The organism is Natrarchaeobius halalkaliphilus, assembly GCF_003841485.1.
Taxonomy (GTDB): Archaea; Halobacteriota; Halobacteria; order Halobacteriales; family Natrialbaceae; genus Natrarchaeobius; species Natrarchaeobius halalkaliphilus.
Map to the genome: position 1 here is coordinate 1 of NZ_REFY01000005.1, position 385578 is coordinate 385578.

Genomic DNA, 385578 nt, shown 5'->3' on the forward strand with positions numbered 1-385578 from the left:
TCAGCTTCGGTTTCGCCGTAGTTGAGATCGCGGACGAGATCGCGGATGTGGACGACGCCCTGGACGTTGTCGAGGCTCCCCTCGTAGACGGGAATGCGGGCGTGACCGCTCTGGATACAGATGCTGATAGCCTCGTCGATGGCGGCGTCTTTTGGGACGGCGGTCATGTCGAGTCGGGGGGTCATGACCTCTTTGACGATGGTGTTGTTGAACCGGAAGATGCGCGTGAGCATCTCGTGTTCTTCTTCCTCTAAGACGCCCTCGCGCTCACCGGATTCGATCATCTCCTGGATTTCGTCGCGGGTGACGTAAGGGGATTCGATCGCGCCGGTGGAGCCGGTGAGTCTGTTGACCTGGCGGGTGAGGTAATCGAAGAGGACGATCAGCGGAAAGAGGAAGTATTCGGTGGCTTTGAGCGGTTTGGAGATGCGGATCGCCCAGGATTCGGTGTTTTCGACGGCGTAAGATTTGGGCACGCTCTCGCCGAAGAGAAGGACGATCGCGGTGATGCCGAAGGTCGCGAGGATAACGCCGAGCAGGCCACCGAAGTGAATCGAGAGCACCGCGGTGGCGATCGAGGACATCGCGATGTTGACGATGTTGTTACCCACGAGGATCGTCACCAGCAGCCGATGAGGGTCGTCTTTGAGCCGTTTGACCAGCGCCGCCCCCTCGGTACCGTCCTCGACCATCCCCTCGAGACGGTGTTTGGGAAGGTTGAACATGGCGATCTCGGACGAAGAGAAAAAGCCCGAGAGTGCGATGAGAACGACGACCGCGAACCCGCCCAGGAGCGTCACGGTCGACTCCGCGATTTCGAAACCCACCACGGGAACGTCGTAGGCGGCCACCATCATCTCGAGAGGAAGCGAGCGCGTCATTACTGTATAAATCATCAACACGAAAACTAATCACTTGCGGTTCGATGAGAAACGACTGACAGCCTTTTACACATTGTCCCTGTTCACGACTCGATCGGGCTGTCTCGTACTGAAGCATATCTCATCTCGGCTCACTAAATTGTGTATCATGTGGTAGTCTCGAATCGCACATCACGTGATACTCTCGAGTCAAATATCGCCTCGGATCGCTCTCGAGCAGTACCGTCCGTACCACAGCGGGACGGGTACGCCGTCCCTGTTCCCCCTCAACGTATCGTTCCGCTGTAGGATGTCTTCTCTGAACCTCATCGCCTCGGGTGGTCGAATCAGTCCCCGTTGCTCTCGACCGCTACTCGTTTGAGCTGGAACGTAACTTCGTGTTCGTCTTCGAACTGATCTTCGTCAACGTTGTACGTTTCCACCGTCGTTCGCCCGTCGGACGCGATCGTCGCGATTCTGAAGCGCGGAACGTGGTCGTCACCGACTTTCGTTCGCTCGATCCCCGGAATGTGAACGTGGTGGTTTTCCCACTCGTCTCGAGCGTACGTCGTCGTTTCGTGGACGCTCATGTGCGAGTGTCCGGAGAACACGGCGCTGACGTTCGGCATCGAGAGAATGCGATCGAAGTTCGCCGTTTGCATCGTCCGTCCCTCCGGAAAGACGTTCTGAGGTGCTGCGTGAACGAAGAGTACTGCCGGTAGGTCTTCGTGGGCCTCGAGTTTCGACTCGATCCAGTCCAGTTCCTCCTCGTCGAAGTCCTTCCCGTTTTTCGATGCCGTTGCAAAGACGAACAGCACGTCGTTGGCCGTCTTCACGTAGCTAATATCTGGAATCGCGGACGGATCGTCGTTCCACGTTTTTGCGTATTCGAAAAACCGGTCGGTACTCTCCTCGAGTTCCTCGTTGCCGAGAATCGGATAGAACGGTGCCTCCAGATCCTGGAGTATCTCGGTAGCGGCTTCGTACTGTACACGCGTCCCCTTGTGAGCGACGTCACCGATTCCGGCGACGAAGTCGAACGAACGGTCCTCGGCGAGCCGATTGATCGCGTCGATAGCGCTCTCGAAGTTGTCGAAGACTGGATCGGGCTTGGGCTCGAGATCCCCGACGATCGGCACTCGTAGTACGTCGCTGTCCTGGCCCGGAGACGACTGGTCGCCTTGTGTGTCGGAATCGTGTACAGTCATGGATACCTTCTGCTATCAGTTAGCACTTGCCGGTACAGCTATATTCCATAAAAACCTTTGGTTGTTCTCGTCGTCGATTTGGGACAGTTCGGAGGCCTGAGGCACGTACTTATTTATAGAAGCACAATCATAGCATCGTTCGACAATGAGCAAACGAATGCAACAGGGTCGTCCGATGATCGTAATGGGCGACGACGCACAGCGCGTCAAGGATAAAGACGCCCAGGAGCACAACATCCAGGCCGCACGAGCGGTTGCACGGTCTGTCCGTTCGACGCTCGGTCCGAAGGGAATGGACAAGATGCTCGTCGACTCGTCGGGTTCGATCACGATCACGAACGACGGTGTCACTATCCTCGAGGAGATGGATATCGACAACCCGACGGCCGAGATGATCATCGAGGTCGCGGAGTCCCAGGAAGACGAAGCCGGTGATGGAACCACGACGGCGGTCTCTCTCGCGGGCGAACTCTTGAAGAACGCCGGCGAACTCCTCGAACGGGACATTCATCCGACGCCCATCATCACCGGCTACCATCTGGCTGCCGAACGGGCGTCCGAAGAGATCGACGATATCGCGACTTCGATCGACTCTACTGACGTAGAGCGATTGCACAAGATCGCGGAGACTTCGATGACTGGAAAGCGAGACGAACTCGACAAGGAACCGCTCGCGTCGCTCGTCGTCGACGCCGTCTCGGCGGTAACGATAGAAGGCGAGGACGGTGAGACGAGCGTCGATCGCACGAACCTCCTCGTGGAAACGCAGACGGGTCGACACCCCGCCGACTCCGAGGTCGTTGACGGGGCCGTCGTCAACAAGGATCCAGTCCACGACAACATGCCGAGGTCGGTCGAAGACGCGAACGTCCTTCTGTTGGACGCGCGGATCGAAGTGACCAGCGCAACGGCCGATCCGGAAATAAGCGCAGGCGGTCGAGAGGCGCTCCAGGGATTCGTCGACCGAGACGAACGGGAACTCAAAGAGAAGGTGCAGAAGATCGCAGATATCGGTGCCGACGTCGTCTTCTGTCAGCGCGGCATCGACGACCTCGCACAGCACTATCTCGCACAGGAGGGAATCCTCGCGATTCGCCGCGCCAAAAAGGGGGATCTCGAGATCCTCAATGACGTTCTCGATGCGACGATCGTCAACCATCTCGAAGGGGCAGAAGAGGCCGATCTCGGATATGGGGACGTCACCCGCGATGAGGACGACGAACTGTTCTACGTCGAAGGCGAGGACGCTCACGGCGTCACGCTCGTCTTGCGCGGCTCGACCGACCACGTCGTCGACGAACTCGAGCGTGGCGTAACAGACGCGGTCGATGTCGTCGCTCGAGCCGTCTCCGACGGTCGTGTTCTGGCCGGTGGCGGTGCACCCGAGGTCGAGGTCGCGTCGCGCCTGCGTGCGTATGCGGACTCCGTCTCCGGACGCGAACAGCTCGCGATCGAAGCCTTCGCCGACTCGCTCGAACTCGTTCCGCGCGTGCTCGCGGAGAACGCTGGATACGATTCCATCGACACGCTCGTCGACCTCCGCGGAGCGCACGACGACGGCGAGATTCACGCCGGATTCAACGCGTGGACGGGCTCGATCGAGAACACCTTCGAAGCCGGCGTGCTCGAGCCGGCCCACGTCAAAGAGCAGGCGCTCACCGCCGCGACGGAGTCGGCCAATCTGGTGCTCAAAATCGACGATATCGTGTCGGCCGGCGATCTCTCGACGGACAAGGGCAACGACGAGGAACCCGGCGCACCCGGTAGTGGGATGGGCGGCGGAATGGGCGGCATGATGTAACCTCTTCCCTGACGAGTGGTTTTCGATCAGTACGGCGTCGTTTTTCCTCGAGTTTTCGTTCTATCACTGGCGGTTGAGCGGGTGTCAGGGAAAGTGGGGTGAGTGAAGAACGTCGGGAAAAGTGAGGGACGTGAAGGATGTCAGGGAAGGAGAAGGTAGAGAAAGACGAGATAGCCCGAGACCAGAATCGCGCCGTCGACTCGAGTCAGCTCTCGGTTGCGAATCATCATTCCGACCAGAACCAGCGTGAAGATCACGAGTACGACCAGTTCGAACTGCAGGGTTGCCGGTGAGACGGTGATTGGGACGATCAGGGACGTAATGCCGATGACCGCCAGAATGTTGTAGATGTTCGACCCGATCACGTTTCCGATCGAAAAGCCAGTTTCTCCCCGGATCGCCCCGACGACGGACGCGGCCAGCTCCGGGAGCGAGGTGCCGAACGCGATCACCGTAATTCCGATGAAGAGATCGGAGAATCCCATCGTCGAGAGCAATCCTCGCCCTCCGTCGATGAGCCACCGTGATCCGAGCACGAGTGTGAGCATTCCGGCACCGACGAGCGCGAGATTGTGCGCGTTGGATCCCGCGTCCGAAATAGAGTATTCGGTGAGGGCTGGCGGATCCGTCTGGATATAGTACAGAAGGTAGACTGTAAAGCCACTCAGTACGAGCAAAAAGAGCGTTCCCTCGAATCGGTCGATCCGTCCATCGAGGCTGAACACGAAGAGCAAGGCGGCGGCGAAGACCATGAACGGAACGTGTCGACGGAGGACCGTGGGACTGACGGACAACGGACGGATCAACGCGGTGAGTCCGAGGACGAGTCCGATGTTCGCCACGTTCGAGCCGATGATTGCACCGAGGCCGATGTCCGTCGAGACGCTGAGTGCGCCGACGGTAACGACGAACAGTTCGGGAGCCGTCGTCGCGAAGGCGACGACCGTCACGCCCACGGTTGCAACGCGAAGGCCGAAGCTGAGTGCAAGCCGGCTGGCACCGGCGACGAGAAGCTCCGCTCCGGCGTACAGAAACACCAGCCCGAGCACCAGGACGATACCGTTCACGACGAACTCGCTCATCCGTTCAGGGTAAGATTTCACCTCATTAATACCTTCCCAATCGGTCTGCGTTCCCGTACGACGAGTCCGCGCCCCGCTGTCCCTTTATGATATCTCCCTCCGATGGCGGGGAAGTTGCTCTCTCGGGTGGGGGTACGCTAACAAACAGTTAATTACCTGTAGCCCAAAGCGGAGATCAGATTATGGGTCGCCGAGGGAAGACTGTGGCCGACTCGGATGGCGTTTTTTCGGATATCCGGGTGGAAGACGAACGCGCGGTGCTTCGGATGTTTCGTCAGTTCGGACGAAAGCGACTGGCCTACTTCGTTCTCGGTGGTCTGGCCACGATTTTCGCTCGAGCCATGGAGCTCGTTCCGGCGTACATTCTCGCCGTCGCGATCGACTCGTTGTTTTTCGACGAACAGACGTTCGCGATCGTCGGGATTCCTTCGGCGTGGTTGCCGACGGATCCCGGTCAGCAACTGCTGCTCATCGCGGCGCTCCTCGGTGGTGCCCACGTGGCCGGTGCCGTCCTCAGCCTGGTCAACAGCTGGGCGTGGAACCTCTTCTCTCAGCACTTCCAGCACGAGCTTCGGGTGGCGGCGTACGAGGCGATGCAACGCCGTCACATGGGATTTTTCGACAACAAACAAACCGGCGAGATCATGTCGATTCTCAACAACGACGTCAATCAGCTCGAGCAATTTCTCACTCACACGCTCAACAGGGCGATCCGGATCGTCGTCAGAACCGGGGGGATGGCTGCGGTGATGCTGATCGTCAACTGGCGACTGGGTATCCTTCCGACGATAGTGATACCGGCGATCGCCTACGTCAGTTACAAGTTCGTCGTGTTGATACATCCGAAATATCAGGACGTCCGGGCTGCGGTGGGATCACTCAACTCGCGACTGGAAAACAGTATCGGCGGGATTCAGGTCGTCAAGTCGTTCACGAACGAACCGTTCGAGTCCGATCGTGTCGAGGCCTCTTCGGAGAACTACCTTCGAAAACAGTGGGCGGCGATTCGAATCCGGATCGCGTTTCGCCCGACGATCAAAGTCCTCACGGCGATCGGGTACGTCGCGACGTTCGTCGTCGGTGGGTGGTGGGTGATGTTCGGTTCGCCGCACCCGTTCTTCCAGGGAACGCTCACGGCGGGAACGCTCGTCATGTTCTTGAACTACTCGCGTCGATTCATGAACCCGCTTCGGGACTTTGGCGAGGTTTTGAACGACTATCAGTACGCCGAGGCGGCGGGTGAGCGCATCGTCGGACTGCTCGATTCCGATCCGCCGATTCGCGACCGGGAGGACGCACACGACCTGACCGACGTCGACGGAACCGTCGAGTACCGCGACGTCTGGTTCAGCTACGAAACCGAAGACGACGAGGGAGAGACCGTCCTGCAGGACGTCTCGTTCACCGCCGATTCGGGCCAGATGATCGGGCTCGTCGGTTCGACGGGTGCCGGCAAATCGACCCTTCTGAAACTCTTGTTACGGATGTACGACGTCGATACCGGCTCGATTACGATCGACGGTCACGACGTCCGGGACGTCTCCCTCCAGAGCCTTCGCGATTCGATCGGCTACGTGAGCCAGGAGCCATACCTCTTTCACGGCAGTATCAGGGAAAACATCGCGTACGCGACCCGGAACCCCTCGGAGCGTGAGATCGAGAAAGCGGCCCGGACGGCCGGGGCCCACGAGTTTGTCGAGGGGTTTCCCGACGGATACGACACCGTCGTTGGTGAACGAGGAGTGAAGCTCTCGGGTGGCCAGCGTCAGCGAATATCCATCGCACGGACCGTCCTCAAGGACCCGGATATCATCGTTCTGGACGAGGCGACGAGCCACGTCGACAACGAGACCGAAGCGATTATTCAGAACAACCTCCACGACCTCATCGCAAACCGGACCTCGTTCATCATCGCACACCGCCTCTCGACGGTTCGGGATGCGGACGCGATTTTCGTCCTGGACGATGGCGAACTGGTCGAACGGGGAACGCACGACGAGCTCCTCGAGCGAGGTGGACTGTATTCGACGCTCTGGGAGGTCCACGTCGGAGAACTCGAGGGCGTTCCCGACGCGCTTGCTGACCGACCGACCGGTTCGGTCGCGAAGGAGAACGAGTAGTCCGCCTCCGTCGGTCGATGGAAAAAGACCGCGTCGAGTCGGGTGGTACGTCGAGCGCTGTCGACGGGAGGATCTCGCTCCGTGGGAAACTGATATGATGGGTCGGGACAAGGTGTGCGTATGAAACGATACGAGACGAAGATCGACGATGGGACGTTGTACGTCGAAGGAACTGACGACTGGCTCGTGGTCGGAGAGCTAACTGACGTCTGTGAGCTCGTCGGCGGCGAGACGTACTCGATCGAGTACGGCCGAGCCGGACGGATGGCGGACTGGGTCGAGACCGACGATCAGGGTAATTTCACCTTCGACGTCCGTGAGACGCTCGCTGAGTTTACGTTCGACGAGGAGTTCGTTACCCACCTGGAACAGGTCGAGCTAGAGTCGGACGACGACGAGGCGTATCCATACCGGACGGAGTTCTTCGCGGACATGATGACGACGATCTGGGACGCGAAAGGACCGCTCGAGACGTCGACGGACGACCAGCCGCGGTAGCAACGACTCCCTCATACGGACTGCCGTACGTCATTTCCGGATCGACCGGGCCGTCCCACGGCCGATTCGGTAAATCGGACAGCGGACCGTATCAGGAATACTGGCTATTGATTTCGATGACGTTCGCCGCCCGAACGACCATCGACGGCAGTTCCTCGTCGAAGCGCTCACCGATCATTCGACTCGAGGGTCCGGAGAGACTCACCGCGCCGAGGACGCTCCCGTCGTTGTTGAGCACGGGGGCAGCGACGCATCGGAGCCCGTCGATTCGCTCCTCGTTGTCGATCGCGTATCCACGGTTTCTGATCTCCTCTAGGGTATCGAAAAGCTCGTCGCGCGATGTGATCGTCGTACTGGTGAAACCGGGAAGTCCGTGTTGGTCGATAATCCCGTCGACGTACGATTCTGGATAGTGTGCGAGCATTGCCTTCCCGAGGGAGGTGCAGTGGAGATATTCGCGTTTTCCGACCGACGACGCCGTTTTGACCGCTTTCTCCCCGCTGGCTTTGTAGATGTAGACTCCCTGTCCGTGCTCTTCGGTTGCGAACTGTGAGAGTTCGCCGCTTTCCTGGGCGAGTTCGTCCACTTCCTCCCGGACGACGTCGTAGAATCCGAGCCGATCTCTGACCGTTTCCGCGAGGTGTAGATACCGCAAACTGAGATTGTATTCGTCGTCTTCTTTGATCAGATACTCGTTTTTGTACAGCGTTGCGAGGTGGCTGTGAACGGTCCCCTTCGACAGGCCGAGCTCCGTCGAGAGTTCGGTTACACCGGCACCATCGTTGTGGTGGAGAAGATCGATGATGTCGAGCGTCGTTTGAACCGCGCCGACCGTTCGCGGCTCGGTTTCCGACGTTGGTTTGTTTGGTTCACTCATATACGGGGATGTGCGTCTACCATCTTTAATCGTTCGGTCTATCCAAACGGATTGTTCGGATCCGTAGTGTCAGCCGGTACGTCGGTCGAGACGAACGCGGAACCACTGGCGGTGTATCGGTCACGTTTCCTGAAAAAGGTTTTTGTACTCTCTCGGGAGTGGCAATGTGTAACGCATGGTACCGAGTACAGATCCCTCAACAGTTGAGCCTACCGACCAGATCGACCCAGCCGAATCCGTTTCGATGGCGGTCGTCCAGCGTGTGGCGACGGCGACGGACAGACCGGCAACCCAGCTACCGCCCCTGTACGACGCGATCGATCCGGAGGCGCTCGATGCCGTTTTCCGGTCTGGTTCGACGGGCTCCTCGGAAATCGCGATCGAATTTCGGTACGCTGGGTATCGCGTGACGATCGACAGCACGGGACAGATCGAGATGGAGCAGGCTTCCGAATAGCGACTCTACGGGAGACGACGGATAGTGGTGGGCAACATATATAGTTGCGGCCGAGAGATGATGACCTGAATCCCGACATGATATCACTCGATTTGCACGTTCACACGACGTATTCCGACGGATCGGACATACGAGAGATGGTCGCTGCGGCGGACGATGCGGGACTCGACGCGATCGGCCTCGCGGATCACTGTATCCTCCACGAGGATCGCTTTCGTCGCTGTGATCGGACCGACTTCGACGAGACGTATCCCGAGCGCCGATCCGACATCGAACGACTCCAGTCGGAGTTCGACGTGACGATCTTAGACGGCGTCGAGATGAACTACGATCCGGCGTACCACGACGAAATTCAGGAGTTCTTAGCGCGCGCGCAGTTCGATTACACGATCGGGAGCGTCCACTACGCCGACGAGTACCACATCGCGAAGACTGGCTGGTTCGCGAGCGTCGACGAACCCGACCGGGCGGCTGCCGTCGATCACTACGTCGACTGGCAACTCCAGCTGATCGAATCCGAACTCTTCGACATCGTGGGTCATCTGGACCTCTGTGAACGCTCGAGTGAACTCCGAGGACGAATCACGGACGAGCAGTACGACGACCTGCTCGAAGCGCTCGGTCGCTCGAGATCCGTTCCCGAGATCAATGCAGGCCGGGTGTTCGACGACTACGGAGCCGTCCATCCAAACCCCAGGGTGATAGATCGGTTTCTCGATTCGGGCGTTCGGTTCGTCCTCGGGTCAGACGCTCACAAACCGACGGAGTTGACGAAGCGAGCGGAGTACCTGACGGACTTCACTGAGTCACGCGACCTCGAGTGTCTCCCGTTCGAGAACGGTCTCTCCGTCGACGAGGCACTGAAGGCGTACTGATCCCATCGCATCCGATCCGGTTTGGTCGGTCTTTGGATCCCTCTTTTTCGGTCTGGTAACTGTGGCGTCCGGTCCGCACCGCCCTTCGACCGATTCGATCCTGTGCCTCGTTCCGATCCGATGGAGCAGCAATCCTTCACTGCGTGGACCTATTTCGTGCCAGTCAGTTACCCTGTTCGCCTCTCACGAACTCCCGTCACTCGTGTGCTGTTCGAACCGTTGTGCGATCGGATTACCGAACTCTCATCAGGGTATTTACAACTGTATGGCCGTAATTGTACGGAGGATCGCGAGCGTTTCGGCGCTCGTGATATTACAAGGGTATGGCTGTATATTATCATGGATTATCGGTTCTATACGATGATCTTCTCGCCATTTTGTTCGGCCAGTACGAACGAAAAACGGCTCCCCTCGAATCGTGTTGGCGGGTGCCAATCTCGACGACGATCGAATTTTCGGGTGGATACTCCACGATCGGTAATCCGTCCGATTCATTACACGGTGTGTTCGGACGTTGGTCGGCCGCTCCCCGAACGATTCGAGAGCTGTTACTGATCGTTCGTAACAGTCGAACCAATCACCGGAGCGTCGTGTACCGACTGAACGCAACTTCTTTGACGGTCCAGCGTAATTCTCTACTCGTATGGCTGGTCAAGAGCAGACACAACTGACTGCGTCCGTTCCCGACGTCGCACAGAACTACGTTGGCGGTGAATGGACCGTACCTGCAGATGGAGAGGAACACTCACTCGAGAACCCCGCGACGGGAGACTCGATCGCGACAGTACATTACGCGAGCGCAAACGATGTCGAAACCGTCGTGGATACGGCAGCCGATGCGTTCGACGACTGGCGTCGTACCCCGCCCGTCGAGCGTATCCAGTATCTATTCGATCTGAAGGCCGAACTCGAGGATCGTCAGGAGGACATCGCACAGGCGCTGACTCGAGAACACGGGAAGACGCTTTCGGAGGCGCGCGGTGAAGTTCGACGCGGAATCGAGAACGTGGAGGTCGCCTCCGGGATCCCCAACATGTTCCGAGAGCAAAGCGGGAACGTCGAAGACGTCGCCAGCGGCGTCGACGAACGGTCCGTTCGCGAACCTCTCGGCGTTTTCACGGCGATCGTTCCGTTCAACTTCCCGGCGATGATCCCGCTGTGGTTCCTCCCGTACGCGGTCGCGACGGGGAACACGTTCGTTCTGAAGCCGAGCGAACGCGTTCCGCTGAGTTCCCAGATCATTTTCGACGCCGTCGACGCCGCCGGCTTCCCCGATGGCGTCGTCAATCTGGTCAACGGCGACGCGGAGGCGGTGAACGCGCTGATGGAACATCCCGAAGTCGCTGGCGTCTCGTTCGTCGGTTCCTCGCCCGTCGCGAAGTACGTCTACGAGACGGCGGCTCAGGAGGGCAAACGGGTCCAGGCACAGGGTGGTGCGAAGAACTACGCCGTCGTAACCGAGAGCGCGTCACTCTCCGAAGCGGTTCCCAACATTATCGGCTCGGTCTACGGCAACGCCGGTCAGCGGTGTCTCGCGAACGACGTCGTCGTCGGCGTCGGTGACGTCTACGACGATCTGCGCGAGCAGTTGATCGACGGTGCCGAGTCGCTGACCGTCGGATACGGCATCGACGAGGAGACCGACGTCGGTCCGCTCATCACGGGCGACTCCCGCGAGCGCGTGCTGGATCTCATCGACGACGCCCTCGAGGAGGGCGCAGAGCTCGTCCTCGACGGGCGCGACTACGAACACCCCGAGTACGACGGACACTTCCTCGGTCCGACGTTCCTCGAGGGCGTGACGACCGACATGGAGATCACCCAGACTGAAATTTTCGGTCCGGTGCTCTGTCTCGCGGACGCCTCGGATCTGGGCGAAGCGATCGAGATGGTGAACTCCACCCGGTATGGAAACGCGTCGTCTATCTACACGGAACGCGGCGGCGAGGCGAGAACGTACCGCTACGAGGTCGACGCTGGCAACATCGGTGTCAACGTCGGTGTCTGTGCACCGATGGGCTTTTTCCACTTCGGCGGACGAAAGGATTCGTTCTTCGGAGACCTGCACGCACAGGGAGAAGACGCGGTGAACTTCTACACCGAGAAGACGATTCTCATCGAGCGATGGAATCAGTAACGGTCCAGTAGCGGATACCCTTCGACGGACTTCGAGAACTGATCGGCTATTTATTCGACTGCTGGGCCAGCTCGGTGCGCTCAGCTATCGCCCGTTCGTATCGGTCCTTTGCGTCTTCGCTCGAGCTCGAGAGGTGAGCAGCATCTTTCCCGACGATCTGGAAGTCGAACCCTTGCTCGACGCGTCGCTCGATCCGGTCGTTGTCGAGCGTTAGCGTTCCGACCGGCGTCTCGTGTTCCCTTCCGGCATCGAGTACCGTATCGATCGCATCGTGGACCTTGATCGCGTCGTAATCCCCGAGTTTCTCGAGTGATCCCGAGAGATCCGCCGGTCCAATGAACAGCGCATCGATGCCGTCGACTGCCGCGATCTCCTCGACGTTCTCGAGACCCGTTTTCGTTTCGATCTGTGCGATCTTGAGAATCGATCCGTTCGCAGTGTTGACGTACCTCTGGAAGTCGAGGCCGTACTTGGCTGCCCGTCCGCCCGCGATACCGCGGATGCCGTCAGGTGGATACAACGTCGACTCGACGATTCGCTCTGCCTCCTCGGCGGTTTCGACCATCGGTATCATGACGCCGTCGACCCCTATGTCCAGGACGCGCTTGATCCTGGTTGGATCGCCGTCCGGAACCCGGACGACCGATCCCGTCTCTTCGTTTCGAGCCTCCGCTGCACGAACGAGATGCTCGACGGTCTCGAGGCTCATCGTCGTGTGTTCGGTGTCGATCAAAACGAAGTCGAACCCGAGCATCGCGTTCACTTCGACCACGGTCGGATGGCCGATCGATACCCAGTTTCCGACTGGGTACTCACGTTCTTCGATCTTCTGTTTCAGTAGATTACTCATGGTTTAGCTTTCGTGTGTCCTGGTCTGGACCCATCGTGGAAGGATTCGAGGGGTGATGATACCCGAAGTACACTCCCTCAGAGTTCCATTAGTAGTCCGTACTCTCTCCCCGAGCCGTATAAAAATATTGGTCCCGGTTACCAGTGCTGTGGATCTTCGTCGACCAACCCGTTCGTTACGGATTCCGATCTCGGTTCCAGTCATTCGCGTTCTGCTCCGTTTCCTGCGACGTCGACTAGCGCTCCGTCCTCGAGTTTCGGGATCACCGATCTGGTGTTCACGGCCGAACAGTACTCCAGCAGATCCCGGTGTTTGATATCCGGCTGATCGTGATACTTCGAGGCCTTCCCCGACGTGACGACCGTTTTGAGCATCTCGAGTTCCGGCTCAGTCGGCGGGTTTTCCTCGAAATATCGATGGAACAGGATCGCACCGGCGGCGTCCTCCGGTGAGGGTTTTCCGTTCGAGCCGGCGATGACCGCGATCGTCTCCGCGTCGTCGGCTCGAAGGTGATCTGCGATCGCCTTCGCGTTAGTCATCGAGCTGATGTATATCTCGACGTCGTCACCGCCTCGGGTATCGAGGTCGGTCACTGCTGCTCCTCCGTTCGACGACGTCATCGCGACCGGACGGCCGTCGACATCGACCGACTGGACGTAGCTGGGTGAATTGTAAAAGTCGTATCCTTCGGTCGGCTCGTAGTCGTCCGTCTTGCCACCACCGATTTTGGCCTCCGGGTGTTCGTCCCGAAACCCGAACTCGTCACCACGCTCGTCCGTGATGTGGATGTACGATGCTCCGTTGTTCAGCAACTCGACGACCGTCGTCGAAAAGCTCGCAACGTCGATTACGACGTAGGTTCCCGGCTCTGGATCGGACGGAATCGACGTTTGAGAGGGGATCGTCGCCTCGGCCAACGGACCGTCTAGCTGATAGGTAGCCTCTGCCATTGACTCTCACGATGTGACTACCACCTCTTAATACTACGTGTTCCCGGGGGTGCTTCATCGGTGAACGATCGGACAGGCCGATGCGACCGGAAGCTATAACTCGCGCCTGTCCCATCGTTTGCGTGATGCGAATCGCGATTATCGGTTGTGGGACCATCGCGCAGGTGATGCACCTCCCGTACGCGGCCGAGCTTCCGGAACTCGAGGTCTACGCCCTCGTCGATCCGGCGGTCGACCGCGCGGAGACGCTCGCCGAGCGAAACGGCGTTCCACACCACTTCGAATCAACGGAGGAATTACTCGCCCAGGTCGGCGGCGAACTCGATGCCGCGATCGTGCTGACACCGCCACAGGCACACGCTGACGCGGTCATCCCGATTCTCGAGCGCGATATCGACGTTCTGGTCGAGAAACCACTCGCGATCTCACCGGAAGATGCCGACCGGATGGTCGAGGCGGCGGACGCGAGCGACTCGACGGCGATGGTCGCGTACATGAAACGGTATGACCCCGCCTACGAACGCGCCCGCGAGGAGATCGAGAAGATCGAGGAAATCGATCTGATCACCGCCTACGACGTCGATCCGGATCACGGTCGAATTCTCGACGAGGTGTACGACACCGTCGGCGGCAGCGTACCGGACTCGTTCATCGAGGCGAGTTCACGGAAGCGACGGGACGATGCCCTCTCTGCGATCGGCGTCGACGACAGCGAGACCGACGGAGACGACGGTCTCGCGGACGATTACGACTGGCACCTGGAACACATCTGCCACGACGTAAATGCACTTCGCGGCCTGTTTGGCGACGTCGAGCGGATCGATCACGTCGACGTCTTCGCTGACGGCCGCTACGCGACGGCCCACCTCGTCTACGAGGGTGGAAACCGCTGCGTGCTCGATTCCGGTCTCTCGAATCGGAAGTGGTTCGAGGAGTGGCTCAGGGTGGACGCACCGGACAGGGCCGTTACGATCGAGTACTCGAATCCCTTCATCAAGAACACCCCGACGGAGGTCTCCGTCAAGCAGGGGATCGAGACGCTGTCCGAAACGACGCACACGCCATCGTACGACGAGAGCTTCAAGTGCGAGATCAGACACTTCACTCGAGCAGCCGCCGGCGAGGCGGCGGTCGAGACGACCTTTGCGGAAGCCCGCGACGACGTCTATCTCATCGCTGATCTGTTCAGAGTGTACGACGGCGTCGAACCGCTCGGAACCTATCACACGACGGAGTAACCATGTACGAAGACTTTGCATCCGATCTGGCCGTAACGATGTGGGCGGAGTTCGATCAGACGCCCACGCGAAACGAATCGACACCCGAAATAACCGATCTGAACACCATCGTCGTGGACGGGAACTTCCCGTGGACGATCGTCACGGTCGAGACGGACGAGGGTGTGACCGGTATCGGTGAGGCGTACCCATCACCGGGCGTCCACGAGGTCATTACCGATTACCTTCGACCGGTGCTAGTCGGGGAGAACCCGCTCGACGTCGAGCGACTGTACTACCTCATGCGTGGCAGCCTCTCCGGACGGGGCTCTCAGTGGGGTATCGGAACGATCGCGATCAGCGGCGTCGAAATCGCGCTGTGGGACGCCGTCGGGAAGATCCTCGAGCAACCCGTCTACCAGCTTCTCGGCGGAAAAATGCGCGAGGAGGTTCAGGTCTATGCGGACTGTCACGCGGGCGAGGCGATGGTGTCGTCCGCACAGGAAGGACAGGAAGCGGAGACCTACCAGCCGGAAGCGTACGCGGAGGCCGCACGGATGGCCGTCGACGACGGGTTCGACATGATCAAGTTCGACCTCGACGTCCCCTCTGGTCGCGACGTGAACACTCTCTCGCGTCACTTCGACGGCGTAGAGATCGAACACAAGCGATCGATCGTCGAGGCCGTCACCGACGAGATCGGCGGTGACGCCGAGGTCGCGGTCGACCTCCACTGGAACTTCAGCCCCGAAACCGCAGAACGGCTCTGTCGTGCGATCGAGCCCTACGATCTCGCGTGGATCGAAGATCCCCTGCCGCCAGAGAACACCGACGCGATGCGTGAACTGAAACGACGCGTGGACGTTCCGCTTCTGACCGGGGAGAACCGCTACGGTCGCCACGGATTCCGCGATCTCATCGAGGGGCAGGGCGTCGACTTCTTGGCACCCGACGTGCCCAAGGTCGGCGGTATCGCGGAGACGAAGAAGATCGCTGATATGGCCGAGACCTACTATCAGGCGCTGATTCCGCACAACATCGGCAGTCCGGTTGCGACCGTCGCAACCGCCCACGTCGGTGCGACGGTGCCGAACTTCGTCGCCCTCGAGTACCACGCACGAGAGGTTCCGTGGTGGGAGGACCTCGTCGCACGGGACGAACCGCTCATTCGAAACGGTCGCCTCGAGGTTCCGGATGCGCCCGGACTCGGCATCGAACTGGACTGGGACGTCGTCGAGGAACACCGAAAGACGTAGTCCGGTCGAAGAGTCGATTCTGCACCGTTCCGTTGGTCTTCGGTTCGACGTCCCATGTGAACCCCGGCCGAACAGATGACAACCGTCGGAGCGGTGGCTCGATCGTCACTCGACTCTCGACGGCGTCGATCGTGACGCCGATTCGTTTCGGAAGATCGATACGTTCTCGCCGCCTTGAATACGTCGAGAATACGTCAATGGCTCGATTCCACCCCGCGATAGCGGCTCAGACACTCTCGCTCGATCCGTCCGACTGGGACCGGACGTTCGTGATCGGTGACGTCCACGGCTGTCGCGCCACGCTGGAACGGTTGCTCGATCAGCTCGGAATCTGCGAGAACGATCTCGTCGTCTTCGTCGGCGATCTCGTTCGGCGGGGGCCGGACAATCACGGCGTCGTCGAGATCGTTCGATCGGCTCCCAACATGTACTCGGTTCGCGGAAACAACGAAGAGAAGATAATCGCCGCCACGCGGAACGTCGGTAACCTCACGACCGACGACATCGACTGGCTTCGGTCGTTGCCGGTCGTCATCTCCTGGACGGAAACGATCGTCGTCCACGCGGGAGTTGATCCTCGAAAACCGCTCACGGATCAGACCGTCGAGAACCTCCTGGACATCGATTTACTGAATCCCGACGACGAATCCAGCCCGTTCTGGTGGGAAGAATACGACGGCTCTCTGCGCATTATTTTCGGCCACGAACCGCTCGAAGAGCCCCTGATCGATGACACCCTCGTCGGCATCGACACGGGGTGTGTCTACGGCGGATCGTTAACGGCCTACGACTGCCGGAACGACCGGGCGATACGTACCGCTGTCGACAACTCCGAGGTCTACGACTGGCGATTCTAGGGCGGTGGCGTTCCTCTGGTTTCGTCTGCAGTACCGCGTCGATTCGCATCTGCGGTACTGCGTCGATTCGCATCCGTGGTACCGTGTCGCCTCCGACCCGTCTCTGCGATACAGTATCCGTACGCGATGTCCGGCCGGTGCCGATGAACGCACTCGAGTCTCACAACTCGATGGTGTCACCAGCGCGTCTCGTTCATCGAGCACTGGATCGGTGGCCGTCGTTCCAGACCCCTATTCGGACAGCCGAATATTGTGTCAAACGTTGCCACACTTACGCAACATACCTGTGCCTCGCTGTTTCACCACTCTTGAGCGATACTATGCCAAACATAGTCATACATACTACTATCAAAAGGGATAAGTGGCCCGCCCCCGACTCATTCGGTAGACCAGGGAATCACACAATGATACAAGACATAATGGCCGTATTCGAGGTGCCCGAACTCCTCCAACAGGTGGTGATCGCCATCGCGATCGGCGGACTGATCGGGATCGAACGGGAGAAGGAATCGACTGATAAGTTCGCCGGGTTGCGGACGCTCGCACTGCTGTGCGGTGCCGGTCCGGTGATGGTGTACTACGCCCAGATATCGGGCTACACCGCAGCAGTTCTGCTCTATCTCGTTCTCGCTGCGATTTTCGCGTTCACGATCGCCTACATCCGGTTTACGCTCTCGGGCGACGATATCGGATTGACGACGTCAGTTACGGTGTTTTTCGTTGCTCTCCTCGGCGTTATCGTGGGATACGGTCGCTTCGTCGAAGCGGCAGCGATCACGATCATCGTCGCGTTCTTGCTCGCGGAGAAAGAACAGATGGTCAGCTTCGTCGACAGTCTCACCTACGACGAGCTATCGGATGCGATGAAAGTGGGCGCACTGGTGTTCATCCTCTACCCGATTCTTCCCGCCGAACCGGTCGATCCCTACGGCGTCATTAATCTGCAGGAAGTGCTGGTCTTCGCGATATTCGTCCTGATGATCGAATTCTCCGCGTACGTCTCGATGCGCGTCTTCGGAGGCTCCAAAGGCCTGCAGGTGACTGGACTCCTCGCTGGGATGGCGAACTCGTTCGCGACGGCCGCCGTGATGGCCCGGATGGCCAACAAGTCGCGAGAGGCGCTCGAGGCTGCGTCCTCGGGGATAATGCTTTCGGTAATTTCCATGATCATCCGGAACGTCGGTCTCGCGTCGGTCATCGCGTTCGCCATCTTCTGGACGATCTGGATCCCTGCGCTGGCGATGATCGCGATCACCGTCGCGATCGCGTACTACCTGCTCAGGACGAGTGACAGCCACGACGACATCGACGTCGACATCGACTCGCCGTTTTCGTTCACGTCGGCGGCCAAGTTCTCCGCGATATACGTCGCGATTACGGTCGTCGCGGTCGTCTCCCAGGAGCTTCTCGGTGACGTCGGATTGCTCGCTACGGCGTACACGGGCGGACTCATCTCCTCCGCTGCGGTCGCCGTTTCCGCTGCGACCGTCTACAACTCCGGTGCAGCGAGCGTCGAGGCGGCCGGCGGGATGGTGATGCTCGGGATCATGGCCAGCCTCTCTTCGAAGATCGTCCTGGTCGAGATCATCAACGGACAGATGCGAAAGAAGGCGATGCTGCCGATGGCCTTCACCGGCGTGGTCGGTCTGGCGGTTTATTTCCTGGTCTGACCCTGCGGCCGAAGTCGTTTCGGCTCGGTCGCCGCAATCGTGATCGTTTTCACCCGCGACGATAGTGTGTGAGTCGTATGAAGACCGCACGCTATCATGGCCCACACGATATTCGTCTCGAGGAGACGGCTCCGCCGGACGTTGGACCGCAAGACGTTCGTCTCGAGGTCGATTCGTGTGGGATTTGTGGGACGGATCTCCACGAGTACAGGGACGGTCCGATCTTCGTTCCCGACGAACCCCATCCTGTGACCGGCGTCACTGCACCGATCGTCCTCGGCCACGAGTTCTCCGGCGTCGTCTCCGAGACCGGCACTGACGTCTCGCGGATCTCCCGGGGCGACCGCGTCGTCGTCCACCCGAACGTTCCCTGTCTCGACTGTCACTACTGCGAGGAGGGGACGTACCGCCGCTGTAACGCTTCCGTCGCGATCGGTTTGCAGACCGAGACTGGCGGATTTGCAGAGCAGGCGGTCGTATCCGAACGGCAGATCCACCGGCTCCCGGACGCCGTCTCGCTGTCCGCGGGAGCGCTCGTCGAGCCGCTCGCCGTCGGCCTACACGCCGTTCGTCGGTCGGACCTTCGGACGGGCGATACCGCTGCCGTCTTCGGTGCGGGTCCCGTCGGTCTCGCGGTCGCGTGGGCCGCCGCGAACGCCGGTGCAAAGCGCGTGTTCGTCTCGGAACCGGCCACGGTCCGACGGCGATGCGCCCTCGAGGTCGGTGCCGACACTGTCGCCGATCCGGTCGAGACGGATCCGGTCGACGTGATTCGATCCGGGACGATCGACGGCGTCGACGTCGCGTTCGAGTTCGCCGGCCGCGAGGAGACGATCGACGACGCGATCCGGTCGACGAAACGCGGCGGAACGATCGTCGTCGGGAGCGTCTGGAATCGACAGCCCGGCGTCGACCTCAACGAGGTGGTCGGCGCGGAACGGGAACTCCGTGGAACGAACTGTTATGGGTTCCCGCCGCGTTCGTTCAGAACGGAGTTCGACGCGGTGATCAACTCGCTCGCGAACGGCGACGTCGATCCCGACACGTTCATCACCGAACGCATCGCCCTCGAGAGCGTCGTCGACGCGGGTTTCGAACGACTGCTCGAACAGGGGACCGACCACGTAAAGATCCTCGTCGAGCCCTGAACGAAACGTGCCGAGACGATAGTGACTTATGACACTCAAGATTGGCTTTCTCGGGTACGGAATGATGGCCCGGGCACACGCACACGCGTTGAATCGATTACCGCTGTTCTTTCCGGAAGCGCCGGAGACCGACCGAACGATCATCGCCGGCCGTGATCCGGACGGCGTCTCGAACGCCGCCGACCGACTTGGCTTCGACCGATCGACGACGGACTGGCGGGAGGTCGTCCCTGCGGTCGACGTCCTCTACGTCCTGACGCCGCCGACCGTCCACCGCGAACCGACGGTCGAAGCGCTCGAGTCGGGCGTCCACGTCCTCTGTGAGAAACCGCTTTCGACGTCCGTCTCCGCCGGCGAGCGAATGGTCGAGACGGCTGCCGACTCGGACGCCGTCGTCGGCTGTGGTTTCAACTACCGGTTCCTCCCGGCGATTCAGCTATTGAAACAATTCGTCGAAGAGGGTGAACTGGGGACCATCCGCCACGTCCGGGGCCAATTCCTCCAGAACTGGCAGGCGGACGCGACCGACGCCTGGACGTGGAGAAACGACGCCGAGATCGCCGGTGCGGGACGGGTCGCTGACGCTGGCTCACACTCCTTCGATCTCGCCCGGTGGCTCGTCGGGCCGATCGATTCCGTCAGCGGTCAGCTTACGACGACGATCGATAACCGGCCGGTCGACGGAACGGACGAGCGACGGACGGTGAGCACCGACGACGCCTACGGCGTTCTCGCCCGGTTCGACTCGGGCGCTCGAGCGATCTTCGACGGCTCGCGGGTCGCGACGGGCCACACGAACACGAACACCATCGAACTCGTTGGCTCGAGGGGAACGGCCCGGTTCCACTGTGAACGGCTCAACGAACTCGAGGTGTGTCTCGAGGGCGACCGTGGCTTCCGGACGATCAGCGTGACCGATCCGGAGGATCCGTACGTCGATCGATGGTGGCCCCCCGGACACGGTCTGGGCTGGGAGCACTCGGTGGTTCACGAGAACTACGAGTTCCTGAGCGCGATTCGCGACGACGGGACGTTCGAACCCGATTTCGAGACCGGCCTCGCGGTGGCTCGGATCGTCGACGCGGTTCGACGAAGCGACGAAACCGGTCGTCGGGTCGCGATTCGATAGTTCGGGACCGAAACGATTCGACCGTCCGCAACGCGGTCGCTCGGCGGTCGGCTAATTCGTTCGACCTCTCGACCCGTCGCAAAAAGAGTGCGCTGAAATCGATTTCCGGACTACCGTCGGTCCGTTAGCGAGCGACGTGACGCCTGCCATCGGTCGAAGTTCTGTTTCGCGTGGACCAGCGGTCGCTCGGTTTCGTTTTCGATCTCGATCGTGACGTGTCCGTCGTATCCGACGTCTTCTAGGGTACGGACGACTGCGTCGAAGTCGATCTCGCCCTCGCCCAGGTCGGTAAAGGCGCGGAAGTAGTTGATGACGTTGTCGAGATGGAACTCCCCCGACGTGAGCGCGTCGGTGTGGACTCCGAAGTCGGCCGACGGGGCCACGTCCTTGACGTGAACGTAGGCGATGTCGTCGGCAAATCGCTCGATTCCAGAGAGCGGATCCGCGTAGGGATAGTAGTGGGCGGTGTCGTACAGCAGCTCGAGCGAGTCCGGTCCCCTGGCGAGCCAGTCTTCGATCTCGTCGGGTTGTTCGACGTGAGTCGCGCCGTGGTGGTGAAGTGCCGGCGTGAGCCCGGCGTCAGTGGCCGCCTCACAGAACGTCTCGAGCCAGCCGGCGAACGTCTCGTCGTCGGTTCCGCCGCGCTGTGGCGGAAGGAGCCCGTAGTACTCCGCTCCCATCTCGGCAACGGTCGCGGCGTCGTCAGCGAACCCCTCGACGTCCTCGTCGGACTCGAACCAGCCACTCATCACGCAGTAGAGCTCGAGGTCGTGTTCTTCCAGGCACGCGCTCACGTGCTCCGGCCCGGCAGCACGTACCTTCTCGAGGCCAATCTCGACGCCGTCGTACCGACACGCACCGATGTCGGCGATACCGTCCGCCAGCGATTCGTCGTCGTAGAGGATCGTCGTGTATCCGATACCCATGACGGACCCTTCCGAGTACGATGTGATATATGTTGGGGAGTCTCGCCAACGTCCTCCGGACCGACGACGGATCCGAGAGACGACAACGATTTTAACCGCTCCGTCGCAAGTAGGCACATAGCATGGTCAGCATAGACTACATGGCTCACCAGGAGCAGTACGATCCGAACGAGCTCCTCGAGTACTCCTCGCTCGCCGAAGACGCCGGCTACGACTTCGTCTGGACTTCAGATCACTTCCACCCGTGGTTCCACACCGACGCCGAAGCCGGCTTCGCGTGGTCGTGGCTCGGAGCTGCCTGTGAACGCCTCGATATCCCGATCGGGACCTGCGTCTCCCCGGCGACCGGCCACTATCACCCCGGTATCATCGCCCAGGCGTTCGCGACGCTTCAGTCGATGCACGACGAGCGTGTCGTCCTCGGTCTGAGCACCGGCGAAGCGATGAACGAGACTCCGCTGGGCTTCGACTGGCCGGAGTACCCCGAACGACGCGACCGACTCGAGGAGTCACTCAGGATCATCCGCGCGCTGTGGGGTGACGAGCAGTGGGTCGACAGCGAGCTGATCGGTGAGGACGGATTCGTCACGTACGACGGCGATCGATTCGAACTGAACGAGGCGAAGCTCTACACGAACCCCGAACGCTCCCCGGAAATCCACATCGCGGCCAACGGTCCGAGCACCGCCCGTCTGGCGGCCCGGTACGCCGACGGATTCATCACGGTCAAGAAAGGCGAGGAGTACACGGATCGGCTCTACCCTGCGATCCGTCGATATGCCGAGGAGGAAGGCAACGATCCCGACGCCATCGAGACCACGCTACTCGTCATCGCGTCGTACGATCCCGACTACGAGGCGGCCCTCGAGGCCACGCGGCCGTGGTGGGCGACGACCCAGAACGTCTTCGACCGCGCGATGGCGAACCCGATGCGAATCGAACGGGAAGGTGAGAAGGCGACGCGCGAGCAGGTCGAAGAGAAGTTTCTCATCGCTGATGAACCCGAGACCATCGCGGCCCAGCTCGAGGAGTACGCGGAGATGGGATTCGACCGCATCGCCATCGGAAACACCAGTCCGGATCCGGCGGCGCTGTTCGACGTGATGGGTGACGACGTTATTCCGTCGCTCTGATCGACCGACGACGACCGCTCGACCGAATCTTTATGAGAAGCCGCGCGAATTCATGGAACGAGACATGCCTGAACTGACTGGTGGCGAAATCATCGCCAGCTATCTCGAGAAAGAGGGTGTAGAGTATCTCGTCGGGATTCCCGGACACGGAAGTACGAACCTTCTCGATGCGTTCAACGACTCTTCCGTCGACGTTATTCAACCTCGACACGAACAGGGTGCGACGCATCTAGCGGATGGATACGCCCGCGCGAGCGGCGATCCGCTCGCCGTTTTCACGTCGATCGGCCCGGGCGCGACGAACACGGTGACGGGCGCGGCGACCGCCTACGTCGACTCGATTCCGATGGTGATCTTCACGGGCGCGCCACAGACTCACGAGTACGGTCAGGGAATCCTCCAGGAACTCGATCGACAGAAACAGGGCGATTTTCCCAGCGTCATGGAGCCGGTCACGAAGCGGAGCTTCGTCGTCAGGGACGTCGAGCGGCTCCCTCGGATCCTGCGGCGCGCGTTCCAGATCGCCGTTACGGGACGGCCGGGTCCGGTCCACGTCGACGTGCCGATGGACGTCCAGGGAGCCTCGGCCGACGTCGAGATCCCCGATCCCGCAGAGACCCGGGCACACAGTCGACCGGGTGGCGATCCGGGCTCGATCGCGGAGGCGGCGGATCTCCTCGCGGAGGCGGAGAATCCGGTGATCGTTCCCGGTGGCGGCTGTATGATCGCTGAAGCGTGGGACGAGGTACAGGACCTCGCGGAACACCTGAAAGTACCCGTTATCCCGACCTTTCAGGCGAAGGGAATTATCCCCGAAGACCACGACCTGTTCGTCGGTTACGCCGGATGGATCGGCTCGAGTGCGGGTAACGAACTCGCGAGCAACGCGGACGTCGTGCTGGCGATCGGCTGTCGGTTCTCGGACCTGCACACGTCGTCGTTCGAACCCGGCGTTAGCTTCGATATCCCGCCGAGCAAACTCATCCACGTCGACATCGACAACGAGGAGGTCGGCAAGAACTACCCCGTCGAAGTCGGCGTCCTCGGTGACGCAAAGGTGGTCACTCAGCAACTTTACGACGCCGTCTCGGATCGAGTCGATGAGGTCAGCACCGAAAACAACGACTACTACGACGAGATCCAGGAGCTCTGGACGGAGTGGGAAGCACGCGTCGAAGAGCGTCTTTCAGACGACGTTCCGATGAGCATCTCGCGTGCGCTCGCCGGTCTTCGGGAGGCACTGCCTCGCGAGGGCATCGTCGTCTCGAGTGCGGGCCAACCACAGGAGACGACCAATCCGCAGTTCCCGGTCTACGAACCACGAACGAACATCTCCTGTGGCGGCTTCTCGACGATGGGATTCGGCGTCTCGGCCGCCATCGGCGCGAAGCTGGCACAACCCGACAAACCGGTCGTCGACATCGAAGGCGACGGGAGCTTCCTGATGAGCAATCAGGAGGTCGCGTGCGCGGTCGAACACGACATCGACGTGACGTGGCTCGTCCTCAACAACCACGGCTGGAAATCGATTCGGAACCTCCAGGTCGACAAGTACGGCTGGGAGCGCGTGCTCAACACGCCGTTCGACGAGGAGAAAAACGTCGACTACGTGAAGATGGCCGAGTCGTTCAACGTCGGCTTCGTCGACCGCGTCGTCAAACCCGAAAACGTCGTCGAGACGATGGAGCGTGCACTCGAGTACGACGGCCCCGCACTCGTCGAAGTCATCGTGGAGCCGGATAATCCCGATTCCGGAGCGATCATCACGGGCGAGTGGGACCTGGCTGACCTCGAGAAGTAGTCGGTCCCCGTCCGACAGTACCGGCCACAACGTTCATCTATCCTCCGTTTCATATCTCTGTCATAACGTCGTAGCCATGGTGTCATCACTCGCGCGGTTCGTTCCGGACAGCATCACGCAACGCTATCTGGCCAAGTTTGGACTCGTTCTCGTCGCCGTGTTGGTCGTGACGATCTGTGTCGCGCTATTTTTCTACGCCGACATCTCGGGTGCACTTTCCGAAGACGTCCGAACGGACATGCAACTCACCGCGGAGGGGGAAGCCGAGGAGCTGGCGCTCTGGGTCGAGGATCACCGTCAGAAGACCCGCCTTCTCGCCGCTCATCACACGCTGACGACCGGGACTGACGACGAGATCGAACGAATGCTCGCGGCCGAACTCGAGGAACATCCGGAGACGACGCAGGGAATCCACTACTTCGAGTACGGCGTCGGCGTCCAGAGCGTGACGATCGCCCGGAGCACCGACGACGAGATGGTCGGGACCGACGTTCGGTCGCTGGTCGGCACGGCGAGCGTTCACGTCGAGGACGACGGCGAGATTCGCGAGCGCGGAATCGGTTACCTCGACGAATCGTTCGAGCCGACCTACACGGACACCTTCGATCGGGACGGGGAGTATCTGGTCGGGTTCTTGAGCCCGGTCTACGCCGACGACGAGCCGGTCGGAATGGTGATGATAACGATCGACGTCGGGGACCGCGCGTCCATGTTTCACAACCCGGTCGACGGCGGTTCGACGCAGGTCATAGACGAAGGCAGCGATGCGATCCTGTTCGCGGAGGACGACGACGTCGTTCTCGAGCCCTATCGCGAGGGAACCAACGAGTCCGTCCTGACACAGGGCTTCGACGGGGACGCCGATGGATCCGAGGCGTTTCGCGGCTCGGGAGTGATGGAGTACGATGACACCGACGAGATCGTCTCCTACGCGCCCATCGAGGGCACCGACTGGCTGCTCGTCTCACACGCACCACACGCGAACGCCTATGCCCTCGCGGATGACGTCCTCACCTCGTTGCTGGCGCTCGTTACCGTCTCCCTCCTCGGGTTCGTCCTCGTCGGTGTCCTGATCGGGCGGCCGACCGCGACCGTCCTCGACGATCTCGCTGAACAGGCCAACGCGCTGTCGAACGGGGATCTCGAGGTCGACATCGAATCCACCGATCGATCCGACGAACTCGGTCGCGTCCAGAACGGATTCGCAGATACGCAGCGGTACCTGCGAACAGTCGCCGGACAGGCCGACGCGATCTCACACCAGCACTTCGACGATCCGATTCTCGAACGGGACGTTCCGGGCGGCCTCGGCGTCGCCCTCGAGACCATGCGGACGGACCTCTCCGAGTTCATCACCGAAATCGAGCGCTCACAGCGCGAGGCACAGGCGGCTCGACGCGAGGCACAGGAACTCGCGGACGGTCTCGAACGTCAGGCAGAGCGCGTCAGCGAGGCGATGGCGAACGCGGCGGACGGAAACCTCACGGAAGAACTCGACGAAGACATCGACAACGACGCCATGCGCGAGATCGCTCGCTCGTTCAACGAGATGCTCGACCGCCTCGAGGGGACGATCCTCTCGATTCAGGAACTGGCGGACGAGGTGGATGACGTCAGCGAACGAGTCGCCTCCGGCGTCGACGAGATCGAACGAGCGAGCGAGGAGGTCGGCGCGTCCGCCGACCGGATTTCGACCGGTGCCGATCGCCAGAAAACCCAACTCCAGGACATCCTGACGGAGATGAACGATCTCTCGGCTACGGTCGAGGAGATCGCGTCGACGTCCGATGAGGTGGCTGCGCTCTCGGACCGGGCATCCGAACGAACCGCGGATGCGGCCGGCGGCGCGAGCGAGATCATCGACGAGATGAATCGTCTCGAAGCCCGCATCGACGGGATCGCAGAACAGATCGTCGTGCTGGACGACGAGGTAGCGGAGATCGACGAAATCGTCGGACTCATCGACGAGATCGCAGAACAGACGAACCTGCTCGCGCTGAACGCGTCGATCGAGGCTGCGAGCGCCGGCGAGGCCGGCCACGGGTTTGCCGTCGTCGCCAGCGAGGTCAAAGCCCTCGCGGAGGAAACCGCCGAAGCGACCCAGCGCGTCGATTCGCTCATCACCGGCGTCCAGCAGTCCACGACCGAGACCGTCGAGGACGTCACCGAAATGCGAGCGCAGGTCGGTGCCAGCGTCGACGCCGTCGAAACCAGCCTCGAGGCGATCGACGACGTCACGGATCAGGTCGAAGCGGTCAACGACGGGATTCACGAGATCGACCGGGCGACGGACGAGCAGGCACGAGCCAATCAGCAGGTGGTCACGATGGCCGACGAGGTAACGGACGTCAGCGAACGGACCAGCGCGGAGGTCGAACGCGTGGCCGCGGCGACCGTCGAACAGACGACCGCGGTCTCGGAGCTTTCGTCGGGTGCCCGTTCGCTCGCGGATTCGGCCGAGCGACTGACCGACTCCCTCGACGTCTTCGCAGTGGACGGAACGTCGACCTCAGATCGTGAATCGAACGCCGGCGACGTCGTTCTCTCCAGTAACGGCTCACGGGAGACTCACCCGGACAGTGATGCGGAACCGATCGAGTCCGAGACGGATCCGGCACTCTCCGACGACGCGTCATAACCGGCGGAAAATCGATCGGTTGGATGACGGGCGCGACACCGTGTCGACACCGACGTTCGTTATCAGATCTCGAGCAGAACTTTGCCGTCGATCCGTTCCGACGCTCGTTCGAGTGCGGCTTCTGCGTTCGCTAACGGATAGGTCGTGGTCACGATCGGCAGGTTGTCGACGGAGCCCGATGCCATCATCCGGATAACGCGGGGATAGATACGCTGACCGGTGTGGCCCTCCGAGCCGTAGATCTGTGCGGCCGATCCCTGGTACTTTCTGAGTGTGATTTCCGGATCCGATCCGGCGTTGCTGATGTGAACGACGTTCGCTCCTTCCGCGAGGCTGTCTTCGATAGCGGGGTACGTCTGCTGGACGGCACCCGCCGTTTCGACGTGGACGTCCGCGCCCTCCCCCCCCGTCACCTCGTCGATCGTTTCGACTGGATCCCGTTCGATCGGGTTGTACACGTGCTCGAATCCGAGGTCGCGTGCGACGGCACGCCGTTCGTCTGACGGCTCGAAGGCGATCACCTCGCCCGCACCCGCGCCGCGGGAGACGTTCATCCCGGTAAGTCCGATCGGTCCCGCCCCGTGATAGACGTGGTAGTCACCGGGGAGGATTCCGTCCGCTCGCCCGAACAGGCCGTGATACGTAATGGTCGCGGGTTCGATCGTCGCCGCCGCTTTCAAAAGCGCATCCTCGTCGTCGTAGGCCTGTCGGAGCGGGGAGACGTCCCAGCACAGCTTCTCCGGGACGGTAACGTACTCCGCGAACGCACCTGGTACGGTGAACCCCAGCTGCTCGAAGTACGTACAGTGGCCTGGACTCCCCTGTCGACACGCGTTACACCGCCCGCAGTAGTCGGTCACCTCCGAGGTGACGAGGTCGCCGTCCTCGAAGAGACGGACGTCCGACCCCGTTTCGACGACGCGACCGGAGAACTCGTGGCCGATCGTATTCGGAAACTTCGCGTACGCGGAGTAATGCATATAGCCGTCGTCGCCGCTCGCGACCATCGACAGATCGCTCCCGCAGATGCCCGCGTATCGAACCTCGACGAGCACTTCCTCCGGACCCGGGGTCGGTCGCGGCCGTTCCTCGAGCGAGAGCGTTGGGTCGGTCCAGATCTTCGAGGCGTTCATCGCTCGGCCCGTTTGCTGTTCTCTGTCCGTGACGTCGTATTCGGGCTGTGGTTTCCAATCCGCGTCTACAACGAGAGCACGCATAATCGTACCATCGAATCAAGACCGTTTGAATGTTGTCGTTCGCTGAGTGTACTTCGTGTCCGGTCTCTTTCGTTGGATAACCGCCTGTGATAGTGTTCACTTTTGACCGAACTTCCGATCGAAGACTGAATAATAACTGAAATACCTTTTCCTAACCATCAAAATTCCCGGTAAGACTCCACGATTTCGCCCTCTCTGTGTGTGACACCCTATCACAACATTTATCATGGTCGAATATAGAACATATTGTTATGTCTGAGAGGACAGGCCACAGTGGTAATACACGACGAGGGGTACTGAAAAAGACAGGAGCTGCGATGGCAACCGTGCCGTTCCTGGCTGGCTGCGCCGAGGACGGCTCCGGTGATCCTGGAAACGGTAATGGAAACGGTGGTGGTGAAGGCTTCGAACAACCGGATAGTGACGAGATCATCGACGCGACGTGGACTCGTGGCATAAACGAGACCATCGACGACATGAGCTGGAACCCGCGGAGCATTACGCTCAGCCCGATCACGCAGTACGACCTGTACTCGGGGCTGTGGGTCTGGGACTACCTCGAGGGTGGACTCAGCGGCGAACTGGCCAGTAGCTGGGACATCGACGGCGACGAGGCCTGGGTCGAGTTTTACGACTCGTACTGGCACAACGGCGACCAGTTCACGACGGAGGACGTCGCGATGTCCTTCGACATCATGTTCTGGCAGCAGATGAACGCGGGCGACCGGGAGGAACACCCGATCGAATCCTTCCACATCGAAGACGACACGTCCGCGCGAATCGTCTTCAGCGGTGATCACCCACCGGACTGGCAACACTGGGTCGACATGCCGTGGCGAGGATACGGTATTCTGTACGACAACCGAAACATCACCGGTGATTGGTACGATCAACTGGATTCCGTCGATCCGGAATCCGACGATTTCGCGGAACTGTTCGACGATTTCACGACGACCGAGGACATCTACTCGCCCGAGGAAGGTGATTATCCCATCGGCAACGGTCCGTTCCAGTACAAAGAACACACGGACACGTCCGTTACCTTCGAGCGGTTCGAGGACTACGCACACGCGGACACGATCAACTTTACGGAGACCAGGTGGGAATTCCACGACGACCGTGCGATGGCGTTCTTCGAGGGCGAAATCGACGAATCCCGTCACGGCGTTCCCCCAGAGCCGGAGGACATGCACCTGATGCCCGACGACTACCAGCTCTACCGTGAAGGGAATCAGCGTGAAACGGACGTTACGTTCAACAACGGTGATGGCGTCCCCGGCGACGACCGTCCCGTCTACGACCGCGCCATCAGAGAGTCGATCAACTACCTGGTCGACAGAGACGAGTGGTCGGCAATCTTCGGTGAGATCTGGAGTCCGCTCGAAGAACCCGAGCATCCGATCCCCGAGGGAACCCTTCGGGAACAGCCCCAGGAGTTCCAGGACATGATCCACGACCTCGATCTGGTCAACCGGGAACACGACATCGATACCGCGATGGAGCGTGTCAACGACTCGGACAACTACTACTACGACGAGGACGAGGAGATGGTCATCTGTGAGAACGGTGACTACCACGTCGACGCGGGCGAGCAGGCTCACATCGAGATCCTCTCGCGTCAGGACATTCGTGCCGACATCTCCCAGTTGCTCAGTCAGTGGATGGAGGACTTCGGCTGGTCCGTCGATCGTTTCCCAGTGGACTCCGCGACCGAGTCCGAACGCCGTGAGAACGGGACGTTCGACATCAAGGTCAACACGAGTTCCTGTGAAACGGTTGGCGATCACGCCAGCGGTCCCGAGATCGAGACGTACGAGGACCGTATTCACTGGTCCAACCCGCTTCCCGTTCCGGAGGTCAACGACTGGGACGGCGAAATCGTCGGCTGGGACTACATGGAAGCCTGGGACGAGCACGCCTCGCTCCCGGCGGACGCACCGATCGAAGAGTGGGGTCAGTACTACGTCGAAGCCTCGTGGGCGTGGAACTGGCTCTGCGGTCGATTCTTCAGCCTCGGTCGGACCGAGCCCGGAGCGATCCGCAACGATCAGTTTTCGATCGACGGCGACAGCACGCTGAACCACATCGACACGGCACCGAGCCACGGTATCCGATCGCCGGAAACGACGGTCTGGGCACGCGAAGAGTAGCCACGGGACACGCTGTCCCGTACCACAACGTATAAGTATTAAACTCTACGATTTACACTGACTAAAGGCATATGAACTGGTACTTGCAACGGACGATACAGATGTTGTTGACCGTCTATGTCGTGATTACGCTCACATTCGTTCTAACACGAATGTTACCTGGGAGCGCGATCGGGGTTCTCCGAGCACGACTGGAAGATGAGACGGATATGAGTTCGGCAGAGGTCGAAGCGGCGATCCAACAATTCATCAATATTCATCCCGACGATCCGATACACATCGCCTACCGGGATTACATGCTCGCGACGTTACAGGGAGACCTCGGCCAGTCCATCTGGTACGGCAGAAGCGTCAACGAGATCGTTGCTGAAGCGATCCCCTGGACGCTGTTTATCGTGAGCTGGTCCCTCTTTATCGGATTCTTCGTTGGGATTATCCTCGGCTCGCTGATGGCGTACTACGAGGGTGGAAAGATCGACGTCGGTCTCACGACCTACGGGATGGTCGCTGGATCGATCCCCTACTATATCTTCGCCGTCTTCCTGTTGATCTTCCTCTCGTACCGAACGGGCATCTTTCCGACCTCGGGGCGAGTCGGAAACGTCGAACATGGATTCAACCTGGCGTTCATGGGGAGCGTCATCCATCACGCGGCGTTACCGACCATCTCGATGATTCTCGCGGGATCGATCGCCTCGTTATCGATGCGTGGAAACAGTATCCGTGTCCTCGGATCGGATTACCTCCGAGTTGCACGCCTTCGTGGACTCTCCAACAACACGATCATTAGCCAGTACGTTCTCCGGAACGCCGTTTTGCCGATGTATACCAGTTTCATGATCAAGATCGGCCAGATGTTCGGCGGCGTGATCATCCTCGAGATGATCTTCGGCTATCACGGCATGGGGTGGTTCATGGTCGAGTCCGTGGATACGCGTGATTATCCGCTCATGATGGGCTGTTTCATGGTGATCACCATCGCGGTCGTGATCGCCCTCTTCCTCGCGGACCTCACCTATCCCAAGATCGATCCCCGAGTAACGACCGAAAACGAGGAGCTATAGCACAACAATGTCCAGAGAACATACCGATACGAACGATACTACGTCTGATACCGGAACGCCCGTCGCCGACGGCTCGGGTGCCCCTGCGAATCCACTCGACGTCCTAGAAACGGAGTCCGACGTTGACACCAGCTTTGGTACGACCCAGAAAATGAAAAAATACCTGCGGATCTACCTCTGGGAACCCTGGCAGGTCATGCGTCGCGACTGGCGCGCACTCGTTGGCATCTCGATTCTCTCTTCGTACATCATTATCGGCATTCTCGGCTGGTTGTTCCTCGAGCCCACTCGTATGGGTGACGGGCCGAACCAGCTTCCGTGGTTCCGATCGCTGGCACATCCGCTCGGGACGAACCTGTACGGCGTGGATCTGATGCGAGAGACGATCCACGCGATCCCGATGATCCTGAAAATGATGTTTGCAGGTGGTGTGTTCACCATCATCATGGGTACAGTCATCGGGACTGTCGCTGGCTACAAGGGTGGCACGGTCGACAAGGTACTGAGTACGATCACCGACGTGTTCATCAACATTCCCGGTCTCCCGCTCGTCATCGTTCTCGCCGTCGTGTTCACGCCCGAAAGCGCGTACGCACTCGGCATTCTGCTCACGATCGAGTACTGGGCCGGACTGGCTCGCGCGGTTCGGTCACAGGTTTTGCAGATCCGATACGACGAGTACACCGAAGCTTCACGAACGATCGGTCTTCCCACCGGTACGATCCTGTTGAAGGACGTGATTCCGCACCTCGCTCCGTACATCACGATCAGGTTCGTCTCCGCGATGCGAACAGTCCTCTTCTCGGCAGTTGGTCTCTACTTCATCGGTGTCCTTCCGGAAGGTGACACGAACTGGGGAATCATGCTGAGCAACGCCTACAACAACGGCGCGATGTACCGGCCACAGCTTCTCCACTGGATTCTGATTCCGTCGATCGCGATCGTCGCCCTTTCGATCGGTATGATCTTGCTCTCACAGTCGCTCGACCGGGTGTTCAACCCACGCGTCCGTGAGAAACACAAAAAGGACGACGAGGAACTCCTCGAGGAAGAAGAGGACGTCGGTGGCAAAGGCCTGACGCTCGGCTAACGACTGCTTTTCTTATCATACTTTTTCTCGCTTCGTTTCGTTACCGATCGATCGAATCCCATCGTTCCCCCTTTTGAACGTTAGTCCAAAGAACGACACGTCTTAGTGGATCCACCGAGATGTCCGACTATGCCATCAGTACCGACCGGATTCAAGGCGCTTCCGGAGCCTGACCTCCAGACCTCGTTCGAAAGGGCAGACGAGTACGAATTCGACTTTCTCGAGGTTCCACTCCACCCGTTAGCGGAGTGCCGAGAGATCGACGGCCGATCGGAGGACGTTCGCAAGGCTGCGGCGGACACCGGCGTCGACGTCGTCGCTCATCTGCCGCATAAGCCACGCGACATCGTCTGCGTCGCCTCCGCCCGCGAAGACCGCCGAACCACCGCGTTCGAGAACGTCGAGCGGTCCATCGAGACGGCGAGTGCGATCGGCGCGTCGAAAGCCGTTCTCCACCTCGAAGCACCGGAGACTCATCTCGCGGACGACACCGAACGAGAGCTGTTCGCCGTTCTCGACTCCCTTAGCGAATACGGTCGAACTCACGGCGTCGAAGTGTGTTACGAAAACCTCTCGAGGCGGTATCCAACGCTCGCTGATTTCCCACAGCTACTCGAGCGTACGTCCGCTTCGATCACGCTCGATACGGGACACGCACGGGTCAACGGCTACAGCTCGCCGGAGATCGCGACGTTCGCCGGTCAACACGCCGGTCGCATCTCCCACGTTCATTTGAACGACACCCGTGGGAGGGCGGACGAACACCTTCCGTTCGGTTCGGGTACGATCGATTTCGAGTCGATCTTTGCGTCGTTGTTGGAGGGCGGATGGGACGGGACGATGACGACAGAGGTCAAAACTCACGACTTCGATTTCATCCGACTGGGAAAGGAGAAGCTGGACGAACTCATATAATATCCGATGGTTCAGCTTTTCTCTTCGGAGCCGTCGCTCGGAACGATCTTGTCGACCATGCTGATCTCGAAGTAGACCGTCCAGAAGACGGCGAAGACGAACGCTAACAGGAGGATCGTTACCCGATCGTTGATCCCGTATGCCATCGTGATGTAGGCTGCACTCAGAACGACACCGTAGTTGTACAACAGCACGGACACGCTCGCCCACGTGATTTGCATACGTCCACATGCCGGGGCACCCCCTAAATCTTGTCGACCGAGATGCCCGTGCCTCGAACGACCTATCGAACCAGTGGCGAGTGGCGTGTCTGGAACGGTAAGAATATAATGATCGAGAGCAGATACCTTGTTAGGATGTCACAGCCTGCAATAGACCACACTGATCAGTCCCTCGATGAGGACGTCATTATGAGTGTGCGTGATGCGACCGTCAGCTTTGATATGAGTCGTGGTGAATCACGGGTCCTCGACAACGTGAGTATGGATCTCCAGCGAAACGAGATCCTCGGCGTCGTCGGTGAGAGCGGATCCGGGAAATCGATGTTCGCCTCGGCGCTCCTCGATGCGATCGTCGAACCCGGTGAACTCCGCGGTGACGTGATATACAACCCCGAAAACGGCACGCCGTTCGACGTCACGGACCTCAGTGAAGAAGAGCTCAGAGAGTTCCGCTGGGAGTACGTCTCGATGGTGTTCCAGGGTGCGATGACGTCGTTTAACCCGGTTCGAACCATCAAAACCCATTTTGTCGAGACGCTGGTCGCTCACGATGCCCACGTCGAAGAGGGGTTAGAGCGAGCGCGGGACCTACTCGTCGACCTCCACCTCGATCCCGATCGCATTCTCGAGTCCTACCCTCACGAACTCAGCGGCGGCATGTCCCAGCGGGCGTTGATCGCGCTCAGCCTGGTACTGGAGCCGGAGGTGCTGGTCATGGACGAGCCGACGGCTGCACTCGATCTCTTGATGCAGCAATCTATTATCTCGCTGCTCAAAGACATTCAGCAGAAATACGATCTGACGATCGTCTTCATCACTCACGACCTTCCGCTGATCGCCGGAATGACCGATCGCCTCGCGGTTCTGTATGCGTTCGAATTTATCGAGGTCGGTCCGTCGATGGATATTCTTACCGGCTCTGTCCATCCGTATACCCGCGCGTTGTTGAAGTCGGCACCGAATCTGAAGATGCCACTCGACGAGATGCAGCCGATCGAAGGGAACGCGCCAGATCCGGTCAACGTCCCGGCCGGATGTTCGTACCACCCACGCTGTTCGCTGTCGACCGATCTCTGCGAAGCGGAGGACCCGGAGTTCTACGACGCGGGTGGCGAACAGGAAGTTTCGTGTCATCACTGGGAGGATGCGGCTGATGCGGTCCCTCTGGACCTCACGAAGGCCGCCGAGGCGAGTACCGACTTCGCGAGCGGAAAGCAGTCCGGCGAAACGATCCTCTCGATGGACGACGTCGAGGTCCACTTCGAGGACGGTGGCAGCGGTATTCTTGGGAAGTTCTTCGATCCGCCACAGACGGTTCGTGCCGTCGACGGGATCTCGATCGACATCTCGGACAACGACGTCTTCGTGTTGATCGGGGAGAGCGGCTGTGGGAAATCCACGCTCGGCAAAACGTCGGTCGGGATCCAGGAGCCGACCGGGGGAACGGTCGAGTTCAAAGGCCAGGACATCTGGATGGCACGGAAACGGCTCGGTGATATCGATATTCCGTGGGGCGATATCCGGCGGTCCCTCCAGATCATCCATCAGGATCCCGCGAGCTCGCTCAATCCGAACCGACGCGTCGAATCGCTGCTGGCCGATCCGTTCAAGCGCTGGCATCGCGACAAAAGCGAAGAGGCACGCCGAAACATCATCCTGACGTTGCTCGAGCAAGTCGGGATGTCTCCACCGGAGGACTACATCGATCGGTATCCACACCAGCTCAGCGGCGGCGAGAAACAGCGCGTCGCACTCATTCGAGCGTTTACGATGAATCCGGAGCTGATATTCGCTGACGAGCCGGTGAGCGCACTCGACGTCTCGCTCCGGGTCGAGATGATGAACCTCATGATCTCGCTTCAGGACATGTTCGATACGTCGTTCCTGTTCGTCTCGCACAGTCTCGCGAACGCACGATACATCACTGGTCGAACTGGCGGACGTATCGGCGTCATGTACCTTGGCGAACTGATCGAGGTCGGTCCACCGGAGAAAGTCATTCACGACCCACAGCATCCGTACACGCAAGCGCTACGCTGGGCCACTCCCGAGCTGACGATGTCGCTCGACAACGACGATGCGCCGATGCGGACGATCGACGTCCCCGACGCCACGAACCCGCCGTCGGGATGTCGATACCATACGCGATGCCAGTACGCCCGCGAGATCTGTACCAGCGAAAAGCCGTCGATGATGTGTGACGACGAAACCGGAGAGCGAAACGCGGCGTGTTTCCGCGTCGACGAGGAACACGAATACTGGGACAGCGAGCCCGTGGAGGGCGTCGAACTCGAGGAATAACTCGACACCTTCGACTCTGACATCCCGGAAAATCCGTTGATTGGCGGTTTATTCTCGCTTCACCGCGACCGAATTCGATGCGCGTTCGTACTGATCGAGGATCGCATCGTGGATCTCGCCGTTCGTTGCGACGATGTGAAGCTCTCGTTCGCCGGCACTGAAATCGAGCGGCTCGTCGTTCAGGTCGGTCACCGTCCCGCCGGCCTCTTCGACGAGTAGCGTTCCCGCGGCGACGTCCCACGGCGACGTGTACTTGTCGAACACGCCGTCGAGCGTTCCCTGACCGACGAGCGAGAGATCTGCCGCCCCACAGCCGAGTCGTCTGACTCCCTCCGTCCGCACCGGGTTTCCGATGAGTCGCTTGAACAACTCGAGGAACTCCTCGTCGGTCGCGGCCGGCGGCGAGATTCCCATCCCGAGAAACCCCCCCGTCAGTCGTTCGGTGTCAGAAACCGCGATTTCCTCTCCGTTGCAGTAGGCTCCTTTCCCCCGGACCGTCGTATACACCTCGTTCATCTCCGGGCGGTTTATCACGCCCGCGTGAATCTCCCCGTCGATCTCGAGGGCGATCGTGACGCAATAGTACGGAAACGAGTTCACGTAGTTGTGCGTTCCATCGAGCGGATCGACGATCCACCGGTAGGATCCGTCACCGTCCGCTCCGGATTCCTCGGTGAAAAACGAGTGATCCGGATGTCGCTCCCGAATGTGCTCTTTTATCACCCGGTCGCACTTGATGTCGATCTCCGACACCATATCAGTCGGAGACTTGTGTTCGACGTCGAACTCGGTGTCGAAGTTCTCCGAGAGGATCGTCGCACTCTTTTCGGCCGCATCGACCGCTGTCTGAAGATACTCGTCGTCGATCATTCTGGCAACACTCTGTCCGAGAGATTACGATGAACCAGTGTAAGTGTTTCCCTGCCCGGATCTGCGAGAACGTCACGACGCGGCCTGCGAACCACGAATTTCCGACGAAAAGTACCGCCCTCATCCGGTCTACTGTAAGTCGTTACCGGAGCGACCGCGAGCCGTCCTGCGGTCGCTCCGGTAAAAAGTCACAGCAAACCGTATCAGTCGAAGCCCATTCGTGATTTCAGCCGCTGTTGATCGGATTTCTTCTGGGCACGGTTATTGAGGAAGTAGCCCATCAGAGAGAGGAGGAATGCGATCAACGTGAACATGAACAGGATACTCCCCAGTGCGAGCATGTGGTCGATCTGAATCCCAGCGTCGTATGCGCTCTGTGGAATCGCTCCGAAGTGGAACACCAGCGGCGTTACGAACACGGAGAGTCCGAGAACGTACATCCCGTATCCCAGCGTCTCGAGCGTGGTCGATTGACGATACAGAAACGCGGCTGCCGCCACGAAGGCGACGGGCAAGACGACGAGTTCCAGACCGATCCCGCTCGTCACGTACGCCATGTACACACCGAAGATACTCGACGCTCCAACTACCGTTCCAACTCGACCCCAATCAATGCCGCCTTCGGTGGCATCTCCGTTCGTCTCCTCCGGTCTGTCTGGTTTGACGTACCGGATCGCCGCCACGTACCAACACGCTCCGAAAACCAGAAGCGACAATCCCCAGATGCCAGCGATCCCTGCCCAGACGCCATCGCCTATGACGAAGGCGATAAGCGTCATCACTCCCCCCCAGAACGTGATTGTCAACGCGGCAGAACTTCTGATCTTATCGAGGATTCGATACACTGGATTGTTGCGAATCGTTCCCATCACGCCCGAACTGGACGGCTGATTCTGGGTCAACAGCGGACTCATTGGTCTAGGGATGGTCCAGCTATGTAATGAAATTTTTGGTCGTATTGACCCGGCTTTATGGATCGGTAACTATCGTCCCGACTTCCTCGAGTACATATCCGTCGCTCAGTCTGCGTTTTTGCTCACGTCGATGTCCCGACTCGTATCTTCCGCTTGATTTTCGCGGTTCTCGCTCGTGTCGTTGGCTCACGGGTCGTTCCTCCCCGTTCGCTTATCCGCGGTTCTCGCTCGTGTCACTCGCTCCGAACCGCGCTCGCTCCGAACCGCGCTCGCTCCGAACCGCGCTCGCTCCTCAGACCCGTGACCGCATAGCCCTACAATTTAAATAATATGAACGTAGAGTGTACGGTATGGCAACAGGCTTCGTAACGGACCCAGAGGGGTTTCTCCGGAAAAAAGCGGCAACCGGCCGATTGTGGATTCCATCGCTGTTCGCAGTTCTCGTCGGCATTGCGTTGCTCTCACAAACGTGGCTCATCCGTGTTCAACTGGGCGGTGAGTTCCTTCGCGTTATCGACGCACTCATCATCTGGGGTATGTTCCGCGTCATCGAGGGATTCATCATCTGGATCTATTTCATCGTCGCGTTCTGGGCGATGGGGATCGCCCTCGGTGGAAAGCCGCTTCTGGGTCACGTGATTCGGGTCGCAGGATGGGGCCTCCCACCGTTCATCATCGCCGGTCTCGTCTGGGGAGCTGGTTACTACTACGCGCTTCGCGATGCAACCCTCCTCGAGTACGATCTCCAGGGAATCGAAGCCGAGTGGGAACTCCTCGCTGATTACAAGGCACAGGCCGTCGGTGATCCGTACCTCGTCGGCGCGACGCTCCTCGGAAGCGGTGTACTGCTTATCAGTGCGTACATCTGGGTGAACGGCGTGAAGACTGCCTGCGATCTCGATAAACGAAATGCGACGATCGCGGTCGGCGTTCCACTCGCTCTCTACGTTCTGTACCGGTTCCTCGCTATCTACGGAATTCTCCCGGGACCGTAAATCTCACATCCCGATTGTCGTCTCGGCTTATTTTCTCGCGTTTACGATTCGCGTCCGACACTCGATCGATACTGATCGATCCGTACAGCATCTTTCGTGGGACTGCTGTGCCGAGTTACCGGCGTCACCGTCACTATCGGTAGTTCTCACGCCGGAACTGACTCACAATTGCCCGTTTCTGCGGATGATACGTGTGTGATATAGTGATAACTACACCGATTTACACCAGACCACATAGTTTGCGGTTCTCGCTCGTGCCGTTGGCTCACGGGTCGTTCCTCCCCGTTCGCTTATCCGCGGTTCTCGCTCGTGTCACTCGCTCCGAACCGCGCTCGCTCCGAACCGCGCTCGCTCCGAACCGCGCTTGCTCCGAACCGCGCTCCCGTCGTGCGGTCTGGTGTGCATTGACGTGCAGTGGTGACGATAGCAACCGTTGACTGTCTACCAGCTGATTGCACGGTGTCCGTCGGCGGACCAGTCAGTACCCCTCGGTGGCTACCGTGTCCCGACCGATGACGCTAGTCCCAGTGTGAGTCCCAGCCGAGCACGAGCAGGATAACGATCGCGACCATTACCAGTACGACCGGAACGAGCGTAAACACCGCGATAACGTACGATTCGCTTCCTGGCTCGATAAACAGAAACGAAAACCCGAGCAGGAGCAATATCAATACACAGATCGCGAACAACGGCCGAAGCATAGAGCGTGTGATTACCCACATTGTCGAGAGTATGGGAAACCGATACAAATAGCTCTTTGGGAACAGACCGATCCCGCTATCCGGTTACGTTGTTGATCCCGTCGAATCTCCCGTCAGAGTCCGCTTCGAAAATCGTGTGTTATATTGGATTGCTCGTGAGTTCGTCCCGAATTATGTGCCGCCGTTTCCGTTACACCCACGTCCAATTCTGCGGTTGACCTGGGAAACCGATACCACAGTTCGTCACATTCGCCGTCCGATTGTGGTAACCTTCATCGCAGGTAAAACGGTTGCGTAGCCGTGATCGAACCGCCTCGGCCGGAGAGCTCAGCACGCACGTATGCGGGATCGTCGAGCGTCTCGCTAACCACGGTTTCGCCGGTCGCGACCGCTTCACCGTCAGCGATCCACGTAATCTCGTGTGCACTGGGTGCGGTGATCGTGATCGAGTTTTCGGTCGACTCGATCGATTCGATAAACGGTGCCTGTGCGTCTCCGTTGTACTGGACGTAGCTTTTCCCATCACGGAGCGCGTCAGTGACGTTCTGTTTGGACAGCTCTGGAACGAGGATAACCGTCCTCGAGCGGTTGAATCGCTTGTCGTAGCGCTCTCGTGCTCTCGCGTGATAGTCGTCCCCACCGGAGGCCCAGATCGGTCGGTCGCTTCCGAAGTGAGTCAGTAACTTATCCCAGAGCTCTCGAGACGGCGCGCGGTCGTCGCCGTTGAACACTTCGAGACCGAGCAGCGCGTCCGACGATTCGAGTACCGGGATATAGAGTTCCCAGTCTTCCGTGGCCGTATACTTACTCGGGTGTGCGAGGAAGGTAATACCACCACGGTCTTCGACTTCTCCGAGGACGGTTTCGACGGACTGGTCCTTGCCGTGACCGAGGTCGTTGTCCAGACTCACGATATCGTGGAGTTTCTCGACACCTTCTACGTCACCACGGATTTCGCCACCCTGCAGTGCGACCATTCCGAGTTCGTCCGCGTCGACGCCCCACTGCGACCACGGCCAGCTCATCTTGTCCAGATCCGCGTCGACTTCGTCGTAGGGTACCCGTTTGTACTTCTTTCCGTCGACCTGGTATTCGTGTTCCGTGAGCGAAAACACCGTGTAACCCGCGTTTCGGTACTTCTGAATCAGGACGCCCGGACTCGAGGCCTCCGAGAGATCGTTCTTTCCGATGTGATCGATCGGAACTCCCTCGAGCGCGACGTCCGGTTCGTGTCTCGCTGTGTCTGCACTGAGTTCGTTTCTTGGCTCGTGAACGTGAAATTGTGCCAAGTGGTGCTCAGAATTAGACCAGTCTACTTCTTCGTATGGATGAGTGAAATCCATATCTCACCTCGTTGCGTATCAAATATAAGTTTTCGCATTTCCGTACCCCTACTCATCCCGATCACCGGTAGACGCCTGAAACGCTACCGCGCGGGAGTATGTTGAGTTGATGTTTAATCGGTACTGTCATGGAACGAATCCCAGTGATAAGTAATTAATTGTTAGATACGAATCACCACCTCTGAACCAGAGTGTTCGCTTCTTGCGAACAAACCGTCCCACTCTTTCGAGCGCTTCTGTGTCCCGAAGAACACGCTGATCTGGGTCTGGTGATACCGTTTGCTGTTACACTCGGTGACGGGATCCGTCTACTACGATCAGTACACCTCGTGTTCGCGATGGTTGTTCGCCCCTCCCGAACAGTGGGGATGGCGTAGCGATTCGTCGTGTCTGTGGGATCTGAGCGGAACGGATCTCGTACACCGAGCTTATTGTGCCGATCTCCAGACGCCCAACGTGTTTGTGGAATTACAGCCGTATGCGTGTATAACCACTCTCGCAGGCCATCCTCTTTCCTTGTCAATACGGATATCGAACTTCTCGATACCATCGTCGCCACTGTACGTTTTGGAGGGGATGCTCACACGACCAGAGCGCGGTTCGGAGCGAGCGCGGTTCGGAGCGAGCGCGGTTCGGAGCGAGTGACACGAGCGAGAACCGCGGATAAGCGAACGGGGAGGAACGACCCGTGAGCGAGTGACACGAGCGGGAACCGTGGACTGTGCGATTAGTATGTAGATCGCTGCAGTTGATACTACAAGATCAAGGTGCGACGACAGCAGCTTTCTCAAATCCCATTCACTCGATCAGTCGAAAACTACGTTCGGCCCTTCCAAACCACTGGGCTTTCTCACACACTCACTCGTCGAACGCAAACCCGTTTAACCGATCCGCTCGGAATGATTCCATCGCATTTTGTGCAACCGAGTATCTCACGCTACGGGTGTTCGCTGGCGTATCCGTTCTGAGCTATCGCATCTCTTATCGCACGCCTGGAGTTTGATTCGGTGAACCGCGTCGACGAAGACTGTGGTCCGATATCGGTGTACGAATACTGTAAATTGATACGGAAACAACGTTCACGTACACCGAACCAGCGATCGTTGCCATACGACTTCGGCTCTCACAGCACGCGACGAACTGACTAGCATCAGGATTTATATATCCGCGGCCCAACCCGTACGCTATGAACCGTGGATTAGTCGTCGTAGACGACAGTGAGACACACCGAACACTACTTGAGGAAGCGGGTGCCCTTGCAGCTGGCTCAGGCGGCGAACTCGTGATTTTTACGCATCTCAGCAGCGACGAGGTCGAATCTAACCGTGAGACGATAGAGGCGATAAGCGAGCAGGAAGGTACGACGTACGATTCGGACGTCGCGCTTCAGCCCTCGGAACAGTTCGCAACGTCTCTTGCGGAAGAGACTCTCTCCGATTTCGGCATCGAGTACGGTGTCGAGACCAGAATCGTCGAAGGCAGTGAGCTGGCGGATGAAATCATTTCGACTGCGTACGAAACCGACTGTGATCATGTTTTCCTCGTCGGTCAGAACCGTTCTCCGACTGGAAAAGCCATCTTCGGTGACGTCGTTCAGAACGTGATCCTCAACTTTGATGGCCTGGTAACCGTCAATATTGATGAGTCGACATAGCCTCACGTAGCGCCGCGAGCGCTGATCCGAACGCTTTGTAACCAGTATATTATTTAGTCACTGATCTCATCTATCAACCTATATGCCAGGACCATCCGATGGACGCCCGTTTTCGGGGATCGATTCGCGAACCATACTGTTCTGGGCTATCGGTATCTCGGTGGGGCTGTTGGCTGGCCAGTACGTGTTCGGTGGATCACTCTGGCGAACCGTCGTTGCTGCAGTAAGTGCAATCGTCATCCTGCTCGGATATGTGATACTCAAAGAGATCAAATAGGTATTCTGAATTACAATCAAATTTAGTTGTCAGTACTGTTTCTTATCCCTGTCTGAAAACTCGAAGTACCGATCGATGATCCTGATTCCCTATCGCATTCTCGTCTCCTGAAAGAACAGCTTTCAGTGATCGAAACTTTTCACCATATATTTTTAAGCTCTCTCATGAGTATCCGTCTAAACTATCGCACGTGGAATTTATCGACCGACCGTAACACAATTCCTGTAACTCTTCTCGTGATCGGCTATTGTATATTCATACTGATATTAATTCTAAATACGAAGTATCCTGTCACGACTACTCGACTTGTTTCTCTCTTGTCTTGTCAGTTACGGTCAGCGACCTGATCTTCCCCTCTGGATCCGGTAGCGACGATCAAATACTGTCTGAGCAATATTGCGGGTACACCGATCACTGCCTCATGTAGTCTCTTGATCGGCTTCTCGGAACGGTCCAGGACTGAACACCGTCGACGGAACCGGACGAATAGTACCCTCAAACACGGTCTACTGTCAGTCAGTACCGGGGGATCGCGACCCGTCTGCGGTCTAAACGGTAACTCAGTACAATAATCCGTATCAAACGGCGTTGTTTTCGATCGGATAGTGACAGGCGACCTGGTCGCTTGCTTCTTCGCCGTCGTCTCGCTGTTGCAGAAGGGGCTCGTCCCTCTCGCATTTCTCGTCCGCGTACGAGCACCAGGACGCGTATCGACATCCCGGTGGAAGATCGATCGGATCAGGGACCTCTCCCTGGACCGACTCTTCTGTGATATCCGTTTGCTTCTGTGTATCGGGCACCGACTGAAGCAGCGTTTTCGTATACGGATGCGATGGATAGTGGATGACGTTCCGCGTCTTTCCGACCTCGACGACTTTCCCGAGATACATAATCATCGTCCGGTCACAGAGGTAGTTGATCGTCGAGAGATCGTGTGAGACGTACAGGATACTCATTTCCATCTCCTCTTTGAACTTCTCGAACAGTTTCAATATACCCGTTCGCACGCTCACGTCGAGCATCGAGACGGGTTCGTCAGCGATCAGGAAATCCGGCTCGAGAACGATCGCTCGAGCGATGTTCACCCGCTGTCGCTCCCCTCCGGAGAGCTCCCTCGGGAACGACCCCAGATACTCCTCCGCTGGACTCAGACCGGCGTCGTTTAGCGCCTTGATCGTTCGTTCCGTCCGCTCTTGGCGATCACCGATCGAGTGGATCTTCAGCGGCTCCGAAACGATCCTCGAGACCGTAAACCGTGGGTTGATCGCTTCGTATGGGTCCTGAAATATCACCTGACACTTCCGTCTGAACGTCTTTAGCTCGCTCGAGCTGTACTCCGTTATATCGTCGCCGTCGATGATGATCTCACCGGACGACGGCTCCTGGAGCTGCACGAGGAGCTCACCGAGCGTGGATTTTCCGCATCCGCTCTGGCCCGCGAGACCGACGATTTCCCCCTGCTGAATCTCGAAGGATACGTTGTCGACGGCTCGCAGGTATTCTTTTTCACCGAACAGCCTGCTGATGATACTCTGGTTCGTTTCGTATAGTTTTGAGAGATCGTTTACGTCGATCAGTGCCTGCGAATCGCTGTCGGATTCCGGCTTAGTCGTGATGCTCATCTGTATGTTTTCCGTTCTTGATTCTGATGGTCAAAAGCCTTCCGGTGCTTTCGATGCTGTCTTGTGTGTTCATACTGGTTTCATGTTATGGCGTCTGTTTGGCTTCTGCCTCTCGGGCGTCCTTCCAGGTATCGGGTTCGTTTCCGTGCTCTCTGAACTCCGAACGGCGCTCCGGATAGAGACACTCGATCCGGTGCCCGTCCTCGAGTTCGACCGAGCTGGGATCCGTGTGTCGACACTCCTCGGTCGCGTACGGACATCGACCTTCGAACCGACATCCTGTCGGTGGGTCGAGTAGATTCGGCGGGGAGCCCGGTATCTCGATCAGTGCAGAACTGGCGGGAAACTCGTCCATCCGTGGGAACGCGTTCTGTAACCCGATCGTGTAGGGATGTGCACTTCGATCGAATACGTCGTCGATCGTTCCGATTTCGGCAATTCGTCCGGCGTACATGACTGCAACTCGATCGGAGATATTCGAGACGACGCCCATATCGTGTGTGACGAAGACGATTGCACAGCCGATATCGTCCTGTATCTCCGCGAGCAACTCACAGATCTGGTCCTGGACGATAACGTCGAGACCGGTCGTAGGCTCGTCTGCGACGATCAGTGACGGAGAGAGCGCCAGCGACAGTGCGATCGTAACCCGCTGTCGCTGGCCACCCGAAAGTTCGTGTGGATAATCACCCATCCTGTTCGGATCGAGGTCGACTCGCTTGAACAGCTCCGCACATCGTTCTCTGGCCTGTTCGGTCGAGTTGTCCGTGTGTAGTTCGATGACCTGGACGACCTGTGCGCCGACGGTGTACACTGGATCGAGTGCTGCCATCGCGTTTTGGGGAATATACGAGATCTCCTTCCAGCGGATATCCGTCCGGAGCTGCTCTTCGGATACCGTTGCGAGATCGATCCCGTCGTACGTAATCGATCCGGTGCTGATCTCGCCGTTGTTATCGAGGAGCCTGAGAAACGCTTTCGTCATCGTTGTCTTTCCGCATCCGCTTTCGCCAACGATTCCGAGTGTTTCCCCTTCCTCGATGGTAAACGAGACGTCGTCAACGGCCGTTAGCGGCCCGTTGTCGGTCCGGTACTCTACCGAGACCCCATCTATGTTAACCAGGCTCATTGATTGGGTATTACCTTCGTACTATTTAATTGTTTTTGTTGGTCTGGAACTCCGTGAAGCCGACGTGCCAGAGGCCGATATCGGCCACACTGCTGGTAGTCGTGTCGGATCGTGTGGGTGGGATGGGTCCCGAACGTACCGTTCTTACCTGTGCTGAAGTTCGGGATTCGTTATCTCTTCGATGCCTCGAGACATGTAGAAGAACGCAACGACCAGTACCGTGATACTGATTCCTGGCGGGAGCACCCACCACCATGCGTGCGTGATCGCACCACTGGTGTAGGTCAACTGAAGCATCACGCCCCAGCTGATCATCTCGGTGGTGCCCAGTCCGAGGAACGAGATACCCGCCTCGAGCAGGATTGCCGCGCCCATGACGAAGACGCCTTCGATGAGAATAATCGGAAGAAGATTCGGTGCGATGTGGACGTACATAATTCTGAGATCGCTCGCTCCGGACGCTTTTGCGGCTTTGACGAACGGTCGCTCCGAGAGCGAGAGCGTCTGTGATCGAACGACGCGTGCCATCGTTCGCCACAGGATCAGTATCATGGCGATGATGACGTTCCAGACGGAGCTCCCGAACAGTAGCGAGACGACGAGCAATAACGGGATCGCAGGAATCGCGTACAGGATATCGACGACACGCATGAGAACGAGGTCGACCGTTCCCTTGTAGTACCCCGAGACGAGCCCCACGGTCGTTCCGATCAGCATGACCGCAATCCCCGACAGAAACGCCACCAGCAGCGACACTCTGCTACCGTAGATCCACTGGCTCAGGATGTCCTGGGAGTGGTGGTTGGTTCCCATGATGTGCTCGGAGCTCGGAGGCTCGAGCATCGAGTATTCCCCCTGGGCGTCTGCGATGTTTGCCTGTGGTTCGTACGGGGCGAGGAAGGGAGCGAAAATCGCCATAAAGAGCGTTCCGAGGACGATGAGAAGCGCGATCGCTGCCATTCGGTTGGACAGGAACCGTTGAACGGCCCACTGCGTTCGCTCTTTGTACGTCTCGAGAACGATTCGCTGGTTCTTCGTAAGCGCGTCTCCGAGCAACGTCATTACTCGACCACCCCCTCGTCTTTCACGCGCGGATCGAGCCACGTCGAGACAATGTCTGCGATGAAATTAAATAGGATCACCATGAACGACATCAGGAAGAACGCGCCCTGAACGACGGGATAATCGTGTGCCTGGACGGCGTCCCACATCGTTCGTCCCAGCCCGGGCCACGAGAAGACGGTCTCGAGAATTACGGACCCGCCGAACGCGTAGCCGATGGCGAGCGCGCCGTAGTGGACGACCGGCAACAGCGAGTTTCGCATCGCGTGTCGATACCGAATCGTCGATTCGGGAGTTCCTTCTGCTTTTTTCAGCTGGATAAAGTCGTTGCCGAGGACGTCGATCATCGTATTTCTCGTGATCAGTATCGGCCTGCTGATTCGCCACAGTGTAAAGATGACGATCGGGAGAATCGCGTGTTGAAGCGTGACGAACGAGAAGACCCGATTCAGTGGTGAACCGGGGATTTCACCGGCGGGCCGCATTCCACCGGACGGGAGTATGTTGAGACTGAACGAGAAGACCATCAGCGCGAGCATCCCCGTCCAGAAGATGGGCGCTGCGTAGGTGGTCAGCGCGATCGCTGTTCCGTAGTTGTCGAGTCGTCCGTTTCGATGCCAGGCGAATAGCGCTCCGATGAACGGGCCGACGATGAACGCGATCATGATCGCGGGAACCGTCAATATGAGCGTGTTGATGGTTCGATCGAGGATAAACGGTAGCACTGGCTCGCCGTGTTGGAACGACTGGCCGAGGTCTCCGACCATGAAGTTTCGCATGTAGAGGAAATACTGCGTATACAGGGGTTCGTCTAAGCCGTACTGTGCCATCAGCTGCTCTTGCTGTTCAGCGGAAAAGCGAGGTGAGATCACCTGGCTCGTAGGATCCCCTGGTAAGATGCGAAATAAGAAGAACAGGACCGTAATGACGGCGTACAGGCTAACCGCCATCAGCCCCAGTCGCTTTCCGAGGTAGCTCAGATTGACCATCTATCTACTCGAGAGGGATATATTCGACCTCCGGCTGCCAATCAGTTGGCATGAGTAAGTCACCCTCACCGTTCCATCTGAAGCCTGCTTCTTCTAGCAGCTCGACGGATCGATCGATGTTGTGCGGATACTCTGCCACGTCGTCATTGTAGTATCGTTCGTTCGCCGGAGCGATGGGATGCTTCGCTTGTTCGCCCCTTCCCTGGAGCAGAATCTGGAGCATCTCGTCTTGATCGATGGCGTGTGTCAGCGCTTTTCTGAACCGGACATCTCGGAACGGCCCTTCGTTGTTCGGAATCCAGATCCCGTGTGCGTCGAGTCCCGGGTTCGAGATGGCTCGGACGTTTTCGATATCGTCCGCCTGGTTCCAGTGTTCGGCACCCATATACTGGGTGAAGGTCACGTCCCCGTTTTCGATGTCTCCGATAATGGCCGACTGAGAACCGTATAACCTGTAGACGAACTGTTCGAAGTCGAACTCGTCCGCGAGATAGTGATCGTGGTTCTTCTCGTAGACGATCTGCGTTCCCGGTTCGTAATCGATGAACTCGAATGGACCGCTTCCGGTCATATCGGGATCGCTCCACTCGGACGGATGGTCGTGGTCTGCGATCGCGTCGCTCCAGATGTGTTCCGGCAGGATCGGGATACGGTAGAGCGTGATCTGTACGAACCCGGAGAACGGATTCGACAGATTGAACCGGATCGTGTCGTCGTCGAGTATCTCGGAACTCTCGTACGGATCGATATCGCTACCCAGGTACGGGATCCCCTCCTCCTGAATCGAATCGAACGTGAACGCGACGTCGTCGACCGTGACGGGCTCTCCGTCCTGAAACGTCATGCCGGATCGAAGCGTGACGTCGAGCGTCGTCTCGTCGATCCACTCCCACTCTTCGCCAGCAGCCGGAATCGGACCTCCGTCCAGCCCGAGACGGACGAGCGGATCGTACGTAAACGCATGGAGCCGAAGGGCGTCGGGCCCGGTAACGTTGAAGAAGTTCGGGTACGTCTCGAGCGCTTCCGTCGTCCCGAATACCACCTGATCGTCCCCGCCGACGTTCTCGATCTCGGTGAGCGACGGAATGTTGTTGTACGCGTACAGCCCCGTCATCTCTTGCCAGTTGTCGAACGAATCAGTGTTGGCTGCGACCAGTGCGTCCGGATGGACGGTGAATATGATCGGAACGTTTTCGGCCAGGATTTCTTGACAGTTTTGAGCGTACTCGACCCGGCTGCTCTCGTCAGGCTCGTCCCTGAAGTTCTCGACCATCTCGTCGTACTCTTCGCTCTCGAACATGGTGTAGTTTCCACCCTCGAGGTTTGCGAACTGCGAGTGGAAGCTGTAGAACAGGTTGTAGTACGGGAACAACCGCTCCGTTCCACCCGTCCACGCGGCTACCATGAAATCGAACTCCCTGTCGTTGAGTTTGTCCGAGTAGGTTCCGACGTCGACGACTTCCCGGTTCGTTTCGATACCAAGTGCCTGGAGCTGGCGCTCTGCCAGGTTACCGACCTCGTACCGAAGTGCGTCTTCATCCTGTGCGACGGACGCAAACTCCATCTCTGGCACTGGTTCGTAGTCGTCTTCGTCGTCAGGCGTTGCACCGAGAGCCTCGTCGTCTCCGCCCCCTGTACACCCCGCCAATCCGACGACTGCTCCGGATGCAGCCGTACTGACGATAAACTCACGTCTGTTAACACCCTTGATATTGCGTGGCATTGCGTTCCAACCGTTGAATCACAACTATTTATATCTTGCCATCAATTCGGATACGACCGTTTTCTCCGAAATTCCTCTGCTATCAGTAGATTTAATACTGTGCTCTCTCGAGCACACCTCATGGAAATCACCGACGTAGAGGCCTATGCCGTCAACATGAATGTGATCGATCTCGAAGATGGTGGACTTTCGCCCTACGTGACAAATCACGGCGCAGTTGAAGACGTCGACCGTATCCTCGTCAAGGTAGACACCGACGAGGGGATTTCTGGCTGGGGTGAAATGCGCGTGTTCCTTTCTCCGGAGACGACGGTCACTATCATAGAAGACGGCGTTGCTCCGATTATCGAGGGACACTCGCCGTTCGAAGTCGAAAGCCTTCGCAGGCTGTTATTCATCGAATATACGAATATCGACATGTTTTTCTCGGCCGTCGAAATCGCGTGCTGGGACATCGTCGGCAAGTCACTCGAGAAACCGATCTACGAGTTACTCGGTGGCTGGACCGCGCCAGGCGTGACGACGCGTCAGATCGAGCAAGATTACGACTACGAACAGCGCGTCGACGTCGCGTACTGCGTTGGTATCCTCTCTCCGGAGGAGTCAAGAGCGCATGCACGGAAAGCACTCGAAGGTGGCCACAGCGTCTTGAAGACCAAAGCCGGACGCGACTGGAAAGCGGACGTCGATCGAATCATCGCGATGGACGACGAGGTGGATGGAGCGCTCGAGTTCCGTCTGGATCCGAATCAGGGATGGCGGCTCGATGAAGCGGTACGCGTCGGTGCAGCCCTGTCCGATGCCGGCGTCTACCTCCAGTACCTCGAACAGCCGATCCGCGTCGATTCTCACGAATCGCTCGCGAGACTTCGTGAACGGACGTGTCAGCCGATCGGTCCGAACGAGGATACGTACATCGCACACAACCTTCAAAACCTGATCGAGAGCGGCGCACTCGACGTCGCGGTGGTCGATATGACTCCTGCAGGTGGAATCTCGGGAGTGCGCCAGCTCGCCGCGATCGCGGAGGACGCCGGAGTGCCACTGGCTCATCACTGCGCGTTCGACCTCGGAATCCGTACCGCTGCCATCGTCCACACCGTCAGCGGCGTTCCCGGTTTCACCCTGCCGCCTGATTCGGTCTATTATGCGTGGGAAGACGACGTGATCGAAGATCCGTTCACCGTCGAGGACGGAGCGCTGCCGGTTCCCCAGGAACCAGGGCTTGGCGTCTCCGTCGACGAACAGAAAGTTGCGGAATACGAAATCTAGAGGCGACTGACCCCCCGTCCCTGTGAAACCGTTTCATCGGTTTCGACGTAATTCAAACCTATCAGTAGTTACGTTCCGACGAGCAGTCCGTCCATCGGCTGAATATCGCCTACTCGCTTTGCGTCGTGTTAGAACGGTCTCACTCACCGTCATCGTCAACCCACCGCCCATTGTAAACATTTTTAAAACCCCCACTCCGATACGAGGACGTATGTTTGAGGCTAGCGCTGGCAGCAGGACTGCATGGGGTGGCTGTACGTACGACGAGATCGATGCTATCGCCAACGAAGACGGATCGATACTCGTTCTTCCGGTCGGAAGCGTCGAACAGCACGGTAATCATCTGCCCGTCGGGACGGATACGATTCTCGCCAATGAAATCGCCGCACTCGGAGCAGAACGGGTTGCCGACGAAATCCCGATCGTTCTCCTCCCTCCGTTCTGGAGCGGTTACTCGCCACACCATCTCACGTTTGGCGGGACCGTTTCGCTCGAGTTCGATCAGATGCTCGAGACGCTCGAGGAGATCGCTGAGACGGCACTCGAGAACGGGTTCGATGCGTTCTTGTTCGTGAACGGTCACGGCGGAAACCAACCGGTAATCGATAGCGCAGTTAGCACTGTCGGCTCTCAACAGCCAAACGTCGAAACGCTGGGAATAACGTACTTCCAGCTCGCGAAGTCGTTTATCGACGAGATTCGCGAGAGCGATCCCGGTGGAATGGCTCACGGAGGGGAATTCGAGACGTCGCTCATGCTCTATCTCCGGGAAGAGCTCGTTCACCGGGACGAACTCGAGGGAACCTACCTCGATGAACCGTACGATCTCGGGACGCGAGATCTCCTCTCCGGTGGCCCGCTCTCCGTCTATCGGGAGTTCGATGCGTACTCCGAGACGGGGGCGATCGGCGATCCGAAACTCGCTTCCGCTGAAAAGGGAGAACGAATCTACCATCGCCTCGGCGACGAACTAGAGCAGCTCCTATCCGATATCCACCAGCAGTGTGTCACGGAGTGATAGACACGACTTCCGAGTCGGTCCACCAGAGGTCCATCCCCGGGACGACTGGTTACTGATACGCGTATTTTATCGAGATGACGTTCGCTTTATCGTTGAGTTGGGCGATGTAGTTGCCACAGGTGGCGGACGTCATTTTGTTTTTCGGCGCGGTGATTCCAAGCGCTGCGATCGTGTTCCCATCCGAGTCCGTCAGCGGTACCGAGACGCTACGGATTCCCATTTTCCTCTCTTCGTCCTCGAGCGTGTATCCCTGCGCTCGGATCGTTTCGACTTCATCAAAGAGCGCGTGTTTGTCCGTAATGGTGTTCTCCGTCGCTCGGGGGAGTCCGTGTCGCTCGACGATCTCCTCGATCGATTCGTCGCTTTGACTCGCGAGCAGCGTTTTCCCGAGCGACGTCCAGTGTGTGTGGGTGTACTCCCCGATGTGGATGTTGTCGTTGATCGCGTTCTTGCCTTCGATCTGCCAGAGCTGAACCCGTTTTCCGTCCTCGAGAACGCCAAGCCCGACCGTCTCTCCGGTAGAATGGCAAATATCGATCATCTCCTGGCGAGCGGCAGCGAACACCTCTCGCTGATCGCGCACTTTGCTACCGATTTCCAGAAATCGTAGACTGAGCTGGTACGTTCCGTCGTTACCGACGACGTATCCCGTTCCTTTCAACGTTTGTAGATAGACGTGAACGGTGCTGGTCGGCATATTCAGCTCCGAAGCAAGCTCCGAAACACCGGCGCTTCCTTGCTCTTTTAGCTCTTCGACTATTCGTAGCCCCTTTTCGAGCGCCTTTACCCGGCGTTTTCCCGCCCCGTCTGCTTGTGATCCCATGACACACACCTGTTCGCCAATATTGAAAAGCTTATCGAAAAGACACCTCTACGTCCATTCAGTGTGGAAATATAATTCTATAATTTATATTGCCCACGATACGGTAGTTGATTTATATGATTCCACCTCTTTCATCCACCATTACTGGATCCAGTCTCTGTACTGGTCTCTAATCGTTTTTCTAATCGCCTCACTGCTTATCGATGTGATTTACACTCTCCACTCGGACTAATTACTCGTGTTACCGTTATCAGCGTGATATCCCGCCCCATAAATTACATTCGTACCTTCGTATAGGATCTCTATGATTGATCGTTCGAGGGGTTCGATATCAGTATCTACCCCTCTCTCACATCAATTACAACTCCGTCATTGTAAATAACGGTGGATAGTTGATCCCGTTACATCCAGCTTGAGTGCCAACTGTGCGACCAGCGTGTCCTCCTGTCTCAATACGATTGCTGTCGATGCTTTTATCGTTTCTCGTGACATCTGCAGCCGTCTCCCCTTTTCACCCGTTGTAGCATCTATTAAGTACCTGGAAGCGAACTCCTCTACAACAATGTTCGGTCTTTCGGGACGCGAGGTTCGGTTTGCCCTCGTGATTAGCGGAGCACATCTCGGCCAGCACTTCTTGATGCGACTTATTCCGCCACTGATCCCCGTTCTGGCCGTTGCACTGGAGTACCCGCTGTGGCAGCTCGGACTCTTGATAAGTCTCTTCTCGTTCGGGTCGGGCCTCGCACAGGCTCCGCTGGGTATCATTTCGGATCGGTACGATCGCCTGTACGTCCTTCCGACGGGGATCACGATCGCCGGTGCTGGCTATGTTCTGTTCGCCGGTGCGACTTCGCTCGGGGCGGTCGTTCCCGGAATTACGATCTCGGGATACACGTTCACCGGCGCGTTTCTGGTGATGGGTCTCGCGATGTTGATCTCGGGTGTCGGTACTGCCGTTGTCCACCCGACTGGCTATCCAATGATCACGGACAACGTTTCGTCGGACAACAAAGGAAAAGTCCTGGGCGTCTTCGGCAGTTCCGCGAAGTTCGGTGATGCTGCGGCGCCCGCGATCGTCGGGGTACTGATCCTCGTTCTCGTCTGGAGCCAGGTTCTGTTGATACTGGGTCTCGTCGGGATCGTCCTCGGTCTCCTGTTGTTCCTCGTACTCCGCGGTGACGAATACGACACTGTACCCGCGGCACAACAGAATCCCGATGGCGAGGACGAAACCCCCACCGAGACCATCTGGGATGCTGACAAACGTACGTATATGTATCCACTGGCGATCATCTACCTGTTTTTCGTCTCCAAGATGTTCTCCGGCGAAGGAGTCAAAACGTTTCTCCCCGCGTTTCTCGTCGCGGTGTACGCCTACTCATTTGAGCTGATGGACGTCCAGCTCGGTCCCGAGTCCGTCGCGAACTTCTATTTCGCTGCGTTGCTCGTCTTCTCCGGTGCTCTTCAGTTGGTCATCGGGGGTATCACCGACCGGATCGATACGCGTCTCATCCTGCTAGGTGGCATCAGTCTGGCAGCCGTGGGCTTTCTGGCACTCTCGCTGCTCGAGTTAGGTCCCGTTTCTCTCCTCGTCGCGTTGTGTCTGGCCGGCGTGGGGATCTACGGGCTGGCTCCCGCCCGAGACGCACTGATCAGCGACATTTCGCCGCCCGAACTCGAGGGACGGACCTTCGGCTACATCTGGACGGCGATCATGCTCACCGGTGCGGTGATGCCGCCGCTGGTCGGCTACATCATGGAAACGATGGGAATGCGCGAGGGATTTCTGGTCCTGACTGGTGGCACCGTCGTCGCCGCCGGGTTCGCCTCTTTGCTCTTTTTCGAGCGCTTTTACGTGACGGAATCCCCCGTCCACGGCGAACCGAATCCCTCGGACTGATCGGAACGAGACGGTGCCCGTCCCCGCTGTTCGAGAGCGGGAGTACGTTGATTTTCTAAGACTACTACACGCTCGCTGATCGTCGGTTCGGAGCGATGTCCAGTTATTTCTACAGTTATAGAGGTTTCCTATAATATCTTATCGTCGTGAAATAATCGATGTGTCCTCACTGCTTATCGTCCACCAGCAACTCCGCGAGTGACGTTCAGATCGCGTCGTTCGCCAGCCTCGAGAGCAGCCTTCGGAATATATTGGTAAATACAATAGAACATATATTAGAATGACATCGTTACGCTCTTTCTATTCAACTTTTTCCACTACTACACGCTCATTCCCGACTATATATTGATATTTCTGACTATTAACTGCATATACTACTGTTCTATAATAAACCCATAGAGTATATTATATAATCCAATTTGATTGGACCGCGCCTTAATAGGGTCTCTCGAGCTAGTTCCTACCGAAAAACACCGAAAACAGCTTTTGTATGTAACTATCTCTCACCTGGCTAATTTTCTGTAATATATCTAACTAATCAGTTTGTGCTACTCTGGTGTACCGCTTTGTATCGTCACGATAGTTCCGATGGAGTGGCTGAATTCTCCGATGGAGTTGCCTTCTTGCAGTCGTTCCGATATCGCCACGGAAACCCGGTCAAGTTCCAACCCCGTTACGCTACTCTATCCGACGAGCGTGGATACACCGGTCGGAGACAGACGGGTTTCGCAACGGACACTGACGACCCGATCTGGACTATCGTCCCATCCGAACCGACCAGTTCGAAGCCGACGATAGTATCGGTGTGTGCGTTTGCAACCCAGAGCGATTCGCCGGACGATCCGAGACAGAAGTTTCGTGGCCAACTCCCCCCCGTCTCGACGATCTCGAGACGCTCGAGGCCGTTTTCCGTTAGCTCGAAGACGGCGATGCTATCGTGTCCCCGATTGGATCCGTACACGAACGATCCCGACGGGTGAACGTGGATGTCGGCCGTGATGTTGTCGCCGTCGAACTCGTTCGGGAGCGTGCTGACCGTTTCGATCGGACTCAGCTCCCCTGACCGTCGGTCCCATTCGAACGCCGTTATCGTCGAATTGAGCTCGTTGATGAGGTAGGCTCTACTCCCCTCGGAATCGAACTCGATGTGTCGTGGTCCCGCCCCCTCCTGAACCGACACTGAAGTCCGTTCGCGGAGCGCGCCGGCCGTTCGATCCAGTTCGTAGACGACGACGTCGTCCGTTCCGAGGTCGGGTACGTAGACGAAGTCGGTGTCCGGTCCCGGCACGATCGAATGTGGGTGCGGTGCTGTCTGCCGGTCGGGATCGACGCTCGAGCCGCTGTGATGTGTCACGGTTGGCTCGTTCACGCTTCCATCGTCGTCGATCGGAAGGATCGAGACGGCACCGCCGGTGTAGTGGGCAACGAACAGGTAGTTTCCCGTTCGGTCGAGGCTACAATAGCAGGGATCGGCTGGTCCGATCGACTGTCGGTTGATCTCTTCGAGGTCGTTGCCGGTCGTGATTCTGTAGGCCGTAACCGCACCGGTGTCGACTTCGTTTACCGCGTACAGAAACCGGTGTGTTGGATCGACCGCGAGAAACGACGGATCGTCGGTTGCGGCGACGAGTTCGATGTCGTCGATCGAGCCGGTCGGTTCGTCGACGCGACATCGGTAGATTCCTTCGCTTTCGGTGTCAGTATACGTGCCCACGAACGCGACGGTTTCGCTCATATCGCGTCGTTATCACTCGGCGTAGAAATCACTATCGATTACGCCGGATACAACGGGTCGGACGGTGCCGATAGTCGAGAACGGTGGGGTGTTATTCCTTGACGCTCCCGGACGTGAGGCCGTCGACGATCGGCTTCTGGAAGAGGACGAAGATCACGATCAACGGAACCGTCGCGACGGTGGATGCGGCCATCATCTGTCCCCAGTACGTCTGTGCTTGCGTTTCGAACCGCTGGATTCCGATCGAGAACGGGGTGACGTCGCTCGAGGCTTCGTCCGTCCGTACCGTGACGTGGATCGCAATCCGCGCTCTGGTGGAGATCGCGCTCGTGGAGCGAACCTCACCTCTCGGCACGAAGCTGTCGGATGCACGAGCGACGCTCCCTGCCCTGAACCGTAGCTACGAACGTCCTGGTGATACTGTTTCCCCTACTTCCACTACTGTTGGAAGAATTTCGTCGTCGTTCGGACCGACGGCTTCGTCTCCGTAGAACCTCGAGCACTGGATTACGAGTGTATGACTGTAATATCAAACGCTTCGTTGTTCGCTATCCGAAACGCCACCGAATCGACTAGATCTCTATGGGTCCCAAACTTGATTGGACTGCTGACCGTTCATCATTGCTGGATGTACGACACTTCTCCGTTCGGTGTAGGTGATGTGCAACTGGTTCGATGCTGACGATGCCCGCTGTGAGCTCTGTTCCGAGCGCTTTATTACCATCCTGGACAGATCGTCTGATGATGAAAGAAATCAGTACGAATGCGGCACCGGCGAGTATCGGTCCGTTTTCCCAGGGAATTCACGATGGTGACCGACTGTTCGTCTCCGGTCAAGGCCCGGTCGATCCGGAGACGGGTGAGATAATCGATGGCGGAATCCGTGACCAGACCAAACGATCGCTCGAGAACATCGAAGCCGTCCTTCAGGCCGGGAATTCGTCGCTGGAAAACGTCGTTAAAGCGACCGTTTTCGTCCAGAACATGGACGACTACGACGCGATCAATGACGTCTACGGTTCGTATATGACGGAACCGTACCCTGCGCGGAGTGCCGTTCAGGTCGAGGACCTTCCGATCGACATCGGTGTCGAAATCGAAGTAATTGCGACGGTGTAACTCACGGGCTTCGACCCGCTTTTCGAGTCTCTGCCTCGATTCGATTGACCTGTCTATCCCCATTCGAACCTATCATGACTGGTAACATGCTATTACGTATTAAACTATAGAATTTGATAAGTATATGGCATAGCCAGACCGTTCGCACTTCTCCTCTCATCGAAACTTTATTCCTGGCCCACCCTGACTAAAGATTTAATAATTACTCTACTATACGTGATAGTATATGTCTGGAACAACTCGGAACGAGATCGCGATCGACGAGCCGCCGTTCGAGGCGGGCGATATCGTCGTCGACAGGGAGGACGATTCACCGAGTGAGGCTATCGTCGTCAACGTTCCACCGATCGTTGCCACGGAGTGGACTGTTAACGGCCGAGGACCGCTCGCATCGGACAATCCAACGTATCCGGCCGATGATCGGGTCGTCATCGTGATCTATCGGACTACGCTCGACGGCGAGTATCCGTACTACACCGGTGGCTATCCGATTCCGCTCGAGCGGTCAAATCAGGACGACGTCACGACGTATGCGTTCCCGTCACAGCGGCTTCGGCGGGTCGGGACCCTCTCCCCGATCGAGATCCAGATCTCGAGCATCGATCCGTCCCCGTACCACGCTCGAAATTTCACGACCGCACAGAACGGCGATTTCGTCGCTGAAATCACTGAACGAGGCTATCCCGACCCCGCTCCACTCGTACGACGATGCGATGGACGATTCGAGATCGTCAACGGTCACAAGCGGATCTGGGCCTGCCACGTCGCCGGATTCGAAACCGTTCCGTGTCACTGTGCGTATCTCGACGACGAGACCGCAACACGGCTGTGGGCGAGGTGGCACCTCGACACATACGATCGTGCTGAGCGTTCGGCTGCCCGACACCGAATTCGGTCGACTCTCGGATCTAGAGCCGACGAGATCCTCGAGGATGTTACCCCGAAGATGTAGCTCCCGCGATTCAACGGAGATTCCGGCCACAATACACTATTATATTTCATAAACTAACATATTACATGTTTCTGTAGTGGCGTTTCTTTGATTGGCATCCGCATTCCACAGCCAACCTTTCCCAGGTACTGTTTCGAACTCCGCGGCTTCGTTTTGACGCTTCGATCTGACCAGCACCGAAGTGACCCGAACGACTAGGTCATTGTCTCGATAATAATTATCGTAATAATGTTCTATAACCGCGAGGACGAACTCGAGGCGCTCTCTCGAGAGCACGCCACGGATCGCTTCTCGTTCGTCGTCATCTACGGCCGTCGCCGCGTCGGAAAGACTGAACTCATCCGAGAGTTCTGTACGGATCGTTCGCACGTATATCACCTCGCCACTCAGGATTCTGAACCCGTCCAGCGAGAAAAATTCATCAACACACTCGCCGCTTTCCGGCACGAGCGCGTGCCCAAAACCGACGACTGGGACGATGCGATCGAGTATCTCGGAGAGGTACTCTCCGACGACGACTGTATCGTCGCGATCGACGAGTTCCCATCTCTCGTGGAATCGTTCGAATCAGGAGGTAAAACCGCGGCCGAACGATCGATTCCAGGCGGCGACCGCAGTCTCCGTACGCGGCTCGCCTCACCACGATCGAGACCAGACAGTATTTACCACTCGGTTAACTATGCGTTACCGACGCCGATGACGCTTCGATCCGCCGTCTCGTGGTCGTTCGTATCCGGATTCGATCCGGTATCGCTCGAGGCGGCGGCTTCCGTGGGAGCACGCGCTGAAGCGCTTTTGGGATCGATCCTGATGGAAGACACCGTTTCGAGCCTCGAACAGAACTGGCTGATTGTGGTGATCCTACTGGGTGGATCTGCGCTGTTGGCCCGATTCATTCAAGAACTGAGCCGTCGGTATCTCGACGGCGAAAGTGCGGAAACGACGTTCGGTCGCGCCGTGTTCGCGGAGATCCATTCCCCCGTCGCAATCTCCATCGCGTTTCTCGGTGTGTATCTGAGCTTGCTCGTGCTCGATTTAGTCGATTCGACGCCGATCATCGTGGGGCTCATCGCGACTGGATTGGTCCTCCTGTGGGCTCGTGCATCAATTCGAATCGGTCGACGCTGGATCGAGTTCCTACAGGACGGCGAAACCACACACGAGTTCGCGCCGATGTTCGGCAACCTCTGGACGATCCTCGTCGCTGTCGGTGCTGTCTTGCTTTTGATCTCGATCTGGGACCTCGAGGTGACGCCGTTTCTCGCTTCGGCGGGACTTCTCGGAATCGTACTCGGGTTCGCCGCCCAGGACGCCATCGGGAACCTGATCGGAGGCGTTGCGCTGTACTTCGACAACACGTACAAGCTCGGGGACGTTATTCGCGTCGACGACGATATGCGCGGAACCGTCACTGACGTCGGCATTCGCAGTACGACGGTCTTGACCGAAGACAACCTGCTCGTGACGGTCCCGAACGCGATGTTGAACTCGACGCAGGTCGTAAACGAGAGCGCACCCCAGCGACACATGCGCCTGCGGATTCCGATTACCACCGCCTACGGCACCGATCACGAGCTGGTCGAAGAACTCGCCCTCGAGGTCTGTGAAACGTGCCCGCTCGTACGTCAGTCGCCGTCTCCGAAGCTGTTGTTCCTCGAGTTCGGTGACTCGGCGCTGGTGTTCGAACTCCGAGTGTACATCAACCACCCGCTGGTCGAAAAGCGCGCGATCGACCAGATCAACCGTGGCGTCTACGAGTCGTTCGATCGCGCCGGAATCACGATTCCGTTCCCTCAGCGGGAACTCAGTTTTCTGGACGACGGGGCGGAGACCACACACCAGTTCGACGAACAGCACGTCTCGGACGGATCGCCACCAGAGCGAGATTGATCGTCCGTCTCGAGTCGTGCAGACGGGCGGGTGTCGAACGATAGTCGATTCGATTCGGACGATTCAAACCGGTGCGTCCAGTAGGGTTTCGTATGGACGAAGACGACTCTCGAGCGCACGTCGTTCCGGGTAGCGACGAAGAGCTTGATGGAGCGGACGTCCGCGGCTACGATTTCCGCGGATCGTTCGACTTCGACGCGATGCTGGATTCGTACGCAACGACGGGATTTCAGGCGACACAGCTCGCAGAAGCGATCGATATCGCAGAGCGAATGCAGGCGAACGATGCGACGATCTATCTGACGATCACGTCGAACATCGTTTCCTCCGGGTTGCGTGAAGTCGTTGCCTATCTGATCCGCGAGGGGTACGTCGACGTACTCATCACGACGTCCGGATCGCTGACCGAAGACGTCATCAAAACCGAGAAGCCGTTCAAGATGGGCGAGTGGGACGCCGACGAGTCCGAACTTCGCGAACAAGGGATCAATCGGCTGGGAAACATCTTCGTTCCGTCCGATCGATACGTCTGGCTGGAAGAGTACCTCTACGAGTTCTTCGAGGACTTCTTTGCGGAGGAGAAAGTTCGCACACCGACCGCGTTTGCTCGGGAACTCGGAGAAACCCTCGACGACGAGGATTCGGTTCTAAAACAGGCGGCGGACAACGACGTTCCGGTCTACTGTCCTGCGCTGACGGACGCAGAAGTCGGGAACTTCCTCTACTATTACCGGCAGGGCTACGATTCGGACGTCGGGATCGAGATTCTCGACGACTACGATTCGCTGATCGAAGAGGCGCTGCTTTCGGACACGACGGGACTCATCGCGGTCGGCGGCGGCGTTCCGAAACATCACGCGATCATGACGAACCTGTTCCGCGGCGGGGCCGACTACGTCGTCTACATCTCAACCGGTATCGAAGGCGATGGTTCACTGTCCGGCGCGCCACCCAACGAAGCGGTCTCGTGGGGTAAGATCAAAGACGCGGAAAACAACTACACGCAAGTCGAGGCCGAAGCGACTCTCGTCTTCCCACTGCTCGTCGCCAGCGCGTTCAAAAACTGACCTCGAAACCGATCCTCGAGTACCGATCGATTAGCAGACCAATGGAAACGGCGGCCAGATCGTTCGCTCGAGTGTAACTGTTACGCCCTTCTTGTAAATCGTTATTCTGTGTGTCCGATACTCGTCTAATTCACTAAGTTGGTTACTGGACCCGCTGTAGAGAGCTGTTTTCGGCTGTCTCCGGACCGTTCAAACGGGATTTCGACTCGAGGAGTATACCGTCGACTCTCTCGCTCTAGTGTACGGTGGCGCGTAGTCGCTACTATTGTTTCGTGGTTGACTTCCGAGAATAGCGAGACCGAACGAATTTAGTATAGCACTATGTACTATATTTTGTAAACAGGCGCTTTTCATAGGTTCGAATGGTACGGATGGCGGCTTCGCGGCACTGCTCGTAGCTCATCTCGCGCTCGATCTTAGCTGTAACTGGGGGCGCTACGTCCCGTTCGCATAGTCTGTTGGACTCGATAATACTCGATAGCAGTGTGGGAACGGCTGTACGAGGTAGTACCAGTACAGGCACCAGCTGTCGGCAGGTGAAGTAGAAATATTCACGGAACGTAACTAATTCATTGCGAGTCCCACGCTATCCTCAGCGAGCGTCATCAGAACTCTCGGATTTCTGACGACACACGAAGGTGCGAGCAAGGGAATACAGCAGCCACACGGTTTCTATGTAAATCGCTACCCGTGCTCACTTGGCGGTCGAAAGAGGTGGTGAGACGCTCCACACTTTGGCGTCGTCAACCGTGGTTCAAAATGGCTCGTCGTTCCGCCATCACGAACTATCTCCGGTCTTTCGAACGACGACAAAAAGCGTGAGCGGCGATTGTGATTGAATATCCCGATTTCGCGTAATCGATAGTGATGTCCTCTATTTTCGCAGTAGCCCAGAATCTGGCATTCAGGTGCGGTGCACGGACGACGGTATCGACTATATTAGATTCACTTTGTTAAATAGCCATTTAGATAAGTGGATGGTATTTTGTCGATTTTGCGTATATCGGCACGTGTACCGCCTCTTCGGTCCGTAACTCTATTATTAAACCTTATGACGATATATAGAATATGCTGTGCGAAGTGGATATGTTGAGCGACCGGTAACCTCTAATCCAGTGCTTTCCGATCTCACTACAGGCCCACGAAATATCTCTTTCCCACAGGTGGCTCTACTGTCGAAATGACGATTACAACGCACATCGAAATACTCGAGCCAACCGGTTGCTACGTTCAGGTGCAAACTTATATATCCTATTAACGAATGATACGACTCATGAGTAACGTATTATTGCCGATCGACGACGACGAACGGCACGCGAAAGACCAAATTCAAACCGTCTTGAATCTCCCGCTCGAAACCGACGAGCTAACAGTTACCGTGTTACACGTTTTCACGGATAATCCGAACAGTGCGTCGATAACGCAACTCAGATCCACGCATCTCATTCAGGAGGCACTCGAGGACGAAGGTATCGCTGTCGAACTGGACGAACGGAGCAACGACCCGGCGGACGAGATACTATCGTACGCCGAAGACAACGCCGTCGATGTAATCTGTCTCGCTGGGAGGAAGCGCTCGAAGACCGGGAAGTTACTCTTTGGCAGCGTCACGCAGGACGTCATTTTGAACACGAATCTACCGGTCCTCATCGCCGGAACTGATTCCGTTGAGTAGCGGGTCGTTTGCCGCACTTGAGGACGATCCTCCCGACCCTGAACAGCATTACATCTCGAACCGTCCCGTTGCTGCATCGAATCGACCGTCGGATTTGCGACGGAGCGAAGAACAGTGGCGATCTACTTCGAGCCGAACAATCGACGTGCGCCCCACCGCGACCGTACAGGCGATCCTAAACGAACGCGACTGGCCGGGCCCATCCAGCGCTGGCGTTTTCGATCTTGATCGGATAGGTCACCAGGTGAATTCCCGTTCGCTGGGGAAGCTCGTCGAAGTTCGCCATCTTTTCGATCTGACAGTATTCTGCCTCGCGTCCGGCCAGGTGCGCGGGCCATAGTTCGGAGGTGTCCTCCGTCTCCTTGTATCGCTCTCCCATCGTCTCGAACGGTTTGTCGAATCCGTACGCGTCGATACCGATCACTTTCACACCCTGATCCACGAGGTGCTTCGTTGCTTTCGCGCCCATTCCCGGGAAGTCGGTGAGATACTCGGAGGTACCCCAGAGCTCGTCCGCACCGGTCTCAATGAGGACGATCTCTCCGGCCGAGAGAGTGTGATCGATCGTGGCGAGTTGCTCGTCGATCTCGTGTGGTTGAATCTCCGCTCCGTTGTCTTTCCAGGTAAAATCCAGCACGACGGCTTCACCACAGAACCAGTCTGTCGGAAGTTCGTCGATTGTCTTCGACGGCTCTCCTTCCGACTCCGGCCCGTAATGCCACGGCGCGTCGACGTGGGTTCCCGTGTGTGGAATCGCGGTGACTTCCTCCCAGGCGAGACCGCTTCCGCCCGGAAAGTCGTCCGCCGTGATGTCTCCGTACCCCGACTCACGGAGGTTCTGTGCGAGCCGTTCCGCACCTCCTTCGTGGTCCCAGTAGTCCACGTGAGGTTGCCACGGTTCACTGTCTGAATCCGGAACGATGCCAAGACTAAGGTCTATTTGCTCCAACGAGTCGAATGCTGTCATGCAGTGCTGAGGATCTATTTCCGATATATCGTATTAAAAGATTTGGTTACGGTATCCCTTTCTTCCTTTCCCGAAGAGGGAGGCGCTCGTGAACGCTCCGTTTTGACGTGGATCCATCCAAAGATTAATGTGGCACAGGAGATTCTATCGTGGCATGTCAACCCACGACCAGGCAGCACTGCCGACTGACATGGACGCGCTCGTCGTCGAGGAAGCGGGAGAATGGTCGATAGAGACGGTAGAAACGCCGAATATCGATCAGACCGATAACGTCCTGTGCAAGGTGGATACGGTATCGATCTGTGGGACCGACCCCAAAATATTCCACGGCGACGTCGACGGATGGCCGCCCTCGTTTCCCTTCACGCCGGGACACGAGTGGGCCGGGACCGTCGTCGAAACCGGTGAAGACGTCTCGAGACTGTCCCCGGGTGATCGAGTCTTCGCGGAGACACACCACGGCTGTGGCTACTGCGAAAACTGTCGGAACGGTAAGTACAACCTCTGTGAAAATTACGGTGATTTCGACAGCGGCCACCGCCAGATCGGACACACCTCGAGCGGCGCGTACGCCGAGTACATCGCGGCACCCGCGGACACCCTGTACCACCTGCCCGAATCGATCTCCTTTACGGAAGGCGCGTTACTCGACGTGAACGCGATCGCGCTGTACCTCGCGGAGCGAGGCAACATCGGACCTGCCGCGAACGTCGCCGTGATCGGGACGGGAACCGTCGGCTTACTGGCGATACAGAACGCGAAGGCGCTGGGTGCTGGAAACGTGATCGCGATCGGAAGCGAGGATCGAAATACAGTCGGAGCGGAGCTCGGCGCGGATCACACGATCCCGTACACCGACGACGACGTCGTCGAACAGGTGATGGAACTCACCGGTGACGTCGGCGTGGACGTCACCCTCGAGGCGGCGGGAACGTCGTCGTCGTTCTCGCAGGCGGTGGCGATAACTCGGAAAGGTGGCACCGTTAGTCTCGACGGGATTCCGAAAGTCAACCACCAAGAGATCCCGATGGCTGATCTCGTTACGGAGGAAATCGAGTTCCGAGGCTGTCGCGCCCACGCCAACCTGGCTGAAGCCAGCGCCCGGCTAGTGGAAAACGGAACCGTCGACGTTTCGGCGCTCGTCACCCACGAGTTTTCCTTCAACGAGTTCGAGACGGCGTACGAGACGTTCGTCGACCGTCACGACGGTGCGATCAAAGTCGCCTTACACGTTTGATCGCACGGTCCGTCCGAGCCGGTAGCCGAACTCGAACGTAAGAGTCAGGTGGACGCGACGACTAGTGTCTGACCCGTACGCTATGAAAGCACCCGCCGCCCACGTGATGTTAGCGCTCGGGACGATCGGGTACGTCTGGCTCATGTTCGTCTGGCTCCTCGTTCCTGCGTTTCTCGGTCCGATCAGCGACGAGTTTGCGCTTTCGAACACGCAGGCGGGACTCCTCACGGGGGCGATCTCGTTCGTCTACATTCCGTTCGCGCTGTGGAGTGGAATACTCACCGATCGCATCGGGGCTCCTCGAGCGATCGGATACGGAATGGTTCTGTTCGGTGGTGCACAGGTTCTCAGGAGCGTCGCACACGAATTCTGGTCGATTCTGCTGTTGACCGTTCTGATTGGGGTCGGTGGAACCGGGATAACGTTCGGTTTGCCGAAACTCGTCTCTACCCTATATCCTCCGGAACGATCGGGAACGATGTCTTCGCTGTACCTCGTCGGGATGTACGCGGGGACCGCCGCTGCATTTGCAGTCGGTCGACCGATAGCGGGCCCGCTGTTAGGCGGATGGAGACCCGTGTTTTTCTTCAGCGGTCTGGCCGTTCTGGCTTTTTCTGTCGTCTGGTTTCTCGCATACACGTGGACAAAACGCCGTCTACCGTGGCGAACTGACGCGAATCGATCTGTGGAACGCTCGGGAGATCGGAACCGATCCGTCTCTCGTGATCTCCGACGGCTCGTTTTGCATCGGGGTGTGTTGTTGCTCGCAGTTGTCGGCTTCTCGTATCTCTTGCTCGTACACGGATTGCAAAACTGGCTGACCGTGATTCTTCAGGAACGCGGCTTGACGACTCGGATCGCGGTGTGGACGACGAGCCTGTTCGTGGTGGCACAGCTGGTCGGAACGTTAGTACTCCCTCCCCTTTCCGACTTCAAGACGAGTCGCCGGACTGCCCTCTTCTCGTGCGGTATCTTTGCTTCCGCCGGGACGTTCGTTCTGTTGGTGGCCGACGATGCCGTATTTCCGATCCTCTTTGCGGTATTCGTCGCCGGCTTCGGCCTCGGCGGATTGGCCACGTTCGTCCGCTCGCTACCTGTCGAGATGAAGGGCGTCGAGGGAAAGCTGGTGGCGAGTGCGGTCGGTCTGGTGTTTATGATCGGTGAGATCGGCGGATTCGTCGGTCCCTTGCTCGTCGGCGCGGTTGCGGATCGGACCGGCTCGTTTTCACTCAGCGTTTTCTTGCTCCTGCTTGGGAGTTTAGCAGTGATCGGTGCAAGCGCGTTCCTTACCCACGCAGATCACGAATAACGTGAGTGCGCTCATCGACGACGGTTCATCGGGCGAGAAACGGCCGTTCTCCGAGCCAAAATTTATTGTGTCGACCGAACCATGTTGTGCTATGGCCGAATTTGTCGATCTGAGCCAGGAGATTTACAGTCAACATCCCGTGTACTTCGCTCACCCGGATACGGTGATCTGGACCGACACGACGTTCGAAGATTCCGAGTACATCTTCCGAACCCAGGCTGGAATCGAGGATCCGACGTTTACGTACGAGTCTCGGACGTTTCAGATATCGGAACACGGCCCGAGTCACGTCGATTCGATCCGGCATTACAAACCCGATGGTGAACCGATCAACGAAATGTCCCTCGAAAACTTTCACACACCGGGGAAGGCGGTCGACGTGTCACACTGTGATCCGGAGGGGTATATCACCGTGGACGACGTTCGACAGGCACTCTCGGAGACCGACCAGACGCTCGAGAAAGGCGATACCCTGCTCCTTCACACCGGTCATTACGATCGGACCCACCCTGGTCGCTCGTACAACGAGCAGCACACAGGACTGACGGAGGCGGCTACGCGGTGGATTATCGACGCCGGAGTCGCGAACTTCGGCGTGGATCAACCCAGCCCGGACAATCCCAGCGGAACCTATCCCTGTCACACCCTCTGTACCGAATTCGAAGTGCCGCACATGGAAAACCTCTGTAGTATTGATCGCGTCGTCGGCGAAGCCTTCACGTTTATCGGATTTCCGCTTCCGTTACGTGGTGGAACCGGCTCTCCGATTCGGGCGGTAGCCAAGCTCGAGGACGAGTAATCGTTTTCGCGGTCCGAGAACGGATCTGCGAGTCATCCGATCGCCTCACGAACGTTTCGTACCGACGGGTTTGCACTTCGACTCGTACTCCGATGCGTGGGTGTGATGAACGATTCCGTGTAGTGAGACGATGTCCCGCATCAGCACCGCCGCTACCTTATCGCATTCCTGTCAGGAACCAACGCGCTGGCCGTGAGTCAGTCCCATTACGACATCGAGTACGAGAGTCGCTCGTCCGACAGACTGCTCTCATCGTGGACGGTTGTGCGATCGCGTCTCGACGAACATCGTCGGCTTCTGTCCGCGTTCCGCAGATAACACGCTGCAGCTCGGTCTCCGAATCTCATTATGTGGAACACTAAGTGTTCTTCCCGCGGCCGTCTTTCGTTCGATTTGAGTTGATCCCTATACTATTACAAACATACTATTGTCAATATTGGCTCTTCTTCTGCACGGCGTCCAGCATTTCCGGTTTCTCCAGATTCATTTACGGCCGTACTCGTGTAATATACTGTGAATCCAACCGTTCACAGCACTTAATATCCCACAAAACGGGATTACTCCGTGGTATCTAACGAGCATAGCCGGTCTTGACCGTTTCTCAATATAAAGTCCCACCCAGTGGAAATATTGCCCGATACTATGGTATGTGTTGACTCCCCATCCGATTCGATCCGACTGCCCGGCCTGAACGTTTCGAAATGGGCCGGGCATTGGGGAGTGACGCACGGTACTGCGATCGACATGTCCACCACAATTTTTTTACGAACCCGCGTGAAGGATCGTGCTATGGTACTGAGCGAGTTCACCCACACCAGCGTCCTGGCCACCGATCTCGAGGAGTCCGTCGCATTCTACGAAGAGCTGTTCGGAATGGAACGGGTTCCGTCTCCGCGATTTTCGGTGCCGGTCGAGTGGCTCCGCTGTGGCGACCGTACGTTGCACCTGTTCAAACGAGAGATAGAGGCGGCCGACTTCTACCACATCGGCGTTCACGTCGACGATTTCGAATACGTCTACCAGCAATCCGTAGAGCGCGGTCTCGAGTCGGACTTCGACGCCGGCGGTAACGAACCGGTCGTCTACGAATTGCCCGACGGCGCGGTGCAGTTCTACATCGACGATCCGGCCGGAAATCTCGTCGAGGTGAACTATCCGGACGTCGACGAGCTCGATACATCGATCGTCAGTAACGTGATCAAACGCTCCGATCAGCTCGAACAGACCGGCGATGCAACGGAGGCAAAGCTGTACTTCGAAAACACGACGGCGTCGATCGAGCCTAGGGAGTGACGACGAGCTTCCCGAGGAAGCTCTCCTCGACGACGTCCTCGTGCGCCTGCGCCACTTCGTCGAGGCCGTACGTGCGCTCGATCACCGGCGAAACCTGTCCGTTCCCCGCAAGCGTTGCGACGCGCTCGAGCGCGGGGGCGAACGTCGACATCTGGGGCATCGCGAAGTGGTGAAGGGTTTGCATCTTTCCGCGGGCCATCCCGCTGTTCGAATACGACAGCTCGATATCGGTGCCGGAGATCGCGACGATCTGCGCGCCCTGTGCGGCCACTTGGGTGTTCAGGTCGATGTTCTCGTTGATGCGGTGGTCCATGATCACGTCGGGGGATCCGGCGCTCGCGATTGCGTCTGCGAGATCGTCGCGGGAGTAATCGAGAACCGTATCCGCCCCCAGCTTCTCTACCTGATCGTGATACTGCGGCGAGGCCGTCGCCGTGACGGACGCACCCGCTGCCTTTGCGACCTGGACCGCGACGTGACCCACACCGCCGCTCCCGCCGTGGACGAGACACCGGTCGCCGGCTTTGAGTCCCGCTTTCTCGACCATCCCTTCCCAGGAGGTCACGCCGACCAAAGCCAGGGCGGCTCCCTCTTCGAACGAGACGTTATCCGGTAACTGTGCGACGTGCTCGAGCGACGCGCAGACGTACTCCGCACACGATCCTTGTCGTCCGATTCCGAGCCCCGTTCCGAACACGCGGTCGTCCTCCGCGAAGTCGGTAACGCCGGGGCCGACAGAGGTTACGACGCCCGCGAAATCGGCACCGGGCGTCATCGGCGGGGTCGCCCACTCGTACGCCCCGGAGCGCAGCTTGGTGTCGAGCGGATTGACCCCCGCGGCCTCGATCGCTACGACGACTTCGCCCCGATCGGGTTCCGGCTGCTCGATGTCTTCGACCTGTAGTACGTTCGGCTCACCGTATTCTCGATAGCGATTAGCTCGCATGAGTAAACCGTACCTTGCAATTGCGATAAAAGTTCTGGAACCGGTCAAGCGTCTGTCGACGTCGCTCGCCCACACGCCACTTCCCACATCGAACAATAATCGTCGGAGCACGCGCGTCCACTCGCTGACGACATTCGGAATCGACTGGTCACGATACTCTCTCGCTCTACGCGATGATCGGACTCATCCGCTATATTGTTCTACGCGATGATCGGACTCATCCGCTATATTGTTCTACGCGATGATCGGACTCATCCGCTATATTGTTCTACGCGATGATCGGACTCATCCGCTATATTGTTCTACGCGATGATCGGACTCATCCGCTATATTGTTCTACGCGATGATCGGACTCATCCGCTATATTGTTCTACGCGATGATCGGACTCATCCGCTATATTGTTCTACGCGATGATCGGACTCATCCGCTATATTGTTCTACGCGTGACTCGAGGCAGGTGGTGTGCTCACGATCTCCCCTCCGATCCCAGTGATCAATCGTGGAAAATTTTAAATACATGGGATGTGACTTCCGACCATGGGTAACGAGAGTCACACCCAGGAGAACGGTGCAGGTACAGCTTCGAACTCCCGGCGTCACGTCCTCAAAGCGATGGGTGCTTCGGGTGCCGTCGCGTTAGCGGGATGTGCCGGGGAAGGTAACGGGAACGGAACGAATGGAAACGGAAACGGAAACGGAAACGGAGACGCTGATACGGCTCCGATGGGCAATTATCCAATCGACGGGGATACAGCGACGTACGGGTTCCACGGTCCGTTGAGCGGGGAACTGGCCCCCGACGGAGTCGAGCAAGAGCGTGGCTTCGAGCTCGCGATCGAGCACCTCAACAACGGCGAGGGGTGGGCCGATGAACTGGATGCCTTAAGCGGGGACGGTGTTCTGGGGTACGAGATCGATTACGTGACAGGCGACTCCGCTGGTGACGAAGAGACGTCGATCGACAATATCGAACGGATGATCGATCGCGACGGCATCCAGTTCTGGACTGGCGGCGTTTCGAGTGGTGTCTGTCAGGCGCTGCAGCCGATTGCCCAGCGGGAGCACGTTCCGTTCTTAAGCAGTATCTCACAGGACAACGAAATCACCGGCGAGAACTGCCACCGTTACCACTTCCGGCCGTCGATCGGTGCCGAACTGACCGCTCGCGGATTGGCGGAGGTGCTGCCGGATCTTCTGGGTGAGAACAGAGAGTACTACCAGATCTATCTGGATTACTCCTACGGAATCTCGAACCGCGAGTCGATGGAATCGTACATGGACGATTACGGATGGGAGGAACTCGGAGCCAGCCCGTTGCCGCTGGGCGAACTGGATCACAGTACGGCGATCGCCGATCTGGACGATTCGGGGGCGGACGTCCTTATTTTTACGACGTTCGGGGAAGCGATGGCCAACGGACTCAACCAGCTGGACGACGCCGGGTTGCTAGACGATATCGATATCGTGATCCCGCTAATCAGCGCCTTTTCCATGGAACCCGCGGGCGGAAACGCCGAAGGCGTGTACGGGGCCACGAACTGGCACGCGAACGCCTCCGACGAACTCGACGGGCAGGCTGCCGAACTGTCCGATATGTTCGTCGAGGACTATCAGGACGAGTACGGCGAGATGCCCGGTCAGGCCGCGATAGAAGCCTACGACAACGTGATGGTGTACTCGTCCGTCGTCGAGAGCGTCGGAACCTTCCACCCACAGACGGTCGTCGAGGAGCTAGAAGGGTTCTCGTGGGACCACGGAATCGGTGCGATGGAGTTCCGCGAATGTGACCACCAAGCACAACGGCCGGTGTATGTCTGCGAAGGCCTCTCTGAAGCGGAGCAAGAAGAGACGGGTCTGTTCTTGGACCTGCTCGAGATCGTTCCCGGAGAAGACGCCATCTACGACTGCGATCACTTCCCCGCGAGCGAGTGCGACATGCCCGGATATCAATGATCGACGGAGACGGTCGACGACAGCAGTAACTCACAACCGACACAATTGATTCAACCATGAGGGTGATAACACGATGAGTATGATAGAATCGGCAATCAGATTCGTGTATCTGAGTTTAAGTATAGCGTCGGTGTATATCCTCGTCGCGATCGGCTTTTCGATCGCGTACGGGTCGCTCAAGTTCGTCAATATGGCGCACGGAGCCCTATACCTGTTGGGCGCCTACATCGGCCTTTTTATCGCGTTCGAACCGACCGTGGGTGGAACCCTTGGCAATTACTCTCCGATCGGTCTCGCCCTCGGGTTTACTGCGGCGATCGTCCTGGTCCCAATTATTCTCTTCGGAATCGGCGTCGTGATGGAGCGTCTAATCGCGAAGCCGTTCTACGAGCGGGACATGCTAGATCAACTCCTCGTAACGTTTGGGATATTGATAATAATTCAGGAACTCGTCGCGGTCCTCGTCGGACGGGGCGGGCTCAGCTACGCACGCCCCGACTGGGCTACTGGTGCGGTTTCCGTTTCAGGGATCGTCTCGGCCTCGCGGTGGCGACTCATCGTTATCGCTCTGACAGCGCTGTTTCTCATCTTGCTTTACGCGTTCTACAAGTACACCGACTTCGGACTCGCCGTTCGAGCGGGAACGGAGGACGCCGAGATGGTCGAGATGCTCGGAATCAAGATCAGTCGACCGTTCGCACTCATCTTCGCGATCGGTGCAGGGTACGCCGGACTGGCAGGAATTCTAGGCGGCTCGATCTTTACGGTCCAGCCCGAGATCGGCCTCGATATCCTCATTCCGGCGCTGCTCGTCGTCGTTATGGGTGGCGTTGGTAGCATCACAGGTACTATTCTGGCCGGATTGCTCGTCGGGGCGACCTTCACTGCCACGGCGTCGGTCTATCCGGAGATGGCCACAGCTAGCATCTTCCTGCTGGCGATTATCGTCCTCAGTATCAAGCCATCGGGTCTCTTCGGCACCGACGAGGTGGTCGCATGAGCCAGGAAACCGTCTCCGAACAGGTGGACGAAGCTCCGCTGTTCAGCTGGGAGTCGTGGGATCGAATCAAGTACTCGGAGGGATTCGTCTTCGCCGCGACTACGGCGTTCGTGCTGCTCTGGTCGTGGCTGTTCTCGAGGGCGCCGATCACCAGCGAACTCGGCGGTTATCACAGTCTTGCGACGACCATGTTGATCTGGGGCATCTTCGCACTCGGATTTAACCTCTTGCTCGGCCAAACCGGTCTCCTTTCGTTCGGTCACGCAATGTTCTGGGGCGGCGGCGGATACGCGGCGGCTATCTTCGCAATTCACATCTCCGGCGACCCGATACTCGTCCTCGTTGTCGGCACGCTGTTTACGCTGTTGCTGGCGGTCGTTACCGGAGTCATCGCGCTCCGGTTACACGCAGTGTACTTCGCGATCATCACGCTCGCGATGGGACAGCTCCTGTACTACCTTGCGACGTCGCCGTTGCGGCCCATTACCGGCGGCCGAAATGGCCTCACAGGCGTGCAGATCGAACAACTCTTCGGCATCGCATACCTTCAGGAACCGTTGCCGGGAGTGTTCGGCGAACTCTGGGTCAACTACGAATACCTGTTCATCGCTCTCGTTTTCGTTCTCGTCGTGGTCTTCGTCAATCGCGTCCGGAAGTCTCCGTACGGCCTCATCTTCCGGGCCATTCGCGAGAACGAACGACGAACGTCGTTCGTCGGATTGAACGTCTGGCGGTACAAGTTCGCCGCCTTCCTCATGTCGGCCGGAATCGCCGGCCTCGCGGGAAGTCTCTACACGATCGAATCGCAGTTTGCCGGACTCTCGTCGCTGTACTGGTTCACGAGCGGCGAAGTCGTCATCATGAGCGTTCTCGGCGGCGTCGGATCGCTGTTCGGTCCGGTACTGGGCGCCATCCTTTACCTCTACTTCGAAGGGGTCGTCGACGGCGTCGCGATCATCGGACGGTACTGGCTCCTGATGCTTGCGGTGGTGTTCACCGCGATCGTCTGGGCGTATCCGGACGGCATCTGGGGAATGATCAAAAGCGGTGGCGCAAAGGTACGAGCAAAACTCGAAACATGATACCATGACGCTACTCAAAACACGAAATCTGACGAAAGACTTCGGCGGACTCACCGCCGTCGAGGAGGTCGACATCGACGTCCAACAGGAGGAACTGATCTCGGTTATCGGGCCGAACGGTGCCGGAAAATCGACGCTCATCAATCTGATAACGGGGATGCTTGCACCCACCGACGGCGACATCGTATACGACGGGACGTCGATCACGGGTCTGGACCCCCACGAAATCACGCAATTGGGCGTCGGTCGTTCGTTTCAGACGGCGTCCATCTTCCCCGAACTGAGTGTACGTGATAACGTGGACATCGCGTCGTTCGCGTCCCGACACGGGGAATTCTCGGTAAACTTCTTTCGCCGACAGGAACGCTACGACGGCGTTAGCCAGCGCACGATGGACGCCCTCGAGGCAGTCGATCTGGTCGAGGAGGTCGACACAGTAGCCAACTCCCTGCCGTACGGGGACAAGCGACGCCTCGAGGTCGCCATCGGGCTCGCGACCGATCCCGACCTGATCTTCATGGACGAGCCGACGGCGGGTATGTCGCCCGCGGAAACAAATATGACGACCGATCTTATCGAAGACATGCGGACTGACTGGGGTATCACGGTGGTACTCGTCGAGCACGATATGGACATCGTGTTCGAGGTGTCCGATCGGATCTTCGTGATGAATCGCGGCTCGCTGATCGCGAGCGGATCTCCCGACGATATTAGAGGAAACCCGGACGTTCAGGCTGCGTATCTCGGGGGTGACGTCGCGTGACTCTCCTCGAACTCGACGACGTTCACTCGTACTACGGCCACAGCCACATCCTCAGGGGAGTTTCGATGGAGATCAACGACGGCGAAGTCGTCTCGCTGCTCGGACGAAACGGCGCCGGCAAGACGACCACGCTCCGCAGCATCGCCGGCGCGACTCCGCCAGAGGTGAACTCCGGTCGGATCCGTTTCGATGGGACGGATATCACCGACATGAATACTGAAGACGTGATCATGAGCGGTATCGGTCTCGTTCCGGAGGAACGTCGTCTCTTTACGGATCTGACCGTCGAGGAGAACCTGTTGCTTTCCCAGATCAGCCAGAGCACGTGGAACACCATCCGTCGGAAGGTCTCGCCGCGCGAGACGAACGGAAAGAGCCTCGACGAGCTGTACGAACTGTTCCCCAGACTGGAAGAGCGAAGGGAACAGCGGGCCGGTACGCTGTCAGGCGGTGAGCAACAGATGCTCTCGATCGCGCGAACCCTTCGGCTTCCGAACGTCGAGCTGTTGATGCTGGACGAGCCGTCGGAAGGGCTCGCTCCGCAGATCGTCGAAGCGGTTATGAACGCGATCGAAACGATCGCCGCTGAGGGAACGACCGTCCTGCTCATCGAACAGAACGTACAGGCCGCACTCGAGCTCGCGGATCGGGGCTACGTTCTGGACATGGGTGACATTGTCTACGAGGGTTCCGCGGCAGAACTTCGGAACGAGGACGATCTGGACCAGTATCTCACCGTCTAACGCCCTCTCGATCGAAAAACCGTTTCGTTTCTCTGCTCGGAAGAACTGTACCGTCAGCTCTGGAGCGACCACGCCTATTCGCCGTCGCTCCGAGAACAGTTCCGGCAGCCCCGCTTACTCCAGGGCATACACCCGGTTGTCGACGCCGCCGAAGTAGAGGACGCCGTCGACCAGTGCCGGACTCGAGCCCACGCCTCGCTCGCCGACTTCGAACAGCCACCGTTCGTCGCCGTCGGTCGTGAGGGCGTGAACGCCCGTCGGCTCAGATTCGACCGGGCTGTGAGAACCGATGTAGACGCGTTCGTCGGTGACGACCGGACTACTCCCGATTTCTAGTACGTCCGTCTCGAACGACCACCGTTCGCCACCGTTCCGGCGGTCGATCGCGACCACTTCCGCGTCGTTTCGTTCGCCGCCCTGCGGGTAGTTGGCCGGAACGACGCCGATGTAGACGGTGTCGTCGTCGACGGCCGGCGAACTCGAGAGGTACGCGCCGAACGTGTTGTACGTCCACTGCTCTTCCCCCGTCGATTCGTCGACCGCGACGACGTTACCGTCGAAATCGCCGACGTAAACGGTGCCGAATGCAACCGCCGGGCTGGACCAGATCCAGTCGGCGGCTTCGTACGTCCACTTCTCCTCGCCGGTCGCCGCATCGATCGCGTACAGATACTCGTCCGAACTTCCGACGTAGACGGTCCCGTCGTTGACCGCGGGCGTACTGACGGCTTCGCTTCCGACCTCGTAGCGCCAGTTCGTCTCGCCCGTCTCCGGATCCAGCGAGTAAATCCACCCGACTTCCGGCGGTTCGTCGTCAGCCGGCTCTTCGGATTCCGAATCCTCCGTGGCGTACCACTCGCACGCGAGGTTGAAGCAGCCGACGCCGATGTAGACCGCTTGATCCGTAACGGTCGGACTCCCGCGGATGAGTCCGTTCGCCTCGTACTCCCACCGTTTTTCCCCGGTGGCCGCGTCGAGTGCGTAGATGGACTGATCGTACGAGCCGACGTAGACGGTCCCGTCGCCGACCGCCGGGGATCCTTCGACCCGGTGGCCGGTTTGAAACCGCCAGCTCTCTTCCCCGGAGGATGCGTCCAGCGCGTACAGGTAGTTGTCCGCACTCCCGACGTAGACGGTTCCGTCGACGACCACCGGACTTCCCCAGACGTCGTCACCGGTTTCGAACGTCCACTCGACGGACGGTTCGTCGCTCACCTCCTGTGCCCCCTTCGCGTAGCCCGTATTTCGCTGATCTAGGCGAAACGACGGCCAGTCGGTGGGCGGCTCGGAAACGGGGTGACTACCGTCGCTTCGTGCGACGCACCCTGACAGACCGGCGACGGAAATCGGAACCGATTGAAGGAGCGCTCGTCGCGTAATTTCAGCCATTCCTCACATATATGCCATTGCCTATTGTTAACGCTTTCGCCACCGAGGCGGAACAGCGTTTCCACCCCAATCGCAGCTCCAAACGCGAGCAACTCGAACCCGTATCCTGGAGTGCTACTCGAGGTATCGTACCAAGACTTGGCGTGATTCCGCTCTCGACCCACTCAGAAGGAATAGCCGCTCACGCCCGAACTTAGCCGGATCGACTGGGTATCTCGCCGGGCGGAACGATCTCGCAGTCCGGAAGATCCGCCAGTACCTCCTCGGGACCGGCCGGCGCGTACACGGCGAGCAGTTGCAATGGTACCCATCCCGTATTCATCGTTCCGTGTTCGACGTTTTCGGGAACGTACACCAGCTCTCCCGGACCGATCTCGCGCGTTTCGTCGCCGACGACTTGCTCGCCCGTTCCGCTGATGACGAAGAGGAGCTCGTCGCTATCAGGATGAGTGTGAAGTTCGTGTCCACTTCCAGGATCCAGATTGACGATTCCTGCACTGAACCGCTCGGAGCCGGTCACATCTGGCCGAGTCATCCACTTTATCGTTCCCCAGTCGAACACCTGCGTCGATACGTCTTCACTCCTAACGAACGTTTTCCCGGACATCCGTTGGAACGTACACCGGAATGCTAATAAATTTTTGCTCGGAATTCGGTCCGTCGCACGAACCGAACGAAACAGCCCCTGAACCGGGAGGCGGCCACCGAGTTAGGCGAGAGTCACCATCGGTGTCGGTCGGATCGTTCGCTTCCGAAACTCTCATTTGGGGAAAATATTTAAGACGGCTCCTCCTGATTACGTGAATAGATTATGCAGTTCCCACGGGAGAAATCACTCGAGCGGCTACGTTCGGTGGTAGAGAGCGGCCAACCGATAATCGGCGCTGGTGCGGGAACGGGGATCTCGGCGAAGTTCGCTGAGCAGGGCGGCGTCGACCTCCTGATAATCTACAACTCCGGGCGGTACCGGATGAACGGACGAGGGTCACTGGCCGGGTTGCTACCCTACGGCGACGCGAACGAGATCGTCGTCGAGATGGGACACGAGGTGTTGCCGGTCGTCGAGGACACGCCCGTCCTCGCCGGCGTCAACGGAACCGATCCGTTCCGACAGATGGACGTCTTCGTCGAGGACCTCAAACGGCGCGGGTTCTCCGGCGTTCAGAACTTTCCGACCGTCGGCCTCTTCGAGGAGGGAACGCAGTTCCGTCGGAACATCGAGGAGACCGGAATGGGATACGACAAGGAGGTCGACATGATTCAGGAAGCAGCCGAACAGGACATGCTGACGTGTCCCTACGTGTTCACCGAGGAGCAAGCGCGCGAAATGGCCGAAGCGGGTGCCGACGTCGTCGTCTCGCACATGGGGTTGACGACGTCGGGTGACATCGGTGCCGAAACGTCCCTCGGACTGGAGGAAGCCGCCGAGCGCGTTCAGGCACACCACGACGCCGCCAAAGCGGTTAATGACGACATCATCGTCATCTGTCACGGCGGGCCGATCGCCTGGCCGGACGACGCCGAGTACGTGCTGCACAACACCGACGGCGTGGTCGGATTCTTCGGCGCGTCCAGCCTCGAGCGGCTCCCGACGGAGGAGGCGATTCGAAACCAGGCCCGCGAGTTCAAGGAAATCGAGTTCTGATATGACGGTCGTTATCGTCGGAACGGTCGATACGAAAGGCGAGGAGATCGGTTTCGCCCGGGACGTCCTCGAGGCCGAAGGGGTCGAGGTTCACGTCGTCGACACGGGGGTCATGGGCGAGCCGTCGTTCGAGCCGGACACGTCCGCCGACGCGGTGGCTCGAGCCGCGGATACCACGCTCGAATCTCTGCGCGAGGACGCCGACCGCGGGCGGTCGATGGGTGCCATGAGCGAGGGGGCGGCCGCCGTCGTCGAGCGCCTCCACGAAACGGGCGACTTAGACGGCGTGCTCGGACTCGGCGGCTCGGGGAACACGTCCATCGCGACGACGGCGATGCGGGCGCTTCCCGTCGGCGTGCCGAAGCTGATGGTGTCGACGATGGCGTCGGGCGACGTCGAACCGTACGTCGGCGCGAAGGACGTGACGTTGATGTACTCCGTCGCGGACATCGAGGGACTCAACCGGCTGTCCCAGCGGGTGATCGCCAACGCGGCGCTCGCGATGGTCGGCATGGTCACCAACGAACCGGACGTCGAGATCTCGGATGCGCCAACGATCGGAATGACGATGTTCGGCGTTACCACGCCGTGCGTCCAGACGGCGAGGGAGTACCTCGAAGAACAGGGATACGAGACGATCGTCTTCCACGCGACCGGAACCGGCGGTACCGCGATGGAGAATCTCATTCGTCAGGGGGTCATCGACGGCGTTCTGGACGTCACGACCACCGAGTGGGCGGACGAGTTCGTCGGCGGCGTTCTGAACGCCGGCCCCGATCGTCTCGACGCCGCCGCGGAGACGGGGACGCCGCAGGTGGTCTCGACCGGCGCGCTCGATATGGTCAACTTCGGTCCGAGAGAGTCGGTTCCGGACGAGTTCGAGGGCAGAGAGTTCCACATTCACAATCCGCAGGTGACGTTGATGCGGACGACGCCGGAGGAGAACGCCGAAATCGGGGAGATCATCGCCGAGAAGCTCTCGGCCGCGACCGGTCCGACGGCCCTGTTCCTGCCGCTCGAGGGCGTCTCCATGATCGACGTCGAAGGCGAGGATTTTCACGACCCCGAAGCGGACGCGGCGCTGTTCGACGCGCTGCGGACGGGGCTCGGAGAGAACGTCGAACGGATCGAACTCGAGACCGACGTCAACGACGACGAGTTCGCGCTGGCGATGGCGAAGAAACTCGACGAGTACATGCGCGAGACCGGTCGCGCGTAGCTCGGTCCAGTGCCGCCGTTTCGCACGACTCGAGGACGGTTTCGGGCGAAAACAAAACCCCGTACCGATTACGGTTCGAGGACGACGCGGAACCTGGCGTCACCGCTTTTCATGCGGTCGTAGGCGACGTCGGCCTCCTCGAGTGGGTACCGCTCCACCTTCGGCGCGACGTCGTGGAGCGCGCTGAACGCGAGCGCATCTTCCGAATCCGCTGCGGTTCCCGACGACCAGCCCGTGATCGATCGCTGATTGTCGATCAGTTCCAGCACGTCGACGTCGACCGACTCGTCGGGAACGCCGAGCGTGATCAGTTCCCCGCCGACGCCGAGCCCGGAGACGACGGACTGGATCGCCCGGCTGTTCGGCGCAGTCGCCAGGACGACCGACGCACCTCCCAGATTCGCGAGTTCGTCTCCCGGATCCCGCGATCGGGCGTCGACGTAGTGATCCGCACCGAGTGCGTGCGCGAGCTCGCGCTTTTCGGTCCCACGGGAGATCGCGACGGTTTCGAATCCGGCGGCGCTCGCGAACTGAATACCGAGGTGACCGAGTCCACCGATGCCCTGGATACCGACGACGTCTCCGTCCCGCGTGTCGGCAAGCTGGAGCGATCTGTACGTGCTGACGCCCGCACAGAGCAGCGGTGCGGCCGCCGTCGAATCCAGTTCCTCGGGAACGCGAGCGAGCGCTTCGGCCGACGCGACCACGTACTCGGCGTAGCCCCCGTCCCGATCGATACCGGTGATCTGCTCGTGGCGGCAGTTGATGAAGCGTCCTCGTCGACACGGATCGCAGGTGAAACAGTGGCTCCCGTGCCAGCCGACCCCTGCTCGGGTGCCCGGCTCCCAGGTCTCGACGTCCGATCCGACGGCGTCGACGCGACCGACGATCTCGTGACCCGGAATCCGCGGGTACGTGATTCCGTCCCAGTTCCCCTCCTTGACGTACGAGTCGCTGTGACAGACGCCGCACGCCTCGACCTCGAGACGCACCTCGCCGTCGCCGGGGGCTGGTCGCTCCCGGTCGACGCAATCGAACGATCCGCCCGCCGACTCGACCTGAACGGCTCTCATACACGTATCACGTCCGATCACCTTTTCGGTAATCGAGTAAACCCTCTCGATCCTCCGTAATAGTTATTCCGCCAAAGGGGCCCAGGACCGCTCGTGATCACGTCGTCGATTTTCCTCGCTACCACAGTAGAAACACTTAAGTCTACGAGAGAGTCAGTTAGTGACACATCGCTTACTAGGTGTCCAGAGATGAAACTCGCAACTTTTGAACCCCCGGAAGAGGCTTGTCTCGATCAGCGCGTCGGATGTTACGACGACGACGCGGAGACGCTAGTCGACGTGACCGCCGCGTACGCGACGTTGCTCGCGAATCGAGGGGAGCAGTGCCCCAACGAGATCGCACGGGCACACGCACCGACCGACATGATCGCGTTCTTAGAGCGCGGAGAGCGGGCGACGGACGCGGCCGAGGAGGCGATCGAGTTCGTCCGAGAAACCGGTGGCGGTACCGGAATCGACGGACGCAGACTCGCGTACGACCTCGACGAGGTGTCCCTCCTCAGTCCCGTTCCCAATCCGACGTCCCTTCGCGATTACATGGTCGTAGAAGAGCACGTTCGGAACGCACTCGGCGACGACATCCCGGAGGAGTGGTTCGAATTACCGGTGTACTACAAGGCGGACAGTAACTGTATCGGTCATCCCGACCAGGATATCGAGTGGCCGAGTTACACCGAGGAGATGGATTACGAGCTGGAACTCGCCGCGGTTATCGGGAAAGAGGGACGCGATATCGCCGCGGAAAACGCCGACGAGTACATCGCCGGCTACACCATCTACAACGATCTGAGCGCTCGAGATATGCAGTTCCGGGAGATGGAAGTAAATCTCGGTCCGTCCAAGGGGAAGGATTTCAACGGCTCGAACGTGCTGGGCCCCTTCCTCGTCACTCCGAATTCGATCCGGATAGACGACGTCCGGATGACGGCTCGCGTGAACGGCGAGGTCTGGTCGGAGGGGACGCTCGGAGCGATGCAACACTCGTTCGCGGAAATGATCGAACACACCTCCCAGAGTCAGTATCTCTACCCGGGCGACGTGCTCGGGAGCGGAACGATCGGGATGGGGTGTGGACTCGAAATGGATCGGTATCTCAGCCGCGGCGACACCGTCGAACTCGAGGTCGAAGGTATCGGCACGTTGCGAAACCGGATCGTCGAACTGTGATCCGCTGAGAGCGTGACCGCGTCGACAATTCCGCGATCGGCCGCCTTATCCGATGTGCGAAGCAGAAATGGTCGTTGCGACGGCGTCCGTCTTATTCCTGTACCCACACCGTCTTCTCGTTCACGAACTCGTGTATCCCCTGCTGGCTCAGTTCGCGGCCGTACCCGGAGTCTTTGATTCCGCCGAACGGCACCCTGGGGTCTGATTTGACGATCTCGTTTACGAAGACGCAGCCGGCTTCGATTCGACCGGCCAGTCGTTCTCCGCGCTCGAGGTCCTCCGTCCAGACCGATCCGCCCAGTCCGTACCGGGTCCGGTTCGCGATTTCGATCGCTTCTTCGGCGTCGTCGGCGCGAATCACCGCGGCGACGGGACCGAACGTTTCTTCACTCGCCGCCGGACAGTCCCGCGGAACGTCCGTCAGGACCGTCGGCGGATAGAAGTGACCGTCTCCTTCGAGCGGCTTTCCACCTGTTACGACCGTCGCACCGGCTTCTCGACTCTGTTCGACCTGCTCGTGTAACTCCTCCATCAGTCCCGCTCTCGCCTGGGGTCCGACGTCGGTCGATTCGTCGAGCGGATCTCCCACCTCCAGTTCCCGAACTCCCTCCACGAACCGATCGGTGAACTCGTCGTAGACCTCGTCCACGACGACGAACCGCTTTGCGGCGATACACGACTGGCCGGAGTTCTGATTTCTCGCCGTTACCGCCGTCTCGACGGCCGACTCGAGCGGCGCGTCTTCGAGCACGACGAACGGATCGCTGCCACCCAGCTCGAGGACGGTTTTCTTGAGCTCGCGCCCGGCCGTTTCGGCCACCGCTTTGCCGGCGAACTCGCTTCCGGTTACCGTCACCGCTCGTACCCTCGAGTTCGTTATCACGTCGTCAACTTTACTCGAACCGATGAGCAGCGAGGAGAACGCGCTCTCCGGGAATCCGGCTTTTTCGAACACTTCTTCGATCGCGAGCGCACAGCCGGGCACGTTCGACGCGTGTTTGAGAACGCCGACGTTGCCGGCGGCCAGCGTCGGGGCCGCGAACCGAAACGCCTGCCAGAACGGATAATTCCAGGGCATGACGGCCAGAACGACTCCCAGCGGCTCGTATCGGACGTACGCTTTGGCCTCGGGAACCGTCCCGATCACCTCGTTCTGGAGCAACTCGATCGCTCGTTCGGCGTAGAACTCGCACCCCCAGGCACACTTTTCGACCTCCGCGACCGCCTGCGAGACGGGTTTCCCCATCTCTCGAGTGATGAGTTCGGCGTACTCCTGCTTGTTGTTCCGGAGAATCTCAGCCGCGTTCGCCAGTAGCTGCTGGCGCTCTCGGATCTCCGTCTGGCTCCAGTCAGCGAACGCCCGATCCGCCTCCTCCAGGGCGGTCTCGACTTCGCCGTCGGTGTACTCGGCGTAGCTATCGATAGTCTCCTCAGTAGTTGGATTGACGCTCTCCATATTCCGGCGGATACTACAGAGGCAAAACACCTAACGCTTCCGCAACGAACCCCGGCCCGCGGACCGCATGGTCCAGCCTCGTCGACTCCTGGTGAAGCCGCTGTACACCGGTAATTTTATACATTTGTTGATGAAACACAACGGTGGACAGTAGCGTCCCATAGTAATGATTGGAACTGCACACCACTACGGCGTTACAGTATCGAATCTCGACGACGTGTTGCCGTTTTATCGCGATACCCTCGGCCTCGAGGTTATCTCTGAGGGGCACGTAGAACGCGACACGGAGGATAGCGAAAAGTTCGAACACTTCGTCGGCGTCGACGGCGCGGTCGACGTCGAGGTCGTTTTCCTCGATGCGGGCGGCTGTCAGATCGAGTTACTCCAGTACAACCATCCTCCGGGCGACGACGCTCACGGCGCGAACAACAACGATGCGGGCGCTTCGCACTTTTGTCTCGAGGTCGACGACATCGACGCAGTCTACGAGGAACTCACCGACGAGGGGATCGAATTCATCTACGAACCGATCACGCTCTCGAAAGGCGTTCGCGTGGCGTACATGTACGATCCGGAAGGCAACGTCGTGGAGCTCTCCGATCGGTCGCGGATGTGAACGGATCTACAAAAGATTCAAGTGTACTACGGATAACCAATACATATACAAATGAGTATGATATTCGACGGTGAGTTCGAGACTCACCGTGCTCCCGACGAACTGTGGACCTACTTCGCCGATCCCGATATCGTTGCGGACTGCGCGCCCGGAATGGAAGAGATGAACCACATCTCGGATTCGGAGTACGAGGCCACGATCACCGTCGGCGTCGGCAGCGTCAAACCAACGTTTTCGGTCGATGCGACCGTACTGGAGATGGAAGAGCCGGAAAAGTTGGTGATGAAAGCCGAGGGTAGCGGCGGGCGAAAAGGAGCGTTCGACGCCGTATCGAGGATGGAAATGACCGAAAGCGAGGACGGGGGAACGATTCTTAAGTGGGAGGCCGAAGCAAACGTTTCCGGTATCATCGCCAGTCTCGGCCAGCGTGCCCTCGGAAGCGTGGCGGAACGACTCATCGGTCAGTTCTTCGACTGCATGGAGGGGAAGGTGGAAGAAGGGGTGGATGCGACGCCTCGGATGGCACCGAAACCGGACGTCGAAGCCGATCTCGACTGAGCGGATCGACGAATTCGTCTTCGGTAACCTCTTCGAGGCACCACTGGGGAACTCTGCCCGTCGGTTCCTTCTTTCACAACCGGACTACTTTTGTCCCGTGATAACGGATTTCGGGTCACATGGCACAACACTGTCCGGTCTGTGGAGACGTCTTCGAACACGTGCGACGAGAACGGCCCGAGGATCCGTCGTCCCATCCGGATGCGATTCCGGGCCCCAATGCGTCGATCGAAGTCGAGGATCTCTGTCGAACCGACGACGACGATCAGTGGGACCGCATCTGTCACAAGGCCGCGATCGAACGCGCCCACGGATCGATTATTCCCGTTCTCGAGGTTTTCTATCACTACTACGGCGACGACTGACCGTTATCATTCCCCAGCTTTGGAGGCCTCGCCCGCGATAGTTCGGCTGGTTCGTCGCCGTCCCGAACTCACGCTGACGTCCGAGAGTGGTGCGAGTGTCATCAACAGGCAAAGATTTATGGTTCAGGTGATACCAATTCTACCCTGTATCATGAAATCAGAACCGTTCGTGTATCATTCACCGGTATCGGTGGAGGAAGTCGTATCGTTGATGAACGAGCACGATCACGCCGAACTCGTCGCCGGGAATCAGTCGCTCGCGATCCAGATGAACAACCGATTAGCGACGCCGGATCACCTGATCGACCTCAACGACGTGGACGACCTCGCGTACCTCGACGAGCGTGACGGCGCGATCGAAATCGGTGCGATGACGACTCACAACACGATCGCAGAGTCGGACGTCATCGACCGAAAGTTGCCGATCCTCTCGGAGGCTGCACGGCAGATCGCCGGTCCGTCGGTCAGGAACGTGGGAACGCTGGGCGGCGGCATCGGCGAGGCCGATCCGGCGGGCAACTATCCGACCGTGCTGACCGCACTGGACGCGACGATCACGCTCACGTCGGAATCCGGCGATCGCTCCGTCGGCGTCGATGATTTCTTCATCGCGTACATGATGACCGAGGTCGGTGAGAACGAAATGATAACCGGTGCCACCGTTCCGACCGACCCGTTCCCGATTGGCCGGACCGGAATGTCTTTCCTCGAGCTCAAACGCGTTTCACACACCTGGCCCAAACTGAGCGCGGCAGGGATCGTCCGAGTTGACGATCCGACCGCGAGCGAGCCTACCGTCGAGGAGGCGCGTCTAACATTCGCCAACGCGTCGGACACGCCGCTTCGAGTCGAGGCAGCGGAGAGTGCGATCGAAGGAACGTCGCTGACCGACGATGCGCTCGACGAAGCAGCAGGGATCGCGATGGATAGCGCCGATCCGGCGGACGAGATGCAGGCCGAGGCCGAGTACAAGGAAGAACAGGTTGGTATCTTCACCGAGCGTGCGCTTCGAGAGGCGTACGACCGAGCTCTGGACCAGTAGTACGTATCAAACACCGCGTTCGGACCACGCAACCGTTCAGTCACCATCCGATTCACGCGAAACAAAAGACGAGGTCGAACTGACCGCACGCAGGAGTCACGTACTCTTCAGCGAAAAAACTAAGATGCCTGGAAAGAAAAACAGAACCTGTGCGTTAAACCATGATAGACAATACCAGTGATCGGCCTACGCAAGAGATTACTCTCACGGTCAACGGGAACGAAATTACGGAGGAGGTAGAGCCTCGACACAAATTATCGGACTTCTTGAGATATCGGGCCGATTCGACGGACGTCAGAGTGGGTTGTGAACACGGTGCGTGCGGAGCGTGTACCGTCGAGGTAGATGGAAAGAACGTGAAATCGTGTATGCTCTTTGCCGTTCAGGCCGACGGTTCTGACGTTCTGACGTCGACGGGTCTCAACGAAGACGATGGGCTGGGTCCGATTCAGGAGGCCTTCCACGAAAACCACGCGCTTCAGTGCGGATTTTGCACGAGCGGGTTCATCATGGCGACGAAGGAGTTGTTGGAGAAAAATCCCGATCCCGACCGCGAGGAGATCGTCGATGGTCTCTCGGACAACATTTGTCGGTGTACAGGATACGTGAACATCATCAAAGCGGTGGAGGACGCCGCCGACCGAATGGATACGGTAAGCCAGGCTACGGGTGACGACTAACCATGAGCCAAGCAGAAGAATCCAAAGCTGAGCGGATAAAAGAGGTAGAGGACCAAATCTCGAACCAGCCGACGCCGCAGAACTACGTCGGCTCGGAGGTTCGACGAAAGGAAGACGAAAAAATACTGAAAGACCACCGGGAGTACGTTCAGGATCGAAATCCACCGAACGCGGTGCACGCAGCGTACGTTCGAAGTCCGCACCCTCACGCAGAAATCAAGGATATCGACACGAGCGCGGCGGAAGAACACGACGAGTGCAAACTCGTAATGACCGTCGACGACTACAGAGACGCCGGCTACGCGCCGATGCTCTGCGGTATCCAGGAGTGGGCGGAGTGGCCGCTGGCCGACGGAAAAGTGACGTACGTCGGACAGTGCGTCGCGATGGTCGTCGCGACCGACCGATACGTCGCTGAGGACATCGCGGATCTCGTCGAGGTCGACTACGAGCGTCTCGATCCCCTCGTCGACGTCATGGAAGCCAGGGATTCCGACAACGTGCTCTACCCGGAGCTGGGGCCAAACGCCCCCTCCAACGTCGCGTTCGATGAGACGTTCGAACTCGGCGAGCCCGACAGGGTGTTCGAGGAGGCTGATCACGTCATCGAAAAGGAGTTCGACTGGGAAAGCCGCGCGTCCGGGGTTCCTCTCGAGACGCCGTCGGCTCTCGGAACGTGCAACATGAATCCCGAGGACGGGGAGGAAAAATTCCACGTCTGGTCGAACCAGCAACTTCACACCTGGGCCGACGTCGCAATCTACGCCGCCCTCGATCAGCCGCGTGAAGAGGTTCGCGTCGAAGTTCCGTTGACCGCTGGTGGAAGTTACGGGACGAAACACGCGACCGTGTACCGTCACGCCGTGCTCACCGCCGTCGCCTCCGAGATGGTCGGCGGAAACCCGGTCAAGTACGTCGAAGATCGCATCGAGGACCTACAGGGCGGTGACAGCGCCTCGACCGATCGACACTACAAGGCGAAGATCGCGTTTACCGACGACGGTGAGATCCTGGCCAACGACTTCTGGCTCGCGGACAATTTCGGAGCGTTCCCGCGGTTCATCTGCACGAATCAGGTCCTGAAGCCCCTGGCCATCGTCAACGGTCCATACGACGTCGAGCACGCGCGCTACGAGTACGAGATCGTCTGTACGAACAAGATGCCCCAGACCTCCTACCGCGGCTTCGGAACGCCCGCACACAGCTGGGTGTGGGAGATGCTGATGGACGAAGCGGCGGACGTCCTCGATATGGATCCGACGGAGATCCGGCTGAAGAACTTCATCGACGAGGAGGACATGCCGTACAAGACGCCGTCGGCCAACGTCTACGGCGAAGGGGACTACTCGAAGACGGTCCAGAAAGTGTGGGATCTCGTCGAAGACGAGAAGGACGGTGGACTCCTCGATCCGGACCGGATCGAGGAGCTTCGTGAAGAGGGCATTTACCGCGGTTCCGGATCCGCGCTGGTGCTCGAGCCCGGTCTCGGCTGTTACGACTACCACACGCGCCAGTTCGTTCCGCGCGACGAGCTCGCGACGTACTACACCCCGGAGAACCGTGACTTCAGCGACGTCGTAACGATGGCGGAACCCCTCGAGGCCTACATTCGGACGGACGGAAAGGTCGTCGTGAAGATTTCGTCCGACGATCAGGGTCAGGGTCACCAGACCATCGCGTCGCAGATGTTGGCCGACGAGCTCGGGATCACGCCCGACGACGTCGTCGTCCCACAACAGGACAACCTCGACGTCGCCAGCGACGTCGGGAGCGCGTCGTCGCGCATGGCTACGGTCATGTCGAGTGCCGCGATCGGTCTCGGGGAAAAACTGCGCGGCCAGCTCGAGGAACTCGCGGCCGATCACTGGGGTGTCGATGTTGAGCAGGCCGAGTTCGACGAAGGCGGCGTCAAATTGCTCTCGGCCGAGGGCGTCGACCCGGTCGACAAGCGCCACGCCGAGCGTCTCGAGCAGGAGTTCCTGACGCTCACTGAGCTCGTTCACATCGACAAGATGATGGAAACCGGAGACTCCCACTTCAAGCCGCAGGCCGAACTCAAGACGTACGTGTACTACGAGTACCCGGACGTCGCCTACGAGAACAAGGAGTACTTCGAAGAAGCGATGATTCGAAAACGGCCCACGTATCCCAGCATCTCCTTCGCCGCTAACGTTCCGATCGTCGACGTCGACGTCGAAACCGGCGAGATCGAGATTCAGAAGATCTACTCCGTCCGCGACTCCGGACGCATCATCAATCCGATGATCGTCGAAGGCCAACACCACGGCGGTATCATGCAGGGTGTTGGTGCAGCCCTGCAAGAGGAGTTCGGGTACACCGAGGACGGTCAGCCGCAATCGACGACGTTCTTCGACATGATGCTGCCGAGCATCGAGAACGTTCCCGAACTCGAAATCGAAAAGCAGGAGACGTGGTCCGTGTTCTCGAAATCCGGCGCGAAAGGGGTCGGCGAAACCGGTATCATGGACATTCCCGCGAGTCTCGCACACAGCGTCAACGACGCGCTCAAGCCGATCGACGTCACCGTCGAAGAGATGCCGATGACGCCGAATCGTGTTCGAAGCTGGGTCAGAAACTCCGAAGACGCTCCCGAACCGGCAGACGACTAGGTCGGATTCCCGTTCTCGAGTTGTCGATACTCACTCCCTCGAATCGAACGTTGCCGCGATTCGACGCCCGAAATTGAGGAACGTAGCGGTCGTTTTCCGTCCGGCACCGTTACACACCTCGAGCTAACCGATCGGACGTCGTCGTCGTCTCGAGACAATCGGTGCGTTTTCCGTCACCACTTGGCTATTAATTACGGACAAATAGTATTAGATAGATTATCACTCCTCCCATAACATTTAGTGTGATTGCAACCAACAGGAGAATATGGGAGATGATAGCATCAACCCAGCAATTATCAAAGCTCGTATTGTCGACAATATGGCCGTCGCCCGAGAGTACAACACCGAACTCATCGCGCGTGAAACGGACATCTCGACCGAAAAGGCCCAGGAGTATCTCGAGGAACTCGCCCGAGAGAACCGGATCCGAAAGCGCGAGAACGAGACGGGCGAAAAGTGGGTTCTCTTTCAGTAGCGTCCCCGCGACGAATAGTGCTCACTACCCATGATGATCACAACGTACGCGACGACGAACGGTGACCGGACGCGCCGACCGGAGGCGTTTCTCCTCCGGGAGATGACTACCCGGTATCTTCGTCTACAGGCCGCTCAGAAAGAGGCAACGCATGTTTCCCGGTAACGACGTTCGACTGACCGAACACCAGTACTCGAACGGCCTCGCTGGAGCCGCGGTGGACCGGTCCGTTTCCGAGCGGAAGTCGTCCGCTGTGGTCCGTGCGGATGGCGGACGGGTCGAGACCGATACCTCCACCGACGGCCGGCTCGGCGGGACGACTGCTCCTCTCAGTATTCACGACGTGTTAGACGTCCTCCCGATGCCCGTCTTCGTTCTCGATGCGAATCATACGGTCGTCGCCTGGAACGCGGCAATCGAAGCGCTGTACGGCCGACCGAGAGAACGGGTGCTCGGAAGCGACGAGTACGTCGGGCGCGACGAGAACGGCGATCCGGTTCCGACGCTTGCCGACAAAATCGTCGAATCGCCACGAACCGTTCCGGACTTCGACGGCGCAGAGGCGTACAACAGTCCCTACATGGACGGTCACGTCTACACGGGTACCGCCACGATCCAGACCGCAAGCGGCGATGTCCGTCACTTTCGGTTGATCGGCGTGCCGGTATTTCGCGGCGACGAGGTGATCGGCGTCGTCCAGCAGTTCGAAGATCGAACCGACGTCGTCCGCCGACAGCGGAGTACGGAGGACGCCGTAGAGGAGGTGATGGCGACGCTGAGACGTATCGGTGAAGGCGACCTTTCGGCGCGGGCCGAACTGTCGGACGAACAACGACGGCACACCGACGACTACTTGCTCGACGTGGTCGAGGGGATCAACGAGAACGCGGAGGCGCTCGAGTCGCTGGTCGACGAAGTACGGCGCTCGACGGAGACGTTGACCGACCGGACCCGCGAGATCGCGGATCGAACCGAGTCGATTTCGGCGTTAGCTTCGCGCCAAAACGGAACGTTAGAACGGACGGCCAACGAGGTGAGCAATTTCAGCGCCTCGATGGAAGAAGTGGCCGCGACAGCCGATTCCGTTGCGGAGGCCGCAGAAAACGCACAACGGGCTGCTTCACGCGGCCAGCAATCCGGCGAGCAGGCGAGAGAGGCGATCGACGCCATGACCGAACAGGGCGAGCAGCTACTCGAGGTAGTCGGACGACTCGAGTCGAGAGTGAACGAGGTCGATCGGATCGTCGACGTGATCGACGAAATCGCCGACCAGACGAACATTCTCGCACTCAACGCGACGATCCAGGCCGCCAGAACCGGCGAGGAGTCCGACGGATTCGCCGTCGTCGCACACGAGGTCAAACAATTGGCCGAGGAGACGAAGTCGAGGACCGACGAAATTGCAACTCGCATCGACGACGTGCAGACGTACACGCGACAGACGTCAGAGGCGGTCGAGGACACCGATCGCCACATCGAACGGAGCACCGAGACGATCGACGAAGCGCTCGTCGCGCTCGATCAGAACGCGGCCGCCATCACGGACATCGCCGACAGCATTCAAGAAGTCGCGGAAACCAACGATCACCAGGCCTCGACCGCCGAAAACGTCGCGTCCGCTATCGAGGAGGTACGTGACAGAGCTAGCGAGATCGAGTCCGCGAGCGAAGAGATCACCGACCTGGTCAGCGAGCAGCGAGATACGACCGACTCCCTCTCGGAGCAAGTTATGGAGATCAGCACCGGCGGCTCGCGGCGATAGCGTTGGCACAGGGGGTGACGACCGTCGACTACGGCTTCGCAATCGGACGATCGCTCGTGATACTGCGCATAGACGTGATGAGGGCGATGATGGGTCCCTTTCGTGCGCGGATCGTTCACTCGAGATGTGGGTTCCCCGAAGCTATCCGCGGTGTCTTCCCGGCGAATCACGCAGCCGCTCGAGGCACCGTTTACGCTCGCGTACGGCGGTCGACACTCGCGTCCGGAAGAACATTTATGAGGGTGTACCGTAGAGTTGTTCTATGGGGAATATCGTTTACGACAGTGACCTGGTCGAGCAATCGATTTCGGACGGGTTTCACGTCACTCGAATCGGGCGGAACGATCTGATGAGCATCCAGCGCTGGGTGTGCGACCCCGGCGGATCGTTCCCCGAACATTCGCATCCACATCAGCAAATCGGCTACGTGTACAGGGGCGAAATGCACGTCTCCATCGACGGAGAGCAGTACGTTCTCGGTCCGGGTGATACCTACATCGTCGAGGGAAACGAGACCCACGCCGGAACTAACGAGGGCGACGAACCGGCCGAAGGCGTCGATATATTCAGTCCACCGCTGAAAGACTCCGACTGGATCGGCTGATTTGTCACGACGCGTCGCTCGGATTACGTTTCGGGACCTCCCCGGAGGTAACCGGTACGATTTAATCCGCGCGTCCACTATCGACCGGTATGGACACCGACGAACTCGATCCGTGGAGCGCGACGACTGCGGAGCTGTATCGCACGCTTCGCGCCCGATTGGACGGCGACGATCCCGCGGTGCTGGCCACGATCGTCGACGTCGACGGCTCGGCGTATCGTCGACAGGGTGCGAAAATGATCGTCGTTCCCGGCGACGACAGCTACGGCTCGATCACGGCCGGTTGTCTGGAAGGCCCAGTCGTCGATCTGGCGAACGCCGTGTTAGACGAGGGACGTGCCCGCGTCGAGACGTTCGACCTCATGAACGGCGACGAGTGGGGCCTCGGCCTCGGCTGTAACGGCGTGATCGACATCCTGCTCGAGCCCCTCGACAACAACTTCGGCGTCGCGCTCGACGCGCTCGCGAACGATCAGCCGGTGACGGTTCTCACGGCGGTCGAATCGTCCGATGGGAACGTAACGGTTGGCGATCGAACGGTTCTCGACTCCGATCTCTCGTCCCTCGGCGACGCCGACCGGAATCGACTTCCGTCCGAACTCGTCTCGAACGAGTCGGACGTCGTCGAGTCGCTTCGCGAGTCTGCGAGCTCCAAGGCGGTACAGCTCGAGACGTCTGCCGGAACCGTATCGGTATTCGTCGATCACCTGGAGCCGGTTCCCGAACTGTTACTCTTTGGCAATCAGAACGACGTTCATCCGGTTGCGCGGATCGGCCGAGAAGCCGGATTTCGCGTCGTCGTCGCGTCGTCTCGCGGCTCGCGATCGGACGGATCCGACTTCCCGTACGCCACCCGGGTGGTCTCGACGCATCCGACGGAGATCGACGAGGCGGTTCGCGCGCCGGAGAACACGTACGCCGTCCTGATGTCGCACAACTTCCTCGACGATCGGCTGGCGCTCGAAACCCTCCTCGAGGGGACGTCAGTCCCGTACGTCGGCCTCATGGGGCCGCGAAAACGATTCGAGGAAATGCAGACGGAGTTCGAACAGGAGGGCGTGCAGCTGTCCCAATCCCAGCTAGAACGCGTGAGCACCCCCGTCGGTCTCGATCTGGGATCGGACGAGCCGATCCAGATCGCACTCAGTATCGTGAGCGAAACGCTCGCCGTCCACAACGATCGAAACGGCGGCCGATTGAAATGCCGAGAGGGTCCGATCCACGAACGCGTGACGACGCCGTAGCGGGTCGACCAACGCGATTCGTGACCCGACCGATTCTCATACGGACTATCGTAAGCCATTGCCGGTGGGACCGCGACCCGTCTGCGGTCCCAGCGGTAAATCGTTACAATAGACCGTATCACTCCTCGAGCCCCGGCGGCGGACCGCCCGGGAGACGATCACGGTCGTGATTGGGTTCGAAGTCGAGTTGCGGGCCCACCGGAGCGACCGCGAGCCGTCCTGCGGTCGCTCCGGTAAAAAGTCACAGCAAACCGTATCGGTCGTTTCGAGCTACTGGACTGCGACGCCCGAGTATCGCCTCTCGCCGGAACAATTATATTCGAGTCGGCTGATCCCATCCGTATGTCGAACGAGAGCTATCACCTCGTCACCGTCGACAACATCGAAGCGGAACCCGATCGTCCCGATATCGAACCGGAGCCGGACCCGACCGCGGACGCGTTCTCGATTAGCGCGGAAACGGGCCTCGAGATTCTCGGCCTCCGAACCTACACTGCCGAGCCGGGCGAACAGCTCCCGCTCGCCTACCACTACCACGAAACCCAGGAGGAGGCGTTCTACGTGCTCGAGGGGACGTTGCACGTCGAAACGCCGGGGAAGGAGTACGTCGTTCGACCGGGCCACCTCTTCGCCGCCGAGGGGGGGAGCCCACACCGGGCGTACGTACCCGAGGGAGCGACGGAACCGACCCGCGTGCTCGCGATCGGTGCCCCATCCGACGATGCGGGACGGGTCTACGATCCGAACGACGACTCGTGAGATGGGTCAGTCTCGATCGTCCCCGTCACACCGTCAGAACACTTTTTACCCTGTCGAGTAACGTCCAATACCATGTGGGATCTCCCCAGTCGAAACGTCGTGCTCACCTGTTCCGTGACGGGCGCGATTCACACGCCAACGATGTCCCAGCACCTTCCGATAACTCCGGACGAAATCGTCGACGAGTGCGTCGCGGCCAGCGAGGCCGGAGCGTCGATCGTTCACGTCCACGTCCGCGATCCCGAAACGGGGGAGCCGACCTCGGACCTCGAGCTATTTTTCGAGGTTGCGAGGCGAGTGAGCGACCGAACCGACGTCATCGTGCAACCGTCGACCGGGGGCTCCCCGACGATGGAACCGGAAGAACGGGTCGCGGTCGTTCCCGAACTCGAACCCGAGATGTGTTCCTGTAATATGGGATCGATAAATTACGCGCTTTACCCGCTCGCAGAGCGATACGACGACTGGAAACACGAGTGGGAAGCGGACTACCTGACGGAGACGAAGGACTCGATCTTCAAAAATTCGTTCGAAGACCTGGACGTCTTCCTGAACACCATGCGTCGACACGACACCGTGCCGTGTCTCGGCTGTTACGATGTCGGCCACCTCTACAACGTCCGTCGTTGTCTCGATCACGGGTGGCTCGATCCGCCGATATATCTCGAGTTCGTGCTCGGAATCGACGGTGGTATCGGGGTCGATCCGGCGAACCTTACGCACATGAAGGCTGTGGCGGATGAGCTGTTCGGCGACGCGTACTCGTTTTCGGTGATCCCAACGGGGACGATCCCGTTTCCCCTCGCGCTTCAATCCGTCTCGATGGGGGGCCACGTTCGGGTCGGACTCGAGGACAACCTGTACGTCGAGGAGGGGGTTCTCGCGACGAGCAACGCCGAACTCGTCTCGAAAGCGGTCGACCAGATCAATTCGCTGACCGACCGGGAGCCGGCGACCTCCGCCGAAGTTCGGGAGTTTCTCGATCTGAAAGGTCGATCACAAACCGCGTTTTCGTAGGTGACGGCACCCAAATCAAACGGATGAGAGCTTCGACTGCCGTTTTCGAGGTCGTCGCCACAGCGGGACCGACGCGCTGTTGTGCGACGGTCGGTCGCGGGTCAGCGTCGGATCGCCCGCGATTGCACGCGCCCGGGGGAGTCGACGTCGAACCGATCGCCGAGAGAAACGGATTCGATCGTCCGGGGAAACTCGAACGAGGCTGCGTGCTCCCCGAGTACGGCCGGGTTCGCGCCGACGCCGCGCCACAGATCGTGGTGTACCGGCAGGAGCCGCTCGAGTTCCAGCTGATTTGCAGCTTCGATGAGCTGATTCTCGTCCATGTACCATCGCGTCCGTTCGATTTCGGTCCCGCCGGGAGCCGAGACGTTCCCGACGGATCCGAGCGCGAGCGCTCCCGCGTCGATGTCGAACTCGTCGGCAATCGCCGGAAACCCCTCGGAATCTGGACGACTGTCGCCGCCGTTGAAAAACGTCCCCGACTCGTGTTCGATGACGTACGAGACTTCGTCGATGGCAGCCGGATCGTTAGCACCGCGAACGTGGACGACGAGGTCGTCGATCCGTACGCTGTCGCCGGACGCGACCACGTGCTTCTTTTCGTCAGGAACGCCGATCTCGCCGTCGTACTGCGGGGAATCGTAACACGCTTCCGTCGCGTACACGTCGGCTCCGAGGTCGTCGACGAACGGCCGGTACGACGGCGGGTGCATGTGATCTAGGTGCTCGTGCGTGACCAACACCGCATCGCACTCGGTCGCGTCCGCCGGATCGAGCGGAACCGGAAGCATCCGGACGATGTTCGGCGGATCACCGTCACCGAAGTACGGATCGACGTACACGGTGGTCTCGGGGGTTCGCAACACGAATCCGGTACCGCCGATGTACCACATCGTTAATCCAAACGGTTCTACTGCTTCTATCTCGTCATTGACGAACCAGGTTCCCCAGTTCGAGTGAACCATGAGGCGTAGACGTTCACCACAACGATAAGGGTTTACGTGACAATCGATCGTTTTCCTCCGACGACACGGCGTCACCGGGAACCCGGTCGGTGATATCCGTCCCTCGCACCATCGGGAAACAACCGGGCGAGACTTTCACATCGAACGCACATCACTGCCACGAGACGATACGAAACCACCGAGTCGAGAGTACGCGACCGAGCTAGGGATACGCGATATTGATCTCCAGTTCGTTCGCCGCGCCGACCAACAGATTTTGAATCTCCCGTTTGAAGTTGTCTCCGGACATACGACCCGACGGCCCGGAGATACCGAGCGATCCCTGGATCGCTCCGCTCGACCCTTTCACCGGTACGCTGACGGTGCTCAGTCCCTGTATATACTCCTCCTCCGCGAAGCCGACCCCTTTCTCGCGAATTTCCTCTAGCTCCTCGTCCAGTTCCTCTCTGGTCGTGATAGTTTCCGACGTCAACTCCGGTAATCCTCGACATTCGATAATCTCCTCGACCTTCCGCTCGGGTGAGTGCGCGAGGATGACTTTTCCGGCGGAGGTCGCGTGCATGGGGATGCGTTTGCCCTGGTGGGAGTTAGCTCGAACGGCGGTTTCGCCGATCGCCCTGTGGACGAACACCGCGTATCCGTGCTCTTCGACGATGAACTCGGCGCGTTCGCCGGTTTCCTGCGCTAACTGTTCGACCTTCGGTTTCGCCAGCTTGTAGACTTCGGTTCGGTTTTGTGCAGAGTCTGCAAGCTCGAGAAATCGCAATCCGACGTAATAAAAGTCGCCCTCTTGCGTAATAAACTCGTTCTTCTTCAGGGAGGACAGATACCGATGGGCCGTGCTATTCGCGAGATCGAGTTCGTCGGCGACCTCAGAAACCCGAGCTCCGTCCAGCTCTTTCAGCGTTTCGAGTATTCGAGCCGTGCGGTCGATCGTTTTCACGTTGCTTTGATCGGTGGTTCTGATCGCCATGTGAACCATATTAACACACACCATACTAAAAGTTTCTCACAGTGGGAACGAGCGGTGTCCTTCGGAACCGTCTACCGGGTCGACGAGTACGCAGTCATCGCAATCGAATCGTTCGTGAACGGTTTCGATCGCGCCGACGGCTTTTCTCGAGTCGGTGAAGTGGTTCCTCGCCCCCGAGCGTCGCACAGCAACGGTAAACGGAAACGTCGGTCCGCATCCATTTCGGTGGCCATTTTCATTTCTACGCTTCGATCGCTATTTTCTATCGTACGCAATACCGCCGATTACCGAACCCCCTCTCGTCGTTCGGCTAGGGACTTTTCGATCTCTCGTCGGCTCCCGTGGCCATCCCGAAACCGAGATTCAGAGACGCAATCACCATATTCGTGAGTTATGCTGACAACCATCACTATTTAATGTTCCACGTCGTGGAGCACGGTACCCGTCGACGGACGACCGGACTCGGCGCGGCGACGACTATTCGCGTGTATACCGCCTCGAGCCGGAGTTTACTACCGTCTCGTACGTCGATCCGCTTCTCGATCGGATTTCGTAGCCCGCTCTCGAGATGTGGGATGGGCTATCGATTGTCACTCCGGCCGCTTCAGGCGACCGCTCGCCGTACGATTCCGCGGATTCGAGCCGACGACGTACATCCGGGATTCGCCGTCGGCGGCAACGAAAACCGGTCTCCCAGTCGAGTTACACGTGTACTTTTGTAATCGACGGTTTCAAAACTCAACATATGGAATACTATGTCGGTCATCTTCCGAAGACTCTGCTATTGTCACTGGTCATCATTCAACGATGGTTTCGTACACGAACGACGCGTGGAAATAACGGCCTTTCGGCCGTCAACGGCGTGCTCGAATCGACCGTTTTCGAGATGCGAAATCGGAGTGAACGACCGCGAGTTTCCCGTCACGGGACGAACGCGCGGGCGACGTAACGCTATCCGGTCGGCACATGTCGTCCGTGGATTCTCTTTCCGACCGGGGAGACGATTTCAGCCACGAATGTTCGTTCGTTTTCTCCCCTTCAGCCCGAAGAACTCGCGCGTTTCTGATGTAGTCGCGATCTCGCGTCCGGTCAGATCATGGGTCAATCGTACCACTTTCTCGACGAGATCTGCGTTGCTTTTCGCAAGTTTCCCCGATTCGAGGTAGAGGTTGTCCTCGAGTCCGACTCGAGCGTGACCCCCCATCTCTACCGCCTGTATCGCTCGCGGAAACTCGTGGCGGCCGGCTCCGAGGACGGAAAACGAGTACTCGTCTCCGAACAGTTTGTCCGCGATGTGGACCATGTGCGTCAGATTCTCCACGTCCGGGCCGATGCCACCGTGTATTCCCATGACGAACTGGAAATGAAGCGGCGTCTCCAGCAGCCCCCGCTCGACGTAGTGTTTCACGTTGTACAGGTGGCCGACGTCGTAACACTCGAGTTCGGGCTTCGTTCCGTGTTCGTTAAAGATCGGAAGGATCGTGTCGAGGTCTTCGAACGTGTTGTGAAAAATCAGGTCCCGGCTCCCCTCCAGATACTCCCGTTCCCAGTCGTGCTCGAACTCGTCGTATTTCTCGAGTATGGGATACAACCCGAAGTTGATCGAGCCCATGTTACAGGAGGCCATTTCGGGTTCGAGCTCGGGGACGACCCGAATTCTCTCTTCGGGTTTCATCGTGGGCGCACCCCCCGTCGTCGGCTGGATAATCACGTCACAGGCATCGTGTATTCGACCCGCGACGTCACGAAAGAGCTCCAGATCGGTCACCGGCTCCCCCGTTTCGGGATCGCGAACGTGCAAGTGGATGATGCTCGCACCGGCCTCAGCCGCTGCGATCGCCTCTTCGGCAATTTCCTCCGGTTCGATCGGCAAGTACGGTGACATCGTCGGTACGTGTATCGCCCCGGTCACCGCACACGTAACGATCACCTTGTCAAACGAGCGCATGCCGGCTCATACTGTACGCGTTCAGATAGATCTTCCGGTGGATACGACCCCGAACCGGCGAAACCGTCGGTGTAGCCGCCGCCCATTTCCGGATGCGATCCGACTGAGACTCGACCCGACGTTTCGGCACCACAACAGTTAACTACGTGAGTAGCGATCATTCCGTCATAAGACGTCTACTACCCGTACGCGAACGCGTGTTCGTTCGTTTCGACAGACGTCACACTTGGTGGAACGACCAATGGAATCCAATACCAACACGGAGACGATCGATGAGTTCGACGTCGTCCACGAACCCTCGAGCGAGTTCGTCGAATCGACGAACGTTCGGGCGTTCATGGACGCACACGACATCGAGGACTACGAGGAGTTGATCGCTCGAACGACCGGCGACGTCGACGGCGTCGACGCCTCGGGGATCGACTGGTTCTGGGACGAAGTGATCGACTACCTCGAGATCGAGTTCTTCGATCCCTATCGGACCGTTCGAGACGACTCGGACGGCCCCCAGTTCGCGGATTGGTATCCCGAGGGGACGATCAACGTCGCGCACAACGTTCTCGATAGACACGCGGCGACGGATAGCGCCGCCCGAAACAGCGTTGCCTGCATCTGGGAGGGCGAACCCGGGAACGTCAGAGAACTCACCTACCACGAACTCGCACGCCAGACGAACCGGGTCGCAAACGAACTCGAGGCCCGCGGCGTCGGCGTTGGCGATACGGTCGGTCTCTACATGCCGATGGTTCCCGAGGTACTCTCGATTCTCTACGGCTGCTTTTCGGTCGGAGCGATCGCTGTCCCCATTTTCTCCGGATTCGGCGTGGATGCGACCGCCACCCGCCTCGAAGACAGCGAGTGCTCGCTCCTGTTCACCGGCGACGGGTTCTACCGGCGTGGACGCGAGATCACGCTCAAAGAGACGGCCGACGAAGCGATCGAGAAGGCCGGTCACGTCGAGGACGTGATCGTCTTCGATCGCCTCGGCTCCAGCGACCCAGAAACCGATCTCGAGATTCCCTGGAACCCGGGGCGAGATCACTGGTGGCACGACACCGTCTCCGATCGTCCGTCGACACACGAGACGGTCGAACTCCCCGCCGACCACGAGTCGATGATACTGTATTCGTCGGGAACGACCGGAGCGCCGAAGGGGATCGTCCACACGCACGCCGGTGCCCTCGTCCAGGCGGCGAAGGAGGTCTACTTCGGGTTCGATCACAAGCCCGGTGACCGCTTCTTCTGGGTGAGCGACATCGGCTGGATGATGGGGCCGTGGACGCTGCTCGGCAACCACGCGTTCGGCGGAACCGTCTTCATGTACGAGGGCGCACCCGATCATCCGAACCCCGACAGGTACTGGGAGATGATCGACCGCCACGGCATCACTACATTCGGCATCTCGCCGACGGCGATTCGAGCGCTACGCAAGCACGGCAATCAATGGCTCGACGGGCACGATCTCTCTTCGCTGCGAATCCTCGGTTCGACGGGCGAGCCGTGGGATCCCGAGTCGTGGCGGTGGTTCTACGAGCAGATCGGTCGCGGGGAGTGCCCGATCATGAACATCTCCGGCGGCACCGAGATCATGGGCTGTTTTCTCATGCCGATGCCGATCCAGTCGCTCAAACCCTGTACGCTCGGTGGTCCGGGGCTGGGGATGGACGTCGACATCGTCGATTCTTCCGGCGAGTCGGTCGCCGACGATCACGATCGCGGGTTCCTCGTCGCCCGCGACTCGTGTCCGAGCATGACGAAATCGCTCCTCGCCGGCGACGACCGCTACTTGGAGGAGTACTGGTCGACGTGGGACGACTGTTGGGACCACGGCGACTGGGCACAGAAGGATGCCGACGGGTTCTGGTTTCTCCACGGGCGTGCGGACGACGCGCTCAACGTCGCCGGCCGAAAGGTCGGTCCGGCCGAGGTCGAGGGTGCCGCGATGGAACACGACGACGTCAATCAGGCCGCGGCGATCGGCGTTCCCGACGAGACGATCGGAACCGCCGTCGTTCTCTACGTCGTCGTCGAACCCGGTGCCGACGAGTCCGACCAGCTTCGAGACGAGATCCGGTCAGTCGTCGGTGACGAGCAGGGAAAACCGTTCCGTCCGCGTGAAGTCCTGTTCGTCGACGAGTTTCCGAAAACCCAGTCCGGAAAGATCGTACGCCGCACGATTCAGACCACGTACACCGGCGGCGAGCAGGGTGATCTTTCGAGTATCGAGAATCCGGACGCACTCGACGCACTCGAGGAGGCGCGGTGACGATGGCGACGGTACCGACTCGAACGAGTGCCAGCGCGTGTGACGCTCTCCCGACGGGGGTTCGATAAACGGATGACCGACGTCCGAATCGTCGGCGCTGGAATGACGTCGTTCGGCGACCACGCCGATCGAACGGGTCGCTCGCTGTTCAGCGACGTTGCGCGTCGCGCGCTCGAGGACGCGTCACTCTCCTCGGACGCCGTCGACGAGCTGTTCTTCTCTTCTTTCGCGGGAGAACTGTCCGAGTCTCAGAGTCATCAGGCCCCCCTGATGGCTTCGGCAGCCGGTGTCTCGGCCCCGGCGACGCGCGTCGAGGCCGCCTGCGCCTCCGGTGGCGCTGCCGTTCGTCAGGCGGTGACGTCGATCCGGGCCGGCGTCGCCGACGTCGTTCTCGTCGGCGGTGCCGAAAAGCTCACTCACCTCTCGACGCCGGACGCGACCGACGCGCTGTCGCTCGCGGCGGACGAGCGGTGGGAAACCCGAATCGGAACGACGTTTCCCGGAGCCTACGCGCTGATGGCGAGAGCGTATCTCGAGCGCTTCGACGCCGACCGGGAAGATCTCGCTCACGTGGCCGTCAAAAACCACGCGAACGCCGTCGACAACGAACTCGCGCAGTACCGAAACGAGATCGACGTCGAAGACGTTCTCGAGGCGCCGATCGTCTCGGAACCGCTCGGGCTGTACGACTCGTGCCCGTTGACCGACGGTGCGGCCGCCCTCGTTCTGGCCAGCGACGACGTCGTTCGGTCGCGCGACCTCTCCGCGCCGGTGGAGATCGCGGGCATCGGTCAGGCGAGCGATCGTCTCTCGCTGCAAGAACGCGAGTCGCTGTGTGAAACGCCGGCGACGGAGACCGCTGCGAGACGCGCGTACGCCGCTTCCGGTATCGAACCGACGGACGTGGATCTCGCGGAGGTACACGACTGCTTCACCATCGCGGAGATTCTGGCGATCGAAGGGCTCGGATTCGCGGAGATCGGCGAGGGAGGTCGCGCCGCTCGAGACGGAACGACGACCGCGACGGGGACGATACCGGTCAATCTCTCGGGCGGTCTGAAGGCGAAGGGACATCCCGTCGGCGCAACCGGGGTTGCACAGGTCGTCGAACTGGTAAAACTCCTGACCGGCGTCCACGCGAACGCCGACGCCGTCCCCGATTCGAGCGTTGGACTCGCTCACAACGCGGGCGGAACGGTCGCTTCGGCGGTCGTCTCCGTCCTCGAGGTGGTCGAATGAACGGCGAGGTCGGTCTCGAGGAGTGGCTGGACGCGGTGGCTCTTGGTGACGGCTACTACCACCGCTGTTCGTCGGGGCACTCGACGCTCCCTCCGGGCGACCGCTGTCCGGAGTGCGGTAGCGGACTCGAACGACGACCGCTGCCGTCTCGCGGCGAACTGCGTTCGTACACCGTCTCGAACGTTTCGACGCCCGAGTACGACGATCAGACGCCACTCGGGATCGGTATCGCAACGTTCGGATCGGTCGACGTGACCGCACGGTTACCGGCGGTCGAATCCGGCAGGCTCGAGACGGGAACGACCGTCCGTCTGTCCGTCGAGGAACGACGGTCGGACGGCTCTCGAATCCCGGTCTTCCGACTCGATCGGTAAACGAACGGTTCGAACGTGGCGTCAGGCGAGTTGGCGCGCGCGGAGTATCGAAGCGGAGGTTACATGGCGATCCGTCACCGATAGCTACTGCATGGCCGACATCGAGAACCGATCGGTACTTTCACGAACGACAGGCCACGAGACGGCGCTCGCCTGTCTCGAGGCCGGAATCGAGGCCGCACATCCGGACAACCTCGTCGCCGAACGACTCTCGCTCGAGGGCGACGAACTCACGATCGACGGCTTCGGTACCGGGCGAACGGTGTTCGACCTCGAACGGTACGACGACGTGGTTCTCGTTGGCGGCGGGAACGCCGCCAGCCAGCTCGCCAGCGCGGTCGAGGACCTCCTCGGCGAGCGAATCGGCGGGGGCGCTGTCGTCACCGACGATCCGGTCGGGACGGATCGCATCGACGTCTTCGTCGGCGACCATCCGGTTCCGAGCCGTCGCGGCGTCCGCAACGCCGATCGCGTCCTCGAACTCGCACAGAGTGCAACCGAAGACGACCTCGTGATCGCCTGTCTGACCGGCGGTGGGAGTGCGTTGCTCCCGGCTCCGGTCGATTCGATCTCGCTTTCAGAGTTGCAGACGACGACCGATCGGCTGCTCGCGTCCGGCGCGACGATCCACGAGATCAACGCCGTCCGAAAGCACTGTTCGCTGATCAAAGGCGGCCAACTCGCACGCGGCGCGTCTCCCGCGACCGTCGTCGGCCTGGTGGTAAGCGACGTGGTTGGCGACGATCCGAGTGTCGTCGCGAGCGGACCGACCGTTCCGGATTCGACGACGTACGAGGACGCGATCGCCGTCTTCGAGCGGTACGATCTCGACGTCCCGGACGCCGTTTGGACCCACCTTCGAAACGGCCTCGACGGCTCGGTACCGGAGACGCCCGGACCGGACGATCCGCTGTTCGAGCGCGTCTCGACGCACGTTCTCGGAAACAATCGAACCGCCCTCGACGCGGCCGCCGAGGCGGCCGCCGCCCGCGGTTACGAGCCGGTCGTCCTCTCGTCTCGAGTCCGGGGTGAAGCGCGCGAGGCCGCGCTCACCCACGTCGCGATCGCGGAGGAGTGCCGGACGACGGGAGATCCGGTTGCGCCACCCGCCGTTTTTCTCTCGGGTGGCGAAACGACGGTGACGCTGGGCCAGGAGTACGGCACCGGCGGCCCCAATCAGGAGTTCGTCCTGAGCGCCGCCGTCGAACTCGAACTGGACGGCGTCGTCGTCGCCGCGGTGGACACCGACGGCATCGACGGGGCGACCGACGCGGCCGGCGCGATCGCGGACGCGTCGTCGGTGGACACAGTCGAGGGAAGGACCGCGCTCGAGTCGAACGATTCGACGACCGCGCTTTCCCAAGCGGGCTCGATCGTTCGAACGGGACAGACGGGAACCAACGTCAACGACCTGCGCGTTTTCGTCGTCGATTCGAACCGCTGAGCGCCCGCCGACGTTCCGCTTCGTACGGTCCGCTGTATTCGTGTCCCGGCGCAACCGCCGAGCGGGTTGTGGTCGCTCTGGAACCGACGAGCAGCGGCGCGTCTCAGCGTACGCAACGGATCATCGTGTCAGTCGTTGCGATCCACCGCATCGCTCGAGCGAGCGTCGACCGTTCCGTCGTGAGCATTAACACGGAGACGTCGAACGCACCGATCCAACTGACATGAGGATTTTGATCGCCAGTTCGAACAATAGTAACGATTAAAAGCAATTGCTCATCTAGGGGTAGTGAATTGGTCTCGAGCGGTAATGATCTCGGTCGTGAGTTCGTGGAGTGAGTCAAAGAGCCGATTGCTGAAATCCGCTTGGAACTGTCTCCAGTACTCTTCTAGTGCATTCAACTCCGGCGAATATTACGGTAATGTAACGAACGCGAGGTCCGTTGCGGCCGACGCCTGAAATACGGCGCTTTATCGAGCACGATAATTAACCTCATAGAATTCTTTGTATACTACGTAAATGAAATGTATGGTATAATTATGTTGACATTGTCCGCGACTCGGTAGAAAAATCGATCGCTGCTCTCGGTGATCACGTCCAGCAAGCACGTACGATCGCGTTGTCCAGAAAATCCCACGTTCGGTCGTGTACCGCACGGAAATCATGTGGTACGTGGCTCGACTTGATGAATTTCTTGGTTTGATCGATTCAGACTACTGTGGCGTCCATCTCTCGCTGCTTTTATGAGTTCCTCGCGGAACGTTTCTTGCACCTCAATATCAGACCCGACGGCTGTACGGCCTGGTTTGATAGCTCAATGCCGCTTCTTTGAGCAACCGCCGGTAGCTCGGAATTGAGTACTCGATATATAGGTCTCGTCGAGATAGTGCTGTGCGAGCGTCGGTGTTCACGCCGGTGTGTCGATTTCAATTTCACCGGTGGTTCGCGGAAAACGCCTTTGAATTCTTATTACTTTATCATTGTGTTTCACATCTACTACTAGCCATTTTATATTAATGTAGACTGTTAGACTGACTCGTCGGTGTCGAGTCGCTTGAGTCAGCTGTAGATCGTTCGGCGGTAGGTGTCGTGATATTCGACAAGTCCAGTCTGTGTCACTCCGTTTTGCACATGTCCGTCGCTAATAACCGCTGTATTGGCTGCTTTTTCTCGACATTGTTGAGCGTACCGTGAAGTCCTTCGACAAAAACCCCGTTGAGATAGTTCAATAAACCTGTAACAAAAATCGAGTAAAAAATTCTAATGCCTAGTATAGTCCACAATTTATTTTCCTGGTTTCCTTATGCTAATGTACCTTTCTGGCAGTTGGATCCGGTACCCCATCCAGAATGTTTCGAGGATCGAGCTGTTCCGCGTTGAACTGTAGAAGAGGTTCTGTGAACCGAGGACTACTCAACCAGATATCCGATGTTCTCGCCACGTTTGACCTCGACGAGGCACCACACTACAGCTCACTCTGTCGGTGGGAACAACAGTACCGGATGAGTGAAACGGGCTTCTCGAAATTGAAGGAAGCCGACGGCGAGAAGCTTCGCTTCCGGAGCTGGTATAATGACCGAGAGAAGTATTGGGAACAGCTGTCCGAGATAGTACCACTACAGGAACCAGCTGTCGGCAGGTGGAGTAGAACTATTCCCAGGACTTAGCTAATCCATTAGGCCAGTTCCGGGAGCTGACTCGCAGTGCATCGTGCATAGCCTAATGCAGGCGGCGAGCCTGAGTGGTCTGCGAAAGCGTTGACCCCTTTGGAAGCGTATCTTTCTCGATGAACAACAGTCAACGTGGTTTGTTGGTGCAGCATTTGTCCGAAGCGGAACTCGATCAAGCGGTTGAAGCGGCTCAGAAGGCCGACGAGACCCGTCTCGTCCGGAGACTGTGTTTCATCAAGAACCTGTACCAAGGAGATACGCGCGAGCAAGCGGGCCGACGCGTCGGGATCTCCAGGTCCACGACGCGTCGCTGGGCAGTTGCCTGGAATGATGATGGAATCGAGGGGCTCTCATCACGCGAAACTCACCCAGAAACGGGCTGACGAACTCGACATCGAGTTCGTCTTCATCCCTTCGTATTCACCGACGCTAAACGCCATCGAACCACTGTGGAAAGACCTGAAGCGCGAGATCTCGCCAGAGATCTTCGCAGATCGAGACCACTTCAAAGAGTTCCTCACTGAGACATTTCTTCGGTTGAGCCATCGGCTGAGCTTTGCTAATGACTGGATCGAGACATTCCTCCCAGATGTTCAGAAGTTGTGCTGATCACTCAACTCGCCGCCTGCTCCATCTTCTCTGGGCGTATCCAGGAGAAGCATCGTCGTCATTGGACCAATAGTGAAAGATACCATGATTTCACCCCTTCGATAAATACTTCTGGCGATAACTCCTGTATCTTCTGACTCCAAGAATCGGTCTCGCATGTCGTAAAACCGTGAGTGATCGACCTCATTCCGACGCGTCTTGCGTTTAACAAGGCATGGCAGGACCTGGATTGCGGCCGTTTCAACGGTGTCGGCTCGAGATCGATTGCGAATCGATCAACACACACTCTTAGTGTGTGTATTCACTGACTAGTTTTGTCGTTGATCCCATTTAGATCGGTTCGACTGTGTACGCATTGACTTCAATAGTTAATATTCACTATATTACCCAAAACTTCGTATTTAATTCCATTATTCATATATAATTAAACATTGTATATCATAATATCTTAAATCCTACTCGCTATCAACGATAGTTAGTCGCAGTGAACGTATTATACGACGGTTACCAACAGCGATGATTCACAGATTTCATATTGAATAACCTATAATTGACGAAATCTACAGTATGAATACAAAAACATATTCAATTATAGTATTATTTGTATGATATGAATCTATGAAAGTCCTCCAAACGAGCTTTATGTATGCTTGGTGATATCCTTCTGGGTGAGCGCAGTACTCACCCAATCAATCGTTGAGAACCGCTGGAAGGCGTTGGTTTCGAAAAGTCGAACACCCAGTAGGCAGGAGAGCCCTTTCTTCGCAGTGCTGTTGCCGTTGAGAGCACGAATAATGCACCTTGAGAGATAGTTCGAAATTGGTTAAATATCTGTAAAATCAATCGCTGCATCCCGTTTTTGGGATGGCCACTGAATCAGTGAAAATACCGGAATCAAGCTCCATCCAGTGATTCTACGAAGCAAATCATGCGCCGCTTGAAACCGTATCACTCAGCTAACTCTTCCGGAGTAATGTCTTTGTGTACACAGTCGCCGTTAACAACCGTTGCATCGGACTTTTCACCAATCTTATCGGGAGCATAATCATAGCTCTATTGTAATTCAAGATCAAGAGGTTAGCTCCACTGGAGATAGTGTTTCCGGCCAATACGAAGTAAACGATCAAGTGCCATACCAATAATCATGATCGCAATAATTATTGCGTAAACCTGTGTCGGATTAAATGTTCGAACTCCATCAATTTCTAATGCGCCGAGTCCTCCACCCCCTGCTACCATCTCAAACACAAAAGTGATGATTAGTGATAGAGGAAGAGCGATTTGAAGACCTGTTACGATACCTGGTGATGCGGCAGGCAAAACGACTCGCCAAAGTAGTTGGCGGTCAGTTGTCCCCATCATTCGAGCCGACCAAATGTAATTTTTGTCTATCTGTTTGGCGCTATTTCGAGCATTAACTGCAATTGGCCAAAAAGTCCCAATAGCAACCATGATGATTTTAGATGTGTCACCAATTCCGAACCAAAGCATAAATACAGGGATGAGCGCAATGATTGGGATAGGATAACCAATTTTTATGATCGGATCGAAGAACCATTCTACAACGGAATTCCTCGAAATAAGAATCCCTATTGTGATACCGAAAATAGCGCCAATTACTAAGCCAATTAGCGCCCTTCGAAGGGTGAGATACGAATGGTATATCAATTCACCAGTCATCATCAACTCGAGGAATTCAATTAAAACATCTGATAATGGCGGAAGATGATAATAATATACAAGACCCATTTGAGCGAGAACTTCCCAAAGAATGAGTACAATCACGAGTGAATAAATAGATTTTGTAAACTGCATAAAATCGTCTTTGTCGAAGTTTACACCCATACTATCACCTTCTCACGAAGCATTTCAAATCCAGTAACAAATAGGTAGGCAACTACAGAAATAATCACAATATTGGCAAACATTACTTGATAGTTTCCAACCTGACCTGCCTCTAAGATAAGATAACCAATGCCTTCATAAGAGGCGATGAGTTCTGCACTCACAAGTGCAATAAAGGCGATCGGGATCGCTTGTCGAATACCGGTCAAAATATTAGGTATTGTTGCTGGTATCACTACCTTTTGAAGGAGTTCCCATCCGTCAGTACCCATCATCTTCGCTGACCAGATAAGATTCTGATCAACATTTTCAGCAGCGTTATACGAATTCAAAATAATAGGTAACAAACAAGCTAGAAAAACGACTAGTATTGCGGGTCCAGTACCAACTCCAAGCCATAACATTGCTAAAGGCACCAATGCGACCTTGGGAATAGGATACAGTATTGATAAGAAAACGTCAAAGAAGTTTTCTATAGGTTTAGACCGCGCCATACTGATTCCCAATAGAACACCAATACTGATGCTTAAGCCTATCCCTATTGCAAATCGATAGATGGAAATAAAAAGATGTGAATAGATGTCGCCACTAATAATTAGATCGTTTACTTCGAACGCCACGATAATTGGAGATGGTAAAACATCATTAGCAACGACAGTACCGCTCGCTAGCTCCCAAAAGCCGATGACAATGGCAATTGGTATCCAATTGATGATTGATTGTGCGGCGCGTTGGAATTGTCGAGGGATTCGATTATGGGTCGTTATATTGGTTTGTGCCATGGCTATACCTCTGGTTGAGTTTCTTCTCGGAGTGACATCCAGACAGTGTTTTTTGTTGATATAAATTCATCTGTAGTTATTATTTCTTCCCGATTAAGCGATCGATCTATATCAAAAGGCACAACCGTTTTTTTTGTTCCTGGATGGCTAGTCATAATCATGACCCGTTCGGAGAGATAAACCGCCTCTTCGACATCATGAGTGATAAATACCACTGTTTTTTCTAATTCTTTCCAAATATCTAATAATTGATCCTGTAAGGACTCTCGAAGTGGTTGATCCAGGGCCCCGAACGGTTCGTCCATAAGAAGAATTTTTGGGTCATATGCAAGAGTACGTGCAATAGCAACTCGTTGTTTCATCCCTCCGGATAGCTCCTTGGGGTATCGATCTTCAAACCCACTGAGATCCATCATATCTATGTATCTTTGGGCAGTTGAACGACGTTCTTCTTTTGGCATACCTTTCTGTTCAAGCCCATATGTAACATTTTTCAAAACTGTTCTCCATGGGAAAAGGGCATAATCTTGGAAGACCACACCTCGATCTGTTCCTGGTCCATCAATGGGATTACCGTCAACAGTAATTGAACCAGATGTAGTTTCAAGAAACCCAGCAAGCAAGTAGAGTAATGAACTTTTCCCGCATCCGCTTGGACCCACTATACTGACGAACTCCCCACCGGCAATCTCAAATGTGAGATCTTTAATTGCCTTTGTCTTCTCTGGTCCGTCATCATACACTTTTCCAAGCTTTTCTATAGTTACTTTTCCATCATTCATTGCTGATCAACCCCTTCTTTTGATTAAGTTCCCAAACTGGGTTTAACATTATGAAAATACCTGTTACACTGTAGTTCTGTAGCACATTCCAATGGTGTGTGATCACCCTATAAAAAAGTTCTTCTCAGATATTTAGTTCTCTTTCAAGTTTTCATAGGACTCTTTTCATACCGTAATGATCGTACTTCTGGAGAGCGTGTTCCCTATGTCAACCCCGACCAATTCGGGCGTTTGCGACCTTGTCACTAAATAACTGAATACTCAGCCAAACCGATCCTTACAATGGAGATGTGCATTGATGTTACCAGAGTCAACTATGGACGTCTTTGTGACGAATCAAATTGTTACGGCCTGATTGGTAGTTCATCATCGATAAATGTTGTAATGGTTGGTACCTCGCAACATTTTCGGAATGAAATACTGGGAGTTGACTAGAACCAAAGGCTATCATTTCATCGCCTGCCGACACATGAAAAAATTTCATGAAAGAATTATACTTTCATTAAATAGATGATATATATTATAATAGATATATTTCAACACGAATATAAGAGTCATAAACCATCTCAATTATATAGTCCTTCAGGAACCAATTGAATATCTGACCATAATCAATAATTATAAATACTGTTGGTATAATTATCCAGTGATGCCAAGTCATCGAAGAAGTTTCATGAAGAAAGTAGCGATTGGTGCAAGTGCAGGAATTTCTGGCATTACTGCTGGATGCCTGGGAGATAACGATGATACGGAACTTCAAGTAGGGATTGTGGATCCGCTCACAGAACCTGTTTCGTTGTTTGGAATAGATGAGATCGCGGATACAGCAGGCGAAAATATGGGGGCAGAATACGAGTTAACTGTTAATGCGGCTGAGGGGTCTCCACAGGTAATCAATCAGCTTTCAGCTGGCGAATTACAGATTGGAAATGTGGCCTATGCGAGCTTTCCACGATCAGTAGCGCAAGAGGCAGTACCGGGCGGTATTACTGGTATTGTCAGTGAGGCTCGTGATGCCCATCCAGATTATAAGCCTTGGGAGATACTTACGCTCGAAGATTCAGATATCTCCGAACCCGAGGATTTAGAGGGAAGTGACTTCGGCGTGAATGCAGTCGGAACTGGTGTTCACGCTATTTGTGAATTGGGCCTTCGCGAGTTTGGTCTCAATCCAGATGAAGATATTGACTGGGTCGAAATCGAATTTCCCGCAATCGGTTCTGCACTTCGAGATGGTCGAATCGATGCGGGGATATTTGTTCCTGTGTTTTCACATGCCGAAGTGGCTGAAGGGGGTGTCGAATTAGTGTTTGATTCAACAGATGTCTGGGATGAGCAGTACGATTTCACGTTCCTTGCTGCCCGAAATGAGTTCTTGGATGATAACAGCGACACTGTCGAATACTTCTTAGAAGACTATACAAATTTACTTGAATACATATATGATCCAGACAATCGGGATGACGTTGTTTCGCTAGCTAGTGATGAGTTCGATGTCCCGGAGGAACTTCTAGATATGTACTATCTTACCGAAGAAGATTTCTATCGACCACAGGATGGACGACTTGATATTCCTCGTCTACAAGAAGTTATTGACAGATTATATGAATCGGAATTAATAGAAGATAATATTAATGTCGAAGATAATGCTACAAATGAATACCTACCGTGATACGCAGAGTCAAGCGTGTGACAAGAAGTCATCCAAGACGAGCCTGCTCCAATAGCGCACAGACGTTCTCTTCTAATTGATCTTCAAGGAACCTCAGGACACTCATCTCAGAAACCGATAACAGTTCTACTATCCGTACAAATATCGTCGTCAAGGATCCACCCTTCGTCTTCATCATTAGAACGCTTGTTATGTGCTGTCTCTGGTTCCTCGTCGAACGCGTCTGCGACGTGTTCTTCGAGGATTTCGTCGGCGCTTTCTGGCCGGGAAGGGCGTTTTGGACGTGGTTTAGCGTAGGAGAGTCCGAGATTCCGGAGGAATTGATCGAGATAATCCGGATGGTACTCAACAGCAAACTCTTCGTCCAAGAGCTGATGAACTTCCTGTGCTTTCCAGGGCTGTCCCTCCGGAGAAGTTCTAGAAGACGCTCTTGTACCTCTTCACTGAACTTCGGGGGCGAAAGGCCTCCGCAGCTCGGTGTCAACTGACCAAATCCACTGTCGTTCCGCCGACGCGTCCAGCGACTTCCAGTCGAAGAAGGTTTTCTAACGTCATCGGCTGCTTCCTCGTACGTTGCACCGTTGTAGAGGCGTTTGACAAAGGTGAGCCGTTTGATTATCTTTGGATCGTCTGCTTCGTCCAGCAGGCGATTCAACTCCCCCTCACTCAGATGATGAACGAACTCACCCATCTCAGTCATTGCCTATAACTCCCGTCACTCATTAAGCCGCCGCGACAGTTCCCTACCGATCTTCGAGGAGACCAACCCGATTACCGTGACTGCTGGCAAAAATCGCGCTTCAGATTAACTCAACTGACGACGCCTTGTGAGGTACTGAGAATGCTCGACCTAAAATGAACATGCGAGTGAGAAGCTTTTTTATGTGAATAGACGACGACGGAATTATCCGAGTAAGAAGTGAACTCTTCGAGGGATGGTATACGATACTCCAGGCAAAGTGGTGATTTGAGATGGTCCGCACATGTTCAAAAATCACTCAAGTGGCGTGTTCTCGCGGGACTTCTGTACCACGCTGGCCTGTCTTACCGCCGGGTTGAACGTTCGTGAACTGACCACACAAAACGACCAGGAAATGGCCTCATCCACCCAGTATCTATTTGAGCCTGAGTGTCGGGCCTGACAGTAGGTTGATCTCGACAAGAATAGAGCTAAGCCGAAGTCGATGACGAGGAGATTTACGCCTGGGTGGCGTTCGATTGTGACACCCTGGAAGTGCCCGCTGTCGAGGTATCTCCATGCTGATCGACTGATTACACTGTCGTTTCTCATAGAGTGGTGAAACGGTACTGCGGCCGGCTGCTGACCACGACCCTTGGAACAACTGATCATTTGACCTCTTTGACTTTGACTATGAGCGCGAAATCTAGAACATTTGTTCCTTATCGAATCAAGCGTTTTGGCGCTTATTTCCCACCAAGATATAACTGAATCAACGAGATCGTGATTATTAGCCTTCGTGGCTCTTCATAATGCGATAATCTAACCTTGACACCCTTGTAATCTGTGAGGAATGCAACAGACTTCCACACGTAGGTTAACGCGTACGATTCACAATTAGATATGTAATTGTTACCGAACAGTGTCTGATAGGACTAACCTGTTCAACCCGTCCACATTTCAGTAGGTGGTGTTCATCCGAATCATCGTTCTCTCTACACTTCTAATCAAAATATATGACGATGTAATATTTTCAAATATATTTCAAGATAGCACTCTATATTCGGGTGACAATAATTTTGGGGGAAGTTATAAATCTGAGCAGGAAAAAACTTTATTGATGGGAGTTTTATCCCCATTCAGAGTTGGTGATGTATCATGAAAGCACATGAAGCAATCGTGGAGATGTTTGTTAACGAAGATGTAGATACTATATTCTCATTAACTTCGGAGGAAATAATCCCAATTCTCTCTGAAGCAGAGGACAAATGGGGAAATGAACTCAGAGTAGTTAATTGTAGACACGAACAGGGTGCCGCCGCCATGGCCGACGGGTATTCGCGGGCCGACGACGGTATCGGCGTCTGTATTGTCGGTCGTGGTCCGGCGATCGCCCAGACAGGGACGGCGTTACAGGGGGCCAACAACCACGGCTCCAACGTGCTGTACCTCGTTCCGGAGACCCGTCTCACCGCAACCCACGACGGGAAGGGGTTCGAACAGGAAACGTTTCTGCGATCGATGGCGGGCGAGGTCGAATCAGTCAGATCGTCTGATGTGCTCCTCTCGAGCCTAGCGGATGTGTTTCGACGTATCCGCGCCGGTGACGGACCGATTGCCGTTCAGGTACCAATTGATGTCCTCGAGAGCAACCTATCGGAGACGTCGATCCTGGAGGACTACACTACACCCGGGAGCGGGCGACAGGATGCCCGGATCCACCCCGACGAGACGAAACTCGAGGAAGCCCTCGATGCGTACCTCGACTCGGACGCAACGAAAGCGCCGATCATCATCGCTGGTCGCGGGGCGATGCGATCCGACGCGAAAGAGGAGATCGAGCAGCTGGCGGAGCGGATGAACGCCTACCTAGTGACCACCCTTCAGGCCAACGGCTACTTCTCCGACCATCCGTACTCACTCGGCTTTGCGGGTGATCTCGGGACCAGAATTGCGAACAAGTACCTGAGTGAAACCGGATTCGTGTTCGCACTCGGGTGCAGTTTGAATCATCACACGGTTGACAAGGGTCACCTACTCTCCGAAGAGGCAAACATCGTTCACGTGGATATCGATCCGACCCACATCGGCCGGTACACCGACGTCAACGTCGGTATTGTCGGGGACGTGAGAACGACGACCGAAGCGTTTCGTGAGGAACTCAAGAGCTTTGGAATCGATCGCTCGGGCGAGTTCTGGACCGATCGGGTTCGACGGCGTATCGAGGACAGTTCCCCCATGCCCGACCGCTCGTTCGAAGACCAGCCCGGAACCGTTGATCCCCGCGACCTGATTGAAGCGCTCGACGACACGCTGCCGGACGGCCGACTCGTGTACTCCGACGTCGGGCATTTCTGTGGGTGGGTCTTCGACGGGTTGACAATCGATCCGACGGATCGATTGACGTGGTTGGTCGATTTCCTTGCACTTGGGCAGGGACTTCCGGTCGGAATCGGCGCCGCGCTAGCCGAGGACGATCGAACATGCGTTGTCTTCTGTGGTGATGGGGGGCTGATGATGTCCCTTCCGGAACTGGATACGGCGGTTCGACATGACGTTCCAATGATCGTCGTGGTGATAAACGACGACGCGCTTGGTGCTGAGTACCACATGGGGAAAAAACGCGGCTACTCCGGCTCGGTCGGGAAGATTCGGGCTCCCGACTTCGAAGCACTCGCAACCGATATGGGTGCCGAGGCACACACCGTCCGTTCGGTGGACGACGTCGAAGCAATCGAAGCGGAGCTGACCCCTGAGCTGAGCGGACCCGTCATCGTCGATTGCAGGGTAAATCCGGAGGCTCGTCACCGAACGATGGGTGAAATGTCGATCGATTAAATCCAGTTATTAGTCTAGAATTCTTCGATAGGATATAAATCAGCTGATACCGTTGATGACGTTTGAATCTACACCATCGAACGCCACATATCGCGGTAATCTATGCTACCTACAAATATATTACAACTCTTTCCAGTTAAGAAAATCCCATTCGAAATATTCGAAAGAGATATGTAGAGAGACATTATGTATCTAAACATGACTCAAACCAATCCTCGTCGACCAGTTAAGACAGTCGATACTGCGATGGATATTATTCAAGTATTAGTTGAGTCTGGTGGAATGACGCTTTCAGAGATTGCCGAGGTAGTTGATCTTGCCGAAAGTACCACCCACCGCCATTTGGCTACATTAGTTTATAATGAATTGGTATTTAGGGATGGAAAACGATACTATCTTAGTTTCCAATTCCTCAATATTGGTACGCAAAAACAATACCGGCACCCACTCTTCAAGGCGGGTCGAGAGTACGTTGATGATCTCGCTGAAAAAACAGGTGAACGGGTCTGGATAAGTACTATGGAGAACGGATATAGTATTAGTCTTTATTGGACTAGTGATAAAAAGCCCTTGTTCCATCACTCTCGAGCAGGTCAACGGCTCCATCTTCACGTATCTTCCGTCGGTAAAGCGATATTGTCCGAATTAACAGATGAGAAAGTTGATTCTATTTTGGACCAACACGGATTACCTGGCTTAACAGATCAAACAATTACTGAAAGAGAAATGTTGTACAGTGAATTAGAGACGATTCAAGAGCAAGGATATGCAACAGATTCAGAAGAAACAGTTAACGGAATGGACAGTATTGCTGTCGCCGTTAGCGATGATGTTGCGGATATTCTTGGTGGAATCGCCATTGGATGTGCGACAAATAATATGACTCGGAATCGTGAGAAAGAATACAAGGATTTATTGCGCGAAACTGCCGCTGAGATGGCAATACGAACCCGATTTTCCTAATAGGACTCTTCTATCACTCCAGAACAATGCTTATTGATACATCAACATAATGGTGTATGGTCAACACTAGTAATTCGAGCTTTTCGAATTGAGGCTGAAGGCGGCAACTGCTCTCTGGATATTACAACCATACTTTTGTAATGTGTGGTGGGATTTCGAGCTTTTCGAATGTCCTCCTGTATTCGAGCCCCTTTCTTTCTTAATCGCAATAGCTCTGCTGCATTTTTTACAAAAAGATTCGAGATACTCGAAGTGTATTGCGGTAGCTTTAGTCCGGATCTTGTCCTAATCGTAGTTTATGATTACACGATTACTCGTAGACACAGCCCAAGAAACGCTTGTACACGCACATGGGCGCCTGGTCTCGGGACGCTGGAGTGGCCGGCGCTCTGTTTGAATCTACCCTGGATAAGCAGGATGGGATGTTTCAAATTCTATGCGTTCTATAACTGTTGCAAATAACCCATGTAAGTTCAGGAAAATACGAATAATTTGATCGATGTATAGTCGGCAGATCACATCCAAAATATTTAGTGAAAGAACGACCAAGTAACGCAGAATGAAAGTCCTTGTCACGGCCAAGGAAGTTGCAACTGTGGAAAACGAGTTCGAAATCGAGGAGATGGCAATTGCCGACCGGTACCTCGGTGCCGATCTCAACGAGTGGGACGATTACGCCGTCGAAGAGGCCGTCCAGCTCAAAGAGGCGGACATCGCCGCCGAGGTCGTCACGGTCACGATCGGTCCCGACGACTGCGAACAGACCATCCGGCAGGCGCTCGCGAAGGGAGCCGACCGGGCTATCCGCGTCTGGGACGACACTCTCGAGGAAGCTACCTTGCTTGACGTCGGTGCCAAGACCGAGCTGCTCGCCGCCGTCGTCGAAGACGAGGAGCCCGATCTCGTGCTTACCGGCGTTCAGTCCGACGACGACAGCTTTGGCGCGACCGGTGTCTCGCTTGCCGAAGCCGTCGACTATGAATGGGCCGCCGTCGTCAATCACCTCGAGCACGACCTCAAGGACGGTGGCGCGTCGATCCGCCGAGAGCTCGAGGGCGGCGTCGAAGAACTCACCGACGTCTCCCTGCCTGCCGTTCTGACCATCCAGACGGGGATCAACGAACCGCGCTACGCCAGCCTGCGCGGGATTCGCCAGGCACAGCGCAAGGAACTCTCCGTCCAGGATCTCGCGGCGCTCGGCGTCGACGAGAGCGCAGTCGACTCCGCGCTTGAGCTGACGGCGATGTACGAACCCGAGAGCCAAAGCGACGTGATGCTCTGGGAGGGCAGTCCCGAGGAGACCGCGGGCGAACTCGCAGAGCTCCTCCGCGAGAAGGGGGTGGCGCAATGACGGACGTTCTGGCCGTCGCCGATCACCGCCGCGGCGAGCTGCGCGACGTCAGCTACGAACTCATCACCGCGGGTCACGCACTGGCCGACGACACCGGCGGTGACCTCCACGTCGCGGTCGTCAGCGGCACCGTCGACGAGTTCGCCGAGAAGTGTAACCGCGAGGGCGTCAACGTAATCCACACAATCGAGTACGGCAAAGAGTTCGATCACGGCGTCTACACCCAGGCGATCGTTCAGCTCGCGGACGAACTCGATCCCCAGTACGTCCTGTTGCCCAACAGCGTCAACGGACTCGACTACGCCCCCGCTGTCGCTAGCCGACTCGACGTTCCGATCGTTACCGATGCGATCGGCCTCGAGAACGACGGCGAGACGCTGGTCGCGACCCGCGAGATGTACGGTGGTAAGGTCGAGACGATGACCGAACTCAAGGAGCCGGCCGTCGCCACGCTTCGCGGAGCCGAGTGGCCCGCGGCGGAGAGGACCGGTGACGCGACGGTCGAAGCCTTCGACGTCGACATCGACGAGGATGCGCTTGGCACGACCGTCAACGGTTTCGAGGAAGTCGCTAGCGGTGACGTCGACATCAGCGAGGCCGACGTGCTCGTCTCGGTCGGCCGCGGCATCGAAGAGGAGGACAATCTCGAGATTATCCACAAGCTCGCCGACGCACTCGGTGCAACGGTCTCCTCGTCGCGTCCGATCGTCGACAACGGCTGGCTCCCGAAAAACCGCCAGGTTGGTCAGTCGGGCAAGGTTGTCACACCTGACGTCTATATCGCGATCGGTATCTCTGGCGCAGTACAGCATGTCGCCGGTATGAAAGGGTCGGATACGATCGTCGCAATCAACACTGACCCCAACGCACCTATCATAGACATCGCCGATTATGCGATCCACGACGACCTCTTCGACGTGGTCCCAGAATTAATCGAGTTGGTCAAATAATAACTTGGCATTGTGATTTAAATAACCCTGGTAAATTATATAATGACTATCGTAGCTCAGACGGAGGTGAGAAGGAGACGTACTGGTGGATTAGCGCCACGGAGTACGCGGTGTTCTCCCTCCTCGCGGCTACACCATCTTCGTCTTCCTCTACGGCGTCTACCGACGATTCGATCCGTACGTCGTCGGCGACGACGACCCGTTTCCTGAACTTACAACAGCAATCGACAACGCCTTTGACCAACTCTCAGTCGTGAATATGAGTGATTACTTCTAATGTCTACTATGGACGAATCTGCCCATATCGATGGGCGTCGTATTCCGGAGCTTCACGTCGGTCACACCAACCTCCAACCTGTTCGACTAATAGAACGTTCAAATAGTGTGCAAAAATTACTACCTTACAAAAATCGCTGAGGAGAACACGGACCTGACCTTCATCCAGACGGCACATTCGCGGAGGTTTAGCTGCAGCTCCTTCACAAGAACTCAACAGGTCAGAACCATTTTTATTTGTCCATTGATTCATCAAGTGGCACGCTACCGTGTCTGACAGGATCGCCGCTCTGGTTCCGTACCAGTACTGCCCAACTCTTTATAATCGACTCAATACTCCTCGTTTTCAGTGAATCAACATCGAAAAGTGGAAGCTTCGAGGCAATTGTTCGCAGGTTCTAGGTGGATTGTCAGTCTGTCCTGTAGATGGGATACGGAACACCACAACCAACGTCCGTGCTATTGTAGGGTTAGAAGTAATTGCTCACACCTTGAACTGAGAATTGATCGAAGGCGTTATCGATTGCTGTTGTAAGCTCAGCAAGTGACTCAAAGAATTGGTTACTGAGAGCCGTTTGTAGTTGTCTTCAGCACTCTTTAACCGGATTTAGACCGGGAGAATACACCGGTAACGTGACGGCTGACGACTTAACGTACGGTGCTCCGTCTAGCACGACGATCAAGCTCTCTTCGAACTTTTTCATAATTCAAGAATGTAATATTTCGTATATTCGCCGGTCATGTACTCTTCGAATCAAGAGAAAAAGCAATCACCATCTTCGGTGATTGTGCCCAAGAGACACGTCCAGTCGCGTTAGCCGGATAATTCGACGGACAGCTACGTGCCGCGTAGTTGGGTGATCAGCGCAATAATTAAACCCTCGATGGAGAGTAAACCATGCATAAGGAGAATTGATTAAGAGCAAGCATGGACAGACGTTCAAACGTTATGCAAGCTACTTTTCTGCGCGGTACGCGGTTCGACTTGATGGATTTCTTGGTTTGATTGATTCAGACTACCGTGGCCTCTATTTCCCGCCGCTTCTTTGACCACCACGGGATTTTCTTGCTCCTCAGAATCAGACCCGACGGCTGTACGGCCTGGTTTGATAGCTCAATGCCGCTTCTTTGAGCAACCGCCGGTAGCTCGGAATTGAGTACTCGATATATAGGTCTCGTCGAGATAGTGCTGTGCGAACGTCGGCACGTCTATCCAACTCCTTCGGGGAATCACTGGACAGTCACTCGTACACTTATTTCTCTTTTCTGAATGTTTTGGTTCCTCAAAGATAAATGATATTAGTAACGGCCTGCTCAAGTGACTCGACACCGACGAGTCGATTGGGCCAGCTGTGGATCGTTCGTCGGCCGGTGTCGTGAAGTTTTTCGACGAAGTTTTCGTCGAGCTAACCATGCAAATAGGAACAAGATGTGGGCCGAAAATTCTAATGGATACTAAAGTCCCCCTGATCCCTATGAGTACCAAAAACCACGAAATAATAGCGTTAGAGGAATGAAGTCGCGTAGTATATTGCTATTCCGAGGCTCGCGAGGTAGCCTATTAACGCGAGCGCGTTTCGTATCCGGGTGTTCGCAAAGCCACCCATGACATCGCGATCGTTTGAGAGAATGAGAATCACGGCACCGAAGTACGGAAGACCGACGATCGAGACCGCCTGCGCCAAGATGAGTGTATCAATCGGATTCTCACCGAGGAGCGACGGGACGAACGCGAACAGCCACGCGACGACTACCAGGGTGATTGCGACCAGCTTGACTGGCTTGCTGTCCATTCCAGTCTCGTAGCCGAGTCCGTCGACGAACATCGTGCTTCCGATCAGGGCGTTGACAACGATCGACGAGAACGCCGCTGCGAACAGTCCAAGCCCGAACAGCAGCGACGCGTTTGTCCCGACCAGCGGCTCGAGCTGAACCGCCATGTCCACCGCGGACTCGGGGATGACTCCGGCGGGATTGAGGACGACCGCGCCCGCAATCATGATGGCAATGAGCATGATTCCCATGAGCGTGATTCCGGCGGCGCTGTCGAAGATTGACTGGCCGATGTCGTCGGTCGTGTACCCCTTCTCTTTCACGAGGTACGTCTGGTAGATTGCGGCGTACAGACTGAAGTACGTCGCCATCATCGCCATGCCGAGGAACACCGCTTGCTGGTCTGGGAACGTCGGCACGAGTCCTGAGGTCGCGTCACCTGGAGAGAAGCCCGTGATCGCGAGCGTTCCGAAGAAGCCGACGATCATCACGAAGATGAGCGCGAAGATGAGCTTCTCGAGCTTGTCGTAGAGGTCCTGGAGCGTGATGAGTGCGATCGCGGCGACGGCGCCAGCGGTTCCCCAGATGAGGGGGCTTCCGCCGACGATCGCCTCCATTCCCAGTCCGATCGCGATCACGTTTCCGGTTTCGTACCCGAGTGACGTCAGGACCGCAAAAATACCACCGACAACGGCCGCGGTTCGTCCGTACTTGTGCTCGACGATCGTCCAGATCGGCTCGTCCGTGACGATGCCGAACCGCGAGGCTATCTCCATGAAGACGATCATGAAGACGCCCGAAAAAACCAGCAGCCACAGCAGCTGGTAGCCGTACAGCGCGCCGGTCATACTCGAGAGAACCAGCGAGCCGGGGCCGAGCGCGACCGCACCGAGGACGAACGCGGGGCCGATCCGTCTGACCGCCGAGCCGAGCGACGGCCACCGAAGGTCCTCGATCGAGCTCGTGGCGTCTCCTTGGGCCACGGTCAGATCCCTCCTGCCGCGATGGTCCGCTTCGTCTCCTCTTGGCGGTCCTCGTCGATCGTCTCGAGGCCGGCATCACGTAGCAGCCGATCCAGCTCGTCGACTTCGTCTTCATTCGGTGCGGGCATCGGCGGTCGCATGAACGGATGCGACGTGAGCCCCCGCAACCACGTCGCGAGCTTGTATCGGATGTGCAGCCGCGAGAACGTCTCGTAAACGTAGCCGAACAGGTCCGACAGTCGCTCGTGCCAGATCCGACGCGCCCGTTCGACGTCGTTCTCCCGCCAGGCCGAGACGTGCTCGAGCATCGGCTCCATCGCGAAGTTCCACGCGCCGGTCACCGTTCCGTCGAACGTACCTGTCGCTTGGGCAGCATGGAAGTGCGATCCCTCTGCGCCGAGGACCGCCACGTGGCGATCCAGCGACCGGAGGTAGGACGCGATCTTCTCGTAGCCCCTGAAATTGTAGGTCATCTTCCAGCCGACGACGTTCGGCTCGGATTCGACGACCGCCTTCGTCGACTCGAGGGGGAGTCCCTCGCCGTACTCGTGGCTCATCGGTGCGGTCGGGTGGACGAGCACCGGAACGTCGGCGACGTCCGCGACCGTCTCGACGTGATTTTGCCAGACCTCCGGGTTGTTCCGTGCGTCGAGGGTCGTCGTCACCTCCATCGTTCCCGCTGGTGGCATTACGAATAGTCCGTCGGCACCTGCCTCGAGGGCGTCCTGCGCGGTGGTTCGGATTTCTTCCCGGCTCACGCCAAAGACGCCGGCGAAGACTGGATACTCGTCGCTCGCCTCTTCGGCCACGAGTTCGACGTTTCGTTGCCGCTCCTCCCGGTCGAGATAGAACACTTCGCCGGCTTCCGGATTTACGATGAACCCGCCACCGAGGGAGTCGAACGTCTCGTTTTCGGTGTAGTACTCGACCAGGTCGCGGGTGGCCGACTCGTCGACATCGTAGCTTCCCTGTTTGAACGGCGTCACGAGCGCCGTGAACAACCGATCGTACTCTCCCCTAGTCATATGGTCTCCCATGACATGGGATTTATTATTGTTTGTAATAAAGCCTTTGTCAGGTCAAATAGATGATCGATTATCGTGTTCTGAGTGAAAACGATCGACGACGGTGGTTCATCGACGAACGGAAAATCGAATTTATTCTCGATCGAACACGTTTTCCGGACGAATCCAGCTGATACTACGAAACGTCCTCCTGGAACGATTCAGGCGGTCTGACCGGACCCCAGGCCGAAAGCGCCCGCTCGAAGGGGAGGTACTCTGTATCGGCGGCTGGATCGACGGTCGCCATCTCTGCAGTGAGTTCGATTCGGTTTCCACCGGGTGTCTGGAAATATGAAAATACGTTGTCTCCGGCGTAGTGTCGGCCGATACCGAACTCGAGCGGAACGTCGTGTTGATTGATCCGATCGATGAACGACTTCATGTGATCGACCGTTTTCACTTCCCAGGAGATGTGGTGCATGGTGCTTTCGGGATCCGGATGCGGGAGGAACGCAACGTCGTGGTGATAGTCTCCCCGTCGCGTGAACGCGCCGCTCCACTCCTCGGCATCGGGGTCGTCCGTTACTGCGGTGGAGACGCTGAAATCGAGGTGGTTGGCGAGGAACGTCGCGTCGTCTTTGACGCGGTGGCTCGCGAGCGTTATGTGATCGACTCCCATCGGCGCAGCGCCGCCGCGGCCGTCTCCGTGCACTTCGTTCGAGTGCTGGTACCGCCGGTCCTCAACCGTGGCGAGTTCCATCCGCGTCCCGGAGGGCAGATCGAACCGGAGACCGGCGGTCTGTCCGGGTTCGTTGCCGTCGTCGCGTTTAACGTCGACCCCCGCGTCGTCGAGACGGGCCTTATACCGCTCGAGTTCGTCCCGATCCGCCACCCGGACAGCGAAGTGATCGATACCCGTGTCGCCTTCGCGGATAGCGATGTCGAAGGTTTCGTCCAGACCCGACCCAAGATACACGCAATCGCCGTCGTCGCGTATTTCGATCAGGCCGACGACATCAGTGTAGAACGCTGTCGCCTCCTCGAGGTCAGTAACTCCTAGCTCTGCGTGTTCAAACCGATGGACACCAGGCATATCACATGAACTCCCGGTCAGTGACATAACATTGCATGTCATGGGGAATATTGCCGGTATGGTGATGGGTTTGTGTCGAGCATACACGTTCCTGATCCGAACTGAAACGCGAGTGACGACATGTCGGCAGCAAACGAATCCGGTTGGAGCCTGTACTCCGAAAGAATTAGGGTTGCACGATTCATCGGTATATCCGATCCCTATGCGTGCTATTACGTATCACGAAACCGGTGGACCGGATGTCCTCCAGGTTGAAGAGAAGACGAAACCCGAACCGGCTTCGGACGAGGTTTTGGTACGGGTAGAGGCGACGAGCGTCAATCAGATCGACACTCTATTCCGCAGTGGCGTGGACATGTTCGTTCCCGACCAATTTCCTGCGGTCGCGGGCGTCGACATGGCAGGCGTCGTCGAAGAAATCGGGTCCGAGGTTGAGGGATTCACGATCGGTGATAGGGTACTTGGTGCGGAGTTTCCCGGCCCGACGGGTGCCAACGCGGAGTACGTCGCTTCATCGCCGGCGTTTCTTGCGCCACTTCCCGAGGAAGTCAGCTTCGAGGCGGGTGCTGGAATCGGCCACGTGGGAATTACATCCTGGCGGTCGCTCGTTGATCATGCGGCTCTAGAGCCGAAAGAGACCTGTCTGATTCACGGCGGTGGCGGCGGACTCGGACCCATCGCTGTCCAGCTTGCTGATCGGATCGGCGGGCGTGTCGTCACCACGTCGTCGTCGCCGGACCGACGAGATGAACTCGAGAGACTTGGCGCGGAGGTCGCCCTCGACTATCGACGTGACGATCTCCAGGAAGCGTTTCTCGAGGCGGCACCAGGGAAGGCGAATGTCATAATCGACGGACACCTCAACAACTACTTCGAGTTCGACCTCGAAGTTCTGGCTCGATTCGGTCGCATCGTCTGTATTGAGTTCACGGGTGACGAAGGCGGAGAGGCGAGCTTTTCACAGTTCCATACGCGACTCGGCAACTGGAAGGAGGCCAGGCTTCACTGGGTTGGCGCTCCCAACGCACCGGACGTCTCTGACGTTCTCGGGCGCCTGGCGGCCCTCGTCGCGAGCGGAGATGTCGAGGTGCCTATCGCGAAGACGTACTCCTTCGACGAGGCCGCCGATGCGCACCAAGCGATGATCGACTCCGATTACTTCGGTAAACTGATCCTCGAACCATAACGCGCGCTCCGCTAACAAACGCCGAGAATAGTTGGTCTCCTCGAACGTTTGCAGACGAGCGTGGATCGGATGCCGTTCCGTAGGATTGGCTGCCGTCCCGGAAATTCGTTTGAGATTAGCAGCATTTTCTGCGGTTAAATCGCCGACTCCACGTTTCGACTGTCAATCCGTATTCGCCGCGGCGTAGGACCCAAATCCCATCGACTTTTTTCGCTGAGATCGTCGAGTTTCTGGAGTAGTACGATCCTCGCGTCAGCTCTCGCCGTTGCGATCCCCATGTCGGCTCTGCGTCCGCTGTCCAGATCACATCCATCTCGTTAGTTACGTTGGTTGGCTCAGCACACTTCGTTCAACCTTGGCGAACAAGTATTTCTGTGGCAACACGAACTGTGATGATTCCTTTAGATAATTGTCAGTATCTGATTATTGATTATTACTTCACGTATTTGTGAGTAATTCGAACGCATTTGCGCCGAGGATCCGCTTCGAATCCGACTCCGAGCACGTCTCAGTGACACTCGTTATGAGCGCCTCGAACGTTTCGGGCGTTCGGGTCTCGTACGGGAAGTCCGTCCCGAACAGCACATGACTCGACGGCAACGTTTCGAGCGTCCGTCGGAGCACGGACGGGGAGCCGTCGTAGCCGGACGTGTCGACGTAGATTCGCGTTTCGAACGTCTCTTCGAACTCCCGATAGGAGACCACGTCGTCGAGACCCGGCCACAGGTCGTCGTCCAACTGCAGGCGAACGCGATCGAGCATCGCCGCCAGATTTCCTCCCGTGTGGTGGTAGACGAGATTCAACTTGGGATGGCGATCGAGAACGCCCTCGTGGATCACCTTGCAGATACTCTCACAGAGCGCCACCTCTCGGCCGAAAATCGCGTTCAACCGCCACGTATCGTCGAGGACGTCCTCGTGTAGGGAGTCGTGCAACTTCGGGTGCACTAGAAGCGGTGCATCGTGCTTTTCGGCGACTCGAAACACCGATTCGAGTTCGTCGTCAATCAACTCGATTCCGTCGGATTTCGTCTCGATCGCACCGCCGTGGTAGCCGGCCTCGAGCGACCGCTCGAGTTCGTTTGCGGCTGCCTCGCCGCCGGCCGCGGTCGGGATCGCAGCGAGTCCGAAGAACTCGTCGAACTCTTCGACGATGCGAAGCAACTCATCATTGGCCGTAGCGGTTTCGTCGGCGTCTCCGTGTCCCATGAAGTACGGCTGTGATAGCACCGTGTAGTCGACCGCGGAGTTCGCGTACCGGCGTTGAACGGCTTTGGCGTCTCGACAGACCGGTGATCCGTCGTTCTCTTCGATGAAGTCGTGATAGTAGGCGAACGCTTCGGGATCGGTCGGATGGACGTGCCCACCGAAATCGACGAGCTGCCGCGTACCTTGACCTGACATTGACTGGATAACGAACCCAAACTCACATAAATATTGGTGCGGGTGAGCGTAGAACAGGGACAATCCGATCGACGGCGTTGCCGACCCGGTACGCCCCCCGCGAGCGGCCGTCGGATCGCGTTTGCCCTCCATACAACCAATAAAGGTACAATCGAAAGACTGCGGCTAGAAATCCGGGAGGGCTACGCAACCCCGACGACGTCGGTCGCCGAGCGGTACGCGTAAGCCCGCTTTTCGAGCTGGCGGAATACGCCGTACTCGATGAGTAGAATAACGATCATGAACAGCACCGCCCACGCCCACGCGAGTTCGTACTGGTAGCTTTCGTACGCCCGAATGAGCATGTAGCCGACGCCGCTGCTCGAGGCGAAGATTTCCGCGATCGTGACGATTTTCCAGGAGATCGCAAGTCCGAACCGAGACGCCGAGAACAGCGCGGGTGCGGTGTTCGGGAGGATTACTCTGCGGAGCAGGCGGGGGTTCGATACGCCGAAAGCTGAACTCATCTTGAGGAGGTCGGTTCGGATATTCTGGACGCCTTTCCAGACGTTGATCGCGATGAATGGGAAGGTCGTTGCGATCGTCGCGACGACCGGTGCCATCGGCGACAGCCCAAGCGAGAGCGTCGAGATCGCGGCCCAGGCGATGGCGGGAATAGAGAGTCCGATTACGATGTACGGTACGAAGAACTTCTCCCCATAGTTGGAGACGCCCATCAACACGCCGATCGTACCACCGAGAATGAACGCGCCCAGGAATCCGAGCAGCGTTCTCCACAGGGTGACGAACAGGTGAGAGAACGCAGCACCGGACTGGATCAACTCGGCCGTTAACACGAGCGTTTCGAACGGGTAGGGCATCAGATTGGCGGGGAATACTGATGCGAGTACGAACCACGCGAGTAGTCCGAACAGGATTCCACCCACTCGCGCGTGCGTCCCGTTCAACTGTTTTCGGTACTGCGTCAGCTTGCGTTTGGAGAGGAGTTGCGCACACATTATTTTTCACCGTTTTTAGAGTTAGAGCGATTGGTGAGAATAGAAAGAATGGCAACGCCTCGCAGTCGATCGCGGTTCATAGATCCACCACCGGTTTCTCTCGCCAGGCGAACACTATCTTCTCAGTCTGCTGGAAGACGCCGTACTCCAGAACCAGAATGATGACCATGAACAGCACGGTCCACGTGATCACGCCGGTCAACGAGAGGACAGACATCTGCCGCGCGATCATGTATCCGATCCCGTTTTGTGCGATGATCAGTTCGGTCAGCGTCGTCACTTTCCAGCAGATCGCGAACGAGTATCTGGCGCCGGAAAACCACTCCGGCATGATCGATCGCAACACGATCCGAGACAGCACTCGCCGCCTCGAGACCGAAAACGAGTGTGCCATCCGAACTAGCTCCTGATCGACGTCTTTCACGCCCTCGTAGACGTTTTGCGTGATGAACGGGAATGCAATCAGTGCACCCGCGACCATCGGCGTCACGTCGCTGAGACCGAACCACATCGCCGAAAACACCGCGGCAAACAGCGTCGGAAGTGCCAGCCCCACGATGACGTAATCCCTGAACGCCTTCTCGAAGAAGGGGCTGATCCCCATCGCGACGCCGAGTGCGGTTCCGACGACGATCGTGAAGACGAATCCGTACAACGATCGACGAAGCGTGACGTAAACGTGGTAGTACCAGTCGTCGGTTAACAGCAACTCGTACAACGAGGACGCGACGAGCGACGGCGATGATATCGTGTCGGCCATGCCGAACGTGTTGGCAAGCACGTGCCAGATGACGAGGAACGAGAGGATCGACTGGACGAAGATGAACTTGTTGTTCGCCACTACCAGTCGCCGAATCGTACCGAGCGCGCCCATTTCTGAGGGGGTATCGTTTTCCGACATCTCTGCTCGTAGTCCGTGTGGTTACAGCGGTTCGAACTGCACGTACTCGTCCCAGTCTGCCGTCACCGTTCCGATCTCTGCGGCCCTGTCGAGATATTCGCGCTCGTTACTCACGAACTCGTCCGTCAGTTCCACGTCGTCGTACACGATGAAGTTATCCGGTGATTCGGGGTGATTCAGCTCGATCGCCCAGTCGTACACGAACTCCGCTTCCTCTTCGGTCTGGCATCCGATGAGCTCCATGTACTCGTCTTGGAAGAACAGGTCGTCGGCTTCGTCGTACAGGATGTTCACGCCCTCTTGCCACGCGTCCGTAACCGCCTCCATGGCCTCCGGATTCTCGTCGACGAAATCAGTCTGTGCGGTCCACGCGTTGTGGATTCCGGTTCCATACCCCATCTCCTGGACCATGTCCATGTTCCAGAACAGGGTCGTCAACTCCGGCTCGTCGCCCGTCATGTACGGTGCGACGCCGTAGTGACCGGACGTGGAGATGACGTCGACTTCCCCGTCCGCCAGCAGTTCCGGCAGCGCGAAGTAATCGGCCGTCGTCACCTCAAAATCCCCGTCGTCTTCCTCGAACGAGAGGTCGAACATCTCCGGCATGATCACCCGGTACTTCGGAACGTCGCCGCCTGCCCACGACCCGATCGCGAACAGTCCGTCGTCCGCGAGAAGCTGCATCGACTCCTCAAGGCTTCCGGAAACGTCCGGATCGTACTCGCTGTCAGCCCGTACCATCAGACCCGGGTACGGGGGGGTGAGTACCGAAACGACCGTCGTCTGAATGTCCCGTTCGGTCCCGAGCTGTGCCGCCTCGAGCGGACTCACGTCCACGATGTCGGCCTCTTCGGACGCGTACAGGGAGGTATTCTCGCTCGACGACGAGACGCTAACGTCGTAGCCCCGGTCGTCGAACTCCTCCTCCAGTATTCCCCGCTCCTGAAGTTCCGTGAGCGTGATCTCTTTGAACCCGCCAGAACTGAACACGAGATCGATCTCCTCGTCGTCATCGTCGCCGAGGCACCCGGCCAAGCCGCTAACAGCAGCAACCCCCGTACCTGTACCGATGGTTTTCAGCACCGTGCGTCGACTGCGAACTTGTGTGTTTCTCTCTGTCATGGCTCGCTGTGACGTAACTAGCCTACTGTGCTCATCATATAAAGATTGTGCACTACACCGCGGCGATTACTCCCGCGGCTTCGAATGCTTTTCGTCGGTAAATCATGTTTCTTACTGTAGATGCTGCTAGGTCCCGACGAGCGGCTCGAGGTGGATGCGCGCCCCGAATCCTCCACTCTCGATTTACAGAAGTGTTTTATACAGCCTTGGTAAATATTGACTCGCAACCGTCTATCGGTCATCTCATGAACTCCGAGCAACACTCCACCTCCGGCGACGTCGGTACGACGCCGTCGTCGTCGTCGATCCACGTCGAAGGACTGGCGAAGGAATACGAGACGAGAAACGGTATCGAACAGGTGTTCGACGACGTTTCGTTCACGATAAACGAGGGAAGCTTCGTGACGCTCATCGGTCGATCGGGGAGCGGAAAGTCGACGCTCCTTTCGATCGTCAGCGGTATCCAAGAGGCGACCAAAGGCCGTGTGCGGTTCGAATCGTCGAGCGGGGACGACATCACCCTCGGACACGTGTTCCAGGAGCCGCGTCTGTTACCCTGGAATACGTGCGTGCAAAATATCGAGTTCGTCCACGAGGACAACGATTCGTTCTCGGAGGAACTCGCGAAGGAGTATCTCGATCTCGTCGGACTGGACGGACAGTACGACAAGTTCCCGACGCAGTTGTCCGGCGGTCAGCAACAGCGAGTCGGAATCGCACGCGCGCTCAGCATCGATCCCGAAATTCTGCTGATGGACGAGCCGTTCAGCAACCTCGACGAGATTACGGCGGCCGAGTTGAGAAAGGAGTTGATCAGCATCTGGTCCGATCTCGGAAAGACCGTCTTCTTCGTTACACACGACATCACCGAGGCGGTCGAACTCTCTGACCGAATACTGATGCTGGGCGACGGCGAGATCTACAGCGACATCTCGGTCGACCTCGAGCGGCCGCGTACCGTCGACTCCGAGGAGTTTCTCACGTTTCAGCAACACGCGATCGAAGAGTTCCACGCGATCAAAAAGACGGCGGGTGCCGACGCGTACTAGTCTTTTTATACGCACTCGCGCCGGCGGCCCATTCATCGACGATCGTACCGAGGTCGTCGGACCGGTACTGGCCGTCGACCACGTCTCCGCGGTGATCGACCGCGATGCGACGACGGCGGTCCCTGTCGTAGATATCACGCCACAAAATTTCGGTGCGGTTTCTCGATCGGTCCGGGAAGCGAGTTTCGGTGGGATTCGAAACTCAAGTGAGCGGTGTAGAAAAATCTCGTCTACTACGCGAAGTCGACCGCGGCGGGCATCTCTCCCGTCATCCGACTCCTCACCAGGTAGTACACGCCGCCGATGAGCAAGGTAGCGAACCACGCACCGAATGCGACCGGGTTCTCGAGAGCCAAGAAGACGAAGAACACGGCGTAGATCGGGAGGGCGATGAAACCCCCCCAGGTCACGGCCTTCGGACTGGTGAAGAACGACCTGTTCGCGCCATTTCGTTCGACCTGATCCGAGTATCTCTTGACGTACCGGATACCCGAGATCGTCACCAGCGAGTAGAGGAAGAGGAACGAGAAGGTGAAGCCGGCGATCAGCATCTGGAACGGCAATCCGAGGAACAGGAACACTATCGCAATCACGAACGAGATCGTCAGCGCGTACATCGGTTCTCCGAACCGGTTCTCTGTTGCGAGAGATTTGGGATACACGTTGAACTGGGAGGGTTCCGCCAAATACCGCCCCGTGAGAGTCATCGCGGCGACGAGGGTCGAGAACGACGCGAACAGCGCCCCGAAAATCGCGGTGAACACGAACGCCGGGCCGCTCAAGATCTGCGACGCGACGTAGGCCACTGTCTCGCCAGCGAGTTCGTCGTGCGGAATCGTCCCAGCTACGACCAGCGTTATCATCGCGCTTAAGATCATCACTCCCAGGATACCGAGAACCAACACGATGGGGACGTTCCGAGAGCCGTCACGAATGTCGGAGCCAAGATCAATTGCGAAAAGTGCACCACCAGCGAGGGTGAACACGAGGGGCCACGTCGCGATGTACGTGGCCGTATCGCCTGCGAAGAACTCAGCGAAATTAGCTGGTTCCATATGCTGTACCCCACCAACTGTCAGCAGCAGGACCGCAACGAACAGAAGCGTGATGAAAAAAATCTCGACCATGCCGACGATCCGAACGCCAAGCGCATTAGTCACGTACGCTAGGGCGAGGACAGCTACCGCATAGGTTATTGGAGGAATCGGCGAATGGACCGTATTCAGGAAATCGCCGGCAGTTATCGCCGCGAGTGGAAGTGCGAACATCGATACGGTGGCGAAGAAGCTGAACGTTCCTGCCGTAGTCAGGAACTGGTTGAGGTGGGTATTGTCGCTCAAATAGCGCGCGGGATACTTGAAGTGACCGAGATTGGTCGGCTCGGATCTCACCAATACGAAATAGGCCGGAAGAATCAGTAGAACCGGTATAACAACGATCAACATTGATGTCACTGCTGACGTGCCCGTGATGTTCACTGCTACTGCTGGAATCACCCAAAGCGAACTACTAAGATTAAGTCCGATAATCCACGCTACGGCACCCAATAGTCCTATCGTTGCTAATTTCTCTGTGTCAGCCTTTGACATACTTATCGATAGTTGTCTTATGTTACTTATATTTTTTGTCGCCAATCACAGGGCAATTTACATTTAAAAGCACTTCGTGACCCCTGTCCCGCATATACAATCACTTCTTCACTGTGACGATCTGTTCCTTGCTTATCCACGACGAGCCACTCCGGTGGTTCGAGGTGTCGAAATTGACTCGGGTTGCCGTCAACCGACTTGGTCCAGCGCTCGTAACCGGCAGGTGAAAGTAACTCACTGACGCTTGAAGTTGGATAGAGCGTAGGCTAACTATTTTGAGCGATCGACGCTAATTAACAGGCGAACATGAACAGACCAGAACAGCAAATCGTTGACGGATACTCATACGTACTCCCGGCCAAGTACAGAGAAGCGCTCGACTCGCACACCAGCGATTCACACGTGGTCTCGGGGCTTCTCGGCTCTATTCCCCAACTCACCGACGTCGACCGCCGACTCGACTCATGGACGGATACGGCGTCGACGTCACCGTTCTGACGCCAGCCAGTCCCCCGGTCGAGACGATCTCCGATCGCCACCGCCGTCGAACTCGCGCGAACGATGAACGAGGGCATCGTCCGGATCGCAACCGAACACCTCGACAGGTTCGCCGGCGTCGCGACCGAGCCAATGAACGATCCGGACGCGATGATCGAAGAACTCGAGCGGGCCGTCACCGATCTCGACGTTCGGTTCGGTCCCAGCCCTCGAGTTCTTCGGCCCGGACAGGCTATTTTCGGGACTGACGCACCGTTTGACGTCGGTGGCGGTGCCGTCAGCATCGAACGATCCCTTAGGGAGTCGGGCAACTGGACGTCTCTGACGCCGACCGACGCCGAATTCACGGCGAGACGATATTCGGTCTACTCTCGTAGCGTCGCTGTCTCGAACGGTGCGAGGTGCGATCAAGGAGACCGAACCTGATTTTCGAGCGTTCCGATCGTTTCGATCTCGACCTCGACCGTATCTCCCGGCTCGAGCGCGCCCTCGCCGGCCCGGTCGGACCACTCCTTCATCGGAATCGTTTCGGCGCTCGTCCCGGCTGGGGTACCGGTTGCGATGACGTCACCCGGAAGCAGTGTAAAGTGACCCGAGATCTCAGCGACGAGTTCGGGAATCGAAAAGAGGAGCTCGTCGGTGTTCGAAGACTGTCTCACCTCGCCGTTGACTCGACAGGTGATGTCTAGCGATTCCTGGAGTTCGGTCTGAACGACGGGGCCGATCGGACAGAACGTATCGAACCCTTTCGCCCGCGCCCATTGCTCTTCCGTGTGTTGCCAGTCGCGTGCGGTGACGTCGTTGACGCACGTGTAGCCCTCGACGTACTCCAGGGCGTTAGCCTCCGAGACTGACGAACAACGTTCCCCGATAACGACGCCCAGTTCGGCCTCGTAATCGAGGAAGTGAGACGACTCGGGAGCGATCACGTCGTCACCGTGTCCAACTATTGACGACGGCGGTTTGAAAAAGAGCATCGGGAACTCCTCCTTCTCGACTTCACCGAGGATCGCACGGACGTGGTCGCGGTAGTTCTTCCCGACCGCGATGATCTTCGTCGGTTCGGACGGCGGAAGAATCTCGACTTTGCCGATCCGATGGGTAGCGTCGTCGGTCGTGATTCGATGGCCATCGACGGTTCCCGTATTCACCGTTCCATCGGAACGAAATCGGACAGTGAGCATAGAAAGCAGTTCGCGAGACGGCCCTTTATTCTTTTCCGCCCATGGGAAGAGGAGAGGTCACCGGCACTTCGTAGTCGGTGGAAGTCACAACGTACGGGTTACACGTTTACGTTACTCGACAAACGATACCGTCGCTTAAGAACACTTCCTCGGGCGAAACCTCAGTCGAGGCCACCACGCTACCGAACTTCGCGTCGATACGGTCGAGACTCCGTTCGCGTGCCTCGAGATCAGCGAAAGCGGTGCAGTCCGAAAGCACGGTCACCCGATAATTCCGATCGAACGCCGACCGGACGGTCGACTCGACGCAGACCTCAGTGATGGTCTCGCCGCCGAGCAGTCGCGAGACGTCGTTGCTCGAGTGGCGTCTGAGCACCCGCGATCGATCGAAACGTCGGAAGTATGGATGTCGGATCGGACGATCGGTGGACTCACTCTCGCTCGAGAACGACGTGAGTCTCGGTGACGTCGACGACGGTTCCGTCGATGGACGCGTGATGATTGTTGCTGATCTCGTCTTCTGTTCTCCTGGCGACGACGTCGCCGGTGGAAACACGATCACCGGGCTCGACGACTGGATCGCCTGGGGTTACCAGTCCCTCGTAGGCGGCGTTGGTGATCAGCGGGATGGAAACCGTCTCGGGTTCGAGGACCGACGGCTGTGTTTCGTGGTCACGGTCGTTCCAGTCACGTTCCTCGAGCACGTTGATCCGGTCTTCTTGTTCCGTGTGTGCCTCGACGGTGGCCTCGTCGAGAACGAGTATCGCGTTCGTTCGCTTTCGGGTACCGAACGCAACTGGAGACTCGTCGATCGCGTAACTCCAGCCCGGTCCACCGTCCGCGAGAACGGCATCGCTCGGAAGCGCGTCCTCGGGGAGGTCGGCCGCCTCCAGAAGATCAGCAGCTGTCGTTCCGACCGGAACGTCCAGACAGCGGTGCGCTGGCGTATCGCCTCCGACGTGAACGTATTTTCGAGTGACCGGAGTGTTCTCAGCGAGCGCGTTGTAGATATTCCACAGCGTTTCGGTATTGTGAACGATCCAGCCGTGATCCGTCGGGAGATCCCGGCCGATCCGTTCGCCCGCCGCCATCATCAACAACACCTGCTCTTCGCTGAAGTCGTAGGTCTCTCCGGTGTACGCGAAGATGATCCCCGTTTCTCCGTCGAGATCCGGCGGTAGTTCGTCCTCGAGGTAGACGTCCGCGTCACAGGCCGTCTCGAACTCTTTCGTCCATTCGTCTCGGTACTTCTGTTTCGTCCCGACGACGATGCGCTCGAACAGATCGGCCTCGAGCATCGCGTCGAAAAACGCTGCGAGCTCCGCTGCGTGTTCCGTTCCGAGCCAGACGTCCGAGTAGTAGTTCGGCTCGCTTTCTTGGTGGTTGACGAGGAGTGAGTGGACGTCCTCCAGTTGCTCCCATTTCGCCCCGGATGGGAAACCCGCACCGCCAGCACCGGCGACTCCAGCTTCGTACAGTCGATCCGGAATCTTTCGAGGATCGAGCTCGATCGAGGTGTTCACTGCCATTCTGTATCTCTATGGCCTCGAGAATCGTATTAAGTGTTTGGAAGCGTTTAGGACCTTATCAAATCATCTAGAAGAGGATTGTGGATGGACACCTCGATGTCGTGCGTTTGGGTGGATGATAACGGTTAATAACTCTCGTCGGTCGGATCTGTGTCTCCCAACCACGATCGTTTCTCCGAACTACCGCCCGTCGATCCGATACACTCGCGTCCAGCCCTACGGGTGTGTTGGGAACCCAGTACCGCAGACCGTCTGTAACCGTGTCGTACTCCAGATTGAACGCGGGCGATACGGAATGTGGGTGGCAGGACTTCGACTACGGCCGTTGTCGACGGTGTCGGCTCGAGATCGATTGCGAATCGACCAACACACCCTAAGTGTGTGTATTCATTGACTAGTTTCGTCGTTGACCCCATTCAGATTGGTCCGACTCCGGACGTACTGACCTCCATGATTTAACATCGACTACTTTCACCCCGTATTTCTGAATTTACTCCCATACATCTGTAAACTTGCATGTGAATGTTTAACTATCGTGTACCGCGGTGACTTGGCACGTCACTCGGTAATCAACGATAGTTGATCCAGATTCTCACGAAACGTACTAGGACGGATGGGTACTCGACACGACTCCGATGACGGCGCTGATCCGTCACGCTGAAAACGTGGTAACGAACGAGTCGAGATGAGACTCGTGGCGACGTCTGGTTCGTTCGATATCGTCTCGAGACACGTCAGGGTTCGATGACCACGCCGAACGACGCTCCGAAACGAAGTCATCAGAACCGTGCGATTTTCCCACAGTCTTAAGACGATTCCTCCAGAGTCCAAATTATGTACTCGCTCACAGATGAGCAACGATTGATCTTCTCTGAGTGTCGTCGGATCGCGACCGAAGAATTTGCTCCGCGCGCGTTCACGTGGGACGACGAACCGCCGACGGAGAACGTCGAACTACTCGCAGACCTTGAACTCGTCGGTCTCAATTATCCGATCGAGCTCGGGGGTGGGGGACTGTCGGAATTCGAGGTCTGTCTCCAGATCGAGGCGATCGGCCGAATCTGTCCGGACACCGCACAGAGCGTCTATCGCCGGTCGATGATCGCCCCCCGGGTAATCGAAATGTTCGGCTCCGAGTCGCTCAAAGAGGAGTACATTACGGATGTAACCGCTGGAGAGCGATCGATCAGCGTTGCAATAAGTGAACCGCAGGCCGGAAGCGACGTTCAGAATATCGGAACGCAACTCGTCGAAGACGGGGACGGCTATCTCTTGACCGGTGAGAAAACCTGGATCACTCAGGGAGAAAGTGCGGATTCACTCGTCGTCTGGACGAGGCTTCCCGACTCGAACATGGGCGTTGTCGTCGTTGATACCGATCAGGCCGGCGTCGCACGGGAAACCGATTACACCAACATGGCCGGCGACACGCAGACACACTTCACCTTTAGTGAGGTTTCCGTCCCGGAATCACACGTTGTCGTTAGTGGGAAGAGCGGGTTCAAGCGTATGCTCCGCGCGCTCAACTGGGAGCGATGTGCCTCTGCGATGGGTTGTATCGCCATCGCGCTGTGTGCCTTCGATACCGCGGTCGAGTATGCGAAGACACGTGAACAGTTCGGCCAGTCCATTTCTGAGTTCCAGGGACTTCGGTGGAAGTTCGCGGATATGGCGATGCAGATTCAGCTCGGACGAACGATGGTCTACAATACCGTTATCACCGCCGTAGAAAACGAGTGTCCGCCGAATCGACTGCAATCGTCAATCGCAGCGCTATATGCGACGGAGGTCTGCAACAACGTTGTCGACGAAGCACTTCAGATACACGGTGCCAACGGATATCAGCAGGGACATCCACTCGAGTACCTCTATCGGTTAGTTCGAGGGAAACGAATCGCGGCTGGAACCGACGAGATGCTCCGAAATACCATTGCGGATGCGGTGTTGGACGAGGGACTGGCCGATCTTCCCGATCTGATGAACTGAGTCGGTTTTTCGTAAGAGAGAACCGCGTTTACGACGGGCTTGGTTGCGAAGTCAGTAGCTGATCACGCTCAGTCCGAACGACCGCTGATCGCTGTCCGACGGCATGTTTTGGGAAGTGAGACTGTCGGAGGAGTCCTATTTCCATCCAGAGTCGCGAGTTGCACAATCGGTAGTTATAGATGGGTACGGTTCCGTACAGAAAGTGGATTCATGGAGTACGAGTACATCGAACTATCTGTTGAGGACGACGTGGGAAAGATCACACTCGATCGTGCGGAAAAGCGTAACGCGATCGTTCCCGAACTCGCATTGGAAGTAACGGATGCGCTCGAGCGAATCGAAGACGAGATCAGGGTTCTCGTGTTGGAGGGGAACGGATCGGCGTTCTGTGCCGGGATGGACTTGGAAAAGCGATTCTACGAAACTCGCCAGGAAGGGCCGCGTGCGTTCTACGAGGCCGGACGGAAGACGGGATCAATGTTCACGACACTGTTCGACTACAACCGACCGACCGTCGCGAAAATCGACGGCTGGACGTTCGGTGCGGGATACTGCTTGCAGGCGGTGTGTGACTTTGCCGTGACGACCGAGGAGTCGGTTTTTGGACTCTCGGAGATCAACTTCGGTATTATTCCGGGCGGCGGCGCGATGTGGGCAGCGGTCAACACGATGAACCGCAGAAAGGCGCTCTATTACACTTCGACTGGCGAATCGTTCACCGGGGCCACGGCGGAGGAACTGGGCGCTGTGACGACCGCCGTTCCGGAGGACAAACTCGAAGAAACTACCGACGAGCTCATCGAGTCACTCGCAGAAAAGAACCCGATCGCAATGCAATTCAACACCGCTGTGCTCGAGCGTGTACGGTACATGGACTTCCACGAAGCGCTCGACTACGAACGCGGAAAGAGCGAGGAGATGAAATATTATCAGCAAGACGAGTGGGTCGACGAGGGTATCGGCCAGTTCAAGGAGCGAGAGTACAAGCCGGGTCTCGAATCGTACGACGAACAGTCCGAAGACTCCTCGTAGTCTCGCCCGAGAAACCGGGATCCGTCACCCGTATGCGTTTTTTCGAACGACTGACCGGTACTACCGTGTCAACTGAACTGATCTCCACATCGATCGCAGAGATCTCATTCGACCGGCTGTACCTCCGCGTTCGGTGCGTGCCGTCGCGAGTTCGACCCAGATAACGGTGTGATCTCTAAAAACGGGTGAACGAACGCTTACTCGAGGAACCGCCGGTCAACGAGGTCGTCTACCTCGATCACTTCGTCGATAAGTCCCGTTCGTTCCGCCAGATCGATCGATCGGCTGACGCGCTCGTCCGTGAGCATGTTCGACATGTCCGTTTCCCACATTTCGTCTTCCTGCGCCGCCTCGATGGTCTGTTCCCAGACCTCGATGTCGCCGGAGTCGTACGCAGGGAACTCAGCCGGCGAGTCGAAGATCATTTCCGCCAGCTCTTGCGGATCCGTCTCGTAGGCTTGCTCGTACGAATTGGTCAATTCCTCGGCAATCGTCCGGTACACCTCCTCGTACTCGTTGAGTCTGTCATCGGTCGTTACCCACTGTGCGAGTGAGAGCGGTTCGGCGGCAACGTCGTCGTTGGGATTGTGGAACCACTGTGCGATATCACGTTCTTCGACGTCGATCGCTGCACTCGCAAACACGGTGGTTGCATCGACTTCTTCTTCTTCCATGGCCGAAATTCGGTTCGGTGTTCCTGCGATATAGCTGAGATCGAACGCCTCGGGGTCGCCTAACTGGGATTCTGCTGTCGCTCTGAGAGTGAGTGCGGAGAACGACTGTGGCGAATGGGCGGCGACCGGAGCACCCTCTAGTTCCTCCCAGGACTCGATGTCGGGTTGTGCGATGATCTGTTGTGAAAACTTCTGGTTCAGTTCCAGAAACGACGAAATCGGGAATCCTTCCCTGATCGAGTTGATGATCGCCGGCGGATTGGAGTAGCCGAGCTCGACTTCTCCGCTCACGATTCCGGCTACCATCGCTGTGAAGCCGTTGAACACGACCGGTTCGATTTCAACGCCACGCGATTCCATCTCCTCGTTGAACAACGAGTACGTCGGAACACTGTATCCCGCCATCGCTGGCGACGGATGACCGATTCGGAGCGGATTCGGAATCTCGACTTCTCCCCCCATATCATCGTCCGATTGTTCATCGCCAATATCGTCACTTCCGGACGTGTCGCTGTCCGATGCACCGTTATCGTCGTCCCCGTTACCCATGCACCCGGCAAGCCCAACCGTAACGCCTGCACCAACTGTTTTGAGAATGGTTCGCCTCCCACTGCCAGTTCTATGTGGCATGATACCATCATGCGCAACAGCCTATTTAACCATTTTGATTGATTACCATCAGTACTCTCTCTAAATACTGACTTGACTTCCATTTCTACATACATGATGCCTCAATCATGTACAGATATTAACGATCACTGGACTCGAGCCGGACTCGTCGATTCGTCACCCACCTCTCGAACGAAAAGTTCTGGATATATAGGTGCAGTGACGAACGGGGGGTTCGATCGGATATCTTGATCGTCATCTATCGAACAAAACAGTGTAGTACCGCCACAATAATGGGACGTCATGGGAACGAGATCGACCATCATCGACTCTCTGGTCCACGCGTCGACGTGGTATCCGGAGCGCGAAGCACTGGTTCAAGGGGAACAGGACGCTCGGCGTGCATACACGTATGGAGAACTCGAGGAGGAGAGTCGACAGTTTGCGAACGGGCTCCGAGATGCTGGTATCGAGGCCGGCGATCGAATCGTCTTTCTGAACCGAAGCGTCGTCGAGCACGCGGTTGCGTACTTCGGTGCCTTGCGTGCGGGGGCGATTCCGGCAACGATACACTTTCGAGAGTCTCCATCGACGATCCAATCGATGGTGGAGTCGGTTTCTCCGACGGCACTCGTGTTCCAGCCACAGCTACACGAAACGGCTGAACTCGTCCTGGAGACGTCGTCGACGATCACCGAATCGATCGTACTCGATCGGCTTGGAGAGGTTCCCACCTTCGCCAGACCGTACTCCGACGTTCTCGATGCACCTCCACAGGAGCTGCCGACCGTTTCCTCGTCGGATCGGGCGTTCATCAATTTCTCGTCCGGAACGACCGGTGTCCCCAAGCCGGTCGTCCACACACACGAGAACATCATCGAAAGCACTCATCTCGCCTTCTTCAAAAAACAGATCGGCCCCGGTGACCGCACTCTTAAGACCAACACGCCGTCGTTTATCGCGTGGGCGAATACGACGTTTCCGTACGTCAACGCCGGTGCCACGGTGGTGTTCCTCGAGCAGTCGGATCCGGTTGCGATACTCGAGGCGATCGACGCAGAACGGATCACGTCGCTGATTCTGGTTCCGACGATCTGGAAGCGAATCCTCGCTGAAGATCTCGAGCAGTACGACCTCGAGTCGATACGAACGGCCGGCTACTCCGGAGAGCCGCTCGATCCGGGATTGTTCGCACGGATCAAAGCGGAGGTCACACCCAACATCTGTACGATGTACGGGACGACCGAGACGATGTCGTCGTCGATGACGCTCTTCCCCGACGATGTCGACGAGGATACGCTGGACAGCGTCGGGTATCCCGTGCCGGACACCGACGTTCGTATCATCGAACCCGATAGCCGGGATCCCGATCGACAGGTCGACCGCGGTGACACTGGTGAGATCATCGTCCGCGGACCGTCGGTGGCAGAGGAGATCTGGAACGATCCGGAGCGAACGCGGGCGACGTTCCACGAGGATGGCTGGCTCTTTACGGGCGATCTCGGCTACGTCGGCGAGGATCGGCTGCTGTACCTGCGCGGCCGCCACGATAACATGATCATCAGCGGCGGGATCAACATCTACCCCGAGAAAGTAAACGAGGTGCTCGGTTCCTGGGACGAGATCGCGGATTCGGCGGTCATCGGCGTCCCACACGATACCTGGGGCGAAACCGTGACCGCGATCGTCGTTCCCCGAGACGAGTCGGTAACCGAGGAGGACGTAAAGTCCGTCTGTGCGGAGTCGCCAGACCTGGCGGACTACCAGCAGCCGCGACTGGTACGGTTCGTCGACGAGTTGCCCAAGACGGGAACGAGCAAGATCGACTACGCCGCGCTCAGGGAGCGTTTCGCGGAGTGACGTGAGTTCCCGACCGAAGCGTATACTGCCGCGAAAACGCGCTGCTACGAGTCACCAAGCGCGTGATAGCTAGCACGCGTCTCCGATCGGGCCTCGAGACTACCGTAACGACTCGTAGGCGTCCGGATCGGCCCACCGTTTCGGATACGAGTGATCGTGCTCGGTCCATGTGATGACGTCACAATCAGACACGGTGATAGTTGCGATCGTACTGGCGAATACCGACGGTCGTCCGTGGGTGATCCGCCTCGATTCCGCTGACGGTACAATTATACGCGGTCGACACGGAATCGACGCCATGATCAGCGATCCGGCGCTCGTACTGATCGACGTACAGGCGCAGTTCTGTGACCCCGAGTACGGCTACATTCCCGAGGCGGAAGCCGAGACGATCGAGGAGCGAATCGAGTCCGCTAACGAGTTAGTGGGGCGGTATCGAGAGAGCGGGCGACAACCGATCTTCGTCAGGGTGGTTCACGACGAGCGGGCGACGTCGCCCGTCTGGTCCGATAAATACGGCGACGGACCGCTTCCGTGTGCGCCGGGAAGCGACGGCGCGGCGTTCGACTCCGCGCTCGACGTCCGCGAGGACGACGCGATCGTCACCAAACACCGCTACGACGCGTTTCACGAAACCGATCTGGAGGTGTACCTCTCGAGCAACGACGTCTCGCGGCTGCTCGTCGGCGGTATCGCGACCGAGGTCTGCGTCGAGTCGACCGTCCGGTCGGCGTTCGATCGCGACTACCGAACGACCGTGCTTTCGGACTGTACTGCGTCTGCGGATCCCGTTGCGCGCGAACGCAGCCTCGAGCGTATCGACGCCAAATTTGGTGAAGTAAAGCCCTCTACAGAAGTCTCCCTTGGAGTCGACTGAGACGATCGATTCCCGTCGGAGACCGCCGACTCGAACCTACTCGCTGTTCTACAATAGTGTCGGTATCGTCCTGTCAGATAATACATCGCAGCGACACAGTCATGTGGCGTGGACGAAAACCTGGCGTATGAACGGTGGATCAGATCCGACGATCGATGCCTATTCGCACGTCGTTCCGAGCGAGTACAAAACCGCCCTCGAATCGTACACAGGATCGTCGTATACGATCTCGGACCTTCACGACGCGATTCCGACGCTGACGGACGTCGAGAGACGGCTGACGACCATGGACGAGTGTGGAGTCGACGTCGACGTACTCGTTCCCGCGAGTCCCGCCGTCGAGACGGTCGCGGACCACCGCGGTGCTGTCGAACTGGCTCGAACCATGAACGATGGGATCGCTCGAATCGTCGACGAATACCCCGATCGATTCGCCGGTGTCGCGACGGTTCCGATGAACAACCCTGAGGCGATGGTCGACGAACTCGAGCGTGCAGTTACCGACCTGGGGCTTTGTGGTGCGCTGATCTACTCGAACGTGGACCGCAGACCGGCGGACGAACCACATCTCGACGGAGCGGGTCGCCCGATCGACGGACCGGAGTTTGACCCCTTCTACGAGATGGCTGCGGCGCTCGACGTTCCGCTGTGGCTTCATCCGGCCCGACCGAAGACGACGCCCGAATACGTCGGTGAACCGACCTCGAAGTACCTCGTCTGGCAAATGTTCGGCTGGCCGTTCGAGCTCAGCGCGGCGATGGCCCGGATGGTCTTCGGCGGTGTGTTCGATCGCCACCCAGAACTGGACGTGATAGCCCACCACGCGGGCGGGATGATCCCATTGTTGACGGGGCGGATGGACGTCCACTACGACCTGTTCGAAACGTTTTCCGGGACGGATCTAACGGACCATCTCTCGAGTCCGTACAGCGATCAGTTCCGTCGGTTCTACGTCGATACCGCGACGTTCGGATCCGTCCGTGCACTCGAGATGGCGATCGAATTTTTCGGCGTCGACCACGTTCTGTTCGGAACCGATGCGCCGTTCGATACGTCGGAGGGCCGACGCTGTCGCAATCGATGTCGGAAAGCCCTCGACGCAGCCGACCTGTCCGAACGCGACCGTCAGCGTATCTCTGGAGGGAACGTTCGAACGTTGATCGGTGACTGATACCGGCTCCTGTAAGTCATTTTGGTACAACTGCAAGACGGATCGCGGTCGTACCGGTAAATCGTTACAGCAGACCGTGTGACACCGGTGTACATCTCTATTTGAGTCGACTACCTCCCGACGTATACGCCTCTGGAAAGCGATGTGTGAAACATCTCAGAATACACACCCTAAGTGTGTATTTATCTGTGGTGTGCACGTGGATACGATTGGGTGAACGTGAACCGTCGGACAGTCTGGCGATTTGTCCGATCTATATCTGTTCGTCTTGTCGGCTGGTGTCTTATTAATCTTCTCCTATCGGCAATAGGATCCACTACGTTAGATGTTATCAATCATCCCTGCAGAGAACCAAACGATGACGTTCAGAGAGAGCAATTCACAGGGGTCTGGTACGCGTCGATCGTTCTTACGGAACGCAGGTGCTGTCGGCGCTCTCGGGTCGTTGGGAGCTCTATCGGGGTGTCTGGGTGACGAGGAAGAAGGCGGTGCGGACAACCAGTACACCTTCGGAGCTGGGCCGTCGGATTCGATGTCGTTCGCGATGGCCAACCAGTTTGCACACAACCTCGAGAGCAATTCCGACCACACTGTCGATTTGACGTCCCAGCCGAGTTCGCAGGCGCTGTCGCTCGTTCTGGGCGGTGAGAACGAGATGGCCTGGGCGACGTCGTTTATCGGCCAGCAAGCTGCTGATGCCGAAGGACCGTTCGCTGACGTCGAGATGAACTACACGCCGATGCAGATCATGTCCTATTACTACATGCGGATCGGGTTAGTCGCGCCCGTCGATTCCGATCTAGAGTATTACAGCGATCTGGCAAACGAGGACTTCGCCCCCGGACCGGCTGGCGCGTCGTTTTATCCTCCCTTCGAGATGGCTCTTCAAGAAACACTCTCGGAGGACGATATTTCTCCGCGACATATGGACGTCTCCGAGTTAGCTGATGGTCTCGCCGAGGAACGAGCGGTCGCGGCCGGTGGCCCACTGAAAATGAACGCTATTATTCCTGCGTTCATGGAGCAGACGTACTCCCAGAACGACTGTCGGCTCCTCGCGTGGGACGACGATGCCATCGATGGGATTCAGAGTAACCCGATGTTGAGCGGCGTATACGAGTCGAACGACGAGATGGGCGACATCCAGGAATTCACGTCGTCCGACGAGACGTTCGTCGTTTCCGCAGACTTCATCGTCTTCGGTTCGGAACAAGTGTCCGCTGACGTCGTCTACGAGATGCTCGATACGCTGTGGAACGCTCGAGACGAACTGGAGGAGGGACACGCTGCGTTCGCGCCGTTCCACGACGACGAGTTCTGGGTGGAGAACCTGACAACCGAGCTTCCCGTCCATCCTGGAGCTGCTGATTTCTTCGAAGAACACGGAATCTGGAACGACGACTTCGAAGTCGGTGAGGTCTGAACTGGCGGTATTTCGTCTTGAATACTACTATGAGTTCAATCCGATCGAACGCAGAGCGGAGTTTACGCGGAGTGATACTGCTGTTGGCCGTTGGCTTGTCGACGTGGGTTATCGTCTTCGCCTACAGCGGGGAGTTCATTCCTCGCCAACAACACGCGAACATCGTGTTGGGATTGGGGCTCTCGGTCTACTACTTCAACAACGCTCAGAACCTGATTCAACGCGAGTCGCTCGAGCGACGCGAACGAATCTCGCTCGGAATCTCGCTGCTGTTCGGAATCGCGATCCTGGCGTTGACCGCTTACGTTCACCTCCATTACTACCGCTGGCTCGAATCCGGACGGCTACTCGTCTATACCGATCTCGATCTGCTCATCGGCGTCGGTATCATCACGATCGTCATCGACGCAACGTTCAGAAAGTACGGAACGATCCTCGGAATGGTGATCCTCTTCGTCATCGGCTACGGCTACTTCGGTCAGTATTTCCCCGGCGTTCTCTCTCATTCGGGGTTAACCGTCGAGCAGATCATCCGCCGGCAAACCATCAACATGACGGGGATTTACGGCTTCCTCCTCCAGGTCGGTGCCACCTGGATCGCGATCTTCATCATCTTTGCCGGGCTCGTCGAGGGCCATCGTGGGTTCGATTTCATTCTCGACTTCGGTGAACGAGTCGCGAAACATTCGAAGAACGCGGTCGTCCAGACTGCCGTCGTCTCCAGTATGATAATGGGAACGATGATGGGGAGTTCGGCGTCGAACGTGGCGACGACTGGCTCGTTCACCATCCCGCTCATGAAAGACAGGGGTGTGCCGCCGAAGCTGGCCGGCGCGATCGAGTCCGTCGCGAGTACGGGCGGACAGATCCTCCCACCGATCATGGGGACCGCAGCGTTCATCATGGCGGACATCATCAACGTACCGTTCGCTGAGATCGCCGTCGCGGGATTGATTCCCGCCGCGCTGTTCTACCTGTCGGTGGTCCTGTCGATTCACTTCATCATGGTGAAAAAGGACATCATCGGCTCCAGCGGGATCGACTTCGATTCCCCTGACGACGAGTCGCTGAGTTCGTCTCGAGAGCTCGCAATCATGGGCGTTCAGTACGTCGTCCCGCTGGGAGTTCTCGTCTACGTACTGATGATCCAGCAGGTCAGTCCGATGGCAGCCGGCATCTCGTCTATCGGTGCGCTCTTGATCACCCGGTTCGTCTTTTTGGCACCGAAACGGGAGGGAAAACAGTTCGTTACGGACACGATCGACGGCCTGGAGAAAGGAGGGAAGAACCTGGCACCGTTCATGGCCATCCTCGCGTCGCTCGGAATCGTCATCAACATCATCACGGTCACCGGACTGGCACAGCGGATTGCGACCCAGCTCATCGCGATCTCGGGGGGTCAGCTGTTGATCTTTCTGGTGCTGGCGATGATCGTGAGTCTCCTGTTCGGGCTGGGTATGCCGACGCCCGCCGCCTACGTTCTCGTGGCGACGATCATCGCACCCGAACTCGTCTCGCTGGGTGTGCCACAGCTATCCGCTCACCTCTTCGTGTTCTACTTCGCGCTGCTGTCCGCGATCACGCCGCCGGTCGCCCTCGCCGTTGCGATCGCGTGTAATATCTCGCACACGGATTTCCTCGCGACGACCAAACAGGCGCTCGTAATCGGTGCGGTCGCGTTTATCATCCCGTATATCTTCGTCTTCAACAACGAGATCATCTTCGTGAGCGTCTCGGAAACCGTGCCGACGCTGTTGCTCCTCGTCGTCGCTATCTGGATGCTCACCAGTGCGATCGTCGGACACAACGGACTCGCTCGCATCTCGAGCGTCGAGCGTGTCGTTGGTGTGTTCGTCTTCGGATTGCTGGCGTTTCAGGCGACCCTCCTTACGATCACGCTCGGACTGGGTATCTTCCTCGTCGCGACGGTCGGGATGCAAAAACGAGACGTCGTTCTCTGATCCGACGGGGTCGTCCGATACTACATTTCACCGTCCACTCTCACCGGTCGCTCGAGTTACTTGTCGAAGACCGTCCCGTCCGATTCCCCGAGGGAGACGACGACGTTTTTGAGTTGCGTGTAGTGATCGATCGCCTGGATCCCCTTTTCCCTGCCGAGCCCGCTCTTTTTGTATCCCCCGAACGGTGCCTGCGGGAACGTCGCGGGGAACTCGTTGATCGCGACGGTTCCGGCTTCGAGACCGTTTGCGACCCGATGGCCGCGATCGAGCGTGTCGGTCCACACCGCCGCGTAGAGACCGTACTCGGTGTCGTTCGCGCGTCGAATGACCTCGGTTTCGTCCGAAAATTCGTACAGCGTGATGACCGGTCCGAACACCTCTTCACACGAGATGGGCGCATCGTCGTCGACCGAATCGATGAGCGTCGGCTCGAAGTAATTCCCGTTCCGTTCGACGACGCTACCGCCGGTCAACACCCGCGCACCGTCCGCTTTCGCCGTCGAGACGTACTCCTCGATGTCGTCTAGCGCGTCGGCCGAGATCACCGGACCGATGTCGTGGCCGTCGATTCCGGGACCGATCGACATCGACTCCGTCGCCGCCGCGAGCCGGGACGTGAACTCGTCGTAGATTTCCTCGTGAACGAAGACGCGCGTCGTGGCGAAACAGACCTGCCCGCTGTTGAAAAACACCTTCAGCGTGTCCTCGATCGCGGCGTCGAGATCAGCGTCTTCGAAGACGATACTCGGGCTCTTGCCGCCCAGCTCGAGCGAAACGGGTATGACGTTCTCCATCGCCGCTTTTCCGACCATGGTTCCGCCCGTGACCGATCCGGTAAACGTGATCTCGTCGATCCGGGGATCCTCGGTCAGGGTGGCTCCGGTCCGCGATCCCGGACCGGGAACGACGTTGAACAACCCCTCCGGTATCCCCGCCTCCGTGGCGAGCTCTGCGAATTTGAGCACGGAGAGCGGCGCTTCCGAGGACGGTTTGGCGACGACCGCGTTTCCTGCCGCCAGTGCGGGGACGATGCCGCGTATTCCCAGCATGACCGCGGCGTTCCACGGGATGATCTGTGCGCTCACGCCGAGGGGCTCTTTCTGCGTGTAATCCAATCGATTTCCATCGACCGGAATCGTTTCCCCCTGGATCTTGTCACAGAGTCCACCGTAGTACTCGAAGTAGCCGAGTCCGTCCGTGATGATTCCGTTCGATTGTCCGATCGGTCGCCCCATCTCCAGGCTCTCGAGTTCTGCAAGCTCGTCGACCGAGTCGGTAAGACGCTCGCCGACGCGTCGGAGCACGCGACCACGTTCGGATGCGTCGAGTGCCGCCCACTCGCGTTGTGCCTCTCGAGCGGTTTCGATGGCGTCGTCGACGGTTTCCTCGTCTGCGATCCCGACGGTCGCGATCGTCTCGCCGGTCGAGGGGTTTTCGATGTCGAACGTCTCGGCCGCGCTTCGATACTCGCCGTTGATAAACGGTCCTGTGTCGTCGGCTGCTGGCGATGCCATACTCTGGGATAGCCGGTTGCAGATAGATAAACATTCACACGGACGCTATCGATCGTCGCCGGCCATCCTCTTCGAACGTCGGTCCTTCGCCAAAGAAGATCCGGACCGGTCAGAGAAGACCCCCTTCCGAATAATTTATACTCCACTAGCGATAGCTGCTATCATGGCATCGTTTACCGTTACGGATGCGGATGCACACTATCTAGAAGACTTGAGTCGATTATCGGAGTATCTCGAGGACGACAATCCCTGGAAAGGACGGTTCGGGGGGGACTCGAAGGACAACCGAGAGGACATCGGTAGCGTCCCGGTCAACATCTTCCCCGCGAGTACCGGATCTAGAAACCTGTACGGACGGATTCAGCGCGACGAGGTCTCTTATCCCGGCGAGGAGATGTCGGGCGAGGACGTGCCGCGGATCATGGCCCACCTCGGCCTCGACAACTGCGTGCTCCTCTCACAGAAGATGCTGACGTTCGCCCGGCTTAAGGCGGACGACGAGCGGGCGAACGTCCTCGCAAAGACGTACACGGAGTACATGCTCGACGAGATCGTCGACCCCGACGAGGGCGTCTACACGATGATTCCGGTCCCGTGGCAGGATCCCGAGTACGCCGTTGAACTCCTCGACGAGTACGGCGACGAGAAGGGAATCTGCGGTGCGTGTATGATCACGGGCGGCGCAGAACCGCCGATGGGCAATCGCAAGTACGATCCAATTTACGAGATCGCAGAAAAGAAAGATCTCGCCATCAACTTCCACACCGGCGGCGGTGGCCTCGACGAGTTCCACCAGAAGGGCTACGAGAAGTTCATCGAAACCCACACGCTGGGCTTCCTCTACAACAACGCCTCACAGATCGTCAGCGTCGTCGTCCAGGGCGTTCCCGAGAAGTTCCCCGACCTGAAGATCGCGTTCCAGGAGTCGGGGCTGTTCTACGTTCCGACCGTCATGCATCGTCTCGATGCCGAGTACCTCAAACGACAGTCCGAGGCTCCGCTGCTCGAGAAGCGCCCGAGCGAGTACATGCAGGAGTTCTACTACGGAATCCAGCCGATGGAGCTTCCCGAAAAAGAGGAGTACCTAGAGCAGATCATCGAGATGATCGGCGGCCCGGACCGACTGATGTACGCGTCTGACTACCCACACTGGGACTACGACCGTCCCTCCGTGATCACGGAGCGCCCGTTCCTCGACGACGACGAGAAACGGCGCATTCTCTCGGGTACCGCCGAGGAGGTGTTCGGAATATGAGCTCCACCCACGTGGGATCGGTCGACGAGTTCGAACACGGGGATCGGAAAATCACCACCGTCGACGGCGCATCCGTCGGCGTCTTCTGTGTCGACGGCGAGTTCTATGCCCTCGAAAACGAGTGTCCACACCAGGGTGGACCCGCCTGCACCGGGCGCGTCGGCGGCGAAATCGTCGCGGAGATTCCCGAGCCCGGAAAACGAAAGCAAGAGCGGATCTCTGACGATCTGGTCGTCGCCTGTCCGTGGCACGGCTGGGAGTTCGAAATCGAAACGGGAATCCACCTGGGCGACGATAGCATCTGCCTCGATCAGTTCGATGTCGTCGTCGAGGACGACGAAGTGTACGTGACCGGCTGAGTTCGAGAGCCAAACGCAATAATGAGTGGAATTCGACCTGGCGTGTGGCTATGACGAACGCATCCGAGTCGCCGCTCGAGCGCCGATTACGGGAGATCGAGACCGAGCGAACGGCCGTTCCGTTCGATTACGACGAGTTAGAACGAGTTGCACTCGAGCGGCTTCCGTCGGCATCGGCGTCGTACGTGGCCGCTACCGCGGGGACCGGCGAGACGGGGCGTGCGAACCGACGGGAGTTCGATCGGTGGCGAATCGTTCCTCGCGTCCTCCGGGACGTCTCGGATCGATCCCTGGGCGTCGACCTCTTCGAGAAGACGCTCCGCTCGCCGCTACTGCTGGCTCCGATCGGGGGACAGACGAAGTACCACGAGGACGGAGAACTCGCGAGCGTCCGCGCAGCGACGGAACTCGGCGTCCCGTTCGCGCTGAGTACCGCATCCTCGTACTCCATCGAGGACGTCGCGGAAACCGACGATTCGAACCTCCTCTTTCAGCTGTACTGTACGTCTGATTTCGACACGACCGTGAACCTCCTCGAGCGGGCGGAGCGAGCAGGGTACGACGGAATCTTGCTCACCGTCGACTTTCAGGTTCCGCGGTGGTCCCCCGAGACGTTGTCCCGGACCAACGATCAGCTGTATGCGAGCTCCCTCGCGAACCTGTCGGCAGATTCGCCAGCGAATTCCGTGAGCGACACGACGGCCGATCCGCTCGCCAGAGACGAGTCGCTGTCGTGGGAGGACCTCTCCGCTCTGACGGAGGCGACGACGCTGCCGATCTATCTCAAGGGGATCACCCACCCCGAGGATGCGCGTCTCGCCGTCGAACACGGGATGGACGGCGTCGTCGTCTCGAATCACGGCGGCCGACAGGTCGACGGTTCGATCGCGGCGATCACCGCCCTGCCACACGTCGCAGACGCCGTCGGTGCCGACGTTCCGGTACTCTTCGACAGCGGCGTTCGCGGGGGTGCCGACGCGTTCAAAGCGATCGCACTCGGGGCCGACGCCGTGTTTCTGGGACGGCCGTATCTGTACGGATTGACGATCGCGGGGCAGCGAGGGGTATACGAGGTCGTCCACAACGTTCTGGCGGAACTGGACAGCGTCGTCGGGCTCTCCGGGTACGACTCGATCGCGAACGTCGACCGATCGGCTATCGTCGACGGATCGTCGATCGGCTCGATGGGGTTTGACTGAGTACGTGGCTGATCCGCTGCACGTCGACTCCTGTAATCATCCGATTGATCGGTATCACGTTGGTCAAACGCTCGCGGTAAGGAAAACCACGCGAGAGATGGGCTAACAGTAGTTATATATGCGCTCTGTCCCATCTACAAGCCATGACGCTCTTGATGGGTACCGATGACGGACTGTTCCGTGCGGAGGACGTTCCCTTCGAAAAAGCAGACGCAGAACGGATCCTCGACTGCGGGCGGGTGACGCAGGTCGAAGACCTGACCCACGCGGAAGGCGTGTTCATCTGCTCGAGCGATGGTGCGTATCGATCGCTCGACGGCGGCGAGACGTGGTCCGAACTCGCGGTACCGAAAGGCGGACGGTACTGGTTCGAGGGCGACAGCATCGTCTTTTCGCTACAGGCCACCGCCGACGGCACGCTGTACGCCGGGACGAACTTGCCGGCCCTGTATCGGTCGTTCGACGACGGGGAGACCTGGCACGAACTGCGCGGCTTTCAGGACCTGCCGTCGCGCCCCCACTGGGAGTCGCCGGAGGATCCAAAGCGGGCGCGGATCCGAAACATCGAATCGGCACCGAACACGACGGATCGACTCATCGTCAGCCTCGAAGTCGGTGGCGTCCACGTCAGCAACGACGGCGGCGAGACGTGGATCGACCGTCGGGAGAACATCGAGGACGACGTTCATCACGTTCTCCCGCTGACTGCCGATTGCTGGTTGGCTGCGACCGGCTACTTCGACCTCGAACTCGAGCACGTCGGGCTGCAGACCGGGCTCGGACACGCCACGGGCTGGGGTGGGCTGTATCGGACGACTGACGCCGGAGAAACCTGGAAGCGCCTGGACCAGGGCAACGAGTACTCCTACATCAGGCGGGCGTTCACGCACGACGGGACGGTGATTTTCAGCGGTGCCAACGGCGCTCCGCCCGCCTGGGAGAACGACGAGCACGAAGCCGCACTCTTCGAGTCGACGGACTTCGGCCGGACGTTCGAACGCGTTTCGTACCCGGGCGAACCGAACGAGGTGATCGAGGACTGGGTGGTCGACGACGACGGGACCCTCCTCTGTGGCGGCGGACTGTTCGACATTCCGGATCCGCGTCACGACCTCGACGGGCGGATTATGCGCCGAACCGACGATGGGACGTACGAAACGGTCGGGAAAGTGCCTTCGAGCGTGGGTCGAATCGAACTCGTCTGAGTGGCAGTCGTTCGTCGCTCGGGACGCTCGAGGACCTGTATTTATTATCGTTGGATTGGTACCGGGTTACATGGAATACGGTCGACAGACGATCGATCTCGCAGCCGAGAGACGGGTGTCAGTATGACGGCGGTCGTCGACATGGACGACGCGATCGCTCGCAGTATTGAAGACGGACAGAGCGTGTACCTCGGTGGATTCACCCACCTCATCCCCTTCGCGGCCGGTCACGAGATCATTCGACAGGGATACCAAGATCTGACCCTCATCAGAGCGACGCCGGATCTGATTTACGACCAGATGATCGCGGCGGGCTGTGCGAGTGCGGTGACGTTCTCCTACGCTGGAAACCCCGGCGTTGGAAGCCTGCGAGCGTTCCGGCGCGCCATCGAGGACGGCGTGCCGAACGAACTCTCGATCGACGAGTACTCCCACTTCGGACTGGTCTCGCGCCTCGAGGCGGGGGCGAAGGACCTTCCCTTCGTTCCGCTCCGGAGCTACGTCGGTTCCGGCTATCCCGACCACAACGATTCGATCCGGATGGTTGCGAACCCCTACGACGACGACGTCGACGAGATCGCGGTCGTCCCGCCACTTCGGCCGGACGTGGCCGTCGTTCGCGCACAGCGAGCGGACGACGAGGGAAACGCCCACCTGTGGGGAATCACGGGTGAGATGGTGGAGGCGGCGTTCGCCGCGGACACGGTGGTGTTGAGCGTCGAGGAACTCGTCGACAGAGACGTGATCCGAAGCGATCCGAACCGGACGGCCATTCCCGGAACGATCGTCGATCACGTCGTCGAGGAGCCCTACGGCTCTCATCCCTCCTACGCGCAGGGATACTACGACCGGGACAACGTCGCCTACCTCGAGTGGGACGAGATCAGCGAAACCCACGAGTCGACGACGGAGTGGCTATCGGAGTGGGTCCACGGCGTCGACGGTCGTCGGGAGTACGTCGCGAAACTCGAGACGGAGCGACTCCTCGACTTACAGCCGCGGACGAACTTCTCGACACCGATCGATATGGGGGAGTACTGACCATGACGGCCTACACCGATACCGAACTGATGATCGCTCGCGCCGCACAGGAACTCGAAAACGACGACACGACGCTGGTCGGCGTCGGCGTCCCGAATCTCGCGTGTAATCTGGCCAAGCGAACCCACGCGCCCGACCTCGAGATGATCTACGAGTCGGGAACGATCGGCTCGAACCCCTCGCGGCTACCGCTGTCGATCGGTGATCCAGTTCTGGCGACGAACGCTCGGAGCGTCGTCCCGATGACCAAAGGGTTCGGGTACTATCTACAGGCTGGTCGGATCGACGTCGGCTTTCTGGGCGGTGCCCAGATCGATCGCTGGGGCAATATCAACTCGACGGTGATCGGTGACTACGACGACCCGACGGTTCGTCTTCCCGGCAGCGGCGGAGCCTGTGAGATCGCGAGTAACACCGACCGGACGATCATCATCGCGCCCCACAGCCGACGTCGGTTCCCACCGGAGGTCGACTTCGTCACGAGTCCCGGCTACGTCGGCGGACGCGACAACCGCGCCGAACTCGGACTACGCGGCGGTCCCGAAGCCGTCATCACCGACATGGCGGTCATGCACTTCGACGACGACGGTGAGATGACCGTCGACTCGATCCACCCCGACGTCTCGAAAGCGGACGTGGCGGAAGCGACCGGCTGGGATATCCAGTTCGCGTCCGATCTCGACGAAACGCGACCGCCGACGGAGGACGAGATCGCCCTCATCAGGAACGAACTCGATCCGGACGGCGTCTACACCGGCGGCGACGACTGATCGCTCGGCTCGAGGCGATCGCCTCTCTCGCGGATTCCCGATCCTGGATGATCGACTCTCCACTACCATCGCTCGAACGGCCAGGCCACGAAGGATCGAAAGACACAATCGTTATACCGTCGGGATGTGATACCAGACCATGGTTCAGCGTATCGACGCGTTCGGACACATCACGCCACCCGAATTTTACGACGAGATGAGTGACGTCCACTCGACGCCGGCACTTCACAACCTGTACTTCGAGCCGATCTGGAACGTCGATCGGCGCCTCGAGGACATGGACGATCACGGCATCGACAAGCAGGTGCTCACGCTCGCGAACCCGCCGATCTGGCGCGGGATCGACCCCGACGATGCGCTCCCACTGACGCGGCTGGCGAACGATCTCGTCAGAGAGGTCGCGGACGATCACCCGGACCGGTTCATTCCGGTTGCGACGATTCCGTTCGCGACCGAGGAGTACGTCGAGGAGTTCGAACGCTGTCTGACGGATCTCGACATGCACGGCGTTCAGATCTTCTCGAACGTCGACGGCCGTCCGGTCGATTCTCCGGGGCACATGGCGCTCTATGAGACCGCGGCGAACGCCGGGGTTCCGGTCTGGATCCATCCACAGCTTCACGAGTGGTACGACTGGCTGTCGGAGTACGAGATCCACCGGACGATCGGGTGGCCGTTCGATACGACCGCCGCGATGGCCCGGATGGTCTTCGGCGGCGCGTTCGAACAGAACCCCGACCTGGACGTCATCGTTCACCACCTCGGCGGAATGGTCCCGTTCTTCATCGGTCGAATCACGACGTTCTTCGAGGCTCGAGTGAACAATCCGGACATGTATCCGGAGTTCGAGGCCCCCGACTTCTCGACCACCGTTCGAGAGCAGTTCCAGAACTTCTACGGCGACACCGTCATCGGTGGCGAAGTTCCGCCGTTCGAGTGCGGACGGAGCTTTTTCGGAGACGACGGCGTCGTCTTCGCGACGGACTACCCGTTCGGACCCGAGGGCGGACGACGGTTCATGAAACAGGCCGTCGACGTCGTCGACAGCGTCGAGGACGACGACGCCTACGAGGCAATCTCGAGCGGGAACGTCCAGTCGCTGCTGTAGTGTAGTGTTCGACTGGTCTGCCGGGATCGACCGGACGGAAGCCATCTGAGTACGGCCCAAAGCGATCGCCGAGTCTCGTGGACGTCGACGGGTGAGCGACGACGAGCGGGAAGTGAAACGGAGAGTCGAACCGGAAGAACCCGCTCGAGACGGTGCGTATAAGTACTTCTATCGGTAATCACGATATCAGGTGTAACGTGTGAGCGAACCACAAACGGAGACGCAGGTACTGATCGCTGGCGGCGGTCCGACGGGGCTCTCGGCTGCCGCCGAACTCGAGACGCACGGTATCGATACCGTGATCGTCGAACCACGGACGTACGTCAGCCACACCAATCCGCGGGCGAAGTTGACGAACGTTCGGACGATGGAGCACTTCCGCCGGCTGGGCCTGGCGGACGACATCCGCGAGGCGGCGAACTTGCCGGTTGATTGGTCACAGGAAGTCGTCTTCTGTACCAGTTTGCTCGGCGACGAGCTCGCCCGATTTGACAACGTCTTCGGTCAGAACGAATCCGAGCAGTACGCAGAGACCGCCCAGCAGATCCCGCAGTATCTCGTCGAAGAGACGCTTCGCGAGGGAGTTCGTGAGATGTCGTCGGTGTCCCTCGAGACGGGGTGGCGAGTCGAATCCATAGAACAGGACGAAGACGGCGTTCGTGCGACGGTCGTCTGTTGCATCGAGCGCCACTCCATTTCCGAGGGCGAACGCCGCGAGATCAGCGCGAACTACCTCCTCGGATGTGACGGCTCTCGCAGCACCGTTCGGGACCAGATCGGATCCTCCTTCGAGGGGGACGTCAATCCACGGAACAACCTCGGGGTCGTGTTCCGCGCACCCGACCTCGCGGAGCGACACCACCACGGACCGGCGGTCCACTACTGGACGCTGAACAACGAGATCCAGGGATTCATGGGTCGGCTGGATCTCGAGGACAAGTGGTGGCTCATCGCCGTGGGTGTCGACGATCCGAACGCGGTCGATCCGCGCGAGATCATCACCAAGATGGCCGGCGACGAAGTCGATGCGAAGGTGCTCACGACCGATCCCTGGTCCGCCCGAATGCTGCTCGTGGACAACTCTCGCTCCGGGCGAGTGTTCCTCGTCGGTGACGCTGCCCACCTCAACCCGCCGTGGGGGGGACACGGCTACAACACCGGCGTCGGTGACGCAATCGACATCGGCTGGAAAGTCGCTGCAGTCCTCAACGGCTGGGGCGGGCCCGAACTCCTCGACACCTACGAGGCGGAACGGCGCGACGTCCACGAGGACGTCATCGACATTTCCACGACGAACATGGAGTCGTCGCCGGCCGATCTGATCTCCGGCGAGCTCGATTCGGACGAAAACGTCGACGAGGATTCCTACGAGGACATCGCACAGGAGATCTACGAGAAGAAGAAACTGGAGTTCCACAGCCTCGGATTGATCCTCGGATACGCGTACGACGGCTCACCGATCGTCGTCGAAGAAGAAGCGGCGCTTCCGGAGACAGGGACGGTGGAGTACCACCCGACCAGTTATCCCGGCTCGAGGCTGCCACACTCGTGGCTGAGCGAGGACCGTTCGATCTACGATCTGCTGGGTGAGGGGCTGTCGCTCGTCCGCTTCGATCGAGAGATAGACGTTTCCCCCTTCATGTCGGCCTCCGAGACGACGAGTATCCCGCTCGAGGTCGTCGACGTCGACCACGAGGACGTCGCCCGGAGCTACGAACAGCCGCTACTCCTCGTGCGACCGGATCAACACGTCGCCTGGCGTGGATCGCGCTGTCCCGACGATGCGGAATCGATCCTTCGGCGCGTCTGTGGCTACCCCGTCGACGACTCCTGATGGGGTCCGATCGTCTACGCTTCGCTCGAGACACATGATTTATGCCTCGACGCCACACTCTGTCGCGTATGGTCGACTATTTCGAAGATATCGAGGTCGGCGTTCGACGGGAACTCGGATCGTATCGAATGTCCGACGACGAAATTAAGGAGTTCGCGGAACAGTACGATCCCCTTCCGATCCACACCGATGCCGAACTGGCGAGTCGGTCGCGCCACGAGGGGGTGATCGCGAGCGGCTTCCACACGTTCGCTGCCACCAACAGGATCGTTACGGAGAACTTCAAATCGAACCTGGCGGTCATCGCCGGACTGGGAATCGACGACCTCCGGTGGTACAATCCGGTCAGACCGGAGGACACGCTCACCGCGGAGATGGAGGTCCTCGAAAAGCGCACGTCGGAGAGCGATCCGAACCGGGGAATTTTTCGACTGGACGTCACCGCCAGCAACCAGGACGGCGACGACGTCATCTCGTTCGTCGATACCGGTATGGTCGAGGTACGGGAAACACCCTGAGAAAGCGGTTTCCTTGAGCATCCAGCTGATCCCGATGATTCAGGAAGTAACGACTTCGTCCGCGAACGCGGACTCCGGGACAGTGCCGTCGTCGTTCCAGCCTCGTCGTTCGTAGTACTGCTCGAGCGCGTCTTCGAATCCGTCGAGTTCGTACGGCAGCGTGTCGTCCTCGCGCGTGACGCCGCGTTCGTTGTGGAAGTGCCGTTCGAGTTCGACGATCCGGTTTCCGACCGAAAGCAACTCGTCGTACTCGGCCTCGAGCAAACCCTCGTACACGGCTTCGTCGACGTGTCGGCCGGAGAAACGACAGATGATCGCGGAGTCTTCGAACGCGCGGTGATTCTCACGCTCGATGACGAGTTCGGGTTTCCCATCCAACGTCTCGTTCTCGAGGTCGCCGTATTCGAGGACGAGCATCGACGTATAAAGGTGATCCGCCCCGCGGTTCGAGACGGCGTAACTCAGCCCCTGTCCCCAGAGCGTGCGGCCGTCGTGCGCGGCGAAGTCCATCCCCTTGACGGACCAGTTTTCGACGCCAAGTTCGTCGTGGGCACGGGCGACGCCTTCGGCAAGCGTGTCGCCGATCCCCTCTCGGTGGGCGATCTTCTCGGTCAGTTCGTGGACGAGATCGGCGTTTCCGAACTCGTCTTCGCTCGCGAGGTAGGCCGCGACGGCGTTTCCGGCCGAAATCGTGTCCATGCCGAGCGTGTCACAGAGTTCGTTCGACTTCATCACGGCGACGATATCGTCGACGCCACAGTTCGCGCCGAACGAGAACACCGTCTCGAACTCGGGACCCTCCGTCTCGAGGCCGGTCTCCTCGTCACGGGTCGGCAGTTTGCAGGCGAACGCACAGACCGAACAGCTCCCCTTCTTGTATTTCTTCTCCTCGACGCGGTCGCCGCTGATACCGTCGATGTTCTCGAAGCCCATCTCGGAGAAGTACCGCGTCGGGACGGAGTAGTTCTCGTTGATGAAGAGGGTCCCCGCCGTGGTTCCCTGGCGGCGTTTCATATCGTCCGAGGTCGCCGCGTCCCTGTGAACGCTCATCTCCACGTCGCCGTCGAGTTCGACCGATGGGGTGCTGTCGCCGCGGAACGAGATGCATTTGACGTTTTTCGAGCCCAGGACAGCTCCGTGCCCGCCGCGGCCGAACGCCCGCGAATCGAACGTCATCGCGCTCGCGAACCGGACCTGGTTCTCGCCGGCCGGCCCGATCGAGACCAGGTTGTCCGGTTCGAGGTCGTGTTCATCATCCATGTGCTCTGAGACTGCCGGGACCGTCGCGCCGGCCAGTGACGCCACTTCCTCGAACTCGACGCCGTCGTCCGTGACGTGGATCGCGATCAGTTCGTCGCTCGAACCCGAAATCTCGACGGCGCTGTAGCCCGTTCCGGTGAAGTTTCGAGACAGAAAGCCGCCGGCGTTCGACGAACAGATACCGTTCGTCAGCGGCGAGAGCGTGGTCATGCTCATTCGGCCCGTAAAGCTCATCTGGGACATCTGGAGCGGACCGGTCGTGAGATAGAGGCGGTTCTCGGGACCGAACGGATCGGCGTCGAACGGGATGTTGTCGTGAGCCAGCTTTGTTCCGACGCCGCGACCGCCGATAAACCGCTCGAGAACGTCGTCGATCGGTTCCGTCGTCGCAGTCCTCTCGTCGACATCGATACGCAGGAGCGGGCCGATAGCGCGTTTCATTGTCTCGGGGATCGGTTCCCAATCGTATAAATGCTCTCCCTCTATTCGGAGATCGCTTCGCCGCGTTCGACGGGTAGTGACGCTTTTGTACCGACCCGAACAAGACGTCTCTATGACCGTCGAAATCCGCGTCTTTGGCCCGTTTCGTGACGTCGTCGGGAGGAAACACGTGACGTGGCCGGTGACACGGGGAATGACCGTCGACGATCTTCTCACCGAGCTGGTCGAACGCCATCCGGCCGTCGAACACTACCTCTATGATGACGACGAGCTCGTCCACCGGATCGCGATAACGAAAAACAAGGCACACATCGGCCAACTCGAGGGCGTCGATACGGTGATCGAGGACGGAGATACGATTCGCATCGCTCCACCGGTTAGCGGCGGCGGGTCGGCCGACTATCAACCGACGGAGTTCGGAAGGTGATCGGCAGACGGATAGAGTCACCGACAGTAGCCTGTCGGGCCTCTCATACGGATTGCTGTAACGATTTACCGGCGCACCCGCCGCCCGAATCGCGGGTGCGCCGGTAACGACTTACAGTAAACCGTATCACGCGATCGTTAGAGGAAGCGTCGATCGACGAGATCGTCGATATCGGGCACCTCTTCGATCAGCTCGGCGCGTTCGGCTAGTTCCAGCGAGGTAGTGAATTTCTCGTCGGTGATGTGATCGTCGAGATCGAGCGGGAACATCTCGTTTTCGAGTGCGATTTCGAACGTGTCGACCCAAACCTCCTCGCTGTAGCCCGGAAAGTCGGTCGGGGCGTTTTCGATGAGTTCGACGATTTCCGTCAGATCGCGCTCGTACATGTCCTCGTAGGCCTCGAGCATCACGTCGGCGAAGATCTGAAACATCTCCTCGTTCTGATCGAGGTTCTCGTCGAGCGTCGCCCAGGTCGCGAGCGTCATGTGATCGAAGTCGTCGTTCGGATTCGAGAAGTGCTGGATGATGCCTTCCTCCTCGGCGTCGAGGACGCCGCCAAGGAAGGCGGTCGTCGCGACCCCTTCACCGGCCTCGATCGCGGCGACGCGGTTCGGCGTTCCGGCGATGTACTGGTACTCGACGGCTTCGGGATCGCCCAGGTTGGCCTCGACGGCGTTCCTGCCGACCATCGCGGAGAACGAACTCGGTGAGTGGAGGATGAACGTCTCGCCTTCGATCTCGTCCCAGCTGTCGATACCGGGTGCGGTGCAGATCTGTTGGCTGAACGCCTGCGAAAGTTCCATGAACGAACTGACCGGGAACCCTTCCGCGATCGCGTTCGCGAGCGACGGCGGCGTCACGTAGCCGATTTCGACGTCCCCGGAGATCATCCCCGCGATCATCGGACTGAAGCCGTCGAACGTCACCGGTTCGATCGTCACGCCGCGCGACTCCATCTCCTCGAGGAAGTACGCGTACTGTGGCGCGGCGTACGTCGGCCGCGTCGGTCCCGGGTGAGCCAGGCGTAGCGTGTCCGGAAGGACATCGTCGCCGTCGCCGTTGCCGTCGTCGTCTCCCGTCGCACCGCCGTTACCGTTTCCGTTGCCAGTTCCGTTCCCATTGCCGTTGTCGTCACCGGCACATCCTGCAACACCGATGGTCAACCCCGCACCGACGGCTGTTAGTACGTTCCGCCTGTTGGCCTTATCCGTCATGCACGATCAACAATGATGAATCTACGTTTAACTACATGTTATGTGGTAACAATTGACTACTTGATGAACGCGCTATTCACGCCGGTGAATACTCCTCGGTCGATTCGGGAGCAGACGGTCGATCTCGAAGCAGCGTACGAAGTGACGAACTGGTCGATCCGAAGCAATTGCAACGGGTACCTCGAGAATACGTTCGGTGACTGCCGAATCCCCATCGAACTCGTTTTCGACTCGGCAAAACACATATGAGAGTACGGACTGATGGGCCAGTATGTCACTTGAGGACATACAGGCGGACCTCGAACTCGAGGCTAAGAACACGGCTGTGATCGTCGTCGACATGGAAAACGACTTCGTCGCGGAGGGAGCACCGCTCGAGACGCCGATGGGACGGGCGTTCGTCGATGAACTCAACACGTTCCTCACCGAGTGTCGTGACGCTGGCTCGCAGATCGTGTATACGACGCACGTTCACCGCGAGTCCGGCTGTGATATGGGAACGATGGCGGACATCTGGGTGCCGATCGAACAGCAGGCTGGCCTGGTCGACGAGACCGAGGGAGTCGAAATATACGACCCGATCAGCCCCGAAGAAGACGATATCCTCATCAAGAAACACCGCTATAGCGGCTTCTACGGGACGGATCTGGACATAATCCTCCGAAACTCCGGGATCGAAAACGTCGTTATCACGGGCGTCACGACCGAGAACTGCTGTGCGATGACCGCTCGAGCGGCGCAGTTTCGCGATTACGACGTGGTCTTCCTCGCGGACCTGACCGGAACGTTCGATTACCCGGATCAGGGATACGGCGAGCGAAGCGCCCAGGAGATCCACGAAACCGTCTGTACGATCATGGGAACGAGCGTCGGAACGCTCGCGACGGCTGACGACGTACTCGAGACGTTCGGCAGACGCGCGGTCGCGTCCGACGACTGACCCGGAACCGGGAGGATATCTTTATTCCGGGCCCGAACGAACGACGTCTCAATGGTACGAACCACGACGGACGGTCGCGTCCGAACGCTGACGTTGGATCGCCCGGAGTCGAAGAACGCGTTCACGCCCGACACCGCGAGTGAGACGATCGAGGCGCTCGAAGCGGCGCTCACGGACGATATCCGTGCGATCGTTATTACGGGGGACGGCGACGCGTTCAGCGCGGGCGGCGACGTCGAATCGATGAACGAACGCGAGGAGACGCCACTCGAGTCCTACACGCGGATGTCGGAAACGATGAATACGGTGATCGAGACGATCCTTTCGGCACCGGTTCCGGTCATCGCCAAGGTCAACGGCGACGCCATCGGCGCGGGGACGAACCTGGTCGCAGCGTGTGACTTTGCGATCGCCAGCCGCGACGCTCGGTTCGGTGAGGTGTTCGTTAACGTCGGACTAATTCCCGACAGCGGCGGGACGGTCATCCTTCCGCGACTCGTCGGACTCCGAACGGCAAAGGAACTCGCGATGACCGGCAAGATCTTCGACGCCGAGGAAGCCGAACGGCTCGACCTCATCAACAGAGCGGTCGACCCCGACGATCTCGAGGCGGAGGTCGATTCGCTGCTGGCGACGCTCGGAAACAGGCCGACGCAAACGCTTGCGCTGACGAAACGCGGTTTTCACGAGAACATCCACAAATCGCTCGACGAGGGACTCGAGTACGAGGCCCTCCTGCAGTCGCTCGCGTACGGAACTGACGCCCACGAGGAAGGCGTTTCAGCGTTCCTCGAGAAGCGAGATCCCGAGTTTCGATAGCCGGCCGGTCGCTTTCGAGAATTCCCAGCCGATGGTATTCGGGAGCGTCATTATGTGAGTAATGACCGAATAGCTCGGTATGGACGCAACTGACGACGCCGCCTGTGGTCGCTGGGACAACAGCGATTGCACCGGAACGCCGTTCTGTCCGCCGCGCTGCCCTCGATTCGCCGACAGGGACGGTGAGGCGATGATCGTCGAACTGGCACAGCAAGCGGACTACTATCCGCTCGTTTCGATGTACGACGAGATGGGGGCGGAACAGCAAACGATGGGAATTCCACCACTCACCCGAGGGAGAGTCGAGTCCTGGATCGAACGGCTGTATCGCCACGGCTGGAACCTCATCGCGAAACACGACGGCCGAGTCGTCGGCCACGTCGGAGTCACGCCGACGGAGTCCGACGAGCCGGAGTTCGTGATCTTCATCGCACCGGAGTATCAAAACCGCGGGCTGGGATCCGAGCTCATGAAACACGTCATCGCCTACGCGTCGGATCGCGGTTACGACGCTCTGACGCTCGACGTCGCCCGCGAGAACCGGCGGGCGATCACCGTCTACAGGAACGTCGACTTCGAAGTGACGGGGACGAACGCTTCCGAAGTCGAAATGGTGCTCTCGCTCGATAAGCCGATCGCGAAAGAGTCCCAGCTTCCGCCCGGAAAGCGCGATCAGTGCGCCTGAACTCGAGAACCGAGCTCTCTCGTCTATCTCCCTTCCCACTCCGGTTCGCGGTCCTCGAAGAACGCGTCGATTCCTTCGTTCTTGTCGGCAGTCGCGAACAGCTGTGAGAACAGCTCCGCCTCGTACTCGATTCCCGACTCGAGTGATAGCTGCGAGCTTGCCGTCACGGCCTTTTTCGCGAACTCGAGTGCGATCGGACTCTTCGTGGCCATCGACTCGGCCAGGTCGTACACCCGATCGTCGAGCGATTCGTCGTCACAGACTTCGTCGACGAGACCGATCTCGGCGGCCTCCTCGGCGTCGATCAGCTCTCCGGAGAGGATCAACCGCAGGGCCTGTCCCTCCCCCACGAGGCGGGGGAGGCGCTGTGTTCCGCCGCCGCCGGGGATGATTCCGAGGTTGATCTCTGGTTGGCCGAGCTTCGCTCGCTCGTGGGCGATTCGGACGTCACAGGCCTGGGCCAGCTCACAACCGCCGCCGAGGGCGTGTCCGTTCAGTCGGCCGATCACCGGCTGTGGGAGGTCGGCAACGACCTCGTAGACGCGGGGCCGCTTGCTGACTTCGCGCTGTTCGATCGCGTCCCGTTCGCGGAGTTCGGAGACGTCGGCCCCGGCGACGAACGCCTTGGCTTCGTCGACACCGGTCAGGACGACGACACGAACGTCGCTGCCTTCGATCGCGCGAAACGCAGCCTTCAGCTCCGAGCGAACCGTCGCGTCGAGCGCGTTGCGAGCGTCCGGCCGATCGATCGTGACCGTGGCCACGTTCTCGAGGCGATCACCGACGTCGACGTGAACGGTCTCGAACTCCTCGTCGACGCGTTCGAGGGGGACGTCGTCGGCTTCGCTCATCGGCCGCCCTCCTCGTCGACGATTTCACCGTCCTCCCAGACGTAGAATCCTTCTCCCGATTTCTTCCCGAGGTTTCCGGCTCGAACCTTCCGTTTGAGTTCCTGTGGCGGCTTGAACCGTTCACCCAGTTCCTCGCGAAGGTACTCGAGGATCTCGAGTCTGACGTCCAGGCCGACGACGTCGGTGAGTTCGAGCGGCCCCATCGGGTGGTTGTAGCCGAGTTCCATCGCGGTGTCGATGTCCCGGGGACTGGCGACTCCCTCCTCGACCATCCGGATCGCTTCGACGCCGAGAGCGACGCCGAGTCGCGAAGAGGCGAAGCCGGGCGTATCGATGACCTCGACGGGAACTTTCTCGATGCCCTCGACGAACTCGTGGGCGAACGCGACGGTTTCGTCGCCGGTCTGTTCTGCGACGACGATCTCGACCAGCGCCATGATGTGGACCGGGTTGAAAAAGTGCAGCCCGATCACCCGCTCGGGGCGGTCCGCCGCGCTCGCGATTTCGGTGACCGACAGCGAGGACGTATTGGACGCGATGATCGCGTCGGTCGAAACGTTCTCCTCGACGGTTTCGACAGTGTCGACCTTCAGGTCCATCTGCTCGGGAATGGCTTCGATCACGAGGTCGGCCCCGGTGACGGCCTCGGCCAGGTCGACCGATCCGTCGATGCGGTCGAGCGTTGCGTCGGCTTCCTCCCGGGTCAGTTTGTCACGGGCGACGCCGCCCTCGAGGTTGTTCTCGATCGCAGCAAGTCCGTCGTCGACGAACGACTGTTCGATGTCCCGAATGGTGACGTCGTGACCACCCATCGCGGAGACCTGTGCGATTCCGTGCCCCATCGTTCCGGCACCGAGTACGGTAACGTCCATATGCGTCTATCTGTGAGCGCCCACTAAAGAGATTATCATCACGGGAGACGCTCGCGTCCGGGCGCGAGCCGATCTATAAAACGGTTACAGGAGAGATTACCGCGGTCGAACCTTGAGACCGTACCTGATGACGGCCTCTTGTTCGTAGACCCGTCGGATCGTCGATTCGACGGCGTCCCCGACGTCGACCTCACCGATGACCTGTGCCGGAAGACTTACCGTCTCTCCGCCCGGCCCGTCGAAGGCGACGACGGCGCTCTGAAACGCACCGTCCCGAGCCTGCTGTTCGACGAATTCCGGCGGTGCACCGCCTTGCTGGATCGTCGTCACGGCCTCTACCGTTCCCGTTCCGGCTAGCCGGACCGACTCGTACTCGACGAGCGCGCCACAGCCGTCGCAGGCACCGTCCGGCGGGAGCGAAAGCGCCCCGCAGTCGGGACATCGCCCGGCATCGAGACGGTAGCGCTGGGGGATCGAGCGCTTCCAGGTCGGGACGCTGACGTACGCGCCGCCGCCGTCGGGCTCGCCGCTCGTGAGCTCGCCCCGGCGACGGAGGTAGTGGGCGTAGGAAAGTCCCTCACCGTCCGCGTCGATCTCGAGGGTCGCGTCGACGCCGTCGTTCTCGACGAGGAGAGCGGTCGCGGACGCGCCGCTTCCGTAGCCCGCGACGAGGACGCGCTCGGCGTCGTCGTCGACGGCGACGGCCAGCGAGAGCAGCGCGCTCGCCGCGCCGACGTCACCGACGTCGTGGACGGTCGCACACGCCTGGATGTCGCCCGTCTCGACGCCGAGCGAGCCGGCGGCGCGGTAGGGGAGTTTTCCGTTCGGTGCCTGAACCGCGGCGGCGTCGATCGAATCGGTTTCGAGGTTCGCTGTGGCCGCCGAAAGCAGGTCGTTGAACGACGCGCGTTCGTACGCGGTCGCGTCGAGACTCGCCGTTTCCGGCTCGCCGTGAGCACGGAATCGGGTGCCAGGATAGGGTTCGGACGCCGTTCCTCGGTCGACGACCGTCGCAGCGCCGTCATCGGTGAGGACGAACGCAACGGCGCCGGCCCCGGCGGCGTGTTCGATCGCGCTATCGGGCGCACCCCGTGGCGCGTCGCTGGCGACGACGAGCGTCGCGTCGTCCCCATCGCGCTCGAGACCGGTCGTCAGCGCTTCGACGCCGGCCAGGGTGCTTCCGGTGTGCAGAGTCGTCTCGACGTCGTCGTCGAGCGCGAGCATGCTCGCGAGCCGAGGCGTCGGATCCTCTTCGTCCATCGGCGGCGTCGTGGTCGCGAGCGAAAGTCCGTCGACGGACTCCGGCTCGATCCCCGTCGTCTCGAGAGCGATGGTCGCCGCCTCCGCAGCCATGGTCAGCGAATCCTCATCGACCGCGGGGACTGACTTCTGCTGGATACCGGTGCCGCCGAAGGTGCCGAGCGCCTCGGTGAACTCCTGTGCAGCGATCCGGTCGGACGGGACGTACGCGCCGACGCCCGCGATAGCACGGTCGGTCATTCCGCCATCACCCGCTCGAAGACGTGAACAACGGCAGCACCGCCGCTCCCACCCACGTTGTGCGTCAACCCCCGCTGTGGATCATCGAGCTGTCGATCGCCGGCGTTTCCGGTGAGTTGCTTGAACACTTCAGCCACCTGGCCCGTCCCCGTCGCGCCGATGGGGTGGCCTTTGGATTTGAGGCCGCCGGAGGGGTTGACCGGGAGGTCCCCGTCGAGATCGGTCGTTCCGTTCTCGAGCAGCGACGGTGCCTCGCCTCGCTCGCAGAAGCCGAGGTCCTCGTAGGCGAGGACTTCCGCGATGGCGAAACAATCGTGGACCTCCGCGAAGTCGACGTCGTCCGGACCGATACCGGCCATCTCGTAGGCCGTCTCGGCTGCTCGCTCGCTCGCGGGGATCCCCGTGTAGGTGTCGCGGTCGGCCAGTCCGACCGGATCGGAGGAGGCCCCGACGCCGGCGACGCGAATCCGCTCGCCGTCGTAGTCCTCGAGGAACTCCTCGCTGGCGACGAGGGCGACCGCCGCCCCGTCGGAGGTCGGACAGCAGTGATAGAGGTTCAGCGGATCCGCGACCGGTGCGCCGCCTTCTGCGTCCTCGAGCGAACAGGTGAACCCGAGGTGTGCGTTCGGGTTTTTCGCGCCGTTGGCGTGGTTTTTCACGGCGACGCGCGAGAACGGTTCGGTGTCGACGCCGTATCGGTCCATGTAGGCGCTCGCCATCTGGGCGTAGACGCCGGCGAAGGTGGTTCCGGTCAGGCGCTCCCACTCGGTCTCGCCGCTGACGCCGAGCCAGTACTTCGTGAGGTCGCCGCTCATATCGGTCATCACTTCGAAGCCGCCGGCGACGACGAGATCCGCCATCCCGCTTCGAACGGCCTGGACGGCCTGTCGAACGGCGTATCCGCCGGCCGCACAGGCGTTCTCGACGCGCGTACAGGGGACACCCTCGAGACCGACGTGTTCGGTGACTGCCGGCCCGGAGAGACCCAGTTGACGGCCACCGACACCCAGCGTTCCGATCACCGCCTCGTCGACGGCGTCGGAATCGATCGTTCCGTCAGTGCTCTCGAGTGCCGATTCATAGGCTCGTTGGAAGAGTGATCGATAGCTCTCGTCGGGGAACGCTCCGAACGGTGTCTGTCCGGCACCGATCACGTACGCTTCCGTCATACCCGTGAGTATCCCGCAGCGAGCAAATAGTTTGGGATGTTCAGTCCGTCGACTGCCCTGCCCGCTCGCGGATCGAGCGACTGACACCGCGCCAGGCACCGGTCCGGTAGCGGTAGTAGGTGATCGCCGCCGAGATGTAGGTTTCGGTGAGCATTGCGACGTAGAGTGCGGCCACGCCAAGTGGCGTAATCACGCCGAGGTATGCGATCGGGAGCGTGAACACGTAAAGACCGATCAAAGCGCCGTAAAACGGCCATCGAGTGTCGCCCGCACCGCGGAGTGCGCCGGTTGCAGAGGAGTCGATACCGAGACCGATCGTCGCGATTGCAGCGATCTGAATGAACGTCGTCGCGAGTGAGAGCGTCTCCGGATCGGTGACGAATAGGTGAGCGATCGAATCGGCAAAGAAAATCACCAGTGACGCGAAGATAACGTATGCCACGAGCGAAAATCGAATGATTTCGTCGCCGTAATTCGTTGCAATTTCTTCCTCGTTCGCACCGAGGTGTCTTCCGACGAGGCTGCTCGAGGCGATCGAAAAGCCCCAGGAAAGGCTGTTCATCAGGTCTCGGATACGGCGTCCGATCTCGTACGCAGCGACGACGGTAGAACCGAAGATTCCTGCGATAGCTAACAGTGGGAAGACGGCGACTGCTCGGGCGACCTCCTGAAATATCAACGGCGTACTTACCCGGACCAACGGCCGCAACAGAGTCATATCTACAGTCGGCCCGGCAAGCGTGAGCCTAACCGGGAGTCGACCACGACGTGGATACGGACGACCGAACAGTCCCCACGCCAGTCCAGCAGTGATGAGAACGGTCGCGACGACCGTACCGATAGCAGCGCCGGCAACGCCCATTTCGAGTCCGAAAATCAAAATCGCATTCAGAACGATATTGAGCGCCGCACCGCCCGCGCGGATTACCATCGGGGTGAGCGTGTCACCGATACCGGCGAAGACGCGACTCGCGATCTTGTTGTAGAACTCGAACAGAAGTGCGGGTGCGAGCAGCGTCAGATAGATGGTCCCGTACTCGAGTGCGGCTGGTTCGGCACCGAGAAGCCCGATCAGCCCCTCCGAACCGAAAGCGAACAGAACGATAAACGGGGCTGAAAACACCGTCGCAAGCAGACAGCTCTGTGTAATCGCCCGGTTAGCCAGCGACGGTTGATCGCCGCCATAGTACTGTGAAACGAGGCTGATCGTCCCCCCCGAAAGTCCAAGGGAGAGTCGGGCAACGAGTTGCCAGTACGCGTAGGCGAACGCGAGGCCAGCGATCGCCGGAGCACCGAGTACGATCCCGACCATCGCCACGTCCGCCGTCTGCTTTGACATGCGAGCAAATCCCGTCACCACGCGCGGCCAGGCGAGGTCGACCGTCGCCCGGAGTCGCGAGCGTTCGATGATGTTCCCGCGCTCTAAGAGGCCGGCGAGAAATGAAACGAGAGAGCGAAGCATTGGTCTGAATAGAGGAGCAACGAGTCGTTTAATCGTTTAGAAATAGGCAAGCACGAACGGTTGTGGACACACCGAACTTAATCGATGACAACCGCCGCCTGAGGGGGTGCCTCCCGCTGTTCCACCGGTCGTGGAACACGCGATCAGATTCGAATAAATCCGTCGTCGATACGATCGTCCTCCTCGAGAATGCCCGTCTCGACCAGGAGATCCTGACTGCGCTCTAGGTTCTCGGTCGGGATGTCACCGTCGCGCGGCCAGACGTCGATCTCACGAACCGTCTCCAGCGATTGCTCCCAGATGTCCTGGCCGTAATCGGGGAAGACCTCACCGCCACCGGCGAGCGCCTGCTCGGTCACCTCGGAGAGATCTCCATCGTAGGTAGCCTCGTATGAGACGCTGAGTTCGTCAGCCATCGTCCGGTAGAGGTCCGTGTTTTCGTCGTACGTGTCCTCGAGCGTGATCCAGGCCGAAGCGAGATTCGACTGGAGTTTTTCGTACTCCCAGGGAGCAGCCAGGATGGATCCGATCCCCTCGTCTTCGGCGTTGAGCGCTGCGCTGTAGGGAACGATCGCAGCGTCTACTTCGTCGGCCTCGAGCGCAGCGAGTCGGTCGGTCGCACCGAGAATGTTGATCAGGTCGACGGCGTCGGATCCCAGTTCCTCGTCGATCATTACCTCACCGACCACGGTCGACATCGAGTTTGGCGAGTGCGTCGCCGCTCGACCACCCTCGAGATCCTCCCACGTATCGATCTCCGGACTGGCGATCATGACGAACACGTACTCATCGAGGAACCCACTGAACGCGACGATCGGGAACCCCTCGTTGATCGCTCCGACGATTCCCTCGACCGTGAGGTAACCGAAGTCGATCTCGCCGCTCATGAGCGCCGCCACCATCGGGGTAAACCCGTTGAACATCGTTCGCTCGAGCGACGTTCCGTGTTCGTCTAACTGGGACTGAAAGTCGCCGTAAATCGGGAACGCGTACACCGGCTCAGTCGGGGACGGAACGCCGATCTGTATCTCGTCCGGAAACGCCACGTCACCCTCATCGCCGGTACCGTCGTCGGTCGCGCCACCGTCGTCGTCCGACGTTCCGTCGTCAGTTTCACCATCGTCCGTCTCACCGTTCTCGTCACCGAGACAGCCGGCGACACCCACCAAGCCGGCACCGACGGTCGATTTGAGCACTGTTCGGCGGTTAGGATATGCTACCATACCTCACGTATATACCATCCTCAACCATGAACGTTTCTTTATCTATTAGACGGTTGTCATAGTCCGAACTCGGCCGATGAGGTGCGAGAAACTACATACTAGCTCAGGTCTACCGAATGGGAACTATCGATTCCATTTATGTGGGTAGCGGTACTCAGCTAACACGTATGTTTCACGTAGTTGCCGGCATCGACGACAACACGGAACGGGCACTCGAGCAAGCGAAAGCGATCGCGTCCCTTCCCAGCGCACCCGAGGAAGTCAGCGTAACGCTGGTTCATACGTTTACGTTCAAAGAGCCGGAAACGACCATCGACGATATCGAGGCCGTCGACGCCGTACGCACGCACCTCGACGAACAGGGAATCGAACACGACACCCACGAGGGGGACGGAGAGCCATCGGAATATCTCGTCCAGTATGCGACCGAACAGGACGCCGACCTCATCTGTGTCGGCGGTCGAAAGCGGACGCCCGCCGGAAAGGCGCTGTTCGGAAGCGTCTCCCAGCAGGTGTTGCTCGGAGCAGACCGACCCGTGCTCGTGTCACCGACTCCGTAAACGTGGACACCGAAGCGACGCTGTGATCGACTCTCGCTCACTCGGTCCAGAAGCCGTCCGGATCGAACTCGCGGACGTACTCGAGTTCCGTCGGCGTCGGTTCCGGAGTCGTCTCGATTTCTTCGTCGCCGTCCGCGGCCGTTCGAAGCTCCCACGGAATCGACTCGTGGATTTCGTCGACTGAAACGCCGGGGTGGACGGAGCTGAGCGTCAGTTCTCCGTTCTCGAAGCGAAAGACGCCCTTCGTCGTGATGAGGGCGTCCGGTCCGCCGCCACGAAGCCCTTCCGCCGCTCGCCAGTCGCCTCCAGTTCCGTGACCGGGGCTCGTACGATACGTCACCTCCTCGACGAACCGGCGAGGTTCGTGTGGCATGATGATGACGGTCCGATCGGACAGCACCGAAATGTCACAGGCACCGCCGCTTCCGGGGAGGCGAATCGTTCGATCGCCGGCGCGAACGCGCGTCGTGTTCAGGTTACCGTATCGGTCGATCTCCGCACCGCCGATAAATCCGATATCGACGTCCCCCCGCTGTAGACGGCTCATAACGTCGATCATGTTCGTCGTACTGACCGATCGGTCGAGGTGAGCGAGATCACCCATCGTGTAGATAAGTTCGTCGGACGGTGCATCGCGAACGGTGCCGTTTTCGAACACCGCAACCGAGTTCGGAGCGTGTGTGCTGACCGCGACCTGGTAGGCGAGCAACGGCAGTCGCATCCCGACGAACGCACACTCGTCGTCGCGTATCTCGTTCGCAGCGGTCGTCACCATTAGCTCCCGGCTCGTGTACTCAGTAGCCATAGTGCACCTCCGCGGCGACCGTCTCCTCGAGATCCCGGAGATCGGGATCGAGTCGATCGACGTACTCCTCGCGATCGACGCCGTGAACCCACTCGTCGGCCCACTCCCGATAGCCCTCGGGAGTCTCCGTTCTGTCGTGATACGAGACGTATCGGTCGTGGTCACGCCGGTAACAACCCGTCAGCGGGCTCGGATGTGCGCCCATCGGACATTCGACGACGGCGTCGACCTGCTCTCGGGTACCGACGACGCGATCGGGATCGCTCTTGATGACCGACGGCTCGACGAGTTCCTCACAGGTGACGAGAACGTGATCCGCGGCTCCGATCGCTTCTTCGGTAACGCCACGGCTCCCCCAGTAGTGTACGTCGCCGTAACGGTCGGCACGTTGTGCGTGAACGACCGTCCAGTCCGGCTTTATCGCCGGAACGAGCACCTGTGTTTCGCCGGTGAAGGGACACGTTTCCGTTTCGAACGGCGACTCGCTCGAGAGGAGATCGCTACCCAGCAGCGAACGGGTGGGAAGGTACGAAACGCCCAGCGAACCGGCGTGTAACGCCATCGCGAGGCTCAGATTGGAGTGATCCTCGACCTCGAGATCGCTGGATTCGACGGCACGGCGGAAGCAGTAGCCGCTGCCCGCACTCGCGTTTCCGATCCAGGCGGCTCGGATTCGGTCGACCAGGCCCGCACCGACGAGCTGATCGAACAGCACGTCACTGATCGGCCCGACGAGCGTCAGTTCATCTCGTTGTTGTCTCACCAGTTCGTGACCGACCGCGAACGGGATCGCGTGCTCCAGTGCGAGACCCATGGCGATCGAACTTCCTGGCTCGATTCGTTCCACGGCGTCGGTGAGTGTCGTGGATCTATCGCGTGGCATATGTAAACGGTGTACGTCTCCCGTGGCAGTGCAGTGCTATAAACCATTTCCTCGTTCGAACCCGATCACCACGAATAGGGTATCGATCGGAGAGAAGGCTCATTTCAAACACACTAGAGGGTGTGCAAACGAGCGCGTAGCTGTCAACCGTGAATCGAGACGAGAATACCCCCGACGACGACCACGACCGCCGATAGAATCAGCGGAACTGTCACGGTCTCGAGCCGTTTTAAGAACACGAACGAGAGAACAGCGACGAGCAGCGGTGAGATCTGGATGATCGGGACGACGAGCACGACCGGCGCGATCTCGAGCGCCGCGTAATACCCGAGGAGAAAGACCGTGTTGGCGATGCCGGCACCGACGTACCAGCGGAGCGAAGACGACGCGAGCTCCGTCGAGGTTGGCAACGCATTTCGCCACCTGAGATACGCGAGAAAGCCCGCAGTTGCCACGACGGTTTTGATCGAGAGACCGACGAGCACCGACGTTCCGGTCGCGAACCCGATCTTCGCGAATATCGGCTCGATTCCGTAAAAAAACGCCGCCACGAACGGAAACGCCAGATCGTACGATCGCCCCGTCTGCTGAACTGATCCCGAAGCAGTCTCCCACGAGATCGCGCCGACGCCGAGAACGATCAACAGAATACCGGCGAAGTGCTCGGGGGTCAATACTTCTCCGAGCACGATAACCGCCGCGAGGGTCGCGTAAATCGGCTGTGAGGCACGGATCGGTTCCGATCGACTGGCACCGACGCGTTCGATGCTCGCGTAGAAGAACGCTCGGCCGACGAACGTCCCGACCAGTCCCGCCATCGCGAACGAGACGAGCGACGTCCTCGTCAGTCCCGACAGCGGATTCTGTAGCGCGAGCGTCACGGGAACCAGTATCGCGATGTTGGTAAGCAACACGACGACGAGCGCGTCGACAGACCGACCGTCGTCGGTCCCGATACGGATGCAAATAACCGCGATCGAGAGCCCAAGCGCTGCCAGTACGGCCAACGCGATACCCGCCAGATTGCTCATCGCCCCGTACCGCTGTGGATGGTACGTTCCCGAATAGATCCGCTCACAACAGCTTCGCTGACACGGTCAGCGCTTTCGTACTCGATCGCGATAGAGGTCCGCAACACGTTATTCGTGCATGCACGTCAGTACGGGCCGCTCACTGTTGAGCAGTACCGACTGGGTGATGCTTCCGAACAGCGCCTTCCCGACGGGCGAGCGTTTTCTGCCGCCGATTACGAGCATGTGTGCGTCGTTTCGCTCGACGGACTCGAGGATCTTTTTCGTCGGCTCGCCAACGCGACCATCGGCAGAAAACGCCGCGTCGGCCGGCAGCGCTTCCTCCGCGAAACTTCGGGCGACGGTCGTTGCGTCCTCGGCCGCGGTATCGATGGGATAGCCCTCAGCGCTCTGGCCGCCGGTCGAAAGCGTCACCGAACTGTCCGACGGCGTGAACGGATAACTCGGGGTTCCACTCGTCGGTCCCTTGGCTCGTTCTGCGATCCGTTCGTACTCCTCCTGTTCCATGACGTGGAGAACGATCAGTTCCTCGTCGAACGCACTCGAGACGTCGTGGGCCGTCTGAACGACCGTCTCAGAGGAAGGCGTGCCGTCGATCGCCGCTACGATTGTCATACTGGTACGATTCGTGCACACCGTGAAAATTGTTCCGTCTATTGGCCCGTCGGAGGAACACCGCGGTTGAGACGCGACGTTCGCCGTCGGTTCGCCTGGCCTTCGAGACGGGTCTTCAGCGTCGGTGACCGGAGAAACAAACCGGTACTACTATCGATCTGCTCCGACGAGTCGTATCCATGACACCGACGCTCTCACAGGTGTATCTGATGGTGACCGACCTCGAGCGATCGCGCGAGTTCTACGAGACGGTTTTCGACCTACCGATCGCTGAAACCGGCTCACAGAGCGTCGCGTTCGAGACCGGCCGCTGTGAGCTCAAACTCGAACAGCAGTTCGACGACGAAACGCTCTCCGCGTTCGGGCTCTCACCGCCCGGTGACAGTCGAGGCGACGGCGCGATCGCCGTCCTCGAAGTCGACGACGTCGACGCCGTTTACGAGCGGGCAACGGAGGCCGGGGCGACGACCCCGTTCGGTCCCGCGGACGTCGAGTGGGGTCGACGGATTTTGCTGGTTGAAGATCCGGACGGTTACGTATTCGAGGTTTCGCGTCCGCTCGAGTGACGAACGAAAACCGGTCAGAGCGGTTCGATTCCGGCGTCGTCACCGGATTGGAGACAGCATTGCCGTATTACGAGCCTTAAGGAGAGCGTGCGCCCGTGTCTCGAGGTATACTGTGACGATCGTCGGTTCGAGACGTGAGAAAGGGACAATGACGGGACGGAAACTACACGCACGAGTACAACCGGCTGGGCGGATGACAGTGACTGCGAGTGGACTCGAACGGACGTGGATGAGCGACTGCGGAGTGCAGAGGTGGAAGTGACACGATGGTTAACGTTCTCGGCTTAACGTTCGCGGTGCTGGCGGCCCTCGCTCTCGGAGTAACGTCGATTTTCGTACGTCTCGGTTCCCGGAGCGGGAAGTCGAACGAGATCGTGATCGTCACCTTCATCGCCAACCTCACGTTCGTCGTTCCGATCACGCTCTACTGGTACTACCCCAATTTCGGGTTGACGCCCAGAGCGATCGTTGCATTCGCGATGGCGGGTACGATGGGGACGTTCTTCGGTCGGGCGCTTTTTTACAAGAGTATCGAAACGATCGGGGCGAGCAGAACGGAGCCGATAAAGGCGACGCAACCGCTTCACGCCGCCGTAATCGCCGCACTCGTTCTCGGTGAAGCGCTGACCGCGACCAACCTGTTCGGGATTCTCCTCCTGATCGGTGGACTCGCGCTCGTCTCTCGCGAGATCGTCAACGACGACGACGTCGGTGGAAGCGACAACGTCTCACCCGCACTGCTCGTCGTCCCACTCGGTGCCGCGTTCTTCTTCGGTATCGAGCCGATCTTCGCGAAGATCGGGTTCGAAGAGGACACGCCGATTCTCGTCGCGCTCGTCGTCAAAACGGTCGCCGGGCTGACCGCGATGACGCTCTATTTGCGAGTGCGGAATAACTTCCCGTCGTTTTCACTCCGTTCCACCGAACCCGTCGTATTGAAGTGGTACGCCCTCGCCGGCATCTCGAATACGATCTTTCTCACCTCGTACTACGCGGCGCTCGAGACCGCACCGGTTATCCTCGTCGTGCCGCTGGTCCAGACGAGTCCCCTCGTGGTCGTCGTCCTCTCGTTGCTGTTTCTCTCTCACCTCGAACGTGTGACACCGCGATTGATTGCGGCTGCGACGATCGTCGTCGTCGGAGCGACCGTCGTTTCGTTGACGACGTAACGCGATCGTATGAATAGTCCAGAAACGAAGAACCATTCCACTGGAAGTCCGCCTTAGCACCGGGACCGACAGGAGATCGTCGGAAGTGGCTGAATCGTCAGGTTCGACGAAAAGAGAAATGTTATGAAGGTGCATAGTGTTACCTGAACTCATGGTCGGACAACAACGGCTGGAGCACGCCGAGCTTGGAGTGACGGACCTCGACGACGCGGTGTCGTTTTACACGGACGTTATGGGTATGATTGAGATCGAACGGAGCAGCGACACGGTCTACCTCGGATGTGGGCTGGACGAGAACTTCGATATCGCGGTCACGGAAGGAGGGACGGGGACCCGACACTTCGCAGTCCGAGTCGACAATAGCGACGAGCTCGCTCGATACGAACGAAACCTCGACGAAGAAGGTGTGAAGACGAAACGGGTCGATGGTGAGGAACCCAACCAGGTCGAAGGAATTCGGTTTTCGATGCCGATGGGCGTTGACATGGAGCTGGTTCTCGTCGAGGACATGGGGTACAGACATTCGGACGAAGCCAGGGTTCCGGGACGCTCGAGCGTCTGTCCGGTAGATATTGACCACATCACTCTCGGTTCGTTAAATCCCCAGGAGAACGTGGAGTTTCTGGAAGACGTTGTGGGTTTCAACGTCTCGGAAGTGCTGTTGAAAGAGGACGAAAGTTGGCGCGGTGCGTTCACTAGGTGGGGCGTCCACCACCACGACGTCGCCGTCCTCGGTCGTCCCGACGGAACCGAGTACAACCTGCGTCACATCGCCTGGACGATGTCGAGCATCGACCACATGAAGGCGTTCATCGACAACTTAGCCCAGGCCGGCTACGAACTCGAGGTGACGATCCATCGCCACTACGCCGGCGACAATCTCGCCGCGTACTTCTGGGAACCCGGCGGAAATCGGTTCGAGATCTGCGCCGAGATGGCGACGCTCGATCCGAATACGCCGACGAACTACTGTGAGCCCGGCGAAGGGTACACGGCGTGGGGAGGCGTCCATCCGCCGGAATCGTACCGGAAAGACGGCTCGTAACCGAACGTACGCAGTTTCGAACTTGCGGTATTTTTCGGATCCAGTCCAGGGTTGCTGGTACGAACGGGAGATCCGTAGCGGATCGTGCAAACGTCGATACGCAACGCGGTCCGATGCGCGAGATCCCGAGTCCGCTCTCGTGTCGAAAAGTGCAGCCTCGAGTTTTCGATCATCGGTCGGTAACTGAAGAAACGAGCGTTTCGAGTTACCACGAGGAGTTTCGAAACGAAATAGTATCGGATGATAAAATTGGGAGATTATACGCTAATACCGGGTATTGAGAAGACATTCGAACACCAATTTACAGGAGTATGCGAGTAAATTAGAAATATGTTGTTCGGTTACACACCAGACGATAGTGAAGGTTCGTCTCGAGACGGGACGACGTGGAGTGCGATTTGGGCCGGTCCGCTTCCCTCACACGGACCACTGTAAGTCATCCTGAGGCGACCGAGTCCCCCCGACGGTCGCTCCGATAAGCAGCTACGTCAGACCGTATCAATCCTCGTCCGCCGGCGCACTTCCCCGTTCGCTCATCATCGTTGCGCCTCGCTCGAGCCAGGACTGACGGACGAACGTGGTACAGACGACGACGTTTCGCCAGAGGAAGTCGGCAACGATCGCCACGTACGCGGCGACGACGCCGTACTCGAGTTGAATTCCAAAAACGTACGTGACACCGAGTAACATCCCGAACGTACCCGTCAGCTTCGCGGCGAACGGTGATCGCGTCTCGCTTCCGCCGCGAAGCGCGCCGGATACGGACTCGAAGAGGGCGATGAAGACGGCGGCCAGCGCGTACGCTTGCGCGAAGCTAGCCGCGTACTCGACCGTCGCCGGATCGCGCGTGAAGAGTAGCACAAACTGCTCAGCGCCGACGAAGAGTGCGGCGCTCAATCCGCCGATGGTCAACACCGCAAGCGACGCCGTCGACCAGCCGTTGAAGTAGGCGACGTCGTGTTCGCCGCGGCCGACCGCCTGCCCGACCAGGATATTCGCTGTGACCGAATACCCCCGAGCGAGCGGATCGGCGACCTGCTGATACATCCGACGACCGATGTGGTACGCGGCGTTCACCTCCGTTCCGAAGACGAGGAGAATCGCGTTGAACGGGAATTCGGCCACCAACTCGGTGAGACCCTCCGCGACCCGCGGCGTTCCGATCACGACCAGTTGCTTCGCGATGATCCACTGGCGTGGAAGTGCGAACTCGAGTTCACAGCGGGGGCTGGCGATCACGGCGAGAAACGCGATCGCGGAGAGAACGTCCGCAGCGGCCGTCGCCGCGGCGATACCGATCACCGACAGCTCTGGTGCCGGACCGATACCGAACGCGAGGACGATCGTCAGAGAGATGTTCAACACGTTCGTGGCCCCGTTGACGTACATCGGCGTGAGCGTGTCGCCAGTTCCCTGGATCGATCGGGCGGAGATCAACACCACGTGGCGTGCGGGACTGCTAACGAGGATGATCGCCAGGTACGCAGCGCCGAGTGCAACGACCTCCGATTCGGCACCGAGAACGCCGATTGCCCACTCGTTCAACAGAAGTCCGAACAACACGAACGGGATACCGGTAAGCGCGCCGAGCAACAGCGCCTGCGTCACCGCTTCGTTTCGATTCGCCGTTGCGCCGCTGCCGGTGTCCTGACTCGAAAGCGCGATCGCGGCATCGCCGGTTCCGAGGCCGATCCAGAGCGGGAGTCGTGCGTAGATGTCCGCGAGGCCGACCGCGGCGACGGCGGCGGGAGAAAAGAAGCCCGCGACGATCATATCCACTGTTCGCATGAGCGTGCGAAGCACCTGTTCAGTCATCACCGGCCACGACAGGCTGTACACACGCCGCCAAACGGCCCAGACCCGTTCGGTAGGAAGGCGCATCGGTTACTGGACGTGAGTTGTGTTACCGTCTATTAAACGGTACCGTTGTTTCGGGAACCGAGCCGGCACCAGTCGATTCCTCGAGACGATAATGAGAACGTGTTTCGAATCAGACTTATAAAGAGACGGAGTAACGATCAGTTCGGTTAGTTTCCAGGTGACATATCGTCTGAATATCGATCGCTACACAATACTTTTATAGGAGGTCCGCTAATACCAGGTTGGCGATGGTACACGATATCAATCAACTAGGGGCAGATAGTGCAACGTCGCGGCGAAAAGTACTCGCACTTTCGGGGTCGGCGATGGCAGCAGGTGTCGCGGGATGCCTCGGTGACGACGACGGTGACGACGACGACGAAGAGTACCCGACGGGTGACATCGACGTAATCATCCCGTTCGATACGGGAACCGGATTCGATACCTTCGTGCGGGGTGTCATCGAATTCCTTCCGGGCCACCTTCCAAACGAAGTGGACGTCATTCCGGACAACCAGGGTCCGGCACCGGAGGGAACGGCAGCGATCTACAATGCCGAACCAGACGGATACGAAATCGGCGCATCGATGCTACTTGGCATGTCCGTTCAGGAGCTCATGCTGGACGCGCCCTTCTCTATCGCGGAGATGACGGCGTTACCTCGAATCCACGCAGATCGGGCGATTCTCGCAGCGAACACGGATACACCGTACGAAACGGTAGACGACCTCCAAACGACTGACGAGGACCTACGGTGGGCAGTCGTGGGCGGAACCGACAGTCACTATCAGGCGGTGATAACGGCCGACGAGATGGGTATTCCCGCCGATATCGTTCCATACGACGGCGCACCGGATGCGATCGCCTCCACACTCCGCGGTGAAACCGAGATAACCGCGTTTTCGGCATCCTCGACGCCAATGGCCGACGGACTCACACAAGGAGATCTGCGACCGGTGATGATCTACAATGACGGCCCGCTAGACTACCTTCCGTACACGCAGGAACTGGACATTGCGGACACCACCCACGACCTCGGCTACTCCGAGCTGGACATCACCAGCGTCCAGCGAGTATTCTTCGCTCCACCGGATCTACCGGACGACATCCACGGCGTCCTCGAGGACGCGCTCATGGATACGATGGAATCGGACGAGATGCAGGAGTGGGCCGACGAAGACGAGGGTCGGTTCGTCGATCCGGCGCCGTCCGACGTGATCGCGGACGAGATCGACATGATCCACGATCTCATCAACGAGCACGAGGATACGATCCAGGAACATCTGGACGACTGAAGCAACGTTTAAGTCGAACAACGATACATTCTACCATAGATGTCCGAGATTCTAAGCGCCGCAGTGCAGGCCGCCGAGGTGTTATTCACGTGGCCGACGATCGGATTTTTAATACTCGGCACACTGATCGGGCTGATATTCGGTGCGATTCCGGGTCTCGGAGGGGCCGTGGCGATCGCGTTACTCATCCCGCTCACGTGGGGAGTGGACACGTCGGCGGCGATGGTTCTGTTCGCGGCCACCCTCGGCGGAGCGACATTCGGCGGGAGCATCTCGGCGATTTTGATCAACACGCCCGGAACGCCACCCAACGCTGCGACGTTATTGGACGGATTTCCGCTCACACGCCAGGGTCGCTCGGGCGAAGCGCTGGCTACGTCCGCGACTGCGAGCGCCCTGGGCGCGGTTTTCGGAGTGATCGTTCTCCTCGCGTCGCTTCCGGTCGCGCGGGAGATCGTCCTCGCGTTCGGGTCGCCCGAATTCTTCTGGCTCGGTGTCGTCGGCGTTTCGGTGATCGCCACGATTTCGCGCGGCAGCACGCTCAAAGGAATGATTGCCGGCGGATTCGGGTTTATGCTGTCGTTTATCGGTTATCAAGGAGCGACGGCCGAGTACCGGTTTTCGCTGGGAACGACGTTTCTGTGGGACGGGTTGGAACTCATCGTAGTGTTGATCGGGATATTCGCCGTCGGTGAGGCGATTAACCTCGCAACCGAGGAGGGTAAAATATCCCAGGTGAAAACGAAGGCCAACCGATCGGACATCGTACAGGGAATAAAGAATCCGTTCAAACACTGGTTTCTCTTTCTCCGGTCGTCGGTGATCGGTTCGCTCGTCGGAATGATACCTGGGGCCGGAGGCGCGCTGGCTACGTTTATCTCGTACGCACAGGCGGTCCAAACGTCCGATAACGCCGAGAAGTTCGGGGACGGTGACGTCCGTGGGGTCATCGCGGCGGAAGCCGCGAACGACAGCTCGGACGGCGGTGCGCTCATTCCGACCGTCGTCTTCGGCATACCGGGAAGCGTCGCCACCGCCGTGTTACTTGGGGCGTTCATTTTTCACGGACTCTCTCCGGGTCAACAGCTGTTGAACGATAATCTGGATATCCTGTTGTTGATCATATTCGCCCTGGTAATCTCGAACGTGCTCACGTCCTTGATCGGTGTCGTGAGCGCGAACCAGGTCGCAAAAATCACGCAGATCGACACGAACCTGTTGATCGCACCGATTCTCGTGATCAGTTTCGTCGGTGCGTTCGGACTTCGAACACATATCGGAGACGTCGGCGTCGTGGCAATTTTCGGTCTGATCGGTTACCTGATGTTGCGCTTCGGTTACTCGCGGATCGCGTTCGTGATCGGAATCATACTCGGTCCGATCATCGAGAGTTCGTTCCTCCAGTCCCTCTCGGTCTCGGGGGGGAGTTACATGATTTTCTTCGAGCGTCCGCTGTCGATATTTCTCATCGTGATACTCGTTCTCAATTTGACGGCACCGTTTATCAGGCGAACGCTGAGATAATGGAAAAAATACAATGAGTACACGAAATACGTTCGTGAAGGTGATGGAAAGAGCAAATCAGACGATCGATAGCGCATCACAGTGGATCTACAACAACGAACGGAAACTAGAGATCGCGTTCGTGGTCGCACTCCTGGCGTTCTTCGCATACGCCGTCGTCACGGGGATGGACTACCGTCGGAACGCGCGACTCGTTCCAACGATAATCGCAGTTCCGACGATAGCATTACTGGTACTCGTGTTAGCCACCCTGCTCTCGAGTCGGTTCGCAGCGTTCGCCGCCTCAATCGCGTCGTCTGACATGCTCGGAATTCACTCGAAAGCGGCGAGTTCTGACACTCAGAAGGGGGAATCGCCGCAGTCGGATCCGTTCACGAGCGAACGAACGCCGGCCAGCGAGAAACGACTTATCATGATGGTACTCTGGACGGGACTCCTGCTCGGGTTAGTCGTGGCCATCGGCTTTTCGGTTGCGATTCTCGTCTTCGCTATCGGTTTCTACCGGATATACTCCGGCGAATCCTGGTACCGATCGGTCGGTTACGCGGTAGTGCTCTGGGCGTTCGTGATAGTTGTGTTCCAGATACTTGCAGACATCGATCTCTACGGCGGAATTGTCCTTTAACTCGATATCGCGGTCGTTCTACGGTTGTCCCTTCGCTCGGAGATTCGGCACAATAGAGCGGGGGAGTGGTGCGAACTAATCCGTCCAGGACAGAGGGTTCCGAAACACAAAGGCGAGCGACAGGTCCGGCAATCAACCAGTACGATCGGAATGCGCATCGGCCCAGTCAGCGTCCAGACGGATTCGTACACGCCGACGATGGACGGGTATCGTGACAATCGATACCGAGTCAGTATCGTTATGGACGTGGTGGTGATAGCACGATCATGGAACTCGCGATCCAGACCGCTCCGATAGGCGGATCGATGGAAACGAAACTCGAGGCCGCCTCCGAACTCGAGGTATCGGTCGTCTCGCTCGGAACGTACGATTACTACGGACCCGGACCCGCCGAACTCGATCCCGGAACCCATCTGGACGATCCGGACGCTCGAGAGACGCTCGAAGATCAGTTGGAGCGCCACGAGATTTCGATCGGGATGCTGGGGGGAGGGAGCAATCCGCTTCACCCGAATCCGGACGTCGCCGAGAACTGTAAGCGGGAGATTACGGCGACGCTCGAGCTGGCGGAACGACTCGGCGTTGACACGGTGTCGTGTCATTCCGGTCTACCTGCGGGTAGTCCGGACGACGAGACGCCGAACTGGCTGACAATGCCGATTCCACCGGAGCCGCATATCTCGGAGGGGTACGAGTACCAGTGGGAGGAGGTCGCGATCCCGTTCTGGCGAGAAATCGCCGACGAGGCGGAAGAACGCGGAGTCGACGTCGCGATAGAGGTACACGTGAACACGCTCGTTCACACGCCGGCGAAATTGCTCCGGCTTCGAGAGGAGACGAACGACCGCATCGGCGCGAAACTCGATCCGGCGCACCTGCTCTTGCAGGGGATGGACGAGATCGACGCGATCAGGCGGCTCGGTCGAGAGGACGCGATTCACGCGTTCGAGGCGTCGGATATCAAACTGGACGAAGCGAACGTGCGACGAGGAGGGATGCTCGACGTTCCGCAATCCGAGCGTCGGATCGATCGTTCCTGGGAGTTCAGAGCGGTGGGGCGGGGTCACGGATCCGACTACTGGCGCGACCTCGTCGACAGTCTGGAGAAGGTCGGCTACGACGGGATCGTCTCGATCCAACACCTCGGCGTGCCGGAAGAAACGCGGGCGGGATTCGAAACTGCGGTCGGCGTTCTGGACGACGCGCTGTCCGGGTGATCGTTCGCTACGTACGCGCGCTCTCGCCGCCGAAGAGGGGGAGGTTTACTCGAGCGCTTCCGATCGAAACGGCATTTCTATCGGACCGAGCAAAGAGAGCGACAACGCGAGCGGGTACCGTGGTCGTCGACATCGATCGCGTAGCGGGTCGCCGTTATTCTGTCGCTTCGAGGATTACGAGGAGTCCCCTTCCAGGACCGTAACGACGGGACGGTCCGCGTTGAGCAGGACCGTCTGGGCGACGCTTCCGAACAGAACCTTTCCGGTCGGCGACCGTTTGCGTGGGGCGACCACGACGTAGCGAGCGTCCTGTTCGTCCGCGTACTCGATGACCCGGGTTGCCGGATCGCCGATCAATCCGACGGCTTCCCACTCGGACTCGATGTCGTCGCCGGCCTCTGCGGCGATACGAGTCGCGGCGTCGCGAATATCGTCCATGCTGACGCCGTCAGTGCCCGATTCAGCACTGTCGACGCCCATTTCGACGAATTCCGATCTCGTCAGGACGTGTACGACGTGGATCGAGTCGCCGAACGAATCGGCGAGCCGTTCGGCCTCCCGGATGACGTGACGTGACCGCTCCTCCCTGTCGACCGCGGCGACGATTGCCATGCGTTTTCATAGATATGGAGCCCATTAATCGTTTCCGTAGTGTACGGCGTACACGGCAGTCGCCGCGCCGAACGCGACGAGAGTTCGGCGTTCGACCACGACGGGATCAGGGAAGACGACGCAGCGTCAGGACCGGTGGTTCGGCGCAAGCCACGTCACCAAAACACGTATTGTGAATTAGCGTGATGTGAAAGCGATGAAAGCAGTTCGATACCACGAGCAAGGCGAACCCGGTGTGTTGCGCGTCGACGACGTTCCGAAACCGACGCCACAGAACGAGGAAGTGCTCGTCGAAGTTCACGCGGCGAGCGTCAATCCGATCGACACGAAGTTTCGGAACGGGTTCTACTCGCCGCCGGAGCTGCCGATGACGACCGGGTCGGACTTCTCCGGGGTCGTCGTCGAGGTCGGCGACGGAGTGGATGATTTCGAGCCGGGCGACCGAATAATCGGCGACGGCCTCAACAAACGAAGCGGCTACCAGGGATCGTTCTCGGAGTACGCGGTCGCGCCGCTCGAGTCGATCGCGCCGATTCCCGACGACGTAAGTTTCGACGACGCAGCGGCGCTCGGCCACGCCGGTCTCACGGCTTGGTGCGGAATCGTCGCCTACGGTGACGTGACGATCGGAGACACGTGTCTCGTCCACGGCGGCAGCGGCGGCGTCGGGCATATCGCGGTCCAGCTAGCGCGCCAGAGCGGGGCCAAGGTCATCGCGACTGCCGGGACGGATCACGGCCTCGAGAAACTCGAGCAACTCGGCGTGGATCACGCGATCAGTTATGAGCGGGACGACCTCCAAGAAGCGATCGAGGAGGCGGGAGCGCCCGACGTGATACTCGATCCGCTGCTCGGGGAGTACCTCGAACTCGATATCGAGGTCGCGGCTCCAAACGCGACGATAGTCGCCATAGAAGGACGCGAGGTCACGTTCACGAACGCACCGACGGCGCGGCGCAAAGACCTGTGTCTGTACCAGGTCGGCGCTGCGAGCCTACCAGATGTCAGCGGGGCACTCGAGCGGCTGGCGACACTCCTCGGTCGCGAACTGATCGAGGTCGTGATCAACCAGAAGTTCGACCTCGAAGAGGCGGCCGAAGCTCAGCGGTTCACGATCGAGGCGAACGACTTCGGTAAAGTGTTGGTCCAGATTAGATAGGTATCGACTGTTCGGAGACGAACGGTGACCGGAGAGACGACCGACGAAACAGATAAGAGCCATCCGCGTGATGGATCCGTCATGCGACGTGTACGATTCGAAACTGATGAACAGGTGCGAAACGGTCACTACGAAAGTGGCGAAATAGTTGCGGACTCAGAGACGTACGACGTGGACGAAGTGACGATTCTGCCCCCGTGTGAGCCGACGAAAATCGTCGCGGCCGGGAAGAACTACCACGACCACATCGCCGAGATGAAAGAGAAAGGGATCGGCACCGGAGAGATTCCGGACTTTCCGTTTTTCTTCTTCAAGCCGCCGAGCAGCGTGATCGGTCACGGCGGTATCATCGCGTATCCGGACGGTGGGGAGCTCGTCCACTACGAGGGGGAAGTCGGCGTCGTTGTCGGAGAACGCTGTCGGAACGTCGCTACCGACGACGCGATCGACGTGCTCGCTGGGTACACTGCGCTCAACGACGTCTCACACCGCGACTGGTCCGGAAAAGAAGAGCAGTGGGTGAGACACAAGGGTCGGGATACGTTCTGTCCGGTCGGACCCTTTCTCCAGACGGATGTCGAGTCGGACATCGGCGTTCAGACGCACGTAAACGGTGAAAAGCGACAGGATAGCCGAACGACGGAGATGGTATTTTCGATCGCAGAGCTGGTCTCGGATGCTTCCCAGTATATGACGCTCGAACCGGGGGACGTCATCGCGACCGGGACGCCAAGCGGTGTCGGTCAAATTTCGCCCGGAGACACCGTGGAAGTGACAGTCGAGGGCGTCGGAACGCTCCGGAACGACGTCCGATAGCCGAGCGATTTTTGATCGACGCGTCGAACGCGCATCCGGCCGGACCGATACCACGCGTTCGCGCGGTGAAAAAGACTTGTAGAGAGGGACCGACTGCGAGCCGAATCCACGCGGACCGTCGCGATCGATCCGACACCGATCGCCAGGGCGGAACGCGACTCCAGTGACGACGGGTGCTCAACCGTTCGCGTCGAACGTTCGAAAATCAAAAACGATCGAACCGATCAGAAGCCAGCGCGGTCGACGTCCCACCAGATGAGCCGATCGTATATTTTGCCCATCAACCAGGGCAGGGTAACGCCGAGAAGCATGAGGACGAGCACGACGCTGATGACGCCCTCGAGGCGGAACGATGCGCTCCACTGCTGAATGAGTCCACCGAGACCGGTCACGGCGACAATAATCTCGACCAGCACCAGTCCACGGACGGCACGTCCGATACCCATTCGGAGTCCGGCAAGGATGTACGGAATCTCGTAGGGGAGAACGACGTTCTTCAGCGTGTAGAGTCGACTTGCGTTGAACGACTCCGCGACCTCGAGCAGTCCCGCAGGAGTCGTTCGAGCCCCTTCGAAGGAGTTGATCACGATCGGGAAGAACGCGAACAGGAAACAGATCGCGACGCGGATCCGAATCCCGGTTCCGAACCAGACGATCAGCGCCGGAACGATCGCTGCGTAGGGAACGACGTAGATGGCGTTGACGTAGGGATCGAGCAACTCCTCGATCGTTCGGTTGACGCCCATCAGGATACCCATCGGGATGCCGACGAGCGTGGCCATGAAGAACCCGATAAAGATCGCGTACAGTGCGTCCCAGAGGGCCTCTAGCAGTCCTTCTTCAGCGACCTGTACGTACAGTGCGTCTGCGATCATCGGGACCGACGGTATCCGGTCGCTCGGATACCCGAGGTAGGCGAACAACGAATAGAGCGCCAGCAAGAAGACGCCGAAGCCCGCTTGCAGGATGATCTGGTGGTTTCGGTCGTCCATCGATAACGTCAGCTGCTGTCGGAGCGAGGATTCGTCTGCTGTTGCCATTATTTCTCAGCCTCCCAGTCGATGATCTGTTTTTCGAGTAGCTGGATGAGCCTCGTCAGGATGATGCTTACGAGCATCAACAACAGGACGATCGATAACACACCGCTGACGCGGAAGACGTCCGCCCACGAGCGGATGATGCCACCCAGGTTGACGAACTCGATCAGGATCTCTGCCAGGATCATCCCGTTGACTGCACGTCCCATCCCGAGACGGAGCCCCGCAGTGATGTACGGTAAGTCGTGTGGAAAGATCACGTGTCGAACGGTGTAGTACTTGCTCGCCCCGAAGGATTCGCTGACCTCGAGTAACCCCTCGGGAGTCGTCTTGACACCTTCGTACGTATCGATGAGAATCTCGAACACACAGAAGAGGAAGACGATGAAGACACGAACCTCGAAGGTCGGGCCGCCGATCAGAATGAAGATCGGCACCATAGCCGAGATCGGCGCGACGTACATCGCGTTGATGTACGGATTGAGCATCACGTCGAGGTGGCGGTTGATCCCCATCGCCAGACCCAGCGGTACCCCGACGAGAACCGCGAGGATATAGCCGAGGAACATGGTTCCCATACTGTTCATGAACGCGCCGACGAGGTCGTCCTCGCGGAACTGCGTGACCAGCGACTCGAAGATCAACTCGAGACCCGGGAAGAGGTAATCGGGTTGGCCTCTCGCGTAGAGGTCCCAGATCGTGAGTCCGACGAACACCGCGAACAGCCGGATGAGAAGGCCTCTGTTTCGCTCGAACCACGTTCCAGCCAGACGCGATTTTACGCTCATAAGAGCGTTTTCCCACTTCGTCCGAACGGAATTTAATGATTTTGTGGACATATCATTCAACGATTCGTGCTGCGTCTGTATCGAGGAACTCCGCCCCGCAGGTGGGACAGAGTAGTTCGGTACCACTGTTTCGAAGCTCTCCATGGTGTGCATGGAAGAGCTCGCTACATTCGGGACATTCGGCCCAGAATATTCGTGCCATTGTCAATCGAGGTATTCTGTTAGCGTCATTCGTTCGAGTGCATCCTCGGGGATGTCTAACACCGGTGGATACTGTTCGTCAACGGGTTTGGTCGCATCTATTATAATTTTTGATGTTGCGACCTCGCCGCGAACGCTCGGATCGAGCGTGTTACCCTTGACACCGTTGATGATGTCGATATCTTCGTCGGCCCGGACGCGGGTCGACTGCGCCCAGAGGACCTCTTCTTCGTCGAACGCATCGACGTCCTCGTCGACGACGACGACGTGCTTGATGAAATCCGAACTCGCGAGCGCCTGTAATGCGGCGTGTTTCGCTTCGCCTTCGGTCGTCTGCTCGAGGCTTACGTAACAGCGAAATCGGCCACAGCCCGAACTCGGTAAGTGAACCTGCTCGACGCTCGGAACGCGACCCTGGATGTCGTTGTAGATTCCCCCCTCTTTGGGAACGCCACCGAGTGTTGCGACGTCTTTGTGGCCGACGAACACGTGCTGAAAAATCGGATCGGACCGACAGACGACGTTCTTGACCTCGACGACGGGTTTGAGGCGCTGTGGTCCGTAGTAACCCGGGAACTCCCCGAACGGAGCTTCGGTTTCTCGAACCTCCGGAAGGACCTCCGCCTCGACGATGACCTCGGCGTCGGCCGGAACGAGGAACTCGTCGCCCCAGGTCTTCGAGGGCGTCAACCGGAGCGGGTCTCCGAACATGCCGCCGATTACGTCGTACTCGTCGACTTCGAACCCCGCGAGCGTCAGCGCGCCGAGATAGTAGCTCGGGTGATGTCCGATCGTAACCGCCATTCGGGTCCGTTCGCCGCGATCCTCGTTGGTCTTGTAAATACGGAAATTATGCCGCGGGGACATGTGAATCCCCATCTCCTCACCCCCCTTGACCATGTTGCGGAGGAACGCGACGTTGTACACCCCCGATTCGGGGTCTTTCATCGTCGGGGTCATATTGATGTACGGCGCGGGGTCGAGGCGGTGATGGCGAACGACCGGAAGGTGCGTCAGGTCCGGTACGGCGTCTTCCATGACCGGCGCATCGTCGGTATCGACCACGACGGGCTCCTGTCGGTTCGTCTCGCGCCGACCGTACTCGAGGCTCGTCTCCATGCGCCACTCGTCGGTCGACAGGTCGAGCGCCTGTGCGATCCGACGACGGTCCGCAAACACGTTACTGATAAGCCGGAAGTCGGTCTCCCGCCCCTCGATATCTGTCGGGTTCTCGAAGAGAACGGCCGGATACCGATCTTCGTTCTCGAGGTTCTGGAGGATCGCCGTGACGTCGAATTCAGCGGGGTTGACCGACTTCGAGACGCGCTCCAGTTGCGAATCCGGAAGCGTCTCGAGATACGACCGGAGGTCTCTCATTGAGCGACCTCAGTTTCCTCCTCGGCTTTGAGGCCGAGCCGTTCGCGGAGGAGTTGTTCGATATCCGCGAATCGGTCGTCGTTTTCGATCTCGACGCGGCGTTTCCAGCGAGGTCGTTCGAAGGGAATCTCGATGTCCTCGACGATCGAACTCGGTTTCGTCCCCATGACGAGCACCCGGTCCGCGAGGAAGATCGATTCGCGAATGTCGTGCGTGACGAAGACGACGGTCTTCTTTTCTTGTTCCCACAGCTGGAGGAGCTGTGTCTGCATCTTGTCTTTCGTCTGGGCGTCGAGTGCACCGAACGGTTCGTCCATCAGGATGACCTCCGGGTCGACACACAGCGCTCGCGCGAGCCCGACGCGCTGTTGCATCCCGCCGGACAGTTCGGAGGGGTAGCTTTCTTCGAAGCCGTCGAGTCCGACTCGGTCGATCCAGGTCTGGGCTCGCTCTCGACGCGTCGACTTGTCCACGCCGAGAATCTCGAGGCCGAGTTCGACGTTCTCGAGGGTCGTCCGCCAGGGGAACAGTTCGAAGTTCTGGAACACGAGCGCCGCTTCGGGCGTCGGTTCGGTAATGACGGTGTCTCCGATTCGGATCTCGCCTTCCGACGGATCGACGAGCCCGTCCATCATCTTCATCAGCGTCGTCTTTCCACAGCCGGAGGGACCCAGAATGCAGACGAATTCTTTTTCGGGTATCGAGATGGAGATATCGTCGAGAACGTGAACAGCTTCCTCACCGTTCCCGTATGTTTTTGACACTCGGTCGACTGTGATTGACTTTGGCATAGTTCGGACCGTGATTGTTCAGATGAGGATTTAAACCTTTGGAGATGCCAGTGGAGTTATAGGATTACTATCAGAAACGGTCGCGTTGTGGAGGGGGTCATCGGTGTGGATCGTTTCAGTTGACGCACGTGGCTCGAAAGCGGTGAGATTTGGCAGTCGAGCGGTCAGTGTCGAACCGACAACGGTCAAGCGGCGGGCATTACATAATACCTAAGTCGGGGTCGGTCGGTGTATCGACATGGATATACCGAACGAGTGGGGACTTCGTATCGGCGGGACGGAACAGTTTCGGTCGAACACGTTCGAGGTGGCGAATCCAGCGACGGACGAACGACTCTCGACCGTTGCCGACGCCTCGGCCGAGGACGCAACGCGGGCGATCGAAACAGCTTCGACAGCGTTCGAAACGTGGAGCGAGTGGGACGCGAGCGAACGGGGGCGTCTCCTTTCGCGAATCAGCGAGCGAATTCGCGACGATGTAGATGCGATCGCAACGCTCGAGACGCTCGAGGTCGGTCGGCCGCTCGATCACTCGAGACAGCGGGTGGAAGCTGCCGCATCGTTTTTCGAATACTACGCCGGACTCGCGGACAAAATCGAAGGGGACACCATCGACGTCCCCGGCGATCGACTCAATTACACGATTCGTGAACCGCTCGGGGTAACCGGTCATATTATTCCGTGGAACTCGCCGATACTCCTCGGGTCGCGGAGCATTGCGCCGGCGCTCGTCTGCGGTAACACGGTCGTTGCGAAACCGTCACCGGAAGCGCCGATGACGATCCTGCGGCTCGCGGCGATCTGTGAGGAGGCCGGTCTCCCGGCGGGAACGATCAACGTCGTTCCGGACGCTGACGCCGCGGCTGGAAAGGCTATCACGAGCGATTCGCGAGTCGCTGGCGTGAGCTTTACAGGATCGCCGGACGGGGGCAAACACGTGATGAAGTCCGCGGCGGAACACGTCTCACACGTGGATCTCGAACTGGGTGGAAACACGCCGTGCGTAGTGTTTCCGGACGCCGACATCGAGAAGGTCGCCTCCGAGGTCGTCGATTGCTACCACAACGCCGGACAGATCTGCTACACCATCTCTCGATTTTTCGTTCACGGGGAGGTTTATTCCGAGTTCGCAGACGCGCTCGTCCAGGAAATCGAGGCGCTCGCCATCGGTCCCTGGACCGAAGAACCGGACGTCGGCCCGGTGATCTCGGCGGAATCCCAACGACGGATTGATCAGTACGTTACCGAAGCCGAAGAAAACGGCGCACGAATCCTGGCGGGCGGAACGGTTCCACGGGAAACCGGACACTTTTACGAACCGACGCTCGTGGACGGCGTCTCCGACAGCGACTCGATCGTCTGTGACGAGCTGTTCGGCCCCGTCAAGACGCTCCACGAGTTTTCGGACGAAGCCGAGGTCGTCCGACGTGCAAACGACACCGTCTACGGGCTGTACGCGGTCGTCTACACGAAAGACATCGATCGAGCGCACCGCCTCGCGGGGGCGATGGAAGCCGGTGCGGTCGCGGTCAACGAGTTCCCGCTCGTATTCGTCCAGACGCCGTTCGGCGGCTACAAAGAGAGCGGGATTGGTCGAACCAAGGGACGGCACGCGATCGAGAACTTCACGCAGGTCAAAAACGTCACGATCGGACTCGAGTAGTCGAGATCGATCGAATCGAGACGACTGTCGAACAGCAACCCGCGCCGGATCGGTTATGCAGACGGGTCGTCCACGTGGACGTCGAGGATCGCCGGTCGACCTTCGTCCATCGCCGCGACCGCCTCGTCGAGTGCGGCGATCAGGGCGTCCTCGTCGTCGACGGTCGCCGTGTAGGCGTCGACGACGGTGGCAGCCGCGGGAAGGTCGGGCGCGGGATCGAACGTCCGTTCGCGCAGACCCTCCGTGGCAACCGATCCGTCCGGATACTGGCTCAACGTTGCCGACTGGACCGCGCGCCAGCCGCCGTTGTTGTAGATGACGGTGAGCGTCGGCGCGTTCATCGACGCCGAGAGCCACGCCGTCACCGTGGGATGGGAAAACAGATACGAGCCGTCACCGACCAGCGAAAGGACCCTCGAGTCAGGTTGGGCCAGTTTCGCACCGACCGCGGCACTGCCGGCCCATCCGAGTCCAGCGCCACCTTTCCAAAAGTGCCCACCCTCGGTCGTGACGTCGAGATGTTCGAGGATCGCCGTCTGTGAGGTGACCGCGTCTTCGATGGCGATGGTGTCCGATTCGACGACGTGGTTCAGGGCGTCCGAGAGAACTTCCGGCGTGAGCAGCCCTTCGTCACGATGGCTCGAGAGCGTCTCGTTAGCACGGTCTCTGCGGTTGCTGGCCGTCGTTTCCCACGCCTCCTGTCCGCTCGAAGGCGCGTCGACGTGTTCCGTCAATGCGGCCATCGTCGCGGCCGAGTCCGCCTCGAGTCGGAGGTCGACTCTGAAGTTCCAGGACGGATACTGTGCCTTCGTCGGGTCCGAATCGAACTGGATCACGGGGACGTCCGCGGGCGGATGGCCGTTCGCGGGAATCCACGGGATGTCGACCGCCGCCAGCAGGATCAGGTCGGCAGTCTCGAAGACGTCGTTCGGCGTGAATCCGAGATGAAGGGGATGATCGCGCGGGAAACAGATCCGCGTCGGTGCGTGCTCGACGACGCCAGCGCCGGTGGCCTCAGCGAACTCGACGAGTGCGTCGGGGTCGGCGTTCTGACTCGTGATAACGACCGGGTTCGAGGCGTCCTCGAGACGTCCGCCGAGTTCCTCGAGCATCTCGTCGGTCGGCCGCGAGGGCTGCGATCGTTCGATCGTTCGTGCGGGTTGATCGGGGGCGTCGAAGCGCGCCTCGAGCGCTTCTCGCGTTGCCGTGAGGTACACCGGACCGCTGGGATCGGCCGTCGCTCGCTCGAGACCGCGCGCAACGATCGAATCCGGATCCGCTGGCGGTTTGTACTCTCCCGTCCAGCGACAGTACTCGCGGACGATCCCCGGCTGGTCGAAGACGTCCTGTTGATAGTGGACGACGTGTTCTCTCGATCCGAGATACCCCGAATCGGTCACCGGAGCGAGCCCGGAGATAACGAAAACGGGAACGTTCGCGCGGTGAGCGTTGTGCATCGCTCCACCCAGGTTTTGCGTGCCGACGTCGACGTGAACGAGCACCGCCTGTGGCTCACCACTCACGGCCGCGTAGCCGTGTGCGGCGCTCATCGCGACGTACTCGTGGGGACAGAGGACGATCTCCGGAATCGACGTCTCTTCCCCCCGAGCGCGGATTCGACTGATCGCTTCGATCAACGGGGTGTGATCCGTCCCGAGGTTCGAAAACAGATATTCGACGCCGTGGTCGGCAAGCGACTCGAGCAGCGCCTCGCCGCTGGTGACGAGGTCGGTGTTCTCGATATCCTCCGCTGGCAGGTCAGGAAGCTCCATATTCGACACTCGAAGCACTCATGCATAATGTTTTGTGTATCGTGAACGGACGATCCATCCCATCCCGGATACACTTACTTAGGGTGTGTTACGCCCGACGACGAGTGTTCCCGTTCGCACGCTGTCCGAGATCCTGTCAATCAGTGGTCTGATAATCGAAAGACGGCTAAAACCGTTCTAGAGCCGTCCGAGACGTCCCGACAATACTTTGAGCATAAAAAAGTCCTGATACATGTCGGTAGCTTTATATCTCCTGTCGATAAAGAATAGTTCGCATGTCCGTTATCGACTCAGAGCGATTCCCGCTCACCGACGAAATGGAGGAGGCGTTCGTCGTGGACGTCGACTTCCACTTCAGGGCTCCAGTCGACCGACTGATGCCCTACATGGATAGTGCGGTAGTGAAACGAAACCTCGACATCACCGGATATCCGCCGACGTCGTGTTACTGGTTCCCCGGCTACTCGACGCCCCGAGGTGCCGGCGGACTCGAGGCTCACGGCGAACTCGAGACCGGCGAGGACATCGTCGAAGTGATGGAAGCCCTCGGAATCGACATGCCCATCCTGACACCGGGGTACAACAAGCTGCCCGACTCCCAGAACGTCGTGATGAAAAACGAGATTTCGCGGGCCTATAACGACTATCTCGTCGACGACGTGCTTCCGACGCACGAAAACATCAAGGCGGTTGCTCTGATGCAACAGTGGGAACCGGAGACGGCCGTCGAGGAAATCAAACGCGTGGGTGACGAAGAAGATATCGTCGGCATGTACGGCTTCTTCGGACACTACGATCTGCTGGGTCAGCCGAAGTACGACCAGGTGTTCGAGGAACTCGTCGCCCGAGACCTGCCACTCGCACTTCACGGCGGCGGCACCGCCAACTGGCCCCAGAAAGATCTGATCGGAAACTCGCTTCGGACGTGGTCCGAGGCGTACGGACTCGTCCACCCGTGTCGCGCCATGATGATGGCTGGAAACATGATCATGACCGGCGTTTTCGATAAGTACCCGGAACTGCAGGTCGTCATGATCGAAGGCGGCGTCAACTGGGTCCCGTTCGTCTCGGAGCGTCTGGACGAGATGTACAACGACCACCCGGAGGATATCCAGATGACCGAACGGATGCACCGGATGGGACAGGAGTACCTCGACAAACAGCCCAGTGAGTATCTAGAGGAGAACTTCTCGTTCTCGAGTCAGCCGATGAACATTCCGAACAAGACGTCGAACTTCGAGGCCATGCTCGACATGACCAACGCGTCGAATTCGTTGATGTTCGCGACCGACTTCCCACATTACACGGTCGAACTTCACAACTGGGTCCTCGAGTCGCCGGCCATCGACGACGAGCTCGCAGAGCGAATCCTCCACGAGAACGCTGAGAGTGTCTTCAGGATATGACGGAACACGTTGTCGCTGCTGCTGACGAGATCCCTCAGGGGAAAGGGAAAGCCGTCGAAGTCGATGGGTTGCCGATCGCCGTCTTCAACGTCGAAGGGGAGTACTACGCGATCTCCAACCGATGCGTGCACATGGGTGGTCCGCTCGGACAGGGTATCCTTCACTCTGATCTCCCGACCGTCGATTCCGAGCGGACGTCGGTTCACTGCCCGTGGCACTACTGGGAGTTCGACCTCGAGACCGGTCGAAGCGTCGTAAACGAAAAGACCGGCCTCCGAACGTTCGACGTCGCCGTCGAGGACGAGCAAGTCGTTATCGACCTGTGAGCGAGCACGCGAGCGTACGGCCGAACGACGGTTCGGACGGACGGGCGGGCGTCGTCGTGGCGATGTGGCTGTTGACCACGATCGGATACGCGTACATCATCGTTCCGACGAGCGTCCTCCCCGTCATCCAGGAGTCGTTGCTGATCGGCCCGCTCGCCGCGAGCGTTATTCTGAGCATCACGCTGGCTGCACAGTCGATCTCGAACGTTCCGGTCGGTGCATTACTGGACCGAATGGATAATCTCCACGTGCTCGGCTGGGCGACCGTCGGTCTCGTTATCGCCGGTCTCTGGGGGTGGTACGCCGCAGCTTCGGGCGATTACTGGTCACTCCTTGGCTCCCGCGGTCTCGGTGGTGTCGTGACGGTCGTCATGTGGACCGTCGGCGTCAACGTGACGACCGGGCTCTACCAGTTCGATCGGCGCGCCACGGCGATCGGGTTCTTCACCACCAGTGCACCCGCCGGGTTCGCCCTCGGACAGTTCACGGGACCCGTCGTGGCCAACAGCTTCGGCTGGGAGAGTACGTTCGCGTTCTACAGCATCGTCGCCGGCGCGACGTTCGGCTTCGTCGTGATCGCGAGCGCCCGCTGCTCGAGTCCGACGACGCCGGAAACACCGGTTCCGACGCTGGACGAGGTTCGTGCGGTACTCGGTAACGACAGCGTCTGGCTGATCGCTATCCTCGCCGGGATCTCGTTTTCGGCGTTTTTCGTCCTCACCAACTGGATGCCGAGCTATCTCGTCGACGAATACGGGCTGTCGCTGATTCACAGCGGCTTCTTCGTGGCGCTTTTTCCCGCGGTCGGCATCGCGTCACGCTGGGGTGGTGGATTTATCTCCGACGCCTGGTTTGCCGGTCGTCGACGTCCCGTCGTCTTCTGGTCGTTCCTGATTTCGACGCCGACGTTCGTGGTCCTCGCAGTCGTCAGGGAGCCGTTTACGACGGTGTTGACGCTTTGCCTGGCAGGTATCTCGATTCAGCTCGGGATCGGCGTCTTCTTCGCGTATGCACGTGAAGTCGCTGACGCGTCCGTCTCCGCGACGGCGGTGTCGATAACGAGTGCCGTTGCCGTGGCCGGTGCGACGGTCGGTCCGGTGATCACCGGCGCGCTGTTCGAACTGTCCGGCACCTATGCGAGCGTCTTCGTGTACGTCATCTTGCTCTCGGCAGCCGGCGTGGCCCTCTCGTATAAGGCACCGGAACCTAGCGTCGCTTGAGACCGGCTGCTGTGATACGGACTGCTGTAACTCATTTCCGGCGCAACCGCGACCCGTCCTTCGGTTGCGCCGGTAAACCGTTACAGCAGACCGTATGAGTTGTTTTTCAGTGAGACCGCGACCGTTCGGCGGCTGGGCCAGCAAATCGGAACAACGGACAACTCCCCATTCGAGAGGTAGTCAGACGATATAAGGGCCTCCAGCGAAACGCACTCGTATGGAAGAACCCGGTGACCCGTTTCACTGTCCTCACTGTGACGAAGCTCACACCGTCAAAGAAGACGAAGAGGGATTTTCCGCCACCGTTGAGTTCAGGAAGCTGTTCGTCGAGTGCCCGACGTACGACGGCGTCATCGTCTGGGCAACGGTGTCAGAGTGAACGCAAGCGAGGGACCGGCCGAAGGATCACTCGTGTCAGTACAGAGTGACTCGAGGGAAGCCACGTTCCCGATCGGGGCGGAATGAACCGTTCGATCGTCCGATTGTCGCAGTTGATATTCACTCCCACACATAAGAAAGACTTAAGTGTTCATCCTACACCATTGTTTGTGTATGCCTCGTAAGAGCAGTAGACGGAACGTGCTGACAGCTGTCGGCGCAGGATTGACGGTCGGGATCGCCGGATGTGCTGGCGACGACAACGGCAACGGCAACGGCAATGGAACTGGGAACGGGAACGGCAACGGAACTGGAAACGGGAACGGCAACGGCAACGGTGACGACGACGTGCTGCCGGATACGCTCCGTATCGGCCACCCGGGACCGACGCGGCCGACGTACGCGGCACCACCGTACTCGCACTTCCTCGACGAGATGGAAGCGCGCGGCGTGACGGTCGAGCCGGTAACGTTCGACGGCTTCGGGCCGATGATCGCGGGAATGATCTCCGAGGACGTCGAGATCGGCTACGTGACGCCGCCGTCGCTCGCGAACGCGATCGCGGAAGGGTTCCCGGTCAGCTCGTTCATGGAGCTCTCCCAGGCGTTCAGCCAGCAAGTCTGTACCGCACCCGGTATCGACAGCTGGGACGAGATCGAAGGCGAGACGTTCATCCTCCACTCACCGAGTTCGTTCTCCGCCATGGTCGGCCGTAGCGCCGTCGAGGCCAACCTGGGCGACCCCGAAGCCGTCGAGTACCAGTACATCGCCGGAACGCCGAACCGGATCGCCGCGATCGAGGCCGGTGAAGGGGTCGCGACGACCGCCTTCCTCGCAGGCGTTCTCGACGCCGAAGAAGAGGGTATCGTCCAGCACTTCTCGAACCCGAACGACGACTTCGACCACATGACCCTTGCGACCTGGGCGACGCTCGACGAAAACCTCGATCAGAACGAGGCGATGCACCAGGAGATCGTCGACGTGATGCTCGAGTCCTACGAGGACATGTACGACCGAGACATCGCAGAGCTCGTCGAATATATCCAGACCGCGCCGACCGACTTCCCGGATTACGGCGAAGAAGTCTGGAGCGAAACGCTCGAGACGGCGCGAGAGGACGAGATGTGGAACACCGATCTCAGTGAGCACATCACCGACGAGAAGTTCCAGACGTCACTCGAACTCGCAGACCGTGCCGACCTGCTCGAGGAGATGCCGGACGTCGACGACCTCGTCGATCGGCGCTTCCTGTAGTCAGCCTTTTTCGGTCAGTTTCGCGGCAACATCTTCAAAAGAGTCCGCATTAATAATCAAATATAAGTCGTCGGAGCGTCGTTCAACGGTATGGACGGGTACGAAGTCGTCGATGCGGACGCACATTACTTCGAAACGCTCGATCACATCGCACCGTATCTCGACGAGCCCTGGAAGACGCGACTCTCACAGAAGATCGACAGCCCGCAGTCGTCTATCTACCCGACGAGTAGTGGCGATCGAAACGTCTTCGGACGGATCGCTCGAGACGAACTGTCGCTTTCGGACATGACTCCCGAGGACATTCCGATGATCATGGATCACCTCGACGTCGACAAGACGATCATCCTCTCACAGAAGATGCTCTCGTTCGGTCGAATCAAAGGTGACGACGAACGGCCGGTCATCCTCGCAAACGGCTACGTCGACTACATGCTCGACAAGGTCGTCGATCCGGACGAGGGCGTCTACACGATGATTCCCGCGCCGTACCAGGATCCCCAGGCTGCAGCGGATCTGATCCACCGGGTTGGCGACGAAGACGGTATCTGTGGCGTCTGTCTCGTGACGCCCGGTGCGGAACCGCCGATGGGCAATCGGCGGTACGACGTCATCTACGAAGCAGCCCAGAAGGAGGGGCTCGCGCTGAACTTCCACGCCGGCGGTGGCGGGCTGGACGAGTTCCACATCAAGGGGTACGAGAAGTTCATCGAGACGCACACCCTCGGATTCCTCATGAACAACATGGCTCAGCTCACGAGCGTCGTCGTTCAGGGCGTTCCCGAGAAGTTCCCCGACCTCGAGATCGCGTTCCAGGAGTCGGGTATCTTCTGGGTACCGCTCATGATGCGGCGACTCGACGCCGAGTACCTCAAACGCCCGTCCGAGGCACCGCTGCTCGAGAAGCGACCGAGCGAGTACATCAAGGAGTTCTACTACGGCATTCAGCCACTCGAAGTTCCGGAGAACGAAGCGGAACTCGAGGGCGTCATCGAGACGATCGGCGGCGCGAGTCAGCTCATGTACGCCTCCGATTATCCCCACTGGGATTACGATCTGCCGGAGGTCATCTCGGAGCGACCGTTCCTCTCCGACGACGAGAAAGCGCGCATTCTGAGCGGAACGGCCAACGAGGTGTTCGGCCTGTGAGCGAGCGAGTCCGTGCTGGAACGGTAGGCGATCTCGGCCCCGGTGAGCGAACGGTCGTGACGGTAGACGACGAGCCCGTCGGCGTCCTCAACGTCGAGGGCGACTACTACGCGGTCCAGAACACCTGCGAACACATGGGTGGCCCCGTCTGTTCGGGGCGCGTGCAAGGAAAACTGGTTGCGGAGTTTACCGAGCCGGGTCAGCGTCCGGAAGAGGACTTCTCCGACGACAAAACCATCGCCTGTCCGTGGCACGGCTGGGAGTACGAACTCGAGACCGGCGACCACATCGGTGACGACCGGATCTCTCTCGAAACGTACGACGTGACCGTCGAGGACGGGGTCGTCTACGTCGAATCGTAGGTCGGTCATCGGACCCGGAATCAATTGGGGAAGGCGACCGCGCGAGGAGCCGGCCGATTCGGCGAAAGTTCTTATTATCAGGCCGACGAGTTGGTAGCTATGCGTCTTCGAAATCGAACGGTCGTCGTCACCGGTGCGAGCAACGGCCTCGGAAAGGCGATCGCCACGGCTTGCACCGAAGAGGGTGCGCGAGTCGTCTGTGCGTCGCGATCGGCCGAGAAACTCGACGCGCTGGCAGCGGACCTCACCGAGCGCACGGACGAGGGAAACGCGGTCGCGGTTCCGACCGACGTCCGCTCGTGGGACGACGTCCGGTCGCTCGTCGCGGAGACGACCGACCGCTTCGGTGGAATCGACGTCTTCGTCAACAACGCTGGAATTACCCAGTTGAACGTCGCCGGCGAGCCGTCCTACCGTCCGGTGTCGGACGTCCCGGTCGACGCCTGGGACGCGATCCTCGAGACGAACCTTCGCGGACCGTTCCTCTGTTCGAAAGCCGCCCTTCCCGGAATGAAAGCGCGCGGTTCCGGGCGGCTGATTCACGTCTCGTCGGGCCACGGTCTCCGTGCCCGGGCGAATCGATCGCCGTACGTGGCCTCGAAGTTCGGCCTCGAGGGGCTACACGAGACGCTCACCCGAGAACTCGAGGAAACGGAGATCGATTCGATCGCGCTTCGACCGCCAAACGGCGGCGTCTACACCGAGCGAAAGGGGGAAAACGAAACGACGAAAGAGACGTATCGACACGAGAGCCCGACCGTCATCTCGGAGACGGCGGTTCGTCTCGCCGCCGACGAGGGCGAACACGGCGGACGATACGTCGCGAACGCTGACGGCGACAGTTACAGTACGTACACGACCGGCGACGATCCGCGAACGGAGTAATCGTCACGCGTGGTGGCGTCGTTACGTGGGGAAAAACGCTCCGGCGTTCGAGCCGCCGTCGAGTTACCAGATACCCTCGAGCGCCGATTCGTACTCTTCGATCCGTTCTTCAGACGGCGATTGCGTGACTGCGGAGACGATCGCCATCAGGATGAACTGCGTCACCAGGAGCGGAACGAACGGGTGGAAGCCCATCGTGATCGACTCGGGTAGTGGGCCGAACTCGAAGAGCCAGAGGCCGGCGAATCCGTAGATGAGGCCGACGTAGACGGCTTCTTTCGTCGACCAGCGCCAGTAAAAGGCGGCGGCCAGCGGGATGAACATCATCCCGTAGCCCGCGAACGCGAACGTTGCGGTGTCGACGATGGTATCGGTCGTGAGCAGTGCTCCGACGTACGCGAGCCCGAATATCACAACGAGGAACACTCGTGCGTACCAGACGGCTTGTTTGTCCGTCACGCCCTCGAAGAACTCGGAGACGACGTCTTCGGTGAAGAACGTACTCATGGTGAGCACCTGACCGTCGATGCTCGACATCATCGCCGCGAGGATGCCGGCCAGGGCGATTCCGATGACCCACCAGGGCATGAACTCGAACACCATCGTCGGCAGGATGAAGTCGGGATTGTCGATGTCCGGAATTGCGGCGATTCCCCAGAAGCCGATCATCACGGCCGGTACCCAGGCGAGAACGATGGCGATCGGGTACAACAGCGACGTCTGGCGGAGCGTCGTCACCGAACGGGCCGTCATGTAGCGAATCACCAGGTGTGGAAACATGAAGCCGCCAATGGCGACGATGATCCCCTGTGAAAACCACATTCGTGGCGCGTACGGCGGGATACCCGCCCTGTCGAGGAGAGCTCCGTCGTTGATCTCACCGACCGACTGGGTCGCACTCGAGAAGCCACCGAGACGAAGCCCGATGTACGCGAACAGTCCGAGCAGGACGACCAGGAACACCATCCCCTGGAACGTGTTTGTCCAGCCAGTTCCACGCATTCCACCGGGGTAGACGTACAGTCCGACGACGACGATGACGGTCAGTGCACCGAGCCAGTACGGGACCAGTCCTTCGGTAAGCGCCTCGAAGACGATTCCGCCACCCTGAACGCCGACGAGGATGTACGGAATCGTCCAGATAGTGAACATCAGCATGAACACCAGGCCGAGGTACTTCGCTTCCCAGCGGTGGTTGGCGATCTGACCGGGGGTGATGTGACCGAACCGTTTCCCGACGATCCAGATTCGGTACCCGAACGTCATCAACAGAACCGGGAAGATGAACGCGAACAGGGCAACGAAGAACCCGAGCGCACCCGCACCGGTTCCGTAGGCCAATCCGGGAGCGCCGATCATGACGACGGCCGTCATGTTCGTCGCGAACAGCGCGAACAACAACACGACCGTTCCGAACGACCGATCCGCCATCAGGAAGTCCTCACGCGAGGAACCAGTCGCTCGAGCGGCGATCGTTCCGACGCCCAGAACGACGAGCAGGTACGCGACGGTGATGGCGAGAACAACGACGTTTTCGGTCGAAACCATTACTGTTCACCCCCGGCGGGTTTCGCTTCCGACTCGTCGGATTCGATCGTCGGTTCGTGTTCTTCCGGCGGTTCAGGTGCCATCCGGTACATCGCGTACAGGACGACCACACCAGAGAGAATCAGGGTAACGTCGTACGCCAACTGGAGTGGTACCCAGCCAAACACCAGCGTCGACGTCGACATCAACCCTAACAGTTCGCTCTGATGGAGTGGAATCATGATGAGGACACCCAGTAACAGTATCGCGCGAGGGACTGTCTGTGGGTACCAGAAACTGCCCTTGAGCATGTCAACCGATATTGAAACGGACATTAGTTAAAGATTTCCCCTCGAAACGGCGCTAACGTTTCGAAACGTAGTCGTTTGACCGTATCCTACGGGCGAATGTACCAGTAGTAATTATTATTGGACGAGATCTACTATCGAGGTTCCGTTTCGAACCTCGCCCCCGGTGCATCACCGAGCGTGACCGTCACGTTCTTGAATTGAGTGTAGTGATCGACGACTTGCTGTCCCTTTTCACGACCCAGACTGCTCTCCTTGTAGCCGCCGGACGGTGCCTCCGGTGCTATTTGTGACGACAGTAGTGCCGGCTGCGAGCGCCGGTGCGATCGATTGCGCCGCGAGCAACGTCGGTGAAATCCAGGGAATAATGTGGCCGGATCGGCCACGGAAAACGTTCCGGTCCCGTCGATCCACTCACCGCGTACGTATGCATCGTACGGATCGTCGTCACCGAATACCCGTGCACCCGCGATCAAGAGACGGTCGTGTCGAACCTGACGGACAACGGTTCCATCGGACGGATTCCTGTGAGTGATTTCCGTACAATCGCGCCCCGTCTTGGGGTTGTACCGGTAAATCATTACAGCGGGCCGCATCAGTAGTAGGTGACGCCGCCGTCGACGTTGAGCACCTGCCCGGTCATCAGTTCGCTCTCCCCGCCGGCCAGAAACGCGACCGCGTCCGCGATGTGTTCGGGTTCGATCGTCTCCTCGAGCGTCTGTCGCGCACGGAGCTGATCCAGATACTCATCGCCCGCCTGCTGTGACGCCTCGGACCAGGTGAACCCCGGCGTGACCGCGTTCACTCGCACCGGGACGTCACCGAGTTCCGTCGCCATCGCGCGGGTCATTCCGATGATCGCCCCTTTCGACGCGACGTAGTGCAGAAAGCCGGGAACGCCCGTGTGGACGGTTGCAGAGGCGATATTGACGATACTCGAGCCGGGATCGATGTTTGGCAGCGCAGCCTTGCTCGCGAGGAAAGCACCGGTGACGTTGACGGACAGCACGTCGTTCCACTCGTCCTCGTCGATCTCGTCGAACCGTTTCTTGTCGTCGACGAGCGGGGCGTAGTACGCGGCGTTGTTGACGAGCGTCGTGATCTCGAGTCCGTCCATCGCGGCGGCCATACTCTCGGCGTCGGTCACGTCGCCGGACCGGTACTCCGCCGATCCACCCGCGTCGACTATCGCTTCGACGGTTTCGGATCCGTCCGCGACGTCGACGACGACGACGTGAGCTCCGTCCGCTGCGAGTCGAACGGAGATCGCTCGCCCGATTCCGTTCGCTCCGCCGGTGACAACAGCTGTGCCGTCGATCTGATTCGACATGATGGTATACGCTCACTCCTCGGTAATAAATCGACCGAGTGTACGGAGTCTCCCCGCATATACCGGGTAGCTCGTGGATCAACCCCATCACAAATTCTTTATTGACGCGGCGCATGTCTTCGTGTGTATGTCTGACACGCAGTCACAGGAAGCCGTCACGTTTCTCAACGAGACGACGGCGGAGTTCCGAAACGAGATGGGGGAACTGGTCCAGAAGTACTACTCTGACGAGTACTTCGACGAGATCGGCGGTCCGGAGGCGGTTGTCCACCAGGTCGTCCCCGATCTGGCGTGGCGTGAGTGGTTCAACGGGGCGATGATCCCCGCGCGACAGATGCACTACGTCTTCGAGCAGGGGGATCCGTACTACCGCGACCGGGACATCATCGTCGGACTGTCAGAGCAGATCCGAGACGAGGTCAAACACGCGAACACGCTCGCGAACATCTCGCGGCGTTTCGGCGTCGACATGGATTTCGCACAGTGGGACCAGTGGCTGGACGAGGACGTCGCCGAGGCGCTCGTCGCCCAGCACCAGGCTGCGATGGCCCCCGAATACGAGGGGCCGCAGTACTCGGCGGTCGGAATGCAGTGTTCCACCGAGATCATCGCAGTCCACACGCTTCACCGGATGGCCAACTACATGGAATCCTCGTATCCGAACGCCGCAGACCAGATGCGTGAGATCGCGAACGACGAGGACGACCACGTCCACGTCGGTCGGATGATCGTCGAGCGGTTCTCGACGCCGGAGGACATCCCCGTGCTGCGGGAGATTACCGAGACCAAGCGCGAACGGATCGAAAACATGTTGCGAACGCGCTACGAGAGGACGATGGAATGACCGACGCACAGGCACCCGAACCGGCGTCGGACGACGCCCACAAGCGGATCACCGAGGAGACCCGGATCGACATCAGTCAGCCCCTCGACATCGACGAGATGTTCCTGGAGGCGATGGCCGACACCGACCTGTTGCACTTCGAGTACGACGATGACGACGACGTCATCGCTCGCTGTGAGATCGATCCACGAGTTCTTCGAAGTGCGATGTTTCTGTACTCCTCGATGGAACGAACCCCCCACGACTGGCGGTAGTCGTACGCACTCTGCGGATCGGCGTCGCCGTTCGACTCGGCGACGGATTTGCTTAGGTTTATTATGCCGAACGAGCATTCCTACACGTATATGCAAGAGAGCGCATGCACACCGACCACCGACATCGAAGGGTACGTTCCGTTTCCCGACGACCGCTGTCAGGAGTACGTCGACGAAGGCTACTGGCGAAACCTCACCTTCCACGACGTCCTCGACAGAGCGGCCACCGAAACGCCGGAACAGACCGCAGTCATCGGTCCGCACCGAGAGTTGACCTACGAAGAACTCGCTGAGAACTCGCGCCAACTGGCGATCAGTCTCGCGACGGAGGCGGGTCTCGAGGAAAACGACTTCGTCGTGTTCCAGTTCCCGAACAGCTCCGAGTTCCTCGAGGCGTTCTTCGCGTGCTCTCGAATCGGGGTTATCCCCGTTATGCTCCTGCCGCGACACCGCGAGGCGGAAGCGCGCCACGTCCTCGATCTGACGGAGGCGAAAGCCGTCTTCGCCGCGGGTGACCGATATCAGCTCGGGTTCGATCACGTCTCCCTGCTCGACGATGTCGGTGACGAGTTCGACCACCTCACCCACCGGTTCGCCGTCGTCGACGACGAGGAGACGCTCCCGGAGGGATGGACTTCCTTCGACGCGGCGCGAGACGGCGACCTCGGTTCGGAACCGTCAGTTGATCTCGAGGATATCGACGTGAACCCGTCCAATCCGGGCGTGTTGTTGCTGTCGGGCGGAACCACCGGCATGCCAAAGGGGATCCCGCGAACGTACAACGACTACGTCTTCCAGTGGGAGTACATGGCAAAAGTGGCGAACGTCCAGTCGGACTGGGTCGCGTTCCCGAGCGTTCCGATCGGTCACAACGCCTCGTTGAACTGCGTCATCGGCGCGGCGATCTGGGCCGGCGCGACGATCGCCGTCGAACCGGTGCTCAAACCCGACGCGCTGATGTCTCTGATCGAACGGCACGGCGGCAGCTACTCGCTGCCGATCCCGACCCAGCTGATCGATATCCTCGAGCATCCGGATCTCGAGGAGTACGACCTGTCGTCGCTCGAAGTGCTCGTCAGCGGCGGACAGAAAGTTCGCCCGAAAGCGGTGTACGAGTTCGTCGATCGGTGGGATATCGGCTTCTGTAACATCTTCGGGATGGCCGAGGGGCCGCTTATCTGTACCCGCCCGGAGGACGACGTCGACGATCAGGCACACACCGTCGGCCGGCCGATCGCCCCCGACGCGGACGAGGTCCGAATCGTCGACGAAGCACGCGAAGAGGAAGTTACACGAGGCGACGCCGGCGAGCTGTCGGTTCGCGGTCCCGGGTTCTTCACGGGCTACCTGCGCCACGCAGAGGAGAACGACGAGAACTTCGACGACGACGGCTGGTTCTACACGGAGGACGTCCTCGCGCTGAACGACGACGGAAACTACGAGGTGTACGGACGGCTCAAGGATACGATCATCCGCGGCGGAGAGAACATCTACGCACCCGGTCTCGAGGACGTTATTATCGAACACGAGAAAGTCGAGAACGTCGCAGTCATCGGAATCCCCGACGACCGACTCGGAGAGCGTGTCGGCGCGTACATCGAACTCGTCGACGGGTACGACTCGCTCACCGTCGACGAGATGGGCGAGTACCTCAAGGGTCAGGGGATCGCCGTGTTCAAACGACCGGAGCGAATCGAGATCGTCAACGAATTGCCCCGGACCGAAGTCGGAAAGATCTCGAAGGCGGACCTCCGTGACGATATCGTCAAGCGGCTCGAGTCGGAGTAACACCCGTTATTCTCGGACGGGTTCCGGTGTCTGACATCGGTGCAATCGCGACCGCCGTGAAGCCGTGTCGGTACTGGCGGAAAACAGTCGTTTCAGGGCGTCTCGTCCGAATAGATTTCGAGATCGGATAACGGGGTCGCGACGCAGGTGAGTATATACCCCTCTTCTTTTTCGCTTTCCGTAAGCATCATCGCGTCGCCCTGTTCGACCTCACCTTCGGCCCGAACGGTGCAGATTCCACAGTGGCCCATTCGACACTGGTACTGGAGGTCGAGGCCGTGTTTTTCGGCGGCATCGAGAATGCTATCGTTCGAATCCTCGCTCATCGTGAACGTGATGTCCTCGTTGACGAAGTGGATCGTGTGTTCCGTCATCGAGCGCTTCCCTCACCTTCGTACGTCGTTTCGACCCGATCGAGGCCGTACTCCCTGTAGAGATCGACGAGCGAATCGTTGCTCGTGAGGACGTTGACGCGGTAAAACGGCAGGTCGTGTTCGTCCGTGAACCAGCGTTCGGCCTCCTCGAGCAGATCCTCTTCGATGCCGTTGCCCCGGTGTTCCGTCCGGACGTGGTGGCCGAAGACGGCCCCGTGTTGAGAGAGTTGAAAGATCGGATGAGCGCCCATGATTCGGACTTCGATGACGCCGAGCAGTCCGTCGACCTCCTCGGAGTCGGCGACGTGGACCGCCGCTCTCGAGCTGTCGGTCATCTTCCCCAGAAAGTAGTTGCGCCACTGTTCGCCCGCGTCGTCTTTGTGCTGATAACGCTCGTCAGCCGTCGAGAGCGTATCCGAGTACTCATACCAGAGGTCGAGAATGTCGTCCGCATCGTCGGGGCGTGCATGGCGAATCGTGTATTCGTTCATGAGTGAGTATTGAGCAGGGTAGCAAAGTCGCTTTCGGGACGCTGGGCAGGACCGACCGTTCGGACGATCACCGTCGGATCGGATCGTCGACGAGCGCACGTGACGGCACCCACGACGGCCCCGGAAGAACGGGGACGACGATCACGATCGAGGAGTCGCCCGCAGTGATCGATACCGTTCGGTCCGGTCCGAGTGGCGGCTATCGCATCAACTGAAACGACGCTATCCACCATCACCACCATATCTGGTGAGCGGCCGTTTATAATTTCTGGTGGATCAACCCCACGAAGCGGCGTCGACAGCCGTCCAGCGGTATGTTTTTGATGGCCCCTGTCGTTTTCGTGGATATGCGGATTCAGACCAACGGTATCGAAGTGGAGTGTCGCGTCGAAGGGCGCGGACGAACCGTCGTCCTCGTTCACGGACTCGGGAGCACCCTGAGCACGTGGGAAGGTGTCGCACAGTCGCTGTCGTCGTCGTACCAGGTCGTCAGGTTCGACCTCCGTGGCAGCGGTCGGAGCGACGTTCCCGACGGTCCCTACGACCTCGAGACGTGGGTCGACGACATCGACGGCATTCTCGCGGAGCTCGACGTCGAAACGGCACACTTCGTCGGACATTCGCTCGGAAGCATTATCAGCATGAGATACGCCCTCGAACATCCCGACGCCGTGAGCTCGCTGTCGCTGGCCGCTGCAGGCCCGGGAATGCCCGAGGAGAAGGTTTCGGAGGCTCAAACGGTCGTCGACGCGATCGAATCCGACGGCATGGAGGCCCACGCCGATACCGAGGTCGAAGAGTCGCTGTCGCCGCACACGAGAGAGACCCGACCCGAACTGGCCGGGCTCTATCGAGACCTGATCCTGAACAACGATCCCGACGGGTACGTGGCCTCGATGCGGGGTCTGATGAACGCTGATCTCCGGGGCGACCTCGCGGATGTCCCCGTTCCGACGCTGTTGATCGCCGCCGAAAACGACGTCGTGACGCCGCCCGTCGCCTCGTTCATCATCTCAGATCGGATCCCGGACTCAGAGGTGACCGTGTTGCAACACGCAGGACACATGGCTCAGTTAGAAACGCCCGCTGAACTCGCCCGAAGCGTTCACGACTTCATCGCAAACCAGTAACGCTCGTGCGGCGGCGCATGCTACCGAAGTAACCACTTGTAGTTACTCCGAGACGCTCAGTTCGGTCGGGTTCTGGGGAGTTCCCAAACGAGGATATCCACCCAGCTCGTCGATTTCGGTGAGAAGAGCCGACGTTCTCTCTGGAGTAGTCACCCATCGGTGTCAACGACAAACGTTAAGAGACAGCCGCGGTTTTGCTAGCCTAGCATGACCTACGACGGTCCAACAGCGTTGTATATCGGCGGGAACTGGGTCCCGGCAGCCGACGACGAAACGATCGAGACGGTCGATCCGGCGACAGAAGACGCCTACGCATCGGTCGCCTGCGCCGGCGAGTCGGATATCGACGACGCGGTCGCAGCGGCCGAAGAGGCGGCAGATCGAGACGCCGAGTGGCGGTCGATCGGGCCGAGCGAACGCGGGCAGTATCTGTCCGCCATGGCGGACGAAATCGAGGAGATGAAAGACGAGATCGTTCTCGTCGAGTCCCACGATAACGGCAAAACGCCGTTCGAGGCCACCCTCGACGTCGACATGGTGATCGACACGTTTCGGTACTACGCCGGCTTTACGGACAAGATCCACGGCGAGACGATTCCGGTTCCGGGCTCGAGAGTCGATTATACGCGACGCGAGCCGATCGGCGTCACCGGTCACATCTCTCCGTGGAACTATCCGTTCCAGCTCGCCGGACGAAGCGTCGCGCCCGCGCTTGCGTGTGGGAACTCGGTCGTACTCAAACCCTCGAGTACGACGCCGCTATCTGCCCTGTACTACGCGAAGGCCGCGGACGCCGTCGGTCTTCCTCCCGGCGTGTTGAACGTGGTTCCCGGCTCCGGTCGAAACGCGGGAACGGCGCTTGCGACTCACGAGGACGTCGACCACGTCGCGTTCACCGGCAGCACCGGCGTCGGAAAGTCGATCATGGAGTACGCCGCCGAAGACGTCTCCGGCGTTACCCTCGAACTCGGCGGAAAAGGACCCAACATCGTCTTCGAGGACGCGGACCTCGAGGCGGCAGCGAAGGGATGTCACTACGGGATCTTCATGAACGCGGGACAGATGTGCTGGGCCGGCTCCCGGCTGCTCGTCCACGAATCGGTTCACGACGAAGTCGTCGATCGGGTCGTCGAACGCGCCCAGGCGACGCCGCTGGGAAGCGGCATCGACGACGACGGCAGAATGGGTCCACTCGTGAACGAATCCCACCGCGACGACGTCCTCGAGTACATCGAAACCGGGGTCTCCGAGGGGGCGACGATCGCCTGTGGCGGCGGCGTTCCCGAGGACAGGTCGACGGGGTACTACGTGGAACCGACCGTGTTCACGGACGTCACCAACGAGATGACGATCGCTCGAGCAGAAATCTTCGGTCCGGTGCTCTCCGTGATCCCGTTCTCGGATCGCCAAGAGGCACTCGACATCGCGAACGATTCGCTGTACGGTCTGATGGCCGGCGTCTGGACGAAAAACATCGACGTCGCCCACGACACGGCCGAGCGACTCGAGTACGGCATGGTCAGCGTAAACGAGTATCCCGTCACGTTCCCGCAGACGCCCTTCGGTGGCTACAAAGAGAGCGGGTTCGGTCGAGAGCAGGGAGCCGAAGCCATTCGAGAGTACACCCAGGTCAAGAACGTCAATATCAACGTCGACACTCGGTAGAACGCTCACCGAACGCGAACGATTAAGTGAGTGATCCGCCAATCCGAACGCGTACATGTACAAGGCAGTGTTCATGCTCTCTCGAGCGGCCGACCTCACGCAGGAGGAGTTCGTCGAGTACTGGGAAACCAAGCACGCACCCATCGCAACCGAGATTCCAAACCTCGAGCGATACGCCATCTGTCCGGCCACCGATCCGGAGAAATCGCCTCACGACGGAATGGCAGAACTGGCCTTCGAGTCCGAAGACGACCTCTACGCGGCGCTCGATTCTGACGAGTTCGGCCGGGTCCAACGTGACGCCGGTGAGTTCAGCGATCCGGACTCCGTCGAGTTCATGATCGTCGACGAGCGAGCGCAGACGGAGACTGACGACTGATACGGTTTGCTGTGACTTTTTCCGGGGCGACCGCAGGACAGCTCGCGGTCGCCCCGGTAACGACTTACAGTAGACCGTATGAGACGGGTTTCCGTAGCGGAATATCGGTTCCTAGCACCGATGCGGGGTATCGGTTTCGAATTCGCCGGAACTGACTCACAACAGACCGTCTGCGGAAGGAATCGATTCGCAATCGGCCGGGCCTGTGAACGGTCCGGAGACTCCGATTTCCAAAGCTATATCATACTTGCTATCTCATTGCACATCAGTATGGCACGAGAAGACACTGGCCACGATCTTCGAAACTGGATCGATCGGGTTGAAGACATCGGCTCGTTAAAGCGGATCGACAGCGAGGTAGACTGGGACGAGGAGATGGGTGCGATCACCTACATCTCCCACAAAAAAGAGGGCGCACCGGCGCTCTTGTTCGAGAACATCAAGGATTATCCCGAGAACTATCGCGTCCTGTTCAACATCTTTTCCTCGAGTACCGAGCGTCTCGCGCTGACGATGAAGGAGGATCCGGGCCTTGGCGAGCGCGAACTGATCCAGAAGGCCCGGTCGAAACTGACCGCCAGAGAGGAGCCGAAACCGGTCGACAAGGCAGATGCTCCGGTGCTCGAAAACACGGATCGCGGTGAGGATATCGATCTCTGGAAGTTCCCCGTTCCGAAGATGTGGCCGGGCGACGGCGGCCGGTTCATCGGAACCGCCGATCTGACGATCACACGAAACCCGGACACTGGCGAACTCAACATGGGGACCTATCGCCAGATGATCCACAACGAAAACCAGACCGGTCTGTTCACCTCACCCGGGAAGGACCTGCGCTTGCACCTGCAAAAGCAGTGGAAGAAAGGCGAACCCCTCGAGGTCGTCGCCGTCTACGGCGTGTTGCCCGAACTGTTCCTCGCCTCTCAACTGACGTTCGGTGAGGACGTCTCCGAACTCGAGATCGCGGGCGGAATCCGAGACAGCCCGATCGAGACGGTCGAAGGGGAGATCACCGACCTGCCGATCCCCGCGAACGCCGAGATCGCCGTCGAAGGGAAGATGTATCCCGGCGAAAGAAAAATGGAGGGCCCCTTCGGGGAGTTCACCGGTTACTACGGCCGACCGGAAGACGACGCGGAGGTCAACACGGTCGAAGCCGTCCACTACCGTGACGATCCGATCCTGACGTGCGCGCTGATGGCGGACTACCCCGGCTGTGACATCAACCTGACTTACAGCGTCGGTCGATCGGCGCGGATCTGGAACGACCTCGATTCACTCGGCGTCCCCGGCGTCAAAAGCGTCTACGCACATCCGGCAGGAGCCTCGGGGATGTCGATGACCGTCGTCTCGATCGAACAGCAGTACGCCGGCCACGCCAAGCAGGCGGCGACGCTCGCCGCCCAGTGTCCCGGCGGTGCGTACTTCAGCAAGTTCATCGTCGTCGTCGACGAGGACGTCAATCCGGCGGACACCAATCAGGTCATCTGGGCGATGGCAACCCGCTGGGACGCCGAGCGACACACCGACATGCTCACCGACACCTGGAGTACGCCGCTCGATCCGTCTCGGAATCCGGCCGACGAGCGACCGTACGGCTCCCAGCTCATCATCGACGCGACGAAAGAGCACAAGTACATGGACGAGTTCCCACCGCGGACCGCAGTCCGCGAGGAGATGTACGACGAGGTCGTCGATCGCTGGGACGAACTCGGATTCGATTACGATGCGCCGAGCCTGCCGATCTTCTACGACGAGACCGGCGGCTTCGACGACGACGATCCCGATCTCGAGGAGGGAGCCAGCGGGGACGATGACGGTCACATGACGATGTAGCGCTCGCCTTCCGAACACCACTACCACTGTCTGTCAATCCTAGTTCGTCGTGGGCGGCGTCCACGATGGTCACCGCCGTCCTCGCTGTCACAAGGTATAATTAGATGCCCACAGAACCGTCTACGTGTGCCAAAACGTATCGTCATCGGAATGACCGGGGCAACCGGTCAAATCTACGGGATCAGAGCGCTCCAGCTCCTGCAAGAGACGGAGTACGAGGTTCACCTCATCCTCTCGAATGCGGGCAAAATAAACGTCACACAGGAGGCGGACTACGAGGTCAGCGAGGTAACCGACCTCGCGGACGTCGTCCACGACGTCAAGAACATCGGGGCCGAGACGGCGAGCGGATCGTTTCAAACTGAAGGGATGCTCATCGCTCCCTGTTCGATGAAGACGCTATCGAACATCGCCCACGGCAGTTCCGGCGATCTCATCACGCGGAGCGCCGACGTCGCACTGAAAGAACGCCGACCGCTCGTCCTCATGCCCCGAGAGAAGCCGTTCAACAGGATCCACCTGAAGAACATGCTCGAGGTTACCGACGCCGGAGCCATCGTCTTTCCGCCGTTCCCGTCGTTCTATCAGGGGCCGATGAATCTGGATGACATGATAACGCGAACGACCGCCCGGGCCCTCTCTCAACTATCCGTTCGGATCGAAGTCGACGAGTGGGAAGGGCTCGATTCGACGAACGAAACTCAGTGACGAACGTATAGAGACCGACGTGCGATTTGTATCCGACTCGTTTTCAGTTAATATACGATCCGAGAGCGGTGTTGGTACCAGGTATACTTTTATATATCACAGACAATCATCTACTTGACTCGTAATGAGACGTAGATCGTTCATCAAAGCAAGCGGTGCAGTAGGTACCGGGTTAGTGATCGCAGGCTGTACTGGCGACGGGAACGGCGACGGAAACGGAACCGACGACGGAAACGGAACCGGCAATGGCAACGGGAATGGTAACGGAGACGATACCGGGAACGACGACCTCGAGATGCCCGATACGATCCGCATCGGGACGCCGTCGCCCGACGCCCCCACCTGGGAGATGAGTTCGCATCCAGGGCTACAGTACGCCCTCGAGGATCGAGGTCACGATACCGACCTCACTCGTGAGCAGTTCACCGGCTTTACCGGAATGGCGGCGGCGTTCGTCTCCGACGAGGCCGATATGGGGTACATGGGCCTCTCCTCGCTAATCAACGCGATCGAAGAGGGGTTCCCGCTCGTTGGCTTTGCGGGCTACATCAACGAGTACGTGTTCCCGGTCGTCGTGTCCTCGGACATCGACGGGTGGGAGGACCTCCGTGGCGGCGACGTCGCGATTCACGACCCGGATTCGATCTCGACGCCGTCCGCACAGATCACGATCAGAGAGGAACTCGGGTCGATCGACGACGTCAACTACCGAAGTATTCTGGGAACGACGAACCGGCTTTCCGCACTCGAAGCCGGCGAGGTCGACGGGGCGGCGGTCTTCGACTCCGGGGCCTACCAGGCCGAAGCAGAAGGCTACGGACAGGTACTGTCGCATCCGACCGAATACGACGTTCTCAACCAGCAGACGGTCGCGCTGTGGGTGACGCTCGAGGAGAACTTAGAAGAGAACCCGGAGGTCTACGGAGAGATCGCGGACTGTCTCCGACAGGGCCACGGCGAACTCTACGAACGCGACGGGGACGAAGTACTCGACGACGCGCTCGCGAGCGGGATCTACCCCGACTTCGATCGAGAAAATCACCAGCAGTCGTTCGAGATCATCAGGGAAGCCGAGCTCTGGCCCGACGGGATCGACATCACCGAAGAAGAACTCGAGCGGTCGCTCGACGTTCTGGAAGCGACGGGACTCATCGACGAGGACCGACGGCTGTCCCGTGACGAGGTCTTCGACGACCGATTCGTCTGATCGGGAACCGATTCAGGACGGATCGAACACCGCTATCGAACGGACGAAAAACGGAGGACAGCGCCACGATCGAAAGCGATCCCAGATGAAGACACGACATACGAATCGGCCGACGAATCCGGCCAGCACCGACCGATCGGATGCGCCGGCAGCAGCGTCGCCGCTCATCGGAGGTGACCGCTCGTGAACGGTCGAGTCACGTCCGGGGAGGGACAGGCACGAGGGTTCATCGAAGCCGCGAGTGAACTCCTCACCGACGCGCTCGGCTTTCGCCCCTATCCCGGAACGCTCAACCTCGAGAACGCCGGCCGACTCGAGTCGCTCTCCGCCGAGAGACATCCGATACCGGGGGACGACCACTGCGAGGGAATCGTTACGCGTTCGTGCCGGATCGGCGGGCTTCGGGGGGCCGTCGTCGAGCCCATCGTTCCGAACTACCCCGACGAGAAAACCGAACTGGTCGCCCCGGTTCGCATCCGGTCGGTGTTCGATCTGGCGGACGGTTCCGAAGTCGATCTGACGGCTGCCGACCGGTGTGACGGGGCGTGGAACCCGACGATCGACGGTCGATCGATCGATGCGTTCGACGGCGTCGTCTTCGATCTCGACAAGACGCTTCTCACGCTCGACGTCGACTGGCCGGCCGTCCACCGCGACGTCGAAGCGCTCCTCGAGTCGGTTCTCGAGAAGCCACTGCCCACCTACACGAGGCTCGAGGTCTTCGAACTGGCAGCGAAGGCCGGCCGGAGCGACGAGCTCGAGTCGCTACTCGCGGATCGCGAGCGAGCGGGGGCACGAACGGCGAACTCCCGCCCACTGCTGGACGTCGTCGCGGATCTCGACTGCCCCGTCGGGATCTGTACGGCCAACGCCGAACGGGCCGCGGAGATCGCTCTCGAGCGATTCGGCGCGCTGGGCGACGTGGACGCGATCGTCGGTCGCGATACGCTGGCACAAGACAAACCGCATCCACGGACGCTGCTCGAGGTCGTTCGAACCCTGAACGTCGCCCCCGGAAACGTACTGTACGTCGGTGACGAAGAGACCGATGCGGAACTCGCCGTCGCTGCGGAGACGTCGTACGCACATCCCGATCAGTTTCGGGGAGACGGTGTCTGAGGGCGAGCGGTATCCGCCAGACGATGGTTGAGACCGATCAATGCCCGTCAGAAGATGGTCGAGCATCCAGTAACGGGATCGACACGTAACGAGGAAAACCGTCGAGGGAGGCCGATGAGTGACAGCTCGCTCGAGACCGATGATAGCTCGCGAGCGGTGGTTACTCGCCCGAGAACTCGGCGCTTCGCTTCTCTCTGAACGCTGCAATTCCTTCCGCGTGATCTTCGCTGGCACCCAGAATCGCGTTCGCTCGAGCTTCGTTCTCGAGTGCTTCGTCGAACGTCGCGTTCACGCCCTCGTGAAGCAACTGCTTCGAGAGGCCGTGTGCTCGGGTCGGTCCGTCGCGCAATCGATCGACGAGATCGGAAAGGGTGTCGTCGAGTTCCGATTCGGGAACCGCGTAATTCACCAATCCGAGTTCTTCGGCTTCGGTCCCGTCGACGGGGCGTCCGGTCATGACGAGTTCCTTTGCGACGCAGAGGCTGGTGTTCTGGGGGAGGAGATACGAACCGCCGCAATCGATCGAAAGCCCGACGTTCTTGAACCCCTCGATGAGTCGTGCGTCTTCGGTTGCAACGATCATGTCACAGGCGAGTGCGAGGTTCGCACCTGCGCCGATAGCATCGCCCTGTAGCCGACAGACGACCGGTTTCTCGAGGTCGACGAGCGCCCTGATCGGTCGATGAATACCCTGCGTGATGTAGTCGAGACGCTCGATCGGCGTGACGTCGTCGTCGAGTAACGTCCCGAGTTTCTTCACGTCGCCACCGCCACAGAAAACGTCTCCCGTCGCTCGTAAGACGAGGACGCGGACGTCGTCGTCCACCGCGGCTTCCTCGACGTAGTCGACGAGCGCGTCGATCACGGATTCGTTCATCGCGTTTCGTGCATCCGGTCGATCGAGGACGAGTTCGGCAACGCCGTCGTCTACGGAGTATTGTACGTCGGACATACCTGACGTATCGTCTACTCGTCCATTAAAGCTAGCGGTACGGATGCAACGTCCGCGATACTCGGGAAACTCGGTATCTGAACGCGGTGTTTAACACACGCTTAGTGTGTGTAAGAGGACGTCGAACGACGGGTGAACGACGGAGCATAAACGACAAAATCGACGACAGAAACGGGACGATACGAACCGACGAGGGCGACGTCGATTACGGCGTGTCGTCCGGATGAAGCTCGACGTCCGAACACGGGGTTGCCACACAGGTGAGGATATAGCCGTCGGCCTCCTCGTTCGGTGTGAGCATCATCGCGTCCTCCTGGGAGATCTCGCCGGAGGCGTGCATGGCACAGATGCCACAGTGGCCCATCCGGCACTGATACGGAAGGTCCAGGCCGTACTTCTCGGCGGCGTCGAGGATGCTTTCGTTTCCGTCTTCGGACATCTCGAACTCGATGTCCCTGGACGGAATCTCGATCGAGTGGTCGGTCATACTACAGCGATGCCTCGTAGGTGTACTCGATCTGCTCCAGGCCGTACTCGTCGTAGATATCCTTCAGGTAGTCGTTCTGTGCGAGGACGTTTACGCGGTAGAACGGCAAGTCTTTTTCGTCGGTAAACCACTGTTCTGCAGCCTCGAGAAGCGACTCTTCGATACCGTTGCCCTGGTACTCGTCTCGGACGTGATGGCCGAACACCATCCCGTGTTGAGTGAGTTGGAAAATCGGGTGTGAGCCCATGATCCGCACTTCGATCACGCCGAGCAATCCGTCGGCTTCCTCGGAATCAGCGACGAGGATCGCGGCCTTCGAGGAGTTGACCATCTGGTTCAGGAAGTAGTTCCGCCACTGCTCGCCGGCCTCGTCTTTGTGCGTATACCGGTCGTCGATGTCCGATAGCTGATCGGAGTACTCATACCAGAGATCGAGGATGTCGTCGGCGTCCTCTTCCGTCGCGAACGTTATCTCGTAGTTCATACGGAACGGTTGGTATCCGAGTACAAAGTGATTTCGGGACTCGAGCGGAACGAAAAGACGCCACAGGGGGATCGAACGGATACACCGCGTTCCGTCTCAAACCGAAATACCGAGCGACTGGAGTTGCTGTTTGCCGGCTTCGGTCATCTTGTCTTTCGTCCAGACCGGATCCCAGACGATATCGACGTCGACGCTTTCGACGTCCGACAGTTCGAGCAGGCGTTCTTCGACTTCCTCGACCATGAGCTGAGCGGCGGGACAGCCCATCGCGGTGAGCGTCATGTCCACGTCGACGTGGCCGTCGTCGTGTGTGACCTCGTAGATGAGTCCGAGATCCACGATGCTGATCGGAAGTTCTGGGTCGGTGACGTCTTCGAGTGCTGTGCGACACTGCTCGGCAGTGGACGCCGCTTCGCTGTGTGCCATTGCCAGATCGTAAGTGTGTGTCGATAATATACCTTCGGGTGAACTCGCAGCCGGCGGGACCTGCGATCACTCCCAGACGTACGCTTCGAGGGCGTCCCGGAACGTCGCCGGAATCTCGACGGTCGTTCCGGGCTCTCGAGTCGAGAGACAGACCCTCGTCAGTTCGATCTCGAAGGCCTCGTAGTCGTGAGTGGTGTTTCGTGCGACCGCACGGACGTCGAACGATTTGGTTCCGATCGAGTCGACGCCGACCCGAACGGCGACTTCATCACCGAGTTCGATCGGGCCGCGAAAGTCGCCTTCGGCGTGGGCGATCGGAAAGAGGACCCCGAGTTCCTCGTCGAGACGCGGAATCGTGTATCCCATCTCCGCGAACCACTCCTCTTCCGTGACGTGCACGTAGTTGAACAGCCGGCCGTAAAACACGCGACCAGCGTAATCGATGTCCTCGAATCTGGCCGTAATCGTGTGTGTGAACATCGTTCGAGGATTACGCCGCGCTGTGATGAACCTTGCGACCGAGAGCAGGCACGGAACGCGGACGGCCACGCCGGGGGTCGGACGTTTCCCGAGGTCGGTCGGGTCCGAATCGCCTGTGGAGTATCAATCGTTGTGGATGGTACAGGGGGCTTGCATTCTTAGCAAGAACTATAGTGATGCAGCCACGAGTATATGATGATATGGGCGTCGTAGAACGTCAGTTAGAGGAGCTTAAATCGGAGTGTAAAGCCGACGATGATGTCGTCGTAAGCCGTGTCTCCCGTGGCGAGACGATCGAGACGATCGAGGAGATGAGTCCGAACTACCTCGAGACGCTGGTCGAGTTCATGCTCACGCAACACGACACGGAGATCATGAGCGCGTGTGCGTACCACCCCGCAGCCACGCAGAAAGCGCCGACGCTGGACGCGAAGATCTCCGGCAGCGCCGTCGTTCAGGACGAGGTCGGCCACGCGAACCTGGGATATCGCGTCCTCTCGGACCTCGGGTTCGACAAGGAGGCGCTCATGTACGAGCGCGATCCCAAGGAGTGGCGGAACATGCGCGTGTTCGACGAGCCGTTCGAGAACTTCGCCGAGTTCGCCTGCGGTGTCGGGTTTTACGACCGGGCCGGCACGATCCAGATCGGTGACATCGAGGAGAACTGTTCGTTCGGTCCGTGGCGACGCTACGAGCGAAAGGTCGTCGCTGAAGAAGGGTTCCACAAACGACTCGGAGACATGTGGTTCAAGCGGCTCGGAAGCGGCACGCCCGAACAGCAACAGGCGCTTCAGGACGCCGTCGACAAGATGTTCCCCAAGGCGATCGCGTTCCTCGGTCACCCCGAGAACGAAGGGAAGGCGATCCAGCAGATTCGCGAGTACAGCCTCCGGAAGGGGACGAACCACGAACACCGCCAGGAGTGGCTCAGGCAGGTCTACGAGACGTTCGATTCACTCGAGGTCGATATTCCGATCGGCTACGACGAGAGCGAAGACGAGTACGACGTCACGTTCGACATGGACTGGAAGGGCGTCTACAGCGAGTGGAAAGAATCGCCGGGTCCGGTTGACCACATCCAGACCGTCCAGGGTGTCGCATGAAAGGGAAACGCACGTACGAGGTGCTCGCGCGAATCAACGCCGGCGAACCGCTCCAGTCGATCGGGAGCGTCGACGCCTCGAGCGACGAGTTCGCAAAGCAGTACGCAGAGATGTTCTACGACGAAGAAGACTGGGAGGTCCTCTTCGTCGTCGACCGCAAGGACATCCTCAAGGTTAGCGGAGATCCGGGTCACGAGTACAAGGACGTCGGTGGGGAGATCGACGATGGAGCCGTCGGCTTCGTCAAACGAGCGGGTGGTACCCAATGAGTACTGACTCAGCAGTCTCGACCGAAGCGCGCGACGCCGCATACGACCTCGCAGTGGTCCTCGCCGATACGGAGTTCATCAGCGCCCACCGGTACTCGGAATGGGGGATGCTCGGCGCACCCAGCATCGAAGAGGACATCGCGCTGTCGTCAGTGATCCAAGACGAGCTCGGTCACGGACGTGCCGCCTACAAGGCGGCGGCCGATCTTGGTGAGACGTCAGTCGACGATCTCCTCTACGAGCGGTCGGTCGACGAGTGGCGGAGCCCGACGGTCCTCGATAGCCAGTTGGACAACTGGGCCGAGATCGTGGCTTCGCTCGCCGTGCTCGATTACGCGACCGTTCTCGTCTACGAGAACTTACAGAACAGCTCGGTCGACGAGCTTTCGGGCATTGCAGAGAAGGTTCTCCAGGAAGAATCACAGCACATCCAGCACGGTCACGTCTGGCTGGGTGTCTTCGCTGACGAGAGCGAAGGCGAGTATCCCAAAGAAGAGCTACAGGCAGCGCTCGATTCGTTCGTTCCACAGGTCGCCCAGTGGCTCGGACGCAACGACGGCAATGACGTCCTCCTCGAGGCAGGCGTGTTCGAGCGGTCGAACGAACAAATGCGCGAGGAGTTCCTCTCGGACATCTCGTCCCTGCTCGAGTCCCACGGGTACGACGTTCCAGACGTCGACCTCGAATGGGACGAGTGGGACGATCAGAGCCGACGACCATCACCACCGGAGTCTACGTTCGAAGAGACCGTCGACGAAGTGACGGGACGTCAACACAGGTACCTCGCAGGATAATGTCAGAGAACACGACTCGCTCTCGCGTCACGAACCAACAGGCAGACGGTGCCGAGTGTCCGTACTGTGGGAGCACCGAAACGTCCCTCGAGAACGCGTTCGGCAGCACGATACTTAAGTCGCAATATCACTGCGACGAATGTATGAACGTGTTCGAACATATAAAGTGGGAAACATAGTCTGAGTTCGAAATAGCGAACCCACACACCGCTATACCTTGCTATACCACCAATTATTGGAGTGTTATCCGTGAATTCTTCGATAGTTCGGGGATAAACCACATGACCAATTCATGGCGCGTATCATATACGACCCCAATAATACCGATTCATTGACAGTCATATTTGCTGGCAGAAATTGGTCTCCCGGAAGCGTCGGAGTCACGGAAAGCCGTACCGTCCGCTCGCGAATCGCTTCACAATATTCAGCCATAGGCGGGACCAGATTTATGTGTGTGTACGGCGAACTTCCGTCCGATGAACGACGCGGACTGTTGCAAAGTCGGTACGCTTATCGGCAAGTATGATCTCGATTCGCCGCGAACAGCAGACGATTCTCTCGACGACTATCTCCTCTCTCGATGGCTCGGAGACGACGAGACGCAGTCTGTTGGCTACAGAACACTCACCGAGTGGTTCAACAAGCGGCTCCTGAAGAAAGCGTACGACGGCACCGGACGGAGCGCGATGGGGAACAGACTCGAAAGCGACTACGAAGCACTCACTGACGACGGGCTCGTGAAGATGGACACGATCGACGACCTCGAGGCCGACGGCATCGACGCCGAGGCGGTGCTCGACGATATGATCTCCTGGAGCACGATGCGAAATCACCTCAACGAGTGTCTCGACGAGAAAAAAGAGCGAGCGGAGGCCGAGACAAACTGGGAGCTGACGAGCGTCGAAATCGCCTGCGATCAGACAAAACAGAAGGTCGAAAGCGCGCTGAACTCGCTCGTCTCGAAGGGAAAAATCGATGACGAGCAGGACCCGGACGTCGAGATAACGGTTCAGCTGTGCTGTACCAAGTGTCCGACTCGAGTGCCGTTCGACGTCGCGATGAACCGCGGATACGTGTGCGCCGATCACCGCGCCGAGACGGAAGAAAAGGAGCAAGCCGTTATTCAGGTGAACGACCGCGACTCGGAAGAGACGTTCTATTGGGCGACGTCCGTTCCCCGCCAACAGATGCCGTCGTTCGGCGTCTAAGACGAGATCGAAATTACCTCTCGAATCGCTCGAATACGACGAATCCGTTCGGCAGTCACTATCGCGATCGAACGCTCGAGTCGGCGCCATCGGACGGATCCGGACTCGAGTTCCGGTCGGCCACCTCGGTTGCGACGTGACAGGTCGATCGAACGGCACCGACGCGGACGGTCGGAGGGTCATCGGTCTCACACATCGGCTCCGCCCTCGGACAGCGACTGGCGAACGGACAGCCGGGTGAGCGCTCGAGCGGACTCGGTGGGTCACCCTCCAGTGGGCGAGCCGTCCGCGTTCCATCTATCGACGGGATCGCGTCGTACAATGCCTCGGTGTACGGATGGCCGGGGCGTTCGGACACCACCTCGGCTGGGCCTCGTTCCATCACCCGTCCGAGGTACATGACGAGTACGCGATCTGCGAGGTGCGTGACAACGTCGAGATGGTGTGAGATGACGATAACGGCCATCCCGAGACGATCCTGCATTTTCATCAGGAGATTGAGAACCTTCGCTCGGATCGAGACGTCGAGACCGCTGACGGGTTCGTCGAGAACGATCAATCGAGGCGAGAGAGCGATCGCGCGGGCGATCGTGACGCGCTGGAGCTGTCCGCCCGAAAGCTGATGTGCGTACCGATCTGCGTACTCGGCATGAAGATCGACGAGGTCGAGTAGCTCCGCGACGCGGCGTTGACAGCGATCGTCGTCCCATCCCGACTCACGAAGCGGCTCAGTGATCGCTTCCTGTGCCGTCAGGCGTGGGTTGATGCTCGAGCGTGCGTTCTGGAAGACGACGCCGACATCGGTTAGCTGCTCGTGGGTGCGCTCGTCGACGGTTCCGACGGTCGTTCCATCGAGGCGCACCTCACCATCGGTCGGCTCACACAACCCCGTGAGCAATCGGGCAAGCGTCGACTTCCCGCTCGCACTCTCACCGACGATTCCGACCGTCTCACCGGACTGGACCGCGAGATCGACACCGTCGACCGCCCGAAGCAGTCGCGGCCCATTCCACAGACGATCGAGCATCGAATCGGTCGTATCAAACGCTTTCGACACGCTCTCGAGTTCGACGACGGGGCCAGTGGGGGTCTCGTCCGTCTCGCCGTCGAACGCCGGCGATGGGTCCCGTTCGACCCTCAACGAGGCGGCCGCGGACGGCGTCTCGCGACAGCCGGATCGGTCGAGCGTTCGACGAACGCGTTCTCTCTCGCCGCAGGCGACGCGGTGTCCGTCCTCGATGTCGACGGTCGGAGGATCGGTCGTCCGACACTCCGGAGTCGCGTGCTCACAGCGCGAGGCGAACGAGCACCCGGGTTCGGGACCGACCCGATCGTGAACGGTTCCGTCGATCGTCGGCAATCGTGATCGACGAGGACTGTCCTGAATCAGACAGTCGAGCAGCCCTCGCGTGTACGGATGAGACGGGTCCTCGAGCACCCGATCGGTCGGTCCGGCTTCCACGACCGCTCCCCCGTAGAGGACCACGACGCGGTCACAGGTTTCGGCAACGACGCCGAGGTCGTGGGTGATCATCACCACCGCGGTGTCGAACGCCTCGCGGACGTCCCGTATTCGCGCCAGAATCTGTGCCTGCGTGGTTGTGTCGAGTGCGGTCGTCGGCTCGTCAGCCAGCAGAAGTCTCGGCGTCCCAGCCAGCGCGATCGCCAACATCACTCGCTGGCGCATTCCGCCGGAGAACTCGTGCGGATAGTCGTCGACCCGGTTTTCCGCATCCGCGATCCCGACCCGTTCCATCAGCGCCACCGCCCGTTCGCGGTATCCGGTCCACTCGGGTCGGCTGCGAAACGGTGGCATCCCCAGATACTCGAGCAACGATGGCTGGACGGCGATCCGCGAGCGTGCAGCGATTCGGCTATCTGTTCACCGACGGAAAATACGGGGTTCAACGCGGTATCCGGGTCCTGAAATACCATCGAAAGCGACGTTCCGCGGAGCCTACGCCTGGTTTCGGGGCTCGCCTCGGTCAGTTCGGTCCCGTCGAACGTGATCGAACCGCCGACGATTTTGCCCGGGGACTCGAGACCGATAATCGATCTGGCGGTGACGGATTTTCCGCTTCCACTCTCACCGACGAGCCCGACGATTTCACCCTCTTCGACGCTGAATGAGGCACCGTCGACCGCGCGGACGGTCCCCTCGGACGTTCGAAAGTGCGTCTGTAGATTCTCGACCGAAAGGAGCGGGTCGGCCGTCACGATCAGATCTCCTCCAGTTGCGATCGCTGGCGCGGATCGAGCACGTCCCGCAGCCCGTCACCCAGCAGGTTGAATCCCAGAACGGTAAGAACGATGGCGACTCCCGGTGCGTTGACGATCCACCACGCACTTCGGAGATAGTCGCGCCCTCCGGCGATCATCGTCCCCCACTCGGGCGCGGGGGGTTGGGCACCGAGTCCGATAAACGAGAGGCCCGCAGTCGCCAGCACCACCGTACCGAGGTTCAGCGTCGCGAGGACGATCACCGTACCGAGAACGTTCGGAAGCAGGTGGCGTCGTGCGATCCGAGAGGTGGGCGTTCCAGCCAGTTTCGCGGCCTCGACGTACTCGCGTTCCGCGACCGAAAGAACGGTTGCGCGAACGACGCGGGCGTAGGTCGCCCAGCCGACGACGGCCAGTGCAAGCATGACGTTGCGCAGACTCGGTCCGAGGATACCCGCGACGACCAGTGCGAGAACGAGGCCCGGAAACGCAAGCTGAACATCGACCAGGCGCATCAGAAGTTCGTCGACCCAGCCACCGACGTAGCCCGCGAGCAGGCCAACGCCCGTCCCGACGACGACGCGGATCGTCGTTACCGCCAGTGCGATTCCGAGCGAAACCCGTGCGCCGTAGACCAGTCGAGTCAGGACGTCTCGACCGAGCCGGTCGGTGCCGAGCGGATGGATCGGTGACGGCGACTGCAATCGGTTGGCGAGGTTCTGGGCTGTCGGATCGTACGGCGTCACGAGCGGACCGACGATCGCAACGGTGGCGATCCCCGTAACGAGCAACACACCGACGAGCGTGAGGGGATTGTAACGCAGTTCGGAGACGACGATCTCGCGACCCGTCTTACTCGGTGAGGAAGGATCAGTGGTCGACGTTCGAGTCTCGGAGTTCACGTGCCGACACCTCCGAGGCGGATTCGTGGATCGAGATACCGGTACGAGAGATCGACCAGTAGATTGGTCAGCACAAACGAAACCGCCGTAACGAGAACGACGCCCTGGACGACCGGATAATCCCGCGCGAAGATCGAATCCACGAGAAGGGTTCCGAGACCCGGCCGCTGAAACACGATCTCGACGACGACGGCCCCGTTCAAGACGAACCCGAATTGGAGGGCGACGACGGTGATGACCGGGAGCAACGCGTTCCGAAAGGCGTGTTTGTAGACGACGATCCGTTCCGACAATCCCTTCGCCCGGGTAACGTCGAGGTACTCCCGGTCGAGTTCCGCGAGCATCGACGTGCGGACGAGCCGCGCGATGATGGCGGCCACGCCCGTGCCGAGGGTGACAGCCGGCAAGACGAGATGTGCGAGGCCACCGCTTCCGGAGACGGGAAACAGTCCGAGATGGAGCGAGAATCCGATAATGAGGAGATAGCCGAGCCAGAAATTCGGCATCGAAACGCCGACGAGAGCTCCGAACTGGCAGACGACGTCGAGACGTCCTCCCCGGTGGACCGCGCTCAACACGCCCGTCGGTATCGCGATGAGAAGCGCGATAGCCATGGCCGCAATCGCGAGCTCGACGGTCGCCGGCGCGTGCTGGACGATCATCCCGTTCACCGACCGATCGCTGTAATACGACTGACCGAGATCGGCCTGGAGCGCGTCTCCGACCCAGTTAACGTACTGGTGCGGGATCGGTTCGTTCAGTCCGTGTTCGGCACGGAAGGCTTCGATTGCCTCCTGAGACGGCTGCTGGTCGGTCTGCTGTGAGAGGATGGTCTCCGCCGGATCGCCCGGAGTGAGGTAGATCAACCCGAACGTGAGGACGGAGACGCCCACGAGGACGACGGCGGCAGACATCAACCGATAGCCGAGATAGTTCGTGGAGATCACGGTCCGGTGGTCTCCACGAAATCGGGAACTCGACGATCGTCGGTCATCGCTCCTCCCTCGAGAGATCGGACCAGTCGACCATCTTGTCGATGGGGTGGGGATCGATCCCCTCGATTTCGGTGCGTGCGGCGATAACGTGAACTACGTGACATATGGGGAGACAAACGGCTTCCTCGACGAGTCGATGTTGGGCGTCACGATAGGCCGTCGCCGTGGTTTCGGCGTTCCGTGACTGGTAGGCGGTTTCGATCAGTTCGTCGACCGCTTTGCCGGGATTGGAGACGCCGGTTCCCTCGGCTTCGAACAGCTGAGCGTTGCTGACCCCCTCGGAGTGAAAGTTCTCGAACATGATGTAATCGGCCGCAGCGCTGTTTGATCCCGACGTCTGGAGGCCGAGGTGGGCGTTTCCCGCCTGGACGTACTCGTTGTAGGAGCCGGGGTCGACGACGGTGATGTCCGTCTCGACGCCGATTTCGGTGAACGCTCCCGCAACGGCTTCCGCGATCAGTTCGCCGCTGACGACGCTCGCGTTGACGGCGAGCACCAGCGGTTCGCCGTCGTAGTCCGATTGCTCGACCAGCTCGCGAGCGCGATCGAGGTCGCGGTCGTACGTCCGTAGCCCATCGTGGGCGCTCCAGTGAACGATCGGTGAGATGGGACCGCGCGCTGGATCGTCGATCCCTTCGAGGACGGTATCGACGAGTTCGGACTGGGAGACGGCGTAGTTGAGCGCTCGGCGTAATCGAGCGTCGTCGGTCGGCGGCCGATACAGGTTACACGGGAGGAACATCGTCCGTGACGACTGCTGGGTGAGCACCGACAGGGAGGGATCGTCCCGCATCGGTTCGACCCTGTTTCGAGGAGGATTGAAGATCACGTCGACGTCGTCGGACTCGAGCGAGAGCGCACGGGTACTCGGATCCTCGATCACCTCGAACGAGAGGGGAACCTCGACGCCGTCCTGCCAGTAGTCCGCAAACGGGCTCGTCTCGACCGTGCTACCGCGGTCGACCGCCTCGATCGTGAGCGGTCCCGTCCCGATCGTTCCCAGATCGTCGGCGGTACTGTCAGGGTGCTGGACGCAGATCATGTTGTGTGCGATCGTGCCAGGAAAGGCGGGGAACGGCTCCGTATTGGTGAACTCGACGGTGTACTCGTCGACCGCGACCACGTTCTCGGGCTCGAGGTGCAGCCAGCCCGAGACGAACTGACCCCGTTCGAAGAGGCGTTCGAACGACCAGACGACGTCCGTCGCGGTCATTTCCTCGCCGTTGTGAAAGGAGACGTTCTCGCGCAGCGTAACCGACCAGGTCGTCTCGTCGACGGCCTCCCACCCGGTGGCGAGCCACGGTGTCGGCTCCATCGACTCGGTCGCCCAGATCAGCGGTTCGACGACCTTCGTGAAATACGGTGTTACGTAGCCGTAGGTGTCCCACGAGTCGGCAGTCGGGTCGTCTTCGAGTGCGATAGAGACGGACGAGTTGTCGTCCGGCCGGCCGGACGAATCAGAGAGACAGCCTCCGACAGCCGCCACACCACCACTGACCGCGCCTGCGAGCATCGACCGTCGAGAGAGCATTGGCTTCGACCGAACCGAACGGGGATCTGTCGGCGAACGCGGCTGGTTCGATGACGGGGCTGTACGATCGTCGTGAAGAGTCGTCGGGACCAATTTCATACAAGTTGAATTTAGTTACTGAAATCTAGTTTGTTAATATTGCGATTCGATTCCGCCGGTCGGTCGCCGTCGAACCGATGTCTCGGGACGAACCAGCGACCAGACGGGCGAGTACGACCAGCAGCCGGTACAGCCGACTGCTGGCGACGACGGCGATCAGGACACCCACAGACCGCACATTTATGCGAGTCGACACTCGACTGAACGTATGAGCTGGACGCTGAATATCGATCATATTGCAGGTATTCTGGACGGAAGCGCGGAAATCGAACCGGGGTTGAACGCGGTGAGAGCCGAGAATTGGCAGGGAAAATCGAGTTTCATCATGGCCGTCGAAGCCGCGATGGGAACGAAAACGCCGCTGACCGAGAACGCCTCGTCGGGCGAAGTCGTCCTCGAGACCGGATCGGAGGAGATATCGGTCTCGTTTGCCGAACGGAACGGAGCCGTCACCAGACAGGGGACACCGTATCTCGAGAGCGAGTACGATCGAACCTGTGCGGAGCTGTACGCGTTTCTCGACGAGTCGAATCCGATCCGACGGGCCGTGCGAAACGAAGAGAACCTAGAAGAGCTGCTGACGAAGCCGCTCGATCTCGAGAATATCGACAACCAGATCGCCGAGTTGAAAGCCGAACGGAACGCGGTCGAATCCGAGCTGGCTCAGGCGAAATCGGCGGCCAAAGAGTTGGTTTCGGCCGAAGAAGAGCTCACGAGACTCGAGGACGAACTGGCCTCACTCGAGGACGAACGAGAGGGACTTTCCGAACCCGACACGAACGATGTCGGCCGCGACGACCTGAGCGACGCGCGGACGGAACGGGAGACCCTCCGCAGTCAGATCGACAGGATCGAATCGAGCATCGGTCGGATCGAAGGAAAGCTCGACGAACAGCGAGCCGAACGCGACGAACTCGAACTCCCCGCGGAGGAATCACCGGAAACGGACGTACAAGAGCTTCAAGAGCGCCTCCAGCAGACGAGGACCGACATCGAACTCCTGCGGTCGGTCTACACGGCGAACAAGCGGGTGCTCGACGAGAACCGGCTCGAACTCCTCGCTGACGTCGACCGGGGGATTCTCGACGACGCGTTCGACTGCTGGGTCTGTGGCGGAACGACCGACGAGGAAGCGGTCGAACACTCCCTCGAACTGTTGCAGTACCGGATCACCGAACTTCAGGACGACGCAGCCGAGCTAGAAGAGCGAGTTCGGACCGTCGAACAGGCACGTACCGAGCGGAGAAAGGCACAGCGTCGAGCGAAAACGCTCGACTCCGAGATCGAATCGCTCGAGACGAAACTCGCGGATCGTCGGGACACGCTCGAGCAAAAGCGAGAATCACTCGAGTCGACGGAGGGCCGTATCGAAGAACTCCAGGAGTCCGTGACCGAAACGGAAGACAGGGTCACGGAACTCGAAAGCGAAATCAAATACACGAAATCGAAGATTTCGGACACCGAGGACCGAATCGAGACGCTCGAGAACCGGGCCGACCAGCGATCGACGCTCGAGGACGAACGCGAGTCGCTGTCTGAAGAGATCGCCCAGCTCAGGTCCCGGAGAGAGGAGATGAAAGCGAAGACGCGAGAAGCGTTCAGCGAGTCCATCAGCGACATCATCGACCGCTTCGATACCAGCTACGAGAGCGCGCGACTGACGTCGGCGTTCGATCTGGTCGTCGCCCGAGACGGCCGCGAAGTCTCGCTCGAAGCGTTGAGCGAGGGCGAAGTCGTCCTGCTGGGTCTCGTCGCCGCACTCGCGGGGTACGAGGCCTACGACGTCGACGAGCGCGTTCCCGTCATCTTGGTCGACAGCCTCGGCGGGCTGACCGACAAGAACCTCCACCTCCTCGTCGAATACCTGCGCGAACGCAGCGAACGAGTCGTCTGTACGGCCTATCCCGAACAGTCGTCGTTCGACGGCAGCGAGATCGATCCGACCTCGTGGACGGTCGTCTCCGACGAGTCGGTCCGGATCGAGCCCTGACGGTGGATTCGCCTCGCGGTTGAGCTGCAATCGAGGGCACTAACCCTCTTTTGCTCACGGCTTCGCCGTTCGAACGGTCCGTGAAACCGGGTTCGATGCGAGCGAACGTATCGGAGAAGAACCGGATTGGAAATCGATCGGTGAGCGGATCAGTTGTCGAACGTCATTCCGTATCCCCACTCCTCGAGTTCCAGTTCCACCTCGTCGAGGTGCTCGAGTCCGACCTTGACGAGCGCCTCCCGGAGATCGGTCAGGGAAACGTCGTCGTCGAAGCGATCCTCGAGCTCCCGAAGGACATCGCGCTCTGCACCCTTCGTCTCCTCGTGGAGGAACAGGGGGACGCGGTCGCGACCGTCCTGGACGCCGTCGCGTCGAAACTTGTAGGGGATCCGTATCTGTGGCTGATCGGCGGATCGAGACGTTCCGACCGGACTCGAGGACCCGGCGTTCGCGTCGGTCGACTCGGTCGGCTCGACCGTATCGGCCGTGACACCGTCGCTCGAGTCACGCTCTGAGGGTGGGTCGGCGTCCGGGTTCGACGTGGTCGCGTCGTCGGCGAACGGATCCTCACCCGCGCCCTCTTTCATGCCAGTCATGCAGAAACCACCTCGGGTTCGAGTTCGCCGGGTTCGGGTGGGTTCGGAGCCTCGAGATCGACCGACGATTCCAGGTGGCGCGCGATGCGGTCGAACTGGGCGAGCGTCTCGAGTTCGTACTCGCGTCGACGCTCGCGATGGTCGCGGACGTACCGAAACGCAGAGCACTGTTGCATCCAACAGCCCTCCATCAGCGACGCGCGTTCACCGATAACCTCCGGAACGGGGTACTCGATCTCGTCGAGGATCGTTCGCTGGTCCCGCGTGTTCTTGAACCCGATCGGGATCGCGGCGAGGACGCCGACTTCGACGTCGAGTTGGTCCTCGAGTCCGGCGACGAGCGATTCCAGTCCCTCGACTGCGGCTCTGCCTTTCGCGCTCGGTTCGACGGGAATCGCGAGCGACCGCGTGGCGTGGATCGCGTTGTAGAGATGGGGTCCTTCGGTCGCCGGCGGGTCACAGATGAGGACGTCGTAGGTTTCGGGGACGCCGGCCTCCCGGAGAACGCGGAGCAACTGGGCGTGCATGCCGAACGCTTCGCCCATCGCTTCGGCCTGGTCTTTCTCTCGCTGGAGGTACTCGGTGAGATCGGAGAGCATGTTGTGTTCGGGGACGATGTCGACTCCCTCGACGGTGCGAACGAGATCGTCGAACTCGCCTTTCGGTCGACGGATCATGTGCCGCACCAGATTGTCGACCGACTCCGTTCGATCGTCGTCGACGCCGAAGAGGCGCGAGAGGTCCCCGTCCTGAGGGTCGAGCGGGATAACGAGGGGTTTGAGCCCCGCTCGAGCGTGTGCAACGGCCAGATTCGCCGCCGTCGTCGTCTTCCCGACACCGCCAGCCTCGCTGTACGTCGAGTACGCTAACATACCCACACCATGAACATCACCCATCTTGAAAGTTCGTAACCCACATTCAGTACACAAACAACCACACCACAGTAACTACAACAAGTAATTAACATTGTTCATGAATACACTGAATGAACATCATCCATGAACACACGAGATGGATACGAACAATGAACACACAGGGGTACCACACAGAGTGAACAGTAAGGATGAATAGCAATCACGAACAGCACCTGTGAACAACTCCCATGAACAACACCGATGAACGGAGTTCGAGAACACCACACAGTGGGCTCGAAAACGAAGAGAAGAGCGCTCGGAACAACACGGGAACACCCGCCGATCGATGACCGTCAGTCCGGACACTCACACGACACGCCCGTCACCTCGAAACGGGCCCCGCCCAGTTCGCTCCGCGTGACGTCGATCTCCCAGTCGTGGGCGCGAACGATCTGGTCGACGCTGGCCAGTCCGAACCCGGTTCCGGATTCTTTCGTCGAGTAACCAGGTTCGAACACGTCGTCGTCGGCGTCGTCGGGAATCCCCGGACCGTCGTCGCTCACGTAGAACCCATCCGACAGCGTTCCGACGACGACCGCGGTGTCGGGACCGCCGTGTTCGACCGCGTTCGAGAACAGGTTCTCGAGCAGTCGCTTGAGTGCGAAGTAATCCGCGCGGACGACGGTCGACCGGTCGACCGACACCGAGAGTCGAGACAGACCGAGCGTCGCCTCGAGGTCCTCGACGACGTCGCGAAACTCGATGGGGGTCTCGTCGCCGGCGAGGCGTCGTCCCCGTAACAGGCCGGTGACGTCGTCGATCAGTTCCTCAGCTCGTTCGAGCGCGTGTTCGACCTGATCGAACTGCTCGTCGCCGCCGATTTCGCGAGCCAATTCGAGTCGTCCGCGCGCCACGCTGATGGGGCCCTGCAGATCGTGGGCCAGGACCGATGCGAGAAGGTCGAGCTGTTCGTCGGTGGCACGATCGGTCGGAAGGGGTGTGGGCCCCTCGTCGAGAGAGCGTGACGTCCGCTCGCTTCCCGACGGACAGGAGCGACCGACGCCGACAACCGCTCGAAGGTCGCCGCCCGACTCGACCGGAACGGCGCTGAGTTCGTACGAATCTGTCCCGTTTCCGGTCCCGAGTGACGTCTCGAGCGTGACAGGAATTCGCCGGGCTGCGACGTCCTCGAAGAGACGCTGAACGCGCGGTTGGGCCTCGCCGTCGAACAGTTCCGACGGAGTGGAAAACTCGATCTCGTCCGAACTTTGACCGGTTACGTTCTCGAGGTGGTCGTTCCACCGAACGCATCGCAGATCGGGATCGAAGACGTAGAACAGCTCCTCGAGTTCGTCGAAAGCGCTGATCAGAACCTGCGGGTCGAGAGGGGGCACGTGTTCTCGATCGGGTTCCGAAGAGAGCTCGCGAACGACACAGACGTGACCGCCGTCTACCATCTGCGTCAGCGTCAGCGACTCCGGAATGCGCTCGTCGTGTTTCGTGAGACCGACTGATCGGCCGGACCAGGAACCGGTTTCCTCGAGCAACGGAAGGATCTCCTCGTCGAAGCGGATCGCTTCGTCGTCGGGATAGAGGGTTTTCCAGTGGCTCCCGAGGAGTTCATTCGGATCGTGGTCGTAAATCTCGGCGTACGCTCGGTTGACGTACTGGTAGGTCCCGTCCCGACCGAGAATGCCGATCCCCTCGTCGGCCGACTCCATCGCCTGAAACCCGCGGTAGACCTCCTGTTCGGCGCGGCGTTTGCCCACCGCGTGTTCGATCCGGTTCGTCAACACGGTGTACTGATCCGTTCCGGTTTCCTTCTGGAAGTATTCGGTGACGCCCGCAGAGATCGCCTCGCTGGCGATTTCCTCGCTTCCCTTGCCGGTAAAGAGGATAAACGGGAGGTTCGGGTGGCTGTCGCGAACGGTATCGAGAAACTCGAGTCCGCTGGTTTCTGGCATATCGTAGTCGCTTACGATACAGTCGATGTCCTCGGTCGACAACGTATCGAGACCCGCGTCGACGCTCGTTTCCGTCGTGACGGAGAATCGGTCTGTTTCGCGCTCGAGAAAGGTCGCGGCTAGTTCGACCAGCTGAGAGTCGTCGTCGACGTGTAGAACCCTGATCGGTTCGGACGCGGAAACGAAATCGCCGTGTCTGGAGAGCCGCTCTCCGCCGGACGGGCTCATGAGTAGTATTGTAAGCTATTGCCAGATAACCTTACTGGGCGGGCGGTTCGTCGCGGTGGAAACCGTCGCGTCGGGGACTGTCCCGTCTCGACCGGACGAATTAAGCGACCGGACACCGGATTCTCAACGGATGGGACACCACACATTCGATCCCTCTCGAGCGGACAAACTCGAGCGGCCCGGCCGACGGTTTCGGTTCCTCTCGGCCGAGGAGTTACGGTGGGCGCTCGATCTCGACGCGAGCGATCGGGTCGCTGATCTCGGAAGCGGAACGGGGTTCTACACCGACGTGATCGCCTCGCAGGCAGACACGGTCTACGCGGTCGATCTCCAGCCGGAGATGCACGAGTACTATCGGGAAAAAGGCGTTCCAGAATCCGTCGAACTGGTCACGACGGGGGTGGGAGACCTGCCGTTCGACGACGGCACGATCGACGTCGCCTTCTCGACGATGACCTACCACGAGTTCGCGAGCGCGGACGCGCTGGCGGAGATCCACCGGGTGCTCGAGTCGGGTGGCCGGTTCGTTATCGTCGACTGGGCGGCGACCGGCCCCGGAGAGAGCGGGCCGCCACTCGCGGAGCGATACGGCGCCGACGAGATCGCAGACGCCCTGCGCGAGGCGGAGTTTTCGATCGAGCACGTCGCCGTTCGATCGGAAACCGTTCTGGTGATCGCGACGGCCGAATAGGAGAGCGAGCTGACTGGAACAGTAATTTGTACGTCGTTACCGTCGAGCCGGGGCGATCCGTCCGACTGGTAAGGAAAACGGACCAGTTCAGACGCCGGGAATCGGTGATAGCGTGATCGCGAAGATCCCGCGCTCGAGTAGTTCGCGTTTCGTCTCGAGCCAGAGACCGCCCAGGACGAGCATCGTCACGTAGTAGCCGGCACCGAGCAGTGCGAGCGGAATCGGCCCGACGTAGGCCCACGCGCTGGTGATCACGGCCAGACTTCCCTCGGGTTCGACGCCGGCCGGAAGCGGCAGCGCCCGAAAGTGAACCGCGGTGAGGAAGACGCTCGCCCCCCAGCCGACCACTGCGAGTGCTATACTTTGAAAATCAAAGTAATTGTGCAGAAGCGCTGAAAGTCGAGTTAAAGTCAATCAACGGGAGTAGCTAGTCGCTTGCACTCGGTTCGGCAAGGGCGACAGCCGTCGAAGCCGACTCGTTGTCGAGCCAGTTTTCGGCGTCGAATGCGGCCACGCTTCCGGTTCCGGCGGCCGTGACCGTCTGGCGGTACGCCGAATCCACGACGTCGCCCGCACCGAAGCGTTCGGGCTGCTCTTTGCCCCGTTGGATGAGTTCCATCCCGCCGGCTCCCTCGGGAAAGTCGAGATAGTTCTCGACGTCGGTCGTGTCGGTGGCGTCGCCCACATCGTTCGGGTCGGTCCCGTCGCTCATTCAGTGTATCCCTCGATGAGACTCCGGAGCCTGTCCGCCGGCAGCGCGCCGGTGTGCTGTTCGACCTGCTCACCGCCCGCAAAGAGCGCAAGCGTCGGGACGCCGCGGACGCCGTAGGCCCCCGCGAGTTGCTGGTGGTCGTCGACGTCGACTTTCGCGATGAGGGCGTCCGTTTCGCCCGCGAGACCGTCGAGGACGGGCTCGAGCATCTGGCACGGACCACACCACGTCGCAAAGAAGTCCACGAGGACGACATCGTTGTCCGCTATGAGTTCCTCGAGGTGATCCTCTCCCTCGACGTGGACCGGCCTATCGGTCGACTGTCCCGGCGATCCGCTGTGTGCATCAGTCGTCATCAACCGTACGTACGGGCCGCACGAAGTTAAATGTGTTGTGTGTATTGTGCAATACAAAACTTGTCGAGATCGCGCTCGAGATGCGACGATGCGAGGACGACAGCCCGAAACCGGGGGCGACCGAAAGGGATAGTGACAGGGCAGGCCCGAATAAACTGCCGTATAACGAAACGTGTGCGTCGAGTGCGAATCGGAACGGAAAGAAGGAGCGTCCGCGGGATGGTCGAACGGCCGAGGGAGGTAAAATAACGCGAGCCGCTCCAGCCCGTATTGTACTCCACTTGCACAATTGTTATGATGGCTGCGGACGTACCGGAAGGTATGGCCGATTCGACGACCGACGAACGAGATCGGATCCGCGAGCAAAAGAAACGGGAACTCCGCGAACGCCTCGAGAACGGCATCGACACGGCGGACACGGATGGGATGACGAGCGCCGAGACTCCGGCGGAGCCGATCGAAATCGACGGCCAGAGCCACCTCGAGGCGGTGGTCGACTCACATTCAGTGGTCCTGGTCGACTGCTACGCCGACTGGTGTGGTCCGTGCCAGATGCTCGAGCCGACGATCGACGCAGTGGCGGCAGAAACCGACGCCGCCGTGGCGAAAGTCGACGTCGACGCACACCAGCGCCTGGCCCAGCAATTGGGTGCCCGCGGCGTTCCGACGCTGATCTTGTACGCCGACGGCGAGGCGGTCGACAGACGGGTGGGCGCACAGGACAGGGCAACGCTCGAGTCGCTCATCGACCGCCACAGTTGAGGGGGCCCATCGCGACGAACAGGCCGGTATCGACGACGTGGAGCGCGCTCACGCGTCGTCGGCAGCGTCACGATCGTCAGCGTGGAGCGCGTCGAGCGACGCTCCCGACTCCTCAATCTCGTAGTACTCGTGGACGACGGGACGAAGCGCCTGGAGAATAATCTCTGCGGCCAGCGGCGAAATGGTGAGATCATCAGCCATCAGACGATGGGTCACCTCGCCGCGTTCGCGGGCGACCGCGTAGGTGAGCGCCGTCGCGAGGCCGGAGACGCCGTGGCGATCGATGTAGGTGTCGATGTCGGCGTCCATCTTGCGGCGGCCGACCGCGTCGATCAGCGCCGGCGTGATCGTGTACTCGCGGTCTCCAGCGGTCGTCGTCACGGTCAGGTCGATCTCGCGGGCGGCGTACCGCCGGGGTTGCTCGTCGTGGGTGACCTCGACGACGCCGGCGTCGACGAGCCGGTTGACGTAGCTGTAGGCCGTTCCCTGTGCGAGGTCGATATCGTCCATCACATCCTGGACGGCCGCGCCGTCCTCACGAGCGAGGTTCGTGTAGAGCCGGGCTAGCCGGGGTTCTTCCAGCAGGTCCGCGACCGAGAGGAAATCGCGGACGACGTCGCCATCAGCCTGATTCGAGGTGCGTGACATGGCCGTCTCAATTACAGTTTACAGTGAAACAGTACAGAGTGTTTGGGTCAGTCCTCCGACGAGCGACCGACCGAAGACCTATTCCCGCTGTTACGGTGCTCAGAACCGATCCAAGCGGACGCATCTGCGGTGGCACCCAGCTCGGTGAGCGAATTGGTGAGCGTCATCGGTTCGGGAAGTCGTTGATCGATTTACGGACCTCGCAGCTGTCCGAACAGAACCGACCAGCGCATCCAGCTCGCTCACGAGCGCGTACCGAACAATTCGGCAGTCAGCACGCGTTTCGGTTACTCGGTATCAGCCCGACCGGAGCGGACGAGTCCCAGTAGGGTTTTGTACCGAGAAATGCAGTGACAGATATGAGCACGCACGTCCTCGTTCCCATCGATCGGTCGGAATGCTCGACGCGAGCACTCGAGTTCGCCCTGAAGACGTACTCCGAAAAGCGGATCACGGCGATCACCGTCACAGATCCAAGCGACGTTTACGACACGCCCGCCTTCGAGAGTACGAGCGCCAGAAGTACCGAACAACGCCGTCAGAAACACGAACGGCGAGCACGGACCGTCCTCGAGGACGCCCGAGAGCTGGCGACCGACGCCGGGATCGATCTCGAAACCGACCACGTGATCGGTGGCGTCTCGAAGACGATCATCGACTACGCCGACGAACACGACGTCGATCACATCGTCGTCGGCAGTCACGGCCGAACCGGTGCGAGTCGGATTTTACTCGGGAGCATCGCAGAAACCGTCGCACGTCGGTCGCCGGTCCCGGTTACGATCGTGCGATGATGAGAAACGATGTGGAAGGGGTGGCATAGAACCCGTCTCGCATCCTCTATCGAGAGATTTCCCGTGTTGATTTGTAAAGTGCGAATTTCGGGTCTCGGTGATCGTATTGCCTGGAAATATTTCGCTCGAAAACTATTGTATAACGGCCTGTATCGAACGAAAGTACCGACAGAGTTCCAACGCTACCGACCGTCGACGGCGACCGTTCCGTCGTCGACCTGCTGATACTTGTCCTCGAACTCGTGGATCAGCTGTCCCATCTTCGCGTACCAGTCGTTTAACATCCGCTGCATATCGTTCGCGATCTGGGAGGGATCGGTCGGATAGTAAACGTGGTAGTAGCCACCCTGATCGTAGTTGATCTGTTCTTTCTGGATGAATCCACTCTGGAGTAGTCGCTGGATCGCACGGTAGGCGGTCGATCGTTCCCGATCGACCCGTTCTGCGACCTCGTCGATCGTGAGCGGGCCATCGCTTTCGACCATCGCGCGGTAGCAGTCCTTATCGAGCTGTTTGAGTCCGTGAATGCACTCGAGCAGGCCCTCACACTGCATGTCCTGCTGGAGTTGTTCCGCCATCGAGTCAGCCATAGTCTTATCGTCGACTAGACGGCGAGCCGATATAAGGGTTGTGTGTGTATTGTACAAACTTGCTGAGCCGATCTCGAGACGAGTGCTGGGACGCTGTTGTACGACCGGAGGTGCCGAAAAATATCCGTCCTCGAGATGCGGGACTCGAGTCCGGTGAATCGTTCACTCTCCGTCTTTCCACTCGCCCGCTTCCGTCTTGCGAAACTCCTCTTTGGCTTCGCGCTCGTGTGGCCACAGAATAATCACGAGGAGTACTCCGTAGAACGCGCCGACGGCAGCGAGGACAACGGCGCCCGGAACCGTACCGATGGACGCGGCGTCGGGAAGGCTCTCGCCGGGCATAAACGCCGTTACGCGGAACAGCCACGAGAGGCACAACACGCTCAACAGCGCGAAGTAGATTCGCCGGAGCCTGTTCGAGACCGCCTCGAAGATCGTGATCTTGAGCGTCGGACGCCGGTAGTCGTCTCCGAGTTCGGTCCGCCAGTCGGCATGTTCGACGCCCGTGGACGGATCGAGCGCGTTCGCGAGCACGTTCTGCTGGAACAGGCGAACGCGCGACCGATAGACGTCGTAATTCCGATATCGACGGGCTTCGATCCAGAGAAACATCCCGACGGCGATCACGCCGACGAGGATGACGTAGTGGGGATTATCGGGACTCGAGAACGCCCACGTCAGAATCGCGGCCATGATCGTGACGCTCCAGGTCGTCGTCTGATCGAGCCTCGAGCGCCAGGTCGTTTCGCGGTCGAGCTCTCCGCGATACGCGTCCCCGAGGACCGAACTCAGGTCCGTGGTATCGCGATTCAGTTCGCGCCCCAGTTCGGTCCGAGTTAGCTCGTCGGTGTCTTCGGGCATCGTTCGGGGAACGCTTCGTCGTCCAGAGAGAAATAACGCGCCGAGAGGAGCGTCGGAAAGTGCGGGCGCGATAGAGCGAAACGACGGGGTCGAAAGCGTCCAGTCGCTCGAATTCGTCCGCGTCGGTATCGATACTGCGAGCTGTACGGCCGCGCAAGGGTCTGAGTCAATCGAAGAGAGGCCGCGATCGGTTCCTTCCGAGACAGAATAGTCAAAACTGAACTAATGAAGTCAATAGAGTGAGGAGTAGCAACGATAGTTCTCGAATTGTGGCCATAATTCACCCAGCCCGGATAGAAGAAGAACAAATGTTATACAGCCTCGCTTCGAATCGATCAGTATATGCCCCAGTTCGAACTGAGCAGCAGTCAGCGAACGATGCTCTCGTCTCTCGTCAATACCGCCCAGTCAGAAGGGGCTCCCGTTCCCGCGAAGGCGATCGCATCCGCGATCGATCGCGAACCCGGAACCGTTCGCAACCAGATGTCGACGCTGATCGATCTCGGTCTCGTCGAGGGGATCCCCGGTCCGAACGGTGGCTACAGACCGACGGAAACCGCCGCCGAAGCCCTCGGTCGGGAATCAGTCGACGATCCGACGATGGCGATTATGACTCGCGAGTTCGACCGCGTCTCCGCGCTCGTCGACGACATCGCGTTTACGAACGTTCACCATCCGACGACCTGCCGGGCGCGAATTCAGTTTCAGGAATCCATCCGGGGGCTCGAGGAAGGTGACGCGATCGCGATCGGTGCGACGCCCAACGCCGAGTTGCTCCTCGCCGGCGTCATCGAAGCGATCGAACCCGGACGAAATCGAATCCTGCTCGACATCTCACAGCTCGAGGCCTCGTCGCTCTGAGCGCGACGGCTCCGCTCGAAACCGAACCGCGATTTCATCGGGATCGAGAACCTCGAAACCGTCGGAACGACCGCTAACCGTCGCCGCTGTACGCTCGAGTCGACGGCGGACCGTCGACAGCGACTCCTCGTCGGGAACGACGAGTTCGAACCACGCCAGTCCCCGACCGCCCGCCGGACTCGACCGATCGTTCCACGCGTTCACGCCGAGGTGGTGATGGTAGTCCCCGGCCGCGAGAAACACCGCCGAGCCGACGTCCGTCTGGACGCACAATCCGATCGTGTCGACGTAGAACGCCCGAGTGGCCTCGAGCGACGAGACCTCGAGGTGGACGTGTCCGACCGTCGTTCCGGCGGGCATCCGTGCGGACCCGGACGACTCCGCGGCGACGTCCTCGAGGTCGAGCGGAACGGTTCCGATCCGCACCCTGCCGTCGTCCGTCCGCGGCCAGCGGCCGGCTGGACGGTCGCAGTAGATCTCGACGCCGTTTCCCTCCGGGTCGGTCACGTAGAGCGCCTCGCTGACGTGGTGGTCGGAGGCCCCGTCGAGCCGCCAGCGATCCCGGATCCGCTCGAGTGCGTCACCGAGTGAGGCGCGAGACGGGACCGAGAACGCGGTGTGAAAGAGTCCCGCCTGCTCTCGGGTGCGCGGTGATGCCTCCTCGTCGCGATTCAAGACGAGCAGCGGCGTCCCGTCGACGCCGAGCGTCGCCGTCGTTTCGCCGGCGCTCAAGAGCGCCAGACCGACGACGTCCCGGTAGAACTCGATCGGTTCCTCGAGGGACTCAACGAGCAAGGCAGTGCGTCCGACCCGCGTTCCCTCCGGGAGAGAAGCTGCATCAGTCATGGCCATCGGCGCCGAACTCGAGGGTCGACACGACGTCGGGAACGTCGGGGTGTGCTCGCATCATACCGCCGAAAAGGATGGCTACCCAGTAAAAGCCGTCGAGAAATCCGTCGGACCGGTGTGAGCGGTGTCTCCTCGGGGGCCGGCTCCGTGGAGGAACGCGTCAGGTCTCGAGTCGACGGCGAGCCGCCAGTCGGTTACGACGCGAACTGGGGAGCATTCCTTCCTCTCCGTCTCCATCGAAAGCCGAGAGCGCGAGGATAACGGCGACGATGATGATGAGCATCACGCCGGATCACTCGCGATGGCTGCGCTCAATCGTTACCACCGACCGTCGCGGCCGGCGACGTCCCGTTCGCTCGAACCGCCTGTGCGCCGTAATAGAAGATCATGGTCGTGACGAACGCCGAGGAGCCGACGAGCAACACGAAGCTGATCGTATCGAGTGTCGGGATCTCGAGCCACGTCGCGAGTTCACCGAGAGCCACGGCCGTACTCGCGAGCAACAACATCACGCCGAAGTAGATGGTGACGTCGTTCTCGTCGATGTAGGCCGTCGCGGCGGAGCCGATGCGAGCGCCGAGTGCGCTCCCGGCGAGCAAGGCCGTCACGATACCGAGATCGATGACGCCACCCAACCCGTAGGTGAACGCGCCGACGGCACCGGACATCAGCGCACCGAAAAGGCTGGTTCCGACGGCGGCAGCGAGCGGGACTCCGACGAGGTAGTATATCGCGGGCATACGAATGAATCCACCGCCGACGCCGAGGAAGCCGGAGACGAGCCCAACGCCGCCACCGACGCCGGAGATCGTCCACATCGAGGCCTCGCTGCCGTCCGTCAACGTCACCATCGGCGGAACGTCGTACGATTTGATCTTCGTTGCGATCGCGGGGATCTCGTCGTCAGCGTGGTCTGTACCCGTCGAGCCCTCATCCTGCGTGAGCGCGCTTCGAACGAACACCAGCCCGATCGCTGCGAGCAACAGCACGTAGGCGACGCCGACGACCAGTTCGGCCCGACCGAGCGCCTCGAGGAAGAACACGACGTACTTCCCCGCCTCGATACCGAGGGCGATCCCGACGAACATCAACGCGCCGAGTTTGTAATCGACTTGCCCGACGTCGTGGTGTTTCATCGTCGCGATCACGGCCGTCCCGAAGACGAACGCCATCGAACTACCGATCGCTACCGGGGCCGGGTAACCGAGGATCAACAGCGCGGGAGTGACGAGAAACGATCCACCCATCCCGAAGAAGCCGAAGAAGACTCCGACCATGAAGCCGAAGCTGACGAACAACACCAGGAACTCGACTCCCAATCCGAGCAGTTCCATAGATTACGTGTTTGCGATCGTTTCGATCACCGACGGTGCGACGATGCGTTCGACAGCGGCGTAACTGGCGTAGAACGCGATCGCCTCGAAGAGGACGACCCCGACGAGCAGTGCTGCCTGTGCCGGTGGCGAGAGAGCCACGGCGTCGATCACGAGGACCACCCTCGTTTCGAGTTCGATCGTGTGTGGATCATGGATTGTTCCTCGAGAGAAACTAGTCGGAGAGTGCGTATAACGCTTTTGGGATTATAGCACAATATTACTGCAGAGAATCCGACGGCTATCCAACGGAAATATTCCCATAAGTTATCGGAAGATAGCGGGGTCAAATGGACGGTTCGTCGACCGGGAACGCGCGCGGCTCGTACCGGATCATCGGTTCAGCACTGTGATAGGTACTCGGCAGTCGGCGTATGCCCTACATCTATATTGGACTACCCCAACAATATTATACCGTCGGATACGTATCACACGTATGAAAGCGGTCTGTGCAACCGACCTCTCGGCAGCCAGTGAGGCCACCATCGAGAGCGAGACCTGCCTCGAGTGTCTCGGCCGCGTCGGCGTCGACGAGATGCACCTGGTAACGGTGATCCCGTCCAACGTCCACGCGGGGATGCCCGGAATGGACTTCGAAGGCCGACGCCAGCGAGCGCTCGAGCGCTATCGCGGCGTCATCGAATCGGCCGGATTCGACGTCGAAACACACGTCGTCCGGGGGACGCCCCACCGACGGATCACGGGTATCGCCACGACCGTCGGAGCGGGGATCACGATCGTCGGTTCGCGAGGGAAGAGCCCGCTCGAAAACCGCGTTATCGGTTCGACGGCACGAAACCTCGCTCGGACGACCGAGACCCCGCTGCTGGTCAACCGGATCGAACGCGAAGCCGAGAATCCAGATGTCGTCAGAGAGCACCTCTTCCAGCGAATGCTGTACGCCACCGACTTCTCTGAGAACGCCGATCGAGCGTTCGAGGCGTTTTCGTACCTCCGCCACGCGACCCGGGAGACGACGCTGATTCACGTCGAGACGCCGAAAGATCCCGGGCTTAGAGAGGGCGAGAACCCGGAAAATCGGCTCGGGGAACTGGCAGCGCAGCTCGAGGAGTGGGGTATCGAGACCCGGACCGAACTCCGACGGGGCGATCCGGCCGACGAAATTCTCGGCGCGGAAACGACGTACGAACCGACGGCGATCCTCGTCGGCTCGCGTGGCCACAGTCGGCTCCGACGACTACTGCTCGGCAGCGTTTCGGAGGATATCGTGGCTCGGGCCGATAGCAACGTGCTGTTGATCCCGCCATCGCGAACCGCCTAGATCGGTTTTTCCGATCCGACGGTCCGATCGAAGCGGGAAGACCGTCCCCAATCCGGCCGTCACACCGTCCGTGAACGCGACCACGTGACTCGAGTGGGAGCGGATGCGACCGTCAGCTCGGTCGGTTTCGATAATTGTCAGATCCGTAGAATTCCACGATTCGTTAACTACGCGGTGAGTATACTTTCGTACGAGGAGAACTCACCATGGCAACCAAACCCCGACCGGTAGAACAAACGCTCGAATCGACACTGATCGGACGCACCGTCTCGTTCAACTACTCCGAGACGTGGGTCGCGTACTCGATATTCGGTCTCCGTCTCGTGATGGCCTGGGTGTTCCTCCAGGCGGGCCTCGCGAAGTGGGCGGACGGCGGCTGGGGAGATCCGCTCGCGTGGTCGTCCACGGACTTTCTGAACAACGTCGTTGCTGAGACCAACCCGCTCTACGAGCTGTTCCTCTGGTTCGACAGCTACGCCGCGATCGTCGATCCGCTGGTCATCGTCGGGCAGATACTGATCGGACTCGCGCTCCTGTTCGGAATCGGCTTTCGGTTCGCAGCGCTGATGGGTGCGATACAGATGCTGTTCTTCTGGACCGCAGCGTGGAACGCCGGACTCCTCGCGGGATTCCCCGTCGAAAACGGGTTCTTCATCGACAGTTCGTTCGTCTACATGCTCTTGCTGTTCGGCCTCGCCGCATGGGGTGCCGGACGACTCGCGGGAATCGACGCGACGCTCGAGGAAACGGCCCTCGTTCGCGAGAACCCGTGGCTCCGATACCTGCTCGGGTGAGGACCGCCGAACCGAGTACCGAGCCGTCTCAGCGGTAAGTCGAGGATGACGTCGAGGCGTCGCTGCTTAGTCGATCGAGCCAGGAGTACCGTCGGCTACTGGCGAATCGGCGGTAGCAGTTGCTGATTCACGACGACGGCGTGCGAACGTCCGAAGCGAGAGCACCAGGATAGCCGCGCCGAGGAGACGAACGGCGGTGGTGAAGCCGTCCGTCCAGGTGACCGAGTCGGACCGCTCGTAACCGATCGATGCAGCGAAATCCAGATACTGCTTCGGAAACGCAAGGGCGGCGAGTCCGGCGACGCCAGCGACGTTCATCAGCCAGGCGTACGCTCTCCCACCGGCCAGAGTGGCCACCACGTAGACGATTCCCTCCGCTCGTATCGCCGGGACGATCCACGACTTTGCGGTACACTCGTCGGGATTCTCGAGGGCGACTTCCTCGTAGACCTCGAGAACGCGCTCCGGAAACAGTGCCAGTACGACGCCCAGCGGGCCGAACAGGGCTCGTGCCATGGGCGTCGGTTAGTTCGTACGAAAGATAATCGTATCGCTAGTTCAGCGATCACTGACGTTCGTACCGCCGGACACTGCCGCCGACCGTTGGCTGCGCCAGTACCCCTGGAAGTACGCACCGACGAACATCCCCACGAGCGCCCACAGGATCGTCACGTTTCCGACGCCGAGGCTGGCGTAGGCTGCGCCGGGACAGATCCCCGACAGCCCCCAGCCGACCCCGAAGACGGCACCGCCGATCAGGACGTTGCGGTCGAACGACTTCAGCCGCCGGCCGTAGGTGTCGCCCGTCAGCGGGGCCCGATCGAACAGCCGCGGCACCACTGCGAAGGCGATCCCGGTGACGGCCGCCGCACCGCCCATGACGAACAACAGCCCGAAGTCCTCGAACTGCAGGAACTGCAACACGACCTCGGGACGGGCCATGTGACTGAAGCCAAGGCCGAAGCCGAAGAGCAGACCGCCGACGAATATCAGCGGCATGAACAGGGGATGACGTCCCCTCACGGGCCCTCACCTCCCCGTTCGCGTTTCCGAGATTCTCGCCCGGGAATCCCGCTCATCACGGGCTCACCCCGAGCGCCATCACGACCTGAGCCGTCCCGATCGCGACGACCAGGAACGTGATCACGCCGACGATCGACGTCTTCGAAGCCGAGCCGACGCCACAGACGCCGTGGCCCGACGTACAGCCCTTGCCGATTCGAGTGCCGATACCGACGAGGACGCCGCCGAGGAACAGCCGCCAGGGCTGGACGTCCGTCAGCCAGATCGTCAGGCCGCCGACCTCGCGGAGTTCGCCGGTCGTCCCCGACTGGTAGAGCCCGCTCGAGATCAGTCCGGACTGGAACGTCAGCGCGTAGACCGCCGCGCCGGCGACGATACCGAGCGTGAAGACGACCCGCCAGTCCCGCGAACGCCGGTAGCGCTCGAACCGAGACTGATCCGAAACGTACGACAGCGTCGACTCGAGGAACGTACTCGCGCCGGCGGGGATGGCGGTGCCGAGGTAGATCACGACCGCGCCGAGACCGACGAGCACTCCCCCCACGGCATAGCGGCTGATTCCCACGGGAAAGAGCGTCTCGTACAGCGCCGGATCGATGAGTTCAGTGGCCATGGTGGGGAGTGGCGTGATCAGTCACCGGCCAGCGACTCCTGGCTGGCGGCGCAGTTGTTCGGACCGAGCTCGAGTTCGAACGCGTCGCCGTCGTCGACTTCTTTCCGACCGAGGTTCGTGGCGATGATGTCCTCGTAGTTGGCCGGTCGCGGCGGCATATCGGAGAGGATCACGTCGACGAACTCGTCTTCGTCCATCGTCAGCGGCGCCATCTCGTCGCGAAGCTGGCCGATCGAGGCTGTATAGGTGCCGTCGTCTGCGGGTTCGGCCGCGTCGCTGAAGTGAGCACCGCCGACGAGCGTCTCGTCGGGCAACGAAAGGACGCGATCCTGGAGCGAGCCGTACAGATGGCTCGCGGCGTCTGGCGCGCCGTCGTCGCCCCCCTCCAGGTCGGGACGGGCGACGCTCTCGACGAAGAGGCCGTCACCGGTTGCGAGCAGGGAGCCGTCGACGAGGTAGGAAGTCATTCCGGAGGTGTGACCGGGCGTAGAAACCGTCTCGATAGACACGTCACCGACCTGGAGCACCTCGCCATCCGAAGCGAGCGTCAGCTCGTCGGCGTAGGTGACCCCACGTTCGACGGCGGCGTCGGGAATCACACCGTCGACGCCCTCCGCGGCGAGATTTCGTACGCCCGAGATGTGATCCGCGTGGATGTGCGTATCGATCGCGTATTTGAGGTCGACGCCGCGTTCCTCGGCGTCCTCGAAATATCGTTCGGTGAACGTCCGCAACGGATCGATGACGGCGGCCTCGCCGTCGTCGACGACGAGGTAGCCGAGACAGCCGGAGGACGGACGCTGGTACTGATACAGCGTACCCGCACCGTCGTAGCGCTCGACCTCGACGGCCTCGTAAATCCGGGCCCAGCCGTTCATTCCATCCTCGAGATGGTGGACGTCGTAGCCGCACTCTTTGAGTGATCCGGCAACGAACTCGCTTGCGCCGCCTTTCGCACAGAGAACCGTAATTTCAGTATCGTCCGGAATCCGCACAAGAACGTCGTCGTCGATCTCCTCGTCGAGGAATTCGAAGTAGGGGACGTTGATCGACTCGACGGTCGGACCGTCGATTCGCCACTCTTCGTAATCGGACCCCATTCGCGAATCGAGCAGGGCAACGTCCTCTCCCGCGTCAATACGAGCTTTCAGCTCGGTAGGAGTCACCGACTCAATTTTCACGTCCGATGTCGGAAAGTCCATTTCGTCCATGGTGTACACTGACCAGTATCGTCTCCGTACACTTAAGAGTTCTCGTAGTATTTCCCTTACTACACAATATAGAATGAAGAGTGGTTTGGTGGAATAGTTGGAGGAGGCCACTATCGTACGATATAGAGTGGGACGATCGGGCCATCTAGTCCGTTCGTCAACCGGATGTTCGAGTCGAGTGCAATAATCGGCATCCTTTTATACTGCCAGACTATATTGTGTAATAGCTCCAATACAGAGCACCAATATCGATCATGAGTTCGGAATACCAGATCACCGAGACGCTCGACGTGAAAGGACAGTCCTGCCCGATGCCAATCGTCAAAACCAAGCAAGCGATCGACGACCTCGAGGCCGGAGACGTACTCGAGGTCGTCGCGACCGACTCGGGGAGTATGAGCGACATTCGGGGGTGGGCCAAGGGAACCGACGGCGCTTCGCTCCTCGAGCAGGTCGAAGGGGACGACGTGTACATCCACTACGTCAAAAAGACGGCATAAGATGAGCACCGACACCCTCTCGACGGCCGACGACGGAGAGTCGATGGGCGAAGCGGAACTCGAGGCTCGCGTCGACGCGTTAGAGGAGACGGTCGCCGCGCTCGAAAGCGACGACGACGACCAGAAAAAGCTGACCATCGTCGCGACACAGGGCAGCTTCGACATGGCGTACCCACCCCTGATACTCGCGAGTACCGCGGCCGCATTCGGCTGGGAGGTCATCGTCTTCCACACCTTCTGGGGCCTCGATATCCTCCACGAGGAACGCTCGAGAGATCTCAAGCTGAGCGCGGTCGGCAACCCGAACATGCCGATGCCGAACGCACTCGCTGCGCTCCCGGGAATGGACGCGATGGCGACGCGAATGATGCGAAAGAAAATCGACGAGAACGGAACCGCCACGATCGAAGAGCTGATCGATCTCTCGCTCGAGCAGGGCGTCGACCTGCAGGCCTGTCAGATGACCATCGAACTGATGGGATACGACGAAGAAGACTTCTACGATGGTGTCACGACCGGGGTCGGTGCGGCGACCGCACTTCAGCACATGGCAGAATCCGACATCCAGCTGCTGGTCTGAGATGTCCAACGAACACCACACGGCGTCGGTGTCGTCGACCATCAGGTGATCGAGAGTGACCGAAACGAAAATACACCGTACGATCACGAGCGAAGAATCGTCGATCGTGATCAATCAACCAATCAAACGGTACGGGCGCTGACCATGTCGAGGCATGCCGAACTGGGTACCCACGTTTCACATCGCACTTCGCTCTGGACCGTACCGGAGGTGTACGAATGGTTCGACGAACGAGAAGGGAAAGTGACGGCAGGCCTTCTTCCATCCCAAATAGACAATATCCCGATATAACTACTAATATAAATTTCTTCTGCTACAATGTAAGTGGATGGAAATCTTCGAAAGGTCATCGGTTATCGGTGGTATTCAACGGCCAAACCGGTTCCTGACGGTGTTGGCAGAAACGTGGATTGCGACTCGGATTTCTCGAAGAGATAGGTTACAATCCGATACACATGAAAATAGCACACGAGACGGGATATTCTACTGCTCTGCTGGAAGTGTCGAAAAGGTGAATCTATTTCTCCCTCGGAAAATATATCATATTTTTCTTATTATTATTTAAATGGTACTATGGTGTTAGGGCATGTCACGGAGTGTTCCAGGTCGTCCGTCCAGTATCGTCGGAAAACTCATCACGTGCTTCGGCAACCAACGAGAGGAGTTCGAACGCGATTCCAGCGGCGAGACAACCGGACTTACCGGTATCATCGTATGGTGGGCTGAGCTCGACGAGATCCGCACCGACGATGTTCGTTCCCCGGATACCGCGGAGGAAGTCCCGAACTTCCCGCCCCGTTAGTCCGAACGGTTCCGGAAGCGTGGTTCCGGGCATGACGCCACAGTCGAATACGTCCGTGTCGACCGTGACGTAACACGGACCGTCACCGACGACGCGACGCGCCTCTTCAGCGATCGCCTGGGGACCCGCATCCTGAAACTCCGTGGCTTCGACGACTCGCATTCCAGTCTCGTGAGAGAAATCGTTGCTGAGAAGAACCCGACCGCGAACACCGATCTGGATCGTTCGTTCGGGATCGATCACGCCCTCGGTTACCGCGTTAGTGACGAGGTTCGCATCGGTGACGCCGGCACCGTGATACTCGCCGGCTCGAGTGTCGGGGTGTGCGTCCAGGTGAATCAAACCAAGCGGTTCGTCCCTGCCGAGGGCGCGCAGAATCGGATACGTTATCGTGTGCTCCCCCCCGACAGTCAGCGGTGTGACGTCGGCATCGTCGAACTCCACGTACCGTTCGTACAGTTCCTCGACGTTCGCGCTCAGGTCGTAGGGATCGTCGGTAAACCGGACGTCGCCCCAGTCGCTGACGCTGCAACGTTCGAACGGGTTGACGCCCGTCTCGGGGTTAGCGGGACCGTGATTCTGCGACCATCGACGGAGTTCGCGCGGCCCGAGGCGCGAACCCGTTCGCTCGTTCGGCGTGCCGATATCCATCGGCACGCCAACGCAAGCCAGATCGACCGTGGAAAGGTCGCGATTGTGAGGGGCTCTGAACATACCGTTCGTCGAGTGATAGTACCAGACCGGATCGTAGCCGGGTGCAGGACCATCGTCGTCTCGATCGATCGAGGCCTCGATGTACGCCTGTTCGGTTTCGGGACGGCCATCGAGGTGTTCCTCGGTGGCCAGTGATCGGTACCGCTCGAGTCGTTCGGGGTCGATATCTCGTGAGTGATCCATGTATTATCGAAAGGGTTCCGAGTGGGTTACCGACGGCATCTCCTCCGTCTGCGGCGTCTACAGTTGGTCCGTGGCAATGCATATAACTGCCGGTCACGTGCGGTTCCGTCCCATCAGTCGGAGACGCTGACGTCGACGACGACCGGTCCCTCGGTCGTGACCGCCTCATCGAGCGTGGAATCCAGGTCAGCGAGATCCTGGACGTGTTCGGCCACTGCACCGTGGCTGCGCGCGTTGGCAGCGATTCCGGGCTCCGGTTCGAAGTCCATTCCGACGTACTCGTGATCGTCGATCGAACCCCCATATATCGTCGTCATGCCTTCTTTGAGGATGTGATAGCTCCGATTGTTCGGGACGACGACCGTCACGTCAAGACCGTAGCGAACGGCGGTGTAAATCGACTGCGGATAGTACCAGAACGAGCCGTCACCGACGAACCCAACGACTGAACGTGAGTCAGGGTGCTCCGACCACGCGACCGCAGCGCCGAGAGACGCCGGAAGACCGTATCCCAGTCCCCCGTTTTTGTTCGACAGCCACTGCTCGGGCTGGAAGTCGTATCCCTCGATCAGAGGATACTTGCTCGTGTTACTTTCGTTGACGACGAACGCGTCCGGTGCCGCGTCACGAAGTGAGTCGACGAGACGGGCTTTCGTTACGTCGGCCGTCGCGGACGCATCGGTCCCGTCGGAATCGCCACCAGCGTCGAGCCAGTTCCGTCGCTCCGCGACCCGGTCGATCCTCGATCGGCGCGTCGCCTCGGTAATCCCGTCATCGACCTGTGAGGCGATCGTTGCCATCGCCTCGCCGGGATCGCCGACGACGGCGACGTCGGCAGGAACGTTCTTCCCGACTTCCCACGCCTCGGGATTGATCTGTACACAGGTCGTCTCCGCGTCGATCAGTGGCGTATCGTGAGGGATGTACGTCGTATTGGAATGCGTTCCGACCAGGACGAGCGTATCCGCCTCGAGGTGTCTGCGAGCCATGTCTTCGACCGGGGGCAACGCCGAAATCCACTGCGGATGATCGTGCGGGAAGTTGACTTCGCAGGTGATGAGCTCGCCGTAAACCGGCGCACCGGAGGCCTCTGCCAGGTCCACCGCAGCCGAGACCGCGTCCGACCCCGATCGTCCGACCCAGTCGCCCAGTACGATCGCTGGATCGGAGGCGTCGATCAACGCCTCGGCGGCGCGGTCGAGTTGCTCGGAGTCACCGACTCCTAACGTCGGAATCGGACCGAGTCGTTCCGGGTCCGCGTCGGTTTCGGCCATCAGTACGTCCATCGGAAAGCTCACAAAGACCGGTCCGGTCGGCGGCGTCAACGCGACGCGAACCGCCCGCCGAAGCACCGTGGGAAGTGCGGCGATATCCGAGACCTCGGTGCTCCACTTGGTATATTCGCGGGCCATTCCTTCGAGATCCCCCGAGAGGATCGGTTCTTCGTGTTGAAAGTCGGTGCTGTGGTTGCCCGCCGTGACGAGCAACGGAACGCCCGAGACCATCGCGTTCTGGAGGTTTCCGAGCCCGTGAGCCGTCCCCGGCCCGACGTGGAGGTTGGCCACGCCGAGCGGGAGTATCGAGTCGTCGTCGTACGCGTGGTACCGACGAGTGCTCGCGTATCCGGCCGCCATTCCGACGGCAATGTCCTCGTGGAGACCGAGAACGTACTCCATGTCTGAGGACGAGAGCGATCGAAGGAGTGGTAGCTCGGTCGTTCCGGGGTTGCCGAAAATACGCGACACGCCGTACTCCTCGAGTGCACTGGTAACGAGATCAGCTCCCGTCTGATTGCGATTATCACTCATATCTCGTACGGATCAGAGGTTCGAGCCGGGTGTACTTGATAGTTTGTGTTCACACCGGAACGAAGCCGAGACGGTTCCAGTGTAGGCCGCGGGGACGCAATAAAGATTCGCTGGAGAGAAACGACGTCGAGAGATTCGGCGTCGAAGCCACCGGAGGGCCGTCCGGTTCGACCGTTGCATCGGCACGGATGGCGTGATAACACAACGAGAGTCGGTACAAAGCGACGACCAGTTCGTATTATCGAAACTGGTATACCGTGAAGCGGTGTCCCAAATCGACCGAATTGTATTACAGCCGTACATCCGTAATTGGGTGTTGATTGTGAGCACGTATCAAGGAAAGACGGGTATCTCGGCGTCCGTCGGATCGCACGGTGCGGTTGACGGAGCGATCGGTCGATCGAATCCAGCCCATCGTGGTTTGGGAGAGCGAAACCATTATAAGAATTCGGTTGGTACCAGTGGGCATGGAACACGGCTCACGGAAGAACGAGCTCGAAACGACGCATCGGTCGCTCGAACTCGTCGAGACGATCAAACGTCTCGACGGAGCGACGTTGGCGGAGCTCACGAACGAGTCGGGGTTAGCAAAGAGCACGGTGTTCAAACATCTGAAAACGTTAGCGAAGAGCGGGTATCTCGAAAAGGAAGGAGAACGCTACCACATCGGAATGAAATTCTACAACCTCGGTCAGTACGCCCGGACCCGCAAGCGGGCGTACAATCTCGCGACGAAGACCGCGAGACGACTTACCGAGGAGACGAACGAAGAGGTCGACGTGGGGATCGAAAACGACGATCGTGAGCTTATTATCTACGAATCGTACCATCCGGAGCACCGGTACGAAGCGGGCGAAGTCCAGTCGAGAAATCCCGACTACCACACCGGAACCTACTACTACCTCCACTGGACGGCAGCCGGCAAGGCCCTGCTCGCCGCGATGCCGGATAGCCACGTCGAAAGAATCGTCGACCGCTGGGGGCTACCGAGCCGGACGGAGCAGACGATCACCGAGGAATCGGCGTTGTACGACGAACTCGAAACGATACGGGACCGCGGATACGCTCTCTCCGACGAGGAGTTCGTCGATGGACTTCGTGCCGTGGGTCGGAGCGTGTGTGATCCTACCGGGGAGGTAGTGTGTGCGATTTCCCTGTTCGCACCCGCGTACCGAATGACCGACGATCGGTTCACCGAGGAGATCCCGGCGCTACTCGAAGAAGCGACGACGGAACTCGAGCGGGAGATCAATCCTTTCGAGTGACCGCGCGGTTCGGTCGGTCCGCTGACGCCGGCTACGGTCGAAATCTCGACGCTACCCAACGTATATATACTCCCTCTAAAAACTAGTGAATGCATGTCTGAAAGCGAAGCCTCTCCCGCGAAGCGGAGGGGGCGAGAGTGGATCGAATCGAATCGATCGAGCATCACGGAACTCTCCGACGAGGTCTGGGAGTGCGCGGAACCCGCCCTCCGGGAGTACGATTCGGCCAGAGCGCACGTTCGGTTCCTCGAAGAGCACGGGTTCGACGTCGAACACGGTATCGCCGGTATGCCGACGGCGTTCGTCGCAACATACGGGACCGACGGACCGGTGATGGGCTTCTACGCGGAGTACGATGCGACACCTGGAAACTCACAGGAACAAGCGACGATCGAAAAGAGTCCGATCGCCGAGGGCGGCTCCGGGTTCGAAGATATCCACAACGGTCTGGGAACGGCCGGGACTGCAGCAGCCGTGGCGACACGATACGCCATCGAAGCGGAAGATCTGGATGGACAGGTGAAGATACTGGGGACCCCCGCCGAAAAACTCTGTATCGGAAAAGTGTACCTCGCACGCGAGGGATATCTCGACGATCTCGACGCGACGGTCGCCTGGCATCCACACTCACACAACACGGTGACTCGCTACTCCGGTCCGGGTCCGTACCGCACGGCGATCGTGGACTTCGAGGGCGTCGGGGTCTATGGAGGGAGTCCCTGGGACGGAGTCAGCGCTCTCGACGCGGCGACTATGACGCTGAACATGGTCGAACAGATGAAAGAGCACGTTCCGCGGGACGCGTACCCATCGGTCAACGAACTTATCACGAACGGGGGGCAGTGCCTGACGAACCTGCCGAAGACCACCCAAATCTGGTTCGCCTACCGAAGTCGCTCGCAAGCTCACGAGGTCCTCGACGAGATCAGAGACACGATCGAGCGAGCGGCAGCCGCCGCCGCCGACGTGACCGGCGCGGAGTACGAGTTCCGTGAAGTCGCCGCGACGCGACCGTGGCTTCCGAACACGGTGATGACCGACGTCGCGTACGAAAATATGGAGCAGGTCGGTCCGCCCTCCTTTACCGATGAAGACCGAGAGCTCGGTCGTGAGCTCCTCGAGGAAGTCGGCATTGATCCGCCTGAACGGCCGTTCGACGAGACGCTCTCGCCTCCCGAAGCGGAGGTCTGCGGAAACTTCAACCCCGACCTCGCGACGTACGTCGACGAATTCGACTGGAACGAAGTCGGTGAGTTCAACTGGGCCGACGACGTCACGGAGTTCAGCTGGCACTCTCCGACGGCCTGGATCCACACGACGTACTTCCTCGAGGGCGCGTACGAATCGCGGCTCCCGACGTGGACGACCGCCGCACTCGCGACGACGAACGTCGCACACGAAACGATCTTGACGGCAACGAAGATTATGACCGGAACCGCTGTCGATCTCCTGACCGAACCGGAACGTCTCGAGCGGGCGCAGGCGGAGTATCGAGAACGGACCGACGACGAGTACGTTCCCGTGCTTCTCGACGAAAACGTCGAACCGCCGACCGGTGCCGAAGATTCCTTCCCGCCGTTTTATCCGGAATCGTGGACAAACCCGGTCTACGCCGCCCGTTCGGACAAGTAATTTCGACTGTCGTCACTCGAGAATTACGCCGGATCGATTCGGAAGCGGTACCGTTTTTTCTGATGAGGGGTAATTTCTGGGACAGAGTTCGTTAATTTTCAACAGATACTGCCGTATACGACCGGGAGAATTATATAATACACCTCCACATTATGTGATAGATGTACACACGACGATCACTGCTTCGAACGACTGGCGTAGCTACCGTCGCCACAGCGGGATTGGCCGGCTGTCTCGGCGGGAACGGTGATGACGAGGACGAGACGTCCGGGGAAGACGAACTGGCAGACGAAGTGAACGTGGCGATTTACGGTGGCGCGATGGGGGACGGGATATCGGAAACCATACTTGATGGGTTCGAAGACGAATACGACATCACGGTCAACGCGGAAACGTATCCCGATAACTGGGATCTCATCGCTCAGGTGCAGGCCGGATCGACGGATCTGGACGTACTCATCTTGGACGACACCGCAGTTCCGTCGGCAGTGTCCGATGACCTCGTACAGCCGATACGGGAGGAAAACGTTCCGAACTTGGACGAGATCATGGCCGATTTCAGCCCGTACGAGCAGGCGTTCGACCCGGGTGACGAGATACATTACGGGCCATTCCAGTTCTTCGGAGACGGCCTCGCCTACAACGCCGACGTGCTATCGGAGCCACAGTCCTGGGAAGACGTCTACACGGACGAGACGGAAGGGAGCGTCATCTACACGTCCTGGATCGACCGAGTCGTCGGTATCGCCGCGAGCCACGAGGGACTAAGCGTGAGCGAACTCGATCAGGACTCCGACGCGGAAATGGAGCAAATCTGGGACCGCGTCGAATCGATGAACGAGTACGTGTTCGAGTGGGCGGACACCGGCGGTATCCTTCAGGACTCGTTCGCGAACGAGCAAGCGCTGGCGGGAATGCTGTGGTACGGTCGGGTGGCCGCCCTCCAGGACGACGACGTCGCGGTCGAGTACACGATACCCGAAGAAGGCGCACCGATGGCGACGAGCGGATTTTCGGTTTCGGCGGACACCAACAGACGGTACACGGCCGAGACGTTCATCGATTACACGCTCGATCCGGACACGCAGTACGAGTATTCGTCGGTGATGGGATACGCACCGACGGCCGAGATGGACGAGGTGCCGGAACTCGTCGAAAACAGCCCGGACTATCAGAACCGAGACCGTCTGAATTTCTGGAACGCGTCTTTGCTGGTCGAAAACATGGAGGAATGGTCGCTCGAGTTCCAGGAAACGATCGGTGGGTAACGACGGTGTCGAATAACGAACGAGAGAATTTATAACGATACGCTGTACACACCAACCCATGGCATCGGCAAGCAGGCAGTCTCAGGGTGAATTGGACGAGTCCGAGAGTGACGTCATTTTGCGACTGGACGGCGTGACGAAGAACTTCGGGTCCGTGACCGCAGTGGACGACGTCTCGTTCTCGGTTCGTAAGGGAGAGTTCTTCTCCATCGTCGGTCCGAGCGGGTGTGGAAAAACGACGACGCTGCGCATGATCGCGGGATTCGAACAGCCAAGTGACGGTCGAATCCTTCTCTCGTCGGAGGACGTCAGCCGCGTTCCACCATACGACAGAGACCTCGGCATGGTCTTTCAGGGCTACGCGCTCTTTCCACACAAAACGGTGGGAGAAAACGTCGGTTTCGGTCTGAAGATGCAGGGTGAAGATCCCGAAGAGCGACAGGAACACGTAGCCGACATTCTGGATCTAGTCGATCTCGCTGGCACGCAAGATCGGTACCCGAAGGAGCTGTCGGGCGGACAACAACAGCGGGTTGCGTTGGCCCGGGCGCTGGTGATCGAACCGTCGGTACTTCTCCTCGACGAACCGTTGTCGAACCTGGACAGAAAGCTCCGCGAGGAGATGCGCTTCGAGTTGAAGCGCATTCAGGAAGAACTCGGTATCACGACGATCTACGTCACGCACGATCAAGAAGAGGCGATGTCGATGAGCGACCGCGTGTTGGTCCTCAACGGCGGCGAGTCGGAACAGGTCGCACCACCGTACGACATCTACCACCGCCCACGAAATCAGTTCGTTGCCGAGTTCATCGGCGACGTGAACACGTTCCCAGGGACCGTCGAAGCAGTAACAGAAGACGATTATCACGTCGATCTCGAAACGGAAGCGACGGGCACGGTCGAAGTCAAACGGACGGTAGCGAGGAACGAGTTCGAGGTCGGTGACGACGTTCTGTTAAACGTTCGTCCGGAGGACTTCGAAATCGTCGAAACCGGCCACGGTGAGGACCGGTTTACGGGACAGGTGATCACGAGTACCTTCCTCGGCAAGCGGACGAACCTGCTCGTCGATGTGGGAGACCAACAGCTACTCGTCGAAGCATCCGGACGAATCGAGCAAGACGGGTCGAAGGCCGAAGACGCGATCACCATCTCGTGGAAACGCAACCAGTGTATTCTTACGGACGTAGATTCAGATCATGTCAACTAGAGATCTCGTGCGGCGGGCAAATCGAGACGCGAGTATCTACTTCAGAGAGCACAAGAACCGCCTCGGATTGCTCAATCTCTTTCCGGGAATGGCACTCGTCCTGTCGCTACTCGGCGGTGCACTGGTTATTATCGGCGCATACAGCGTTATTACACCGGTACCTCCACAAGGAGACGTGTCGTTCACGTTAGAACACTACCGACGGTTCTTCGGAACGTCGTACTACCTCAGCGTGCTGTGGGATTCGCTCGTCATCGCAATCGGAACGACGCTTCTGGCGTTTCTCCTCGGCTATCCAGCGGCGTACTTGCTTGCGACCACCGATAGCGAGCACAAGAATCTCTACTTGCTCATGTTGATCCTTCCGTTCTGGATCAACGTCGTCGTTCGAACTTACGCGTGGCGGCTTATCCTCGGTTCTGGAGGGTTAGTAGATTGGGTGCTCTACGACGTCACGGGCGTCGCCAACGAGTCCGTTCAACTGCTGTATTCGCGCGGTGCGATCGCCATTGGACTCGTCCACGTGTTCCTGCCGTTCATGATCATTCCGATCTACGTCTCACTAGCCAGTATCGACCGCTCCGGCGTCGAAGCGGCTAAAAACCTCGGAGCGAACAGGTTAGTCGCGTTCACCGAGGTGACGTGGCCACAGAGCCTTCCGGGTGTGGCAGCAGGAGTTCTTCTCGTGTTCGTGATGTCGTTCGGTGCCTTCGTCGTTCCGTCGCTGCTCGGTGGACGAGCGAACATCATGATCGCAAACGTCATCGGGGATATGTTTGGACAGTTACAAGAATGGGGGCTCGGAAGCGCCATTTCGATGGTCTTCATCGTCGTCGTCCTCACGATCGTGTACGTATTCAATCGATGGGTGAACCTCGGAGACGTCTACGGCATGGGAGGTGACTCGGAATGAATCCGCTGACCGCCCTCCTACACAGGATCGAGATTTCGGACCGAACGGCGGATCGTCTACTCGCGGGACACACGATCTTGCTGTTCGTCTTCATCTACGTGCCGATCCTGGTCGTCGCACTGCTTTCATTTACTCCTCAAGAGGTCCCCACGTTCCCGATGCCCGGCATCAGTCTCGAGTGGTACGGTGAGCTCGTCCCACCGAACCACAACGAACAGCTCGTCGACGCGCTGTTCCGGAGCGTCGCGATCGGGATTCTCTCGGCGATCGGTGCCGGAATCGTGGGAACCATCGCCGCGTTCGGTCTCGTTCGATACGAGTTCGAACACCGCCTCCTCTCTCGAGAGACGCTCAATACCGTGTTCTTGTTGCCGCTGGTCGTCCCGTGGATCGTGACCGGTATCGCGGTGTTAACCCTCTACGATATGATCGGAATCCGAGGCACGTTCTTCTCGGTCGTTCTGGGTCACGTCCTGATCACGATTCCGTTCGTCGTCATCATCGTCTCGAGCCAGCTGTACGGTCTCGATCGATCGATCGAAGAGGCGGCGAAGAATCTGGGTGCGACCGAACTCCGGACGTTCTACGAGATTACGCTCCCGATCCTGGCACCGTCTATCATCGCAGGGATGCTGTTCGCGTTCACGATCTCGTTCGACAACTTCACGCAGACGTTCTTCTGGGCGACGACCGGAACGGAGACGCTTCCGATCGTCATCTACTCGATGATCCGAACGGGAATCGATCCGTCCGTCAACGCGATCGGAACTGTCATCGTACTCTTCTCGCTTTCGGTGGCGTTCCTCGGTGAACGCCTGTCGAAGCGAATCCTCGAGTAGCGTCCGTTTTCGGACCTGGTATTTCTTCGTCAAAGCACACCTGAAGTCGCGTCCAGACCACGGACGCGGAGTACTCGAGCAATCGAAAGACAGGAAAATACACTCTCGGGCGGAGATTCATCATCGAACGTTCGAATCCGACCGGTAGTGCGAACGACAAACGCGGCGTCCGGGCCGTCTTCGAAACGGACTATGTGGAAAAGGAGATAGCGACCGGATCGTCAACCGAAGATGCGTCGCGCTTACTCTCTCGCCGCCGGCACGTCCCCGGCCGTGGACTCTTCGCGCCGTGTTGGTAACATCCACTCCCGACCCCGAGGAGTTTCGACGTACTCGGGCCAGGGCAAGTCGACCGGCGCGTCGAACGACGCCGGCAACAACGGTTCGACCCAGTCGGAGCCGCCCACGCCGCCGCCAGTCCGACGTTCGAACTCGTCTCGGGCCTGCTCGAGAACCGAGGGCTTCGTGAGCAGGTCGACGATCGTAGCGGCGATCGTTTTGCTCGCGACGAACATTCCCGGATGGGTGATCTCGGGAACGCCGCCGACGGCGTTGTACGCCCACTCGGGGTACGAATAGTCGTCGCTTGGCGGACGGAGCCACGGACGACCCGTGTAGAGTCGAACCGTCGGGGCGTGCCACGTGTAGTCGACGTAGTCGTCCGAGGTGAAGTTTTGCTGCCAGTCCGGCAGCCCGGAGCGAACGGTTTCCTCGTACTCCTCCGGCGGAACGAGCGTTTCGGCACCCTCGTTGAACGGGTTCTCCATCGGTTCGATTTCGAGGGTCTCCTGAACGTCCCGACCGAACTCGCGAGCCGCCTCGTCGAGCGTCGGCGGGCCGATCGCCTCGAGATTATCGTACGTCGCGGCCGCCATCGCGTTGTTCGCGAGGCCGACGCGGGTCTTTGCCACCCACGTTTCCGAAAGCGAACAGTGGCTCACGCCGGCTGCGTGTTCGGCGTTCTGGCGCAATACCTCGTAGATACGCTGCTGAAGATCCAACGTGGGTGCCCGCCAGCAGTACTGTATCTGACTAATTCGGGGTGCCAGATTGTCCGAGGTTTTCTGTCCAGCAGTCATCACGTATTCGTTGAGAATCCAGTGACCGGTATGTGGGAACATCGCCTCTTTCGTGTATTTCGTGTTCGTGTACATCAGACACAGGGCGTCCAGCGCGCCCGGTGCACGTGCATCCGCATGCCACGGGCTCGCATCAGGAACGATGTTCGATTGCGTCCACGTGTGTGGCTCCTCGCACTCGAACTCGAAGACCACGCTCCAGTACGATCCACAGTGCGTCTCCCAGACGGTCGTGTTCGTCGGATACGGGTGGTACGACAGGTGAGCATCGTGGTCGTCGAAATATCCCTTTGTGGCGTGAATCGGCTTCGAGCCACAGACCTTCTCCGCAGGCTCCCCGAAAAAGCGTATCGTTCCGTCCAGATCGTACTCGTCGATCGCGTCCTTCGCCGCGAGCGCCCCACCTAACGAACCGACACCCAGTATCGAGTGGGGGTCCGTATGTCCCGGTGCATACTCGTGGAGACCCTCTCGTGGTTCCCGGTACGGAACGCGTCGCTGGGAGTTTCCAGGGACGGCATCGTACTCCGCGTACGTTGCGATGACGGGGTCCCCGTCACCATAGGTCGCTACGAACGCCGTCGGCATACCGGCGGACCCTCGCTCAACCTCGAATCCCTCCTCCTCAAGTAAGTCGGCGTAAGCATCTGCCGAACGATACTCGCGCCAAGCGGGTTCCGCGTACTCCCAGATTCGCTGTTCGAACGTCGATAGCTGGTCGCTATTCCGATCTACCCAGTCGACTGCATGGGCTTTCGGCTCTGAAAACGCTGCCATCACGGATGATCACGTCCCGATCGACTTAGTAGTACCGTCTGAAACAGTCCCGCCGCGTTCAAGCGAGAGTTCGAAACCAAACGCCACGAAAGAGTCGCGTTGATCCCATCGGCGCGATGACATGGGCCAAAAATATAAATATGAGAAAAAGAATTATCGGGAGTAGACATGCCGGAGTATACCGCTGGAAGTGTTTCGAACGCGGACGTTGAGCACCAATACGAGGAGTACCTGATGCCGATCTGGAAGAGCCTGAACGTTCCAGTCAAGCGGGCATCGAACTGTGTACTCGAGGATTTCGATGGGAACGAGTATCTGGATCTGTACTCGGGAATATCGGTCACGAACGTCGGACACAACAACGATGCCGTCGTCGAAGCAGCAAAAGATCAACTCGACGAGTTCGTTCACGGATGTACCTACGTCCATCCGCACCGACCGGCCGGGCAACTGGCCGAAAAGATCGCTCGAATAACTCCGGGCGAGCTGGAGAAAACGTTCTTCTGTAACTCGGGAACGGAAGCCGTCGAAGGCGCGATCAAACTCGCCCGCAAATACACCGGATCCAAAGAGGTGCTTGCCCTGGAGATGTCGTTCCACGGTCGAACGCTCGGCTCTCTCGCGCTGACGGGTAACACAAGCTACAAAGCGGAGATGGCTCCGACGATCAACGACGTTTCGCACGTCGCTCCACCGTACGGCTATCGTTGCCAACGGTGTTCGGGAACGACGTGTACGGCGACCTGCGCCGAGCAGCTCGAGCGTGTGATCGATACGCACACGTCCGGCGATCTGGCGGCCGTTATTCTCGAGCCCGTGATGGGAGAGGGGGGCATTATCGTTCCCCCGGTTGAGTGGATAGAGCGCGTTCAAGAGATCACTCACGACCACGATGCCCTGTTGATCGCCGACGAAGTACAAACGGGATACGGCCGAACCGGCGAGATGTTCGCCTCCGAGCACTTCGATGTCGTTCCGGATATCCTCACGCAAGCAAAGGGGATCGCTAACGGATTGCCCCTCGGGGCGTTCACCGCAAGCTCCGACGTAGCAAACGCCTTCGAATCCGGGGACCACCTCTCGACGTTCGGCGGCAACCCGGTCACGTGTGCCGCTGCACTGGCGACGATCGAGGAACTCGAGGGCGGCATCCTCGAAACCGCACGAGCGAACGGCAAATGGTTCGAGAGCCAACTCGAAGAGCTGGAAGCGGAGTACGATGTCGTCGGTCAAACGCGAGGGCTCGGTCTCATGCACGGTATCGAGATCGTCGATCCGGACGACGGACACGGCCCGATGGGAGTGTCTCCTGCGCCGGATCCAGTGCTCGCCGGGAACGTCGCGAAGCGGCTGCGAAAGGACGGAATCGTGATGGGTGTCGGCGGGTTCTACAAGAACGTTCTTCGTATTCAGCCTCCGCTTACGATCGGCCGCGAGCAGCTCGATCGGACAGCCGAGGAGCTTCGAGAGGCGATTCAAAGAGAAGTCGCCTGAGACGGTGAAAAACGCGTCAGTAACGTCTTCAGAGCAGTCGAACCAAGAAGAAGGTTCTCAGTCGGTGGCTACCTGAACGCCAATCCAATGACGAGGATCTACTCTAATTTTGAATCGGTATGATAGCACATTTTCGTCGATCGAACGATCCGAGACGGACACTGCGAAAGAATCGGGCGTGGAATAGTTCTTATTTAGACACGGCTCGAATAGTATCCTATATAATATGGATATGACAGGAGTGTGAATTTGGCAAACATCTATCACATATTTAGCGTTATTTTGACTGCGGCAAGTTCCGTACCGACACGCCGTGTCACCGAGCGTTCGAGTGATGTCGGAGACGAATACTCGGTGGTAACGAAACAGCCCGTGTCCACGCCTCGAATCCGTGATTCGGACCTTACGCGGTCTGCTGTCGGACAGTACCGGTGCTACCGCGACTCGCCGTGGTAGCACGGAAAAACCGTACAGCAATCCGTATCACGCATCGAACCGAACCAGGACACTTATCGACCGACAGGAATGCTACTACGCAATGTCCGACTACGACGTCGCCATTATCGGCGGCGGATGCATCGGTTGTTCCACGGCAACCCACCTCGCTGAAGGTTCCGACTTCGACGTCTGCGTCATCGAAAAGGAGTACCAGCTGGGTTCACACCAGAGCGGTCGCAACTCCGGCGTGCTCCATCCGGGATTCAACTATCCGCCGGGATCGCTGAAGGCGAAGTTCAGCACCGAAGGGACGACGCGCATGAAGGAGTATCTGACCGAGCACAATTTACCGCTCGAGACCACCGGCGTGCTCGTCGTCGCAACCGACGAGACCGAACGGCGGCGGCTCTCCGAGCTGAAACGCCGGGCGGATGAAAACGGAGTCAAAGCGGAGATCATCGAGGGAGAGCGATCGGTGCGAGAATACGAACCCTACGCGAAGGGAAACGCAGCCCTCTACTGTCCGGAAGCCGCCTCCATCGACTCCCAGCAGTACGTCTACCAGCTTGCTGCCGACGCAAAGGACGGAGGTGTCGAGTTCTACATGGGCCATCGCGTCGAGAGCGTCCGTTACGAAGGAGAACACGTCATCACGACCTCGAGTGGAGAACTGACGTCTCGCTATCTCGTCAACGCCGCCGGGCTGTATGCGGACAAGATCGCCGACGAACTCGGCGTCGGCGAGGAGTATCAGATCGTTCCGTTCCGCGGAGAGTACTACGAACTCGTTCCGGGAATGGAAGACGTCTGCGAGTCGATGATCTATCCGACCCCGGACCCCGACCTTCCGTTTCTCGGGGTACACTACACCCGCCGTGCCGACGGCAAAGTCATCGTCGGACCGAACGCAGTCCTCGCGTTCGGTCGCGAATCGTATCGAAACACGGCGATCGATTTCACTGAGCTCCGTGAGACGCTTTCGTACAGCGGGTTCTGGAAGTTGCTCGGTTCTCGAGAGATGGCTCGAGTCGCGTGGAACGAACTCAACAAGTCGTATCGTAAAGAGCGATTTGTATCTGCCGCACGGACGCTCGTCCCGACCGTTCGTGAGAACGATCTGACGAGGAGTTACGCCGGAATTCGTGCTCAACTGGTCGACAGCGACGGAACACTGGTCAAGGATCCGCTGTTGAGCGAAGGAGTGCGATCACTCCACGTTCTCAACGCCGTCTCTCCGGGGCTGACGTCGTCGCTCCCGTTCGGAGAACGGATCGCACAGCGGACGATCGACTCGCTCGAGTGAACCGTCGAGACGTCGTACGGCCCCTTGTAATTCGGTATCGGTGATCGCTGTCCCGCTCGAGCGATCACCGGTCAAACAGTGCAACGATCCGTATCAGTCGGGGGTTCGAAGTTGCTCGGCGGTCACGCTCGATAGGATCGTAGTATCAATAACCTATATATGAATTTTAAGATATGTATTAGTCCATTATAAGAACAGCCGAGCGGCGAAAGCGTCGGAGAGGTGACGGACCGATGACGTATATATCCCTGGTGACTGAACACGACCTATGAACCGAGCGATCGACACCGAGACGGATCGACGAGGATGAAAGGGTACTACGTCCGGTACCTACAGGTTCTCGAAGCAGAGCTCGGTGATCGGATCGCACTGAAAGTGCGGCGACCCGAACTCGCCGCGGCGCTTCTCAGCTACAATGGCACGATTCGACGCGGTGGATTCGCGTTCGACGAAGAGTGCCGGGAAGTTACGTTTCGAACACCGTTCGTTCCCGTGACTGAACCGGTCGTCGACGCTGCAGCGGAAAACGTGACGGCTGTCGCTGAACACGTCCGAACCGGCGGCGGATCACCGTTCGAAATTTACCTCACCGAGCGGACGGGTTTCACCGTCACAGACAGCACACCGGACGGTTCTTGATCGGACCCGGCCAGTCCGAACGGTCTCACAGTCTTGACACTCGTACAGCCATCTCGAAACCATATATGTCGTCCGTGCTGCGGGTAGTAATCACTTCCCGTACAGCTCTTCGAGGAGTTTCTGCTCGGCGACTCGCAAGTGCTGGAGGAACGTTGAATGACTGATGCCGAGTGCGGTGGCGATCTCTTCTGCGGTGTTTTTTCTCGGTTGCTCGAAGTAGCCGTGATGGAAGGCGGCACTGAGTGCCGCCTCCTGTTTGTCCGTAAACGAATCGATATCTGCCGGCGAGTACTGGTTGTTCGTCGGCGGTAGCGACCTGAAGTCGGTAATCGATTCGGTCGAGACGTCGAAACGTTGCGCGAGGTGGTTGACGGTCTCGGCCACGTCGATCGATCGCGGGAGTTCGATCGCGAGTTCGGCCCCGTCGATCCTGACGACCGTTCGGTTGACGAGTGCACCGAGGGTCGCCAGCCGCGACTGTGGCGTCTCTTGTGTAACCACGAGCTGAAACCGGGCCGTCGTCCCCGACGAATTGATCTCGGTGACCGATTCCACGGCCGGGTGCGAACGGGCAACCTCCCCGAAACGGTCGATCGGTACCCCGTCGACGGTGACGTACTGGCGCGTCCGGTACGCGTCGTGTCGCGTCGTCCCATGAACGACGAACTGGCCAGAACGAGAACCAACGCGGCGAGCGATGTCGGTGAGGTAGTAGGCGTCTCCCTCGACGTTCAACTGGAGGGTGACCCGCTCGTTCGAAGAAAGCGCCTGTCTGGTCTTGACGTCGTGGATCGCGAACGCGAGGAGATCCGCGAGCGAACGCAGTAGCGACCGTTCCGTCTCGTCGAACTGCTCGAGTCGGGTGTGGTAGACGGCGAGGACGCCGTAGAAGACGTCCTCGTAGAGGAGGGGGATCGCCCCGCCGGACCGATAGCCGGCTCTGAGCGCGCGCTGTTGCCAGTCTGCGTCGAGTAACCCCGTGAGGTCGTTGACGAACTGGGGCTCTCGCAGTCGGGCGGCCCAGACGCTCGGAGCGGCATCGTCTCGGCCCGCGATATCGAAGGTTCGAGAGGAGACGTTGATCTGATCGTCGCCGGCGACAACCTGTGGAACGATCTCGGTATCGTCGACCGTTCCCGTCCAGGCGAGATCGTACCCGTACGTACAGAGCTGGGTGCAGATGTGCTCTTCCATCTCGGCTCTGGTTCGGGAATCGACCAGCGCTTGCTGAATTGTCCGGTTCAGCTCCGTCTCCCACTCGAGCTTTCGCTTCCGTCGCCGCTGGGTGGTTCTGTCCCGGATAGTTACGAGCAGTGCCGGCGAGTCGTCGTGGGTGACCGGCCGGCCGGTCAGGTGACAGTGACGGACCGCTTCAGCCTCCGTGACGAGTCGAGCGTCGTGTCCCTGATCGGCCGGTGACTCGTACCAGTCGAGTAGTTTCGAGCGTACTCCAGACTGATCCGCATGGTGGAACAGGTCGGTCACCGGATACATCGTGTTGAGCTGTGAGTCGTCGTACCCCGACAGGTCGCTCAGCGCCCGGTTCCACACGACGAACGTGTCGTCCTGGACGATGGCGACAGCGCCCGGTATCTGTTCGGTCAACGTTTCGTGCTGGGTTTCCAGCTCGCCGAACAGGTTCCGGAGCCGGTACCGATCCACGACCGACGCGATCTTTCCGACGTACAGTGAGAGGGGGTCGTCGTCGCCACCGGTGATCAAATACGTGGTCGCGGGGTCTGTTGCCGCGACGCGTTCGAGTCGCTCGCTCCGGCGATCGGCGACGACGAGAAACGGCAGGTTTGGCTCCGTCTCTCGGACCCGTTCACGCAGTCGCAGTCCGTCGATTCGGCTGGTTCCGTCGGGGACGACTACGCAGTCGATTTCGGTCCCGTCCTGCAGTTGTTGCAGTGCTTCGTTCGGGCTAATCGCGACCGTCACCGCCAGTTCGGGCTCGTGTCGCTGGAGTCGTTGCGAGAGGTACCCTGCCCACCGCTGGTCGTCGTCGACGAACAGGACCGCAATCGGGTCGTCGAGCAGCGTCTCGGTTCGATCGAAACCGTACATACCCGTTCGGTTATCCCTCCCACTGGACGACGTAGGTCTCACCGGTGCGCGAGTAGATAGAGGTGACGTGTCGCTGGTAAAATCCCTCGATCGACGTATCGTCGGACTCGCTCTCGAGAACGAAGCCGTCGGGCAGTTTGACCGAGCGTTTTTCACCGGGACGGAATCGGATGTCGGCGTTGAGTGCGTAGTTGGCCCCAGTTGCGTCCGTGATTTTCGCGTCGACGATCGAAATGGCGCTCTCAGCGTCATTCCGGAGGACGACCTCTCGCTCGTCGTTCCCGATCACCTCGAGGACGGAGATATCCTCCGACAGCAGTGAGCGCGTCTTTCGTCGACTGACGCCAAGTAACACCGCAGTTGCACCGAGTACCGTTACGAGGAAGATCGCACCGAGTTGCCACTCTGGCCACAGCAGTTCGCGATGAGTTCCCATCGCGATCAATCCGAACCCGCTTCCCACGAATCGCCAGAAGACGACCTCCGCGAGGACGGTCGAGACGACGGCTACCAGCACGCCACCAGCGAGTGCCCCGTAGCGCGTCGAGATGCGCATTCGCTGTCGAATACCGAATCGAACGAGCAGCCCTTCGATGAGACCGGCCCTGTCGAGCGGGTACGAGACGGCGAACACCAGCGCCGAGACGGTCGTCGCACCGCCTGCATACATCGCGGCGGTCCACGCAGCGTCGATCCCATCGATCGTGTACAGCAGCCAACTACCGGCAGTGACCACGAACAGTGACAGAGTTAGAAACAGCATCTTCCCGGAGAACGTGTCGAGCGGGAGGATTGCCACCGTCGATGCGACCCGTTTGAGTAGCGAAAGAACGATTTTCGGAAACGAGAGTAGCAACTTGGGAAGCTTCTGAAGTTGTTTCCCGGCGTCGAGCAGCAGTTCGTACGTTCTGATCAAAACACTCATTCTATCCCTCCGGCTGGATTTCGTACTGTGGTTCGAGCAACGTTGCAGTCTGACAGACGCGATCGAAGGCCGCGACGAGTTCGACGAACGAGCCATCGTCGGTCCGGACATCCTCGAGACTGGAGACCGTACGAGCGAACTGGTTGTAGCTCTCGTCCGTTGCGGCACGCTCGAGAACCCCCGTGAGCGACTCGAGGTCGTCCGTCACCGACGAGACGAACGCGCGGTACTCGGCTGCGTCGCGGTCGGCTTCCTCGGCGATCGCCTCCCGGGCAGCCTCGACGACCCCGAGCGATAACTTGCTGACCGCTCCCTGATGATCGAACGTCGCGGCGGCATCGTCGAAACACCGGATCGCCATCTTCAACGACTGGTAGGCGTTGAGCTCGGCCTGCGTCTGAAGCGCGTCCTGGAGTTGTTCGACGTCCGATCGAAGCGCCGCTCGCGTCGACTCGATCGACTCGTACAGGTCGTTTTCCGCCGTCTCGATCTCCGTCCGCAGCTCCGTTTCGGTCGACTCGAGGGCATCCTGAAACTCCGTTCGAACGGTGTCTTCCGTCTCGTCGATTGCCGTTCGAAGCTCCGAGACGTCGAGTTCCAGCCCCTGTATCTGGTTTGCAAACTGTCCTAGCTGATCGAGTTCACTCTCGAGGTACTCCACACCGGGGCGGCGCTCGTCACCACCGTGAGCGCCGTCGGTGGCTACCAGCAAGGACAGGAATAACGAGAACAGCATGTCGTTGTCGTAGACGAACGGGTGACGCTTCGTTTCGTCGTCGTCCACCTGCCACTCGCCGTCGGGAAGTCGTTCGAACGCTCCGAGAAACACTCCCGGGTTAGCCGAACTCGCTGCCCGTTCACGGTGGGCTTCGTGGTACGAATCGACAATGTGGTCAGCGAGGGTCGAGTATTCGTCTGCGTTATCCAGATCGGGTAAATCGACGAGTGGTGGTGTCTTCCTCGAGTTTGGCGGTGTTTCGGTCGCGACGAGTTCGAATATCTCGAGCACTCGACTCTCCTGGGACTCTTCGCCGTCGGTTGCCTCGACGCCGGGAACCGGGACCGGGTCCTTCGACTCCTCGTCGTAGGTGATATACAGCGACACGTAATTGCCGTCTCCCGTCGGAATCGTCCGGGTGGTTGGCGTCCGAACGACGATCGGTCGACCGTCGCCGTCGATCGCAACGCCCGGGCCGATCGTCACGTGAAGTTCGCCGTCTTCGTAGTCGAAGTCGATGATCGATAGTCCCGAAACGATACCCGTTCCGGTAACCAGTCGGGTTACCGTCTCGAGCCGTGAGGCGTGGTATTTCTGCTCGGTCGACATGTCGTGAGCGGTCATCAACTTCCCCTGGAAGTACCGGTTCCGCTCGAAGTGTTCGAGTTCGAATTCGTCGGCTGGTTCGGTCTGGTGTTCCTGAGTCATCGTTCCTGTCGGATTTTCATATTTTTGTCTCCCCTGTTCGGCCCCCGACAACTCTGCCGTAGCACCGAACCGATCCGTTGTCTAGTTGTGATCTGTCTATATGTTAATTGTTTCGTTTCACTGAATTCTGGTGTCCGAGCCGAGTGTTGACGTCTCGACGTCGAACTTGGTCTCGGGAACGTACGTGTTGATCCCGAGGTAGGTGTTCGTGTTCACGCGAAAATTCTGCCGAAGGCGTTCGACGTAGACGTCCGAGTAGACTGGCTTGTCGGCATTGATGATGGTCTTGATAACACCGACATGTCTATCGGAGAGTGTCGGCCAGATCAGGACCTGGAAGCGTCGCGGATGACCAAACAGGTCCGCGTACTGCTGGCGCAAGGCGTCGTTTTCGATCCGTTCGACGTCCGAATACTCGCGGATGATGATCTTGTTTTCGTGGCTAATCCCGATACGTTCGTCGTAGTCCGCGAGCCGCTCGCGCACGTCGTCCTCCGTCAGGTAACCCGCTTCTACGAGGTCGGTCAGCTGATCGGCCGCACGCCCGCGAGCGCGGTCCCACGGCGGTTCGTGATGCTCGACGTGATCGAAATAAAGCCCGATCAGTTCGAGCATCCCGCGCCTGGTTCCACGAAGCTTGTAGAGCTCCGTCGAGCGCTCGAGGAGTTCCCGCTGGGCGGTCTCGGGCCAGGCACGGCCGAGAACTGCTTCGCCGCCGAACCACCGGTTGAGCCACGGGAAGTAGTCTTTGGGAATCTCGTAGGCGTCGATGTACTGCGTGCTCCGGCTGATGTTCGCCTCGATATCGGTAAACACCGTTTCGAAAATCGAGAGATAGCGGGCCAGAAAATCGTCTCGCTGCCCGGCCTGCCGGTAGATATCCGGCAGATACCGGAGGTACGATTGGCGCGGACAGTAAGCTTCGAGCGCGTGAATCTGCGGCGACGAGTGGCGATTTCCAACCAGCCGAACCATCACGTGCAGGTATCGCCCGGTTGCATCCTCGAGGAGCAAATCGTCCGGTCCAGTCGCCCCCTGGGTATCCCCACGGTTCTCGAAGACGAACCGCAATTGTTCACGAGCCTCGTCGATCCACGTGTCAGCCCGGCCAACCGAGAGATCTGAGACGACGTCCGCGAGGGCCGTCGGTGTGTACTCGATGACGTCCCAGAGGCCATCGATACCGACGCGACGCAACTGTTCTCGGTGCTCGTCGGTCAGTCCCGGAAGGTCCGCGATCGGTTGGGTGTAGCCGTCTTCGTTCGACGCGTAGTACCGGACGTCGACGTGATTTCCGGAGGTGGCACGTGAGATGTCGAACGCGATCCGATGCCATTCCAGATCGCGTTCACCGGAATCGAAACGACCGACGAGGTAGCCCTCGTACCGAGTGTTCTCCGGATCCTTCCGGTTTTCCCAGTCTCGTTCGAGCACCCACACGCGCCCGGCCGCAGTTCGAGCATAACTACGGTGGTGATCGCCAGCCGTCCCCGCGGTCGCACTCGAGAGCGACGTCAACTCGACCGACAGTTCTGTAGCGACCAGTACGTCGTTCTGGCCCAGATCGTAGACGACAACCATCGGATCGCCATTCTGGTCCCCGTAGAGGACGAGTTGTTCGGTCGTCTGAGCGGCGAGCAGTTCGGGACGAAAGCCGTCCGGGAGATCGAGGTCGATGGCCGTGCGGTCCTCGGAAGGGGACCCGGAGTTCTCGGATCGATACACGACGGGACCCGTCTCGGGTTCGTCGAGGACGTACAGCGTGTCGTCCGCGTCGAGCGCGAGGTCGAGGGGGTTCCTGAGGGACCGTGCAACGACGTCGGGATCGGCACCCGGCTCGATCGCGAGGACGAATCCGGCGTCGCCGTCGCCGCCGGCGTCGAGCACGTACAGTCGGCGTTCGCCGCCGACCGCTCCGACGGGCGCGACGACCCCGGTCGTGGTCCGCTCGAGGTACCTGGTTCGCCGCGAGAAGACGCCAACGTCCCCATCACCGTCGATGAGGTAGAACTGTTTCCTCGTCGCCCCTATAGCCGTGGGGACGCCGAGGGAGTCGCTGTCGTGGAGGTCGAGTCGACTTGTTCGGTCCTCGCCATCGAGGTAAACCTCGAGATCACCGCTCTCGCCGAGCAAGAGCAGGTTTCCGTTCGGAACCGGGGCGAAGTCGGCGCACTCGACCTCGAGTGGAAACTGGTGTACTGTTGGCGTCGTGGCCAGGGTGACACTCCGATCGGCCGTGTCGACGTTTCGTCCCGCCCATCGGTTCCAGTCCGCCCGTTGCTCCGCGCTGAATAGTGCAAATTCGTCGTGCATCGTCTCACTCACCAATTGTCACTCTCACGTTTCGTTCCGTCAGCGCGAACAGCGCGCTGTCGTCGATCAGGACGTCTCCGTACTCGTTGATTCGGCGTTCACCGCGTGCGGTCACCGAGACCGTTTCGACAGCACCGATGCCGGGTAGATCCTCGATGATGTCGACGACGTCGGAGATGTACAGCGGGTGACCAAATGGCCAGCCACCGGCCTCGATCGGATGGAGGAACGTCAGCAGCGTCTCGGTGATCGCCGCGGTCAACTCCGCGTCGGTGTAACCCGACAGCGCCGAAACGACGACATTGACGTCGACGTCGACGTACGTCGGTTCCGAGACGGACACGACGTCAGTGACGAGTCGTGTCCGATCGAGGTGTGTCTGGACTGCGTCGACGAACCCCTCACTCGGTTTCGGTCTCGTCTGACGACTGTAGGGGACCACGACGACGTCGATTTCCCGATAGTCCCGACCGTCGACGGTCCGTTCGGTGGCCGTCGCGTGTGCCCGTCCGAACCGCAACCCGGGCGTATGGGTCGCAACGTAGACGAAATCGTCGAGAGTCGCCGCCCGGTACGGTCGCTTGAAATCGCGCTTGAACCGGTCGATCGCATCGTCGATCGGTTCCATATCGCGCCCTCCGTCGGCGGGGCCGTTGGGCGTAAGCGTGACCTCCGGGAGCGGTGTCTCTCCAAGCCTCGCGTCCTCGCGAAGGAACTCCCACCTGGAGTTTGCCGAGACGTTCCCTTCGGTCCCCCCACCGTGAACGTATTCCGTCGCGACGACGCGCGCTCTGACGGGCGGCTTCCGACCGTTTTCACCGTCACCGAACCTGATCGAGCCGCGCATATGGTCGAGCACGTAGTGGGTTCCGAGCGAATTCGAACGATCGAGATCGTCGATTTCGGTCCATCGCTCACCGTCGACGTCGATCTCGGCGTTCAGCACCGGAGCGTTCTGGAAAAAGAACTCCTGGTTCGACTCGTAGGTCGTTTCGATCGAACCGTCCGTGCGTTCGAGCACTTCGTTCTCGACGGTGTTGCGATGGCTGACCTCGAGCATGTTGAGTCGAACGGTGTCGAACTGGGGCGGGAACTCGTACCCCGAGCGCAGGATTCGACACCGGATCCAGTACAGTCCCTGATCCTGTTCGAGGATGCCGATCGGATCGCGCTGGCGAGTCCTGTTCGCACCGTCCGGCGGTCGCTCGAGGACGACGTCGCCTCCGTCGTAAAACGCGTTAGCTCCGTCCTCGAGAACCGAGAGCGATTCCCAGGCGTCGTCGTCCGTCCAGCGCTCGTAGGCCTTCGGGAACTCCCAGACGAGTTCGACGGAGGGATCGAACGACCCCTCCATCTCGCCGTGACTCGCGGGCTGGGGAAGATCGTCGTCGTACAGATCGAACGTCAGCGTCAGCGTCTGGGCGTCGGCAAACGGGTCGCCGTCGAACCCGACGTAAAGGGCGTCACCGACACTCGGGTCGTCGCCGAACGCCTGGAAGCGAGTCTCACCCGTCGTCGCTTCCGCGGTGGTGTTGACGATGTCCCCGCCTGCATAGGTGACGATCTTGTCGATTGTGGCTTCAGTGATCGTCGTCGGTGAGACTGTTTCGAAGGCCTTGACGTCACCGGAGCCGTCGTCTGCGACGAGCGTTGCTCCCGCAGGAATCGTCTGGCCGTCAGCACCCGACGGGGGCTCGACGCCGACTCGTACCCGGGCGGACGTCGGGAGCCGGCGCTTGACCCCGAGCAACCGGAGGTACTTTTCGCGGTGTTCGTCGGTAACCCGATTGAGCTGATAGGTATACGATTCCGCGAGCCACGTCAGCAACTCGAGGATCGCGATGCCACTGTCGTGAGCGTTGTGGTCGGTCCACTCGTCGGTGTAAATTGGAAGCTGTCGTTTCGCCTCCGAGAGAACATCTTCGAACTCACGGTCGTCGAGGTCCGGTATCTCGACCATCAGCGATCACCTCCGACGTCGACGGTAACTGTGTGACGACCGCTGTACACGAGGATGTCCGGCGACACGTCTGGAGAGTCCTCACCGAGTGCGACCGTCAGCTGTCGATCGCCCTCGCTATAGGTGACCGCGAGATCGCGCACGTGGCCCACAGACTCCAGCTTCTCGAGGTTCGCTGCGAACAGTGACGGTTCCGGGAGCGTGCCGATCGCCCAGCCGTCGCCTTCCGGTCCGCCGGTGAGAGGGTGAGCGAACTCCGTCAGTTCGGAAATCGCGCGATCGGTGACGGTAGTCGCACTTCGGGAGCCGCTCGTCGTAATCGTCGCCGTCACCGAGGCTTCGACGTAGTTGGGGCCACGGATCGTCAGGTTCGAACGGTCGCCGGCGACCACCGCAGCCGGGACCCGTCGTTCCATCTCACGCTCGACGCGATTGACGAGTTCCTCGGAGGGTACAGGCTTGTGCTGGGCGACGTCCGGCACGATCACGAGGATCACTTTCCCCGGCGTGTCCGTCTCGTCTTCGCCGGCGATACAGCGGACGCGGTCGATCTCTCTCGAGATCGCCTTCGTAATTCGGACGAAGCCGTCCCGAGTGATCGGCTTCCCGCGGTCCCGGAGGTTTTTCGGTGCCCGCTTGACGAACTCGGCCAGCGGCTCGGCCGGTTCACCGGCTTTCCCGGGCTCGTAGTTCGTGACACCTTTGACGTGCTGGATGGGATCGATCAGCGTTTCGACGGTTCCAGCCTGTTTGTTGCCGTCGTCGCCACCGCCGGTCTCGTAGTCCGCCCGGATATTGTTCTCGCCCTCGGGCGGAATGGCTCCTTCCTTCCCGTCGCCGAAGACGACCGTTCCCTCGGTTTCGTTGAGCACGAACTGGCGCGATTCAGGCCCGGAACCGATGAAGTCCGTGACTTCGGACCACTCGACCCACAGCTCCGACAGGTGACCATCGGAGTCGTACACGTCGACGACGGTCGTCGACCGGTCGTCGATCAACTCCTGGGCCAGGCGCTCGGAGAGGGCGTCAGACTCGTCGACCCAGACGTCGACGGAGAGTGCCGGCGCATCGGGTAATTCGAATCTCTGGGAAGCAGTCCCATCGCTCGAGCCGACGACCTCGCTCTGGACGCTAGTGACGTTCGTTGCCCACTGAGTGTTCGGGTGAATTCCGTCTACGGTCGGAGCCAGCCGCGTGTGACTCTGTTCCTCGCGTGTGGCGAGCGACTGGTACGAGAGGACCTCGCGGATTCGGACAGATTCCTTGACCTCACTGTCCGGGACGAAAAGGCTCTCCTCGGTTCGATCGAAGTTGTCGCCGGTCATGGTCAGCCGCAGCCAGTGACGAGTCTTCCCGAACAGTTCGACCTCCGTCGTCGGCTCAGGCAGCGTGAGTGAAAGAATCCCCCGAACGGTCAGGTCGTCTGTCCCGTCTGAAATGCCGGTGCGTTGCCACTCGCGAGTGTGAACGTTCGCACAGTACTCGACGTCGAGCAGCGGATCGAACGACCGCGGATAAATCGCTTCGGCGATCGAAACGTAGAAATTCAGTGGTCCTCCTTCGAGCGCGCGTCCGAATCCGAGGTAGAGCGTCTGGGTATCGGTCGGCGACGACTGGAACGGACTGAACGGTTCGTCGGACGACTCGATGGGGCACAGCGCCAGGTTGTTCTCAGTAACGAGGTGGGTGAACCGTCGTGGTTCGAGAATCGAACCGGGCGCGGGACGGTCGTCCGTGTCAGTCGTCGATTCAGGGGCATCATCGGTTGCCACAGTATCGTCGGCGTCGGTGACTGTCTCCGGATCCGCGTCGACCGCTCCGTCCACCTGCGACTCCGACTCCGGGGGTTCGTACGAAACCGAGATCGCGTCGTACTTCGGCGCGTCGATGTGGTCAGTCACCTGTTGCCAGTTCGAGTCCTCGACCTCTTCGAATTGGGGCTGCCCGTAATCGCCGGCGACGAGCCGGACTCGTATCCAAAGACCGGTCCAGCCGTTGACCGCGTCGACGGTCATGTCGTCCGGAACCGCAAAGCGAACCGTCCCGCTCTTGCGCAACGTGTCGGTCCCGTCATCGACCGACAGCGGTTTCCATCCGGCTTCCGCCGCGTACTCCCAGACCAGCCTGGGGTCCCCCTCCTCATTGGGCTGCGTGTCAGTTCCGTCCGTCTCCCCATCCGTCTCTGAAACTGCGTCCGCTCCCCCGTCTTCGTCGCGTTCGAAACGCAACTCGACGGCGGTACCGGGCTCCTCGAACGCATCGTCGCACGCAAATTCGGCCGAGAGTCCGACGATCGGAATCGAGCCCAGCAACGGCACGTCGACCTCACCCGTCGGATCGAGCTGCGTCCCGTTTGCAACCAGCGCGTCGAGATGCGTCTCGGTTGGCTCCGGTACACGCTCGCCGGTTCCTTCCTCGCCACCTGATTCGGACGAGTCGGGAGACTCACCTGGATCGGGCGCATCCTCATCGACACCGATCGCTTTTTCGGCCTCGGAACGACCACCACTGGTCGGCCCGTCGGCCGAAAAAGCGGATCCCGACTCTTCGCCGTCACCGTCATCCGCGTCGTCGTCGCCCTCATCGCCGATCGCAGGCGTGACCGTGACGGTCACCGACTCGATGAGCGTATTGAACATCGCGTGAGAAAGATCGTCGTCCGGGAATCGCGCCCGAATCCAGAAACTCCCCACGCCGGAGACGGCACCGGGTTCCGGTTCGCCCGGAACCGTCACCTCTACCGTGACCGTATCAAACTCCGCTCCGAACTCCACGCCGTCGGCCATTTGATTCAATCGATACCGCAACTGATCGAGGTGTCGAGAGATCTTGTGGCAGGTCTCGTCGTCGAGTTCCCGCGGGTCGATTAGCGCCGTCGGTAGTCCGCTGTCGCCATCTTCTGGGCGCCCAGTCGCGTCGAACTGACCGTTTCGCACGTCGTCGGCAAGCACCGTTAGCAACGACTCCTCTTCCGGCCCCTCCACTCTCGTATACGACGCGTGAGGGAGGACGAGTTCGAGTTTGTCGACCAGTGACCGAACCTGGGCCAGTTCCGAAACCGCCGGCACCTCGTTCCGGCGTTGCCCGTGAACGTCGAGAGGGTGCCAGCCCTCCTCGCCTTCCTCGTTCTCGCCATAATACTCCCACGTGAGAAACGTCCGAATCGCTTCCGCCGGCGCATTGGTCTGGATCGCAAGCTCGAGTTTCGCACCGGGCTCGACGTCCAGCAGGTCGGGATCACCGAGGTATAACGCGTGCTCCTGAACGTTTGACCCCGTGAACAGCCGAACTGACCCGTCGCTTCCGATCAGTTCGTGATGGGGGACGATGCGATCGACTCCCGGATCGACCGCGAAGACGTCGGTGATTCTCGCCGGCGTTCCTTCGAATTCGGTTCCGGTCGTCTCGAACCGCTGGCTTGGGTGTCGTTCGGTTTCTACCGCCTCAAGGGTCGTCCCGTCCGGGATAACGACGTTATTCGGTGCGTTTTCCGCGATTTCGAACGTAACCGGAACGGTTGCTGGCTGTGGCGGGTTGGGGGTGAAATCGAGCATGTCGAGAAACATCACCCGGTGTTTGACAGGAGTCTGGTTCAGCCGTTCGGTGATCTCCTCCCCCATTTCGGCGAAAATCTCGAGCAACGCTGTCCCGGCGTCGTCCTCCTCTACGTCCCATCCGTCGACGTAGTGCGGCGCGAGTTCCCGCGTTCGCTCGAGAATGTCAGCTTTGTCGTTGTCGTCGAGTATTGGCCTTCGAACCATCAGTGATCACTCGTTAATGTAAAAGGGATACACCATGTTTCCCTCCGAGTTCGTCGACCTGACGACGTACCGTATCGTGATCAACAGCGTGTTCGGGTGGTCCGGATCCGCACTCGCGTCGACGTCACGAACGTCGATCCGCGGCTCCCAGGCGATCAATGCCTCCCTGACGCTTTCTTCGGCGAGCGACATCGTCGCTCCGTTGATCGAGTCGAAGACGTGGTCGTGAATGTCACAGCCAAATTCGGGACGCATCACTCGTTCCCCCTTCGCCGTTCCGACGATGATCCTGATCGCTTCTTCGACGCTTTCGTTATCTGACGAGAGTGCAATGTCTCCTCTGTGATCGGTGCTTACTGGGAATTGCCAGCCGCTCCCGGGGAACGGATCTTCTGGATGGGTATCTCGGACCATGGTCACGGCCCAATTAGCACTGTTGGTTCTCCCACCGCGATACTATTCGGTCCAACGTCCGACGCTGCTTCGGGAATCTGATCGGCGACTCGCGCCGCCGGGAGGTTGTTGATTAGCACCGTCCCGGTCGTCGGAACGGCCGTGCCACCGCCGTGAGGTGCGCCGCCGGAGTTGGGGATCGAACACGAGGCGAAGTCGGATCCCGCTCGCCACGCCGGTTGACCGCCGATCAGGACAGTCGGGCTGCCCGGACCTGGCGAGAGCGGTTCGCCGTGCGCTGTCGGATCACCGACTCGCGCCGCTGGTTTCCCCATCTAGCTCCCTCCTGTCGATCGCCCGCTGGGTGTGGTCTCCGTTCGATCCGTTTGCATCGGTGTGTGTACTCGGTTCATAGTGGAACTGTTGTGGTCTCGGTTCAGTTGAGTTTGATTAACGGTGCCTGTGCCTTCACGAGGTTTTTGCCTTTCAACGTGACCATCTGTCCGTCGATCGTTGCTGCTGACTTGGCTTTTACCGTCGTCATTTTCCCGTCGAGAGTGACCGCTTTCCCTTTGACCGTCGCGCTGGTTCGACCCTCGACGGTGGTCGCTTTCCCCTTGACAGTCGCCGATTTCGCCCCATCGACCGTCGTATTCTGCCCCTCGACAGTCGTGGTTTTGGCCTCGACGGTCGCCGACTGTTTTCCCTTGACAGTCGTTTCGTCGCCCTGAACCGTCGTTTGTTTGCCCTTGACGGTCGTCTGTTTGGTACCGTTGATCGTGGTTCGCTGGCCGTCGATGGTGATGTCGGGCGCGCTTAGGTCGAGGCTCTTCGTCGCCTCGATGGAGATCGAATCCGCGGAGATCGTGATTCCGTTACTCTTGATCTCGATATTTCCGGAAGCCGTCAGCTGAGGATGACCAGCGGTGAGGTTGATATCGCCGCCCCGGGTGGCCGTTGGCTTCGCGCACGTCAAATTGATCTCGCCGCCGGTCTGGGTGGTGGAACTGGTCGTACTCAGGTCGATCGTCCCGCCCATCGGCCCCTGATCACCGTCGGTCGCAGTCATGCTAATCTCCCCACGAAGCGGCGACTTCGCGTCGCCATGGGCGGTCATGCTGATCTGGCCACCTCCAGCTTCCTTCAACGCGTTCATCGGATTGCTGGCCACGTCGAGAACGTCTGCTGTACCCGGTTTCTTCGTGTACAGGCTAACGCCGGTTCGAGTAAGGCTAACGGAATTTTTCAGTGGGTCCGACAGGCTGACCGTTTTGATCAGATCGTCGACGCCGAGTCCCCGCTTTGCCTGGGTCTGGAGTGCAATCGACGACAGATTGGGCGTGTCCTTCGGTGTCACGCCAGGAACGTCGGACAGCTCCGTAAAGCCCGATAAGTCAGACACGACGTCACCAGTCTCGGCACCAGGATCGCCGACCCAGTCATCGAGTCCGCCGAGCGTGTTAGAGGCCCCGCTGATCTCTGTCGTGTCCATGAATCGACCGACGCTGTCGGCTGCGGAAGCGTCACCGACCGAACCGATCGCGCCGGTAATCGCGTCGTCGACCTCGCTGCCGTCCAGGTATCCAGTCGCGCCTTTGATGTCGTCCGACGCTTTCCCGTCGTCATCGTTATCATCGTCGTCGACCGCCTCGACCTCGAACGATGTCGTCTTTGAATCGTCTTCGGAGAAGACCGAGACCGAGACCTCGTACGTCCCATCTTCGTCGGTGTCGGGATCGAACACCCCTTCGAACGTGACGGCGTCCTCTTCGTCTTCCTCGAGCTCGAGGTCATCGTCGTCGACCTGTTCGCCGAGGAGATTCAATCCGATCGACTGTGTCGCCTCTTCAGATCCCGTGTTTACCACCGTTGCCGTCACCTCGAGCAGTTCGCCTTCGGTCGCGGGCGGGTCAACCGACACGTCGTCGATCTCGAAGTTCGCCCTGTTCGCGTCGAACGAGGCAACCATTCGTTCACCTTCCGCAACTTTCTCACCGATATCCTGAATCATCTCGTCGGCGTATCCCGGTCCAACCTTTGGATACATGTTCGCGAACGCGAGTTCCGATCCCGTCTTGGTGGTGATCTTATTTGCGTCGTTCGCGATAAACGGGATATAATCTGCCCAGGACCGTACTGCCTTCATCCTTTCGTCGGGTTTTGGGCTCTCTTTCTCCGAACTCATCGAGTGGTACATCATCTTACCCAGTTTGTAGGCTTCGGCGAACCGTTCGACGTCCTTGCGCATGTCGTCGATCAGGTTTTCGCCTTCGTTGTGTAACGACCCGACCACGAACGGCTGTCCGTCGAGATCTGCATTCTCGAACGTAACGAGTACCTCTGCGCCTGTATCGGGCTGGAAGTGAGAGCCGAAGCCATCTCCGGCCATGAACCTGGCGACGCGGGCCCACAGCTCACCCGGGTCCTCACGGTTGTTCAAATTTACCTGTACTCGGGATTTATCCTCCGGATCGTCGGTGTCGACGACCGTCGCACTGTGGACGCCGTACAGTTTCGCCTCGCCAGAATCGTCGTCAATCGGTGTTTCGAACATATATCTTACAGCCCTCGAACTTCGAACTCCGTTTTGTACCCGTCGTCGCCGATGCGGTGGATTGCGTCCGTTATGTAATAATTCTTTTCGTACTCCGAACTAAATCCGGTCAGTTCGACCACCTCTCCCGCGACGAGAGACGGAATTCCAAACGTCTTGGCAACCCCGGTAACTCGCGACGTGTGGAGTTTAGAATCGGCGATCCGCTGTGCCTCGGCCTGAGAACTGACTCGGATACGAAAGACCTCCGGACTTCCACCGCTTCCGTTGTTCGCCTCTGCACTGATCTTCTTTCGTCGTTCTCGATCCCAGTACTTCACCACGACAGCACCGTGGCGCAACGCCTTCGTCGTCGCCGAAAACGACTCGAGTGACGAGCCATACGTCAACGTCGTGACTGGATCTCCCGGTGACACGCCGCCGTCTCGGGGCACGAAGTAGAGTGTCCCGGCCGACGAGAAGAACTCGAAACCGTACTTCGCAGCGACTCGTTTGAGGAAACGGTAATCGCTTTCGTTGTCTTGGATAACACCTTGTGGTGTTATTCCACCGTCCTCGATTTCGATGTCCTCGAAGTAGTTCGAGGCGATCGACTCGACGATCGCCTCGAGCGACTTCCCCTTCCAGGAGTCAGAACGTGTCCCGCGCATCATCTTTCGGCTGTGGCCATAGGCCGTAACGACGATCCAGGGCGGCTCAGCCGTTGGAAACGTCGGTTCGACCGTTTCGACTTCGCCGCTGAACAACTGCGCGGAACTCTCTTCTCCGTACGCCATCCCGACACTGACCCCTGTTCCCGGACCGATAGAATCCAGCGCGACGTTCTTGAACGAGCCGAACTCATGATCGAACGGGGGGGTCAGCGCGATCCGACAACGGTCAGCGCCGTCGACGGCAGTATCGACGGTCACTTCCGAGACGCTTTCGCTGTATTCGCGGAACGTTTCGGTTCCAATTTTGACGACGAACTGTGCCGCTTTCGCGCCCGGATACATCTCCCCCACGGTTACCCTCGAATGCGTGTGACGGTCCCGCCGAGGAGAGCCCCAGCGACCGTTCGCGTCGGTGACGCAAATCGTTCACTCCGACCAGTGTACTCGTGGTTGACCCGCCGATGGACGCCGACTCGGAACCCCAACAGCGCTGCCGTGATCGCCGGTGACAAATGGCTCGTCATAGCGGCGGAAGAGAGAGTTTGGTCCCCGGCGGGATCTCTCGAGGATTCTCGAGTTCGTTGGCCTCGGCGATCGTCCGCCAGTGGGATGGATCACCGTACTCCGCTGCCGCGATGAGCCAGAGCGTGTCACCTTCGGACACCGTTTTGAGCTTCGTTTTGTCCGTCGATTCGTGTTTGATCCGTCGCTTTTGCTGTTTCGGATCTGCGTGCTGTTTGAATGTGACGTCAACCCAGGCCCGCACGGGCGTTCCGTCGGGCCGAAAGCGCGTAAAGCGTTTGTCGGCTTCGACGACGATGGATTTGAACGCCAGGCCGTTTCCCCAGACGAACCGACACGATGGCGGAGCGTGGAGTTTGCCGTCGACTGCCATCAACGAGTCGATCACGTCCGTGTACTCCGTTCTGACGTCCGCCTGCGTCTCGGTGGTATCGAAGAACAACTCAACAGTAAGCGTATCCGCAACGCCGTTCGTGAACTGCTGTATCGGAGCGTTGAGTGCCGTTCGATGCTCGCCGTATCCGGCCTGCCTGTTCAACTGATACTCATTGGGATTGAACGCACACTCGAGTTTCGTCCCGGCGTTGCTACCGTCGAGAATCGTAATGTACGCTCGCTCTAGAGACCCGCTCATCTACAGCCCCCTTCTCTCGCGGTCGATTTGTCTTTTTCGTTCGGTTTTCCGATAGATCTTCTCGACGAGATCGTCGATGAGGCCCCTCGACTGGAGCACCGCCTCGAGGTCCACCTGATTGACACCGTCTCGACGCCGTGGCTGGACAAGACTTGCGTCGTCTCGCGGCTGCCGGGGCTCGTTTGTCGCACCTGGATACGCGGCCGATTCTTCGATGGCACCAGTCGGTTGCGGAGGGTCCGATACCGTCGGTTCGGAACGCGTCGTCCCCGTTCGAACGGACTCGCTCGACGGATCTGGAACAACTGGAGGAGTGGCGTCTGGATGGACCACTCGTTCGCTGGACCGAGCCGGCCCCCTCACCGGAGGGAGTTTCGCGTGAGTGAACGCCGGATCGGGCTGCCCGTTCACGGCTCGCCTTCGACCCGACCGCCTACCTGTGGTCGATTCGTGGACAACAGTTCGTGTCAGCTCGTCCGTCGACCGGTCAACGGCGTCGCGGCGCTGGATTGCTCCCGTCAGTGACCTCCATGCGGGTCGTTTCGGTAACAGGTCGGGACGGTCGCTCGCACCTGATCGCTTCCGCGTGGACGGCTCGTCCTCCGAACGCGAGACGGATGGTGGAGTGATGTCGTCGCGGGTTCCCCGTGACCGTCGGGTGCCGTTCCACGGAGCCACAGTGCTCCGGTCGGTGACGAACACGGTGCCGGTCCCTCTTCGAAGAGTACGCACCGGGTCTTCCCCGGCGGCCATCGAGTCTAGCGGTGCCGAACGCTCTCGAAAGTCACCGCTCGAGTCCGCGTCCGAGTCGACGCCCCCGTGCTCGTGAACGTCATTACGTGACGACGAACGCCGCTCGGCTGGTACCCGCCCTCTCTGTGGAGTCAGACCGGGAGCGGTCATCGGGCTTGCCGTGGTGACGACATGTCGCCGCTGCACCGAACGGACGAGTTGGCCGCGCGAACGCGGCTCCTCGACGTCCCCCAACGATCGAGCGGCAACGCCCCGGGACGAGACGGCAGCTGCCGCAACTTCCACTCCTCGAGACGTCGCTCGAGAAGGACTCTCGGGTTCCTGACGGGGAGTTTCCGCCGCGAAGTCTCCATTCGCTGTCTCGAGGGGGTCGGTGGTCTTGGGCCGCGGCGATCGGTCGCCCTCGACACTTCGGGACCGGGGGGTTCGATGGGTGTGCGAGCTGTACAACCGGCGTGAGTCGCCGCTAGCTCGATCACTGCGAGCGGGTGGTTCCGGCGAGGACGTTGTGATCAGCGTTCCGGCCGGCCCCCGATCGGATTTCCGTATCCCGCTCCCGGTTCGATTCACCTTCCTTGCGGAGTCGCGTGGTGGTGTGTATCGTTGCTGGACGGCCGCGGTAAACCGCGCTCGCACCCGTTCGACCGAGTAGGCATCGGGGACGTCCCCCACCGGAAGCTCGATGGGATGGTCCCCGGTATCTCCCGTGGAACCGCTGTGGATTGCGGGCTTCGATCCGAGAGTGCGATGTGAACGCGAGTGACCGGCCTCGACCGGGGCGGATTCAGCCGTGGTCGGCCGGGGTGAGTGACCGTGGGCACTCGCACGTCCAGACGGGGCGGGGTTCTGGCCGTATTCGGCTCGGGAGCTCGCTGATTCGGGGCCTGATTCGGTGTCAAATAACGGGGCGGATGCAAGGCCGGGCACAGGAATGTACAGCTCTCGAAGCGGGTACGGAGCCGACGAACCGGCGCGGGTGCTTGCGTCACGGCGACCAGGTATCGAACCGACGCGAGTGGGTGCACGACGGCGACGAATTGACCGCGCGAAGGTGGTCCCCGATCGACCGCTCGGCGAGACGGATCGGTCTCCGGCAGGAACCGATGTGGCGGCCAACTCCCAACCACCGATCGAATGCGTCGTCGGCCCCTCGAACTCCGGGCGGGAACGATCGAGAGGGGGACGAGCAACAGACTCGGTCGCGTGAGCTTCCGCTGGCTCTGACCGGGAGCGTTCGCTGGAACCGCCTGGTCGTAATCCGGGTTGTTGAGCGGCGCCTCGAGGAAGGTTTCGTGAGTTGTTCGGCTCCGGCACATGGTTCGATGCTGCCAGTTCACCCCCTGACTTCGAGCCCGACGCGGACGACACTCGGGTCGATCTCGCATTCGACCCGTGAGAGAGAGCTACATTCGCGGGTACACCGGAACCAGCGGTTCGACGGCGTCGAATAGAACGGGCGAACGATTCACCGGTAGATCGCGCCGAAACGCGGTCTGGTGGGTTCCCTGACACCGACGCGTCCCGTCCGTCCCACTCGTCCTTTCGGACGGGACTGGCGGTACCCCGCACGCCGTCGACGTGGTGGCGTGACGCCCATCGCCGCGAGCGTGACCCAGGAGACGACCGAACGGTACCCGTCCTCGATCCGCCTTCGCGTCCGCTTCCGCGTCCAGTACCGCGTGACGGTGCTCTCGTCCGTGCAGTCTGCGTTCTCCTCTTGGTCCCCTGCCTCGGCTCCCCCTCGCGTCGGTTCGTTGCCTCTCCCGACCGAGCTGGGTCCACCGGAAATTCGTCGGTCTCCACGTGGCGCGACTCCGTAATACGTCCTGGAACGGTTCCGTACGCCGTCCGCTTCGAACCGGTCCAGCGTCGCGAGGTGTTCGCACGCACTCGAGAGCTGGACGAGCGGCCGTGGACCACTGGGATGTTGGCTGAACCGTTCGACCCATCCGTACCGATAGTGTCGGCAACGCCCTGCAAGTCAGATTCGGGTGGATCGATCGGACCGACTCGACCGTCCGTACCGCCCGAATCAACTGGGCCGAAGGTATCGAGCACTCCTGGCGCGGTCGCACCGTCCGACGAACCCGTTGCTTTTGGGAATCGGTACGAGGGAGAACGCGTCGAGGCGTTGGAACTCGAGAGTGACTGGCGCTGAATTCGCCGACCAGTTTTTTCCCGTCGAACCGATTGCGAGCGTCGATGGGGTGAACGAGAGGCGTGATCGGCGAGGGAATCGTGCCGTGAACTCCCCCATCGGTCGGCGTCTTCGTCGTGATCCTCGAAGAACTGCAGTTGGGTCATCGGCACTTGCGGGATTTGCCTGACGCCGATGGGAAGCGGCTGCCGTTTTTTCGACGAACCGAACGGCTCGGACCGGACCATCGAGTTCCCGTGACGACGGACAACTGACTCGAGGGGGCCGTCGCGACCGACGCCAGCGACGTCACGGTCGACAGTTCCGAGAGCGTCATTGGGGACCTGAGAAGCGATCGAGCGCACCGTAAGGAGGTCCGGCACGCGATCAGTCGACGTCACGGTTCACCACCTGATCGCGGACCATGGGTTGACTCTTGACTCGTCCATCCGTTCTGATACGGAGAAACTGTTGCCGGTGTACTTAATCATTCGGGGCCGTGAGGAGGGCCGATTTGGCCACTGGGATCGCCGTACCCTCCGAGCGTGGCGCTCGTGTCCGGCAAAATCGAGCCTTACTGTGAAGAATTCGGTACGCAACAGACGGTTCCGCGAGAGGAGTTAGGCCATCTCGCGATCCATCTTGTCGTAGGAGATGGTAATGATGATCTTGATCGCTTCGCCGCCACTGAGCGTGTCTCCGTACTCGTACTTGACCATCCGTGCGTTGGTGAATTTCCAGCGGACGACGGGGTTGTCGCTGGGGTCCTTGGCCGTGACGCTAATCACCTGCTCGTGTTCGTCGTCGCTGAAGTCTCGCATCGCCTCCCACCACTTGTCGATCGCCGATTTCCCGCTTTGGGCGTAGAGTTCCGCGGTGAAGGTTCCCCCAAAGTCGGGTTGATCGGCGTGTTTTATCGGGTGTCGTGGTCCCGAGCCAACCTGGTGTTCGATGACCGGAATGTTCCGTTTCGGTAGGTTCACCCGGAAGAACTGAGGCACTTCTCGACCACCAAAGTCAACGTCGAAGTCATCGGATTCGATCGGTGTCGATGTAACTGGCATCGGATTACTCTTCCTCCATGTAGTCGACGGAGATGACGAACATCTCGGTCGCCGTGTCCGACCGCATGGCACACAACGTCGGTGGATGATACTCTTTGACCCACGTTCCGGTGAACTTCAGCGTGGAAATCGTCGTGGATTCCTGATCTTTGATGAAGATCGTGAGCGGCTTTTTGATCGCGCTGGTGTCCCCGGTTGTCGCTGCCAGATCGTGTTCGTCGTACAGCTTGGTGGACATGTCCGCCTTGATGTCGCGGTGGACTACGAGGTCGCCGAACAGCAACCTGCCCTGGGTTTCCTGTACCGGGTCCGGGTTCCCGTTGTCGTGGGTGATCTGCTCGATTCGTTGCTCGGGAAGTTCGATGTCGGTGACCGTTGGAATCTCATCGCCGTCGTGTTCAAAGGTGAAATACGACGACTTGAGAAGTCTGATATCTGCGGACATTGGATTATGAGTCTCCGGTCCACTGACCGATTCTGAAGATCACGAACTCAGCCGGCTTCACCGGAGCTACACCGATCTCACAGATCAGCCGTCCGTTGTCGATATCGTCTTGGGTCATCGTCGATCCCTTTCCACAGTCGACGTAAAATGCCTCGCTGGCCGAGGTGCCCATCAACGCACCATCGCGCCACTGAGTCGTCAGGTACTGTTCGATTGTCTGAGTCACTCGAGCCCACAGGTCCTGGTCATTCGGTTCGAAAACCGCCCACTGGGTTCCCTCGTCGATCGATTGCTTGAGGAACAGGAACAGACGACGAACGTTAACGTACTTCCACTCGGGATCGCTCGAAGTCGTCCGAGCGCCCCAAACGCGAATCCCACGCCCCTGGAAGCTCCGGATGCAGTTGATTCCCTTCGGATTCAGGATGTCCTGTTCAGCTTTCGTCAGGTCGACCTGTAGCGACATCGCACCGCGGACAACCATGTTCGCAGGTGCTTCGTGGACGCCGCCTTCGTTGTCGTTTCTGGCGTAAATTCCGGCGACGTGACCGCCCGGCGGAACCAGTTCCTGAACCCCTTTTTCAGGGTGCATCACGTTGATCCAGGGGTAGTAATACGCCGCGTACGTCGAGTCGGCTGGCGTCTCGTGATCGGCCACCGGATCGGGGTTTTGCTCGGCTTGTAGCACCGCAATCCGTTCTTTCATGTTCTCACAGTGGGCGACGAGCGCTTCCGTCAGCCCGGGAACGTCGTTCTCATCGGGCGCGCAGACGATCGAAATGTTTGAGATCTCTTCGAACGCAGCGAGGCCCGTTCGCTGCCCGGGCGTTCCGTCGCCCTCATAGTCACCAACCGTTACCCCGTCGCCGCCGTCGGTGAGGAGTTGCGCTTCGCTCGCGGCTTTAACTTCCTCGAGCAGTTCGGGCTTGTTCTGATCGGTATCGACGTCGAGTTCCTCGGCGACTTCGACCAGTTCGTCCTTGGTCATGTCCTCGAGTTCGTCCCCGTCGGGGAGATCCGGACCCTCGCCGCCATCATCGCCATCGTCGTCGCCACCGTCGGCCCCGTTTTCGCCACCGTTGACGCCGCCATCGGTGCTTGCAATCTTGAGCCAGACGGTCTGGTTCTCCGGCCGGCCGTCGCCCAGTTTTTCGATCTCGATGAAGTTGGACGAGCCCTCGATCGCGCTCTCGTAGTACTGGGTCGACCCTTCGTCAGCATTGATCTCGTCGAATCGTTCTTCGTTCGTCGGCATCGGGTCCGGCTCGTCGCCGTCGGGGTCTTCGACGTCGTCGGGATCCGCATCCGACCAGTAGCGGACGGTGAGGCCGAACACCGTGTTGTCCGAAGCGGACATCGGTGCGTCGGTAACCGTTACGGCGACCTGTCCACCCCAGTCACCCGGCCCGACCGCTCGAGCGCCGATGACGTCGTCTCCATCGTCGTTACTCAGCGTCGCAGTACCGACGTCGGAGCGGGAAGCGTCCGTGACGCGCCCGACGAACGCTCTACTGCCGCCGTTTTTGAAGAAGCCGTCGATAGCGTGAGTGAGAAACGAATCGTCGACGTAGCCGCCGAACTTTCGTTTGTAATCGTTGAATCCGGTCACGAGCTGCGGTTTGAGCGGCCCGCGTTCTGTCTGTCCGAGGAATCCTGCTGTGCTGGTGCTTACGCCTTCGACGGATTTGGATCCTTCCGTCTCTTCGACGTAGACACCCGGTGAGAGGTATTCTGGCATCGTTGTATTCGTCCCTGTACGACCGGCGATGAACCGAACGGTCCACCGCGTCGGCGTACAGCTGAATGCGTCGTTCTCACGACGGTCACTTAGTCGTTCTCGGGTGTTATGAAGGTGTGAAAGTACGTTCGATGGGGCGGCCTCTCTGTTCGAGTCGGGTAGAGGTCGTTTCCGAGGGAACGATACCGGCTTATGAAGGTACGAACAGTTACCGGACTCGTCATCGGAGACGGCTTTCGCTCGAACCGTTCAGTGGCTGGTCGATGATCGGTTGCCAGCCTGGGATCCAACCGTCGAAACTATCCGGATGATTCCGACAGCCAAGTCCAGCCGATCACGTCCACAAACGTTCACCTCCCATTCGTTCCATGCGTTGTTCCCTATCTGGGATTCAGCGCGCACGTAAGTGCCAAAACTCGAGCGGTCTGACTCGCGTCCGGTAGTGATCCGGATCCTCGAGTGCCGTGAAAAATGGATCAGCTGGTTCGGGCGTCGAGTGACTCGTAGGCGAGTTCGAGCCGTTCGATCGAGAGTCCGGTTTCCTCTCGGTCGGATCGTGCGTTGGCGACGAGTTCCGGACCATCCCACCGCACTGGATAGGCATTGATCAGGACCCACGTCCATCTGGTTCGATCCTCCCGATCTTTCATCGCAACGCTCACTTTCGATCGGACGTCGGCTCTCGCCCCCGACAGCGATTCCATGATCCAGTCGAGAAATCCGTCGTCGTCCGTCACTCCGCGATGAAGCGTGACGTTCGAGTAGGCCACGTCGCTCGGAAACGTATGCGTAACTTCGTGGAGTCCACCCTCACGATACTCGAGGACGTTCGATTCGGCACCAAGTCCTGAAATCCTGGTGAAGCCACCGACCATGTCGTCGTCGATGCGTACTTCGTACGTGAAGTTCGTGTACGGGCTGTCGTGTCCGGTCATAGGTGTCAGATCATCTCCTCGAGGTTCGCGACGGGGAGGTCATCGACCCGGTGATCGGGATCGAGTGAGGTATCCGAACCGCCCGCCTCGTTTTTCTGTTCGTTTATCTGGCTAATGTTGCGGCACCAGCGCTGTCGTTCCCAGTGGGGAAGCTCGAGTATCTCCTGGCGCGACCAGTTGAAGTAGTACGCGACGAACGCGATTTCTTCGTAGAGCCGCTCCGTTGGATACGGGTCGATTCCCGTTACGAGTTTCCCGGTTCGCTGTCCTCCTCAGCAGTTGTCTTTTCACCCTGGTCGACATTCAGTGGTTCGTCAGGTTCAATCGACGAGGTCGAGTCGGCGGTTTCGTCATCGGGGACCGTCACGTCCTCGAAGTCTGTGCGGCCGTCGTTGATTCGTTCGTACAGTTCCTGAAGATACTCCAGGTCCGGAACGAACAGAGACTCGACGACGTCGGGTGACACCTCGTCAACGGTGCCAATCTGTGTGGTGACGCGGGAAAGCAGAAGGACGGTCAGATACGATGCGTTCTCTTGCACGCGAGGATCGTTCAGCGGTTTGATTTCGTCCGCAGCAGTCGCAAGACGCATCCGGCCGTCCCTGTGAACGGTACCCTCGTCGTCGACGTATCCTCTGGGTAGTGTGAACTCGAATTCCGTCTGTAGGCTTGGCTGAGACATCTCGTGGCTGATAAGCGTATTCGAAAGCATATATACGTTTTCCCGTGGTCGGCGAGTGTAGCCGCGACAGGGTAACGTGGCCCCTTCCTATCCGCGAATCATCGACACGAGGGTCGTAGCGAGTGCGGCGACCGCGAGAATCGCGAGGGCGAAACCGGTGAAAACGGCGAACGATCCGACGATATCGGCGCCGCCGACGAGAATCAGCATCACCGCCACCAGCCCGATCGCGGTGCCCCAGAACGCCCGAATGATCCCTGGTGGATCGACCGTATTCTTGCTCGTCATCATTGCGACACTCATCGTCTGTGAGTCCGCGGAGTTGATGATGAACAGCAACCCGATCCCGAGAAACAGAAAGAGGAACAGCTCACCGAACGGGAATTCAAGCAGCAACGGAAACGCCGCGACTGCGAACCCCTCCGTCTCGATTAGCGAGAGGGTCTCTCCGCCGTCGGAGATCGCCTGTCGGACGACGCCGCCACCGACGACGTAAAACCAGACCATATTCGCGAGCCCGCTCGCGACCACGGCATAGGCGACGATTTCACGAAGGGACCGGCCGTAGGAGATTCGGGCAGTAAAGAGACCGTAGCCGGCCGAGATCGAGAACCAGATCGCCGTATTGTAGTGGTGCCAGATGGCGACCCACTCGGTCTGGATGCTCGTCGCCAGCGCGTACAGGTGTGATGGCTGGGCTGCCGTCGCACCGATCGAGAGGCCCACGATTTCGGATGCACCACCGAACACGAAGGTTGCGCCACCCATGACGAGAAACAGTCCGAGACTGAGGACCGAAATCCGCCGGATCCCCCTGTTGAGTCCGGTGTACGCAGAAAGCGTGTAGACGAGCGTTACCGCAGCAATGAACAACACCGTTCCGGTCTCCGGGGACGCCACACCCCACTGGAAGCTGATGCCGGCCAGGAAGTTCTGGGTCGTCTCCATGATCGACGACGCCAGACCGAAGACGAGCCCCGAAATAGCGAAAATATCGACGATAGCTGCCAGCATCGGTCGATCACGAACCAGCGGATACAATGCACTCGAGACGCGGAACGGGGCATCGTCCCGGTAGTAATAGTATCCGATCGGAACAGCGAACACGGCAGACGTCGCCGATGTGATGATTCCCCAGTGCGTCAGGGTAAAGCTCATTCCCCAGACGCCTCGATCGTGCGCATCTACACCGGGGTCGATTCCCGGTGGAACGTCGAGCATGTAGTAGGCTGCTTCACCAGGGCCAAAGAACGCGATCCCTGCAGCGATTCCGATCGCGAACAGCATCGCGAAGTACGTTCCGTTTCCATACGCCGGCGTCGCGTCGTCGCCACCGAGAGTGATCCGCCCCCACGGACCTACCGCAATAATCCCGAGGACGACCAGTGAGATCGCGAGCGCCAGCCCGAACACGAACCCGACCTCGAACAGCAAGAAACCCTCGAGTGCACTGACTCCGGTACCTGTCGGGCCTGGAAGTAAAACGAGGAGGCCAGAAACGGCGGCGAGAACCGCCAACGATCCCACGACGACCGTCTGATTTGCTCCGTCCAAAAGGGCAGAGACGTGCGTGCTAAACTGGTCGTTCATTTCATCTCGTGCCATACTTTCAAACTTCCGTATATATCCGTTCTGGTTTCGGCTGTTTTGACTGACAGTCTCCGACGGAAAACGTTATATGATTACTCAATAATCGTGTAGACACATTATGCCAGCGTATGCTCTGTCATTTAAGCCTGCAACGAGGGGATTCGGAATCAACGATCCCAGTAGCGTACTCTTTGCCGACGGAGAACCGGTGTTTGGCATCGAAGAGGAGCGACTCAGCCGAAACAAACACGCACCAGGGCAGTTTCCGACCCGATCGATCGCAGCCTGTCTGGCTGCCGAAGACATCGAACTTGCCGACGTCGACCGGATATTGCTTCCCTACGAACCGCAGCTGACGGGGAGATTCATCCGAGAGAATCTCCGACGGATCGTCACCAACCCGGAATTTTTCAGCTGGCGGCTCTACGAGGACGACGAGCTCAGTTCAGGGTCACGACTGAGCAAGTTCGCGGCCGTCCTCGGAACGGTGGGAAGGTACACCGGAGCCCGACGCGATGGGTACGTCGAAACCGTCAGAGAGTACCTCTACGATGCCTTCGGGGGGCCACTTCCACCGATCGAGAAACTCGAGCACCACGCCTGTCATGCGGCGAGCGCATACTATCCGGCACCATTCGAGGAGGGGCTCGTTCTCACGATGGACGCGAAAGGAGAGTACGATGCAACAGTAGTCTGGCACGCTCAGGATGGGACCATTTCGCGTGAGCGGACGTATTCGGATCCGAACTCTCTCGGTACGTTTTACGCGGCGATCACCGAGTACCTCGGCTATCGTGCCGACAACGGCGAAGGGAAAGTAATGGGATTAGCTCCCTACGGTGAACACAACCCAGAGATCCAACGGCAACTGTTCGAGGAGATCACTGGCGGTGTCGATTACGATGTGGCCAGCTGTCTGAGCGGCGTCTTCTACGACGATCTCCGGACGCTCGAGGGACTGTTCGATCGCCCGCGCAGACGATCCGGAGATCCGTTTACCGACTGGCACAAAGATCTCGCGTTTATGACCCAGCAGTTCGTCGAAGAGACAGTCATCGAAATCGTCTCCGAGTACTGTCGCCGGTTCGATACGTCGAACGTCGCCGTCTCGGGCGGGGTTGCACTCAACTGCAAGCTCAACAAACGACTCATGGAACACGACCGCGTCGAGAACTTCTTTGCCCAGCCACTGGCCCACGACGGGGGGCTCGCCTTTGGTGCTGGACTCCACTACTACCAGTCGAGTATCGAACAATCGACTGTCTACTACGGACCAGAAAACACCGACGACGTGGAAGAATTGCTCGAAAAGAACGCTGTCCCGTACGAACAGCCGGACAGCCTTACCAGATTCGTGGCTCAGCGCCTCGCTGACGGGGACCTCGTCGGCTGGTTCCAGGGACGACTCGAGATGGGGCCTCGAGCGCTCGGTAACAGGAGTATCCTCGCCGACCCACGGACGACGGCCTCACGCGACCGGGTGAATCGGTACGTGAAACACCGCGAGGAGTGGCGGCCGTTCGCACCGTCGATGCACAAATCGGCCGCATCGAAGTACCTCGTGAATGCCGAGGAGGCACCGTACATGATCAAGACGTTCGATACCACCGAGCGCGCTCGCGTAGAGATCCCGGCGGCACTCCATCCAGCCGACCAGACGACGCGCCCTCAGACGGTTACCCGGGAGCAGAACCCCCGGTATTACGATCTCCTTAGTGAGTTCGAAGCCCTCACCGGTGTGCCGGTCCTCCTCAACACGTCGTTCAACGACCACGGTGAACCGATCGTAACACGCTCTCAGGAAGCGCTCAAAGACTTCTTCGGAATGGGGCTCGATCTTCTCGTTCTCCACGACTGCATCGTCGAAAAGCAGGTCGATGACCCGGAAGGACTCCGTCGAGAGGATCAGGTCCAGTTGTACGATTCGGGTCAGTAACCGTGATGGACGAGGGAAAGTATAAATACCCACCGACGAGACAAGTAGGAAAATGGCTGATGGATACGCAAGCGTGGGTCACCCACAGGACGAAGAGGTCACACCGTCCACGATAGCAAAACTCCTGTTGTTTCTCGTCTGGTGGTTTTCGGGAATCGGCGTCGGAACTGCATTTATGTCACCAGGCGTGATCGGGACGACCATCTCGACTGAACTGTTCATGGCGATTTTACTGTCCCACTTCTGCTCTGTGCTCCTGATTACCGTTCTCCTCCCGGGTCCTGAAGACTCCACGATCGATCAGGGTGTCGACCGGATGTTCTCGTAATCACTCTTCTCTAGGGACGCGACGGTCACGAACGTCACGATACGGTGGTTGTTATCTCGAGGGCTCAACTCAAGGTCAAGCCCCAGGTGTGGTGCTGAGTGGCCTAAAGCGCCTGTAGTTGCTCTCGAAGGACGGTCGACCGAAACGGTCGTCCGGGCAAACAGATCAGGCGGTAACCGTCTGGATGATAACGACGCCGCCAACGATCAGTCCCGATGCGGTGAATTTTTGAACGAGGATCCGCCGATTGGTGGGTTCGTGAAGGATCGCCGGGGCAATCTTGCTCAACACTAACGCCCCGAAAAACACCAGAAAGACGTCCAGTTTGAGAACTGCGACGGCAATTGAAACTGGACCGGTTTCGAGTGCCAGAACGAAGGCGTAGTAGGCGATCGCGATGAATCCGCCACGGATGAGAAGGACGCCACCCTGGGCGCTCACGGCCGACTCAAACGCACCCGATGGAAGACGGCCTGCCTGAACCAGTTTCCACGCCAACAGGCCACACAACGAAAACACACCGCCGATCCCGACCCAGAACATGATACCAAAAAGAGACAGATGGGCCGTCATAAACTCGAGGATGAGTTGCAGTGCTGCCGTCGTCCCGGCGACCAGCAACCCCCAGAAAAGCGCTTGTTTGGATTTGAACCCGGCTGTCAAACTCGCGTTGTCCAGCGAGATGAGTACGGTTCCGAGAAAAATAACGAACACGCCGACATAGACCACGGGCTGGAATCCTTCACCGAGTAGAACGAACGCCAAGACGAGGACGATGATGAGATCGAGGGATAAAAGCGGGATGAACCGCGATACTTCGGATTTCTCGAGTCCGATGAAGTACGTCCAGAGACTCAGGACGTACGCAAACCCGCCCAGAATTCCGATTCCCATCGCGAGCAGTAATTCCGAGGAGATGGTGGTCGATTCGAATCCGGTGTTCTGCGTCATAATTCCGGCCACTATGAACGTTGCCATCATCGAGAAGCCACTCAGTGCGGTCGTCGAAATCGGTCCCGTCGAATCTCGGTCCAGAACGATCTTGTCGACAAGGGAAAGCGTTGCGTAGATGCTCGCTGCGAGAAAGGCGAAACTCAACCAGAGGTTTTCCGGCATGAGCGATCATTCCTTCTCAACGGTTTATACCTTCTGATACGTTCGGTCATCTCATCCCCTGCGACGGGTACCCGACGAGAGAGACAGCGTGAGTCAATTTTTGTCGATGACCGCGAAGTACCACTGCATTGCGACTGAGTACCACCCATCGCCGGGAGCCGTCTCGATCGTCTCGGTGACCGACCAAGAAGTGTCCTCAAGGAGGGTTGTGAGTTCGTCTTCCCCGAGCATGGCGATCTCGAGCCAATCCTCCACCAGGTCCCTGTACTGGACACGAAATCGAACCGTAGAAGCGTCCCGGTCGTCGATTTGGTTGTCTCGGAAGTAAGCCGAATCCTCGATACCGTCGGGGAATGGATTCTGGGAATCAGTGATAACCCGACCGCGGTCTGTCGTAATTCGGTCGAATTCGTCAAAGTATCCGGAGATATCTGTGAGACTACCACCAAGCCCGATGATGTTCCCGACGACGAGTATCGTGTCGAACGCATCGTCCTCGAACTGCAGGTCAGTCATATCCATCACGGAACAGGAGTCGATCCCTCGATCCTCGCAGATGTCGATCGCTTGCTGGCTCTGGTCGATCGCCACGACATCGTATCCCTGCTCCTGTAACCAGAGGGCGTGTCGCCCGGAACCGCATCCGACATCGAGGACGCGGTCGCCCGGTCGGATGTACGTCAACGCCTGTTTGGTGGGTGATTCCCACTCGTCGTGTGAATCGAAGTAGTGGCTTAGATCGGCTTTCGTCCGTTTGCCGTCGTCGCGTACCGTCGTGTACACACCGGGGCCGTCGCCATCGTAGTACTCACGCAAGGCAGTACCGAACGCATCTGCTACGCGTGTGAGGTCATCCTCAGGGTCTGCATCCATGGCGATACCTCAGTGGCACTGTAAATAATTGTTTTGATAGGTGAGTAGAATCACCGGTCAGCGTTCCTTCGCTGACTGACATCATCGGTTGACAGCTGTTTTAGCTCAACGATAACTCGGTGAGGATTCGAGTTGTATAACACCCTGTGGTGTTATTTTAGATCGCAATCAGAGGTGGAACGGTGAGAGCCAGTAATGCCGCAATTGCTAAGAAGCTATAAAATATCGGTTCAGTATGGGACACAGATACGAGCGAACCCCGTTTCGACGGTGCTACCGTCGACCAGGAGGAACACGATGAACGGCTTCGGAGCGGTTGCTGAGGCGAGTGACCTGATCGTCGAGCGTCTTCGCGAAGAAACTGACTCTAGAGGCGACGTGACAACTGTTGAACCATCAAATATCGTCCTCGCGTCACCCGATGACGTCACGGGTAACGGGAACGTAAGACTCTCGGTGTTCCCCTATAAGATCAGTCACGAGCCACGTCACGGAAGTCCGGGGCGAATTCAGACCCAGGCGAATACCTTCAAAAACCCGCCGCTGCTCCTCTCGTGTTACTATCTGGTTACAGCGTATCCAGGATCGGCCACGGACGCGTCGGCGAAGGTACAGGACCAACAGATTGCACTCGGCCTCGCGATGCAAATCCTCCACGACAACGCCCAATTCGAGACGGAGCACCTGCAGGGAGAGTCCAGTGCAGTAGAGGCGTTCCAGGTGGCCCTGCACTCCGATTCGAACGACGAAATCGAGCGTATCTGGGACACGTTCGTCGACGTTCCGTTACACCCCTCGGTCGTCTACGAGGCGTCTCCAATTCCGATCGAATCGACGACTGAGGAACGTGTCACCCGGGTTTCCGAGCGTGATCTGGATTTACACGACCGCAGAAAATGAATCGCCTGCGGATCGACGCTTTCGGACCAGTGCCAGGTGCGCGAGCATCTTTTGTTCGATAATTCGAGTCGTAGCTGTTCCACCGGACGTGGCCACCGCCATCCCGGCCTCACTCCACTTGCGTCGAAACGTGGTACTGAGGGCAATTCGAGCGTGTCGAGTTCGAACGATATTAGTTACTATGAAAAATTTCAATACTGAAATGTTATTTGTCCTGATGTGTCGTTATTACTCTCAAATATCCATAATATATTGTCTATTGAGTATCAAGCGGTTCGGTTTGAAGTCGCTCGAAAAATCAGGTCTATCCCAGCAGTCCCCACGCTACCGGAAAAATGCCGTTCCAAACGCTGACGTCGGCACTGTATTGGAACCGATACAGCCGCTAATGGCCGATTCATGCGGTCTATCCCTAGTTTGACCGACGTGGCAGGACGAGTACACTCATCCGTTTCAGATCGGCAGACGACAAAGCGAGAATACGCGGCTGTGAACCAGGAGAAGATCTCACTGGGAACGGAGAAACGTACCGATGGCAGAAACGAATTTGGAGAATCGTAGTCGCTCGAATCGATCTCTAATATATAATATATATGTAAAGAAGTCACATAAGTATAGAGTATTATTTATAATAGGTGTTTCTCTATTTCCTATATAATTGAGATAGACTGGTACGACCGAGGCCAGAGACACATGTGAACGTAGCAGGCACGAGTGTCGGGATTTTCGTGCTCGATTCGTCGAATGTATCATCGGATTCCGTATTCGATAGGCTGGATTTTTACCTGTTGCTCCTGTTGTGGTGGACGATGGAACAAAAAAGCGCCCAGGCCAACTCGGAGATCACCGTCCGAGTCGAGAATATTGGTGGGATCGACTCGGTCGAACGAACGATCCAGCCCGGGCTGACGGTTCTGACGGGGCGAAACGCCACGAATAGAACCTCATTCATGCAATCATTGATGGCTGCCCTCGGAAGCAAAAGCGATCAGATCTCGCTAAAGAGCAACGCGAGTAAGGGGTCCGTGGTTGTCGACACCGACGAGGGTGAAGTCTATACGCGCACGTTGCAGCGTTCAAATGGTACAGTGGTAATGGATGGGGAGCCGTATACCGACGAGCCGGAACTTCTCGATTTATACGCGTTTTTGCTCCGAGAAAATCCAGTTCGGCAGGCGGTCGAACGCCAAGAAGACCTCCACGATATCCTGATGCGTCCCCTCGATACCGACGAAATTGAACGGGAGATCGAACGCCGGACAAGAGAGCGAGAACGGATCGATCGAGAGCTTTCCGACATTTCCGAGAAGAAAGAAGCCCTTCCCTCACTCGAGCAACGACATCACAATCTCGAGTCGGAACTCGAGTCCTTGCGGGAGAGCGAACGGGAACTCGAGGAAGAACGGGACGACCTCGAAGAAGAACAGCCTGCCGAACACGTCACACAACGAAGTGACGAACTGGATGAAAAACTTCACGAACTTGAGACGGAGCGAGCCCAAATCGATAAACAGATCCAACGCAAGAAAGCGAAAATCGAAGGAGAGCGATCCGAAATCGAGTCGACGACGGTGCCGGCGGTTGACTGGGACGACCTCGAAGAAAAACACGACCGGTTGCAAATCCAACTCGAGGAACTGCAAACAGAAATCGAGGAAGCCCAGCAGATCAGATCAAATCTCTCAAACGGGCTTCAAGCTGCCCAGACGCTTCAGAACAACAGTTTCTCTCTTGACAAAGCACTCGAAACGATAGACGATTCAGTTGACATTCCCAATGGACCACTCCTTAGATCCGACGATTCCAATGATACGGTTACAGACGAGTCAATTTCTGACGTACTGGTCCAGGACGTTCCGTCGCGGTGTCTCGCCTGTGGGTCGACACTTCAAAACGATGCGAACGAACAGATCATCGAGCAGTACAAGGCACTGAACAAAGGCCTCGTTGCGAAGATCCACACACTAGAACGAAAAGAGGCCAATATGCAGGATGAGCTCGACGACATCGAGGACACAATCCAGGAGCATCGTCGCGCTATCGACCGAATCGAGCGAGCCGAACAGAGTATCGATGATACCAACGCCGAAATCGAACAACTCCGTGAGGATCGGGACGCGGTCGTCGCGGAAATAGACCGGTTAACGTCGGAACAATCGAGTGCGGACCTCGGCAGTAATATCGACGAAACCACGAAACGGTACAATGCTGTCCGCGACGAACTTCGCAATCTCCGCGTTGAAATCGACAGAACGGAGTCGGAGCTGGTGGACGTAACAGAGAAAATAGACGCCATCGAAGACCGAGTAGCTGCCCAGAACCGTCTCGAAGAGGAACGGGAAGCGATTGTCGAGCGACTCGAAGAACTGCGAACGAAGGTTGAACAGACCGAAATGGAGCTCGTCGAGCAGTTCAATGAAAACATCGACATGGTTCTCGACTTGCTGGAGTACAAAAATATCGAGCGAATTTGGATTGAGCGAACCGGAGCGAGCGACCAGAGTGTACGTTCAGCTGAGAACGAAACCACGTTTGACATCCATATAGTGCGCAAAGACGCTGACGGCGTCTACGAGTGCCAGTTGCAACATCTCTCCGAGAGCGAACGAAATGTAACCGGGCTTATCGTCGCACTGACGGGGTATCTCGTCCACGACGTCGCGACCCACTGCCCGGTGATTCTTCTCGACAGCGTCGAAATGATCGATGCGAACCGAATCGCAGCGTTGGTATCGTTTCTCAGTGAGCAGACGGAGTATTTAATTGCCGCGTTGTTGCCAGAAGATACGGCAACAGTTATCGAGTCCGAGACGGCCGTAACGGAGGCGATTACGATCGGTAATTCACCTGATTAACCGAACTCATTCCGTAACTGGACCCGTTAGTTCGTCATCGCAGGCTCGACACCCGTTCGCTTCGACGAACTCGATCGCTGGATATTCTCGTCCACAGTTGACACAGGTGATCCTGATATCGACCGTTACAGTTCGGTTGGTTTCCTGGAGGATACCCGCATTTTCGAGCGAGCGATTTGATTCCTTTGTCACCGTCTCGACCTGTTCTTTCAGTCCATCAAGTCGGCTCGTGACCTTCTCTTTGAGTTCCTCCGGCGAACTACTTTTCCTATACTTCTCACTTGCCTTGGCATCGTGATAATTCTTGAGATAGTCGTACACGACGCCGAACGTAACGAAGTCGTTGGTGAGCGAGTCGACGTCGATTCCTTCAGATTCCATCCAATTCGTCACCTCGTTAATATCACCCTGTGAAACGTCCTCGAACCGGCTATCAGTTGACGACCGAGCAGCGAGTCGGGTGGCGATTCGATCAGGTGGATACTCCATTGGAGTCATCCCTTGCAGCTCAGAACCGACGACGGCTGAAACGATTTCCGCGTTCACGAGATCGGCCAGTTCCCTGATCGACTTCCGCGACGAATCATCACGCGTCCAGAGATCAACGAGCGTTTCATCGAGTCCCTCGAGCTCGTAATCGTCAATCACGCGAGCAACTTTCTGTCCAGGTTTGCCCATACCTGCTATTACCTCTCCAGATAGATAGCAACTGGCGTCTATATCGGTACCGGTTGACCATATGCAGGTACGTAATTTAAGTAAACATATTACCATTATCTCGATATTGACCAGACAGATGGGGGACAGATAATGGGAGATGACGATACACTACTGGACCGGTTGGATCGACTGGAGATCTCGGTTAGGCGAAACCGTCAGCGACTTCGGCACCAACGGAAAGCGCTTGATCGTCAGAGAACACGCGGGGAGAAATTCGAACACGAATAGCTTTCAGAGGGGACTTTATGCTCCCAAAATGCATCGTGCTCAAAATCAGTTCTTTCGATCGTTATTAAGAAGACAGGAGTATATCATAATATATACACTACAGGAGTCACAATAGCTTCGGCTAGTCGGAAAATCATTTCAACGGCTCTGGTGAATCGACAGGCGGCGTCAAGTTGAATCGTCGTAACTAGGAAGTTGAAGCGGGAAATTGCGGATGGTTCATGTCCAAAATATCCCGTTTCACTGTAAAGTCGTAACGTTGAGGGGTGTCAGCGATAACAGTATTGAAATGGTCGAGCCAGTGGGAGTTGGTGAACTCAATGCTCGGCCACTCACATCAAGCGGTCCACGAGTGGTATACCGCCCTCGCTGACCTGTTCGACCCGGAACCTGACGAACATGGAACAGTGGTCGTCGACGACCGCGAAGTGTACGTCTGGGTGGCAATCGAACGTCACACTTACGAGGTGATCCACGTCGAGGCCTCGCTCGGCCGATCCGAGCTCGATGCTCGCCGCTCGTTATCTCGTGGCCACCGGAGCCCCATCCTCGTTCGAAACTGTCTCGACGTCCGTCACCTCGAACCGGGCCCCTCCCGACTCGCTCTCCGTGGCCCGAATCGACCACCCGTGTGCATCGACGATTCGGGCGACGATCGCCAGTCCCAGTCCCGTCCCCTCCGGGTCGTCGGTGTACCCCTGTTCGAACACCGTCGACCGATCCGCCTCGGGGATGCCGACACCGTCGTCCTCGAGGTAGAAGCCGCCGGGAAGCGCACCGACACGGATCGTCAAGTCGGCTGCGCGCTCGGCGGACGCAACGCTATTTCCCTCGCGCTGGCCGCCAATGACCTCGTCGCTCTCCGCCGGTTCCGGCTGCGGCCCCGGCCCGTGGATCAGCGCGTTCTTCAGGAGGTTTTCGAGGAGTTGTCGACACCGACTTCGACTGGCGAGAACGCGCGACGACGACTCGACGACGAGCCCAGCACCCTCAGAGTCGACGCCATCCCACGTTTCGCGAACGATCGACTCGAGGTCGGTCGGCTCGATCTCGTCGATCGCTCGCCCCTGGCGAGCCAGTTCCAACAGGTCGTCCATCAGTTGCTGGATGCGTTCGGTCGAGTCGAAGATGTCGTCGACGTGCTCGGGGTCGTTCGTCAGCTCGATCAACTGCGCTCGATTCTCGATGACGCCGAGCGGCGTCGCGATATCGTGGGAAACGACTTCCGCAAACTCGTCGAGGTACGTGTTCTGCGATTGCAGTTGTTGTGTTCGCGTGTGTCGCTCGGTGACGTCCGTCAGCGTTACGAGTCGTCCGACCGGCTGGTCGGACTGTCTGAGCCGCGTGACCGAGACGTCGATGACGCGGTTACCGACCGTTGCGGTCCACTCACCGTCCCCATCCCCGATCGCAGCTTCGGGAATCGAATCCTCGTCGAGTTCGGTCTCGTTGGTGGTCGCGGTCTCGTCTTCGAATTCGAAACGCGTCCGCTTATCGAGGAGAGGGACCAGCACGTCCTCGACGTGTGCGCCGATCATCCCCGACTGAGTCGATCCGAGCATCGTCGCAGCACCCTCGTTGGCAGTGACGATAACCCCGTTCTCGTCGCAGGCGACGACGCCGTCGTCCATCTGCTCGAGGAGCGTTCGATGGGCGATCGGAACCAATCCGAACAGATCGAGACGGAAGACGGGCCAGGAGAATGCGACGGCCGTCACGACGAACGCGACGTAGGTGGGCGTCGGATAGTGCTGCGGGATGGGTCCGAAGACGTAGACGAAGCCGCCGGTCAGCGGGGCGAGGATACCGACGATCATCGCACAGATCTGTCGGCGGTGAACGCCGCGCGCGTCGATCGCCTTCCGAACCAGCAGGCCCAGACTCGTGAACGCGTACGCGGCGGTGTAGGCGAAAAATCCGAGATAGGCCGTTCCGTGTTCGTTTACCAGCATCGCGTACGTGCTGTTGGTGTCGACGGCCACGTCGGTCCAGAACTGCCAGTGAAGGTCGTAGGTGAACACTGCAAGAATCGTCAGGAGAGGCGGGACGAACAACACGGCGTACGTCCGAGGCGTCAGAAGGTCCCCCCGACCGATGTACACCAGCACGTAGGCTAACATGAACGCAGTCAGCGGTGCGAGCCCAAGATACTGCAACTGGTTGAACAGCACCTTCGTCTCGAAGGGGACGGCGGAGAGTTCGAGCACGTACCAGCCGAGCGTCACCGCGAGGCAGGTCACCAGCCCGGTCGCGAGCGCGATACCCGGGACCCCCTCGTCTTGACGCCATCGAACGGCGAGGTACACCGCAACCAGACATAACAGTCCGAACGCGAGCAACAGTGGTAGCGTATACACGGTCCACTGCCACGTCATGGATCGATCTCACGCGCAACTCGCCTATAGTTTTCTATTGACACGAGGATGAGCGGGGAAATGGTGTTCAATACGACCGCACGATGGTTGCGGGTTTATACTGACAGGCAGCGAATGACTTCAAAATGATCGATACCCTCGACGCATCGTCCGTCTTCAAGGCACGATTTGTCCGGCGGCAGTTACGACGCGAGAGGAATGGAGGGGTGTGACTCGACCATGACGGTTCGCGACGAGAAACGGCCGGACGCCAACGACGGTCTACAAATCAGCGCGCACGACATCGACGTGTTGCTCGTCGACGACGACGAGGCGTGGGTCGGCTCGACCGGAACGGTGCTCGAACACCAGCGCGAGGCGTTTTCCGTCACCACGGCGACCACGCTGGAATCGGCGTTCGAAACGTTCGTCTCGCAGGATCCCGACTGTGTGGTCTGTGACTACCAGCTCGAGTACGGTACCGGACTCGAGCTGTTGGCCGAAGTGCGCGAGATCGATCCGGACCGGCCGTTCTTGTTGGTTACTGGTGCGGGCAGCGAAGGGATTGCCAGCGATGCGATCGGTCATCAGGTCACCGACTACCTCCCGAAGCGGTCGCTCGCCGGCCGGGACGACGTGCTGGCTCGTCGGATCGAGGCGACGGTCCACTCCTATCGGACCGAGCGTGCGCTTGCGCGCGAACGCCGGAGCAAGGAGGCGATGCTCGAAATCGTCACCGCGACGACGTCGCGAGACGGACTCACGCGCGAGTTCTGCCAGCACCTCGTGACCGAACGCGACTACGACGTCGCCTGGATCGGAACGCGAGACGGCGCGAACGGACTTGCCCCACAGGAGACGGTCGGTATCGAAAATTCCCTCAACGGTGCGTCGTCCACGACGGAACCGAATCGAGACGCCGAACTGATCCGAGTCGCGCTCGAGCGACAGAAGCCAGTCGTCGCGGCACCGACTCCGCACGACGAGTCTGACGGTCGTGTCGGTTCTGCCAAGGGACCAACGAGACAGAAAGATGAATCCGGCACAGCCACGGCAACGACGTCGCGGAAGTGGTTCGAGATCGAACACGATCGGGACGACACGGGAGCGGCGGTCCCAATCGAACACGACGGGACCGCCGTCGGCGTCCTCGCGGTCTACGCGAACGACGACGACCGGATCGACGGCCACGAACTCGACGTGCTTCTCGCGTACGGCAGGACCATAGGCTACGCGTTGCGCACTGCCGAGTGGAAACAGTCGCTCGTCTCGGCGACGCCGGTCGTCATCGAGTTCGAGTTCACGGACGAACGAGCGCCGTTGCTCGCGTTCGCCGCGAAACTCCCCGACGGGGCGACGATCGATGTACTGACGGCGATCGTTCTCGAGGACGGGCTGTGTTATATCGCACGCGTCCAATCGGTCTCGAGCGCGGAGATCCAAAACGCGGCGACGGAGGTCGAGTCCGTTACTTCGAACACGTTCGACGAGTCGACGGGTCGATGCGAGCTGGTCGTCTCGACGCCGACACCGGAAGGCGTTCTCGCCGAACACGGGATGAGAGTCCTCGAAACGGGCGTCGAACGCGGACGGGGTATAGTCACGGTCGTCTGCCCGGACGAGACGAACGTTCAGGAACTGGCCACCGCCCTCCAAGAACGCTATCCGACGGCAAACGTGGGTTCGATCCGATCGAAACGGCACGCGGCACGACGGACGAAGCTTGATGAACTGATCGGATCGATGACCGACAAGCAACTGCAGGCGATCGAACTCGCCTTCTACTCGGGCTACTTCGAGCGGCCGCGAGAGCACAACACCACCGAAATCGCCTCGAAACTCGGCGTGTCGCGCACGACTTTCACACAGCACCTTCGGGCGGCCGAGCGAAAGCTCCTCACACGTATTTTCGATCCGCCGGAGTAGTCGGATGGGATCGCTGAACGCGATTCGCTCGCGCCGTCGATGATCGGATAAACACGGCTGCCGCCGACAGCCGAACGGTAGTAGCGATTCACCCTCTGCTGACGGCTTCCCCCGTTGCTTTGATCGTCCCCTTGTGGTCGAGGCAGGCGAAGATATTGATCTCCCTCTCGTCTGATACGGTTTGCTGTGACTTTTTACCGGAGCGACAGCGAGCCGTCCTGCGGTCGCTCCGGTAACGACTTACAGTAGACCGTATGAGCCGAACTTGACCCCCTCTTTCCATCGGGAGTGTTTGGTGAGGGGTTTCTTCACAAGCTCTTCCCGTTCCCGTTCATCTGCCCCTGGATTAACCAGTTCAGACCGTACTTTTCGCAGACGTCCATGATCTTCGTGTTCCCCAGTCCACTATCGAGGGAGATCCGGCCGAACTCGAGGCCAAGCTGGCTCTCGGCTCGTTTGAGCATGGTCTCCAAAGTGCGATCGTACTCGTCAGCTGCATCCACCGGTTCGAAGCCGAGTACGTAGTTACGATCAGGAGTGACATCGAGAAGACGGCGATCGCCCAGAACCAGTTTGTGTTGTCCTTGACGTGCGGTTTGATCCGCCACTCTTCGTCAGTGGGGAGATTCTCCTCGTCGGTGTCTACAACCCCGTACCAGGGCACTTTCGTGATATCGAATCCAATGTGAACCGGTTCTGTGAGGTGAAGTCCGTCCCGCTCGAGGAGTGCCTGCGTCGCGTCGAGGAACCGTTCGGCATGTTCGTCGACGTCGTACTTTCGAGCGTGCCATAGAAAGCGTCACGTACGAAGCAACAGGGTGCGGAAAGCGTGTCCAACACAACTGCAGCCCTGCAAGACGTAGCTTCGGTAGACGACTTCTTGAATGCGGCGGCTACCGAGACGGTCGTGTTTAGTTAAGGCTGAAGGATGAAGCGGGATGGGTTTCAGCTGGTCTATGCAGAAATCACCCGCCTCAGAGATTGTAGCGACTGGATCGCATTAGACTTTGTGGAGCGAGAGCGGACACCGCGTCGGCTGAGGGAGCTGAGTATTCGATTCCACCTTGCCGAGCTATCTCTTTTATATACTATCTCTAAAATTTAGAGTTTCGGTGTCAAACGATCGTGGAAAGCGGTTCACGATTGGATACAGAAGGACGATCTACAGCCCGCCAGCAATGCGAGTCCGGATCACGTCGCGCTTGACGAGACGGTGATCCGAATCAACGGTCAACAGTTATAGCTGTACGCTGCTGTCGATCTCGAAACGATCGAATTCCTGCATTTATGGCTCTTTAGAACGACTACAACAGCATTGACCCAACGGTTTCTGCGAGAGCTTCGTGAGAAACACGACGTCGCTGACGCCGTGTTTCTCGTAGATCGAGCACACCATCTAGCGGCTGCATTGCAACGAGCCGGGCTCCGATTTCGAACCGAACGCCACGAAAATCGGAACGCTGTAGAACATGTGTTTAGAGAGATGAAAAATACATCCCATCATTTAGCAATATATTTAGTCACGTCGATCCAGCGACCGCCGAAACGTGGCCGCAAGCCTTCGTCATCTGGTGGAATTCGCTTACGTGAACTACCCCGGCCTACGTGCCGATTGAGACAGCAACTGGACGCTGATGAGCAGCGGGCGTCGGATGACACACAACACGACGCTTGTAGGGCTGAGAAAGACTTCAAGAGCGTCCCCGGCCACAAAAAGAAAGGCGACGACGAAGAGGAACCAGATACCACGCTTGATGACTTCGGTGAGGATGAAGAGGACAGCGGAATGAGACTGCTGCGTCGGTTTCCTTCCTCGAGCGGGTCAGGGGACGAGCCGCTTGAGACGCGATGGGACCGGATCGTGTCGCTTTGCCAGGATGACAGAGCCGGCGGCGTGTCTGCCGACGGCCTCAGAGATCGTTCCAAGCAGTTTGCGCTGAATAAGTCCTCCGCGGGAGACACCGACGACTGTGACGTCGTGTTCGGTCGTCCAGTCGGTGATCGTTCCCGCGACGTCATCGGCCTCGAGGAGTTTCCGCTCGACCGAGTCCACGTCCTCGAGCAGCGAAGACCGATCGAGGAGAACCGACTCGCCCTCGGAGAGCGAACGATCCGGATTATCCGACTGATTGACGTACAAGAGGGTGACGTCCGCGTTTCGTCGCCTGGCAATAGCACCACCGGTCTCCGTGGCGAACTCGTCGTGAGGGCCGCCGACGACCGGAACGAGAACGCTGTCGACATCCGGCCGTGGCGTCTTGATCCGTTCGACGAGAACGTCACACGCTGCGCCCCGCAGGACTCGATCGAGGTGGGTTCCGAGGACGACGTTCTGACGCGGTGGTCGGCCACGCCATCCCATGAGCACGGCATCCGCATCGTAGGACTCGATCGCACCCGTAATTCCCGTTGTGATACCTCGAGCGAGTCGAATACGACTGTCGACGGGAATTCCTCGCGTTTCGATTTCGGTTACGGCGTCCGCGAGCATTCGTTCGGTATCGTCCTCGAGGAGGTACCGACGACCGTCGACCAGCGACAGCTGTGGCGGGACGTCGAGGACGTACAGCAAGCGAATTCGATACGATCGATCGCGGGCGACGTCGACCGCCGTCTCCAGCTGACGGGACGCCGTTTCGTCGTTCGCAACCGGAACCAACAGTAATCCGTCCGTCTCGATCTCTGTCGTCATATCAGGTACCGTGAACTACGGAGTCCACCACTATCATGGTACGTGTCGATCTTCCGCGTCTTTCCGGCGCCTCATACGGTTTACTGTGAATCATTGCCGGCGCACCCGCAACCCGGGCGGCGGGTGCGCCGGTAAATCGTTACAGTAATCCGTATCAGTGATGTCCGATCAGCGATTTTCGCCTCGGTGATGTCCGACCAACGGCTTCCGATCCCGGACTACCGTCGAAATTCGAATTCGGCTGGAACGGGGAGAGCGCGACCTCGAGAGAGCGATAGACAAGGGAAACCACGACTCGGTGGGAAGTTCCAAAGCGGAAAGGAGCCAGCGTTGGCCACGCCGAGACCGATCCTCCGTTCTCGACCGGGAGCCAGAGACAGCCGTCCGGAAGCCGCGTAGACGAAGCGCGGCGTGAAAGTACAACAGGTCGATGGGTTTTCACCGACCGGGAAGACAACCGAGTTACTTTATCCCGCCATCACGATAGCAACTACCGAAGCTCATGACCGAATGCCAGATAGTCGACCGGGACGGTGTCGTCCGTTGCGTCTGCGAGGCTGACGAGATACTTCGACTTCTCGCGAACGGTCGACGACGGCAAATCATCGCGTTCCTCGAGTCCCACGAGGACGACTGGGCGCGTATCGAGACCCTCATAGACGACATCTCGACCACAACCACGATGACGGACGACGACTGGGAAACGGAGTTTCATCACGTTCACGCACCCATGCTCGAAGCGTCTGGACTCATCGAGTACGACGGACAGAACGGGACGATCCGCTACTATCACTGTGAGCTCGTTTCGACCGTTGTCGACGTTGTCAACGCGCGGCAGTAGCCACTGCGGATTACTCCACACCTGACCGCACGGCGACTGGACAATGAGCGCGTGAACCGTTACAGTTGTTACTATAGAAAAGTCAACAGTATTCGAGCGAGGGTCGAGCAAAGCGGTATCGGATCGTTCGGTCGATACGACAATCTTGTTCATTAGAGAACACAACCAGTGAACACTAGTAGTGAACAATACGGGCAGGGTGATCGTGACGTCTCTGGCGCTGAGATTCGCGAGTTCACCGTATTCGGATCGAACGGCGTTCACGCTGTGTGTCCCATCGAACGGTGAGCGGACTCAGTAGCGCTCGAAGTATCGATCCTCGACTGTCACGAAGAGCGCCATCAGTAGCGCGAACACGGCGGCAGCGATCGCGATTTGGACCCAGTGAACGAGTCCGAGGGGTTCAACGCCGAACAATATACGTAGCGGTGAGACACCCTCCTCAGCCTCTATCTCGTTCGGTCCAGCTCGACCGAGACGCGCACGTGCATCCTCAGGATCGAGTCCCCGTTCCGATGTCTCGAGAGCCGTGGACACGTCCCCGAGAGGCATCGAGTGCCAGTTTTTCTGATCGCTTTCGACGGGTCGTCCAGTTCGTATTGTTCTGAGTGAGACACGTGTGTAGATAGCTAGTCGTTTATATTCGCACGCCACACGCTGAGTCGTTCGGTTCCGTAAGGGAACCATGCGCCAACTCCGGTTTGTCGAACCACTGTAACTGAGTGTTGCATCCTGGTTTGTCGCATCAACGTGGGTGAAACGCAGATATCCGGTATCGATATTGTTTATCGACAACGCGAACTGGTAAGCCCGTTCGACCGCTACGATCGCATACCGACGACGATGCCATCAGTTTCACCGGCCGATCCCGTGCGTTCGATTCTCGTTGCGACTGACGGGAGTGACGTTGCAAGCAGGGCGATCGAGCGCGCACTGACGGTCGCAGAACGGACCGGCGCATCCGTCCACGTCCTCACCGTTGTCGACACCGACGGCGCACCGCTTCGATTCGACATCGAATCCGTCCACGACCTCGAGGACGCCAGAGAGCGACTCGTCGAAGACGTCGTCTCGGCGTTCGACGAGCACACGGTGGACGTAACCGGAGCTGTTCTGCGCGGAACTCCCGCTCGAGCGATCGTCACCTACGCCGAGGAGAACGACGTCGATCTAATCGTGATCGGCCGAACGGGGTACGGAGGAGTTACGGAGACGCTTCTCGGAGGAACGGCCGACCGCGTCGTCCGAACGGCGTCGGTACCGGTCGTCGTCGTGCCCGATCTCGGCGGCGGCGAAGACGAGTGAGGCGGACTGCTATCGATCAGTTTCGGTGTGCGACCGCGCCCCTTCGACGATGTTGCCAGTAACTGAGACAACAGCTCCGATGAGCGAACGCCGTAGACGCGCCGCAGTATAGCTTTACAGTCGCCGTCCACGAATAGAACTCGAGGATGTCCACATCGATTCTCGTCCCGCACGACGGCTCGTCTCACGCTCAAGCAGCGCTCGAGTACGCACTCGAAACGTTTCCGAACGCACGTATCGTGCTCTTTCACGCGATCGATCCGTTCGAGACGACATCCGGGGCGGACCAGCTTCCGTCGTTGACCGAGGAGTGGCTCGATAGTCAGCGGTCCGAAGCGAACGCCCTCTTCGAACGGGCTCGGGACGGCATCGACGACAGAGGGGCGACATTTGAAACCGAAACCGACGTCGGCACACCGGCACAGACGATCGTCGCAGCCGTCGAGCAGACGAAAACCGACCAGATCGTTCTCGGCAGCCACGGGCGGGGTGGTGCGACTGATTCGCGGATGGGAACGACGGCAGAAATCGTCGTCAAGCGTGCGAGCGTTCCGGTGACGGTCGTCCGGTGAGAAGTGATGGCGACCGAAGACGGTCGGTTCGACTCGGTCGCGGACCACGGTGACCGTGACTGGCGAACGCCGAATGACGGCCTCGGCAACGCTTCCGAGTAGGAGCCGAGACGGGCCAGTTCGTCCGTGGCTGCCCATCACGATCCGATCGACGTCGTTCTCGAGGGCGTAGTCGACGATCTCGCGCGCCGGCTCGCCGGTCACACTAGCCGTCTCGAGCGACGGATCATACTCGGCGGCCACCTCGCGTGCCTCCTCGAAGAGCCGTTGCTCTTCGGCCTCTGCTCGATCGAACCACGGAGCCGTGAGACGGCTCGGTTCTCACGTCGACGTCGACGACGGCAATCCGAGACGTCCTCGAGAACACGGTCTCATCGCGTCGCGCCAGAACGAGGAGAAGTATTCAGCGGGATCAGCGGTTGTTCGCCGCGATCGAGGCGAGACCCGACACTCAATGGCCGAGTAGGATCGTTGCCTCCGGACGGAACAGAGTGAGTAGCTACTCGGAGAGCAGGCAACGTACTCGAAGGACAGGCCACTTACTCGTAGGGTGGCCGCTGTGCCTGAACGACAGCGGCGAGTTGCTGGTGTTCGTCCGCGAGCAGTTCGTTCAGATCGTCGATCGTGATGATCCCGGAGAGCGATCCGTCGCCGTCGACGACGGGTAGGCGACGAACGCCGTGTTCGCTCATGAGCTCGGTCGCCTCGTAGAAGCCGCCGTCGTGCTCGATCGTACACAGATCCGACGACATAACGTCTGCTGCGGTAACGTCGTCGGGACTCTCGGCTTCGGCAACGAGGTGGATCGCCAGATCGCGGTCGGTCACGATCCCGACCGGCTCGGAACCGTCGGTGATAACGACACTACCGATGCTCTCGTCGTCCATCATCGTCGCGAGTTGCTGTACCGATTCGTCCGTCGACGCCGTGACGACATCGCTTCGCGCGAGGTTTGTTACGGGCATGATTCGGATTTCTCCCTCCCACGCTCGAGACCATAATACCGTGTGCATAGCGTCATCGTCGAACTCTGTCGCGAAGCGAGGACAGTCACGCGGACAACAACGGACAGCGAGCGATAGTGGCCAATAACTAACCGACCGGATGTGGTAGAAACACTCTCCATGACCGACTCGAGGCCGAACATCATCCTGATGCAGTGTCACGATCTCGGACAGTATCTCGGCTGTTACGGGACCGACGTCGAGACGCCGCGGATCGACGAGTTGGCCGAAAGCGGCGCGCTCTTCGAAAATCACTTCGTGACGGCACCGCAGTGTTCGCCGAGTCGCGGCAGTTTCATGACCGGGCGATACCCACACGTCAACGGCCTGATGGGGCTTGCCCACGGCAACTGGGAACTCGAGGCGGGCGAGACGATCCTCCCCCAGTACCTCAGCCGGAACGGCTACGAGACCCACCTATTCGGCCTCCAACACATCACGCAGGATACTGATCGACTGGAGTACGACTACGTCCATTCGGAGGGGAACCTCTATCCGGGCGTTTCGCCGTCGGTCCATCAGGTCAACCGGGCACGGAGCGTCGCTGACGTCGTTTCGGGGTTTCTCGATCGAGGAGCGTTCGAGTCACCGTTTTTCGCCACCGTTGGATTCTTCGAACTCCACCGCGTCGAAGAGGAGAACGGACGGTTCGGGTTCGACGGCGACCGGTACGACACCGACGATCCGGACGAGGTACGACCGCTGTCGTATCTCCCCGACCGTCGCGGGATTCGCCACGACGTAGCGGAGATGCACGGAATGGTGTACGCCCTCGACGACGCCGTCGGAACCATACTCGATAGCCTCGAGTCGACCGATCTGAGCCAAGAGACACTCGTGATCTTTACGACCGAACACGGGATCGCGTTCCCACGAGCCAAAGGGAGTTGTTACGATGCCGGTATCGAGGCGGCGCTCGTACTGCGCTGTCCGGAGATCGCTGACGACGGGAGTCGGTACGACGAACTCATCAGCAACGTCGACGTGTTGCCGACGCTGCTCGACCTCCTCGAGATAGAGATTCCGGCGACGCTCGATGGGCGGAGTTTCGCGTCCATGTTGAGCGACGACGGAGCGTACGCGAGCCACGATCACATCTTCGCGGAAATGACGTGGCACGACATGTACAATCCGGTCCGAGCCGTTCGAACGGACCGCTACAAGTACATTCGGAGCTTCTGGCACCTTCCGAAGGTGTATCTCACGAAAGACATCTTCGCGAGCGAGGCCGGCCGGATGGTTCGGGAGACGGACGGCGTTCCGCCGCGGCCCTACGAGGAACTGTACGACCTCACCGAGAGTCCACAGGAGGACGAAAACGTCGTGTACGAACCGAAATATCAGGAGACCCGTCTCGATCTCTCCAGAATCCTTCGCGAGTGGATGATCGAAACGGACGATCCGCTGCTAAACGGACCCGTTCCACCCGGTGATTACGAGGAGATCACCGCCTGGCCGTCGGACGACACCTGATCGACCGAACCCGGACTCGAGATCGAAGCGGCGCTAGCGAACGACAGTGACCGGAACCGGTGCCCGACGAACGACCCGCTCGGCAACGCTTCCGAGCAGGACGCGTGATGCGCCCGACCGGCCGTGGCTACCGATCACGATGTGATCGACGCCCTCGTTCTCCGCGAACTCGACGATCGATCGAGCGGGATCACCCACGATCGTCTCGGTGGTTACGGAACGGTCGTGGGTCGCGAAGACGTCAGTGACCTCCTCGAACAGTTCTTCGGCAGCCTCTCGCTGAGATTCGACTATCTCGTCGTAGGCAAAGGCGGCCGCTTCGCCGTACATGCTCGTATTCGGTGAGATGACGTGCAACAACGTGAGATCGCGATCGGGAAACGTCTCCGCGGCGTGTTCGACTGCGCTCATCGCCGGCTCCGAGTCGTCGATCGGAACGAGAACGGCCATACCGTCAGATCACAGCCCAGCGTGAAAAAGCTAGGTGGGCAATCGATGTGGTCTCTGGACAGGCGATATAGTCTCCCACCTTTATTTTCGCAGACGGTGTACGAACGGTGCATCGAACTCGAAAGTGACGTTCCAGACATCCTCACAATGAACTACAAAGAATTCATCGGACAGGTCCAGCACAGACTCGAGTACGCACAGTTCGGACAGGCGGTTCGGGCGACCAGAGCGGTCCTGACGACGCTCGGTGAGCGCCTCCAGGAAGGCGAAGCGACCGACCTCGCGAGCCCGCTACCGATGGAGATCGATCGCTACCTCACCACGGCGGACCACGGCCAGCGCTTTGACTATCAGGAGTTCCTCGACCGCGTCGCAACCCGAGAGGGCGTCGATCGATCCGATGCGAACTACCACGCACAGCAACTGCTCGCCGTGGTCTCGGAGGTCGTTCCACCGGGGAATCTCGAGAAGGTCGACGCACAGCTACCCGAGGACTTCGAGCCACTCTTCGAACACGTAGAGCAAGCCCCGCAGTGAACGACTTTGGCGGACCGAAGTCCGACCTCGGCGGGCCAGAGTCTCGGACGTGGTACGCGGCGAGCCGCTCGTGTCCCGAGCGCTTACCGGATGGTGAAACGGACGCACCGATCGGGCCATCCTTACCGTGGCTCGAGTGCGGCCGTTGCCCGCCGTGCCGTATCACGGAGGAGCGCGGCGTCGTCGGTGAACACCTCGAGTGCCACCGTTCCATCGAATCCCGCGAGGTGTTTCGTGACGACATCGTAGTCGATTTCTCCGGCCCCGATCGGAATGTGCGTATCGCCGCGGCTTCGAGCGTCGTGAACGTGGAGGTGTGAGACGAGATCGCCGTACCGCGAGAGAAACCGGTCGACACCGTCGTCACCGTCTTCCATGTACGCATGGCCGACGTCGAAGCAGACGCTCGTCTCCGTTTCGCGAGCGATATCTCCGAGCACCGTCAACTGGAGTCCGCGTTTCTGGTGGCCGACGTTCTCGACGACGAGTTCGACGCCGGCGTCGGCGCCGGCCGCGCCGAGCGCCTCGAGTTGGTCCGCAAACACCGGCCTGAGATCCGTGTTATGTGGATTTCGGGCCGTTCCGTGAAGCACGGCTTTCGTCGCGCCGGCGGAACCGGCCCACTCGAGTAACCGCGTCTGATAGGTGCGAATCGCGTCGTTGATCTCGGTTACCGGGGTCACGACGACCTGTTTGAACGGGAGATGAACGCAGAGTTCGGCACCGGCGTCGTCGAGAACCGCCTCGAGGCGATCAGCATCGATCTCGTCGGTTTCCGTTCCTTCGGCGATCGATAGCTCCGCGAAGTCGTAGCCCTCGATCGTTCGTTCCATCCGCTCGATCGAATCGCCAACGGTGAGACCGACGTCCATATCGGTGGGGCGGTTGCCTGCTACATAAGGTCAGCGCTATCATCAGCATAGGACGGGTGGTCGACAGTTAAACCGTCCATCTCGATATTGGATGGCTGGGATCGAAAAAGTCAGAGACAGAGATATGGAGGACGCACATCAGGATCGTCGTTCGATCCGGTACTGGGTATTGAGCCAGACACGTAGATCACACAGTATACTAATATCATATAGAGGTAAGACCATTTAGAACGAGTCTCGAATAGAGAGGGATGACTCATACTGAAAAAACACATCAACATAAAGACACACATTGAGATATGTCGGATTGGACCGCTTCGGTCGATCGAGATTATCGCAGTCCAAAAAGGGTGTAGAAATTCAGTAGACACTGAGGAAAACATAGACGGAATGACCCAATAGAAGACAGAAAATACGAAACAGCACGTTCGATACACGAAACCATCAGATCAAAGAAGTGAAACAGCCTGCGTAATAACTACTAAGCGGATATTTATGCACAAGAGACGACTATTTGATATATAAAGAGAGGCTGAGTGTTCAATCTGACCACTAGATTACACGACCGGAGTGTGGTTCGAAGCGAGTGTGGTTCGCTCCGAACCGTCAAAAGCGAACGACGACCGTCGAGAGCCGTGAGCCAACGATGCGAGCGAGAAGCGGGGATTGTACGACTGGCAGACGAATCCTTTCAAATCACGCTAGAGGTTCCGGATTCATCGGTCCACGACCGTCTTGGTGCCACGTGAAGTGAACTTCGAGAAAATCGCCGTTCCAGGTGGACTAGTGGAAACGATCCGGAGTTGAGAGCGGATTGCGGCCGGCGGTAGTTCCGATCGAGGGATACGTTTTTGCCGACGGAGCAGAAACTGCTTGCCGTGATTTCACTGATCGATTGCCACCCGCCCGCACCCGCGATCGGACAGTCACGAACGGCGGCCGAACAGGAACGAATCGACTGGCAGTGTAGTCGTTCCGGCTGGACACTCGATCAGCGGCCCACCTGCAACGACTATCCGAAAAACCGACCTCGGTCACGGTCCGAGACACCGGCAGATGCCCGGCCGGGACGAGAGCACAACCGTGCGAATTGAACCGTACAATCACGGCGTTCAGGAACACCCACTTCGCCACCCCGCCGACATCGTTCGGCATCACTACGACTACGGGTACAAGGAAACGTCGATCCTCCTGTTCGACAACCTGAACGAGCGCGGGGTTCGAGCGGCCGGGAAACGGTTCCTGCCGTTGTACGGGGTCGGTGGATACTTCGTCCTCCTCGTCCTGACGATCGCCGTGGGAGGTGTACAGGGGGCCGTCACAGTAGTTGATCGGATTGCGCCGTCGATCCTTCGTCTCATACTTGTTTGCCTGTGGTTCTGTACTCCGTTACTCATCTACTGGGACTGTCAAGCTGCTGAACGGTATCTTCGCCAGGATTGGAGTGGCGGAAAGCTAAACGCGTTGCTCGGGATCTTCGTGGGCCCGGGTGCGCTCTTTCTTCAGGTCCTGTATCGAATACGAAAGCTCCGATCGTAACAGCCACCTCCTTCCGGGTCGAGTCGATCGAGGAACGGTCCGTCTTCGACGACAATTACACACCGCGAGCGTACCGATCAGCGATCGATCGCGAGAGGGGCGTCTCACGATCAGTTAGCCCGAAAAGTCACTCCGAATTGAAATACCGCTTTCGACGACAGTTGATGCACACGAAAGGGCGACGACCACGGTTCAATCGCAGGGACTATCCGTCCCACTGAAGTGGCGCGCTACCGTGATCGCGCAACGAGTTCTTCGGTTTCCCCGTCGAAGATGTACAGATCCGTGGTATCGATTTCGATCTGGACGGTCTCTTCTTCCTCGAGCGGGAGGTTGGTCGGAATGTGTGCTCGGAGCTCCCCTTCAGGACCGTCGACCGTCGCGAGCGCGCGGTCGTCGACCGGCTCCAACAGCTCCAAGGAACCTTCGAACTGTCCGCCGCTCGAGTTCATCTCGAGCGAGACGGCGATCGGACGGAAACCGACCCTCACGTCCGACCCGCTCAACGAGTCGCTGAAGTACTCAACATCGAACTCGATGGTGGTTCCGTGGACGTCGATAGCGCCTCTCTCCTCGCTCAGATCCAGAACGTTGCCGTCGAAGTAGTTGATGCTGGGATTGCCGATGAAGCTTGCGACGAACGTATTAACGGGATAATTGTACAGTTCGTCGCGCGTTCCGACTTGCTCGATCTGGCCGTCGTTCATGACGGCAATCCGATCGCTCATCGTCATCGCCTCTTCCTGATCGTGGGTGACGTACACCGTCGACTTCTCGAGGCGCTTGTGTACCTTCTGAATCTCCTTTCTGATCTCGACTTTCAGCTTCGCATCGAGATCGCTCAGCGGCTCGTCCATGAGGAACGCAACCGGATCCTGAACCAGCGTGCGCGCGAGGGCAGCTCGCTGGCGTTGACCGCCGCTGAGTTCGCCAGGGTACTTGTCCAGAAGCTCCCCGATCTGCATGATCTCCGCGGCCTCTCTGGCCTCTTCGTGGCGCTCGCTCTTTGGAACACCGATAACCTTGAGCGGATACGCGATGTTGTCGACGATCGTCATATGTGGATACAGGGCGATGTTCTGGAACATCATCGCCATGTTCCGTTTGTTCGCGGGAATGTACGTCAGGTCCTCACCTTCGTGGGTGATCTGCCCGCTCGTGGGCGTCTCGAGTCCCGCGATACACCGGAGCGTGGTGGTCTTTCCACACCCCGACGGACCCACCAGCGTAACGAACTCGCCGTCTCCGATATCGAGCGAGACGCCGTCAACAGCGACCTCGATCCCACCGGGAACGTCGAACTCCTTGCGCAAGTTATCGATCTTGATCGTCGGTTCTACATCCGTCTCGGGCACTTCCTGTTTCGTTTCGAGCGATGTCATTGTTCTAGAGTCGTGTCTGTCGTTCGTGTGCGAGCGCCGCCGGTCGACCGGGCGAAATCGGTCGGGACCACTAGCCGTTCCCCTCCACTCGGAATCCTTGAATGAGATACTTTTGCAAGGTGAACACGAAGATAAATGCGGGGATAATCGTGATAAAGCTTGCTGTCATCAGAGGTCCGTACAGCGTGTCGTCCTGGATCATGAAGTCCTCGACGCCGACCGTGAGGACCTGCATGCTCTGGTCGGACATGATTACCTTCGGAATCGTGTACTGATTCCACGAGATCGCGAAAGCGAAGATCGCAACCGCGATGATTCCGGGTTTCGCGATCGGTATCGCGATCTCGATCATCGACCGGAATCGACTTGCTCCCCCGACCTGTGCCGACTCCTCCAATGAATACGGAACCGTCTGGAAGAACTTCCACATCAGCCACAGGGAAAACGGTAAAGCGAGTGCCGTGTGCGCCAAGGTCAGACCGATGTAGGAGTTGAGGATACCGATCTCTCGCCAGAAGATGAACATCGGAATTGCCAGCAGGATGGCCGGGAACATGTAGCCAAACAGGACGCCTCGAGCGAACGTCTTTTTGAACGGCATGTCGATCCGTGCGAGTCCGTAGCCTCCGAACGTCGAGGCAACCACGGTCAACACAATCACACCGGAGGTGACGAGCAGGCTGTTGAACATGTACCGCGGGAACGACGAGAAGAACAACACGTAATGAAGGTTGTCCAACCCGTAGTGGGCGAGTTCGAACGAGATGAGCGGCGGATCCCTCGCCTGGAGCGTCGCCGGAAGTCGTATCGTCGAGTTGAGCATCCAGAGGATCGGGAACAACATGATCCCAACCCAGACGCCCAGAACGCCGTGTCCGAGCCATCGCATGATTCGGTTTCGCTGTGGGTACGACAAGCTCCCCCACAGGGGCAATCGATCCGCCAACGTCTCGTGAACGCTATCTGTGTCCTTCGTAGTCATTCGACACGCACCTCCTCTTCAGGTTCGAGGACGATGAAATAGATGATTGCTGCGACGACCAGAATACCGAACAGTACGGTGGACATCGCCGCCGTGAGTCCGAGGTCGTATCCGATAAACGCCGTTTCGTAGGCGTAGACCGCAGACACCATCGTCGAGTCACCCGGACCTCCTCGAGTCAGAATCCAGACGCTATCGAAGTGGAGGAACATCCACACGCCCCGGAGAAGGAGCACGATGAAGATGACCCCCTTGAGGTTCGGGAGCGTGATATCTCGGAACTGGCGCCACGCGCTGGCACCGCTGACCCGTGCAGCCTCGTAGTGACTGTCAGGGATGCTCTGTAGACGGGCAAGAGCCATGATCACGACGAACGCGGTGTACTTCCACCAGTTCACCCCGATGACGGAGATCATCGCGTACGTGGAATCCCCGAACCAGGCGATCATGCCGTCGATCAGGCCGAGGTTGAGTAAAATCCAGTTGACGACCCCGTAAGTGGAGTTCCCCATCCAGTAAGCCATATACGCGACGATAGCCGTCGGGATCAGGTACCCCATCATGACCATCGCGCGGGCGAACCGATTGAAACGGAACTCCCTGGCGACCAGAACCGCGATGAGAATCCCTGCAGTCGCCTGAAAGGCGACAGTCCCGATCGCGAACGTGGTCGAGCGGATGATCGAAGTGTGGAACTGCTGGTCAGACCAGAGTATCCGATAGTTCTCGAGACCGTACCAGGTCCACTCGGGGTCGAAGATGAAGATATCGTGGAAGCCCGCGTATATCGCCCACAGAATCGGAACGATGTTGATGAGCGCAAATAGTGTTAGCGCCGGTAACACCGTAAGGAGCGCGAGGTTTCGCTTACTCGAGAGGGTTTCGAAGAGGCGATCCCTAACGCGGTGCCAACTCGATGTCCGATGTACAGTTTGAGACTTATGATCCATGTTGAGTGTCTGATTTCATGTTTATTATATCGAGGGGGTTCCGGCGGCCGAATCCACGGACCGGGAGTTATTGAATGAGATCTCGAATTTCATCGGCACGCTGACTTGCCGCAGTTTCTGGATCTTCGTTGTCGACGAGAACGTCCCTGACCATCTCGAGCAGGATCTGGCTGTCGTAAATCGTTCCCGTGTGTTCGTTCGGCGGTTCCGTTTCGGCGGGCAGCTCGTTCGTGATGTCGATGTGATCGAACGGGAGATCCTCGGGTACGTTCCAGTTGTCCGGAAGGGCGTCCAGCTCGGCCTGGTACTCCTCGGAGTCTCGGATCTCCTCGATGACCGGAGCGTTGTGGATCGGATCGGCGAAGTAAAAGCCGATGAAGTTCTCCGGCTCCGCCCAGAACCTGAGGAATTCCATCGCGGCCTCGTTGTCCGCGCCTTCGAACGAAGCGTACCCCTGAACGTGACCCCACGGCGTGTGGTTTCCGTCCTTCCCCGGCCAGACGCACGGTCGAATCTCTCCGGAAAAGTCCGTTCCTTCGCCGTAGAACTTCGGACGAGAACCGACCCATCCGACCTGGTACGACAGTTCGTTCCCGATCGCCTGGTTGATGTCGCCCCCGGTCATATCGAGGTTGTCGTCGGAGAACTCGTAGAGCTGATCCATGAACTCGAGCGTCTCGGCGGTTTCGTCGAGGTACTCCGAGTCGAAGACCGGATCGATTGCGTCGCTCCCGTCTCGTCCGAAGAACTGAGCGCCCGCCGACCAGGCGTAGGAGATGAATCCTGTCTGCGTCGTATTCGTATCCCCTGTGACCATCGTGAACGCGGCACCTCGAGTCCCGCCCTGGCCCTCGTCGTGCTCTTCGGCCATCGCGAGCTGACTGTCCCAGGTGTCCGGGACCTCGTCGAACACGTCGTCCCGGTACCAGTTCGTGTAGGGGTTCGTGAGCATCGGAAGGAAGACGTCGTTTCCGTCAACAGTGAATCGCGCACCGTCCGGAATATCGCCCCACCGATCCTCCCAGTGATCGACGACCTCGCTGTGGTCGGCCAGCTGTCCGAGATCACCGTAGGTCGCCGCGTCCGGGTGACCGAGGTGAGACAGTTCCGGTGGGTCCTCCGCCTGAACGAGCTCAGCGATTCGCTCGTTGAGCCCCATACCGAATCCGGTGTACTCCATCCGAACGTACGCCCCGGTAGCGGCGTTGAACCGTTCAGCGAGTTCCTGCCAGTAGCGCTGGTAATCCTCACTCGATTCCTGAGTCAAGATATGGACCTCCTGACCCTCCAAATCGGCCCACTCGTCCGGATCGATGTCACCGGTATCGGCATCGACATCGTCTACACCGTTTCCGTTCCCGTTTCCGACGTCCGGTTCTTCGTCGCCCGCACAGCCTGCGATGGAGAGTGCAACGCTCGTCCCACCAACAGTCTTGAGTACTTTCCGCCTCTTGACACTATCTACCCTGTGTGGACTGGCATCATCTCTCATGTCCACCTGTAGCATAACCCTGGTAGTATATAAAACTAACTTATTTATAGTGTTATATGTGGATGATCGCTTCAACGGCTACGATAGACCGCTGGCAAGGTATCGATAGAAAAGGAACTCCAGCCGTAGTTATTGGACGACCCGGTGGGACAACGTTCCGACGCCCTCGACCTCGATCTCGACCTCGTCACCGTCGTTCAGCCTGTCGACCCCGTCCGGGGTTCCCGTCGCGATCACGTCACCCGGCTCGAGGGTGAGATAGGTCGTTATCTCTTCGATGAGTTCGGGGATCGGGAAGATTAGCTGCTCGAGCGATCCGTCCTGGCGAAGCTCACCGTTTACCCTCGTCCGGACGTACGCATCAGCGGGCAATTCATCCGGAGAAGCGAGGACGGGTCCGAGCGGTGCCGAGTTGTCGAAGGCTTTCCCGCGAACCCAGTTCGTTTCTTTGTCCTGGTCGTCGCGGTTGGAGACGTCGTTCATGCAGGTGTAGCCCTCGATGACGTCCTCCGCGTTCTCGGCCGACACGTTTCGACACTGCTCGCTGATGACGACGCAGAGTTCTGCCTCGTGGTCGATCCGCTCTTTACCTTCGGGCACTCGGATCGTATCGTCGTGTCCGGCGAGCGTGTTCGGTGGCTTCAGGAACAATAACGGTCGATCGGGGACGTCGTTGCCTCGCTCTTCTGCGTGTTTCGCGTAGTTTCGCCCGACGCAGACGATCTTCGACGGCGAGCAGGGTGGCAAGACGTCGACGTCGTCGACGTCGTACGTTCGGCCCGCAGCGTCGATCATTCCGTCCTGGTACGTTCCAACACGGGTACTTCCGGTCTGCTCTTTGAATCGGATTCGCTTCATACTGTATCACTCTCTGTATACTATACCGATAAATCAGTTGTGGTTTTTCACACCTCGGTCAGCGGTGCGAGCTGGTTGTGAACGTGTCAAAGCGTACGATACCTCGCCGGAGGGTTAGCGTTTCATCAGGAGACGAACGCTGAACGCGGACGCCACGACGGCAAACGCCGCGAGTGCGAAGAAGACGGATGCGACGACGCTGTACGTAAGGATGATTCCCACGATAGCCGCACCCATCGCACCGACGCCGAACTGGGCCAGATATGTATATCCGTACGACAGTCCCCGCGAGTCCGTCGGGGAGTACTCGGCAACGGCGACCTGATACATCGGCTGCAACGCGAACAGACAGAAGCCGAGGAGCAAACTCACGAAGACGAGGAAAATCAGTCCGGACTCGGCGGCGGGGACGTAGAGCAACGCGATGACGACCAGACACGCGTATCCGGCGACGAGTCCGCGCTCGACCGGGATTCGGTCAGTCGCCTTCCCGCCGACGTACTGCCCGAGGATGCCGACCATCAAGATTCCGACGTAGATGAAGTCGGAGCCGTCGAACTGCTCGGCACCGGCTCCGTCCTCTAATCCACCGATCGTTACGAAGTCCGCCAACAGCTCCGGGAGGAACGTGAGTATCCCCCTGTAGTAGAGCCCGTTGAAGACGATAACCAGAAAGACCAGGGCGAACCCGCCGAGGAACAGGGATTTACTCGACTCGAAGAAAGAGGGAGACGAGGGCGCATCAGCGGGACCGCCGGTCCCCCCCGATCCATCCGATGCGAGGTTTGCCGCTGCCATCTCGTCGATGTCCGCTCTGAGGATGTACACAACCGCGAAGAACGCAGGGATCGCAAGCACGAGCGAAACCGCTCTCCAGTCCGTAAACCAGAGGAGAACGACTGAACACAACGGACCGAGAGCGATACCGGCGTTTCCGGCCATTCCGTGATACGCGAACCCACTACCGCTGTCTTTGACCGCAGTACTGATCAGCGAGAGTCCTGCTGGATGGTAGATACTCGCTGCTGCACCCCAGAGACACACGGCAACGGCGATCATGAGGATATTGGTGGCGAAGCTGAGTATGATAAACGAAAGACCCATTCCAACCAGACAAACAGCGATCAGGTTCTGTGAGCCGTACTTGTCCGAAATCACACCGCTGGGCAAGGCACCGATTCCGAATAGCGCGTACCCGACCGCCACGACCACACCCAGCAGTGCCTCGGTAGCCGAGAATTCGACAAGCCACACTACCATAAATATCGGAATGGTCAGCTCGTAGGTGTGGACGAGTGCGTGTGACAACATCACTACTCCGACAACAGATCTATCGTTATCGTCCATTCGTTGAGTCTCCTCTGTTAGCCCGTCGCCGAAGTTTCGTATCAACGTCCTCCCGGAGAGAAGGCGCGATGATAGTTATTGAGTGAACGGGTGCCACCATCCTCTCCATACGAGAGCGAAGCAGCCACACCCTTTTTAAATTTTGCAATTTTCGATTCAGAGACATGTTAGACATAAACGGATTCAGACGCGTCCGGAACCACGTCGGACCGGACACACCAGGGGGGTCGTGGCGTAGCCCTGTGATCCAGCGGACACCGATCCTCAGTTACCGTGATCCGTTTTCAGTTGTCGCCGTCCGTTTTCATCGTCTCGACGACTGTCTCGGCGAACTCGCTCGTCGAAAGTTTCTCCGCGTCGTCCAGATGACGTGCCAGGTCGTACGTTACCTTCTTCGAAGCGATGGTGTCCTCGATCGAATCTCGGATCAGATCCGCCGCGTCGTTCCAGCCGAGGAACTCGAACATGATCCGTCCCGAGAGCATCAGCGCGGTCGGATTGACCTTGTCCTGGCCCGCATACTTCGGTGCGGAGCCGTGGACGGGCTCTGCGAGGCAGAGACCCGTTCCGAAATTAGCACCGGGTGCAACACCGAGCCCACCGACCTGGGCACCGGCTGCATCGGAAAGGTAATCCCCGTTCAGATTCGGTGTCGCTAAAATATCGTACTCGTCGGTTCGTGTCAACAGTTGCTGGAGCATGTTGTCCGCGATCCGATCGTTGACGACGACCGTTCCGTCGGGTACCTCACCGTCCTGTTCTTCCCAGAGCGTATCTTCCGTGATCACCTCGGTTCCATACTCCTCTCGTGCGACTTCGTATCCCCAGTCACGGAACGCCGCCTCGGTGTACTTCATGATGTTTCCTTTGTGAACCAGGGTGACGTATTCGCGGTCGTGCTCGAGCGCGTAATCGATCGCGCGACGAACGAGACGCTTCGTTCCGAACTCCGAGATGGGTTTGATACCGATTCCGACGTCACCCTCGTGGATCGCTCCCTCGTAGCCCATCCGCGTTTCGACGAAATCACGAACGCGAGAGACGTCATCACTTCCGGCCTCCCACTCGATGCCCGCGTAGACGTCTTCGGTGTTTTCCCGGAACGTGACCATATCCATCTGCTCCGGCTCCGAAACCGGCGAGGGAACTCCATTCAGATAGTAGGTGGGACGAACGTTCGCATAGAGATCGAGTTTCTTTCGCAACGCCACGTTCAGCGATCGATACCCCGATCCAACCGGAGTCGTCATCGGACCTTTGATTGCAACGCGGAACTCTCGTATCGCATTGACCGTATCCTCTGGTAAATTCTCGTCGTATCGCTCGCGGGCGGTTTCACCGCCGTAAATTCGCATCCAGTGAACGGTCCGGCCGGTGAGTTCCGCGGCGGTGTCTAGAACTCGCTTCGCTGCTGGACTGACGTCTTTTCCAACTCCGTCTCCGAAGAGAATCGGAATAATCGGTTCGTCGGGAACGATCAGCTCTCCATCGTCGTCGACTTCGATTCGTTCTCCCTCAGCAGGCACTGTGACGTCGCCGTAATCGTGCTCCATACACTCGGCCAATACGATTCGAGCTATAAATAAGTATATCAAGGAACAGAAGTAAGTATTTTTTCTTGATAAGTTAGCGACGATCCGATCGTTTCCCAATTCGAACTTATTTATTTAGGCGGAAGTGAATGAGTTATCCGGTGGCGTTTTACACAGTATAACGTCGAGTATCCAAATATGGGAAAGATATAAGTACATGATCCACAAGAGATCCGATATGGGATACAAGGCAAACAGGAGGGTGGAAACGAGCATCAAGACGTTCGAAATAATAGAACGTCTGAAGCAGGGTGATCCGGTCGGCGTTTCCGAACTCGCCAGCGAAATGGACATGAGTAAAAGTATCGTGCACAATCACCTGAGTACGCTACGAGAGCTGGGATACATCACCAAGATCGAAGACAAATACGCTCTTTCACTCGAATTTTTTACCCTCGGGACAGACGTGCGATCCAAGGCTCCGCTTTATAAATTCGGCCGCCAGGTGGCCGAACACAGCTCGTCGGATCTAGCCGCACCGATCATCATCGCGCAGAAATTCGACAACGAAACCATCGTCATATACCGCACGAACGGTACCGAGATCCACATACCAGATCTCGAACTCGGAGCAACGGCAAAACTTGGACGAACGCTCCCCGGAGTTGCAATATTGCGAACGATGGACAAAGGCGATATCGACGACGAAGCGGTGAGCCACGATCACGACCATCCGGAACTCACGCCAACGACGGAGTCGGACGAGTACGTGATCGGGAATGTAACGACGACAGACTCCGTTTCGGCGGTTGCATCGCCGGTTACAGTCCAGGACGATGTTATCGGCTCGATCTGTGTACTGTCGCCACAGGCTTCCTCGAGCGCCATCGTTGATCAAATCGTCCCCGAAATTACTTCGATTCGGTCACAACTCGAGTCACAATTGAAATACAACTGGTCGACGAACCAGTCATTTGCGACCATAAAACACAGTTGGTATGGTGACTGACCGTTCGTAAAGACATATGCGAATTCGTATCGTATTTCATACAATAATTACAGCAGTACAACTGTAATCATTGACGGGACGGGCTCCGGATACGCCGGTAAACAGTAACAGCAGACCGTATCAGAGGGGCCACTGGCGAACGTCAGTAGTCGATTCTCTTCGCCTGTTCAGCTATTTTCTTGGCTGACTCGTAGGACTCCCTATCGATGACTCTCCCGTCGATTTTGGGGGCGCTACCGTCCGAGTTATCGTATTTTTTGACGATGCGCATTGCGGCCTCCGCTTCCTCCTTGCTTGGAGAGTACACCGTATTCGCGATGTCTACCTGTCCGGGGTGAACGACGATCTTTCCGTCGTACCCTAACTTCCGTGACTGTTCGCACGACCGACGAAATCCCTGGACGTCGTCGACATCGGCGTAGGGCCCATCGATGACGCGCAGATCAGCACTCGAGGCGGCAAGCGATAGCTTCGACAGGGGGTAGTGCCAATAGTGATCGGGGTACTCACGCTGTGATTCTTTCGAGAGACCACTCGCACCGATCGACGCCACGTAGTCGCCGGGACCGAAGATCATCGCATCTAATCCCGTACAGGAATGTGCGATATCCGAGGCGTTGTTCATGCCGGCTGCCGTCTCTATCTGAGCGGTTATTCGGATGCTCTCCGGATCGATTCCTGCGTTCTCCAGCACTGGTCCCAAGAGATTGTTGACCGTATGAAGATCGGACGCGTCCTCGACTTTTGGAATGATCAGGGAGTCGATTTGCTCCCCGACTTCCTCGATGATTTCGATGATATCGTCGTACCACCACGGGGACCTGACGTCGTTTATTCGGTAACTGATCGTTTTTCCGTGCCAGTCGTTTGCGATAACGGACTCCGCGAGATTCGACCGAGCGTCGATCTTGTTGTTCGGCCCGATGGAATCTTCAAGATCGAGAATGATTTCGTCGGCGTCGCTGTCCGTCGCCATGGATATCAAGTCCGTCTCGTTGCCCGGCACTGCCAAAAGCGAACGACGAAGGCCGAGTGTGTTGGTGGTCATACCTCCGTCTTTCCGTCGAAGCTCAAAAGCTCTTGGGTGTATACTTAGAAAGGCGACAGAACGACCGGCAGCTCCCAGATCGGACCGTGGAAACGACATATTATTTACGGGAGTACAACTGTAACCCGTTATTTTAAAAGAACAGGGTGTGCGAACTCGTGGTAGACCACGAAACTCGTTTGGCACGAGAGACGATTATCGACCATCTCGACCGAGTTGACGTCGAACCTTGTCAATTACGGGCGTTCCAAAATAATAGTTAGCTTCCAAGTCTAAATCGCCCGCTGTGTCCCTCTGGAGCACATAATAATAGTACATGTTCATCGAATATCGCCCATTTTATGTCCATAGCTTCTTCTTTCCCAGATTTTACCCACCGATATTAAATTTCATGTTATATTCTAAGTAAACAGCAAAAGTATGATAGGCAGAACGTATATTCAACAGGTTTCAGGCACGCGATTATCGCGAGTATTGCCACAGAGAGCGAAATAAGTCATCACTTTATCGGAATATCTGATGTGTACTTCTCGTGCAAGGTTGTACTGGTGGAGTTGCCCGACAGCATGCTCGTAATACGGGAATGTACGGACTTCACAGTATCCCCTTGTTTTTACCCGCAACGCCGAATTTCGCGTGCGTTTTCGAATGCTCCAGAGGTGGAATCGGATAGAGAAAAGTACACATACGCCACGGATTCCGAAATCCGAACGAACGAACCGCCAGAGAGCGCCCGAAGGGCAAGCGGCGGTATCTCTTCGGATGTGGATCATTCTCTCTCTCCGCCCGAGTCGAAGGAGTGGCGACACCGGTGTCCGGTCACTCGAGGACCGAGTACGGAAGGACGGATACCGTCGTTTCAGCCTCGAGCGGGGACTGCGTGAGGACGACGCCGTCAGCGCGACTCGCACGGGTACTCGAGGAGAGGACGCTCGGATCGAACTGGCTGTCATAGACGGAGAGCGGCGAATCGGCGTGTCCCAGCGCGGTCGTCTCGTATCCGTCTTCGGTTTCCTCGAGCGTGACGGGAACGACGTACTCGAATCCGTCGGGACCGAGTTCGAGGTCGTGGGTGAGGCGCGCACCGACCGTCGGAAGCGACGTCGTTCCGGTGAAAAACGGGCGCATGACGAACGTCGAAATCGTGTGCGCACCGATCGGCTTGCCGGGAATCGCGAACGCGACGGCGTCGTGATCGGGTAGCGTGGCCATCGCGATCGGTTTTCCGGGTCGGATTCGAACGCGGTGAAACACCACCTCGCCAAGCGCGTCGAGTGCGCGGATAACGTGATCTTTGTGTCCAACGCTCGTTCCCCCCGTCGTCAGGACGACGTCGTACTGGTTCGCGAGCCGGTCGATCGAATCTTCGACGCGCTCGTACTCGTCGGGGACGCTACCCTCGTACGTCGGGTCGTGGCCCCACGACCGGATTAATCCGGCGAGCATGTCCGAATCGAGGTCGGTAATCCGTCCCTCGTGAATCTCCGTTCCGGTCGCCAGTACGGCCGTCGAAAACGGTTCGTAGACCTCGACTGTCTCCCGTCCCAGATCACCCAGAAGGATCGCGTCCTTCGGAGAAAGTCGCTCGCCTCGTTCGAAGAGCCGGTCGCCTTCCGAAAGATTGCTCCCACGTTCGTAGGTGTAGGTTCCCGGCTCGAGCGTCGTTCCCCGAAGCTGATCACCCTCGAGTGAGGAGTCCTCTCGTTTGAGAACAGCGTTCGCCTCGGGGGGAAGAGGGGCCCCAGTCGCGATCGGAACCGCCTCTCCGGGATCGATCGACGGCGGTTCGTCCTCCGGGAAGACTTCGTCAGCGATCACAGCGAGGGGATACTCGTCGGTCGCATCGAACGCGAACCCATCCATCGTCGCGTGATCGTGTGCAGGAACGTCGCGCTCTGCAACGATGGACTCGGCAAGCGTTCGTCGTTCGATCGACTCGAGCGGAACGGATCGCGTTTCGCGTTCGGAGAGAACGGACGAACGCATCTCGAGGACCGACTCCACCGCCGTACGACGCCATATCATATCGCTGTGATCGTGACCCATACCCACATACTAGACGGTCGGCCAATTGAATCATGCGGTCTCGATGAACCGGCTCGGAGGAATCAGGCCAATCGTCGGAGCGTTCGCTTCATTTCGTTGTTCGTGATGAGATACGGCTCGTCGACTCCCATTCCCGGTTTCGCGAGCAGTTGATCCGGTCGGGTAGCAAGGCCAACGTGAGTCGAGACGCGTGCAGAGATGTCCGTCTCCGCACAGCTACCACCCAGATAGGCGAGGATATCCGTTCCGGAGCAGTATCGGACGGCATCGATGCTGTTCGTGAGGTCACCGAGATCGGGCATTTTTATCTGTACCATATCGACGGCATCGGCGTCGACGAACGCCGTGACGTCCTCGTAGGTGTTACAGAACTCATCAGCGACGATGTCGACCGGAATCGAGTGGTCCGTCAATGCGTCTCGAAGCGTTCCGAGCGCGGTGATCTGCTCGCTTCTGGATCCCGCTTCGATCGGGCTTTCTATCCGAAGCTGGTAGGGTGATGCGGCGCGTTCGAGCTCCGCGAAGTAGTCGACGATATCTGTCGTATCGTACGGTGGATCGAAAATCTCGCCAACGGTACCGTAGATGTCGAGATGAATCGTCGGACGGTACGACGACGAGCCGAGTTCGGAGATTCGTTCGCTCAGCCACGAGAGATACTCGAGCAGCCGCTCGCCGTCGGCCCCGATGTCGTCTACCGAGTTGAACAGTCCGTGGGGGAGAACCGGAACCCGTTTGAGGATCATCTTTTCCGCGTTGTCGTATCGGTTCGACCCACTCTGGGTGAAGATCGGAACCGGCTGTGGAACGAGGTCCAGATCGTACGCATCCGTAATAACCTCCGTCATCGTCTTCGAGTCAGCGATCGCCGCCGTCTCGAGAAGCGCCTGCGAAAGGCCGTACCGGACCGCCGTGTGCAATCCGCCGGTCTCGGCGGCGACCTCGTCGATCGTCGCAACGTTGTTCGTAAAGTCGGATGCGTCGCGGCCGACGAGCGCGTCCGAAACGGTCGCTTCGATATCGTCGAGGTGCGAGTCGGCATCGAAGTAGACGTCACGGCCACCGAACCCGGAGTACTGGACCGCCGTGCACTCGCCAACCCCGATCCGTCCGTTCGTGAGTTCGATCTGGACGCTTATCGCCTCTGCCGGCTGGCGAACCCGAGAGAAACCGGGAGTAACCGGTTCACCCGCGTAGGAAAATCCGTCGCGGTCTGCGGTGGTGACGATCGCTTCCTTATCATCGAAGAAGTATCCACCGAGCGTTGGCACTGCAACGACGTCTGCAATCGCTGGCATAATATATTCATTATAATAGGAATATATATTCGTTTGTATTCGTGGAATGCGTTGAGGACGTGAATGTGACGTGGACGTGTGACGACGACATCGTCAACGGTGGCTTCAGCCGCGAAAACGGCGATATCCAAGGAGTTTTGTGAGTTAAGCGTCAGCATCACGTATGATCGCCATCGACCACGAACGGCTTCGATCCGACATCGAAGCGAACGCACGCCACGGTGCGATCGAGACCGACACGGGGCGAGGCCGAACGGTCCTGACCGGCTCGGATGCGGATAAACACGTCCGCGAGCGGTTCATCGATCGCCTCGAGGACGCCGGACTCGATCACCGAATCGACCGGGTCGGGAACATCGTCGGACGGTGGGTGCCAGAGGGAGCCTCCGAAGAAACGCCACCGGTCGCACTCGGAAGCCATCTCGATTCCGTCCCGAGTGGAGGCATATTCGACGGACCGCTCGGCGTCTACAGCGCTCTCGAGGCGGTCCGTTCGATCCAGGAGTCCGACGAAACTCCCTCGCGACCGCTCGAGGTCGTCTGTTTCACCGAAGAGGAGGGAAGCCAGTTCGGAATCGGAACGCTCGGATCGCGCGTCATGACGGGGAGAATGTCGGTCGAATCGGCGCTCGAGTTGACCAACGACGGCGGCGAGACGCTCGAACAGCGTCTCGAGCGGATCGGGTTCGCGGGGACGGGCGATATCGATCCCGCAACGTGGCACGCGTGGTTCGAAGTACACGTCGAACAGGACACGCGTCTGGAATCCGCGGGCGTTCCGATCGGTACCGTCGATTCGATCTCGGGGATCACGAACTGTGCGGTGACCGTGACCGGGGAGGCAAATCACGCCGGGGCAACGTCGATGGACGAGAGACGCGACGCGCTGGTGGCAGCCGCCGAGTTCGTCGTCGACGTCGAACGGATCGCCGAAGAGATCGCAGCGGAACACCCGAGCGCCGTGGCGACCGTCGGCCGACACGACGTCGAACCGAACGTCAGGAACATCGTCCCCGGTGGCGTGACGATGCAGATGGACATCCGCGCGACCGAGTCCGACGTGATCGACACCCTCGTCGACCGATACGCGGACAGGCTCGATCGTCTGGAACGACGTCGTCCGGTCGAAACGTCGATCGATCGCTACCGTGATACGCCGCCGATCGGCTTGTCCGAGCGCTGCATCGATGCGATCAACCGCGGGGCCGACCGACAAGGAGTCGATTCGATGGACCTGTACTCGGCGGCGATCCACGATACGGCGAACGTCTCGACTGTAACGGACGCAGGAATGCTGTTCGCACCGTCACGCGACGGAATCTCGCATTCGCCACAGGAGTGGACGGAGTGGGAAGACTGTGCCACCAGCGCTGGCGTGCTGGCGGCCGCTGCACTCGAAGTCACCTAATCACGCGGCCGTGTGAGCCGTTCGGTTCGATCTCCCGTGAGAAGGTCACCTCCTATGGCGGCAGTAGTTTTTACTTGTCGCTTCGTCGAGCTAGCGTATGGAACGCTACGCCATCAACCCGAAACCGCTGAAGGACGCACGAGAGATCGGATACAATCACGGGATCGTCGCGAACGGAACGTTCTACATGGCCGGACAGGTCGCGATGGACGCGGAGTCGAACGTCATCGGTGACGATATCGAAACGCAGGCCAGAAAAGCCTACGAGAACGTCGGTATCCTGCTCGACGCGATCGGAAAGGACTTCGAGGACGTTGCGAAGGTCACCACACACATCATCGACCCACACGAACGGTACTTCGACGGGTACAAAACCGTCTACTTCGAGACGTTCGACGAACCGTATCCGTGCCACACCGTTCTCGGAGCACACCAGCTCGCACACGAAAAGTATCTCCTCGAGATCGAAATCGAGGTGCCGTTATCGGCAGACGACATCGATGCGATCGAACCTGACGGCGACGTGATCCGATCCATCTGAGACGGCTGTTTTCAGTCAGTCCAGGTGAGACCGTGACCGCCCAGCGAACGCGCCAGCGCACCGCCCCAGCGGAGTGGAGACGAACGGTCGTGGAGTACCGTCCTAGCAATCGCTGGAAATATATCCCAGGAGCGTAATACGACGTAGTATGGAAGTCGAGGAGACTGTCTCAGTTCCTACTGACCGTGAGACCGTGATCGAACAGATGCAACGGCCGGACGTGCTCGAGCGGGTGATCCCGAACTGTACCGGGGTCGAAGAGGTCGATAAACGGGTGTACGAGGCCGAAGTTTCGGAATCGGTCTCGCGAGTGTCGCTCGATCTCGAGGTGGATCTCGAGGTCACGGAATTCAACCCGCCGGATTCGTTCGTCGTCAGCGTCGACGGCGAAGCGCCGGGGAGCAACACGCAGGTTCAGGCCGAAGCGCGCTACGAACTCGAGGAAAACGACGATCAAACGGACATTCATCAGACGATGACGATCGACGTGAGCGGAAAGCTCGCGTCGCTCGGCTTTCGGATGCTGCGGAGTACGGTCAACAAGCGGATGCAAACGATGGTGGACAACGTTCAGGCCGAGTTCGAGGAGCCGACGAGCACCGTCGAGTCCTGAAGCGGAGTGCTTTTATACTGACTTACGGCGGTCCGTATCAGTCGGCTCGCGGTGGTCCAACGGAGGGAACTCGAAGGACGTCTGGACGGGCGGGCCAGACCTTCACTAAGCGAACGATTTATGCGGATACAGTAAAAGACAGAGGTATGTCTGACGTCGATACTCAGTTTTCGGGCGGACGCGTCTACCATGCCGGCGAGCTTATGGACCTGACGGTCGGTGTTACCGACGGAACCGTAACGCATCTCGCAAGGCCGGGGACGGCGTTGAACGCGACAGAGCAGATTGAACTGGACGGCGAGTGGATCCTTCCGGGATTCGTAGACGGCCACATCCATCTCAGAGAGCCGGGGTACGTGGAAAAAGAGGGCATCGAAACGGGAACCGCGGCAGCGGCCGCAGGCGGGGTAACGACCATCGTCGAGATGCCGAACACGACGCCGCCCGTCCTCGACGTGGATCGACTCGAGGAGAAGGCGGCCCGGTTCGCCCGAGACTCGCACGTAGACCACGCGTTTTTCGGTGCGATCACGGAAGAAAACGTCGGGACGGGGAATATCGAAGCGCTCGCTGAAGCGGGAATCACCGCGTTCAAGACGTTCATGGCGACGAGTTTCGGCCCGCTGCTGATGGACGATAAGGGAGTGCTGTATCGGGCGTTCGAGGAGGTTTCGGACACCGGATTGCCGCTGTATATCCACGCGGAAGACGAGGAGTACCTAGACGAGTTCACGACGCGGTGTAAAGACCAGGACGGAATGGACGCGTTCTTCGACTCCCGGCCACCGATCGCGGAAACCACGGCCGTCAGCGACGTCCTCGATATGGTCGAAGCGACGGGAGCCGAGACGGTGATCGCCCACGTGACGACGGCCGAAGCGCTGTCGCGAATCCGGGACGGGAGAGCCGACGGACTGCCCGTCCACGCGGAGGTGACGCCGTATCACCTCACGTTCGATCGCTCTGACGTCGCTGCGATCGGGACCGCCGCGATCGGAACGCCGCCTGCTCGCGACTCGCAAAACTTCGAGGGGCTCTGGACTCATCTCCGGAACGGCGACGTTCAGTTGCTGGGATCGGACCACGCCCCGCATCGGCTCGAGGAGCGCGACCAGCCTCCGCTCGAGGTTCCGCCGGGAATGCCACAGCTCGAGACGGCCGTTCCGGCGATGTTAGAGGCGATCGATCGCGGCCGGCTCTCGGTCGAAAAACTCGTCGAACTCTACGCCGAAAGTCCGGCTCGACTCCACGGACTCTATCCACGCAAGGGGACGATTCGACCAGGTGCCGATGCCGACCTGGTCGTCGTCGATCCGGATCGCGAGTGGGAGGTCGACGCGACCCGCTTTGAGAGTGCGGCGGACTACAGTCCGTTCGACGGGATGACGCTGACGGGAATGGCGACCGCGGTCTATCAGCGCGGAACGATGATCGCAAAAGGGGGGGAAACGGTGAGCGAACCCGGAGACGGTATCCGGCTGTCGTAATCGATCGGACCGTCCCGTCGGTTCTCGTTAGTCGTCTGCCTCGGTCATCGCCGTAAACACTTTTTCCGGTGAGGCGGGGAGCTCCGTGACGCGCCCGCCGATCGCGTCGTAGATGCCGTTTAAGATGGCGGCCGGCGTCGCAGTGATCGACGGTTCACCGATCCCTTTCGCACCGTACGGTCCGTTTCCGGACTCGGACTCGAGGATGATCGTCTCCATCTCCGGCGCGTCGGCCGTCGACGGCAGCTTGTAATCCGAGAGGTTTCGCGTGAGCGGAACGCCGTCGTCCAGGGAGTAATCCTCCATGAGCGCGTAGCCGAGTCCCTGAACCGCACCGCCTTCGATCTGTCCCTGAACGCGCGAGGGGTTGATCGCCTTTCCGACGTCGTGAGCGAGTGCGAGTTTGCTCACGGAGACCTCACCGGTGCGGGTGTTGACCTCGACCTCCGCGGCCTGGGTACTGAACGTGAAGTCCGGGAAGATCGATCCTTCGAGGATTTCGTCCTCGATCGGTGGCTCCGTCGGGGCGCGGAAGGTCTCTAGGTTCTGTAGCGGATTCCCCTCCGCGTGGCAGGCGATGACGACGTCGCTTACTGAAACCTCGTTCGTTCGGCCCGACGTGTGGACGACGCCATCGGAGATGTCCAGGTCGTCCGCGTCCTCCTCCAAGAGGTCCCCCGCTTTCTCGAGTATCTGCTGGCGGAGCGTATTGGCCGTCTTTCGAACCGCGTTTCCGGACATGTACAGTCCGCGCGAGGCGGTCACGGTCCCGCCCAGCGGAGTCGACTGCGTGTCGCTCGAATTCACCTGGATATCCTCGGTCGGAATACCGAGTTCCTCGGATGCGATCTGTCGCAGAGACTCGCGCTGTCCGCCGCCGAGGTCCGGAATACCGGAACGAACGATCGCGCTGCCGTCTTTCTCGAGTCCGACCCACGACGAGGAGATGTCCCCGAGATACCGCATCCGTCCGTACGATTGCCAGCTACTGGCAAAGCCCTGTCCGACGACGACGTCCGGATCGTCGGACTGGGACGGCTCCCCGAGCGCGTCGAGGGCGGCGTCCTGGGACTCTCCGAGCATGACTGCCGAATCGATCGGCTGACCCGTCGCCGTCGTATCCCCTCGCTCGAAATAGTTCTTCCGGCGGAGTTCGGCGGGGTCCATCTCGAGTTCGCGGGCGATGGCGTCGATCTGTTGTTCGACGCCGAACGTCGCTTCGACGGCACCGAACGAGCGGAACGCACTCCCCGGCGTGTTGTTCGTCAGCACGGAGTAGCCGTCGGCTTTCACGTTCGGAATGTCGTACGGGCCGGTGGAGTGATAGGTCGCGTACATCAGGATCCACGGGCTCAAGTAGACGTACGCACCGGAATCGGAGACTAGCTCTGACTCGACGGCGACGAGGTTTCCATCCTCGTCTGCGGCGTGTTTGTATCGGACGGTAAACGGCGATCGTTTGTGTCGACCGACGAACATTTCGTCGCGATCGTAGGTGAGTTTTACCGGTCGTCCGGTTTCCCACGTGAGCAAGGCGATGTACGGTTCGACGGTGAGGTCTTCTTTTCCGCCGAATCCGCCGCCCATAAGGGTTCCGCGGACGCGGACTTTGCTCTCGGGAAGGTCCAGAATCTCCGCGACCTCCCGGTATTGCTCGATAACCTGGGTCGCGACTCGAAGGTTCAACACGCCGTCATCGTCGATCCAGGAGACGCCGGATTCGGGTTCCAGATGTGCGTGCTCCTGGAACGACGTTTCGTAGGTGTCCTCGACGACGACCGCCGCGTCCTCGAACGCCTCGTCGACGTCACCCTCTCTGAGTTTCCAGCGGGCGATGACGTTGTTGCCTCCGTGAACCTCGGGTGCGTCCGGTTCCATCGCCTCTCTGGGATCGAAGACGCCCTCCTTCGACCCGTAGCTCACACGAATGCGCTCGGTCGCCTCGGAAGCGATCTGTGGATCCGTGGCCGCGACGATCGCGATCGGTTCACCGAAAAATCGGACGACGTCGTCCGCGAGTACCTGATGTTTGGCTTCGAGCAATCCGACCTCCTGAGATTGTCCAACGACGTTCGATGCCGACTTGTTGTTCGGGACGTCCGCAGCCGTAATGACGGCCTCGACGCCGTCTATCGCTTCGGCCTCGGACGTATCGACGTCTTCGATAGTGGCGGACGCGCGTGTCGATCGACACACGTTGGCGTGTAACAGTCCGTCCGCATCGAAGTCGTCCGCATACGTTAGCTCGCCGGTGACTTTCGAGCGGTCGTCCGGACCGTAGTGGCTGGTCCCGACGCTCGAGAACACCCGCTTCGTCTGCTGTTCCGTCTGGAGTTGATTAGCGGTCATACGTATTAGACGTGTGGGTAAGTACGATTTACCGTCCTGTGGTTGTCTGCACCGTCAGTCGAACCGACGGGAGAGCCCCGGAGTTCGACGACGAGTTCGCTCATACTACCGTACGAGTGATGATAGTACTATCAGTATTAAAATCTTTGGCGAGCCGACGGAGGCTGTCGGGGAAAACGACGATCTTCAGATGCGCGGGTGAAAGATGAGATGGAGTCCGAAGAGCCGATATCCGAATTCTTCGGTTTCGTCGGCTCGAAGGGCGACGTTCAATGAGACGGTTTGCTGTGACTTTTTACCGGGGCGACCGCGAGCTGTCCTGCGGTCGCTCCGGTAACGACTTACAGTAGACCGTATGAGAGGTCGGCAATCGTGAGGTAAAACCGCGGCCGACATGGGGCGAAGCTTTAATACCGTATCCGGGAGATCATTGAGATGACGCGTATGTCAGCGCAAACCGAGTACCACAGACCGGAAACCATCGATTCGGTCTGTGAGATGTTAGAGGAGTTATCCGATCCGACGATCGTTGCCGGGATGCAGTCCCTCGGATTACTGATGAAGGAGGGAATCGTCTCGCCAGAGACGCTGGTCGACATCAACGGTGTGGAGGGATTGGACGGAATCGAACGAGAGGACGACCACGTCCGCCTCGGCGCGATCGCAAACCACAGAGATGTCGAGTGTTCGGAGATCGTCACAGAGGGAGTTCCAGTTCTCGCGACGGCTGCGAGTGAGATCGCGGATCTCCAGATTCGAAACGCCGGAACGATCGGTGGTGCAACGGCGTACGCGGATCCGACGGGAGACTACCCGCCGGTTCTGATGGCGCTCGATGCCACGATCGTTTCCCGGACGACCGACGACGAACTCGAACGTGAGGCCGGAGAGTTCTTCACCGGCTTCTATGAGTGCGCGCTCGGTCCGTCGGAGCTGCTGACCGAGATCCGCGTTCCCACGATCGGTGACGGTGAAGGAACAGGATACGAGAAGTTGGCGTATCGAGAGAACGATCGGGCGATCGTCAACGTCGCGACGTATCTGTCCTTAGAGGACGACCGGTGTGGCTCCGCGCGGATCGTCGTCGGAAGCGTTTCCGACCGACCCGTGTTCGCACCGGACGCTGCGGACTCCCTCGTCGGGACGGCCGTAACGGACGACGATATCGCTGAGGCGGCCGAGGCGACAGCCGAAGAGGTTCCCATCGATCCCGATCCCACGGTTTCGGTCGACTACCGACGATCGATGGTCCGAAACCTGACCGAAAAAACGCTTCAGACCGCGCGCGAGGAGGGACACCAATGACAGAACTGACCCTGACGGTAAACGATGAACAGCAAACGATCGACGTCGATCCGTCGAAACCACTCGTCGACGTTCTTCGTGACGATCTGGGACTAACCGGAACGAAAAAAGGCTGCTCCACCGGCGTCTGTGGAGCTTGTACCGTTCGAATCGACGATGAACCCCGAAAAGCCTGCATGCACATCGCAGGAATGGTCGACGGCAAATCGATCGAGACCATCGAAACCCTCTCCGACGGGGACGATCTCCACCCCGTGCAGGAAGCCTTCCTCGAGGAGTTCTCGCTCCAGTGTGGGTTCTGTACGCCCGGGTTCATCATGTCCGCTGTCGCGTTGCTCGAGGAGAACCCGGATCCGACCGACGAGGAAATCGAGACCGCACTCCACGGGAACACCTGTCGCTGTACCGGATACGACATGATCTTCGAGGGCGTAAAGCGGGCAGCGAACGAGATGAACAACGAGTCAGCGGCCCAGCCAGCCGACGATTAGGCACGACCGACGGTGGCGCTGGCGCACACGATCGAGCAACTCGAATCGTCGTACTCCGAGACGGAACGAGCGGCGGCGAAGGGTTTTTGCGGAACCGTTGAGATGAGTGCGTATGTCCCGCACTGTACGAATCGTCCACCTCGATCCGGACTGGTTTGGTGACGTAGAACAAGAACGACGAGCGTTCGAACGGGAGTTCGACGCGGTCCGTGTCGACGCCGTCGACGTGCCGGCCGACGCGTCTGCTGGCGAAATCGCACGAGAAGTCGGAGAGGCTGATGCACTCCTCACCCACTACACCGACGTATCGGGGCCGCTGATGGACGCGACTGGATGTTCGGTCGTCAGCCGGTACGCCACCGGTATCGACGGCATCGACGTCGAGGCGGCCACCGAACGTGGCGTCAAGATTGCGAACGTTCCAACCTACTGTGACCGGGAGGTGGGCGAACACGTGGCCACGCTCGCGATGGCCTGTCTCCGAGGACTCCCGCAGTACACCTCCTCGACCGCCGACGGAGAGTGGGACTGGAGCGCGGTCGATCCGGTGAGATCGTTCTCGGAACTCTCGTTCGGGTTTCTCGCGTTCGGGAACAAAGCCCGTGCGGCCGCGGATATCGCGACCGCCGTCGGCTTCGAGTGTCTCGCCGCCGACCCGTTCCTCGACGACGAAACGATCGAGCGTGCCGGCGTCGAACCCGTCGAGTTCGACGAACTGATCGAACGGTGTGACGTGCTATCAGTTAACGCCCCATTGACCGACGAAACCAGAGAGATCATCGACGAAGACGTCCTCGAGCGGATGCCCGACTCGAGCGTTCTCATCAACACCTCGCGGGGGGAACTCGTCGACGAAAGCGCGTTGCTCGACGCCCTCGAGGACGGGCCGTTGCTCTCGGCCGGCCTCGACGTCCTCGCGAACGAGCCGCCGGCCGAGACGAATCCGCTGCTGGGCCGGTCCGACGTGTTCGTGACGCCACACGCCGCCTGGTACTCCGAGCGGTCGGTGGACGAACTCATCGAGAAGGGATCGGAGGCGGTAATCGCGGCATACGAGGAACATCAACACGAAGGGATCGTCAACCCCGAGACGCTCGAGTGATCGGCCCCGTCTCGGTGAACCACCGAACGGAGACCAAACGACTTTATTGATCCTGTGACAGCTAGTATCATGAACGCGAACGGATGCGCCGACCGGATCGTTCGGATGCCCGAGTCGGGCATCAGAGAGGTCTTCGACAAAGCGGCACAGTACGACGACATCGCGGACCTCAGTATCGGGGAACCGGACTTTACGACGCCGGAACCGATCATCGACGCGGTCGACGAGCGGGTCAGGGCGGGGGCAACACACTATACGCCGACGGCAGGTCGATCCGATCTTCGCGAGTCGCTTTCGAGAAAGCTCGCACGGGAGAACGACATCTCGGTCGATCCCGAATCGGAGGTTCTCGTCACACCCGGGGCGATGGGCGCGCTGTTCGAGTCGATACACTCGCTCGTCGATCCCGGTGACGAAGTCGTCATCCCCGAGCCGTTCTGGCCGAACTACCACGGTCACGTCGCCAGCGCCGGGGGAACCATCGTTCCCGTCGAGACGGACCGAAAAGACGGTTTCGTCCCGTCGCCTGATCGCATCGCCGACGCGATCACGGCCGACACGAAACTGCTCGTACTGAACACGCCATCGAACCCGACCGGGGCGGTGATTCCGCAAGCCACGCTAGAGCGGATCGCGTCGGTCGTCGACGAGGCCGACATCTGGTGTCTCGTCGACGAGACGTACGAGTCACTCGTCTACGACGACCGCGAACACTACTCGATCGCGAGCGATCCGGCACTGTTCGACAGGACGGTGACGGTCCACAGTTTCTCGAAGGCGTACGCGATGACCGGATGGCGGGTCGGCTACGTCTCCGGGCCGTCCCATATCATCGATTCGATCCGCGTACTTCAAGAACACACCGTCTCGAGCGTCGCGGAACCCGCACAGGTCGCCGCGATGGCCGCACTCGAGTCGCCGGAACTTCTCGAGGAGATACGCGAGACGTTCGATCGACGGCGAACGCTGATGGTCGACCGTCTCGGGTCGGTGCCGGGCCTCTCGCCGGTCGACCCTGCCGGTGCGTTCTACGTCTTTGCCGAACTCACCGGAACCGAACTCGACAGTCGCTCGGTCGTGATGCGGCTACTCGAAGACGAACAGGTCGCCGTCGTCCCCGGTTCCGTCTTCGGAGAATCGGCCGAATCGTTCCTTCGCCTCTCGTATGCGACTAACGAGGCGACGATCGAAGACGGAACGGATCGGATGCGACGCGTTTTCGAGTCGTTCTCGGCGTAATTCCGGCCTGGCTTTTAAACCATTGGCGTACGGTGAGTGATCGCTTACCGTACTCTACCGACAACGATAGGGCAACGATGAACTTCGACTGGCCACAGGAGTACGCGCTGATCAAGCAGGTGATCGCTGACATCGTCGAGGACTACCCCGACGAGTACTGGCGCGACGTCCGCGCCGAGAATCGGTTTCCGACGGAACTGTATCAGGACCTCGCTGACGGCGGCTGGCTGGGGATTCTCTTTCCCGAGCGCTTCGACGGACAGGACATGGACCTGCTCGCGTTGCTGGCCGTCGTAGAGGCGCTTGCCGAAGAGGGCGCGTGGATCGGTGCCGTCTCGCTCATCTCCGGGCCGGTGTTCGGGGGACTCTCGGTCCTCGAGCACGGGACCGAAGCCCAAAAAGAGCGCTACCTGCCGTCGATCGTCGACGGGAGCGAACGCTGGGCGCTCGGCGTGACGGAGGCGAACGCGGGACTGAACACGACGAACATCCAGACGAAGGCCGAACGGGACGGCGACGAGTTCGTCATCGAGGGCGGCAAGCAGTTCATCTCGGGCGTGGACCACTCCCATCGAATGCTCTTGCTCGCCCGGACGACGGCAAAAGCCGACGTGGACTCGCCGGCCGACGGCATCACGATGTTCATCCTCGATCTCGAGGACGACGCCATCAGCTACGACGAGATCGACCTGGACATCTACTATCCAGAGCGGACGTTCGAGATTCAACTCGACGAGGTGAGAGTGAGCGAGGAGGACGTCCTCGGGACGGTCGACGGGGGCTTCCAGCAGCTGTTCGACACGCTCAACACCGAACGAATCATCCTCGGGGCGTGTTCGTGGGGGGCGGGAAAGACCGTTCTCGACGCCGCCGTCGAACAGGCTCGCGAGCGCGTCGTCTGGTCGGAACCGATCGGCGGCCATCAGGCGATCCAGCACCCGCTCGCGGACGCCTACGCGGACCTCGAGAGCGCCAGATTGGTCCTCAGAAAGGCAGCCTGGCAGCAGTCGAACGGTCGCGACGGAGTCGGAGAGGCCGCGAACCTGGCGAACCTTCAGGCGGGGAAAGCGGCCTGGAGCGCCGCCGAAGCGTCGATGACGACGTTCGGCGGTATGTCGGTCGCCTCGGAGATGGGCGTCGCGGCCGCGTGGGGATTCATCCGCCACGCCAGGACGGTCCCCGTCAGCGAGGAGATGATCCGAAACTACCTCGGACAGCACACTCTCGGACTCCCGAAGTCCTACTGATCATGCTCAGCCACTACACCGTCCTCGAGGTCGGAGACTACGTCGCCGTCCCCTACGCAGGGAAACTGCTCGCGGACTGCGACGCGGAGGTCATCAAAGTCGAGCCGCCGGACGGTGACTCCGCACGTCGCGTCGCACCCTTCGTCTCCGGTGACGGCCGGAGCGAAAGCGCCGTCTTCGGCTACCTCAACACGAGCAAGCGAAGCCTCACGCTCGCTGAATCCAGCGACCGCGCGCCCGAACTGCTCGAGGAGCTGATCGAGACGCTCGGAGTCGATCTCGTCGTCGAGGACCGACTGGACGCCTACGGACTGGACGCCCGCGAGTTACAGACCAGACACGACGGCCTCACGGTCGTCTCGGTGACCGGGTTCGGATCCGACGGTCCGTTCGCGGACTATAGCGCCCCCGAGATCGTCGCGATGGCCGAGAGCGGGCAGATGAACAAGATGGGGTATCCGGGAGAACCACCGCTGCGTCCGCGGGTCAAAAGCGCCGACTACTGGGCGGGCCAGCACGCGGCGATCGGCGGCCTCGCATCGCTGCTGTCTCGCGACCTGCAGGACGACTCCGGACAGCACGTCGACGTCGCCGCGAGGGACGTCGCGATCACGTACATGGAAGGGTTCGTCGCCGGATTCTCATGGTCCGGCGCGTGCACGGAGCGGACCGGCCTGGGCTATCCCGATCAGGACGGTCAGCCCGGGTTGCCGGCGCTGTACGAGACGGCCGACGGATACATCTCCGCGGCAGTTAGCGACGCGCGGTGGGGAACGTTCTGCGAAGACGTCCTCGAGCGACCGGAGCTGACCAGCGACGAGCGCTTTTCGACGCCGGAAGCGCGCCTCGAGAACCTCCCCGAACTGAGAGACGTGGTCGAGTCCTACACCGGCGAGCAAGACAAGTGGGCGCTCTTCGAGGAGTTTCAGGCGAACGGAATCCCCTGTGGCATCGTCCAGACGCCGACGGAACTCCTCGAGTTCGACCACCTCCACGACCGGGAGTTCTGGGTTGACCTCGAGTTGCCGAACGGGGAGACGGTGACCAGTCCCGGCTTCCCGTTCCGCGTCGACGGATCGCCGGTTCCGATGGGGTCGCCGCCAGCGCTCGGGGAGGACAACGAGCTGTACGACGAGCTCGAACGAGACCGAACGCGACTCGCCGCGTCGGGGGTGATCCGATGACGGACCGACCCGATCCGAACGAGGGGTCCGACTCGCACGACGACGAAGCCGCGAAACCGCTCGAGGGGATCCGCGTGCTCGACTTTTCGTGGGTGTACGCCGGCCCGCACGCGACGAAGCACCTCGCCGCGCTCGGTGCCGACGTCGTGAAAGTCGAATCGAAGTACAAGCCGGACATGATGCGGTACGGCTACACCTACGACGAGTTCGACTCCGCGGACAGTCCGAACGTCTCCGCGTTCTACAACGAGTTCAACCTCGGCAAGCGAAGCCTGCGGCTGAACCTCAAACGCGAGCGAGGTCGGGAACTCGCGCTCGAACTCGCCGCCGCGGCGGACGTCTGGGTCGAGAACTTCTCGCCGGGCTTTCTGCGTTCGATCGATCTCGACTACGAGTCGGTCAGCGCCGTCAATCCGGAGATCGTCTACGTCTCGATGCCGGGGTGGGCCTCCTCCGGTCCGGCCGCCGACTACCGCGCCTGGGGGATGAACCTCGAGTCGATGGCCGGCCTCGATCACCTCTCGGGCACTCCCGACGATCCGCCGACACCCGCAGGGTTCTCCTGGCCAGACCCCACGTCAGGCGTGATGGCCGTGTTTTCGGTTCTGGCCGCACTCGCCGGCCGAGAGTCGACGGGGAAAGGGCGATACGTCGAGATTCCACAGTTCGAAACGACCGTTTCCCTGCTCCACTCGGCCCTCTCTGTCGCCGACATCACGGGCGAGTCCGGCGAGCGGATGGGCGCTCGCGACGAGGACCGGCGGTTCGTCCAGGGAGTGTACGAGTGTCGCGGCGAGGACGACTGGCTCGCCGTCGCAGTTGGGACGGACGACCAGTGGCGGGCGCTCTGTTCAGTCATCGAACGACCGGAGTTAGCGACGGATCCCGAACTCGAGTCACACGCGGCCCGGATACGACATCACGACCGGTTCGACGCCGTCCTCGAGTCCTGGACTCGGAAGCGGGACGCAGAAACCGCTCGAACGATCCTCCAGGAACACGGCGTTCCGGCCGGCCGCGTCGCCAACGAACGCGATCTCGTCGAGGACGATCCACAGCTCCACCAACGGACTCTCTTCGTCCGACACGATCACCCGGAGGTCGGTGAGCAGACCTACACGGGCTTTCCGAGCGAGTTCTCGGAAGACGATGTCAACCCTCCGTCACGGAGTCCGCTCTTCGGTGAACACACCGACGACGTCCTTCGCGACTGGCTCGGGACGTCGCCGGAACGGATCGATCGGCTTCGAGCCGACGAGGTACTCTACTGAGGTGTACGGTCCGTTGTGACGGTGTACCGACCCAACCGGCGAACAGTATAACGTGGCTCCGGTCCGTACGGCCGGTATGCACGAGGCGACGATGTCGATCGAGTACGGAAGTCTGTACGCGGACCTCTCGACGGAGTACGACGTCGACGTCGAGCTGTGGTGTAACAACCGCTGGGATATCATCTACCTGCGCGGCGCCAACGCAGGCCACGCGGTCGAGGCGCTCGAGGGGGAACTCGGCGTCTACGATACGGTTTCGGACGAAACGGACGTACTCGTATTTACGAGTACGTGCCTCCGTCGCCACGGGGACGACTTCATCGAAGAGTACCTAGAGCGCCACGACTGTCGAGCGATCCCGCCGCTCAGCTACGACACGGGCGAGATCCACCTGCGGATCGTCGCCTCCGCGTTCGCGGACCTCTCGAATCTCTTCGAGGATCTTTCAGACCGGTTTCAGGTCTCGGTAGTGTCGAAGCGGGAGCTCGAGACCGTCGGCTACGATCTGCTCGTTCCGCGGATGACCGGGGCGAAGCTGACCGATCGCCAGCGAACGGCCATTCGAACCGCGTTCGACCGCGGCTACTACGAGATTCCGCGCGGCTCTCGAACCGCGGATCTGGCCGACGAACTCGGCATCGATAGACGAACGTTCGAATATCACCTCCGGCGAGCGGAAAACGAAATCGTCGAACAGTTCCTCGCGACAGACTGAGTCGGATACCGAACTCGAACGCAGATTACAGGGACGTCCGCGCGGAGACTACGGAACGATCACAGGAACAAAAAGCCTCCTCGAGAAGGAATGGGTCGACTCTAGGCGGCCGAATCCGGGAGAACGGAACGGATTCGCTCGTCGAGCAGTCCCGATCGGACGAGCGTTCCAACGGCGTCGATCTCGTCGTGGAGCGGCCGGTCGTCCTCGAGCGGTGGGACGAGTTCGCGAACGGCATCGTAAACGAGATCGGTGCCCCGGCCGTGTCCGAGATCGTCGTCGACGAACTCCGCAGCCTGACAGGCACACAGCAACTCGATCGCGACAACGGTGATGAGGTTGGAAACACCCCGGCGCGCGTTGAGGGCGCTCTGAGCGCTCATACTGACGTGATCCTCCTGATTGCCGCTGACGGGCGTCGAGTCGATCGACGCCCGACCGATCGATCGGAGTTCGTTCAGCATCGCAGTCGCCGTGTACTGTGCGATCATGTAGCCGGAGTTGAGGCCGCTGTCAGGGGTCAAAAACGGCGGCAGGTGTGACTCCTGAACGTTCGGATTGATCAGCCGGTCGACGCGCCGCTCGCTGATGGCAGCCAGTTCGGTCAGCGCGCTCAGGGCGTAATCCAGCCGGAGCGCGAGTGGTTCGCCGTGGAAGTTGCCGCCCGAAATGACCCTCGCGTTCGGGGTTCCGGTCGCGCGATCACCGATCCGGTCACCCGAAAACAAAAGCGGATTGTCGGTCGCGCTGTTGAGTTCGGTCTCGACCGCTTCCCGGAGGTGGACGAGCGCATCCCGGACCGCGCCGTGGACCTGCGGAATACAGCGCATAGAGTACGCATCCTGAATGCGATCGCAATCTCGGTGGGACAGAATAATCTCCGAGTCCTCGAGTAAGAGGGCAACGTCTCGAGCCGTCTCGAGTTGGCCGGCGTGCGGGCGCGCCTCGTGGATCGCGGGCTCGGTGATCGCATCGGTCCCCATCGAAACCTCGATCGACAGCGATCCGGCGGCGTCGGCGGCGGACAATGCGCGCTCTGCGTCGATAAGAAACAGCGAGGCGAGTCCGACGGTCAACTGGGTGCCGTTGATCAGCGCCAGCCCCTCTTTCGCCGTCAGCGTGACCGCCTCGAGGTCGACTGACTCGAGCGCCTCTTGCCCGGACATACGCGCGTCGGCTTCGCTCGGCTGGGGTCGTCGATCGTCCGTATCCACGACGGCCTCGCCCTCTCCGATGAGGACCAGCGACGCGTGTGCAAGCGGGGCGAGATCTCCGCTCGCTCCGAGACTTCCGCGCGACCGGACGACCGGGTGAACGCCGCGATTGAGCATCTCCACCAGGCGATCGACGACCAGTTCGCGGATCCCCGAGTAGCCGACCGCCAGCGCGTTGATCCGGGTCACCAGAAGAGCCCGAACCTCCGGCCGCGTCAGCACGCGACCCGCACCGGAGGCGTGGCTCCGCAAAAGGTTCGTCTGCAGCTGATCGATCTTGTCCGGCGAGATTCGCTCGTCGACCAGTTCACCGAATCCCGTGTTCAAGCCGTAGGCCGTCGCGCCGCTGTCGACGATCTCCTCGACGCGCTCGCGCGCATCTCGAATGTCCGCTCGCGTCTCCTCGGGCACCGTAACGGGGGCATCGTCGCGTGCGACCGCGACGACGTCCTCCGGACGGAGCGAGGAGCCGTCACAGACGACCGGCTCCCGTTCAACCATGGACGACCTCGCCGTCTTTGACGACGGTTTCGACACGATTCACGCCGAAACTGTAGGGAACGTGGACGTGTGACGGCGCGTCGAGTACGCAGAGATCGGCGGGCCCGCCGACCTCGAGCCGGCCCGGTCCGTTCGGCCGGTCGATCGCGGCCGCCGCGTTGCGCGTCGCGCCGATCAACGCCTCCGCGGGCGTCATTCGCATCCCGACGCAGGCGAGCGTCGTGGCGAATCCCATACTGTGGGAGTGACAGTTCGGATTGAAATCGGTTGCCAGCGCGACCGGCGCGCCGGCCTCGAGCATGCCGCGAGCGTCGGCGTACTCGGTCCGGAGACCGAACGCCGTGCCGGGGAGCAACACCGGAACCGTTCCGGCGTCGATCAACGCCCGGACGTCGTCCGAGGTGGCGTTGAGCAGGTGATCCGCGCTGGTCGCACCGACGTCGGCCGCGAGCTGTGTCCCTCCCAGGTGGACGAACTCCTCGGCGTGGGCCTTCGGTGACAGTCCGCGCTCCCGTCCCGCCTCGAGGATTCGGCGGGATTGGGCGACGTCGAAGACGTCCTCCTCGCAGAAGACGTCACAGAACTCCGCGACGCCCTGATCCGCGACGGCGGGGAGTTGCTCGTCGACCACCTCGTCGACGTACTCGTCGGTGTCCCGGTCCTCCGGGACGGCGTGAGCACCCATGTACGTCGCGACGAGATCGATCGGATGTCGCTCGTTGGCCCGATCGATCACCTCGAGCATCCGAAGTTCGGTTTCCGTATCGAGTCCGTAACCGGATTTGACCTCGACGGTCGTCGAGCCGTGGGCGAGCATGAGATCGAGGTGATCGAGGAGGTTCGCGAGAAGGGTTTCAGTGTCGGCTTCGCGAGTGGCCCGGACCGTTCGAAGGATCCCGCCGCCCTCGGCCATAATCTCCTGGTAGCTCTTGCCGCGGAGCTTCGCTTCGAACTCGTCGGATCGGTCCCCGGCGAACACCGCGTGGGTGTGGGGATCGACGAACCCCGGCTGAACGGTCTTTCCGGCCGCGTCGATCGCCGTCGCAGCGTTCTCCGGCGGGTAGTCGCGGGTGACCGTCGCTGTCTCACCGACGGCCGCGATCTCGCCGTCGACGACCGCCACCGCGCCGTCCGCGATGGTCTCGAGGCCGGCTGCCGGCCCCGCATCGTCTGCGTCGCTGACGGCTGCGACCTCCGCCGCGCCGTGGACGACGAACTGGAGATCGGTCACGCCGATCGTCCCCCGGTCATCGGTCGTCACGCATCGGAACGGCGACGTTCGACTGCTGGGCTTCGTCTACGGCATCCTCGTACCCCGCGTCGGCGTGTCTGATGACGCCCATTCCCGGATCCGTGGTGAACACGCGACGGGCCTTCTTCGCGGCGAGTTCCGTGCCGTCGAGGACGACGTGATTGTTCGCGTGCAGCGAGTTCCCGATTCCGACGCCGCCACCGTCGTGGACGCTAACGATGTCGGCACCGGCGGCACAGTTGACCAGCGCATTCAGGATCGGCCAGTCGGCAACGGCGTCCGTGCCGTCGCGCATGTCCTCGGTTTCACGGAACGGGCTCGCGACGCTTCCCGCGTCGAGGTGGTCGCGCGTGACGACGACCGGCGCGGCGATCTCGCCCTCGGAGACGAGTTCGTTGATCCGAAGGGCGAATCTGGCACGTTCGGTGAGGCCGTCGTCGTGGCCGTCGGTGCTGTAGCCGAGCCAGCAGACCCGACTCGGCAGGCCCTGGAACTGTACTTGCTCCTGGGCGAGATCGATCCAGCGGCTGAGGTGTTCTTTCTCCGGGAACAACTCGAGGACGGCCTCGTCAGTTCGGTAGATATCCTCCGGATCGCCCGATAGCGCGGCCCAGCGGAACGGACCCTTGCCGCGACAGAACTGCGGACGGATGTACGCCGGAACGAATCCGGGGAAATCGAACGCGTCGTCCCGATCGAACGCGTCCTGGACCTGTCCACGGATGTTGTTCCCGTACTCGAATGCGATCGCGCCTCGTTCTTGAAGCTCGAGGATGCCGTCGACGTGGCGCTCCATCGTCTCCAGGCTCTTCGCCCTGTACGTCTCGGGGTCTTCCTCGCGGAGGTCGTCGGCTTCCTCGACCGCGTATCCCGACGGGTAGTACCCCTCCAGAGCGTCGTGGGCGCTGGTCTGGTCGGTGATCACGTCCGGAACGAACTCCCGCTCGAGCAGTCCCTCGAGCAAATCGGCTGCGTTGACGTGAACGCCGACGCTGTAGGGTTCGTTCGCCGCCGCGGCCTCCTCGGCGCGTTCGATGGCCTCGTCGATGTCGTCGGTCTTTTCCATACAGTAGCCCGTCTCGATGCGGCGATCGATCCGGGTCTCGTCGACCTCGGCCGCGATGCAGACGCCCTCGTTCATCGTGACCGCAAGCGGCTGTGCCCCGCCCATTCCGCCGAGGCCGGCGGTGACGGTGATCGTTCCCGAGAGATCGCCGTCGAAGTTCTGGCGAGCCAGTTCCGCGAGCGTCTCGAAGGTTCCCTGGATGATTCCCTGAGTCCCGATGTACGCCCACGAGCCGGCCGTCATCTGGCCGTACATGATCTTTCCCTCGGCCTCGAGTTCGTGGAAGTGCTCCCAGTCGTCCCACTTCCCGACGAGGTTCGAGTTCGCGATGAGAACGCGCGGTGCCATCTCGTGGGTCCGGAATCGGCCGACCGGCTTGCCCGACTGAACGAGCAGCGTCTCGTCGTCGTCGAGATCTCGAAGCTCCCCGAGGATCGCATCGTAGGCGTCCCAGCTTCGAGCAGCCCGTCCGGAACCGCCGTAAACGACGAGGTTTTCGGGATCCTCACCGACCTCCGGATCGAGGTTGTTGTTGAGCATCCGGAGCGCCGCCTCCTGGCGCCAACCCTCACACTCGAGGTCGGTGCCGGTCGGCGCACCCTGATACTCCCGCCACTGCTCGCTCGGCGTGCCGCGATCGAAATCCGCCGTTTGTTGGTTCTCGGCCATAGATAGTGAGTCATTCCCAAGGACACTCAACCCTGTTCCGCCTAGCGGCGGGTTTTAAATAGTACGGGTGAAAGATACGGCTATGACACTGTACGAAGCGACGTTTCGAGTCGCCCACGAGAGTGCATACGCCGAACTCACCGAGGGACGAGATCTTCGCCTCGACATGTGGTGTAACGACCACTGTGACATGATCCGAGCGTCGGGAACCGACCACGACGTGTTGATCGATCGTCTCGAGGCACACGTTGGAATCAGGGACATGTACCGGGAAGACGAACGGCTGCTGCTCATTACGAACGACTGTCTGCGATCACACCAGGAGCCCCTGATCGAAGCCTACCTGAGCGAACACGGCTGTTTACTGTGGCCGCCACAGCAATACGAGCACGGACAGCTGCTCGTTCGAGTGCTCGCGCTGACCGAGAGTAGTCTCTCCGAACTCTATCAACAGCTCGTCGACGACTTTCCGGTCACCGTCGAATCGAAGCTTCGACGGACCCACGACGTCCTCGATAACATCGTCGATCAGTCACACTCGGTGACCGCCGGATTGACGAACCGACAGACGGAAGCGCTCATCGCCGCCCACGAATACGGATTCTACGAGATTCCGCGGGACAATACGTCCGAAGAGATCGCAACACACCTCGACCTCAGTCGGAGAACGTTCGAAGAGCACCTTCGACGAGCCGAAGGAAAAATCGTCAGTGAAGTCCTCTCGGAAATCGATTGACCTCTCGGAAGTCACAAACGACGGCGAGCGAGAGCACTGGGGGAACGAGACACGAGCACTGGGGGGAGCGAGACACGAGCGCTGGGACAGCGAGACATAGATGATACGAACTGCCGTACCTACCGGTGCAACCGCGGGAGTTCGGAACTGAGTGACGCCAGCCCGCCCACTGTCCGCGCGATACTCGATCGGTCAAGAAAAACGCTACAATGCGTATTGTCGCCGCGTTAGGCCGTGATCTGTGAGAACTCCTCGAACCAGCCTGAACTGTGTTCGGCAAAGAGATCCAGATCGGTCTCGAGAAGCTGGTCGAAGTCCTCCTGCGTCGTCGGGAACGCCGTATCGCCTTGCATCCACTCGAGCGGTTCGATGTTCTGGTTGAGCATCGGAACCTGGAGGTGCTCCATCCAACTCTGTTGGACGTCCTCTCGCAGTGCCGTGTTGATGAACTCTTGTCCCCAGTAGAGCTGTGACTCGTCCTGGTTTCGCGGCGTGTACATCCCGTCCATACGGACTGTCGCACCCTCCTCAGGTATGATCCAGTCCACCGGTTCACCGTCGTCCTGTGCGGCGACGATATTATTGGGTAGGTACGCCATCGCGTAGGCGACCTGGCCCTCTCGAAGCGTCTGTCCCAGCGACTGATCGGTTCCGAGGTACCCGAGGTTCGGCTCGAGGTCGCGAGCGAGGTCCCACGCCGGCTCCATCTCGTCTGCGGGACCCAGTTCGGTATCGCTGAGTTCTGCAAGCACCGAAATCAGCCCGCCACCTGGCGGATCGTTGTACGCTCCGAGCATGTCCTCGTACATCGGATCCCAGAGTTCGTCCCAGGAGCTGACGGGTTCACTGTCGCCCGTGAGGTCCTCGACGACGTCCTCGTTGTAACACAGGGCGTAGGTGTACGGATACAGGTTGATGTACGGGAGATCACCGTCGATGTCCGGCCTTGCCATATCCTGGGCCTGATCGATGTTCGGTACGATGTCAGGGTTGAGATCCGCGGCCAGACCCTGTCGGTAGGACGTATGAATTGTCGTGTTGAGGTCCCAGACGACCGTTATCGGCGGCTCTCGATCTTGCTGAACCGCCGTTCGGATGTCACCCCGCATCACCGGACCGTCCGTGTTATCGTATACGACGTCGATGTCCGTTTCGTCCGTGAACACCTCACCGACGTTCGCAGCCAGACTCTCTTCCCAGACACCACCCCAGGCCCGGACGGTTATTTGATCCGGTTTCTCCGGTTCTTCGCTGTCGGGTTGTGTCTGTTCCCCCGAGTCATCACCGCCGTTGCCGTCGCCGTTTCCATCGCCACCCAGACAGCCTGCGACACTCGTTCCAACGACCGTTGCCCCACCGGCCAGCATGGCCCGCCTCGAGACCAGTTGCCGCCGCGTTTCGGATAGCAGACTCTCCGCCTTGTTATTTGCACACACAGTTATCCACACCCCTTGTTCTGATCCAAATGTCTTAACCGTTTTGGCGAAATCAAGAACCGTTGCTGGGGAAACGTCGATGGAAAACGAGGGAGTCCGTCCCTCGAGTAAAAATCAGACGGCTGCGTTAGGCCGTGATCTGTGAAAACTCCTCGAACCAGCCGGAACTGTGTTCAGCGTAGACGTCCAGGTCGGTGGTGAGAAGCTGGTCGAACTCTTCTTGTGACGTCGGGAACGCCGGATCGTCATCCATCCACTCGAGCGGATCGATGTTCTGGTGCAGCATAGGCACCTGCAGTTCTTCCATCCAGTTTTGCTGTACGTCTTCTTCCAGAGCCGTGTTGATGAATCGTTGTCCCCAGTACTGTTGCGATTCGTCCAGGTTGCGTGGCGTGTACATGCTGTCCATTCGAACCAGCGCTCCTTCCTCGGGGATGGTCCAATCGACCGGTACCCCATCGTCCTTTGGAGCCACGATATTGTTCGGCAAGTACGCCATTGCGTAGGCGATCTGTTCTTCCTGGAGTACCTGTCCCAGGGATTGGTCAGTTCCGAGATACCCGATATTGGGTTCGAGCTCACGAGCGAGATCCCACGCCGGCTCCATCTCGTCGGCAGGACCGGGTTCGGTGTCGGAAAGTTCCGCGAGTACCGGAATGAGTCCATCACCAGGTGGGTCGTTGTACGCACCCAGCATGTCCTCGTACTGTGAGTCCCAGAGCTCGTCCCAGGAGTCCACGGGCTCTCTGTCACCCGTGAGATCCTCCAGTACGTCCTCGTTGTAACACAGCGCGTAGGTGTACGAGTAGAGGTTGACGTACGGCAGATCCCCGTCGACGTCGGGTCGTGCCGAATCGCTCATCTGATCGGTGTTCGTGACGACCTCAGGGTCGAGGGGCGCAGCTAACTCCTGACGGTAGGACGTATGAGTTATCGTATTCAGATCCCAGACGACGGTGATCGGTGGTTCACGATCCTGTTGAATCGCCGTTCGGATATCCCCACGCATGACCGGACCATCCGTGTTGTCGTAGACGACGTCGATGCCCGTTTCGTCCGTGAATACCTCTCCGACGTTCGATTCGAGGCTGTCCTGCCAGATCCCACCCCAGGCGCGGACGGTTATTTGATCCGGTTTCTCCGGTTCTTCGCTGTCGGGTTGCGTCTGTTCCCCCGAGTCATCACCGCCGTTACCGTTACCGTTTCCGTCGCCACCCAGACAACCCGCGATACTCGTTCCAACGACCGTTGCCCCACCGGCCAACATGGTCCGCCTCGAGACCGGTTGCCGCCGCGTTTCGGATGGTGTATTTCCCACCACATCATTTGCACACATGGTCAACAACTATTCCTTTTGTTGCCGATTGCTTAATCTTTTCGGGAAAGCAGATATGGTGTTCGAGAGGAATGCCTCGTTGATATAAATAGTTCGGCTCTGTCATAAACAGATTGACTTTTGTATGAGGATTGCTAGAGTGAATACGTTCACCGCAAGCAGTGTGACGAGCAATCTGCGACACATTATTATAAATGATCGAAAGTGAGATAAGCAGAGATCGAATGCAACGTCGGCTAGATAGGCTCTGGGAGATCGGAAAGACCGACCGCGGCGGGGTAACACGCCTCGCGTACTCCGAAGAAGAAAACGACGCCTTCGAGTACGTTCTCGAGGAGATCTCTGCGATCGATTCGATGGCCGTCGAAGAGGACTCGATTGGAAACGTCTTCGCGACGACAGCACCAGAGGCCTCCGAATCGCTCTATCTCGGAAGTCATCTCGACTCCGTGTTCAACGGGGGACGGTTGGACGGGACGCTGGGCGTCGTCGCCGCCCTCGAGGCGATCGAGGCCGTCGAGGCCAGTGACGAAGAGCCGGAGATTCCGCCGACGCTCGTTCTTTTTCGCGCGGAAGAATCCGCACGGTTCGGTCAGGCGATGATCGGAAGCAGGGGCGCACTCGGCCTGTTGACGACGGAGGATTTTTCGGTCGTCGATCAGAGCAACGTTCCGCTGTGGCGTGCGATGCAAGAAGCCGGATTTCAGCCCGAAAACCTTTCGGAACCGACGCTCGATCTGAATCGGATCGCGGGCTTTCTCGAACTCCACATCGAGCAAGGTCGCGTCCTCGATGAAACGTCGACCAACGTCGGCGTCGTCTCGAGCATTCGAGCGCCAGTTCGGTATCGCTTCGAAGTGCTCGGAGATTACGATCACTCGGGTGCAACGCCGATGAGCATGCGTCGCGATGCGATCGCCGGGGCGGCGGAGATGATAACCGCCGTCGAAGAAATCGGGATCGAATTCGACCAAGACGGAGATATCGTCACGACGGTCGGGGATATCACGGTCTCAGAGGGCGCGATCAACAAGGTCTGCGGGGAGCTTTCGTTCCCGGTGGACGTTCGGAGCAACGACCGTCAGTTTCGCGACCGGATCGAAGAACGGATCGTCAGCAGCCTCGAAGCGATCGCTGAGGACCGAGATCTCGTACTGAACACCGAGTGTATCAACCAGACCGATCCAGTCGAACTCGACGAGGACATGATGGAACACCTCCTCGAGACCGCCGAGTCGATCGGAACGTCGTATCGTCGGCTCCCGAGTGGCGGCGGCCACGACGCGATGAACGTACAGCGGCTAAACATCCCGACTGGAATGCTCTTCGTCCCGAGCGTCGACGGGGTCAGTCACAATCCTGCGGAGGAAACGAGCGAAGACGCGATCGAGGACGCCGCAACCGTTTTCGCACGGTCGATCGTCGACGGCGTTCCCTGACGGAAACTGCTGTATCGGGTTCCAGTACAGCCCAGGGCGGGAAACCGTTGTACAAACTGTTACGGCGATACGTACCAGTCAGGAGCGAGACGGCCCGTGAATCGTCACGCGACTGTATCGGATGTAATCGCTGAAGGCAGCCGGGGTATCGTGTCGGATACCGGTCGAATTCCCGTCGGTTGTACTACTGAGGTCATTTTCAATTCCGACTGGCGTGTAATACGTCTCGAGATGCCAACGAACCGGGGCGTAATGCGTGTCGATTTGCCAAAGATATATATGTGCCTCTGGAAATCCAATAGTATGGACATGGATGCGACTGAGCCCCAGGCAACAAGCGCGTCGGAATCAAACGCGAGCGAGGCGGACCGCGACGTCGCCGTTCAAATCGCTAATGTGACCAAGGAGTACGGTGACGTTACCGCCGTCGACGACGTTTCGCTGAATGTTCGCGACGAAGAGTTCCTGACCTTGCTCGGACCGAGCGGTGCCGGAAAAACGACGCTGTTGCACATGATCGCTGGCTTCGTGACGCCGACACGAGGAACGATCAATATCGACGACGTCGACGTCACACACAAACCACCGTACGAACGGAATATCGGGATGGTTTTCCAGAGCATGGCGCTTTTCCCGCACATGACCGTCGGGGAAAACATCGCCTTCCCGCTGAAGATGCGTCGGTTCGATCACGATAGGATCGACGAGCGCGTCCAGGAGATGCTCGATCTCATTCGACTGCCGGAGATCAGAGACCGCAACGTCGCTGAACTCTCCGGCGGACAACAACAGCGGGTTGCGATCGCACGAGGGCTCGCGTTCAAGCCGTCGCTACTCCTACTCGACGAGCCGCTGAGTTCGCTCGATAAGAAGCTTCGCGAAGAGATGCGAGAGGAGTTGCTCCGGATTCACCGCGAAGCGGAGGTGACGACGGTTCACGTGACGCACAATCAGGAAGAAGCGCTCACGATGGCGGATCGGATCGCAGTGATCAAAGAAGGAGAGATCGCCCAGCACTCGTCCGTCCAGAAGATGTACTCGAGGCCGAATTCGGCGTTCGTTGCCGATTTCGTCGGGAACACCAACATGCTACCGGGTCACGTGGCGACGGTGAACGAACAACGGTTCAGTGTGGATTTCGGGGACGACATCGTTTCGACCTGCCAGCCGAGTGTCGTCGACACCGATCCAGTCGCGGACGATCAGGTGACGGTCGGTGTCCGGTACGAACAGGTTCAGATCGACGAGCGACTCGATACCGACAACGCCTACAACGCGACGGTCAGCGACGTCATCTTCATGGGCGACGTCATCAACTACAAAGCGGAGATAGACAGCCTCGGCGTCGAGGTCAACATCAGTGAGCTCAACTCCAAAGACGTCGATGTCTTCGAGCGGGGAGACGCCGTACAGGTCGGCTGGGAAGACGACGATACGCTCGTCTACTCCTCCTGAGATCGTCCACAAATCGTCTCGTCGAACGCCCTCGAGGTATCCTGATTCGATAACGGTCTGCAGACCGAGGACGGTATCCGTGGAAGGTACAGTCCCCGAGTGTGGGTTCGAATCGTTCTCAGTATCGATAGTAATCGAACGTTGGATACACGTGATAACGATGACTCCAGGTCGAACTCCCCGACGTTCGCGACAACCAGACAAGACGAATCAGTTTCGACCGCTCTACTCGGCTTCGGTTTCCTCAGCCGCCTTCTTCACCGCATCGATAATGTTGTTGTAGCCGGTACAGCGACAGATGTTGCCTTTGAGGTGATCCCTGATCTCTTCTTCCGTCGGACTCGGATTGTCCTCGAGAAGCTTCTTCGTCATGACGACGAAGCCGGGAGTACAGTAGCCACACTGGCTCGCACCGGTATCGAGGAACGACTGCTGAATTTCGTGGAGTGTGCGTCCGTCCGAAATCCCCTCGACCGTGGTGATCTCCTTGCCCTCGGCAGTGATCGCGAGCTGAAGGCACGAAAGCGTGGGTTCTCCGTCGACCAGAACGCTGCACGCACGACATTCGCCGGTTCCGCAGGCGTACTTCGATCCCGTCAGGTGGAGTTTCTCTCGAAGCACGTTCAACAGGAGCTCGTTCGGTTTTACCCTGACCTGGTGGGTATCTCCATTGACGCTCAGTTCGATCGTTCGGTGCTCCGATTCGTCTACGACTTCAGTGTTTTCTATCGACATTGTTAGGCTCTATCCCAGGCTTCAGTGAGAAGATCTTCGATTTTCGTTTCCGTAATCAGTCGCCGGTACTCGCTGGTCGACCTCGAGTCGGAGATCGGACTGATTTCCTCGCGTGCTGTCGCACCAGCGCGCGCCAGAACGTCGTCGCTAAACGTCTCGCCGTTCAGCACCGCTTCGGCATTGGACGCTCGCATCGGAACCGGTGCGACACAGCCGAGGCCGATTCGACAGTCGGTGATGACGTCCCCGTCACGCTGGACGACGACCGAAACGATCGCTTTCGCCAGATCCTCTGTCACTCGCTTTACCTCTTCGTGGGCCCAGCCGTCGAAACGGGTTTTGGGTACGCGGACCTCGGTGAGGAGTTCGTCCGATTCCAGAAGCGTCTGCTTCGGGCCGGTGAAAAACTCATCGAGCGGGACGGTTCGTTCGCCGTCCTCGCTTTGGAGTGTCACGCGCGCATCGAGGTTCAAAAGCGGCGGCGCACTGCTCGCCGCTGGGGATGCATTACAGAGGTTTCCACCGACCGTCCCCATCTTTTCGACTTGCACGCCGCCTGCATCGCTGGCCGCTTCGGACAGGCTAGGGAACCAGTCGTTGACCAGTGGCGATTCGATCAGCTGATCGAACGTGACCGTCGCACCGATGACGAGGTCGTCGTCGGCGTCGGTGATGTGGTTCAGTTCGTCGACGCCGTCGAGGGACATCAGATGACCCTCTTCCCTGAGATCTGCTTTCAGCTCGATCAGGAGGTCCGTCCCGCCAGCGAGCGGCCGAACGTCCTCACCGTATTCGTTCCGGATCGAGAGCGCCTCGGCGAGCGACGCCGGCGCCGAATAATCGAAATCCTGTGCAATGACTCGAGTCGTCGTATTTGACGCAAGCTGGTTATCCATTCGTTATCACTTAGTCGTCTTCTGCGGGTTGTGGCGGGAGTTCAGCGTCATCGTCCGTCTCCGGCGGTTCATCCTCGAGCTGCTGGCGGAGTTCGCTAACAGCCTGCTCTGGCGTCACCGGTATTTCGGTAAATCGGACGCCGGTTGCGTTGTAAATCGCGTTCGTGATCGCTGCGGCGGTCGGATTGATACAGGCTTCACCGAGTCCTTTCGCGCCGAACGGGCCGGTTGGCTCCTCGGTTTCGACGAAGAACGACTCCGTGTCCTCGTTCGACGGGAGATCCATCGTCGTCAGCATGCGATAGTCGGTGAGGAATCCACGGCTGTCAAGTTGTCCGCTGTCGGACGTGTAGGTCGTGTCCTCGATCAGTGCGTATCCTGCTCCGCGGTAGAATCCGCCGTGTTGCTGGCCGGCCGCGAGCGTCGGGTTGACGATCGTCCCGGAGTCGTTTCCGAGAACGGCACCGACCGTTTCGATGTGACCCGTCTTCATATCGACCTCGACTTCGACGAACTGTGCGGCGTAGGCCGGCGGACAGGCGATCTGTCGGTTACTTTCGACGGCGGCCATCGTTCCCCAGTTTCGCTGTTCTGCAGTTCGGGCGACCTCTCCGATCGTCATCTCCTTTTCCGGAATTCCTTCGACGTACACGCGACCGGCGTCTCCGCCGGCATCCGGCTCCAGCAAGACGGCGTCGGGGTGGACATCGAGCAGGCGTGCAGCGTTCTCGACGAGCTGCTCGCGGACGTTCTCGGCGGCCTTTTTCATCGCAGCCCCGCCGGCATAGACGCCACGAGTGGCGTGGGTTGCGACGTCGTAGGCGGTGTTCATCGAGTCCGTCGGAGAAATGTTCACGTTCTCGAGTGGAACGCCCAGTTCCTCCGCGACGATCTTCGCTCCCGCACTCAGGGTCCCACCGCCGTGGTCCTGGAGCGCACTGACCACGTCGACGGTGCCGTCTTCGTTGATCTTGACCTGCGCACTCGAGTAATCGATCGCTTCGCCGGGAGTCGGTCCGCCCGTTCCGGAGGTGTGGAACCCACGGGCCATACCGATTCCGCGTCGGTAGCGTCCGTCTTTTTCTTCGGGCGGCGTTCGCTCGTCCCAGCCGATCAGTTCGGCACCCTCCTCGTGAAGCTCCTCGACGCCACAGCTCTTGACCACCGACTTGATCGTCGGACCCTGGCCCCAGAACGTGTCGCCTTCCCCGACGTAGTTTTTGTTGATCAACTCGAGTTGGTCGATGTCGAGTTCCTCGGCGATCATATCGATCATCGATTCGACGACGAACGTCGTCTGCGGATTTCCGAATCCCTGCATCGCACAGGCCGGAGCCTTGTTCGTGTAGACGCCCCGGCCGCTAAACTCGAGATGGTCGAACTTGTACAGCGATGCCATGAAGCCGGCCATCACGCCGAGGAACGGAAACGCCTGGATGTTGTGACAGCCTACGTCGGTAGTGACGTCCATCTCGCCGGCGATAATATCCCCGTCGTCGCTGACACCGATCTTGAGATCGACCGTCGTCGGGTATCGACAGTGATCGTACATATCTTCTTCCCGACTGCAAGAGATCTTGACCGGTTTGTCAGCAGCAAGCGCCAGTGCGACCGTAATCGGCGTCACCGAATTCGTCTGAATACTCGATCCGAACGCACCGCCGAGGGTCAGTCGCTTGACGTTGACTTTGCTCAGCGGCAGCTCGAAGATTTCACCCAGCAGGTTTCGAACGTTGTGAACGGTCTGCGTCGTCGGCCAGACCGTAATACCACCGTTCGCCTCCGGACGACATACCGTCGTTTTGTTCTCGAGTTGAGCGTGATAGGTCCGTCCCGTCTCGAAGCTCTCTTCGAAGACGTGATCCGCCTCGGAAAAGCCCTGTGAGACGTTACCGACGCTAATGTCTCGTTCGACAGCGATGTTGTCCTCGATCGATTCCGTCTCGCCGTCGCGAACGATCGTCTCGTGTAACGCCGGGGCGTCGTCACTCGTTGCGAACTCGGGGTCGAGAACGGGATCGAGTTCGTTGTAGGTAACGTCGATCGCCTGTAGTGCCTTCTCGGCTTTCTGCTCGGTTTCGGCCGCGACTGCTGCGATCCCTTCACCGACACGGCGCGGTCTATCGGTGAGAACGGTATTATCCCGATAAATCGCATCGGGAACGCTGATCGTCCGTTCGTTGTACCGATCGCTGGGTACGTCCTCGAACGTGATACAGATCGCACCCATCTCCTCCGCGGCGCTCGTATCGATGTCGACGACTTCGGCGTGGGGATAGGGAGATCGAAGCACCTTCCCGTGCCACATACCGGGAAGTGTCACGTCGGGAGCATAGGTCGCTCGACCGGTGACCTTCGCTTCGCCGTCCTGACGAGGAACATCCTCACCGACCGAATGAAAGGTCTTGCTACTATTTGCCATATTTTACAGTAGATCGTTTCCTCCCTCTGTTAATAAGTGTTTTGCTAGGACGAGCGCTCGAGAGAACACCGTATCGACGGAATAGCCTATCACAGGATCGAACACCGAGACTGAGGTGAATTTGATCGCGGAGATCGTTCCTCCGAAAGCTCCCCAACGACGCACGGCCGAATAGACAATAAATTGATTGGAAACTGGAAATGTGTAGGACCGTCCATAATATAACCAGATATTCAGACGACAAGGAGTTACGATGTCGACTACACTCAACCAGAGAACAGCTTTATGTATGATAAACTCACACAGTCACATATGCCATCGGATACCAGGCAGAACAACGGTGTAGATCAGTCGCAGAACGGAATCGACGTGGGATCACGACGAGCCTTCCTGGGCCTCGGATCAGCAGCAGCCCTCGGCTCGCTTGCGGGCTGTCTCGGAGACGACGATAACGGCAACGGAAACGGCAACGGAAACGGTGGGGCCACGGACGACTCCGGTGCTGGTGACGACGAACCGGAAAAACCGGATCAAATCACTGTGCGTGCGTGGGGCGGCGTGTGGGAAGGGTCGCTCGAAGAGTCCATCGCAGAGCCCTTTACAGAAGAGACGGGAATCGACGTCCAGTTCGACAACACCGATCGAACGGTGATGCAGGGGGACATCCGAACGGCGATTCAGCAGGATCGAGAACCGCCAGTAAACGTCATGTGGACGGTCGAGCCCGCAGCCCACGAAGAGTACCGGATGGATCTGGCCGAACCGCTGGACGAAAGCATCGTTACGAATATCGACGAGATGTTCAATCACGCGATTCCGGACGTCGACGACTCGATTCCGTACCTGACGCTGTACTCCTATACGTACGCCCTCTCGTACAACGAGGATGCACTCGAAGACATAACCGGCAGCTCAGAGCCACCGGAGTCCTGGAACGACATTAAAAGCGACGAGTTCGAAAACGCGTTCGGACAGTACGACAACGCCTACGGGTTCTGGCCGGTGTTTTCGGAATTGTCTGATACGCCGCTCGACTCGGACGACCTGAGTGCGGTTTACGACGAGATCGAAGAGTTCGAACCTACGATTGGCCACATCGGTGACGACACGAGTTTGACCGAACAGATCAGAGAAGGGGAAATCGCGTGTGCTCCCCTGATCATGAACAACCTGCTCGACGCCTACGAAGATGGGGAACCGGTCGGCTGGACGTTGCCCGAAGAAGGTGCAACTCTGCGCGGAGACAGCATGTACACGCCACAAAATCAGTCCGAGTCGGAACTTTACTGGTCGCAGGTGTTCATCAACTTCGCAGCGGCAGCGGAACACCAGAGCGAGTGGACCGAATCGCTCGGCCTTCCGATGACCAACAGCAACACGGAGCCGATGGATTACATGATCGACGATCCATCTTACCCAACTGACGAGGAGGACTTCGAGACCCTGCTCACCGTGGACCTCGACGTCTACGCCGAAGAGAGTCCGGAATGGTTCGAAGAGTTTAACATCATCATGGGCGCATAGTGACGTAGTCGTAATGGAATCGAACCGGAAAGGGCACAGACGAAAAGTCAGCAGCCACCCCATTTCCGTGAACCGTTCACCGGAATCATATAACGATATCGCCACCCAGAAACGTATCCACACAGGATGACAAGTAATACCATTTCAAATCGCCTGGAACGCCTCAAATGGCGTCTCATGGACAAGACGATCGAGTTAAAACAGCGACTTCCTCAAGAGATATATCAATCGCCACCCAGCTGGTGGGGATATCTCCTCATCTTGCCCGGGATTTTGTTGGTGAGCTTTCTGTTCGTCGGGATGGGGATTCTCACGTACTACAGCTTCCTGACGTTCGACTCGATCGAGTTCATCATTTACGAATTCACGCTCGAAAACTGGCGGAGCTTCCTCACGACCGACGCGTACTACTTCATCTTTTTCCGAACTATCGGATTATCACTCTTCATTACGATTCTCGCCGTAGGGCTCGCGCTTCCATACGCGTACTTGACTATTCGCGTTCGGTCATCACTGCTTCGAAAGCTGTTGCTGATCAGCATCTTCGTTCCGTTCTTCACCGGGGTTATCGTTCGTGCATACGGCTGGCTGATTATCCTCGGTCAAAACGGACTCGTTAACAGCTTTTTCGGCATATTCGGACTCGGACCGTACCGATTGATCGGAACGGAAATCGGCGTCATCATCGGGCTGTTACAGATCATGATCCCGTTTGCCATCATCATGATCGCACCCGCGGTCCAGAACATCGACCGTGCGATGGAACTTGCCGCGAGCAATCTGGGTGCAAACCCGTTCCAGACGTTCTACCACATCGTAATACCGCTTGCGAAACCGGGTATCGCCGGCGGAACGATCGTCGTGTTCACGATTACTGCTGCGACCTACGCGGTGCCCGCACTCATCGGAGGTGGACGGGTCGACTTCATCGCGAACGTCATTTACCGATCACTGTTCGATCTCTCGAACTATCCGCTCGCGGCCACGTTCAGTGTCGCGCTCGTGATCGTCGCATCGATCTTCGTTCTGGGGATCTTCCAGACGCTAGGCTCTGGAACGCTCGGAGTCGACACGGGTGATTCCCATGAGTAAGGAGTCACAGACGAGCCTGATGAACCGGTTCTTCAGGATAACGCGCAAGCTCCCTGGGAGTCGACCGGTGATCAGTACACTCGTCGCGCTTCAGATCGTGTTCCTGATGCTCCCGACGATCGTCGTGTTCGTCGTCTCGTTCCAGCCAGGGGACATCGTTCGGTTTCCGCCTGACGGTCTCTCGCTGCAGTGGTACTACGAACTCCCTGACGAAAGTCGGTACATCTCCGCACTCTGGCGGAGCGTACTCGTCGCAACGTTCTGTATGTTGCTGTCGATTCCGATCGGAATCCTGGCGGCACTCGGACTGATCCGATACGATATTCGCTTCGAAAAGGCGTTCCAGCTGTACTTCCTGCTGCCGTTTACCGTCCCGCTCGTCGTCTCCGGTGTGATACTGTTGATCATCTTCGGAGAGATGGGCGTGATCGGCAACCTCTGGACCGTTGGACTGGCACTGACGATCATCAACATCCCGTTCATGATCTGGAGCGTGACGTCGCGCGTTAACGCGCTCGATTCGGAGCTTGAAAACGCTGCAAAGAATCTCGGGGCTGATGAGATTCAAACGTTCTTTAACGTCACGTTCCCGTCGATCATGCCGGGAGTCGTAACCGGAGCGCTCATCATGTTCGTCCTCGGCCTGAACGAGTTCATCGTCAGTCTGATCATTACGACACCGGACATCGTCACGCTCCCGGTACTGATCTACACGTCCATCCGAACGAACATCAGCCCGCTCATCGCCGCGGTGGCAAGCGTCTACGTAATCGTCGCGTTCCTCGCGGTTATCGTGGCGGACCGCCTCGTGGGCCTCGACGAGCTCCTGCAGTCCTAGATCGCCCACGGAACCGTCGTTCTTTTCGCCCGGGTTCACAGCTCGAGAACGGAAGTCCTACTTCCTGTTCGGACGATCGATTCGCCGTTCCATATTGAGGTTGAGTTCGATGATATTTGCCGTACTCATCACTTTTTCCGGAAGCTCCTCGTGATACCGATCGTTTTTCAACCGGGAAGTCGGACCGGAAACGCTCACCGATCCGAGAACGTTTCCGTGTTGATCCGTAATAGGGGCACCGACGGCACGCAGGCCCTCTATTTCCTCTTCGTCGTTGTAGGAGTATCCCCGCTCTCGAATCTCGTGTAATTCCTCGAGAAACACGTCGCGGTCAGTGATCGTATTCGATGTCTTCGACGGGAGCCCCTGTTTATCGAGAATCGTTTCGACTCGCTCCTCGGGCAGAAACGCGAGCATCGCCTTTCCGGTCGCAGTGTCGTGGTGGTAGTTCGTTTGCTGAAGCTTTTGTGTGTGATACTGGTCGCCAACGGCGAGTTCGCCGGTCTCTTTGAGCAGGTTGATCTGGTATCCCTGTTGCTCCGTCGCAAGGTGTGCCGTTTCACCGGTTTCCTGGGCGAGTTTCTGGACCTCGGATTTTCCGACCGAGAACAGCCGGTTGTGATTGCGAACGTACACCCCCAACATCAGAAACTTCAGACTGAGCTGATACGAATTCTCCGTTCGAATAATCCATTCGTTCTCGATAAGCGTGGTCAGATGGTTGTAGACAGCACTCCGTGAGAGATCGAGATGCTCCGCGATTTCGGTCGCTTTTGCGCCGTCACGTGACTTGATCACGTTGATTATCTCGAACGTGGTGTCCGCTGTCTGAAGCACTCGAGACGAATCGGACGGGTTTCGATTCGGGCTCATATGGTTTCTTGTGAACGTACCACAATAAGTGTTTACTTCTCGTGCACAGACACAGTTGAGGATATTCACAGAAAGCGACAACATAACCGAGAGGCTCGAGAAGGAAAGATTTCAGTTCCAGCAGTGCGTTACCGGTGGAGTCATAGGTAGGCCCAAATAAACATATTGTCAACATATATCCGATAAAATACGATATAGAACAGAATAATAGAGTGAGTGGAGTGGATCTATTGTGCACTATAGAGACACAACCAAGATATGTGCTAATCAGGACGTAGACACGGTGTACCGCGGGAGTTGAAAATCGAATAAGTAGGCAGTGGTCGCTTTCACGGAATCGATATCCGGCTTCACGGATCAACGGTAGATAGTCTCGCTATGTGTCAATAGAGTTAATTCATACGGACTGCTGTAAGTCATTTCCGGCGCAACCGCGACTAGTCCTGCGGTTGCTCCGGTAAACTGTTATAGCAGACCGTGTCAGTCACGTGAAAAATGTTCTGACAACAGTCGTAAATTTACAATAGTACGTTCGTAATTGATTGGTGCAATTAATCAATACGGTAATAATAGAGAAACCAGGAGAGTACAGTGGCCACCGGACGCCACTACACAGCTCATCGAACAACGGCATCGAAGTTCGGAGCGAGCGCGGTTCGGAGCGAGCGCGGTTCGGAGCGAGTGAAACGAGCGAGAACCGCGGATAAGCGAGCGGGGAGGGACGACCCGTGAGCCAGTGAAACGAGCGAAACCGCGAATCGAAAAATCAGTGCGAGCCGAGTCACAGGAGTAATTATCGGGTAACAGAAAGAAGATATCCTGGACAGCACCCATTCACCGCCCACGCATCGTTCCACCCGTATAGGGATCCTACGACCGAACCGCTCGTGGTACCACATCGAGAAATGACTGAAACGAAAGGGAGCGATACACACGACGAACTATCGAACAAATACCGATAGTAATCAGACCCATTATGTGCACCTATCGAGCACAGGTCGTTCTGGTAGTCGGTACACACGAACGAGCCGGTTACGGGGGTTCGACTAACGGTCACGGATCAAACACCCGATAGGATTGACAACGAAGAGTTCGATATCGTCAAATGAGTTCGTGATAACCCAGCAGAATAATCACCGAACTCCCTCTCCGACAGTGAAGTTAAGAGCTGAAGACGGACTCGATCGCACCATCAAGTGCGGTGTGGATCTGATCGACGTCCGCTCGAGTGAGACAAAACGGCGGTGCGACCATAATCTGTGTCTGGGGTCTCCCGGGCCAGACGAGCAGGTCTCCGTCGGTGGCTGCGTGATCAGCGACGGCTTCGACCGGATTATCGGTATTCTCGGTACGCGGATCGACGACCGGTTCCTCAGTACCCGGTTTGCTGAACGCGAGACTCCAGAGGAACCCACGCCCACGGACGTTTCCAACGACATCGTGGGCGTCTTCTAGCTCCCGAAGGCGCTCTTCGAGATACGGCGACACTGACCGGACGTTCTCGAGGAGCCCGTTCTCGTACTCCGAAATCGCCGCGAGTCCCGCAGCACAGCCGACCGGATGTCCGCCGAAGGTCTGACCGAGGGGAACGCCGTCGTCGCGGAGATACTCGCTGATTTCGGAGGAAACCATCACGCCAGCGAGAGGCGCATAGGCGCTCGTCAGCCCCTTCGCACAGGTGATCATATCGGGCTCGACGTTCTCCGTCTGGATTCCAAACCACTCACCGCACCGACCGAATCCGGTGATGACTTCGTCTGCAATCAACAAAATATCGTACGTATCACAGAGTTCCCGGAGTCGTTCGAAGTAGCCGGGAGGTGCAGTGTAGGCACCACTGGCACCTGCGATCGGCTCCATGAGAATCGCTGCGACCGAGTCAGGACCCTCGTTTCGGATCACGAACTCGACGTGGTCAGCGGCCTTTTCGGCTAACTCCTCTGGCGTATCGGCATCGAACGGAGAGCGATACGACATCGGCGGAAGGAACTGTTGAGCCCCCGTCGTTGCCGCGTTCCGTTCGATCACCGAACTCGACCAGCCGTTTCCGGTTAGACTGCTCGTTCCGTAGTTCCACCCGTGGTACGAGCGCCATCTCGTCAGAATTTTATGCGATCCCGTGTACTCCCGAGCGAAATGTACTGCGGCCTCGTTCGCCTCGGATCCTGAAACCGCAAAGTAGACCTCACCCATCGAATCGGGGGCTTTCTCGAGCATCGCCTCCGACAGCTGCTGGCGGGTGTCGTTGTACTGCGATGGCGTCACGTACGGTGCCTTGTGGAGTTGCTCGACCATCGCATCGATGATGGTCTGGTTATCGAACCCGGCGTTAACGCAAAACAGTTGCGAGACGCCGTCTAGGTATCTGTTCCCGTCCGCATCCGTGACGTACGCTCCGTCCCCATCCCTGATGTCGAGGTGTGGGTGGTCGGGGTTGAACCAGTGAGGAACCGTGTTCCGACTGGCTGCCGCCTGTTTTACATCGTCTTGCTGCATACAGAAAGCGGGCGTTCTTTCATTATAAACGTTTGGGAGAGGTCCGTCCGAAGGGACGATTGATCGGTTGTCTTACGGGAGAAACGCCGCATCTACCAACCGGAACATACTTGCCTCGAGCGTGTGTGCGGCTAGTAATGTCTGACACCGAACTCGGAACGCTCATCGAGGATTCTGGTGCGGTGATGACCGGGAAGTTCAAGTTGTCGGATGGATCACTTACGGATTATTACATAGACAAGTACGTCTTCGAAACGAAGCCGGATATTCTGTCGATCATCACGGACGAGATCGTCGATCAGATCGACGAAGATGAGATCGACGTCGTCGTCGGTCCCGCGCTCGGGGCGGTGCCGCTCGTTACTGCCGTTTCGCTCGAGGCAAGGATTCCCGCCGCGTACATCCGAATGGGCGAGAAACATCGCGGAACGCAGGCTCGAGTGGAAGGAACGATCGAGAAAGGGATGCGCGTCGCCGTTCTCGAGGACGTGACGTCGACCGGGAATACGATCCTGGAAACGGCCAAACTCGTCGAGGAGATCGGCGGCCTGGTCGAGCAATTGATTACCGTCGTCGACCGGAACGCCGGTGCCGTCGAACACATCCGAGACGAAGGGTACGAACTGGACTTCTTGACGCGTGTGGGCGAAGACTTTCAGGTGTAACGGCGTTCGAACCCGTGTGTAACGGCCTTCGAACAGGCCAACTGTATTCGACAAACCGACTATGTTCGAGCAGGACGCTTTAGATGACGAGACTACCCGATAGCACCATCACTCGTCGGAACCGTCCGCTGTAACGACTTACTGGCATACCCGTAGCACAGTCGTCGGTGTGGCGGAGCTGCTTTACGGTGGCCCTTATCGGAGGAGATCGTACTCACAAATAGAACCGATCGAACTCGGGTTATCGGGACGATCAGGACGTTCGAACGGATATAAAAAACAGGTTCCGAGAATACGATGCAAGCCACCGAACGCCGGTGAACAAGTAAAATACCGAAAGAAGAGGAGAGACAGACGGGAGTACTATTATGAGATGTTGGCGACAAAGTTTATATACATTGATAATAAAGGTTTTGCCGATGATCCACAGTAGCGGATCGCTTGTCACAATCGACGTGGGAACGGGAGAAACCGTCGAAACGACGATCGATAGCGTGCTCGAATCGTATATTGGCGGCCGCGGCGTGGCAACGAAACTCGCACACGAACGAATTTCGTTCGACGTTGGGTCGCTCGAGTCCGAAAACAGCGTGTTCTTCACGACGGGTCCGTTACAGGTTTCGAACATGAGTTTTACTGGTCGAACGAACTGTACATCGGTATCACCGTTAACCGACGGGTTGCTTTCGTCGAACGCTGGCGGGTTTCTTTCCCGACACATCGCAGCAACCGGATACAGCGCCATCGAGGTGACCGGTGTCAGCGACGAACTGGTCGTCGTCGACGTCACGGATACCGGCATCGAAATCGCACCCGTTCCCGAACTCGAGCAGGCAACCGTCCCGGAAACGACGGCGTTCCTCGAGGACGAGTTCGACCGATCCGCCGATCAGGTCGCAGTCATCGGTCCCGCAGGAGAAAACGAAGTTCGGTTCGCGTCGATCATGACGACCGAAAGTCGCGCGTTCGGTCGCGGTGGTCTCGGTGCAGTGATGGGGTCGAAGAACGTCAAGGCGGTCCTGTTCGACGGCTCCTCGAAGCCCGAGATACCGAATGCTGACGTGCACATGGACGTTCACCGAGACGCCGCCACATCAGACCACATCATGAAGCGACAGGGAACGACGTCGACGACGTCTCTGGCCAACGAACTCGAGGCGTTTCCGACCAGATACTTCCAAGAGCTATCCTTCGACGGGGCCGATCAGATCGGCGGTGACGCGATCGAAGCGAAAAAGTACAAAACCGGAACCTGTTCGGCGTGTGCATTCGCCTGCAAACTGCCCACGAAAGACGACGAAACCGACCTCGAAACGGAAGGTCCGGAGTTCGAGACAGTCATGGCATTCGGAAGCAATCCGATGATCGACGACATCGTCTCGGTGATGAAGTCGAACGACCGATGTGACAAGCTCGGTCTCGATACGATCAGCGCTGGCGACGTCATCTCTGCGTATCTCATGGCGAACGACGAGTTCGGAAACGACCAACTCGTCCACGAACTCATCGAGAAGATCGCATACCGGGTGGACGACGGAGACCTGCTGGCCGAAGGAGTCCACCGCGTAGCCGACGAACTGGGAGTCGAAGACTGGTCCGTAAAGGGCCTCGAGTTCCCGGCACACGACGGCCGGCGGTTCAACGGGCAAGCGTTGAGTTTCGCCACGTCGAATCGAGGCGCAGATCACATGTATTCCGAGTTCTATCTGCTCGAGTATCCGCTGGTCGATGAAGAACAGGCCGTCGATCCGTCCGGACTCGACGGAAAGCCGTCACTGCTCGTCGAGCGCGAAAACATCTGTGCGATACACGATAGCGGTATCATCTGTAAATTCTCGGGGCCATACGTCGACCACGAACGCCACGAGGGGATCTTCGGCCGCGATTACGAGGAGTTACTGGAAATCGGCGCAGCGATCGTCGAACTCGAGCGTCACTTCAACAATCAACGGGGGTTCGATCGGAATGACGACCGACTTCCGTACTCGATCGAGGGTCTCGACGAAGCACTGGACGAATACTACGAGAGACGTGGATGGACGGAAGACGGTATCGTTCCCGATCAGAACGTCGTCTGACAGTTGTGGTTGTATTATCAGCGATATGTTTATTGTCATCTGGTACCGTCCTACAGTATGCGGCTCACAGTCTGTGAACTACCGGATAACCGTTCGAGATTTATCGATAGTTGGCGTGGCCTCTGTGACCACGTAGAGACAGAGCGATCCGAACTCGTTCTCTTACCGGAGATGCCGTTTTCGCGGTGGCTCCCCATGAAGCAAGGAGGGAGCGAAGAAAAGTGGGGTGACGCGGTCGAAGCACACGACGACTGGATGGATCGCATGAACGAACTCGCGCCAGCTACCGTGTTAGGTTCTCGACCGACCCATTCTGAGGGACGACGGCTGAATGAGGGGTTCGTCTGGACTGAGTCGAGTGGGTCGCGTCTGGTTCACCAGAAGACGTTCTTACCCGACGATGGGCCGTGGTTCTGGGAGGGGTCGTGGTACGAGAGAGGAGAGGACGACTTCTCGCTCGTAGAGTGTGCTAGTGCGAAATGCGGATTTCTCATCTGTACCGAAATATGGGGTGCCGAACAGGCCCGCAAATACGGTCACGATGGAGCACACCTGATCGTAAATCCGCGTGTGACTGAACCACAGCGAAGAGAACAGTGGCGTGCCGGAACACAGGCGATCAGTACGATCTCTGGGAGCTTTGTCGCGTCCTCCAACCGAGTAACGATTCCAACGGAGAGTGTAGAGGAAATACCGTTTGGAGGCAATGGATGGATCGTCGATCCCGACGGAACAGTGCTTGCAGAAACATCACGGAATCAACCGTTTGTGACCGTGGAGATCGATATATCCGTGGCGGAAAAGGCGAAAAAAACGTACCCACGTCCCGCATTTGAAGGGATGGAAAGACGGTAAGAGAGGGCAACGTTGGATCATTTCGTATCATTCTCCGAGAGAAACTACCGCCGATGGATTGCTACCAGTATGACTATCAGTTATCGTATGAACCGGATGTGAACGTCAGTACCGGCGGAGGTATTTCATGATATTTAGTTCCGAAATTTGATAGATCCCTGCACTGTTTCGTGAGCGACTGTTTCACGATCTGAGGCAGTGCAAACGATCATCGAGTCGACGACGAGAAACCGGAATCAGCTATTGATCAGTTCGAATCTGGATCCGTTCTCTCGGTCGATAGCATGCTCGTAGACGACGTGAGCGGCGGCGATATCCTGGATTGCAAGGCCCGTCGAATCGAACACGGTGATTCCATCGTCATCGGTTCGACCTGATTTCTTTCCAGCGACGATCTCACCGAGTTCGCCGTAGATGTGTTCATCCGAGAAGGTTCCCTCTCGCCACGGAACGTTGATCTCGCCGGAATGCGTCGTCTGACCGTAATCATCGATGACGACCGTCGACTCGAGCAGGAGGTCTTCGGTCAATTCCTGTTTGCCCGCGGCATCCGCACCCATCGCGTTAATGTGGGTGTGTGAGCCGACAACTGAGTGTTCGACGATCGGGGAATCGACTGGAGTTACGGTCGAAAGCACGTCGCACGCTGCCGCATCCGCGATCGTTCCCTCGACAACGCTGAATCGATCCTCAAATGCATCGATGAACGCTTGAACGCGTTCGGAATTCGTGTCGGCGACGACGACGTCCTCGATCGGACGGACCGCCGCGATCGCATCCAGTTGGGTGTACGACTGGACCCCCGCACCGACGATTCCGAGACTTGTTGCGTCTTCGATCGCGAGATAATCGGTGGCAACCGCTGCGGCAGCACCGGTTCGTTTCATCGTCAGTTCGGTTCCGTCCATGATAGCAAGCGGATAGCCGGTTTCTGGATCTGAGTAAACCATCGTCCCCATAACCGTCGGCAGTCCGTGTTCTGACGGATTATCCGGATGAACGTTGACCCACTTTATCCCGGCAGCATCCCACTCACCTGCGTCGATGTACGCCGGCATCGAGCGGAAATCGCCGTTGTACCGTTCCAGGTCGACGTACGACTTCACCGGCATCTGAACGGTTCCCCGTTCGTAGGCTGCGAAGGCGTCTTCGACGGCGGAAATCACGGCCGAGGTTTCTGCGTTGGCATTCACGGCTGACTGGTCGAGCAGAACAGTCTGCATATTGGTTGGTATACATTTGTCATATATTAAAGTGCCCATTGGTGACGGCGATACGATGGATGGGGAACGCGACTCACTGTGATCGAAGACTGTGCGAACGGCTGTGATCGAAGGGACTAGTACGAACGAGTCGATTTCGTATAGAGATCGATAGTATTCCGAGAAAGACCTCACACCGAGTGAACTGAAAAGCCGAGATGAGGATCCTAAGCAGCGATCACTGGCGCTCAGTCGACGGTGTAAACGAAAGCGGCCAGTGATGGGCGTGATCCGCGCCCACGGAATGAGTTGCCGAAACGACTGAATCCAGGTCTTCGTCGAGCCACGCAAACGGGTCCTCTCGAACGTCGGTTCGAACATCGAGAACACCCTCGAGTACACCGAGAGTTGCATAGCCGAGATGGCTGAGGTGATAGCCACCCTCCTGGATCAGGGCGAGGTGACCGTCAGCACACTCCGTTGCGAGTTTTCTCACGCGTTGACCCATCGCTTCGAAGCCTGATTTCGTCACGACGTTTCGTCCGAGCGGATCCATCGTTCCGGCGTCCTGTCCCGCACTGACGAGCAGGACATCCGGATCGAACGACTCTACGATCGGAGAGACGAGCGAATTAAAGACGTACTCGTAGCCCTTATCACCAGCACCGGGTGGAAGCGGGATATTGACGTTGTATCCAACCCCGTCCCCGGTTCCGTTCTCCCGTGTGTTCCCGGTCTGTGGATGGGCGTCGGGATCCCACGACCAGTGATCGTTGTGAATACTCACGTACAGGACGTCGTCTCGGTCGTAGAAGGTTTCCTGTATACCGTTTCCGTGGTGGACGTCCCAGTCGATGATCGCGATCCGTTCGGCCTGGTCGGTCGCTCGAAGATGTTCGGCGGCGATCGCGACGTTGTTGAAAAAGCAAAAGCCATCGATCTGATCAGGCTGGGCGTGATGGCCGGACGGACGAACCAGTGCGTACGGTACTCGTTCGGAAACGTCGGTACGCATTGCGTCCGTCGCTGCCTGAATAGAGGCACCTGCAGCGTGCCGAGCGGCGGTATAACTGGCTTCGTTCGCGCCAGTTTCGGCGGTGATGCGTCCGCCACCGTTTTTACAGAACTCCTCGAACTCGCTGATGTGTGAGGCGGTGTGGACGCGAGATAACTGCTCGATCGTCGCCGGCTCGACCGACTGCCACTCGAGAAACTCCGAGAGTTCGTGATCGAGTATGTGTTTGATGTTCTGAACTCGTTCCGGACGATCCGGATGGGGTTCATCCACTGCAAGCCGGCCTGACGATGCGAGTTCGAACTCACCTGCTGGTGGATTATGCTCGAGGAACGAATCGTCCCAGTACACCGAGAGAGTTGATTGCGAAGACATGATTGTGTACCCGTTGTACAGTGTCGATAGTCACAAATCAACTTATATGTTTGGGCAACACCGCGTTTGAGCAAATTCAGTGAGCTACCCTAACATCGCGTTTGAACGGGGTCCAGTGAGGTACTCTAGCCGAGTGAATCGTCGTTCGAAAGATCGTATTGGTGATGGTCTGTGATGGTACTGCTTCTGAGACACCGCAATAGTGCTGAGATGTTCTTTCAGAGGCACTCTCGAGCATCAGTGGCACTCTCGGCCATTCCAGGGAAAGAGATTTGCCACTTCCGAATGAGTCAGCGGAAAAAGATGACCTGAACGACTGGAAGGGGATATATGTTCACCCAGAACTGAATCTTACGGGATGTTCGAGAATTACGTTCGGGATGTCGCAACTCGACTCGGAATCGATCTCGACGAGGATAACGTCACAACATATGCGAAGCAGGTGGACGAATTGACCACACAGTTCGACCGGTCAGCGGTGGATCCTTCGTCGAATCGACCAGCAGTCGACGTAGAACCGGGAACCGACGCCTACAACGCGATTCGGTATCACTGTCGCGTTACCAACGACGAAATGACGACCCGTTCCGGCGATGGAAGATCGCTTTCGGGCGTCGACGTCGTCGTCAAAGAGAACATCGCCGTCGCCGGTGTTCCGATGCACTGTGGCTCCGAGGCAGTCGATTTCGAGCCAGGGTATCACGCAACGGTGGTGAGTCGCCTGATCGACGCCGGCGTGAACGTCGTCGGCACGACAAACATGGACGAACTCGCCTACTTTACGACCGGTGAAACCTGTGCGTTCGGACCGACCGACAATCCCGTCGTCGATGGATGTGTTCCCGGTGGATCGTCGAGTGGTAGCGCTGCTGCTGTCGCAGGAGAGCTGGTCGAAGCAGCACTCGGAAGCGACACGGGTGGCAGCGTTCGAATCCCGTCGTCGTTCTGTGGAATCGTCGGTCTCAAACCAACACACAGAAGCGTCCCTCGCTTCGGCTTCGCGGATCTCTCGCCGTCGCTCGACCAGATCGGACCGATCGCTAGAACCGTCGAAACGGTCGCTCAGATGTACGACGTTCTCGCCGGCCCAGACGTTCGTGATCGTTCAACACACGCCAGTTCGCCGGCGAAAGACGCCACCGAAGGGGTCGGGGAATCCGTCGATGGACGGTGCATCGCTGTGATCGGTGAAGCGATGGACGAAGCAACGACCGGCGTTTCCGATCAGGTCGAACGAGCGGTCGAAACGCTCGAGGGAACGGGTGTCGACACGACCGATGTTTCCGTCCCAGAGTATCGAACAGCAACCGCTGCGATGCGTATGATCGCTGGAAGCGAGTTCGCGGCTCTCTGTACCTTCGAGGGACATATTCCAGGAAGCGGAACGGGTCACAGCGAATCGTGGCGGAGCGAGATCAGCACGGCGATTCAGTCGCCCGATCTTGGAGAAAACGTCCGGGAACAGATCGTTACGGCCAGTGCGCTGAACGAATACGGACTCGAACAGTACGTTACTGCTCAGGAGATAGCCGCTGAGTTCACCGAAACGATCGCGACTCTGCTGGAGGAATACGACGCACTCCTCACACCAACGACGCCCATGACAGCCCCAACGTTCGGATCGGTTACGTCACCGAAAGACTTCACACGAACCATCGCCAACACCGCACCGTTCAATCTCACTGGTCATCCGGCGCTGACGGTTCCCCATGGAACGGTCAACGGAGCACCGGTTGGCGTTCAATTCGTTGGAGCGCGTTACGATGAACGGACGCTAATGGCATTCGGTTCCGAACTCACAGCCTGACACGACGTATCCTCGTCGTACCGAACCGTTCCCCATCGTACCGAACCGTTCTACCGCAGGCAATCGGTTCTCGTCTGAGAGGTTCCCCACGTCGTAATACAGCGAGTTACCGGACTTCGTAGCCTGGAACATCGTAATTAGACCTGCACAAACCGAAATCGTGTAGCAACTGTACAGGAACTATTTGAGAAACAGCGATAGTTATCACTGGTGAATGATTTCAATTGGACCTCCATTTTATAGTTACTCCTCGAAATTTATTCTTCCGTGGTAAGGGATTAATATCCACACGTGTTTCGGGCGGGGATGATGAACTATAGTAACAAAGTAGATAGGTTAAAGGACATAACGATAGTAATACATATCCACACAACTCTCCGATTTCCAATCACCTACTCACTCTATCTTCCAGTCCTGTATCTTCCAGTCCTGTATCTTCCAGTCCTGTATCTTCCAGTCCTGGATCCGGTCCATATAGGTAGATGGGACAAAAACGGAGTATCATGAACTCGGGTAAGCGGATTGCTATTCTCGGTGGAACGTTCACACCGGTCCACGACGGCCATCGAGCACTCTTACACAAAACCTTCCAAACGGCAAGCCACGACGGAAGTGGGGACGGGCACGTGATCGTTGCACTGACCTCGACCCCTCTGGCCAGACGGACCCGAAGCGATCCAACGCATTCTGAACTGCTCGGCCCGTTCGAACAACGGTGTGACAGTCTCGAGACGGAGATTGAGCAGTTGAGCGATGCATACACCGCTTCCTTCGAGATCATCAAGCTAGAGGACACTCACGGTCCAGCGGTGAGCCGTGAAGATATAGACGTACTCGTCGTCTCCCCAGAAGGGAAAGCACAGCACCGTGCCCACAACATCAACGAACAGCGAGTGTCGAACGGACTCTCCCCAATCGAGATTCACACCGCCCCGTTCGTCATCGCAGACGACGGTGTTCGGATCAGCAGCACCCGAATACGAAACGGTGAGATCGACGCTCACGGACGGTTACTCGAAGAATCCGAATAACCTCAAAAAAGACTGTAAGTCGAATTACGGCCTCAAGAGATCAGAGTTCGAGAGTAACAAATCGGTTCGAGAGTAACAAATCGGTTCGAGCGAGGAGACCGTTTTACTAGCTACTACAGGACTATATTATCTACTATAATATTCGTGTAATTAATTCGGCGCGGTAGCGAGGAAGAAGTGTGGTGATTTCCGGCATATGATATCATAATATGTATTGTGTATAGAATATATAAGATAAGATGGGTGTGGAGGGGGATCAGCGCGTGGCAAGAAGGTGATTAGTAAACGCAATGAAATCAGTATCCGATATGCAAAAGCAACGTGTCGCGACGGGGAGCGCGAAGACACTGTGCTAGCGGCTCGACTCCTCGCACGCCGCAATAATCACATCAGGATCGTCGACGAGTCTGTTCTCCATATAGTTCCCTTTCCCTTTTCCCGCCCACTTACGCTCTTGTTCGATGATCGAGAGGAATTCTAATTCGGAGAGGATATCGCGGACTCGACGCAATTTCAGGTGTGACGAATCGTCTCGGTCGCACAGCCGTTTGTAGAGTTCGTACACCTCAGTCGTCTGTACGGTATCATCCGCTCGCTCCGGCTGTTTCGCCAGCAGTGCCATCGCCTCGAGGACGAGCTTCGCGTGGCTCGGTGATTTCGAGATCAGTTCCGCCAATCGACTGGTTTCTTCTCGCTCGTGTGCCTGATCGACACACGACTCGGTGACCGTCTCGAGATCCGTTTCTTCGGCAATTTCGCCAGCGAAGCGAAGAATATCGATCGCCTTCCGTGCGTCGCCGTGTTCTCGAGCAGCCAGCGCTGCAACTCGAGGAATAACGCCATCTTCGAGAACGCCGTCGTGGAAGGCATCGGAACGCGAGCGAAGTATTTCTTGAATCTGGGTGGCATCGTACGGTGGAAAGACGTACTCCCGCTCACAGAGACTCGATTTGATTCGTTCATCCAGCGATTCCTTGTACCGAACTTTGTTCGAGATGCCAATCGTCCCGATCGTACTCGAAGAGAGTTTTCCGGATTCAACGGCACGAGAGAGTTGCATGAGAATATCGTCCGACTCGATCTTGTCTACTTCATCGAGAATAACGAGTGCGGCATCGAACCGACGATCGATAATTCGCCAGAGACGTCGATAATATTCCGATGTACTCAACCCAGAATGGGGAATAGTGATCTCAGTTTGTTCCGTATCGTTGAGTTGGTGTGCGATGGACTGGACTGCCTGCGTTTCGGTCGAGTCCTGTAAGCAATCTACGTATGCGACGCCGATGATGACGTCGTTTTCCTGTGCCCGGTCGATTGCCTGCCTCGTGATGAATTTCGAACAAAGGGATTTACCAGTCCCCGTTTTTCCATATACGAGAACGTTGTTTGGTGTACTTCCATCGATCACCGGTTGAATAGCTCCCGCAAGGTTCGTGAGTTCTTGTTCACGCCCGATAATCCGATCGCCGTCCGGAAGGTGAGAGACCTGCAAGAGATCCTTGTTCCGGAAGATTTCATTCTCCTGTGCGAAATAATCGTGGACATCCGGCATCTCTTTGCGTGACGGTTTTCGAGAGAAGGACTTAACTCTTTTCACCTCGATGCCGCTGTAAATCGACTAAAGTGGATCTTTTGGTGGGTGAGCGCATGAATTCAAAGCCCATGGTTCCGCTGTATAGAGTATTACTCACCCCTCAGTGCCGCTGTATATTTGTCCTACACTGTTGCTGTACATCCCACACCCCTCAATGCCGCTGTAAACCACCCCTCGGTGCCGCTGTATATTCATGCTTCCTCCGGTACATTTTTGCTGTACACCTCTATCCTGTGGTGCCGCCGCTGTCCTTGATGTAGCTTTAGCTGAATTGAAGCGTTAGCCCTCTTCCTCAACGAGCGAAGCGGGTAGGATGAGATAGTTCACACAGACCCCTCAATGCCGCTGTATAGTGAAAGCGTAGAGCTACCCTCTCGTAACGCACCGAGTTGCCGCTGTATAGTCCCTGGACAGATGTGAGAGAGTTTAAGAAGGACGTTACCCACCCCAGAGTGCCGCTGTAAGAGTAGACACACACCCCGGAGTGCCGCTGTATAGTGACGAGATAGTATCCAGCTGAACTCGAGGGAAGAAGGGGGATAATCGTAGAAGACGGCCGCAGCTAATTAAAATAGATCGGAGAGAGCCAGGGTCGGTTCTATTCGAACGATCCGTGCCGTTCGATATCTATCGAATCTTCTTGTTCGATACACTTAGTGGACTATTACACGTATGTAGTATATATATTTATCTATATCGAGATTGGATTACCATGAGCGGAGGGTGAAGTAGGTCAGTGGACAATGCGAATAGCAAGTAAGTCATGTGGAGGCGTTCGCAAACAGTGGGAAGAAGACCGGAATGGACGAAAATGGAGAAAATGGAAATGAATAGCAGTTGGAAGAGACAGGCCGAAGTGAGGGAACGGACTTTTGTTACGGGTGGAACGACCAGCATGGCGGTTTCTCAGCTTTCTATACAGCGGCACTCCGGGGTGTGTGTGTTGTAACATCACTGGAAAACACCGTGAACGTGAGAGGGACACCCCTCGTTTTCAGTGAACCCTCTATCTCTTGTTATACGAATTCCCAGCGGGACTTCTGAGTACGTACTCTGATTCCACTTTTCCACAGTATCTTTTTCACCGTCCTTTCCACGCCTATACACTGAAAATGAGGGGTGGGTGTGTTCCCCATATTTTTCTAGTCCATCCGCAAGCGGAACGCACCTCACCGTAATTTCGCACTTTCACTGAAAACCTGGTCGGTGGTTTTATCACCGTGTTCCGTGTGTACGTATCTAATGCCGAACGATCCGATCCCGACACCATCGATCGAGGATCTTGAGGATGATCCCATGTCGACCGAGGATAACTCTATTTTTCGCCGCCGAGAACTCCTTCGTCCACAGCACGTCCCGCAAAAGGATCGTATCGTCGGTCGGGATGGCGAGATCGAGACGGTCGAGACGCTGCTCAAACCGGCTGCATTCGGTGATCCTCCGGAAAGTGGATTTCTCTTCGGAAAGACTGGAACGGGAAAATCACTCGTCGCAAAGCACGTCACCGGGCGCGCTCGAGGAGTCGCACAGATCCAGAACGTCGATCTCGTCGCTGCGTACGTCGATTGTGATCAGTACAACACGGAAACGCGAGCCGCTCGAAAGATGGCGTTCGAGGTCCGTGATGCGATCGATCCGGAGTACTACATCCCGCAAGAAGGTGTCGGAGCAAGCCGTTATTACGATACTCTCTGGAACGCGGATGGACTTTTAAACGAGGCAGACTCGCTCGTCGTTATTCTCGATGAGATCGACAAACTCGAGATGGATGCGGCAGAGATCCTCTCGAAGCTGTCTCGTTCGGAGGAAGCCGGAAAAACTGGCTGTTATATTTCTGTCGTTGCAATATCTAATAAAACTGATTATACTGATGCACCCGATGAACGTGTCGCCTCGAGTTTCCAGGACGACCCGATCGTCTTTCCGCCGTACGATGCAAATCAGCTCGAGGCGATCCTCGAGCGCCGAAGCGATGCGTTCGTCGACGGTGTTCTCGAGACCGGAGTGTTACCCCTTGCTGCAGCACTCGCTGCAAGGGACCACGGCGATGCACGTCGTGCGCTAGATATTCTTCGAACTGCGGGAAAACTCGCTGAACGCGACTCGAGCGAGTCTGTGACTGAAGAACGCGTTCGAGCGGCCGACGAGTATAGCGATATCAACCGTTCGGTTCAGGTCATCAGGAACGGAACTCCCCATTCTCGATACGCACTGTTCGCGCTGTCGTATCTTACGAAATCGAAGCTGACGGACTCGTTTTCGACCGGTGAAGTGTACGACGTGTATCGCGTCGTTGCTGACGTCACTGCCGGCGAATCGCTGAGTCACCAGCGCGTGCTTGATCTATTGAAGAAGTGGACGCTTCCCGAAATCACCGAAAGCCGTCACACCGGTGGGGGAAAAGCCGAGGGAAGCTATCGTGTCCATCGTTTGCTTCACGATCCCGACATCGTGATGAGTTCGTGTCTTGAGGATGATGAGCTACAAACCGTACTCGATACGCTTTCCAAGCATCAGCTGTCCTGACTTCGTTGAAACCGAGGGAACGTCCTGAGTTCACTGAAAACGAGGGGTGTGGCCGTGCGTCCGTAGACCACGAAATGTGTGTTTCGTTCTCACACCGTCTCTGTCCGCTTTCTCGTGGTACTACTGGTGAGTGTTCCTTTCTCACCACCCACCCGTGTACGCTCTCACGTCTCAAAACTATATAATATTTGAAAATAAGTCGTTCTCCGTGTAAAGCGTCTCGTTTCCGGCGTTACACTGAAAACGAGGGGTGCCTCTTTCTCGACCGATCGTCGACTACTGATCGAACGTAACTTCTCGAGCGACGGCTCACAATCCCCTATACTCATAAGCTCCCGGACTCACAATCACTTGACCAACAGCCCGTCAAACTCACGACAGCTCGGATCCGCAACCCTCCCGATCTCGGTCGTCATCCTGATGAATAACACAGATCATCACCACGAATCTCGAATTGCGCTCCGCCATCCCGACGTGTTAAAAACCAGTCATATCCGGGATTCTGTACACAAGCCACTAACGCTTTCCAACCATACACATAGCTTGTGCATAGACGAAATCGAGGTGCGATCCTCGAGTGCGCCAGGGGACTTTCAGTTTCAAGTATCTGTTATCTTATGACTTCCCGAACGATCATGTAGCGGCAATCAAATCACGTAGTAATGAAGCGACTCCTCCTGATCGTTCTCGTCGCAGCCATGCTCGTCCTTGCTGGCTGTGCTGATGGGGCGATCACAGAAGACGATGGGACAACAGTCGAAGCAGATGACAATTTCGAAGATGCCGATTCGAACGACGCTGACGACGATACAACAACCGATGACGACGAAACCGATACGGAAGAAACCGGCGAATCCGAAGCGGGTGAACCCGATCCAGGTGATCCTGACGTCGACGGTGAACTCGAGATTCATCATATCGACGTCGGCCAGGCCGACGCCACGCTCCTGATCGAACCCTCTGGTGAGACGATACTGATCGACTCGGGGGACTGGCGTCAGGGCGGCTCTGACGTGATCGAGTACCTCGGGGATCAGGACATCGATCGGATCGACCATCTCGTTGCAACACATGGTCATGCTGACCACATCGGCGGCCACGATGCAATCATCGAACACTACGAAACCGAACGTGACGGCATCGGCGTAGCCTACGACTCTGGCATCGCACATACGAGCCAGACGTACGAGCGATATCTCGATGCTATCGAAGAGCACGACGTCGAACTCTTAGTCGTCGAAGAGGGTGATCACGTCGAGTTCGGCGACGCGACCGTCGACGTGCTCAACCCGCCGGCAGGTAACTCAGGCTCAGACCTCCACTACAACAGTGTGGCGCTCTCCATCGAGTTCGGTGAGTTCTCCTATCTCACGACTGGCGATGCGGAAGCTGACGCAGAACAACGGATGGTCGACGAGCACGGAGAGCGGCTTGAGACAGATGCATACCAGGCAGGCCACCACGGTTCGACGACGTCCTCGACGACGCCGTTCATGGACCAAGCCACTCCAGAGGTAGCGATCATCTCGAGCGCGTATGACTCCCAGTACGGTCATCCACACGACGAGGTTCTCGAGGACTATGCAGATCGAGGAATCGAGACCTACTGGACTGCCGTTCACGGTGACGTCGCGCTCACGACCGACGGGAGCGATGTAGAGCTCGAGACAGAACACGAGTTCTCGACTGATGCTGGGGATCTCCTCGAAGAGAAACCTGCTGACGATGACGACACACAAGCGTCGCTCACCCACCCGATTGACGTGGCTACAACACCACTAGCTGGCTAATGACCGAGACTTACACCGCGACGCTCGATCGGATCGTCGACGGACAAACAGCAGTGCTCTTACTCGAGGAGAACGGCGAGACCGTCGAACAGCTCGAGGCCGACGTAACGAAGCTACCACCAGAGGCTCAGCACGAACGGGCGGTCCTCGAGATCGCTGTTGAAGCGAGCGAACTCTGCGAAGCAGAATACCTTCCTGAAGTCACACAGTCTCGCAAAGAGTCTCTACAGGAGCGACTCGATCGGCTCTCGAAGACGCTATCGGACCAAGAGTAAACAATCCCTGGGTACAGTGGCACGAGGCTTTTTTCTCTTAGACGTACGCTATTCTCACTGTTCCGCGATTAAACGACGTCCTCGCGAAATCGAACTACGTCGACGTCGATCGGAAGCGTTTCGAAGTCATCATCAGCACCGGCGATGAGTGTCGTATCCCTTTTGTGGGCGAGTGCTACGCCATGAGCGTCCGCGAACGAGATGTGACCATCCGCCTTCACCTCGGCGGCAAGCCGCCAGTCAGCTCGTTCGATTTGAATACCCCACCGCTCGAGCGCACGGAGATCGCGATCGGCAGTGCGAAGTGAGTCTGCCGTGGGTTTGTCGTCAATTCCTTCGAAGCGTGCAACGAGATAGAGTACTTCACCAGCGTTGGTTTCTGCCAGCACCCCTTCGACAGTCCCGTCACGAACGTCTCGAAGGTACTCTTCGACGACACTCCGCCCTGGCTCGTCGTAGAGGTATGCGATGATCGCTTCGGTATCAAAGACGTACCGGTCGCTCATTCATCCTCCGAGTCAGCCGGTCGGAGTCGGTCAGCACGGGCATCTTCACGCCGGCGTTCCTCGTGTTTCAGTTCGCGAACCCGGTCGAGCACGTCGCCATGCTCGTGGTCGGTGTCGGCGTGAATCCCGCCTAACTCTTCGAGCGACGGAACCGGTTCGACGATGATTCGCTCGTCCTCCTCGTAAATGAATACCTCACCAGGGGTGTCGATCCCGAACTTCTTCCGGAGCGTCTTCGGGATCGTTGCCTGCCCCTTCTGCGAGACACGTACAACCTCTGGGTCTCGAGTACTACTCGACATATTATGTCGTACTACTGGCTCTAGGTACTACTAACTATCGGTGAGCGAATCTTCCCAGTCCATCCAACGTCTTCAGTTGGGGGAATCTGACTCTCTGAGGCACTATCTACCTCGTTAAAAGCAAGAATCGCCCCTTCCATGCAGGCCAAACGAACCGCTACCGCGTCCTGTAACGCCCGATCTCGTATTTGCTCCAGCTCGTTTGGCCCATCGCTGCGGAACGTAAGCGGATCCAGTATATGATGGTGCGAAATCAAGAACCTATATAGTTCCGCCTACTTTCACTTCTGAAGCTGCAAATCTGTTTACTTCTTGACTATCTACTATTTCACACAAAACTTGTCTACAGGTCTCACTCGAGACCGTCGATCATTCGAGTCTGGGCGTTCTCGAGTAGTTCAGAGTCGTCCGTGCTACACTGTTGGCGTCTCGATCATTTTGAGGAAACTATCCGTTTCGTTCCCGCCACCGGCCAGTACCGACGCGCCGACGGCGAGCGTCCGGCACTCTCCGGTATCGATCGTTCGCTCGGTATCCGGCTGTCCCGTTCCCTGCCAGTCACGGATGTCGAACACTTCTACCCCGTTATCGCCACCGACCAGAAGCCACGCACCGTCGTCAGTAACTCGCACTGCACGTGGTGTTCCGATCGTCGTCGAGATTATTTCTGTAACTCCGATCCTATCTGATTTCTGACCAATTCTACACCATGTCACATCACCACTATGATCGCAAAAGACAAACTCGTTGTTAGTCTGCCAGTATCCATCTTCGACTTCGGCGTCGGAATCTATCGCGGTGATCTCGCTACCTCCTTTTTGGTTCGGTCGCACGAGTCGAACCGTTCCTGATGCTCCACCGCACAGGACGAGTTTCCGTTCGGGGTTGATCGCGACGAACTCGAGGGGCTCCTGGCTTACGGTTTCGGCGGGTCCGATCGAACCGAACTCGGGGAATCTTCCGTAAAGTGCCAGTTCGCCAGATTCGGTCACCCCTCCGAGCGTTTTTCCGGAGTTCCCGACAGAAACGTCTGTAACGGTGCCTTCGAGTTCGCCGGTCCAGTGTCGCTTCCACCCGGTAGCGTTTGGCTTCCCGGTGTGTTCGGGTGTCGCGTAGACGAGTATCTCGTTCTCTCGAGTAAAAGCGACGAACTCCGAGTTGGCTCCGAAAGCTGATCCGAGCGCGTGAAACGTCGTTCCATCGTCCTCGTCGTAGTCCTCCCATCCCAGCCGTGCGATCTCGTACAATCCGGTCTCCGTTCGAAGATCGATAATTCCACAGGATTCGCTCATGGAGACGGCTGCCCACCGACCGTTCGGTGAGACCGAGGATGCTTCGAACGGCATTGGTAATCGACACCACTCTGCGAGCTCTGCGTTCGTGTTCCAGTCAGTCATCGTTGTTCACCTCGAATGCGATCGGCTGCGTCGTCGCTTCACCTTTTCGTCCGTCACGCGAGAGGTGCGCTCGAACGTACGAACGAACCTCGTCGTTGCTCTCGTAATCCAGTTCCGTACCGGTTTCGATCACTTCTCCCTCCGAAATCCAGACCGCATGGTCGTAGTTGGACGCGTTCACTCTGAGTCTTCCGTCCGCTTCGTCGTGTTCGACCGATTCGATCACGGGCGGCAGTTCACCGGTCGGTCGCGCCACCGATGGGTACCAGTGACCGTTCTCCATCGCGTTTCGAAACGCTGGAACGGTCAACTCGTCCATGAAGAGTTCACAGTACCCGGAGTTGAGATCGAAGTCGTCTTCTTTCGATCCCGACCCCGACATGTCATCAACGGCGAGCGAATAGATCGGTCGGAACCCCTCCTCACGCCGGTAGAACTCCGTGAGTAGGTGGTCGTACAGGTAGAGGTCACGGTACCGATATCCCTGATTCCAGACCTCGATGCCGAGGAGTTCGTCACTCGGATAGTTCTCAAAGACCTCGATCAGGTCCTCGAGGTCGTATTCGTGCGTATCCTCCACGTTCCAGTATCGTCCGGGGTGGGGCCACCAGCAGAGTGCGTTCTGCTCGACGGCCGCTTCGACCCGATCCATTCCGCCGACGAGGTCTTCGTTGACGAAGTCCGATTCGATGGTGTTGAACACGTTGTCGACTTTGTCGTAGTTCCCTCTGATCGCCAGGAGGTCGAGTTCCTGATCGGCGGGGCCTTCGCCGTGGTTCTGAATCGGATACCGATCCTCCCAGTCGTATGGAAACTCGGACCACTCCGTCCATGGCCACGGCATCTCCCCGCCGTTTTTCTTGTTGGAAATCGCGAGGATGTCACACCGGTGTCCGTCGTAGATGTCGGCCAGTTTATGAGCCGGATACCGGTAGCCGTTTCTCGGCGGCTCGTTCGGATGAGTGTGAAACTGTGCGGTGTACTGTTGTGTCGGCGCGTCTTCGTAGGGGAAGTGTCTAACTGTGGTCATCGTGGTGTGCTCGATTCGGCCGGGTGGTCTCTCCACTCTGCCAACGTCGTCTCGGTAGTTCGATATTCCTTAGGGTACTATCAAAGCGTTTTCGGTTCCGTGGGTTCCCCACCTCCAGCCACTCACTCGAGCGACCGATCGACGATGTCGTTGTCGTTTGGTTCTCCGTTCTCGTTACCTCTCTCCGCCCCCTCCTCCGGCTCTTCGGGCGCTTCGAGTTTGTGGAGTCGGGCTTTCATGATTCGGGTGTTTTCGACGGTTTCGACGGTGATGCGGACGCCATCGAAGGTGATTTCTTCGCCTTCTTCGACGAGTCGACCGGCGCGGTTGAAGATGAAGCCGGCAATAGTTTCGAACTCTTCGCCCTCGGGAAGATCGATCTCGAGCGCCTCGTTGACGTCCTCGATAATGACTTCGCCGCGGACAAGGACGGTTCGGTCGTCGAGTTCTTCGACGGGTTCTTCTTCGCCGGATTTGAGGATCTCTCCGACGATCTCCTCGATCATATCTTCCATCGTTACCAGCCCCTCTGTCGTTCCGAACTCGTCGATGACGATCGCCATGTGCATGTACGTTCGATCCTCTTGCATCTCCGCGAGCAGTTCGTCGATATTCTTGGACTCGGGGACGTGGAGGGTCGGCTGGACGAGGTCGGTGAGTTCGAGGTCTTCAGCTTCGGTTTCGCCGTAGTTGAGATCGCGGACGAGATCGCGGATGTGGACGACGCCCTGGACGTTGTCGAGGCTCCCCTCGTAGACGGGAATGCGGGCGTGACCGCTCTGGATACAGATGCTGATAGCCTCGTCGATGGCGGCGTCTTTTGGGACGGCGGTCATGTCGAGTCGGGGGGTCATGACCTCTTTGACGATGGTGTTGTTGAACCGGAAGATGCGCGTGAGCATCTCGTGTTCTTCTTCCTCTAAGACGCCCTCGCGCTCACCGGATTCGATCATCTCCTGGATTTCGTCGCGGGTGACGTAAGGGGATTCGATCGCGCCGGTGGAGCCGGTGAGTCTGTTGACCTGGCGGGTGAGGTAATCGAAGAGGACGATCAGCGGAAAGAGGAAGTATTCGGTGGCTTTGAGCGGTTTGGAGATGCGGATCGCCCAGGATTCGGTGTTTTCGACGGCGTAAGATTTGGGCACGCTCTCGCCGAAGAGAAGGACGATCGCGGTGATGCCGAAGGTCGCGAGGATAACGCCGAGCAGGCC

Annotated in this window: 336 protein-coding genes and 8 pseudogenes; 182 read left to right on the plus strand and 162 right to left on the minus strand. The window is 58.8% G+C overall.

Annotation, left to right across the window (positions count from 1 at the left end):
* On the minus strand, window positions 1-881 hold an 881-nt coding region (locus EA462_RS12775), incomplete at its 3' end, for a hemolysin family protein (protein WP_133306667.1).
* A gap of 326 nt (window positions 882-1207) precedes the next feature.
* Window positions 1208-2068 (minus strand): metallophosphoesterase family protein, encoded by an 861-nt coding sequence (locus EA462_RS12780; RefSeq protein ID WP_124178974.1) that lies wholly within the window; start codon window positions 2066-2068, stop codon window positions 1208-1210.
* Window positions 2069-2213: 145 nt separating this feature from the next.
* On the opposite strand from EA462_RS12780, the gene thsB reads away from it, so the two are divergent.
* Window positions 2214-3869 carry a thermosome subunit beta gene (gene thsB / locus EA462_RS12785; RefSeq protein WP_124178975.1) on the plus strand — a complete coding sequence of 552 codons (1656 nt, stop codon included), beginning with the start codon at window positions 2214-2216 and terminating at the stop codon, window positions 3867-3869.
* 140 nt (window positions 3870-4009) lie between these two features.
* On the opposite strand, the gene EA462_RS12790 is transcribed toward thsB, so the two are convergent.
* Complete coding sequence (locus EA462_RS12790; RefSeq protein ID WP_124178976.1) at window positions 4010-4951, minus strand: calcium/sodium antiporter; 942 nt, start codon at window positions 4949-4951, stop codon at window positions 4010-4012.
* 203 nt (window positions 4952-5154) lie between these two features.
* Here EA462_RS12790 and EA462_RS12795 point away from each other — a divergent pair, with 203 nt between their 5' ends.
* Window positions 5155-7071 carry an ABC transporter ATP-binding protein gene (locus tag EA462_RS12795; protein ID WP_207891659.1) on the plus strand — a complete coding sequence of 639 codons (1917 nt, stop codon included), beginning with the start codon at window positions 5155-5157 and terminating at the stop codon, window positions 7069-7071.
* Between the two features lie 120 nt (window positions 7072-7191).
* Window positions 7192-7569 (plus strand): hypothetical protein, encoded by a 378-nt coding sequence (locus EA462_RS12800; RefSeq protein WP_207891660.1) that lies wholly within the window; start codon window positions 7192-7194, stop codon window positions 7567-7569.
* A 91-nt stretch (window positions 7570-7660) separates the two neighbouring features.
* Here EA462_RS12800 and EA462_RS12805 read toward each other — a convergent pair whose 3' ends face one another.
* Window positions 7661-8446: an IclR family transcriptional regulator gene (locus tag EA462_RS12805; protein WP_124178978.1), complete on the minus strand. Its 786-nt coding sequence runs from the start codon at window positions 8444-8446 to the stop codon at window positions 7661-7663.
* Window positions 8447-8621: 175 nt separating this feature from the next.
* On the opposite strand from EA462_RS12805, the gene EA462_RS12810 reads away from it, so the two are divergent.
* The 3 genes from EA462_RS12810 to EA462_RS12820 all read left to right on the plus strand — a co-directional run bounded on the left by EA462_RS12810 (window position 8622) and on the right by EA462_RS12820 (window position 11915).
* Complete coding sequence (locus tag EA462_RS12810; protein ID WP_207891661.1) at window positions 8622-8903, plus strand: HalOD1 output domain-containing protein; 282 nt, start codon at window positions 8622-8624, stop codon at window positions 8901-8903.
* A gap of 77 nt (window positions 8904-8980) precedes the next feature.
* The gene (locus EA462_RS12815; protein WP_124178979.1) at window positions 8981-9778 is read left to right on the plus strand and encodes a histidinol-phosphatase HisJ family protein; all 798 of its coding nucleotides are present in this window, start codon (window positions 8981-8983) and stop codon (window positions 9776-9778) included.
* Between the two features lie 643 nt (window positions 9779-10421).
* On the plus strand, window positions 10422-11915 hold the full coding sequence (locus tag EA462_RS12820) for a CoA-acylating methylmalonate-semialdehyde dehydrogenase (RefSeq protein WP_124178980.1): 1494 nt from the start codon (window positions 10422-10424) through the stop codon (window positions 11913-11915).
* Window positions 11916-11961: 46 nt separating this feature from the next.
* Here the strand turns inward: EA462_RS12820 and EA462_RS12825 are convergent, their stop codons facing one another.
* Both EA462_RS12825 and EA462_RS12830 read right to left on the minus strand, forming a co-directional pair.
* On the minus strand, window positions 11962-12765 hold the full coding sequence (locus EA462_RS12825; RefSeq protein WP_124178981.1) for an HpcH/HpaI aldolase family protein: 804 nt from the start codon (window positions 12763-12765) through the stop codon (window positions 11962-11964).
* Between the two features lie 200 nt (window positions 12766-12965).
* Window positions 12966-13715 (minus strand): 2-phosphosulfolactate phosphatase, encoded by a 750-nt coding sequence (locus EA462_RS12830; RefSeq protein WP_124178982.1) that lies wholly within the window; start codon window positions 13713-13715, stop codon window positions 12966-12968.
* Between the two features lie 125 nt (window positions 13716-13840).
* Here EA462_RS12830 and EA462_RS12835 point away from each other — a divergent pair, with 125 nt between their 5' ends.
* The 6 genes from EA462_RS12835 to EA462_RS12860 all read left to right on the plus strand — a co-directional run bounded on the left by EA462_RS12835 (window position 13841) and on the right by EA462_RS12860 (window position 20992).
* Window positions 13841-14953: a Gfo/Idh/MocA family protein gene (locus EA462_RS12835; RefSeq protein WP_124178983.1), complete on the plus strand. Its 1113-nt coding sequence runs from the start codon at window positions 13841-13843 to the stop codon at window positions 14951-14953.
* A 2-nt stretch (window positions 14954-14955) separates the two neighbouring features.
* Window positions 14956-16188 carry a mandelate racemase/muconate lactonizing enzyme family protein gene (locus tag EA462_RS12840; RefSeq protein WP_124178984.1) on the plus strand — a complete coding sequence of 411 codons (1233 nt, stop codon included), beginning with the start codon at window positions 14956-14958 and terminating at the stop codon, window positions 16186-16188.
* A 197-nt stretch (window positions 16189-16385) separates the two neighbouring features.
* Window positions 16386-17045 (plus strand): metallophosphoesterase family protein, encoded by a 660-nt coding sequence (locus EA462_RS12845; RefSeq protein ID WP_124178985.1) that lies wholly within the window; start codon window positions 16386-16388, stop codon window positions 17043-17045.
* A 404-nt stretch (window positions 17046-17449) separates the two neighbouring features.
* Window positions 17450-18715: an MgtC/SapB family protein gene (locus tag EA462_RS12850; RefSeq protein ID WP_243641418.1), complete on the plus strand. Its 1266-nt coding sequence runs from the start codon at window positions 17450-17452 to the stop codon at window positions 18713-18715.
* Between the two features lie 77 nt (window positions 18716-18792).
* Window positions 18793-19863: a 2,3-butanediol dehydrogenase gene (locus EA462_RS12855; RefSeq protein WP_124178986.1), complete on the plus strand. Its 1071-nt coding sequence runs from the start codon at window positions 18793-18795 to the stop codon at window positions 19861-19863.
* A 28-nt stretch (window positions 19864-19891) separates the two neighbouring features.
* Window positions 19892-20992, plus strand: a complete 1101-nt coding sequence (locus tag EA462_RS12860) for a Gfo/Idh/MocA family protein (protein ID WP_124178987.1) — start codon at window positions 19892-19894, stop codon at window positions 20990-20992.
* Window positions 20993-21102: 110 nt separating this feature from the next.
* Here the strand turns inward: EA462_RS12860 and EA462_RS12865 are convergent, their stop codons facing one another.
* Complete coding sequence (locus tag EA462_RS12865) at window positions 21103-21918, minus strand: sugar phosphate isomerase/epimerase family protein (RefSeq protein WP_124178988.1); 816 nt, start codon at window positions 21916-21918, stop codon at window positions 21103-21105.
* Between the two features lie 122 nt (window positions 21919-22040).
* Here EA462_RS12865 and EA462_RS12870 point away from each other — a divergent pair, with 122 nt between their 5' ends.
* From EA462_RS12870 to EA462_RS12880, 3 genes are all read left to right on the plus strand, one after another.
* The gene (locus EA462_RS12870) at window positions 22041-23051 is read left to right on the plus strand and encodes a TIGR03557 family F420-dependent LLM class oxidoreductase (RefSeq protein WP_124178989.1); all 1011 of its coding nucleotides are present in this window, start codon (window positions 22041-22043) and stop codon (window positions 23049-23051) included.
* Window positions 23052-23115: 64 nt separating this feature from the next.
* Window positions 23116-24852, plus strand: a complete 1737-nt coding sequence (locus tag EA462_RS12875) for a thiamine pyrophosphate-binding protein (RefSeq protein WP_124178990.1) — start codon at window positions 23116-23118, stop codon at window positions 24850-24852.
* Between the two features lie 76 nt (window positions 24853-24928).
* Complete coding sequence (locus EA462_RS12880) at window positions 24929-27490, plus strand: methyl-accepting chemotaxis protein (protein WP_124178991.1); 2562 nt, start codon at window positions 24929-24931, stop codon at window positions 27488-27490.
* 62 nt (window positions 27491-27552) lie between these two features.
* Here EA462_RS12880 and iolM read toward each other — a convergent pair whose 3' ends face one another.
* Window positions 27553-28707 (minus strand): scyllo-inosose 3-dehydrogenase, encoded by a 1155-nt coding sequence (iolM, locus tag EA462_RS12885; RefSeq protein WP_124178992.1) that lies wholly within the window; start codon window positions 28705-28707, stop codon window positions 27553-27555.
* Between the two features lie 317 nt (window positions 28708-29024).
* Between iolM and EA462_RS12890 the strand changes: the two genes are divergently transcribed.
* The 4 genes from EA462_RS12890 to EA462_RS12905 all read left to right on the plus strand — a co-directional run bounded on the left by EA462_RS12890 (window position 29025) and on the right by EA462_RS12905 (window position 33926).
* On the plus strand, window positions 29025-30857 hold the full coding sequence (locus EA462_RS12890; RefSeq protein WP_165872065.1) for an ABC transporter substrate-binding protein: 1833 nt from the start codon (window positions 29025-29027) through the stop codon (window positions 30855-30857).
* 71 nt (window positions 30858-30928) lie between these two features.
* A complete protein-coding gene (locus tag EA462_RS12895; RefSeq protein WP_124178994.1) occupies window positions 30929-31921 on the plus strand; it encodes an ABC transporter permease in 993 nt (330 codons plus the stop codon).
* Window positions 31922-31928: 7 nt separating this feature from the next.
* Entirely contained in the window at window positions 31929-33011 is a 1083-nt protein-coding gene (locus EA462_RS12900; RefSeq protein WP_124178995.1) for an ABC transporter permease, read from the plus strand.
* A 129-nt stretch (window positions 33012-33140) separates the two neighbouring features.
* A complete protein-coding gene (locus tag EA462_RS12905) occupies window positions 33141-33926 on the plus strand; it encodes a sugar phosphate isomerase/epimerase family protein (protein ID WP_124178996.1) in 786 nt (261 codons plus the stop codon).
* Between the two features lie 11 nt (window positions 33927-33937).
* Here EA462_RS12905 and EA462_RS12910 read toward each other — a convergent pair whose 3' ends face one another.
* A complete protein-coding gene (locus EA462_RS12910) occupies window positions 33938-34147 on the minus strand; it encodes a hypothetical protein (RefSeq protein ID WP_124178997.1) in 210 nt (69 codons plus the stop codon).
* A gap of 135 nt (window positions 34148-34282) precedes the next feature.
* Here EA462_RS12910 and EA462_RS12915 point away from each other — a divergent pair, with 135 nt between their 5' ends.
* Window positions 34283-36448, plus strand: coding sequence for an ABC transporter ATP-binding protein (locus EA462_RS12915; RefSeq protein ID WP_124178998.1), 2166 nt, complete (start codon window positions 34283-34285; stop codon window positions 36446-36448).
* Window positions 36449-36496: 48 nt separating this feature from the next.
* On the opposite strand, the gene EA462_RS12920 is transcribed toward EA462_RS12915, so the two are convergent.
* The gene (locus EA462_RS12920; RefSeq protein WP_124178999.1) at window positions 36497-37318 is read right to left on the minus strand and encodes an inositol monophosphatase family protein; all 822 of its coding nucleotides are present in this window, start codon (window positions 37316-37318) and stop codon (window positions 36497-36499) included.
* A gap of 203 nt (window positions 37319-37521) precedes the next feature.
* Complete coding sequence (locus EA462_RS12925) at window positions 37522-38232, minus strand: hypothetical protein (protein ID WP_124179000.1); 711 nt, start codon at window positions 38230-38232, stop codon at window positions 37522-37524.
* Window positions 38233-38582: 350 nt separating this feature from the next.
* Between EA462_RS12925 and EA462_RS12930 the strand changes: the two genes are divergently transcribed.
* Window positions 38583-39227 carry a YIP1 family protein gene (locus EA462_RS12930; protein ID WP_124179001.1) on the plus strand — a complete coding sequence of 215 codons (645 nt, stop codon included), beginning with the start codon at window positions 38583-38585 and terminating at the stop codon, window positions 39225-39227.
* Window positions 39228-39745: 518 nt separating this feature from the next.
* Here EA462_RS12930 and EA462_RS12935 read toward each other — a convergent pair.
* Together EA462_RS12935 and EA462_RS12940 are read right to left on the minus strand one after the other, a co-directional pair.
* Window positions 39746-39949 (minus strand): hypothetical protein, encoded by a 204-nt coding sequence (locus EA462_RS12935; RefSeq protein WP_165872066.1) that lies wholly within the window; start codon window positions 39947-39949, stop codon window positions 39746-39748.
* Window positions 39950-40200: 251 nt separating this feature from the next.
* A complete protein-coding gene (locus EA462_RS12940) occupies window positions 40201-41217 on the minus strand; it encodes a hypothetical protein (RefSeq protein ID WP_243641419.1) in 1017 nt (338 codons plus the stop codon).
* 1240 nt (window positions 41218-42457) lie between these two features.
* Between EA462_RS12940 and EA462_RS12945 the strand changes: the two genes are divergently transcribed.
* A complete protein-coding gene (locus EA462_RS12945) occupies window positions 42458-42925 on the plus strand; it encodes a universal stress protein (protein ID WP_124179003.1) in 468 nt (155 codons plus the stop codon).
* A gap of 82 nt (window positions 42926-43007) precedes the next feature.
* Complete coding sequence (locus EA462_RS12950) at window positions 43008-43202, plus strand: hypothetical protein (protein ID WP_124179004.1); 195 nt, start codon at window positions 43008-43010, stop codon at window positions 43200-43202.
* A gap of 578 nt (window positions 43203-43780) precedes the next feature.
* On the opposite strand, the gene EA462_RS12955 is transcribed toward EA462_RS12950, so the two are convergent.
* From EA462_RS12955 to EA462_RS12975, 5 genes are all read right to left on the minus strand, one after another.
* Window positions 43781-44824 carry an ABC transporter ATP-binding protein gene (locus tag EA462_RS12955; RefSeq protein ID WP_124179005.1) on the minus strand — a complete coding sequence of 348 codons (1044 nt, stop codon included), beginning with the start codon at window positions 44822-44824 and terminating at the stop codon, window positions 43781-43783.
* Window positions 44825-44909: 85 nt separating this feature from the next.
* Window positions 44910-45953 (minus strand): ABC transporter ATP-binding protein, encoded by a 1044-nt coding sequence (locus EA462_RS12960; protein ID WP_124179006.1) that lies wholly within the window; start codon window positions 45951-45953, stop codon window positions 44910-44912.
* A 144-nt stretch (window positions 45954-46097) separates the two neighbouring features.
* Window positions 46098-47015 (minus strand): ABC transporter permease, encoded by a 918-nt coding sequence (locus EA462_RS12965; RefSeq protein WP_124179007.1) that lies wholly within the window; start codon window positions 47013-47015, stop codon window positions 46098-46100.
* Entirely contained in the window at window positions 47015-48004 is a 990-nt protein-coding gene (locus EA462_RS12970) for an ABC transporter permease (RefSeq protein WP_124179008.1), read from the minus strand. The genes EA462_RS12965 and EA462_RS12970 overlap by 1 nt, the downstream gene beginning before the upstream one ends.
* A 4-nt stretch (window positions 48005-48008) precedes the next feature.
* Window positions 48009-49727, minus strand: a complete 1719-nt coding sequence (locus EA462_RS12975; protein WP_124179009.1) for an ABC transporter substrate-binding protein — start codon at window positions 49725-49727, stop codon at window positions 48009-48011.
* 120 nt (window positions 49728-49847) lie between these two features.
* Between EA462_RS12975 and EA462_RS12980 the strand changes: the two genes are divergently transcribed.
* Entirely contained in the window at window positions 49848-50999 is a 1152-nt protein-coding gene (locus EA462_RS12980; protein WP_124179010.1) for a mandelate racemase/muconate lactonizing enzyme family protein, read from the plus strand.
* A 211-nt stretch (window positions 51000-51210) separates the two neighbouring features.
* Window positions 51211-52017: a creatininase family protein gene (locus EA462_RS12985; RefSeq protein WP_124179011.1), complete on the plus strand. Its 807-nt coding sequence runs from the start codon at window positions 51211-51213 to the stop codon at window positions 52015-52017.
* A gap of 52 nt (window positions 52018-52069) precedes the next feature.
* Here the strand turns inward: EA462_RS12985 and EA462_RS12990 are convergent, their stop codons facing one another.
* Complete coding sequence (locus tag EA462_RS12990) at window positions 52070-52843, minus strand: IclR family transcriptional regulator (RefSeq protein WP_124179012.1); 774 nt, start codon at window positions 52841-52843, stop codon at window positions 52070-52072.
* Between the two features lie 562 nt (window positions 52844-53405).
* Here EA462_RS12990 and EA462_RS12995 point away from each other — a divergent pair.
* Window positions 53406-54743: an MFS transporter gene (locus EA462_RS12995; RefSeq protein WP_124179013.1), complete on the plus strand. Its 1338-nt coding sequence runs from the start codon at window positions 53406-53408 to the stop codon at window positions 54741-54743.
* A 673-nt stretch (window positions 54744-55416) separates the two neighbouring features.
* Here the strand turns inward: EA462_RS12995 and EA462_RS13000 are convergent.
* Complete coding sequence (locus tag EA462_RS13000; RefSeq protein WP_124179014.1) at window positions 55417-56478, minus strand: lactonase family protein; 1062 nt, start codon at window positions 56476-56478, stop codon at window positions 55417-55419.
* Between the two features lie 91 nt (window positions 56479-56569).
* Window positions 56570-56749 (minus strand): annotated as a pseudogene (locus tag EA462_RS17585) (carbohydrate ABC transporter permease); the annotation flags it as partial.
* Window positions 56750-57222: 473 nt separating this feature from the next.
* Between EA462_RS17585 and EA462_RS13010 the strand changes: the two are divergent.
* From EA462_RS13010 to EA462_RS13030, 5 genes are all read left to right on the plus strand, one after another.
* Window positions 57223-57597 carry a Rid family detoxifying hydrolase gene (locus tag EA462_RS13010; RefSeq protein WP_124179286.1) on the plus strand — a complete coding sequence of 125 codons (375 nt, stop codon included), beginning with the start codon at window positions 57223-57225 and terminating at the stop codon, window positions 57595-57597.
* A gap of 226 nt (window positions 57598-57823) precedes the next feature.
* Window positions 57824-58549: a ParB/RepB/Spo0J family partition protein gene (locus EA462_RS13015; RefSeq protein WP_124179015.1), complete on the plus strand. Its 726-nt coding sequence runs from the start codon at window positions 57824-57826 to the stop codon at window positions 58547-58549.
* Between the two features lie 228 nt (window positions 58550-58777).
* Complete coding sequence (locus tag EA462_RS13020; protein ID WP_124179016.1) at window positions 58778-60439, plus strand: mechanosensitive ion channel domain-containing protein; 1662 nt, start codon at window positions 58778-58780, stop codon at window positions 60437-60439.
* A 92-nt stretch (window positions 60440-60531) separates the two neighbouring features.
* Window positions 60532-61506, plus strand: a complete 975-nt coding sequence (locus tag EA462_RS13025) for a deoxyhypusine synthase (protein ID WP_124179017.1) — start codon at window positions 60532-60534, stop codon at window positions 61504-61506.
* Window positions 61507-62779: 1273 nt separating this feature from the next.
* Window positions 62780-63181, plus strand: a complete 402-nt coding sequence (locus EA462_RS13030) for a universal stress protein (RefSeq protein ID WP_124179018.1) — start codon at window positions 62780-62782, stop codon at window positions 63179-63181.
* 175 nt (window positions 63182-63356) lie between these two features.
* Here EA462_RS13030 and EA462_RS13035 read toward each other — a convergent pair whose 3' ends face one another.
* Window positions 63357-64148, minus strand: coding sequence for a cyclase family protein (locus EA462_RS13035; protein ID WP_124179019.1), 792 nt, complete (start codon window positions 64146-64148; stop codon window positions 63357-63359).
* A 154-nt stretch (window positions 64149-64302) separates the two neighbouring features.
* On the opposite strand from EA462_RS13035, the gene EA462_RS13040 reads away from it, so the two are divergent.
* The 4 genes from EA462_RS13040 (at window position 64303) to EA462_RS13055 (ending at window position 68786) form a co-directional block, all read left to right on the plus strand.
* Window positions 64303-65385 (plus strand): zinc-dependent alcohol dehydrogenase, encoded by a 1083-nt coding sequence (locus EA462_RS13040; RefSeq protein WP_165872067.1) that lies wholly within the window; start codon window positions 64303-64305, stop codon window positions 65383-65385.
* Window positions 65386-65449: 64 nt separating this feature from the next.
* Window positions 65450-66694: an MFS transporter gene (locus EA462_RS13045; protein ID WP_124179021.1), complete on the plus strand. Its 1245-nt coding sequence runs from the start codon at window positions 65450-65452 to the stop codon at window positions 66692-66694.
* A 91-nt stretch (window positions 66695-66785) separates the two neighbouring features.
* Window positions 66786-67493 (plus strand): cyclase family protein, encoded by a 708-nt coding sequence (locus EA462_RS13050; protein ID WP_124179022.1) that lies wholly within the window; start codon window positions 66786-66788, stop codon window positions 67491-67493.
* Window positions 67494-68282: 789 nt separating this feature from the next.
* Window positions 68283-68786, plus strand: a complete 504-nt coding sequence (locus EA462_RS13055; RefSeq protein ID WP_124179023.1) for a VOC family protein — start codon at window positions 68283-68285, stop codon at window positions 68784-68786.
* Here EA462_RS13055 and EA462_RS13060 read toward each other — a convergent pair.
* A complete protein-coding gene (locus EA462_RS13060; protein WP_124179024.1) occupies window positions 68776-69732 on the minus strand; it encodes an NADPH:quinone reductase in 957 nt (318 codons plus the stop codon). The genes EA462_RS13055 and EA462_RS13060 overlap by 11 nt on opposite strands.
* Window positions 69733-70270: 538 nt before the next feature.
* Here EA462_RS13060 and EA462_RS13065 point away from each other — a divergent pair.
* The 5 genes from EA462_RS13065 to EA462_RS13085 all read left to right on the plus strand — a co-directional run bounded on the left by EA462_RS13065 (window position 70271) and on the right by EA462_RS13085 (window position 75274).
* A complete protein-coding gene (locus tag EA462_RS13065; RefSeq protein ID WP_124179025.1) occupies window positions 70271-71686 on the plus strand; it encodes a substrate-binding domain-containing protein in 1416 nt (471 codons plus the stop codon).
* 79 nt (window positions 71687-71765) lie between these two features.
* Window positions 71766-72686, plus strand: a complete 921-nt coding sequence (locus EA462_RS13070) for a branched-chain amino acid ABC transporter permease (protein ID WP_124179287.1) — start codon at window positions 71766-71768, stop codon at window positions 72684-72686.
* Window positions 72683-73768: a branched-chain amino acid ABC transporter permease gene (locus EA462_RS13075; RefSeq protein ID WP_124179026.1), complete on the plus strand. Its 1086-nt coding sequence runs from the start codon at window positions 72683-72685 to the stop codon at window positions 73766-73768. Before EA462_RS13070 ends, EA462_RS13075 begins: the two co-directional genes overlap by 4 nt.
* Before the next feature lie 4 nt (window positions 73769-73772).
* On the plus strand, window positions 73773-74531 hold the full coding sequence (locus tag EA462_RS13080; protein WP_124179027.1) for an ABC transporter ATP-binding protein: 759 nt from the start codon (window positions 73773-73775) through the stop codon (window positions 74529-74531).
* A complete protein-coding gene (locus EA462_RS13085; RefSeq protein WP_124179028.1) occupies window positions 74528-75274 on the plus strand; it encodes an ABC transporter ATP-binding protein in 747 nt (248 codons plus the stop codon). Before EA462_RS13080 ends, EA462_RS13085 begins: the two co-directional genes overlap by 4 nt.
* 114 nt (window positions 75275-75388) lie before the next feature.
* Here the strand turns inward: EA462_RS13085 and EA462_RS13090 are convergent, their stop codons facing one another.
* Together EA462_RS13090 and EA462_RS13095 are read right to left on the minus strand one after the other, a co-directional pair.
* Window positions 75389-76663: an outer membrane protein assembly factor BamB family protein gene (locus EA462_RS13090; protein WP_124179029.1), complete on the minus strand. Its 1275-nt coding sequence runs from the start codon at window positions 76661-76663 to the stop codon at window positions 75389-75391.
* Between the two features lie 193 nt (window positions 76664-76856).
* Window positions 76857-77270: a cupin domain-containing protein gene (locus EA462_RS13095; RefSeq protein WP_124179030.1), complete on the minus strand. Its 414-nt coding sequence runs from the start codon at window positions 77268-77270 to the stop codon at window positions 76857-76859.
* Between the two features lie 204 nt (window positions 77271-77474).
* Here EA462_RS13095 and EA462_RS13100 point away from each other — a divergent pair, with 204 nt between their 5' ends.
* Together EA462_RS13100 and EA462_RS13105 are read left to right on the plus strand one after the other, a co-directional pair.
* A complete protein-coding gene (locus EA462_RS13100) occupies window positions 77475-78308 on the plus strand; it encodes a phosphoenolpyruvate hydrolase family protein (RefSeq protein ID WP_124179031.1) in 834 nt (277 codons plus the stop codon).
* 1 nt (window position 78309) lies between these two features.
* On the plus strand, window positions 78310-79527 hold the full coding sequence (locus EA462_RS13105; RefSeq protein WP_124179032.1) for a Tm-1-like ATP-binding domain-containing protein: 1218 nt from the start codon (window positions 78310-78312) through the stop codon (window positions 79525-79527).
* 68 nt (window positions 79528-79595) lie between these two features.
* On the opposite strand, the gene EA462_RS13110 is transcribed toward EA462_RS13105, so the two are convergent.
* The gene (locus EA462_RS13110) at window positions 79596-80600 is read right to left on the minus strand and encodes an alcohol dehydrogenase catalytic domain-containing protein (protein ID WP_124179033.1); all 1005 of its coding nucleotides are present in this window, start codon (window positions 80598-80600) and stop codon (window positions 79596-79598) included.
* Between the two features lie 189 nt (window positions 80601-80789).
* Between EA462_RS13110 and EA462_RS13115 the strand changes: the two genes are divergently transcribed.
* On the plus strand, window positions 80790-81767 hold the full coding sequence (locus EA462_RS13115) for a fumarylacetoacetate hydrolase family protein (RefSeq protein WP_124179034.1): 978 nt from the start codon (window positions 80790-80792) through the stop codon (window positions 81765-81767).
* 91 nt (window positions 81768-81858) lie between these two features.
* Here the strand turns inward: EA462_RS13115 and EA462_RS13120 are convergent, their stop codons facing one another.
* Window positions 81859-83223 (minus strand): NAD-dependent succinate-semialdehyde dehydrogenase, encoded by a 1365-nt coding sequence (locus tag EA462_RS13120; RefSeq protein ID WP_124179035.1) that lies wholly within the window; start codon window positions 83221-83223, stop codon window positions 81859-81861.
* A 166-nt stretch (window positions 83224-83389) separates the two neighbouring features.
* Between EA462_RS13120 and EA462_RS13125 the strand changes: the two genes are divergently transcribed.
* The 12 genes from EA462_RS13125 (at window position 83390) to EA462_RS13180 (ending at window position 94975) form a co-directional block, all read left to right on the plus strand.
* On the plus strand, window positions 83390-83839 hold the full coding sequence (locus EA462_RS13125) for a VOC family protein (RefSeq protein WP_124179036.1): 450 nt from the start codon (window positions 83390-83392) through the stop codon (window positions 83837-83839).
* Window positions 83840-83890: 51 nt separating this feature from the next.
* The gene (locus tag EA462_RS13130; RefSeq protein WP_243641422.1) at window positions 83891-84397 is read left to right on the plus strand and encodes a CoxG family protein; all 507 of its coding nucleotides are present in this window, start codon (window positions 83891-83893) and stop codon (window positions 84395-84397) included.
* A gap of 119 nt (window positions 84398-84516) precedes the next feature.
* Entirely contained in the window at window positions 84517-84762 is a 246-nt protein-coding gene (locus EA462_RS13135) for a hypothetical protein (protein ID WP_124179037.1), read from the plus strand.
* A gap of 151 nt (window positions 84763-84913) precedes the next feature.
* Window positions 84914-85804, plus strand: coding sequence for an FAD binding domain-containing protein (locus tag EA462_RS13140; RefSeq protein WP_124179038.1), 891 nt, complete (start codon window positions 84914-84916; stop codon window positions 85802-85804).
* 161 nt (window positions 85805-85965) lie between these two features.
* The gene (locus tag EA462_RS17905; RefSeq protein ID WP_124179039.1) at window positions 85966-86484 is read left to right on the plus strand and encodes a (2Fe-2S)-binding protein; all 519 of its coding nucleotides are present in this window, start codon (window positions 85966-85968) and stop codon (window positions 86482-86484) included.
* 2 nt (window positions 86485-86486) lie between these two features.
* A complete protein-coding gene (locus EA462_RS13150) occupies window positions 86487-89114 on the plus strand; it encodes a xanthine dehydrogenase family protein molybdopterin-binding subunit (protein WP_124179040.1) in 2628 nt (875 codons plus the stop codon).
* A 265-nt stretch (window positions 89115-89379) separates the two neighbouring features.
* Window positions 89380-89589, plus strand: coding sequence for a hypothetical protein (locus tag EA462_RS13155; RefSeq protein WP_124179041.1), 210 nt, complete (start codon window positions 89380-89382; stop codon window positions 89587-89589).
* A 151-nt stretch (window positions 89590-89740) separates the two neighbouring features.
* Complete coding sequence (locus EA462_RS13160) at window positions 89741-91351, plus strand: methyl-accepting chemotaxis protein (RefSeq protein ID WP_124179042.1); 1611 nt, start codon at window positions 89741-89743, stop codon at window positions 91349-91351.
* 262 nt (window positions 91352-91613) lie between these two features.
* The gene (locus EA462_RS13165) at window positions 91614-91955 is read left to right on the plus strand and encodes a cupin domain-containing protein (protein ID WP_124179043.1); all 342 of its coding nucleotides are present in this window, start codon (window positions 91614-91616) and stop codon (window positions 91953-91955) included.
* A gap of 89 nt (window positions 91956-92044) precedes the next feature.
* Window positions 92045-93199 (plus strand): XdhC family protein, encoded by a 1155-nt coding sequence (locus EA462_RS13170; RefSeq protein WP_124179044.1) that lies wholly within the window; start codon window positions 92045-92047, stop codon window positions 93197-93199.
* A 342-nt stretch (window positions 93200-93541) separates the two neighbouring features.
* A complete protein-coding gene (locus EA462_RS13175; protein ID WP_124179045.1) occupies window positions 93542-93958 on the plus strand; it encodes a cupin domain-containing protein in 417 nt (138 codons plus the stop codon).
* A 72-nt stretch (window positions 93959-94030) separates the two neighbouring features.
* The gene (locus EA462_RS13180; RefSeq protein WP_124179046.1) at window positions 94031-94975 is read left to right on the plus strand and encodes a BKACE family enzyme; all 945 of its coding nucleotides are present in this window, start codon (window positions 94031-94033) and stop codon (window positions 94973-94975) included.
* Between the two features lie 101 nt (window positions 94976-95076).
* Here the strand turns inward: EA462_RS13180 and EA462_RS13185 are convergent, their stop codons facing one another.
* From EA462_RS13185 to EA462_RS13195, 3 genes are all read right to left on the minus strand, one after another.
* Complete coding sequence (locus EA462_RS13185) at window positions 95077-95940, minus strand: MBL fold metallo-hydrolase (RefSeq protein ID WP_124179047.1); 864 nt, start codon at window positions 95938-95940, stop codon at window positions 95077-95079.
* A gap of 202 nt (window positions 95941-96142) precedes the next feature.
* Window positions 96143-96913 (minus strand): IclR family transcriptional regulator, encoded by a 771-nt coding sequence (locus EA462_RS13190; protein ID WP_124179048.1) that lies wholly within the window; start codon window positions 96911-96913, stop codon window positions 96143-96145.
* A gap of 1006 nt (window positions 96914-97919) precedes the next feature.
* On the minus strand, window positions 97920-98861 hold the full coding sequence (locus EA462_RS13195) for a BKACE family enzyme (RefSeq protein ID WP_124179049.1): 942 nt from the start codon (window positions 98859-98861) through the stop codon (window positions 97920-97922).
* A gap of 241 nt (window positions 98862-99102) precedes the next feature.
* Here EA462_RS13195 and EA462_RS13200 point away from each other — a divergent pair, with 241 nt between their 5' ends.
* The 4 genes from EA462_RS13200 (at window position 99103) to EA462_RS13215 (ending at window position 104184) form a co-directional block, all read left to right on the plus strand.
* Window positions 99103-101127 (plus strand): AMP-binding protein, encoded by a 2025-nt coding sequence (locus EA462_RS13200; protein WP_124179050.1) that lies wholly within the window; start codon window positions 99103-99105, stop codon window positions 101125-101127.
* Between the two features lie 72 nt (window positions 101128-101199).
* Window positions 101200-102366, plus strand: a complete 1167-nt coding sequence (locus tag EA462_RS13205) for a thiolase domain-containing protein (protein WP_124179289.1) — start codon at window positions 101200-101202, stop codon at window positions 102364-102366.
* Window positions 102363-102740 (plus strand): Zn-ribbon domain-containing OB-fold protein, encoded by a 378-nt coding sequence (locus tag EA462_RS13210; RefSeq protein ID WP_124179051.1) that lies wholly within the window; start codon window positions 102363-102365, stop codon window positions 102738-102740. The genes EA462_RS13205 and EA462_RS13210 overlap by 4 nt, the downstream gene beginning before the upstream one ends.
* A 91-nt stretch (window positions 102741-102831) precedes the next feature.
* A complete protein-coding gene (locus tag EA462_RS13215; RefSeq protein ID WP_124179052.1) occupies window positions 102832-104184 on the plus strand; it encodes a glycerate kinase type-2 family protein in 1353 nt (450 codons plus the stop codon).
* Between the two features lie 275 nt (window positions 104185-104459).
* Here EA462_RS13215 and EA462_RS13220 read toward each other — a convergent pair.
* Window positions 104460-105413, minus strand: a pseudogene (locus EA462_RS13220) (IS630 family transposase).
* 183 nt (window positions 105414-105596) lie between these two features.
* On the opposite strand from EA462_RS13220, the pseudogene EA462_RS17910 reads away from it, so the two are divergent.
* From EA462_RS17910 to EA462_RS13230, 3 genes and pseudogenes are all read left to right on the plus strand, one after another.
* A pseudogene (locus tag EA462_RS17910) lies at window positions 105597-105695 on the plus strand (IS5/IS1182 family transposase); the annotation flags it as partial.
* A gap of 275 nt (window positions 105696-105970) precedes the next feature.
* The gene (locus EA462_RS17915) at window positions 105971-106237 is read left to right on the plus strand and encodes a helix-turn-helix domain-containing protein (protein ID WP_124179053.1); all 267 of its coding nucleotides are present in this window, start codon (window positions 105971-105973) and stop codon (window positions 106235-106237) included.
* Complete coding sequence (locus tag EA462_RS13230) at window positions 106182-106463, plus strand: transposase (RefSeq protein WP_124179054.1); 282 nt, start codon at window positions 106182-106184, stop codon at window positions 106461-106463. The genes EA462_RS17915 and EA462_RS13230 overlap by 56 nt, the downstream gene beginning before the upstream one ends.
* Before the next feature lie 1077 nt (window positions 106464-107540).
* Here EA462_RS13230 and EA462_RS13235 read toward each other — a convergent pair.
* From EA462_RS13235 to EA462_RS13245, 3 genes are read right to left on the minus strand one after another with little or no spacing between them, the layout of a single operon-like run.
* Window positions 107541-108308, minus strand: coding sequence for an ABC transporter permease (locus tag EA462_RS13235; RefSeq protein WP_124179055.1), 768 nt, complete (start codon window positions 108306-108308; stop codon window positions 107541-107543).
* A complete protein-coding gene (locus tag EA462_RS13240) occupies window positions 108299-109090 on the minus strand; it encodes an ABC transporter permease (protein WP_124179056.1) in 792 nt (263 codons plus the stop codon). Before EA462_RS13240 ends, EA462_RS13235 begins: the two co-directional genes overlap by 10 nt.
* A 2-nt stretch (window positions 109091-109092) precedes the next feature.
* Entirely contained in the window at window positions 109093-109872 is a 780-nt protein-coding gene (locus EA462_RS13245; protein ID WP_124179057.1) for an ABC transporter ATP-binding protein, read from the minus strand.
* A gap of 673 nt (window positions 109873-110545) precedes the next feature.
* Here EA462_RS13245 and EA462_RS13250 point away from each other — a divergent pair.
* The gene (locus EA462_RS13250) at window positions 110546-111544 is read left to right on the plus strand and encodes an ABC transporter substrate-binding protein (protein WP_165872068.1); all 999 of its coding nucleotides are present in this window, start codon (window positions 110546-110548) and stop codon (window positions 111542-111544) included.
* A 37-nt stretch (window positions 111545-111581) separates the two neighbouring features.
* On the opposite strand, the pseudogene EA462_RS13255 reads toward EA462_RS13250, so the two are convergent.
* Window positions 111582-112244 (minus strand): annotated as a pseudogene (locus EA462_RS13255) (IS630 family transposase); the annotation flags it as partial.
* 1137 nt (window positions 112245-113381) lie between these two features.
* Here EA462_RS13255 and EA462_RS13260 point away from each other — a divergent pair.
* The 4 genes from EA462_RS13260 to EA462_RS13275 all read left to right on the plus strand — a co-directional run bounded on the left by EA462_RS13260 (window position 113382) and on the right by EA462_RS13275 (window position 118325).
* On the plus strand, window positions 113382-115061 hold the full coding sequence (locus EA462_RS13260) for a thiamine pyrophosphate-binding protein (RefSeq protein WP_124179059.1): 1680 nt from the start codon (window positions 113382-113384) through the stop codon (window positions 115059-115061).
* A gap of 198 nt (window positions 115062-115259) precedes the next feature.
* Complete coding sequence (locus EA462_RS13265; RefSeq protein WP_165872069.1) at window positions 115260-116024, plus strand: IclR family transcriptional regulator; 765 nt, start codon at window positions 115260-115262, stop codon at window positions 116022-116024.
* A 559-nt stretch (window positions 116025-116583) separates the two neighbouring features.
* Complete coding sequence (locus EA462_RS13270) at window positions 116584-117375, plus strand: electron transfer flavoprotein subunit beta/FixA family protein (protein WP_124179061.1); 792 nt, start codon at window positions 116584-116586, stop codon at window positions 117373-117375.
* Entirely contained in the window at window positions 117372-118325 is a 954-nt protein-coding gene (locus EA462_RS13275; RefSeq protein WP_124179062.1) for an electron transfer flavoprotein subunit alpha/FixB family protein, read from the plus strand. Before EA462_RS13270 ends, EA462_RS13275 begins: the two co-directional genes overlap by 4 nt.
* Window positions 118326-119071: 746 nt before the next feature.
* Here EA462_RS13275 and EA462_RS17995 read toward each other — a convergent pair.
* The 4 genes and pseudogenes from EA462_RS17995 to EA462_RS13295 all read right to left on the minus strand — a co-directional run.
* Window positions 119072-119415 (minus strand): annotated as a pseudogene (locus EA462_RS17995) (transposase); the annotation flags it as partial.
* 691 nt (window positions 119416-120106) lie between these two features.
* Window positions 120107-121357, minus strand: coding sequence for an Nramp family divalent metal transporter (locus tag EA462_RS13285; protein ID WP_124179063.1), 1251 nt, complete (start codon window positions 121355-121357; stop codon window positions 120107-120109).
* A gap of 2 nt (window positions 121358-121359) precedes the next feature.
* Window positions 121360-122382 carry a dihydrodipicolinate synthase family protein gene (locus EA462_RS13290; RefSeq protein ID WP_165872070.1) on the minus strand — a complete coding sequence of 341 codons (1023 nt, stop codon included), beginning with the start codon at window positions 122380-122382 and terminating at the stop codon, window positions 121360-121362.
* A gap of 175 nt (window positions 122383-122557) precedes the next feature.
* Window positions 122558-123454 carry a VOC family protein gene (locus EA462_RS13295; RefSeq protein ID WP_165872071.1) on the minus strand — a complete coding sequence of 299 codons (897 nt, stop codon included), beginning with the start codon at window positions 123452-123454 and terminating at the stop codon, window positions 122558-122560.
* Between the two features lie 202 nt (window positions 123455-123656).
* Here EA462_RS13295 and EA462_RS13300 point away from each other — a divergent pair, with 202 nt between their 5' ends.
* Window positions 123657-124640 (plus strand): quinone oxidoreductase family protein, encoded by a 984-nt coding sequence (locus EA462_RS13300; RefSeq protein ID WP_165872072.1) that lies wholly within the window; start codon window positions 123657-123659, stop codon window positions 124638-124640.
* 438 nt (window positions 124641-125078) lie between these two features.
* Here the strand turns inward: EA462_RS13300 and EA462_RS13305 are convergent, their stop codons facing one another.
* From EA462_RS13305 to EA462_RS13320, 4 genes are all read right to left on the minus strand, one after another.
* A complete protein-coding gene (locus EA462_RS13305; RefSeq protein WP_165872073.1) occupies window positions 125079-126044 on the minus strand; it encodes an amidohydrolase family protein in 966 nt (321 codons plus the stop codon).
* A gap of 182 nt (window positions 126045-126226) precedes the next feature.
* The gene (locus EA462_RS13310) at window positions 126227-127042 is read right to left on the minus strand and encodes an ABC transporter permease (RefSeq protein ID WP_124179068.1); all 816 of its coding nucleotides are present in this window, start codon (window positions 127040-127042) and stop codon (window positions 126227-126229) included.
* Window positions 127043-127118: 76 nt separating this feature from the next.
* Window positions 127119-127943, minus strand: coding sequence for an ABC transporter permease (locus tag EA462_RS13315; protein WP_124179069.1), 825 nt, complete (start codon window positions 127941-127943; stop codon window positions 127119-127121).
* Window positions 127944-127964: 21 nt separating this feature from the next.
* Window positions 127965-128978, minus strand: coding sequence for a hypothetical protein (locus EA462_RS13320; RefSeq protein ID WP_124179070.1), 1014 nt, complete (start codon window positions 128976-128978; stop codon window positions 127965-127967).
* A gap of 332 nt (window positions 128979-129310) precedes the next feature.
* Here EA462_RS13320 and EA462_RS13325 point away from each other — a divergent pair, with 332 nt between their 5' ends.
* Entirely contained in the window at window positions 129311-130114 is an 804-nt protein-coding gene (locus EA462_RS13325) for an ABC transporter ATP-binding protein (protein ID WP_165872074.1), read from the plus strand.
* Between the two features lie 233 nt (window positions 130115-130347).
* On the opposite strand, the gene EA462_RS13330 is transcribed toward EA462_RS13325, so the two are convergent.
* A complete protein-coding gene (locus EA462_RS13330; RefSeq protein ID WP_124179072.1) occupies window positions 130348-131703 on the minus strand; it encodes an APC family permease in 1356 nt (451 codons plus the stop codon).
* Window positions 131704-132264: 561 nt separating this feature from the next.
* On the opposite strand from EA462_RS13330, the gene EA462_RS13335 reads away from it, so the two are divergent.
* Window positions 132265-132627 carry a hypothetical protein gene (locus EA462_RS13335; RefSeq protein ID WP_124179073.1) on the plus strand — a complete coding sequence of 121 codons (363 nt, stop codon included), beginning with the start codon at window positions 132265-132267 and terminating at the stop codon, window positions 132625-132627.
* Here the strand turns inward: EA462_RS13335 and EA462_RS13340 are convergent.
* From EA462_RS13340 to EA462_RS13350, 3 genes are all read right to left on the minus strand, one after another.
* Window positions 132609-133385, minus strand: coding sequence for a fumarylacetoacetate hydrolase family protein (locus EA462_RS13340; protein WP_124179074.1), 777 nt, complete (start codon window positions 133383-133385; stop codon window positions 132609-132611). The genes EA462_RS13335 and EA462_RS13340 overlap by 19 nt on opposite strands.
* Before the next feature lie 106 nt (window positions 133386-133491).
* Complete coding sequence (locus tag EA462_RS17360) at window positions 133492-133761, minus strand: cysteine hydrolase family protein (protein ID WP_165872075.1); 270 nt, start codon at window positions 133759-133761, stop codon at window positions 133492-133494.
* Window positions 133762-133816: 55 nt separating this feature from the next.
* Window positions 133817-134914 carry an NADH dehydrogenase subunit gene (locus EA462_RS13350; protein WP_124179076.1) on the minus strand — a complete coding sequence of 366 codons (1098 nt, stop codon included), beginning with the start codon at window positions 134912-134914 and terminating at the stop codon, window positions 133817-133819.
* A gap of 834 nt (window positions 134915-135748) precedes the next feature.
* Here EA462_RS13350 and EA462_RS13355 point away from each other — a divergent pair.
* Both EA462_RS13355 and EA462_RS13360 read left to right on the plus strand, forming a co-directional pair.
* The gene (locus EA462_RS13355; protein ID WP_124179077.1) at window positions 135749-136900 is read left to right on the plus strand and encodes an acyl-CoA dehydrogenase family protein; all 1152 of its coding nucleotides are present in this window, start codon (window positions 135749-135751) and stop codon (window positions 136898-136900) included.
* A 210-nt stretch (window positions 136901-137110) separates the two neighbouring features.
* On the plus strand, window positions 137111-137932 hold the full coding sequence (locus tag EA462_RS13360) for an enoyl-CoA hydratase-related protein (RefSeq protein WP_124179078.1): 822 nt from the start codon (window positions 137111-137113) through the stop codon (window positions 137930-137932).
* A gap of 197 nt (window positions 137933-138129) precedes the next feature.
* Here EA462_RS13360 and EA462_RS13365 read toward each other — a convergent pair whose 3' ends face one another.
* Window positions 138130-139236, minus strand: a complete 1107-nt coding sequence (locus EA462_RS13365) for an ABC transporter substrate-binding protein (protein WP_124179079.1) — start codon at window positions 139234-139236, stop codon at window positions 138130-138132.
* Window positions 139237-139518: 282 nt separating this feature from the next.
* Between EA462_RS13365 and EA462_RS13370 the strand changes: the two genes are divergently transcribed.
* The 5 genes from EA462_RS13370 to EA462_RS13390 all read left to right on the plus strand — a co-directional run bounded on the left by EA462_RS13370 (window position 139519) and on the right by EA462_RS13390 (window position 146507).
* Complete coding sequence (locus EA462_RS13370; RefSeq protein ID WP_124179080.1) at window positions 139519-141075, plus strand: class I adenylate-forming enzyme family protein; 1557 nt, start codon at window positions 139519-139521, stop codon at window positions 141073-141075.
* A gap of 298 nt (window positions 141076-141373) precedes the next feature.
* On the plus strand, window positions 141374-141952 hold the full coding sequence (locus EA462_RS13375) for a cysteine hydrolase family protein (protein WP_165872076.1): 579 nt from the start codon (window positions 141374-141376) through the stop codon (window positions 141950-141952).
* A gap of 127 nt (window positions 141953-142079) precedes the next feature.
* Window positions 142080-143123 carry an amidohydrolase family protein gene (locus EA462_RS13380; RefSeq protein WP_124179082.1) on the plus strand — a complete coding sequence of 348 codons (1044 nt, stop codon included), beginning with the start codon at window positions 142080-142082 and terminating at the stop codon, window positions 143121-143123.
* A 445-nt stretch (window positions 143124-143568) separates the two neighbouring features.
* Window positions 143569-144546, plus strand: a complete 978-nt coding sequence (locus tag EA462_RS13385; RefSeq protein WP_165872077.1) for a TAXI family TRAP transporter solute-binding subunit — start codon at window positions 143569-143571, stop codon at window positions 144544-144546.
* 29 nt (window positions 144547-144575) lie between these two features.
* Window positions 144576-146507 (plus strand): TRAP transporter permease, encoded by a 1932-nt coding sequence (locus EA462_RS13390; protein WP_124179084.1) that lies wholly within the window; start codon window positions 144576-144578, stop codon window positions 146505-146507.
* A 56-nt stretch (window positions 146508-146563) separates the two neighbouring features.
* Here the strand turns inward: EA462_RS13390 and EA462_RS13395 are convergent, their stop codons facing one another.
* Complete coding sequence (locus EA462_RS13395) at window positions 146564-148021, minus strand: aldehyde dehydrogenase family protein (protein ID WP_124179085.1); 1458 nt, start codon at window positions 148019-148021, stop codon at window positions 146564-146566.
* A gap of 163 nt (window positions 148022-148184) precedes the next feature.
* Between EA462_RS13395 and EA462_RS13400 the strand changes: the two genes are divergently transcribed.
* The 9 genes from EA462_RS13400 to EA462_RS13440 all read left to right on the plus strand — a co-directional run bounded on the left by EA462_RS13400 (window position 148185) and on the right by EA462_RS13440 (window position 157310).
* A complete protein-coding gene (locus tag EA462_RS13400) occupies window positions 148185-149276 on the plus strand; it encodes an amidohydrolase family protein (protein ID WP_124179086.1) in 1092 nt (363 codons plus the stop codon).
* Window positions 149273-149635: a Rieske (2Fe-2S) protein gene (locus EA462_RS13405; protein WP_124179087.1), complete on the plus strand. Its 363-nt coding sequence runs from the start codon at window positions 149273-149275 to the stop codon at window positions 149633-149635. The genes EA462_RS13400 and EA462_RS13405 overlap by 4 nt, the downstream gene beginning before the upstream one ends.
* 50 nt (window positions 149636-149685) lie before the next feature.
* Window positions 149686-150834, plus strand: a complete 1149-nt coding sequence (locus EA462_RS13410; protein ID WP_124179088.1) for an alpha-hydroxy-acid oxidizing protein — start codon at window positions 149686-149688, stop codon at window positions 150832-150834.
* A 143-nt stretch (window positions 150835-150977) separates the two neighbouring features.
* Window positions 150978-152039: a WD40/YVTN/BNR-like repeat-containing protein gene (locus EA462_RS13415; RefSeq protein WP_124179089.1), complete on the plus strand. Its 1062-nt coding sequence runs from the start codon at window positions 150978-150980 to the stop codon at window positions 152037-152039.
* Between the two features lie 123 nt (window positions 152040-152162).
* Window positions 152163-153080 carry a CoA transferase subunit A gene (locus EA462_RS13420; RefSeq protein WP_243641424.1) on the plus strand — a complete coding sequence of 306 codons (918 nt, stop codon included), beginning with the start codon at window positions 152163-152165 and terminating at the stop codon, window positions 153078-153080.
* Window positions 153081-153082: 2 nt separating this feature from the next.
* A complete protein-coding gene (locus EA462_RS13425) occupies window positions 153083-153850 on the plus strand; it encodes a CoA-transferase subunit beta (protein ID WP_124179090.1) in 768 nt (255 codons plus the stop codon).
* A gap of 139 nt (window positions 153851-153989) precedes the next feature.
* A complete protein-coding gene (locus tag EA462_RS13430) occupies window positions 153990-154958 on the plus strand; it encodes an amidohydrolase family protein (RefSeq protein ID WP_124179091.1) in 969 nt (322 codons plus the stop codon).
* A gap of 199 nt (window positions 154959-155157) precedes the next feature.
* Window positions 155158-156792 carry an FAD-dependent monooxygenase gene (locus EA462_RS13435; protein ID WP_124179092.1) on the plus strand — a complete coding sequence of 545 codons (1635 nt, stop codon included), beginning with the start codon at window positions 155158-155160 and terminating at the stop codon, window positions 156790-156792.
* 68 nt (window positions 156793-156860) lie between these two features.
* Entirely contained in the window at window positions 156861-157310 is a 450-nt protein-coding gene (locus EA462_RS13440; RefSeq protein ID WP_165872078.1) for a MaoC family dehydratase, read from the plus strand.
* Between the two features lie 39 nt (window positions 157311-157349).
* Here the strand turns inward: EA462_RS13440 and EA462_RS13445 are convergent, their stop codons facing one another.
* Window positions 157350-159011 carry an aldehyde ferredoxin oxidoreductase family protein gene (locus tag EA462_RS13445; protein WP_124179094.1) on the minus strand — a complete coding sequence of 554 codons (1662 nt, stop codon included), beginning with the start codon at window positions 159009-159011 and terminating at the stop codon, window positions 157350-157352.
* 112 nt (window positions 159012-159123) lie between these two features.
* On the opposite strand from EA462_RS13445, the gene EA462_RS13450 reads away from it, so the two are divergent.
* Complete coding sequence (locus EA462_RS13450) at window positions 159124-159438, plus strand: ubiquitin-like small modifier protein 1 (protein ID WP_124179095.1); 315 nt, start codon at window positions 159124-159126, stop codon at window positions 159436-159438.
* A gap of 137 nt (window positions 159439-159575) precedes the next feature.
* Here EA462_RS13450 and EA462_RS13455 read toward each other — a convergent pair whose 3' ends face one another.
* A complete protein-coding gene (locus EA462_RS13455) occupies window positions 159576-160652 on the minus strand; it encodes an ABC transporter substrate-binding protein (protein ID WP_124179096.1) in 1077 nt (358 codons plus the stop codon).
* Between the two features lie 271 nt (window positions 160653-160923).
* Here EA462_RS13455 and EA462_RS13460 point away from each other — a divergent pair, with 271 nt between their 5' ends.
* The 3 genes from EA462_RS13460 (at window position 160924) to EA462_RS13470 (ending at window position 163096) form a co-directional block, all read left to right on the plus strand.
* Entirely contained in the window at window positions 160924-161592 is a 669-nt protein-coding gene (locus EA462_RS13460; protein WP_124179097.1) for a cysteine hydrolase family protein, read from the plus strand.
* 51 nt (window positions 161593-161643) lie between these two features.
* On the plus strand, window positions 161644-162411 hold the full coding sequence (locus tag EA462_RS13465) for an enoyl-CoA hydratase/isomerase family protein (RefSeq protein ID WP_124179098.1): 768 nt from the start codon (window positions 161644-161646) through the stop codon (window positions 162409-162411).
* A 79-nt stretch (window positions 162412-162490) separates the two neighbouring features.
* On the plus strand, window positions 162491-163096 hold the full coding sequence (locus EA462_RS13470) for a GNAT family N-acetyltransferase (protein ID WP_124179099.1): 606 nt from the start codon (window positions 162491-162493) through the stop codon (window positions 163094-163096).
* A gap of 23 nt (window positions 163097-163119) precedes the next feature.
* Here EA462_RS13470 and EA462_RS13475 read toward each other — a convergent pair whose 3' ends face one another.
* From EA462_RS13475 to EA462_RS13500, 6 genes are all read right to left on the minus strand, one after another.
* Complete coding sequence (locus EA462_RS13475; protein WP_124179100.1) at window positions 163120-163947, minus strand: enoyl-CoA hydratase/isomerase family protein; 828 nt, start codon at window positions 163945-163947, stop codon at window positions 163120-163122.
* Window positions 163944-164819, minus strand: coding sequence for a 3-hydroxyacyl-CoA dehydrogenase family protein (locus tag EA462_RS13480; protein WP_124179101.1), 876 nt, complete (start codon window positions 164817-164819; stop codon window positions 163944-163946). Before EA462_RS13480 ends, EA462_RS13475 begins: the two co-directional genes overlap by 4 nt.
* A gap of 96 nt (window positions 164820-164915) precedes the next feature.
* Window positions 164916-166319 carry a zinc ribbon domain-containing protein gene (locus EA462_RS13485; RefSeq protein ID WP_124179102.1) on the minus strand — a complete coding sequence of 468 codons (1404 nt, stop codon included), beginning with the start codon at window positions 166317-166319 and terminating at the stop codon, window positions 164916-164918.
* Window positions 166316-167488 (minus strand): thiolase domain-containing protein, encoded by a 1173-nt coding sequence (locus tag EA462_RS13490; protein ID WP_124179103.1) that lies wholly within the window; start codon window positions 167486-167488, stop codon window positions 166316-166318. The genes EA462_RS13485 and EA462_RS13490 overlap by 4 nt, the downstream gene beginning before the upstream one ends.
* Window positions 167489-167528: 40 nt before the next feature.
* The gene (locus EA462_RS13495) at window positions 167529-168950 is read right to left on the minus strand and encodes an MATE family efflux transporter (protein WP_124179104.1); all 1422 of its coding nucleotides are present in this window, start codon (window positions 168948-168950) and stop codon (window positions 167529-167531) included.
* Between the two features lie 143 nt (window positions 168951-169093).
* The gene (locus tag EA462_RS13500; RefSeq protein WP_124179105.1) at window positions 169094-170173 is read right to left on the minus strand and encodes an ABC transporter substrate-binding protein; all 1080 of its coding nucleotides are present in this window, start codon (window positions 170171-170173) and stop codon (window positions 169094-169096) included.
* Window positions 170174-170340: 167 nt separating this feature from the next.
* Here EA462_RS13500 and EA462_RS13505 point away from each other — a divergent pair, with 167 nt between their 5' ends.
* Window positions 170341-170733, plus strand: a complete 393-nt coding sequence (locus tag EA462_RS13505) for a universal stress protein (protein WP_165872079.1) — start codon at window positions 170341-170343, stop codon at window positions 170731-170733.
* Window positions 170734-170770: 37 nt separating this feature from the next.
* Here the strand turns inward: EA462_RS13505 and EA462_RS13510 are convergent, their stop codons facing one another.
* From EA462_RS13510 to EA462_RS13525, 4 genes are all read right to left on the minus strand, one after another.
* Window positions 170771-171538, minus strand: a complete 768-nt coding sequence (locus EA462_RS13510; protein ID WP_124179107.1) for a CoA-transferase subunit beta — start codon at window positions 171536-171538, stop codon at window positions 170771-170773.
* Window positions 171528-172421: a CoA transferase subunit A gene (locus EA462_RS13515; RefSeq protein ID WP_124179108.1), complete on the minus strand. Its 894-nt coding sequence runs from the start codon at window positions 172419-172421 to the stop codon at window positions 171528-171530. Before EA462_RS13515 ends, EA462_RS13510 begins: the two co-directional genes overlap by 11 nt.
* Window positions 172422-172564: 143 nt before the next feature.
* Window positions 172565-173452 (minus strand): DMT family transporter, encoded by an 888-nt coding sequence (locus tag EA462_RS13520; protein ID WP_124179109.1) that lies wholly within the window; start codon window positions 173450-173452, stop codon window positions 172565-172567.
* Between the two features lie 108 nt (window positions 173453-173560).
* Complete coding sequence (locus tag EA462_RS13525) at window positions 173561-174067, minus strand: universal stress protein (RefSeq protein WP_124179110.1); 507 nt, start codon at window positions 174065-174067, stop codon at window positions 173561-173563.
* Between the two features lie 179 nt (window positions 174068-174246).
* On the opposite strand from EA462_RS13525, the gene EA462_RS13530 reads away from it, so the two are divergent.
* The 3 genes from EA462_RS13530 to EA462_RS13540 all read left to right on the plus strand — a co-directional run bounded on the left by EA462_RS13530 (window position 174247) and on the right by EA462_RS13540 (window position 176847).
* Complete coding sequence (locus tag EA462_RS13530) at window positions 174247-174633, plus strand: VOC family protein (RefSeq protein WP_124179111.1); 387 nt, start codon at window positions 174247-174249, stop codon at window positions 174631-174633.
* A gap of 266 nt (window positions 174634-174899) precedes the next feature.
* Window positions 174900-175802, plus strand: coding sequence for an EamA family transporter (locus EA462_RS13535; protein WP_124179112.1), 903 nt, complete (start codon window positions 174900-174902; stop codon window positions 175800-175802).
* A gap of 151 nt (window positions 175803-175953) precedes the next feature.
* Window positions 175954-176847 (plus strand): VOC family protein, encoded by an 894-nt coding sequence (locus EA462_RS13540; RefSeq protein WP_124179113.1) that lies wholly within the window; start codon window positions 175954-175956, stop codon window positions 176845-176847.
* A gap of 498 nt (window positions 176848-177345) precedes the next feature.
* Here the strand turns inward: EA462_RS13540 and EA462_RS13545 are convergent, their stop codons facing one another.
* The gene (locus tag EA462_RS13545) at window positions 177346-178662 is read right to left on the minus strand and encodes an MATE family efflux transporter (protein ID WP_124179114.1); all 1317 of its coding nucleotides are present in this window, start codon (window positions 178660-178662) and stop codon (window positions 177346-177348) included.
* Between the two features lie 293 nt (window positions 178663-178955).
* Between EA462_RS13545 and EA462_RS13550 the strand changes: the two genes are divergently transcribed.
* From EA462_RS13550 to EA462_RS13565, 4 genes are all read left to right on the plus strand, one after another.
* Window positions 178956-180002, plus strand: a complete 1047-nt coding sequence (locus EA462_RS13550; RefSeq protein WP_124179115.1) for a Bug family tripartite tricarboxylate transporter substrate binding protein — start codon at window positions 178956-178958, stop codon at window positions 180000-180002.
* 39 nt (window positions 180003-180041) lie between these two features.
* The gene (locus EA462_RS13555; RefSeq protein ID WP_124179116.1) at window positions 180042-181526 is read left to right on the plus strand and encodes a tripartite tricarboxylate transporter permease; all 1485 of its coding nucleotides are present in this window, start codon (window positions 180042-180044) and stop codon (window positions 181524-181526) included.
* 13 nt (window positions 181527-181539) lie between these two features.
* Entirely contained in the window at window positions 181540-182151 is a 612-nt protein-coding gene (locus EA462_RS13560; RefSeq protein ID WP_124179117.1) for a tripartite tricarboxylate transporter TctB family protein, read from the plus strand.
* A gap of 266 nt (window positions 182152-182417) precedes the next feature.
* Entirely contained in the window at window positions 182418-183368 is a 951-nt protein-coding gene (locus EA462_RS13565) for a sugar phosphate isomerase/epimerase family protein (protein ID WP_124179118.1), read from the plus strand.
* A gap of 174 nt (window positions 183369-183542) precedes the next feature.
* On the opposite strand, the gene EA462_RS13570 is transcribed toward EA462_RS13565, so the two are convergent.
* Window positions 183543-183980, minus strand: a complete 438-nt coding sequence (locus tag EA462_RS13570) for a universal stress protein (protein WP_124179119.1) — start codon at window positions 183978-183980, stop codon at window positions 183543-183545.
* Window positions 183981-184176: 196 nt separating this feature from the next.
* Here EA462_RS13570 and EA462_RS13575 point away from each other — a divergent pair, with 196 nt between their 5' ends.
* Window positions 184177-185139: a quinone oxidoreductase family protein gene (locus EA462_RS13575; RefSeq protein WP_124179120.1), complete on the plus strand. Its 963-nt coding sequence runs from the start codon at window positions 184177-184179 to the stop codon at window positions 185137-185139.
* Window positions 185140-185220: 81 nt separating this feature from the next.
* Entirely contained in the window at window positions 185221-185955 is a 735-nt protein-coding gene (locus EA462_RS13580; protein ID WP_124179121.1) for a fumarylacetoacetate hydrolase family protein, read from the plus strand.
* Between the two features lie 224 nt (window positions 185956-186179).
* On the opposite strand, the gene EA462_RS13585 is transcribed toward EA462_RS13580, so the two are convergent.
* The 4 genes from EA462_RS13585 to EA462_RS13600 all read right to left on the minus strand — a co-directional run bounded on the left by EA462_RS13585 (window position 186180) and on the right by EA462_RS13600 (window position 190149).
* Entirely contained in the window at window positions 186180-186995 is an 816-nt protein-coding gene (locus EA462_RS13585; protein ID WP_124179122.1) for an ABC transporter permease, read from the minus strand.
* A complete protein-coding gene (locus EA462_RS13590; RefSeq protein WP_165872080.1) occupies window positions 186995-187780 on the minus strand; it encodes an ABC transporter permease in 786 nt (261 codons plus the stop codon). Before EA462_RS13590 ends, EA462_RS13585 begins: the two co-directional genes overlap by 1 nt.
* Before the next feature lie 204 nt (window positions 187781-187984).
* The gene (locus EA462_RS13595) at window positions 187985-189358 is read right to left on the minus strand and encodes a UbiD family decarboxylase (protein ID WP_124179124.1); all 1374 of its coding nucleotides are present in this window, start codon (window positions 189356-189358) and stop codon (window positions 187985-187987) included.
* Window positions 189355-190149, minus strand: a complete 795-nt coding sequence (locus EA462_RS13600) for an ABC transporter ATP-binding protein (protein WP_124179125.1) — start codon at window positions 190147-190149, stop codon at window positions 189355-189357. The genes EA462_RS13595 and EA462_RS13600 overlap by 4 nt, the downstream gene beginning before the upstream one ends.
* A gap of 238 nt (window positions 190150-190387) precedes the next feature.
* Here EA462_RS13600 and EA462_RS13605 point away from each other — a divergent pair, with 238 nt between their 5' ends.
* The gene (locus EA462_RS13605; RefSeq protein WP_124179126.1) at window positions 190388-191812 is read left to right on the plus strand and encodes an aldehyde dehydrogenase family protein; all 1425 of its coding nucleotides are present in this window, start codon (window positions 190388-190390) and stop codon (window positions 191810-191812) included.
* A gap of 53 nt (window positions 191813-191865) precedes the next feature.
* Here the strand turns inward: EA462_RS13605 and EA462_RS13610 are convergent, their stop codons facing one another.
* Complete coding sequence (locus tag EA462_RS13610; protein WP_124179127.1) at window positions 191866-193584, minus strand: thiamine pyrophosphate-requiring protein; 1719 nt, start codon at window positions 193582-193584, stop codon at window positions 191866-191868.
* A gap of 275 nt (window positions 193585-193859) precedes the next feature.
* Here EA462_RS13610 and EA462_RS13615 point away from each other — a divergent pair, with 275 nt between their 5' ends.
* The 8 genes from EA462_RS13615 (at window position 193860) to EA462_RS13645 (ending at window position 200564) form a co-directional block, all read left to right on the plus strand.
* Window positions 193860-194990 carry an amidohydrolase family protein gene (locus EA462_RS13615; RefSeq protein ID WP_124179128.1) on the plus strand — a complete coding sequence of 377 codons (1131 nt, stop codon included), beginning with the start codon at window positions 193860-193862 and terminating at the stop codon, window positions 194988-194990.
* The gene (locus EA462_RS13620) at window positions 194987-195316 is read left to right on the plus strand and encodes a Rieske (2Fe-2S) protein (protein ID WP_124179129.1); all 330 of its coding nucleotides are present in this window, start codon (window positions 194987-194989) and stop codon (window positions 195314-195316) included. The genes EA462_RS13615 and EA462_RS13620 overlap by 4 nt, the downstream gene beginning before the upstream one ends.
* A complete protein-coding gene (locus tag EA462_RS13625; RefSeq protein WP_124179130.1) occupies window positions 195313-196536 on the plus strand; it encodes an MFS transporter in 1224 nt (407 codons plus the stop codon). The genes EA462_RS13620 and EA462_RS13625 overlap by 4 nt, the downstream gene beginning before the upstream one ends.
* Before the next feature lie 217 nt (window positions 196537-196753).
* Entirely contained in the window at window positions 196754-196915 is a 162-nt protein-coding gene (locus EA462_RS17365; protein ID WP_165872081.1) for a hypothetical protein, read from the plus strand.
* A gap of 173 nt (window positions 196916-197088) precedes the next feature.
* Window positions 197089-198168 (plus strand): ABC transporter substrate-binding protein, encoded by a 1080-nt coding sequence (locus EA462_RS13630; RefSeq protein WP_124179131.1) that lies wholly within the window; start codon window positions 197089-197091, stop codon window positions 198166-198168.
* Window positions 198169-198258: 90 nt separating this feature from the next.
* Window positions 198259-199317, plus strand: a complete 1059-nt coding sequence (locus EA462_RS13635; RefSeq protein ID WP_124179132.1) for an amidohydrolase family protein — start codon at window positions 198259-198261, stop codon at window positions 199315-199317.
* Window positions 199314-199679, plus strand: a complete 366-nt coding sequence (locus EA462_RS13640; protein ID WP_124179133.1) for a Rieske (2Fe-2S) protein — start codon at window positions 199314-199316, stop codon at window positions 199677-199679. Before EA462_RS13635 ends, EA462_RS13640 begins: the two co-directional genes overlap by 4 nt.
* A gap of 99 nt (window positions 199680-199778) precedes the next feature.
* Window positions 199779-200564 carry an SDR family oxidoreductase gene (locus EA462_RS13645; protein WP_124179134.1) on the plus strand — a complete coding sequence of 262 codons (786 nt, stop codon included), beginning with the start codon at window positions 199779-199781 and terminating at the stop codon, window positions 200562-200564.
* A 63-nt stretch (window positions 200565-200627) separates the two neighbouring features.
* On the opposite strand, the gene EA462_RS13650 is transcribed toward EA462_RS13645, so the two are convergent.
* The 4 genes from EA462_RS13650 to EA462_RS13665 form a co-directional block, all read right to left on the minus strand.
* Window positions 200628-202112, minus strand: a complete 1485-nt coding sequence (locus EA462_RS13650) for a sodium:solute symporter family protein (protein ID WP_124179135.1) — start codon at window positions 202110-202112, stop codon at window positions 200628-200630.
* On the minus strand, window positions 202112-202426 hold the full coding sequence (locus EA462_RS13655) for a hypothetical protein (protein WP_124179136.1): 315 nt from the start codon (window positions 202424-202426) through the stop codon (window positions 202112-202114). Before EA462_RS13655 ends, EA462_RS13650 begins: the two co-directional genes overlap by 1 nt.
* A 207-nt stretch (window positions 202427-202633) precedes the next feature.
* Window positions 202634-202813 (minus strand): aldehyde dehydrogenase family protein, encoded by a 180-nt coding sequence (locus tag EA462_RS17925; RefSeq protein WP_124179137.1) that lies wholly within the window; start codon window positions 202811-202813, stop codon window positions 202634-202636.
* A 181-nt stretch (window positions 202814-202994) separates the two neighbouring features.
* Complete coding sequence (locus EA462_RS13665; RefSeq protein WP_124179138.1) at window positions 202995-203729, minus strand: SDR family NAD(P)-dependent oxidoreductase; 735 nt, start codon at window positions 203727-203729, stop codon at window positions 202995-202997.
* 127 nt (window positions 203730-203856) lie between these two features.
* Between EA462_RS13665 and EA462_RS13670 the strand changes: the two genes are divergently transcribed.
* The 3 genes from EA462_RS13670 (at window position 203857) to EA462_RS13680 (ending at window position 206615) form a co-directional block, all read left to right on the plus strand.
* On the plus strand, window positions 203857-204573 hold the full coding sequence (locus EA462_RS13670) for a hypothetical protein (RefSeq protein ID WP_124179139.1): 717 nt from the start codon (window positions 203857-203859) through the stop codon (window positions 204571-204573).
* Window positions 204570-204827 carry a hypothetical protein gene (locus EA462_RS13675; RefSeq protein WP_124179140.1) on the plus strand — a complete coding sequence of 86 codons (258 nt, stop codon included), beginning with the start codon at window positions 204570-204572 and terminating at the stop codon, window positions 204825-204827. Before EA462_RS13670 ends, EA462_RS13675 begins: the two co-directional genes overlap by 4 nt.
* Window positions 204828-204917: 90 nt before the next feature.
* On the plus strand, window positions 204918-206615 hold the full coding sequence (locus EA462_RS13680; RefSeq protein WP_165872082.1) for a (2,3-dihydroxybenzoyl)adenylate synthase: 1698 nt from the start codon (window positions 204918-204920) through the stop codon (window positions 206613-206615).
* A gap of 92 nt (window positions 206616-206707) precedes the next feature.
* Here the strand turns inward: EA462_RS13680 and EA462_RS13685 are convergent, their stop codons facing one another.
* Both EA462_RS13685 and EA462_RS13690 read right to left on the minus strand, forming a co-directional pair.
* Window positions 206708-206989, minus strand: coding sequence for a 2Fe-2S iron-sulfur cluster-binding protein (locus EA462_RS13685; RefSeq protein ID WP_124179142.1), 282 nt, complete (start codon window positions 206987-206989; stop codon window positions 206708-206710).
* Window positions 206986-207480, minus strand: coding sequence for a GNAT family N-acetyltransferase (locus EA462_RS13690; protein WP_124179143.1), 495 nt, complete (start codon window positions 207478-207480; stop codon window positions 206986-206988). Before EA462_RS13690 ends, EA462_RS13685 begins: the two co-directional genes overlap by 4 nt.
* Window positions 207481-207482: 2 nt before the next feature.
* On the opposite strand from EA462_RS13690, the gene EA462_RS13695 reads away from it, so the two are divergent.
* From EA462_RS13695 to EA462_RS13730, 8 genes are all read left to right on the plus strand, one after another.
* Window positions 207483-207695 carry a hypothetical protein gene (locus EA462_RS13695; RefSeq protein WP_124179144.1) on the plus strand — a complete coding sequence of 71 codons (213 nt, stop codon included), beginning with the start codon at window positions 207483-207485 and terminating at the stop codon, window positions 207693-207695.
* A 132-nt stretch (window positions 207696-207827) separates the two neighbouring features.
* Entirely contained in the window at window positions 207828-208610 is a 783-nt protein-coding gene (locus tag EA462_RS13700; RefSeq protein ID WP_165872083.1) for an alpha/beta fold hydrolase, read from the plus strand.
* A 207-nt stretch (window positions 208611-208817) separates the two neighbouring features.
* Window positions 208818-210275, plus strand: coding sequence for an aldehyde dehydrogenase family protein (locus EA462_RS13705; protein WP_124179146.1), 1458 nt, complete (start codon window positions 208818-208820; stop codon window positions 210273-210275).
* 55 nt (window positions 210276-210330) lie between these two features.
* Window positions 210331-210654 (plus strand): EthD family reductase, encoded by a 324-nt coding sequence (locus EA462_RS13710; protein ID WP_124179147.1) that lies wholly within the window; start codon window positions 210331-210333, stop codon window positions 210652-210654.
* 270 nt (window positions 210655-210924) lie between these two features.
* On the plus strand, window positions 210925-212487 hold the full coding sequence (locus EA462_RS13715) for a UbiD family decarboxylase (RefSeq protein WP_165872084.1): 1563 nt from the start codon (window positions 210925-210927) through the stop codon (window positions 212485-212487).
* Window positions 212488-212613: 126 nt separating this feature from the next.
* Window positions 212614-213195 (plus strand): UbiX family flavin prenyltransferase, encoded by a 582-nt coding sequence (locus EA462_RS13720; protein WP_124179149.1) that lies wholly within the window; start codon window positions 212614-212616, stop codon window positions 213193-213195.
* Window positions 213196-213319: 124 nt separating this feature from the next.
* Window positions 213320-214402: an ABC transporter substrate-binding protein gene (locus EA462_RS13725; protein ID WP_124179150.1), complete on the plus strand. Its 1083-nt coding sequence runs from the start codon at window positions 213320-213322 to the stop codon at window positions 214400-214402.
* A gap of 183 nt (window positions 214403-214585) precedes the next feature.
* Window positions 214586-215521, plus strand: coding sequence for a DUF120 domain-containing protein (locus EA462_RS13730; protein WP_124179151.1), 936 nt, complete (start codon window positions 214586-214588; stop codon window positions 215519-215521).
* A 160-nt stretch (window positions 215522-215681) separates the two neighbouring features.
* Here the strand turns inward: EA462_RS13730 and EA462_RS13735 are convergent, their stop codons facing one another.
* From EA462_RS13735 to EA462_RS13755, 5 genes are all read right to left on the minus strand, one after another.
* Window positions 215682-216473 (minus strand): enoyl-CoA hydratase/isomerase family protein, encoded by a 792-nt coding sequence (locus EA462_RS13735; RefSeq protein WP_124179152.1) that lies wholly within the window; start codon window positions 216471-216473, stop codon window positions 215682-215684.
* Window positions 216474-216678: 205 nt separating this feature from the next.
* Window positions 216679-216960, minus strand: coding sequence for a 2Fe-2S iron-sulfur cluster-binding protein (locus EA462_RS13740; protein WP_124179153.1), 282 nt, complete (start codon window positions 216958-216960; stop codon window positions 216679-216681).
* Window position 216961: 1 nt separating this feature from the next.
* Window positions 216962-217444 (minus strand): GNAT family N-acetyltransferase, encoded by a 483-nt coding sequence (locus EA462_RS13745; protein WP_124179154.1) that lies wholly within the window; start codon window positions 217442-217444, stop codon window positions 216962-216964.
* A gap of 96 nt (window positions 217445-217540) precedes the next feature.
* Window positions 217541-217870, minus strand: coding sequence for a metal-sulfur cluster assembly factor (locus EA462_RS13750; RefSeq protein ID WP_124179155.1), 330 nt, complete (start codon window positions 217868-217870; stop codon window positions 217541-217543).
* 66 nt (window positions 217871-217936) lie between these two features.
* The gene (locus EA462_RS13755) at window positions 217937-218350 is read right to left on the minus strand and encodes an acyl-CoA thioesterase (RefSeq protein WP_124179156.1); all 414 of its coding nucleotides are present in this window, start codon (window positions 218348-218350) and stop codon (window positions 217937-217939) included.
* 200 nt (window positions 218351-218550) lie between these two features.
* On the opposite strand from EA462_RS13755, the gene EA462_RS13760 reads away from it, so the two are divergent.
* The 5 genes from EA462_RS13760 (at window position 218551) to rdfA (EA462_RS13780) (ending at window position 221724) form a co-directional block, all read left to right on the plus strand.
* On the plus strand, window positions 218551-219453 hold the full coding sequence (locus EA462_RS13760; protein ID WP_165872085.1) for a 1,2-phenylacetyl-CoA epoxidase subunit PaaC: 903 nt from the start codon (window positions 218551-218553) through the stop codon (window positions 219451-219453).
* Window positions 219450-219722, plus strand: a complete 273-nt coding sequence (locus EA462_RS13765; RefSeq protein WP_124179158.1) for a hypothetical protein — start codon at window positions 219450-219452, stop codon at window positions 219720-219722. Before EA462_RS13760 ends, EA462_RS13765 begins: the two co-directional genes overlap by 4 nt.
* On the plus strand, window positions 219719-220516 hold the full coding sequence (locus EA462_RS13770; RefSeq protein ID WP_124179159.1) for a 1,2-phenylacetyl-CoA epoxidase subunit PaaC: 798 nt from the start codon (window positions 219719-219721) through the stop codon (window positions 220514-220516). The genes EA462_RS13765 and EA462_RS13770 overlap by 4 nt, the downstream gene beginning before the upstream one ends.
* Entirely contained in the window at window positions 220516-220695 is a 180-nt protein-coding gene (locus tag EA462_RS18000) for a PaaD-like zinc ribbon domain-containing protein (protein ID WP_124179160.1), read from the plus strand. The genes EA462_RS13770 and EA462_RS18000 overlap by 1 nt, the downstream gene beginning before the upstream one ends.
* Window positions 220696-220992: 297 nt before the next feature.
* Window positions 220993-221724 (plus strand): rod-determining factor RdfA, encoded by a 732-nt coding sequence (gene rdfA / locus EA462_RS13780; protein WP_207891662.1) that lies wholly within the window; start codon window positions 220993-220995, stop codon window positions 221722-221724.
* A gap of 58 nt (window positions 221725-221782) precedes the next feature.
* On the opposite strand, the gene EA462_RS17750 is transcribed toward rdfA (EA462_RS13780), so the two are convergent.
* From EA462_RS17750 to EA462_RS13800, 5 genes are read right to left on the minus strand one after another with little or no spacing between them, the layout of a single operon-like run.
* Window positions 221783-223540 (minus strand): ABC transporter ATP-binding protein, encoded by a 1758-nt coding sequence (locus EA462_RS17750; RefSeq protein WP_279387012.1) that lies wholly within the window; start codon window positions 223538-223540, stop codon window positions 221783-221785.
* Window positions 223480-223941: an ATP-binding cassette domain-containing protein gene (locus tag EA462_RS17755; RefSeq protein ID WP_279387013.1), complete on the minus strand. Its 462-nt coding sequence runs from the start codon at window positions 223939-223941 to the stop codon at window positions 223480-223482. Before EA462_RS17755 ends, EA462_RS17750 begins: the two co-directional genes overlap by 61 nt.
* A gap of 2 nt (window positions 223942-223943) precedes the next feature.
* The gene (gene nikC, locus EA462_RS13790) at window positions 223944-224783 is read right to left on the minus strand and encodes a nickel transporter permease (RefSeq protein ID WP_243641433.1); all 840 of its coding nucleotides are present in this window, start codon (window positions 224781-224783) and stop codon (window positions 223944-223946) included.
* Window positions 224784-224842: 59 nt separating this feature from the next.
* The gene (gene nikB, locus EA462_RS13795; protein WP_207891663.1) at window positions 224843-225793 is read right to left on the minus strand and encodes a nickel ABC transporter permease; all 951 of its coding nucleotides are present in this window, start codon (window positions 225791-225793) and stop codon (window positions 224843-224845) included.
* Between the two features lie 43 nt (window positions 225794-225836).
* Window positions 225837-227372 carry an ABC transporter substrate-binding protein gene (locus EA462_RS13800; protein WP_243641426.1) on the minus strand — a complete coding sequence of 512 codons (1536 nt, stop codon included), beginning with the start codon at window positions 227370-227372 and terminating at the stop codon, window positions 225837-225839.
* A 307-nt stretch (window positions 227373-227679) separates the two neighbouring features.
* Between EA462_RS13800 and EA462_RS13805 the strand changes: the two genes are divergently transcribed.
* Entirely contained in the window at window positions 227680-229461 is a 1782-nt protein-coding gene (locus EA462_RS13805; protein ID WP_124179162.1) for an archaea-specific SMC-related protein, read from the plus strand.
* Window positions 229462-229610: 149 nt separating this feature from the next.
* On the opposite strand, the gene EA462_RS13810 is transcribed toward EA462_RS13805, so the two are convergent.
* From EA462_RS13810 to EA462_RS13820, 3 genes are all read right to left on the minus strand, one after another.
* Window positions 229611-230057, minus strand: coding sequence for a hypothetical protein (locus EA462_RS13810; RefSeq protein WP_124179163.1), 447 nt, complete (start codon window positions 230055-230057; stop codon window positions 229611-229613).
* Window positions 230054-230929, minus strand: a complete 876-nt coding sequence (locus tag EA462_RS13815; RefSeq protein ID WP_124179164.1) for a ParA family protein — start codon at window positions 230927-230929, stop codon at window positions 230054-230056. The genes EA462_RS13810 and EA462_RS13815 overlap by 4 nt, the downstream gene beginning before the upstream one ends.
* Before the next feature lie 335 nt (window positions 230930-231264).
* The gene (locus EA462_RS13820; protein WP_124179165.1) at window positions 231265-233103 is read right to left on the minus strand and encodes a hybrid sensor histidine kinase/response regulator; all 1839 of its coding nucleotides are present in this window, start codon (window positions 233101-233103) and stop codon (window positions 231265-231267) included.
* A gap of 130 nt (window positions 233104-233233) precedes the next feature.
* On the opposite strand from EA462_RS13820, the gene EA462_RS13825 reads away from it, so the two are divergent.
* Window positions 233234-233794 carry a class I SAM-dependent methyltransferase gene (locus tag EA462_RS13825; protein WP_124179166.1) on the plus strand — a complete coding sequence of 187 codons (561 nt, stop codon included), beginning with the start codon at window positions 233234-233236 and terminating at the stop codon, window positions 233792-233794.
* A gap of 87 nt (window positions 233795-233881) precedes the next feature.
* Here the strand turns inward: EA462_RS13825 and EA462_RS13830 are convergent, their stop codons facing one another.
* From EA462_RS13830 to trxA, 3 genes and pseudogenes are all read right to left on the minus strand, one after another.
* Window positions 233882-234142, minus strand: coding sequence for a vitamin K epoxide reductase family protein (locus EA462_RS13830; RefSeq protein WP_207891664.1), 261 nt, complete (start codon window positions 234140-234142; stop codon window positions 233882-233884).
* Window positions 234143-234365: 223 nt separating this feature from the next.
* Window positions 234366-234470 (minus strand): annotated as a pseudogene (locus EA462_RS17930) (NAD(P)/FAD-dependent oxidoreductase); the annotation flags it as partial.
* Window positions 234471-234502: 32 nt separating this feature from the next.
* Entirely contained in the window at window positions 234503-234862 is a 360-nt protein-coding gene (gene trxA / locus EA462_RS13840; RefSeq protein ID WP_124179168.1) for a thioredoxin, read from the minus strand.
* Between the two features lie 321 nt (window positions 234863-235183).
* Between trxA and EA462_RS13845 the strand changes: the two genes are divergently transcribed.
* The gene (locus EA462_RS13845; protein WP_124179169.1) at window positions 235184-235624 is read left to right on the plus strand and encodes a thioredoxin family protein; all 441 of its coding nucleotides are present in this window, start codon (window positions 235184-235186) and stop codon (window positions 235622-235624) included.
* A gap of 48 nt (window positions 235625-235672) precedes the next feature.
* Here the strand turns inward: EA462_RS13845 and EA462_RS13850 are convergent, their stop codons facing one another.
* The gene (locus EA462_RS13850; RefSeq protein ID WP_124179170.1) at window positions 235673-236272 is read right to left on the minus strand and encodes a DUF7437 domain-containing protein; all 600 of its coding nucleotides are present in this window, start codon (window positions 236270-236272) and stop codon (window positions 235673-235675) included.
* A gap of 359 nt (window positions 236273-236631) precedes the next feature.
* On the opposite strand from EA462_RS13850, the gene EA462_RS13855 reads away from it, so the two are divergent.
* The gene (locus tag EA462_RS13855) at window positions 236632-237066 is read left to right on the plus strand and encodes a universal stress protein (protein WP_124179171.1); all 435 of its coding nucleotides are present in this window, start codon (window positions 236632-236634) and stop codon (window positions 237064-237066) included.
* Between the two features lie 182 nt (window positions 237067-237248).
* Here EA462_RS13855 and EA462_RS13860 read toward each other — a convergent pair whose 3' ends face one another.
* Together EA462_RS13860 and EA462_RS13865 are read right to left on the minus strand one after the other, a co-directional pair.
* Window positions 237249-237656, minus strand: a complete 408-nt coding sequence (locus EA462_RS13860) for a helix-turn-helix domain-containing protein (RefSeq protein ID WP_124179172.1) — start codon at window positions 237654-237656, stop codon at window positions 237249-237251.
* Between the two features lie 162 nt (window positions 237657-237818).
* Window positions 237819-238517 carry a DUF2270 domain-containing protein gene (locus EA462_RS13865; protein WP_124179173.1) on the minus strand — a complete coding sequence of 233 codons (699 nt, stop codon included), beginning with the start codon at window positions 238515-238517 and terminating at the stop codon, window positions 237819-237821.
* A gap of 342 nt (window positions 238518-238859) precedes the next feature.
* On the opposite strand from EA462_RS13865, the gene EA462_RS13870 reads away from it, so the two are divergent.
* Complete coding sequence (locus EA462_RS13870; RefSeq protein WP_124179174.1) at window positions 238860-239378, plus strand: Rrf2 family transcriptional regulator; 519 nt, start codon at window positions 238860-238862, stop codon at window positions 239376-239378.
* Here the strand turns inward: EA462_RS13870 and EA462_RS13875 are convergent.
* From EA462_RS13875 to EA462_RS17370, 4 genes are all read right to left on the minus strand, one after another.
* Complete coding sequence (locus EA462_RS13875; RefSeq protein ID WP_124179175.1) at window positions 239352-240224, minus strand: VOC family protein; 873 nt, start codon at window positions 240222-240224, stop codon at window positions 239352-239354. The genes EA462_RS13870 and EA462_RS13875 overlap by 27 nt on opposite strands.
* 163 nt (window positions 240225-240387) lie before the next feature.
* Entirely contained in the window at window positions 240388-240510 is a 123-nt protein-coding gene (locus EA462_RS17760; protein WP_279387014.1) for a hypothetical protein, read from the minus strand.
* A 28-nt stretch (window positions 240511-240538) separates the two neighbouring features.
* Window positions 240539-241561: a sulfite exporter TauE/SafE family protein gene (locus EA462_RS13880; protein ID WP_124179176.1), complete on the minus strand. Its 1023-nt coding sequence runs from the start codon at window positions 241559-241561 to the stop codon at window positions 240539-240541.
* A gap of 3 nt (window positions 241562-241564) precedes the next feature.
* Window positions 241565-241714 (minus strand): DUF7512 family protein, encoded by a 150-nt coding sequence (locus EA462_RS17370; RefSeq protein ID WP_165872086.1) that lies wholly within the window; start codon window positions 241712-241714, stop codon window positions 241565-241567.
* Between the two features lie 322 nt (window positions 241715-242036).
* Here EA462_RS17370 and EA462_RS13885 point away from each other — a divergent pair, with 322 nt between their 5' ends.
* The gene (locus tag EA462_RS13885; RefSeq protein ID WP_124179177.1) at window positions 242037-242882 is read left to right on the plus strand and encodes a universal stress protein; all 846 of its coding nucleotides are present in this window, start codon (window positions 242037-242039) and stop codon (window positions 242880-242882) included.
* 206 nt (window positions 242883-243088) lie between these two features.
* A complete protein-coding gene (locus EA462_RS13890; protein ID WP_124179178.1) occupies window positions 243089-243676 on the plus strand; it encodes a DoxX family protein in 588 nt (195 codons plus the stop codon).
* Between the two features lie 66 nt (window positions 243677-243742).
* On the opposite strand, the gene EA462_RS13895 is transcribed toward EA462_RS13890, so the two are convergent.
* The 4 genes from EA462_RS13895 to EA462_RS13910 all read right to left on the minus strand — a co-directional run bounded on the left by EA462_RS13895 (window position 243743) and on the right by EA462_RS13910 (window position 246523).
* Window positions 243743-244192: a hypothetical protein gene (locus EA462_RS13895; protein ID WP_124179179.1), complete on the minus strand. Its 450-nt coding sequence runs from the start codon at window positions 244190-244192 to the stop codon at window positions 243743-243745.
* 42 nt (window positions 244193-244234) lie between these two features.
* Window positions 244235-244675, minus strand: a complete 441-nt coding sequence (locus EA462_RS13900) for a YeeE/YedE family protein (RefSeq protein WP_207891665.1) — start codon at window positions 244673-244675, stop codon at window positions 244235-244237.
* Window positions 244676-244754: 79 nt separating this feature from the next.
* Window positions 244755-245312, minus strand: a complete 558-nt coding sequence (locus EA462_RS13905) for a YeeE/YedE family protein (protein WP_124179181.1) — start codon at window positions 245310-245312, stop codon at window positions 244755-244757.
* 17 nt (window positions 245313-245329) lie between these two features.
* Window positions 245330-246523 (minus strand): MBL fold metallo-hydrolase, encoded by a 1194-nt coding sequence (locus EA462_RS13910; protein WP_124179182.1) that lies wholly within the window; start codon window positions 246521-246523, stop codon window positions 245330-245332.
* 254 nt (window positions 246524-246777) lie between these two features.
* Here EA462_RS13910 and EA462_RS13915 point away from each other — a divergent pair, with 254 nt between their 5' ends.
* Both EA462_RS13915 and EA462_RS13920 read left to right on the plus strand, forming a co-directional pair.
* On the plus strand, window positions 246778-247023 hold the full coding sequence (locus EA462_RS13915) for a sulfurtransferase TusA family protein (protein WP_124179183.1): 246 nt from the start codon (window positions 246778-246780) through the stop codon (window positions 247021-247023).
* Between the two features lies 1 nt (window position 247024).
* The gene (locus EA462_RS13920) at window positions 247025-247603 is read left to right on the plus strand and encodes a DsrE/DsrF/DrsH-like family protein (protein WP_124179184.1); all 579 of its coding nucleotides are present in this window, start codon (window positions 247025-247027) and stop codon (window positions 247601-247603) included.
* A gap of 589 nt (window positions 247604-248192) precedes the next feature.
* Here the strand turns inward: EA462_RS13920 and EA462_RS13925 are convergent.
* Window positions 248193-249302 carry an arginase family protein gene (locus EA462_RS13925; protein ID WP_124179185.1) on the minus strand — a complete coding sequence of 370 codons (1110 nt, stop codon included), beginning with the start codon at window positions 249300-249302 and terminating at the stop codon, window positions 248193-248195.
* Between the two features lie 113 nt (window positions 249303-249415).
* Window positions 249416-251110 (minus strand): thiamine pyrophosphate-binding protein, encoded by a 1695-nt coding sequence (locus EA462_RS13930; RefSeq protein WP_124179186.1) that lies wholly within the window; start codon window positions 251108-251110, stop codon window positions 249416-249418.
* Window positions 251111-251577: 467 nt separating this feature from the next.
* Here EA462_RS13930 and EA462_RS13935 point away from each other — a divergent pair, with 467 nt between their 5' ends.
* From EA462_RS13935 to EA462_RS13960, 6 genes are all read left to right on the plus strand, one after another.
* Complete coding sequence (locus tag EA462_RS13935; protein WP_124179187.1) at window positions 251578-252375, plus strand: IclR family transcriptional regulator; 798 nt, start codon at window positions 251578-251580, stop codon at window positions 252373-252375.
* Window positions 252376-252468: 93 nt separating this feature from the next.
* Complete coding sequence (locus EA462_RS13940) at window positions 252469-254007, plus strand: peptidase dimerization domain-containing protein (protein WP_124179188.1); 1539 nt, start codon at window positions 252469-252471, stop codon at window positions 254005-254007.
* Between the two features lie 161 nt (window positions 254008-254168).
* A complete protein-coding gene (locus EA462_RS13945) occupies window positions 254169-255275 on the plus strand; it encodes an ABC transporter substrate-binding protein (protein ID WP_124179189.1) in 1107 nt (368 codons plus the stop codon).
* Between the two features lie 58 nt (window positions 255276-255333).
* Window positions 255334-256485, plus strand: a complete 1152-nt coding sequence (locus EA462_RS13950; RefSeq protein ID WP_124179190.1) for an ABC transporter ATP-binding protein — start codon at window positions 255334-255336, stop codon at window positions 256483-256485.
* Window positions 256475-257398: an ABC transporter permease gene (locus EA462_RS13955; RefSeq protein ID WP_243641428.1), complete on the plus strand. Its 924-nt coding sequence runs from the start codon at window positions 256475-256477 to the stop codon at window positions 257396-257398. Before EA462_RS13950 ends, EA462_RS13955 begins: the two co-directional genes overlap by 11 nt.
* A complete protein-coding gene (locus EA462_RS13960) occupies window positions 257395-258237 on the plus strand; it encodes an ABC transporter permease (RefSeq protein ID WP_124179191.1) in 843 nt (280 codons plus the stop codon). Before EA462_RS13955 ends, EA462_RS13960 begins: the two co-directional genes overlap by 4 nt.
* Before the next feature lie 242 nt (window positions 258238-258479).
* On the opposite strand, the gene EA462_RS13965 is transcribed toward EA462_RS13960, so the two are convergent.
* Entirely contained in the window at window positions 258480-260093 is a 1614-nt protein-coding gene (locus tag EA462_RS13965) for a M20/M25/M40 family metallo-hydrolase (RefSeq protein ID WP_124179192.1), read from the minus strand.
* A 168-nt stretch (window positions 260094-260261) separates the two neighbouring features.
* Here EA462_RS13965 and EA462_RS13970 point away from each other — a divergent pair, with 168 nt between their 5' ends.
* The 3 genes from EA462_RS13970 (at window position 260262) to EA462_RS13980 (ending at window position 263967) form a co-directional block, all read left to right on the plus strand.
* Complete coding sequence (locus EA462_RS13970) at window positions 260262-261587, plus strand: aspartate aminotransferase family protein (protein WP_124179193.1); 1326 nt, start codon at window positions 260262-260264, stop codon at window positions 261585-261587.
* A 538-nt stretch (window positions 261588-262125) separates the two neighbouring features.
* Window positions 262126-263328, plus strand: a complete 1203-nt coding sequence (gene lhgO / locus EA462_RS13975) for an L-2-hydroxyglutarate oxidase (protein WP_124179194.1) — start codon at window positions 262126-262128, stop codon at window positions 263326-263328.
* 306 nt (window positions 263329-263634) lie between these two features.
* Window positions 263635-263967 (plus strand): hypothetical protein, encoded by a 333-nt coding sequence (locus EA462_RS13980; protein ID WP_124179195.1) that lies wholly within the window; start codon window positions 263635-263637, stop codon window positions 263965-263967.
* Window positions 263968-264057: 90 nt separating this feature from the next.
* Here the strand turns inward: EA462_RS13980 and EA462_RS13985 are convergent, their stop codons facing one another.
* The 18 genes from EA462_RS13985 to EA462_RS14065 all read right to left on the minus strand — a co-directional run bounded on the left by EA462_RS13985 (window position 264058) and on the right by EA462_RS14065 (window position 290534).
* Window positions 264058-266034 carry a helix-turn-helix domain-containing protein gene (locus EA462_RS13985; protein WP_165872087.1) on the minus strand — a complete coding sequence of 659 codons (1977 nt, stop codon included), beginning with the start codon at window positions 266032-266034 and terminating at the stop codon, window positions 264058-264060.
* Between the two features lie 10 nt (window positions 266035-266044).
* Window positions 266045-266959 carry a hypothetical protein gene (locus tag EA462_RS17375; protein WP_165872088.1) on the minus strand — a complete coding sequence of 305 codons (915 nt, stop codon included), beginning with the start codon at window positions 266957-266959 and terminating at the stop codon, window positions 266045-266047.
* 1 nt (window position 266960) lies between these two features.
* Window positions 266961-268385: a hypothetical protein gene (locus EA462_RS13990; RefSeq protein ID WP_124179197.1), complete on the minus strand. Its 1425-nt coding sequence runs from the start codon at window positions 268383-268385 to the stop codon at window positions 266961-266963.
* 117 nt (window positions 268386-268502) lie between these two features.
* The gene (locus tag EA462_RS13995) at window positions 268503-270698 is read right to left on the minus strand and encodes a phage tail protein (RefSeq protein ID WP_124179198.1); all 2196 of its coding nucleotides are present in this window, start codon (window positions 270696-270698) and stop codon (window positions 268503-268505) included.
* A 4-nt stretch (window positions 270699-270702) separates the two neighbouring features.
* A complete protein-coding gene (locus tag EA462_RS14000; RefSeq protein ID WP_124179199.1) occupies window positions 270703-272658 on the minus strand; it encodes a putative baseplate assembly protein in 1956 nt (651 codons plus the stop codon).
* Window positions 272658-276419: a baseplate J/gp47 family protein gene (locus EA462_RS14005; RefSeq protein ID WP_124179200.1), complete on the minus strand. Its 3762-nt coding sequence runs from the start codon at window positions 276417-276419 to the stop codon at window positions 272658-272660. The genes EA462_RS14000 and EA462_RS14005 overlap by 1 nt, the downstream gene beginning before the upstream one ends.
* 6 nt (window positions 276420-276425) lie before the next feature.
* On the minus strand, window positions 276426-276833 hold the full coding sequence (locus EA462_RS14010) for a GPW/gp25 family protein (RefSeq protein WP_124179201.1): 408 nt from the start codon (window positions 276831-276833) through the stop codon (window positions 276426-276428).
* A gap of 2 nt (window positions 276834-276835) precedes the next feature.
* Entirely contained in the window at window positions 276836-277147 is a 312-nt protein-coding gene (locus EA462_RS14015; RefSeq protein WP_124179202.1) for a PAAR domain-containing protein, read from the minus strand.
* Window positions 277148-277248: 101 nt separating this feature from the next.
* Complete coding sequence (locus EA462_RS14020) at window positions 277249-279366, minus strand: phage baseplate assembly protein V (RefSeq protein WP_124179203.1); 2118 nt, start codon at window positions 279364-279366, stop codon at window positions 277249-277251.
* Window positions 279367-279371: 5 nt separating this feature from the next.
* Entirely contained in the window at window positions 279372-280361 is a 990-nt protein-coding gene (locus tag EA462_RS14025; RefSeq protein WP_243641434.1) for a phage late control D family protein, read from the minus strand.
* Between the two features lie 178 nt (window positions 280362-280539).
* On the minus strand, window positions 280540-281175 hold the full coding sequence (locus EA462_RS14030) for a CIS tube protein (protein WP_124179205.1): 636 nt from the start codon (window positions 281173-281175) through the stop codon (window positions 280540-280542).
* Between the two features lie 3510 nt (window positions 281176-284685).
* Window positions 284686-285129, minus strand: a complete 444-nt coding sequence (locus EA462_RS14035) for a phage tail protein (protein ID WP_124179206.1) — start codon at window positions 285127-285129, stop codon at window positions 284686-284688.
* A gap of 4 nt (window positions 285130-285133) precedes the next feature.
* Window positions 285134-285574, minus strand: a complete 441-nt coding sequence (locus tag EA462_RS14040; protein ID WP_124179207.1) for a phage tail protein — start codon at window positions 285572-285574, stop codon at window positions 285134-285136.
* Window positions 285575-285578: 4 nt separating this feature from the next.
* A complete protein-coding gene (locus tag EA462_RS14045) occupies window positions 285579-287312 on the minus strand; it encodes a phage tail sheath family protein (RefSeq protein ID WP_124179208.1) in 1734 nt (577 codons plus the stop codon).
* 476 nt (window positions 287313-287788) lie between these two features.
* Window positions 287789-288247 carry a phage tail protein gene (locus tag EA462_RS14050; protein ID WP_124179209.1) on the minus strand — a complete coding sequence of 153 codons (459 nt, stop codon included), beginning with the start codon at window positions 288245-288247 and terminating at the stop codon, window positions 287789-287791.
* A 5-nt stretch (window positions 288248-288252) separates the two neighbouring features.
* Window positions 288253-288486 carry a DUF6760 family protein gene (locus tag EA462_RS17810; protein ID WP_124179294.1) on the minus strand — a complete coding sequence of 78 codons (234 nt, stop codon included), beginning with the start codon at window positions 288484-288486 and terminating at the stop codon, window positions 288253-288255.
* Window positions 288487-288491: 5 nt separating this feature from the next.
* Complete coding sequence (locus tag EA462_RS14060; RefSeq protein ID WP_207891666.1) at window positions 288492-288929, minus strand: hypothetical protein; 438 nt, start codon at window positions 288927-288929, stop codon at window positions 288492-288494.
* Between the two features lie 87 nt (window positions 288930-289016).
* Window positions 289017-290534, minus strand: coding sequence for a BCCT family transporter (locus EA462_RS14065; protein WP_124179210.1), 1518 nt, complete (start codon window positions 290532-290534; stop codon window positions 289017-289019).
* Window positions 290535-290637: 103 nt separating this feature from the next.
* On the opposite strand from EA462_RS14065, the gene EA462_RS14070 reads away from it, so the two are divergent.
* Window positions 290638-292455, plus strand: a complete 1818-nt coding sequence (locus tag EA462_RS14070) for a carbamoyltransferase family protein (RefSeq protein ID WP_124179211.1) — start codon at window positions 290638-290640, stop codon at window positions 292453-292455.
* 52 nt (window positions 292456-292507) lie between these two features.
* Window positions 292508-292783 carry a hypothetical protein gene (locus tag EA462_RS14075; protein ID WP_124179212.1) on the plus strand — a complete coding sequence of 92 codons (276 nt, stop codon included), beginning with the start codon at window positions 292508-292510 and terminating at the stop codon, window positions 292781-292783.
* Window positions 292784-292948: 165 nt separating this feature from the next.
* Here EA462_RS14075 and EA462_RS14080 read toward each other — a convergent pair whose 3' ends face one another.
* Together EA462_RS14080 and EA462_RS14085 are read right to left on the minus strand one after the other, a co-directional pair.
* The gene (locus EA462_RS14080; protein ID WP_124179213.1) at window positions 292949-293899 is read right to left on the minus strand and encodes an EamA family transporter; all 951 of its coding nucleotides are present in this window, start codon (window positions 293897-293899) and stop codon (window positions 292949-292951) included.
* Window positions 293900-293992: 93 nt separating this feature from the next.
* Entirely contained in the window at window positions 293993-294772 is a 780-nt protein-coding gene (locus EA462_RS14085; protein WP_124179214.1) for a class I SAM-dependent methyltransferase, read from the minus strand.
* Window positions 294773-295069: 297 nt separating this feature from the next.
* On the opposite strand from EA462_RS14085, the gene EA462_RS14090 reads away from it, so the two are divergent.
* Window positions 295070-295672 (plus strand): DUF4255 domain-containing protein, encoded by a 603-nt coding sequence (locus tag EA462_RS14090; RefSeq protein WP_165872089.1) that lies wholly within the window; start codon window positions 295070-295072, stop codon window positions 295670-295672.
* Between the two features lie 809 nt (window positions 295673-296481).
* The gene (locus EA462_RS14095; RefSeq protein ID WP_124179216.1) at window positions 296482-298527 is read left to right on the plus strand and encodes an archaea-specific SMC-related protein; all 2046 of its coding nucleotides are present in this window, start codon (window positions 296482-296484) and stop codon (window positions 298525-298527) included.
* A 6-nt stretch (window positions 298528-298533) separates the two neighbouring features.
* Here EA462_RS14095 and rdfA (EA462_RS14100) read toward each other — a convergent pair whose 3' ends face one another.
* Together rdfA (EA462_RS14100) and EA462_RS14105 are read right to left on the minus strand one after the other, a co-directional pair.
* Window positions 298534-299205: a rod-determining factor RdfA gene (rdfA, locus tag EA462_RS14100; RefSeq protein WP_165872090.1), complete on the minus strand. Its 672-nt coding sequence runs from the start codon at window positions 299203-299205 to the stop codon at window positions 298534-298536.
* Between the two features lie 791 nt (window positions 299206-299996).
* Window positions 299997-301850 (minus strand): histidine kinase N-terminal 7TM domain-containing protein, encoded by a 1854-nt coding sequence (locus EA462_RS14105; protein WP_124179218.1) that lies wholly within the window; start codon window positions 301848-301850, stop codon window positions 299997-299999.
* A gap of 219 nt (window positions 301851-302069) precedes the next feature.
* Here EA462_RS14105 and EA462_RS14110 point away from each other — a divergent pair, with 219 nt between their 5' ends.
* On the plus strand, window positions 302070-303755 hold the full coding sequence (locus EA462_RS14110) for a helix-turn-helix domain-containing protein (RefSeq protein ID WP_165872091.1): 1686 nt from the start codon (window positions 302070-302072) through the stop codon (window positions 303753-303755).
* A gap of 308 nt (window positions 303756-304063) precedes the next feature.
* On the opposite strand, the gene EA462_RS14115 is transcribed toward EA462_RS14110, so the two are convergent.
* Window positions 304064-304219, minus strand: coding sequence for a hypothetical protein (locus tag EA462_RS14115; protein WP_165872092.1), 156 nt, complete (start codon window positions 304217-304219; stop codon window positions 304064-304066).
* Window positions 304220-304683: 464 nt separating this feature from the next.
* Between EA462_RS14115 and EA462_RS14120 the strand changes: the two are divergent.
* Window positions 304684-305345, plus strand: a pseudogene (locus tag EA462_RS14120) (IS6 family transposase).
* A 232-nt stretch (window positions 305346-305577) separates the two neighbouring features.
* Here the strand turns inward: EA462_RS14120 and EA462_RS14130 are convergent.
* On the minus strand, window positions 305578-306447 hold the full coding sequence (locus tag EA462_RS14130; protein WP_124179221.1) for a universal stress protein: 870 nt from the start codon (window positions 306445-306447) through the stop codon (window positions 305578-305580).
* Window positions 306448-306949: 502 nt separating this feature from the next.
* Here EA462_RS14130 and EA462_RS14135 point away from each other — a divergent pair.
* On the plus strand, window positions 306950-307288 hold the full coding sequence (locus tag EA462_RS14135; protein ID WP_124179222.1) for a DUF7344 domain-containing protein: 339 nt from the start codon (window positions 306950-306952) through the stop codon (window positions 307286-307288).
* A gap of 294 nt (window positions 307289-307582) precedes the next feature.
* Here the strand turns inward: EA462_RS14135 and EA462_RS14140 are convergent, their stop codons facing one another.
* Window positions 307583-307840 carry a cation-transporting P-type ATPase gene (locus EA462_RS14140; RefSeq protein WP_124179223.1) on the minus strand — a complete coding sequence of 86 codons (258 nt, stop codon included), beginning with the start codon at window positions 307838-307840 and terminating at the stop codon, window positions 307583-307585.
* Window positions 307841-308131: 291 nt separating this feature from the next.
* On the opposite strand from EA462_RS14140, the gene EA462_RS14145 reads away from it, so the two are divergent.
* Together EA462_RS14145 and EA462_RS14150 are read left to right on the plus strand one after the other, a co-directional pair.
* The gene (locus tag EA462_RS14145) at window positions 308132-308593 is read left to right on the plus strand and encodes a universal stress protein (RefSeq protein ID WP_124179224.1); all 462 of its coding nucleotides are present in this window, start codon (window positions 308132-308134) and stop codon (window positions 308591-308593) included.
* Between the two features lie 146 nt (window positions 308594-308739).
* Window positions 308740-309165: a universal stress protein gene (locus EA462_RS14150; protein WP_124179225.1), complete on the plus strand. Its 426-nt coding sequence runs from the start codon at window positions 308740-308742 to the stop codon at window positions 309163-309165.
* A gap of 99 nt (window positions 309166-309264) precedes the next feature.
* On the opposite strand, the pseudogene EA462_RS17815 reads toward EA462_RS14150, so the two are convergent.
* Window positions 309265-309408: pseudogene (locus EA462_RS17815) on the minus strand (universal stress protein); the annotation flags it as partial.
* A gap of 296 nt (window positions 309409-309704) precedes the next feature.
* The gene (locus EA462_RS14160) at window positions 309705-310130 is read right to left on the minus strand and encodes a CBS domain-containing protein (protein WP_124179226.1); all 426 of its coding nucleotides are present in this window, start codon (window positions 310128-310130) and stop codon (window positions 309705-309707) included.
* Window positions 310131-310289: 159 nt separating this feature from the next.
* Between EA462_RS14160 and EA462_RS14165 the strand changes: the two genes are divergently transcribed.
* Complete coding sequence (locus EA462_RS14165) at window positions 310290-311642, plus strand: sulfatase family protein (RefSeq protein WP_124179227.1); 1353 nt, start codon at window positions 310290-310292, stop codon at window positions 311640-311642.
* Between the two features lie 33 nt (window positions 311643-311675).
* Here the strand turns inward: EA462_RS14165 and EA462_RS14170 are convergent, their stop codons facing one another.
* Window positions 311676-312092, minus strand: a complete 417-nt coding sequence (locus EA462_RS14170; RefSeq protein WP_124179228.1) for a universal stress protein — start codon at window positions 312090-312092, stop codon at window positions 311676-311678.
* A 147-nt stretch (window positions 312093-312239) separates the two neighbouring features.
* Between EA462_RS14170 and EA462_RS14175 the strand changes: the two genes are divergently transcribed.
* Window positions 312240-312629 carry a DUF2267 domain-containing protein gene (locus EA462_RS14175; RefSeq protein ID WP_124179229.1) on the plus strand — a complete coding sequence of 130 codons (390 nt, stop codon included), beginning with the start codon at window positions 312240-312242 and terminating at the stop codon, window positions 312627-312629.
* A 122-nt stretch (window positions 312630-312751) separates the two neighbouring features.
* On the opposite strand, the gene EA462_RS14180 is transcribed toward EA462_RS14175, so the two are convergent.
* A complete protein-coding gene (locus EA462_RS14180; RefSeq protein ID WP_124179230.1) occupies window positions 312752-313501 on the minus strand; it encodes a sugar phosphate isomerase/epimerase family protein in 750 nt (249 codons plus the stop codon).
* A 1083-nt stretch (window positions 313502-314584) separates the two neighbouring features.
* On the opposite strand from EA462_RS14180, the gene EA462_RS14185 reads away from it, so the two are divergent.
* Window positions 314585-315040, plus strand: a complete 456-nt coding sequence (locus EA462_RS14185; protein ID WP_124179231.1) for a hypothetical protein — start codon at window positions 314585-314587, stop codon at window positions 315038-315040.
* Window positions 315041-315270: 230 nt separating this feature from the next.
* Here the strand turns inward: EA462_RS14185 and EA462_RS14190 are convergent, their stop codons facing one another.
* The 7 genes from EA462_RS14190 to icd all read right to left on the minus strand — a co-directional run bounded on the left by EA462_RS14190 (window position 315271) and on the right by icd (window position 323604).
* Entirely contained in the window at window positions 315271-316422 is a 1152-nt protein-coding gene (locus EA462_RS14190) for an ABC transporter ATP-binding protein (protein WP_124179232.1), read from the minus strand.
* 70 nt (window positions 316423-316492) lie between these two features.
* Window positions 316493-317404 (minus strand): carbohydrate ABC transporter permease, encoded by a 912-nt coding sequence (locus EA462_RS14195; RefSeq protein WP_124179233.1) that lies wholly within the window; start codon window positions 317402-317404, stop codon window positions 316493-316495.
* The gene (locus tag EA462_RS14200; protein ID WP_124179234.1) at window positions 317401-318354 is read right to left on the minus strand and encodes a carbohydrate ABC transporter permease; all 954 of its coding nucleotides are present in this window, start codon (window positions 318352-318354) and stop codon (window positions 317401-317403) included. Before EA462_RS14200 ends, EA462_RS14195 begins: the two co-directional genes overlap by 4 nt.
* A 67-nt stretch (window positions 318355-318421) precedes the next feature.
* Entirely contained in the window at window positions 318422-319846 is a 1425-nt protein-coding gene (locus tag EA462_RS14205) for an ABC transporter substrate-binding protein (RefSeq protein WP_165872093.1), read from the minus strand.
* Between the two features lie 129 nt (window positions 319847-319975).
* Window positions 319976-320704, minus strand: coding sequence for a fumarylacetoacetate hydrolase family protein (locus EA462_RS14210; protein ID WP_124179236.1), 729 nt, complete (start codon window positions 320702-320704; stop codon window positions 319976-319978).
* A gap of 114 nt (window positions 320705-320818) precedes the next feature.
* Complete coding sequence (locus EA462_RS14215; protein ID WP_243641429.1) at window positions 320819-322015, minus strand: MFS transporter; 1197 nt, start codon at window positions 322013-322015, stop codon at window positions 320819-320821.
* A 320-nt stretch (window positions 322016-322335) separates the two neighbouring features.
* The gene (gene icd / locus EA462_RS14220; protein ID WP_124179238.1) at window positions 322336-323604 is read right to left on the minus strand and encodes an isocitrate dehydrogenase (NADP(+)); all 1269 of its coding nucleotides are present in this window, start codon (window positions 323602-323604) and stop codon (window positions 322336-322338) included.
* 217 nt (window positions 323605-323821) lie between these two features.
* Between icd and EA462_RS14225 the strand changes: the two genes are divergently transcribed.
* A complete protein-coding gene (locus EA462_RS14225) occupies window positions 323822-324592 on the plus strand; it encodes a helix-turn-helix domain-containing protein (protein WP_165872094.1) in 771 nt (256 codons plus the stop codon).
* Between the two features lie 142 nt (window positions 324593-324734).
* On the opposite strand, the gene EA462_RS14230 is transcribed toward EA462_RS14225, so the two are convergent.
* From EA462_RS14230 to EA462_RS14240, 3 genes are all read right to left on the minus strand, one after another.
* Complete coding sequence (locus tag EA462_RS14230) at window positions 324735-325640, minus strand: HpcH/HpaI aldolase/citrate lyase family protein (RefSeq protein WP_165872095.1); 906 nt, start codon at window positions 325638-325640, stop codon at window positions 324735-324737.
* Between the two features lie 819 nt (window positions 325641-326459).
* Window positions 326460-327686: a molybdopterin molybdotransferase MoeA gene (locus tag EA462_RS14235; RefSeq protein ID WP_124179241.1), complete on the minus strand. Its 1227-nt coding sequence runs from the start codon at window positions 327684-327686 to the stop codon at window positions 326460-326462.
* 62 nt (window positions 327687-327748) lie between these two features.
* Window positions 327749-328984: a methylaspartate ammonia-lyase gene (locus tag EA462_RS14240; RefSeq protein WP_124179242.1), complete on the minus strand. Its 1236-nt coding sequence runs from the start codon at window positions 328982-328984 to the stop codon at window positions 327749-327751.
* Between the two features lie 166 nt (window positions 328985-329150).
* On the opposite strand from EA462_RS14240, the gene EA462_RS14245 reads away from it, so the two are divergent.
* The 4 genes from EA462_RS14245 to EA462_RS14260 all read left to right on the plus strand — a co-directional run bounded on the left by EA462_RS14245 (window position 329151) and on the right by EA462_RS14260 (window position 333033).
* Entirely contained in the window at window positions 329151-330392 is a 1242-nt protein-coding gene (locus tag EA462_RS14245) for a Zn-dependent hydrolase (RefSeq protein ID WP_124179295.1), read from the plus strand.
* 97 nt (window positions 330393-330489) lie between these two features.
* Window positions 330490-330933, plus strand: a complete 444-nt coding sequence (locus tag EA462_RS14250) for a RidA family protein (protein WP_124179243.1) — start codon at window positions 330490-330492, stop codon at window positions 330931-330933.
* A gap of 148 nt (window positions 330934-331081) precedes the next feature.
* On the plus strand, window positions 331082-331546 hold the full coding sequence (locus EA462_RS14255) for a CoxG family protein (RefSeq protein WP_124179244.1): 465 nt from the start codon (window positions 331082-331084) through the stop codon (window positions 331544-331546).
* 146 nt (window positions 331547-331692) lie between these two features.
* Window positions 331693-333033, plus strand: coding sequence for a dihydroorotase (locus EA462_RS14260; protein ID WP_124179245.1), 1341 nt, complete (start codon window positions 331693-331695; stop codon window positions 333031-333033).
* 27 nt (window positions 333034-333060) lie between these two features.
* Here the strand turns inward: EA462_RS14260 and EA462_RS14265 are convergent, their stop codons facing one another.
* Complete coding sequence (locus EA462_RS14265; protein ID WP_124179246.1) at window positions 333061-335382, minus strand: xanthine dehydrogenase family protein molybdopterin-binding subunit; 2322 nt, start codon at window positions 335380-335382, stop codon at window positions 333061-333063.
* Window positions 335383-335826: 444 nt separating this feature from the next.
* On the opposite strand from EA462_RS14265, the gene EA462_RS14270 reads away from it, so the two are divergent.
* The 8 genes from EA462_RS14270 (at window position 335827) to EA462_RS14305 (ending at window position 343936) form a co-directional block, all read left to right on the plus strand.
* Window positions 335827-336687, plus strand: coding sequence for an FAD binding domain-containing protein (locus EA462_RS14270; RefSeq protein ID WP_165872096.1), 861 nt, complete (start codon window positions 335827-335829; stop codon window positions 336685-336687).
* Window positions 336684-337178, plus strand: coding sequence for a (2Fe-2S)-binding protein (locus EA462_RS14275; RefSeq protein WP_124179248.1), 495 nt, complete (start codon window positions 336684-336686; stop codon window positions 337176-337178). Before EA462_RS14270 ends, EA462_RS14275 begins: the two co-directional genes overlap by 4 nt.
* Before the next feature lie 112 nt (window positions 337179-337290).
* Window positions 337291-338280, plus strand: coding sequence for a C-terminal binding protein (locus EA462_RS14280; RefSeq protein ID WP_124179249.1), 990 nt, complete (start codon window positions 337291-337293; stop codon window positions 338278-338280).
* A 69-nt stretch (window positions 338281-338349) separates the two neighbouring features.
* Entirely contained in the window at window positions 338350-339519 is a 1170-nt protein-coding gene (locus tag EA462_RS14285; protein WP_124179250.1) for a pyridoxal phosphate-dependent aminotransferase, read from the plus strand.
* A gap of 77 nt (window positions 339520-339596) precedes the next feature.
* The gene (locus EA462_RS14290; RefSeq protein WP_124179251.1) at window positions 339597-340766 is read left to right on the plus strand and encodes an acyl-CoA dehydrogenase family protein; all 1170 of its coding nucleotides are present in this window, start codon (window positions 339597-339599) and stop codon (window positions 340764-340766) included.
* Window positions 340767-340768: 2 nt separating this feature from the next.
* Window positions 340769-341950, plus strand: a complete 1182-nt coding sequence (locus tag EA462_RS14295; protein WP_124179252.1) for a CaiB/BaiF CoA transferase family protein — start codon at window positions 340769-340771, stop codon at window positions 341948-341950.
* On the plus strand, window positions 341947-343221 hold the full coding sequence (locus tag EA462_RS14300) for a CaiB/BaiF CoA transferase family protein (RefSeq protein ID WP_124179253.1): 1275 nt from the start codon (window positions 341947-341949) through the stop codon (window positions 343219-343221). Before EA462_RS14295 ends, EA462_RS14300 begins: the two co-directional genes overlap by 4 nt.
* Window positions 343222-343297: 76 nt before the next feature.
* Window positions 343298-343936, plus strand: coding sequence for a helix-turn-helix domain-containing protein (locus tag EA462_RS14305; RefSeq protein ID WP_124179254.1), 639 nt, complete (start codon window positions 343298-343300; stop codon window positions 343934-343936).
* A 101-nt stretch (window positions 343937-344037) separates the two neighbouring features.
* Here EA462_RS14305 and hutH read toward each other — a convergent pair whose 3' ends face one another.
* Genes hutH through hutU form a run of 3 tightly spaced genes read right to left on the minus strand, consistent with a single transcriptional unit; the run spans window position 344038 to window position 348638 of the window.
* Entirely contained in the window at window positions 344038-345651 is a 1614-nt protein-coding gene (hutH, locus tag EA462_RS14310) for a histidine ammonia-lyase (RefSeq protein WP_124179255.1), read from the minus strand.
* Window positions 345644-346882, minus strand: a complete 1239-nt coding sequence (gene hutI / locus EA462_RS14315) for an imidazolonepropionase (RefSeq protein WP_124179296.1) — start codon at window positions 346880-346882, stop codon at window positions 345644-345646. The genes hutH and hutI overlap by 8 nt, the downstream gene beginning before the upstream one ends.
* A 16-nt stretch (window positions 346883-346898) precedes the next feature.
* Complete coding sequence (hutU, locus tag EA462_RS14320; RefSeq protein WP_124179256.1) at window positions 346899-348638, minus strand: urocanate hydratase; 1740 nt, start codon at window positions 348636-348638, stop codon at window positions 346899-346901.
* Window positions 348639-348720: 82 nt separating this feature from the next.
* Between hutU and EA462_RS14325 the strand changes: the two genes are divergently transcribed.
* Window positions 348721-349374, plus strand: a complete 654-nt coding sequence (locus EA462_RS14325) for a helix-turn-helix domain-containing protein (protein ID WP_124179257.1) — start codon at window positions 348721-348723, stop codon at window positions 349372-349374.
* A gap of 227 nt (window positions 349375-349601) precedes the next feature.
* Here EA462_RS14325 and EA462_RS14330 read toward each other — a convergent pair whose 3' ends face one another.
* Both EA462_RS14330 and EA462_RS14335 read right to left on the minus strand, forming a co-directional pair.
* A complete protein-coding gene (locus EA462_RS14330) occupies window positions 349602-350741 on the minus strand; it encodes an ABC transporter substrate-binding protein (protein ID WP_124179258.1) in 1140 nt (379 codons plus the stop codon).
* A 196-nt stretch (window positions 350742-350937) separates the two neighbouring features.
* Window positions 350938-352077, minus strand: a complete 1140-nt coding sequence (locus tag EA462_RS14335; protein WP_165872097.1) for an ABC transporter substrate-binding protein — start codon at window positions 352075-352077, stop codon at window positions 350938-350940.
* A 293-nt stretch (window positions 352078-352370) separates the two neighbouring features.
* Between EA462_RS14335 and EA462_RS14340 the strand changes: the two genes are divergently transcribed.
* Together EA462_RS14340 and EA462_RS14345 are read left to right on the plus strand one after the other, a co-directional pair.
* The gene (locus EA462_RS14340) at window positions 352371-353585 is read left to right on the plus strand and encodes a M20 family metallo-hydrolase (protein WP_207891668.1); all 1215 of its coding nucleotides are present in this window, start codon (window positions 352371-352373) and stop codon (window positions 353583-353585) included.
* Between the two features lie 303 nt (window positions 353586-353888).
* A complete protein-coding gene (locus EA462_RS14345; RefSeq protein WP_207891669.1) occupies window positions 353889-355040 on the plus strand; it encodes an ABC transporter ATP-binding protein in 1152 nt (383 codons plus the stop codon).
* A gap of 225 nt (window positions 355041-355265) precedes the next feature.
* On the opposite strand, the gene EA462_RS14350 is transcribed toward EA462_RS14345, so the two are convergent.
* The 3 genes from EA462_RS14350 to EA462_RS14360 are packed head-to-tail and all read right to left on the minus strand — an operon-like array spanning window position 355266 to window position 359093.
* Complete coding sequence (locus EA462_RS14350) at window positions 355266-355775, minus strand: (2Fe-2S)-binding protein (RefSeq protein WP_124179261.1); 510 nt, start codon at window positions 355773-355775, stop codon at window positions 355266-355268.
* A 2-nt stretch (window positions 355776-355777) separates the two neighbouring features.
* Complete coding sequence (locus EA462_RS14355; RefSeq protein WP_124179262.1) at window positions 355778-356671, minus strand: FAD binding domain-containing protein; 894 nt, start codon at window positions 356669-356671, stop codon at window positions 355778-355780.
* Window positions 356672-356681: 10 nt separating this feature from the next.
* The gene (locus EA462_RS14360) at window positions 356682-359093 is read right to left on the minus strand and encodes a xanthine dehydrogenase family protein molybdopterin-binding subunit (protein ID WP_124179263.1); all 2412 of its coding nucleotides are present in this window, start codon (window positions 359091-359093) and stop codon (window positions 356682-356684) included.
* A gap of 312 nt (window positions 359094-359405) precedes the next feature.
* On the opposite strand from EA462_RS14360, the gene EA462_RS14365 reads away from it, so the two are divergent.
* From EA462_RS14365 to EA462_RS14375, 3 genes are all read left to right on the plus strand, one after another.
* On the plus strand, window positions 359406-360617 hold the full coding sequence (locus tag EA462_RS14365; protein WP_165872098.1) for an ABC transporter substrate-binding protein: 1212 nt from the start codon (window positions 359406-359408) through the stop codon (window positions 360615-360617).
* 126 nt (window positions 360618-360743) lie between these two features.
* A complete protein-coding gene (locus EA462_RS14370; protein ID WP_207891670.1) occupies window positions 360744-361709 on the plus strand; it encodes an ABC transporter permease in 966 nt (321 codons plus the stop codon).
* Entirely contained in the window at window positions 361702-362547 is an 846-nt protein-coding gene (locus EA462_RS14375) for an ABC transporter permease (protein WP_207891671.1), read from the plus strand. Before EA462_RS14370 ends, EA462_RS14375 begins: the two co-directional genes overlap by 8 nt.
* Before the next feature lie 57 nt (window positions 362548-362604).
* Here EA462_RS14375 and EA462_RS14380 read toward each other — a convergent pair whose 3' ends face one another.
* Both EA462_RS14380 and EA462_RS14385 read right to left on the minus strand, forming a co-directional pair.
* Window positions 362605-363420, minus strand: a complete 816-nt coding sequence (locus EA462_RS14380) for an IclR family transcriptional regulator (protein ID WP_124179265.1) — start codon at window positions 363418-363420, stop codon at window positions 362605-362607.
* Between the two features lie 1161 nt (window positions 363421-364581).
* Window positions 364582-365916: an aminotransferase family protein gene (locus EA462_RS14385; RefSeq protein ID WP_124179266.1), complete on the minus strand. Its 1335-nt coding sequence runs from the start codon at window positions 365914-365916 to the stop codon at window positions 364582-364584.
* Window positions 365917-366053: 137 nt separating this feature from the next.
* Between EA462_RS14385 and pyrE the strand changes: the two genes are divergently transcribed.
* From pyrE to EA462_RS14400, 3 genes are all read left to right on the plus strand, one after another.
* Window positions 366054-366581, plus strand: a complete 528-nt coding sequence (gene pyrE / locus EA462_RS14390; RefSeq protein WP_124179267.1) for an orotate phosphoribosyltransferase — start codon at window positions 366054-366056, stop codon at window positions 366579-366581.
* A gap of 419 nt (window positions 366582-367000) precedes the next feature.
* Window positions 367001-368659, plus strand: coding sequence for an aldehyde ferredoxin oxidoreductase family protein (locus EA462_RS14395; RefSeq protein WP_124179268.1), 1659 nt, complete (start codon window positions 367001-367003; stop codon window positions 368657-368659).
* A 57-nt stretch (window positions 368660-368716) separates the two neighbouring features.
* Window positions 368717-369514, plus strand: coding sequence for a carbon-nitrogen hydrolase family protein (locus tag EA462_RS14400; RefSeq protein ID WP_243641435.1), 798 nt, complete (start codon window positions 368717-368719; stop codon window positions 369512-369514).
* 236 nt (window positions 369515-369750) lie between these two features.
* On the opposite strand, the gene EA462_RS14405 is transcribed toward EA462_RS14400, so the two are convergent.
* On the minus strand, window positions 369751-370737 hold the full coding sequence (locus tag EA462_RS14405; protein WP_124179270.1) for an ornithine cyclodeaminase family protein: 987 nt from the start codon (window positions 370735-370737) through the stop codon (window positions 369751-369753).
* Window positions 370738-370954: 217 nt separating this feature from the next.
* Window positions 370955-372106, minus strand: a complete 1152-nt coding sequence (locus tag EA462_RS14410) for a class II histone deacetylase (RefSeq protein WP_124179271.1) — start codon at window positions 372104-372106, stop codon at window positions 370955-370957.
* Between the two features lie 358 nt (window positions 372107-372464).
* Between EA462_RS14410 and EA462_RS14415 the strand changes: the two genes are divergently transcribed.
* Window positions 372465-373913, plus strand: coding sequence for an amidase (locus tag EA462_RS14415; protein ID WP_124179272.1), 1449 nt, complete (start codon window positions 372465-372467; stop codon window positions 373911-373913).
* A gap of 503 nt (window positions 373914-374416) precedes the next feature.
* On the plus strand, window positions 374417-374944 hold the full coding sequence (locus tag EA462_RS14420; RefSeq protein ID WP_124179273.1) for a phosphopantetheine adenylyltransferase: 528 nt from the start codon (window positions 374417-374419) through the stop codon (window positions 374942-374944).
* A gap of 352 nt (window positions 374945-375296) precedes the next feature.
* Here EA462_RS14420 and EA462_RS14425 read toward each other — a convergent pair whose 3' ends face one another.
* Complete coding sequence (locus EA462_RS14425) at window positions 375297-376499, minus strand: Cdc6/Cdc18 family protein (protein ID WP_124179274.1); 1203 nt, start codon at window positions 376497-376499, stop codon at window positions 375297-375299.
* Window positions 376500-377783: 1284 nt separating this feature from the next.
* Here EA462_RS14425 and EA462_RS14430 point away from each other — a divergent pair.
* The 3 genes from EA462_RS14430 (at window position 377784) to EA462_RS14440 (ending at window position 381132) form a co-directional block, all read left to right on the plus strand.
* Entirely contained in the window at window positions 377784-379067 is a 1284-nt protein-coding gene (locus tag EA462_RS14430; RefSeq protein WP_124179275.1) for a Cdc6/Cdc18 family protein, read from the plus strand.
* A gap of 662 nt (window positions 379068-379729) precedes the next feature.
* Window positions 379730-380857, plus strand: coding sequence for a ComEC/Rec2 family competence protein (locus tag EA462_RS14435; RefSeq protein ID WP_124179276.1), 1128 nt, complete (start codon window positions 379730-379732; stop codon window positions 380855-380857).
* On the plus strand, window positions 380857-381132 hold the full coding sequence (locus EA462_RS14440) for a DUF3006 domain-containing protein (RefSeq protein ID WP_124179277.1): 276 nt from the start codon (window positions 380857-380859) through the stop codon (window positions 381130-381132). Before EA462_RS14435 ends, EA462_RS14440 begins: the two co-directional genes overlap by 1 nt.
* 68 nt (window positions 381133-381200) lie before the next feature.
* On the opposite strand, the gene EA462_RS14445 is transcribed toward EA462_RS14440, so the two are convergent.
* From EA462_RS14445 to EA462_RS14465, 5 genes are all read right to left on the minus strand, one after another.
* The gene (locus EA462_RS14445) at window positions 381201-381638 is read right to left on the minus strand and encodes a PIN domain-containing protein (protein ID WP_124179278.1); all 438 of its coding nucleotides are present in this window, start codon (window positions 381636-381638) and stop codon (window positions 381201-381203) included.
* On the minus strand, window positions 381635-381940 hold the full coding sequence (locus tag EA462_RS14450) for an AbrB/MazE/SpoVT family DNA-binding domain-containing protein (protein ID WP_124179279.1): 306 nt from the start codon (window positions 381938-381940) through the stop codon (window positions 381635-381637). Before EA462_RS14450 ends, EA462_RS14445 begins: the two co-directional genes overlap by 4 nt.
* Before the next feature lie 413 nt (window positions 381941-382353).
* Window positions 382354-383337, minus strand: a complete 984-nt coding sequence (locus tag EA462_RS14455) for a hypothetical protein (RefSeq protein WP_124179280.1) — start codon at window positions 383335-383337, stop codon at window positions 382354-382356.
* The gene (locus EA462_RS14460; RefSeq protein ID WP_124179281.1) at window positions 383330-384367 is read right to left on the minus strand and encodes a hypothetical protein; all 1038 of its coding nucleotides are present in this window, start codon (window positions 384365-384367) and stop codon (window positions 383330-383332) included. Before EA462_RS14460 ends, EA462_RS14455 begins: the two co-directional genes overlap by 8 nt.
* Window positions 384368-384489: 122 nt before the next feature.
* Window positions 384490-385578: hemolysin family protein (locus tag EA462_RS14465; RefSeq protein WP_133306668.1), on the minus strand; the 1089-nt coding region annotated here is incomplete at its 5' end.

What these genes read in the sequence shown, in the direction of transcription:
- EA462_RS14355 (WP_124179262.1), bottom strand. Translation starts at nt 356,671, where the DNA reads ATGGATAACCAGCTTGCGTCAAATACGACGACTCGAGTCATTGCACAG.
- EA462_RS14385 (WP_124179266.1), bottom strand. Translation starts at nt 365,916, where the DNA reads ATGCAGCAAGACGATGTAAAACAGGCGGCAGCCAGTCGGAACACGGTT.
- EA462_RS13035 (WP_124179019.1), bottom strand. Translation starts at nt 64,148, where the DNA reads ATGACAGCATTCGACTCGTTGGAGCAAATAGACCTTAGTCTTGGCATC.
- EA462_RS13420 (WP_243641424.1), top strand. Translation starts at nt 152,163, where the DNA reads ATGACGGCGGTCGTCGACATGGACGACGCGATCGCTCGCAGTATTGAA.
- EA462_RS14400 (WP_243641435.1), top strand. Translation starts at nt 368,717, where the DNA reads ATGCGGCTCACAGTCTGTGAACTACCGGATAACCGTTCGAGATTTATC.
- EA462_RS13960 (WP_124179191.1), top strand. Translation starts at nt 257,395, where the DNA reads ATGAATCCGCTGACCGCCCTCCTACACAGGATCGAGATTTCGGACCGA.
- EA462_RS13430 (WP_124179091.1), top strand. Translation starts at nt 153,990, where the DNA reads ATGGTTCAGCGTATCGACGCGTTCGGACACATCACGCCACCCGAATTT.
- EA462_RS14095 (WP_124179216.1), top strand. Translation starts at nt 296,482, where the DNA reads ATGGAACAAAAAAGCGCCCAGGCCAACTCGGAGATCACCGTCCGAGTC.
- EA462_RS14270 (WP_165872096.1), top strand. Translation starts at nt 335,827, where the DNA reads ATGTCAGCGCAAACCGAGTACCACAGACCGGAAACCATCGATTCGGTC.
- EA462_RS13395 (WP_124179085.1), bottom strand. Translation starts at nt 148,021, where the DNA reads ATGGCATCGCCAGCAGCCGACGACACAGGACCGTTTATCAACGGCGAG.
- EA462_RS13295 (WP_165872071.1), bottom strand. Translation starts at nt 123,454, where the DNA reads ATGCCTGGTGTCCATCGGTTTGAACACGCAGAGCTAGGAGTTACTGAC.
- EA462_RS14215 (WP_243641429.1), bottom strand. Translation starts at nt 322,015, where the DNA reads ATGTTGTCACACGCACTCGTCCACACCTACGAGCTGACCATTCCGATA.
- EA462_RS13265 (WP_165872069.1), top strand. Translation starts at nt 115,260, where the DNA reads ATGACTCAAACCAATCCTCGTCGACCAGTTAAGACAGTCGATACTGCG.
- EA462_RS13020 (WP_124179016.1), top strand. Translation starts at nt 58,778, where the DNA reads ATGTTCTATAACCGCGAGGACGAACTCGAGGCGCTCTCTCGAGAGCAC.
- EA462_RS13495 (WP_124179104.1), bottom strand. Translation starts at nt 168,950, where the DNA reads ATGCTTCGCTCTCTCGTTTCATTTCTCGCCGGCCTCTTAGAGCGCGGG.
- EA462_RS13260 (WP_124179059.1), top strand. Translation starts at nt 113,382, where the DNA reads ATGAAAGCACATGAAGCAATCGTGGAGATGTTTGTTAACGAAGATGTA.
- EA462_RS14210 (WP_124179236.1), bottom strand. Translation starts at nt 320,704, where the DNA reads ATGAAGCGAATCCGATTCAAAGAGCAGACCGGAAGTACCCGTGTTGGA.
- EA462_RS13460 (WP_124179097.1), top strand. Translation starts at nt 160,924, where the DNA reads ATGTCACTTGAGGACATACAGGCGGACCTCGAACTCGAGGCTAAGAAC.
- EA462_RS13340 (WP_124179074.1), bottom strand. Translation starts at nt 133,385, where the DNA reads ATGCTCACTGTCCGATTTCGTTCCGATGGAACGGTGAATACGGGAACC.
- EA462_RS13610 (WP_124179127.1), bottom strand. Translation starts at nt 193,584, where the DNA reads ATGGAGCTTCCTGACCTGCCAGCGGAGGATATCGAGAACACCGACCTC.
- EA462_RS13315 (WP_124179069.1), bottom strand. Translation starts at nt 127,943, where the DNA reads ATGTCGGAAAACGATACCCCCTCAGAAATGGGCGCGCTCGGTACGATT.
- thsB (WP_124178975.1), top strand. Translation starts at nt 2,214, where the DNA reads ATGAGCAAACGAATGCAACAGGGTCGTCCGATGATCGTAATGGGCGAC.
- EA462_RS12970 (WP_124179008.1), bottom strand. Translation starts at nt 48,004, where the DNA reads ATGGTCAATCTGAGCTACCTCGGAAAGCGACTGGGGCTGATGGCGGTT.
- EA462_RS14010 (WP_124179201.1), bottom strand. Translation starts at nt 276,833, where the DNA reads ATGGTCCGAGATACCCATCCAGAAGATCCGTTCCCCGGGAGCGGCTGG.
- EA462_RS13415 (WP_124179089.1), top strand. Translation starts at nt 150,978, where the DNA reads ATGACGCTCTTGATGGGTACCGATGACGGACTGTTCCGTGCGGAGGAC.
- EA462_RS13765 (WP_124179158.1), top strand. Translation starts at nt 219,450, where the DNA reads ATGAAAGGGAAACGCACGTACGAGGTGCTCGCGCGAATCAACGCCGGC.
- EA462_RS13885 (WP_124179177.1), top strand. Translation starts at nt 242,037, where the DNA reads ATGAAAGCGGTCTGTGCAACCGACCTCTCGGCAGCCAGTGAGGCCACC.
- EA462_RS13745 (WP_124179154.1), bottom strand. Translation starts at nt 217,444, where the DNA reads ATGAACTACGAGATAACGTTCGCGACGGAAGAGGACGCCGACGACATC.
- EA462_RS13170 (WP_124179044.1), top strand. Translation starts at nt 92,045, where the DNA reads ATGGACACCGACGAACTCGATCCGTGGAGCGCGACGACTGCGGAGCTG.
- EA462_RS12845 (WP_124178985.1), top strand. Translation starts at nt 16,386, where the DNA reads ATGGCTCGATTCCACCCCGCGATAGCGGCTCAGACACTCTCGCTCGAT.
- EA462_RS13545 (WP_124179114.1), bottom strand. Translation starts at nt 178,662, where the DNA reads ATGACTGAACAGGTGCTTCGCACGCTCATGCGAACAGTGGATATGATC.
- EA462_RS13275 (WP_124179062.1), top strand. Translation starts at nt 117,372, where the DNA reads ATGACGGACGTTCTGGCCGTCGCCGATCACCGCCGCGGCGAGCTGCGC.
- EA462_RS12800 (WP_207891660.1), top strand. Translation starts at nt 7,192, where the DNA reads ATGAAACGATACGAGACGAAGATCGACGATGGGACGTTGTACGTCGAA.
- EA462_RS14040 (WP_124179207.1), bottom strand. Translation starts at nt 285,574, where the DNA reads ATGTCCGCAGATATCAGACTTCTCAAGTCGTCGTATTTCACCTTTGAA.
- EA462_RS13245 (WP_124179057.1), bottom strand. Translation starts at nt 109,872, where the DNA reads ATGAATGATGGAAAAGTAACTATAGAAAAGCTTGGAAAAGTGTATGAT.
- EA462_RS13030 (WP_124179018.1), top strand. Translation starts at nt 62,780, where the DNA reads ATGAGTAACGTATTATTGCCGATCGACGACGACGAACGGCACGCGAAA.
- EA462_RS13300 (WP_165872072.1), top strand. Translation starts at nt 123,657, where the DNA reads ATGCGTGCTATTACGTATCACGAAACCGGTGGACCGGATGTCCTCCAG.
- EA462_RS12895 (WP_124178994.1), top strand. Translation starts at nt 30,929, where the DNA reads ATGAACTGGTACTTGCAACGGACGATACAGATGTTGTTGACCGTCTAT.
- EA462_RS13965 (WP_124179192.1), bottom strand. Translation starts at nt 260,093, where the DNA reads ATGGCAGCGTTTTCAGAGCCGAAAGCCCATGCAGTCGACTGGGTAGAT.
- EA462_RS14150 (WP_124179225.1), top strand. Translation starts at nt 308,740, where the DNA reads ATGTCCACATCGATTCTCGTCCCGCACGACGGCTCGTCTCACGCTCAA.
- EA462_RS13890 (WP_124179178.1), top strand. Translation starts at nt 243,089, where the DNA reads ATGGCAACCAAACCCCGACCGGTAGAACAAACGCTCGAATCGACACTG.
- EA462_RS13630 (WP_124179131.1), top strand. Translation starts at nt 197,089, where the DNA reads ATGCCTCGTAAGAGCAGTAGACGGAACGTGCTGACAGCTGTCGGCGCA.
- EA462_RS14345 (WP_207891669.1), top strand. Translation starts at nt 353,889, where the DNA reads ATGGACATGGATGCGACTGAGCCCCAGGCAACAAGCGCGTCGGAATCA.
- EA462_RS13585 (WP_124179122.1), bottom strand. Translation starts at nt 186,995, where the DNA reads ATGGCAACAGCAGACGAATCCTCGCTCCGACAGCAGCTGACGTTATCG.
- EA462_RS14165 (WP_124179227.1), top strand. Translation starts at nt 310,290, where the DNA reads ATGACCGACTCGAGGCCGAACATCATCCTGATGCAGTGTCACGATCTC.
- EA462_RS14275 (WP_124179248.1), top strand. Translation starts at nt 336,684, where the DNA reads ATGACAGAACTGACCCTGACGGTAAACGATGAACAGCAAACGATCGAC.
- EA462_RS12905 (WP_124178996.1), top strand. Translation starts at nt 33,141, where the DNA reads ATGCCATCAGTACCGACCGGATTCAAGGCGCTTCCGGAGCCTGACCTC.
- EA462_RS12790 (WP_124178976.1), bottom strand. Translation starts at nt 4,951, where the DNA reads ATGAGCGAGTTCGTCGTGAACGGTATCGTCCTGGTGCTCGGGCTGGTG.
- EA462_RS13470 (WP_124179099.1), top strand. Translation starts at nt 162,491, where the DNA reads ATGGACGCAACTGACGACGCCGCCTGTGGTCGCTGGGACAACAGCGAT.
- iolM (WP_124178992.1), bottom strand. Translation starts at nt 28,707, where the DNA reads ATGCGTGCTCTCGTTGTAGACGCGGATTGGAAACCACAGCCCGAATAC.
- EA462_RS14285 (WP_124179250.1), top strand. Translation starts at nt 338,350, where the DNA reads ATGAACGCGAACGGATGCGCCGACCGGATCGTTCGGATGCCCGAGTCG.
- EA462_RS12990 (WP_124179012.1), bottom strand. Translation starts at nt 52,843, where the DNA reads ATGGGATCACAAGCAGACGGGGCGGGAAAACGCCGGGTAAAGGCGCTC.
- EA462_RS13535 (WP_124179112.1), top strand. Translation starts at nt 174,900, where the DNA reads ATGGTTAACGTTCTCGGCTTAACGTTCGCGGTGCTGGCGGCCCTCGCT.
- EA462_RS13330 (WP_124179072.1), bottom strand. Translation starts at nt 131,703, where the DNA reads ATGTCAAAGGCTGACACAGAGAAATTAGCAACGATAGGACTATTGGGT.
- EA462_RS13015 (WP_124179015.1), top strand. Translation starts at nt 57,824, where the DNA reads ATGTCTGGAACAACTCGGAACGAGATCGCGATCGACGAGCCGCCGTTC.
- EA462_RS13075 (WP_124179026.1), top strand. Translation starts at nt 72,683, where the DNA reads ATGAGCCAGGAAACCGTCTCCGAACAGGTGGACGAAGCTCCGCTGTTC.
- EA462_RS14435 (WP_124179276.1), top strand. Translation starts at nt 379,730, where the DNA reads ATGAAGCGACTCCTCCTGATCGTTCTCGTCGCAGCCATGCTCGTCCTT.
- EA462_RS14180 (WP_124179230.1), bottom strand. Translation starts at nt 313,501, where the DNA reads ATGGACGTCGGTCTCACCGTTGGCGATTCGATCGAGCGGATGGAACGA.
- EA462_RS13520 (WP_124179109.1), bottom strand. Translation starts at nt 173,452, where the DNA reads ATGAGCAATCTGGCGGGTATCGCGTTGGCCGTACTGGCAGCGCTTGGG.
- EA462_RS13000 (WP_124179014.1), bottom strand. Translation starts at nt 56,478, where the DNA reads ATGAGCGAAACCGTCGCGTTCGTGGGCACGTATACTGACACCGAAAGC.
- EA462_RS12830 (WP_124178982.1), bottom strand. Translation starts at nt 13,715, where the DNA reads ATGGCAGAGGCTACCTATCAGCTAGACGGTCCGTTGGCCGAGGCGACG.
- EA462_RS13310 (WP_124179068.1), bottom strand. Translation starts at nt 127,042, where the DNA reads ATGTGTGCGCAACTCCTCTCCAAACGCAAGCTGACGCAGTACCGAAAA.
- EA462_RS12890 (WP_165872065.1), top strand. Translation starts at nt 29,025, where the DNA reads ATGGCAACCGTGCCGTTCCTGGCTGGCTGCGCCGAGGACGGCTCCGGT.
- EA462_RS13650 (WP_124179135.1), bottom strand. Translation starts at nt 202,112, where the DNA reads ATGGTTTCGACCGAAAACGTCGTTGTTCTCGCCATCACCGTCGCGTAC.
- EA462_RS13880 (WP_124179176.1), bottom strand. Translation starts at nt 241,561, where the DNA reads ATGGAACTGCTCGGATTGGGAGTCGAGTTCCTGGTGTTGTTCGTCAGC.
- EA462_RS12995 (WP_124179013.1), top strand. Translation starts at nt 53,406, where the DNA reads ATGTTCGGTCTTTCGGGACGCGAGGTTCGGTTTGCCCTCGTGATTAGC.
- EA462_RS14440 (WP_124179277.1), top strand. Translation starts at nt 380,857, where the DNA reads ATGACCGAGACTTACACCGCGACGCTCGATCGGATCGTCGACGGACAA.
- EA462_RS14410 (WP_124179271.1), bottom strand. Translation starts at nt 372,106, where the DNA reads ATGTCTTCGCAATCAACTCTCTCGGTGTACTGGGACGATTCGTTCCTC.
- pyrE (WP_124179267.1), top strand. Translation starts at nt 366,054, where the DNA reads ATGTCTGACACCGAACTCGGAACGCTCATCGAGGATTCTGGTGCGGTG.
- EA462_RS13530 (WP_124179111.1), top strand. Translation starts at nt 174,247, where the DNA reads ATGACACCGACGCTCTCACAGGTGTATCTGATGGTGACCGACCTCGAG.
- EA462_RS13150 (WP_124179040.1), top strand. Translation starts at nt 86,487, where the DNA reads ATGAGCCAAGCAGAAGAATCCAAAGCTGAGCGGATAAAAGAGGTAGAG.
- EA462_RS13725 (WP_124179150.1), top strand. Translation starts at nt 213,320, where the DNA reads ATGAGACGTAGATCGTTCATCAAAGCAAGCGGTGCAGTAGGTACCGGG.
- EA462_RS14265 (WP_124179246.1), bottom strand. Translation starts at nt 335,382, where the DNA reads ATGACCGCTAATCAACTCCAGACGGAACAGCAGACGAAGCGGGTGTTC.
- EA462_RS13740 (WP_124179153.1), bottom strand. Translation starts at nt 216,960, where the DNA reads ATGACCGACCACTCGATCGAGATTCCGTCCAGGGACATCGAGTTCGAG.
- EA462_RS13100 (WP_124179031.1), top strand. Translation starts at nt 77,475, where the DNA reads ATGCAGTTCCCACGGGAGAAATCACTCGAGCGGCTACGTTCGGTGGTA.
- trxA (WP_124179168.1), bottom strand. Translation starts at nt 234,862, where the DNA reads ATGACGACTGATGCACACAGCGGATCGCCGGGACAGTCGACCGATAGG.
- EA462_RS12865 (WP_124178988.1), bottom strand. Translation starts at nt 21,918, where the DNA reads ATGGGTATCGGATACACGACGATCCTCTACGACGACGAATCGCTGGCG.
- EA462_RS12860 (WP_124178987.1), top strand. Translation starts at nt 19,892, where the DNA reads ATGACACTCAAGATTGGCTTTCTCGGGTACGGAATGATGGCCCGGGCA.
- EA462_RS14455 (WP_124179280.1), bottom strand. Translation starts at nt 383,337, where the DNA reads ATGACTGACTGGAACACGAACGCAGAGCTCGCAGAGTGGTGTCGATTA.
- EA462_RS13915 (WP_124179183.1), top strand. Translation starts at nt 246,778, where the DNA reads ATGAGTTCGGAATACCAGATCACCGAGACGCTCGACGTGAAAGGACAG.
- EA462_RS13940 (WP_124179188.1), top strand. Translation starts at nt 252,469, where the DNA reads ATGTCTGAAAGCGAAGCCTCTCCCGCGAAGCGGAGGGGGCGAGAGTGG.
- EA462_RS12920 (WP_124178999.1), bottom strand. Translation starts at nt 37,318, where the DNA reads ATGATCGACGACGAGTATCTTCAGACAGCGGTCGATGCGGCCGAAAAG.
- hutU (WP_124179256.1), bottom strand. Translation starts at nt 348,638, where the DNA reads ATGGCCGAGAACCAACAAACGGCGGATTTCGATCGCGGCACGCCGAGC.
- EA462_RS13235 (WP_124179055.1), bottom strand. Translation starts at nt 108,308, where the DNA reads ATGGGTGTAAACTTCGACAAAGACGATTTTATGCAGTTTACAAAATCT.
- EA462_RS13845 (WP_124179169.1), top strand. Translation starts at nt 235,184, where the DNA reads ATGGCCGATTCGACGACCGACGAACGAGATCGGATCCGCGAGCAAAAG.
- EA462_RS13985 (WP_165872087.1), bottom strand. Translation starts at nt 266,034, where the DNA reads ATGTACGGTTTCGATCGAACCGAGACGCTGCTCGACGACCCGATTGCG.
- EA462_RS12910 (WP_124178997.1), bottom strand. Translation starts at nt 34,147, where the DNA reads ATGCAAATCACGTGGGCGAGCGTGTCCGTGCTGTTGTACAACTACGGT.
- EA462_RS13575 (WP_124179120.1), top strand. Translation starts at nt 184,177, where the DNA reads ATGAAAGCAGTTCGATACCACGAGCAAGGCGAACCCGGTGTGTTGCGC.
- EA462_RS13160 (WP_124179042.1), top strand. Translation starts at nt 89,741, where the DNA reads ATGTTTCCCGGTAACGACGTTCGACTGACCGAACACCAGTACTCGAAC.
- EA462_RS13665 (WP_124179138.1), bottom strand. Translation starts at nt 203,729, where the DNA reads ATGTCGAATCAGATCGACGGCACAGCTGTTGTCACCGGCGGAGCGAAC.
- EA462_RS13510 (WP_124179107.1), bottom strand. Translation starts at nt 171,538, where the DNA reads ATGGCTACTGAGTACACGAGCCGGGAGCTAATGGTGACGACCGCTGCG.
- EA462_RS14380 (WP_124179265.1), bottom strand. Translation starts at nt 363,420, where the DNA reads ATGAGCCCGAATCGAAACCCGTCCGATTCGTCTCGAGTGCTTCAGACA.
- EA462_RS13115 (WP_124179034.1), top strand. Translation starts at nt 80,790, where the DNA reads ATGAAACTCGCAACTTTTGAACCCCCGGAAGAGGCTTGTCTCGATCAG.
- EA462_RS13675 (WP_124179140.1), top strand. Translation starts at nt 204,570, where the DNA reads ATGACCGACGCACAGGCACCCGAACCGGCGTCGGACGACGCCCACAAG.
- EA462_RS13325 (WP_165872074.1), top strand. Translation starts at nt 129,311, where the DNA reads ATGAACTCCGAGCAACACTCCACCTCCGGCGACGTCGGTACGACGCCG.
- EA462_RS14190 (WP_124179232.1), bottom strand. Translation starts at nt 316,422, where the DNA reads ATGACATCGCTCGAAACGAAACAGGAAGTGCCCGAGACGGATGTAGAA.
- EA462_RS14045 (WP_124179208.1), bottom strand. Translation starts at nt 287,312, where the DNA reads ATGCCAGAATACCTCTCACCGGGTGTCTACGTCGAAGAGACGGAAGGA.
- EA462_RS13945 (WP_124179189.1), top strand. Translation starts at nt 254,169, where the DNA reads ATGTACACACGACGATCACTGCTTCGAACGACTGGCGTAGCTACCGTC.
- EA462_RS14325 (WP_124179257.1), top strand. Translation starts at nt 348,721, where the DNA reads ATGACACTGTACGAAGCGACGTTTCGAGTCGCCCACGAGAGTGCATAC.
- EA462_RS13925 (WP_124179185.1), bottom strand. Translation starts at nt 249,302, where the DNA reads ATGGATCACTCACGAGATATCGACCCCGAACGACTCGAGCGGTACCGA.
- EA462_RS14015 (WP_124179202.1), bottom strand. Translation starts at nt 277,147, where the DNA reads ATGGGGAAACCAGCGGCGCGAGTCGGTGATCCGACAGCGCACGGCGAA.
- rdfA (WP_165872090.1), bottom strand. Translation starts at nt 299,205, where the DNA reads ATGGGCAAACCTGGACAGAAAGTTGCTCGCGTGATTGACGATTACGAG.
- EA462_RS12965 (WP_124179007.1), bottom strand. Translation starts at nt 47,015, where the DNA reads ATGACGTTGCTCGGAGACGCGCTTACGAAGAACCAGCGAATCGTTCTC.
- EA462_RS12780 (WP_124178974.1), bottom strand. Translation starts at nt 2,068, where the DNA reads ATGACTGTACACGATTCCGACACACAAGGCGACCAGTCGTCTCCGGGC.
- EA462_RS14145 (WP_124179224.1), top strand. Translation starts at nt 308,132, where the DNA reads ATGCCATCAGTTTCACCGGCCGATCCCGTGCGTTCGATTCTCGTTGCG.
- EA462_RS13565 (WP_124179118.1), top strand. Translation starts at nt 182,418, where the DNA reads ATGGAACTCGCGATCCAGACCGCTCCGATAGGCGGATCGATGGAAACG.
- EA462_RS13690 (WP_124179143.1), bottom strand. Translation starts at nt 207,480, where the DNA reads ATGAACGAATACACGATTCGCCATGCACGCCCCGACGATGCGGACGAC.
- EA462_RS13950 (WP_124179190.1), top strand. Translation starts at nt 255,334, where the DNA reads ATGGCATCGGCAAGCAGGCAGTCTCAGGGTGAATTGGACGAGTCCGAG.
- EA462_RS13560 (WP_124179117.1), top strand. Translation starts at nt 181,540, where the DNA reads ATGAGTACACGAAATACGTTCGTGAAGGTGATGGAAAGAGCAAATCAG.
- EA462_RS14115 (WP_165872092.1), bottom strand. Translation starts at nt 304,219, where the DNA reads ATGCTCAAACGAGCCGAGAGCCAGCTTGGCCTCGAGTTCGGCCGGATC.
- EA462_RS12950 (WP_124179004.1), top strand. Translation starts at nt 43,008, where the DNA reads ATGCCAGGACCATCCGATGGACGCCCGTTTTCGGGGATCGATTCGCGA.
- EA462_RS12925 (WP_124179000.1), bottom strand. Translation starts at nt 38,232, where the DNA reads ATGAGTCCGCTGTTGACCCAGAATCAGCCGTCCAGTTCGGGCGTGATG.
- EA462_RS13215 (WP_124179052.1), top strand. Translation starts at nt 102,832, where the DNA reads ATGGCCGACATCGAGAACCGATCGGTACTTTCACGAACGACAGGCCAC.
- EA462_RS13080 (WP_124179027.1), top strand. Translation starts at nt 73,773, where the DNA reads ATGACGCTACTCAAAACACGAAATCTGACGAAAGACTTCGGCGGACTC.
- EA462_RS13205 (WP_124179289.1), top strand. Translation starts at nt 101,200, where the DNA reads ATGACCGACGTCCGAATCGTCGGCGCTGGAATGACGTCGTTCGGCGAC.
- EA462_RS13800 (WP_243641426.1), bottom strand. Translation starts at nt 227,372, where the DNA reads ATGCTCTCTCGACGGTCGATGCTCGCAGGCGCGGTCAGTGGTGGTGTG.
- EA462_RS12875 (WP_124178990.1), top strand. Translation starts at nt 23,116, where the DNA reads ATGCCTGAACTGACTGGTGGCGAAATCATCGCCAGCTATCTCGAGAAA.
- EA462_RS13370 (WP_124179080.1), top strand. Translation starts at nt 139,519, where the DNA reads ATGGGAACGAGATCGACCATCATCGACTCTCTGGTCCACGCGTCGACG.
- EA462_RS13995 (WP_124179198.1), bottom strand. Translation starts at nt 270,698, where the DNA reads ATGCACGACGAATTTGCACTATTCAGCGCGGAGCAACGGGCGGACTGG.
- EA462_RS14260 (WP_124179245.1), top strand. Translation starts at nt 331,693, where the DNA reads ATGTCTGACGTCGATACTCAGTTTTCGGGCGGACGCGTCTACCATGCC.
- EA462_RS12980 (WP_124179010.1), top strand. Translation starts at nt 49,848, where the DNA reads ATGGAAATCACCGACGTAGAGGCCTATGCCGTCAACATGAATGTGATC.
- EA462_RS14130 (WP_124179221.1), bottom strand. Translation starts at nt 306,447, where the DNA reads ATGACGACAGAGATCGAGACGGACGGATTACTGTTGGTTCCGGTTGCG.
- EA462_RS17905 (WP_124179039.1), top strand. Translation starts at nt 85,966, where the DNA reads ATGATAGACAATACCAGTGATCGGCCTACGCAAGAGATTACTCTCACG.
- EA462_RS13525 (WP_124179110.1), bottom strand. Translation starts at nt 174,067, where the DNA reads ATGACAATCGTAGCGGCGATCGACGGCACGCCTTCCTCTGAGACGGTC.
- EA462_RS14140 (WP_124179223.1), bottom strand. Translation starts at nt 307,840, where the DNA reads ATGCCTCTCGGGGACGTGTCCACGGCTCTCGAGACATCGGAACGGGGA.
- EA462_RS12915 (WP_124178998.1), top strand. Translation starts at nt 34,283, where the DNA reads ATGTCACAGCCTGCAATAGACCACACTGATCAGTCCCTCGATGAGGAC.
- EA462_RS13750 (WP_124179155.1), bottom strand. Translation starts at nt 217,870, where the DNA reads ATGGCACACAGCGAAGCGGCGTCCACTGCCGAGCAGTGTCGCACAGCA.
- EA462_RS14050 (WP_124179209.1), bottom strand. Translation starts at nt 288,247, where the DNA reads ATGACCGGACACGACAGCCCGTACACGAACTTCACGTACGAAGTACGC.
- EA462_RS13605 (WP_124179126.1), top strand. Translation starts at nt 190,388, where the DNA reads ATGGATATACCGAACGAGTGGGGACTTCGTATCGGCGGGACGGAACAG.
- EA462_RS12850 (WP_243641418.1), top strand. Translation starts at nt 17,450, where the DNA reads ATGATACAAGACATAATGGCCGTATTCGAGGTGCCCGAACTCCTCCAA.
- EA462_RS13580 (WP_124179121.1), top strand. Translation starts at nt 185,221, where the DNA reads ATGCGACGTGTACGATTCGAAACTGATGAACAGGTGCGAAACGGTCAC.
- EA462_RS13410 (WP_124179088.1), top strand. Translation starts at nt 149,686, where the DNA reads ATGACGAACGCATCCGAGTCGCCGCTCGAGCGCCGATTACGGGAGATC.
- EA462_RS13105 (WP_124179032.1), top strand. Translation starts at nt 78,310, where the DNA reads ATGACGGTCGTTATCGTCGGAACGGTCGATACGAAAGGCGAGGAGATC.
- EA462_RS13135 (WP_124179037.1), top strand. Translation starts at nt 84,517, where the DNA reads ATGGCACAACACTGTCCGGTCTGTGGAGACGTCTTCGAACACGTGCGA.
- EA462_RS14370 (WP_207891670.1), top strand. Translation starts at nt 360,744, where the DNA reads ATGACAAGTAATACCATTTCAAATCGCCTGGAACGCCTCAAATGGCGT.
- EA462_RS13425 (WP_124179090.1), top strand. Translation starts at nt 153,083, where the DNA reads ATGACGGCCTACACCGATACCGAACTGATGATCGCTCGCGCCGCACAG.
- EA462_RS12825 (WP_124178981.1), bottom strand. Translation starts at nt 12,765, where the DNA reads ATGAGTAATCTACTGAAACAGAAGATCGAAGAACGTGAGTACCCAGTC.
- EA462_RS14335 (WP_165872097.1), bottom strand. Translation starts at nt 352,077, where the DNA reads ATGTTGGCCGGTGGGGCAACGGTCGTTGGAACGAGTATCGCGGGTTGT.
- EA462_RS13250 (WP_165872068.1), top strand. Translation starts at nt 110,546, where the DNA reads ATGAAGAAAGTAGCGATTGGTGCAAGTGCAGGAATTTCTGGCATTACT.
- EA462_RS13240 (WP_124179056.1), bottom strand. Translation starts at nt 109,090, where the DNA reads ATGGCACAAACCAATATAACGACCCATAATCGAATCCCTCGACAATTC.
- EA462_RS13290 (WP_165872070.1), bottom strand. Translation starts at nt 122,382, where the DNA reads ATGACTAGGGGAGAGTACGATCGGTTGTTCACGGCGCTCGTGACGCCG.
- EA462_RS13710 (WP_124179147.1), top strand. Translation starts at nt 210,331, where the DNA reads ATGTACAAGGCAGTGTTCATGCTCTCTCGAGCGGCCGACCTCACGCAG.
- EA462_RS13365 (WP_124179079.1), bottom strand. Translation starts at nt 139,236, where the DNA reads ATGCCACATAGAACTGGCAGTGGGAGGCGAACCATTCTCAAAACAGTT.
- EA462_RS12930 (WP_124179001.1), top strand. Translation starts at nt 38,583, where the DNA reads ATGGCAACAGGCTTCGTAACGGACCCAGAGGGGTTTCTCCGGAAAAAA.
- EA462_RS12880 (WP_124178991.1), top strand. Translation starts at nt 24,929, where the DNA reads ATGGTGTCATCACTCGCGCGGTTCGTTCCGGACAGCATCACGCAACGC.
- EA462_RS13485 (WP_124179102.1), bottom strand. Translation starts at nt 166,319, where the DNA reads ATGACCGACCGTGCTATCGCGGGCGTCGGCGCGTACGTCCCGTCCGAC.
- EA462_RS14420 (WP_124179273.1), top strand. Translation starts at nt 374,417, where the DNA reads ATGAACTCGGGTAAGCGGATTGCTATTCTCGGTGGAACGTTCACACCG.
- EA462_RS12805 (WP_124178978.1), bottom strand. Translation starts at nt 8,446, where the DNA reads ATGAGTGAACCAAACAAACCAACGTCGGAAACCGAGCCGCGAACGGTC.
- EA462_RS14005 (WP_124179200.1), bottom strand. Translation starts at nt 276,419, where the DNA reads ATGGTTCGAAGGCCAATACTCGACGACAACGACAAAGCTGACATTCTC.
- EA462_RS13475 (WP_124179100.1), bottom strand. Translation starts at nt 163,947, where the DNA reads ATGAGCGAAGCCGACGACGTCCCCCTCGAACGCGTCGACGAGGAGTTC.
- EA462_RS13570 (WP_124179119.1), bottom strand. Translation starts at nt 183,980, where the DNA reads ATGGCAATCGTCGCCGCGGTCGACAGGGAGGAGCGGTCACGTCACGTC.
- EA462_RS13935 (WP_124179187.1), top strand. Translation starts at nt 251,578, where the DNA reads ATGGAACACGGCTCACGGAAGAACGAGCTCGAAACGACGCATCGGTCG.
- EA462_RS13770 (WP_124179159.1), top strand. Translation starts at nt 219,719, where the DNA reads ATGAGTACTGACTCAGCAGTCTCGACCGAAGCGCGCGACGCCGCATAC.
- EA462_RS14330 (WP_124179258.1), bottom strand. Translation starts at nt 350,741, where the DNA reads ATGCTGGCCGGTGGGGCAACGGTCGTTGGAACGAGTGTCGCAGGCTGT.
- EA462_RS13600 (WP_124179125.1), bottom strand. Translation starts at nt 190,149, where the DNA reads ATGCCAAAGTCAATCACAGTCGACCGAGTGTCAAAAACATACGGGAAC.
- EA462_RS17365 (WP_165872081.1), top strand. Translation starts at nt 196,754, where the DNA reads ATGGAAGAACCCGGTGACCCGTTTCACTGTCCTCACTGTGACGAAGCT.
- EA462_RS13270 (WP_124179061.1), top strand. Translation starts at nt 116,584, where the DNA reads ATGAAAGTCCTTGTCACGGCCAAGGAAGTTGCAACTGTGGAAAACGAG.
- EA462_RS13110 (WP_124179033.1), bottom strand. Translation starts at nt 80,600, where the DNA reads ATGAGAGCCGTTCAGGTCGAGTCGGCGGGCGGATCGTTCGATTGCGTC.
- EA462_RS13040 (WP_165872067.1), top strand. Translation starts at nt 64,303, where the DNA reads ATGTCAACCCACGACCAGGCAGCACTGCCGACTGACATGGACGCGCTC.
- EA462_RS14445 (WP_124179278.1), bottom strand. Translation starts at nt 381,638, where the DNA reads ATGAGCGACCGGTACGTCTTTGATACCGAAGCGATCATCGCATACCTC.
- EA462_RS13010 (WP_124179286.1), top strand. Translation starts at nt 57,223, where the DNA reads ATGAAAGAAATCAGTACGAATGCGGCACCGGCGAGTATCGGTCCGTTT.
- EA462_RS14025 (WP_243641434.1), bottom strand. Translation starts at nt 280,361, where the DNA reads ATGTATCCGGGCGCGAAAGCGGCACAGTTCGTCGTCAAAATTGGAACC.
- rdfA (WP_207891662.1), top strand. Translation starts at nt 220,993, where the DNA reads ATGAACGACGCGGACTGTTGCAAAGTCGGTACGCTTATCGGCAAGTAT.
- EA462_RS13810 (WP_124179163.1), bottom strand. Translation starts at nt 230,057, where the DNA reads ATGACTGGCATGAAAGAGGGCGCGGGTGAGGATCCGTTCGCCGACGAC.
- EA462_RS13390 (WP_124179084.1), top strand. Translation starts at nt 144,576, where the DNA reads ATGAGTTCAATCCGATCGAACGCAGAGCGGAGTTTACGCGGAGTGATA.
- EA462_RS14225 (WP_165872094.1), top strand. Translation starts at nt 323,822, where the DNA reads ATGGGATACAAGGCAAACAGGAGGGTGGAAACGAGCATCAAGACGTTC.
- EA462_RS13540 (WP_124179113.1), top strand. Translation starts at nt 175,954, where the DNA reads ATGGTCGGACAACAACGGCTGGAGCACGCCGAGCTTGGAGTGACGGAC.
- EA462_RS13645 (WP_124179134.1), top strand. Translation starts at nt 199,779, where the DNA reads ATGCGTCTTCGAAATCGAACGGTCGTCGTCACCGGTGCGAGCAACGGC.
- EA462_RS14340 (WP_207891668.1), top strand. Translation starts at nt 352,371, where the DNA reads ATGCAACGTCGGCTAGATAGGCTCTGGGAGATCGGAAAGACCGACCGC.
- EA462_RS12810 (WP_207891661.1), top strand. Translation starts at nt 8,622, where the DNA reads ATGGTACCGAGTACAGATCCCTCAACAGTTGAGCCTACCGACCAGATC.
- EA462_RS14230 (WP_165872095.1), bottom strand. Translation starts at nt 325,640, where the DNA reads ATGACCACCAACACACTCGGCCTTCGTCGTTCGCTTTTGGCAGTGCCG.
- EA462_RS13175 (WP_124179045.1), top strand. Translation starts at nt 93,542, where the DNA reads ATGTCGAACGAGAGCTATCACCTCGTCACCGTCGACAACATCGAAGCG.
- EA462_RS12960 (WP_124179006.1), bottom strand. Translation starts at nt 45,953, where the DNA reads ATGAGCCTGGTTAACATAGATGGGGTCTCGGTAGAGTACCGGACCGAC.
- EA462_RS13120 (WP_124179035.1), bottom strand. Translation starts at nt 83,223, where the DNA reads ATGGAGAGCGTCAATCCAACTACTGAGGAGACTATCGATAGCTACGCC.
- EA462_RS14430 (WP_124179275.1), top strand. Translation starts at nt 377,784, where the DNA reads ATGCCGAACGATCCGATCCCGACACCATCGATCGAGGATCTTGAGGAT.
- EA462_RS14205 (WP_165872093.1), bottom strand. Translation starts at nt 319,846, where the DNA reads ATGAGAGATGATGCCAGTCCACACAGGGTAGATAGTGTCAAGAGGCGG.
- EA462_RS13865 (WP_124179173.1), bottom strand. Translation starts at nt 238,517, where the DNA reads ATGCCCGAAGACACCGACGAGCTAACTCGGACCGAACTGGGGCGCGAA.
- EA462_RS14240 (WP_124179242.1), bottom strand. Translation starts at nt 328,984, where the DNA reads ATGCCAGCGATTGCAGACGTCGTTGCAGTGCCAACGCTCGGTGGATAC.
- EA462_RS13465 (WP_124179098.1), top strand. Translation starts at nt 161,644, where the DNA reads ATGGTACGAACCACGACGGACGGTCGCGTCCGAACGCTGACGTTGGAT.
- icd (WP_124179238.1), bottom strand. Translation starts at nt 323,604, where the DNA reads ATGGAGCACGATTACGGCGACGTCACAGTGCCTGCTGAGGGAGAACGA.
- EA462_RS13595 (WP_124179124.1), bottom strand. Translation starts at nt 189,358, where the DNA reads ATGAGAGACCTCCGGTCGTATCTCGAGACGCTTCCGGATTCGCAACTG.
- EA462_RS13125 (WP_124179036.1), top strand. Translation starts at nt 83,390, where the DNA reads ATGATTGGAACTGCACACCACTACGGCGTTACAGTATCGAATCTCGAC.
- EA462_RS13305 (WP_165872073.1), bottom strand. Translation starts at nt 126,044, where the DNA reads ATGTCAGGTCAAGGTACGCGGCAGCTCGTCGATTTCGGTGGGCACGTC.
- EA462_RS13065 (WP_124179025.1), top strand. Translation starts at nt 70,271, where the DNA reads ATGGGTAACGAGAGTCACACCCAGGAGAACGGTGCAGGTACAGCTTCG.
- EA462_RS13210 (WP_124179051.1), top strand. Translation starts at nt 102,363, where the DNA reads ATGAACGGCGAGGTCGGTCTCGAGGAGTGGCTGGACGCGGTGGCTCTT.
- EA462_RS13130 (WP_243641422.1), top strand. Translation starts at nt 83,891, where the DNA reads ATGAGTATGATATTCGACGGTGAGTTCGAGACTCACCGTGCTCCCGAC.
- EA462_RS14035 (WP_124179206.1), bottom strand. Translation starts at nt 285,129, where the DNA reads ATGCCAGTTACATCGACACCGATCGAATCCGATGACTTCGACGTTGAC.
- EA462_RS13090 (WP_124179029.1), bottom strand. Translation starts at nt 76,663, where the DNA reads ATGGCTGAAATTACGCGACGAGCGCTCCTTCAATCGGTTCCGATTTCC.
- EA462_RS13850 (WP_124179170.1), bottom strand. Translation starts at nt 236,272, where the DNA reads ATGTCACGCACCTCGAATCAGGCTGATGGCGACGTCGTCCGCGATTTC.
- EA462_RS13860 (WP_124179172.1), bottom strand. Translation starts at nt 237,656, where the DNA reads ATGGCTGACTCGATGGCGGAACAACTCCAGCAGGACATGCAGTGTGAG.
- EA462_RS14080 (WP_124179213.1), bottom strand. Translation starts at nt 293,899, where the DNA reads ATGCCGGAAAACCTCTGGTTGAGTTTCGCCTTTCTCGCAGCGAGCATC.
- EA462_RS13905 (WP_124179181.1), bottom strand. Translation starts at nt 245,312, where the DNA reads ATGGCCACTGAACTCATCGATCCGGCGCTGTACGAGACGCTCTTTCCC.
- EA462_RS14295 (WP_124179252.1), top strand. Translation starts at nt 340,769, where the DNA reads ATGCTCAGCCACTACACCGTCCTCGAGGTCGGAGACTACGTCGCCGTC.
- EA462_RS13615 (WP_124179128.1), top strand. Translation starts at nt 193,860, where the DNA reads ATGTCCGTTATCGACTCAGAGCGATTCCCGCTCACCGACGAAATGGAG.
- EA462_RS13990 (WP_124179197.1), bottom strand. Translation starts at nt 268,385, where the DNA reads ATGACTCAGGAACACCAGACCGAACCAGCCGACGAATTCGAACTCGAA.
- EA462_RS14105 (WP_124179218.1), bottom strand. Translation starts at nt 301,850, where the DNA reads ATGACGTGGCAGTGGACCGTGTATACGCTACCACTGTTGCTCGCGTTC.
- EA462_RS14375 (WP_207891671.1), top strand. Translation starts at nt 361,702, where the DNA reads ATGAGTAAGGAGTCACAGACGAGCCTGATGAACCGGTTCTTCAGGATA.
- hutH (WP_124179255.1), bottom strand. Translation starts at nt 345,651, where the DNA reads ATGGTTGAACGGGAGCCGGTCGTCTGTGACGGCTCCTCGCTCCGTCCG.
- EA462_RS17750 (WP_279387012.1), bottom strand. Translation starts at nt 223,540, where the DNA reads ATGCCACCGTTTCGCAGCCGACCCGAGTGGACCGGATACCGCGAACGG.
- EA462_RS13970 (WP_124179193.1), top strand. Translation starts at nt 260,262, where the DNA reads ATGCCGGAGTATACCGCTGGAAGTGTTTCGAACGCGGACGTTGAGCAC.
- EA462_RS13200 (WP_124179050.1), top strand. Translation starts at nt 99,103, where the DNA reads ATGGAATCCAATACCAACACGGAGACGATCGATGAGTTCGACGTCGTC.
- EA462_RS13480 (WP_124179101.1), bottom strand. Translation starts at nt 164,819, where the DNA reads ATGGACGTTACCGTACTCGGTGCCGGAACGATGGGGCACGGAATCGCA.
- EA462_RS13655 (WP_124179136.1), bottom strand. Translation starts at nt 202,426, where the DNA reads ATGTCCGTTTCAATATCGGTTGACATGCTCAAGGGCAGTTTCTGGTAC.
- EA462_RS13070 (WP_124179287.1), top strand. Translation starts at nt 71,766, where the DNA reads ATGATAGAATCGGCAATCAGATTCGTGTATCTGAGTTTAAGTATAGCG.
- EA462_RS14365 (WP_165872098.1), top strand. Translation starts at nt 359,406, where the DNA reads ATGCCATCGGATACCAGGCAGAACAACGGTGTAGATCAGTCGCAGAAC.
- EA462_RS13230 (WP_124179054.1), top strand. Translation starts at nt 106,182, where the DNA reads ATGATGATGGAATCGAGGGGCTCTCATCACGCGAAACTCACCCAGAAA.
- EA462_RS13055 (WP_124179023.1), top strand. Translation starts at nt 68,283, where the DNA reads ATGGTACTGAGCGAGTTCACCCACACCAGCGTCCTGGCCACCGATCTC.
- EA462_RS13450 (WP_124179095.1), top strand. Translation starts at nt 159,124, where the DNA reads ATGACCGTCGAAATCCGCGTCTTTGGCCCGTTTCGTGACGTCGTCGGG.
- EA462_RS14175 (WP_124179229.1), top strand. Translation starts at nt 312,240, where the DNA reads ATGAACTACAAAGAATTCATCGGACAGGTCCAGCACAGACTCGAGTAC.
- EA462_RS12855 (WP_124178986.1), top strand. Translation starts at nt 18,793, where the DNA reads ATGAAGACCGCACGCTATCATGGCCCACACGATATTCGTCTCGAGGAG.
- EA462_RS13400 (WP_124179086.1), top strand. Translation starts at nt 148,185, where the DNA reads ATGGCATCGTTTACCGTTACGGATGCGGATGCACACTATCTAGAAGAC.
- EA462_RS13375 (WP_165872076.1), top strand. Translation starts at nt 141,374, where the DNA reads ATGATCAGCGATCCGGCGCTCGTACTGATCGACGTACAGGCGCAGTTC.
- EA462_RS14280 (WP_124179249.1), top strand. Translation starts at nt 337,291, where the DNA reads ATGTCCCGCACTGTACGAATCGTCCACCTCGATCCGGACTGGTTTGGT.
- EA462_RS13185 (WP_124179047.1), bottom strand. Translation starts at nt 95,940, where the DNA reads ATGGTTCACTCGAACTGGGGAACCTGGTTCGTCAATGACGAGATAGAA.
- EA462_RS14020 (WP_124179203.1), bottom strand. Translation starts at nt 279,366, where the DNA reads ATGTTCGAAACACCGATTGACGACGATTCTGGCGAGGCGAAACTGTAC.
- EA462_RS14030 (WP_124179205.1), bottom strand. Translation starts at nt 281,175, where the DNA reads ATGAGCGGGTCTCTAGAGCGAGCGTACATTACGATTCTCGACGGTAGC.
- EA462_RS13700 (WP_165872083.1), top strand. Translation starts at nt 207,828, where the DNA reads ATGCGGATTCAGACCAACGGTATCGAAGTGGAGTGTCGCGTCGAAGGG.
- EA462_RS13405 (WP_124179087.1), top strand. Translation starts at nt 149,273, where the DNA reads ATGAGCTCCACCCACGTGGGATCGGTCGACGAGTTCGAACACGGGGAT.
- EA462_RS13350 (WP_124179076.1), bottom strand. Translation starts at nt 134,914, where the DNA reads ATGGCAGTGAACACCTCGATCGAGCTCGATCCTCGAAAGATTCCGGAT.
- EA462_RS12985 (WP_124179011.1), top strand. Translation starts at nt 51,211, where the DNA reads ATGTTTGAGGCTAGCGCTGGCAGCAGGACTGCATGGGGTGGCTGTACG.
- EA462_RS14090 (WP_165872089.1), top strand. Translation starts at nt 295,070, where the DNA reads ATGAACGGCTTCGGAGCGGTTGCTGAGGCGAGTGACCTGATCGTCGAG.
- EA462_RS12955 (WP_124179005.1), bottom strand. Translation starts at nt 44,824, where the DNA reads ATGAGCATCACGACTAAGCCGGAATCCGACAGCGATTCGCAGGCACTG.
- EA462_RS14300 (WP_124179253.1), top strand. Translation starts at nt 341,947, where the DNA reads ATGACGGACCGACCCGATCCGAACGAGGGGTCCGACTCGCACGACGAC.
- EA462_RS13685 (WP_124179142.1), bottom strand. Translation starts at nt 206,989, where the DNA reads ATGACGGAACACACGATCCACTTCGTCAACGAGGACATCACGTTCACG.
- EA462_RS14060 (WP_207891666.1), bottom strand. Translation starts at nt 288,929, where the DNA reads ATGTCTCAGCCAAGCCTACAGACGGAATTCGAGTTCACACTACCCAGA.
- EA462_RS14425 (WP_124179274.1), bottom strand. Translation starts at nt 376,499, where the DNA reads ATGCCGGATGTCCACGATTATTTCGCACAGGAGAATGAAATCTTCCGG.
- EA462_RS14450 (WP_124179279.1), bottom strand. Translation starts at nt 381,940, where the DNA reads ATGTCGAGTAGTACTCGAGACCCAGAGGTTGTACGTGTCTCGCAGAAG.
- EA462_RS12975 (WP_124179009.1), bottom strand. Translation starts at nt 49,727, where the DNA reads ATGCCACGCAATATCAAGGGTGTTAACAGACGTGAGTTTATCGTCAGT.
- EA462_RS13195 (WP_124179049.1), bottom strand. Translation starts at nt 98,861, where the DNA reads ATGCGCTCGTTTGACAAGGTGATCGTTACGTGTGCGGTGACCGGGGCG.
- EA462_RS13755 (WP_124179156.1), bottom strand. Translation starts at nt 218,350, where the DNA reads ATGTTCACACACACGATTACGGCCAGATTCGAGGACATCGATTACGCT.
- EA462_RS13680 (WP_165872082.1), top strand. Translation starts at nt 204,918, where the DNA reads ATGCAAGAGAGCGCATGCACACCGACCACCGACATCGAAGGGTACGTT.
- EA462_RS12835 (WP_124178983.1), top strand. Translation starts at nt 13,841, where the DNA reads ATGCGAATCGCGATTATCGGTTGTGGGACCATCGCGCAGGTGATGCAC.
- EA462_RS13490 (WP_124179103.1), bottom strand. Translation starts at nt 167,488, where the DNA reads ATGACGGAAGCGTACGTGATCGGTGCCGGACAGACACCGTTCGGAGCG.
- EA462_RS13635 (WP_124179132.1), top strand. Translation starts at nt 198,259, where the DNA reads ATGGACGGGTACGAAGTCGTCGATGCGGACGCACATTACTTCGAAACG.
- EA462_RS13140 (WP_124179038.1), top strand. Translation starts at nt 84,914, where the DNA reads ATGAAATCAGAACCGTTCGTGTATCATTCACCGGTATCGGTGGAGGAA.
- EA462_RS13670 (WP_124179139.1), top strand. Translation starts at nt 203,857, where the DNA reads ATGTCTGACACGCAGTCACAGGAAGCCGTCACGTTTCTCAACGAGACG.
- EA462_RS13705 (WP_124179146.1), top strand. Translation starts at nt 208,818, where the DNA reads ATGACCTACGACGGTCCAACAGCGTTGTATATCGGCGGGAACTGGGTC.
- EA462_RS13895 (WP_124179179.1), bottom strand. Translation starts at nt 244,192, where the DNA reads ATGGCACGAGCCCTGTTCGGCCCGCTGGGCGTCGTACTGGCACTGTTT.
- EA462_RS13715 (WP_165872084.1), top strand. Translation starts at nt 210,925, where the DNA reads ATGGCACGAGAAGACACTGGCCACGATCTTCGAAACTGGATCGATCGG.
- EA462_RS13735 (WP_124179152.1), bottom strand. Translation starts at nt 216,473, where the DNA reads ATGTCCGACGTACAATACTCCGTAGACGACGGCGTTGCCGAACTCGTC.
- EA462_RS13910 (WP_124179182.1), bottom strand. Translation starts at nt 246,523, where the DNA reads ATGGACGAAATGGACTTTCCGACATCGGACGTGAAAATTGAGTCGGTG.
- EA462_RS13050 (WP_124179022.1), top strand. Translation starts at nt 66,786, where the DNA reads ATGGCCGAATTTGTCGATCTGAGCCAGGAGATTTACAGTCAACATCCC.
- EA462_RS14290 (WP_124179251.1), top strand. Translation starts at nt 339,597, where the DNA reads ATGAACTTCGACTGGCCACAGGAGTACGCGCTGATCAAGCAGGTGATC.
- EA462_RS13355 (WP_124179077.1), top strand. Translation starts at nt 135,749, where the DNA reads ATGTACTCGCTCACAGATGAGCAACGATTGATCTTCTCTGAGTGTCGT.
- EA462_RS13620 (WP_124179129.1), top strand. Translation starts at nt 194,987, where the DNA reads ATGACGGAACACGTTGTCGCTGCTGCTGACGAGATCCCTCAGGGGAAA.
- EA462_RS13095 (WP_124179030.1), bottom strand. Translation starts at nt 77,270, where the DNA reads ATGTCCGGGAAAACGTTCGTTAGGAGTGAAGACGTATCGACGCAGGTG.
- EA462_RS14395 (WP_124179268.1), top strand. Translation starts at nt 367,001, where the DNA reads ATGATCCACAGTAGCGGATCGCTTGTCACAATCGACGTGGGAACGGGA.
- EA462_RS14000 (WP_124179199.1), bottom strand. Translation starts at nt 272,658, where the DNA reads ATGGTCGAGATACCGGACCTCGACGACCGTGAGTTCGAAGATGTTCTC.
- EA462_RS13870 (WP_124179174.1), top strand. Translation starts at nt 238,860, where the DNA reads ATGCCCCAGTTCGAACTGAGCAGCAGTCAGCGAACGATGCTCTCGTCT.
- EA462_RS13360 (WP_124179078.1), top strand. Translation starts at nt 137,111, where the DNA reads ATGGAGTACGAGTACATCGAACTATCTGTTGAGGACGACGTGGGAAAG.
- EA462_RS13335 (WP_124179073.1), top strand. Translation starts at nt 132,265, where the DNA reads ATGAACGAGGGCATCGTCCGGATCGCAACCGAACACCTCGACAGGTTC.
- EA462_RS13760 (WP_165872085.1), top strand. Translation starts at nt 218,551, where the DNA reads ATGGGCGTCGTAGAACGTCAGTTAGAGGAGCTTAAATCGGAGTGTAAA.
- EA462_RS12815 (WP_124178979.1), top strand. Translation starts at nt 8,981, where the DNA reads ATGATATCACTCGATTTGCACGTTCACACGACGTATTCCGACGGATCG.
- EA462_RS14350 (WP_124179261.1), bottom strand. Translation starts at nt 355,775, where the DNA reads ATGTCGATAGAAAACACTGAAGTCGTAGACGAATCGGAGCACCGAACG.
- EA462_RS13820 (WP_124179165.1), bottom strand. Translation starts at nt 233,103, where the DNA reads ATGAGCCCGTCCGGCGGAGAGCGGCTCTCCAGACACGGCGATTTCGTT.
- EA462_RS13445 (WP_124179094.1), bottom strand. Translation starts at nt 159,011, where the DNA reads ATGAAACGCGCTATCGGCCCGCTCCTGCGTATCGATGTCGACGAGAGG.
- EA462_RS14070 (WP_124179211.1), top strand. Translation starts at nt 290,638, where the DNA reads ATGCCAGCGTATGCTCTGTCATTTAAGCCTGCAACGAGGGGATTCGGA.
- EA462_RS13920 (WP_124179184.1), top strand. Translation starts at nt 247,025, where the DNA reads ATGAGCACCGACACCCTCTCGACGGCCGACGACGGAGAGTCGATGGGC.
- EA462_RS14235 (WP_124179241.1), bottom strand. Translation starts at nt 327,686, where the DNA reads ATGGGTCACGATCACAGCGATATGATATGGCGTCGTACGGCGGTGGAG.
- EA462_RS13900 (WP_207891665.1), bottom strand. Translation starts at nt 244,675, where the DNA reads ATGCCGCTGATATTCGTCGGCGGTCTGCTCTTCGGCTTCGGCCTTGGC.
- EA462_RS14415 (WP_124179272.1), top strand. Translation starts at nt 372,465, where the DNA reads ATGTTCGAGAATTACGTTCGGGATGTCGCAACTCGACTCGGAATCGAT.
- EA462_RS14405 (WP_124179270.1), bottom strand. Translation starts at nt 370,737, where the DNA reads ATGCAGACTGTTCTGCTCGACCAGTCAGCCGTGAATGCCAACGCAGAA.
- EA462_RS13455 (WP_124179096.1), bottom strand. Translation starts at nt 160,652, where the DNA reads ATGACGGATAAGGCCAACAGGCGGAACGTACTAACAGCCGTCGGTGCG.
- EA462_RS13180 (WP_124179046.1), top strand. Translation starts at nt 94,031, where the DNA reads ATGTGGGATCTCCCCAGTCGAAACGTCGTGCTCACCTGTTCCGTGACG.
- EA462_RS13060 (WP_124179024.1), bottom strand. Translation starts at nt 69,732, where the DNA reads ATGCGAGCTAATCGCTATCGAGAATACGGTGAGCCGAACGTACTACAG.
- EA462_RS13980 (WP_124179195.1), top strand. Translation starts at nt 263,635, where the DNA reads ATGAAAGGGTACTACGTCCGGTACCTACAGGTTCTCGAAGCAGAGCTC.
- EA462_RS14170 (WP_124179228.1), bottom strand. Translation starts at nt 312,092, where the DNA reads ATGGCCGTTCTCGTTCCGATCGACGACTCGGAGCCGGCGATGAGCGCA.
- EA462_RS13955 (WP_243641428.1), top strand. Translation starts at nt 256,475, where the DNA reads ATGTCAACTAGAGATCTCGTGCGGCGGGCAAATCGAGACGCGAGTATC.
- EA462_RS13515 (WP_124179108.1), bottom strand. Translation starts at nt 172,421, where the DNA reads ATGCCACGCGATAGATCCACGACACTCACCGACGCCGTGGAACGAATC.
- EA462_RS12840 (WP_124178984.1), top strand. Translation starts at nt 14,956, where the DNA reads ATGTACGAAGACTTTGCATCCGATCTGGCCGTAACGATGTGGGCGGAG.
- EA462_RS17375 (WP_165872088.1), bottom strand. Translation starts at nt 266,959, where the DNA reads ATGAGTGTTTTGATCAGAACGTACGAACTGCTGCTCGACGCCGGGAAA.
- EA462_RS14160 (WP_124179226.1), bottom strand. Translation starts at nt 310,130, where the DNA reads ATGCCCGTAACAAACCTCGCGCGAAGCGATGTCGTCACGGCGTCGACG.
- EA462_RS13930 (WP_124179186.1), bottom strand. Translation starts at nt 251,110, where the DNA reads ATGAGTGATAATCGCAATCAGACGGGAGCTGATCTCGTTACCAGTGCA.
- lhgO (WP_124179194.1), top strand. Translation starts at nt 262,126, where the DNA reads ATGTCCGACTACGACGTCGCCATTATCGGCGGCGGATGCATCGGTTGT.
- EA462_RS13815 (WP_124179164.1), bottom strand. Translation starts at nt 230,929, where the DNA reads ATGTTAGCGTACTCGACGTACAGCGAGGCTGGCGGTGTCGGGAAGACG.
- EA462_RS13025 (WP_124179017.1), top strand. Translation starts at nt 60,532, where the DNA reads ATGGACGAAGACGACTCTCGAGCGCACGTCGTTCCGGGTAGCGACGAA.
- EA462_RS14110 (WP_165872091.1), top strand. Translation starts at nt 302,070, where the DNA reads ATGACGGTTCGCGACGAGAAACGGCCGGACGCCAACGACGGTCTACAA.
- EA462_RS13855 (WP_124179171.1), top strand. Translation starts at nt 236,632, where the DNA reads ATGAGCACGCACGTCCTCGTTCCCATCGATCGGTCGGAATGCTCGACG.
- EA462_RS13550 (WP_124179115.1), top strand. Translation starts at nt 178,956, where the DNA reads ATGGTACACGATATCAATCAACTAGGGGCAGATAGTGCAACGTCGCGG.
- EA462_RS14360 (WP_124179263.1), bottom strand. Translation starts at nt 359,093, where the DNA reads ATGGCAAATAGTAGCAAGACCTTTCATTCGGTCGGTGAGGATGTTCCT.
- EA462_RS13590 (WP_165872080.1), bottom strand. Translation starts at nt 187,780, where the DNA reads ATGAGCGTAAAATCGCGTCTGGCTGGAACGTGGTTCGAGCGAAACAGA.
- EA462_RS17760 (WP_279387014.1), bottom strand. Translation starts at nt 240,510, where the DNA reads ATGCTCATCATCATCGTCGCCGTTATCCTCGCGCTCTCGGCTTTCGAT.
- EA462_RS13505 (WP_165872079.1), top strand. Translation starts at nt 170,341, where the DNA reads ATGTTTCACGTAGTTGCCGGCATCGACGACAACACGGAACGGGCACTC.
- EA462_RS14460 (WP_124179281.1), bottom strand. Translation starts at nt 384,367, where the DNA reads ATGACCACAGTTAGACACTTCCCCTACGAAGACGCGCCGACACAACAG.
- EA462_RS17915 (WP_124179053.1), top strand. Translation starts at nt 105,971, where the DNA reads ATGAACAACAGTCAACGTGGTTTGTTGGTGCAGCATTTGTCCGAAGCG.
- EA462_RS13380 (WP_124179082.1), top strand. Translation starts at nt 142,080, where the DNA reads ATGAACGGTGGATCAGATCCGACGATCGATGCCTATTCGCACGTCGTT.
- EA462_RS13190 (WP_124179048.1), bottom strand. Translation starts at nt 96,913, where the DNA reads ATGGCGATCAGAACCACCGATCAAAGCAACGTGAAAACGATCGACCGC.
- EA462_RS13155 (WP_124179041.1), top strand. Translation starts at nt 89,380, where the DNA reads ATGGGAGATGATAGCATCAACCCAGCAATTATCAAAGCTCGTATTGTC.
- EA462_RS14255 (WP_124179244.1), top strand. Translation starts at nt 331,082, where the DNA reads ATGGAAGTCGAGGAGACTGTCTCAGTTCCTACTGACCGTGAGACCGTG.
- EA462_RS18000 (WP_124179160.1), top strand. Translation starts at nt 220,516, where the DNA reads ATGTCAGAGAACACGACTCGCTCTCGCGTCACGAACCAACAGGCAGAC.
- EA462_RS13165 (WP_124179043.1), top strand. Translation starts at nt 91,614, where the DNA reads ATGGGGAATATCGTTTACGACAGTGACCTGGTCGAGCAATCGATTTCG.
- EA462_RS12945 (WP_124179003.1), top strand. Translation starts at nt 42,458, where the DNA reads ATGAACCGTGGATTAGTCGTCGTAGACGACAGTGAGACACACCGAACA.
- EA462_RS14075 (WP_124179212.1), top strand. Translation starts at nt 292,508, where the DNA reads ATGGCTGATGGATACGCAAGCGTGGGTCACCCACAGGACGAAGAGGTC.
- EA462_RS13500 (WP_124179105.1), bottom strand. Translation starts at nt 170,173, where the DNA reads ATGGTAGCATATCCTAACCGCCGAACAGTGCTCAAATCGACCGTCGGT.
- EA462_RS12900 (WP_124178995.1), top strand. Translation starts at nt 31,929, where the DNA reads ATGTCCAGAGAACATACCGATACGAACGATACTACGTCTGATACCGGA.
- EA462_RS12820 (WP_124178980.1), top strand. Translation starts at nt 10,422, where the DNA reads ATGGCTGGTCAAGAGCAGACACAACTGACTGCGTCCGTTCCCGACGTC.
- EA462_RS14305 (WP_124179254.1), top strand. Translation starts at nt 343,298, where the DNA reads ATGCACGAGGCGACGATGTCGATCGAGTACGGAAGTCTGTACGCGGAC.
- EA462_RS13875 (WP_124179175.1), bottom strand. Translation starts at nt 240,224, where the DNA reads ATGACTGATGCAGCTTCTCTCCCGGAGGGAACGCGGGTCGGACGCACT.
- EA462_RS14065 (WP_124179210.1), bottom strand. Translation starts at nt 290,534, where the DNA reads ATGGCACGAGATGAAATGAACGACCAGTTTAGCACGCACGTCTCTGCC.
- EA462_RS14135 (WP_124179222.1), top strand. Translation starts at nt 306,950, where the DNA reads ATGACCGAATGCCAGATAGTCGACCGGGACGGTGTCGTCCGTTGCGTC.
- EA462_RS13555 (WP_124179116.1), top strand. Translation starts at nt 180,042, where the DNA reads ATGTCCGAGATTCTAAGCGCCGCAGTGCAGGCCGCCGAGGTGTTATTC.
- EA462_RS13825 (WP_124179166.1), top strand. Translation starts at nt 233,234, where the DNA reads ATGGGACACCACACATTCGATCCCTCTCGAGCGGACAAACTCGAGCGG.
- EA462_RS13440 (WP_165872078.1), top strand. Translation starts at nt 156,861, where the DNA reads ATGGTCGACTATTTCGAAGATATCGAGGTCGGCGTTCGACGGGAACTC.
- EA462_RS14085 (WP_124179214.1), bottom strand. Translation starts at nt 294,772, where the DNA reads ATGGATGCAGACCCTGAGGATGACCTCACACGCGTAGCAGATGCGTTC.
- EA462_RS14250 (WP_124179243.1), top strand. Translation starts at nt 330,490, where the DNA reads ATGGAACGCTACGCCATCAACCCGAAACCGCTGAAGGACGCACGAGAG.
- EA462_RS14195 (WP_124179233.1), bottom strand. Translation starts at nt 317,404, where the DNA reads ATGACTACGAAGGACACAGATAGCGTTCACGAGACGTTGGCGGATCGA.
- EA462_RS13805 (WP_124179162.1), top strand. Translation starts at nt 227,680, where the DNA reads ATGAGCTGGACGCTGAATATCGATCATATTGCAGGTATTCTGGACGGA.
- EA462_RS12935 (WP_165872066.1), bottom strand. Translation starts at nt 39,949, where the DNA reads ATGTGGGTAATCACACGCTCTATGCTTCGGCCGTTGTTCGCGATCTGT.
- EA462_RS12870 (WP_124178989.1), top strand. Translation starts at nt 22,041, where the DNA reads ATGGTCAGCATAGACTACATGGCTCACCAGGAGCAGTACGATCCGAAC.
- EA462_RS14200 (WP_124179234.1), bottom strand. Translation starts at nt 318,354, where the DNA reads ATGGATCATAAGTCTCAAACTGTACATCGGACATCGAGTTGGCACCGC.